The 461,373-nt window shown below is 38.2% G+C and carries 405 protein-coding genes, 11 tRNA genes, 1 other RNA gene, 8 pseudogenes and 1 other annotated feature (2 of these 426 running past the window's edge); of the genes and pseudogenes, 249 read left to right on the forward strand and 176 right to left on the reverse strand.

Annotated features, from left to right (window positions below):
• Window positions 1-389 carry the beginning of a ribonucleoside-diphosphate reductase subunit alpha gene (locus H0S58_RS03190; RefSeq protein WP_195727128.1) on the reverse strand. 2,443 nt of this gene lie to the left of the window's left edge, so the window shows 389 of its 2,832 coding nt (coding positions 1-389); the start codon lies at window positions 387-389; its stop codon lies off the left edge, out of view.
• A gap of 588 nt (window positions 390-977) precedes the next feature.
• On the opposite strand from H0S58_RS03190, the gene bfmR reads away from it, so the two are divergent.
• Window positions 978-1,694 carry a response regulator transcription factor BfmR gene (bfmR, locus tag H0S58_RS03195; protein WP_005104084.1) on the forward strand — a complete coding sequence of 239 codons (717 nt, stop codon included), beginning with the start codon at window positions 978-980 and terminating at the stop codon, window positions 1,692-1,694.
• 29 nt (window positions 1,695-1,723) lie between these two features.
• The gene (gene bfmS / locus H0S58_RS03200; protein WP_227592253.1) at window positions 1,724-3,379 is read left to right on the forward strand and encodes a sensor histidine kinase BfmS; all 1,656 of its coding nucleotides are present in this window, start codon (window positions 1,724-1,726) and stop codon (window positions 3,377-3,379) included.
• Between the two features lie 97 nt (window positions 3,380-3,476).
• Here the strand turns inward: bfmS and H0S58_RS03205 are convergent, their stop codons facing one another.
• Window positions 3,477-3,833 carry a hypothetical protein gene (locus tag H0S58_RS03205; RefSeq protein ID WP_053578575.1) on the reverse strand — a complete coding sequence of 119 codons (357 nt, stop codon included), beginning with the start codon at window positions 3,831-3,833 and terminating at the stop codon, window positions 3,477-3,479.
• A gap of 672 nt (window positions 3,834-4,505) precedes the next feature.
• On the opposite strand from H0S58_RS03205, the gene ndhC reads away from it, so the two are divergent.
• From ndhC to H0S58_RS03285, 16 genes are all read left to right on the forward strand, one after another.
• Window positions 4,506-5,054, forward strand: coding sequence for an NADH-quinone oxidoreductase subunit A (gene ndhC, locus H0S58_RS03210; protein ID WP_092717431.1), 549 nt, complete (start codon window positions 4,506-4,508; stop codon window positions 5,052-5,054).
• A gap of 6 nt (window positions 5,055-5,060) precedes the next feature.
• On the forward strand, window positions 5,061-5,738 hold the full coding sequence (locus tag H0S58_RS03215; protein ID WP_053578573.1) for a NuoB/complex I 20 kDa subunit family protein: 678 nt from the start codon (window positions 5,061-5,063) through the stop codon (window positions 5,736-5,738).
• Window positions 5,739-5,825: 87 nt separating this feature from the next.
• A complete protein-coding gene (gene nuoC / locus H0S58_RS03220) occupies window positions 5,826-7,613 on the forward strand; it encodes an NADH-quinone oxidoreductase subunit C/D (RefSeq protein ID WP_195727129.1) in 1,788 nt (595 codons plus the stop codon).
• A 12-nt stretch (window positions 7,614-7,625) separates the two neighbouring features.
• Window positions 7,626-8,135 carry an NADH-quinone oxidoreductase subunit NuoE gene (gene nuoE, locus H0S58_RS03225; RefSeq protein WP_195727130.1) on the forward strand — a complete coding sequence of 170 codons (510 nt, stop codon included), beginning with the start codon at window positions 7,626-7,628 and terminating at the stop codon, window positions 8,133-8,135.
• Window positions 8,132-9,463 carry an NADH-quinone oxidoreductase subunit NuoF gene (gene nuoF / locus H0S58_RS03230; protein ID WP_053578570.1) on the forward strand — a complete coding sequence of 444 codons (1,332 nt, stop codon included), beginning with the start codon at window positions 8,132-8,134 and terminating at the stop codon, window positions 9,461-9,463. Before nuoE ends, nuoF begins: the two co-directional genes overlap by 4 nt.
• An 11-nt stretch (window positions 9,464-9,474) precedes the next feature.
• Window positions 9,475-12,159 carry an NADH-quinone oxidoreductase subunit NuoG gene (gene nuoG, locus H0S58_RS03235; RefSeq protein ID WP_195727131.1) on the forward strand — a complete coding sequence of 895 codons (2,685 nt, stop codon included), beginning with the start codon at window positions 9,475-9,477 and terminating at the stop codon, window positions 12,157-12,159.
• Window positions 12,160-12,162: 3 nt separating this feature from the next.
• Window positions 12,163-13,179, forward strand: a complete 1,017-nt coding sequence (gene nuoH, locus H0S58_RS03240; protein WP_053578568.1) for an NADH-quinone oxidoreductase subunit NuoH — start codon at window positions 12,163-12,165, stop codon at window positions 13,177-13,179.
• 18 nt (window positions 13,180-13,197) lie between these two features.
• A complete protein-coding gene (gene nuoI / locus H0S58_RS03245; protein ID WP_053578567.1) occupies window positions 13,198-13,740 on the forward strand; it encodes an NADH-quinone oxidoreductase subunit NuoI in 543 nt (180 codons plus the stop codon).
• Window positions 13,740-14,258, forward strand: coding sequence for an NADH-quinone oxidoreductase subunit J (gene nuoJ / locus H0S58_RS03250; RefSeq protein ID WP_171256841.1), 519 nt, complete (start codon window positions 13,740-13,742; stop codon window positions 14,256-14,258). Before nuoI ends, nuoJ begins: the two co-directional genes overlap by 1 nt.
• Window positions 14,258-14,566, forward strand: coding sequence for an NADH-quinone oxidoreductase subunit NuoK (gene nuoK, locus H0S58_RS03255; RefSeq protein WP_067726428.1), 309 nt, complete (start codon window positions 14,258-14,260; stop codon window positions 14,564-14,566). The genes nuoJ and nuoK overlap by 1 nt, the downstream gene beginning before the upstream one ends.
• A complete protein-coding gene (gene nuoL / locus H0S58_RS03260; RefSeq protein ID WP_195727132.1) occupies window positions 14,563-16,458 on the forward strand; it encodes an NADH-quinone oxidoreductase subunit L in 1,896 nt (631 codons plus the stop codon). The genes nuoK and nuoL overlap by 4 nt, the downstream gene beginning before the upstream one ends.
• Before the next feature lie 7 nt (window positions 16,459-16,465).
• A complete protein-coding gene (nuoM, locus tag H0S58_RS03265) occupies window positions 16,466-18,070 on the forward strand; it encodes an NADH-quinone oxidoreductase subunit M (RefSeq protein WP_171250347.1) in 1,605 nt (534 codons plus the stop codon).
• A 3-nt stretch (window positions 18,071-18,073) separates the two neighbouring features.
• A complete protein-coding gene (gene nuoN / locus H0S58_RS03270) occupies window positions 18,074-19,567 on the forward strand; it encodes an NADH-quinone oxidoreductase subunit NuoN (protein WP_053578562.1) in 1,494 nt (497 codons plus the stop codon).
• Window positions 19,568-19,688: 121 nt separating this feature from the next.
• Window positions 19,689-20,324 (forward strand): uracil phosphoribosyltransferase, encoded by a 636-nt coding sequence (gene upp / locus H0S58_RS03275; RefSeq protein WP_053578561.1) that lies wholly within the window; start codon window positions 19,689-19,691, stop codon window positions 20,322-20,324.
• 84 nt (window positions 20,325-20,408) lie between these two features.
• Window positions 20,409-20,702: a cold shock domain-containing protein gene (locus H0S58_RS03280; protein ID WP_053578560.1), complete on the forward strand. Its 294-nt coding sequence runs from the start codon at window positions 20,409-20,411 to the stop codon at window positions 20,700-20,702.
• Between the two features lie 124 nt (window positions 20,703-20,826).
• Entirely contained in the window at window positions 20,827-21,549 is a 723-nt protein-coding gene (locus H0S58_RS03285; protein ID WP_195727133.1) for a cold shock domain-containing protein, read from the forward strand.
• A 37-nt stretch (window positions 21,550-21,586) separates the two neighbouring features.
• On the opposite strand, the gene gigC is transcribed toward H0S58_RS03285, so the two are convergent.
• Window positions 21,587-22,468 carry a LysR family transcriptional regulator GigC gene (gigC, locus tag H0S58_RS03290; protein WP_195727134.1) on the reverse strand — a complete coding sequence of 294 codons (882 nt, stop codon included), beginning with the start codon at window positions 22,466-22,468 and terminating at the stop codon, window positions 21,587-21,589.
• An 85-nt stretch (window positions 22,469-22,553) separates the two neighbouring features.
• On the opposite strand from gigC, the gene H0S58_RS03295 reads away from it, so the two are divergent.
• Complete coding sequence (locus H0S58_RS03295; protein ID WP_092717411.1) at window positions 22,554-23,315, forward strand: ferredoxin--NADP reductase; 762 nt, start codon at window positions 22,554-22,556, stop codon at window positions 23,313-23,315.
• 68 nt (window positions 23,316-23,383) lie between these two features.
• On the opposite strand, the gene H0S58_RS03300 is transcribed toward H0S58_RS03295, so the two are convergent.
• Complete coding sequence (locus H0S58_RS03300) at window positions 23,384-23,806, reverse strand: hypothetical protein (protein WP_053578556.1); 423 nt, start codon at window positions 23,804-23,806, stop codon at window positions 23,384-23,386.
• 285 nt (window positions 23,807-24,091) lie between these two features.
• Here H0S58_RS03300 and H0S58_RS03305 point away from each other — a divergent pair, with 285 nt between their 5' ends.
• The 3 genes from H0S58_RS03305 to H0S58_RS03315 all read left to right on the forward strand — a co-directional run bounded on the left by H0S58_RS03305 (window position 24,092) and on the right by H0S58_RS03315 (window position 26,594).
• Window positions 24,092-24,424 carry a hypothetical protein gene (locus H0S58_RS03305; RefSeq protein WP_195727135.1) on the forward strand — a complete coding sequence of 111 codons (333 nt, stop codon included), beginning with the start codon at window positions 24,092-24,094 and terminating at the stop codon, window positions 24,422-24,424.
• Window positions 24,425-24,649: 225 nt separating this feature from the next.
• A complete protein-coding gene (locus tag H0S58_RS03310) occupies window positions 24,650-26,344 on the forward strand; it encodes a mechanosensitive ion channel (protein ID WP_195727136.1) in 1,695 nt (564 codons plus the stop codon).
• Window positions 26,345-26,417: 73 nt separating this feature from the next.
• Complete coding sequence (locus H0S58_RS03315; protein WP_171256837.1) at window positions 26,418-26,594, forward strand: hypothetical protein; 177 nt, start codon at window positions 26,418-26,420, stop codon at window positions 26,592-26,594.
• 194 nt (window positions 26,595-26,788) lie between these two features.
• Here the strand turns inward: H0S58_RS03315 and H0S58_RS03320 are convergent, their stop codons facing one another.
• The 5 genes from H0S58_RS03320 to H0S58_RS03340 all read right to left on the reverse strand — a co-directional run bounded on the left by H0S58_RS03320 (window position 26,789) and on the right by H0S58_RS03340 (window position 32,391).
• Window positions 26,789-27,988 carry an NAD(P)/FAD-dependent oxidoreductase gene (locus H0S58_RS03320; RefSeq protein ID WP_195727137.1) on the reverse strand — a complete coding sequence of 400 codons (1,200 nt, stop codon included), beginning with the start codon at window positions 27,986-27,988 and terminating at the stop codon, window positions 26,789-26,791.
• Window positions 27,989-28,043: 55 nt separating this feature from the next.
• On the reverse strand, window positions 28,044-28,925 hold the full coding sequence (locus H0S58_RS03325; RefSeq protein ID WP_195727553.1) for a 1-aminocyclopropane-1-carboxylate deaminase/D-cysteine desulfhydrase: 882 nt from the start codon (window positions 28,923-28,925) through the stop codon (window positions 28,044-28,046).
• Between the two features lie 54 nt (window positions 28,926-28,979).
• Window positions 28,980-30,110 carry an HlyD family secretion protein gene (locus H0S58_RS03330; protein WP_195727138.1) on the reverse strand — a complete coding sequence of 377 codons (1,131 nt, stop codon included), beginning with the start codon at window positions 30,108-30,110 and terminating at the stop codon, window positions 28,980-28,982.
• A 67-nt stretch (window positions 30,111-30,177) separates the two neighbouring features.
• Window positions 30,178-31,830 carry an MFS transporter gene (locus H0S58_RS03335; RefSeq protein ID WP_195727139.1) on the reverse strand — a complete coding sequence of 551 codons (1,653 nt, stop codon included), beginning with the start codon at window positions 31,828-31,830 and terminating at the stop codon, window positions 30,178-30,180.
• Window positions 31,831-31,842: 12 nt separating this feature from the next.
• Window positions 31,843-32,391: a TetR/AcrR family transcriptional regulator gene (locus H0S58_RS03340; protein ID WP_195727554.1), complete on the reverse strand. Its 549-nt coding sequence runs from the start codon at window positions 32,389-32,391 to the stop codon at window positions 31,843-31,845.
• A 184-nt stretch (window positions 32,392-32,575) separates the two neighbouring features.
• Here H0S58_RS03340 and H0S58_RS03345 point away from each other — a divergent pair, with 184 nt between their 5' ends.
• Entirely contained in the window at window positions 32,576-32,767 is a 192-nt protein-coding gene (locus tag H0S58_RS03345) for an NF038215 family lipoprotein (protein WP_195727140.1), read from the forward strand.
• Between the two features lie 246 nt (window positions 32,768-33,013).
• Here the strand turns inward: H0S58_RS03345 and H0S58_RS03350 are convergent, their stop codons facing one another.
• Window positions 33,014-33,469 carry a DIP1984 family protein gene (locus H0S58_RS03350; protein WP_195727141.1) on the reverse strand — a complete coding sequence of 152 codons (456 nt, stop codon included), beginning with the start codon at window positions 33,467-33,469 and terminating at the stop codon, window positions 33,014-33,016.
• Between the two features lie 210 nt (window positions 33,470-33,679).
• On the opposite strand from H0S58_RS03350, the gene H0S58_RS03355 reads away from it, so the two are divergent.
• The 3 genes from H0S58_RS03355 to H0S58_RS03365 all read left to right on the forward strand — a co-directional run bounded on the left by H0S58_RS03355 (window position 33,680) and on the right by H0S58_RS03365 (window position 36,125).
• Window positions 33,680-34,303 (forward strand): LysE family translocator, encoded by a 624-nt coding sequence (locus H0S58_RS03355; RefSeq protein WP_053578548.1) that lies wholly within the window; start codon window positions 33,680-33,682, stop codon window positions 34,301-34,303.
• A 400-nt stretch (window positions 34,304-34,703) separates the two neighbouring features.
• On the forward strand, window positions 34,704-35,147 hold the full coding sequence (locus H0S58_RS03360; RefSeq protein ID WP_053578547.1) for an ABZJ_00895 family protein: 444 nt from the start codon (window positions 34,704-34,706) through the stop codon (window positions 35,145-35,147).
• A gap of 69 nt (window positions 35,148-35,216) precedes the next feature.
• Complete coding sequence (locus H0S58_RS03365) at window positions 35,217-36,125, forward strand: TIGR01777 family oxidoreductase (RefSeq protein WP_195727142.1); 909 nt, start codon at window positions 35,217-35,219, stop codon at window positions 36,123-36,125.
• Here the strand turns inward: H0S58_RS03365 and H0S58_RS03370 are convergent.
• Both H0S58_RS03370 and hemB read right to left on the reverse strand, forming a co-directional pair.
• Window positions 36,111-37,232: an NAD(P)/FAD-dependent oxidoreductase gene (locus tag H0S58_RS03370; protein ID WP_195727143.1), complete on the reverse strand. Its 1,122-nt coding sequence runs from the start codon at window positions 37,230-37,232 to the stop codon at window positions 36,111-36,113. The two genes, H0S58_RS03365 and H0S58_RS03370, sit on opposite strands and share 15 nt — an antisense overlap.
• Window positions 37,233-37,250: 18 nt before the next feature.
• Complete coding sequence (gene hemB, locus H0S58_RS03375; RefSeq protein WP_195727144.1) at window positions 37,251-38,264, reverse strand: porphobilinogen synthase; 1,014 nt, start codon at window positions 38,262-38,264, stop codon at window positions 37,251-37,253.
• 106 nt (window positions 38,265-38,370) lie between these two features.
• On the opposite strand from hemB, the gene H0S58_RS03380 reads away from it, so the two are divergent.
• From H0S58_RS03380 to H0S58_RS03390, 3 genes are all read left to right on the forward strand, one after another.
• On the forward strand, window positions 38,371-38,868 hold the full coding sequence (locus H0S58_RS03380) for a thioesterase family protein (RefSeq protein ID WP_195727555.1): 498 nt from the start codon (window positions 38,371-38,373) through the stop codon (window positions 38,866-38,868).
• Window positions 38,869-39,149: 281 nt separating this feature from the next.
• A complete protein-coding gene (locus tag H0S58_RS03385) occupies window positions 39,150-40,301 on the forward strand; it encodes an HlyD family efflux transporter periplasmic adaptor subunit (RefSeq protein WP_195727145.1) in 1,152 nt (383 codons plus the stop codon).
• 6 nt (window positions 40,302-40,307) lie between these two features.
• The gene (locus H0S58_RS03390) at window positions 40,308-41,840 is read left to right on the forward strand and encodes a DHA2 family efflux MFS transporter permease subunit (protein WP_195727146.1); all 1,533 of its coding nucleotides are present in this window, start codon (window positions 40,308-40,310) and stop codon (window positions 41,838-41,840) included.
• Window positions 41,841-42,219: 379 nt separating this feature from the next.
• Here the strand turns inward: H0S58_RS03390 and ssrA are convergent.
• Window positions 42,220-42,578: a transfer-messenger RNA gene (gene ssrA, locus H0S58_RS03395) on the reverse strand.
• Between the two features lie 461 nt (window positions 42,579-43,039).
• Here ssrA and H0S58_RS03400 point away from each other — a divergent pair.
• Both H0S58_RS03400 and apbC read left to right on the forward strand, forming a co-directional pair.
• Window positions 43,040-43,495, forward strand: coding sequence for a hypothetical protein (locus tag H0S58_RS03400; protein WP_092717328.1), 456 nt, complete (start codon window positions 43,040-43,042; stop codon window positions 43,493-43,495).
• Between the two features lie 372 nt (window positions 43,496-43,867).
• Window positions 43,868-45,147 (forward strand): annotated as a pseudogene (apbC, locus tag H0S58_RS03405) (iron-sulfur cluster carrier protein ApbC).
• Between the two features lie 137 nt (window positions 45,148-45,284).
• Here the strand turns inward: apbC and H0S58_RS03410 are convergent.
• A complete protein-coding gene (locus tag H0S58_RS03410; protein ID WP_053578518.1) occupies window positions 45,285-45,836 on the reverse strand; it encodes a DUF2062 domain-containing protein in 552 nt (183 codons plus the stop codon).
• 276 nt (window positions 45,837-46,112) lie between these two features.
• Here H0S58_RS03410 and H0S58_RS03415 point away from each other — a divergent pair, with 276 nt between their 5' ends.
• From H0S58_RS03415 to H0S58_RS03445, 7 genes are all read left to right on the forward strand, one after another.
• The gene (locus H0S58_RS03415; protein WP_092717322.1) at window positions 46,113-46,706 is read left to right on the forward strand and encodes a LysE family translocator; all 594 of its coding nucleotides are present in this window, start codon (window positions 46,113-46,115) and stop codon (window positions 46,704-46,706) included.
• A gap of 123 nt (window positions 46,707-46,829) precedes the next feature.
• On the forward strand, window positions 46,830-47,399 hold the full coding sequence (gene dcd, locus H0S58_RS03420) for a dCTP deaminase (RefSeq protein WP_053578516.1): 570 nt from the start codon (window positions 46,830-46,832) through the stop codon (window positions 47,397-47,399).
• 243 nt (window positions 47,400-47,642) lie between these two features.
• Window positions 47,643-49,067 carry a hypothetical protein gene (locus H0S58_RS03425; RefSeq protein WP_195727147.1) on the forward strand — a complete coding sequence of 475 codons (1,425 nt, stop codon included), beginning with the start codon at window positions 47,643-47,645 and terminating at the stop codon, window positions 49,065-49,067.
• Between the two features lie 9 nt (window positions 49,068-49,076).
• Complete coding sequence (locus tag H0S58_RS03430; RefSeq protein WP_195727148.1) at window positions 49,077-49,772, forward strand: hypothetical protein; 696 nt, start codon at window positions 49,077-49,079, stop codon at window positions 49,770-49,772.
• A 23-nt stretch (window positions 49,773-49,795) separates the two neighbouring features.
• Entirely contained in the window at window positions 49,796-52,147 is a 2,352-nt protein-coding gene (locus H0S58_RS03435) for a DUF6160 family protein (RefSeq protein ID WP_092717313.1), read from the forward strand.
• A gap of 21 nt (window positions 52,148-52,168) precedes the next feature.
• A complete protein-coding gene (locus H0S58_RS03440) occupies window positions 52,169-53,281 on the forward strand; it encodes a hypothetical protein (RefSeq protein WP_195727149.1) in 1,113 nt (370 codons plus the stop codon).
• A 214-nt stretch (window positions 53,282-53,495) separates the two neighbouring features.
• On the forward strand, window positions 53,496-54,515 hold the full coding sequence (locus H0S58_RS03445; protein ID WP_195727150.1) for a DUF6160 family protein: 1,020 nt from the start codon (window positions 53,496-53,498) through the stop codon (window positions 54,513-54,515).
• 81 nt (window positions 54,516-54,596) lie between these two features.
• On the opposite strand, the gene H0S58_RS03450 is transcribed toward H0S58_RS03445, so the two are convergent.
• The 4 genes from H0S58_RS03450 to H0S58_RS03465 form a co-directional block, all read right to left on the reverse strand.
• Window positions 54,597-56,312: a proline--tRNA ligase gene (locus H0S58_RS03450; RefSeq protein ID WP_195727151.1), complete on the reverse strand. Its 1,716-nt coding sequence runs from the start codon at window positions 56,310-56,312 to the stop codon at window positions 54,597-54,599.
• 96 nt (window positions 56,313-56,408) lie between these two features.
• On the reverse strand, window positions 56,409-59,513 hold the full coding sequence (locus tag H0S58_RS03455; protein WP_195727152.1) for an efflux RND transporter permease subunit: 3,105 nt from the start codon (window positions 59,511-59,513) through the stop codon (window positions 56,409-56,411).
• Between the two features lie 22 nt (window positions 59,514-59,535).
• Entirely contained in the window at window positions 59,536-60,579 is a 1,044-nt protein-coding gene (locus H0S58_RS03460; RefSeq protein ID WP_411164069.1) for an efflux RND transporter periplasmic adaptor subunit, read from the reverse strand.
• Between the two features lie 135 nt (window positions 60,580-60,714).
• Entirely contained in the window at window positions 60,715-61,356 is a 642-nt protein-coding gene (locus tag H0S58_RS03465) for a hypothetical protein (RefSeq protein ID WP_195727154.1), read from the reverse strand.
• A 276-nt stretch (window positions 61,357-61,632) separates the two neighbouring features.
• Between H0S58_RS03465 and pilG the strand changes: the two genes are divergently transcribed.
• From pilG to H0S58_RS03495, 6 genes are all read left to right on the forward strand, one after another.
• Window positions 61,633-62,016 carry a twitching motility response regulator PilG gene (gene pilG, locus H0S58_RS03470; protein ID WP_092717291.1) on the forward strand — a complete coding sequence of 128 codons (384 nt, stop codon included), beginning with the start codon at window positions 61,633-61,635 and terminating at the stop codon, window positions 62,014-62,016.
• Window positions 62,017-62,039: 23 nt separating this feature from the next.
• A complete protein-coding gene (locus tag H0S58_RS03475; RefSeq protein ID WP_053578506.1) occupies window positions 62,040-62,408 on the forward strand; it encodes a response regulator in 369 nt (122 codons plus the stop codon).
• Window positions 62,409-62,414: 6 nt separating this feature from the next.
• Window positions 62,415-62,951: a chemotaxis protein CheW gene (locus H0S58_RS03480; RefSeq protein ID WP_053578505.1), complete on the forward strand. Its 537-nt coding sequence runs from the start codon at window positions 62,415-62,417 to the stop codon at window positions 62,949-62,951.
• Window positions 62,952-62,993: 42 nt separating this feature from the next.
• Window positions 62,994-65,066, forward strand: a complete 2,073-nt coding sequence (locus tag H0S58_RS03485) for a methyl-accepting chemotaxis protein (RefSeq protein WP_195727155.1) — start codon at window positions 62,994-62,996, stop codon at window positions 65,064-65,066.
• 174 nt (window positions 65,067-65,240) lie between these two features.
• Window positions 65,241-69,608, forward strand: coding sequence for an Hpt domain-containing protein (locus tag H0S58_RS03490; protein ID WP_195727156.1), 4,368 nt, complete (start codon window positions 65,241-65,243; stop codon window positions 69,606-69,608).
• Between the two features lie 4 nt (window positions 69,609-69,612).
• Window positions 69,613-70,071, forward strand: a complete 459-nt coding sequence (locus tag H0S58_RS03495) for a hypothetical protein (protein WP_053578501.1) — start codon at window positions 69,613-69,615, stop codon at window positions 70,069-70,071.
• Between the two features lie 75 nt (window positions 70,072-70,146).
• On the opposite strand, the gene dapE is transcribed toward H0S58_RS03495, so the two are convergent.
• The 3 genes from dapE to H0S58_RS03510 all read right to left on the reverse strand — a co-directional run bounded on the left by dapE (window position 70,147) and on the right by H0S58_RS03510 (window position 72,541).
• Entirely contained in the window at window positions 70,147-71,283 is a 1,137-nt protein-coding gene (dapE, locus tag H0S58_RS03500; RefSeq protein ID WP_195727157.1) for a succinyl-diaminopimelate desuccinylase, read from the reverse strand.
• Between the two features lie 113 nt (window positions 71,284-71,396).
• A complete protein-coding gene (locus H0S58_RS03505) occupies window positions 71,397-71,549 on the reverse strand; it encodes an entericidin A/B family lipoprotein (protein WP_171250309.1) in 153 nt (50 codons plus the stop codon).
• Between the two features lie 125 nt (window positions 71,550-71,674).
• A complete protein-coding gene (locus H0S58_RS03510; RefSeq protein ID WP_195727158.1) occupies window positions 71,675-72,541 on the reverse strand; it encodes a DUF1853 family protein in 867 nt (288 codons plus the stop codon).
• Window positions 72,542-72,637: 96 nt separating this feature from the next.
• On the opposite strand from H0S58_RS03510, the gene H0S58_RS03515 reads away from it, so the two are divergent.
• The 11 genes from H0S58_RS03515 to H0S58_RS03565 all read left to right on the forward strand — a co-directional run bounded on the left by H0S58_RS03515 (window position 72,638) and on the right by H0S58_RS03565 (window position 75,224).
• Window positions 72,638-73,021 carry a YbaN family protein gene (locus H0S58_RS03515; RefSeq protein WP_092717279.1) on the forward strand — a complete coding sequence of 128 codons (384 nt, stop codon included), beginning with the start codon at window positions 72,638-72,640 and terminating at the stop codon, window positions 73,019-73,021.
• Window positions 73,022-73,028: 7 nt separating this feature from the next.
• Window positions 73,029-73,544 carry a cell wall-recycling L,D-carboxypeptidase ElsL gene (gene elsL / locus H0S58_RS03520; RefSeq protein ID WP_195727159.1) on the forward strand — a complete coding sequence of 172 codons (516 nt, stop codon included), beginning with the start codon at window positions 73,029-73,031 and terminating at the stop codon, window positions 73,542-73,544.
• Window positions 73,545-73,812: 268 nt separating this feature from the next.
• Window positions 73,813-73,888 (forward strand) — tRNA-Val (locus H0S58_RS03525).
• A gap of 24 nt (window positions 73,889-73,912) precedes the next feature.
• Window positions 73,913-73,989 (forward strand) — tRNA-Asp (locus H0S58_RS03530).
• Window positions 73,990-74,039: 50 nt separating this feature from the next.
• Window positions 74,040-74,116: transfer RNA gene (locus H0S58_RS03535), tRNA-Asp, on the forward strand.
• Between the two features lie 21 nt (window positions 74,117-74,137).
• Window positions 74,138-74,213: transfer RNA gene (locus H0S58_RS03540), tRNA-Val, on the forward strand.
• A 12-nt stretch (window positions 74,214-74,225) separates the two neighbouring features.
• A tRNA-Asp gene (locus H0S58_RS03545) sits at window positions 74,226-74,302 on the forward strand.
• 28 nt (window positions 74,303-74,330) lie between these two features.
• A tRNA-Val gene (locus tag H0S58_RS03550) sits at window positions 74,331-74,406 on the forward strand.
• Between the two features lie 38 nt (window positions 74,407-74,444).
• A tRNA-Asp gene (locus tag H0S58_RS03555) sits at window positions 74,445-74,521 on the forward strand.
• A gap of 93 nt (window positions 74,522-74,614) precedes the next feature.
• Window positions 74,615-74,690: transfer RNA gene (locus tag H0S58_RS03560), tRNA-Val, on the forward strand.
• A gap of 72 nt (window positions 74,691-74,762) precedes the next feature.
• Window positions 74,763-75,224 (forward strand): DUF2750 domain-containing protein, encoded by a 462-nt coding sequence (locus H0S58_RS03565; RefSeq protein ID WP_195727160.1) that lies wholly within the window; start codon window positions 74,763-74,765, stop codon window positions 75,222-75,224.
• 32 nt (window positions 75,225-75,256) lie between these two features.
• On the opposite strand, the gene H0S58_RS03570 is transcribed toward H0S58_RS03565, so the two are convergent.
• The 4 genes from H0S58_RS03570 to yccS form a co-directional block, all read right to left on the reverse strand.
• A complete protein-coding gene (locus H0S58_RS03570; RefSeq protein ID WP_195727161.1) occupies window positions 75,257-76,039 on the reverse strand; it encodes a YdcF family protein in 783 nt (260 codons plus the stop codon).
• A 122-nt stretch (window positions 76,040-76,161) separates the two neighbouring features.
• Entirely contained in the window at window positions 76,162-78,840 is a 2,679-nt protein-coding gene (locus H0S58_RS03575) for a PepSY domain-containing protein (protein ID WP_195727162.1), read from the reverse strand.
• 167 nt (window positions 78,841-79,007) lie between these two features.
• A complete protein-coding gene (locus H0S58_RS03580; RefSeq protein WP_092717263.1) occupies window positions 79,008-79,568 on the reverse strand; it encodes a YcxB family protein in 561 nt (186 codons plus the stop codon).
• 85 nt (window positions 79,569-79,653) lie between these two features.
• Window positions 79,654-81,828, reverse strand: coding sequence for a YccS family putative transporter (gene yccS, locus H0S58_RS03585; protein WP_195727163.1), 2,175 nt, complete (start codon window positions 81,826-81,828; stop codon window positions 79,654-79,656).
• Window positions 81,829-81,964: 136 nt separating this feature from the next.
• Between yccS and H0S58_RS03590 the strand changes: the two genes are divergently transcribed.
• Complete coding sequence (locus H0S58_RS03590) at window positions 81,965-83,173, forward strand: multidrug effflux MFS transporter (protein ID WP_195727164.1); 1,209 nt, start codon at window positions 81,965-81,967, stop codon at window positions 83,171-83,173.
• A gap of 58 nt (window positions 83,174-83,231) precedes the next feature.
• On the opposite strand, the gene H0S58_RS03595 is transcribed toward H0S58_RS03590, so the two are convergent.
• Window positions 83,232-83,939: a nitroreductase gene (locus tag H0S58_RS03595; RefSeq protein WP_092717255.1), complete on the reverse strand. Its 708-nt coding sequence runs from the start codon at window positions 83,937-83,939 to the stop codon at window positions 83,232-83,234.
• Between the two features lie 379 nt (window positions 83,940-84,318).
• Between H0S58_RS03595 and H0S58_RS03600 the strand changes: the two genes are divergently transcribed.
• Both H0S58_RS03600 and gltS read left to right on the forward strand, forming a co-directional pair.
• The gene (locus H0S58_RS03600; RefSeq protein WP_195727165.1) at window positions 84,319-85,680 is read left to right on the forward strand and encodes a DcaP family trimeric outer membrane transporter; all 1,362 of its coding nucleotides are present in this window, start codon (window positions 84,319-84,321) and stop codon (window positions 85,678-85,680) included.
• A gap of 562 nt (window positions 85,681-86,242) precedes the next feature.
• On the forward strand, window positions 86,243-87,472 hold the full coding sequence (gene gltS, locus H0S58_RS03605; protein WP_053578487.1) for a sodium/glutamate symporter: 1,230 nt from the start codon (window positions 86,243-86,245) through the stop codon (window positions 87,470-87,472).
• A 161-nt stretch (window positions 87,473-87,633) separates the two neighbouring features.
• Here gltS and chrA read toward each other — a convergent pair whose 3' ends face one another.
• Entirely contained in the window at window positions 87,634-88,836 is a 1,203-nt protein-coding gene (gene chrA, locus H0S58_RS03610) for a chromate efflux transporter (protein WP_195727166.1), read from the reverse strand.
• Between the two features lie 136 nt (window positions 88,837-88,972).
• Here chrA and H0S58_RS03615 point away from each other — a divergent pair, with 136 nt between their 5' ends.
• Window positions 88,973-89,965, forward strand: coding sequence for a patatin-like phospholipase family protein (locus H0S58_RS03615; RefSeq protein WP_092717244.1), 993 nt, complete (start codon window positions 88,973-88,975; stop codon window positions 89,963-89,965).
• 308 nt (window positions 89,966-90,273) lie between these two features.
• Entirely contained in the window at window positions 90,274-90,786 is a 513-nt protein-coding gene (locus H0S58_RS03620; protein WP_092717525.1) for an acyl-CoA thioesterase, read from the forward strand.
• A gap of 216 nt (window positions 90,787-91,002) precedes the next feature.
• Here the strand turns inward: H0S58_RS03620 and H0S58_RS03625 are convergent, their stop codons facing one another.
• Complete coding sequence (locus H0S58_RS03625; protein WP_053578483.1) at window positions 91,003-91,224, reverse strand: hypothetical protein; 222 nt, start codon at window positions 91,222-91,224, stop codon at window positions 91,003-91,005.
• A 547-nt stretch (window positions 91,225-91,771) separates the two neighbouring features.
• Here H0S58_RS03625 and H0S58_RS03630 point away from each other — a divergent pair.
• From H0S58_RS03630 to H0S58_RS03645, 4 genes are all read left to right on the forward strand, one after another.
• A complete protein-coding gene (locus H0S58_RS03630) occupies window positions 91,772-92,776 on the forward strand; it encodes a CobW family GTP-binding protein (protein WP_195727167.1) in 1,005 nt (334 codons plus the stop codon).
• A 68-nt stretch (window positions 92,777-92,844) separates the two neighbouring features.
• On the forward strand, window positions 92,845-93,375 hold the full coding sequence (locus tag H0S58_RS03635) for a YaeQ family protein (RefSeq protein WP_193891742.1): 531 nt from the start codon (window positions 92,845-92,847) through the stop codon (window positions 93,373-93,375).
• A 424-nt stretch (window positions 93,376-93,799) separates the two neighbouring features.
• Window positions 93,800-94,138, forward strand: coding sequence for an FKBP-type peptidyl-prolyl cis-trans isomerase (locus H0S58_RS03640; RefSeq protein WP_053580242.1), 339 nt, complete (start codon window positions 93,800-93,802; stop codon window positions 94,136-94,138).
• 196 nt (window positions 94,139-94,334) lie between these two features.
• Window positions 94,335-96,140 (forward strand): GGDEF domain-containing protein, encoded by a 1,806-nt coding sequence (locus tag H0S58_RS03645; RefSeq protein ID WP_195727556.1) that lies wholly within the window; start codon window positions 94,335-94,337, stop codon window positions 96,138-96,140.
• On the opposite strand, the gene H0S58_RS03650 is transcribed toward H0S58_RS03645, so the two are convergent.
• Window positions 96,135-96,578 carry a GNAT family N-acetyltransferase gene (locus H0S58_RS03650; RefSeq protein ID WP_195727168.1) on the reverse strand — a complete coding sequence of 148 codons (444 nt, stop codon included), beginning with the start codon at window positions 96,576-96,578 and terminating at the stop codon, window positions 96,135-96,137. The two genes, H0S58_RS03645 and H0S58_RS03650, sit on opposite strands and share 6 nt — an antisense overlap.
• Before the next feature lie 258 nt (window positions 96,579-96,836).
• On the opposite strand from H0S58_RS03650, the pseudogene pgaB reads away from it, so the two are divergent.
• The 4 genes and pseudogenes from pgaB to H0S58_RS03670 all read left to right on the forward strand — a co-directional run bounded on the left by pgaB (window position 96,837) and on the right by H0S58_RS03670 (window position 101,238).
• A pseudogene (gene pgaB / locus H0S58_RS03655) lies at window positions 96,837-98,828 on the forward strand (poly-beta-1,6-N-acetyl-D-glucosamine N-deacetylase PgaB).
• 11 nt (window positions 98,829-98,839) lie between these two features.
• Window positions 98,840-100,132 carry a poly-beta-1,6-N-acetyl-D-glucosamine synthase gene (gene pgaC, locus H0S58_RS03660; RefSeq protein ID WP_195727169.1) on the forward strand — a complete coding sequence of 431 codons (1,293 nt, stop codon included), beginning with the start codon at window positions 98,840-98,842 and terminating at the stop codon, window positions 100,130-100,132.
• Window positions 100,122-100,526, forward strand: coding sequence for a poly-beta-1,6-N-acetyl-D-glucosamine biosynthesis protein PgaD (gene pgaD / locus H0S58_RS03665; protein ID WP_195727170.1), 405 nt, complete (start codon window positions 100,122-100,124; stop codon window positions 100,524-100,526). Before pgaC ends, pgaD begins: the two co-directional genes overlap by 11 nt.
• 226 nt (window positions 100,527-100,752) lie before the next feature.
• Window positions 100,753-101,238, forward strand: coding sequence for a hypothetical protein (locus H0S58_RS03670; protein WP_195727171.1), 486 nt, complete (start codon window positions 100,753-100,755; stop codon window positions 101,236-101,238).
• Between the two features lie 297 nt (window positions 101,239-101,535).
• Here the strand turns inward: H0S58_RS03670 and H0S58_RS03675 are convergent, their stop codons facing one another.
• Window positions 101,536-102,321, reverse strand: coding sequence for a crotonase/enoyl-CoA hydratase family protein (locus tag H0S58_RS03675; RefSeq protein ID WP_195727172.1), 786 nt, complete (start codon window positions 102,319-102,321; stop codon window positions 101,536-101,538).
• Between the two features lie 211 nt (window positions 102,322-102,532).
• On the opposite strand from H0S58_RS03675, the gene pnuC reads away from it, so the two are divergent.
• The 3 genes from pnuC (at window position 102,533) to H0S58_RS03690 (ending at window position 104,058) form a co-directional block, all read left to right on the forward strand.
• On the forward strand, window positions 102,533-103,117 hold the full coding sequence (pnuC, locus tag H0S58_RS03680; RefSeq protein WP_195727173.1) for a nicotinamide riboside transporter PnuC: 585 nt from the start codon (window positions 102,533-102,535) through the stop codon (window positions 103,115-103,117).
• 30 nt (window positions 103,118-103,147) lie between these two features.
• Window positions 103,148-103,423: a hypothetical protein gene (locus tag H0S58_RS03685; protein ID WP_195727174.1), complete on the forward strand. Its 276-nt coding sequence runs from the start codon at window positions 103,148-103,150 to the stop codon at window positions 103,421-103,423.
• Window positions 103,424-103,560: 137 nt separating this feature from the next.
• Window positions 103,561-104,058 carry a DUF2505 family protein gene (locus tag H0S58_RS03690; RefSeq protein ID WP_195727175.1) on the forward strand — a complete coding sequence of 166 codons (498 nt, stop codon included), beginning with the start codon at window positions 103,561-103,563 and terminating at the stop codon, window positions 104,056-104,058.
• Between the two features lie 170 nt (window positions 104,059-104,228).
• Here H0S58_RS03690 and H0S58_RS03695 read toward each other — a convergent pair whose 3' ends face one another.
• Entirely contained in the window at window positions 104,229-104,432 is a 204-nt protein-coding gene (locus H0S58_RS03695) for an amino acid transport protein (RefSeq protein ID WP_195727176.1), read from the reverse strand.
• 160 nt (window positions 104,433-104,592) lie between these two features.
• Between H0S58_RS03695 and def the strand changes: the two genes are divergently transcribed.
• Entirely contained in the window at window positions 104,593-105,078 is a 486-nt protein-coding gene (gene def, locus H0S58_RS03700) for a peptide deformylase (RefSeq protein WP_195727177.1), read from the forward strand.
• 135 nt (window positions 105,079-105,213) lie between these two features.
• Here def and metH read toward each other — a convergent pair whose 3' ends face one another.
• A complete protein-coding gene (gene metH / locus H0S58_RS03705) occupies window positions 105,214-108,906 on the reverse strand; it encodes a methionine synthase (RefSeq protein WP_195727178.1) in 3,693 nt (1,230 codons plus the stop codon).
• A 427-nt stretch (window positions 108,907-109,333) separates the two neighbouring features.
• Between metH and H0S58_RS03710 the strand changes: the two genes are divergently transcribed.
• A complete protein-coding gene (locus H0S58_RS03710; RefSeq protein WP_195727179.1) occupies window positions 109,334-110,953 on the forward strand; it encodes an inorganic phosphate transporter in 1,620 nt (539 codons plus the stop codon).
• Window positions 110,954-111,034: 81 nt separating this feature from the next.
• Here the strand turns inward: H0S58_RS03710 and H0S58_RS03715 are convergent, their stop codons facing one another.
• The 3 genes from H0S58_RS03715 to H0S58_RS03725 all read right to left on the reverse strand — a co-directional run bounded on the left by H0S58_RS03715 (window position 111,035) and on the right by H0S58_RS03725 (window position 113,736).
• Entirely contained in the window at window positions 111,035-112,585 is a 1,551-nt protein-coding gene (locus H0S58_RS03715) for a hypothetical protein (RefSeq protein WP_195727180.1), read from the reverse strand.
• A gap of 180 nt (window positions 112,586-112,765) precedes the next feature.
• Window positions 112,766-112,933: a hypothetical protein gene (locus tag H0S58_RS03720; RefSeq protein ID WP_195727181.1), complete on the reverse strand. Its 168-nt coding sequence runs from the start codon at window positions 112,931-112,933 to the stop codon at window positions 112,766-112,768.
• A gap of 185 nt (window positions 112,934-113,118) precedes the next feature.
• Window positions 113,119-113,736: a rhomboid family intramembrane serine protease gene (locus H0S58_RS03725; RefSeq protein WP_195727182.1), complete on the reverse strand. Its 618-nt coding sequence runs from the start codon at window positions 113,734-113,736 to the stop codon at window positions 113,119-113,121.
• Window positions 113,737-113,895: 159 nt separating this feature from the next.
• Here H0S58_RS03725 and nfuA point away from each other — a divergent pair, with 159 nt between their 5' ends.
• A complete protein-coding gene (nfuA, locus tag H0S58_RS03730) occupies window positions 113,896-114,534 on the forward strand; it encodes a Fe-S biogenesis protein NfuA (protein WP_053578466.1) in 639 nt (212 codons plus the stop codon).
• Between the two features lie 282 nt (window positions 114,535-114,816).
• Entirely contained in the window at window positions 114,817-116,871 is a 2,055-nt protein-coding gene (locus H0S58_RS03735; RefSeq protein WP_195727183.1) for a TonB-dependent receptor domain-containing protein, read from the forward strand.
• A gap of 41 nt (window positions 116,872-116,912) precedes the next feature.
• Here H0S58_RS03735 and H0S58_RS03740 read toward each other — a convergent pair whose 3' ends face one another.
• Window positions 116,913-117,914, reverse strand: coding sequence for a hypothetical protein (locus H0S58_RS03740; RefSeq protein ID WP_195727184.1), 1,002 nt, complete (start codon window positions 117,912-117,914; stop codon window positions 116,913-116,915).
• A gap of 14 nt (window positions 117,915-117,928) precedes the next feature.
• Window positions 117,929-118,957, reverse strand: a complete 1,029-nt coding sequence (locus tag H0S58_RS03745; protein WP_195727185.1) for an alpha/beta fold hydrolase — start codon at window positions 118,955-118,957, stop codon at window positions 117,929-117,931.
• A gap of 320 nt (window positions 118,958-119,277) precedes the next feature.
• On the opposite strand from H0S58_RS03745, the gene H0S58_RS03750 reads away from it, so the two are divergent.
• Window positions 119,278-119,892 carry a carbonic anhydrase gene (locus tag H0S58_RS03750; protein ID WP_092717178.1) on the forward strand — a complete coding sequence of 205 codons (615 nt, stop codon included), beginning with the start codon at window positions 119,278-119,280 and terminating at the stop codon, window positions 119,890-119,892.
• A gap of 158 nt (window positions 119,893-120,050) precedes the next feature.
• Here the strand turns inward: H0S58_RS03750 and H0S58_RS03755 are convergent, their stop codons facing one another.
• Complete coding sequence (locus tag H0S58_RS03755) at window positions 120,051-120,680, reverse strand: arylesterase (RefSeq protein WP_195727186.1); 630 nt, start codon at window positions 120,678-120,680, stop codon at window positions 120,051-120,053.
• An 11-nt stretch (window positions 120,681-120,691) separates the two neighbouring features.
• On the opposite strand from H0S58_RS03755, the gene H0S58_RS03760 reads away from it, so the two are divergent.
• Together H0S58_RS03760 and H0S58_RS03765 are read left to right on the forward strand one after the other, a co-directional pair.
• Entirely contained in the window at window positions 120,692-121,426 is a 735-nt protein-coding gene (locus tag H0S58_RS03760) for an ABC transporter ATP-binding protein (protein ID WP_195727187.1), read from the forward strand.
• A complete protein-coding gene (locus H0S58_RS03765; RefSeq protein ID WP_195727188.1) occupies window positions 121,423-123,900 on the forward strand; it encodes an ABC transporter permease in 2,478 nt (825 codons plus the stop codon). The genes H0S58_RS03760 and H0S58_RS03765 overlap by 4 nt, the downstream gene beginning before the upstream one ends.
• A gap of 33 nt (window positions 123,901-123,933) precedes the next feature.
• Here the strand turns inward: H0S58_RS03765 and H0S58_RS03770 are convergent, their stop codons facing one another.
• Window positions 123,934-124,746 (reverse strand): rhomboid family intramembrane serine protease, encoded by an 813-nt coding sequence (locus tag H0S58_RS03770; RefSeq protein WP_195727189.1) that lies wholly within the window; start codon window positions 124,744-124,746, stop codon window positions 123,934-123,936.
• Between the two features lie 80 nt (window positions 124,747-124,826).
• Between H0S58_RS03770 and mtgA the strand changes: the two genes are divergently transcribed.
• Both mtgA and ppk1 read left to right on the forward strand, forming a co-directional pair.
• On the forward strand, window positions 124,827-125,501 hold the full coding sequence (mtgA, locus tag H0S58_RS03775) for a monofunctional biosynthetic peptidoglycan transglycosylase (protein ID WP_195727190.1): 675 nt from the start codon (window positions 124,827-124,829) through the stop codon (window positions 125,499-125,501).
• A gap of 114 nt (window positions 125,502-125,615) precedes the next feature.
• Window positions 125,616-127,697, forward strand: a complete 2,082-nt coding sequence (ppk1, locus tag H0S58_RS03780; RefSeq protein ID WP_195727191.1) for a polyphosphate kinase 1 — start codon at window positions 125,616-125,618, stop codon at window positions 127,695-127,697.
• Window positions 127,698-127,760: 63 nt separating this feature from the next.
• On the opposite strand, the gene oxyR is transcribed toward ppk1, so the two are convergent.
• From oxyR to rubA, 4 genes are all read right to left on the reverse strand, one after another.
• Window positions 127,761-128,666 carry a LysR family transcriptional regulator OxyR gene (oxyR, locus tag H0S58_RS03785; RefSeq protein WP_092717158.1) on the reverse strand — a complete coding sequence of 302 codons (906 nt, stop codon included), beginning with the start codon at window positions 128,664-128,666 and terminating at the stop codon, window positions 127,761-127,763.
• A gap of 6 nt (window positions 128,667-128,672) precedes the next feature.
• Entirely contained in the window at window positions 128,673-129,617 is a 945-nt protein-coding gene (gene estB, locus H0S58_RS03790) for an esterase EstB (RefSeq protein WP_053578454.1), read from the reverse strand.
• Between the two features lie 53 nt (window positions 129,618-129,670).
• Window positions 129,671-130,849, reverse strand: a complete 1,179-nt coding sequence (locus tag H0S58_RS03795; RefSeq protein ID WP_193892421.1) for an NAD(P)/FAD-dependent oxidoreductase — start codon at window positions 130,847-130,849, stop codon at window positions 129,671-129,673.
• 63 nt (window positions 130,850-130,912) lie between these two features.
• The gene (gene rubA / locus H0S58_RS03800) at window positions 130,913-131,077 is read right to left on the reverse strand and encodes a rubredoxin RubA (protein ID WP_004694381.1); all 165 of its coding nucleotides are present in this window, start codon (window positions 131,075-131,077) and stop codon (window positions 130,913-130,915) included.
• A 525-nt stretch (window positions 131,078-131,602) separates the two neighbouring features.
• Between rubA and H0S58_RS03805 the strand changes: the two genes are divergently transcribed.
• Complete coding sequence (locus tag H0S58_RS03805; RefSeq protein ID WP_195727192.1) at window positions 131,603-132,145, forward strand: adenine phosphoribosyltransferase; 543 nt, start codon at window positions 131,603-131,605, stop codon at window positions 132,143-132,145.
• A 38-nt stretch (window positions 132,146-132,183) separates the two neighbouring features.
• Here H0S58_RS03805 and H0S58_RS03810 read toward each other — a convergent pair whose 3' ends face one another.
• A complete protein-coding gene (locus H0S58_RS03810; RefSeq protein ID WP_195727193.1) occupies window positions 132,184-132,690 on the reverse strand; it encodes a YqiA/YcfP family alpha/beta fold hydrolase in 507 nt (168 codons plus the stop codon).
• A 597-nt stretch (window positions 132,691-133,287) separates the two neighbouring features.
• Between H0S58_RS03810 and lysS the strand changes: the two genes are divergently transcribed.
• Window positions 133,288-134,814: a lysine--tRNA ligase gene (gene lysS, locus H0S58_RS03815; RefSeq protein WP_227592255.1), complete on the forward strand. Its 1,527-nt coding sequence runs from the start codon at window positions 133,288-133,290 to the stop codon at window positions 134,812-134,814.
• A gap of 143 nt (window positions 134,815-134,957) precedes the next feature.
• Window positions 134,958-136,403 (forward strand): capsule assembly Wzi family protein, encoded by a 1,446-nt coding sequence (locus H0S58_RS03820; protein ID WP_092717519.1) that lies wholly within the window; start codon window positions 134,958-134,960, stop codon window positions 136,401-136,403.
• A gap of 629 nt (window positions 136,404-137,032) precedes the next feature.
• Here the strand turns inward: H0S58_RS03820 and trpS are convergent.
• Complete coding sequence (gene trpS, locus H0S58_RS03825) at window positions 137,033-138,046, reverse strand: tryptophan--tRNA ligase (protein ID WP_195727195.1); 1,014 nt, start codon at window positions 138,044-138,046, stop codon at window positions 137,033-137,035.
• Between the two features lie 196 nt (window positions 138,047-138,242).
• Between trpS and H0S58_RS03830 the strand changes: the two genes are divergently transcribed.
• Window positions 138,243-139,175: a DUF808 domain-containing protein gene (locus tag H0S58_RS03830; protein ID WP_195727196.1), complete on the forward strand. Its 933-nt coding sequence runs from the start codon at window positions 138,243-138,245 to the stop codon at window positions 139,173-139,175.
• A gap of 43 nt (window positions 139,176-139,218) precedes the next feature.
• Window positions 139,219-140,124 carry a neutral zinc metallopeptidase gene (locus H0S58_RS03835; protein WP_195727197.1) on the forward strand — a complete coding sequence of 302 codons (906 nt, stop codon included), beginning with the start codon at window positions 139,219-139,221 and terminating at the stop codon, window positions 140,122-140,124.
• 55 nt (window positions 140,125-140,179) lie between these two features.
• Here the strand turns inward: H0S58_RS03835 and H0S58_RS03840 are convergent, their stop codons facing one another.
• The gene (locus H0S58_RS03840) at window positions 140,180-140,737 is read right to left on the reverse strand and encodes a hypothetical protein (RefSeq protein WP_195727198.1); all 558 of its coding nucleotides are present in this window, start codon (window positions 140,735-140,737) and stop codon (window positions 140,180-140,182) included.
• A gap of 232 nt (window positions 140,738-140,969) precedes the next feature.
• On the opposite strand from H0S58_RS03840, the gene H0S58_RS03845 reads away from it, so the two are divergent.
• On the forward strand, window positions 140,970-142,469 hold the full coding sequence (locus H0S58_RS03845) for a cation:proton antiporter (RefSeq protein ID WP_195727199.1): 1,500 nt from the start codon (window positions 140,970-140,972) through the stop codon (window positions 142,467-142,469).
• 79 nt (window positions 142,470-142,548) lie between these two features.
• On the opposite strand, the gene H0S58_RS03850 is transcribed toward H0S58_RS03845, so the two are convergent.
• Window positions 142,549-143,526, reverse strand: coding sequence for an alpha/beta fold hydrolase (locus H0S58_RS03850; RefSeq protein WP_195727200.1), 978 nt, complete (start codon window positions 143,524-143,526; stop codon window positions 142,549-142,551).
• A 106-nt stretch (window positions 143,527-143,632) separates the two neighbouring features.
• Here H0S58_RS03850 and H0S58_RS03855 point away from each other — a divergent pair, with 106 nt between their 5' ends.
• Window positions 143,633-143,968: an MGMT family protein gene (locus tag H0S58_RS03855; protein ID WP_195727201.1), complete on the forward strand. Its 336-nt coding sequence runs from the start codon at window positions 143,633-143,635 to the stop codon at window positions 143,966-143,968.
• Between the two features lie 60 nt (window positions 143,969-144,028).
• On the opposite strand, the gene H0S58_RS03860 is transcribed toward H0S58_RS03855, so the two are convergent.
• The 5 genes from H0S58_RS03860 to carA all read right to left on the reverse strand — a co-directional run bounded on the left by H0S58_RS03860 (window position 144,029) and on the right by carA (window position 150,797).
• Window positions 144,029-144,475 (reverse strand): universal stress protein, encoded by a 447-nt coding sequence (locus H0S58_RS03860; protein WP_193892300.1) that lies wholly within the window; start codon window positions 144,473-144,475, stop codon window positions 144,029-144,031.
• Between the two features lie 590 nt (window positions 144,476-145,065).
• Window positions 145,066-145,683 (reverse strand): CatB-related O-acetyltransferase, encoded by a 618-nt coding sequence (locus H0S58_RS03865; protein ID WP_193892294.1) that lies wholly within the window; start codon window positions 145,681-145,683, stop codon window positions 145,066-145,068.
• 163 nt (window positions 145,684-145,846) lie between these two features.
• A complete protein-coding gene (gene greA / locus H0S58_RS03870) occupies window positions 145,847-146,323 on the reverse strand; it encodes a transcription elongation factor GreA (RefSeq protein ID WP_092717118.1) in 477 nt (158 codons plus the stop codon).
• Between the two features lie 89 nt (window positions 146,324-146,412).
• A complete protein-coding gene (gene carB / locus H0S58_RS03875; RefSeq protein ID WP_092717115.1) occupies window positions 146,413-149,643 on the reverse strand; it encodes a carbamoyl-phosphate synthase large subunit in 3,231 nt (1,076 codons plus the stop codon).
• A gap of 14 nt (window positions 149,644-149,657) precedes the next feature.
• Complete coding sequence (gene carA / locus H0S58_RS03880; RefSeq protein ID WP_193892291.1) at window positions 149,658-150,797, reverse strand: glutamine-hydrolyzing carbamoyl-phosphate synthase small subunit; 1,140 nt, start codon at window positions 150,795-150,797, stop codon at window positions 149,658-149,660.
• Window positions 150,798-151,107: 310 nt separating this feature from the next.
• Here carA and H0S58_RS03885 point away from each other — a divergent pair, with 310 nt between their 5' ends.
• Window positions 151,108-151,581 carry a hypothetical protein gene (locus tag H0S58_RS03885; RefSeq protein WP_195727202.1) on the forward strand — a complete coding sequence of 158 codons (474 nt, stop codon included), beginning with the start codon at window positions 151,108-151,110 and terminating at the stop codon, window positions 151,579-151,581.
• Between the two features lie 86 nt (window positions 151,582-151,667).
• Here the strand turns inward: H0S58_RS03885 and H0S58_RS03890 are convergent, their stop codons facing one another.
• Both H0S58_RS03890 and yhbY read right to left on the reverse strand, forming a co-directional pair.
• The gene (locus tag H0S58_RS03890) at window positions 151,668-152,207 is read right to left on the reverse strand and encodes a DOMON-like domain-containing protein (RefSeq protein WP_195727203.1); all 540 of its coding nucleotides are present in this window, start codon (window positions 152,205-152,207) and stop codon (window positions 151,668-151,670) included.
• 5 nt (window positions 152,208-152,212) lie between these two features.
• Window positions 152,213-152,536: a ribosome assembly RNA-binding protein YhbY gene (gene yhbY, locus H0S58_RS03895; RefSeq protein ID WP_053578434.1), complete on the reverse strand. Its 324-nt coding sequence runs from the start codon at window positions 152,534-152,536 to the stop codon at window positions 152,213-152,215.
• Window positions 152,537-152,732: 196 nt separating this feature from the next.
• On the opposite strand from yhbY, the gene rlmE reads away from it, so the two are divergent.
• The 4 genes from rlmE to H0S58_RS03915 all read left to right on the forward strand — a co-directional run bounded on the left by rlmE (window position 152,733) and on the right by H0S58_RS03915 (window position 156,830).
• A complete protein-coding gene (gene rlmE, locus H0S58_RS03900; protein ID WP_053578433.1) occupies window positions 152,733-153,383 on the forward strand; it encodes a 23S rRNA (uridine(2552)-2'-O)-methyltransferase RlmE in 651 nt (216 codons plus the stop codon).
• A 131-nt stretch (window positions 153,384-153,514) separates the two neighbouring features.
• On the forward strand, window positions 153,515-155,404 hold the full coding sequence (ftsH, locus tag H0S58_RS03905) for an ATP-dependent zinc metalloprotease FtsH (protein ID WP_053578432.1): 1,890 nt from the start codon (window positions 153,515-153,517) through the stop codon (window positions 155,402-155,404).
• Window positions 155,405-155,541: 137 nt separating this feature from the next.
• Window positions 155,542-156,393, forward strand: a complete 852-nt coding sequence (gene folP, locus H0S58_RS03910; protein WP_195727204.1) for a dihydropteroate synthase — start codon at window positions 155,542-155,544, stop codon at window positions 156,391-156,393.
• 122 nt (window positions 156,394-156,515) lie between these two features.
• Complete coding sequence (locus H0S58_RS03915) at window positions 156,516-156,830, forward strand: DUF5713 family protein (RefSeq protein ID WP_195727205.1); 315 nt, start codon at window positions 156,516-156,518, stop codon at window positions 156,828-156,830.
• A 605-nt stretch (window positions 156,831-157,435) separates the two neighbouring features.
• Here the strand turns inward: H0S58_RS03915 and H0S58_RS03920 are convergent.
• Window positions 157,436-157,521 (reverse strand) — tRNA-Leu (locus tag H0S58_RS03920).
• Between the two features lie 206 nt (window positions 157,522-157,727).
• Here H0S58_RS03920 and H0S58_RS03925 point away from each other — a divergent pair.
• The gene (locus H0S58_RS03925; protein WP_195727206.1) at window positions 157,728-159,491 is read left to right on the forward strand and encodes an alkaline phosphatase D family protein; all 1,764 of its coding nucleotides are present in this window, start codon (window positions 157,728-157,730) and stop codon (window positions 159,489-159,491) included.
• Between the two features lie 43 nt (window positions 159,492-159,534).
• Here H0S58_RS03925 and H0S58_RS03930 read toward each other — a convergent pair whose 3' ends face one another.
• The gene (locus H0S58_RS03930) at window positions 159,535-160,176 is read right to left on the reverse strand and encodes a hypothetical protein (protein WP_320157537.1); all 642 of its coding nucleotides are present in this window, start codon (window positions 160,174-160,176) and stop codon (window positions 159,535-159,537) included.
• A 383-nt stretch (window positions 160,177-160,559) separates the two neighbouring features.
• On the opposite strand from H0S58_RS03930, the gene H0S58_RS03935 reads away from it, so the two are divergent.
• Complete coding sequence (locus H0S58_RS03935) at window positions 160,560-161,069, forward strand: hypothetical protein (protein WP_092717097.1); 510 nt, start codon at window positions 160,560-160,562, stop codon at window positions 161,067-161,069.
• A gap of 58 nt (window positions 161,070-161,127) precedes the next feature.
• Here H0S58_RS03935 and H0S58_RS03940 read toward each other — a convergent pair whose 3' ends face one another.
• The 3 genes from H0S58_RS03940 to H0S58_RS03950 form a co-directional block, all read right to left on the reverse strand.
• Window positions 161,128-162,468, reverse strand: a complete 1,341-nt coding sequence (locus H0S58_RS03940) for a CitMHS family transporter (RefSeq protein WP_053578426.1) — start codon at window positions 162,466-162,468, stop codon at window positions 161,128-161,130.
• Window positions 162,469-162,942: 474 nt separating this feature from the next.
• Window positions 162,943-164,274: a hemolysin family protein gene (locus tag H0S58_RS03945; RefSeq protein WP_053578425.1), complete on the reverse strand. Its 1,332-nt coding sequence runs from the start codon at window positions 164,272-164,274 to the stop codon at window positions 162,943-162,945.
• Between the two features lie 127 nt (window positions 164,275-164,401).
• A complete protein-coding gene (locus H0S58_RS03950; protein ID WP_053578424.1) occupies window positions 164,402-165,391 on the reverse strand; it encodes a LysR family transcriptional regulator in 990 nt (329 codons plus the stop codon).
• A gap of 769 nt (window positions 165,392-166,160) precedes the next feature.
• Between H0S58_RS03950 and H0S58_RS03955 the strand changes: the two genes are divergently transcribed.
• The gene (locus H0S58_RS03955; protein WP_092717094.1) at window positions 166,161-167,762 is read left to right on the forward strand and encodes an isocitrate lyase; all 1,602 of its coding nucleotides are present in this window, start codon (window positions 166,161-166,163) and stop codon (window positions 167,760-167,762) included.
• Window positions 167,763-167,896: 134 nt separating this feature from the next.
• Here the strand turns inward: H0S58_RS03955 and H0S58_RS03960 are convergent, their stop codons facing one another.
• Window positions 167,897-169,027 (reverse strand): glycerophosphodiester phosphodiesterase, encoded by a 1,131-nt coding sequence (locus tag H0S58_RS03960; RefSeq protein WP_193892255.1) that lies wholly within the window; start codon window positions 169,025-169,027, stop codon window positions 167,897-167,899.
• 268 nt (window positions 169,028-169,295) lie between these two features.
• Here H0S58_RS03960 and H0S58_RS03965 point away from each other — a divergent pair, with 268 nt between their 5' ends.
• The 4 genes from H0S58_RS03965 (at window position 169,296) to H0S58_RS03980 (ending at window position 174,931) form a co-directional block, all read left to right on the forward strand.
• The gene (locus tag H0S58_RS03965) at window positions 169,296-172,391 is read left to right on the forward strand and encodes a multidrug efflux RND transporter permease subunit (protein ID WP_195727208.1); all 3,096 of its coding nucleotides are present in this window, start codon (window positions 169,296-169,298) and stop codon (window positions 172,389-172,391) included.
• A gap of 127 nt (window positions 172,392-172,518) precedes the next feature.
• Entirely contained in the window at window positions 172,519-173,880 is a 1,362-nt protein-coding gene (gene mgtE / locus H0S58_RS03970) for a magnesium transporter (RefSeq protein WP_195727209.1), read from the forward strand.
• Window positions 173,881-173,960: 80 nt separating this feature from the next.
• Complete coding sequence (locus H0S58_RS03975) at window positions 173,961-174,545, forward strand: DUF4112 domain-containing protein (protein WP_053578419.1); 585 nt, start codon at window positions 173,961-173,963, stop codon at window positions 174,543-174,545.
• A gap of 35 nt (window positions 174,546-174,580) precedes the next feature.
• Window positions 174,581-174,931 carry a bleomycin resistance protein gene (locus H0S58_RS03980; RefSeq protein ID WP_195727210.1) on the forward strand — a complete coding sequence of 117 codons (351 nt, stop codon included), beginning with the start codon at window positions 174,581-174,583 and terminating at the stop codon, window positions 174,929-174,931.
• Window positions 174,932-174,985: 54 nt separating this feature from the next.
• Here H0S58_RS03980 and htpX read toward each other — a convergent pair whose 3' ends face one another.
• Both htpX and H0S58_RS03990 read right to left on the reverse strand, forming a co-directional pair.
• Window positions 174,986-175,891, reverse strand: coding sequence for a protease HtpX (htpX, locus tag H0S58_RS03985; RefSeq protein ID WP_092717077.1), 906 nt, complete (start codon window positions 175,889-175,891; stop codon window positions 174,986-174,988).
• Between the two features lie 469 nt (window positions 175,892-176,360).
• Entirely contained in the window at window positions 176,361-177,227 is an 867-nt protein-coding gene (locus H0S58_RS03990) for a lytic transglycosylase domain-containing protein (RefSeq protein ID WP_195727211.1), read from the reverse strand.
• 499 nt (window positions 177,228-177,726) lie between these two features.
• Here H0S58_RS03990 and ttcA point away from each other — a divergent pair, with 499 nt between their 5' ends.
• Both ttcA and H0S58_RS04000 read left to right on the forward strand, forming a co-directional pair.
• A complete protein-coding gene (gene ttcA, locus H0S58_RS03995; RefSeq protein WP_053578415.1) occupies window positions 177,727-178,647 on the forward strand; it encodes a tRNA 2-thiocytidine(32) synthetase TtcA in 921 nt (306 codons plus the stop codon).
• Between the two features lie 212 nt (window positions 178,648-178,859).
• Window positions 178,860-179,243, forward strand: a complete 384-nt coding sequence (locus H0S58_RS04000; protein ID WP_053578414.1) for an SCP2 sterol-binding domain-containing protein — start codon at window positions 178,860-178,862, stop codon at window positions 179,241-179,243.
• A gap of 64 nt (window positions 179,244-179,307) precedes the next feature.
• Here H0S58_RS04000 and H0S58_RS04005 read toward each other — a convergent pair whose 3' ends face one another.
• Complete coding sequence (locus H0S58_RS04005) at window positions 179,308-180,420, reverse strand: transglycosylase SLT domain-containing protein (protein WP_195727212.1); 1,113 nt, start codon at window positions 180,418-180,420, stop codon at window positions 179,308-179,310.
• Window positions 180,421-180,784: 364 nt separating this feature from the next.
• Here H0S58_RS04005 and greB point away from each other — a divergent pair, with 364 nt between their 5' ends.
• Window positions 180,785-181,279 (forward strand): transcription elongation factor GreB, encoded by a 495-nt coding sequence (gene greB / locus H0S58_RS04010; protein WP_195727213.1) that lies wholly within the window; start codon window positions 180,785-180,787, stop codon window positions 181,277-181,279.
• A 90-nt stretch (window positions 181,280-181,369) separates the two neighbouring features.
• Window positions 181,370-181,459: transfer RNA gene (locus tag H0S58_RS04015), tRNA-Ser, on the forward strand.
• Window positions 181,460-181,561: 102 nt separating this feature from the next.
• Here H0S58_RS04015 and H0S58_RS04020 read toward each other — a convergent pair.
• Complete coding sequence (locus tag H0S58_RS04020; protein ID WP_227592256.1) at window positions 181,562-181,990, reverse strand: hypothetical protein; 429 nt, start codon at window positions 181,988-181,990, stop codon at window positions 181,562-181,564.
• 59 nt (window positions 181,991-182,049) lie between these two features.
• Between H0S58_RS04020 and H0S58_RS13780 the strand changes: the two genes are divergently transcribed.
• The 7 genes and pseudogenes from H0S58_RS13780 (at window position 182,050) to H0S58_RS04055 (ending at window position 188,640) form a co-directional block, all read left to right on the forward strand.
• Window positions 182,050-182,598: a restriction endonuclease gene (locus tag H0S58_RS13780; protein ID WP_227592257.1), complete on the forward strand. Its 549-nt coding sequence runs from the start codon at window positions 182,050-182,052 to the stop codon at window positions 182,596-182,598.
• 12 nt (window positions 182,599-182,610) lie between these two features.
• Window positions 182,611-183,844: pseudogene (locus H0S58_RS04030) on the forward strand (IS3 family transposase).
• Window positions 182,886-183,002: a sequence feature (AL1L pseudoknot), on the forward strand. It overlaps the preceding pseudogene by 117 nt.
• A 470-nt stretch (window positions 183,845-184,314) precedes the next feature.
• Window positions 184,315-185,286, forward strand: coding sequence for a bifunctional molybdenum cofactor biosynthesis protein MoaC/MoaB (gene moaCB, locus H0S58_RS04035; RefSeq protein ID WP_227592258.1), 972 nt, complete (start codon window positions 184,315-184,317; stop codon window positions 185,284-185,286).
• On the forward strand, window positions 185,286-186,515 hold the full coding sequence (locus H0S58_RS04040) for a molybdopterin molybdotransferase MoeA (protein WP_195727216.1): 1,230 nt from the start codon (window positions 185,286-185,288) through the stop codon (window positions 186,513-186,515). Before moaCB ends, H0S58_RS04040 begins: the two co-directional genes overlap by 1 nt.
• 22 nt (window positions 186,516-186,537) lie before the next feature.
• Window positions 186,538-187,299: a molybdate ABC transporter substrate-binding protein gene (modA, locus tag H0S58_RS04045; RefSeq protein WP_195727557.1), complete on the forward strand. Its 762-nt coding sequence runs from the start codon at window positions 186,538-186,540 to the stop codon at window positions 187,297-187,299.
• Between the two features lie 14 nt (window positions 187,300-187,313).
• Window positions 187,314-187,997: a molybdate ABC transporter permease subunit gene (gene modB / locus H0S58_RS04050; RefSeq protein ID WP_195727217.1), complete on the forward strand. Its 684-nt coding sequence runs from the start codon at window positions 187,314-187,316 to the stop codon at window positions 187,995-187,997.
• Window position 187,998: 1 nt separating this feature from the next.
• Entirely contained in the window at window positions 187,999-188,640 is a 642-nt protein-coding gene (locus tag H0S58_RS04055; protein WP_195727218.1) for an ATP-binding cassette domain-containing protein, read from the forward strand.
• Between the two features lie 523 nt (window positions 188,641-189,163).
• Here the strand turns inward: H0S58_RS04055 and H0S58_RS04060 are convergent.
• Complete coding sequence (locus tag H0S58_RS04060) at window positions 189,164-189,817, reverse strand: TetR/AcrR family transcriptional regulator (protein WP_195727219.1); 654 nt, start codon at window positions 189,815-189,817, stop codon at window positions 189,164-189,166.
• Between the two features lie 93 nt (window positions 189,818-189,910).
• Here H0S58_RS04060 and H0S58_RS04065 point away from each other — a divergent pair, with 93 nt between their 5' ends.
• Both H0S58_RS04065 and H0S58_RS04070 read left to right on the forward strand, forming a co-directional pair.
• Entirely contained in the window at window positions 189,911-190,993 is a 1,083-nt protein-coding gene (locus H0S58_RS04065; RefSeq protein ID WP_265088241.1) for a hypothetical protein, read from the forward strand.
• Entirely contained in the window at window positions 190,990-191,814 is an 825-nt protein-coding gene (locus H0S58_RS04070) for an SDR family NAD(P)-dependent oxidoreductase (protein ID WP_195727221.1), read from the forward strand. Before H0S58_RS04065 ends, H0S58_RS04070 begins: the two co-directional genes overlap by 4 nt.
• A 146-nt stretch (window positions 191,815-191,960) precedes the next feature.
• Here H0S58_RS04070 and H0S58_RS04075 read toward each other — a convergent pair whose 3' ends face one another.
• A complete protein-coding gene (locus tag H0S58_RS04075; RefSeq protein ID WP_195727222.1) occupies window positions 191,961-192,905 on the reverse strand; it encodes a LysR substrate-binding domain-containing protein in 945 nt (314 codons plus the stop codon).
• 249 nt (window positions 192,906-193,154) lie between these two features.
• Here H0S58_RS04075 and H0S58_RS04080 point away from each other — a divergent pair, with 249 nt between their 5' ends.
• The 3 genes from H0S58_RS04080 to epmA all read left to right on the forward strand — a co-directional run bounded on the left by H0S58_RS04080 (window position 193,155) and on the right by epmA (window position 196,604).
• The gene (locus H0S58_RS04080; protein WP_195727223.1) at window positions 193,155-194,378 is read left to right on the forward strand and encodes an acyl-CoA dehydrogenase; all 1,224 of its coding nucleotides are present in this window, start codon (window positions 193,155-193,157) and stop codon (window positions 194,376-194,378) included.
• Window positions 194,379-194,547: 169 nt separating this feature from the next.
• Window positions 194,548-195,615 (forward strand): 4-phosphoerythronate dehydrogenase, encoded by a 1,068-nt coding sequence (locus H0S58_RS04085; protein ID WP_195727224.1) that lies wholly within the window; start codon window positions 194,548-194,550, stop codon window positions 195,613-195,615.
• Window positions 195,612-196,604: an EF-P lysine aminoacylase EpmA gene (gene epmA, locus H0S58_RS04090; protein ID WP_195727225.1), complete on the forward strand. Its 993-nt coding sequence runs from the start codon at window positions 195,612-195,614 to the stop codon at window positions 196,602-196,604. The genes H0S58_RS04085 and epmA overlap by 4 nt, the downstream gene beginning before the upstream one ends.
• 89 nt (window positions 196,605-196,693) lie before the next feature.
• Here epmA and H0S58_RS04095 read toward each other — a convergent pair whose 3' ends face one another.
• The 6 genes from H0S58_RS04095 to ahcY all read right to left on the reverse strand — a co-directional run bounded on the left by H0S58_RS04095 (window position 196,694) and on the right by ahcY (window position 206,552).
• Window positions 196,694-197,929, reverse strand: a complete 1,236-nt coding sequence (locus H0S58_RS04095; RefSeq protein ID WP_195727226.1) for a multifunctional CCA addition/repair protein — start codon at window positions 197,927-197,929, stop codon at window positions 196,694-196,696.
• 86 nt (window positions 197,930-198,015) lie between these two features.
• Window positions 198,016-200,286, reverse strand: a complete 2,271-nt coding sequence (locus tag H0S58_RS04100; protein ID WP_092719948.1) for an NADP-dependent malic enzyme — start codon at window positions 200,284-200,286, stop codon at window positions 198,016-198,018.
• 146 nt (window positions 200,287-200,432) lie between these two features.
• A complete protein-coding gene (locus tag H0S58_RS04105) occupies window positions 200,433-203,294 on the reverse strand; it encodes an EAL domain-containing protein (RefSeq protein WP_195727227.1) in 2,862 nt (953 codons plus the stop codon).
• A gap of 160 nt (window positions 203,295-203,454) precedes the next feature.
• Window positions 203,455-204,171 carry a 16S rRNA (uracil(1498)-N(3))-methyltransferase gene (locus H0S58_RS04110; RefSeq protein ID WP_092719944.1) on the reverse strand — a complete coding sequence of 239 codons (717 nt, stop codon included), beginning with the start codon at window positions 204,169-204,171 and terminating at the stop codon, window positions 203,455-203,457.
• Between the two features lie 46 nt (window positions 204,172-204,217).
• Window positions 204,218-205,054, reverse strand: a complete 837-nt coding sequence (gene metF, locus H0S58_RS04115) for a methylenetetrahydrofolate reductase [NAD(P)H] (RefSeq protein ID WP_092719942.1) — start codon at window positions 205,052-205,054, stop codon at window positions 204,218-204,220.
• 115 nt (window positions 205,055-205,169) lie between these two features.
• Window positions 205,170-206,552, reverse strand: a complete 1,383-nt coding sequence (gene ahcY / locus H0S58_RS04120; protein ID WP_195727228.1) for an adenosylhomocysteinase — start codon at window positions 206,550-206,552, stop codon at window positions 205,170-205,172.
• Window positions 206,553-206,801: 249 nt separating this feature from the next.
• Here ahcY and H0S58_RS04125 point away from each other — a divergent pair, with 249 nt between their 5' ends.
• Window positions 206,802-207,341 (forward strand): cysteine peptidase family C39 domain-containing protein, encoded by a 540-nt coding sequence (locus H0S58_RS04125; protein WP_195727229.1) that lies wholly within the window; start codon window positions 206,802-206,804, stop codon window positions 207,339-207,341.
• Between the two features lie 103 nt (window positions 207,342-207,444).
• Window positions 207,445-208,380 (forward strand): DUF4424 family protein, encoded by a 936-nt coding sequence (locus tag H0S58_RS04130; protein ID WP_195727230.1) that lies wholly within the window; start codon window positions 207,445-207,447, stop codon window positions 208,378-208,380.
• A 38-nt stretch (window positions 208,381-208,418) separates the two neighbouring features.
• Here H0S58_RS04130 and H0S58_RS04135 read toward each other — a convergent pair whose 3' ends face one another.
• From H0S58_RS04135 to radA, 6 genes and pseudogenes are all read right to left on the reverse strand, one after another.
• Window positions 208,419-208,934 (reverse strand): tetratricopeptide repeat protein, encoded by a 516-nt coding sequence (locus H0S58_RS04135; RefSeq protein ID WP_195727231.1) that lies wholly within the window; start codon window positions 208,932-208,934, stop codon window positions 208,419-208,421.
• 91 nt (window positions 208,935-209,025) lie between these two features.
• The gene (locus tag H0S58_RS04140; RefSeq protein WP_195727232.1) at window positions 209,026-209,364 is read right to left on the reverse strand and encodes a DUF3325 domain-containing protein; all 339 of its coding nucleotides are present in this window, start codon (window positions 209,362-209,364) and stop codon (window positions 209,026-209,028) included.
• Window positions 209,361-211,058: pseudogene (locus tag H0S58_RS04145) on the reverse strand (PepSY-associated TM helix domain-containing protein). The gene H0S58_RS04140 and the pseudogene H0S58_RS04145 overlap by 4 nt, the downstream one beginning before the upstream one ends.
• A 1-nt stretch (window position 211,059) precedes the next feature.
• The gene (locus H0S58_RS04150) at window positions 211,060-211,413 is read right to left on the reverse strand and encodes a hypothetical protein (protein ID WP_171256880.1); all 354 of its coding nucleotides are present in this window, start codon (window positions 211,411-211,413) and stop codon (window positions 211,060-211,062) included.
• A gap of 428 nt (window positions 211,414-211,841) precedes the next feature.
• Entirely contained in the window at window positions 211,842-212,816 is a 975-nt protein-coding gene (locus tag H0S58_RS04155; protein ID WP_195727233.1) for a Tim44 domain-containing protein, read from the reverse strand.
• Window positions 212,817-212,930: 114 nt separating this feature from the next.
• A complete protein-coding gene (gene radA, locus H0S58_RS04160; RefSeq protein ID WP_053578366.1) occupies window positions 212,931-214,322 on the reverse strand; it encodes a DNA repair protein RadA in 1,392 nt (463 codons plus the stop codon).
• A gap of 283 nt (window positions 214,323-214,605) precedes the next feature.
• Here radA and H0S58_RS04165 point away from each other — a divergent pair, with 283 nt between their 5' ends.
• The 7 genes from H0S58_RS04165 (at window position 214,606) to H0S58_RS04195 (ending at window position 220,898) form a co-directional block, all read left to right on the forward strand.
• A complete protein-coding gene (locus tag H0S58_RS04165; RefSeq protein WP_195727234.1) occupies window positions 214,606-216,009 on the forward strand; it encodes an amino acid permease in 1,404 nt (467 codons plus the stop codon).
• Window positions 216,010-216,140: 131 nt separating this feature from the next.
• Window positions 216,141-216,374, forward strand: coding sequence for an LPS translocon maturation chaperone LptM (gene lptM, locus H0S58_RS04170; RefSeq protein ID WP_195727235.1), 234 nt, complete (start codon window positions 216,141-216,143; stop codon window positions 216,372-216,374).
• A 56-nt stretch (window positions 216,375-216,430) separates the two neighbouring features.
• Window positions 216,431-217,675: a diaminopimelate decarboxylase gene (gene lysA / locus H0S58_RS04175; protein ID WP_195727236.1), complete on the forward strand. Its 1,245-nt coding sequence runs from the start codon at window positions 216,431-216,433 to the stop codon at window positions 217,673-217,675.
• 13 nt (window positions 217,676-217,688) lie between these two features.
• Entirely contained in the window at window positions 217,689-218,534 is an 846-nt protein-coding gene (gene dapF / locus H0S58_RS04180; protein WP_195727237.1) for a diaminopimelate epimerase, read from the forward strand.
• Window positions 218,535-218,627: 93 nt separating this feature from the next.
• Window positions 218,628-219,263 (forward strand): alpha/beta fold hydrolase, encoded by a 636-nt coding sequence (locus H0S58_RS04185; protein WP_195727238.1) that lies wholly within the window; start codon window positions 218,628-218,630, stop codon window positions 219,261-219,263.
• A gap of 1 nt (window position 219,264) precedes the next feature.
• A complete protein-coding gene (gene xerA, locus H0S58_RS04190; RefSeq protein ID WP_195727239.1) occupies window positions 219,265-220,182 on the forward strand; it encodes a site-specific tyrosine recombinase/integron integrase in 918 nt (305 codons plus the stop codon).
• 347 nt (window positions 220,183-220,529) lie between these two features.
• Complete coding sequence (locus H0S58_RS04195; protein WP_409140022.1) at window positions 220,530-220,898, forward strand: hypothetical protein; 369 nt, start codon at window positions 220,530-220,532, stop codon at window positions 220,896-220,898.
• A gap of 69 nt (window positions 220,899-220,967) precedes the next feature.
• Here the strand turns inward: H0S58_RS04195 and H0S58_RS04200 are convergent, their stop codons facing one another.
• Window positions 220,968-221,462 (reverse strand): Lrp/AsnC family transcriptional regulator, encoded by a 495-nt coding sequence (locus tag H0S58_RS04200; protein WP_195727240.1) that lies wholly within the window; start codon window positions 221,460-221,462, stop codon window positions 220,968-220,970.
• A 113-nt stretch (window positions 221,463-221,575) separates the two neighbouring features.
• Here H0S58_RS04200 and H0S58_RS04205 point away from each other — a divergent pair, with 113 nt between their 5' ends.
• The 3 genes from H0S58_RS04205 (at window position 221,576) to H0S58_RS04215 (ending at window position 224,376) form a co-directional block, all read left to right on the forward strand.
• Window positions 221,576-222,181 (forward strand): LysE family translocator, encoded by a 606-nt coding sequence (locus H0S58_RS04205; protein ID WP_195727241.1) that lies wholly within the window; start codon window positions 221,576-221,578, stop codon window positions 222,179-222,181.
• A 495-nt stretch (window positions 222,182-222,676) separates the two neighbouring features.
• Window positions 222,677-223,426 (forward strand): electron transfer flavoprotein subunit beta/FixA family protein, encoded by a 750-nt coding sequence (locus tag H0S58_RS04210; RefSeq protein WP_053578356.1) that lies wholly within the window; start codon window positions 222,677-222,679, stop codon window positions 223,424-223,426.
• Between the two features lie 17 nt (window positions 223,427-223,443).
• Window positions 223,444-224,376: an electron transfer flavoprotein subunit alpha/FixB family protein gene (locus tag H0S58_RS04215; RefSeq protein WP_195727242.1), complete on the forward strand. Its 933-nt coding sequence runs from the start codon at window positions 223,444-223,446 to the stop codon at window positions 224,374-224,376.
• A 116-nt stretch (window positions 224,377-224,492) separates the two neighbouring features.
• Here the strand turns inward: H0S58_RS04215 and H0S58_RS04220 are convergent.
• Together H0S58_RS04220 and H0S58_RS04225 are read right to left on the reverse strand one after the other, a co-directional pair.
• A protein-coding gene (locus tag H0S58_RS04220) for an IS5 family transposase (RefSeq protein ID WP_195727243.1) occupies window positions 224,493-225,315 on the reverse strand; the annotation gives its coding sequence in 2 pieces (ribosomal slippage) (window positions 224,493-224,933 and window positions 224,935-225,315; 822 coding nt in all).
• Between the two features lie 40 nt (window positions 225,316-225,355).
• Window positions 225,356-226,091, reverse strand: a pseudogene (locus H0S58_RS04225) (IS5 family transposase); the annotation flags it as partial.
• An 89-nt stretch (window positions 226,092-226,180) separates the two neighbouring features.
• On the opposite strand from H0S58_RS04225, the gene H0S58_RS04230 reads away from it, so the two are divergent.
• The 4 genes and pseudogenes from H0S58_RS04230 (at window position 226,181) to H0S58_RS04245 (ending at window position 231,512) form a co-directional block, all read left to right on the forward strand.
• On the forward strand, window positions 226,181-226,573 hold the full coding sequence (locus H0S58_RS04230; protein ID WP_195727244.1) for a hypothetical protein: 393 nt from the start codon (window positions 226,181-226,183) through the stop codon (window positions 226,571-226,573).
• A 90-nt stretch (window positions 226,574-226,663) separates the two neighbouring features.
• Window positions 226,664-226,762 (forward strand): annotated as a pseudogene (locus H0S58_RS04235) (electron transfer flavoprotein subunit alpha/FixB family protein); the annotation flags it as partial.
• A gap of 449 nt (window positions 226,763-227,211) precedes the next feature.
• Complete coding sequence (gene gyrA / locus H0S58_RS04240) at window positions 227,212-230,220, forward strand: DNA gyrase subunit A (protein WP_195727245.1); 3,009 nt, start codon at window positions 227,212-227,214, stop codon at window positions 230,218-230,220.
• A gap of 194 nt (window positions 230,221-230,414) precedes the next feature.
• Window positions 230,415-231,512 carry a DUF4062 domain-containing protein gene (locus tag H0S58_RS04245; protein ID WP_195727246.1) on the forward strand — a complete coding sequence of 366 codons (1,098 nt, stop codon included), beginning with the start codon at window positions 230,415-230,417 and terminating at the stop codon, window positions 231,510-231,512.
• 44 nt (window positions 231,513-231,556) lie between these two features.
• Here the strand turns inward: H0S58_RS04245 and gltP are convergent, their stop codons facing one another.
• The 5 genes and pseudogenes from gltP to H0S58_RS04270 all read right to left on the reverse strand — a co-directional run bounded on the left by gltP (window position 231,557) and on the right by H0S58_RS04270 (window position 237,991).
• A complete protein-coding gene (gltP, locus tag H0S58_RS04250; protein WP_053578353.1) occupies window positions 231,557-232,852 on the reverse strand; it encodes a glutamate/aspartate:proton symporter GltP in 1,296 nt (431 codons plus the stop codon).
• Window positions 232,853-233,121: 269 nt separating this feature from the next.
• Entirely contained in the window at window positions 233,122-234,231 is a 1,110-nt protein-coding gene (locus H0S58_RS04255) for an ABC transporter permease (RefSeq protein WP_195727247.1), read from the reverse strand.
• Window positions 234,228-235,358 (reverse strand): ABC transporter permease, encoded by a 1,131-nt coding sequence (locus H0S58_RS04260; protein ID WP_195727248.1) that lies wholly within the window; start codon window positions 235,356-235,358, stop codon window positions 234,228-234,230. Before H0S58_RS04260 ends, H0S58_RS04255 begins: the two co-directional genes overlap by 4 nt.
• A pseudogene (locus H0S58_RS04265) lies at window positions 235,358-236,344 on the reverse strand (HlyD family secretion protein); the annotation flags it as partial. The pseudogene H0S58_RS04265 and the gene H0S58_RS04260, both read right to left, overlap by 1 nt.
• Before the next feature lie 246 nt (window positions 236,345-236,590).
• Window positions 236,591-237,991 (reverse strand): TolC family protein, encoded by a 1,401-nt coding sequence (locus H0S58_RS04270; protein ID WP_227592269.1) that lies wholly within the window; start codon window positions 237,989-237,991, stop codon window positions 236,591-236,593.
• Window positions 237,992-238,372: 381 nt separating this feature from the next.
• On the opposite strand from H0S58_RS04270, the gene serC reads away from it, so the two are divergent.
• On the forward strand, window positions 238,373-239,452 hold the full coding sequence (gene serC, locus H0S58_RS04275; protein WP_092719901.1) for a 3-phosphoserine/phosphohydroxythreonine transaminase: 1,080 nt from the start codon (window positions 238,373-238,375) through the stop codon (window positions 239,450-239,452).
• A gap of 338 nt (window positions 239,453-239,790) precedes the next feature.
• Here the strand turns inward: serC and H0S58_RS04280 are convergent, their stop codons facing one another.
• Window positions 239,791-239,931 (reverse strand): hypothetical protein, encoded by a 141-nt coding sequence (locus H0S58_RS04280; protein ID WP_171250307.1) that lies wholly within the window; start codon window positions 239,929-239,931, stop codon window positions 239,791-239,793.
• A 404-nt stretch (window positions 239,932-240,335) separates the two neighbouring features.
• The gene (locus H0S58_RS04285; RefSeq protein ID WP_195727251.1) at window positions 240,336-241,265 is read right to left on the reverse strand and encodes a hypothetical protein; all 930 of its coding nucleotides are present in this window, start codon (window positions 241,263-241,265) and stop codon (window positions 240,336-240,338) included.
• Between the two features lie 268 nt (window positions 241,266-241,533).
• Between H0S58_RS04285 and H0S58_RS04290 the strand changes: the two genes are divergently transcribed.
• On the forward strand, window positions 241,534-242,004 hold the full coding sequence (locus H0S58_RS04290) for a YaiI/YqxD family protein (RefSeq protein ID WP_053578347.1): 471 nt from the start codon (window positions 241,534-241,536) through the stop codon (window positions 242,002-242,004).
• A 12-nt stretch (window positions 242,005-242,016) separates the two neighbouring features.
• Entirely contained in the window at window positions 242,017-242,928 is a 912-nt protein-coding gene (locus tag H0S58_RS04295; protein ID WP_195727252.1) for a DMT family transporter, read from the forward strand.
• Between the two features lie 2 nt (window positions 242,929-242,930).
• On the opposite strand, the gene H0S58_RS04300 is transcribed toward H0S58_RS04295, so the two are convergent.
• A complete protein-coding gene (locus H0S58_RS04300; RefSeq protein WP_053578345.1) occupies window positions 242,931-243,500 on the reverse strand; it encodes a PilZ domain-containing protein in 570 nt (189 codons plus the stop codon).
• A gap of 23 nt (window positions 243,501-243,523) precedes the next feature.
• Between H0S58_RS04300 and H0S58_RS04305 the strand changes: the two genes are divergently transcribed.
• The 3 genes from H0S58_RS04305 to H0S58_RS04315 all read left to right on the forward strand — a co-directional run bounded on the left by H0S58_RS04305 (window position 243,524) and on the right by H0S58_RS04315 (window position 247,950).
• Complete coding sequence (locus tag H0S58_RS04305; protein WP_053578344.1) at window positions 243,524-244,759, forward strand: lipoprotein-releasing ABC transporter permease subunit; 1,236 nt, start codon at window positions 243,524-243,526, stop codon at window positions 244,757-244,759.
• On the forward strand, window positions 244,752-245,435 hold the full coding sequence (gene lolD / locus H0S58_RS04310) for a lipoprotein-releasing ABC transporter ATP-binding protein LolD (protein WP_053578343.1): 684 nt from the start codon (window positions 244,752-244,754) through the stop codon (window positions 245,433-245,435). The genes H0S58_RS04305 and lolD overlap by 8 nt, the downstream gene beginning before the upstream one ends.
• An 85-nt stretch (window positions 245,436-245,520) precedes the next feature.
• Window positions 245,521-247,950: a DNA internalization-related competence protein ComEC/Rec2 gene (locus H0S58_RS04315; RefSeq protein WP_195727253.1), complete on the forward strand. Its 2,430-nt coding sequence runs from the start codon at window positions 245,521-245,523 to the stop codon at window positions 247,948-247,950.
• Here the strand turns inward: H0S58_RS04315 and H0S58_RS04320 are convergent.
• Entirely contained in the window at window positions 247,947-248,903 is a 957-nt protein-coding gene (locus H0S58_RS04320) for a lysophospholipid acyltransferase family protein (RefSeq protein ID WP_195727254.1), read from the reverse strand. The two genes, H0S58_RS04315 and H0S58_RS04320, sit on opposite strands and share 4 nt — an antisense overlap.
• Window positions 248,904-249,032: 129 nt before the next feature.
• Between H0S58_RS04320 and sppA the strand changes: the two genes are divergently transcribed.
• Both sppA and H0S58_RS04330 read left to right on the forward strand, forming a co-directional pair.
• Window positions 249,033-250,058 carry a signal peptide peptidase SppA gene (gene sppA / locus H0S58_RS04325; protein WP_193893176.1) on the forward strand — a complete coding sequence of 342 codons (1,026 nt, stop codon included), beginning with the start codon at window positions 249,033-249,035 and terminating at the stop codon, window positions 250,056-250,058.
• Window positions 250,055-250,861: an alpha/beta fold hydrolase gene (locus H0S58_RS04330; protein ID WP_195727255.1), complete on the forward strand. Its 807-nt coding sequence runs from the start codon at window positions 250,055-250,057 to the stop codon at window positions 250,859-250,861. Before sppA ends, H0S58_RS04330 begins: the two co-directional genes overlap by 4 nt.
• A gap of 69 nt (window positions 250,862-250,930) precedes the next feature.
• On the opposite strand, the gene purN is transcribed toward H0S58_RS04330, so the two are convergent.
• Together purN and purM are read right to left on the reverse strand one after the other, a co-directional pair.
• Window positions 250,931-251,560, reverse strand: coding sequence for a phosphoribosylglycinamide formyltransferase (purN, locus tag H0S58_RS04335; protein ID WP_053578338.1), 630 nt, complete (start codon window positions 251,558-251,560; stop codon window positions 250,931-250,933).
• A gap of 9 nt (window positions 251,561-251,569) precedes the next feature.
• Window positions 251,570-252,637, reverse strand: a complete 1,068-nt coding sequence (purM, locus tag H0S58_RS04340; protein ID WP_195727256.1) for a phosphoribosylformylglycinamidine cyclo-ligase — start codon at window positions 252,635-252,637, stop codon at window positions 251,570-251,572.
• Window positions 252,638-252,771: 134 nt separating this feature from the next.
• On the opposite strand from purM, the gene cxpE reads away from it, so the two are divergent.
• The 4 genes from cxpE to H0S58_RS04360 all read left to right on the forward strand — a co-directional run bounded on the left by cxpE (window position 252,772) and on the right by H0S58_RS04360 (window position 259,093).
• Window positions 252,772-253,992: a chloramphenicol efflux transporter CxpE gene (cxpE, locus tag H0S58_RS04345; protein WP_195727257.1), complete on the forward strand. Its 1,221-nt coding sequence runs from the start codon at window positions 252,772-252,774 to the stop codon at window positions 253,990-253,992.
• A gap of 15 nt (window positions 253,993-254,007) precedes the next feature.
• Complete coding sequence (gene hda / locus H0S58_RS04350; RefSeq protein WP_053578335.1) at window positions 254,008-254,712, forward strand: DnaA regulatory inactivator Hda; 705 nt, start codon at window positions 254,008-254,010, stop codon at window positions 254,710-254,712.
• A gap of 120 nt (window positions 254,713-254,832) precedes the next feature.
• Window positions 254,833-256,647 (forward strand): rhombotarget A, encoded by a 1,815-nt coding sequence (gene rbtA, locus H0S58_RS04355; RefSeq protein ID WP_195727258.1) that lies wholly within the window; start codon window positions 254,833-254,835, stop codon window positions 256,645-256,647.
• 13 nt (window positions 256,648-256,660) lie between these two features.
• A complete protein-coding gene (locus H0S58_RS04360) occupies window positions 256,661-259,093 on the forward strand; it encodes a CSLREA domain-containing protein (RefSeq protein ID WP_092719877.1) in 2,433 nt (810 codons plus the stop codon).
• Between the two features lie 242 nt (window positions 259,094-259,335).
• Here H0S58_RS04360 and H0S58_RS04365 read toward each other — a convergent pair whose 3' ends face one another.
• The 5 genes from H0S58_RS04365 to H0S58_RS04385 form a co-directional block, all read right to left on the reverse strand.
• Window positions 259,336-259,740, reverse strand: coding sequence for a DUF3106 domain-containing protein (locus H0S58_RS04365; protein WP_053578332.1), 405 nt, complete (start codon window positions 259,738-259,740; stop codon window positions 259,336-259,338).
• Complete coding sequence (locus tag H0S58_RS04370) at window positions 259,730-260,050, reverse strand: hypothetical protein (protein WP_053578331.1); 321 nt, start codon at window positions 260,048-260,050, stop codon at window positions 259,730-259,732. Before H0S58_RS04370 ends, H0S58_RS04365 begins: the two co-directional genes overlap by 11 nt.
• Complete coding sequence (locus H0S58_RS04375) at window positions 260,047-260,661, reverse strand: RNA polymerase sigma factor (protein ID WP_053578330.1); 615 nt, start codon at window positions 260,659-260,661, stop codon at window positions 260,047-260,049. The genes H0S58_RS04370 and H0S58_RS04375 overlap by 4 nt, the downstream gene beginning before the upstream one ends.
• A gap of 166 nt (window positions 260,662-260,827) precedes the next feature.
• Window positions 260,828-261,604: a TrmH family RNA methyltransferase gene (locus H0S58_RS04380; RefSeq protein ID WP_053578329.1), complete on the reverse strand. Its 777-nt coding sequence runs from the start codon at window positions 261,602-261,604 to the stop codon at window positions 260,828-260,830.
• A gap of 50 nt (window positions 261,605-261,654) precedes the next feature.
• Complete coding sequence (locus H0S58_RS04385) at window positions 261,655-262,629, reverse strand: class 1 fructose-bisphosphatase (RefSeq protein WP_195727259.1); 975 nt, start codon at window positions 262,627-262,629, stop codon at window positions 261,655-261,657.
• 188 nt (window positions 262,630-262,817) lie between these two features.
• On the opposite strand from H0S58_RS04385, the gene H0S58_RS04390 reads away from it, so the two are divergent.
• On the forward strand, window positions 262,818-263,012 hold the full coding sequence (locus tag H0S58_RS04390; protein WP_195727260.1) for an NF038105 family protein: 195 nt from the start codon (window positions 262,818-262,820) through the stop codon (window positions 263,010-263,012).
• Window positions 263,013-263,054: 42 nt separating this feature from the next.
• Here H0S58_RS04390 and pal read toward each other — a convergent pair whose 3' ends face one another.
• From pal to H0S58_RS04425, 7 genes are all read right to left on the reverse strand, one after another.
• Entirely contained in the window at window positions 263,055-263,624 is a 570-nt protein-coding gene (pal, locus tag H0S58_RS04395; protein ID WP_092719871.1) for a peptidoglycan-associated lipoprotein Pal, read from the reverse strand.
• Window positions 263,625-263,667: 43 nt separating this feature from the next.
• On the reverse strand, window positions 263,668-264,951 hold the full coding sequence (tolB, locus tag H0S58_RS04400; RefSeq protein WP_171256885.1) for a Tol-Pal system beta propeller repeat protein TolB: 1,284 nt from the start codon (window positions 264,949-264,951) through the stop codon (window positions 263,668-263,670).
• Window positions 264,952-265,153: 202 nt separating this feature from the next.
• Entirely contained in the window at window positions 265,154-266,467 is a 1,314-nt protein-coding gene (gene tolA / locus H0S58_RS04405; RefSeq protein WP_195727261.1) for a cell envelope integrity protein TolA, read from the reverse strand.
• A 3-nt stretch (window positions 266,468-266,470) separates the two neighbouring features.
• Window positions 266,471-266,920 (reverse strand): protein TolR, encoded by a 450-nt coding sequence (tolR, locus tag H0S58_RS04410; RefSeq protein ID WP_195727262.1) that lies wholly within the window; start codon window positions 266,918-266,920, stop codon window positions 266,471-266,473.
• Complete coding sequence (tolQ, locus tag H0S58_RS04415; protein ID WP_195727263.1) at window positions 266,920-267,618, reverse strand: protein TolQ; 699 nt, start codon at window positions 267,616-267,618, stop codon at window positions 266,920-266,922. Before tolQ ends, tolR begins: the two co-directional genes overlap by 1 nt.
• A 25-nt stretch (window positions 267,619-267,643) precedes the next feature.
• Window positions 267,644-268,051: a tol-pal system-associated acyl-CoA thioesterase gene (gene ybgC / locus H0S58_RS04420; RefSeq protein WP_053578321.1), complete on the reverse strand. Its 408-nt coding sequence runs from the start codon at window positions 268,049-268,051 to the stop codon at window positions 267,644-267,646.
• Window positions 268,052-268,355: 304 nt separating this feature from the next.
• Complete coding sequence (locus H0S58_RS04425) at window positions 268,356-269,711, reverse strand: amidohydrolase (protein ID WP_195727264.1); 1,356 nt, start codon at window positions 269,709-269,711, stop codon at window positions 268,356-268,358.
• Window positions 269,712-270,010: 299 nt separating this feature from the next.
• Between H0S58_RS04425 and H0S58_RS04430 the strand changes: the two genes are divergently transcribed.
• Window positions 270,011-270,592 (forward strand): hypothetical protein, encoded by a 582-nt coding sequence (locus H0S58_RS04430; protein ID WP_195727265.1) that lies wholly within the window; start codon window positions 270,011-270,013, stop codon window positions 270,590-270,592.
• Between the two features lie 156 nt (window positions 270,593-270,748).
• Here H0S58_RS04430 and ruvB read toward each other — a convergent pair whose 3' ends face one another.
• The 5 genes from ruvB to H0S58_RS04450 form a co-directional block, all read right to left on the reverse strand.
• Window positions 270,749-271,750, reverse strand: coding sequence for a Holliday junction branch migration DNA helicase RuvB (gene ruvB / locus H0S58_RS04435; protein WP_053578319.1), 1,002 nt, complete (start codon window positions 271,748-271,750; stop codon window positions 270,749-270,751).
• Window positions 271,751-271,943: 193 nt separating this feature from the next.
• A complete protein-coding gene (gene ruvA / locus H0S58_RS04440) occupies window positions 271,944-272,546 on the reverse strand; it encodes a Holliday junction branch migration protein RuvA (RefSeq protein ID WP_195727266.1) in 603 nt (200 codons plus the stop codon).
• A 99-nt stretch (window positions 272,547-272,645) separates the two neighbouring features.
• Entirely contained in the window at window positions 272,646-273,986 is a 1,341-nt protein-coding gene (locus tag H0S58_RS04445) for a deoxyguanosinetriphosphate triphosphohydrolase (RefSeq protein ID WP_193891384.1), read from the reverse strand.
• 176 nt (window positions 273,987-274,162) lie between these two features.
• Window positions 274,163-274,294, reverse strand: a complete 132-nt coding sequence (locus H0S58_RS13785) for a putative transporter small subunit (protein ID WP_213030764.1) — start codon at window positions 274,292-274,294, stop codon at window positions 274,163-274,165.
• Window positions 274,295-274,307: 13 nt separating this feature from the next.
• Window positions 274,308-275,945, reverse strand: coding sequence for a sodium:solute symporter family transporter (locus H0S58_RS04450; protein ID WP_195727267.1), 1,638 nt, complete (start codon window positions 275,943-275,945; stop codon window positions 274,308-274,310).
• Window positions 275,946-276,665: 720 nt separating this feature from the next.
• Between H0S58_RS04450 and purL the strand changes: the two genes are divergently transcribed.
• Window positions 276,666-280,496, forward strand: coding sequence for a phosphoribosylformylglycinamidine synthase (gene purL / locus H0S58_RS04455; RefSeq protein WP_195727268.1), 3,831 nt, complete (start codon window positions 276,666-276,668; stop codon window positions 280,494-280,496).
• Window positions 280,497-280,802: 306 nt separating this feature from the next.
• Here purL and H0S58_RS04460 read toward each other — a convergent pair whose 3' ends face one another.
• Window positions 280,803-283,307 (reverse strand): acyl-CoA dehydrogenase, encoded by a 2,505-nt coding sequence (locus H0S58_RS04460; RefSeq protein WP_195727269.1) that lies wholly within the window; start codon window positions 283,305-283,307, stop codon window positions 280,803-280,805.
• A 346-nt stretch (window positions 283,308-283,653) separates the two neighbouring features.
• On the opposite strand from H0S58_RS04460, the gene H0S58_RS04465 reads away from it, so the two are divergent.
• Window positions 283,654-283,971, forward strand: coding sequence for an NGG1p interacting factor NIF3 (locus H0S58_RS04465; protein ID WP_195727270.1), 318 nt, complete (start codon window positions 283,654-283,656; stop codon window positions 283,969-283,971).
• A gap of 176 nt (window positions 283,972-284,147) precedes the next feature.
• Here H0S58_RS04465 and H0S58_RS04470 read toward each other — a convergent pair whose 3' ends face one another.
• Window positions 284,148-284,909 carry a nitroreductase family protein gene (locus H0S58_RS04470; RefSeq protein ID WP_195727271.1) on the reverse strand — a complete coding sequence of 254 codons (762 nt, stop codon included), beginning with the start codon at window positions 284,907-284,909 and terminating at the stop codon, window positions 284,148-284,150.
• Between the two features lie 103 nt (window positions 284,910-285,012).
• Window positions 285,013-285,813: an enoyl-CoA hydratase-related protein gene (locus H0S58_RS04475; RefSeq protein WP_195727272.1), complete on the reverse strand. Its 801-nt coding sequence runs from the start codon at window positions 285,811-285,813 to the stop codon at window positions 285,013-285,015.
• Window positions 285,814-285,916: 103 nt separating this feature from the next.
• Between H0S58_RS04475 and H0S58_RS04480 the strand changes: the two genes are divergently transcribed.
• The gene (locus tag H0S58_RS04480; protein ID WP_195727273.1) at window positions 285,917-286,492 is read left to right on the forward strand and encodes a nicotinate-nicotinamide nucleotide adenylyltransferase; all 576 of its coding nucleotides are present in this window, start codon (window positions 285,917-285,919) and stop codon (window positions 286,490-286,492) included.
• 87 nt (window positions 286,493-286,579) lie between these two features.
• A complete protein-coding gene (locus tag H0S58_RS04485; protein WP_413784417.1) occupies window positions 286,580-287,113 on the forward strand; it encodes a YceI family protein in 534 nt (177 codons plus the stop codon).
• Between the two features lie 162 nt (window positions 287,114-287,275).
• Here the strand turns inward: H0S58_RS04485 and H0S58_RS04490 are convergent, their stop codons facing one another.
• The 6 genes from H0S58_RS04490 to dapD all read right to left on the reverse strand — a co-directional run bounded on the left by H0S58_RS04490 (window position 287,276) and on the right by dapD (window position 291,286).
• Entirely contained in the window at window positions 287,276-287,734 is a 459-nt protein-coding gene (locus H0S58_RS04490) for a peroxiredoxin (RefSeq protein WP_053578309.1), read from the reverse strand.
• Between the two features lie 10 nt (window positions 287,735-287,744).
• Entirely contained in the window at window positions 287,745-288,440 is a 696-nt protein-coding gene (locus H0S58_RS04495; RefSeq protein WP_195727275.1) for a diphthine--ammonia ligase, read from the reverse strand.
• 59 nt (window positions 288,441-288,499) lie between these two features.
• Window positions 288,500-288,910 carry a hypothetical protein gene (locus H0S58_RS04500; protein ID WP_053578307.1) on the reverse strand — a complete coding sequence of 137 codons (411 nt, stop codon included), beginning with the start codon at window positions 288,908-288,910 and terminating at the stop codon, window positions 288,500-288,502.
• A 13-nt stretch (window positions 288,911-288,923) separates the two neighbouring features.
• Window positions 288,924-289,595, reverse strand: coding sequence for a 7-cyano-7-deazaguanine synthase QueC (gene queC / locus H0S58_RS04505; protein WP_053578306.1), 672 nt, complete (start codon window positions 289,593-289,595; stop codon window positions 288,924-288,926).
• Between the two features lie 42 nt (window positions 289,596-289,637).
• A complete protein-coding gene (gene queE, locus H0S58_RS04510; RefSeq protein WP_195727276.1) occupies window positions 289,638-290,348 on the reverse strand; it encodes a 7-carboxy-7-deazaguanine synthase QueE in 711 nt (236 codons plus the stop codon).
• 116 nt (window positions 290,349-290,464) lie between these two features.
• Window positions 290,465-291,286: a 2,3,4,5-tetrahydropyridine-2,6-dicarboxylate N-succinyltransferase gene (gene dapD, locus H0S58_RS04515; RefSeq protein ID WP_053578304.1), complete on the reverse strand. Its 822-nt coding sequence runs from the start codon at window positions 291,284-291,286 to the stop codon at window positions 290,465-290,467.
• A gap of 306 nt (window positions 291,287-291,592) precedes the next feature.
• Between dapD and carO the strand changes: the two genes are divergently transcribed.
• The gene (gene carO / locus H0S58_RS04520) at window positions 291,593-292,345 is read left to right on the forward strand and encodes an ornithine uptake porin CarO (RefSeq protein WP_195727277.1); all 753 of its coding nucleotides are present in this window, start codon (window positions 291,593-291,595) and stop codon (window positions 292,343-292,345) included.
• 227 nt (window positions 292,346-292,572) lie between these two features.
• On the opposite strand, the gene H0S58_RS04525 is transcribed toward carO, so the two are convergent.
• The 6 genes from H0S58_RS04525 to H0S58_RS04550 form a co-directional block, all read right to left on the reverse strand.
• Window positions 292,573-293,496, reverse strand: a complete 924-nt coding sequence (locus H0S58_RS04525) for a CysB family HTH-type transcriptional regulator (RefSeq protein WP_092719838.1) — start codon at window positions 293,494-293,496, stop codon at window positions 292,573-292,575.
• Between the two features lie 54 nt (window positions 293,497-293,550).
• Window positions 293,551-294,612, reverse strand: a complete 1,062-nt coding sequence (locus H0S58_RS04530; protein ID WP_092719837.1) for a sulfate/molybdate ABC transporter ATP-binding protein — start codon at window positions 294,610-294,612, stop codon at window positions 293,551-293,553.
• Window positions 294,613-294,623: 11 nt separating this feature from the next.
• Window positions 294,624-295,517: a sulfate ABC transporter permease subunit CysW gene (gene cysW, locus H0S58_RS04535; protein ID WP_195727278.1), complete on the reverse strand. Its 894-nt coding sequence runs from the start codon at window positions 295,515-295,517 to the stop codon at window positions 294,624-294,626.
• Window positions 295,514-296,347: a sulfate ABC transporter permease subunit CysT gene (gene cysT, locus H0S58_RS04540; RefSeq protein WP_195727279.1), complete on the reverse strand. Its 834-nt coding sequence runs from the start codon at window positions 296,345-296,347 to the stop codon at window positions 295,514-295,516. The genes cysW and cysT overlap by 4 nt, the downstream gene beginning before the upstream one ends.
• An 83-nt stretch (window positions 296,348-296,430) precedes the next feature.
• Window positions 296,431-297,036 carry an alpha/beta hydrolase gene (locus H0S58_RS04545; RefSeq protein WP_195727280.1) on the reverse strand — a complete coding sequence of 202 codons (606 nt, stop codon included), beginning with the start codon at window positions 297,034-297,036 and terminating at the stop codon, window positions 296,431-296,433.
• Window positions 297,037-297,073: 37 nt separating this feature from the next.
• The gene (locus tag H0S58_RS04550) at window positions 297,074-298,084 is read right to left on the reverse strand and encodes a sulfate ABC transporter substrate-binding protein (protein ID WP_193891331.1); all 1,011 of its coding nucleotides are present in this window, start codon (window positions 298,082-298,084) and stop codon (window positions 297,074-297,076) included.
• Between the two features lie 166 nt (window positions 298,085-298,250).
• On the opposite strand from H0S58_RS04550, the gene pabC reads away from it, so the two are divergent.
• The 4 genes from pabC to H0S58_RS04570 all read left to right on the forward strand — a co-directional run bounded on the left by pabC (window position 298,251) and on the right by H0S58_RS04570 (window position 301,237).
• Window positions 298,251-299,063, forward strand: coding sequence for an aminodeoxychorismate lyase (gene pabC / locus H0S58_RS04555; protein WP_195727281.1), 813 nt, complete (start codon window positions 298,251-298,253; stop codon window positions 299,061-299,063).
• A gap of 1 nt (window position 299,064) precedes the next feature.
• Window positions 299,065-300,114 (forward strand): endolytic transglycosylase MltG, encoded by a 1,050-nt coding sequence (gene mltG, locus H0S58_RS04560; RefSeq protein WP_195727282.1) that lies wholly within the window; start codon window positions 299,065-299,067, stop codon window positions 300,112-300,114.
• 3 nt (window positions 300,115-300,117) lie between these two features.
• Complete coding sequence (gene tmk / locus H0S58_RS04565) at window positions 300,118-300,717, forward strand: dTMP kinase (RefSeq protein WP_195727283.1); 600 nt, start codon at window positions 300,118-300,120, stop codon at window positions 300,715-300,717.
• Window positions 300,718-300,820: 103 nt separating this feature from the next.
• The gene (locus H0S58_RS04570; RefSeq protein WP_195727284.1) at window positions 300,821-301,237 is read left to right on the forward strand and encodes a PaaI family thioesterase; all 417 of its coding nucleotides are present in this window, start codon (window positions 300,821-300,823) and stop codon (window positions 301,235-301,237) included.
• 85 nt (window positions 301,238-301,322) lie between these two features.
• On the opposite strand, the gene nadB is transcribed toward H0S58_RS04570, so the two are convergent.
• Window positions 301,323-302,960 (reverse strand): L-aspartate oxidase, encoded by a 1,638-nt coding sequence (gene nadB, locus H0S58_RS04575; RefSeq protein ID WP_195727285.1) that lies wholly within the window; start codon window positions 302,958-302,960, stop codon window positions 301,323-301,325.
• Window positions 302,961-303,187: 227 nt separating this feature from the next.
• Between nadB and H0S58_RS04580 the strand changes: the two genes are divergently transcribed.
• The 11 genes and pseudogenes from H0S58_RS04580 to H0S58_RS04630 all read left to right on the forward strand — a co-directional run bounded on the left by H0S58_RS04580 (window position 303,188) and on the right by H0S58_RS04630 (window position 312,511).
• Window positions 303,188-304,570, forward strand: coding sequence for a Do family serine endopeptidase (locus H0S58_RS04580; RefSeq protein ID WP_195727558.1), 1,383 nt, complete (start codon window positions 303,188-303,190; stop codon window positions 304,568-304,570).
• A gap of 150 nt (window positions 304,571-304,720) precedes the next feature.
• Window positions 304,721-305,185 (forward strand): annotated as a pseudogene (locus tag H0S58_RS04585) (acyl-CoA thioesterase).
• Window positions 305,186-305,390: 205 nt separating this feature from the next.
• Entirely contained in the window at window positions 305,391-307,208 is a 1,818-nt protein-coding gene (lepA, locus tag H0S58_RS04590) for a translation elongation factor 4 (protein WP_053578290.1), read from the forward strand.
• A 21-nt stretch (window positions 307,209-307,229) separates the two neighbouring features.
• A complete protein-coding gene (gene lepB / locus H0S58_RS04595; protein ID WP_053578289.1) occupies window positions 307,230-308,057 on the forward strand; it encodes a signal peptidase I in 828 nt (275 codons plus the stop codon).
• Window positions 308,058-308,077: 20 nt separating this feature from the next.
• Window positions 308,078-308,452: a DUF4845 domain-containing protein gene (locus H0S58_RS04600; RefSeq protein ID WP_193891314.1), complete on the forward strand. Its 375-nt coding sequence runs from the start codon at window positions 308,078-308,080 to the stop codon at window positions 308,450-308,452.
• Window positions 308,424-309,113: a ribonuclease III gene (rnc, locus tag H0S58_RS04605; protein WP_053578287.1), complete on the forward strand. Its 690-nt coding sequence runs from the start codon at window positions 308,424-308,426 to the stop codon at window positions 309,111-309,113. The genes H0S58_RS04600 and rnc overlap by 29 nt, the downstream gene beginning before the upstream one ends.
• An 8-nt stretch (window positions 309,114-309,121) precedes the next feature.
• Window positions 309,122-310,150 carry a GTPase Era gene (gene era, locus H0S58_RS04610; protein WP_092719819.1) on the forward strand — a complete coding sequence of 343 codons (1,029 nt, stop codon included), beginning with the start codon at window positions 309,122-309,124 and terminating at the stop codon, window positions 310,148-310,150.
• A 37-nt stretch (window positions 310,151-310,187) separates the two neighbouring features.
• Window positions 310,188-310,382 carry an NF038104 family lipoprotein gene (locus H0S58_RS04615; protein WP_053578285.1) on the forward strand — a complete coding sequence of 65 codons (195 nt, stop codon included), beginning with the start codon at window positions 310,188-310,190 and terminating at the stop codon, window positions 310,380-310,382.
• A 12-nt stretch (window positions 310,383-310,394) separates the two neighbouring features.
• Window positions 310,395-311,105: a DNA repair protein RecO gene (gene recO / locus H0S58_RS04620; RefSeq protein WP_092719816.1), complete on the forward strand. Its 711-nt coding sequence runs from the start codon at window positions 310,395-310,397 to the stop codon at window positions 311,103-311,105.
• Window positions 311,106-311,121: 16 nt separating this feature from the next.
• Window positions 311,122-311,847, forward strand: coding sequence for a pyridoxine 5'-phosphate synthase (gene pdxJ / locus H0S58_RS04625; protein WP_195727286.1), 726 nt, complete (start codon window positions 311,122-311,124; stop codon window positions 311,845-311,847).
• Window positions 311,848-311,857: 10 nt separating this feature from the next.
• Window positions 311,858-312,511, forward strand: coding sequence for a tRNA-(ms[2]io[6]A)-hydroxylase (locus H0S58_RS04630; RefSeq protein ID WP_053578282.1), 654 nt, complete (start codon window positions 311,858-311,860; stop codon window positions 312,509-312,511).
• Between the two features lie 142 nt (window positions 312,512-312,653).
• On the opposite strand, the gene lipA is transcribed toward H0S58_RS04630, so the two are convergent.
• Entirely contained in the window at window positions 312,654-313,667 is a 1,014-nt protein-coding gene (lipA, locus tag H0S58_RS04635) for a lipoyl synthase (protein ID WP_053578281.1), read from the reverse strand.
• 205 nt (window positions 313,668-313,872) lie between these two features.
• On the opposite strand from lipA, the gene sthA reads away from it, so the two are divergent.
• The gene (sthA, locus tag H0S58_RS04640) at window positions 313,873-315,288 is read left to right on the forward strand and encodes a Si-specific NAD(P)(+) transhydrogenase (RefSeq protein WP_053578280.1); all 1,416 of its coding nucleotides are present in this window, start codon (window positions 313,873-313,875) and stop codon (window positions 315,286-315,288) included.
• 396 nt (window positions 315,289-315,684) lie between these two features.
• Here sthA and H0S58_RS04645 read toward each other — a convergent pair whose 3' ends face one another.
• From H0S58_RS04645 to H0S58_RS04655, 4 genes are all read right to left on the reverse strand, one after another.
• Window positions 315,685-316,650 carry a TauD/TfdA dioxygenase family protein gene (locus H0S58_RS04645; RefSeq protein WP_195727287.1) on the reverse strand — a complete coding sequence of 322 codons (966 nt, stop codon included), beginning with the start codon at window positions 316,648-316,650 and terminating at the stop codon, window positions 315,685-315,687.
• 186 nt (window positions 316,651-316,836) lie between these two features.
• Window positions 316,837-316,971 carry a hypothetical protein gene (locus tag H0S58_RS13885; RefSeq protein ID WP_264822572.1) on the reverse strand — a complete coding sequence of 45 codons (135 nt, stop codon included), beginning with the start codon at window positions 316,969-316,971 and terminating at the stop codon, window positions 316,837-316,839.
• Complete coding sequence (locus tag H0S58_RS04650; protein WP_195727288.1) at window positions 316,964-318,178, reverse strand: MFS transporter; 1,215 nt, start codon at window positions 318,176-318,178, stop codon at window positions 316,964-316,966. The genes H0S58_RS13885 and H0S58_RS04650 overlap by 8 nt, the downstream gene beginning before the upstream one ends.
• A gap of 156 nt (window positions 318,179-318,334) precedes the next feature.
• Window positions 318,335-319,417, reverse strand: coding sequence for an OmpW/AlkL family protein (locus H0S58_RS04655; RefSeq protein ID WP_195727289.1), 1,083 nt, complete (start codon window positions 319,415-319,417; stop codon window positions 318,335-318,337).
• A gap of 411 nt (window positions 319,418-319,828) precedes the next feature.
• On the opposite strand from H0S58_RS04655, the gene H0S58_RS04660 reads away from it, so the two are divergent.
• Window positions 319,829-320,008, forward strand: coding sequence for a hypothetical protein (locus H0S58_RS04660; protein ID WP_053578277.1), 180 nt, complete (start codon window positions 319,829-319,831; stop codon window positions 320,006-320,008).
• A 62-nt stretch (window positions 320,009-320,070) separates the two neighbouring features.
• Here H0S58_RS04660 and H0S58_RS04665 read toward each other — a convergent pair whose 3' ends face one another.
• Window positions 320,071-321,528 carry a sensor domain-containing diguanylate cyclase gene (locus tag H0S58_RS04665; protein ID WP_195727290.1) on the reverse strand — a complete coding sequence of 486 codons (1,458 nt, stop codon included), beginning with the start codon at window positions 321,526-321,528 and terminating at the stop codon, window positions 320,071-320,073.
• A gap of 177 nt (window positions 321,529-321,705) precedes the next feature.
• Entirely contained in the window at window positions 321,706-322,494 is a 789-nt protein-coding gene (locus H0S58_RS04670) for a hypothetical protein (RefSeq protein WP_195727291.1), read from the reverse strand.
• A 298-nt stretch (window positions 322,495-322,792) separates the two neighbouring features.
• Here H0S58_RS04670 and uvrB point away from each other — a divergent pair, with 298 nt between their 5' ends.
• From uvrB to H0S58_RS04700, 6 genes are all read left to right on the forward strand, one after another.
• Window positions 322,793-324,817 carry an excinuclease ABC subunit UvrB gene (gene uvrB, locus H0S58_RS04675; RefSeq protein ID WP_053578275.1) on the forward strand — a complete coding sequence of 675 codons (2,025 nt, stop codon included), beginning with the start codon at window positions 322,793-322,795 and terminating at the stop codon, window positions 324,815-324,817.
• A 118-nt stretch (window positions 324,818-324,935) separates the two neighbouring features.
• Window positions 324,936-325,523: a lipocalin family protein gene (locus tag H0S58_RS04680; protein WP_053578274.1), complete on the forward strand. Its 588-nt coding sequence runs from the start codon at window positions 324,936-324,938 to the stop codon at window positions 325,521-325,523.
• A 135-nt stretch (window positions 325,524-325,658) separates the two neighbouring features.
• Window positions 325,659-326,597 carry an EamA family transporter RarD gene (rarD, locus tag H0S58_RS04685; protein ID WP_195727292.1) on the forward strand — a complete coding sequence of 313 codons (939 nt, stop codon included), beginning with the start codon at window positions 325,659-325,661 and terminating at the stop codon, window positions 326,595-326,597.
• Window positions 326,598-326,859: 262 nt separating this feature from the next.
• On the forward strand, window positions 326,860-328,317 hold the full coding sequence (locus tag H0S58_RS04690; protein WP_053578272.1) for a glyceraldehyde-3-phosphate dehydrogenase: 1,458 nt from the start codon (window positions 326,860-326,862) through the stop codon (window positions 328,315-328,317).
• Between the two features lie 209 nt (window positions 328,318-328,526).
• Window positions 328,527-329,222 carry an MFS transporter gene (locus H0S58_RS04695; RefSeq protein ID WP_413784411.1) on the forward strand — a complete coding sequence of 232 codons (696 nt, stop codon included), beginning with the start codon at window positions 328,527-328,529 and terminating at the stop codon, window positions 329,220-329,222.
• Between the two features lie 11 nt (window positions 329,223-329,233).
• Entirely contained in the window at window positions 329,234-329,914 is a 681-nt protein-coding gene (locus H0S58_RS04700; RefSeq protein WP_195727294.1) for a hypothetical protein, read from the forward strand.
• A gap of 63 nt (window positions 329,915-329,977) precedes the next feature.
• Here H0S58_RS04700 and H0S58_RS04705 read toward each other — a convergent pair whose 3' ends face one another.
• Window positions 329,978-330,841: an SDR family oxidoreductase gene (locus tag H0S58_RS04705; RefSeq protein WP_195727295.1), complete on the reverse strand. Its 864-nt coding sequence runs from the start codon at window positions 330,839-330,841 to the stop codon at window positions 329,978-329,980.
• 114 nt (window positions 330,842-330,955) lie between these two features.
• Between H0S58_RS04705 and H0S58_RS04710 the strand changes: the two genes are divergently transcribed.
• From H0S58_RS04710 to proB, 3 genes are all read left to right on the forward strand, one after another.
• Window positions 330,956-331,333 carry a winged helix-turn-helix transcriptional regulator gene (locus tag H0S58_RS04710; RefSeq protein ID WP_053578268.1) on the forward strand — a complete coding sequence of 126 codons (378 nt, stop codon included), beginning with the start codon at window positions 330,956-330,958 and terminating at the stop codon, window positions 331,331-331,333.
• Between the two features lie 283 nt (window positions 331,334-331,616).
• A complete protein-coding gene (gene cgtA / locus H0S58_RS04715; protein ID WP_053578267.1) occupies window positions 331,617-332,837 on the forward strand; it encodes an Obg family GTPase CgtA in 1,221 nt (406 codons plus the stop codon).
• Window positions 332,838-332,865: 28 nt separating this feature from the next.
• Window positions 332,866-333,999 carry a glutamate 5-kinase gene (gene proB / locus H0S58_RS04720; protein WP_053578266.1) on the forward strand — a complete coding sequence of 378 codons (1,134 nt, stop codon included), beginning with the start codon at window positions 332,866-332,868 and terminating at the stop codon, window positions 333,997-333,999.
• Between the two features lie 63 nt (window positions 334,000-334,062).
• On the opposite strand, the gene H0S58_RS04725 is transcribed toward proB, so the two are convergent.
• Together H0S58_RS04725 and H0S58_RS04730 are read right to left on the reverse strand one after the other, a co-directional pair.
• Window positions 334,063-334,659, reverse strand: a complete 597-nt coding sequence (locus H0S58_RS04725; protein ID WP_195727296.1) for a phosphatase PAP2 family protein — start codon at window positions 334,657-334,659, stop codon at window positions 334,063-334,065.
• Window positions 334,660-334,776: 117 nt separating this feature from the next.
• Window positions 334,777-335,481, reverse strand: a complete 705-nt coding sequence (locus tag H0S58_RS04730; RefSeq protein ID WP_195727297.1) for an SIMPL domain-containing protein — start codon at window positions 335,479-335,481, stop codon at window positions 334,777-334,779.
• Between the two features lie 473 nt (window positions 335,482-335,954).
• Here H0S58_RS04730 and H0S58_RS04735 point away from each other — a divergent pair, with 473 nt between their 5' ends.
• The 9 genes from H0S58_RS04735 to H0S58_RS04775 all read left to right on the forward strand — a co-directional run bounded on the left by H0S58_RS04735 (window position 335,955) and on the right by H0S58_RS04775 (window position 347,472).
• The gene (locus H0S58_RS04735) at window positions 335,955-337,328 is read left to right on the forward strand and encodes a diaminobutyrate--2-oxoglutarate transaminase (protein ID WP_053578263.1); all 1,374 of its coding nucleotides are present in this window, start codon (window positions 335,955-335,957) and stop codon (window positions 337,326-337,328) included.
• Window positions 337,328-338,860 (forward strand): pyridoxal phosphate-dependent decarboxylase family protein, encoded by a 1,533-nt coding sequence (locus H0S58_RS04740; protein WP_195727298.1) that lies wholly within the window; start codon window positions 337,328-337,330, stop codon window positions 338,858-338,860. The genes H0S58_RS04735 and H0S58_RS04740 overlap by 1 nt, the downstream gene beginning before the upstream one ends.
• 163 nt (window positions 338,861-339,023) lie before the next feature.
• The gene (locus H0S58_RS04745) at window positions 339,024-340,394 is read left to right on the forward strand and encodes an MFS transporter (RefSeq protein WP_195727559.1); all 1,371 of its coding nucleotides are present in this window, start codon (window positions 339,024-339,026) and stop codon (window positions 340,392-340,394) included.
• 431 nt (window positions 340,395-340,825) lie between these two features.
• Entirely contained in the window at window positions 340,826-341,851 is a 1,026-nt protein-coding gene (locus H0S58_RS04750; RefSeq protein ID WP_053578260.1) for a substrate-binding domain-containing protein, read from the forward strand.
• 101 nt (window positions 341,852-341,952) lie between these two features.
• Window positions 341,953-343,332, forward strand: a complete 1,380-nt coding sequence (pstC, locus tag H0S58_RS04755; RefSeq protein ID WP_053578259.1) for a phosphate ABC transporter permease subunit PstC — start codon at window positions 341,953-341,955, stop codon at window positions 343,330-343,332.
• Entirely contained in the window at window positions 343,329-344,720 is a 1,392-nt protein-coding gene (pstA, locus tag H0S58_RS04760) for a phosphate ABC transporter permease PstA (protein WP_092719791.1), read from the forward strand. The genes pstC and pstA overlap by 4 nt, the downstream gene beginning before the upstream one ends.
• 12 nt (window positions 344,721-344,732) lie before the next feature.
• The gene (pstB, locus tag H0S58_RS04765) at window positions 344,733-345,659 is read left to right on the forward strand and encodes a phosphate ABC transporter ATP-binding protein PstB (protein WP_053578257.1); all 927 of its coding nucleotides are present in this window, start codon (window positions 344,733-344,735) and stop codon (window positions 345,657-345,659) included.
• A gap of 315 nt (window positions 345,660-345,974) precedes the next feature.
• On the forward strand, window positions 345,975-346,937 hold the full coding sequence (gene sohB / locus H0S58_RS04770) for a protease SohB (RefSeq protein WP_195727299.1): 963 nt from the start codon (window positions 345,975-345,977) through the stop codon (window positions 346,935-346,937).
• 139 nt (window positions 346,938-347,076) lie between these two features.
• Window positions 347,077-347,472: a hypothetical protein gene (locus H0S58_RS04775; RefSeq protein WP_195727300.1), complete on the forward strand. Its 396-nt coding sequence runs from the start codon at window positions 347,077-347,079 to the stop codon at window positions 347,470-347,472.
• A gap of 31 nt (window positions 347,473-347,503) precedes the next feature.
• Here the strand turns inward: H0S58_RS04775 and H0S58_RS04780 are convergent, their stop codons facing one another.
• From H0S58_RS04780 to H0S58_RS04820, 9 genes are all read right to left on the reverse strand, one after another.
• On the reverse strand, window positions 347,504-348,145 hold the full coding sequence (locus H0S58_RS04780; protein WP_195727301.1) for a DUF2238 domain-containing protein: 642 nt from the start codon (window positions 348,143-348,145) through the stop codon (window positions 347,504-347,506).
• An 81-nt stretch (window positions 348,146-348,226) separates the two neighbouring features.
• Window positions 348,227-349,615 carry an adenylosuccinate lyase gene (gene purB / locus H0S58_RS04785; RefSeq protein WP_195727302.1) on the reverse strand — a complete coding sequence of 463 codons (1,389 nt, stop codon included), beginning with the start codon at window positions 349,613-349,615 and terminating at the stop codon, window positions 348,227-348,229.
• Between the two features lie 54 nt (window positions 349,616-349,669).
• Entirely contained in the window at window positions 349,670-350,401 is a 732-nt protein-coding gene (hflD, locus tag H0S58_RS04790; RefSeq protein WP_092719783.1) for a high frequency lysogenization protein HflD, read from the reverse strand.
• 15 nt (window positions 350,402-350,416) lie between these two features.
• Window positions 350,417-351,550 (reverse strand): tRNA 2-thiouridine(34) synthase MnmA, encoded by a 1,134-nt coding sequence (mnmA, locus tag H0S58_RS04795; protein ID WP_195727303.1) that lies wholly within the window; start codon window positions 351,548-351,550, stop codon window positions 350,417-350,419.
• Window positions 351,551-351,554: 4 nt separating this feature from the next.
• The gene (locus H0S58_RS04800; RefSeq protein ID WP_195727304.1) at window positions 351,555-352,040 is read right to left on the reverse strand and encodes an NUDIX hydrolase; all 486 of its coding nucleotides are present in this window, start codon (window positions 352,038-352,040) and stop codon (window positions 351,555-351,557) included.
• 179 nt (window positions 352,041-352,219) lie between these two features.
• Window positions 352,220-352,771, reverse strand: coding sequence for a gamma carbonic anhydrase family protein (locus tag H0S58_RS04805; protein ID WP_195727305.1), 552 nt, complete (start codon window positions 352,769-352,771; stop codon window positions 352,220-352,222).
• 100 nt (window positions 352,772-352,871) lie between these two features.
• Window positions 352,872-354,020 carry a D-alanyl-D-alanine carboxypeptidase PBP5/6 gene (dacC, locus tag H0S58_RS04810; RefSeq protein ID WP_092719777.1) on the reverse strand — a complete coding sequence of 383 codons (1,149 nt, stop codon included), beginning with the start codon at window positions 354,018-354,020 and terminating at the stop codon, window positions 352,872-352,874.
• A 116-nt stretch (window positions 354,021-354,136) separates the two neighbouring features.
• The gene (locus H0S58_RS04815; RefSeq protein ID WP_053578248.1) at window positions 354,137-354,523 is read right to left on the reverse strand and encodes an MCR_0457 family protein; all 387 of its coding nucleotides are present in this window, start codon (window positions 354,521-354,523) and stop codon (window positions 354,137-354,139) included.
• Between the two features lie 196 nt (window positions 354,524-354,719).
• Window positions 354,720-355,184: an MCR_0457 family protein gene (locus H0S58_RS04820; protein WP_413784412.1), complete on the reverse strand. Its 465-nt coding sequence runs from the start codon at window positions 355,182-355,184 to the stop codon at window positions 354,720-354,722.
• A 41-nt stretch (window positions 355,185-355,225) separates the two neighbouring features.
• On the opposite strand from H0S58_RS04820, the gene surE reads away from it, so the two are divergent.
• From surE to H0S58_RS04835, 3 genes are all read left to right on the forward strand, one after another.
• Window positions 355,226-355,990 (forward strand): 5'/3'-nucleotidase SurE, encoded by a 765-nt coding sequence (surE, locus tag H0S58_RS04825; RefSeq protein WP_195727306.1) that lies wholly within the window; start codon window positions 355,226-355,228, stop codon window positions 355,988-355,990.
• 115 nt (window positions 355,991-356,105) lie between these two features.
• Window positions 356,106-356,915 (forward strand): peptidoglycan DD-metalloendopeptidase family protein, encoded by an 810-nt coding sequence (locus tag H0S58_RS04830; protein WP_193892030.1) that lies wholly within the window; start codon window positions 356,106-356,108, stop codon window positions 356,913-356,915.
• 92 nt (window positions 356,916-357,007) lie between these two features.
• A complete protein-coding gene (locus H0S58_RS04835; RefSeq protein ID WP_053578244.1) occupies window positions 357,008-357,937 on the forward strand; it encodes a LysR family transcriptional regulator in 930 nt (309 codons plus the stop codon).
• A 268-nt stretch (window positions 357,938-358,205) separates the two neighbouring features.
• Here the strand turns inward: H0S58_RS04835 and H0S58_RS04840 are convergent, their stop codons facing one another.
• Window positions 358,206-359,417, reverse strand: coding sequence for an aspartate aminotransferase family protein (locus tag H0S58_RS04840; RefSeq protein ID WP_193892033.1), 1,212 nt, complete (start codon window positions 359,415-359,417; stop codon window positions 358,206-358,208).
• Between the two features lie 164 nt (window positions 359,418-359,581).
• Between H0S58_RS04840 and grxD the strand changes: the two genes are divergently transcribed.
• On the forward strand, window positions 359,582-359,923 hold the full coding sequence (grxD, locus tag H0S58_RS04845) for a Grx4 family monothiol glutaredoxin (protein WP_053578242.1): 342 nt from the start codon (window positions 359,582-359,584) through the stop codon (window positions 359,921-359,923).
• 67 nt (window positions 359,924-359,990) lie between these two features.
• Here the strand turns inward: grxD and H0S58_RS04850 are convergent, their stop codons facing one another.
• The gene (locus H0S58_RS04850) at window positions 359,991-362,624 is read right to left on the reverse strand and encodes a Lon protease family protein (protein WP_195727307.1); all 2,634 of its coding nucleotides are present in this window, start codon (window positions 362,622-362,624) and stop codon (window positions 359,991-359,993) included.
• Between the two features lie 181 nt (window positions 362,625-362,805).
• On the opposite strand from H0S58_RS04850, the gene H0S58_RS04855 reads away from it, so the two are divergent.
• From H0S58_RS04855 to rpmE, 4 genes are all read left to right on the forward strand, one after another.
• A complete protein-coding gene (locus H0S58_RS04855; RefSeq protein ID WP_193892042.1) occupies window positions 362,806-364,968 on the forward strand; it encodes an AmpG family muropeptide MFS transporter in 2,163 nt (720 codons plus the stop codon).
• Window position 364,969: 1 nt separating this feature from the next.
• Window positions 364,970-365,371, forward strand: a complete 402-nt coding sequence (gloA, locus tag H0S58_RS04860) for a lactoylglutathione lyase (protein WP_193892045.1) — start codon at window positions 364,970-364,972, stop codon at window positions 365,369-365,371.
• Window positions 365,372-365,527: 156 nt separating this feature from the next.
• Window positions 365,528-366,505, forward strand: coding sequence for a bile acid:sodium symporter family protein (locus H0S58_RS04865; protein WP_195727308.1), 978 nt, complete (start codon window positions 365,528-365,530; stop codon window positions 366,503-366,505).
• A 205-nt stretch (window positions 366,506-366,710) separates the two neighbouring features.
• Window positions 366,711-366,935 carry a 50S ribosomal protein L31 gene (gene rpmE / locus H0S58_RS04870; protein ID WP_053578237.1) on the forward strand — a complete coding sequence of 75 codons (225 nt, stop codon included), beginning with the start codon at window positions 366,711-366,713 and terminating at the stop codon, window positions 366,933-366,935.
• Window positions 366,936-367,051: 116 nt separating this feature from the next.
• On the opposite strand, the gene H0S58_RS04875 is transcribed toward rpmE, so the two are convergent.
• The 3 genes from H0S58_RS04875 to epmB are packed head-to-tail and all read right to left on the reverse strand — an operon-like array spanning window position 367,052 to window position 371,927.
• Complete coding sequence (locus tag H0S58_RS04875) at window positions 367,052-369,169, reverse strand: EAL domain-containing protein (protein ID WP_195727309.1); 2,118 nt, start codon at window positions 369,167-369,169, stop codon at window positions 367,052-367,054.
• A complete protein-coding gene (locus tag H0S58_RS04880) occupies window positions 369,151-370,896 on the reverse strand; it encodes a GTPase (RefSeq protein ID WP_195727310.1) in 1,746 nt (581 codons plus the stop codon). Before H0S58_RS04880 ends, H0S58_RS04875 begins: the two co-directional genes overlap by 19 nt.
• Window positions 370,897-370,910: 14 nt before the next feature.
• Complete coding sequence (gene epmB, locus H0S58_RS04885) at window positions 370,911-371,927, reverse strand: EF-P beta-lysylation protein EpmB (RefSeq protein ID WP_195727311.1); 1,017 nt, start codon at window positions 371,925-371,927, stop codon at window positions 370,911-370,913.
• Window positions 371,928-371,997: 70 nt separating this feature from the next.
• Between epmB and efp the strand changes: the two genes are divergently transcribed.
• From efp to H0S58_RS04920, 7 genes are all read left to right on the forward strand, one after another.
• The gene (gene efp, locus H0S58_RS04890; protein WP_053578233.1) at window positions 371,998-372,567 is read left to right on the forward strand and encodes an elongation factor P; all 570 of its coding nucleotides are present in this window, start codon (window positions 371,998-372,000) and stop codon (window positions 372,565-372,567) included.
• A gap of 171 nt (window positions 372,568-372,738) precedes the next feature.
• Entirely contained in the window at window positions 372,739-374,832 is a 2,094-nt protein-coding gene (locus H0S58_RS04895; RefSeq protein ID WP_053578232.1) for a carbon starvation CstA family protein, read from the forward strand.
• Window positions 374,829-375,131, forward strand: a complete 303-nt coding sequence (locus H0S58_RS04900) for a YbdD/YjiX family protein (RefSeq protein WP_195727312.1) — start codon at window positions 374,829-374,831, stop codon at window positions 375,129-375,131. Before H0S58_RS04895 ends, H0S58_RS04900 begins: the two co-directional genes overlap by 4 nt.
• Window positions 375,132-375,227: 96 nt before the next feature.
• Window positions 375,228-376,190 carry an AAA family ATPase gene (locus H0S58_RS04905; RefSeq protein ID WP_413784413.1) on the forward strand — a complete coding sequence of 321 codons (963 nt, stop codon included), beginning with the start codon at window positions 375,228-375,230 and terminating at the stop codon, window positions 376,188-376,190.
• Window positions 376,191-376,203: 13 nt separating this feature from the next.
• The gene (locus H0S58_RS04910; RefSeq protein ID WP_053578230.1) at window positions 376,204-377,109 is read left to right on the forward strand and encodes a DUF58 domain-containing protein; all 906 of its coding nucleotides are present in this window, start codon (window positions 376,204-376,206) and stop codon (window positions 377,107-377,109) included.
• A gap of 3 nt (window positions 377,110-377,112) precedes the next feature.
• A complete protein-coding gene (locus H0S58_RS04915) occupies window positions 377,113-379,122 on the forward strand; it encodes a transglutaminaseTgpA domain-containing protein (protein WP_195727314.1) in 2,010 nt (669 codons plus the stop codon).
• Window positions 379,123-379,153: 31 nt separating this feature from the next.
• A tRNA-Val gene (locus H0S58_RS04920) sits at window positions 379,154-379,230 on the forward strand.
• Window positions 379,231-379,432: 202 nt separating this feature from the next.
• On the opposite strand, the gene H0S58_RS04925 is transcribed toward H0S58_RS04920, so the two are convergent.
• The gene (locus tag H0S58_RS04925) at window positions 379,433-380,848 is read right to left on the reverse strand and encodes an aspartate ammonia-lyase (RefSeq protein WP_195727315.1); all 1,416 of its coding nucleotides are present in this window, start codon (window positions 380,846-380,848) and stop codon (window positions 379,433-379,435) included.
• A gap of 134 nt (window positions 380,849-380,982) precedes the next feature.
• Here H0S58_RS04925 and H0S58_RS04930 point away from each other — a divergent pair, with 134 nt between their 5' ends.
• Window positions 380,983-381,864, forward strand: a complete 882-nt coding sequence (locus tag H0S58_RS04930) for a LysR substrate-binding domain-containing protein (protein WP_195727316.1) — start codon at window positions 380,983-380,985, stop codon at window positions 381,862-381,864.
• 323 nt (window positions 381,865-382,187) lie between these two features.
• Here H0S58_RS04930 and H0S58_RS04935 read toward each other — a convergent pair whose 3' ends face one another.
• Complete coding sequence (locus tag H0S58_RS04935; protein WP_195727317.1) at window positions 382,188-383,480, reverse strand: dicarboxylate/amino acid:cation symporter; 1,293 nt, start codon at window positions 383,478-383,480, stop codon at window positions 382,188-382,190.
• A 597-nt stretch (window positions 383,481-384,077) separates the two neighbouring features.
• On the opposite strand from H0S58_RS04935, the gene H0S58_RS04940 reads away from it, so the two are divergent.
• The 4 genes from H0S58_RS04940 (at window position 384,078) to ahpF (ending at window position 388,855) form a co-directional block, all read left to right on the forward strand.
• Window positions 384,078-384,866: a tellurium resistance protein gene (locus tag H0S58_RS04940; protein WP_195727561.1), complete on the forward strand. Its 789-nt coding sequence runs from the start codon at window positions 384,078-384,080 to the stop codon at window positions 384,864-384,866.
• Between the two features lie 18 nt (window positions 384,867-384,884).
• Window positions 384,885-386,018: a toxic anion resistance protein gene (locus H0S58_RS04945; RefSeq protein ID WP_195727318.1), complete on the forward strand. Its 1,134-nt coding sequence runs from the start codon at window positions 384,885-384,887 to the stop codon at window positions 386,016-386,018.
• A gap of 42 nt (window positions 386,019-386,060) precedes the next feature.
• Window positions 386,061-386,981: a hypothetical protein gene (locus H0S58_RS04950; protein WP_195727319.1), complete on the forward strand. Its 921-nt coding sequence runs from the start codon at window positions 386,061-386,063 to the stop codon at window positions 386,979-386,981.
• A gap of 308 nt (window positions 386,982-387,289) precedes the next feature.
• The gene (ahpF, locus tag H0S58_RS04955) at window positions 387,290-388,855 is read left to right on the forward strand and encodes an alkyl hydroperoxide reductase subunit F (protein ID WP_195726170.1); all 1,566 of its coding nucleotides are present in this window, start codon (window positions 387,290-387,292) and stop codon (window positions 388,853-388,855) included.
• Window positions 388,856-389,158: 303 nt separating this feature from the next.
• Here the strand turns inward: ahpF and H0S58_RS04960 are convergent, their stop codons facing one another.
• Window positions 389,159-389,575, reverse strand: a complete 417-nt coding sequence (locus H0S58_RS04960) for a MerR family DNA-binding protein (RefSeq protein WP_227592260.1) — start codon at window positions 389,573-389,575, stop codon at window positions 389,159-389,161.
• A 75-nt stretch (window positions 389,576-389,650) separates the two neighbouring features.
• Between H0S58_RS04960 and H0S58_RS04965 the strand changes: the two genes are divergently transcribed.
• Complete coding sequence (locus tag H0S58_RS04965; RefSeq protein ID WP_195727320.1) at window positions 389,651-390,262, forward strand: cation transporter; 612 nt, start codon at window positions 389,651-389,653, stop codon at window positions 390,260-390,262.
• Window positions 390,263-390,352: 90 nt separating this feature from the next.
• Here H0S58_RS04965 and H0S58_RS04970 read toward each other — a convergent pair whose 3' ends face one another.
• Entirely contained in the window at window positions 390,353-391,192 is an 840-nt protein-coding gene (locus H0S58_RS04970) for a hypothetical protein (protein WP_195727321.1), read from the reverse strand.
• Between the two features lie 262 nt (window positions 391,193-391,454).
• Between H0S58_RS04970 and H0S58_RS04975 the strand changes: the two genes are divergently transcribed.
• A complete protein-coding gene (locus tag H0S58_RS04975) occupies window positions 391,455-392,021 on the forward strand; it encodes a TetR/AcrR family transcriptional regulator (RefSeq protein WP_053578220.1) in 567 nt (188 codons plus the stop codon).
• Window positions 392,022-392,458: 437 nt separating this feature from the next.
• On the opposite strand, the gene H0S58_RS04980 is transcribed toward H0S58_RS04975, so the two are convergent.
• Window positions 392,459-393,238 (reverse strand): ferredoxin--NADP reductase, encoded by a 780-nt coding sequence (locus H0S58_RS04980; RefSeq protein ID WP_053578219.1) that lies wholly within the window; start codon window positions 393,236-393,238, stop codon window positions 392,459-392,461.
• A gap of 105 nt (window positions 393,239-393,343) precedes the next feature.
• Between H0S58_RS04980 and tsaA the strand changes: the two genes are divergently transcribed.
• From tsaA to H0S58_RS05005, 5 genes are all read left to right on the forward strand, one after another.
• On the forward strand, window positions 393,344-394,075 hold the full coding sequence (tsaA, locus tag H0S58_RS04985) for a tRNA (N6-threonylcarbamoyladenosine(37)-N6)-methyltransferase TrmO (protein WP_195727322.1): 732 nt from the start codon (window positions 393,344-393,346) through the stop codon (window positions 394,073-394,075).
• Window positions 394,076-394,157: 82 nt separating this feature from the next.
• The gene (locus tag H0S58_RS04990) at window positions 394,158-395,915 is read left to right on the forward strand and encodes a GspE/PulE family protein (RefSeq protein ID WP_195727323.1); all 1,758 of its coding nucleotides are present in this window, start codon (window positions 394,158-394,160) and stop codon (window positions 395,913-395,915) included.
• Window positions 395,916-396,009: 94 nt separating this feature from the next.
• Window positions 396,010-396,372: a NirD/YgiW/YdeI family stress tolerance protein gene (locus H0S58_RS04995; RefSeq protein ID WP_195727324.1), complete on the forward strand. Its 363-nt coding sequence runs from the start codon at window positions 396,010-396,012 to the stop codon at window positions 396,370-396,372.
• Between the two features lie 175 nt (window positions 396,373-396,547).
• Window positions 396,548-397,207, forward strand: coding sequence for a response regulator transcription factor (locus tag H0S58_RS05000; RefSeq protein ID WP_195727325.1), 660 nt, complete (start codon window positions 396,548-396,550; stop codon window positions 397,205-397,207).
• A 1-nt stretch (window position 397,208) separates the two neighbouring features.
• A complete protein-coding gene (locus H0S58_RS05005; RefSeq protein ID WP_195727326.1) occupies window positions 397,209-398,552 on the forward strand; it encodes a sensor histidine kinase in 1,344 nt (447 codons plus the stop codon).
• A 64-nt stretch (window positions 398,553-398,616) separates the two neighbouring features.
• Here the strand turns inward: H0S58_RS05005 and hemP are convergent, their stop codons facing one another.
• Window positions 398,617-398,787: a hemin uptake protein HemP gene (gene hemP, locus H0S58_RS05010; RefSeq protein WP_053578214.1), complete on the reverse strand. Its 171-nt coding sequence runs from the start codon at window positions 398,785-398,787 to the stop codon at window positions 398,617-398,619.
• Window positions 398,788-398,927: 140 nt separating this feature from the next.
• Here hemP and H0S58_RS05015 point away from each other — a divergent pair, with 140 nt between their 5' ends.
• Window positions 398,928-399,827, forward strand: a complete 900-nt coding sequence (locus H0S58_RS05015; RefSeq protein ID WP_195727327.1) for a thiamine phosphate synthase — start codon at window positions 398,928-398,930, stop codon at window positions 399,825-399,827.
• An 83-nt stretch (window positions 399,828-399,910) separates the two neighbouring features.
• On the opposite strand, the gene H0S58_RS05020 is transcribed toward H0S58_RS05015, so the two are convergent.
• Both H0S58_RS05020 and mrcB read right to left on the reverse strand, forming a co-directional pair.
• Window positions 399,911-400,474 carry a tetratricopeptide repeat protein gene (locus H0S58_RS05020; RefSeq protein ID WP_195727328.1) on the reverse strand — a complete coding sequence of 188 codons (564 nt, stop codon included), beginning with the start codon at window positions 400,472-400,474 and terminating at the stop codon, window positions 399,911-399,913.
• A 15-nt stretch (window positions 400,475-400,489) separates the two neighbouring features.
• Entirely contained in the window at window positions 400,490-402,886 is a 2,397-nt protein-coding gene (gene mrcB, locus H0S58_RS05025; RefSeq protein ID WP_195727329.1) for a penicillin-binding protein 1B, read from the reverse strand.
• Between the two features lie 460 nt (window positions 402,887-403,346).
• On the opposite strand from mrcB, the gene H0S58_RS05030 reads away from it, so the two are divergent.
• Entirely contained in the window at window positions 403,347-404,279 is a 933-nt protein-coding gene (locus H0S58_RS05030; protein ID WP_406741606.1) for an NAD(+) kinase, read from the forward strand.
• Between the two features lie 3 nt (window positions 404,280-404,282).
• Complete coding sequence (locus tag H0S58_RS05035; RefSeq protein WP_053580226.1) at window positions 404,283-404,549, forward strand: YeaC family protein; 267 nt, start codon at window positions 404,283-404,285, stop codon at window positions 404,547-404,549.
• A 208-nt stretch (window positions 404,550-404,757) separates the two neighbouring features.
• Here H0S58_RS05035 and H0S58_RS05040 read toward each other — a convergent pair whose 3' ends face one another.
• Window positions 404,758-405,762 carry a glycosyl transferase family protein gene (locus H0S58_RS05040; protein WP_195727330.1) on the reverse strand — a complete coding sequence of 335 codons (1,005 nt, stop codon included), beginning with the start codon at window positions 405,760-405,762 and terminating at the stop codon, window positions 404,758-404,760.
• Window positions 405,763-406,174: 412 nt separating this feature from the next.
• On the opposite strand from H0S58_RS05040, the gene H0S58_RS05045 reads away from it, so the two are divergent.
• The 5 genes from H0S58_RS05045 (at window position 406,175) to H0S58_RS05065 (ending at window position 413,430) form a co-directional block, all read left to right on the forward strand.
• Entirely contained in the window at window positions 406,175-407,521 is a 1,347-nt protein-coding gene (locus H0S58_RS05045; protein ID WP_053580224.1) for a dicarboxylate/amino acid:cation symporter, read from the forward strand.
• Between the two features lie 149 nt (window positions 407,522-407,670).
• A complete protein-coding gene (locus H0S58_RS05050; RefSeq protein WP_195727331.1) occupies window positions 407,671-408,813 on the forward strand; it encodes an acyl-CoA dehydrogenase family protein in 1,143 nt (380 codons plus the stop codon).
• Window positions 408,814-409,559: 746 nt separating this feature from the next.
• Complete coding sequence (pheA, locus tag H0S58_RS05055) at window positions 409,560-410,669, forward strand: prephenate dehydratase (RefSeq protein WP_053578208.1); 1,110 nt, start codon at window positions 409,560-409,562, stop codon at window positions 410,667-410,669.
• A gap of 21 nt (window positions 410,670-410,690) precedes the next feature.
• A complete protein-coding gene (locus H0S58_RS05060) occupies window positions 410,691-412,937 on the forward strand; it encodes a bifunctional prephenate dehydrogenase/3-phosphoshikimate 1-carboxyvinyltransferase (RefSeq protein ID WP_195727332.1) in 2,247 nt (748 codons plus the stop codon).
• 109 nt (window positions 412,938-413,046) lie between these two features.
• Window positions 413,047-413,430 carry a hypothetical protein gene (locus H0S58_RS05065; RefSeq protein WP_195727333.1) on the forward strand — a complete coding sequence of 128 codons (384 nt, stop codon included), beginning with the start codon at window positions 413,047-413,049 and terminating at the stop codon, window positions 413,428-413,430.
• Between the two features lie 111 nt (window positions 413,431-413,541).
• Here H0S58_RS05065 and H0S58_RS05070 read toward each other — a convergent pair whose 3' ends face one another.
• Window positions 413,542-414,174 (reverse strand): alpha/beta hydrolase, encoded by a 633-nt coding sequence (locus H0S58_RS05070; protein WP_193892758.1) that lies wholly within the window; start codon window positions 414,172-414,174, stop codon window positions 413,542-413,544.
• Window positions 414,175-414,298: 124 nt separating this feature from the next.
• Here H0S58_RS05070 and yaaA point away from each other — a divergent pair, with 124 nt between their 5' ends.
• Window positions 414,299-415,078 carry a peroxide stress protein YaaA gene (yaaA, locus tag H0S58_RS05075; RefSeq protein ID WP_092720585.1) on the forward strand — a complete coding sequence of 260 codons (780 nt, stop codon included), beginning with the start codon at window positions 414,299-414,301 and terminating at the stop codon, window positions 415,076-415,078.
• Between the two features lie 27 nt (window positions 415,079-415,105).
• On the forward strand, window positions 415,106-415,738 hold the full coding sequence (locus H0S58_RS05080; RefSeq protein ID WP_195727334.1) for a metal-dependent hydrolase: 633 nt from the start codon (window positions 415,106-415,108) through the stop codon (window positions 415,736-415,738).
• A 9-nt stretch (window positions 415,739-415,747) separates the two neighbouring features.
• On the opposite strand, the gene H0S58_RS05085 is transcribed toward H0S58_RS05080, so the two are convergent.
• A complete protein-coding gene (locus H0S58_RS05085; protein ID WP_195727335.1) occupies window positions 415,748-417,169 on the reverse strand; it encodes a cryptochrome/photolyase family protein in 1,422 nt (473 codons plus the stop codon).
• 830 nt (window positions 417,170-417,999) lie between these two features.
• On the opposite strand from H0S58_RS05085, the gene H0S58_RS05090 reads away from it, so the two are divergent.
• The 3 genes from H0S58_RS05090 (at window position 418,000) to H0S58_RS05100 (ending at window position 420,856) form a co-directional block, all read left to right on the forward strand.
• Window positions 418,000-419,322 carry an NCS2 family permease gene (locus tag H0S58_RS05090; RefSeq protein WP_195727336.1) on the forward strand — a complete coding sequence of 441 codons (1,323 nt, stop codon included), beginning with the start codon at window positions 418,000-418,002 and terminating at the stop codon, window positions 419,320-419,322.
• Window positions 419,323-419,388: 66 nt separating this feature from the next.
• Entirely contained in the window at window positions 419,389-420,390 is a 1,002-nt protein-coding gene (locus tag H0S58_RS05095; RefSeq protein ID WP_195727337.1) for an adenosine deaminase, read from the forward strand.
• A 94-nt stretch (window positions 420,391-420,484) separates the two neighbouring features.
• Window positions 420,485-420,856, forward strand: coding sequence for a hypothetical protein (locus H0S58_RS05100; RefSeq protein ID WP_193892767.1), 372 nt, complete (start codon window positions 420,485-420,487; stop codon window positions 420,854-420,856).
• A 59-nt stretch (window positions 420,857-420,915) separates the two neighbouring features.
• Here H0S58_RS05100 and H0S58_RS05105 read toward each other — a convergent pair whose 3' ends face one another.
• The gene (locus H0S58_RS05105) at window positions 420,916-421,467 is read right to left on the reverse strand and encodes a cytochrome b (protein ID WP_053578198.1); all 552 of its coding nucleotides are present in this window, start codon (window positions 421,465-421,467) and stop codon (window positions 420,916-420,918) included.
• A gap of 223 nt (window positions 421,468-421,690) precedes the next feature.
• On the opposite strand from H0S58_RS05105, the gene H0S58_RS05110 reads away from it, so the two are divergent.
• A complete protein-coding gene (locus tag H0S58_RS05110) occupies window positions 421,691-422,083 on the forward strand; it encodes a hypothetical protein (protein ID WP_092720591.1) in 393 nt (130 codons plus the stop codon).
• Between the two features lie 64 nt (window positions 422,084-422,147).
• Entirely contained in the window at window positions 422,148-422,726 is a 579-nt protein-coding gene (gene rnhB, locus H0S58_RS05115; protein WP_092720592.1) for a ribonuclease HII, read from the forward strand.
• Between the two features lie 59 nt (window positions 422,727-422,785).
• On the opposite strand, the gene csrA is transcribed toward rnhB, so the two are convergent.
• The 3 genes from csrA to alaS all read right to left on the reverse strand — a co-directional run bounded on the left by csrA (window position 422,786) and on the right by alaS (window position 427,340).
• Window positions 422,786-423,049, reverse strand: coding sequence for a carbon storage regulator CsrA (gene csrA / locus H0S58_RS05120; protein WP_053578195.1), 264 nt, complete (start codon window positions 423,047-423,049; stop codon window positions 422,786-422,788).
• A 250-nt stretch (window positions 423,050-423,299) separates the two neighbouring features.
• The gene (locus tag H0S58_RS05125) at window positions 423,300-424,580 is read right to left on the reverse strand and encodes an aspartate kinase (RefSeq protein WP_053578194.1); all 1,281 of its coding nucleotides are present in this window, start codon (window positions 424,578-424,580) and stop codon (window positions 423,300-423,302) included.
• 66 nt (window positions 424,581-424,646) lie between these two features.
• Window positions 424,647-427,340 carry an alanine--tRNA ligase gene (alaS, locus tag H0S58_RS05130; RefSeq protein ID WP_195727338.1) on the reverse strand — a complete coding sequence of 898 codons (2,694 nt, stop codon included), beginning with the start codon at window positions 427,338-427,340 and terminating at the stop codon, window positions 424,647-424,649.
• Between the two features lie 429 nt (window positions 427,341-427,769).
• Between alaS and H0S58_RS05135 the strand changes: the two genes are divergently transcribed.
• Window positions 427,770-428,792 carry a type I glyceraldehyde-3-phosphate dehydrogenase gene (locus H0S58_RS05135; protein ID WP_193892781.1) on the forward strand — a complete coding sequence of 341 codons (1,023 nt, stop codon included), beginning with the start codon at window positions 427,770-427,772 and terminating at the stop codon, window positions 428,790-428,792.
• Window positions 428,793-428,984: 192 nt separating this feature from the next.
• On the opposite strand, the gene H0S58_RS05140 is transcribed toward H0S58_RS05135, so the two are convergent.
• A protein-coding gene (locus tag H0S58_RS05140; RefSeq protein WP_193891903.1) for an IS5 family transposase occupies window positions 428,985-429,807 on the reverse strand; the annotation gives its coding sequence in 2 pieces (ribosomal slippage) (window positions 428,985-429,425 and window positions 429,427-429,807; 822 coding nt in all).
• 51 nt (window positions 429,808-429,858) lie between these two features.
• Between H0S58_RS05140 and H0S58_RS05145 the strand changes: the two genes are divergently transcribed.
• From H0S58_RS05145 to H0S58_RS05165, 5 genes are all read left to right on the forward strand, one after another.
• Entirely contained in the window at window positions 429,859-430,170 is a 312-nt protein-coding gene (locus tag H0S58_RS05145) for a hypothetical protein (RefSeq protein ID WP_193891167.1), read from the forward strand.
• Between the two features lie 361 nt (window positions 430,171-430,531).
• Window positions 430,532-431,698, forward strand: coding sequence for an ATP phosphoribosyltransferase regulatory subunit (locus H0S58_RS05150; RefSeq protein ID WP_193891170.1), 1,167 nt, complete (start codon window positions 430,532-430,534; stop codon window positions 431,696-431,698).
• 69 nt (window positions 431,699-431,767) lie between these two features.
• A complete protein-coding gene (locus H0S58_RS05155) occupies window positions 431,768-433,087 on the forward strand; it encodes an adenylosuccinate synthase (protein WP_053578189.1) in 1,320 nt (439 codons plus the stop codon).
• 189 nt (window positions 433,088-433,276) lie between these two features.
• Window positions 433,277-433,585, forward strand: coding sequence for a hypothetical protein (locus H0S58_RS05160; RefSeq protein ID WP_053578188.1), 309 nt, complete (start codon window positions 433,277-433,279; stop codon window positions 433,583-433,585).
• Between the two features lie 113 nt (window positions 433,586-433,698).
• Window positions 433,699-434,475: a M48 family metallopeptidase gene (locus H0S58_RS05165; RefSeq protein ID WP_053578187.1), complete on the forward strand. Its 777-nt coding sequence runs from the start codon at window positions 433,699-433,701 to the stop codon at window positions 434,473-434,475.
• A 148-nt stretch (window positions 434,476-434,623) separates the two neighbouring features.
• Here H0S58_RS05165 and H0S58_RS05170 read toward each other — a convergent pair whose 3' ends face one another.
• Together H0S58_RS05170 and crp are read right to left on the reverse strand one after the other, a co-directional pair.
• Entirely contained in the window at window positions 434,624-435,673 is a 1,050-nt protein-coding gene (locus H0S58_RS05170; protein ID WP_195727339.1) for an NADP(H)-dependent aldo-keto reductase, read from the reverse strand.
• Window positions 435,674-435,878: 205 nt separating this feature from the next.
• Window positions 435,879-436,586: a cAMP-activated global transcriptional regulator CRP gene (gene crp / locus H0S58_RS05175; protein WP_053578185.1), complete on the reverse strand. Its 708-nt coding sequence runs from the start codon at window positions 436,584-436,586 to the stop codon at window positions 435,879-435,881.
• 148 nt (window positions 436,587-436,734) lie between these two features.
• Here crp and H0S58_RS05180 point away from each other — a divergent pair, with 148 nt between their 5' ends.
• The 4 genes from H0S58_RS05180 (at window position 436,735) to H0S58_RS05195 (ending at window position 442,253) form a co-directional block, all read left to right on the forward strand.
• The gene (locus H0S58_RS05180; protein ID WP_092720598.1) at window positions 436,735-437,157 is read left to right on the forward strand and encodes an OsmC family protein; all 423 of its coding nucleotides are present in this window, start codon (window positions 436,735-436,737) and stop codon (window positions 437,155-437,157) included.
• 436 nt (window positions 437,158-437,593) lie between these two features.
• On the forward strand, window positions 437,594-440,176 hold the full coding sequence (gene clpB, locus H0S58_RS05185; RefSeq protein ID WP_195727340.1) for an ATP-dependent chaperone ClpB: 2,583 nt from the start codon (window positions 437,594-437,596) through the stop codon (window positions 440,174-440,176).
• Between the two features lie 209 nt (window positions 440,177-440,385).
• Window positions 440,386-441,669, forward strand: a complete 1,284-nt coding sequence (locus tag H0S58_RS05190; protein WP_195727341.1) for a DUF945 family protein — start codon at window positions 440,386-440,388, stop codon at window positions 441,667-441,669.
• Window positions 441,670-441,806: 137 nt separating this feature from the next.
• Window positions 441,807-442,253 carry a hypothetical protein gene (locus tag H0S58_RS05195; protein WP_195727342.1) on the forward strand — a complete coding sequence of 149 codons (447 nt, stop codon included), beginning with the start codon at window positions 441,807-441,809 and terminating at the stop codon, window positions 442,251-442,253.
• Window positions 442,254-442,282: 29 nt separating this feature from the next.
• On the opposite strand, the gene rlmKL is transcribed toward H0S58_RS05195, so the two are convergent.
• Window positions 442,283-444,487: a bifunctional 23S rRNA (guanine(2069)-N(7))-methyltransferase RlmK/23S rRNA (guanine(2445)-N(2))-methyltransferase RlmL gene (gene rlmKL / locus H0S58_RS05200; protein WP_053578180.1), complete on the reverse strand. Its 2,205-nt coding sequence runs from the start codon at window positions 444,485-444,487 to the stop codon at window positions 442,283-442,285.
• 230 nt (window positions 444,488-444,717) lie between these two features.
• Between rlmKL and H0S58_RS05205 the strand changes: the two genes are divergently transcribed.
• From H0S58_RS05205 to H0S58_RS05230, 6 genes are all read left to right on the forward strand, one after another.
• Window positions 444,718-445,068: a hypothetical protein gene (locus tag H0S58_RS05205; protein WP_193891190.1), complete on the forward strand. Its 351-nt coding sequence runs from the start codon at window positions 444,718-444,720 to the stop codon at window positions 445,066-445,068.
• Between the two features lie 167 nt (window positions 445,069-445,235).
• Entirely contained in the window at window positions 445,236-446,252 is a 1,017-nt protein-coding gene (locus H0S58_RS05210) for an aspartate carbamoyltransferase catalytic subunit (protein WP_053578178.1), read from the forward strand.
• Between the two features lie 9 nt (window positions 446,253-446,261).
• A complete protein-coding gene (locus H0S58_RS05215) occupies window positions 446,262-447,497 on the forward strand; it encodes a dihydroorotase (protein WP_195727343.1) in 1,236 nt (411 codons plus the stop codon).
• A 152-nt stretch (window positions 447,498-447,649) separates the two neighbouring features.
• Complete coding sequence (locus H0S58_RS05220; protein ID WP_195727344.1) at window positions 447,650-449,134, forward strand: OmpA family protein; 1,485 nt, start codon at window positions 447,650-447,652, stop codon at window positions 449,132-449,134.
• Window positions 449,135-449,503: 369 nt separating this feature from the next.
• Window positions 449,504-450,280 (forward strand): Rossmann-like and DUF2520 domain-containing protein, encoded by a 777-nt coding sequence (locus H0S58_RS05225; RefSeq protein ID WP_195727345.1) that lies wholly within the window; start codon window positions 449,504-449,506, stop codon window positions 450,278-450,280.
• Between the two features lie 56 nt (window positions 450,281-450,336).
• Window positions 450,337-451,011 (forward strand): class I SAM-dependent methyltransferase, encoded by a 675-nt coding sequence (locus tag H0S58_RS05230; RefSeq protein ID WP_195727346.1) that lies wholly within the window; start codon window positions 450,337-450,339, stop codon window positions 451,009-451,011.
• A gap of 64 nt (window positions 451,012-451,075) precedes the next feature.
• On the opposite strand, the gene trmB is transcribed toward H0S58_RS05230, so the two are convergent.
• Both trmB and H0S58_RS05240 read right to left on the reverse strand, forming a co-directional pair.
• Window positions 451,076-451,792, reverse strand: a complete 717-nt coding sequence (trmB, locus tag H0S58_RS05235; RefSeq protein ID WP_053578173.1) for a tRNA (guanosine(46)-N7)-methyltransferase TrmB — start codon at window positions 451,790-451,792, stop codon at window positions 451,076-451,078.
• A gap of 150 nt (window positions 451,793-451,942) precedes the next feature.
• The gene (locus tag H0S58_RS05240; protein ID WP_195727563.1) at window positions 451,943-453,391 is read right to left on the reverse strand and encodes a SulP family inorganic anion transporter; all 1,449 of its coding nucleotides are present in this window, start codon (window positions 453,389-453,391) and stop codon (window positions 451,943-451,945) included.
• Between the two features lie 219 nt (window positions 453,392-453,610).
• Between H0S58_RS05240 and H0S58_RS05245 the strand changes: the two genes are divergently transcribed.
• The 3 genes from H0S58_RS05245 to H0S58_RS05255 all read left to right on the forward strand — a co-directional run bounded on the left by H0S58_RS05245 (window position 453,611) and on the right by H0S58_RS05255 (window position 455,393).
• The gene (locus tag H0S58_RS05245; RefSeq protein WP_053578172.1) at window positions 453,611-454,222 is read left to right on the forward strand and encodes a glutathione binding-like protein; all 612 of its coding nucleotides are present in this window, start codon (window positions 453,611-453,613) and stop codon (window positions 454,220-454,222) included.
• Between the two features lie 244 nt (window positions 454,223-454,466).
• On the forward strand, window positions 454,467-455,048 hold the full coding sequence (locus H0S58_RS05250) for an NAD(P)H-dependent oxidoreductase (protein ID WP_193891207.1): 582 nt from the start codon (window positions 454,467-454,469) through the stop codon (window positions 455,046-455,048).
• 24 nt (window positions 455,049-455,072) lie between these two features.
• A complete protein-coding gene (locus tag H0S58_RS05255) occupies window positions 455,073-455,393 on the forward strand; it encodes a putative quinol monooxygenase (protein WP_195727347.1) in 321 nt (106 codons plus the stop codon).
• A gap of 71 nt (window positions 455,394-455,464) precedes the next feature.
• Here the strand turns inward: H0S58_RS05255 and H0S58_RS05260 are convergent, their stop codons facing one another.
• From H0S58_RS05260 to H0S58_RS05280, 5 genes are all read right to left on the reverse strand, one after another.
• The gene (locus H0S58_RS05260) at window positions 455,465-456,250 is read right to left on the reverse strand and encodes a thiazole synthase (protein WP_092720613.1); all 786 of its coding nucleotides are present in this window, start codon (window positions 456,248-456,250) and stop codon (window positions 455,465-455,467) included.
• Between the two features lie 12 nt (window positions 456,251-456,262).
• Entirely contained in the window at window positions 456,263-456,460 is a 198-nt protein-coding gene (gene thiS, locus H0S58_RS05265; RefSeq protein WP_053580222.1) for a sulfur carrier protein ThiS, read from the reverse strand.
• A 22-nt stretch (window positions 456,461-456,482) separates the two neighbouring features.
• A complete protein-coding gene (locus H0S58_RS05270) occupies window positions 456,483-456,848 on the reverse strand; it encodes a DUF423 domain-containing protein (RefSeq protein ID WP_195727348.1) in 366 nt (121 codons plus the stop codon).
• A 139-nt stretch (window positions 456,849-456,987) separates the two neighbouring features.
• Entirely contained in the window at window positions 456,988-457,857 is an 870-nt protein-coding gene (rpoH, locus tag H0S58_RS05275; protein WP_053578168.1) for an RNA polymerase sigma factor RpoH, read from the reverse strand.
• 136 nt (window positions 457,858-457,993) lie between these two features.
• Window positions 457,994-458,227 (reverse strand): sulfurtransferase TusA family protein, encoded by a 234-nt coding sequence (locus H0S58_RS05280; RefSeq protein ID WP_081405726.1) that lies wholly within the window; start codon window positions 458,225-458,227, stop codon window positions 457,994-457,996.
• A gap of 381 nt (window positions 458,228-458,608) precedes the next feature.
• Between H0S58_RS05280 and H0S58_RS05285 the strand changes: the two genes are divergently transcribed.
• Both H0S58_RS05285 and rhlB read left to right on the forward strand, forming a co-directional pair.
• The gene (locus H0S58_RS05285) at window positions 458,609-458,821 is read left to right on the forward strand and encodes a cold-shock protein (protein ID WP_004648643.1); all 213 of its coding nucleotides are present in this window, start codon (window positions 458,609-458,611) and stop codon (window positions 458,819-458,821) included.
• A 97-nt stretch (window positions 458,822-458,918) separates the two neighbouring features.
• Complete coding sequence (gene rhlB / locus H0S58_RS05290; protein WP_053578167.1) at window positions 458,919-460,070, forward strand: ATP-dependent RNA helicase RhlB; 1,152 nt, start codon at window positions 458,919-458,921, stop codon at window positions 460,068-460,070.
• Between the two features lie 99 nt (window positions 460,071-460,169).
• Here rhlB and H0S58_RS05295 read toward each other — a convergent pair whose 3' ends face one another.
• A complete protein-coding gene (locus H0S58_RS05295; protein WP_195727349.1) occupies window positions 460,170-460,550 on the reverse strand; it encodes a hypothetical protein in 381 nt (126 codons plus the stop codon).
• 386 nt (window positions 460,551-460,936) lie between these two features.
• Here H0S58_RS05295 and H0S58_RS05300 point away from each other — a divergent pair, with 386 nt between their 5' ends.
• Window positions 460,937-461,373: the 5' portion of a nitroreductase gene (locus H0S58_RS05300; RefSeq protein ID WP_195727350.1), read on the forward strand. Its footprint extends 139 nt past the window's final position; only the first 437 of its 576 coding nucleotides appear in the window; it begins with the start codon at window positions 460,937-460,939; its stop codon lies beyond the right edge, outside the window.

The following is a 461,373-nucleotide window of genomic DNA, read 5'->3' on the forward strand; positions in this document are numbered from 1 at the left end:
TGACCATTCGCAGCAGTGATTTGCAAGGTAGGGTGATGATGTGCACCAGTTTGCTTGCGTGCTTCAGCACGTTGGTCGCGATAAATGACGTATGAACGCGCAACTTTTTGTTCACCAGTACGCATAAGCGCAAGTTCAACTTGGTCTTGAATTTCTTCAATATGAATTGTGCCGCCTGACGGTAAACGACGATTAAAGGTATTCATGACCATTTCAGTCAATTGTTCTATACGATCATGAATACGGCTTGAATCAGTACTTTGTCGACCTTCTACGGCTAAAAAAGCTTTACCGATCGCCACAGAAATTTTTTCTGCATCAAAAGCCGCAACATCGCCGGTGCGTTTAATCACCTGAAGTTGTCCAGGAATTGAAGTGATTACGCTCATGTTGGCATAGCTCCATTGTCATCTATTGTTATCTGTGTGAACCGTTTGAACTGGACAATATTTTGTCTCAATATTTGAGGGGAAAACACAAGAAGTAGTGGTTTAAAATCGAATTAGACACAAGATACGGTAAAATTGAGGATAGATCAATATTGACATTTTAGTAAAAATTTTTCTCATATTGAGGCATATAGTTTTGAAAAAAAATCTCTATTTTTATGTTTCTTGTATAAGCCTTATTAGACAAGGGCATAGCATAACAAAGCTGTGATTAAGTGCTTATAGATAACCTTGTGGATAACTAAAAAGACATCAATTAATCACTCATAATCTGAGCAAAAGATTGATGTGTATAGAAAAAGATCATTTTGTAACAAAATACATCAAAAATAGCGAGTTAGGGGAGTGAGATCAAGAAAAGCTCAATCAATTCAATGCATAATAAAAATATAACAAAAAACTACTTTGATGTAGCAGTTTCGTGAATGGTATCTTGTTTACATTGTAAACGTGTGTATATTGCTGAATATATTAAAACGTATCTGTTGGATTTTTAAGGATACCTAAATCCATATTAAGGGGCATTTTATGAGCCAAGAAGAAAAGTTACCTAAAATTTTAATCGTTGAAGACGATGAGCGCCTTGCGCGTTTGACTCAAGAATACCTTATCCGTAATGGATTGGAAGTAGGTGTAGAACCTGATGGTAACCGTGCGATTCGTCGTATCATTGCTGAGCAGCCAGATATGGTTGTGCTTGATGTCATGTTGCCAGGTGCAGATGGTTTAACCATTTGTCGTGAAGTTCGTCCCCACTATCACCAACCTATTTTGATGTTGACTGCACGTACAGAAGATATGGATCAAGTATTGGGCCTAGAAATGGGTGCTGATGATTATGTTGCAAAACCTGTTCAGCCTCGTGTGCTTTTAGCGCGTATTCGAGCATTGTTGCGTCGTACAGATAAAGTGCCTGAAGATGAAGTGGCGCAACGTATCGAGTTTGATGATCTGGTTATTGATAACGGTGGTCGTTCAGTAACATTAAATGGTGAATTGGTTGATTTCACCAGTGCTGAATATGATCTCTTGTGGTTGTTGGCTTCTAATGCCGGTCGTATTTTATCGCGCGAAGATATTTTTGAGCGTTTACGTGGGATCGAATACGATGGTCAAGACCGTTCAATTGATGTGCGTATTTCACGTATTCGTCCAAAAATCGGTGATGATCCTGAAAATCCGAAGCGTATTAAAACCGTACGTAGTAAAGGTTATTTATTTGTTAAAGAAACCAACGGTCTTTAATCGTTCCGCTTATTTGATAGGACACGCTCTTGTTTAAACACAGTATATTTTTGCGTATTTATGCAGGATTGGTAATTTTAGTCGCCTTGGTTGCTTTATTTGCTTACTTATTGGTACAAATTATTAATTATCAGCGTGCGCAAGAATATCGTGAATCGTTAACCGATGGCGTGTCCTATATCATTAGCGAGGGCATTGCACGGCAGCCGAATGAGCAGCAAAAGCTTGATTGGATTTCAGATGCTGCTGATTTGCTTGAATTGCCGATTTATTATGTAGATGCTGCTAAGGTTGAGTTGTCACGAACCGAACAAAAACGAATTTCTAATCGTAAAGCTGTGGTTCGTTATGATGCTGAGAATTCAGCAGCTTCTATCATTATTGGTTTGCAAAAAGATTCTAAGCATTTGCTTTACATTAAAGTGGATAAAATAGGCGAGCGCCAAATGAAAGCGCTGCCTATTTTTATTTTGGATTATCTGGTGTATTACCCAGGTCAAGAAAAAGAATATTTAGCCAAAATTCAATCAAACTTTTCTTATCCTATCGAAATTGTGAAGGTTCAAAGCCTGCCACTTGATTCTGAACAAGTTGGACGACTTCGTTTGGATCACAGCATCATTTTGTATCGTGACAGTGCATCAGTGCGTGGCACAACTATTTCGATTGTTTCGCCAATTCCGAGTTCCCCATCTGAAGTTTTAGTTTTGGGCCCTGTACCGGTTTTTAACTGGATGCCTTTTCAATTGGCAGCTGGCATTACCTTATTAAGTTTGTTTGTCTTGAGCTTAGGCGTGTATGGTCTTTTGGTGCCAATGCAACGCCGTTTACGTGAAGTTAATTATGCCTTACATCGGATGAAATCTGGTGATATGACGTTGCGTTTGCCTGTCGATGGGACAGATGAAATGGCAAGTTTAGCCACCAACTACAATAGTATGTCAGATCATATTTTACGCCTGATCGAAGCGCAACGAGAGTTGATGAGAGCCGTTTCGCATGAGCTGAGAACGCCTGTGGCACGTATTCGTTTTGGTATGGAGATGTTGGCAGAAGAGGAAGATTACGATTACCGCTTGCAGCAAGTTGACATGATTGATAAAGATATTGAAGCACTCAATACCTTAATTGATGAAATTATGACCTATGCAAAACTAGAGCAAGGGACGCCATCTTTAGATTTTGAAAAAATTATTTTATTTGAAGTGCTTGATCAAGTCGTTGTTGAAACTGAAGCATTGAAAACTCAAAAAGAAATTGTGCTACATGCACCCTCTATTGATGTGGTGGTGGATGCTGAACGACGTTATCTACATCGTGTCGTACAAAATTTGGTGGGTAATGCAGTGCGCTACTGTGATCATAAAGTGATTGTAAGTGGTGGAATTGATGATGATGGATATGCTTATGTGCAAGTGGAAGATGATGGCGCAGGCATACCAGAAGAAGAGCGTCAAAGAATATTTGAAGCATTTACTCGTCTAGATGATAGTCGGACACGAGCCTCTGGTGGTTATGGTCTGGGTTTATCTATTGTGAGTCGGATTGCTTACTGGTTTGGTGGGAAAATTGACGTTGATCAAAGTCCAACTTTGGGTGGTGCCCGTTTTACGATGTCATGGCCTTTGAAAATTCAAGGATTTAATCAAACAAAAAAGAAATTGAGTGGGTTTGAAAGAGAGTAAAGATTCTTAAGTGGATTAACCCATGAAAATAAATTTTTGATTAACTTAAGAGTTGAGGTAATAAAAAGCACCATCTGATGGTGCTTTTTATTGTCATTTATTCAAAACTGGTTGCTTCTGGTTCAATAATGCGTTTGCCTTGTTTTAAACTTTCTAAAGCATCTGCATTAAAATCGAGAAGGAGTGCATTATTCTGAGCATCAATAGAATAGCGACTAATCAATTTTTGGTCACCGTTTAAGGTTTCTACTTTGTATTCATCAGCAATGTTTAAAATACTATCAAGATTGGTGGTTGCAGATGCAAAGTCTTGACGAAAAAGTTCATAGACATCACGGAGGTCAAAAATCGCATTTTGAGCATCTGGATGTTTTTCTATATATCCCTCCACATGACGCACTAAAAGTTGTGCGAAGAAAAAATAATTAGGTTTGTGTGTGTATTCTAAGCTCATGTGTTTATTCCTTATTTTTGGTTTTAGGGGTGATTATAGAAATAGCATAAATATCGCAAAAAATGCAGTATGAGATGTGTTGAGTTGCAAAAAAAATACATAAAAGCAGTAAAATTTACCTATCGATTGATATTTAAAATCATTCTTTTTAAATGATGAAAAGTAACATTAATTTTAGATATAAGAGAAAGAAAATGTGCTGTTTAAAAGGGCTGCTTTTAATATGAGAATTGAATGATTCGAAAAGTGTGGCTTAAAATTGGTTTATTTTCACGAAACATTCATAAATATATTTGAATAACTTGAACCCATTAAAAATTACGACTCATCAAATAGCGAAGAAAAAGTTAAAGTGAATATTTAAATGATGGTATTTTTTAATTGAAAGTCATCCAAAAGATTAAATTTTCGTCTATGTTAGATGGTTTTGAAAAAAGTAATCGTTTTTCTTATTTTTATTTAATAAAACGATGAATTAGGTCTTACAGGCTTTAGGCTTTATAAAAAATCAAATATGACTAAAAAATCATCCAAAAGGCTAAGACTTATAAGCTAGCAAGATACATCATCAATCAGGTACAATTGGCGGGATTAATTTTGTGTTTGGTGTATTTGAAGGCCAATACATGCATTCTTTGTTAATAAATTAGGCCTGCCAGGAGTTATCCCCGCATGAGTGCCATTACTCCATACGAATGGGCAATTATTGCCTTCGTGATCGGCGTTACATTTCTTTGTGTTTTTATGCTCACTGTTCCTTTACTCCTTGGGGGTAAATCATGGGGCCGTGCAAAGCAAGAACAGTTTGAGTCAGGTGTGGTAGGTGCTGGTGGCGCACGTATCCGCTTGTCTGCTAAGTTCTATTTGGTTGCAATTTTCTTTGTCGTTTTCGATTTAGAAGCACTTTATCTATATGCATGGGCAACGTCTGTTCGTGAAGTGGGTTGGGTGGGTTTTGCAACAGCCGCTGTATTTATTTTAGTTTTACTCGTTGGCTTGATTTATGAACTTTCAACTGGCGCTCTAAATTGGGCACCTTCAGACCGTCGTAAAGCAGCAGGGATTAAACCTAAACTAGGCTCAGCGAATATGGATATTGCAGAGATTACTCGTTTTAACTCTATTGAAGAGTTGGTGATCGACCCTACTGGTCAGATACCTGCTCAATCTTCTGGTCGTGTGAAAGCAAAAACACCGGCTACATCATCTATTAAGGAGTAACTCGGGATGAAATATACATTAACCCGTGCGAATCCGAATGCTGATCAATATCCACTTCAAGAGCGTCAAATCGTAACCGATCCGCTTGAAGAAGAAGTGAATAAAAATGTATTCATGACTCGTTTAGAGGACGTGGTACATACAGCTGTAAACTGGGGCCGTAAAAATTCGGTATGGCCTTTTAACTTTGGTACATCATGCTGTTATGTGGAATATGCAACGACCTTGACAGGTGTGCACGACATGTCACGTTTTGGTGCTGAGGTTATTCGTGCGTCGCCACGTCAGGCCGATTTAATGATTGTCGCAGGGACTTGCTTTGTCAAAATGGCTCCTGTTATTCAGCGTTTATACGAGCAAATGTTAGAGCCTAAATGGGTGATCTCAATGGGTGCTTGTGCGAACTCGGGTGGTATGTATGACATTTATTCTGTGGTACAGGGTGTAGATAAAATCATTCCTGTTGATGTTTACATTCCAGGTTGTCCTCCACGTCCTGAGGCATTATTGCAAGCATTAATGTTACTCCAAGACCAAATTCAACTTGAGCGCCGACCACTTTCAGCGGTCATTGGTGATGATCTTCAGCCAGTATATAAGCCAAAGATGCAACCTGAACGTGACCGTAAAAATGCTGAACGTATTGCCGTGAAAAATTTACGCTCTATGGATGAAATTAAATAATTTTAACGATGAAATATTGATGCACCCGATTAGGGTGTAATTGTCGTTAAGGTTGACTGAATTTGTATTAAATAGGAAGCCAAGCCAATGGCTGAAACTGACATTGCTATGCCAGAGTCAACGCCTGTTGATTCACGCCCTGCATTTGCAATTGTAGAAGAACTCAAAACCAAATTTGGTGAGAACTTCTATGTGCAAGCGACTTTTGAAGACTTTCCGACAGTCTGGGTTGAGCGCGCACGTGTACAAGACGTTTTAATGTTCTTGCGGAAAGTCGCACGTCCATACGTGATGTTGTTTGACTTGTCTGCGGTAGATGAGCGTTTACGTACTCACCGTGACGGTTTACCTGCATCAGACTTTACTGTGTTTTATCACTTGTTATCGCTTGAGCGTAATAGTGATATTCGTATTAAAGTTGCGTTGAATGAGAGTGATCTCAATATTCAAACAGCAACCAATATTTGGCCAAATGCCAATTGGTACGAACGTGAAGCTTACGATATGTTCGGGATCAATTTTGATGGGCATCCAATGCTCCGTCGTATTTTGTTGCCAACATATTGGGAAGGTCACCCGCTACGTAAAGAATATTCTGCCCGTGCCACTGAATATACACCGTATATGCAGAATCAAGCGAAGCAAGATTTCGAGCAAGAACACCTACGTTTTGTGCCTGAAGATTGGGGACTGTCACGTGGTAATGCTGATGAAGATTTCATGTTCTTGAACTTGGGTCCGAACCATCCATCTGCACACGGTGCATTCCGTATCATTTTGCAGTTAGATGGCGAAGAAGTGAAAGACTGTGTGCCTGATATCGGTTATCACCATCGTGGTGTGGAAAAGATGGCTGAACGTCAAACGTGGCATTCATTCATTCCTTATACCGACCGTGTAGACTACTTGGGTGGTTGTGCGCAAAACATGCCTTATGTCATGGGTGTGGAGCAGATGGCGGGAATTACTGTGCCTGATCGCGCGCAGTGTATCCGTGTGATGATGTCTGAGTTATTCCGTATCAATAACCATTTATTATTTATTGGTACTGCGATTCAAGATGCGGGTGGTATGACCCCTGTATTCTATATGTTTGCCGACCGTCAAAAAATCTATGATGCAATCGAAGCGATTACTGGCTACCGTATGCATCCTGCGTGGTTCCGTATTGGCGGTACTGCACACGATCTTCCAAACAACTGGCAGCATCTCATTCGCGAAATCCTAGATTGGATGCCGAAGCGTATGAATGAATACTATACAGCTGCATTGAAAAACTCGGTGTTTGTTGGTCGTACCCGTAATGTGGCTCAGTACGATGCAAAATCTGCATTGGCTTGGGGTGTCACAGGTACAGGTTTACGTGCAACAGGCATTGATTTCGATGTTCGTAAATATCGTCCTTATAGTGGTTATGAAAATTACGAGTTTGAAGTACCTTTAGAGTATGAGGGCGATGCTTATGCTCGTGTGATGGTACATTTCAATGAAATTAATGAATCACTAAAGATTGTTAAGCAGTGTTTGGATAACATGCCTTCTGGTGCGTATAAAGCAGATCATCCTTTAGCTGTTCCACCGCCGAAAGACAAGACATTACAAGATATTGAAACTTTGATTACGCACTTCTTAAGCGTGTCATGGGGTCCTGTTATGCCTGCGGGTGAAGCATCTGTTATGGCGGAAGTGGTGAAAGGTGCGTCGAACTACTATTTGACTTCAGATAAGTCAACGATGAGTTATCGAACTCGTATTCGTACGCCAACCTTCACGCATTTACAGCAAATGCCTTCTGTGATTAATGGCAGCTTAATGTCTGACTTAATCATTTATTTGGCGACCATTGACGTGGTTATGGCTGACGTGGATCGCTAGGGGAAACGCATTATGATGATTTTGACTGATAAAAAGCCACGTGTGAATGTTGAAGGAATTTTGACTTCGGAAGAAATTCATGAAATTGAACATCACATGGGGCACTATCCGTACCCACGTGCAGCATCACTTGATGCGCTCAAAGGTGTACAACGCCGTAATGGTTGGGTAGATGATGCGCAAATGAATGCTATTGCGCAATTGCTGAGCATGAGCGTGGCAGATTTAGAAGGTGTTGCGACTTTCTATAATCGTATTTATCGTCAACCAGTAGGCCGTCATGTCATTTTACTTTGTGACTCTATTGCCTGCTTTTTGATGGGTGCAGAAACCTTAGCCGAAGCATTCCAGCGTGAATTGGGTGTTCAGTTTGGTCAAACCACTGCGGACGGTCGCTTTACTTTGCTACCGATTTGCTGTTTGGGCAACTGTGACAAAGGTCCAACCTTAATGATTGATGAAGATACTCACGGCTTAGTTGAAGTGACTTCAGTTAAACAGTTATTGGAGAAGTATGTATGAATACTGAACCAAAACCAATTTATGGCGACGGTAATCCGGAAACTCATCCACTCACTTGGCGCTTGAGCAAACAAGAACATGTGCGTAGTGCTGATGATTACGAAGCTCTAGAAGGTTATGCGGGTTTTAAAAAGGCGATTGAGCTAAAACCGGCTGAAGTACTTGATGTCATTAAAGCTGCCACAGTAAAAGGTCGTGGTGGTGCAGGTTTCCCCGCTGGGATTAAATGGTCATTGATGGCACCCAATGATGGTGGCCCTCGTTACCTGATCTGTAATGCCGATGAAATGGAACCGGGCACATTCAAAGACCGTTTGTTGATGGAAAAACTTCCACATCAATTGATCGAAGGTATGTTGATTGCAGCATATACCTTGGAAGCGACTCAAGGTTATATCTTCATCCGTGGTGAATACATTGAAGCGGCTGGTTACTTAAATGAGGCTTTAGAGCAAATTCGTGCCAAAGGCTACTTGGGTGAAAATATCCTCGGTACTGGCTGGAACTTTGAAATGCACGTGCACACTGGTGCGGGGCGTTATATTTGTGGTGAAGAAACTGCATTGATTAACTCGCTTGAAGGTCGTCGTGCAAATCCACGGACTAAACCACCATTCCCACAAGTTGCGGGTGCTTGGGGACGTCCGACGATTGTCAATAATGTCGAAACCTTTAATAACTTGCCTGCCATTATTTTGCGTGGCCCTGAATGGTATGTCGGTTTGTCTGCGGGCAAGTCTAAAGATCCAGGCACTAAAATTTATGGCGCATCAGGGAAAGTAAAATTTCCAGGTCTTTGGGAACTACCGTTTGGTACGACTGCACGTGAAGTGATTGAAGATCATGCGGGTGGTATGCGTGATGGCTTAACCCTTAAAGCGTGGTTACCAGGGGGCGCATCAACCGACTTTTTGGCGGCCGAACATATTGATTTGCCGATGGATGCTGAAAGTATCATGAAAGCAGGTTCACGTTTAGGCACATGTTTGCTGATGGTCGTAGATGAAACTCAATGCATGGTCTCTGCAACACGTAACTTAGAAGAGTTCTTTGCACGTGAATCATGCGGTTTCTGTACACCTTGCCGTGATGGCTTACCTTGGGCTGTAAAAGCACTCAAAGCACTTGAAACGGGTGAGGGGAAGATGGAAGACATTGAGCATCTCTCTGAACTTACCCGTAAATTGTGGATTGGTAAGACCTTCTGTGCTCACGCACCAGGTGCGATGGAGCCGTTGATGGGCGCACTCAAATATTTCCGTAGCGAGTTTGAAGCAAAAGTGACCAATAGTCCGCTTGCTGCTGCCCGCCACGCTGAACAAGTTTAAGGAATTCGACTATGGCTACAATTCATGTCGATGGCAAATCGTATGAAGTCAATGGCTCAGAGAACTTGCTACAAGCATGCTTATCTTTGGGTATTGATATTCCATACTTTTGTTGGCATCCGTCCTTAGGTTCAGTCGGTTCTTGCCGTCAATGTGCCGTGACTCAATATGCGAACCCAGAAGATACGCGTGGTCGCTTGGTCATGTCATGTATGACACCAGCATCTGACAATACCTTTATTTCGATTGAAGACAAAGAAGCAAAAGATTTTCGTGCATCGATTGTTGAATTTTTAATGACCAATCACCCACACGATTGTCCAGTGTGTGAAGAGGGTGGTCATTGTCATTTACAAGATATGACGGTGATGACACAACACGATCGTCGTCGCTATCGTTTCACTAAACGTACGCACTACAACCAAGAGCTAGGCTCATTCATTTCACATGAAATGAACCGTTGTATTGCATGTTACCGTTGTGTTCGTTACTACAACGACTATGCGGGTGGTACGGACTTTGGTGTGTATGCAAGCGCGTCACGTGTTTACTTTGGTCGTCCTGAGTCCGGTACTTTAGAGTCTGAATTTTCGGGTAACTTGACTGAAGTGTGTCCGACTGGTGTATTTACCGATAAAACGCATTCTGAACGTTACAACCGTAAATGGGACATGCAGTATGCGCCAAGCGTATGCCAAGGTTGTTCTTCAGGTTGTAATATCTCTCCGGGTGAACGTTATGGCGAGCTTCGCCGTGTCGAAAATCGCTTCAATGGTGACGTGAACCAATATTTCCTATGCGACAAAGGTCGTTTCGGTACAGGTTATGTGAACCGTGCAGATCGTCCACGCCAACCTCAATTCCGTGATGGCGTAAATGTGACTACAGTTTCTGTAGATCAAGCATTAGACACAGTGATTGAAAATATCCAAGGTAAAAAAGTCTTGGGTATTGGTTCACCACGTGCAAGTTTAGAGTCAAATTTTGCACTGCGTGAATTGGTGGGCCAAGAAAATTTCTCTACTGGTTTATCCCAAAAAGAGCAAAACTTGGTTGAGTTGGCTGCATCAATTATGCAAACCGAAGGTGTTTATAACCCTGGTATGCGTGAAATTGAAAGCTATGATGCCGTGTTGATTTTGGGTGAAGACCTAACACAAACTGCACCACGTATGGCTTTATCTGTTCGTCAGGCTTCAAAAAACAAAGCCAAAGAAATGGCAGCAGAACGTCGTACGCAAGAGTGGTTGGCTGAACCAGTTCAACGTATTGCACAGGATGAAAAATCTCCGATTTACATTTTGGCTGCAACACAAACCCGTTTAGCCGACGTTGCAACAGGTGAAGTGGTTGCTTCTCCAAATGATATTGCGCGTTTAGGCTTTGCAATTGCTGCTGCAGTTGCGGGTGAGTCTGTGACTGGTTTGGATGACGATGCTAAAGCATTTGCTCAGACTATTGCTGATACCTTAAAAGCAGCAAAAAAACCATTGATCATCTCGGGTACAAGCCTACAAGATCCAGCGATCATGGAGGCGGCAGCGCAAGTTGCTCAAAACTTGGGTTCACATGCAGGCTTGACTTTAACTGTGCCTGAAGTGAATTCGATGGGCTTAGCAATTTTCGGTGGTCAAAGTTTAGAGCAAGCATTTGCCCAAGATTATGATGCGATCATTGTCGTGGAAAATGACCTATATCGTCGTTTACCAACGGCTCAAGTTGATGCAGCATTGGCCAAAGCCAACGATATTATCGTGCTTGATCATTCTGAAACTGCAACTATTGCGAAAGCATCTATTGTACTTTCTGCGGCAAGTTTTGCTGAAGGTGATGGTACTGTCGTTTCTCAAGAGGGCCGTGCACAACGTTTCTATCAAGTTTACGACCCAAGCTATTACAAACCAGAATTAGCAATTAAAGAGTCATGGCGTTGGTTACATGCCCTTGAAACTGGTCTTAAAGGTAAAGCGATTTCATGGACATTGTTAGATGACGTGGTTGAAGCTGTTGCCAAGAATGTTCCAGCATTGGAAGGCATTCAAGATGTTGCACCAGATGCAGGTTTCCGTGTACATGGTCTAAAAGTTGCACGTGAGCCACGTCGTTATTCAGGTCGTACTGCAATGCGTGCGCCATTATCTGTCCATGAGCCAAAACAACCGATTGATTTAGATTCTGCATTAACGTTCTCGATGGAAGGTTATGTGGGAGCTGAAACACCAGCGGCATTGGTTCCATTTGCATGGTCTGCAGGTTGGAATTCACCACAAGCTTGGAATAAATTCCAAGACAAGGTGGGTGGTCATTTAAAAGGTGGTGATTCTGGCGTTCGTTTATTCGATCGTTTAGCAAAACGTGCTGCACGTACTTTCGTTGCACCTACGCCCGTTGTTGCACATGCAGAAAGTTTCCGTTTAGTACCGATGCATCACATTTTTGCTTCAGGTGAATTTACGGTGAAAACACCAGCAATGGAATCTCGTATTCCAAATGCAATGTTTACTGTCGGTGAGCAAGATGCTGCGCGTTTAAATGTGCAAGATGGCCAAAAAATTACTGTGCAAGCAGGTGAAGCCACTATTAGTCTTCCGGTGCAAGTGATTGAATATTTACCCGCAGGTTATATTGGTTATCCAATTGGTTTAGCACCAACAGTATCTTTGGCAGAACCTGTTTCAGTCGCGGTAGGAGTGTAATTCATGGAACAAGAATTAATACGTCAAACACCGCTTTGGGCTGAAAACTGGCCAATTGCTTATTCAGTGATTCAAGCGATTGTCATTTTACTGGTGGTGGTGCTGGTTGCTGCATTGATGTCATTCATCGAGCGTCGTTTACTGGCATTGTGGCAAGACCGTTATGGTCCAAACCGCGTTGGCCCTGGAGGAATGTTCCAAATTGTTGCCGACATGCTGAAAATCATGTTTAAAGAAGATTGGACACCGAAATTTGCGGACAAACTGACCTTCCGTTTAGCACCTGCAGTGGCGATGGCAACTGCAGTGCTATCATTCATGGTGATTCCTGTTAGCCCAACACTCGGTGTTGCGGACATGAGCATTGGCTTATTGTTCTTTATGGCAATGGCGGGTATTGCAGTGTATGCCGTACTGTTTGGTGGTTGGGCATCGAATAACAAATATGCGTTATTAGGTGGTCTACGTTCTGCTGCGCAAACGATTTCTTATGAAGTGTTTTTGGGTATTTCACTGATGGGTGTGGTCGCAATTGCGGGTTCATTCAATATGCGTGAAATTGTTGAAGCACAACGTGATGTTTGGTTCGTTATTCCACAATTCTTAGGTTTCCTCATCTTTATTGTGGCGGGGGTTGCAGTTACGCATCGTCATCCATTTGACCAACCTGAAGCCGAACAAGAGTTAGCTGAAGGCTATCATGTTGAATATGGCGGTATGAAATGGGGGATGTTCTTCGTTGCAGAATATGTCAACGTGGTTCTTATCTCTGCATTGATCGTGACTTTATTCTTTGGTGGCTGGCTTGCGCCGTTCAACTTAGAAATTCCGTTTATTCCACCTGTATTCTGGTTCATTATTAAAACAGCATTCTTTGTAATGATGTTTGTCTTGGCTCGTGGCTCATTAATGCGTCCACGTTATGACCAAGTGATGAACTTTGGTTGGAAAATTTGTTTGCCATTGGCGTTGGTCAACTTGCTAGTGACTGGTGCTGTGATTCTGATGAATCAGGCCTAGGACAGCAGGGAGTACAAAATGTATAAAATTCTAGCTGGATTCGGGTCAATTGTACGTTCATTGTGGATGGTTTTTTCACATGTGACACGTAAACGTGACACCATTTTATATCCAGAAGTGCCAGCTGAACAGATTGTTCCGCCGCGTTTCCGTGGTCGTATTGTTTTAACGCGTGACCCTGACGGCGAAGAGCGTTGTGTGGCCTGTAACCTATGTGCGGTTGCATGTCCAGTGGGCTGTATCTCACTGCAAAAAGCAGAAAAAGAAGATGGTCGCTGGTATCCGGAGTTTTTCCGTATCAATTTCTCGCGTTGTATTTTCTGCGGTATGTGTGAAGAAGCATGTCCAACGACTGCAATTCAGATGACACCTGATTTTGAGTTAGGTGAATATGTTCGTCAAGATTTGGTCTATGAGAAAGAAAACTTACTCATTTCAGGTCCTGGTAAATATCCTGACTATAACTTCTACCGTGTAGCGGGTATGGCTGTTACAGGTAAAGATAAAGGTCAAGCACAACGTGAAAGTGCACCTGTAGATGTACGGAGCTTATTACCATGATGTGGCCATTTTATTTGATGGCACTTGTGGCCATTGTCTCGACGGTTCGTGTTGTTACTAATGCGAATCCTGTACATGCTTTACTGAGTTTAATCGTGTCATTGCTTGCTGTAGCAGGTATGTTCATGATTGTGGGTGCTCCATTTGCGGGTGCATTAGAAATTATTGTCTATGCTGGCGCCATTATGGTGTTGTTCGTATTCGTGGTCATGATGCTGAACTTGGGTCAACATACGGTTGAACAAGAACGTAAGTGGCTCACTTCATCTGCATGGGCCTATCCCGCACTCATGAGTTTTCTCATGGGTTTGGTATTGATCTGGATGTTAAGTTCAGATTACACCACTGCAGGACCTGTCATGGGCACTGAAGTGATTGGACCTAAAGTAGTCGGTCAAGCGCTCTTTACTCACTATTTATTATTGGTTGAAATTGCCGCGATGTTATTGCTTGCAGCCTTGGTTGCAGCATTCCATTTGGGCAAGCGTGAACCAAGTGCAGAAAAGGAAAAAGAATAATGGGCAACATCCCTTTAGAACATGGTTTGATCGTTGCGACCATTCTTTTTGCACTCGGTTTTTACGGTGTAATGGTGCGACGCAATTTACTTTTTATGTTAATGAGCCTTGAAGTGATGATGAACGCAGCTGCACTTGCGTTTGTTTTAGCAGGTAGTGCATGGTTACAACCGGATGGACAAATTATGTTCATTCTGATTTTAACACTTGCGGCTGCTGAGGCATGTATTGGTCTTGCGATCGTCCTTCAGTTCTACCATCGCTTCCATCATTTGGATGTAGATGCTGCTAGTGAGATGCGCGGATGAGTTATTTATATTTAACAGTATTGTTTCCGCTCATTGGTTTTGTCCTATTGGCGGCGGGGCGTAACAAGCTTCCGGAAAAGATTGCAGCGATTATTGGTGTAGGTTCAGTCGGTCTTTCAGCATTATTTGCATTAATTGCTGGTCTCAGTTTTGTCGCCAATGGCTCAGTGGCTCAAGTTCAACATTTATGGACTTGGTTCAATGTGGGTGGATTTGCACCCGGTATGAGCTTACATTTAGATGGTCTATCATTACTGATGATGGGCATGGTCACAGGTGTGGGTTTCCTGATCCACATTTTTGCATCATGGTACATGCGTGGTGAAGAAGATTTTGCGCGTTTTTTCTCTTATTTCAACTTGTTTGTGGCCAGCATGTTGTTGTTGGTCTTGGGCGATAACTTGGCGTTATTGTTCCTCGGTTGGGAAGGCGTAGGTCTATGTTCATACTTGTTGATTGGTTATTACTACGAAAAACCTGAAAATGGTTTTGCAGCAATCAAAGCATTTACGGTAACGCGTGTCGGTGATGTTTTCTTACTCATCGCATTGTTCTTGCTTTATCAACAATTTGGTACTTTGCATATTGGAACAATCGTTGCCAATGCACCACAGGTATTAGCCGGTGATCATTCACTGGCAATCTGGACATCTTTAATGCTGTTCTTGGGTGCCGCGGGTAAATCTGCACAAATTCCATTACAAACTTGGCTTGCTGATGCGATGGCAGGTCCTACACCTGTTTCTGCACTTATTCATGCTGCGACCATGGTCACTGCAGGTATTTACCTGTGCTGCCGTATGTTCTCTGTGTTTGAAATGACCCCTGAAGTGATGATGTTCATCTCGATCACGGGTGCGGTCACATTAATTGTGGCTGGTTTTGCTGCCTTGGTTCAAACAGACATCAAACGTATTTTGGCTTACTCCACCATGAGTCAGCTGGGTTATATGTTTATGGCAGTGGGTGCTGAAGCTTATCAAGCAGGTTTATTCCACATGCTTTCTCACGCATTCTTCAAGGCATTATTATTCTTGTCTTCTGGTGCGGTGATTATGGCTTACCACCACGAACAAAACATCTTTAAAATGGGTGGTTTGTTTAAACATAACAAATTCTTATTTGCTTGCTTTGCCATCGGTGGCGGTGCATTGGCTGCAATCCCATTCATCACTATTGGTTTCTTCTCGAAAGATGCGATTTTAGGTGCAGTTTGGGCGCAAGGTCATATTGCCAACCTTCCTGTATATAACAGTTTATATTGGGTTGGTGTTGCTGGTGCGTTCTTAACCTCTATTTATACTTTCCGTTTAATCTGGGTAGTATTTTTTGGTAAAGAAAATACACCGTATCATGAGATTAAAGGCGCAACTTATTGGGCACCGTTGGGTATTTTAGCGGTACTTTCAACTGGTTTAGCTTACTTCTTAAAAGCGCCTGTAGAAGCAATTCTTAATTCTGCGAAAATTCCAGCATTTATTATTCCTGAAGCACTTGAAGCAGGGGTACACAGCGCTGAGCATACCGCAGTCGGTATTGCGCTTGCTGGTCTTGTAGTGGGTGTGATTTTATTTGCATTTGCATATGGTGCAGTAAAAACTTTTGCTCAAAGTTCATTGGGTGCAGGTCTTGCAAATATCTGTCGTAATGCATTTGGTTTTGATGCCTTGTATAACATCGTATTTGTGAAGCCATATTTACTGATTACGAAAATTATCGGTCGTGACCCAATTGATGGCTTATGGTTGGTGCTTCCTGCGATTGTGAAAAGTGGTCACAGCTTCACAAGCGCGCGCCAAACAGGTTCATTGCGTGAATACGCATCTAGTATGTCACTTGGTGTCGTAGTATTACTGATGATCTTGATCGTGATTCAGGTCGTGGGGAAATAAGATGGAAATCACAAACAACTGGATTTTACCCGCACTGATTCTTGTACCATTCATTGCAGGTTTTATTTGTTGGTTAGTCGACAAGTTCGATGACAAAATGCCGCGTTATATTGCCTTATTCGGCATGCTTATAACGCTAGGTTTAACGGTTGTCCTTTGGCAATCGGGAACCTATCACTATGAAATGGGCGCTAAAGTTCCGACTTGGTCTGCCGAATTCATGTTGCCTTGGATTCAAACTCTGGGTATTAACATTCACTTGGCAGTGGATGGTTTATCTTTACTGATGGTGGGTTTAACTGCATTACTGGGTGTGATTGCAGTAGGCTGTTCATGGGGCGAGATTCAAAAGAACGTTGGCTTCTTCCATTTGAACCTTTTATGGTCTTTGGGTGGGGTGATCGGTGTATTCCTTGCAATTGATTTGTTCTTGTTCTTCTTCTTCTGGGAGATGATGCTGGTTCCAATCTATTTCTTGATTGCACTTTGGGGCCATAAAGGCGCAGATGGTAAATCTCGTGTTTATGCAGCGACTAAGTTCTTTATTTATACTCAAGTTGCGGGTTTAATCATGCTCATTGGTATTTTGGGCTTGGTGATTTACGGTTACATGATGACAGGGATGATCGGATTCGATTATAACTATCTATTAGGTGTCGCAAATACACTCGATGCGCAATTACCGTCAGTGGCTTATGCCTTAATGCTGTGTATGTTTATCGGTTTTGCTGTAAAACTTCCTGTATTTCCATTACATGGTTGGTTACCCGATGCACATGCTCAAGCACCAACAGCGGGTTCTGTCGACTTAGCAGGTATTTTAATTAAGACTGCTGCATACGGTTTACTTCGTTTTGTGATTCCGTTCTTTCCAGCCGCATCTGCACAGTTTGCTGACATTGCCATCATTTTAGGCTTAATTGGTGTTTTCTACGGTGCTTGGTGTGCTTTCCAACAAACCGATATGAAACGCTTATTGGCTTACACCTCTATTTCGCATATGGGCTTTGTATTGCTTGCACTTTACGCGGGTAATATTTTAACGTTCCAAGGCTTAATGATTATGATGTTGGCACATGGTTTATCCTCTGCTGCATTGTTCATTATGTGTGGTCAAGTGTATGAGCGTTTACATACACGTGACTTACGAAAAATGGGTGGTATTCGAGGTCAATTCCAATACCTGTCATTCTTCCTCATGTTCTTTGTTGCTGCATTGGTCGGTATTCCGGGCTTAGGTAACTTTATCGGTGAATTCCTGATTTTAATGGGTTCATTCGGTCAGTTCCCAACCTTTACCATTTTGGCTGCAATCAGTTTAGTGATGGCAGGTCTTTATGGCTTAATTCTGATTCATAAAGCTTTATTTGGTACGCCGAATGAAGAGCAGAAACAGCACTATACTCTTCCGCTTAAAGATTTGAATGCGCGTGAAATTACGATCTTATTGATTTGTGCGTTTGGTCTACTGTGGCTCGGGATTTATCCACAAAGCTTTCTTGATATTTCAAACTCAAGTATGGCGTGGTTAGCCAATAGCTATATTCCAGTTCAAGACGTTGTCGATGTGACTCAACAAGTCATATCACAACAAAATGTGGAGATCCAATAAGCCATGAACTTCACAATATCATTTTCTGAGCTAATGCCTTTGGCTCCTGTGATGATCGTGGCTTTAACTGCGATCGTGGTGATGATTCTCGTTGCCATTAAACGAAATCATAATTTAATTGCGACAGCATCTGTGGTGGGTTTAAACCTTGCCGCAGCATATATTTTAATCGCCATGTTCGGTGGGTCATTTGTACCTGCGAATGTGATGGGTATGTTTATGGTTGATCCATTTAGCATGCTCTATCAGTTGGTGATTATTGTTGCTGCACTGGCATGTTGTACCTTGTCGCATGCGTATATCGAAAGCTATCAAGATAACCGTGAAGAACTTTACATTTTAATGTTATGTTCGGTTGCGGGTGCAATGCTCATGGTTTCAAGCTCTCATTATGCATCTTTCTTCATTAGCCTTGAGTTGATGTCGATTCCGATCTATGGTTTGTTAGCGTATACCCATCAGCGTTCACAATCTTTAGAAGCCGGTATTAAATATCTGGTTCTATCAGCAACAGCTTCGGCAATGTTGTTGATGGGCATGGCCTATATTTATGCATATACAGGTTCTTTGTCTTTCTATGACAATGTTCAAGCTTTAATGCAAGCGATTCAACAACCGATGGTGATTTTAGGTTTAGGCCTGATCATTTTTGCGGTTGCGTTTAAATTGTCTCTTGCGCCATTTCATAAATGGACACCAGATGTTTATGCTGGAGCTCCAGCCCCTATTGCAACTTTCCTTGCGACTGTGGCAAAAGTAGCGACCATTGGTTTATTTGTTCGTTATCTCTTAACTTCAGGTGCAATTTTAGTCGAATCAATCGTAACGATTATTACGATTATTGCGGTGCTTTCGATTTTAGTCGGTAACTTCCTTGCTGTGCGTCAAGTGAACCTAAAACGTATTTTGGGTTATTCATCGATTGCACACTTTGGTTATTTGTTGATTGGTTTAGTCAGCATGACTTTTGCAAGTCTGGGTAGCGTATCGGTATATGTGATTACCTATGTATTGACCACGATTGGTGCGTTTGGTGCAGTTGCGCTGATGTCTAGTCCATATAATAATGTGGATGAAGCACAAAGCTTGGCAGATTACCGTGGTTTATTCTGGCGTCGTCCAGTATTAACGGCCACTTTAACTGTAATGATGTTGTCTTTGGCAGGTATTCCATTGACCGCAGGATTTATTGGTAAATTCCTGATTGTGATGGCGGCAGTTACAACGCATCACTGGTTCCTTGCTGCCATGATTGTGGTCGGTTCAGGTATTGGTTTGTACTATTACTTGCGTGTTATGGTGGTGATGTATATGACACCGCCAGATACACCACGTATTGATGCCGATAAACACTGGGGCCAAAAAGTCGGTGGTTTGATGGTATTGGCTGCTGCGTTGGCTGTATTAGTCATAGGTGTCTATCCTGACCCTGTGATTAAAATGGCACTTCAAGCCGAGATTTTATCGCCACTGCATTTCATGCTCTCACAACAGTAATCTAAAAAAACGATTATTTTTTAATAAAAAGCCTCCTGAGATAGGGGGCTTTTTGTTTATATAGCGCGTAAAAACCACTTATAATAAGCAAAATTTTATTTCATCTTTTAGGTGCTCTCCCTTGGCTATTCATGAAATCCGACATCCACTTATTCGACATAAACTGGGTCTACTGCGCCGTGCAGATATTAGTACCAAAAACTTTCGTGAACTTTCACAAGAAGTGACGATGCTTTTAACCTACGAAGCGACCAAAGATTTACCTGTGATTGATCATGAAATTAATGGTTGGAATGGTAAAGTCACCACGCAGCGCATTGCAGGTAAAAAAATCACAGTTGTACCTATTTTAAGAGCAGGTATTGGCATGTTGGATGGTTTTTTAAATCTGATTCCAAGTGCGAAAGTATCTGTTTTGGGTTTAGAACGTGACGAGGAAACCTTAGAAGCACGTACGTATTATAAAAAATTGGTTCCTGATGTACAAAACCGTATTGCTATGATTATCGATCCAATGTTGGCAACGGGTTCATCTCTTGTCGCAGCGATTGATGTTCTAAAAGAAAGTGGCTGTAAAGATATTCGAGTCATGGTTTTAGTGGCGGCACCAGAAGGGATTAAGCGCGTAGAAGCGTTACATCCAGATGTGACTATTTTTACCGCTTCGATTGATGACGGTTTAAATGCGCAGGGTTATATCGTACCGGGCTTAGGTGATGCGGGTGATAAAATTTTTGGTTCTGTGCAAAAAGACTAATTTTTGAACTTGATCAAAAGGGAGGCTTTAAAGCCTCTTTTTTTATATACTGTACACATGGCGTTTTGAGAATAAGGCAGCAGCATGAAAGATGAATTTCAACAGGGCAAAATTAAACAGTATGACCCTGCAAAAGGTTTCGGTTTTATCGGTACAATGGATGGAGATATATTTTTCCACATTTCAGACTTCCCTGCCGCAGAAGGTGAACCTAAACGCAATGAGCGTGTAAAATTCTTGGTAGTTGAGAATGGAGAAAAGTTTAAGGCCGTACGTATAGAACGTGTTGAAGACACTTCTGCAAAAGCAAAAAAAGCAAAAGTTTCGACACATAATAAATCGATTACTACATCATTATTATCTAATTTTAGACGCTGATTGTGGTAACGCATATAGGATTACATTTTAATTTAGAATGAAATTTTATACGTATAAAAGAGCGCCTAAATGGCGTTTTTTTATTATAATTCTATGTATAAGACTGAAATAATAAGAGAGCGTTATGTTTGTTGAGGGGGAAATTAAAAGTTATATCACAGCGCGTGGTTTTGGTTTTATTTCAATTCAAGGTGAAGCAAAAGATCTATTTTTTCATATTCATGATTTTCCAAATGCACATATTGCACCTAAAATTGGGGAGAAGCTGAGATTTTCTATTGTTGAAGATCATGGCAAATTAAAAGCAGATCAGATTGTTCGATTAGATTTGAAAGAAGAGATAAAAGAATCAAATTACGATGTGAAGAAAAATCTATCTAATCAACAGGCTTCGCCAAGGTTTAGAGAAAAAAGGAGTCGCATATCTTATCTATTCACCGTGATTGGATTATTGCTAATCCTAGTATTGTCAGTAGTGGTGTATAACAAATATCAGGCTTATAGGCAGACTCAGTTATTAAAAGCACAGCAATTGATGCATGAACAAGCACAGATAGTGAAACAACAGCGGCAAGCTTTGGGTAATTTACCGGATCATGTGCTGTCTAAAGAAGGTAAAGCGCATTTAGAGAATAGATCCAATCAATCTGTTGCAGTAAAAGGAAGTCCTATTACAGAAAAGGAGTACCCTCAAGTATCGGTATCAGCATTTAAGTGTGACGGGCGTACGCATTGTTCACAAATGCGTTCTTATGACGAAGCAGTATTCTTTTTAAGACACTGTCTTGGAACTCAAATGGACGGTAATCATGATGGTGAACCTTGTGAACGTCAATTCAGACGCTAAAAAAATGCGCTGTTTAAGCGCATTTTAATTTGATGATTTATTTTTTTTCACAGAATTGAATAAAAGCTTTTAAACCCGGACCTTGATACTTTTGTCGGTGGACTAGCATAAATAAAGGACGGGCCAATTGCCAAAAAGGCGTATCAATAATCACCAAATGTCCTTTTTCAATTAAAGGTTCAATAGCTAGTCTCGAAATACATGACATTCCAATACCGCCAGCCACAATTTTCAAAATCGCTTCATTATGACCGAGGGTCAAACGAATATTGGCATCAGGTAAATCTTTTAAAATAGCATGGTCAAAAACTTCACGTGTTCCTGAACCTTCTTCGCGTAAAATCCATTCCACCTGATCGAAATCTGCTGCTGTTACATTGCGGCCCAATTGTGCGAGAGGATGGGTAGGTGCGCAACAGACGGCAAGTTCATCATCACGCCAAGGAATACATTGTAATTGGGGTAAATGACAAGAACCTTCAATCAAGGCAAGATCAAGTTGGAACTGGTTGACGGCTTCAATCATTTGGCGAGTGTTGCCAACTTGAAGCTGTAGATGCGCTTGTGGTTGAATTTGTAAAAACTCTGCCATCAGGTCAGGCATCAGGTAATCACTAATCGTTAGTGTTGCGCCAAGTCTTAAGTCAATACTTTGTAACTCACCTTTTGCAGCTTGTTCGAAAGCATCACAACGTCCCAGAATTTCTAAAGCTTGTGGTAATAAAAATCGTCCTAAGTCATTGAGTTGTAATCGTTTACCTAAGCGGTCAAAGAGGGGAGCGCCCAAACCATCTTCTAAGTCGGCTAGAGCCATACTGGCTGCGCTTTGGGTGAGCTTTACGGCATCACTGGCTTTGGTTACTGTGCCTTCTTGAGCGACTGCTACAAAAACAGCCAACTGGCGTAAAGTCATGCGCATGAATAGTGCCTTAACATTTAAAAATTATTAATAAATTATGTGGTCATGCTACCATGAGCATAGTCTTTCATGCCACGTTGAAATCATGTCAAGTGAAAAATTTAGTTTAGAAAAAGTTTTATCTGTACACCGCTGGACCAATACCTTATTCAGTTTTACCATGACCCGACCTGCACATTTTAAATTTACCGCAGGCCAGTTTGCCCGTATTGGACTTAAAGTCGGCGATGAACTGGTGGTTAGAGCCTATTCAGTGGTGTCCTCACCTTTTGATGAAACTTTGGAATTTTTTTCAATTGTGGTTCCCGATGGCGCATTTACTTCAAATTTGCAACATTTACAAATTGGCGATGAACTCTATTTAGAAAAAATACCTTATGGCTTTTTAACGTTGGCACGTTATCAGTTACCCTTGCCTCAAGATTTATGGTTACTGGCAACGGGAACAGGCTTAGCACCTTTTATTTCAATGCTACAAGACTTTGAAACATGGTCTAAATATAAACATATTTATTTGGTCTACAGTGTTCGAACGGTTTCAGAGCTTGCGTATGTCGAACGTATTCAAGACATTGCTCAAACTTTTGGGGAAGGACACTCAGGCTTTAAATTTATCCCAATTGTTACCCGCGACCCTCATTCTGCCTTACATGAACGTTTGCCTGTATTGATTGAAAATGGTGAATTAGAACAAGCGACTGGTCTACAATTTAACACTGAAACCAGTCATATTATGCTGTGTGGAAATCCACAAATGGTCGAGGACACCAAAGAAGCATTAAAAGCACGCGGTTTAAAAATGAATCGTCGAGGTGAAGGGAATATCGCAGTAGAAAATTATTGGTAAAATTAACGAAAAAATAGGCAAATTAAACTTTTTAAAACTTAAGGTAAAAGGAAAGGTATTCTTTCCTTTTAATGGACAAACATATCGATATATTCACGAATTTCTTGAATAGCGGTTTCAACATCACTGGTGAGCCACGTCGGTTCAAACAAACCTGAATAATGTTCCAAACGATCTTGCGGTACTACTAGACGAATTGGACATTCCTCTTCTAATAAACGCCAAGGAATAATAGGAACTTCATTGTCTAAGAAAGGTGCAATATTTCGAATATCAATCACCATGGCATTGATGCACTCAGGGAAGGGCATGACTGAAAATTCTTCAGTACGACGTCGAAAATATTCTAAATCACCCCATTTCAGCACATAACTTGGTTTATTAAATTCAATAATACCAATGAGATGTTCATCGCGTGTGGAATGTAAACAACATTGATGAGTCACGTCTGTGTCCAGATCAAGCGTTACAGATTGTTGACGATACGCCATAAACTTAAGCAGCAGGAAAAACAAGGTGCACAATTATAGCTCATTTTAGAGTTTTCAGCACTTAAAGCTGGATTAAGCTTTAATGAGGTAAAAGGGTAATTTAACATTATCTGGAAAAAGATGCGGTGATGAATGATCATCTGAATAAGAATTTAGTTTGAAAAAGTATAGGAAAAGTTTACATGTTTTCACCATGTTGCTATGCATTTATACACAATGCTGTCAGTGCATTTGCTACAGTTTATAAGTCAATATACTTATTTAGAAATTAGAGGGGATATAAACATGACACATGATTTTAATAAACTACCTCATGTCACCAGTGCAGAAGAAAAGAATCAAAAGAAACGTTTACCTGTTTATATTTTAATTTTGGTGGGTGTTTTCTTACTCGCGTTACTGGCGTACATGTTTGCAGACCCTAAACCTGATGTTAAAGATGCACCTCCCGGCCATCCTAATCCATCAGCTCAACCCGCAACTCCAAATAACAGCACGACTGCAATTCCAGAAAATGAAGCCGTGGCAACGGGTGTGGATACCGCTACAGAAGCAAATGAAAGTGATGCGATTAAAGATGCAGCTGACAATGTTGGCGTAGGCCGTTCAGCCAATTAATCATCTTATAAAATGATACCTCAAGCCCCGATCTGAAAAGATGAGGGCTTTGTGCAATCTGATGTGCGCTTTTGTTGTATTTATGCTGATTTGTCTTGAATAAGAAACATACTAAATCTAAGGTTGTGCATAACATAATCGAGAATTTAGGTCACTTCACATAACAGTGCGACTATTACGCACGCTACAGAACTTCAATAAGTAATAACGAAAGGAAATGACAATATGAATGAATATTTTTCTGGAGGCCCTAGAGGCGGCGAATTTGATGCCATGTATTACTGGAATCAATTTCATCCTATTTTATCTGCTATTGCTATTTTACTGATTGGTTGGATTGTTGCCCTCATACTTGCGGCAGCGGTTAAAAAAGTTTTACAAAAATTAGGCACAAATCAAAAACTCTCAAGTACAACAGGGCATCGTTCCAATGTTGAAAGTATTCTTTCACGTGTCATTTTCTGGTTAGTCATGATTGTTGCCTTGGTTGGAGCATTAAATGTTTTAAATCTCACCAGCGTGAGTGGACCTTTTAGTAATATGCTCCAGCAATTCTTATTGTTTATTCCACAGCTTTTAGCTGCGATTGTAGTCGGTTTTATTGGTTGGATTGTCGCAAATTTGGTCAAAGTTGGACTGCAAAAACTGCTTGATCGAACACAATTAGATGAAAAATTAAGTGCAGATGTTGGTGTAAGTCCAATTAGCCAGAATATCAGTGATATTGTTTATTGGTTGATTTTACTTCTATTTTTGCCAATTGTACTTTCGATTTTAGGTTTAAACGGATTATTATTCCCAATACAAAATATGTTGAATGATGTCGTTTCATTCTTACCTAATATTTTCATTGCAGGTGTTATTGTTTTTGTTGGTTATATTCTGGCAAAAATTGTACGTGGTATTGTTGAAGGATTAATTCGTAGTTTAAATTTACAACAACAAGCGCAAAAAATTGGCTTATTTAAAAGTTCTAATTTACCGCAAGTACTTGGTTCGTTTATTTTTGCCATTATTATTATTACCTCTTTAATTATTGCATTTGAAGCTTTAGGCATAGACGCAATTTCACAACCCGCGACTGCGATGTTGTATGAAATTATGAATGCGATTCCACATATTATAGCAGCAGGCCTAATTTTAATTTTGGCTTATGTCGTATCACGTTTTGTGGCCAATTTGGTGGTTGAGGTTGTTGCTGGTACAGGTGTGGATGAAATTCCTGCCAAACTTGATGTACAACGCTTTTTAGGAACCACCAAAGTTTCATGTATTGTCGGTTATCTGATTGTTTTCTTCACCATGTTATTTGCAGTGTCAGAAGCAGCAAACCGTCTTGGATTTGAGCAAGTCAGTGGATTGATTTCGATGTTTATCCATTTTGGTGCCAATATATTATTGGGCGCTGTAATTTTCATGGTGGGTTTCTGGTTAGCCAATTTGGTTGCAAATGTGATTGGTCGCGGTGAATACAACAGTTCACGTTGGTTGGCCAATTTAGTTCGTATCCTGATTATGGGCTTAGTGGTCGCTATGGGCTTACGTGCTATGGGTATCGCCGATTCAATTGTTAACCTTGCTTTCGGTTTAACGCTAGGTGCAGTTGCAGTTGCTTTTGCAATAGCCTTCGGTCTAGGTGGTCGTCAGCCTGCTGAACGAGTATTGACCAATTTAATTGATAAAGCTAAAGAAAAGGCGAAAGAACCGAATCCACATCATGAGCCATCTGTACAGCAAGATATTGCACCTTTGACAGAGCAAGTCGATTCAAGTGTTATTACCGATGAGTATCACCATATTGATACGCTTCCAACTGAAGTAGATGTCGATCCTGCACATAAACCATTCAATAATCCGTATGGTTCTACAGGTGAAGCGGAAAAAGATATTGATATTCGTCCTCAGGATGACCTCAAATAACCTGTAATTTTAACCGAAGATCGATCACACTGAGTTGGTCGATCTTTTTTTTGATATAAAATAGGTGAATATAATGGCAAAAAAACAACCCAATAAGTTTTTAGCTCCTATTGTGATTGCTGGCATTACTGCAGGATTTTTTATTAGTGCCTATAAGTTTGTGTTTGGTAAATCCAAGCAAAAAAATGAAGCTGAACCTCATGATTCTTTAACAGATCAAGCGCCTGTAGATGAAAGTTCAAAACATTAAATGTTCTTAAATATATTCTGTTTATAGTCATGTAAAGGCTTTGTTTTAAAAATATAGCGCTGTGGTTTCAAGGCGGGTAGATTTTAAGGAAATGTCAAATAGCATGGCCTGTTTTAAAAAATGACGAGGGCGAATTACATCTTGTAGACGCCCTATGTGGAGTTAGAATCTAGGCATTCTATTACTGTTGATAATTAAACATAGTGTGAAGCAGCATGTGCCGATGCCCATGCCCATTGAAAGTTAAATCCGCCTAGATGTCCGGAAACATCGAGTATTTCACCAATAAAATATAAACCTTGTTGCTTTTTACTTTCCATGGTTTTTGACGATACTTCAGTGGTATCAACACCGCCTAAGGTCACTTCTGCTGTACGATAACCTTCAGTTCCTGAAGGTTTTACTTCAAAATGATGTAAACGTTGTGCAATGTGTTCAAGCTTTTCATCGCTTAAATTACCGATCGCTATATCGGCAAATTCCGCCCAAACGAGGGTCTGTAATTCTAAAACTACACTTTTAGGTAAATATTCAGTGAGTAAAGTACGTAACAGCACTTTGGGTTGACTGTTTTTTTTTGCTTTTAATAAATCAATGAGATCAAGAGAAGGCAGAAAATTAATATTAAAACGCTCGCCGACTTGCCAATAATTGGAAAGTTGCAATGAACTTGGGCCACTTAAACCTCGATGTGTAAACAGCAAAGCTTCAGTAAAGCTATTTAAATCATTGGATAAAGTCGCATCTACGGCATTGCCACTTAAACGAGTGGTGACTTCTTTAAATTGATCTGAAAAAGTAAAAGGCACTAGGCCTGCGCGCGTTGGATAAATATGATGTCCAAACTGTTTGGCAATTTCATATCCAATTCCTGACCCGCCCAATGTTGGAATAGATAAGCCACCTGTTGCGACCACGACAGATTCTGATTGGAAATCACCCATCGAAGTGGACACTTGAAAATTTGAATCATCTAGAGTGCTGACATTCTTGACTTCACAACTGGTCTTAATATCAACTAAGCCTGTTTTCTCACATTCAGCCAAGAGCATCGCCAAAATTTCTTTGGCACCATTTAAGGTAAAAAGCTGGCCATGTTTACGTTCTTCATACTCTATGCCGTGTTCGCCCACTAAACCAATAAAATCCCAATTGGTATAACGCGTTAAAGCGGAAATGACAAAATGGGGATTATGAGAAATAAAGTTTTCAGGTTCGACATACAGGTTGGTGAAATTACATTTTCCACCACCAGACATGAGAATTTTTTTACCGACCTTATTGGCTTTTTCCATGACCAAAACTTTACGCCCACGTTGGGCTGCCATATATGCCAACATCAAACCTGATGCACCTGCACCTAAAACAATGACATCATACTGATTTGTAGACATGGACAAACTCATGGGAGATAAAAGCAGGGCATTATAGACAATTTTACACTCAATTTCAGGTTTGATCTCTGTGATTTGTACGGCCTTGTAATCCGCCTGTATGTATGACCAAAATACGTGAACCGTACGGAAAATAATGATGTTGAATCAAATCCAATATGCCCTTCATCATTTTAGCGGTATACACTTGTTCAAGGGGTATAGCATGCTCTATTTCAAAAGACTGCATAAATTTTAAGAGCTCGGGTGTGGTTTTTGCATAACCTGCACCGCAATAAGCATCGGTCAGTTGCCAGTTTGTTTTCTGCGTCCATTTATGGATATCACGTTTTAAAAAATCGCCTTTTAAGGCAGAAAATCCCAAAATCGTTTGCTGTGCTGAACTGGCTTCAATGAGCCCAGAAATTGTGCCGCCTGTGCCAACTGCACAGCAAATCACATCATAATTTTGTACATCTTCATGAGAGAGTATTTCTTTGCACCCTTGGATCGCAAGTGCATTGGTTCCACCTTCAGGAATAATAAAATATTCAGGAAATTGTTGTGTTAACGTTGTTAGATACTCAGGTTGATCTCTTTGCCGATATTTTTCACGAGATACAAAATGCAGTTGCATCCCCAATTCAGCTGCAAGGTTGAGCGTGTGATTGAGTGGCTGATGAGCAAGTTCTTCACCGCGAATGATTCCAACACTTTCAATTCCCAATAAATGAGCCGCATAAGCGGTGGCAGCAATATGATTGGAATAAGCCCCCCCGAAAGTCAGGACTTGCTTTAAACCTAGATGGTGTGCTGCACTGAAATTGTATTTTAATTTAAAAAATTTATTGCCTGAAATATAGGGATGAATCTGGTCTAAGCGTTTAACTGTCACTGTAAGTTGAGCACTAAGATTCAACTTTTGATAAGTCACAGATTGTGCAATTTGGTCAAAGATGGCTGGATGATTCATCAGACTATTGTTTCCCGAAGCAATATCTATAAATTTTGATTATTTAACATCAGATTGAGTATCCACAGAAGTCACTACCGACATGCCTGGTCGTAAACGCTCGATTCCTTGTTGATTTGAATCAATCGCGATACGCACTGAAATGCGTTGCACTACTTTGGTAAAATTACCTGTAGTATTGTCAGGTTTAAGAACACTAAATTCAGAGCCTGCGGCAGGAGAAATCTCCTCCACTTTCCCTGTAAATTTTTGTTTCCCCATTGCATCCACATGAAACCATGCTTTTTGACCAATATGCATATCAGTAATTTGAGTTTCTTTAAAGTTTGCAATGACCCATGTTTTTGCAGGAATGAGATACATTAATTGTGTACCAGCAGCAACATATTGTCCCACTCGAGGAGTAACCTCTCCAAGCTGACCATCCATGGGGGCTGTAATTACACTATAGTCCTTAGTCGTCATGGCTTGGTCGAGTTTTGCTTGGGCACTTGTGATTTGAGCATTTAAACCTTTTTTCGCCACTTCCGCAGTTTTCAGCGCCTCCTTGGCCACCAAAACATTTGCCTCTGCCTGTTTAACTAAGGCTAAATTATTTTTTACATCTGCTGCGGCTTGGTCTTGTTCAGCTTTTGACACTGCACCGCTATTCGATAATTGCTGATAACGTTTTAATTGTGTCGAAGAAAGTGCGTAAGCTGCTTGAGTCTGTTCGACTTTGGCTTGAGCTGCAAGAATATCTGCCTGACGTTGTTGAATGGTTTGTGCTTGATTGGCTAAATTGTTTTTAGCTTGATCTACACCCGATTCAGCCTGAGTAATATTTTGGTCATAAGTGGTAGTATCGATATGCAATAACACCTGACCTTTTTTAACATGATCAAAATCATTGACCTGCACATCTTTGATATATCCATTGATTTGCGAAGATAAAATAGTCGTTTTACCCTTAATATAGCTGTTATCTGTCGATTCTATTTCATTTTGAAAAGGCCCAATTTTCCATGCCCATAGAATAATACTTATCCCAATTAGTAAAATAAAAAACATCAAGATGAGAGTACGCTTCGCCGTTGGAATTAATTTACTCGATGGTGCTGGTAAAGTGTCCACGGGTTGCGTTTGAGCAGCATCGACTGTGTTTTCTGGAGTCTCTTGATCCTTTGACATATTATTTTCTCATAAAATATTGAAGCGTACGGGGCAAATTAAATCAGACTGAGAAGATGAAATAATCTTAGGATGTATCTGAGCTGAATGGTTGTTTTCGCAACAAGTATTGACTTTTTAGAATATTAAAGCTGCCCCAAAGCAAAAGTAACAGGGCAAAAATGCCGTTTAACGCAATAACATCATTATATGCACGTACTTGGGCTTCACGATTTACTGTCTGATTTAAGCTGCGTAAGGCCTGATTTTGTTGTAATACGGGGTCTAAAGTGTAGGTTGTTGCATTGTGTTGATAGACTGCAAGCTGTTGAGTAAGCAAAGGACTGTTTTGTGGCAGTTTGCTGATAATCTCGATACGGTGATTTTGAGTTCTCATATATTGATAGCTAGAAAAAAAAGCATTACCGAGTAAACCGCCGAAAGTTTGGGTCGCAGAAAACAGCACAATAAAAGTGAGTACATAAGAAGGGCCTTTCTGTAAGGCATTAATAAAGCCCGTTAAAAGTAAAGGCCCAATAAATACACCACTGGCAAAACCCACTAAAAACTGACTCGGATAAAAATTGGCTGGCCGAACGTCACTGGTTAAATGTAAATCTAGACCACATGCGATCAAAACCAGTACCACAGCTAAAACCAGATGCCAGCTAATTCGTTCCTTAGAAAAAGTAACGGTACTGAAAATAGTTCCTGAAATAATTCCGAGAGCAATGACTAAATAGAAGGATACAAATTGGTCTGGTCCCATTCCCATGGTTTTGAGAAAGTTTACCGCAGCGTAACTTTGTTCTGACATTAAAAAGCGGATGGCAAGTGCGCCAATAATAAAACGAACAGTAGATGAGGTACCTAACCAGCGTGTCATAATTAAGGGATTAGCACGAAAATTCTCGTAGGTTAAGCCAATTACAATGAGTACAAATCCAGCAATCAAGGCATATGCAAGCCACTCTGTATTCAACCACCATAAAATAGGCCCTTGTGTCAGTACAATACAGAGCAGAGCAAAACCGGGCGCCAGTAAGAAAAAAGTGAAAAAATCTTGTTTTTCAAAGGTAGCTATTCTTAAACTACGAGGCAATTTAAGTGAAACCACCATTGCAAGACAACAGAGTGCCAAGCCGAGTTCAAAAGTATAAAGCACAGCCCAATCATCTACATCGACTAAGGCTGGAGAAATAATCCATGCGAGTGGCATACCGAGTTGTTGAAAACCAAATGCAAGATAAATACCACGACCAAAATTGGCACGTGTAAAAGCCTGCATAATATAATACATACCCAATGAACTTAAGGGCGCAGCCACCATTCCACTGATTAGGCGAACAAATAATGCCATTTCAAAATTATGTACAAACAGATGCAACATTAAAACAAGAATAAAAAGCACTAGACCAATTTCTGAAAATAGTCGCAGCCCATATTGTTGGCGTGCTTTAAATAAAATGAGATTCGAACTCATGTTAGCCATGACATAAGCCGCAGGAATCCATGCAGCTTGGGAGGGAGTTAACCCATACTCTCCCTGAATGAGTGGCAAATTGGCAGTGATAAAACCATTACTTAAACTACCTGAAATTGCGATGAAAACCCCAATCAAAAAATAAAGGATTTTTTTACGCAATGAATGAGCAATGACTGCGGGAGAGCCAGGCAGGGTGGGTTGTTCCTCGGGTGTCCAGTCTGGAGCAGGTTCGAGGAGACGTGGTTCTTTTGCCATGATGATCCCTGCTTAAGCCCGCATACCATTCAATAATAAATCAATTGCTCGGCTTGCTAAAGCCCGTTGTTCATAATCTGTTAAACCTTGAAATGAAGAACGTAAAATCGCGGTTAGCATGGCATAATCTTTGGGAGTCAGATCCGAACGGCATATTTTATGCGCAATCGCTTTATCAATCAGCGGTTGTAAAATCGAATCACGGCGTTGATAAATTTCGATCATAATGGGGTCAGAACGTTCTATCACTCGCCAATATTCCATGAGAGCAGTTAAGTCAGGAAGATGATCAATATGACTTTGAATTAATTGAACGAAACCATCATTAAATTGCGAATAATAATACGCTTTTTTTTCTAGACGCTCTAAAGCCTGCTCAATTAAAGCCAATACTAAAGCCCGACGATCCTTGAAATTACGATAAAATGTTGCGCGTCCTAATTTGGCTTGGTTAATGACCAACTGTAAAGGCGCATTGATACCGTGTAGACGAAATATATCAGTAGCTGCATTTAGAAAAATTTGACGATTTTGTACCGCACTTTCTTGACGTGTTGACATAAAGAATAGATGAATAAAACTGTTTGAATATTTAGCGGACATTTTTGTCCAGTGTAAATAGTATACTTTGTATTTATTTGTAATAATATCATAAGATATTGAATTTAAAATATATATAAATAATGCTTAACTACTTATTAATGTTAAGCTAAAAATAGAATAATATCGAAAAAGAGGATATGTAATGAAAAAACTATCCATGGGTTTATGTATAAGTCTATTATTGCTGCTCACAGCATGTGATGTAAAAAATGACTACAATAAACCTAAAACAGAAGTGAGAACCATGATCATTGGTGGCATGCCTGTGCATGATCATGATTATAAAACCGCTCGATTGAGTGCCTTAGAAACCCAAAGTCCAACTCGTGAATAAATTAGAACAGAAGAGGGTGGACATATTGTCAGTACAGGGTAGTGAAGAGTGCAATGTAAGAAGTAACAGATGCGTAGTGCTACGTCAGATGAGTGAAAAATTTGAAGTAGACGTTTTACTTCTTGCATACAGTTTGTCTTATTTGAAACCTTACCCACTGTAAAAAAGGTCTTGTACTCGCCCAATATGTCCGAACTTGTGAGTAAAGAATCACGCTTATATATTTGTCATTCTTTACGAATTTGGTTAGATCAAATCAATTTGCCAATTAGAAGCTTGTATATCTAAATTATTTTGACGTAATTGAGCACTTATCTCATCTGCTTGCTTTTGTAAGTCACTCACAGTAATGACTTTAATCCAGCGTATTTCACTTGAGCTATAACGTGCGTTGTCACGACGTGAATGATCAATTGCTTGTTGTAGAATGCGATGTTGGCTAATGAGTGCATCACGTTCATTTAATACTGCTAATAATATACGACCATTGCTGGTTTTGGCTTGCGCATTGGTCGCGTGAATGCGTTGAATCAAATGATGCAACTCAGTATTAACCTGAAAAGCTTCATTTAACAAAACATTGGGATCTTCACTGGGTTGATCGCCTTCCTGAACCAAAACATTTTGATTGATTCGTTGTTGCAAGGATGCCAATTTGGTTTGTAAATCGCTTCGGAGAAGAAGAGCTTCTGCAAGTTTCATTATTTCCCTATATTCAGATCGACTATTTAATTTTACTCATCATCTTGCAATGAATGATGCTGCTGGGCAATTCTATTTTGTATCTGAAATTTTATAGTGAGAAATCATTTTATTTTCTGATGAAAAAGAAAGATAAAATGTTAGGGTAATCAGCATCTAAAACACGTAGAATTACACAACCCATTTCCTGCATAAATTTAGGTATAAATTTTGGAATCTTTATTTATCTTAGGCTCAATTACGTTGGCATTGATGTTAGGCGCGATTAGTCCTGGTCCAACATTTATTTATGTAGCGAAAAATTCAATTGCGATTTCACGTAAACATGGTTTATTTACAGCTTTAGGTACGGGAACTGGGGCCGCATTGTTTGGCTTTTTAGCTGTTATGGGATTACAAGCTGTTTTGTTGGCTGTACCTTCTGCATATTTGCTTTTGAAAGTATGTGGTGGTTTATATTTACTGTGGTTAGCATATAAAATTATTAAACATGCGAAACAGCCGATGCAAAATACTTTAGGTGATGTACAACCGATGAGTTATGCGCAGGCTTATCGTTTAGGTTTGATCACGCAATTAAGTAATCCAAAAATTGCCATTATTTTAGCCAGTGTGTTTACTGCCTTATTGCCTCAAGACATTCCGAGCTATTTTTATGTGGTTTTACCTGTCTTGTGTTTTTTTATTGATGCCAGTTGGTATTCATTGGTCGCTGTTGTGTTGTCAGCAGAAGGACCAAGAAAAGTGTATTTAAAATCGAAAGTTATTTTTGACCGTATTGCGGGTGGTGTGATGACTTTACTAGGATTGAAACTCATTTTTGGTATGAAATAATTTGCTTGACTATCGACCGCAGTTTAGTCGTTTTGAAATTGTTAAACTTGCAAAAAAACAGAACAAAAAAATCAGTTATATTTCTTTTAAATACTTGAATTCAGAATAAATCAAATCGTAAAAAAGAAAAGACCGACGATTCGAGTGATGGTGAAATCGTCGGTCAAAGAAATCTGTTTCAAGGTTTAGCAAGGCTGCTGACTGTACCAAAACTTAAAACTAAGTTTATTGCTTTAGGAAAAGTTCACCGAGAATATTGTGGATGCCAGTCCAAATTCGCGGATTTATGAACTTCATGTTCTATATAACGTAGACATTTACAGATTGGTTGACAAGAAAGTGAAAAAAAACTCATTTTTTTCTATACTGATGATCATCATATGATTCAAACAGGTTCAAAGTGTCTTTAACTCGATATTTTTTATGGTTTTTTTTATTTTGTTTTATATTTACCTGCATTTGTGGCGTATTGGCTGCGCTATTGCCAACAGGTATGGGGGGGATTTTAACGATTGTTCCTTATTTAATGGCGATGATTTTAGTTCTTTACAAATTTTTAAAACAGCAACACCGTGCACCTACTGATCAAGAACGAAAAAAAATAACACTCGGATTTACCCTTATTTTTTGGGGTTATAACGTATTTTTTTTACTGGTTGGTCTTTTAATTTTCGCCAAAAGTGATCCCGATATTTGGCAAAACTTTCTTTTATATATCAAAAATCCACAGTTTATGAGTGTAGTACTCATCATGTTTTTACTTATCGCAATTCCGCTTTATATTTTGACTTACTGGTTTTATGGCAAGCAAGCACAGCGCATGGCCGATAAGATGTTTGGTTAAAATCATTTGCGCGATGCTTGAAATTTCACTTTAGTTGATCTATAGATAGAAGAACAGTGAGATCATAAAATGCAAAAATCATATGTATTGATTACCGGTGCGAGTGGTTTTATTGGCTCTTATTTAGTGCCTTACTTATTGGCACGTGATTATGGCGTGATAGGGTTATCTCGACAGAAAAAAAATTCTTCCGATCATCCGAATCTCACTTGGATTCAGCATTTAGATGAACTAAAAACAGATCAAATTGATTATGTAATTAATCTTGCAGGCGAGAATATTGGACAGTCACGTTGGACAAAGCGCCGAAAACAACAATTAATTGAAAGTCGGGTTAAAATGACCGATCAACTTTATCTTTATCTCGAAAAAAGACAGATTTTCCCCAAACGAATTATTTCGGCTTCCGCAATTGGCTATTATGGTATTGATCCATCAGAACAATGGTCAGGCCTATGTACAGAACAATCTGCACCGCAATCTATTTTTATGTCTGAATTATGTCAGCTTTGGGAGCATGCAGCTTTAAATTTTAAATCGCAACATACTAAAATTGTGCGTTTCGGGGTTGTTTTTGCTGGGAAGGGTGGGATTCTTCCACAAATGTTATTACCGATAAAAATGAATTTATTTGGAAAAATTGGACACGGTCGACAACCAGTGGTTTGGGTGCATATTCAAGATATATTACGCGCTATTGAGTTTTTAATGATCAATGAAACCAAAGCTCAAATCTTTAATGTCGTATCACCAGAAAAAATGAATCAAGCAAAGTTTGCACAAATCGCCGCGCAGCAATTACAGCGAAAACCACTTCTAACGCTGCCCAGTGTCATATTGAAAATGCTATTGGGTGAACAATCACAACTGGTTTTGAATGGTCAGTATGTGCAACCGGAAGCCTTATTAGAGGCAGGTTTTGAATTTGAATATCCGTATTTGAAAGCTGCCTTACAAGATCTTTTACGGCATCGCTAAAAGATCAGTGTTTAACCTTTCTGCGCTATAAAGTGCAGGATCAACCAGTGTGGGTTGGTTAAGAATCAATTGTCTTAATAAACGTGCGGAAGCAGGCCCCATACACAAGCCATTACGGAAATGTCCGAAATTTGCCCATAGATTATTGATATTCGGTATTTTTCCAATATAAGGTACGCCATGCGGAGAACTTGGTCTAAGGCCAGCCCATTGCTTAACAATCGGATATTTTGTCAATTCAGGAACCATTTCAAAACAAGCATCCAAAATCGTTTGCTTTGTTCGCGCATCTGGTGTGATATCAAACCCACAATTTGACATGCTTGAACCGCATACCACATGTCCATCTGCACGAGGAATTAAATACATGACCTTATTCATACACATGCTTGGTAGCCAGTTTTGTGGGGTTTTAAATAACACCATTTGTCCCTGAATAGGTCGAATGGGTATCTCAATATCCAGTTGTGCTGACCACATTTGCGACCATGCCCCTGTTGATATGACAAAATGGTCTGCAAAATAGTGTTGATAATTTTGATCGGTCACAGACTGAATTTTGCCATTCACTTTATTCAGCTGATGAATACAACAGTTTTCAATCAATTCAACTTGTGGGTGTTGTTTTAAATAACGTGTGATCGATTGAAGCAAGCGTGGATTTCGAATATTGGCGATCTGTGGAAAATAAAGCGCGTGTTGAAATTGAGTGCTAATTAAAGGATTGATTTGCTTGATTTGATTTTGGTGTAAATAATGACATTCCTGCATAGGTTGTTGAAACTTTTGTGCATAGTTTAAACCCTGCTCAAAGTCTGCTTCATCAAAAATCATCATGCCTGTTTCTTGAATTTCAAAGTCAATGCCTGAAACAGGTTTTAATTTTTGATTCCATTCTATATACAATGATTTACCATGGCGTGCCAGTAGGTTGACTGCTGGATCGTATCGCCAAGGATACATTGGGGAAAGAATACCACCGCCTGCCCAAGAGGCTGCCTTCCCAGCACTTTTTTGATCAAAAATAATGACAGAACATCCTTGTTCCACAAGCTCTAAAGCCGACATTAGACCGCTAATGCCTGCTCCAATAATGGCAATTTTCATAGCTTGTGTGATTAACCCTTATTGCATATTTTTAAGTTTAAGTGCAGCTTCTTCTGCAAAATAAGTCCAGATACCATCTGCACCAGCGCGGCGACAACCCATCAAAGACTCAATAATCACATCATCAGATAGCCACCCATTTTGAATGGCGCCTGCGAGCATGGCATACTCGCCACTAACTTGATAAACGAAAGTCGGCACACCAAACGTATTTTTAACTTCACGAACGATATCTAAATAAGGCATACCTGGTTTGACAATGACCATATCGGCACCTTCTTGAATATCCAGTGCAATTTCATGTAAAGCTTCTACACGGTTGCCAATATCCATTTGGTAATTGTATTTATTACCACCTTTTAAGTTGCTTGATGAACCGACTGCATCACGAAAAGGACCATAAAAGCTTGAGGCATATTTCGCAGAATAAGCCATGATGCTGGTATAAATATGACCATTTGCTTCAAGCGCGGTACGAATTGCTCCAATGCGTCCATCCATCATGTCACTTGGTGCAATTACATCTGCACCTGCTTCAGCATGGCTTAAGGCTTGTTTAATTAAACATTCAACTGTTTCGTCGTTCAGAACATAACCTGTATCATCGATAATACCGTCCTGACCATGAGTGGTATAAGGATCGAGTGCACCATCTGTAATCAGCACCATTTCTGGAAGCTCTTTTTTGAGGAGGCGCAGCGTATTTTGAACGAGGCCATTTTCATTCCATGCCGCTTCAGCGGTTAGGCTTTTATCTTCTTGTGGCGTGACTGGAAATAAAGCCAATTTTGAAACGCCCAAGTCCAGTAAACGTTCTGCTTTTTTTAACAGCAGATCAGCAGATAAACGCTGAATATTCGGCATACTGGGAATATCTTGGGTTTGATTCTGTCCTGGAAGAACGAATACTGGATAGATGAGATGATCGGTCGTCAGTTGAGTTTCGCGTACCATCGACCGTAATTTGTCATTTTTACGAATTCGGCGCATGCGAGTGGCTGGAAAAGCTGGACGATTGAACGTATAAGTCATAACAATCTCATTGATCAGTATTAAACTAGCGCTATTGTAGCCCTAGAATTAAATTTTGGGGCAAAAGTTAAGTGCTATTTCTCAAATAAAGGTATTCGTGTAGATGATGACTGATTCAGATAAAAAATGGACGGGGAGTATTCATTTGGGCTCGAAAGTGGATATAGATGTTGTCCTTAAACAGTTGTGTCATGCATTTAATAGTTCTCCCTACTTTAAACACAACGATATGTTGATGCGTGTAGTCGATGGTCAAATCGAGGCTTATATTGAGATGCAGCCTTTCATGATTGGAAATGTTGCCTTTCAAATTTTACATGGCGGAGTCGCGGCGACTATTCTCGATAGTATTGGTGGAATTGTGGCAATGGGCGAATTGTATAAAAAAGCCGAAGCTGCTGAATTGCCGGACACGATAAAAAAAGTAACCCGTTTGGCCACCGTAGATATGCGTGTGGACTATCTCTCACCTGGTCGAGGTCAATATTTTATTGCACGTGCAGAAACTTTACGTTTAGGTCGGAAGGGCTGCACTATGCGCATGACTTTGGTCAATGATGAAGATAAAGCCATTGCTACAGCAATAGCCTCTTATGCGTTTTAAGGTTGTTTTAAGCTTGGTCAAATAAAATAAAAAGAATTGACTAAATGATTCGGCATAAAATGAAAATTGAGTGCCGAATTTAATTTAAAACTGATGAGTTACGTTTTTTATTATCACATGATGATTTTTTGTTATTAAAATTGTGCTGACTCTATTAAAGAAAAAATGACTTTCTCATCCAGACCATCTTAGGCAATCGGGTATTTAACCCAGCCCTCTGTTGTAAAGCAGAATGATACACAGGTGGAGGTGACCAAGTTTGTTGGATTTAGGAATAATTGATGACAGATGCTCAAAACACCTCACCCGAATCGGGCCAAATGCCTGAACCTTCAGATACTGTTTTAAAAGCAAAACGCAAAAAAGCATTAGTTTTTGTTGCTCTGATTCTGATCATCGCTGCAATTCTCTACGCACTCTGGTCATTATTTTTTAATCATTCGGTCAGTACTGACAATGCCTATGTAGGTGCAGAAACAGCCTCAATTACCTCTATGGTAAATGGCCAAGTTGAACAAGTGTCGGTGAGTGATACTCAAAGCGTTAAACAGGGTCAATTATTGGTTCGAGTGGACAATCGCGATGCACAGATTGCAGTTGCTCAGGCACAAGCTGAATTGATGAAAGCCAAACGTCAATATAAGCAAACACAAGCCAATAGTAGTGCACTCAATTCTCAGGTTTTTGTCAGTGATGATGGAATTCACAGTGCAGAAGCGCAAGTAGCGAAAGCGAAAACTGAATTGAATAAAGCACAGGATGATTTGTCTCGTCGTCTTAAGTTGAGTGTATCAGGCGCAATTTCTAAAGAAGAGCTGAGTACCGCACAAAGTGCTGTAAATAATGCACAAGCAGGATTTGATTTGGCTCAAGCAGGTTTAGCACAGGCTCAATCGAGTCAGAAAGCCGCACAAAGTACCTTGGCAGCCAATGAAGCACTGATTTTGGGAAGTAATGAAACATCAACGCCCGATGTATTGATTGCACAAGCTCGTTTAAAACAAGCCATGCTAGATTTAGAGCGTACTGAAATTAAAGCGCCATTTGATGGGGTTATCACGCGTCGAAATATACAGGTTGGACAACGTGTTGCTGCGGGCAGTGTTTTGATGATGCTGGTTCCGATGAATAAGCTGTATGTCGATGCCAATTTTAAAGAGAGTCAATTGGCTAAAGTAAAAGCTGGTCAGAATGTTATTCTTACTTCTGATCTATATGGCGATGAGGTTGAATTTCATGGAAAAGTTGTGGGCTTTTCAGGGGGCACAGGTTCAGCCTTTGCTTTAATTCCTGCACAAAATGCCACAGGGAACTGGATTAAAGTGGTTCAGCGTTTACCTGTGCGAATTGTACTTGATCCTCAAGAGTTGACGGAGCACCCGTTACGTGTAGGGCTCTCTATGGAAGCGAAAATTAATCTCGCTTCGAAGTAATTGCCCATGAACCAGAATAACTATGTACCCTTTGGCGACTTGAAAGGGCCACGTCTCATTTTTGCTGCCTTTGTGTTGGCTTTAGCCAATTTCATGGTGGTCCTAGATATGACCATTGCCAATGTTTCTGTGCCCCATATAACGGGAAGCTTGGCAGTATCCAGTTCACAAGGGACTTGGGTCATTACTTCCTATGCGGTTGCCGAAGCCATTTGTGTTCCATTGACAGGATGGTTGGCAGGACGTTTTGGTGGCGTTCGGGTTTTTGTTGTCAGTTTGATCGGTTTTACAATTTTTTCTGTATTGTGTGGGGTGTCCACCAGTTTGGAGATGTTGGTATTTTGCCGAATTGGGCAGGGTTTATTTGGTGGGCCGATTATGCCACTGAGTCAAACTTTGTTAATGCGCATATTCCCCCCAGAAAAACAGTCCCAAGCCATGGGGATGTGGGCGATGACGACTGTAATTGGACCTATTTTAGGCCCCATTTTAGGTGGCTCTATTAGTGATAATATGTCGTGGCACTGGATTTTCTTTATTAATATCCCTGTCGGGATATTCTGTGCACTTGCGGCTATGCGTTTATTAAAACCCGCAGAAACGGCCATTTCAAAAATCAAGATTGATAGTATTGGTTTATTTCTACTGATTATCTGGATTTGTGCATTGCAACTGATGCTCGATCTGGGACACGAAAATGACTGGTTTAATAGCACTTTGATTTGTGCTTTAGCCATTATTACTGTGGTGGGTTTAATCATTTTTATTATTTGGGAACTCACAGAGAGACATCCCGTTGTTAATATTCAAATTTTTCGTTATCGTGGTTTTACTATTTCAGTTTTATCGCTTGCTTTTGCGTTCGGTGCATTCTTTGCCAGTATTGTGCTTATTCCGCAATGGCTACAAATAAATTTGGGTTATACGGCAACGTGGGCAGGTTATCTTACCGCGACTATGGGGTTTGGTAGTTTAACCATGTCACCAATTGTGGCGAAAATGGCCACCAAATATGATCAACGTGGTTTGGCATGTTTTGGTCTGATGATTTTAGCTGTAGTGACCTTAATGCGTTCTTTTTGGACAACGGATGCTGATTTTATGGCATTGGCATTACCACAAATTTTGCAAGGTTTTGCGGTCCCTTTTTTCTTTATTCCTTTGTCTAATATGGCCTTGTCTTCTGTTCAGCCACACGAAATGGCCTCTGCGGCAGGTTTAATGAATTTTTTAAGAACCATGGCAGGGGCAATTGGTGCATCTATTGCAGTGACTTTATGGGATGATCATGCCAAAGTCGCACGTAGTGAAATGGTGTCAAACTTGCATGTCAATGAAGTTCAGAATACTTTGATGCAAAAAGGGATGAGTTCTGAGAGTGCTTTAGCGTATATCTCCAGCTTGGTGGATAAAGAAGCTTTAACGTTATCTGCAAATCATGTGTTTTTTATCTTATCGATGATTTTTGTTTTTGCAGCTTTGATTATCTGGTTATGTCCTAAACCTCAAAAAGGCGTCGGTGGACAACCGATTCATTAACAAAATCACCCACTATTCATGATGAATCAAAGATTCTAATACGTATAAAAAAAGCTTTGCTGGATGATCAAGCAAAGCTTTGGTTTTAGAAATCGAAATCATAAATGATGTTGATTCAAAAAACTGGTGGGTGGAATTTAAAAATAAATTATCGTAACTTATAATTCTGATTTTAAAATAAGGATACACACAGGGATACAAATTATCTACTGCTAAGCACATTAGCGAGTTTAATAAATATTGCAATGTACATGACAGTGTACACGGTGCATGTACTCTGTAGTTAGTTATGTTCAGGCATAAAAAAGGCTTAACCCCTTAAGGATTAAGCCTTTCAGTTCCAAAACTAGGCATATTTTGCCATGTTTGGGAAGGTATTTGGTGGAGGTGGCGGGAGTTGAACCCGCGTCCGCCAGCATTACGCTCGAGAATACTACATGCTTAGATATCGTCTATTATTTTAACTCTTTGTGACCCGACGAACAGGATACAAATCGCGATCCTCTAAGTTTAGTATAAAGCCCCGAGGCTTGGCTTTATACGGCCTTGTGTGCGTGCGCTTCAGTCGGTCTCTCTAACCACAAGTATTCGGAGAGGCGGACAAGCTGCCCTTAGGCAGCTAGAGCGTATGATTCGTCGTTTGCGACTAAAAAATGCAAATTTGATTTACGAGAGAAAATGCGCTCTCGGCATGCATCTATGAGTTTCATCACCAGCGTCGAAGCCAGAAACACCCCCAAAGTACAAGGCGAGTATAGCACAAGTGCTAGAAATTGCGATGCAATTTCTGAACATTTAGACAGTTAAGCGTGTTTAAAAGTACTAGTTACTTCATAGAAAGTTTTTAAAGCCAATTTATCCTATCTGCTATATTGTTCTGGTCATTAGTAAACTTACTAGATTTTCATTAAATTCCTTCAATGATAACCAATAAGTTGGATAAAATAGGATAGATAGAAACTCAACCAAAGCATGAACTTAAATAGCGCGATGCACTAATTCATAAATAGATTGAACTGGCATCGAAACATTCAAAAAAATACCCCAAAATTTGATAAAAAACTATTTCTAAATCAAGAGGGTGGTTTCACTACACTCTGTACAGCATTTGTTTCAAAATGCAGTTTTAGATTTAATTTTCTCTTAAAGACTGTATAACTATTATGAAATAACATGCAGATAATACTGAGGAAAATATCATGACCAATGACAATAAATTAGACGATTTAAAAAACAAAGCATCTGACTTGGGAGATGACTTAAAACTTAAAGCGAAAGAAGTTCAACTACAAGGTGAAAAAGTAGTCGATGATTTAAAACATAAAGCATCTGAGGCTAAACTCGAAGGTGAAAAAGCGTTAAATAATCTAAAAGATGACACTCAGACAGAAGAGCAAACAAAAAGTAATGAAAGTTTAGATGATTTAAAAAATCAAGCTACTGAGCTTAAAGATAAAGCACAGGAAAAACTTGAAACCTTAAAAACTGAAGCCAGTCAAAAATTTGAAGAGGCGAAAGTAAAAGCCACCGAATTAAAACAAGAAGCGACTGTTAAATTCGATGAGCTCAAGGCACAAGCGACCACCAAGTTTGATGAGTTAAAGAAAACAGCAACTGAAAAATTGAATAAGTTTAAAAAAGATGATCAAGCGTAATGTTGAACATCTAGTAATTTTAAAATGTAATAATTTTAAATAAGTAACACCATAAAAATAAGACTGTTGATGATTTATGAATGCTTTAACTGATAAAGCTGGATTAAGGATCAGCAGTTTTTTTTTAATTTTGGAATTATAAAAATAAAATATTTATATAGATCAGCAATAAATTTAACTTAAATGAAAATTTTTTAAGTTTTATCAGCATCATTATTTGAATGATTGTGCTCAGTTTTATTTATTGAACTTTAAGTACAACAGGCGCTGATCTGTTGGTTAACTTAAACACCAGATATTAATGATTAACCTTCATCGTATTTAAAGTTAAACTATGACATTCAGTTGTATGTACATACTTGGAGTAAATTTATGTCGTGGCTTTCTTCGCTTAAATCTGTTTTTTCACCGGCTCAGGGGGTGAATGAAGAAGAAATCCAGAATGTGCTGCAAAACTATGTATTGCCAAACTCTTCTTATTTACTAAAAGACCGTATCACTCAAGTGAATGTAGAAGGACAGATATTACAAATTACTGTTCGCACCTATCCCGATGAAGCAGAGGATTTGCAAAAAATTCATGATGATTTAGCAGTAGCACTGGAAAAATGCGGTATTCAAGAATTGAATATGCATGTAATTCAGCAAAAGCATACTCAAGCTGAAAACACTACTCCTCCAGAGCATGGCGACATTGCTCCTCAAGGTTCGAGTTCAACTCAAACAAAAACTACTCCTTCAGCAAATCCAAAACTTCCTCCTACAATTGATGCTTCCGCAAGAACTGATTCAATTGAAGCTCAAAAACAAGAAGACTTAAATAATCCACCTATCCAAAAACCAGCTCCACAACAAAGAGATGTCGCAAAACATCCGCGTATTCAAAATATTATTTTGGTTTCATCGGGCAAGGGGGGGTGGGTAAATCAACCACAACCGTGAATCTTGCACTGGCTTTACAAAAGTTAGGTTTAAAGGTCGGCGTGCTAGATGCTGATATTTATGGCCCAAGTATTCCGACTATGCTCGGAAATGCGGGACGTACTCCAATGATTGAAGCGGAACAATTTGTTCCGATTGAGGCTTATGGCATGGCTGTACTTTCTATTGGGCATTTAACCGGTGATAACAATACACCTGTAGCTTGGCGCGGGCCGAAAGCAACAGGCGCTTTAATGCAATTATTTAATCAGACTTTATGGCCAAATTTAGATGTTTTGATGATCGATATGCCTCCCGGTACAGGAGATATTCAACTCACACTGGCGCAGCGTATTCCAGTCACTGGGGCGGTCATTGTGACTACACCACAAAATGTTGCTTTATTAGATGCGACAAAGGGAATTGAGTTGTTTAATAAGGTTCAAATTCCTGTTATGGGTGTAATAGAAAACATGTCAACCCATATTTGTTCGCACTGTGGGCATGAAGAGCAAATTTTTGGTACAGGAGGAGGAGATCAATTGTCTGCACAATACAATATTCCTTTACTGGGGCGCTTGCCTTTAAATACTCAAATTCGTGAAAATGCTGATGCCGGTAGACCATCCGTTATTGCGGGTGATGATGCAGCCGAAAGCTATATGTTGATTGCAGAAAAAATTATCAATCAATTACCCAAAGTTGAAAAGCCAGAAAACAGAATTTTTTAATTCTAAATTAAACGCTTTAATAAAAGCGAAAAGCAAGAAATGAACGATTTATAAATTGGAGCAGTTAAGGTGTTTTTGTACATTCACCTTAACTGTTTTCAGCTTAAAACTGGTGTAGACAGTATGATTTGCTGAAATTAATATTCGCTTTTAGTTAAACGACGACGTCTATAATGAAGAATAATATTCCAGCGCCAAATAAGACGAGTAAGAATAAAAAATATCAAAGCAAAAATCAGCGCTTCTAGCATTAAACCAGATAATAAAATTTTCGCTAAACTTAAATCGATATGTCCTTCACCAAAATGAGTAATGACATGACTGATCTGATGCAATACACCCATGATCATATCTTGATCAATCATATTGACCTGAAATATTTTTGCACCCAACCAAAAACCCACATACAAAATAGGAACTAGCGTAAGCGGATTGGTTAGCCAAGCCAAACATAAACTGATCGGTAAATTTACTTCAAAAAGCAATACAGTCAATACAATCAAAATACTATGAAAAGGCAGTGGTAACATGCCCCAAAAAGTGCCAATAAAAATGGCTTTAGAAATAGATTTTCTATTTATATACCACAGCAAGGGATTTAAGGTACGTTGACCAAAAATCTTCATCAATTTCATCTCTGCGATTTTATGCGAAGAGGGAAGCCATGATTGGAAGAATTTTTTTGCCATAAAAATAAGATGCTAAAGTAATGAGGTATTGTGCCTGAAAAGGCCTATGGTATGACAGTTTTAACTAAAAGGGCTGTTCAGAAAAATAGGGTCAAGCATTTTTTGAAATCTTTTATAACAAATGACCGTACAGTTATTACAGTATTTGCTATATAAACAATTGAAACTTAATTGTTTATTAAAATATAAATAAATTTTCTAAAAAATATGAAATTCCTCATTTGCTCATTACAATAAATTAATTTAGTCTTCGTGCTCTCTACAGAGAGGTCGCATATGATTTCATGGTTTTTTATCGGTTTGGTTGTGACCATTTTATTGACGCCTGGTCCAACAAATACTTTGCTTGCATCCTCTGGAATTCAGGTCGGTGTACGCCAATCATTGCGACTTATTCCCGCAGAATCTATCGGCTATTTAATTTCGATCACTATTTGGGGCGTAATTATTGGAACAGTTTCAAGTGAATTTCCGATCATTCCGATTCTGCTAAAATTATTAAGTGCTTTGTACATTATTTTTCTTGCGATTAAATTGTGGAAAACAGCAGAGATCCAAGCCAGTTACCAACAACCTAGTATTCGTGCTCGTGAATTATTCTGTGCAACATTATTAAACCCTAAAGCACTTTTGTTTGCCTCAGCTATTTTCCCAAGCGCGGCATGGTTAAGTATGCATGCCTATATCATACATATGCTGATGTTCTTGGTTTTAATTATTCCTATTGCCTTGTTCTGGACTTTTATTGGTTCTATTTTAGTGTCCAATAAATTACGTTGGCTGAATCAAACCAATTTGCAAAAAACCGCTTCTTTGGTTTTAGTCAGTTTTTCTATTCCACTGAGTTACTCTGCGCTTTTAAGTCTCTAAAATAAGAGCGTAATACTGATGATGGCAAAAAAACCGTACAGGCCCTGTTCATGATTTTCATTGTGACCAATTTCAGTTAAAGTACAGCTCAATAATTGATTTAACTCTTTTTGGATAGAAATAATGGCAATTAAGTCTGATCGTTGGATTCGTGAAATGAGCGAAAATCATGGCATGATTGAACCGTATGCAGAAAACCAAGTACGTTATGATGAAGCAGGTGAAAAACTCATCTCTTATGGCGTATCTAGCTATGGTTATGATGTACGTTGTGCACGTGAATTCAAAGTATTTACCAATGTGCATTCCGTGATTGTCGATCCAAAAAACTTTGATGATAAAAGCTTTATCGATATTGAATCTGATGTGTGTATTATTCCACCCAATTCATTTGCTTTAGCACGTACAGTTGAGTATTTCCGTATCCCACGCAATGTTTTAACCATTTGTTTAGGTAAGTCGACCTATGCACGCTGCGGCATTATTGTGAATGTAACGCCTTTGGAACCTGAGTGGGAAGGTCATGTGACGTTAGAATTTTCAAATACAACCAATTTGCCAGCCCGTATTTATGCAGGCGAAGGAGTGGCACAAATGTTGTTTTTTGAATCTGATGAAGTGTGCGAGACATCGTATAAAGACCGTGGTGGTAAATACCAAGGTCAAACAGGTGTGACTTTGCCGAAAGCTTAAATTGTATAAATAATTGAATAAGCGGCTCATTTTGATCCGCTTATTTTTTATATCATTCATTCATCGGAAATTGGAGACATTTGTCCTTTTTTTTTTGCAATTGCATAAATATTCAGCATAATAAAAAGTTGTATAGACTTGGTAAAAGTATTGTTGTAATGACAAATTAAAAAAATGGACGTGCCAAGTTTAGGAAGAAATGAAAATAATGATGCGGAGCATCTGATAAAAAGGAAGGTCTTGATGACTGCACTTCGTTATACGGTAAAATTTAAGAAAACTTTAATGGCTTCACTGATAGGTTTAAGTGTGAGTCAATATACTTTTGCGCTTCAAGAAATTTCTGATGCTGGTTTAAGTGAAGCTACAGGTGAGGGTATTGCCATGCTCCCTGAAAACTTTAGAATGGTTTTTCAAGGGGCGAATGACAACCCTAATTTAACATCGGGTATGGGTATTGATTACCTCGATCGCACTAAAGACACAGGTTATATTCGTTACATTCCAGTCGGGCCATTAACCACAGAAGCCACTGCAAGGGGAGCTCAAAAAGCCGATATTTTCTTATACGGTTTGGCTTTGTCACGTGCAGATACCGATATTAACAATCGTTATAATAGTTCGAGTACAGGTCAGGTTAAATCTTGGGGTACAACGAATAATCCATGGTTGCTCAAAGTACAAACTGCACAAAGTACACCAGATTTTGCTGGGGTAAATAAACCGCTTTCTTATTTAAGTTTTGAAGCACCTGCTTATGATATTGCAGGTTTTACAGGTGCAAATAGTACAGATGATTACCATTTAAAATTAGGTTTGTGGACCGATGTGTTTATGCGTAGTCCGACAGTTGCTGCACCTGATAATAATCCAGCAGGATGGGGCGCGGGATTGTCCAACCGTTTGCGATTACAAGCCATCTGGAATAATTTTAGTATCAATGGTAGTTCGATTAATCTTTTCCAAACTTTGGGTGGGGCAGCTACTAGTGGTTTAAGTACATCTTATAATAATACACTGGGTTTGGCTGGAACTTTACGGTTCAATGGTGGTGATACACAGGCTACAGACACCAGTGGGTTTAAGGCAACACTTACACTACCTAGTAATTTACCAGTATTACGTTTTAGTACTCAAGGTGTTGCTGGTGAGAATGCTTCAACGCCAGCAATAGATAACGCTGCAACAGCCCCTACTTTTGCTGAAAATGAAGGTTTGTTTTTGTATGGAGCCAATTTCAATTTGGCACTCGGCTCGCTTTATCAACCTTTGGTCATAGGTGTCGCCGATGATGGTAAAAACTTGAATATGGAAATTACGCGTATTCCGAATCAGGCCAACGTCTATCAAAAAATTTACACTGATTATGCTAATCCAGCCTCAACGACGTACTTGGGTTCAACTTGTAATGTGTACCAATGTGGTAAGACAGTCGGTGGAACATTTTATCCTGCTACACATAGCAGTATTACTATAGGTTCTACAAAGTATTCAGGTGCTGATAGTAATTTAGTCACAGGATATAGTGGGGCAGATGCGATTGGAGTTTCTTTTGGTGCTCTAAAAAATAGAGCACCTCAAGAATCTCCTGCGCCTAAAAACTTAGGTTCTGCAGTCATTGATGGCATGTTAATTCAACATATGAAAATTACCACTCGGGGGCTGTAGGAGCAGATGATGAATAAATCAATATTATGTGCTGCACTATGGACTTTAATCAGTGTAAATGCACATGCTGAGTTACAAGCTGTAGAAAATTACGAACTCGCAAAAATAGATGGACAAGCATCTTCTGCTGCAACGATTGATTGGTTACTCAGTCTTAATCAAATAAGTCAAACCAATACGACTTCTGGGTTTCTGGATACTTATTCTTTTGATAGCTCAACGTGTAGTGATTTAAGATTTTGCCGATTTGCAATGTCTTTGAACAATCGGGTAGATGCTGCTGGTAAAAAACAGTGGGTTGTATTCAAAGGTGTTCAAGGCACGATAGATCTGCAACAAGTTCAAATTGATGGGACAGATTTGCTCTATAAAAATACAAGTGGCGTAGATCAAATTAAAGCAGCGCTCCAAGTGAGCTTCAGTGAAAAATATCCGATCAGAATTCGTAACTTCGGTTTTAGTGCCTTAGCCATTGAAACAGATACGGTAGCCAATGAAGGAACAAATAATGTTCCAGGTTACTTGGCCATGGGAAATGGTGGGAGCGGAGTAGACGCTTATGCTGCTGGTAAATATACCAATACGGCAAATGCCTTTGATAATGGACGTGAAACGGGTTTTACTGGATTGACCATGAATGGAAATCTTGCCTTACAGGGAAGTTTGAAAATATTTAGCTGTACGAGTGATATGTCTCGTTGCTAGGAATGATCACGGATAGGATGATTATGAAAAAAAATAAAAAATATCAGAAACCCATTTTCCAATTGACGGTATTGGCAGTGAGTTTGTATATAGCAAATAGTCCAGTTTTTGCGATGCAGGAGCTAAATGATACTGCTATGCGTCAGGTCGATGCTCAAGATGGAATTTATATAAATACCGCATACGATAATCTAAATATTGATCGACTCTATTGGGAAGATAAGGCCGGTTTGCCTCTTGGTACCGCTGAAACCAGTCTACGTGCTTATGCAGAAGGCATTGCTATCACAGGTAACAATTTAGGTACAACATATCAAATTCAAACAGGCACAAATGTTTCTGGTAAAGCGGGTATAGATCTGAAAATAGAATCACGCTATGGCACCATTAGTGCAGATAGTTTTCGTTTATGTGATGCAGCAGGAACAAGTTGTGATACCAGTGTAGGTGGGTTAACAGTACAATCCACGGAAAATGCGACATTGCATTTTAAGACACAAGATGGATTATTTAATCAAAATAGTTTATCTGATGCAGAAATATCACTTAAACATATTAATCTTTATCTGACACAGCGAGAAAACGCTGCAGATCCTTCGTCTACTAAGAATCAATTAATTTTTAAAAATTTTAATTTTAATTTTACAGGCAAAGGCTACATGTATGTCGATCCAATCAATGGATTGATACTTGAAACACGAGATGACGGGGCTGTTCATTTAAATCGAGTGTGTGAGGTGGGAGCTGATTGTTCTGGTGGAATGACGTTTGCAAATTCTAAACCCGGTCTGAATATTGATTTGGTCATGAAGAGTAATACGGGGACCAGCTTTAACACCGATAATGCCAAAGGAATGATTCGTTTAGGTGCTTCAGGATATATTCCGAAAGCAAAATTACAATTTCGTGGCACCAATGGTGTAGATAGTGCTGGTGAAGCAATTTTAGGTAAAGCATTCACAAGGAATAGTACCACTCTTACTGCAGCACCGACTGCCAGTACAATTATGGGCAGTACTGGATTAGCGACCCGAATGTATGCTGAGTTCAGTAATGAAAATAATTTACCAAGCGGGGAAGCTGCAACTACACTAGAGTTGGGACATGGTGGTACGCAAGCTTATGGCTTATCTTTTAGTAATCTAAGTCCTTTGTTGGTGCGTAAGCAAAATGGTGGAGGAGCTTTAAATACAGATCGTGCTTATTTTGATTCAGGTAATGTTTATATTAACCTAGCAGATACCAAGCGCATGGCCTTGCCACAAAATGCTGTACTCAATGCTGCACCATTTTTAACTGGAAATCTGACCGTTCCAGATAACTATTCACAATTACTTCACAGTCGTAGCAGTGGAGCGAATCCACGTTCTCTGGTCATCGCTTCACGTGGTACCAATTTTCAGGCTTTGGCTAGACAAACTCAATTTATTGCCAGTCCAGATGTATATAAAGATGGAATTACTGCAAATGATCCAAGTGGTGGCGGTACATGGGGCTTAGGTTTGCCCTTCTATAATCTCAATAGTAATATCGCGCTTTATGGTGGTCCGACAGCTACAGAAGGGAATGGTACGACTGCGGAACGTTTAGGCTTTGCACTTTCTATGGCAACACAAGGGATTAACTATGATTTTACCAAGACCGTTGCTCAGAATCTGGCGTTGGGAAATGATGGATCAAAAACAACCTCAATTATGCTCATTGACGGTAAAAAATATGGTGCTAGCGATAGTAATGGTGATGGTTTAAGAGATGAAGCTTTAACAGGCGATCCTATTAACTACTATCTTGGTATCCGTAATATTGACATGTTGATGAATGGCTATGGCAGTATTGGTCTTGAAGGCGGCAAACTCAATATTAATATTCCGAAGTTTATGCTCGCTGCTGCGGGCCAGTTCGCAGTCGGTTATTTACCAGGATCACAATATAAAACTATTGGTAAAGGTTATGCACCAATTAATGGTTTTATCACGAATAATGATGTGCTGTTCGGTTTACGCTTGCGCATGGAAGGTGGTGTTGACATGGTGATGGTACCAGGGGGTAATACTCTTGATAGCAATTATATTAGTTTTGATGGCACAATGAATCTGACCAATGGTGCGATTCAAATCGTTGAGCCAATTGATAATTCAATTGTTGGGCTGGATAATATCTCAGGTAAAATCAGCTTTAGTAACCAAATTAAAATTAACAAGGATAATGTTGATTTAAATACCTCATTAAGAATTAATCCCAATAATCAGGCTTCGGATGTATTACGCGTTAAAGACTTGAATTTCTATCCAACAGGTGGAACTGCACAGCGTTTAGGTGAAATGGTTTTTACTGGCGGGAAAATTAATAGCCAGTTTAATATCACCCCGCATTAAGTCAGCATAGGAGATAAAAATATGAAAAGGATGAACTATTTAGCAATCGCTATGCTGGGTATGATGAGTGGAAGTGTTTTAGCCGCGACAGGCAATAGTTTAAAGGTATTAACGGACAGTGAGTTGTCGGCAGAAACAGGACAGGCATTATTTAACATGTCTTATATCGGGCCAGGGGGAACCAATCCAAACGTTGACACGGGTTTTTATAAATTAGGAATGGAAGCTCAACTCGATTTAAATGCCAATATTAAAAAACTCCAGTTGGGCTGTGGGGGAGTTAAAGGGGCAGGTTGTGATATTGACCTTGATAACGTGAGTTTTACAGGTATTGTGCCTACTGGTAATATGGCAGGTGGTACAGATGCAGGACCTGCATCGGATTTCACCCTGATTAATCCTTTTTATGAAATTGCCATTAAAAATCCAACCAGTGCTTCTACTCGGGAGTTGGTCGGTTTTAAAATTGGTGCCGATTCTATTTGGGGCATGCTCTCGATTGGTAGCCCACCCACGGATGGTCGTGATGCTAATGTTGCCGCTAACCATACGGGTATCAATAGTATTAGTGGTCATATGCCAACCATTATCAATAACGGTATTGTTCCTACTACTATTTGCTCTATTCTTACTGGAGGGGCTAATGATCCCGTTGGTTGTAATGGTTTAACATTAAGTACGACTAACTCGACGATAAATGTAAATGATCCGAATACAGGAGATAATCGGTTTGATTTAATAATGCAGCGATCAAGTCGAGTTGAATTAAATGGGATTAAAGTAAAATCGTTACTTGATTTAACTATTAATGCAAATTTAGACCAAGATTTAAGATTTATTCATAATATTACTGCAGGTAGTGATCCGAATGGGAATAGAAAATATGATCCTGGTGAAAGTGTCGATAATTTTGGTATCTCTGTACAAGGGCAGGATGTCATGTGGAATACCAATGGAAAATGGCTGAATGCACAAAAAGGTTGGTGGATGGAACTACCAGAAAGTAAAATCGAAAACTTCACCACCAGGCGAGTATATACGACGTTGGGTGCAATATTTGGCTTAGATTTAAAAGATTTGAATCAAAATCAGTTTCCAGTGGATAACTGTTATGGTGGTTTAACATTCTGTTAAATTCAAATTGATAAAAATAATGAACTCATTTTTAGCAATTTTTTAGTCTTAAAATGAATAAATTTTAATGTCGTACATTTAATTTATGGTGTAAATAGTTGAATTTTGTCTAGTGGAATTGTGGTTAAAACCATTTATCTTATACTCATGATGATATGTTTTAACTGTGCTAGACTTTGGACATATTTTAAACACTTGTCTATGGATTAGGACAATGAAAAAAAACAAAAAATTGGGATGCTTGTCTTTATTATTATTAAGTCCAATCACGATGGCAATGCAGCCACTTGATGATCACAGTCTTTCCAATACCACTGGGCAAGATGGTTTAACAGTGGATGTGAGTATTTCAAAAATTGATTTTAATCAAGTGGCAATTATTGATAAAAATGGTTTTACTCCAAACTCGACTACAAAAGCAGCTTTGGTGATGGCAAAAAGTCCCGGTGCTACGGCTCCTGTTGGCGTAGATTTTGTTGAAATTTTCAGTGCAAATGGCACCATTCAAAATAGTACTTCACAAGCGTTAAAAGTGGTTATTGATACAGATTCTGGCTCAGGGATCAATGGTGCATTTGCTAATCTTGCCCTATCTTTAGGCAATCAGGTCAATGGGCTTCGTATACGTCCGTTTTCAGCATATATGGTGCCTGATGGTTCAGATGCTATTTCCTCTGTTCTGGGTTCAACGTATACCCAAAAATCCATTTTTACGACGGGAACGAGTTTAAAAAACAATATTACAGAATTATTACGCAGCAGTAGCAATATTGATATTAAATTTATTGCGGCCAATAAGCCGACTATGAATATTCAATTGGGTCATTCTCCACAAGGTCAATTGATCAAATTTGGTGGTGCAATCGATTCGATTTGTGGGTCTACGACGGCACAACCCGATGGTTGTTCATTTAACTTGGTTTCAGGAAATACGGGTGCACAATTTGATGCACAAATTACAGGTAAAGATGCCAATGGCTTTTCTTTAAATGGTTTTTATCTAAGTTTAGTCAATGATGTCACAAGTGGTTCCGAAAATATTCCGGGTGGAATCGTTTTTGGAAATGAAGGTGTTTCTGATAAGTTGAATATATCTATTAAAAACCTTCAACTTGGAGAGAAAGGGCAATCCAATGCCAATGTATTTAATGGACTACAAAATGGCTCAATGGGTAACATTGGGGCAGTCGGTGTGTCAGCGACAAACCTTAAAGTCAATGTTCGAGGTATGTAACGCCATCATTGTTTTTATCATTTAAGACATATTTTTATCATAAAAAATCCCGCGCTAGGCGGGATTTTCAGGTCATCGTCATTATTGAGCAAGTTTAGCCAATAGTGCTTCTTTGCTAATATTTATAGACTCTGCATCATTACGACCTTTATATTCAAAAGTGCCTGCATCTAAACCTTTTTCACCGAGTACAATACGATGTGGAATACCTGTTAATTCTAAATCAGAAAATTTAACGCCTGGACGTTCATTACGATCATCAAGAAGTACATCATATCCAGCCGCTTGTAATTCTGTATACAAGGCTTCAGCAGCCTCTACTGTACGTGGTGATTTATGCGCATTCATCGGTACAATCGCAATATCAAAAGGAGCAATCGATTTTGGCCAGATAATTCCTTTATCATCAAAGTTTTGTTCAATTGCAGAAGCAATCACACGTGTAACGCCAATACCGTAACATCCCATAGTGACCACCAAAGGCTTACCATCTTCTCCGAGCACTTTACAATTCAGCGCTTCAGAGTATTTTTGACCCAGTTGGAAAATATGACCGACCTCAATACCGCGTTTAATCTGAATCGTCCCTTGACCATCTGGTGATGGATCACCTTCAACCACATTACGTAAGTCATAAACTTCAGTAAATGTTGCATCACGTTCCCAATTGACACCTGTCACATGTTGATCGGCGAGATTAGCGCCTGCTACAAAGTCAGATAAGACTGATGCAGCACGGTCTACGATGACAATTAAACCTTTTTCGACTAGACCTTGTGGCCCAATAAAACCTGTAACGAGATCCAGCGCTGCAATTTGCTCTTCTGTTGCAAACGTTAAAGGTGAAGCAATGGCAGCATGTTTTTCAGCTTTAATTTCATTGAGTTCATGGTCACCACGAAGGAATAAGGCGACAACAGGCACCTGACCTTTCTCATCTGGTTTGCCTTGAACCAATAATGCTTTAACAGCGTTTTTTGTTTCTGTTTGAAGAAACGTAGACACATCTGCAATGGTTTTTTGATTGGGCGTATCCACCAGTTTTAATTCTTGAGTCGCAGCCGCACGTTCACCGACTAAAACGGCTTCAGCCATTTCGACATTCGCTGCATAATCAGACTGGGTAGAGAATGCGATATCATCTTCACCACTTGAGGCTAAAACATGGAACTCGTGCGAACCTGAACCACCAATTGACCCTGTATCGGCTTGAACTGGACGGAAATCTAAACCTAAACGAGTAAAGATACGGCAATATGTATCGTACATGATGTCATAGGTATTTTGTAATGATGCTTGGTCTACATGGAAAGAATAGGCATCTTTCATAATAAATTCACGAGAACGCATTACGCCAAAACGTGGACGAATTTCATCACGAAATTTGGTTTGAATTTGGTAGAAATTGATTGGCAGTTGTTTGTAACTTTTTAGTTCGTTACGCGCAAGATCGGTAATCACTTCTTCATGTGTAGGACCAAGTACAAAGTCGTTGTTATGACGGTCTTTGAAGCGCAAAAGTTCTGGGCCATATTGAACAAAGCGACCTGATTCTTCCCAAAGACTTGAGGGTTGAGTTACAGGCATAAATACTTCAAGTGAACCTGCACGATTCATTTCTTCACGTACAATCGCTTCCACTTTATTGAGTACACGTACGCCCATCGGTAACCAAGTGTATAAACCTGAAGCCAATTTGCGAATCATTCCCGCACGTAACATAAGTTGATGTGAAATAACTTCAGCATCGTTTGGGGTTTCTCTTAACGTAGCAAACAAAAAGCGACTCGCGCGCATGAAAACTGTCCTAATAACAAAGCGTTAAAGCATAAGATTATATGATAAAAAATGAGGCGAACATTTCAGCATGTCACCTCAGAGTAATGGCATGGATTATGACATGATTTTATGAATTTGGCGCGTCATAAAATTCTTAAAGTCATCCAAGTAAGTAAAGATCACGGGGACCACCACTAAAGTAAGAAGGGTGGAGGTAATCACGCCACCAATCACCGCATGCGCCATAGGTGCACTTTGTTCACCGCCTTCACCGAGTCCTAATGCCAGTGGAACCATGCCCATCACCATCGCACTGGTGGTCATTAAAATAGGACGCAAACGGGTCTTCCCTGCTGCAATAATGGCATCAAAGCGCTGTTCACCACGATCCATAGCTTTTTTGATAAAATCAATGAGAAGAATGGCATTTTTCGTGACCAAACCCATCAGCATGATAATGCCAATTATCGAAAATAAATTTAGGGTAGAGTTGAATAAAAATAATGCCAAAAATACCCCAATTAACGAGAGGGGGAGGGAAGCCATAATCGCTGCGGGATGAATAAAACTATTGAATTGTGATCCCAATACAATGTAGATAAATACAATTGAAAGAGTAATGGCCGTCATGGCGTAAGCTGCCGATTCGGCCATATCCTTGTTTGCACCCTGAGTCTCAAAACTATAACCCGCAGGTAACTCAAAATCATCTTGGATTTTTTGAATCTCTTGACCGATATCGCCAGCAGGTCGACCTGCAGTATTGGCTTCGATTAAAACTTCACGGGCTAAATCGCGTCGATTAATTTGCGATGCACCCAAACTTTCTTCAAACTTTGCAACACTTGCCAATGGAACCAAAATGGATTGACCTGAGGCATCTGTTTTTGAGGAGTTGAGATAAAGATATTCAATATCACGGGGCAGAGCGCGGTTGTTTTCACCTAAACGTAAATTGACATCATAGCTTTCACCTTTTTCATCTTGCCAAGAAGTGACATTATCACCTGCAAGTAAAGGCCGAACTGCATTGGCTATTTGATTGACAGATAAACCTAAATCGCTAGCAAGTAAACGATTAATGTGTACTGCTAACGTTGGTTTGGGTTCTTTGAGAGAACTCTCCACATCGACCAAGCCATTTACTTTAGAAATTTCATTCAGGAAACGATCAGATATTTTCTGTAACTCATCAAGTTCAGGGCCTTTAATTGAAATTAAAACGGGTTTTTGTCCACCAGAAACGGTTTCATCTGCAGAAGCAACCGAAGTAATACGGATACCTGCAACGCTTTGTAATCGTTGACGGAATTCATTATTGAGTTGGGTTAAGCTTTTATCACGCTCTAAACGCGGCGTCACACTCACACGTAAAGTGACATGATTTTTACCTCGATCAGTTGCACCATTAATAATTCCGTAAGTATTGAGTACTTCTGGATGCTTACGAATAATGTGCTCAACTTGTAACAGCTTGGCTTGTGAGTATTCAAGTGAGGCATTGACAGGCGTTTCAAATTTAATTCGAATTTCGCTTTTGTCTGGTACGGGCACAAATTCGGTCCCAATGAGAGTGGACAGTCCGAAGGCGCCAAAAAGCGAAGCAAGAGCGATCAGCAGGGTCGCCATTCGAAAGCGTAAAGCCAATTTTAATAGTTTTTCATAATAATGACTTAAGTTGTCGAGTTTATTTGAAATCCAATTAAAAAAGCGCTTAATTTTCCCAGGTTTTTGATCGGTGATATTTTTTTCTGCCCAGTGTGCAGAAAGCATGGGGTCAAGGGTAAAACTGACAAACATCGAAATCAGAACAGCAGTACTGACTGTGACGCCAAACTGATAAAAGAAGCGACCAATAATACCGCCCATAAAAGCTACAGGTAAAAATACCGCGACAATAGTTAAAGTCGTCGCTAAAACTGCCAGCCCAATTTCTTTTGTGCCATCTAACGCCGCACTTACCGGATCTTTGCCCATATCAGTATGACGAACAATATTTTCTCGTACCACGATCGCATCATCAATGAGTAAGCCAATACTCAGTGAAAGTGCCAACAAAGTCATCATGTTAATCGAGAAACCAAACGCCCAAATAAAGGTCAGTGTGCCGAGCAAAGCAATTGGTAAAGTTAAGCCAGTAATGGCAGTTGAACGAAAAGAACCTAAAAACAGTAAAACAATCAGAACGGCCAAAACTGCGCCTTCAATAATGGTGCGCGCGACATCCTTAATACTGGCACGAATACCTTTGGAACTATCCACCACTACTTTTGCTACAGTTCCTGTGGGTAATTGTTTTTTAATTTGAGTGAGAGCTTTATAGGTGGCATTTACCACTTGGATAACGTTAGCATCGGAACTGCGCAAAATATCGATAGCCACCGCAGTTTGACCATTTAGATAGGCACTTGATTCCAAGTCTGCTTGGCTATCTTCAATTGTTGCAATTTGCTTTAAGAATATCGGTGTACCATTTTTGGTGGCGATAATTAAATCACCGAAAGACTGCGGATGAATAATTTTAGATTTAATTTCGACCACAAGTTCTGAAGACGATTGTTTTAATACTCCAGCAGGAACTTCTATATTTTCATTTTTTAAGGTATTGATGACCTGATCAATACCAATCGCAAAACTTTGTAATTTTTGTGGATTTATTTCAATTCGAATTTGACGTTGCGCATCCCCCAAAAGATTAACTGCCCCTACGCCAGTGACTGTACGAAGTTGTGGCACAATTTTCTGATCTAAATAAGCGCTTAAATCTCTCAATGGTAGGGTTTTAGATTCAAATACGATCGACATGACAGCATTTGCAGTTGGATCATAACGCTCAACAATAGGGTCTTGGATTTCATCACGAAATTTGGCAGTTACACTGGAAATTTTATCTCGAATATCTTGAGCTGCAACAGTAGAGGAAACATCTAAATTAAATTCAACAATAATCGTTGAAAGTCCTTCGCTAGACTGAGAAATGACTTGTTTTAAACCAGAAATGGTATTGATCTGTTCTTCCAATTTTTGTGTAATTTCAGATTCAATGGTTTCTGGCGATGCCCCAGGGTAAGTGGTATAGACCACTACAAATGGAAAATCAACATCTGGAAATTCTTCAACGCCCATTCGTTGCCAAGAAGCCAAGCCTAAGACCAATAGGCATAACATCATCATGAGAGTGAAAACAGGGTATTTAACGCTAATTCGGGTCAACCACATAACAATAACCTGTGCTTATTTATTATTTTTGAGTGATGATCACATCATGATCAAGATCTTGTTCATCAAATTTTATACGGCTAATTCGGTCACCTTTGTTTAAACCTTGTACCACAGCGGAATTGTCATGATAACGTTGTTCTAAAATTACCAGATGAACTTTTGCAATTTTTTGATTGCGGATGACCCAAACATAGGCTTGATTTTTGATATCTTGAATGACGTCTAGAGGAATTAGCTGACCAGAAACGGGTTGGGAGGCAAGAATATTGCCATCTACAAATGCACCAATACTGATTGAGTGAATGGTTTGGTTGGGTTTTGCAAAAAATTCTAGCTGGCGACTAGCGGGATCTGCGATGGGAGAAATACGCGTTATAACTGCACTTAGTGAAGCAGAATTACCTTGAATCGTGTATTCAATATTCTGACCCACTTTTAAAGCTGCTTGCATGTCACTGGGTAATTTCGCCTGTATTTCTAAATGTTTTGGGTCGACTATTTCAAATAATGTTTGCCCTGCGGTAACTGTTTGTCCTTTTTCTATTTGGCGCTGCGTAATCACACCAGAAATAGGACTTAAAATGGTGCCGTCAAGATTCGCTTTCTGTGCGATATTCACATTTTCCTGTTGGGCTTTTACATTTTCCTGTTGGGCTTGATAGTCGACTGTGGCTTGTTCATATTCCACCTTGGAAATAAAACCTTGATCCAATAAACGTTTTTTTCGCTGCATCATATTTTTAGCGAGCGTGGCTTGTGCTTGAGTCGAACTTAAATTCGCTTTGGCTTGGGCTAAACGTGCGGCATTGTCTGGATTATTTAGGCGAACCAAGATTTGTCCTTGAGATACCGTTTGTCCAACTTGTGCATTGACCTCGGTTGCAGTCGCCGTGATTTGAGCTTGAATGCTGCTTTGATTTACAGCACGAAGAGTGCCTGTAAATGGAGTTTTTGCTACAGCGCTGCCATCTTGTACCAAAACTAAATCTTGGGGGATGAGTTCAATTTTTTTTATCGTTTCAACTGAAGGTTCCACTTCATTTTTTTGGCAAGCGCTTAACATACTTAGACACAACACACTGCATGTAAAATAGACGATAAAGACATTTAATTTATTGTTTTTAATACGCCTGTAAAGTTGCATGCGTGCTTATCCTTAATCATAGGGAGCGACAAATCTGTTTTAGTGGAAAAGCATTTATTCCAATGTTTTTAAACGCGTAATAATATTGTCGTATTTGGTCTGTGTATTACGATAGTAGCTTTGTAATACTTCAATATTATCTTTCCTTTCTTTAATATTTTTCTGGTTATTGTCCAGTGTACTTTTGAGTACGGCAGGAATACCTTGTCCTTTACGTAAGTGTTCAATTTCTTGACGTTTAAAATAAATTCGATCATTTTGCAATTGTTTTAATTGATCTTGCTGAAAAATGATTTGTTTTTTTATTCCTTTTAGAGATTCATTTTTTTTTGTCAGTGCAACTTGAGCATTGTCATAGGCTTTTTTGAGTTTTAAATCTGCTGCATTTTGTCTGGCTTGTGCTGCACGTTGTGGCGCTTTCTTAGCATCTGCTTCACTGTTATATGGGCGATTACGTTGAATCACTTGCATATTTTGGTCTAATGCTTCGTAGCCAAAACGAATATGATTGGGTGTCACATTGCTACTAATATTAGCTACACCTTTATGATCGTAATAGCGGTACCATGTTGGCTTCAAAGGTTCTTGAGCACTCAGATAGACTGATTGAAAAATCATGACGACCAATAAAATGAATTTTCTGGTCATTTTTTTTTGCCCAATGAAAGCAAGTTTTTGTTTAAACTGACTTTGCATTGTATCCCCCAATTTAAAGTTGACTAAACTACTTATTAAAAGTAATAAAAAGGTATATTAGACTCAAAATTGAGAATAAAAAACTCTCTAGAGTCAAAAAAAATGGTTGATCGGTGTAAAGTGTGAGATAAGTCTTATTAAAATGCCAAAACGCGTCTTTGTTCTGAAAATGTTCATTGAAACTGCAAGTAAAGATATGTTAAAAACGTTGGTAACTTGTAATAAAACTCACTACTCAAATTGTTTGTGCATTCTAAAAATGAGAAGGGTCATTAAATGGACGATAAATTCCAAAATCTAAAAGTCATGGTAATTGATGATTCAAAAACGATTCGCCGTACTGCAGAAACATTATTACAGCGTGAAGGATTTGAAGTAGTCACAGCAGTAGACGGTTTTGAGGCATTATCAAAAATTGCAGAAGTTAATCCTGATATTGTATTTGTCGATATCATGATGCCACGCTTAGACGGTTATCAAACGTGTGCATTAATTAAAAACTCTCAAAATTATCAAAATATTCCTGTGATTATGTTATCGAGTAAAGATGGCTTATTTGATCAGGCGAAAGGTCGGGTTGTTGGTTCAGATGAGTATTTAACCAAACCTTTTAGTAAAGACGAATTATTAAATGCAATTCGAAATCACGTCACCGCATAAATTAAATTATATTGGGGAAAATCATGTCACGTATTCTTATCGTTGATGACTCACCAACTGAAACATTTCGTTTTAAAGAAATATTGACCAAACATGGCTTTGATGTTCTTGAAGCTACAAATGGTGCAGATGGCGTCACCATGGCTCAAGCGGAGTTGCCAGATCTTGTATTAATGGATGTGGTGATGCCTGGTGTTAATGGTTTTCAGGCAACACGTCAAATAGCACGCGGTGCGACTACAAAACATATTCCAATCGTGATTGTCAGTACTAAAGATCAGGCTACTGACCGTGTTTGGGGCAAGCGTCAAGGTGCAAGTGATTATTTAACCAAACCTATAGACGAAAAACAATTAATTGATGTGATTAAACAGCACCTCGATGCAGGATAAAACGCTATGGCAGCGAATGGATTTATCGAATTACTTCGGCTGGCTAAACGTGGTAATAAAAACTACGTTACCACCGAAAATGAAATAAACCGTTGGTCAGGCATTGCTTTTGAGATGATGGGGCAATATTTTGTTGCTCCTTTAGGGGAAGTATTTGAAGTAATTTACCCGCCGAAATATACACCTGTTCCAAACACTCAAGCATGGGTCATGGGATTGGCAAATATTCGCGGGCGTTTACTTTCAGTGACTGATTTAGCTCAGTATATTTCGGGTCAAAGAAGTCAGTTTTCACCTACTCAGAAAGTTTTGTGTATTAGTCATAATGACCATTATGTCGGTTTGGTAGTAGATCAAGTTTTGGGAATTCAACACTTTAATAAGAAAAGTTTTTTTTCTAAACAAAGTGAATTGCAAAGTAATTTAACTGAATACTGTCAGGGATGTTTTTATCAACATAACCAGTATTGGCATGTTTTTTTATTTAGTCGATTATTGCAAAATCCAAAATATATGAATGCATCTATAAAATTTATAAATTAATAGTCGCACTAAAGAATAATGGCGAACTTGGGGAGAGGCTGAATGGGCTTTAAACTTAAAAAGAAAAATACAGGTGAAAGCAGTGCTCCTAAAACAAGGAACGCTTTACTCACGAAAATTCAATCCCAAACGGATCAATTATCTCGAGTATTTGGTGATAGTGAAAAGTCTAAGCCATTTCTGTATGGTGCGATTGCAAGTTTATTTTTAGCAACGCTACTGTTACTCTATTTATTTTATAGTGTTCCACGTAATAACCAATTAACCCAAAGCTTGGGTGACTTGCGTCTTTTATCTCAAACGATTTCGCGTCAAGCAACTGAAGCAACTGCATCTGGAACGAAAGAGTCGATTGACAAACTGATCCAATCTCAAAAAGCATTCACTGAAAACCTTGAAACTGTGAAAGATATTCATTCACAGACAGCAGCTTTGGATGCTGTTGAAAAGCAATGGAAAACTATATCGGACAGCATTGATTTAATTAATTCTCAACAAAAAATCATTAACCAACTTTACGATACCAATATTGCGATTGGTGAAAGTATTCCTGGGATTCAGGCTGAATATAACTTGATGGTTGACCAAATGGCACGTCAAGATATGCCAAGTAATCAGGTGGTACTTGCAAAAAACCAAGTATTTATTGCGGAACGTATTCTTCGCTCTATTAACTCAGTACTTACAGGGAATGATAATTCTCGTGAGTCAGCCAATGACTTCAGTGCAGACACTGAAACATTTGGTGCATATTTAAATGCACAGTTAAATGGAAGTAGTGAGCTTGGGGTGGTACAAATTACTGATCCTGAATTACGTGAATCATTGGTCGGCATTAAGGCTGAGTATGATGATGTATTGAAATCAGCATCTGCAACCATTCTTCAAAACTCTTCACAAATTGTAAAAGTACGCCAAGCGGCTTCGTCTATTTTTGCGCAAGCAGATGAGCTATTAAATAACTTAAATAAATTATCGGGTAGCAGTAATTGGTCTACCACGATTCCTGCCTTGTTAATGATTTTACTGTTAACTGGCTTTTTATATTCGGTCTATAAATTATTGGGACTACGTGGTGAGTCAGATAAAGAGCGTGTAGTGCGTTTGCAAGAAGAATATGACCGTAATCAGAATGCGATTTTACGTTTACTCGATGAAATTGCCGATTTGGCGGATGGTGATTTGCGTTCATATGCAACGGTATCCGAGGACTTTACTGGTGCGATTGCAGATTCGATTAACTTTGCTATTGACCAGTTACGTGACCTTGTATCGCGTATTACTGATACTTCTCATGAAGTTGCACAATATACTGCCAACACTCAAGGTATTACCAATCAGCTTGCTGAAGCTTCAGAACATCAAGCACAAGAAATTGCAGGGGCATCTGCTGCAATTAATGAAATGGCCATGTCAATTGACCAAGTATCGTCAAATGCGACCGAGTCTGCAGTGGTTGCTGAACGTTCAGTACAAATTGCTGCAAATGGTGCAGATGTTGTAAACCGTTCAATTGAAGGAATGGATACCATCCGTGAGCAGATTCAAGAAACGTCAAAACGTATTAAGCGTTTGGGTGAATCATCACAAGAAATTGGGAACATCGTGGCCTTGATTAACGATATTGCCGATCAAACAAACATTTTGGCACTGAATGCAGCCATTCAGGCATCAATGGCAGGTGAAGCAGGTCGTGGATTTGCCGTAGTTGCAGATGAAGTACAGCGTCTTGCTGAACGTTCAGCCTCTGCAACCAAGCAGATTGAAGGATTGGTAAAAACCATTCAAACCGATACCAATGAAGCTGTAATTTCTATGGAACAAACCACGTCGGAAGTTGTTCGCGGTGCGAACTTGTCTAAAGATGCGGGCGTTGCACTAGACGAAATTCAAAATGTATCGGGTAATTTGGCAAAACTGATTGCCAATATTTCGGATGCGGCAAAACTTCAGTCTGCTTCAGCAGGTCATATTGCAACGACCATGAATGTCGTACAGGAAATTACCTCGCAAACGACGACTGCAACTTTTGATACTGCACGTTCTGTATCTGAATTGGCGAATATGGCTGAATCTTTACGTGAGTCGGTAACAGATTTTAAATTACCTGATTAAGTCTAAAAATAGTGGATGGAACGGTGCATTTTACTCAAGGATGGAATGCACTATTACAAAAACAGATAATGCATCGACAAGATAAACTTAACGTTAAAGTTGGGTCTTGCGTGATGGTGACAATTAAGTTTGATCGCCCTTCTTGGTGGCAGATAAACGTAAGAAGCCTAAACTATGAAAGAAATATTAAAAAATTTAGTTGAAACGACCACGCTTCCTGAAGATAGCTATCTTGATCAGGATGCAGAGATTTTAGAAATTTTTGTTGAAGAAATAGAAGAAATTTTTGTTGAATTGAATCCATTATTAATCGATTGGTTTGCAAACCCGAATGATCCAGAAATTTTAACGACTATTCGTCGTCATTTTCATACTCTCAAAGGTTCTGGGCGTATGGTGGGGGCGAAATCTGCAGGCGAGCTTGCTTGGGCTGTAGAGGATAGCTTAAATCGCGTTATTTCAGGTGCAATTCCTTTAGATATGACAGTACAGCGCTATACGCAAACTGTATTTAAAATTTATCAATATAAGTTGTACCCCATTTTTAAAACTGTACAAACGATAGATATCGACTTGCGTCCATTGGTTTTATTAGGTCAACACATACAGCAAAATCGAATTTTAGCACCTGAACTGGAACAGCTCCTTGAGCTGTCTACCACATTGAATGCAGAAAACCAAATTACAGGGTTGGAGTTAGAAGAGTCAGAGTCAAACGCAACTGATAGTCTTGCAAGTCAAGCGAGTGACATTGAAGAAACAGTGGCAATCTTTATTGAAGAAGCTGAAGAACATTTGGCGATTATTGAACAATTCTTAAAAAATGAACACAACCAAAGTCAGGGTTATAATAGCTTAATCCGTGCCCTACATACTTTGCGTGGCAGTTCATCCATGGCACAAATTGAACATATTTTTGAAGTCAGCAGTAAGGTTGAAAGTTTATTTAAAACACTTCTACAAGAAGAAATTATTTCGTCTTCAAAGCAAACTGCGATTTTAATGCAATATGCAGAATTTATTGGGGATTATTTACATACCTTAAGGCTGGGACAAACAGAAAAACTCGATACGATTTTTGCAACATTCAATACTGCATGGAATAACTATGGTTTTGCTTCAACTGAATTTGATTCAGAGCTTAATCCTCAAGGGATAGTGTCTAAACTCATTGCTTTAAATATCGATTTATTATTAGATGCAGAATTTGAATTTGAAAAACGTGCTAAATCAGAATATCCAGAATATCTCAAAAAATTAGCTGAGCAAGCACAACAACTTTTAATTCATACAGATAATCGTGCTGCAACAGGAATTTATGATTTTACTCAGGAACTAAAATTAAATTATGAAGCGCTTGTTTTAAAACCAGAATTACTCAATATTGACTATGCTTATGAGCTATTTTCATACGCTCATCAAGAATTTATTCATCTGTTTGATACCTTGGCAGCAGGACAACGTGTCATCTTGACCGATGAAGTACAGAAAATCTTAAGTGATCTTTCTGCTTTTGTGCAACAAGACCTAGAGCAATTTAAAACCACTGAAGCTGTACAAGCAAAACCGCTTGAAACTGTAAATAATCTATCTACAAGTATTGATTTAGCAAAAATTTCTCAAAGAATCCGTTCGGATCGTGCACACATGCAGGCAGAGGATGCCAATCAGGAATTTGATGCCGACCTGTTGGATATTTTCCTTGAAGAAGCTGAAGAGCTATTGGCCGGTATTGACCAAGATTTAAATACTTGGTCAAAAGATTATACAGATACTACATCTCTAAATAATTTAATGCGTTATTTGCACACTTTGAAAGGTGGCGCAAACATGATTTTAGCATCACATATTGGTTTGATTGCGCATGAATTAGAATCAATTTATGAGCGTGTGATTCGTCAACAGATTCAAGCTACGCCTCAGCTCATCAGTATTATTCGCCTGATACAAGATGATATTGCCGATCGAATTCAAATTATTCGTGAGCAACACCTTGATTATTCAGGTCGTGAATCTATTGCTATCTTGCAAAATATTCAAGACCTTGCACAAGTTGGAAGCATAGAGGAGCTGGCTTCTGAAATTTCTGAAGTTGCGCATCTAGCTGAGCAACCCGTTGAATCTACCGAAATAGGCCTAACTGAACCAGAGAAAGTTCAGGAAAATATTTCATCTCATCTTGACGCTGCTCATGATCCCGAAGAAAGTATCCGTTCAATTGCGGAAGAAGCATTCTTTGAAGAAGCAGAAGAAATTTTAGACTCTACCGATCAGTTGCTAAAACAGTGGTTTGAGCAGCGTAGCGACCGTAGCTTACTTCTACAATTACAACGTGCAGCCCACAGTATTAAAGGTGGAGCACGAATGGTTGAAAATGAACCCGTCGCTGTTATTTCGTATCAGTTAGAAACGACATTCGAGCAGTTTGCAGTCCATCATTTTAATTCAAATGCTTACGATTCTTTATTGGAAAGTACCTTTATCTGGTTGAGAAAAGCAATTTTCGATCAGGACTATAGTCATTTTGACAGTTTAAAGCTGAGTTTAGAATCTATTGAATTTGTGGATGTTACTGCACAAATTCCAACACGTGTGAGTAAATTTGATCACACTTCTGCGCCTAAAATCATTGAATTTGTTCAAGGAGATGGCACTGAACCGCCTGCGATGTTGGGCGAGTGGGATTCAAGTACTCAATTAGAAAATAATAACGAGATGATTCGTATCTCTGCCGATTTGGTAGAGAAGATGATTGATCTATCTGGCGAAAATGCGATTAACCGATCCCGTATTGAAATGGATTTGGGTCAGCTAGGTCATACTTTAAACGAAATGGAATTGGCGATGAAGCGTTTAGCTGACCAATTACGTCGTATGGAAGGTGAGTTAGAGTCACAAATTATTGCAAAACATGGTTCAGAAAACTCTCGTTATATCGATTTTGATCCTTTAGAGATGGATCAATATTCATCTCTCAATCAATTGTCTAAATCTTTGGCTGAGTCAGCCTCAGATTTGGTCGACTTTAAAACCACTTTGGCTGAAAAAATTCGTGATACTGAAGGATTGTTATTGCAGCAATCACGTATTCAGGCAGAAATTCAAGAAAGTCTGATGCGGACTCGACTGGTGCCTTTCTCGCGTTTATTACCGCGTCTACAGCGCATTGTACGCCAGACTTCCTCTACGTTAAATCGTCCCACGGAATTGGTGGTAAATAACACCGAAGGTGAGCTGGATCGCACGATTTTAGAGCGTTTGGTGACACCATTTGAACATATGTTACGTAATGCGATTGATCATGGTATTGAGGATGCAGAGCAACGCATTCAGACTAAAAAACCTGCAATTGGGCATATTGAACTGAATATTAGCCGTCAGGGCACAGATGTATTGGTATCTTTTAGTGATGATGGTAAAGGTATTGATGAAAAAAATATTCAACAAAAAGCCTTAAACTTAGGTTTAATTGAAGCTGATCAGTCGTTGGATAAGCGAGAACTTCTTCAATTTATTTTTCATCCAGGTTTTAGTACCGCTAAAGAAGTCACACAAATTTCTGGCCGTGGTGTAGGACTTGATGTTGTTCAAAGTGAGATTAAAGCTTTAGGTGGTCATGTCACAGTTGACTCTGAATTAGGTCAAGGAACCACTTTCACGATTCGAGTACCGACCACTGTATCGGTGAGTGATGCCTTAATGGTTAAAGCGGGAGATCAACAGTTTGCGATTTCTTTGGCCCAAATTGAGCGTATTGTCCGGATTTCACCTTCTGCACTGGAAGACTATTTTAATAGTAAAGAAGATTTCTTTAAAATTGATAATACCAGTTATAAATTGCGCTATTTATCGGAGTTTGTCGCCAATCAACCTCTACCTCGCTTAAGCCATGTTGCACATTCATTGCCTGTATTATTAATTAAAGGCAATAGTGGTCAAACCATCGCATTATTGGTGGATCAATTAATTGGTTCACGCGCACAGATTGTAGTTAAGCCGATAGGGCAGCAGTTCTCAAGCGTAGGCGTGGTGGCAGGCGCAACTATTTTGGGTGATGGGCAGGTTTGTCTGATTTTAGATGGTCAAAATATTGCACGTCAAATTCAAGCGACGCAGCGACTAAAACATGCGGTAGAACAACGTGAATTATCGCGTCATAATGATGCTCGTCGCTTGATCATGATTGTGGATGATTCCGTGACAGTACGTAAGGTAACCTCTCGTCTGCTGGAGCGTCAGGGCTACGATATTGTAACTGCCAAAGATGGTGTGGATGCAATAGAACAGCTTGAAAGTATAAAACCTGACTTGATGTTGCTTGATATTGAAATGCCACGTATGGATGGTTTCGAGGTAACCAATTTGGTTCGTCATCATGAGATACATAAGGATTTACCTATTATCATGATTACCTCGCGAACAGGTGAAAAACATCGTGAACGTGCATTCAGCCTAGGCGTCTCACATTACATGGGCAAGCCCTTTCAAGAGGCAGAACTTCTCAGCCATGTTGAACACTTGTTAGAGATGAGTCAGGGGTAATCAAATGAGCCAAAATATGATTTCAAATGCTGCTGTTGAAAAAATTAGTCAACAAGAGTTGCATCATCTGATTACTGTATCGACAGGATTTATTGATGCTTACATTATTGATTGCCATGATCGAGAGGCGATGCTGCTACCACAAAATATTGTGTTATCTGCACTCGATAGTGCAACTCAAGTCCCGCATGTAGAATGGCATGAATTGAAACTGCCTGTGTACGCAGTAAATGATCCAGAGCGTAAAACAGGTGTGGCTTTAGTGATTGAAGGTGATGAAATCAATCAGCGTTTTGCTTTAATGTGCAATGAAATGCCGAGAACGATTCGTCTGCGTATTTCTGAATTAATTGATGAAGAACGTCCAGCAAATGATCCCACCATTTTTCAATATGTACGTATGGCAGATCAAAGTTTTCATATACCCAATTTAGTTAACATTCAAAATACTTTGAAGCTTTAATTGAATGTCCATAATCACAATTTATATTCAAAAAAAGGAACTTATTTAAGTTCCTTTTTTTGATTAATATCCAATTTAATTGGCCAATAAGCCTTCTAAAATTTGTTCATAAATTTCAGCAAGAGGTTCTAAGTCTGCTACGTTCACATGTTCATCAATTTGATGAATACTGGCATTTAAAACACCGAGTTCAAGTACTTGTGCGCCAGTCGGGGCAATAAAGCGACCATCAGAAGTACCACCAGAAGTGGAAAGTTCAGTTTCGATTCCTGTTACATTACGAATCGCATTTTTCGCAGCATTCACTAATTCTCCTACAGGAGTCAAGAAAGGCAAACCAGACAAGGTCCACTCAATATCATAGTTGACTTGATGACGGTCCAGAATGTTTAAAGTGCGTGATTTAAGTTCTTCTGCTGTAACTTCAGTGGAATAACGGAAGTTAAACAACAAATCCATCGTACCGGGTACGACATTGGTCGCACCTGTACCCGCAGCAATATTAGAAATTTGGAATGTAGTCGCAGGAAAGTATTCGTTACCATTGTCCCATACGGTATCACACAGTTCAGCTAGTGCTTTAGAAGCAGCATGAATAGGGTTAATCGCAAGATGAGGGTAGGCTACATGGCCTTGCTTTCCTTTTACCAGTACTTTGGCATTCAATGAACCACGTCGACCATTTTTAATAATATCACCAAGTTGATGGGTACTTGATGGTTCACCCACTAAACACCACGTCATTTTCTCATTGCGAGCTTCTAACGTTTCAACAACTTTTACTGTGCCATTAATAGATGGACCTTCTTCATCAGAAGTAATCAAAAATGCAATAGAGCCTTTATGGTTTGGATACTTTGCTATGAAACGTTCAGAAGCAACGACCATCGCCGCCAAAGCAGTTTTCATATCTGCACTGCCACGACCATATAGTTTACCATCCCGAATTTCGGGTACAAATGGATCAGAATTCCATGCTTCTAAACTGCCTGTTGGAACTACATCGGTATGTCCCGCAAAACATAAAACAGGTGCTTCAATTCCTTTACGTGCCCATAAATTATCGACATCTTCAAAACGCATAGATTCAATATTAAAGCCAATTTTCTCTAATCGTTCAGCCATAATTTTTTGGCAACAATGATCGATTGGTGTGACAGAGGGTTGACGTAATAATTGTAAACTAAGCTCTAAAGTTTCTGAGTGGTTCATATCGGCTAGATCAATCGAAAATTTGGCAATATAATAGGGGAATGACGAAGATAAGGGGAGTTTTAAATAAAAAAACCTTATCTAAAGATAAGGCTTTTTCATCAACGAGTGAATTAATTTCTACGGATTTCATCCGAAGTTTTTTCAGCAGTATTGGTTACAGCGTCACCTGCTTTAGATACATCTTTACCCACACCTTTAAATGTATTACAACCCGTTAAAACAAAAGCCATAAGAAGGGAAGCAGCTAGAACTTTTTTCATCATCATCTCCAAATATAAAGTCTTTATTTTGATGTGATCTCAGGTTAATTAATGTGCTCCATAAAAAATATGTGTTTTTGATTGTAGAAAAGTAATTAATTGTTATTACAGCAGTATTCTGGATAAACTTATTCATCAGAAGTGCAAGAAAGTAGTGGAGCTGATCTAAACATATAGAAATTGGATTGATCTTTCTGCCGATATAATCCGTTTGTCCACCAATCTGCTGTTTGGCTGCTGACAGAGTGAGCTGGACAAATCCATTCAAGCCGCTGTAATCGATAAAATCCATCATTTTTATGTGGGATAACACTGCCCCAACATCCTAGACGACGCTCAAGATTCACCCATTCTGGCGTGTCATTTGAGAAATTAAGCGGTACATAGAGTTGACCCTTTAATACGACATAGCGTTGTTCAATTCTATGGTCTAAGGCATCTTCAAATTGAAATTGTTTTTGACTAAAGTGATTAAGTTTACGCAATAAAGTATCACTTCTGTTCAAACCATACCAATACTTTAGAGAAGAGTCGCGTTCGGCCAAATAATATTTTAAAGCAACTTCCCAGTGTTCAACTTGCTGAGTATTCTGATTAAATAAGACAAAATCCAGTTCACCTAAAGTTTTTGCACCTGCTATTTTTTGAATACTATGACCGATTAATTGATAGGGATGATAATCCTGATCAAGTAACCAAAACCAAAGCAGCATTTCAAAACGTAGGCCCAAACGCGTGCTTTTAAGCTGCTGTACAAAAAGCTCAAGGGCTTGTGGATGCTGGTCTAAAAACAATAATCTAGAATGATAATTTTGAAAATGTGTATTCCAAATCTCATTATTATGTAAATTAAAGGAATGTTTTACAGTAAGTTCTATTGGAATCGAAGCTAAAATATTCGGGCTACAAATGCAAAAAGCCAATTGACGAACCAGCAAGTGATTAAATTCGAGCCAAGGTTCATCACAATAAAAAGCGGGCTGAGAGGCGAACATAACAACACCTAGCGTTAAATTAAAAGTGCACAATTCCAGCGGATAATGTGTAAAAACACTTTATACTAACGCAATTAGTAGGAAGGCGACTGTGCAATGAAAATATTGTTTTGGCGAAGTTTAGTGGTGATTTTTATCATTCTAGGCTTTATCGGAGCGATTTTACCTGGGATGCCGACCACAGTTTTTTTAATATTGGCTGCATGGGCGGCGTCTAAAGGTTGGCCTCAGATGGATGCTTGGCTGTTGAATCATCCAAAATATGGTACAACTTTAAGATCATGGCGTGAAAACGGTACTGTACCGCGTAAAGCAAAATGGTTAGCTAGCATGATGATGTTGATCAGCGCGGTAGTGATGCTGTTGACCAATGCACCGATCTGGGTCAAGATTTTTACCGATTTAATCATGCTGAGTGTTGCGATTTGGCTGTGGTTACGTCCTGAGCCTTCAGCTTTACCGATTAAAGAAATAGAGTAATCAGCACATGTCATATTCTTTAGAACACGCAGATATCTGGATTGATTTGGCAGAGCAAACTTTAATTTTGCCTAAACTTGAAAAAAAATATGTAATTTCTTCGGGTAAAAATGGAATAGGCGAACAACAAGATTCAGGTAAAACACCACGAGGCTGGCATACCGTTGCACTTAAATTTGGTCATCATGCGCCTCAAAATGCAGTTTTTATTGCACGTCAAGCGACTGGAGAAGTGTATAACGCAGCTTTAGCTTCACAATTTCCTGAACGAGATTGGATCTTATCGCGAATTTTGTGGTTGAAAGGTTTGGAAGAAAACTTTAATCAGGGGGAAGGTTGCGATACGTTTAAACGCTATATTTATATTCATGGCACACCCGATACAGAACCAATGGGCATTCCCTTATCACATGGCTGTATTCGGATGCGTAATGAAGATGTGTTAGAGGTATTTGATCTTATTTCTGAAGATGCTTTGGTGTATATTTCAGAAAATAGCCTAAAACTGGAACAATCATCATAAAAATTAATGTAAATAAATCAGATCTTATAAAAGAATGGGTAAGTCGTGATTTATAAATGTTGATTATGTTTATTTTTTTAGAAAAAATGGATTGGTTTAAATTTACTCTTAGATAAAATAGGCAAAAAATTACAGAAAATGTTTGTTTTTATAGCGAATAACCTATTTTTTAATCACTCAAACATAAAAAAATGAAAACAGGCCGAAAAGCGTTTGACAGGCTGCATAGATTCTCTATAATGCACGACACAAACGATGAAGTCGTGAAGGGCGCTTAGCTCAGTTGGTAGAGCGTCTGCCTTACAAGCAGAATGTCGGCGGTTCGATCCCGTCAGCGCCCACCAAGCCTTTACGTTAAGTACTTTAGTGCAGCGGTAGTTCAGTTGGTTAGAATATCGGCCTGTCACGCCGAGGGTCGCGGGTTCGAGTCCCGTCCGCTGCGCCACTTTAGTTCTTAATACATTGTTTGTACTTTAATAGCGATATTATGTAAGTGCAGCGGTAGTTCAGTTGGTTAGAATATCGGCCTGTCACGCCGAGGGTCGCGGGTTCGAGTCCCGTCCGCTGCGCCATTTACATGATAGACCTTTTAAGGGCGCTTAGCTCAGTTGGTAGAGCGTCTGCCTTACAAGCAGAATGTCGGCGGTTCGATCCCGTCAGCGCCCACCAGATTTTTGTGATGCAGCGGTAGTTCAGTTGGTTAGAATATCGGCCTGTCACGCCGAGGGTCGCGGGTTCGAGTCCCGTCCGCTGCGCCATCTTAAATCGAAATGTTAAACCCTTTAAGGGCGCTTAGCTCAGTTGGTAGAGCGTCTGCCTTACAAGCAGAATGTCGGCGGTTCGATCCCGTCAGCGCCCACCATATCTTCGGATATAAAACTTAGTCAATAAGTTTGAAACGCAGCGGTAGTTCAGTTGGTTAGAATATCGGCCTGTCACGCCGAGGGTCGCGGGTTCGAGTCCCGTCCGCTGCGCCATTTTTCAAATATCCTGATGTGGAAAATGTTAAAAGCATAGAAAATTTTCTGTGTTTTTATTGTATCAAAAATTCAAGCCTTGAATTTTTCTCAGGGCGCTTAGCTCAGTTGGTAGAGCGTCTGCCTTACAAGCAGAATGTCGGCGGTTCGATCCCGTCAGCGCCCACCATATATTCTCCTTGCTCAATATCTGTTTTTTTCATAGAATCTGCATCAATAATAATTTTAAATATTGCATACTATGAGAAATCCTTATCAACGTAAAGCTGCCTCCAAAACGCTGCATCCTGCATATAATCCTCAAGATATTTATAAACAATTTATTGAAAATATTGTTGCTCAAAATTCCGTGATTGCATTGTTTGATGAAGGGTGGGCTTTATGTGCAACCCCAACAGGACAGCGAGCATTTGCGATTTGGCAAAATAAAAGTTTGGCAAAATTATTAATTAAAGACCATTGGCATCATTATCAAATTCAGAATATTTCACTCAAAGATTTTGTTGATAAAGTCATTCCTTTTTTGCGCAAAGAAAGCACCTCAGTGTCACTAGATTTAACACCTGAAGGGCAGAATATTTTGGTTGCACCTGAAAAATTGTTATTAGACATCAAAAATTATTTATATCAACTTTATCGACAAAAACCTGAATTATTTAAAGAAACTCATTTACCTTTACCACGCAGTATTCGCTTAAATTAGTTTCTTTAATTTTTAAGAGATTGTCTAAATACTTAATATTCGTTGAGCATCCATCCGCTGATAAAAGCAAAGTATTCTCTTAACCATGAGTTATAGCGAATATATAACGGTGTGGTTGCACTCAAGCCAATGATTTGTTGATAGCCTTGTCGTTCAGCAATTGCTTTTGCACGTAAGATGTGGAAATCGCTGGTTGCAATTGCGATTGGTTCACTCAGAGAAATTTGATGTGCTGCAAGCAAGCTTTGGCTATTTTTTAGATTTTGTTCTGTGCTGGTACTTTTATCTTCAAGTAAAATACGAGATTGATCAATTTGATGTTGCTTCTGTAGATATTGAGACATCACTTCAGCTTCGCTGATATTTTGCTGAAAGCCTAATCCACCCGTCATAATAAGTAGGGTCTGAGGATACTGTTTAGCATAAGCTGCACTCACATCTAGACGGTGTTTGAGGGTGAGAGAAGGTTGGCCATTTTCTATGCCACTTCCGAGCACAATCACTGCTGCACTTGGGTGTGCGATAAGGCGGTGATCAAGAGTAGAAGATATATAAATAAAAAATATTAAAACAGTACTGAGCCAGAGAAAGAAAGCAGTCCATAACCCAGACCATATTTTCTGCCTAAATTTATTTACCTGAATACAGCTTTGAATCCAATCAAATGCCAAAGCATAAAAAACTAAGCCCATTCCAATAATAACAGGGAGAATAATACCTAAATGGACTTTATTCTGAGAGATGAGATATAAGCCATCAAGTGCCAATAAAGCACCTAAGATGAAACTAAGAGAACGTTTTAGGCGGCTAGACATATGCGGTCTCTGAGAAAATAGTCGATTTAGTTTAAACGAATTAAAAATGTTTACTGATAAAAAATCGAGTCTGGGGACTCGATTTTTTATGTTTGGCTGAAATAGGCTTAGATTAATCTTTTTTAGTAAACATCACGACGATAACGTCCTTCCTGACGAAGCAGATCAAGTTTAGATTCACCTAAAATATCAATCAATGCTTGATCTACATCACTGGCCATCCCATTAATACTGCCACAAATATAGATAACGGCATCTTTATCGATCCAGGATTGAAGCATCTGGGCTTGCTCACGTAGAAGATGATGAACATACACTTTTTCTGTCTGATCACGCGAGAAAGCCAAATCCAAGCGTTGTAACATGCCTGTCGTTTGCCATGCTTCAATAGTACTTTGATAGAAGAAATCATACTCGCGCTGGCGTTCACCGAAAATAAGCCAGTTTTGTGTATAGTTTTGTCGAGTACGAGCATGTAATAAGCTCATTAAGCCAGCAATGCCAGTACCATTTCCAATACAAATAATGGGACGATTGTCATCAATAAGATGGAAGGATTCATTGGTGCGAATACGCAATCCAATTTCACTATTTAATGCTGTATGTTGTGTCAGCCATCCAGATCCCAAACCGAGTTGACCATGAGAATTTTCTTGTTGGCGTACCACTAAACGAAGAATTTGTTGAGATGGAATACTGGCAATTGAATATTCACGAGATGGTAATGGACTAAGCTGTTCAAGTAAATGTTCCATATTGGCAAAAGGTTCAACGTCGAGAGTCAAATCTTTATTGCAAAGTGCTTGCTCAATCGAGATTTGTAAGGAATCGACAGGAGTATGGGCGAAAATTTGATGCTTTTGCATAAAGTCTGCAATACGTTCAGCACTATTGCCTGGTTGAATTTCTGCAATATCACCTGCTTGCCAATGAACCTCATGTTTAGGCTGTAATTCAATATTAAATGCAGGCGCACCCAAACTATTTGGATTGAGGATATGGCGTTGTTTAAGCGTCCATAAATCAAAGGTTTTCTCAATATTCATGGCTTGTAGCTCAAGTTTTGTGACTTTTGCTAAAGCGCTATTCCAAGCCTGAATGTGTTCATTGTTGGCATTATCTACTTCAATCAATCCAAATAATGGCTGTGCACCATTTACATTTAACCAACGATCTAACTCATGTCCAAAACTACAAAATGTTTCTGGATATTCGCGTGAACCTAAAGCTAAAACAGCATAATTGAGATGTTTTAAATCCATCTGTTTGGAAAAATTTTTCTTGGTGAAACTTGAGGCTAAATCAGGTGCTTCACCAGTTCCATAGGTACTGACCACAAATAAAATTTGTTCAAAATTTTTAACTTCATCCAGATTCAAGTGTTGTAAGGACTTCACCGTTACAGGTTGATGAGCTTCTTGCAAACTGGTGGCAGTCCGCCATGCTAATTGTTCAGCAGTACCTGTTTGGGTTGCGTAAGCAATCAACCACGGTTTTGCATTTGGATCAATTTTTACGGCTGTTGCAGCAAGGCGAGCTTGTTCCGTTAATTTCTTTTGTTTACGACGTTTAAGATAAAGCATCCATCCTGTCACAAAGAATAAAGGCATGACCATTGAAGCCAGCATGGCCAAGAATTGATAAACAGGACCAAAGAAACTGCCGCGGTGAACCGGCAGCATGCTGCTCATGATTTTTTCGTTTAACTTTTGCTCTTCATACAATTCCATTTTCTCAATGGTTGATGTTTTATAATTGAAAATGGCTTTATTACGTGCTCGTTCATGCTGTGGAATGGCATCTACAAAGTTTAATTCAATTTTACCATCTGGTTTTTTTGGTAAATTTACGGTCAGAGTTGAATAATCACGACCAACTTGAGCATTAAAACCAGTCCATGTTTGGGACAATGCCAAATTGATTTGTTCTACGGATAAACCCTTTTTCTCATTTCTTTGGTTGGAATCTGATTCATCATGATTAGGATTATTTTCTGAAGTTCGTACTGGATTTGATGCAGAGTGTTGGGCTTCATGTTCAGGTTTTTCAAGGCGTTGACGGGTCTGTTCAGATTTTTGACCTTCTGCATTTTGACCGCGTGCTTTGCCTTCTTGCATTTCAGGTTGCGGGCGTTCTACCCCCATCACTTTAAACATGCCATTTCGCCACCAGTCATAAGACCAGTACAAGCCAGTACAAGCCAGAACTAAGTAGAAAATAACCACCCATGTTCCAACAACTGCATGTAAATCCCAAAGAAAATTACGCCCTTTAAGTTTAGGCTTAAGCATGAACCATTGTTTTAATGAGTGTTTTTTAGGCCAGCGCAAGTATAAACCACTGAGCACAAAAAGAATCAGGATCAGCGCACAAGCACCAGTAATCTGTTTACCGACGGGTCCAACTGTTAAATTACGATGTAACTGTTGAATAAAAGCAAAGAATTCTTTGCCTTTAATTTCAGGTAAAACTTCCGCTGAATAAGGATTGACCATCATGTTGTAACCCCTACGAGCACCTTCTTTAACAATATTGATGCTAGAAGATGAGGTCGGGTCTTTGGCAATGGTAATACTATTAATTTTTATTTGTGGGTCAGTGATTTGAAAGTGCTGATAAAGCTGTGAAGGAGTCAGTTTGGCACGATTTTCGACTTGTACATAATAGCTGTCTGGATTTAACCATTTCTGAATAGGCTGTTCATACGAATAGATGGCGCCAGTCACGCCCATAATCGAAAGAATTAAGCCCGCTGTAATGCCAAGAAACCAATGAATCTGAAAAAATATTTTTTTTAACATGGCAGTCAAAGATACGAAAGATGAACATAATTAGCACGAATTATAACTGAACTTTAAGAAGATAATATGGATTTTGAAGGTAATATTTATTCTCATTATCATTTGTATTCTTTCATTAAAAAACCTCCACAATTGTGGAGGTTTTTTTAGAGGGTTCACTTAATCCATTAAATCTTGTTCGCTGGGCCCACGCTTTCGATCAAATGTTTACGAATAGTATTAAACGAAAAATTCTTTGAATTTAAACGTTTCGGTAGAACGTAAGCGCCTTGTTGACCTTTTACTTTGAAGTTGACCAGCATAAAGTCAGGCGTGTCATACCATTCATAAATGTCTTTCCAGCCAATCGCACCGACACCTTGTTGTGCACCCATTTGTTGGCGCATCACGATGCCATGCGGTTGTATGCCTAAACGAATGCCTTTAATTTCCTGAACTGGAAATTCATTCATTTTACGTTTTACATACCACTCTAAACCGAACTTGCGCACTAAAATGTACGCGACGACAGCGACCAAAGCGACCCAGCAAAAAATGGTTGAATAGTTTTTCAGTAAAACAATACCGACAATCGATAAAACAGCGATCACGGCCATAATAATCCATGATTTAGTGCTAATTTTATTGGTACTGCGCCATATGGCAAGTTGAGCTTGACGTTGTTCAGCCTCTGAAATTTCATAGTTCACAGGCTGAAGGGTATAAGCGTATAAATTTTTCGCGGTCATAATCAAAATAACAAATTTAGAACTTTAAAAAGTTTAGCATTATTTATCATCATTCAGTGAGTATATTGTTCCAAAATCATCCTATTTATAATGAAGCCAATTCAGTAGATTTTTCATCACGGTCATGACTTAGACTTTGTTTTAAGCGACTGAGCTGTTTCAAGATACTAAACATGAGAGAAAGCTGTTGTAAAACGATCAAAGCACTTTGATCCTCTTCATCATTGTGGGCAAGACGTTGACGAATGGTACTGAGCATATTTTGAATATTAAGATCGGGCATTTCATCTTTGAGTAATGAGCCTTGAATATTGTCTAAACCCAGTTCTAACAATTGAAGGACTTCCTGATCTTCTAATTTTTCACGATGTGCACCCAAAGCAGCAATGTAGCTGAGCAGGGTATGATTTAAACATAAGAATTCGAATGCTAAACTTTTTTGAGTGGGGTCAAAATCAGGTTCTGTGGCCAAGGTTGAAATTAGGGAAGCGAGTTCAGCATCATTATTATGTGCAGCACGACGAACCACACGATATTTCAAACCATTATTGCGACCAAATTTATATTGCTCGGTTACTTCTGCCAAATAATTACATTGCGCGATCAGAGAACGATTGATGGTACGAGACAGACGACGGAACTTCCAGTCCGGAAAAATGAAACTCACACCAAACCATGCCAGTGCACAGCCAATTAAGGTGTCTATCATTCTAGGCAACGCCGCTGCAAAACCTACACCATCTAGATTAAAATTAATCAGCGCCAAAATGGTAACAAAAGCAGTAGCTTGTGCATATTGTTTACTGCGTAATTCAAAGAACAGCACCCCACTTAAAATGAGAACCAATAATTGTCCTTCAATAGATGGAACAAAGTACAAGATGGTATAACCTAAAATAATACCGATCAGTGTACCGACAATACGCAAGCGCAAACGTCGTTTAGTGGCATTAAAATTAGGCTGGCTCACAAAAAGCGCTGTCAGTAATACCCAGTAACCATATTCAATATTGCTGACTTGAACAAACACATAACCAATCAGTAAAACAATGGACACTCGTACAGCATGACGAAATAACACCGATTCTGGGGTCAAATGCTGTTTTATTCGAATGACAATATCATCCCAGCCTTTTAAATCATCATCTTTCAGTTGATTTTCAATATGTTTGGTCTTATCGAATTTGATATGTCGTTCCGTTTCAACATTACGCAGTTGAGCATCAATTGATTTTAAATTTTGATATAAAGCGAAAAGTGCATTGACGGAAACTTGATCATAGTATTGTTCTGCACGTAATTTCTCTAATGACAGTTTTAGATTGGCAAAAGTATGCTTAAAACGCGTGTTATGTTGGTAGGTTTCGCGGTGTAAAATGCTATAACTCAAATCTTTACATGCTTTGGCCTGAATCGATAAAACGCGTTGAAAGCGGAATAAAATATCACTGTGTTCAAAAATTTTAACCAGTTTTTGATAATCAATATGGGCTGAATCTGCACCTTCATGAATGTCTTGAGCCACAAAATAATATTGCAGGCTACGACGAGTATCTTTTTGTCCTCGATCTCCTTTGAGACGGGTTAAAAGTGCGGTTTTCATTTCATTGAAAATACCCACCAATTTGCCATTTTCCAAAGACAATTCAATCATGGTGTGTTGATAACTGCTAGGCGTCATATCAACATCAAATAAGTTAGATTTAGCAAACAGGAAGTCTGCTAATGAGGAATAGCATTGCGATAATTTATCTTGAACTTGGCGAACAGGAAATAATAAAAAACTAATAGTCGAAATTAGACCATACCAAGCAGCGCCGATGACCAAAAGAAGGGCTTGTGTATACCAATGATCGAATAGTCCAACGCCTAACATGGAATAAACCGAAATAACCAGACATCCATAGGAAATAGTGGCATAACGTCGACCCAGTGAACCGAGGAGTATCCAGCCGATACATGAGACAATCAGCCCTAGAGCAAATAAAATGGGATAAGGAAATAAAAGATAAACCGAAACAGCAGTAATGAAAAAACCAATATAGGTATAAATCAGGTTCATAATACGAACCGAAAAACGGTCGTCAATATCACTTAAACCTGCTGCTACAACGCCAAGAGTCAGTGGAATCGTTGCAATTTGATGCCCCATAAAATATGGAACAAAAGCGGTACCTGAAAATGCAATCACCATCCGTATGTTGTACATGAAGGTGGTGTTGTAAGTGGTTTGCTTAATACGTGTGAGCCAAGATTTCAAGTTATGTCCTTACCTCAAAGTGATCGATGTCGCTTGAAGTGAAATTATGTGACTTTTCACATTCAATTCTTAGAAATAATACGATGTACAGTGTAAGCTAGTCTTTAAAACTCTGATTTAAAAATTAAGTAATTATATGTCTGCACAACCCGCTACTCCACAATATTCTACAGCATGGATTATGCTGTTGGCATTACTGACCTCTTTAGGTCCGTTGTCGATTGATATGTATTTACCCGCCTTGCCGCAAATGGCTCAGGATTTTGGGGTAAGTACACAAATGGTTGCCAATACTTTGCCAGCATACTTTTTGGGCTTAGCTCTGGGACAATTATTTTATGGACCGCTCAGTGATCGAATTGGTCGAAAAAAACCCTTATATTTTGGCTTAACGCTCTATATTGTAGCAAGTGCACTGTGTATTTTCGCTACAAATGAGTGGAGTTTAATTGCAGCACGTATTTTACAGGCAGTGGGCGGCTGCGTCGGGGTTGTGATTGCACGGGCAGCCATTCGTGATCGTTTAGATATGCAGGCTTCTGCACAAGCGTTCGCAAGTATGATGATTGTCATGGGAATTGCACCCATTATTGCCCCCAGTTTAGGAGCGATAATACTGAAATTCTTTACTTGGCATGCGGTGTTTGTCTGTCTCATGCTGATGGGCTTAGTGTGTTTGCTGTGTGTTCACTTTTTCTTTAAGGAAAGCTTGGCACCAGAACGCCGTTTAAAATTAAACCTGAAGCAAATCTTAAATTTATATAGTGTCATTATCAAAGATGACAGTTTTAGATGGCCGATGTTGGCGGGCTGTTTCTCTGGCGGGGTTTTATTCTGTTACATCAGTGCATCAGCTTCTGTACTGATGGATGAATTTGGTCTAAATCAACAGCAATTTGCCTATGCTTTTGGCTTAAATGCCTTTGGGATTATGTTGTTCTCGACCCTCAATAAAAAATTGGCTTATAAGTTTCATGTATTTACACGTTTGAAAATGGGTGCTGTATTACAATTCTTGGGTGCATTAATTTTATTGATTACTGGTTTTATGCATGATATTGGCTTATGGATTATCATGCTTGGAATGTTTTTAGCGGTGTCTGGTATTGGTTTTACTGGACCAAATGCCATGGCTTTAGCCATGTCTCAGCAAGGGGCGCGAGCAGGAACAGCCAGTGCAATTATGGGCAGTATGCAGTTTGCTTGTGGTTTGCTGGGTGGGATAATTTTGAATTTTCTAGTCTGGAATTCACTTTTAAATATGGGGATCTTGATGTTGATTTTTGTCGGAATTACTATACTTTGCATTCTGAAATTAACATCAAGCTTAGCAACAGAGTCATGATTTGAATTGAAGTCATAAAAAAGAGACCTGATACAGGTCTCTTTTTTTATAAAGGCATTTATGCGTCTAGAAACACAGTGAATTCTTCAACCGCAAGGCGAGGGGTAATAAACGTATTGATAATATCGTTCGGATCGGCATAACCGAGGGCAATGGTACACACCAATTCTTCATCTTCAGGTGCACCTAGCTCATCCAGTACGACTTGATGAAAATGGTTCCATGCCGCTTGAGGGCAAGTATCTAAGCCACGGGCTTTTGCCGCGACCATAACATTTTGCAGCATCATTGAAATATCCATCTTGGCTCCAATCCCCATGCCTTTATTGACAGTGAAATATAAGGCCACAGGTGCATCAAATAATTCGTAATTACGCAAATGCTGACGCGCCATTTTTTCTTTGTCGCCTTTTTGGATATTCAATAAACCGTATAAACCCCAGCCATTTTCACGACGGCGTTCAATAAACGGAGAAATCCATTTTTCGGGATAATAAGCAAAAGTTTCTTGATATTGTTCAGCAAGTTCAGGCTGTCTGAATATTTCATTCTGTACTTTACAGACCCGTTCGATCATTTTATCGCGTTTTTTGCCCGTCACCACATACACTTTCCAAGGCTGTGTATTGGTCCCAGAGGGTGCACGACAGGAGACATTCAAAATATCTTTAATGGTTTGCACGTCCACAGCTTTATCTAAAAAAGCGCGAACTGAATGGCGCGATGTAATCGCATCATCTACGTAGCGAACTTGATCCAAATTCATGAAAATTCCTTTTGAAATGATATTTTTTAGCCTTTTCGATTATATACATTCGTCGAATAGCTCTTTCTCAGACTTTATGTAAATCTACATTAACTTTAAGAATACATTGACTATATTTTAGATATCAATCTAAAAAAAGAATTATTCTTTAGTTTTTGTTCGATAAAATTGATTTTAATATGGCATATAACTTGCTATATGCATGACAGCATATAGTTTGCATGTGTTGTATTTTTTTAAATATTTTAGGCTTTTCACTGTATTGGTAAGCATAATTTGCATGGTTTTTGAGACTTAAAATAGAGAGTGAACTGCCTATTTATTTTAAGTTTTAAGATCATAGATGCACGGATGCGGAATAATTAAATTGGAGATTAAAATGAGTCGCTTACTCAACGGTAAATTTATGGTTAAAGGTTTAGCAGTGGCAATCACTGCGGTTATGGTGAGCACAGCGCATGCAGGTAAAACTGAACAACAACAAATTCAAGAACTACGCAAAGAAGTAGAAGCATTAAAATCCTTAATGCAACAGCAGCATCAAGTTCAGCAGCAACAGCAAACCCAAATCGCGCAAGTTCAGGCTCAACCTGTACAATTGGCCGCTGCTCCAGCAACTAAATCTGAGACTTCATTCACAGGTTTAAAAAGTAAAGCAGGCGCAAGTGTAAACATATACGGCTATGTACGTGGTGATGCCAACTATATTATTGAGGGTGCAGATGATGACTTCAATAAAGTGGCTTCATCAGATGGAAAAACCACAGATAAATTACGTGCAACTGCAAAAACGACACGTTTAGGTTTAGATTTCAGTACTCCTGTTGAAACTGGCAAAGTTGGCGGTAAAATTGAAGTAGATTTTGCTGGAACCAATGAAGCGCTTCGTATTCGTCATGCTTATTTAACCTACAACGATTGGTTGTTTGGTCAAACAACGTCTAACTTCTTATCAAATCATGCACCAGAAATGATCGATTTTGGGACAAACGTGGGCGGTGGTACTGCACGTATTCCGCAAGTACGTTATGGTTTTAAACTAACTCCAACAACCAAACTCTTTGTTTCAGCAGAAGAAGGGAATAGCTCTGCAACAGCTTTTAAACAAACTACGACGCTAATCCGAGATAATGCAGGTAATGTTATAGACACTAAAGTAACCAATGAAAATGTTAGTTCTGGTGTGAAATATACTTTACCAGTATTAACAGCTAAATTAACCCAAGGTTTTGCTGATGGTAAAGGTAGCGTTTCAGGTCGTGCATTAGTTGAACAGTATAAATCTGAAACGAGTGATGATGATAAACTAGGTTGGGGCGTTGCGGCTGGTGTAAATTATCAAGTATCTGATCCATTAAAAGTATCTGCGGATGTTTCTCATGTTGTGGGTAACAGCAATTACTTATATGGTAGTAATTCTGCATTCTATTTAAATCCAGTTAATGGCGATATTGAACAAAATGAGTTTAATGCGGTTCAAGTAGGTGCAACTTATAAATTTTCTCCTACTTTACGTTCGACACTCGCATACGGTGCGTTATTTGCCGATGATGGCACGGACTATGCTCAACTGAACGATACCGCAAATGAGACCGTACAACAGGCTTGGATTAACTTTATTTACACACCTGTTGCTCCAATTGACTTGGGTGTAGAATATATTAATGGTAAGCGTGAAACATTTGCAGGCCAAAGTTATAAAGATAATCGTATTGGTTTGATGGCAAAATATAGTTTCTAATTTAAAAATGAAAATCAAAGAGGTGATTTATTCACCTCTTTTTTTTGTTTTAAATATTTGTCTTAGTGATTGTTTATTCTAAATATTTATTTTATAAATCAAAATCAAAAAACTATAATTTCAAATGATCGCTAAAAGTGTAAAAAAATAAAAAATTTCCTTAAAATAAATGCATAATGTCGCACTTTTAATCATCTTGATTCTTTAAAAAGGGTCATTCAATTGTCTAGATGAATATTTCAGTCTTGCTGCAAAGATATTAATCTAAATGATTTTAAGGCTAAGAGTGCAAGAAAAATGAAATGCTGACGCTGAGGGCGGAAATGAACGATTCGATGGTCTGTTTAAATCAGTGTACCTCGTTTCTCAGCATTTGATGATTTCAATCAAATTGATGTAAGTTCTGAATTTTAACTTGGCTTGGTCGGTAATATTTTTATAAAGAAGCACTTTTGTGAGATTTGGCTACAGTTCAAATCTTCTTATTCTTTATAAAAGCTAAGTTAACATTTATATGGATAGCGTATAAAAAACTATAATTTTGTGCGCTTAGGGAAAATTTATGGATTACATTTTAAATCCAACATTCAGTTTAATGCTTGCTGTGTTGGTGCTCTACATGGGACGTATTTTAAATAAATACATTCCATTTCTAACCAAATATAATATTCCTGAACCTGTGGCTGGTGGTTTAGTCGGTGCGATTATTTTTTATCTCTTTCACCATTTTGCGGGTTACACCATTTCAGTCAATAAAGCGATGCAAGATACATTCATGCTTATGTTTTTTGCTTCAATTGGTTTAAGTGCCAACTTTGCCAAATTAAGAGAAGGTGGCAAACCATTATTGATTTTCTTACTGGCTATTTCTGTTTTTGTGATTGTGCAAAATGGCGTAGGTATGGTGGTTGCAAGTGCCGTTGGTCTTGATCCATTAATGGGTGTCATTGCAGGCTCTATTGCTTTAATTGGTGGCTTAGGTACAGCAGGTGCTTGGGGGCCAATTTTTGAAACCAAATATGCGGTTGAAGGTGCATTACCGATGGGGATTGCCAGTGCAACCTTTGGTATGGTTCTAGGCGGATTGATGGGTGGGCCTTTGGCACGTTATCTGATTAAAAAGCATCAACTGGCGATGCCTTTAAATTCAGAAGTGCGTAAGGAAAAAGATGCAGCTCCGTTATCTGATCAAGAGTATGCATTTGAAGCACCACACAAAGTTCGTCTGATTACTGCTGACAATGCTGTTGTGACTTTGGGAATGTTTGCTTTTGCTTTGGCTTTTGCAGAAATTTTGAAAAACTTAACCATCGGGACTGCATTTGAGTTGCCTACTTTTGTATGGGCATTGGCAGGCGGTATTTTGCTCCGTAATGTGGTTGAAAGCATTTTTAAACGAGAAATTTTTGACCGTTCAATTGATGTTTTTGGCAATACTGCATTGGCTTTGTATTTAGCGATGGCTTTGGTGTCACTTAAATTATGGCAATTGTCAGATTTGGCGATTCCGATGATTATTCTTCTGATTGCGCAATCGATTGCGATGTGGCTTTTTGCTGTTTATGTTTCATTCCGAGTGATGGGCAAAAACTATGATTCTGCTGTATTGGCATCTGGATTATGTGGTTTCGGAATGGGGGCAACGCCAAATGCGATTGCGAATATGCAAGCGATTACCAATATGTACGGTCCATCTCATAAAGCATTTTTAATTGTGCCTTTGGTAGGTGCATTTTTCATTGATTTGGTGAATGTCGTGGTGATTCAAGGCATTTTACAATTCTTTGGTTAATCGATTGATTCTAAAAAAATGAATTGATTCAAATGCCAGTCAATTGCTGAATTGACTGGCATTTTTTATTTTAGATTGAGCTGTTATTGGGCCAGTAAAAAACACTGTTTGTATCGCTTTAAATCAATAGATTCATGACTGCATGAAATCGTGATTTATTTTCATGTTAAAAGAAAAAATATAATCTGATAGACAAAAACACTACCCACTAAACTGAGCCAAACAGGCAGTTGTGTTTTCAATAATCCAACCACCACAGTGACAAAAATGAAATCGGTAAAGTGGATAATCGAATCTGTAGCCATTTCAATGAGCAAGTAAAGAAGTAGACTGACGACGCCTGCATTAATACCGATAACAGCATGACGAATATAGGTCTGATTCATCCACCATGACCAATAAGGTAAAGTTGCAAAAATAAGAAAAAAAGAGGGCAGAAAAATACTGATCGTCGCAATTCCAGCATTCAATACGGGATAATCAGTAATGGGAATTAAAGCGCCTATATAACTTGCAAAACTAAATAACGGACCAGGCATAAGTTGAGCAAAAGCATAGCCTAAATCAAATTTTTCCGCTGAAACTAAATTGCTGGTGACAAAATCCTGATGTAAAAAAGGCAAAATAATATGCCCACCGCCAAACACTAGAGAAGCGGTGCGATAAAAACTTTCAAAAAATGTCACAGCCTGAAAAGCAGCGAAAAATTGAAATAGACAAAATGGCAAAATAAACAGAAGCAGCCAAAAGAAAGTATTCATTTTTTGGGTCAAAGAAACTTGGCTGATGAAAGCCTGATCAACAGATTTTTTCCCCTGAACAAGCGGAGAAAACCGGTTAAAGCCTATTCCTACAAGTGCTGCGATAAAAATGATGAGAATTTGATTGATGGCTAAGTCGAGGGTGTAAAGTAGCAAGGTACAACTCAACATTAGGATGTATTGCCACAGTTGCGTACAAAAACTACGTAACATTTGCCAAAACGCCCAAATGACCACTGCTAATACAACCAATTGAATATTGTGAAAAAATGCTGAAGATATGAATGGAAAAAATGATTGACCTAAAACGGCAATTAAGGTCATGAGTAAGGCAGAAGGTAAGGTAAAACCTAACCATGCCAGAACAGCGCCGTAATAGCCTTTTTTGACATAACCGATAGCCAGCCCGACTTGACTGCTGGTCGGTCCAGGTAATATTTGTGCCAATGCGACCAGTTGAGCATATTCAGCATCATCTAACCAGTTTAATTGTTTCACACAAGTTTGATGAAAAAATACCAAATGTGCAGCAGGACCACCAAATGACAGGCAACCTAGTTTTAAAAACGTAAAAAAAATGGTGTGATAATAAAGTATAGGCATGGTTGCTTTTAGTGAAGGTGAACGGTTTAAAGTGTAATATTTTGAGATGACGGTTTAACGAAACACTACATTTTTGTTTTAAAATTGCGCATACACTAAGCAACGCTTAAAAGGCATACTTAATTTTTTATAGTCGATGATATGTATGAAATATAGCTTTATTGCTTGTACTCTATTTATTTTAGCAGGGTGTCAAAGTATTCCGCAGTCCAGTATTACTAAGGGATCGGTCAGTTTATCTGAATCTACCTTAGCTGAAGCTCAAGTGCATACAGATCGTTTGGACTTTAAAAAATTAAAAAAACAAGAAAAACGTCCCATTGTTGCTTTGGTGCTCGGAAGTGGTGGAGCACGTGGTTATGCTCATATCGGTGTCATTCAAGTCTTAGAACAACACGGTATTCATCCTGATTTTATTGTGGGAACCAGTGCAGGCAGTATTGTGGGTTCCATTTACGCCAGCGGTAAAACAGCAAACGAATTGCGTGATATTGCTTTAAATATGAAAGCCAATGATGTACGAGATGTAAAAATTGATTTAAAAGGTTTCTTTGACGGTAAAAAAGTAGAAAACTATGTCAATGAACAAGTGAATAATACCCCTCTAGAAAAGCTGAAAACGCCCATGTATGTGGTGGCAACGCAATTAAAAGAAGGCAAAAAAGTGGTCTTTAACTATGGGAATACTGGACAGGCTGTACGTGCTTCAGTCTCTATTCCGAGCATGTTTGTTCCCACAAAAATTGGTGAAGATGAATATGTAGATGGCGGCTTGGTGAGTCCTGTACCTGTGGAAGTAGCGCATGATTTAGGTGCAGATATTATAATTGCAGTTGATATTTTGGCACAGCCTATTCACACAGAAACCAGTAATGTATGGGGGTTGTTTAATCAAAATATTAATATTATGCAAAATCATCTAGCCAGAGAAGAATTGCAATATGCAGATGTGATCATTCAACCTGAGTTAAAAGAAAAAGCGCATATTTTCGATGTGAAAAATCGTGAAATTACGATCCAAGCGGGAAGGGATGCTGCACAAAAACAACTCAATGCTATTTTTACTGCTATTGCTCAAAAGAACGATTCATCTCCTGTTAAAACGCGACAACTCACTGCTCAAGATTAATTTAACGTGATCTGATAGAGAGAATTTATGGCAGGCTAGGTCTTTTAAAGGGCTTAAATACTGGATATTTTTGACTACCATGAAAGTATAAAAGTTATCGATGATGTTTATTACCGCGATTTTCATTTTTTGATTCGTTTGTCTGCACTGACTAGAGCTGAAAGTTTATAAATATAGATTTCTGAATGGAAATAAAATTAGTATAAATAATAATGATGGCTTTCTGGCGCAATAAGCCCGCCAAGCGTGTTGAAAAAAGTTATAATCACGGCCAATACTATTGTCTGCTAAAGAGTCTAGAGAAAGCGATGTCCCCATTAGATCAAATTGCTCCAGTATTAGATGACCAGTCTGAATTAACCATGTCTGTTTTAATGACGCCAGATATGGCCAATTTTTCAGGAAATGTGCATGGTGGAACAATTTTAAAGTTATTGGATCAAGTCGCGTACGCTTGTGCTAGCAGATACTCAGGCAGTTATGTGGTGACTTTGTCAGTAGATAAAGTCAATTTTAAAGAACCCATTCATGTGGGTGAGTTGGTCACTTTTTTGGCCAGTGTAAACCATGTAGGACGTACATCCATGGAAATTGGTATTCGTGTAGAAGCACAAAATATTCAAAAACGTACTGTTCGCCATACCAATAGCTGTTATTTCACTATGGTCGCTGTAGATGAAAAAGGCAAACCACAAAAAATTCCGGCACTGGCTTTAGACAATGACTGGAAGCGGTGTCGTTTTGAAGCTGCTGAACAGCGTAAAGTGGCTCGTTTACAAGAGAGTCATCACCCATCTTGCAGTATTTATAAAAAATCATAAGTATTATTCAATATTAAGTAATATTCAAAAATATGGAATCAAGAAATCGCATTTATGCGGTTTTTTTAGTTTTGTAAGATTATTTTTAAATTTTAAATGGATTTAAAAAATAGAATGTCAAAAAAGAAGCTGGATGAGTATTCATCCAGCTTCTAGACTTAATGATTAATTTGCACAAACTAAAGCAAATAATTCATTAAGACTTCATTTTAAAAATTATTGAGCGGCTGATGGCGCTGGTGCTTCTTGTGCAGCTGCTTCTGATGCAGGTTGATTTGAAGAAGGTTGGCCAGCGGCAGATCCAAGATTTGTTGTTTCAGGTTGCTCTTGCGTAGAAACGACCACTTTTTCTTGAGTTTTTTGTTCAGCAGTTGCAGCAAAAGTAGTTGCAGTGGCAAAAGCAAAAGTAGAAGCAAGTAAGATTTGAGTTAATTTCATTTTAGGCATCCTTAATATTCATTAAAAAATTAAACAGTTCATATTTACCATCACATAAACACGAACTGGAGCTCATGCTAAAGTTGTTCGAGTTCAGGATCAATCAAAGCAACAAAGTGAAACAGTTCAATTAACGTGAAAAATACATGTCATGATTTAATGTTAATTTCATGTAACAAATCGCTTTAAAAGTGGACATAAAATGTATGTAGATATTTCTATTTGTGCTTATTGATCATTTTTACTCACCGAGATAAAACAAAAAATTAAAAAAATCAGGTTTATGAGCACTATATTTTTTTCTAAAAATGTAAATATATATTTCATTTTTCAAATTAAAATAGAATTAGTGGTTTAAAAGGTCGCTAAACATATAAATCACAGTTGAGCTGAAGTGGGTCAAAGTAAAAAAGAATTAAAGGATGTGAGCATTGCATTGAGTTCACGTTAAAAAAGACCAAAGTAGTTTAAAATGAGAAAATGCCTGATCGCATTTATCCAATTTTGCTTTATATAAAGCGCTCCTAAAGTTGATAGAGATTAAGTTTTGAAACTCATTCCTGCCATAAAAGCCGTTCCCACCCATATTATTTCTGGATTTTTAGGTGCGGGTAAAACGACATTGTTGAAATATCTACTGACTCAAAAGCCTGAACATGAAGTATGGGCCGTACTGATGAATGAGTTTGGTCAAATTGGTGTAGATCAGCACATGTTGACCCAAACTGAAGGCTATGAAGTGAAAGAATTACTGGGAGGCTGTTTGTGTTGTAGCAGTCAATTGCCAATGCAAATCGCATTGTCCAGATTAATCTCAGAAACTCAGCCAGATCGCTTGTTTATTGAACCGACCGGCCTCGGACATCCAGCGCAACTTTTGGAACAATTGACTGAACCGCATTGGCAGCAAAATATTGCGATGCAGGCTCTCATCACTGTAGTTGATGGCTCACGTTTACATGATGAGGCTTGGAGTAAGCAGAATTTATATACAGATCAGTTAAAAGCGGCACAAATAATGATCATCTCCCATGTGGATAGAATGAAGTCTGTAGATGATCAAGCCTTATATAATTTAAAAAATGAATATCAGGCTTATCAGCAAACATGGCTGATGAGTACGCAAGGCGAAATTACACTTGAACAAATCAATCTACCTTATAGCGGGATCAAACGTAAAATTCAGCCTCTACTTCATTTACAAAAAAAAATAGCGGTTGGGCAGAGTCTGCCTGAGATTAAACAATTGCCTTATCATTATTTTGAAACAGCGCAAGGCTATAGCATTGCAGGTTGGAAGCTGCCAAAACGTTGGCTTTTTGATTTTTATCCTTTATTGGATTTGTTATGTGAGCAACAAAATTGGTTGAGAATCAAAGGTATTTTTTATACCAATCAAGGCTGGAAAACATTTAATTTTAATCCTTCTCAATTTAATTATCAGTCTACTGAAGAAAATATTGATAACCGAATTGAAATTATTGTACAAGACCAGCGAGATTGGCAATTATTTGAAGAACAACTGTTTAAATGTCAGTTGAAGTCTGACTAAATTTAAAAACAGCACAGCAAAAACTGTTTAAATCTTATATGCTAAGCGCCAAATTTGAGGACTTTTTTATGGCGCTTAAAGCGACGATTTATAAGGCTGATTTAAATATCGCCAATATGGATAATCACCAATATGGTGATTATCAATTGACTATGGCTTTGCATCCATCTGAAACTATTGAACGATTGATGGTGCGTATTTTGGCTTATGCACGTTTTGCCGATGATGCTTTGGAATTTACCAAAGATCTATTTGAAACAGATGAACCTGCTTTATGGCAAAAAGACTTAACGGGTCAACTGATCAAATGGATTGAAGTCGGCAGTCCAGACGAAGATAAAGTCAAAAAAGCCAGTGCACGTTGTAAACAAGTTGCGGTAGTCACTTATGGAAATTCAGTAGATGAATGGTATAAGCGCAACAGCAAATTAAAAACTTTAAGCAATGTTCAAGTTTGGAAGCTCTCTACTGCAACCACAGAAGCACTGCCGCAACTGTGTGCACGTACCATGCAGCTTCAGTTAAATGTCATGGACGGTGAATGGACGATCATTGGGGATGATGCACAAGTGTTGGTTGAATGGGAACAATTACAGTAATCTTGATGAGGATGCGGGCTTAGGTTTGCATCCTGCAAGCAAAATTGTTTATGTAAAAACGACAAAAAATACTCATATGCTTAGTAAGATGACTATGGATTTAAGCTTTTTGCATGATTGCTCGCAGAGATTGAACCCAAAAAGCATGATGACCTTATATTTTCATTAGAAGAAAATGATGTAGATGAGCAGTAAGCACTTTTAAGTATTATTCATTTAAGCGAACGTATATAGCTCACAAAAAGTATTACAACGTCTGATGGGGGAGTGGATGAAAATCATCAAAAAATCTCTCTTTCATTTAGTCCATCATAATAGTGATCAGAAACTGCATTTTTAATCCCTTCTGAGTTAAAGCCTAAAAAATCAGTCAATTCGGTTTATAATGAGTTTTAAATTTTATGCCAATCTCAGGTAAATGATCATGACAAACGAACTTGAAATTATTGATTTAAAAGTGGGTGAAGGGAAGGAAGCGGTTAAAGGCGCGCTCATTACCACGCATTATACGGGCTGGTTAGAAGATGGAACTAAGTTTGATTCTTCAATTGACCGTGGCAATTATTTTGAAACAGTGATTGGAACAGGTCGAGTAATCAAAGGTTGGGATCAGGGCATAATGGGCATGAAAGTAGGCGGCAAGCGAAAATTGTTGGTACCTGCACATTTGGCTTATGGCGAACGAAAAATGGGTAAAGTTATTCCAGCAAATTCTAATTTAGTTTTTGAAATTGAGCTATTTGATGTCAAAACACGAGATTAATGGCTGATTAATAAATATCCTACAAGATAAATGGATGTATCTTGTAGATACTGAAAAAAAAAGTTTAAACTTTATTTTTTAAGCGTTACATTAGAAATCAGCTAAGCGTAATTAAAGGATGATTCGCTTTTTGTATAAGATCAATAATTCAATTAATATTACTCAATTTTTTCTTTTTGCCTGTTTATTAATAGTCATGGGCTGTTCACGTGTTTGGGCACTCTACGAACCAGCAACGGATGAATTTTATTTAAATCAACCTTTATTAAACCAAGTTGAATTTACTGAAAAGAGTACATCCCCATTAAAAGGAATGTGGCAGTATTATCCTGAACAATTTATTGTCAATCCCAGTGCTATTTTAAAGTCACAGGCGGTGGCTTTACCGATTTCATTCAAGGAAATTACGGGGAAAAATCAGACTTACGGCACATTTATTGGTCATTTTAAAATCCCTAAAGAATATATCGGTCGTCGTATTGCGGTGTATATTCCCAATCAATATGGTGCTTATCGGATGTATTTAAACGGAGATTTTATTCTTCGTTTAGGTGAAATTTCAGAAAATGCAAAAAATCAAGAAACCGAAAGTGCGCCAAGAATTGCTTATTTTGTATTGGAAAAAGAATATTTTTCTTTAACTTTTCAAGTCTCAAATTTTAATGCTTTGCACGGCGGATTAGAAAATCCGATGCGAATTGGAATTGCAAAAATTATCGCTTTGCAGTTCCAACAATTTATGATGAGTATCGGTTTGATGTGCGGTGCAGTCTTGGGTGTAGGCTTATTTACCCTCATGTTCTCGGTTTTCCAGCGATCTATTGGGCGCAGTAGTGTTCGAGTTTTTGTATTTGGCCTTTTTATTATATTTTTGGCTTTACATAATCTGTTTTCAGCGCCTTATGCGTATACCGCATTTATGAATATTAGTTGGTTATGGGGCGCACGTTTAGAAAGTTTATTTACTTATTTGACTATTGGATTTTTCCTTAGTTATATGTATTTACTGAATTGGCGCTATTTGCACCCAGTGGTGTATGTGCTTGCCATGTTTTTACTTCTGGTCAATATTTTGGTCACGGTATTTACCTTGCCTGAAGTGTTTCAACCGTTGGCATTTTACAGTTCAGTCCTGAGTCTGGTGGTTGTTTCAAATTTTGCCTATGGTTTTTATTTAACGCTTAAACATAAAAAAAACTATTCCACGATCAATGTATGGGCAGTCATTTTACTTTGTGTCACTTTTACACATGACTTTTTATTGACGCTTAATCTGATCGACTCATTCAATCTTTCTTTTATTTCGACCAGTTTTTATGCTTTATTAATTATGTTTCAACAATCCAAAAATTATGCGCGTCATTCTTATCATATTGAGCAGTTAAATAATAACTTAATTGAATTAAACAGTTCTTTGGACCAAAAAGTCCAAGAGCGTACTTCTCAATTAAGTTTATTAAATGAAAAGCTAGAACAGCAAATTCAAATTGATCCATTAACAGGTGCTTTTAACCGCCGAGCTTTAAATATTGAAATACAGAGGTTGTTTACATTTACTCAAAATCATAGCAATAGCACCTTGGCCTTCGCGATGTTAGATGTCGATTTTTTTAAAAATTATAATGATTATTATGGACATTTGAATGGCGATATTGTTTTACAGGATTTGGTTAAAGTCATTCAACAGACCTTACCAGACTCTGCATATGTCGCCCGTTATGGCGGCGAGGAGTTTGCCATTATTTTGCATAATATTCCCACAGTGGTCGTACTTAAAGTGATGCAACAGGTTTTAGATGCAGTGAGAAAAAAACATTTTGAACATTTGAACCGACCTGACCATAAACAATATGTCACTTTAAGCATGGGAGTAGCATGGATGGCACGAGAAAAACCCTATGCCAATATTCATGAATTAATGAAAGCAGCAGATGTTCAATTGTATGTTGCAAAACACGCAGGGCGAGACCAGTATCAACCACGCTCTCCCGAGATATTATAGGGAGCGAATCATTACAATGGGAGCACTCTGATCAGCCAGAAATACTTGCTTTTCAAAGGCATATTTTTGATAAAAAGGTAAGGCAGTTAAAGTGCTATCTACAGTTATTTCTGACCATTTGTGTTGCTGTGCTTGTGCAATAATATGAAAAAGTAATGATTTTCCAATGCCTTGCTGCTGTGATTCGGGTAAAACATAATGTAGTAGAATCTTTCCTTGATCGCTGACTAAAATAAATCCTAAGATATGGTTATTAATGACATGTACCCAACTATCGTTATAATGCATCCATAATAAAATATTAGTCTGAGTGATATTTTCCAAGCAAATCTGTATGTCACTTTCACGGCGCTGATGATCTAAAATACAAGAACGAATACTGGCATGAATCAGTTGAACAACAGTGGGAATATCTTGAATTTGTGCAGTTCTAATCATGGTGAATTATTTTATCAATTTAAGCATGCTATTTGAATGTAATTACATGATTTATAAAATAGCGATCTTGTTGCATTTTTAAGAGTTTTATTTTTCAGAATCAATTCTACTTTTTAAGATTCATTTCAGTTTAATTTGATAAAAATATCATCTGAAATAACGCAATATCATGCTTCTTTAAAAAAAGGAAAGCGCAATGACCCATTGATGGATGATGCGTGATATTGGACAAATAAAATGATTTTTGAGCACCCATCAATGCAAACTCGCTTGCTTTCAACTTTGCTTTCCGCGTCGCTTTCTTTGGCTTTATGGCAAATACCCCATTTGGCTTGGAGTAAGGTGCCAGAACCGTCTGATAATCTGACGGTGATTGGTTATCATGAAATTATTAACAGTAAAAATGCGCTGATTCCGCAATATGCTGTCACCACCCAACAGTTTCAGCAACATATTCTTTGGCTGCAAAAAAATGGCTTCCATTTTATTAGTATTGACCAGTTGATTCAGGCACATCAAGGCAAATACCATTTACCTCAAAAACCAGTTTTATTAACGGTGGATGATGGTTATGCTTCTTTTTATCAAAATGCCTATCCGATTGTAAAAGCCAATAAAATTCCAGTGGTATTGGCAGTAGTGGGTTCATGGCTACAGCCCAAAGAAGGGCAAAAGGTTGATTTTTCAGGTGAGTCGATTCAACGTAATCAGATGTTGTCTTGGACAGAATTAAAAGAAATGCAAAATAGTGGTTGGGTAGAAATTGCCAGCCATAGTTACGATTTACACCGAGGGATTTTGGCTAATCCACAAGGTAATCTTGAGCCAGCAGCCGTAACGCGCTTATATGATCCTAAAACGGCCAGTTATGAAAATGACATGGCTTATGAGCAGCGTATTAGCCGTGATTTAAAAAAGAACAATGAAATTTTGATCGCACATGGATTGAAATCACCGCGTGTAATGGTATGGCCTTATGGTCACTATAATATGCAAACAGTCAATATTGCTAAAACAGCAGGTATGCCGATTGCCATTAGTCTAGATGATGGTGAAAATTCAGTGAAAAAATCACTGGGCCAACTGAATCGTATTTTGGTTGAAGGGGATATGACTACAGCGGATTTGGCGCAGGAAATTCAAAATCGTCAGCAAAATCTGGGTGACAATAATCGTCCACAAAAAATCATGCATATTGATTTAGATTATATTTATGACAAAGACCCGATACAACAAGAACGTAATTTAGGTCATTTACTTGATCGAATTGTCGCGATGAAGGTCAATACTGTGTATTTACAAGCCTTTTCCGATCCTGATGCGAATGGTTCGGCAGACATGGTGTATTTCCCTAATCATTATTTACCTATGCGTGCAGATTTGTTTAACCGTGTGGCTTGGCAAATTCAGACCCGCACTCCAGTCAGTCGTGTATATGCATGGATGCCATTATTGGCTTGGGAATTACCTGCCGATAATCCAGTATCTCAAGATGTAGTAGAAACGCAGCAAGTACAGAATAATCAACATTTGAATATGGGATATCATCGTCTAAGTCCATTCTCGGCAGATGCTCGTCAGACGATTCGTGGTATTTATCAAGATTTGGCTAAATCAGTGCCTTTTAATGGCATTTTGTTTCACGACGATACTACCTTGTCAGATTATGAAGATGCCAGTCCAGAGGCTATGCAAGCTTATGCCGCTATTGGGTTACCCCGCGATTTGGCATAAATTCGGAGTAGCGAAGCAGACTTACAAAAATGGACTGCTTTTAAAACGCAATATATTGATGATTTTGCAATGCAACTGGCACAGGAGTTACGCCAGTATCATCCATTTTTACTGACAGCACGTAATTTGTATGCGCAAGTGGCTTTAAAACCCTATGCAGAAAATTGGTATTCACAGTCTTTGGAGCAGTCCTTAAATCGTTATGATTTTACTGCAATTATGGCCATGCCCTATATGGAGCAAGCACCGAATAATGATGTTTTTTATCACGATATTTTAAACCGCGTAAAGCAATTTCCAAATGGAATTCATAAAACGGTTTTTGAGTTACAAGCAGTGAATTGGCGCACCAATCAAAAAGTTCCATCAGAAGAAATGGCTGCCACTATTCAGTCTTTATATGAACAGGGTGCAATGCATGTGGCGTATTATCCAGATGATCCGATTCAAGATCATCCTGATCCTCAAATATTACATAAAGCATTTGATTTGAAATCAAACAAACTTATTCCTTAAAGGAATTTCATATGTCAACGCTACACTATTTTTGGCATTCTGCATTGCACTTTGTCTTTTACTATCCATTGTTTATGTCGTATTTATGGATGATTGGCGCGCTTATCTTTTATTGGAACGAAAGACAACTAACACCCTATCAACAACCAGGAATACTTCCATTTTATCCGAAAGTGGCGGTGTTGGTGCCTTGCTTTAATGAAGGTGAGAATGCCGAAGAAACACTAAGTCACGCTTTGGCACTGAATTATCCCCATTTTGAGGTGATTGCAATTAATGATGGCAGTTCAGATCACACCGCAGAAGTTTTAAATCGTCTAGCCAAGCAACATGAAAAATTACGCGTGGTACATTTGGCACAAAATCAGGGCAAAGCCATGGCGTTACAAGCAGGTAGTGTAGTAACGGATGCCGAATATTTACTGGGCATTGATGGCGATGCTTTACTTGATCCACATGCTGCAACGTGGATGCTGAAACATTTTATTGAAGATGAAACGGTGGCAGCCGTTACGGGGAATCCTCGAATTCGCACCCGTTCAACTTTAATTGGACGTATTCAAGTCGGAGAATTCTCATCCATTGTCGGCATGATTAAACGTGCTCAACAAAGTTTTGGACGACTGTTTACCGTCTCTGGCGTGATCACTGCATTTCGTAAAAGTGCTGTGCATGAAGTAGGGTATTGGTCTGCAGATATGTTGACCGAAGACATTGATATTAGTTGGAAATTACAACGTGCTGGCTGGAATATTCAGTTTGAACCCAATGCTTTGGTCTGGATTTTAATGCCAGAAACATTCAACGGCTTGTGGAAGCAACGATTACGCTGGGCGATGGGTGGGGCACAAGTACTCATTAAAAATATTGATGTACTGTTTAAACCTAAACTTAACTTTTTATGGCCACTCATTTTTGAATTAATTTTGACTTTGGTGTGGTCATATTTAATGTTATTTATGTTGCTGGTTTGGTTACTACACTTTATTCCATCGTTGGGAATTACGGGTATTAATTCCCCATTTTTGCCTTACGGAACAGGAATGCTACTTGGTGGAACATGTTTGTTGCAATTTGCGATCAGTCAATGGATGGACAGCCGTTACGAACCAAGATTAGGCAAAAATTATTTTTGGATGATTTGGTATCCATTTGTTTTTTGGCTGATTACACTTTCTGCCAGTATTGTGGCCTTCCCCAAAGTATTATTTCGTGGTCAAGGTCAACGCGCACGATGGGTCAGTCCTGACCGAGGAATGCGTGATCCAACTTTAAATGATGTGAGTATTATCGATGAAAAGTAATCCTTTAATTATTGATTTACGACATTATTTACCTTGGCATAAACGCTATGCATCTAATACCTCGACTGCAATACTGTGGGCTGTTTGGTTACTTCTTTGGCGACCTGTATTGCTGATTGCAGGAATCTTGGGCTTGCAAAAGCAACATGTTTTTTCAGCGTTTGGTTTAGGGATAGAACACGGTATAGGTGCTTTAATCTTGTGTACTGTGATTTTATTGTTATGGTCGAACTATATGCCTGCTTACTGCGTAAAGAAAACAGCGCATAAAACTATTCATGAGTATGGGGATTACTTTAATTTAACTGCACAAGAAATTGAGTATGGTCAGCAACAGAAAGTCTGTGTAATCCATCATGATGAATACGGTAAAATTATTCGAATTGAATCATAATTTTCCACTTTGGCTCATGTTAAAAAAATCCCTCAATATGGATAAAAAATTGGGGATTTTTATTGTATTCATTTTAATTCTTTTATTTTTTTACAATTTAAAACAAGAGCTTGAAGTCTTTAAAAAAGAATATCGAACAACTAAAAAGCCAGAAAATGTATGATTTTTGCTCAAACTGGTTTATATATGATAAAGATAATTACTATTTACGCGTGAGAGTGACGTTATGGTCAAAATACTTTTGTGCTTATGTTTTTTTATTGGATTGATTGTCATTTGGAAAGTGGGTTTTAAAATGTATATTCACCACTATCATCAGCGGCGTAAAACACAGCAAACAGAACCCTCAACTTCCGCTGTTTCATTTTTGAGTAGTGACCTGTCAACACTATCTGAACCACGTCTAGATGAAGTAGAAGAATATGAACAACAACTTTTTGATGATGTCTGTGAGATATTTTTTGAACATCCCCCGACAGATCGGGATTCAGAACAAGCCGTTGTGATACAAGAAAATCTACTCCGAAAATTGCCTGCGAAAACCCAAACACAAATTCGTCGTCTGGATTTAGAAGAATGGTCGATTTATTGGACTTTTTACGATCAGTCCTTGGAATATTATGTCGGGCGTTATGGCGTGTTTTATACGCATGTTGACCGTTTTGGTCAGGAACATAAATTTGAGATTAAGGAAAAATATAGGCAGGTTTAGCTTAGTGACGGTATTGCGCGCAGACCAAAAGATTAATCAATTATATTATTCAATATAAATATTTAAAGTGTATTCATCTGCCTTTACCTACAAGGTTCTAATCGGTTGGGTTTGACCCACTCTCAGCAAAAAAATCTTATTTGCACTCTTCATTAAAATAGTACTTTTTCATTTAAGTGACCGATTTTTTTAAATTTTAATAAAAATATCATCTGGTTAAGTTTTAAACATTAATCATTGGGTATAGATAGCGTGTATTTAAATGCTTTTAAAATACGTTCAATGATCAGAATTAAATTATTGACCTTTGAACTGTGCAGCACGTCGTTGAAGCATAGCCATCACACCTTCTTGTGCATCTTGTGTTTTTAACAAAGGGCTAAGATGCTGGGGTAAACGGGAAAATGCCATTTCAGTGCCGTACTCAGCGGCGTCTTTGGCAGAAGCAAGTGTGGCTTGAACTGCAAGTGGTGCAGCTTGAGCAATATGTCCCGCCAGCTCAAGGGCACGATTGAGTGGTGATTCTGTTGTAATTTCACTGATCAGATTTAAATCGAGTGCTGTTGCTGCATCAAATGCATCGCCTGTAAGTAAGTAGCGCATGGCTTTTGCCCAACCTGCGGCCTGAACAAAACGAATAGTTGCACCGCCAAAAGGTAAAATGCCACGTTGCACTTCCATTTGAGCAAACTGCGTCGTATCTTGTGCAATGACGAGATCGGCATTTAACATCAGTTCGATGCCTGCGGTATAGCAAAAGCCTTGTACTGCAACCACCACAGGTTTTTTACGTACTCGTCCGCTCGTTCCCCAAGGATTAATTTGCATGTCATCAAAAGCAAATATTCCTGTTTCTAATTTGGGCTGCAATTCCACCAAGTCTAGACCTGCAGTAAAATGTTCACCATGTGCAAAAATGACGGCACAACGTAAGTGTGGAAGATCTTCATACTCAGTCAGCGCCAGTGATAAATCATCAATTAAATGGCTATCAAATGCATTTCGCTTAGCAACACGATCAAGGCCAATTAAAAACAAAGACCCACGTATTTCTCGGCTCACTTTCCCTGGATGATCTGACATAGTTATTTTCCTTGGATCATTTTTTCTATTTTTAAGTGATCTTTAGAAAACTGTCAAATGCTGCGTGTTGATTTGAATTTAACCATTAATTTTAAAATTAAAATGGTGATTTTATGAATCTTACAAGATTCAGAATAGAATTAATTTAGCTTGCGTTCAGCGAATTTTTTTTCATAATAACGGCATTCTCTTTATCCATTTGTTGCTTGTTATGTCACCTTTAGAAATTATTGCAGTCATCATTAGTATTATTGGTGTGACATTAACCATTAGACGAAATATGTGGTGTTGGTGGTTTAACTTTGTGGCCTTTGTACTCTATGCCTATTTGTTTTATGAATTTAAGTTATATGGCGAAACTATTTTGCAATTCTTCTTTATGGGGATGAATTTTTATGGTTTCTATCACTGGTTCAAGGGCAAGCAGCAAGACCATGAAATTCGTATTGAACCGATTGCATCCAAAACTGTGATGTTACAAATGGGCTTTGCAGCAATAGGAGGATTAATTTTTGGTTTAATTTTAAAACACTTTACCGATGCTGCTGTACCGATGTTAGATTCTCAATTGGCTGCATTTAGTTTATTGGCAACCTATTGGACCAGTCGTAAACATATTGCGACTTGGGTGTTGTGGGTTTTTGTCGATATTGTTTATGTGGGCATGTTTATTTATAAAGATTTATTTCTGACTGCCGGTTTATATACCGCTTTTGTTGCTTTGGCCGCTTTTGGTTGGTGGCAGTGGCAACAAGTGAAAAAGAAACAGGCACACAGTCATTTTAAAGGCGTTTAAATATTTTGACTCATCATTGGAATTTTGAATATGTTGATTGATTTTATACAATATCAACTTAGACAATTTGAAGAAATGGCTGCAAGGATTCAGGCTGCACCTGAAAAATATATCACTTTTGATTCAGTCTCCGATTTTTACAAAGCTGAATGGTTAAATGACTTTCCGCGAGGAACGACATGGTCAGCAACAGGATTAGATGATGGGGCTGAACAATTTTATGCCATTGTTGAATATCGAACACATTTCTTGAAAATCTCGTGTACCGATAAAATTGAGATCTGTTATGGCGTACATGGCCAATAGTTTAGAATGTGTGGTCAATGACAATAAAGCGAGAATCCAATTAAATAGAGACGAATGAAAATACGCTAGATCATTGAATTTCTCTGTGTTGAGAACTGATGATCAGGATAAGCAATAAAAAGATAAAGGACAAAATTATGGCGCACCGTTTTACGATTAACTCTACCATTCAAGGTGTTTCAATTGACGAGTTTAAACGTCTTGCAGCAAATACAAGTTTACACGAAGCGGTGTGTAAACGTATTCCAGGTGAAAAATTAGAAATTATTGAATCTCAAATTAATGGAAATACCTATACGCTGCGCCGTGCTTATAATTTAGATGTGAATATTCCAGATATTGCAAAAAAGCTCCTGAAAGATGCCTTTCGTTTAAAACGTACAGATATTACTGATTTGCAGGCATTAAGTTCTACAATAGAATTGGGTGCAAATTTACCTTTGGAAGCGAACTGCGAACGCTCTGTAACAGGAGATGACCAACAAATTCATATCACTTTAAATTGGCAAGTCAAAGTTAAAGTGCCTTTGGTGGCCGGTATGTTGGAAAAACATGCGGAAGGCGAGATTCGTAAATTTAGTGATGTTGAAATCCAGATTGTTGAAGATGAACTAAAGAAAAATCTCAGCGTATAATCTTTAAATTTTTTTAATTCAATCATGTCCGTTCATGCCACTATGTACGGGCATTTTTTTTTATAATTTTTCATTATTTTATAATTGAAATTATTTCATTGAAAAGCATTTCAATTGATTTAAATCGACTTATGAATAGATGGATGATTAAAATATTCTTATAAAAATATTTAAAGGCGAATAAAATAAGGGAATAAGGAGAACAGTACACCAAGGCCTGATAACCATAAAGTAGTGTCAATAAAATAAGAATAGACCATCAGCAGTAGACCACAGACCAAAGGCACCATTTTTTTTTGCTTTTTGCCATATAAGAAATAGCCTAAGCCTATAAAGCTAAAAATTAAACCGAGCAAAAGTTGAGTGGTATTCATATTGATTATGTTTATATAGCATTGGACTGATTATAAAGTAGAAGATTAAATTTAGCTTAAATAATGAAGGTTTTGGGATAAAGAACCGAACTTTTGAAGTTTAAAGTACATTTGCTTTTATTTAAATTTAAAATATATGACTTAAAGTCTAGGAAAAAATATGAGTGCAATTTTAGCTGTAGCCCGACGTGGTGAAGTGATTTTAACGTTAAAAGCTGCATCTGTTACGACCTTGGAATTAAACAGCGTATGGTTAAATGAGTTGGCAACAGCCATGCAAGCCACCATGCTGGAACGTAATGGTGTCGGAATTGCCGCACCGCAGGTCTATGTATCTAAACGTTTGATTATCATGGCTTCACGTCCAAACTTACGTTATCCCGATGCACCTGATATGGATGCTGTGGTCATGGTGAATCCTGAAATATTGGAAAAATCTGTAGAAACAATTATAGGTGAAGAAGGTTGTTTAAGTGTGCCTGATAAACGTGGACAAGTAGTACGGGCAGAAATGGTGAGAGTGAAATACTTAACGTTGCAAGGTAAGTTAGTTGAAACAGTCTTTCGTGGTTTTCCTGCACGGATTGTGCAACATGAGGTGGATCATTTAGATGGCGTGTTGTTTGTGGAAAGAATAGAGCATTAATTGGGTAGTTTTTTGAATGAGTACGAACGAGTCCGAATGTAGCCGGTAGATTTAAAAATAGAGTTGTCATGAATACGAATAGTTTGGAAATGAAAAAACCCTCACTTGGAGGGGTTTATTGAGAAATTGATTTATTTAAATATCAATTGAATCATCTAAATTTGGCATTAACCAACGCTTCGCTTCATCCATCGACCAGCCTTTGCGCTCTGCATAACTGTCTAACTGATCTTGCGCAATCTTACCGACATTAAAATATTCAGATTGGGGGTTGCTGTAATAGAAACCGCTCACGCTCGAAGGTGGCCACATTGCAAAGCTCGAAGTAAGTTCCGTACCAATGGCATTGGTTGAATCTAACCAGCTAAATAATGTCGCTTTTTCAGAATGTTCAGGGCATGCAGGGTAACCTGGAGCAGGACGAATTCCGACGTACTTCTCTTTAATCAAATCTTCATTTGACAGTTGTTCTGCTGCTTGATACCCCCAGAACTCTTTACGAATACGTTCGTGCAAATGCTCAGCAAAAGCTTCTGCAAAACGGTCACCCAAAGACTGCGCTAAAATTGCAGAATAATCATCGCCTTTGGCTTTGTATTCATGTGCCATTTCTTCTGCACCGAAAATTGAAACTGTAAAGCCACCTAAGTAATCATCAAGGCTTGTCTCTTCAGGGGCAATAAAATCGGCTAATGAGAAGTTTGGTTTTTTAGAGACTTTGTCTGACTGTTGACGGGTATGTTCAAATTTATGCGTTACGCTTTGATTTTCATCATAAATAGACACCGTATCTGCATCAGTGCGTTTTGCAGGTGCGAGGCTAAATACTGCACGTGCATCAAAACGATTATTTTCGACAATATCTTTTAGCATGATCTGTGCTTGTTCATACAAATCAGTTGCTGCTTCTCCGACGACATCATCGGTTAGAATAGCAGGGAACTTGCCTGCCAAACTCCACGAAATAAAGAACGGTGTCCAGTCAAAATAAGGGACTAACGTCGCTAGCGGATAATTTTTCAGGATGTGCTGACCAAGCACGTTTGGTTTAGGTGGCACATAGTTTGTCCAGTCAATTTTCACGCCATTGGCAATAGATTCTGGATAAGATAATTTCGCTGCTTTGGGTTGTTTGTTAGCAATACGTTCACGAACTTTGGCATATTCTTCACGGTAACCTTTAATGAATTCAGGCTTCATTTCAGGTGACAGCAGGGACGTTGCCACACCGACTGCACGAGATGCATCAGCGACATAAATGACGGCATCATTTGAATATTGCGGATCAATTTTAACCGCAGTATGTGCTTTCGATGTGGTTGCACCACCAATCATCAATGGAATATGGAAACCTTTGCGCTGCATTTCTTTGGCAACAAATACCATTTCATCTAAAGATGGCGTGATGAGACCAGATAAACCAATAATATCGACTTTTTCATCAATGGCAGTTTGTAGAATTTTTTCCGCCGGCACCATCACGCCAAGGTCAACAATGTCATAGCCATTACAACCCAAAACAACGCCTACAATATTTTTACCAATATCGTGTACATCGCCTTTTACCGTTGCCATCAAGATTTTACCCTTGGTTTGACCTTCTTCTTTTTCTGCTTCGATGTACGGGTTCAGCCAAGCCACGGCTTGTTTCATCACACGTGCCGATTTCACTACTTGTGGCAAGAACATTTTACCTGCGCCAAACAAATCACCTACCACATTCATGCCAGACATGAGTGGCCCTTCAATCACATCTAAAGGTCGGGTTGATTTTAAACGTGCTTCTTCAGTATCGATATCAATATAAGCGGTAATACCTTTGACTAAGGCATATTCAAGGCGTTTTTCAACAGGTTGATCACGCCATTCAAGATTTTCAGCTTCACGTTGTGCGCCGCCTTTACCACGGTATTGTTCAGCAACTTCAAGTAGCTTTTCTGTAGCATCTTGACCACTTTCACCTTGGTTTTGGTTAAGAACAACATTTTCAACGGCTGCTTTTAATTCTTTCGGAATATCATCATAAATAGCAAGTTGTCCTGCATTTACAATGCCCATGGTCATGCCTTGTTGAATGGCGTGGTAAAGGAATACGGCATGAATCGCTTCACGGACAGGCTCATTACCACGGAATGAGAACGATACGTTCGAGACACCACCAGAAATCATCGCATGGGGAAGGTTTTGTTTAATCCAACCTGTTGCTTCAATGAAATCAACCGCGTAGTTATTGTGTTCTTCAATACCCGTTGCCACAGCAAACACGTTCGGGTCGAAAATAATATCTTCAGCAGGGAAGCCAACATCGTTCACTAAAACATCATATGAACGCTTACAAATTTCTCGTTTACGCGCTGCTGTATCGGCTTGACCAGCTTCATCAAAAGCCATAACAATAACTGCAGCACCATACTGACGGCATAAACGTGCTTTTTCGACAAACTCGTCATAACCTTCTTTTAGAGAAATAGAGTTAACGACAGGTTTACCTTGAACGCATTTCAAGCCTGCTTCAATAATTTCCCACTTTGATGAGTCAATCATGATTGGAACACGGGAAATGTCGGGTTCAGATGCAATCAGATTCAAGAACGTGACCATTGCTGCTTGTGAATCCAACATGCCTTCATCCATGTTGATGTCGACAATTTGCGCGCCACCTTGAACTTGGTCTAAGGCAACCTCTAAAGCTTCGGTATAATTTTCTTCACGAATTAAACGTGCGAATTTTTTTGAACCTGTAACGTTGGTACGCTCACCGACATTCACAAACAATGAATCTTTGGTGATGTTAAATGGCTCTAAACCTGAAAGACGACAAGCGGGTTCAATATTTGGAATTTGACGGGGTGCAATATCTTTGACAGCATTATAAATAGCACGAATATGATCTGGCGTTGTACCACAGCAACCACCTGTGATATTGATTAGACCACTTTCTGCAAATTCTTTTAAGAATGCCGCAGTTTCTTCAGGGGTTTCATCATAACCACCGAAAGCATTCGGTAAGCCTGCATTAGGATGTGCTGAAATAAAGGTATTGGCCACATCACCCACTGTTTTTACGTGTGGACGCATGGCATCTGCACCTAGAGCACAGTTAAAACCAATCGAGAGTAAATCGCCGTGACGTACAGAGTTCCAGAAAGCTTCAGCCGTTTGACCCGTTAAAGTACGACCTGAAGCATCGGTAATGGTGCCTGAAATCATCAACGGTAATTCATAACCTAACTGTTTAAAGACTTCTTTGACTGCAAAAATGGCCGCTTTACAGTTCAAAGTATCAAATACAGTTTCAATCAATAAAATATCTGCACCGCCTTCAATCAGCGCGTGTGCTGCTTCAATATAGTTTTCTTTGAGTGCATCAAAAGTCACATTACGAAATGCAGGATCATTGACATTCGGTGAAATTGAGCAAGTACGTGATGTCGGCCCAAGTACACCTGCGACAAAACGAGGTTTGTCAGGGGTTGAATATTTTTTACAGGCTTCTTTGGCAATACGTGCTGCTTCAAAGTTAATCTCATGAACTAAATCTTCCATGTGATAGTCAGACATAGAAACGCGTGTACCATTAAAGCTGTTGGTTTCAATGATATCCGCACCCGCATCTAAGTAATCTTCATGGATACTTTGAATAATGTGTGGTTGGGTCAGCACCAATAAATCGTTATTTCCCTTTAGGTCAGATGCCCAGTCAGCAAAACGCTCACTCCGATAATCTGCTTCTTCTAATTGATGGCGTTGAATCATGGTGCCCATTGCACCATCAATAATTAGAATACGTTTGGCGAGAAGCTCTTTTAAGGTGGCAAGCGTGGACATAAATAATCCCGATCCAGTGGAATATAAAATGGCTGCTATCTTAGCAGAATTACACTGCTTTTGAGGGATATTCAGCCAAATGGGCCGTTTTCCACTTCAAAATAAACGATTACTGCTTTATTTTTCATCGAATTGAAATATGTCAGGACTACTATGATTTAAGTGAGATCAGCAAAAAAATAAGGTAGTTTGCCCATTCATAAATTTTTATATAGATGACTATTTTTGCAATATATCCATGCATGATGATTGAGTTTAAATATTGCAAAGAATAGATTCAAAAAAATATTTCCCAAAATGTATAGGGGAATGACTTAAATTAAGTCAATTTTTTAATAATTGACTTAATATGGCGCACGCTTGTCATATAATTGTCACAATTAAATTGAACAATAAGGGGATATTATTATCCCTTTGAACCGTTTGCATGAATTCTAATATTCCTCCCGTCCAAGATCAGGTTTCATCAGCGCCACTGAAATCGACGAATGTGCATGTGCCTACACCGAAATTTTTTATGCCGGTGTTTTTAACGGTCATTATTGCAACTTTGGTTTACATTGGTTTTCAGCTTTCTGCTGATTTGTCTCATGTTCCAACTTTAAGTTTATATTCTGTTATCTTGCTGGCTACCGCTTTATTCATTGCTTTGGGCTTTGAGTTTGTCAATGGTTTTCACGACACTGCAAATGCAGTGGCGACAGTCATTTATACCAATGCCTTATCTGCACCAGTTGCGGTAATGTGGGCTGGTTTTTGTAATTTTCTTGGGGTCATGGTTGCAAGCGGGGCAGTGGCCTACGGCATTATTGCTTTGTTGCCGGTCGAGTTAATTATGAATGTTAGCTCGGGCGCTGGTTTTGCCATGGTCTTTGCCATGTTGATTGCAGCCATTCTATGGAATTTGGGTACTTGGTTTTTAGGTATTCCTGCTTCAAGTTCACATACTTTAATCGGTTCGATTTTAGGTGTGGGCATCATGAATTATCTTTTAAATTCAGGAGGTGGAGCAAGTGGTGTAGATATGGATCAGGTGATTAAAGTCGGTAAGGCTTTGTTATTTTCACCTTTGATCGGATTTGCTTTTGCTGCGATTGTATTTTTACTGGTTAAAAAAGTCTTTAAAAAACAAGTAGAATTGTTTCAGCCACCTGAAGGTAACAAGCCACCACCACCGATGATCCGCGCGATTCTGATTTTCACTTGTACAGGGGTGAGTTTTGCTCATGGTTCAAATGATGGTCAGAAGGGTATGGGTTTAATTATGTTGATTCTGATTGGTATTGTTCCTCTGGCTTATTCTCTGAATAAAAATCTAGATGCTCAACATATTCAATCTTTTAATCAACTGTCGAATCAGACTGCAGATATTTTGTATGTAAATCATACAGCAATAACCGATGAAACAGCGCGTAATACATTAACCACATATATTCAAACCAAAGAAATTACACCTGAAGTGGTTCCAGCATTGGCCAGTTTAACCGATCATTTGGGTGACCGTGTTGCGCAATATGGTGACTTAAAAGCCATTCCTGAAGCGGAAGTTTCGATTATTCGCAACGATATGTATTTGAGTAGCACAGCATTTAAGCGTTTGGATAAAGCTGAACAACTGCCTGCCATGTCGCAAGACCAGGGCAAAGCGATTAAAGAATATCGTAGTAAATTAGATTCTTTCCTGCAATATATTCCAACTTGGGTGAAGGTTGCAGTCGCTCTAGCATTGGGCTTAGGCACAATGGTCGGCTGGAAGCGCATTGTGGTCACAGTGGGTGAGCGTATTGGTAAAAATCACATGACTTATGGTCAGGGCATGTCAGCAGAATTGGTCGCGATGACCACCATTGCGGCTGCAGATGGTTTTGGTATGCCAGTGTCGACCACACATGTATTAAACAGTGCGGTTGCGGGTACGATGGTTGCCAATAAATCGGGGTTGAATTTTGCCACCGTGAAGGTCATTTTGTCCGCTTGGATTTTCACCTTACCTGCCACCATTTGTTTATCGGGTGGTTTGTACTGGTTATTCTTACAGTTTACTTAAAACTTTGTTCAACTAAAATTTGCCATCAAAAAACGCTGCATTTGCAGCGTTTTTAGTTTTAGAAATATTGTAAAAATAAGCTTATTTTTTCTGTTTGCCTATCATTTTATCTAATCGTAATTTTTGATTGGCAAATCCATACAAAGCAGCAAAAGGTAAAGCACTCCGCGCTAAATAAGCAACACGCCATAAGCCCCCATGATTTGCTCCATGCATCATCAGTTCTAAAGGATGATCTAGATGCATTTCAGGATTGGCGACAGATTCAGGATGACGCAAGTCATGAATCCATAAGGCAGCCATTATTGCATTGGTCGTTTCAGGTTCAAATGATTCAACATCAAACAAGCTGGCCCCATTGAAAGCAGCTTTTAATAATGGATTTTTAGTCACCGAATGGGTGGTGGTCGATGGCGCAATATTAATACTGACCCGTTGCCCAGAATGGCGTGCCAAAGTTGCGCGCCATTGTTGGATGCGTTTTGCTAAAGCATAATTTGGTCCTTGTTCGACCACTAGACAGTCTGCAATTCCATACTCTTTGCCATTCTCTGAGGTAATGAGTGTGTGACGATTTTTTTTGAAAAAATACTGCCCAGAAACGGTCGCAATAGTTTTACTGATCATCTGCTGAGTTTTTGAACGTTGTTGAAATTTTTGACGTGATGCTGTGATGACTTCTTTAGGAACGGCATAGACATCGGTGGGTGTGCACATAAACATTAAACTGGTATCAGATTTTTGCTGACTGACATGCTGCATAATGCTGTCCATCGCCATCGAAACACGCACGTGTTTTTCACCATCTAAATACGCAATTGCTGCCAGATCAAGCTGATGTTCATTTTGACTTAACCAATGTGCAATTTCAGGTGTTTGCGTCAATAAATCTGCACCTAATTTTTCTTTCAAAATTGCGGTAGATGTATTTGGACTTAATTTTTCGCTACAAGGCGCGTATAAAGTGGCGTTGCCTTGTTGGATGGTTTTTAAGATTTTGCCCCAAATACGCTGATTGGGCAGATCGACGGCAACAATATTGGCTTTCCATTTGGATAACCAAGTCAGTGGGCCTGCTTCTGAACCCGCTCCAAATAATACCAAAGTACGGTCAGAAAGATTAAACCATTCAGGATGTGATTGCGCAGTTCGTAAAGCATCAGCATGGCTGGGTTCAATAATGCCAGTATCTTCCCAATGCTGAATTTGCGCGAGTAACGCTTGACCTTTTAATTTTTCACCCTTGTAAGGTACATACCATTCAGGTGCAGCATCATTTTCACCTTGAAGTTTAATGGTATATAAATTTTCTATTTTTACATCGTTCATCATATCTTTTAGCAAATAACGTTGACCGTTTCGATAAAAATGAAAACTATGATGTGCTTTATGTAATCCCTGCTTGGCGATAGTAATGGGATGTATACCATTACGAATACCTTGTTCAACCAACATTTTAAAATAAGGAGGGTAACGCTTACGCCAATTTTTTTCAGCTAAGGCTTTTTGAGAGGACTGGTGATCGACCATTGAAAGGGCTTCAGCGATAATTTCTTTTCCAGTTCGAGAGCTACTGGCTTTATGGCTAGAAGAGGGGATTGGAAATTGAAGACCATCGAATGATGTTGGCATGCACAACTCGCAAAAGAGAATAATTAATATACAGACGTATACATTATCTATGCCAAATTCACCAATTGATTGGCATTAAGTGACAAAATGAAGTGAATTAATGTCGGATTTAATTGAAAAAATAAAAGCCTTCAGATGGCATATCCAATCGTGAAGGCTAAAATAATGAGTAAATATAGTTTAACAACGGCCTTTTTTAGCCTGACCCGGTGGACAAAAATCACCTCGGTCATGTGGATGAGAACTGCGATCAGGATCAACAACAATACTGCCGTCACGTGTATGAACAGCACAGGAAGTTAAAGCAAAACTTAGGCATAAACTCGTTAGTAACCCTATTTTTCTCATGACATTATCCTTAATTTATCTTCGCTATGTCATTTATTATATGAAATAAAATTGACTAAAATATATACAGAATTGTTATGTGAATGTTTCAAATTAATCAAAAGATCACTTAAAAATCTGAGTGAAAAATAAATATAAAAAAAGGATTCTATTCATCAGAATCCCAAAAAGTAATTTAAAATCAATTAAAAGGGCAGTTGCATTAGCTGATTGATGAAGTGTGAAACAATACGTGGTTCTAGAATGATGGTCATAATGACACCATAAGCTGCACCCCATAAATGTGCGCTATGATTAATATTGGAGTTACCACGTTTGCCTGACCAAATACTGTAGCTCACATATAAGATAGCAAAAATAATCGCTGGAACAGGAATAAAGAAAACAAAAATCAGTTTCCAGGGTTCAAACAAAATATAAGCGAATAAAACCGCTGATACCGCACCTGAAGCACCTAAACTTGCCCAGCGGTGATCATTTTTATGCTTGAGATAACTGGGAATAATTGCAACAATTAAACCGCCCAAATAGAACAACACAAAACCCAGATCAAAAAAATACTGGCGATAGAAGCTCTCAATGACACTACCAAAAAATAACAAGGTAATCATATTAAAAATAAGATGAGCGCCATCTGCATGAATAAAACCATGGGTGACAAAACGATCATATTGTCCGCGCTGCATTGCCGGTGGCCAAAAAATAAGACGGTTCATGACTTTTTGGTTGGAAAAGGCAATCAGTGAAATAATGACCGTAATCAGAATCAGACTAACAGTATGATTAAAAGGTAAATCGAGCATGAAGTGAAAGTTCAACTTTTCAATATTTATAATTTATAATGCCATTAAAAGTGGGATTAAAATAAACTTTTATAATAATTCCGACAATTTTAGTTGATTTTTTTTTATTACCCCGCATCTTCAGTTAAAATGACAACTTCAGCTTGAGGAAATATTGTTATGTCGACTGAGAACATCAGCACTGCAGTTGCAGAAGAAATTCCAAATTTATTGATTACACCGACAGCGCAAGAGTATTTATTTGACTTGCTGGCAAAACAAAATACGCCTGGCATTGCTGTACGTGTGTTTGTAGAAAATGCGGGTACGCCTCGTGCTGAATGTTGTATGGCTTATAGCGCGCCTGAAGAAATTATTTCTACAGATTACAAACAAGATTATCCCGACTTTGCGGCTTATGTTGATGCACCATCAATTCCTTATCTATTAGATGCAGTGATTGATTACAATAAAGACCGTTTTGGTGGACAATTGACTTTTCGTGCACCCAATTCAAAAGTGCCCCGTGTAGGTGCAGATGCCTCGATTGAAGAGCGTATTACTTATGTCTTGCAAGCCGAAATTAATCCAGGTTTAGCAGGGCATGGCGGTAATTGTGCTTTAGTGGAAATGATCGAAGATGAAGAACACGGTTTAACGGCTGTATTAAAATTTGGTGGTGGTTGCCAAGGTTGTTCAGCGATTGATGTAACCTTAAAACAAGGTGTTGAAACGACTTTAAAACAGCATATTCCTGAACTATCGCGTGTAGTTGACCAAACGGACCACACTCAGGCAGAAGGCGCTTACTTCAAATAAGTTTAAATGAAGAAAAAACCTCCAAATATGGGGGTTTTTTTTGAGAAAAATAAATATGAATTTTGAACTGAGAAAAAGTTTCTTCTTTAAAAAAATCAGATAAAGCTTAAATTAATCTTAAAAAATAGGTAGCGAATTTAATAATTTTGATTAAAAATTAAACATAAAAACGAATATTAATGATAATAATTATCAATACTAATTGCAATTGAATTACTTTTTGTTACACTGTGCAACGAAAATTGCAATACTTATCCACTATTTGCCACTTGGGGACCTTGAATGACCAAGCGTATTCTTCGATCTGCATTATCGCTTTCAATTTTGTCTGTTATTGCGTCTGTTGTATCTGCAAATGATAAAAAAATATCATCTATTTCTGAGCCGACCAAACTAGAAACGATTGTGGTCACTGCTGCGGGTTATGAACAAGATGTCAGCAAAGCACCGGCTTCAATGACAGTCATTACTCAGAAAGAATTAGAAACACGACAATATAATGATATTACCGATGTACTGAGAAATACACCGGGCGTGGTTGTTTCAGGGGCTGGGTCTGCGCAAACCATCAGTATTCGTGGCATGGGCTCAAGTTACACTTTATTTTTAGTCAATGGTAAGCGTCAATATTCTAAAGATGTAAATCCAAATGGCGATGACAGTGGTTTTGAGAAGAATATTTTACCGCCAATTTCAGCAATTGAGCGTATTGAAGTCATTCGTGGACCTGCATCTACTTTATATGGAAGTGATGCGATGGGGGGTGTCATCAATATTATTACTAAAAAAGTCAGCGATGAATGGTCAGGTACGGTTGAATTAGGCACGATTTTACAAGATTCGAATAATTCTGGAGAGATTAAGAATGGTTCGGTCTATCTCACTGGGCCTTTGATTGAAAATAAATTGGGAATGCAACTGGGGCTGAATAAACAAAAGCGCGAAGAAGATAGTTATGTTGGTGGCTTTCGTGGCACAGAAATAGAAAGTTTAAATTCTAAACTCACCTATTTAATCAATGATCAACATGATTTAGAGTTTGAAGCCAATTTTACCAAGCAAGAGTCAGAATCTACTGCAGGTAAAACAATTTTAAATACAGGAGCAGATTCTTACGGTCGAAATTATCGTGAAGTATTTGGCTTAACCCACAATGGTACATATAGCGATATATTGAATAGTAGTTCATACATCCAATATGAAAAGTCAAAAAATCCAGATCGTAAAAATGCGACTTCAGGTTTAAGCGGCATTGAACTTGAAACTTGGCTTGCCAATTCGCAGTGGAATTGGCAGTTGAGTAATCATAATTTAATTTCAGGCGTCTATTTTAAAAACGAGTCATTGGTTGATAGTGCAACCAATCAAAATGCAGACATGCCGATAACAGAACTGGAACGTTGGGCATTTGCAGTATTTGCAGAAGATACATGGTCCATTACAGATACATTTAACTTAACCACTGGTTTACGTTATGACCATGACGAAAACTATGACGGTAATTTTTCTCCACGTGTATATGGCGTCTATAACCCGACCGATGCATGGACGTTTAAAGGCGGTGTATCCACTGGCTACAAACAACCTGACTTAAGACAATCTTCCAGTGAAGTACATTCTGTAACGGGTAAAGGCAGTGCCTTTATTATGGGAAATGATAATTTAAAACCAGAAAAATCGGTGAGTTATGAACTAGGAACTGCATGGCAGGGCGACAAGTCCAAAGCTTCACTGACGGCTTTCTATACTGAATATAAAGATAAAATTACTGAAGTGCGCGACTGTTCATCACCCAATGGTAATAATAGTGATTCAGCAACATGGGCATGTGTGGATCCATTTGGACGTATAGATGCAGCCACAGGCAATGTACGTTTGTGGAATTTTATTAGTTCCCGAATTAATGTAGATGAAGCGACCATGCAAGGCGTTGAAGCTTCATTTGATACTGAGCTAGCAGAAGGGGTCAATTTAAACACCAATTATACCTACACAGAAACTGAGCAAAAATCGGGTGACTTAAAAGGGCAGCCTTTAAACCAAATACCAAAACATATGTTTAATGCCACTGTAGATTACAACCTCAATGATGTGCTAGATGTTTGGACACGCTTACACTATCGTAGTGAAACCTCGTCTTATTTAGGACGCGCTTCTATGTCTGAGCCGACGCCAGCCTATCAATTTTTAGATGTGGGTTTTAATTATCAGTTTACGCCTAGCTTAAAAGGCAAATTTGGCGTGTATAACCTTTTAGATGAAAAAGCAGAAGATGCTGATGGCGATCAGGTTTTAGATGGTCGTCGCTATGGCATTAGTTTTGTTGCTAATTTCTAATAATATTCTTATAAAAATAGCCGCATTTGCGGCTTTTTTATTTAAGGATTTAAAATGTTCTGAGTTGTTTCTGCATAATAAAATTTTTCTAAATAAATTCTTGCTCGAGCTCTTAAATATTTAGACGAAACCATTTTTTGAATGAGAGGAGTCAGCAAAGATTGCAATTCATTTTGAACTAAGCGTTCATCAATATTCAAATCACGTAATAACAAATCAAATGGGCGCTCTTGGTTGCGGATGTACCATGTATATATTCCGTCATGAAGTTGTTGTTTTAAATAGTCAGTTTGACGAAGATGATCCCAAATTTCATGGCCTAAACTGACCGTATTGGGCAAGTCCTGAACTTCGATATAATTTCTAAATACAGTCAAGGGCATATCTTTAATTTTATGCCATAAATTGGCTTGAAAGTGATAGAGTTTTTCATCATCAAAGTGTTGATTTAAAACATGTTCACTCATTTGACTTAACTTTAAAATATTTTTTTGTAGATAATGCGCGATCGTTTCATCCAAATTTGAGTCAGTGACGGTTTCTAAAACAGATTTGCCCATTTTCATAAAGCGCGATACGCCAGGAACGCGTTTTGCCATCAGTGAATTATCTAAATAATCTTGAATAGAGTGCTGAATCAATTGACTGATCATGGCTGAAAAAGCGGGATTGTTGACCACTGTTTTAATGAGGCGTTGTCGGTGACCACTTTTACTTGCGACATATTGTGCAATTTTATCAATTGTGCTGACAGAAATAATATCTGCAATCTTGGTATTTTCATTCACTGGGTGAATTAAGGCGAAATGAAGATGTTCCGTGATCTGCTCAATTAAAAAATGAGTGGTCGGTGTCGCTAAAATTTGTTTTTGTAAGAGGTCATGAATATGTTGAAAAGACCAAATATCTTTTAATTTTTGTTGGATGAACCAGTGATAAAATTCTAAAAATTCAGTTTGAATCGTGGCAGTATGGGAAAATTCTTGCTCTAAAAAGTCAAGATGAGCTTCAATCAATTGCTCAATCATCGGATATTTTTGCATACTGTCTCTGCATGTTAATTCAAAGGGATAAGTTTATCAGCTAGCGGATTTTTTAACTTTTGTGTTTTAGCCAAAAAAGGTAAATAGTGCAAAGCGACTTGTTGTTGTGCTTCTAAAATAGGCATATGACCGACATTATTTAAAATAACCGGCTTTTCTGCACGTTTTAACAACCCGTGTAATTCACTTGCTGCTTCAACATTAATAATTTTATCTTGTTTACCCCAAAGAATCACTGTCGGTGCTTCTATAGTTCGGGTCAAACGAGCAAAAGATTCTGGTGTGTAAATATGATTTAAAGTGACCAATTGATCAATCATTTTACGGGTTTGAGATGCGTTAGCAATCAGTATTTTTTCTTGGATTTTTTTAAAATAAGGAGGCAAGGTCGGCGGTGTTTGCATGACTTGGCTTAAAACTTCATCTAAATCACCAGGTTTAGAAACAATCAGATTTTTGAGAAAATTGGGATCCTTGGTATAAGCGGTATTGGCTTGTTGATAAATACCTGCGCTATTCAGTAAAAATAAACTTTGGGTATCAAAAGGATATTGGGAGGCATAAACAGTTGCAATTGATCCACCCAAAGAATGCCCTGCAATATTAAGTTTATCTTCTATATCAAGGGTTTCAACAAAGCGGCGTAAGCGTTCAGTCACATTTGGAATAGAAAGATCAAAATTATCGGCAACTTTTGTTGCACCGTTGCTTGGAAGGTCAGGAATAATGACATGATAATAAGGGGTTAGAAAATGTGCTACACCATTCCAATTATCGCGGTTACCTGCCAAGCCATGAATTAGCAGAACAGCAGGTTTATTACGTGCGCCACCTTCGCTATAGCTCCAAGTGACATCATTAATTTGAATCGTTTTACTGATTAAACCTGCAGCATCACGTTGTTTGATTAAATAATCTTGTACAGCAACAGACGGATCTATTTTTTGAGGTAAGGCAGCAAAAGAAAAACAAGAAAAACCGATTGAAATTGCTAAAGCTACACCCTGTAAAAAACGAGATAAATTTAAACTTAGTTGTGTCATTGATCATATCCTTATGTATAAATGACGAAAAAATTGTAGCAAACGCATCAAAAAATAATGAAATTTTGAAGCTATTTATTTTTTAAATATTTGTAGTTTATTGTAATTGCTCTTAGAGAAAAGTCACTTAAATATTTTCACAAATGAGCAAAATAAGGCTTTAAAGCGTGAAAAAAACGATTTTTTATGCCCATTTAAATATGAGTAAATTTATTTATACGTGAGTTATAAATCGAACAGCTATTCTTTTTGCAAGTGACTTTCAGTTTTCATGAGATTAATATATTACAACTTAAAAACATTTTTGCTGGGAAAAAGAAATGCTAACAGCTCAAGAAGCTTTAGAACGTCTTAAAAAGGGTAACCAACGTTTCGTATCAGGTGACGCCACCTTGACCAAACAACTTTCCCATCAGCAAAGAGCAGAAATGGCGGAAAATCAAAATCCTTTTGCCATTGTTTTGGGCTGTTCTGATTCACGTGTGCCTGCAGAAATGGTGTTTGATCAAGGTTTAGGCGATTTATTCGTGATTCGGGTCGCAGGGAATGTGGTTGCACCGTCACAAGTCGGTAGTGTCGAGTTTGCCGCGGAACGTTATGATTGTGCTGTGGTCATTGTTTTAGGACACAGTCATTGTGGTGCGATTCAAGCCACAATTGATACTTTAATGAATCCAGACCATCCACCTTCATTAAATTTGATGTCGATTGTCAACCGTGTTCGTCCATCGGTTGAAACTTTAATGCAAACTGAATTGAAAAATGATTTATCTAAACTCTCTAAACATGCAGTGCGCTCAAATGTATTTGCCTCAGTTAATCAGTTACGTCATGGTTCTGCCGTTTTAGAACATTTAATTGCTCAAGGTAAGCTGCAAATTATCGGTGCAGAGTATTCTTTAGAAACAGGTGAAGTGTTATTTTTTGATTTTTAAAAGTAGAAAAATAGAGACATAGCTGTATTCGAAAATGCAGTGATAATACGTATGCCAGTCAGTTAAAAATTGACTGGCTTTTTTATTTTTAAAGCATTATTGAAGAATTTAAAAGCGATTAACGCTTATAAAAAAGTTATCCACTGCTCAGCAATTTTTTATAGCGCGCCTTTAATATAAGGATAGGCATTATTAAGTAAAATATTTTGTGCTTTGGCATGTGGATGAACTAAGTCGGACTGCATTAAGCTTTTATTGCCTGCAACACCATGTAGGAAAAAGGGCATTGATTTTACTTTGTGTTGTTGACTCACAATGCTGTAATTTTTTTCAAAAGCTTTGCTATAGGCTGAACCGTAATTTGGCGGAATTTTCATGCCTAATACAATCACTGTGGCTTTGGCCTTCTGGCTGTTTTGAATTAGGGTGGCTAAATTTTTTTGAATGAGTAACGGTGGCTGACCACGTAAACCATCGTTTCCACCCAGTTCAATTACTACAACGTGGGGTTTATGGGTTTGAAGTAATTTTGGCAATCGTGCAACTGCGCCACTGGTGGTTTCACCACTCACACTGGCATTGACCACTTTATGCTGTTTCGGATACTGTTGGTCGAGGCGCTTTTGTAATAAATGTACCCATCCTTGTTGAGGTTGCATCCCATAAGCTGCACTAATACTGTCACCTAAAATCATAATGGTTTTAGCAGAGCCTAATACAGGTATGTAACATAAGCCAAACAATGCCAAGCAAGGCAATAGACGATTATTTAAATTACGATTTTGCATATAGGAATGTGATGACCCAAATGAACAGCGACAATTCCATCATGCCACAAGTGATTATCTCTGCACAGCAGTTGACACAAAAGATAAAGATTGCAGAAAAAGAGCTGTGTATTTTCGAGAATTTAAATTTTGAAATTTATAGTGGTGAACAAATTGCGATTACCGGTCGTTCAGGGTCAGGCAAATCGACACTACTGGGAATTTTGGCTACATTGGATCAAGCCACTTCAGGAGCATTATTGGTATGTGGCGCATCTATTGCTGAACTGAATGAAGAGCAACGTGCATTGGTTCGTTTACAGCATATTGGATTTGTATTTCAATCTTTTCAGTTGTTGCCTCATTTGACCGCTTTAGACAATGTCATGATGCCACTGCGCTTACAAAAGAATTTTAATTTTGCGCTGGCGGAACAAAAGGCTTTGGATTTACTTAAAAAAGTGGGCTTAGAACGCCAAGCCATGCAAACGCCGAAAGTACTTTCAGGCGGAGAACAGCAACGCGTTGCAATTGTGAGAGCATTAATCAGTGAACCAAAAATCATTTTTGCAGATGAACCCACGGGTAATTTGGATATGCAAACTGCCCAAGAAATTGAACAATTACTTTTTCAGTTAAATCAAGAATTCGGCACAACACTCATTTTGGTCACGCATGATGCTGAACTGGCAAAACAATGCCAACGTCATTTTGAATTATTTGATGGGGGTTTAATTGAACATATAAAGCAGGGGAGGTCTGAATGAATCCGCTCTTTAAACCACTTTTAACCCAAAGTTTAAAAACCACTGGGATCTATTTACTGATCATTGCTTTAACTTTGGCCATTAGTGCGACCACAGCACTAAAATTTAGCAATGAACAAATTCAAAATGCTGTAGCACTACAAGCCGCAGAAATGCTCGCTGCCGATTTAGTACTTTCAGATAATCAACCGCTTGAAAAGACATGGCAAGAGCAGGCAAATCATTTGTCACTCAAGCAATCGCAAGTCACCACCTTTAGTTCAATGGCACATACAGCTGATCAATTTGTCATGGTCAATGTGAAAGCGATTGATCAAGCTTTTCCTTTACGTGGTGAAATTCGCGTTGTTCCACAAGCAGCTAAAATTCAGGCAGGTGAGGTGTGGTTAAGTTCTCGTGCCATGGATTTATTACATGTGAACGTGGGCGATACGATTAATATTGCTGATGGTGCATTTAAAGTTAGTGCGAAAATTCAGCATGACTCTAATCAAGAATTAGGATTTTCTGGCTTTTCACCGACGGTCATTATTTCACAAGTTGATGTTGCTAAAACCAATGCTATTCAGGTTGGGAGTCGGGTCGAATATCGCCTCTTACTTGCTGGTGCTGCCCAAAAAATTCAAAATTTTGAACAAGCCTTTAAACAGTCTCAGCAAAAAATACAGAATAAAACAGCTTTAAATCCAGAAATGAACGATCAAAATGGCTTGAAACTGCGTAATGCCAGTGAAGGTAATACGCGTTTAATGAAGCCGATTGCAAACTTGGATACCTTTTTGCAATTAAGCAATATTTTAACAATTTTGTTATGTGGAATTGCAATTGCGTTAACCAGTCAGCGCTATGTACTGCAAAATCAGGATAATATCGCATTAATGCGCTGTGTCGGTGCCAGTAAAAGCCAAATCCTGAGTGCTTATTTGCTTTTGCTAGCAGGTGTGCTATTCATGGCTATGCTCATTGGGAGCCTCATCGGGGTTGCATTGGGTTATGGCCTTTTACAATTGATGTTGCAGCTCATTCCACATCTTCAAATTCAATTTTCTGCCTTGGATATGTTACTGGGGCCATTACCGATCGCCATGCTCACCAGTGCTGTGGTGTTGTTAGGCTTTATTGTGCCCAGTTTGTGGCAATTACTAAATACGCCACCTATTCGGGTGATTCGCCAACAAGAGAAATCTGTTCAATCCCTGCTCTGGATGTTACTTATGGGTACAGCCAGTTTAGTGTTGTTTAGTGTCGTCCTGACCGAAAATATAATTTTGACTGCTTGGGTGATTGGGGCAATTATTATTTTATGTGCTGTGTTGTATAGCATTATTTGGAGCTGTTTAAAGTTAATTAGACGTTTGAAATGGTCAATTTCTGCCTACGTGCGTGCACCAAATCAGACGGCTTTTCAAATTACAGCTTTGGCATTGGGGTTAAGTCTAATGACTGTTTTGGCGGTGTTAAGAACTGATTTATTAGAACGATGGCAACAGCAATTGCCTGTCGGGACACCCAATCAATTTGTATATGGTTTACCGCCTTTTGACATGCCTGTATTACAGGCAGAATTTGAGCAGCGGAATTGGTCAAGTACGCCGTTGTATCCGAATATTCGAGGACGATTGATCGCGAAAAATGATCAACCTTTCTCAAATGAACTACTTAAAAGTAATAATACCTTAAGGCGTGAATTAAATTTAACACAAACCGCAGAATATCCGACTGATAATAAAATTGTGCAAGGTTCAGCTGTGCTTCATCAAGCAGGTGATGTCTCAGTCGAAGCCAAGACGGCAGCAGAGCTAGGAATTAAAATCGGTGATCGTCTCACCTTTAGTTTGCCTGAGGGTTTGATTCAAGCCAAAGTGGTGAACTTTCGCAGTGTGGAATGGGAAAGTTTCAGTCCAAATTTTTTCTTTATCTTTGCACCTAAAACGATGGATGAAAATGCGGGCAGTTATTTGGGTAGTTTTTACGTGCCTGAACAAGATAAAAAACAACTGGTATCGGTGATTCAGCAATTTTCTAATACGGTTTTTATCGATGTCAGTTTAATTTTGGATGAAATAAAACGTTTGGTAAATGTATTGGTGCAAATTATCACTGTTTTAGCACTGTTGGTTAGTATTTCTGGAATTTTGGTCTTAATCGCTTGTTTAAATTTATTGATGGATGAGCGTAAGCGTGAAGTGGCTTTATTGCGTTCATTTGGTAGTTCTAAACAAAAACTAAAACAGATGATGACGCTGGAAATTGGTTTTATTGGCTTGCTGGCGGGTATTGTGGCTTGTCTTTTTGCAGAGGTCATCAGTGCGGTTGCCAGTCAAAAAATGAATTTGATGGTTCAGATGCATTGGGAGATTTGGCTGATTTTACCTGTGCTTATGAGCATACTATGTGCCTTAATTGGACGTTATCGCCTCAGTTATTTATGTGATATTCCACCTCTACAAAGTTTACGCGAGATCAATCAATAACATGTTGATCTCAAATCAAACTTGAAGAGAGCCTTAAAATTGCAGTTGTGCACGCATGGCTGCAAGAATTTCACGCCAAACAGGTTTGAGGATCTGTACTTGTTGCATGCAGTAATCATAAAAGCCATAGCAAAGTGCGATACCGAGTATCAAGCCTAAAGCGAAACCTAACTTAGGTTGGTTTAGCCGTTGTCCGACATACCAAATCAGTGCCATGAATGCCCCCATGAGTAGGCCACCAATATGTGCAGCATTATTAATACCCGACATCGTAAAACCAATAAATAAATTAATGGCCATAATCATGACTAAGGTTTTTTTATCTAACAGAAAGCGTTGTTTGGGTAATATCGGTAGCAGAGATAAGACAGTTAAGGCGCCACCAATGCCCATTACCGCACCCGAAGCACCTGCACTCACTGTGGGGAACAGTTTAAGGTTATTACTTTGCAGCAACTCAAAGGTATTTTGAATATCAATAAAACCGCTCAGCAAGCTGCCCATTAAACCTGCCAAAATATAGAGGCCCAAATAGTAAAAGCGTCCCAAAAGTTGTTCAGCTACACTACCAAAAATATACAGCGCCCACATATTGAGCATCAAATGAATTAAACCAAAATGAAAAAACATGCTGCTAAAAAGACGCGTAGGTTCCTCTAAAAAAGTTAAAGGTGCGTAATCGGCTCCCCAATCAATCGCATCGACTAAACTTGGGCTGGTAATATTGACGCCTGAGAGTACTTGCCAGATAAATAAACCGACATTGACGGCAATAAAAAATGCAGTTAACCACCAAAGGTGAACTTCTGGTTTACTTCGAATATAGGGTGGCGAGTGTTCAGGCATGCTATTCTTTTATAATCTTTGCTATATTTGGCATTAAGCTTAGCATGAAAAAAATAAATTTTTGGGAGTAACTTACTGACATGAAAGCTTTTATTGTTCGTAGTTTGTTAATACTTGTCAGTTTAGTGCTTTTAGTACAACTTTGGATATTTACAAGTTTGGTCTGGTGGAGAACGCATTCTGTAGAAACCACCATGATGATGCGTTTGGATTACTGGTCTGAACCCTCAAAGCCGATAAAACATGAATGGCGCGATTATGACCAAATCAGTGATTATGTTAAGCATGCAGTGGTTGCGGGTGAAGATGGCAAGTTTTTGCAACATCATGGTTTTGATTGGGCTGGCATCCAGTTTGCTTTAGAACGTAATAAAGACAAAGGCAAAGTGGTGGCAGGTGGCTCGACTATTTCTCAGCAATTGGCAAAAAATTTATTTTTATTTAATCAGCGTTCTTTTCTGCGTAAAGGCCAAGAGGCCATAGCCACATGGATGATGGAACGTATTTGGTCTAAACAACGTATTTTAGAAGTCTATTTAAACTCGGTTGAATTTGGCGATAATATCTATGGTATAGAAGCAGCAACTCAGCATTATTTTGGGCAAAGTTCAAAAAGTTTATCGCGTGAACAAGCAGCATTTTTGGCAGCCATTTTGCCTAATCCAAAATATTATCAAGATCATCGTGATGACCGAAAATTATTGAATAAAAAACGCATGATTCAAAAATATATGCGTTATAGCAATATTCCTTAATTCAAAAATTGTAATAAAAAGCCCGAATATTTGGGCTTTTTTTTATGAAATTGTCATAATTATAAAGCATACTGATCAAGATATGGATCACTTTCAAATAAGCATAGGTTAGGCATGAATACTGCAGCTGGCACACCTGCTACACAAACAGAATATACATATAATGATCGTTACATTAATCGTGAACTTTCTATTTTAGATTTTCATTTACGTGTGCTTGAGCAGGCTGTCGATCCTTTACATCCTTTACTTGAGCGGATGAATTTCTTGTTGATTTTCTCTCGTAATCTGGATGAGTTTTTTGAAATTCGTTTTGCCGGATTAATGGAACAACTCGATTTAGGCAATGAAAGTCGGAGTCCAGATGGTCTGACGCCTAAACAAGTTTTAGAAACCATTTCCAAAACTGCCCATGCCGCGATTGAACGTCAATACCGTATTTTAAACGAAGAAATTTTACCTAAATTACGTGAAGAAGATATTTGTTTCTTGCGCCGTGGAGAACTAACACCTGCACAATCGGCGTGGGTAAAAAAATATTTTCAAGAACAAGTGGCACCTGTATTAACCCCGATTAGCTTAGATCCTGCACATCCATTTCCACGCTTGGTCAACAAAAGTTTGAACTTTATTGTGACTCTCGAAGGGAAGGATGCATTTGGTCGTCAAATTGATTTAGCTGTTGTACCTGCACCACGCTCATTGCCACGTGTGGTACGTTTACCTGATGAATTAACCGATGGTAAAGAGCATCATGTTATGCTCTCTGCAATCATTCATGAACATGTCTCAGATTTATTTCCGGGAATGACAGCGACGGGTTGTTACCAGTTTCGGGTCACACGTAATGCAGATTTGGCTTTAAATGAAGATGTGGAAGATTTAGCGCAAGCTTTAAAGGGGGAGTTGAATTCACGTCGTTTTGGGCGTGCAGTACGTTTAGAAGTGACGCATAATTGTCCTGAGCATATTTATCATTATTTACTGAATGAATTTGATCTGGATAAAGAACAGCTTTATAAAGTAGAAGGACCAGTCAATTTGGCACGGTTACTGTCAAATTTTAAGCGTCCTCATTTACGTTATGATTCACATACGCCTATTATTCCAAAAGTCTTAAAAAAATCTGAAAATATTTTTTCTGCCATGCAAAAGCAAGACATTTTGCTCCATCACCCGTTTGAATCATTTGCACCCGTGATTAATTTATTGCGTGAAGCGGCCCGTGATCCGCAAGTGCTGGCGATTAAGCAGACTTTATACCGGAGTGGGCCAGATTCCGAAATTGTTCAGGTACTTGCCGAAGCTGCGCGTAATGGCAAAGAAGTAACCGCAGTGATTGAGCTACGTGCACGCTTCGATGAAGAGTCGAATATTGAAGTTGCAAATGTACTCCAAGAAGCAGGTGCTGTCGTGGTCTATGGCATCGTGGGCTATAAAACCCATGCCAAAATGATTTTGGTCGTGCGCCGTGAAAATAATAAATTGGTACGTTATGTTCATTTAGGCACAGGTAATTATCATGCGGGTAACGCACGGATATATACCGATTATGGTTTGCTCACTACAGACAAAGAATTATGTGAAGATGTGCATCGTATTTTTCAGGAATTGACGGGCATGGGTAAAATGGCCAAACTGAAAAAACTACTTCATGCACCCTTTACCTTACATGCGCAACTTATAAATTATATTGATGAAGAAATTGCCAATGCACAAGCAGGTAAATCTGCACAAATCATTGTTAAAGTGAATGCTTTAACTGAAGTCCAGCTGATTAACAAATTATACGAAGCATCACAAGCGGGTGTGCAGATTGATTTAATTATTCGATCAATTTGCTGTTTACGCCCAGGTTTGCCGGGACTGTCTGAAAATATTCGTGTTCGTTCGATTGTTGGGCGCTTTTTAGAGCATACTCGGGTTTATTACTTTGGGAATAATGGCAATCCACGTATTTACTGTTCAAGTGCAGACTGGATGGATCGTAATTTATTTAACCGTGTTGAAGCGTGTTTTCCAGTAGAAGATCCAGCCTTGAAAAAGCGGATTTATCAGCAAGGTTTACTGACCTATTTAAAAGATAATCAGCAAGCATGGCTGCTTCAAGGAGATGGTACTTGGGTACGTGCACAGCTTGCAGATGGGCAAGAACCACATAATGCGCAAAGAATTTTATTGAGTAGTATTAAATAGCTCAATCAAATTCTAAATTGAAATAAAAAAAGGAGCATATGCTCCTTTTTTATCAAAAAATTCTTAGTGAAGATGTTGGGTGATTTTTTGCAAAATTTGTAATAGCACATCAAATTCGCTTTGCAAAGGCGTGCTCTTACGAGTCAACAGTGCAAGAGTACGGCTAGGTGCAGCATCAATTGATTTCACGACTAAATCTGGATTGGCTTTAATCATATTGGTATGAATTGCAATTTCAGGCAATAAAGTAAAGCCTAAATTTGAAGACACCATTTCGACCAAAGTCGGTAATGAACTGGCTTTTAACCGGTGATCATTTTTGCGTTCGCCTATTGGACAAGCACTCAAAGTATGATTACGTAAGCAATGACCTTCTTCAAGTAGCACTAAACGCGATAAGTCTAAGTCATCTAAAGAGGTTGCCGTGTTTGGATTGTGGTCTGTTTTATTACAAACCAAATAAAGATTTTCTTTAGCAATTTCAGCGACTTTTAAACCTCGAGTATCAAAAGGAAGTGCCAAAACAATCATATCTAGATTGCCATGTTCCAATTTTTCAACAATTTTTTCACTTTGTGCTTCATGCAAATGAAGTTGAATTTTAGGCAATTGTTTATGCACTTCATCTAAAAGCTGCGACAAAATGAAAGGGGCAATGGTGGGAATAATGCCTAAATGCAAATCACCCGTTAAAGGCTCGCTCATCTCACGACTCAAACGCATCAAGTCCTGTGCATCAGCCAATAGAACACGGGCTCGTGCAACGACTTGCTCGCCCAATGGCGTTAAGCGTACATTTTGGCGGTCGCGCTCAACGAGTACCCCACCTAACAAACGCTCTAATTCCATAATCCCGCCTGACAAAGTCGATTGGGTGACAAATGAACGGCGCGCAGCTTCAGTAAAATGCAGCGTTTCAGACAGCGTAACAAGATATGACAGCTGTCTTAAAGAGGGTAATGCAGCCATAGTGTCCTAATGTTCTAATTTAAAGTGATCAGCAAATAGTCCGCTTAGATGTGGAATAAAATGCGGAGGGATATCATGCCCCATTCCATCAATTAATTCAAACTTCGCATTTGTAATTGCCTTTGCAACGGCCTTTCCATGACTCGGGGGTAATAAACGATCACGAGAGCCATGTACCACAAGGGTCGGTTGCTGAATTTGCTTACCTAAAGGTAGCAAAGAACCTGTACATAATATTGCTAAAAACTGTTGAAGTACACCCGCTGGATAATAACTTCTCCGATATAATTTTCTGGCAGTCTGGATAATTTCAATTTGATTGATATATCCCGGTGAACCAATAATATTAAAAACCTTTACACTGTGGTTCACAATACCTTCTTCATCTGAAGATTGAGGTCTGCCGATGAGGCTAAAGAGTTGTTTTGGAAAAGGCGGGGCCAATAATGGTTTATTGTTGCTGGTAAACATTAAACCAAGAGTGGACACTTTTTCAGGATAACGAGCAGCTAAAATTTGCGCAATCATGCCTCCCATGGAAGCACCAATAACGGATACTTTTTCTAATCCTAAATGCTCAATTAATAAAGCTGCATCTTCAGCCATGTCGTATAGATTATAAGGTGCACCTTGATTGCCCAGTCCTAAAGCAAAGCGTCCCATCAATTTAAACGTATTGAGTCGTGGACCTGCATGACGAATTTTTGATGATAACCCGATGTCACGATTGTCAAAACGTATGACTCGATAGCCTTGATCAATGAGTGATTTACAAAAAAAGTCGGGCCAAAACAGCATTTGCGCACCTAAACCCATAATCAGCATAATGGGAGGATGTTCAGGATTTCCTCCCATTTCTACATGTAGCTCAATACCATTACTTAATTTAATTTTTGTTTCATGCATAAAAGAAGTATAGGGTGAGCCTGTAAATTTTAGTGCGCTATTCATTGTTATTTTCCTAAAAAGGACACTTTTAAAAAAATGTCCTTCATATTTAAACCTTAAACGGATGCAGGAATCAAGTCGGGGACAAGTTTAGTCAGCGTTAAGCGTTGTTTTGCAGCAGTAGCTCCTAACAGCACAAAACCACGTAAAGTGTCCTGTTGATCAGTTGCTTTAGCAATCATGCCATCCTCAAGCTCTTCGGTTGTCCACGTGACATCTACATCGATTGGAGCAGGCAATACAGTGAGTGGTGCTGTTGGTGTTTTAACTGCTACAGGCATCGCTGGATAATGAACCTGTGTGTGTTCACCATTTAAAGTTTTTGCTAAAGCACGTGCTTGTTGCATGATGGGCATGACATAAGGCAATAATAAACCATTCACTTCAGCACAATCCCCAATCGCATAAATATCAGCTTGATTGGTTTCTAAAAGCACGTTGGTTACAATACCACGGCTACACAGAATATCCGCTGCTTGCGCCAATTCTAAATTAGGTTGTAAACCAATAGCTGAAAGCACAATATCCGCAATCACAGACTGACCATTGGCCAAAGTGATTTGATAATCACCTTTTTCAATTTTAATAATTTTTTCTACGGTCGTGCCCAGTACAAAATGAATGCCAATATGTTCTAATTTCTCTTGGAATGACGATGAAACATATTCTGGAATTAGGCGGCCCAAAGGTCGAGCTGCCAAATCAATAACTGTGACCTGATGTTCTGTATTTTGTAAGTCATTCGCAAATTCGCAGCCAATTAAACCTGCACCCAAAATGACCACACGTTTGTCTTCACGAATCGCTAAATTCTCACGAAATTTTTTGTAATCATTCAGATTATTCACCACATGAATATCATCACTACCATCGCCTGCAATGGCCAAACGGATCGGATTTGCGCCTACAGCCAATACAAGTTTCGAATATGGCTGAATATTCTGTTGTCCATCTTTTTCTAAGACAAGTTGATGCTGTTCAGCGTGTATTTCTTTGACCCACGTATTTGACTCAATACGCATTTTGAGCTGATCGCCCATTTTAATTGCATCGCCTAAAGCAATTTGTTCCGGGGCTTTTTTTCCTGCTAATGCATTAGACAGCGTAGGTTTTGCATAGTTTATCGCGTCATCTGCACAAATCATGACCAGTTCATGCTCGGGATTTAGCTTGCGAAATTCACGTGCTGCGGTATAACCCGCCATTCCTGAACCAATGATGACGACAGGATGCATATTATTCTCCATATTTTATCAGATATACAAAAGACCATTCACTCTGGTCTTTTGTCTTAATCATTAGATTTCAACCATTTCAAAATCAATTTTTGATACACCGCAATCTGGGCAAGTCCAGTCATCTGGAATATCATCCCATTTTGTACCTGCAACAATACCATCTTGTGGCCAACCTTCAGCTTCGTCATAAATCCATCCACAAACGATGCATTGATACTTTTTCATTTGACTCTCCATAGCACTGACTTTTTAAAATGAAGCCAGTAAAAATTTCATATACAGCTTGACTCTATTGATATGACTTTGATGTACATATTCAAGCGAATTCTTACGCAGTTCTAGCATTAATGTAAAGTAAATATCGGATTTTAGGGTGGGAATTTAAAATCGGAATGGCTGAGCAGGACAAATTGTGTCATAAAAATGCGAAAAATGATTTTATGCCTAACAATCTTCAGGAAGTTGAATAGATTGACATACCTAAAAAGTATTTTAAAACTTTATGAAGAGTGCAGTTTTATAGTTTGACTTGTATGTGATTTTCACTAAAGCATACAAAGAGGTGATTTATTTATTTTTTAATCTATGCAGGTTAAATTAAGTTGCGTTTAAATTTATTATTCATATTTTAAATCAAATATTTATAAGGATTATTTTTGTTGTGTGCTTCGAAGTTAAGAGTAGTTCACTGGTCATTTACGTGATAAAACGGTAAAATTCACATATTGTTTTTTGATATTTCTCTCCCTTATGATGCCTATGTCTACAGTTTTGTGGTCTCACATTCGTCTTGTTCATAATTTTCCTAAACCTGGAATTTGCTTCTTTGATTTGACGCCTCTTTTCATGGAAAATATTGAGTTATTAACCGAGGCTTTAATTGCGAGTATTCCCGTTGAACAACTGGATGCAGTTGAAAGTTTTGTTGCTGTTGAGGCACGTGGTTTTGTACTGGCCAGTTTATTGGCACAACGTTTAAATAAAGGTTTATTACTGGTTCGTAAAGCTCGAAAATTGCCGCCACCAGTGGTAGGTGTGGGTTACAGTCTAGAATATGGAATGGATCGTTTAGAAATGTCTGCTGAGGTGCGTCCTCAAAAGATCATCATCGTTGATGATGTGTTGGCAACAGGCGGTACGTTAAAAGCAGTGCAGCAATTGATAAATAAGTGTCAGCATGAAATTTTAGGCGCCAGTATTTTCCTTGATTTACCCGATTTACATACAGATTTAGGTTTGAAAATTTGGTCAGTTCTAGATGATAAATCTCAGCCCAAACAAGACGTGGCTTAAGTCGATTAAATAAATAAAACCTTGCTTGACGCAAGGTTTTATTTATTTAAAAAATGAATCTGCATGTGTTGAATCAAACTATTTAAATTTTCTGGACTGGCCAAGCGATGATGCCCACCTTCATAGGCTTGAACCAACATATAAGGTTCGAGTTTTTCCCGTACTGCATACATATCTAAGATTTCATCGCCTAATTCCAAGTAGGCAATCTGTGCCACTTCGTGTTCCAAATCATCTTCATCAATCGGTGGATAGTCTTCACGGAAATTTGGGCTTAAACTTGGGTTGGCAATAATCGCAGGAATTTTGTGTAACACTGACATTTTTAAAGCCCAATATGCACCTAGACTATGACCAACTAAAATTTCAGGTTGAATTTTAGCAATAATGTCACGATAAAAATTGGCAACGGTTTGAAAATTTAGATTACGATAATCTATCTCAATGCAAAATTTTTGATTGGCATCAATGGCATGGAATTTTGTCGATTCACGATTAGAATCGAGTCCATGTAAAAATAATATTTTTGAAGTGCATGCATTCATTGTTGTAGGATTCACACTATTTTTATACACCGAAATAAAAAGGCTTAAATAGTTTCTTTTTCAACTATTTTACTTCGATGATTGTAGGCAACTCTACTGAATAAAGAAGTTAGATTTTGGTCTAATGCTAAGCATTGAAAGCTGAAAATAACAAAATTTACGTTGATTATTCTCCATTAGGCGAATGAAATAAAACCTTTATAGTGTAAAAAATGGTTGGTTTTTTCTTATACATAGACAGAGCCCAAAATAAAAAATATTCTGAACATCAGAAAGAAGGGAAGGTTGTTCAATAAAGGCTGTAATGAAAGAACTGGGTCACAATATGATACTCAACATTCTTTTAGAAATTTTGAAGAATAAAGATTTGATGGACCAATGAGCTCAAAAGAAGTTTGAATGGGTCAAATTCTGGGTTGAAAACTAAATCAATTGATAAGAACTCTTATGCTGCAGATTAAAAAAATCTGATGAGATTAGTTTTAAAAATCATATTTTAGATAAATCAATTCTTTGGAGAGGCAATATTTCATACGAAATTTTAACTACATCTGCTATGCTATGCAACTTCCGTTTTTTACTATATTTGAGGCAGAGATGACGCAACATAACGCTCAATCGACTTCTGAACAACCTATTTCCGAAAACGATTTAATTGCACAGCGTCATGCCAAGTTAAAGCAGATAGAAGAACAGGCAAAGGAAAAGGGAATCAGTCCTTGGCCAAATACATTTAAGCGTGAACATTATGCGCAAGATTTACAAGACCAATTTGCTGAACAGTCTAAAGAAAACATTGAAGCAGGCGAAAAAGTTTATGTAAAAGTGGCTGGTCGTGTCATGTTGAACCGTGGCTCGTTCATTGTCATTCAAGATATGACAGGTCGCATTCAATTATATGTCGCGCGTAAAGAATTAGCACCAGAAGTACTTGAGAGTATCAAAGGTTTGGACCTCGGTGATATTATTGCTGTCGAAGGTTATATCGGGCGTTCTGGCAAAGGCGATTTGTATGTACATATCGAACACTTTGAACTATTAACCAAGTCGCTGCGTCCACTTCCAGACAAATTCCATGGTTTAAACGATACAGAAATGAAGTATCGTAAACGTTATTTAGACTTGATGGTCAATGACGACACACGCAAAACATTTGAAATTCGTGCTCAAGTGGTTGCAGGCATGCGTGCTTATTTAGCGAATGAACGTTTCATGGAAGTTGAAACGCCCATGATGCATGTAATTCCAGGTGGCGCATCTGCACGACCATTTGAAACACATCACAACGCACTAGATATGCCACTATTTTTGCGTATTGCCCCTGAGCTTTACTTGAAACGTTTAGTGGTGGGTGGTTTTGAGCGTGTATTTGAAATTAATCGTAACTTCCGTAACGAGGGAGTTTCAACACGTCATAATCCAGAATTCACCATGATTGAATTCTATCAAGCTTATGCAGATTATAAAGACTTGATGGAATTGACAGAAAATATGCTAGAAAAATTGGCGTTAGATATTTTGGGTTCAACCGATGTGCCATATCAAGGTGAAGTCTTTAGCTTCAAAGGGCCATTTAAGAAAATCTCAATGTTCGATGCTATTCTTGAACATAATCCGAACCTTACACCAGAAAATGTAGCTGATCGTGAATTCTTAGCGAAATTTATTCAAGAAGAATTAAAAGAAAAAGTTAAACCTGGTTTTGGTTTAGGGCGTCTGCAAACGATTGTGTTTGAAGAAACGGTGGAAACAAAGCTGCGTCAACCAACCTTCATTACTGAATATCCAGCAGAAACTTCGCCATTGGCACGCCGTAATGATACGAATGAGCATATTACGGATCGTTTCGAATTCTTTATTGGGGGGCGTGAATTGGCCAATGGTTTCTCAGAATTAAATGACCCGATTGATCAAGCAGAACGTTTCCAAGCACAAGTGGAAGAAAAGGATGCGGGTGATGATGAAGCAATGCATTACGATGCTGACTTCATTGAAGCACTAGAATATGGTCTTCCTCCAACTGCGGGTCAAGGGATTGGTATTGATCGTTTAGTCATGTTGTTTGCTGATGCAGCCAGCATTCGTGATGTTATTTTATTTCCACATATGCGTCATAAAAACTAACGTTAGTCACAAAATGATAAAAAACCCGCTTAAATGCGGGTTTTTTTATAGATAATTACAACAATACTAAACTTGAATCATTGCAAAAAATGCTTAAAGAAAATAAGGTGTTTGTATAATTAAGCTTTCAGAATGTAATGAAAATGTTTGTGAAAAAAACACTATTGGTCGCGATGTTAACGAGTGCATCTTCAGCATTATTTGCTCAAGGACTGGTTTTAAATGATCAAAATTTAAGAACAGATCTAAATTGGTTGAATCAACAAGGTGTGATTCAAATTAGTACTTCAACTTGGCCGATGAGCGGTGATGAGATTCAACGGTCGCTAAAGTCTGCACAGGTTTCTAATAATACTCAGCAAAAAGTGATTAATTCTGTACAAGCGGCATTAAATGCAGATAACAATATGTTTAAGGCCGGTTTATTTGCTGAGTCTGATTCAAAAAGTATTCCACAAGCATTTGGTGATAAACAGAAAGCCCAATATCAAGCTGCATTAGAATTCAATGCGGGGAATGAAAATTGGGATGCTAAAATTCGTGTCAATGCAGAGAAAGACCCACAGATTGATAATGGTCAAGATGTAAACGTTGAAGGCTCATACCTTGCTGGGAAATTATGGAATCAATGGGTTATCGCAGGCCAAATTCCGACGTATTGGGGCCCTGGGCATGATGGTAGTTTGATTCGTGGTGATGCCAGTCGTCCTGTATATGGTGTTACTCTACAGCGTGCAGAACAGTCCGCATTTGACACAAAATGGTTATCATGGATTGGACCTTGGCAATATCAAGCTTTTGGTGGGCAACTAGATGATTATAAAGCAATACCCGATGCAAAATTGGTGGGATTACGTTTAACAGCACAACCTTTACCCTATTTAGAATTAGGTGCTTCACGTGCCATACAATGGGGTGGTGAAGGACGACCTGAAAGTTTAAGTTCACTTTGGGATGCTTTTGTCGGTAATAAAGATAATGGGGGAACAGGAGAACCTGACCCTTCGAACCAAATTGCAGGTTTTGACGGACGCTTAAATTTACAGCCTTTATTTTCTGTCCCTATGAGTATGTACGGTCAATATGTCGGTGAAGATGAAGCAGGCGGTTTGCCTTCTAAAAAAATGTACCTTGCTGGAGTAGATTATTCATCTCACTTCAACAATATGCCTTATCAACTTTATACCGAATGGGCTGATACACGAACCAATGGTGATGTGCGCGGTATTTCTTATAATCATAGTGTATATACAGATGGTTATTATCAGCATGGTTACCCACTTGCACATGCAATGGGTGGAGATGGTGAAATGATTTCAGTGGGCGGAGACATTCGTTTTGATCCGATGAACCGATTAAGTGGACGAGTACTTTTTGCAAAAGTAAATCAATCTGAACGTTTAACCAATCGGGCATTCCCAGAAAAAGACGAAATTAAAGCTTTAGATTTAACGTGGTCACATTATTTAAAACCTGAAATTCCATTAAAAATTAATGGTTGGTTTAGTGATTCAGATATCAATGGAAATGATGGTGGTGCTTCGATTGGAATAGAATTTCCTTTAGATAAAACACTTTTTAGTTATTAATTTAGTCAGTCATTTTGGTTTTAAAAAGTCCTACTGAAGTAGGACTTTTTTTATTTTCTATTTTAAAATAAGGTAAATACTGTCGAATAAAAATATATCTACAAATATTTCTTCTTAAATTTGAAAACAAAAAAAACGCAATGATTGGGGTGATCATTGCGTAGAACAACGAATCTGTTTACACAGTTTCGGTTAAGGAGAATGTCAAAACTCTTTAGAGTCTTAAACAATGAAAGCATCATAAAATGAATGATCAGTCATTTCATGATGCTTTGAGTTAAGTTGTGTTAATTAAAGTTAATCACTTTAGGTGAGTGTGATCCATGGCGCTTATTTATTAGATTAAAATTTTTTAGATTAAAGTAATCTGAATGGATGAAGTATCTTTGTAAGTTAATTAGTGTATTGTTGATTTAAGAAGATTGGGGGCTTATTCTTTTAACTCGAATACTGAGAATTGTTTATTGGATAATTAAATATCAACTCATGTATGAAAATTATTTGGTGGATAAAATTTAAAGTATGTAATAAGTCTAATTTTATATTCAATAAGATTATAAATTTTAAAAAACCAGTCAATTAAAAAAAGACTGGTTTTTTACTCATAAGAGTGCTTTTAAAATAATGAATTAGAAGCGAAAAACACCTAATCCTTCTTTAATTTCATCTAAGGTATTTTGAGTAATGATACGACATTTATCTGTGCCATCTTTCAAAATATCCATAATGTAGTCTGGGTCTTTTGCAAGCTCCATACGACGCTCACGAATAGGCGTAATCAATTCTTTAAGCACACCCTCAAGACGTTTTTTTACGGTTCCATCACCTAAACCACCACGACGATAATGTGCCTTTAATTCTTCAACTTCTTCTTTATGTGAATCAAAAGCATCTAAATAAGTAAATACAATGTTGCCTTCAACTTGACCTGGATCTTCAATTCTTAAATGATTCGGGTCGGTATACATGGCATTGACTGCTTTTTTGATATCTTTGTCAGATGCATCAAGCACAATAGTATTACCCAAAGATTTTGACATTTTGGCTTTGCCATCAAAACCAGGTAGACGACTCATATTTGAAAGTAGAACTTTACACTCTGGTAAAACATCATGACCAATTTGTCGATTTAAGCGACGTACAATTTCATTGGTCTGTTCAATCATCGGAATTTGATCATCACCGACAGGAACGACTGATGCTTTAAAGGCAGTGATGTCAGCCGCTTGTGCAACTGGATAGCATAAGAAGCCTGCAGGAATATCACGTTCGAATCCACGGAGCTGAATTTCTGCTTTAATCGTCGGATTACGTTCTAAACGTGAAACGGTCACGAAATTGAGGTATAACATGGTCAGTTCATTCAAGGCAGGCAAGCATGACTGGACACAAATAGTGGTTTTAGTTGGATCAATCCCGACAGCCAAATAATCGGTTGCAACTTCAAGAATATTACGACGAACCTTTTCGAAGTTATCGGCATTGTCAGTTAAAGCTTGAGCATCAGCAAGCAGCAGATGTTGGTGATGAGAATCTTGTAATCCTACGCGAGAACGCAAAGAACCTACAAAATGACCTAAGTGGAGTTGTCCCGTCGGGCGGTCGCCAGTCAAAATAACAGGACGATTGTCTTGATTACTCATGATCTCTTTATTCCAAAATTGTTAGCACAACATGTATCTGCTGATGAATGACTATATTGTACGGTATTATTTTTTTTAATGTCAGGCACTATAAAAATACAATATAGAAAAAATGGCCATAATTTAATGAAGTTGATACAGTTTTTTTAAAAATTTGTATTTAATATAGTCAATATAAACATTAAGGATAAAAACAATGGCGAGTAGCTTATTAATATTATTAGATGATATTGCAACAGTACTTGATGATGTTGCTGTGATGAGTAAAGTTGCAGCAAAGAAAACGGCTGGGGTTTTGGGAGATGATTTGGCCCTGAATGCACAACAAGTCAGTGGGGTACGTGCTGAACGTGAATTACCTGTGGTGTGGAGTGTAGCGAAAGGTTCTTTTATTAATAAATTAATATTGGTTCCTTTAGCCCTACTCATCAGTGTGGTTGCCCCATGGTTAATCAATCCACTTTTGATGATTGGTGGTTTATTTCTATGTTATGAAGGAGTCGAAAAAGTTCTTCACAGCTTACATCATAAAAAAGCTAAAACTGAACAAGCTGCTGAGGCTGAATTGAATGCCATAGAAACTGATTTAGCGACATTCGAAAAAGATAAAATCAAAGGTGCAGTTCGTACCGATTTTATTTTGTCTGCTGAAATTGTGGTGATTTCATTGGGAACAGTGGCAGCTGCGACTTTTGGTACTAAAGTCATGGTGCTGTCTGTGATTGCCATTTTAATGACAGTAGGTGTTTATGGTTTTGTGGCCATGATTGTCAAAATTGATGATTTAGGTTTATATTTAACCGAGCAGGCATCTTCACTTAAACAAAGCATTGGGCGTGGATTACTTGCCTTTGCACCTAAATTAATGAAAATGCTAACGATCGTAGGTACAATTGCGATGTTCTTGGTGGGTGGTGGTATTATTACCCACGCCGTTCCTGTTTTGCATCATTTAACTGAAAACTCAGTCAATCATATTGAGCATATTCCCACTTTCGGGAGTATTATCGGGCCACTGACCCCAACTTTAATTAATTTTGTCCTGGGATTTATTGCGGGTATTCTTGTTTTTTTATTGGTGAGTATAATCAAAAAGTTTTGGCCAAAATCGAACAAGACTGCATCATAAAACAATATAAAATAAGATAAATACACGCTGAAGGAATATTATTATGCGCTGGAAAGGACGTCGTGTAAGTTCAAATATGGAAGACCGTCGCGGTGGGGGCGGAGCTAAAGCAGGGGGGATCAGTATTTTAGGCCTAGTGGTTGCTTTTGTGGCTTGGAAGTTTTTTGGCGTTGACCCGCAACAAGCTTATCAAGCAACCAAACAAGTGACTTCACATTCTCAGGTAGCTGAAACCCAAGGTTTGGATAATCCTACACCAGAACAGCAAGAAGCCATGGATTTTGTTGGAACAGTTCTGGCAGATACTGAAGATACGTGGACGCAAGTCTTTCAACAGCAGCTAAATAGTCAATACGTTGCTCCTAAACTGGTGATGTTTAGTGGTGTAGTGAATTCAGGTTGCGGTACAGCACAATCGGCGATGGGACCTTTTTACTGTCCGACAGATCAAAAGGTATATATCGATACTGCTTTTTTTAAAGATATGCGTCAACAAATGGGTATTACGGGTGAGCAAAATACGACTGAACTATCACGTCAAGATCAAGCAGGTGATTTCGCTCAAGCTTATGTTGTTGCACATGAAGTCGGGCATCATCTACAAACATTATTAGGTATTTCAGAACAAGTACAGAAAGCACGGGCTCAATCGAGCGAAGTACAAGGCAACCAACTTTCAGTACGTCAGGAATTACAGGCAGATTGTTTTGCTGGCATTTGGGCCAATCATAACCAACAGCGTACCCAGTTTTTGGAAGCTGGAGATGTTGAAGAAGCGATGGATGCAGCGCATAAAATTGGTGATGATTATTTACAAAAGCGCTCAACAGGGCAAGTTGTACCCGATAGCTTTACACATGGCAGTAGTGCACAGCGGATGAAATGGTTTCAAACAGGTCTGAAATCTGGGCAGATCAATGATTGTGATACTTTTAATCAGACAATTTAGTCAGGTCAAAAAAGAGGATGTGTGCATCCTCTTTTTTATTTCTAAATTTAAAGTACTATCGGCTTAAAAATTTTTTAAAATTTCGTATAATTTTAACTGATACATACAGCGCCGCAAATGCGAAAAGTAAAATACTAAAAACAATATATTTTAAATTTGAAATATCATTTTGATAAAACTGCTGAATGTGTGCTTTGGAATAATGCAATTGTTGCTGTTTTTGAGTACGACTATCTTGATAATTTAATTGCTGAATATAGGTATGCTGACCTATTTTAAGCAAATCAATTTGACTGATTTGTCGAGTGTGTAGCTGATTGTACTCGTCTGTGCAGATATCTTTTAAATAAGGTTCACAATTAATTTTGCTGATAAAACCATTATTAGCAATTACGATAAAAATAGATTGATCGGGACGTTTATTGTTTGAAACCAAAACCAATTGTTCGCTTGAACTTGATTTAAGTGAAAGCATTTTTGCCTGTTTAAAATTTTTCTCAGCGTTTAAAATTTCCTGAGTTTTTGAAAAAATACTCACAAATAAAGCCACGGTAATAATAAAGATAACTACCGCAAAAAAAAGTCGAAATATGGTTTTAACAGTTTGATGCATAGATAAGTTCAACTTAATGCGGAGAGTGGAAGGAGTCTAAGTGGACTAAATCTTCTAAGACGTGTCTATATTAATTGATGGCGATAAATATGTAAAAAAACTTAACTATTTTGTGGGTTAAATAAAAAATGGTTAAACTGTTTCAGCTCATTCATAGCAATCAATTCATTATTTTCGATACCCCTTGGATAAATTCACTTTATTCCAATCTGGCGCATACATTGGAACGTTAATGGGAAATTTCTTTTTTCTTCAGGTTTTTACAGTTATTTTTGCTCTCTCGATTGCCACTACTATTTTTAATAAGCGTATTTTAGGTTTTCCTCAAGCGATTGGTGTACCGATTGTTTCAGCAATTTTCGTTTTTATCTTGCAGTGGGGGGCAAGCTTGCTGAGTGGTAACCAGTTTATTACCATTAATATCCATAACATTGAAGAAGCTGTCCGTCATATTGATTTTTATGATTTTTTAATTAACGGGGTCATTTGTTTTATTCTGACCTCTTCGGCTTTAAAGTTTAAAGTTTCAGATTTAAAAAGTCATTGGAAGCCCATCAGTATTTTAGCCAGTATTGCACTGGTTCTTTGTGCAGTCTTTTTTGGGGTAACTTTGTATGGATATCAATTTCTAATTGGAAATCAAGTCGATTTACTGGTTCTGCTTTTATTGGGTGCTGCACTGGGTGCAACTGACCCAATTGGGGTAAAAGGGGTTTTAAGTTCGGTACGCGCGCCTCATCATCTCATTGTAAAGCTTGAAGGAGAATCCTTGTTTAACGATGCAATGTGTATTGCCGTCTTTATGACCTTGTTAAATGTGTTGCAAGGTGAGCATTTCACCATTATTGGTACTTTGGAAACCTTACTGTATGAAATTGTGGTAGCAGTCATAATCGGTTGGGGTTTTGGACTCGGAATTTTAAGATTACTTCGCGGTAAACACGAAATGGAATCCTTGATTTTAACCACAGCCTTATTGGCATGCGGTGCATATCTGGTCGCATTATTAGCACATGCTTCCGCACCAATTGCTTGTGTTATTGGCGGTTTAGTGGTGGGGAATAAATGGAAGGAAATTCTACAAGAACGTGAGATTCGAGAAGTAAATCATTTTTGGCATACCGTGGAAGGGATTATTAATTCATTTTTGTTTACTTTAATTGGTCTAGAGTTGTTTATTTTAGATTTAAGTATCAGTCTGATTTTAGGCGGTATGGTGGCCTTTATTATTTTGCATGCTTCTCGCTTTGCTGCAAATTATTTATCTTTCGCATTTTTTCCCAGTTTTCGAAATAAAAGTTATAACGGCAGCTTGGCTATTTTATCTTGGGGTGGTGTGAGGGGAGGTATTTCATTGGCTTTAATTTTAGCCGTGGCAAATATTCCTGAGCTGAGTGAATATAGTAGTATTCTGATTGGATATACTTTTATTGCTGTTTTAATGTCTGGACTGGTTTGTGGTTTAGGCTTGCCAGCCGTTATGAATGCTTTTTATTATAATCCGCATGAAGAAAAAAATGGGTTTAAAGGTTGGTATCAAAGACTTTGTCATAAAATGAATAAAAAAGGCTTTCAATATATTGTTGGGGAAGATGCATATGGAAATGAAACCATTACGGTGTATAACCCCGATGCTTTGATTGACAAAAAAGCAGATGATGGTGTGGCTGTGATGCATAATCCAGAAAAGGTACATGCCGTAAAACGAATGGAAAGTCCGGATAATTTTTAATACAGTGTAAACAGAGGATAAAAGCTCAGGTGCGGGCTTTTATCATCAAGTTAATTCGTAGAATCTACAGAGTGAATTTTTATTTCGTCTTTAAAAATTCCAAATAGGGTTGCACCGTTAATTGCTCAGCTTCCAATATCGGCATATGTCCTACGCCTTCTAACAAAATAGGCGGTTGAGCATTTTTGAATAAAGATTTGAGTTCTTGGGCAACTTCAACATTGATAATTTTGTCTTGTTTCCCCCAAATGATTAATGTTGGAACATCAATTGAACGTGCTGCCAGTGCAAAAGAATCAGGCGTGTAAGTTTTAGACATCAGCACCAGTTGATCGACCATTTTTTGAGTATTTTTTGATTGTGAAATCATCATTTTTTCTTGTTCGACTTTTATTTCATTGGGAATAAAAGGTGCAGATGCAGTCGCCAATTGTAACAATTTATCAAAATCTCCAGTTTTAGATACGACTAGATCTTTTAATAATGCTGGGTCTTTTAAATAGGGGGTATTGGCAGATTTAAAAACGCCTGCACTATCAATCAAAAGTAAAGAATGCGTATTGATTGGATATTGGGCTGTATAAAGCATGGCAATCGCACCTCCCATACTGTGTCCAGCAATGTGCAACTGATGGTCAAACTGTCCTGCTTCAACAAAGCGACGAATTTTTTCAGTTAAGTTTGGGATGCTTAAATCAAAATTTTCAGGAACTGAGGTTTCACCATGTACAGGCAAATCGGGAATAACAACGTGATAATAGGGGGTCAAATAACGCGCCATCCGATTCCAATTATCACGAGTTCCGGATAGACCATGAATAAGTAAAAGCGTAGGTTTTGCTGATGAACCACCTTCACTATAGGTCCAAGTAGTATCTTGCACCTTTAATTTTTTTGTTTGTAAACCTGCCCAAGTGCGTTCTTGTTGTAAGATATTTTGGAAATTGAGTGTAGGGGCTGCAAAACTTGTGCGGGGCAAAACACTCAAACTCACCGCTGTCACTCCCGTCCAAAGCAGCATAGTGGATAGGCACAGGGTTGAAAAAGTCCTTTTCATCTATTTTTTCTCATCATTTTTATATTAAGTAAGTCATTAGCATAAAAGAGTTGAGAAATTAAAACATTTGCTTGAAACTTTTAATTGGATATTTTAAGGATAATCTATGCACACGACTTTAAATACAAAAACTGATGAATTAGCACGTCAAATTTTACAAGTGATTGCTTTAATTCCATATGCAAAAGTAGCCACCTACGGACAAATTGCAAAGCTAGCAGGTTTAGCCAAACATGCTCGTTTAGTTGGATATGTTTTAAAAAATATGGATGCTGATACTGAAATTCCTTGGCATCGTGTGATTAATTCGCAAGGAAAAATTAGCCTGATCAAAGTGAATTTGCAGGGCGAAAATATTCAATCTTTAAAATTACTAGCTGAAGGGGTTGTCGTTATTGGGGATAAAATTAATTTAAAGAAATATCAATGGATAAATGATTGATAGCTCAAACAGCAGTCAGTAAAAGTTCCCCAACTTTAGAAAAAGAGGGGGAAGAGACGATTAAGATGATTGACGAACAATCAGTACAGGAATATGAGACTCACCTAAGAGGCTTTGTGCAACGCTTCCGAGAAAGAACTTTTTAAGACCCGTACGACCATGCGAACCAATAATGATCAGATCTGCATGATTTTCTTCAGCGACTTTGATAATTTCACGATGAATGACTTGTCCTTCAAGAATCTTTGTTTCGACTTCAATGCCATATTGATTGAATTTAGCTTTTGCTGCATCGAGAGATTCTAGAATAGACGTACGAGCACGTTCAATTAAGTCATTGGTTTGATGGGCAGAAATATATTCTGCTGCAATATAGGGGTCTAAGGATAAAACTTGAACCACTATAATTTTACTGCCAAATGCCTGTGCAAATTCAATTGATTTTGCAACAGCAGCATAAGCAGTTTCTGAGCCGTCTACAGGGACTACAATAGTTTGATAAGCCATATGACTTTCTCCTTGCAATCTTCATTGAATAGATAAACTTAAAATGATGACTCAATTCTCTAAATATAATAAAGAGTTGATTTTAATCTGTTTTTAAATAAAAATTATTGATTTCATAGAGATATTTACTCCAATAAAAAACTTGATTATCATTTAATTTAACATGGATTGTTAAAGTGATGGGTGGGTTGGAGCGTATTTATGATTGAATTTGTAAGCAGAATTTTAGTTTGAAAACATATGTAAAAAATACATCAATCAACTTTAAGAACTTTTACATGAGCTGAAAGTAACTTGTTCATAGTGAAGTGGAAATGACCGAACAAAACTAAAGAAATTAGGCTAAAAATAACTTTGAGGATCATATCGTTATAAAGTTAATAGTCATTTTAAAACCAGATTACTAGATGCAAATCTAGGGACTATTTTAGAAATAGATCAATTATCGGTTTTTATTAAACATGATAAAATAGCTGAGTTAAGAAATAAGAGAGCATAAGCTTTTATACTTAATTCAAAATTATTCTGCACTGGCTCTAAAGCGCTGAACTGAATTAATCAGTAGTTGAAATAATATATTGAATCGGGCTTTATTTAAGAAACTCAAATAAAGAATCAACATCCTGCGTCTGTAACTGCTCACGCATTTTTAAAAATTGTTTTTCATCTAAGTCATAAAGTTTAAGTGCAAGCAGTTTTTCTATATCTTCTTCAGGAAAGCGGTGTTTAATGATTTTTGCAGGAACACCGCCCACAACAGCATAGGCTGGCACATCTTTAGTCACCACAGCACCTGTCGCAACCACAGCACCTTCACCTAGCTTTACTCCTTGCATAATCATGGCTCGGCTACCAATCCAGCAACCATCGCCAATAACCGTATTGCCAGCAAGGACAAAACTTCGTGTATCAAACGGAAAGGCTGAAATCCAGTCTGTACGATGTAATTGGTTGCCGCCCATCATAATGACGCATTCTGCGCCAAAACAGACAAAGTTGCCGATATAAAGTTGATCTATTGGTTTTTCAACAGTAGTGGGTTTGTCATGCAGATAACGCACTACACAGCGCTCAAAACCTTGATCCCAAAAAGCTGAATAATATGAATAATTCCCTTTAATATGGATATTGGGATTCTTCACTGTTTTTGAAATAAATTCAAATTCACACCAATGTTTCACAGGGGAATTAATCAGTTGCTCAGACATTGGAATACAGTGTGGAAAGTTTAGAAAATTATAACTTAAATAACACCTCTATCTTTTACGAAAGAGGAATTTTTACTCTCTTTACGAAGGATCAAGGACAAAAATTAAAAACAAAAAACCCCCGAAAAAATGGGGGTTTTAGAAAGTGATGTATCTTTAAAAATTAAAGATATTCAACTTTTACAATTTCATACTCTACTTCACCTTGTGGTGTCGTAATTTTTGCTTCATCGCCTTCGCTTTTACCCAAAAGACCACGTGCGATTGGAGAGTTCACAGAAATCTTATTAATCTTAAAGTCTGCTTCATCGTCACCTACAATTTTGTAGGTTTTCTTTTCTTCAGTGTCTAAATTTTCGATGGTTACGGTCACACCAAAAACAACACGGCCATTTTGTTCAAGTGATTTTACATCAATTTCTTGAACTGCACCCAGTTTGCCTTCAATATCTTGAATACGACCTTCACAGAAGCCTTGTTGCTCGCGAGCAGCATGATATTCCGCATTTTCCTTCAAATCCCCGTGTTCACGTGCTTCAGCAATTGCCGCAATAATACGTGGACGGTCAATACTTTTTAATTGATATAATTCTTTCTCTAAGGCTACTTTGCCTTCGGGAGTCATAGGATAACGTTGCATTGTTGTCCCTCAAAGTGAGTAAAAAATGAATGGATTCTAAATAAAAAAATCCCGCCACCGATCAGGTGACGGGACCTCTCGATAGATAATTAGCCTGTTGTTAAATCTTGCAAGCGATATACATCCATTGGTAATTTAATGGCTAAAGCTTGGCATACAGCATCAGCACCATTCAAAGTCGTGGTGTAATACACTTTACCTTGAAGTGCAGAACGACGAATCGAGAATGAATCTTGCTGAGCTTGTTTACCTTCAGTGGTATTGATAATGAGGTGAATTTCGCCATTTTTCAAGCGGTCGACAATATTAGGACGACCTTCAGTGACTTTATTGACACGTTCACAAGCAATACCCGCTTCGTTGATGACATCAAATGTACCACCAGTGGCAATCACTTTGAAACCGAAATCAACCAATTGTTTCGCAATACCCACAACACGCGGTTTGTCTGAATCACGAACTGAGATAAATACGTGTTTCACTTCACCTTCGGTTGGTTTACCTGGTAAACGATCATTTGAGCCTAACACAGCTTTATAGAATGCTTCACCAAATGAAGTACCCACACCCATAACTTCACCTGTAGATTTCATTTCAGGCCCAAGAACAGGGTCAACACCAGGGAATTTCGAAAATGGGAATACCGCTTCTTTTACAGCAAAGTGAGTCGGGATAATCTCTTTAGTAAATCCTTGAGATTCTAAAGATTGACCCGCCATACAACGTGCAGCTACTTTTGCTAAAGATTCGCCAATACATTTAGATACAAACGGCACGGTACGTGATGCACGTGGGTTCACTTCTAAGATGTAAACGTCATTACCTTTTACAGCAAACTGAACGTTCATTAGACCAATTACACCAAGCTCTTTTGCCATAGCAACAGTTTGACGACGCATTTCGTCCTGAATCTCATTTGAAAGAGAATAAGGAGGGATAGAACATGCAGAGTCACCTGAGTGAATACCTGCTTGTTCAATGTGCTGCATAATGCCGCCAATCACGACATCTTTACCGTCAGATACACAGTCTACGTCAACTTCAATGGCATCATCTAAGAAATGATCAAGCAGTACAGGTGCTTCATTTGAGGCTTGAACCGCATCACGCAGGTAGCGCTTAAGTTCGTCATCGTTGTATACGATTTCCATCGCACGACCACCAAGCACGTATGATGGACGAACAACCAATGGATAACCGACTTTAGATGCTTCAGCCATACCTTCTTCAGCAGATTTAACAATGCTATTTTTAGGTTGACGAAGTTGTAAGCGTTGAATCATTTGCTGGAAACGTTCACGATCTTCTGCACGGTCAATTGCATCAGGCGACGTACCAATAATTGGTGCGCCTGCTTCTTCTAAAGCACGTGCCAATTTTAAAGGTGTTTGACCACCGTATTGTACGATAATGCCTTTAGGCTTCTCGATACGTACGATTTCAAGCACATCTTCTAAAGTAATCGGTTCGAAATACAAACGATCTGATGTGTCATAGTCCGTTGAAACCGTTTCAGGGTTACAGTTCACCATAATGGTTTCGTAACCGTCTTCACGCATTGCAAGCGCCGCGTGTACACAGCAGTAATCGAACTCGATCCCTTGACCAATACGGTTAGGACCACCACCAATCACCATGATTTTGTCTTTGGTTGATGGATTTGCTTCACATTCTTCATCGTAAGTTGAATACATGTAGGCAGTGTCAGATTCAAACTCTGCTGCACAGGTATCCACACGTTTGTAAACTGGCATAACGCCTAAGTTCCAACGGTGTTTACGGAATTGTTTCTGTGAAATACCCATCAAATCTGCAATACGTAGATCGGATAAGCCTTTACGTTTAAATGCGCGAATGTTGTCGGCATTTAAGTCACCAAAACCTAAAGTTTTAATTTCTTCTTCAGTTTTAATGATGTCTTCGATTTGGATCAAGAACCATTTGTCGATATTGGTTGCAGCAAATACTTCATCCAAACTGAAACCATGACGGAAGGCATCAGCCACATACCAAATACGCTCAGGACCTGGAACTTTAAGCTCTTGCAGTATTTTCTCGCGCGCGCCTTCAGCACCGACAGCAATGTGTTCATCAAAACCACACACGCCCACTTCAAGACCGCGAAGCGCTTTTTGCAGAGATTCTTGGAAGTTACGACCAATGGCCATGACTTCGCCCACAGATTTCATCTGTGTGGTTAGAATAGCTTCAGCTTGCGGGAATTTTTCGAAGTTAAAGCGAGGAATCTTGGTAACCACGTAGTCAATTGATGGTTCAAATGACGCAGGTGTTGCACCACCAGTGATGTCATTTTTCAACTCATCAAGGGTATAGCCCACAGCCAATTTCGCAGCAATACGCGCAATTGGGAAACCTGTTGCTTTTGATGCAAGCGCAGATGAACGTGATACACGCGGGTTCATCTCGATCACCACCATACGACCGTCTTTCGGGTTAATACCGAATTGAACGTTCGAACCACCTGTTTCAACACCAATTTCACGCAGAACTGCAATCGATGCATTACGCATGATTTGGTATTCTTTGTCTGTTAATGTTTGCGCAGGGGCAACAGTGATGGAGTCACCTGTATGCACACCCATTGGGTCGAAGTTTTCAATCGCACATACGATAATACAGTTGTCGTTTTTGTCACGAACAACTTCCATTTCGTATTCTTTCCAACCAATCAATGATTCATCGATTAACAGTTGGTGAGTCGGCGATAGGTCGAAACCGCGTTCACAGATTTCAATGAATTCGTCGCGGTTATAAGCAATACCACCGCCCGAACCGCCCATAGTGAAGGACGGACGAATAATTGAAGGGAAGCCCAATTTTGCTTGAATTTCGAATGCTTCTTCCATAGTACTTGCAACAGCAGCACGAGGACATTCAAGACCAATACGACGCATCGCATCATCAAACAATTTGCGGTCTTCTGCCATTTCAATGGCATCTTTACTCGCACCAATTAATTCAACATTGTATTTTGCTAAAATACCGTGCTCATCCAGTGCAAGCGCACAGTTTAATGCTGTTTGGCCACCCATCGTTGGAAGGACTGCATCTGGACGTTCTTTTTCAATAATTTGTGCAACAGTTTGCCAAGTAATCGGTTCGATATATGTCGCATCTGCCATACTTGGGTCGGTCATAATGGTGGCTGGATTAGAGTTCACCAAAATAACACGGTAGCCTTCTTCACGAAGGGCTTTACATGCTTGCGCACCTGAGTAGTCAAACTCACATGCTTGACCGATCACAATCGGACCTGCACCAATAATTAAGATGCTTTTTATGTCTGTACGTTTAGCCATGATCGCTTCCTTAATTACTGCTTAGATGCTTCGATAAGTTCGATGAAATGATCGAATAATGGGGCACAGTCATGTGGCCCAGGACTTGCTTCAGGGTGACCTTGGAAGCTGAACGCCGGTTTGTCAGTACGATGCATACCTTGAAGGGTTTGATCGAATAATGATTTGTGCGTTGCTTTTAGGTTTGCAGGTAATGTATCAATATCAACTGCAAAGCCATGGTTCTGAGAAGTAATCATCACTGTACCATCTTCAAGATTTTGTACAGGATGGTTGGCACCGTGGTGACCGTGAGGCATTTTTACCGTTTTAGCACCAGAAGCAAGGGCTAGGATTTGGTGACCGAGGCAGATACCAAACACAGGTAAATTTGTGGTTTCAACAATGGTTTTTACAGCTTCAATCGCATAATCACATGCAGCTGGATCGCCAGGGCCGTTCGATAAGAACACACCATCTGGATTTAATGCGAGAACTGTTTCTGCAGGCGTTTGAGCTGGAACTACAGTCAGTTTGCATCCACGGTCAACCAGCATACGTAAGATGTTGGTTTTGACACCGTAATCATATGCCACAACATGGAATTTAAGTTCAGGTTGAGAGAAGCCTTGACCCAGTGTCCAAGAACCTTCCGTCCATTCAAAACCCGTCGGATCACAGCATTCTTTCGCAAGATCTAAACCATCCAAGCCACCGAAAGCACGTGCTTTTTCTAAAGCTTGTTCTTCTGTGATATTTTCACCAGCAAGAATACAACCATTTTGCGCACCTTTGGCACGTAAAATTCGTGTCAATTTACGTGTGTCAATATCAGCAATCGCGACAACATTATGTTGTTCTAGGTATTGGCCTAGAGATTGATTAGCACGGAAATTGCTATGCAATAAAGGGAGATCACGGATAATAAGACCATTTGCCCAAACCTTATGAATTCGACCTGACTCAGTGTCTTCTTCGTTGCAACCTGTATTGCCCACATGTGGATAAGTCAAAGTCACAAGTTGTTGTGCATAACTTGGGTCAGTCAAAATTTCTTGATAGCCAGTCATGGCAGTATTAAAAACGACTTCACCAGTCGTACTACCCGATGCACCGATAGACGTACCTTTAAAGATCGTTCCATCTGCGAGGGCTAAAATGGCGGGAGTGCTCAAACCAAAGCTCCTGAAATTTAGGCTGTAAAAAAGCGAGTAGACGAAAAAAAAGGAAGGCTATTTTTTTAACCAACCCTCCTATGTCTGCTCGCTTGAACTTAACACGGCATTATACGCAGTAAAGCCTCTAAAGTCCATTTTATTTGTACTGATTATCAAATATAAATAACATGTATCTTGGTTTGTCGTCTGAGAGAGCAGAGTGTAACTAAAATGTAAACAATTGAAAATTGTCTGACAAATCATCGTTTAAATTTTATCAAATCGGATTACTCTAGCATTCTCGAAGCACAATGACAGGAATATGGCCATGACAACAGAACAAAAACAAGTGAAAGCGAAAACATCGATTAAAGAAGTAGTCGCAGAAAGTGCAGAAAAATTAGAGCAAGTGTCTAAAGAAGCACAACAAAAGATTACAGATGCAGCGGTTGAGTCGACAGAAAAAGTTCAAGCTGAGGCAAAAGAATTACAGGCAAATGTACAAGGTCAAATTCAGAACTTAAAGCAAGATCTTCTTCAGCGCATTGACATTATTAAAAAACAATTCAGTTCTTCTCAAAAAGAATTAACTGAATTAAAAGAATTTGTGAAAACTGAACTTAATGCTGTTTTAGAAGATTTAAGTAAACTGGGTAAAGAACTGAAAGATGATGTGAGCCAAATTTCGGTTAAACACAAAGATCAGTTGGCTGAAACTTTTAAACGTTCTAAAGATCATACTTTAGATGTATGGAAGAAAGTGGCAGATAAAACTGAAACTAAGACTACATTAAAAAGTTAAGTTGCTCTTAATAAAAGCACAATTTTATACATAAAAAAGTGAGGTTTAATGCCTCACTTTTTTATTATGGGTATTCTTTAAAAATATTAAAACTGATGTAGCCAATCTCGTTTATTGTGAAAATCTGCATTTGGGCTGCTATGTTGCATCGCGTAGTGTTGATCACCTTGTGAGGTTTGAAGCACAGCAGTTAAGCCCAAGAACATATTTGACCACTTTAATTTATGCTTCAACATAAACTCAGTTAAATCTAAAGTGACATTTAAACCGTAATGCGTGCGTTTAAGTTGATTAAGTTCAATGTCATGGGCAGCTTGTGGTGGCATATCCTCAGGATAACGGTACTCCTCAAACTGGTAAACTTGCCAAGCTTGAGAGGGGGAGAGGTTAATTTCCCGGTAATAGTCTTCACCATGTACGCCAATAAAAATTTCATAGCAAGTGTGTTGCCACAAAAAATCTTGACGTGGGTTGCCCTGTAATAATTTAGGCCATTGCATGAATTGATTAGGATCACGTAACCAATAGCCCACATTTAAACCATATAGACCTTGTTGTTCAATTGCCCCCACGAGGGAGATAGATTGAAAACGACGATCAAAAGCATTAAGTTCGTAACTGGCCATACTGCTTAACTAGACAAATTTGCGTGGCGTACAAGATTTGAAAGTTTTGGATTTTGTTTGGCTGCTTTTTTATAAAGCAATACAATTTTACCAATCGTTTGCACGATTTCAGCACCGGTTACTTGAGCAATTTCATTCATTGCTGCTACACGTGCTTCACGGTCTTCACCCGCAATTTTTACTTTGATTAATTCGTGATCATTTAAAGCACGATTTGTTTCTTCAACGACATTTTCAGTCAAACCTTGGCCACCCAACATAACCACAGGGTTAAGTGCGTGTCCGATTTGACGCAAACGTTTGCGTTCCTGAATTGATAAAGCCGCCATAGAGATAACCTAATTTTAAAAACGACTTAGTATAGCAAATGCCAAGTTTAAACGCTTTATATTCTGTCGAAATAATCAATTTAGATGATCGAAAAAAACAGCATAAAAGATCGAATTTAGATACAGATGTATACTGCAAGCAGGGTATTTTTCACGTACAATCATGAATTAGAAGTTTTTTATTATTTAGAGAGTTATGGCGACACGCATTACTAACCAAAAGTTATCCAAAAGTAGTCGAGATTGGATGCGAGAACACTTAGATGATCCTTTTGTCAAAAAAGCGCAAAAGGAAGGCTATCGTGCACGTGCCGCTTACAAACTTCTTGAAATGCAAGAAAAATACAAAATTATTAAACCAGGTATGACAGTGGTAGATCTGGGTGCAGCTCCGGGAAGTTGGTCACAAATTGCTGGAAAACTGGTCGGTGATAAGGGTTTATTGATCGCTTCAGATATCTTGGAAATGGATGCTTTGCCTGATGTAACTTTTCTACAAGGCGACTTTCGTGAAGAAGAAGTTTTCGAAAAATTGTTAAATCTTTTAAACGGACGTACCGTAGACGTTGTAATTTCAGATATGGCCCCCAATACATCAGGTAACAAGGCTGTAGATCAACCTCGTCAAATTTACTTGTGTGAACTTGCTTTAGATTTTGCCAATAAGGTTTTAGGACCTAAAGGTCAGTTTGTGGTAAAAGTTTTCCAAGGGATTGGATTTGACGAATTTCGTAAACAAGTGGTAGATAGCTTTGATGTCCTAAAGACAGCAAAACCTGCCGCTTCGCGTACCCGTTCTAAAGAAGTATTTTTGATCGGGCAAGGGCGTAAGAAAGTTTCGAGATAAAGTTTACTTGCCAAGACGTTAAAAATTGTGCATTTTGTACATTTTTAAAATATTGCGAAGCTGATCTTTAGCTTAAATTAAGGTCACCCGTTTTGGGCATGATCAAATTAGATTGATATGGGAATAAAGCTTTGAGCGATCTCTTCAAGAATGCCGTATTGTGGCTGGTTATACTCGGTGTACTGATCCTGATTTTCAGTAACATTAGTGACCGCAATCAACCGACTGCAATGAATTATTCAGAGTTTGTTTCAGCGGTGAATGCTGGTCAAATTAAACAAGTCATCATTGATGGCGAAAGAATCCGTGGTGAAAAATCAAACGGTTCTGAATTTGAAAGTATCCGTCCAGCGGTTCAAGATCCAGAACTGATGCCAAGCCTCATCAAAAATAATGTTGTCGTAGAAGGTACTGCACCTCAGCGCCAAGGTTTATTGATGCAACTTCTTATCGCGAGCTTCCCTGTACTTTTAATCATTTTGTTATTCATGTTCTTTATGCGCAACATGGGTGGCGGTGCAGGTGGTAAAAGTGGTCCAATGAGTTTTGGTAAATCAAAAGCCAAAATGTTGTCTGAAGATCAAATTAAAGTGACCTTTTCAGATGTTGCTGGCTGCGATGAAGCGAAACAAGAAGTAGTGGAAATTGTTGATTTTTTAAAGGATCCAACCAAATTTAAACGTCTCGGCGCGAGTATTCCACGTGGCGTATTAATGGTGGGCCCTCCAGGTACAGGTAAGACTTTGCTTGCTAAAGCGATTGCAGGTGAAGCGAAAGTTCCGTTTTTTAGTATTTCGGGTTCTGACTTTGTTGAAATGTTTGTGGGTGTAGGTGCATCACGTGTGCGCGACATGTTCGAACAAGCCAAACGTCATGCGCCTTGCATTATCTTTATTGATGAGATTGATGCAGTTGGTCGTCATCGTGGTTCAGGTACAGGTGGTGGTCATGACGAGCGTGAACAGACATTAAACCAGATGCTGGTTGAAATGGATGGCTTTGAAGGTAATGAAGGCATTATCGTGATTGCTGCAACAAACCGTGCCGATGTGCTGGATAAAGCTTTACTCCGTCCGGGTCGTTTTGACCGTCAAGTGATGGTCGGTCTGCCAGATATTAAAGGTCGTGAGCAAATTTTAAATGTTCACATGAAAAAATTGCCTTCAGTGACAGGTGTGGATGTACAAGTGCTTGCACGTGGTACACCGGGCTTCTCTGGTGCACAACTCGCCAATTTAATTAACGAAGCTGCTTTATTTGCTGCACGCCGTAATAAAAATACAGTTGATATGCATGATTTTGAAGATGCAAAAGACAAGCTGTATATGGGGCCTGAGCGTAAATCGATGGTGCTTCGTGATGAAGAACGTCGTGCTACGGCTTATCATGAAGCAGGTCATGCGATTGTCGCTGAAACTTTACCGGGTACAGACCCTGTACATAAAGTGACGATTATGCCGCGTGGTTGGGCTTTGGGTGTGACTTGGCAGTTGCCTGAATTTGATCAAACGAGTCATTACAAACACAAAATGTTGAATGAAATCTCTATTTTGTTTGGTGGTCGTATTGCAGAAGAAGTATTTATTAACCAGATGTCTACCGGTGCTTCGAATGATTTTGAACGTGCAACCAAAATGGCACGTGCGATGGTCACTAAATACGGTATGTCTGATAAAATGGGCGTAATGGTGTATGAAGATGATTCGCAGCAATCATTCATGGGCAGTATCGGTAGCCGTACGATTTCTGAAGCAACGCAACAGCAAGTAGATTTAGAAGTTCGCCGCATTTTGGATGAGCAATATAAAGTAGCGCGAGAAATCTTGGAAAGTAAGCAAGATATTGCGCACGCAATGGTAAAAGCCTTGATGGAATGGGAAACTATTGATCGCGATCAAATCCGTGACATTATGGAAGGTCGTGAACCTCAACCGCCTAAGGTATATATTGCTGAAAATCCAGTAATTGATATTACCCCAACGGATGGTCCACTGACACCACCACCATTGCCTGCAAATTAATTTTTTAAAGTGAAGCTAAGAAGAGTCTCAAAGGAGGCTCTTTTTTATGCCGTAATCATTCAATTTTGAAAATATTTCAGCATCTTTAAAACTCAGCATTGCTACACTGGGATTTGAAGATCTAAGGAAAGTAATCAATGAAGTTAATGCCATTACCTAAACGTGTATTGCAGTGTGGACAACATCATTTAGATTTAGCCCAGCCACATGTAATGGGTATTTTAAATGTAACTCCAGACTCATTTAGTGATGGTGGAAAGCACAATAGTCAAGAGCAGGCTGTAGCGTATGCATTACAAATGATTGCTGATGGTGCGACAGTGATTGATATTGGAGGTGAATCAACCCGACCAGGTGCTTTAGTGGTAGAGATTGAGGAAGAGATACGTCGTGTCGTCCCTGTCGTTGAGGAGCTGGCTCAACATAATGTCATTATTTCCATTGATACTTCGCAACCTGAAGTAATGCGTAAAGCGGTACAAGCAGGAGCGCATATTTGGAATGATGTACGTGCTTTAACACGCCCCAATGCGTTAATCACAGCTGCTGAACTTGATATTCCAGTCATTATTATGCATATGCGTGGCGAACCAACGACCATGAATAATTTGAATCAATATAGTGATGTGACTCAGGATGTTATGGGCGAATTACAACATCGTATCAATGCAGCACTCGCAGTCGGAATAAAACCCGAAAATATCATGATTGATCCAGGTTTTGGTTTTGCTAAAAATGCTCAGCAAAATTTGAAGTTATTACAAGAATTTCATGTATTAACAAGTTTGGGCTATCCGATTCTTTCGGCACTTTCACGTAAACGTTTTATTGGTGAAGTGTTAGGTGAATCAAATGCGCAAAACCGTGTAGTGGGTTCTGTGGCAGCCCATTTATTGAGTATTCAACAAGGTGCATGCATGGTGCGTGTACATGATGTAAAAGCTACCTCTGATGCTATTAAAATATGGCAGGCGATGAATTGCGCTTGATGCACAATTGGAACAAATAAAATTATGAAGCCAGTAAACTAATATTTTATAGTTTGAGTTGGTATTTTTGTTACTTTGTGTTATACAAGCTCGCTTAAACACGTGAATTTTTTGAGTGCTGTATGTTTGAAGATTTACTTCTCCCTATGTTTGATGATGAATATTATCCCGATATTCTGGTTGCTGAAGTTAAGCAAGTGATTAAACAATTTGCCAAAAAAGTCGCCAAAGCAGATTTGTCTGAAACAGAAATTTATCATTTCGCGGCTGAAACTGTGGTCACCATTAATAAAATGAAGCCACAGTTTGAAGATTTAGATTCTGCTTTAGATGATACGGCAGCAGATTATATCGCTGAAGCTATGATGATGGTGGTGCAAGACAAAGGTTATATTGAAATAGAACTGGAAGAATTGGTATCGAATAGAGAGTGGTAAACTGCTCTCTATTTTTTGAGCGCAATATTTTTTAAATCTATCAGATAAATGGCAGCTTTAACCCACTTTAATATCTAAGCAAATTATTATTCTTAAATGATATTTATCATTAAGCGAATGATAAATCCCGAGAATATTGAGCCAATATGTGATCTTTTTCTTTAATAGCGTATCAATTGAGCGTCTATTGTAGTCTTTATTAAAATCCATAACTTAATCATGAACATGGTCTGAAGCACAGCGATTAAAAATATAACGACCATTTTTGATACTGACCATACTCGGAAATAAACTCCATAGTTTTCTATCTCTTCTTCAAGTTTAACTTGTGGTTGATTTGCTCAACACGTATTTCGTCGAGGCTTTCTGATCATCTCTTTATATAAGCGAAAGTTTGAATTTGTCGAAAGCAGTTAAAGTTGTTGCTGAGCTTGAAAGTCAAATAAATACACGGATATGATCTGAAATTAATATTAAAGTTTTTATGATCCACTACTATTATTAATTTTTTAGAAATGATACTTATCGCTAGAACCAAATTTAAGATATAAAAAAACCAGCTTATAGCTGGAATTTTTATTGCACCATTTTAAGAAGTATCAAAATGGTGCCCGAGGCCAGACTCGAACTGGCACGCTTTGTGGGCGGGGGATTTTAAATCCCCTGTGTCTACCGATTTCACCACTCGGGCATGTGCGCAATAATAGAGGACGAAATAAATCTTGGCAAGTCTCTTTCAGTGTATTTGCTTTCTTTTCAATCAATTCATGTGTTTATCTATGAAAATAATTTATTTTTAATCAAAAAAAAGAAGCTGTCATCATTTCTTCATAAATTTGAGATCATAAGGTAATCCTTAGTTTTTATATTTAAAGAATAAAAAATAAGGATAATCCCATGTCATTTAAAATCTCACGCCGCGAACTTTTACATAAATCTTTGGCCAGCTTAGGGGCTTTATCTTTACCTATTTCACTGACCGCTTGTGATGGCGATTCTGAAGATGGTGTACTGTCAAATAAGGTGAAAGCTGAATTTTTACATGGGGTTGCAAGTGGTGATCCATTACAAGATAAAATTATTCTTTGGACACGTTTAACACCAAATGAAGTATCTGCCCGCTTGGAACTGAGTTGGGAAATTGCTTTAGATCAGCAATTTAAGAATTTAGTCAATTCAGGCAAAGTACAAACTTCACAAGCCCAAGATTTTACTGTCAAAGTTGATGCCAATAAGCTTAGATCAAATCAGCAATACTATTATCGTTTTCATTATGGCACTGTGACTTCTCCCATCGGACAAACCAAAACTTTGCCAGAAAATCCTCAGACGGTCAGTTTTGCAGTGTGTTCTTGCTCGAACTATCCAGCGGGTTATTTCCATGTTTATCGAGAAATTGCCAAACAAAATGTCGATGTGGTGATTCATCTAGGTGATTATATTTATGAATATGGTCAGGGTGGGTATGCCAGTGAAGATGCAGCACGTTTAGGGCGTGAACTGGCTGCAGACAACAATCAAGAAATGATCAAATTAGAAGATTATCGCAAGCGTTATGCTTTATACCGAACAGATCCAGATTTACAAACGGTACACCAACGTCATGCATTTATTGTAATTTGGGATGATCATGAATTGGCGAACGATGCTTGGAAAAATGGTGCAGAAAATCACACTGAAGAGTCCGCGAACAATAAAAATGAGGGGCAATTTATTGAGCGTAAAATAGCTGCTTTACAAGCTTATTTCGAATGGATGCCGATACGTCCTGTTTCAGATCATGATCATTTGAATATTTATCGCGAATTTAATTTTGGCAATTTAGTGCAGTTGAATATGTTGGATACTCGAGTTTTAGCGCGTGATCGACAGTTAAATTATGCAGATTATATGACTGCGCAAGGCATGGATTTCCCGCTCTTTCAACAAGATTTAACCCAAGCGACACGTACTTTAATGGGGGATAAGCAACTGCACTGGTTACAAACACAATTAGAGCAATCTAGTGCAATTTGGAATGTATTAGGTCAACAAGTGCTCATGAGTAAAATGTTGATTCCCGCGGAACTTTTAGAACCTCTCAGTCAAATGGATATTGTGAGCTTAAATCAAAAAATTCCAGAGTTAGTAACATTAAAAATCCGTCTCTTGCAGGGTGATCCAAGTTTAACTGAGATTGAGAAAGCACGTTTGACAGTTGTGGCACCTTATAATTTAGATGCTTGGGATGGTTATTCTGCTGAGCGTGAAAAGCTCTATGCGACTTTAAAAAAAGTGAATAAAAAAGTCGTAGTTTTAGCAGGTGATACTCATAACGCTTGGACATCAGATTTGCATAGCCAAACAGGTGAACATATTGGACTGGAACTGGCGACCAGTTCAGTGTCTTCACCAGGGCTAGAACAATATTTGAATATCCCGTTGGCACAATTACAGCAATTTGAATTGGCTTTCACTACCTTAATTAATGAGCTTAATTACTGTAATTTGAATCAACGTGGTTATTTAACTGTGAATTTTACTGCACAGCAAATGGAAGCGAATTGGGTGTTTGTGAGTAGTATTAAAGAGCAACAATATACAGTCGATCATGATCGCTCTTACTATATTTTAGTCGATACTGTGCTGAGTGATATAAAGGACACCCAAAAAATTGCTTAATATTGGGTGGTAAAAATAGGGTAGGGAAACCCAATTTTTGAATTTACATTAAGCTGTCTAAATAAGTTTCTACGTCTAAATGTTTATGTGTTTTACACAGTTCATTTTCATAACGAATCAGTTGAATATAAAGATCAATAAACTGTTTTTCTTGTTGTTCAAGCAGTTGTCGTGCTTTAGAATTTTTTGCTTTAAACATCGTTTTAAATTTAATTTTTAAAATTTGTTTATATGACCAAAAACATATTCGACGAGTTTCTTGTAAATAGAAATAATGCTCATTTTGAGTATTTTTTCGGAACATATTTTCTTTATAAAAGCGAACAAAACCAAAACTTAAAGCGAAGAAGAATATAATGATTTGTAAAACTAAACTTTCAAGATAAGCAATATTAACCGTTTGAATAATAATCAATATTGCTAATTTAAGAGGTGTATGACGCAACTGTTGGTACAACGAGTTTGAACTATGCTTAATTTGCTTAATCACCAAAGGGGTGTAAAGCATAAAAATTAATAGAATAATTAAGACTGCAATACCATGTGCGCGGAACAGATCAAATTGTGGGAAGTAAAGCGCAATAAAATGACTGAGGCTCATGGAAAAGGAAACAAAAATCATGGCTGCCAATAGCCAAGGAATGAGTTCCTTAAGTTCATCTAAAATTCCTTTGGTTTTAATCATGCTATAAAACAAATAATTTCTTTTAAACGCAGACGGGTATTGTTCCCGCATTTGTTGTAAAAAAAGGGCAGCCTGTTTATTGCTAATCATAAATATCAAAGGAAATTAAAAAGTAGCGCTACTATAAATGATTCACATCATTTTGACAGATAAAAAGTTGACTCTTATCTTGTTGTAATTGGTGATGCGGTTAAATCATCTTTTATTCAGGTAAAACTAGGTGTTCTCATTCTTGTAAGAATAGGGGAGCTCATTTTGAATCAAATTATAGATATTTTTTAAATCATCTATGTGGCTGATGTTACATTCAGTCCGATTTTATTCTGTATTCATGCTTGAATTATGCGAAAATAGATCTTTATTATTTTGTCCAAGGACAGTTCATGACTGATCAATCTCCTGAATCTTTAAGCGATATCGAAATTTTAGACATTTTACAGTCCATGAAAAGCGATGAGCTAAATACTGAAGCGAAAGAGATTATCCGGAATGGTGGTAAAGCTGGTCGTCAAGAAGCGTATAAACAAGCCATTGTTGCTTTACATAATTCTTTTGAAAAAAACTTTGTGGAAGCGGTGACTTTGGCGTTGGGTTTAAATGAAGGTCAAGCGAAAAAGATTAAATATAAAAAAGATCGTATTCGTATTTTAAAAGTACGTGGTATTGATTATATGGCAATTGATGGAGCTGAAACTGCTCAAGTTTTATCCCAAGTGGCTCAAGCGATTGTACGTGAAGATGCAATTGTCACTAACGGCTTGCATAATATTTTCCCATTTTGGAAAGAAGGCTGGCCGATGGTTCAATTTGACAGTGCTTATGCCATTTTAGAAGAAGATATTAGTATCCATTATGCGTTAGTCATTGAAAATCTGCTTGAAAACTTTAAATAATTTTCATTGAAGCAAAAAAAAAGCACCAATTAAATAGGTGCTTTTTTTATGAAAAATTTTAAGACAATGTTGAATAGAATGGGAAAACACCACAAATTATGGCGGCAAACATCATCACTAAGCAGGTGATAATGGCCCACTTAATTGCAAATTTTTGATGTTGGCCTAAATCAATTCCTGCTAAGCCACAGAGTAAATAAGTAGATGGAACTAAAGGCGAGAGTAAATGTACAGGTTGGCCCACGATTGAGGCGCGAGCCATTTCTACTGGGGTAATCCCGTAATGCAAGGCAGCTTCAGAAAGTACAGGAAGGACACCGTAGTAGAAGGCATCATTTGACATAAAGAAGGTCAAAGGCATACTGAGTACTGCGGTAATAGGCGCAAGAAACGGTCCCATACTTTGCGGAATAATGGCCACCAATTCTTTGGACATCGAATCGACCATGCCTGTTCCTGCTAAAATACCAGTAAAGATACCTGCAGCAAAAATAATTCCTACGACATTTAAAGCGCTACCGGCATGGTGAGCAACCAAATCTTTTTGCATATTGATATCTTTATAATTCACCACAAGTGCAATAGCCAAGGCAATCATAAAGAGAATCGACATCGGCAATACGCCTTTGACCAGACAAATCATTAAGCAAATGGTCAATAACGCATTAAACCATCTTAGGTGCGCGCGATTGGCTTCAGGATTTGAAGAAATCTGAATATTATCGCCATGACTTACATCCAGTTCGATAATGCCAAGACGTTTACGTTCCATACGCCCGTACATATAGCCTATAAAGTATAACCAAGCGATAGAACACAGCATTGGAATAATCATAGGGACAAATACATCACTTGGGTCGACATGCAATGCACTGGCTGCACGGGCAGTAGGACCACCCCACGGTGTTAGATTCATAATACCGCTCGCAAGCATCATTAAACAGGCCATCACCAATGGACTCATGCCTAAACGCTTATAGAGGGGTAGCATGGCAGCCACACAGATCATATAGGTGGTCGAACCATCACCGTCTAATGAAACAATTAAAGTTAAGGTAATCGTACCGAGAGTAACTTTTAACGGGTCACCTTTGACCAGTCGTAAAATCCATTTAACCGATGGATCAAATAATCCTGTATCAATCATGATTGCGAAGTATAAGATCGCAAATAACAACATAACGCCAGTCGGTGCAAGTTTTTTCACACCATCAAGCATCATTTCGCCAAGATTTTGAAGTTCAATGTGACTTAAGCTGTCAAAGAAGAAACCTAATACATAGGCAATGAGAGCAAATATTACGGGAATCAGAGTAAGTGCAACGAGTGCACTCATGCGTCTGGTCATGATTAAATACATAAAGCATAAAATCATGCCGAGACCTAATAAAGTCAGCATGGAAGTTCAGTCCTTTGAAAGTAAATTTACTCTCGTGTTTTTAAATTAATCACTTGGTCGGAACTGATGTTAAGCTATCGTTTAATAAAACTAAATATCAACAAAAAAATGCCTTTTCAATACCTATAAAGCATAAAAATATTCTTTAAATAATAAGGGTTTAAGAGCCAAATAAAATCAATAATTTGACTTAACTTATTGAGAATACTATGAAATTGATGATTATTTGCACATTTCTGTGAGGGGTGATGAAAATTTAAAAAATATGTGGTCAATTTTTGACTTGAAAAATAATATGATTGTTAAGTTTTATTAAATATTTTATTAATCTGTATTAATAGGTTTTATGAAAAAAAATGAAAATTTTAATTACATGGATCAAAACAATAAGATCAATATTTTGTGATTAAAAAACCCATACTTAGGATGGGTTTTTTAAAAAATTTCTAGCACAAGCTATTGTATAAAATAAAGTTAGGTCGGTGGTGATTCATGTTCTTCATTTTCGATTGGTTTTTCAAGTAAACGCGTCACCAAAAGCTGATCAATTTTAAAATGATCGACATCGACTACTTCAAACTTATAACCACCGAAAATAACTGCATCAGCTGGACGCGGGATTTTTCGTAATTTATACATCATAAAACCTGCGATGGTTTCATAGTTTTCGTCATCTGGCATTTCATCAATTTGAAGCGCATGTTTAATATCTTCAATTGGGGTGCTGCCGTCAATTAACCATGAATTATTATCGCGCTTAATAATTTGTTGATCGGCTTCAATTGGAATAACCCAGTCACCCATTACAGTAATCATGATGTCGGAGAGCGTAATGACACCGACTACAAGAGCATACTCATTAATAACAACTGCAAATTTTTCTTTGGTTGAGCGGAAGCGATCGAGTAATTCAGATAGGGTTAAAGTATCTGGAATCGTCAGTACATTACGAATAGTATTTTCATTGAGCTGTAATAGAGACTGATTATTCAAAATACGGACTAAAATGTCTTTGGCATCAATATAACCAATGACTTCGTCAATATTGGTGCTACACACTACAAATTTGGAATAAGGGAATTCAGCTAATTTTTGACGAATACTGGCTTCAGATTCTTTTAAAGTAAAAAACACCACATTTTCACGGGTGGTCATACTTGAAGGCACATTACGTTCTTCAAGTTCAAATACATTTTCAATAAAATGATGTTCTTGCTTTTGCAGTACACCGGCTTGTGCACCTGCATCCATGACTGCGGAAATATCTGCAAAAGTAATATTGTCATCGCGAATCGTATTGACTTTAAATAAGCGAAACAGCAAATTGGCAATCGCATTGATCATCCAAGCCAAAGGTTTACATATTTTGATAAAAACTTGGATGGGATTAATAACAGAAATAGCAATTTTTTCTGGCGCAATCATGGCCAAGCGTTTTGGCATTAAATCGGCAAAAAGAATAAATAGTGAAGTCACTAAAGTAAAAGACAGGGTAAAACCAATCGTATCTGTCCAAGGTCCTACATATACTCGATCAATCAAGGTAACAAAGTAAGGACGAAAGGCAGCTTCACCTAAAATACCACCTAAAATGGCGATTGCATTTAACCCAATCTGGGAAGCTGCAAAAAATTCGGCAGAATGTTCTTGTAGATTAAGAACTTTTTGTGCCCGATCATCACCAGATTCTGCAAGAATTTTAAGTTTGACTTTACGTGCACCAGCAAGCGCAATTTCAGTTAAAGATAGGAAACCCGCTCCTGTAATGAGTATTGCGATGATGAGGATATTCTGGAAAAGGCTCACAAATTCACCTGTAGATCATCATTATTATGAAATATTTTTAACACAAAAAATGAAAGGCAGTAAGAAAGTTACCACCTGAATCACTACAGTATAATCTTAAAAAAGAAGAATTTAAGTTTTTTTATCATTAATAGTGAGAAAACTGGGAGTTATTCATTAAGAATTCACGATTTTCTTCTTCAATCATCTGTCGAGCTACATACAAGATCAGCTGACGTAACCAGCGATGTGCAGGATGATGATGTAGCAATGGACACCAAGCCATTTTTAATTCAAATTCAGGAATATAAAAAGGAGGATCTTTAATTAAAAGGTTTGCATTATTGGACTGCAAATGTGCGATACGACTTGGAAGGGTTGCAATCAAATCGACATTGGAAGCCAGAAGGGCAGGCATTTGATAGTGACGGGTAAATACTGAAATTTTACGTTTTTGACCAATTCGCTCTAAAGCTTGGTCAATCCAGCCCAATCCCGCTTGTTTATCTGGATTGACACCAAAACCTACGCCCATCCCTGTTTTAGACACCCAAATATGCTGAGCATCTAAATAACTTTTTAAATTTAAGTTATTCGCAGCAGGGTGTTTGTTATTGAGCAAGCAGGAAAAACTATCACGCCAAACCAAAACTTGATGAAAGCTTTGTGGAATTTCGTTAAAACGATTAATGGCTAAATCGACTTTCCCTTGTTCCATATCACGGTAAGACACATCACTTGGCGTTAAAAAGTCCAATACAACATTGGGTGCTTCTGAACGTAAGGCTTTGACAAGACGTGGAACCAGAGTCGCTTCTGCATAATCAGAAGTCATGATACGGAAAACGCGATTTGAAGTATAAGGACGGAACTCGGTACGAGGTTCCAAAATCATGGATAAATCGGCCAATGCATCTCGAATACGTGGCTGAAGTTCTAAAGCGCGTTCTGTTGGCGTCATGCCTTCAGAAGAACGAATTAACAGGGGGTCATTAAATAAATTGCGTAAACGGCGCAAAATATTACTCATGGCAGGTTGGGTAACACCCAGTTGTTCTGCTGCACGGGTGACATTTTTTTCACGTAAAAGAACATCAAGGTAAATTAATAGATTAAGATCGACCCGTTCCAGATTCATAAAAAAAATACCGATAATAAAGCCATGAAATTGTATTGATTATGCCATAAGCAGCAAGGCTTGTGTAGGAAATATGACGAATAAAAAATCACTTTTAAGGCCAAATTTCAGCATAAAGTCGTATTGTTTTAAGAGCATTTTTTTATTTTTAAGCAACAGAAAAATATCTTATTAAGGATAAAAACTAATCACACTAAATCTATTTGAATTACTGATGGATGAACGATTATAAATGACAAATAATTAGCAACAATGGGTGGTACTAAAAAATTGAAAGTTAAAAATACTGCGATTTAAAAGGCTTTGTATTTTAAATAAGCAATTGAATATTTGCTCAACAAAATAAGCAGTTAAATACCAACAAAGGAAATACTTTTGTGTTAAAAACGCATAAGGCTTGGCTGAGTGAAAATAAAAGTCATAAGCTCAATATTTAAAAAATAAATCATTCAAAACTAAATGAAGACTTTAATTTAATGACCATGTAATAAACAATTTGTATATCTAATAGACGTTTATTGTATTTATTTAAATTTATTTTATATTTATATAACAATGATTTAGTTTGCATTATCAAAATTTTAATACGACTTTGATCTATGTATTTTTTAAATAAATACCGAAAATTAATGCAGAATATTGGATTAATTATTTGACTACAACTAAGCTGTGTTCATACCTAGGGAATGGTCTAAATCTGAACAAGTGTACTTAATCAGAGTTAAATCCTCCTACTGATGAAATCCTAAAATTATATACAGGAAATATCATGACTACATACCAAACAGCGATTGATGCAATCCGCGAATTAAAAGCAAAATTCGGTAGCACTTGGCGCGATATTAGCCCAGAAGATGCTGCGCGTATGCAAATGCAAAACCAATTCAAAACTGGTTTAGATATCGCTAAATACACCGCTGCAATTATGCGTCGTGATATGGCTGCTTATGATGCTGACTCTAGCCAATACACTCAGTCTTTAGGCTGCTGGCACGGTTTCATCGCACAACAAAAAATGATAGCGAACAAAAAATACTTCGGCACAACTGACCGTCGTTATATCTACCTTTCAGGTTGGATGGTTGCTGCACTTCGTTCAGAATTTGGTCCACTTCCTGACCAATCTATGCACGAAAAAACTTCTGTACCTGCTTTAATCGAAGAAATCTACACTTTCTTACGTCAAGCAGATGCGAAAGAATTAAACGATTTGTTCCGTGCGCTTAAAAAAGCAAACGAAGCTGGTGATACTGCTAAAGCTGCTGAAATCACTGCTCAAATCGATGGTTTCCAAACTCACATCGTTCCAATTATTGCGGACATCGATGCTGGTTTCGGTAACGAAGAAGCAACTTACTTGCTTGCTCGTAAAATGATCGAAGCTGGTGCTTGTGCACTTCAAATTGAAAACCAAGTATCTGACGCGAAACAATGTGGTCACCAAGCTGGTAAAGTCACTGTTCCACACGAAGATTTCATCTCTAAAATCCATGCATTACGTTATGCATTCTTAGAAATGGGTCTTGACGAAGGTATCATCGTTGCGCGTACTGACTCTGAAGGCGCTGACTTGACTCAAAAAATTCCAGTGGTTAAAGAGCCAGGCGACATTGCTTCTCAATACATCGGTTTCTTAGACACTGTTGAAATTGATATTGCTGATGCGCAAGAAGATGAAATCCTAATCAAGCGTGATGGTAAATTACACCGTCCTAAGCGTTTAGCTTCTGGCTTGTACCAGTTCCGTGCTGACACTCAAATTGACCGTGTTGTACTTGACTGCGTATCTAGCCTTCAAAATGGTGCTGACCTTCTTTGGATCGAAACTGCAACGCCAAACGTTGAAGAAATCGCTCACATGGTTAACCGTGTTAAAGAAACAGTTCCAAATGCGAAGCTTGTTTATAACAACTCACCATCTTTCAACTGGACTTTGAATTTCCGTCAACAGTCTTATGATCGTTGGGTTGCTGAAGGTAAAGATGTTTCTGCTTACGACCGTGCTAAATTAATGAGCGCTGAGTATGATGCTACTGAATTAGCTGCTGATGCAGACGCTAAGATCCGTACATTCCAAGCAGATGCTTCTCGTGAAGCGGGCGTGTTCCATCACTTGATCACACTTCCGACTTACCACACTGCTGCTCTTTCTACGCATGAGCTTGCACAAGGTTACTTCGGTTCTGAAGGTATGTTGGCTTATGTTGCTGGTGTACAACGTAAAGAAATCCGTCAAGGTATTGCTTGTGTTAAACACCAAGCAATGGCGGGTTCTGACATCGGTGATGATCACAAAGAAATCTTCTCTGGTGACAACGCGTTGAAAGCACATGACGATGCGAAAAACACTATGAACCAATTCGGTGGTTAATCCTCCCGACTGATTCAGAGAAAACCCTGCTTATGCAGGGTTTTTTTATGATTGGGCTAAAAATAAAAGCTTAATAATATTTAAATCATTAAATTTTTAATAAATCAAAAATGACTTGAATTGAATTACCGAGATTATTTCAATGACGCTTGATAGTTTAGAAGCGCTTTGCGACCTAATGCTGGATCATCAGTAAAAATACCATCTACGCCTGCTTCAAAGAACAGTTCATATTCTTTGATTGCACCAGTTTCACAACGCTCGGCTGGATTGACACCACAATCCAGATAATCAGGTAAAAATTCATTTTCTGGACGTAGCGTATAAGGGTGAACTTTAAGCCCCACGGCATGCGCATCTTTTACAAATGAGGTTACTGTTGCAGCTTGTGTATTGGGTAAAATATAGGTTTTACTGGGTCCAACACCATCAGCATATTTTGCAACTTCTTTTAAGCCTGCCACTGTGGCCATATCACCATAATTGATGGTTAATTTCTGCATTGCGGCATCGGCAGGTTGAGTGGACTTTCCACCATAAAGCTGAATAATTTTAATCTGTTTAATTGAATTAAGTTGATCCAATTGCTCACGCATGGCTTTTAAATTGCTTATTTCAAAAGATTGTAAATATACAGGTGCGATTTCTCGAGTATATTTGTGTTTTGCTAAACTCATCAGTAGCGAATTTTCAAGGGCTAAATTTTGCTGTTGGAAATAAGTCGGATGCTTGGTTTCTATATATAAACCAATAATTTTGCCAGTCTTTTGATAGTGTTGGTCCGCTAATTCAATAATCTGCTCTAAAGTTGGAATATTGTATAAATCATTATATTGCACATTATTGGGACGTATTTGAGGAATTCTTTCACGCGCTTTTAACTGATTCAGTTCATTTAAGTGAAAGTCTTCGGTGAACCAGCCCGTTAGAGAAACACCATCAATTACTTTGGTGGTCTTTCGATCAGCAAATTGTGGAAGTTCACTGACATTGGTTGTTTCGCCAATTTCGTTTTCATGCCTTGCTACTAAATAGCCATCTTTGGTTGCAACCAAATCGGGTTCAATAAAGTCAGCACCATCATCAATGGCTTTCTGATAAGCTGCCAAAGTATGCTCTGGACGTAAAGCACTGGCACCACGATGGCCTATAATCAAAATTTCAGGTGTATTCACAGTCGGTGGGGCTGCATAAATTGAATCATTATCTTCATTACACGCAGCAAGATTTAAAATCATCAGTGATAAAGCCATTTTTTTTAACATACAGGTTCCAGTGTTGTTGTTATTAATCTGGATATAGTGTTTCTGAAGATTAGTACAAAAATATGACAAGGTCGGAAAACTCACAAGTCTTTACATTGAACAATAGGTCACTCTTCATATTTCCTCCTTATTTAGTATAAAAAATAATTTTTCTGTTAATGGCTGTTGTATTTTGAGTTTTAGTCACTGAATATCCATGTATCTAGGTTAAATTATAAGAACTTTTAATGGTTTAAATTCATCCCTTTTCATACTGTGATTACGTCATATGCTGTCAAAATTTTTTATTGAACGTCCTATTTTTGCCGGTGTATTGGCCATTATTGTGATGGCTTTTGGCCTTTTTGCAGTATTTAGTCTGCCTGTTGAGCGTTATCCCGATATTGCTCCACCTCGTATTACCGTAAGTTCAACCTATACCGGTGCATCGGCTGAAACGGTTGAGGAGAGTGTGACTCAGGTTCTAGAGCAGCAAATTAAAGGGATTGATCATTTACTGTATTTTAGTTCCAGTAGTGATTCATCGGGACGTAGTCGAATCAGTATTAGTTTTGAAAATGGGACAGATCCTGATACAGCACAAGTGCAAGTGCAAAATGCAATTAATGGCGTGATTAACCGTTTGCCTGAAGATGTGCAGCGCCAAGGTGTAAACGTATTTAAATCCTTGAGCGACACGCATATGGTCATTGGACTTTATGATGCTTCGGGTAAAAGTGACAATATTGAATTGTCAGATTACATGATGACCCATTTAGAGCAAGAACTGGCACGGATTGAAGGTATTGGCGAAGTTGATGTATTTGGTTCGCAGTATGCTATGCGAATTTGGTTAAATCCTTTAAAACTCAAACAATATAATTTAATTCCCAGTGATATTCGTGCGGCTGTAGAAGCACAAAATACCCAAGTGGCGGCGGGTGCAATTGGTGATTTACCAGTAGTTGAAGATCAATATTTAAATGCAAAAGTCACTTCAGGGTCACGCTTAAAAACTGTTTCTGAATTTGAAAATATCATTGTGAAATCTAGCCGCGATGGCAGTTTTATTTATTTAAAAGATGTCGCAAAAATTGAATTGGGTGCGGAAAATTATCAATCTTTTAATACCATTAATGGGTCACCTTCGGCAGGGATGGGGATTTCTTTGGCATCTGGTGCCAATGCTTTAGCAACTTCTGCATTAATTAAAGCTGAAGTCGATCATTTAGCACAACAATTGCCTGATGGGTATAAGCTGGTTTATCCACGAGACAATACGCCCTTTGTACAAGAATCAATTAAAGAAGTGGTTAAAACTTTATTTGAAGCCATTTTATTGGTCATTATTGTGATGTTTGCTTTTCTACAAAATTGGCGTGCCACATTGATTCCGGCCATCACTGTACCTGTGGTGATTTTAGGAACAATGGCGGTGTTGTCCATTTTTGGAATGAGTATTAATACTTTGACCTTGTTTGCTTTGGTTTTGGCGATTGGGTTACTGGTGGATGATGCCATTGTGGTGGTTGAAAATGTTGAACGTCTGATGCATGAGAAAAATTTAAACGCCAAGCAAGCTTCTATTGAATCTATGCAGGAAATTACCGGAGCACTGATCGGAATTACCTTGGTACTTACCGCCGTATTTATTCCGATGGCATTTTTTAGTGGTTCAACAGGTGTCATATATCGTCAGTTTTCAATGACCCTTGTTGCCGCAATGACCTTGTCTTTATTGGTGGCTCTGATTTTAACACCCGCATTGTGTGCCATTATTTTAAAACCAAATCCTCAACCGGCAAAATGGGCCATCTGGTTTAATCAAAAATTAGATCGCTTAAAGCATCATTATCTCAATTTATCGAGTTTAACCATTCAATATAAAGCAATATCTTTGGTGGTTTTTACTGCGTTGATTATCACTTTTGCTTTGTTTTATCGGGCTTTACCGACCAGTTTTATTCCCAGTGAAGATCAGGGGATTTTAAATGTCCAGTTCCGGTTGGCCGATGGAGCTCCCATGTCTAAAAGTCGTGAAATAGGGGAGCAGATTCGACAGTATTTTTTGACCCATGAAAAAGGCAATGTCAGTTTGGTTATGGTTCGCTATGGACGTAACTTTTCGGGAACCGGACAGGATTTAGGTCAAGGATTTATTGCACTCAAACATTGGGATGAGCGATCTGGACAAGAAAATTCAGCACAAGCCATTCGTGAACGTGCTTTGAGCCATTTCAAAAGCAATCCGAATGCCAATATTAGTGTAATGTTGCCTTCATCAGTCAGTGGTTTAGGGCAAACCGATGGTTTAGATTTTTGGGTGCGTGATGTAAATGGACAAGGACGACAATATTTGGATGACCAATTTAAGCAATTGCAACAGCAGGCCAAACAATATAAAACCTTTGAAAATTTAGATAAGCGTTCTAATCCTGATAAGGCTGAATTGAAAGTCAATATTGATCAGAAACTTGCTTTGGCGAATGGATTGTCACAGACGGCCATTAATAGCACGTTGGCCAGTGCATGGGGAGGCAGTTATATTAATGACTTTATTGACCGTGGTCGGATTAAACGCGTCATTATGCAAGGTGATGCCGAATTTCGCTCTAAACCTGAAGATTTGAATAATTGGTATGTACGTAATGATTTAAATCAAATGATTTCCTTTGGCAACTTTTCTAATGTGAGTTGGAGTGGTGGGCCTGAGGTGGTGAATCGTTATATGGGCTACACCGCATTACAGATGGAAGCGGATACTGCCAAAAATGTCAGTTCAGGTGACGCTATGCAAGATGTGGCTCAATTGATTGGACAGCAATCTGGAATTGATGTCGCATGGAGTGGCTTGTCATTTGAAGAACAGAAATCAAGTCATCAAGCACTTCTATTGTATTTGTTATCTATTGGTTTTATTTTCTTATGTTTAGCCGCGCTTTATGAAAGCTGGTCTATTCCAAGTGCGGTGATGAGTGCAATTCCTTTGGGGATTGGTGGAAATATTTTATTCAGCTATTTTGCTGGTTTTCCCAATGATATTTATTTTCAGATTGCTTTATTAACCACCATTGGTCTGTCCTGTAAGAATGCGATTTTGATTGTTGAGTTTGCATCCATGGCACAACAACAAGGTCGCAGTGTAATTGAGGCTGCTTTGGAAGGGGCAAGCTTACGTTTACGTCCCATTTTAATGACTTCACTTGCTTTTGGGGCTGGTGTGACGCCGTTGGTTTTTGCTTTTGGTGCAGGTGCTGCCAGTCGTCAGGAAATTGGGGTGAGTGTATTAGGTGGTGTCATTTTCGCAACATTATTGGTGCTTATTTTTATTCCATTTATGTATGTTTTAATTCGCACTTTATTTAAGGCTAAAACTACCACTTAAGTCTCTTTAAGTGCTCAGCGTGAAAGAATATATTTAATGCGTGATTAGGCAGAACATGCCATGCTCTATACTGAAAAAATATAAATGGACTTATGGCCAGCATAGGGCAAACTGAGGAATAGTGAATATGCGTAATCATAATTTTATTGATCTTTTGCATGCTTCTATTCAAAGTTCAATTCAAGATCAAGATATTCAGCAGGCTTTACAGACAATACAAACCTTCAAAGCTGCCGATATCGCAGATTTACTCACGCAATTGCCAATAGAGTCAAGTCAGATCCTGTTGGTCAATTTACCTGCGCGAGCCTATGTATTTTCTTATTTAAAACCAGATCAGCAAATTAAGCTGGCTAAAGTGATTCCTTGGGCTACTTTGGCTGAAATTATTGGTGAAATGCCCTCAGACAAACGTGTCGATATCTTTAAACAGCTTAATTCTGAACAGCAAAATATTCTTTTGCCTGCCTTGGCTCAGGCAAAGCGTGAAGATATTCGTCAGTTAGCCTCCTATGTGGAAGGGACGGCTGGGGCAATTATGAGTTCAGAATACGCCACTTTAAAGCCCAATATGACGGTTCTTGAAGCCATTAAAATGTTGCGTCTGGAAGCGCCCGATACTGAAACCATTTATTTGGCTTATGTATTAGATGCGGCACGTAAATTATTGGGTGTTATCTCGTTAAAAGAATTAATTTTGGCGCAGGAACAGGATTGTATTCAGGATTTGATGACCACGGATTTAATTTTTTCGACCGTGGATACACATCAGGATGAAGTGGTTAAAAAGATTGCACGTTACGATTTATTGGCCCTGCCGATTGTAGATGAACAGGGTTTCATGGTCGGTATAGTCACCCATGATGACGCAATGGATGTAGCAAATGATGAAGCCACAGAAGATTTTTTAAAAGCAAGCGCTGTGGAAACGAGCCGAAAATTGAGTTTAAAAACAGCACCGATTATTTTGCTCTATCAAAAGCGTGTGTTTTGGTTGGTTATTTTGGTTTTTGGTAGTTTACTGTCTGGGATTGGAATTTCACATTTTGAAGATATTATTGCAGCCAATATTATACTGGTATTTTTTCTTCCATTACTGGTTGGCAGTGGAGGGAATGCAGGTTCACAATCGGCGACCTTAATGGTTCGAGCTTTGGCAACGGGTGATGTACAGGTCAAAGACTGGTTTTATTTATTGGGACGTGAAAGTCTAGTGGCCTTGTGTTTGGGCGGTACAATGGCATTTGCAGTTTCAATTTTAGGTTATGTTAGAGGTGATAGCATGATTGCTATAGTGTTAGCACTCAGCATGCTTGGAATTGTTTTACTGGGTTGTTTAATTGGTATGAGTTTGCCTTTTATTTTAAATCATCTAAAACTTGATCCAGCTAGTGCATCAGCCCCATTGGTTACTTCCATTTGTGATGCAACTGGGGTGGTGGTGTATTTATTTATTGCCTCCCAATTACTGACTGGCGTGAGTGGCTAAATCGATTTTGTTCATAGTATCTGGTTGGTTAGATCAGCTAAACTTCATCATAGAAAAGATTATTTCATTGGAATAAGGTTATGCCACAATTACAAAAAAAAATGAGTCAGCAAGAGGTCATCCGTTTAGAGCGAGATTTGGCTAAGTTTGCCAATATGATGGATTCAGTGGTTCGTATTCCATTTACCAAGCAAGGGGTAGGTGCAGATGCTGCTTTAAGTACAATTCCTGTCGCCGGCGATGTCGCTGGGTTTGTACTGACTTGTTATGCCATTTATAAAGCCAAACAAATTGGAGTACCGCAACATAAGCTTAATCCTGTTATGAAATTGGCGATGATGGATGCGGTAGTCGGTTTTATACCGATAGTCGGGACAATATTTGATATTTTCATTCGGCCTAGTCGCAAAGCATTAGCGGTTGTGCACGATCATATTCGAGAGGAATATCAGATTCACAATGATGTGCATGTGGTTCATCCATTTCTGCATGAAAGTTTAGAGCATCGACAGCAAACCTCTGCTTTTTGGCGTAATCCAATGGTTGCATGGATTTGGCTACATCTTCCTGATTTGTTTGGTGCTCTTTTCTTGATTTTACTTTTGGTTGCAATGTGGTTCGGTGGAAGTTGGTTGTGGCAGTGGTTTCAGAGTTTTAATATTTAAAGTTTAAGCAAATAAGAATGAAATGGATAAAATCGATGGATTATATTTCTGCAAATTTACCCGCGATTCAGTTGGATGAAACCCGTGATTTTTATAGCGCACTGGGCTTTCAATGTACTTATTTCTCTGCTGAGTGGATGATTTTGGAACAAGGCAGCTTAAAATTGGAATTTTTTCATCATCCTGAGCTTGAGCCACACGCATCTTGGCATAGTGCTTGTATTCGGGTGCAGGATTTAACGGCACTTTATCATACTTGGCGTGAGGTCAATTGGTCTTTATTTCCACAAGCCAGAATTACCGAAATACAATCGTTAGCTGAAATTGATCTATTTTGTGTGATTGATATTAATGGCAGTTTGTTGCGTTGCATTCAACACAACTAAAAAAAAGCCTCTAAAATAGAGACTTTTTACACAGGGTTTATTGATGTAGTGGCATTATGCACAGTCAAGCTGTTGTAAAGCTGCTACACGTTGTTCAATGGATGGATGGGTTTGAAACAAAGCCGCTAAACTGAAGCCTTGTGACTTACCTTCGGTAATGGCAAATGCTTTCATTTCTTTTGGCATCTGATCAGGCAGTTCAGTTTCAGCTTGTAAACGTAATAATGCAGAGATCATCGCTTGCTTACCTGCTAAACGCGCACCTGCTTCGTCAGCGCGGTATTCACGATAACGTGAGAACCACATCACAATAGACGAGGCTAAAATACCAAACACAATATCTAATGCGATGGTAATACCGAAATAAGCCAGTCCTGGCGCTTCGCCATCAGCACGCCCAAACACATTACGATCAATAAAGTCACCGACAACACGCGCAAAGAACATTACAAAGGCGTTGACTACCCCTTGCACAAGCGCCAAAGTAACCATATCACCATTGGCAACGTGACCAATTTCGTGTGCAAGTACAGCACGCAGTTCGTCTTTGTTCATGCGCTCAAGGAGGCCTGTTGAAACAGCCACTAAAGCATCGTTTTTGTTCCAACCTGTAGCAAAAGCATTTGACTGATAAGAAGGGAAAATACCGACTTCAGGCATTTGAATACCAGCGCGTTGCGACAATTGCGCAATTTCTTGTAATAGCCATACTTCTGCTTGGTTACGTGGCGCATTCGGGTCAATCAGTTCAGTACCCGTGGTTTTTTTCGCCATCCATTTAGACATGAATAGAGAAATGAGTGAGCCAACCATACCAAAGACAAAACAGATAACCAGTAGGTTGCCTAGATTTAAGCCACCCGCGCCATGGTAACTACCGACACCGAAGAGTGACAAAATAATGCCAGCTACCACCAGTACCGCGAGGTTGGTAAGCAAAAACAAACCAATCCGCATCATTGAGAGAATCCTCTTATAATAAAAAAATAATCTGATTTATGAATTAAAATCAACATACTGAATATGAGGGCTATCCCTAAAAAATTCAAGAAAAAAATTGTGGATCGCTCTTGAGTCTATTGTGATTTGATTCATGAGTTACAGGTCACGCTAAGATGAATACTGAAGATCTATGCATTCTCATAGATAGAAGGATAAAAAGTAAATAAGAATAAAATGCGTATATTTAAAAATTTTACAATTCAGTTAGATAAAGATTTAGGGAGGAGTTGAACAGATCCACAGATACTTTTAGTAGTGAAGCCTAAAAGGGAACGGTGATTAGAAGATTTTCTCGCTATGATCATATTTTAAATCATGGACTATCATTACAAAATATTTTCTTGGCATTGAGGAGCCGATAAAAAGAGAAACATAACCACATCAGCTCAAGGGGACTATATTTTAAGTCAGCCCAAACCCCTATATTTTAGTCACTAATCAAAATTTTAGCAGTAGCTGTCGCATGTGCTGTGGTGTAGGAACGCATTGGCGCATCAGTGAAGCTATTATCTGCGGCTGTAATAATCTGACGCTGGGTACTATAACGTGAAGCGGGAAGGATAGAAGTCTCAATGTTATTGGACTGCGCAATAATTTTGGGATTGCTTGATGAATCATCCTGAATTGAGTTTGCACTCAAATTGACACCATTGAAATATAAATTACTATAACGACTGCTGACACGTCGTACATAATCTTGAGTTTCTTTAAAAGGAGGAATACCGCCATATTTGGCTACATTACCTTCACCTGCATTATAACCTGCCAACACCAAAGAAGTATTACCATTGAAACGTTTCATTAGCCAAGCCAAATATTTTGCACCTGCCATAATATTTTGATGCGGATCATAGGCGTTAGAAACGTTAAAGCGTCGTGCTGTAGCCGGCATAAGTTGCATTAAACCTTGAGCACCTACAGGCGATCGTGCATTGACATTAAAACCAGATTCCGTGTGCATGACTGCTTTAATCAGGCCTTCAGAAATACTATGTTGTGATGCTGCTTGTTTAATAATAGGATCGAATGCATTTTTATTGCGGCTATAACTGGGTAAAACCGCAGCTTCAGAACTGCCCCAATTGCTATAACTGTGGATATTACTGTCTGGATAATAGGTTTTTTTTTCAACTTTTAGATGGCTATAACGACTTTGTTTATTGGTCAGCAGGGTTGTACCATTTGATTCTTTCAATTGATAAATGGTTTGCCCAGCATAACTGTTTACAGTGACAGAATTAACGGTCACACACCCCAAAATATAAAGACCAAAGCTTATAAAATTATTTTTCATTTTTAGAGGGTAGAAAAATCTACTTAAACAGTTCAATCGCAGTTTAACAAAAAACCATCAGATAAAAAGGATTTTCAAAATTATTTCTCTTGAACTTTGTAAAAAAGCAAGGGCTAATCGCTGAGAGAATAATCAAAAAAAAAATTTAATTTATTTTTAATCGAGATTGCTTGACTAAGATAAGCTATTGATTATTAATTGAAAATAAATTGATCAAAAAATGATCAATTTAAAGAGAAGCCTTAAACAACCAGTCAGAGAACCTGTCAAGCCTTCTGAAATCCACAAAGTTATCCACAGGTTTTGTGGACAACTGTGGAAAAGTACAAACAGTAAGCGTTGAGCTTAAAAATTGAACTCAACAGGTCAAAATAACATGAGTTTAATGACATCAAAATGACATGGACATTCAATTTTTATTAATTGCATTCTTTTGATGCGAGAGAGAGCCGAATCGGATAAAATTATGCGGTATTTTTATTTATGGTTTATCTCGTCTATGTACTCGCCAGTTGAGTCTGCCCAAGGATTTAATTTCAAACCAGAATTGCCAACAAGTTCGGCATATTATCGTTTGTTGAAAAAGCTCCGCCGTCAAGTGGGTCACGCCATTCGTGATTTTAAAATGCTTGAGGAAGGTGACAAAGTGATGGTGTGTGTGTCTGGAGGGAAAGACAGTTATACCTTGCTTGATATTATGTTGCAGTTTAAGCGAATTGCACCCATTAATTTTGATGTGGTTGCGGTTAATCTTGATCAGAAACAACCTGGTTTTCCTGAAGATATTTTGCCGCGCTATTTAGAAGAAAATAATATTCCGTATTATATTCTGGAAAAAGATACTTATACGATTACCAAAAAATTAACCCCTGAAGGTAAAACCTATTGTGCGGTGTGCTCGCGTTTACGTCGTGGCTCACTGTATGGGTTTGCACAAGAAATTGGTGCAACCAAAGTGGCTTTGGGTCATCATCGCGATGATATTATGGCCACCTTCTTTTTAAACCTGTTCCATGGCGGCAGTTTAAAAGCGATGCCACCGAAACTGTTGTCATCTGACAAGAAAAATATTTTGATTCGTCCACTGGCTTATGTGGAAGAGAAAGACATTATTAAGTACGCTGAAATGCGCCAATTCCCGATTATTCCTTGTAATCTGTGTGGGTCGCAGGAAAATCTTCAGCGCGCGATGATTAACAATATGTTGCGTGAGTGGGATGAACAATATCCAAAGCGTTTGCACAGTATTTTTGGTGCGATGCAAAATGTTTCACCTTCACAATTGGCAGATCGTGAATTATTTGATTTTGAAGCTTTAGATGAACAACGCGAAATTGATTTCACAGGCAATGATGCAACTGAAGATGATGCACTGAATAAACGTATTAATATGGTTAATTTAGGTTTTGCAGTGGAATAATGTAATACTAGGCATCAGTTTTAGGACTGATGTCTAGATCATGTAATTGATTTATAATATAAATGTATAAGAATTATATAAATTGAACGTTTCGTTCAAAAAACTTTAAGCATAAAATAGTTTTACGTGCTATAACAGGCTTCAAGCGAAATAGCTTCACTTAAATGTGGTCTGGATAGGCCACAAATGAACTAATAAATTGAGGAAACATCATGCCTGCCTTTTTAACTGATGATTGGTTTTCAACTGTAGAAACTTTAACAGCACAAGCAGGTAATTTGAATTTACCACCTGCACTTGCGAATTTAGCCATTAATTTGGTGGTTGCAGACTCAAATGGCAATACAGATTTGTCTTTGGACAGCGGCACAATTAAAAAAGGTCTATCTTCAAATGCGAAAACAACATTGAATATGGATGGCGAAACGCTACGTAAAGTATTCCTAGAATTTGACATGGCAGCAGCTATGCAAGCATTCATGACAGGAAAAATTAAAGTTCAAGGTGATATGTCTCAGTTAATGGCTTTGCAAACGGCTAAACCAAGCCAAGAACAGAAAGATTTATTCAAAAAAGTCCTTGAGCAAACGTCTTAAGATTTTATGAATAAAAAAAGCTGAGTCATCTCGATGACTCAGCTTTTTTTATCACTTGATTCTATTAAATATTGACCAGTTGTGGCGTGGTTTTAATATGTTCCAAATATGAGCGAATACGCGTTACATATTGAACAGCTTGACGATAACGACCATTGCTGGCTTTGTTACGGTCTAAATAAGCGTAGAAATTTACCCAATTATTCGGATTTTTACCTTGAGCCTTAATTCGTTTTTGAATTTGGTTCACGGCACCTGGCCCCATATTGTAAGCCACCAGCGCATACCAATTACGGTCAGGAAAAGGAATATGCTGATAACGGCTCAACATTAAATCGTAATATTTTGCACCGCCTTGAATACTCTGCACAGGATCATTTCGATTACTGACACCCATTGCTTTAGCCGTATTGTTGGTCAGCATCATTAAACCACGAACGCCAGTAGGAGAAATGGAATTCGGTTTTAAATAGGATTCCTGATAACCAATAGCCGCCAATAGATGCCAATCTAAATCATACTTTTCAGCAGTTTTTTGAAAACTCGCCTTGTAAATAGGCATGCGCTGATTTAGATCACGTTGAATCGTATTCCAAGATTCTTCCTTAACTACATTCTGATTATAGAATGAAGCCAGTTGGCGAATCGCACCTGAGTTCTTACCCTGACAGATAAAACCACTTGCCGTTTGGGTCAGTGGATCATCTGCATGTTTAAATACCCAATTCAAATTGGTATTTAAGCCATTTGTTTGCAAACTACTAATATCACCACAAGTGGCTGAAAATGAAGTCAACTTGTTTTGTTCAATAATTCCCACATTGGCCGTGGTCATGGCAAAGTTTGCCTTACCTTGTGAAACCCATTTCAGTGCTGTGGCATTGTCAGCAACCGTTTTAAAGACCAATTTAACATTCAAACTATTGGCATAATTACGAGCTAAATCATAACCAAAACCGTGCAAATGTGCGCCATCTTTAAAGACTGTAGTTGAGTTTTCAACAGAAACAACGGTTAATTGTTTGTCGCTTACGACTGAATCATATTGAGATGATTTACTGGCATTGATACTGTGAAAAGGAACTAAAAGTGTACCAAATGCAAGAATTTTTAAAGAGAGAGAGAAAGTTAAAGAGTTAAGGCCAAGCCTCACTCCAGAAATTGAACTACTGTGCATGTTGTCTCCGCTACAAGTAATTTATGCCCTAAAAAGTAAAGACAAACATGCCTCAGACTTTTTTCAAGTTTGATAAATTCAATAAGGGTTGGGCAGTCATGACGTCATTCAAAAATGACATGGGATGAAGAAAAATAATGTAGAATTTCTACAAAGGTTAAAAAGTGATCAATTTAAAAAACATGCGCGCATAATAAAGCCGAAAAAAAGACTTGTCAAATTTTGTACGAATTTTTTTAATAAAATGTAACATAACTCATTAATATATCTTGAAAAATAATTTTATACACTTTAGTTATGTGTAAATAGTGAATAAAATAGCGCATTATTAACGACAAATTGTAAATCAATAGTCAGAATTATCATGAAATCTAACTTAATTACCCGCACTGGACATGATAAATTAGTCGCTGAATTACAGCAGTTATGGCATCAGGAACGACCGGAGATTACCCAAAAAGTAAATTGGGCGGCAAGTCTTGGCGATCGTAGTGAAAATGCTGATTATAAATACAATAAACAAATACTTAGAAAAATAGATCGTCGCGTTCGTTATTTAGGAAAGCGGTTAGAAGAGCTTAAAATTATCGACTTCTCTCCTGAGCAAACAGGAAAGGTTTATTTTGGTGCTTGGGTAGACATTGAAAATGAGCAAGGTGAGCTAAAAACCTTAAGAGTTGTGGGAGTCGATGAAATTTATGACCATCATCCCCAACATATTTCAATTGATTCTCCCATGGCACGTGCTTTATTGGGCAAACAAGTCAATGAAGAGATTGAAGTAGTAACACCTTTGGGTAAAAAAATATGGTACATCAATAGTATTCGTTATGAAATGCGCGAAAATATCACCCCTTAAAATATTTTGATTCTATTTTGATCGGTTGATGAGGGAAAAGTATAAAAGTAATTGCCAAAATTGAATTTTATTTATATGATAGCCGCCATTGGAAGCGTGGCAGAGCGGTTTAATGCACCGGTCTTGAAAACCGACGAGGGTTTACCCCCTCCGTGAGTTCGAATCTCACCGCTTCCGCCAAATATCAATGACTTAGCCCCGATAATAGGGGCTTTGTTGTTTTTGGGGGTTATGCAACGTAAGCCAATAGTAAACAGAATAAAAACTTATTTCGATTTTAAATTATTGCTCAAGACTAAATACAATCTCAAATTGGATACCATCCCAAATAGTTAATTCACCGATCCAATTTGTTTTTGCATTAAATCTTTTTGGATATTGGCTAGCGTCTTTACCATCTAAGATATTTTGAAAATCTGCACTGTCATTGAGCATTGCAATAATTGGTCTAATTTTTAGGTTTTCTTCTAAAGCAAGGTCAAGATTTTTCTTAAACTCATTACGTCCATTGCCAGACCATCTATCAATACGATCACGATAGACCTGTTTTTTTTCAGTTGGGTGTTTAGATAGTAAAGGTTTATGTCCCCACAAACTAACAATTAGCTCATTGTTGGAGTTGATTGAAGATACCGACCAATTTGGATTCTTAAGGTTAGCATTAAACTTTTTAAATTCTGAAACGATACCCACAAATATAGCCTTATTCAAATTTGCCCTTATTTAAGATATTCTGATTGATATAAATTACAAGTGTTTAAGGTTAATAAATGTCTGATACTCCAACCGTTTGGGGTGTACACATGGGTGTACATGTTGGAACTGAACCAGTTGAAAAAAATTATATTGGAATAGGGTGGTCAGAGTTAGGCGATTTAAGTCAGATCGAAGCAGATAGAGAGGCTTTTAAATTGGCACTGCAAGAGAGCCAGCCTGATTCGTCTATGCCTTCTATACGAACTCAAGTAGCCACAATATACAGATTCATGCATGTGGTAAAAACTGGAGATTATGTAGTTTATCCATGTAAATCTGATAGATTGGTATATATAGGTATTATTATTGGGGATTATGAGAGGGCTTTTTCAGCGGATGAAGATGCTTATTTAAATCGACGTCCTGTAAAATGGTTGACCCCCAATGGAGTCCCACGTAACAATTTTTCTCAAGTAGCGTTATATGAAATTGGTGCTTACATTACGTTATTTGAAATTAAGAAGACAGCAGCAGATTTTTTAAATGCTGTAGGGATTGAATACCAAGTAGCAATAAATAAAGATCTGAACCGTACCGGGTTTGTCGGAGACCAACTTTCTTGAGAGAATGTCCCAATGACAAAACCAAAATATACCCCTGAAATCAGAGAAAGAGCGATTCAATTATTGATTGAATCTGAAAAAGATTATCCATCGAATTGGGCTGCAATCACAGCAATTGCACCTAAGATTGGCTGTACTCCTGAAACACTACGTTCCTGGCATCAGAAGTATTTGAATCAACAGAATCCAATCAAAGTACAGCAGCTTTCAGACCAAGAACGCATTAAACAACTTGAACGCGAAAATAAAGAACTGCAACGCGCCAATGAAATTCTACGCAAAGCAGCCGCTTTTTTCGCCCAGGCGGAGCTCGACCGCCCACACAAATAATGGTGGATTTTATCCATAATAATAAAGAGCTGTACGGAGTCGAGGCGATTTGTAGAATTTTACCGATCGCACCTTCAACCTATTACCGGACTCTAGATCTCGCGGACAATCCAGAACATCGAGCAAAGCGAGATTTACATGACTTGCATCATGCTGAGGAGATTAAACGAATTTGGAAGGAAAGTTCAGGTCGGTATGGTGTACGTAAAGTCTGGCAAAAACTGAAACGTGAAGGCTATATTATTGCGCGCTGTACAGTTGCTCGATTGATGCAAAAACTAGGTATACAAGGTGTTTGGCGTGGTAAGAATAAACAAACTACCCGTAGCCGAGATGATCAAAAACGAGCAGATGACTTGGTGAAACGCAATTTTAGTGCTGATCAGCCTGACCCTTGCGAAGCAGTGCTTCTCAGGTCAGTGACTTTACGTATATTCAAACAAATTCAGGCTGGGTCTATACCGCCTTTATTATTGATGTGTTCTCACGAGCCATTGTTGGATGGAAAGTATCTACACGAATGAATACAGATATGGTGCTCGATGCATTAGAGCAAGCATTGCATGATCGAGGCATGCCAAAGAACGTGATTCATCATAGTGACAGAGGCGTGCAATATCTTTCCATTCGTTATACCAATCGTTTAGAAGCAGCAAATTTACGAGCATCAGTCGGTACGACCGGTGATTCATACGATAATGCTTTGGCTGAAACGGTGAATGGCTTATACAAAACAGAGGTGATTGAATATTTAAAAGCAGATTGGCAAGGTTTAGCGGATGTACAACTTGCGACATTAAATTGGGTAGATTGGTTCAACAAAAAGCGTGTACACAGTGCACTGGGTTATGTATCGCCTTTTGAGTTTGAAGCAATGTACTATGATAAGATTAACCCGTTAGGTCAGATGGCCTAACTTAAATAAAAAAGTCTCCGACAAACCCGGTACGGTTCATATTGATTCATCATCCTCATTGGTTTCTCAAGTCGAATGTAATTGAAAATGTAGATAGAATAGAATTAAAGAATCATGTTTGACTCACCTTAATTTCAAGTATCGTTCGTTTGTCTTTAAGATTAATAGCAGGGCTATTTTAGACAATTCTGGAGAGACTTACTTCTTCTCTATCACATTATGTTGCTAACGGTTCTAAGGCTATCTTTTGGAAAGAATATTTCTTATAAGACTGCGTCATATTCTGGCTTGAATTTTGCAATGATGTTCTGGCTTAAGTTTTAAAATACCGTTAAAAATGAGTACCACAACGAACGATTTTTCTCATCGCTTGAGCTTGGCAGATGATTTTTATCGCTTTTTTTTTGGAAACTATATTTTAATTAGAATGGAGCTAAAAGCACTAAAAAAAGCACTAAATACATGTTAATTTGAGTTGCTTAAAAGTAGGAAGATGCAATGAACCAGAGGAAGATGCAATGAAAGATGTAGGGATGAAAGCGGACAGCTATCGTACAGCAGTGGCCACAGGGATTTTACATGCACCGCCTCATTGCATTGAATTGTTGCGTAATGGCAATACCGATAAGGGCGATGCCTTAAAAACCGCTCGTATTGCGGGAATTTTAGCTGCAAAACGCACCGATGAGCTGATTCCACTTTGCCATCCACTGCCAATTTATCGTGCTGATGTAGAGTATGAATTGTTTGAAGCACATGTCGAGATTACCGCAGTGGTCGAAACCATTGGCCCAACAGGGGTTGAAATGGAAGCTTTAACCGCAGTTAGTCTTGCAGGTTTAACGCTCTATGACATGTTAAAACCGCATTGTGAACCCGAAGACCTCAGTTTAGATCAATGCAAATTACAAACGAAAAAGGGTGGGAAATCTCACTTTACGCGTGTGTTAAAGGAAACGTTGTCCGCATCGATTATTGTATTATCTGATACTGTCGCTGCAGGAAAAAAACCAGATACAGCGGGGCAAAATGTTTTAGAAATATTACAAGAAGCCAATTTTAGCGATATTGCATATCAAGTTATTCCAGACAGTCCAGAACAATTATTGGCTTTAATCGATCAGCAAAAAAATCGCTACCCGTTAATCCTGACTGTGGGTGGGACAGGACTGGGACCAAAAGATTTAACGGTGGAAACCATTCAGCCTTTATTAAAACGAGAAATTCCTGGATTGATGGAAGCTTCACGAAGTTTTGGACAAAGACGTACACCTTATGCTGCCTTAAGTCGTGGAGTGGCAGGCTATATTGATCAAAGTTTGGTCATGACTTTGCCGGGAAGTCGCCAAGGTGCCAAAGAGTCTCTCATTGCAATATTGCCGGCTTTGGTGCATTTATTTGATGTGCAAAAAAATATTCCGCACCAAGGTGGATATCAATAATGTCTGGATGTAGTGCAGAATCAGGTCTAATAACTGTCGATCAAGCTCTCGATTTAATTTTAGATAAAACCCAAGCTTTAGCGGTAGGGCAACTTGCCTTAAATCAGGCTCTAAATCACTATTTAGCAGAAGATATTTATTCTGAAATAAATCTACCTTTATTTTCACAAAGTGCGGTAGATGGGTATGCCATTTGTGCACAAGCTGAACTTGAGCCAAATGCTATTTTTGAATTAATTGGGGAAGTTCAGGCAGGACATCATTCGGCATTACAATTAAAGTTAGGACAAGCGGTTCGAATTTTCACCGGAGCAAAAATTCCTATAGGAACAACGACAGTTGCTCGGCAAGAAATAGTAAAAGTTCAAAGTTCATCTACCATTGCAATCACAGAAAATCTAAAAATTCATGCAGATATTCGTGATATAGGTGAAGAAATTGCCATTGGACAATTATTGGCGAAACAAGGTCAAAAGCTGTCTGTCGGAGCGATTGCCTCGTTAAGTATGGCAGGCGTTAAAGCGGTTCAAGTGTTTCAATATCCCAAAGTTGCTGTAGTGATCACGGGTGATGAAATTGCAGAAAATGTAGAAGATGTGGCGTCCGGTAAAATTTTTGATGCCAATGCACCGTTAATTCAAGCTTGGTTTGAAGCTTCAGGGCAACAAATTAAAATTTTTCATGTGGCTGATACAGAATTAGCCGTGCGCTTATTAATTCAAGATTTATCCGAACGTTATGATTTAATTTTAACCACGGGTGGGGTTTCAGTAGGCGATTATGATTTTATTCGGCCCGTAACGCTCAGTTTAGGTTTTGAAGAAATTTTTTGGAAAGTGAAGCAGAAACCGGGTAAACCAATGTTGTTTGCTCACCTTAAGCGAGAAGACCATTCATCTTGTTATTTACTGGGATTACCCGGTAACCCGGCCGCAGTCTATGTGGGTATGCAAATTTACACGACAACTGTATTGAATGCCTTACAGGGATACAAGCACCAACCGAATTGGTTCAGTGCGCTTTTAACTCATGACTTGAAAGTGGATGCTCGAGAACGTTTTTTAAGAATGTCAGCCAGTTTTGATCAAACCAGTTTGAAGGTTAAAAGTTTATCGAAACAACAATCACATATGCTCAGTAATTTAATGCATGCTAATTGTTTGGTGCGTATCCCAGCGGGAAAAAACATGCAGGAAGGTCAAATTGTGCAGGGCATGTTTATCGATTAAGGAGAAGAGCTTGATCAAAAAAATGGGATGTTTATTGGTTTTATCGGGGTTATTGTCCACTGCACAAGCAGGTACAGTGAAAGTGTATGCTGCGGCAAGCCTGACCAATGCGATGACGGATATTGTTCATATTTACGAAACACACTATCCAACCACAAATATTTTGCCTGTATTTGGTGCATCATCTGCTTTAGCAAAACAAGTGGAAGCGGGTGCCAGTAGTGATTTGTTTTTTTCGGCAGATCAGGATTGGGTCAATTATCTGGTTCAAAAGAAGGTGATCCACTCAAATGCTGTAAAGCCGTTGCTGTTTAATCAATTGGTTGCGATTAGTCCTCAAAATTTGAATATTGCATTTAAGGCCTCACCTGCATTTAATTTTGCACAATCCTTCAAAGGGCATTTGTGTACAGGGCAAATGGAATCCGTCCCTGTCGGAAAATATGCCAAGCAAAGCCTGATTAAATTGAATTGGTTCGAGTCTTTAAAAGGGCGAATTGTGGGCACGGATGATGTGCGCTCAGCTTTGGCTTTTGTAGAGAGAGGAGAGTGTCAAGTCGGTATCGTTTATAAAACCGATGCTTTAATCAGTCGCAAGGTCAAAATTATTGGCATTTTCCCCGCAAACTCACATAGTCCAATAGTGTATCCTTTGGCCTTGACCAAACAAGGACAAAAAAATAAAGAAGCCGTACAGTTTGAAAAATTTATAAAAAGCAGTAAGCAAGCCAAAGCGATTTTCCAAAAATATGGTTTCAGTGTTAAATCCTTAAAAGCTGGCTGAGGGATAAATCGAATATGTTCAGTCCCGATGAGCTGAGTGCCTTATATTTGTCTGCTAAAGTTGCAGGCTTTGCCACATTGTTTTGCTTACCATTTTCAATCGCGCTGGCTTGGGTGTTAGCGAGACATGAATTTCGCCTTAAATTTATGGTTGAAGCTTTATTACAATTACCGATGGTATTGCCGCCTGTTGTACTGGGTTACATGCTTTTGGTCTTGTTTGGCAATCAGGGATTTATTGGGAAAATTTTAAATACATTTGGAATTCAATTGGCCTTTAATTGGAAAGGTGCTGTTCTGGCTTCCATGATTGTGGCTTTTCCGTTGATGGTACAACCTATTCGCTTATCTTTTCAATTAATGAATCAACAGCTGGAGCATATTGCAGGTTCACTGGGCGCTGCACCAGGGAAAGTATTTTTAACGATTAATTTACCTTTGGCAATTCCTGGAATTGTGATTGGGAGTATTTTATGTTTTAGCCGAAGCTTGGGTGAGTTTGGTGCAACCATTACTTTTGTTGGCAACATTCCAAATGAAACGCGTACTATTCCAATTGCTATTTATTCATTTATGCAACAACCTAATGGAGAAACTATGGCCATGCGCTTAGTCGTACTGTCTTTGGTTTTAGCATTTTCAGCCTTGATCGCCAATTATTTTATTTTACAAAAATATCAGCGTAAATTAGGAGGTTGAAATGTTGCAATGCGATTTTAACTATCAACATGCCGATTTTATCCTGAAGATCAAACTGGATATGCAATCGCAACTTTTAGGGGTTGTTGGAGCATCAGGAAGTGGTAAAAGTACGTTTTTAAAAAATATTGTAGGTTTATTAACACCCACCCAAGGGTGTATTCAATTTCAACAGCAGATTTTGGTGGATACTGAGCAGAAACTTATTGTGCCCATGCATCAAAGAAAAATTGCATTAATTTTTCAGAATGCCTTGTTATTTCCGCATATGAATGTGCAACAAAACCTAAATTATGCAGTAAAACTGGTCCCTAAATCTGAGCGAAAATTTCAGTTTGAAGAAATGGTGAAATTATTAGAATTAAAAGGACTCCTTCAGCGAAAAGCACATCAACTTTCAGGTGGAGAAGCGCAGCGAGTATCGATTGGACGTGCTTTATTATCTTCACCCAATCTATTGCTTCTTGATGAGCCTTTAACGGGTTTAGACCATCAGCTCAAACAACACATTTTACCTTTTTTTAAACGAATACAAGATGAACTGAATTTGCCCATGATTTATGTTACTCATCACGAGCAAGAGTTGGTATTTCTAGACGCTCCTATTTTACAATTGAACCAAGGAAAATTAATAGAAGCTTGAAAATACTAAAAAATTGAAACGGTCTGGAGCTGAGAGATTTAAAAATAATCAGTTGTTCAATTCAGTTTGAGCTGCCAATCAATAAAAAATTGTCTGTGATAAGAAATGAAGTATTTTAAAAGTTAGAATTTCATCAGAATTTGTAGAGCCAATATCAGCTATCGATTAATTGGTTGCACATTTCATCTTAAAATATACATAGGGTATATTCCTAATTTTGAATGAAAGTTAGATGTTTTTTAAACATATTTTACTGAATTTAGGCCGTAAGCAATCTATTCTAAAATGCTAAATTTAAATAAGCATCAGGACTCAAATGAGAACTAGATTGCTTGATCATCATTAAATTAAAAGCATTTTTATTTTTATCGCTAGTTCATGCTATGCGCATCCTAACAATAAAGTATTGTATTGATCCCAGCTCAGGTGAATCCACTGTTTTTAAAAATAATTAGCATTTAAGCAGCTTGAGTAAAATTGAACTGCTGTAAATCTTTAGCGAGAATTACCTTGAAAAATAAAATTAATTTCCCTGATTTCCAGCCATAAAGTTTACTGAATTGATCATTTCTTGTACTAATTCTTCAAGGCTTATACTACGATTCATGAGCCATTCAGCCATCATTTCATTAATACCACCCACCATGGCTACAGCCAACCAGTAATAATTTCGTTCAGGGATTTTTTTTTCTTGCATGACGGTATTTAAAAATACCTGAACATAATTGACGATACTATGAATCACTTCACGACGACGTTGCTCGACAGTGGCACTCGCTCCAACCACTTCTAATACACCGATCTGAGCACGTCGTGTATCCGTTAAATAGTGAGTCACCAAAGCTTGAATGACTTGTTGTATTTTTTCCTGTATGTTTTGATGTTCAGCTTGAATGGCACTCAGTAGCCCTATTTGTAACTCTCCAACCATTTGGTTATAAACAGCGAGTAGTAAAGCTTCACGTCCCTGAAAAGATTGGTAAAAATGTCGAGTGGTGACTTTGGCTTCACTGCATAACGCTTCAATCGTGGTTTGTGCATAACCTTGTGTAGCAAACAGTTGCAAGCCTGCTTCTAATAAACGCTCATGCCGTTCCTGTGCACGATCTGTGGCACTTTTTTTCGCATAAATACGTTTAGCTGGGGCAGGTTGCTGTCTATCATTTAAATTTGACAAGAAATCTTTCCTAATATACTTTGCTATTTTTAGTCTGTAAAAAAATAATTTATCCAGACCGATTAATCAACTGACAAGGATACGGCAGTGAGTATGATGACCCCATTTTATCATTTTAAGGGCACACGTGATGCGATTCGTCCTTTAGACCGCATTGACCATATACGTGAAGCCAGCAAAGACTTTCAAAAAACCATGCTGGCAAAGCCAAAAGTGCGTTTTTATAAGTCAATCGAATTAATTCGTGTACCTTATCCTGCAAAATACGGTTATCTCAATGCCTTTACTTTGCCTACGCCTTTTATTCATTTATGTAATAAATTATTCGTGATTCAATTTGATAGTGAAGAAGGGCTTAAGACTTTGTTGGTGAGCCCTTCGGATTGGGAATATCAACGTGAAACACCATTCTTCGCGCAACTTGACCAGAGCGCAGGGCCATTTTCCAATCAAATGGAAAAGTTAATCGTGAAGGGTACCAATACCGTTTTAGGCGCGCTACAACAATTGGGTTTACGTCCTGAAGATATTGACTACATAACTTATGATCATTTGCATACTCAAAATGTGACTCGTTGGCTAGGCGGTAAAGGACAAGCTGCGCTGTTCCCAAATGCTAAATTATTGGTCATGCGTGAAGAATGGGAAAGCACTTTGTCTTTGTTGCCTTGGCAAAATCAATGGTATTGTCCAGATGGAACCTTGGGTATTGATGCAAGTCGGATCGAACTTTTAGACGACAGTGTATTTTTAGGCGATGGTTCGGTCGCATTAATGCGGACCAAAGGGCATACCGAAGGCAATCATTCTATTGTGGCGCATACCGATCAAGGTTTATTGGTCACTTCAGAAAATGGCGTCAGTATGGATTCTTATGCACCGCTCCATTCGAAAATAGCGGGCATTGCCAATTATGCTAAACGAACACAGTCTGAAATTATTATTAATGGCAATACTTTAGAATGTGGCAATGAACAATACTTATCGATGATTCAGGAAAAATCGGTGGCTGGACCTTGGCCGAAAGATGAACGCTTTTTTAATATGGCATTATCTTCGGAGTCAGACGGTTATTGGTTATTTCCTGCGACTAAACCGACTGTACGTATGGGAGAACTGGAATTTGGACAAATCACTTTGCCAAATCGCTTAACAGCTCAAGGAGTGAGGAAATGAGTCAAGTTTTTATTGTGACAGGAGCAGCTTCAGGTATTGGTCTTGCGCTTACTCAGCAATTGTTAAAACAGGGTACGAAAGTATGTGCCTGCGACATTCACTTAGCAGAACTGGAAAAATTAACTCAAAACTTGAACACGGATCAGTTAATGGTTCAGCAACTTGATGTACGACATGTTCAAAACTGGGAAGCAGTGATCCAAAAAGTTTTACAACAATGGCAAAGTATTGATGTGTTATGTAACGTGGCGGGAGTACTACGTGAAAATTGGGTTGCTGATGCAACAGAGAACGATGTCAATTTGCATTTCGATATTAATGTGAAAGGAACGATTCTGGGTACGCAAGCTGTTTTGCCACACATGCTTTCAAAAAATAAAGGTCACATTATCAATATGGCATCGCTTGCCGCTTTATCACCTGTGCCGGGGCTTGCCTTATACAGTGCCAGTAAGTTTGCAGTACGTGGTTATTCTTTAGCTGCGGGTATGGAATTGGCAGAACGAGGAATTGCAGTGACTACGATCTGTCCTGATGCAGTACAAACGCCGATGTTGGATCAGCAAAAAGATAAAGCACAAGCAGCACTCACTTTTTCGGGTACGCGTGCCTTAACCACTGAGGAAGTGGTAGAGGCAATACTCGGGCCTGCTTTACATGATAAACCCTTAGAAATAGTTCTACCTGCTTGGCGTGGTGTGATTGCTAAAGCGGCCAATGCATTTCCAAGTATTACTGCCCATCAGGTCAAACGAATGCGTGAAATTGGGATGAAACGTCAACAGAAAATCCGACAAGGGAGCGAGAGTACCAAAAAATAAATGTATATTTAGATTCAGTGAATATCTGTCAACGAGTCAGACTGGTGGCTGAAATTGAAGCATAAAATGACAATGGCTGATATCGAAAAATGTTGAGTCATCTAAATTTCTGTATTTTTTTAGAGGCGTTGGAGTGCGTTTTCAGTTTACTGCTGATGTGTTGAAATGCTTAATTCCTGCTGAATCCAGTCAATAAATTTTTGGATCAGTAGGGATGATTCTTGACGCGAATGAACCAAATAATAACAACGACTACCCAGTAGTTTTTTACTCGATGCGATGACCAGTTCTTTATTTTGCAGTTCAGACTCAATCAAAATTTGCGGAATCAAGGTCATACCCATGCCTTGTTTTGCTGCCACAGCAAGCATAGAGAATAATTCATGTCGATGCCCAGCAGATACTTTTGGATGAATCATTTCATGGGTTTTAAACCATTCATGCCAAATGCTCGGACGTGTGGTTTGCTGTAAAAGTGGCAGTTGTATCAGTTGTTCAGGACTCAAATCATAGCTAAATTCACTGATCCTCACTGCTTCGGGAAAGTTTTTTAAAATCAGCTGAGGCGAGCATACTGCAATCAAATCTTCTTTCATCAAATAATGGGTTTCAGCTCCAGGCCAATGCTGAATTTGTTGAGGTGTACCTGCATAAATTGCCGCATCAAAGATTTTTTCATTAAATAAAAAAGGTTTAGTACTGGTTTCCAAATGAATGGTGATTTCAGGATAAATCTCATTAAAGCGGTGTAGTTTAGGTAGGAGCCAACACGTCGCAAAAGTGGGCACTACGCCTAATTTGAGTGTTCCACCTAAACCTTTGTGTGACATCAAGTCTAAAGTACTTTGTTCTAATCCCAATAAATGTGGCTTGATCAAATTATAATATTGTTGTCCTGCAACGGTCAGTTCTACGCCATGTCGAGTACGGGTAAATAATTCAAGTTGAAGAGAATCTTCAAGTTGTTGAATTTGTCTAGATACCGCACTTTGTGTGATACAGAGTTCTTGTGATGCATGCGTATAACTTGAATGCTTAGCCGCAGATTCAAAACATAATAAACTTTGCATTGAGGGGATGTTTCGACGCATGCCTTAGATCCTTTTTATCCGCACAAGATATTTAAAAATAGCATATGAAAATCAAAACTGATGAAGTTGTGATGTAAACGTTGCATGATGAGTGAGTACTGCATTAACTCAACTAATTGTTATCTATTTCTTTACATTAAGATATGCATAAATCAAATATCTGCATGCAAAATTATCGTTTGAAACCATAGCTGTTCCACTCTAGGATGAAGCCAGATAAATAGAACATGATACAGTGCAGAGGACGCGATGAATCAGATGATCAATACCGCTAAAAATGAAAAAGTTCAATTCAACTGGCAAGACCCATTTTTAATTGAACAACAATTAACCGAAGATGAACGCATGATTCGCGATACGGCATACGCCTATTGCCAAGACAAACTCATGCCACGTGTTTTAGAACAATTCCGTAATGAACAAACCGATCCCAAGATCTTCCGTGAAATGGGTGAATTGGGTCTTTTGGGTCCGACCATTCCAGAAACATACGGGGGTTCAGGCTTAAATTATGTCAGCTATGGTCTAGTGGCCCGTGAAATTGAACGCGTCGACTCAGGTTACCGCTCTATGGCCAGTGTACAAAGCTCATTGGTGATGGTGCCGATCAATGAATTCGGGTCTGAACAACAAAAACAAAAATATTTACCAAAGCTTGCCACAGGCGAATACATTGGTTGTTTCGGCCTAACGGAACCCGATCATGGTTCAGACCCAGGCAGCATGATCACCCGTGCTAAAAAAGTAGAAGGCGGCTACCGTCTATCTGGTGCAAAAATGTGGATTACCAATAGTCCGATTGCAGATGTGTTTGTGGTGTGGGCCAAAGAAGTATCTGCGACAGGCAACGTAGGTGAGATTCGCGGTTTCATCTTGGAAAAAGGCTGGGAAGGGCTATCCGCACCGACCATTCACGGTAAAGTTGGCTTACGTGCTTCCATCACAGGTGAAATCGTGATGGACAATGTTTTTGTCCCTGAAGAAAATGCCTTTCCAGAGATACGTGGCTTACGTGGTCCATTCACCTGTTTAAACAGTGCCCGTTATGGTATTGCTTGGGGGGTGATGGGAGCAGCAGAATTTTGTTGGCACATGGCACATCAATACACCATGGACCGCAAACAATTCGGTCGTCCGTTGGCAGCCAATCAACTAATCCAAAAGAAACTGGCTGATATGCAAACTGAAATTGCATTAGGCCTTCAAGTGGCTTTACGATTTGGTCGTATGAAAGATGAAGGGATTGCATCGGTTGAAGGTACGTCACTGATTAAACGCAATAACTGTGGTAAAGCCTTGGACATTGCACGACTGGCACGAGACATGTTGGGCGGCAATGGCATTAGTGATGAGTTTGGGGTAGCACGACATTTGGTGAATTTAGAAGTGGTGAATACCTATGAAGGGACGCATGATGTGCATGCTTTGATTTTAGGTCGTGCGCAAACAGGCATTGCTGCTTTTTGTAATTAAGAAAATAAAGGATTGAGTGCTGAGATTGAACAAGTGATCTATCTTAAAAATATAAGACTTATTTAAGATAGATTGTTTTTGTTTTATGCATTTACAATAGTATGAACCAGCATAGTCAGGTTCACGACTTCACGTTATGATAGCAATCTTCATGTCATTGGAATGCGCTATGAAAATCGTGGCAGATGAGAATCTGGCTTTTACCGAATATTTCTTTGCAGGCTTTGGGGAAATTCAACACGCTGCAGGGCGTACACTAACCCGTGCAGATGTACAGGATGCAGATGCTTTGTTGGTGCGTTCTGTGACCAAAGTAAATTCGCAGCTGATAGAAAATACCGCAGTTAAATTTGTTGGTAGTGCCACGATTGGTACCGATCATTTAGATATTTCAGCTTTAGAAAAAAATGATATCGTTTGGTCAAATGCTGCAGGCTGTAATGCTCAAGCAGTCGCGGAATATGTCATTACGGCATTGTTATATTTACAGCCCGATTTAATTGAAAAAAATGAACAATTCACTTTAGGCATTATTGGCTTGGGAAATGTCGGTTCGCGTTTAGCTTATATGGCAAAATTGCTAGGTTGGAACGTACTTGCTTATGATCCCTATGTCAAAGTTGAGCAGGTTCAACAGGTTGAGTTAACCGAATTATTAAAAACTGCAGATGCTATTTCTATTCATGTTCCTTTGACACTCACAGGCGATTATCCAACTTTTCATTTAATCAATGCAGCTACTTTGGCTCAAATGAAATCTAAAGCTATTCTTATTAATTCAGCACGTGGCCCAGTGGTTGAAGAGTCGGCTTTGATTGCTGATCTTCAAAGCACCAATCGCCAAGTCGTATTAGACGTATTTGAGCATGAACCCGAAATTTCAGAACAATTACTCAACGTCATTGATGTGGTAACGCCGCATATTGCAGGTTATAGCTTGGAAGGAAAAGCTCGCGGCACACAAATGGTTTATGAAGCATTTTGCAAAAACTTTCATTTTATTGCGGATAAGCAGTTTGAAACGCAGTTGCCTGTATGTGTACAGTATTTTGAAAATCATCATTTAAAACAAGCGTTGAAACAGCATTTGACTGAGATGTATGATATTTCGCGGGATGATACCAATCTACGAGCTTGTTTAAAAGACGGTAAAATAGACCAAAATGCTTTTGATCATTTACGTAAAAATTATCCATTGCGCCGTGAATGGGCTGCACATGGAGGTCCAAAAGCATGAGTACGGAAAATAAGAAAAGTATCAATTATCAGCCCACTTGTGATCTTCAAGCCTTAAAAGCCCGTGCCAAAATGTATGGACAAATTCGGCAGTTTTTTACTGAGCGTGATGTGCTTGAAGTTGAAACCCCTCTCTTATCTCAAGCTGGTGTGACGGATGTGCATTTAGCGTCTGTTCAGGCGTTGCGCCATATTGGTGGACACAAGCAAATCCATTATTTACAAACTTCACCTGAATTTGCCATGAAACGTTTATTGGCCAGTGGCAGTGGTGCTATTTATCAAATTTGTAAAGTCTTCCGCGATGATGAACATGGGCGTAAACACAACAGTGAATTCACCATGTTGGAATGGTACCGTCCAAATTTAAGCTTAAAAGAACTGATGTTTGAAGTCACAGATTTACTCAATCTGACTTTGGCACAGCGTTTTGGTGAGGTGCGCCCGACTATTTTGAGTTATAAACATGCATTTATGGATCGTTTGGATTTAAATCCTTTACAAGCCAGTTTAACAGAATTGAAAGATTGCTGTCAGCGTGTAGGTTTAAATTTGGATTTGGGTGATGATCGTTTGGGTTATATCGATTTGCTATTTTCGCACATGGTTGAACCGAGTTTAGGTTTTGATACAGCGGTCTTTTTAACGGATTTCCCTCCTGAAATGGCATCTCTTGCCAAAGTCAAACTGGATGAAGATGGTGAACAAGTCGCTGCTCGTTTTGAACTCTATATTGAAGGTTTGGAATTAGCCAATGCCTATGATGAGTTGATTGACAGCACCGTTTTACGTTCACGCTTTGAAGCGGATAATCTTGAGCGAAAAAAATTAGATTTAGCTGTCATGCCTTTAGATGAATATTTACTGGCAGCTTTAGCAGACATGCCAGAATGTTCAGGCATTGCTTTGGGGATTGATCGTTTATTGATGATTGCAATGCAACAGATGAAGCTTGAAAAAGTCATTACTTTTCCAGCAAGTGTATCTTAGGCTGCTTTGGATTTCTTCTCTTTTTGGCCTAAAGTGAAGATGGGCAATGAAATGATAAAAAGCTTCCCCATAGAGAAGCTTTTTGTACCCTATACATTCGCGACCACTTGTCGATGTTTTAACGCTTCAATTGCTTGAATACGACGCTGAATCAGCATTTCACCAATATCAGGACCACGAATGTCTGCAGGCAAGTCCTGTGCTCGAATCCCACGCACCACCTGCATAGCATCGAGTACATATTGTGCTTGTGGATATTCACGATTTTCTAGACCGAGACGACCGCGGGAATCACATTCACAGGCTTGTACATAAGCTTCGACACGTTCTGGACGACGTAACACATCAAGCCGTTGTAATAAACGCCATAAAGTACCTGATTTGAGCGTTAATGCTTGATGGCATTTTAAATGTTCTTTGCATACCGCCAGCGCAAGCTGCTTGGTGTTGGTGGGAACTTTAAGTCGCTCGCACACTTCAGTGACCGGTTTTATTCCGCGTTCTTCATGCATGATGTGGCGGGGTAACTCATCAACGGGTGTTAATGCTTTACCCAAATCATGAACCAAGACTGCAAAACGAACATCAAGTGAATAATTGGCCTTACAAGCTTGTTGAAGTGACATCATGGTATGAATACCACAATCAATTTCTGGATGATATTCAGGTCGTTGTGGAACGCCATAAAGTGCATCAATTTCTGGAAATAAAACTTTTAGTGCACCACAGTTACGCAGCACTTCAAAATATTCATCAGCATGCTGTTCCATTAAAGCGCGTGAAGTTTCTTTCCATACTCGTTCAGGCGTTAAAGCCTGTAACTCACCTGATTCAGCCAATTGTTGCATCATTGCCAAAGTCTCTGCGGCCACAGTGAAGCCGTATGCTTTATAACGTGCGGCAAAACGTGCAATACGTAAAACACGGAGTGGGTCTTCTACAAAAGCAGGGGAGACATGACGCAAGATTCGATCTTTCAAATCTCGCTGACCATGATAAGGATCATAAATTTTGCCATCTTCATCCATGGCCATGGCATTAATGGTGAGATCACGACGAATTAAATCTTCTTCGAGAGTAACATTGACATCGGTATAAAATTTAAAGCCGTGATAACCCTGCCCAGATTTACGTTCAGTTCGGGCTAAGGCATATTCTTCTTTTGTTTGAGGATGTAAAAAAACAGGAAAATCTTTACCTACAGGTTGATAGCCCTGCGCTAAAAGTTGTTCAGGGCGTGCACCAACAACGACATAATCTTTTTCGTGATAGGGGTGACCGAGTAAGTGATCACGTACCGCACCGCCTACTAAATAAACTCGCATGAAAAAACCTCTATTCTTCAAGCAATCATGCTACAGAATAGAGGTTTTCTCAAGTAAAGAACTTTAGCTTTTGCTAAAGAACTTGATTAAGCTTCAGTTTGTTGAATTTCAGCGACAGTTAATGCAGTCATATTAACCAAACGACGTGTGGTTGTGGTTGGCGTTAAAATATGAACAGGTTTTGCTACCCCAAGTAAAATTGGACCAATAGTCACATTATTACCTGAAGTTGATTTCAATAGGTTGAATGAAATATTAGCCGCATCCAAATTTGGCATAATCAACAAATTGGCTGTGCCTTTAAAGCGCGAATTTGGGAATGCAAATTGACGAATATTTTCATCCAGTGCTGCATCACCATGCATCTCGCCTTCAACTTCAAGGTCAGGTGCAATTTCAGACAAAATTTCAAAAACTTTACGCATTTTTTGCGCGCTGGCATCTTGCTGATCACTACCAAAACTTGAATGAGAAAGTAGTGCAACGCGTGGTGTAATACCAAAACGACGAACTTCTTCAGCAGCCAAAATCGTCATTTCAGCCAACTGTTCGGCAGTTGGATTGGTATTTACATAGGTATCTGCAATAAACAGATTACGATCTTGAAGCATTAATGCATTTAGAGTGAAGCATGTGCTGCGACCTTCTTTAAGGCCAATCACGTTCTTAACAAAATCTAAATGAATGTCATAGCTTGAATATGTACCACACAACATTCCGTCTGCATGACCATGTTTGACCAGCATTGACGCAATTAGGGTAGAGCGGCGACGTGATTCACGTTGCGCATATTCAGGGGTAACGCCTTTACGCTGCATGGTTTGATAGTAGTCATCAGCAAACTTTTCATAATGTGGGTTGTTTTCTTGGTCCACGATTTCAATATTGACACCGTGTTCTAGACGTAAACCCAATTTTTTGATGTTTGCTTCAATGACTGAAGTACGACCCACAAGAATAGGGAAGGCTAAACCTTCATCGACTGCAATTTGTACGGCACGCAGAACGCGTAAATCTTCACCTTCGGCATACGCAATGCGTTTTGGATCAGTTTTAGCCTGAGCAAAAATAGGCTTCATCATAAAGGCTGAATTATAGACAAACTCAGATAGTTTTTGACGATAAGCAGAAAAATCTTCAATTGGACGGGTGGCTACACCAGAATCCATTGCTGCTTGTGCAACTGCGGGTGCAATTTCAAGAATTAAACGTTGATCCAATGGGCGTGGAATGAGATAGTCACGACCAAATGATGCAGATTTTTCCCCATAAGTTGCAGCATCGGCTTCAACATGAGCCATACGTGCAATCGCATGAACACACGCAATTTTCATTTCTTCATTGATGGTGGTTGCACCCACATCAAGTGCGCCACGGAAAATATACGGGAAACAAAGGGCATTATTCACTTGATTTGGATAGTCTGAACGACCTGTTGCCATGATGACATCAGGACGTACTTCATGTGCATGTTCAGGTAAAATTTCAGGATCTGGATTTGCCAAAGCGAAAATAATTGGATTTTCTGCCATCACTTTAACCATTTCTTTGGTTAAAATACCTGCCGCTGAAAGCCCCAAGAACATATCTGCACCGGCAATAACATCTGCCAGTTGAGTGCCTTCAATATCTTGCACATAACGTTTTTTTGATTCATCCAGATTGTCACGTTTGGTCGTGAGCAGACCGCGCGAATCGGCAACAATAATATTTTCCTTGCTCGCACCTAAAGCACAAAGCAAATCTAAACATGATAATGCAGCTGCACCCGCACCTGAGGCAACAATTTTGATTTCTTCAATTTTTTTGCCTGTCAACTGTAAAGCATTGAGTAAGGCTGATCCAACGATAATAGATGTACCATGTTGATCATCATGAAACACAGGAATATTCATGCGTTCACGAAGTTTTTTCTCGATATAGAAACATTCTGGCGCCTTGATATCTTCAAGGTTAATTCCGCCAAACGTTGGCTCTAATGCTGCAATAATATCCACAATTTTATCAGGATCATTTTCTGCAATTTCAAGGTCAAAAACGTCAACACCCGCAAATTTCTTAAACAGTACGCCTTTACCTTCCATGACAGGTTTAGACGCTAAAGGACCAATATTTCCGAGACCTAATACTGCTGTACCATTTGTAATAACAGCCACTAAGTTACCGCGTGCGGTATAGAGTGCTGCTGTTGATGGGTCACGTTCAATCTCTAAACATGGTGCTGCAACACCTGGAGAGTAAGCAAGTGCAAGGTCATGTTGATTGACCAGCTGTTTACTTGGTGTAACACTGATTTTTCCTGGTGTTGGATATTCGTGGTAGTACAAAGCTTGCTGTTTTAATGATTGATCGTCCATCTGAATCTCTATTGTTGCTTGAGTTGCCCAGCCCGAGCTGGTGGTTTTTTACTTGATTGAGTCGAATATAACATTTGTTGTGATCTTAGCACAGTTGCGAATATACCTTTTTCATGCAAAGTTTTATTTTGTCAGAAGGATCCAGTTTAAGAAGGAATCAGCCGATGACGTTCAAGAAAAAGAGTCGCTTCATTTTCAGGTAAGGGTTTTGAAAATAAATAACCTTGTGCAATATCACATTTAAGTCCATGTAAATATTCCATTTGTTGTGTGGTTTCTATCCCTTCTGCAACCACGACTAAGCCCATCGCTTTACCCATTGCAATCATGGCACTGACGATAGCCTCTTGTTTATTTTCACCTATTTTTGAAATAAAACTACGATCAATTTTTAATATATCAATAGGAAAATCGGCCAGATAGGAAAGAGATGAGTAGCCTGTTCCAAAATCATCTAATGAAATGTTGATACCCCGTTTCTTGATTTCACCCAGCAGCGTTTTAACTTTGGTTGAATTTTCGAGCAAGGAAGACTCAGTGATTTCAAGCTCTAAACTTGAACCTGAAATTTTGTATTTTTCAATGGCATTATCTAGATCTTCAAGCAGTTGACCGCGTTGTAATTGTTGGGCAACCACATTGACTGAAACGCAAATATATGGAAAACCGGCATCGTTCCATTGTCTAATTTGTTGAGCCGTTTGTTGGATGACAATTTTACCAATATCCGAAATTAAACTGGTTTGCTCAGCCAAAGGAATAAATAAGTTAGGTGGAATAATGCCTTTTGTTGGATGATTCCAGCGCACCAGCGCTTCAAATCCATAAATGTTTTGGTCAATAAAATTCATTTTGGGTTGATAGTAAACGATCAGCTCATTGTTATGAATAGCGAGTCTTAAATCTCGTTCGAGATAGGTATCGTGTGTTGGCAAAGACTTATTGTGGTTGGAATAATAACATACTGTATTACCCCCCAAGCTTTTGGCTTCAGTTAAAGCTTGTTCAGCACAATTGTTAAGATAATCAAGTTGACGACCATGCTCTGGATAAAAAGCGACGCCCATCGAGAGAGTAATAATATGATCTTGGCCAAAAATATTAAAAGGCGAACAAAATGCTTCGCTGATTTGAGTACAGTACTGCTGTATGGAGGTTTGAGTGGGCAGATATTCATAGACTAAAGCAAAGTTGTCACCATTTAAATAAGCCAGCGTTAAAGCCTCAATATTGGTTTGTCTTAATCTTTGTGCAACCTGACGTAATAACTCATTGCCACCACTGTTACTTAAAAATTCATTTAGAGGTCTAAAACGGTCAATATTGATGTGAATAATGGCCAATTGTTGAATTGATTCTTGTGGGTTGACTAAATATTGATGAAGTTGTTCACTATAATAAAAACGATTGGGTAAATCGGTAAGCAAGTCATAATTTTCTAAATAAGATAAACGTTGTTCTTGTCGTTTTCGTTCAGTTAAATCTGAAACGATACCAATATAATGCGTGACCTGATTTTTCTCATTGGTCACAGCATTAATATGCACCCATAGGGTTAATTCTTTTCCGGACAGAAATTTTTCATTCATTTCACCATCAAATTCACCTTTCTGTTGCAACTGATGTAGTAGCAAGTCTTGAGTGCTATTGAGATGAGACTCACAGTTTTTGCTAATATCAAAAAGATATTTGCCTAGAAGGTCATGGTGTGAAAATCCAGTGATTTGTTCATAAAATGGATTCACTTGAAGAAAGCAAAGATGCTCATCCAGAATAAAAATACCTTCTGCGGCTTTCTTAAATACACTCGCTGCAAGTTTAACTCGTTCTTGATCAAGCCGTTCTTGATGAATATCGCGGCGGATGCCCACCATACGTAAAGGTTTTTGATTGACGGGATGGCGCGAAATTACTCTTCCGCTATCATGCACCCATTTCCAAGTTCCTTGACTATTTTTTACACGGTAACTTGCTTCATAAAGATCAGTTTGACCACGTAAATGCTGCTTTAATAAAGATTTAAAGGTACTAAGATCATCGGGGTGAATGATATTTTGTAATTGGTAATGGTGCTGTTTCGAGGGTTTTAATACCTTTTGATACTTATAATCAGTGACCAAAATTTCTCGATCTGTAATATTCCAATCCCAAGGTCTTAAACCTGCGGTTTGATGGGCCAACATTAAATTGTGCTGTTGGTTTTCTAAATGATTGTTCATTTGGGCAATATCAAAAGTACGTTCTTTGACTTTTTGCTCAAGCAATTGATTATTCAGTTTTAATTGTTGTTCAATATCTTTTGACTTATTAATTTCAGTTTGGAGTTGTTTACATAATTCATCTGACCAGAGAACTTGCTGTTCTGCATTACGCACCAAGCGATTATTTTTAGTATACAACAGCGAAATACGCTGATGAATGCGGGTACTGATATTGCCGCAGAGTAAAGTCACAATTAAAATAAAATTGATGCTCAAGTAAAATAAATAGCTATAACTTTCACCTGGCATAAACTGTGAAACAAAATAAGGTAAAATAGTGGGAATAAAAGCCCAGCAAAAATAATTGAGTCGTTGGGTGAGAAAAGTTAGCGCAAATGCTTGGCTGACGATCATTAAGAGTGCAGATAAAATGAGTCCATGCACATGGCTAAAACTTTGATTATATTCAGGTAAATAATAATAAAGTAATGCAATACCCGTAGCAATACAGTTGCCTATTACGAAAAGTTGAAATTGCAACCAGCGATTTGAACATTTTAAAGACAAAGTATGAGGCTTGAAATACAGGGTTGTAATCAGTAAAGCTAGGCAGCACAATATTTCAGTAACAATAAACCAGAGGTCAAAATAAGAAGAATCTTTCGTGAAATAAAATTGATAAATACCATATATATAGACAGATACAATCATGATACTGATGAGGAATAAGCGACTAAGCCGAATCGTATTGGTAATTTGAGCAGCACTCACATGCTTTTGAAGATATTCATCCTGAATATTTGACATAAAAGCAGAAACCTTATTTTTATTTTTCCATTCATTAAAATTTCAAGTTTAATCAAACTAAATTAGCTTTTAACCTACATTTATATATTTGAATCAAGACTAATTCTGTTATCAAAAAAAATCAATCCAATTAAGATCGATTTATTGAAAATAAACTGAACTAGACAGTTATTTTATAATTGAGAATAGAAAGTGCAACGATAGGTGCAGTTTCTGTACGCAGCACGCGTTCACCAATACACCAATTCACAAAACCAACTTGATTTGAGGCTTCAATTTCAGCTTCGCTTAAACCACCTTCAGGACCAATAAGTAGGGCAATATCTGCTGTGATATGACTTAAAACGTCAACTTGTTCTTTGTTGGGTGCTAAAACTAATTTAGTACTGGGTAATGCGCTGTCTAGCCAATCTTGTAAAGCAATAGGGGCTAATACTTGTGGAACTTGGTTCATTCCGCATTGTTCACAGGCTGCAATCGCGACTCCTTGCCAGTGATCTAATTTTTTTTGATCGCGGTCATATTTAAGACGCATCTCACAACGTTCAGACGTGAGCAATTGAATGTTAGACACACCCAACTCTACCGATTTTTGAATGGCATAATCCATGCGATCACCTTTACTCATCACTTGTCCGAGTAAGGTGGTAAATGCGGGAGTGCGATTATCAGGATTAAAACTATTGATTGAAACGCTGGCTGATTTTTTTAAAACTTCTGTCAGCGTTACTTCATATTCACCGCCTTGTCCATTGAACAAAGTGGCAGACTCACCGACTTTTGCCCGTAATACTTTGACCCAATGATGAAAAACTGTTTCGGTTAATTCAATTTGGGTATTCACCGCCAAATCAGCTTCTATAAAAAAACGAGGCATTTAGTATTACTCTTAAAATCGGTGAAAAAGATTTGATCAATTTAAATCAGGCTAAACCTAAATCAAGTATCAGTTGGCGATTAGGCTCAGTATGATTCATGGTATAGAAATGCAAACTTGGTGCACCGCCTGCAATTAAACGTTCAGAAAGTTTGAGCACGACTTCATGACCAAAAGCTTTGATACTTGCAGAATCATCACCATAAGTTGCCAGTTGCTTACGAATCCAACGTGGAATTTCTGCACCTGTACCATCGGCAAAGCGAATTAAATTGCTAGCATTGGTAATTGGCATAATACCCGGTGCAACTGGAATATCAATTGCTTGCTTTGCTAAACGGTCTATAAAATAGAAATAAGCATCTGGATTGAAGAAAAATTGTGTGATTGCTGCATTAGCGCCCGCTTTCACTTTTTCAACAAAGTGCTGGATGTCCTTATCAAAAGTTTCTGCTTGTGGATGCATTTCAGGATAAGCGGCGACTTCAATTTTAAAGTGATCACCAGAATGTTCACGGATGAAACGAACCAAATCTTGTGCATAAGGCAGTTCACCTAATCCGACTTGACCTGATGGCAAATCACCACGCAACGCAACAATACGGTCAATGCCTTGCGACTTATATAGATCCAATAATTCAGCAATACGCGCTTTGTCATCACCAATACAAGATAGGTGAGGGGCAACAGGTGTGCCTTTGCCATTAAAATCATTAATTGCAGCAAGTGTGCGTTCACGCGTTGAACCACCCGCACCATAAGTCACTGAAAAGAACTCAGGCTTCAGCAATTGTAATTCTTGATGAACAACACGAAGTTTTTCTGCACCTATGTCTGTTTTTGTTGGAAAAAACTCAAACGAGAAAGGAACACGTTTCGTCATTTTAAAATCCTTTTTATAAATACTCTTTGTATGACCTTTGACTAGGAAAAATCCTCTCTTGGACTCTTTTTAATGTAGTGCTTTAAAAAAGGGTTTAAAGAGAGGATGTCGTCAATTAGTATTTATAAGCATCAGATTTGAATGGACCTTCAACGGGAACACGCAAGTAGTCTGCTTGAACTTGAGTGAGTTGAGTTAAAACACCACCAAAACCGATCACCATTGCTGCCGCAACTTCTTCATCTAATTTTTTAGGAAGGAGTTCTACGCGAATTGCCGCTTGTTTTTGATCTTCAGCAAGATCAGCAAATTTTTCAGCGAACAAGTGCATTTGACCCAATACTTGGTTGGCAAAAGAACCATCCATAATACGTGATGGGTGACCTGTTGCATTTCCTAGGTTCACCAAACGACCTTCAGATAACAGGATTAAATAATCGTTTTCATTTTCTGTACGATATACTTGATGTACTTGAGGTTTAACTTCAACCCACTTGTAACCACGTAAATAGTTGGTATCAATTTCAGTGTCAAAGTGACCGATATTACAGACTACTGCACCCGCTTTTAAAGTATCAAGGATGGCAGAATCACATACGTGATAGTTACCTGTTGTGGTTACGATCAAATCAGTGTTTTGAAGAAGATCTAAGTTGATGTCTTCTTTTTTGCCTGTTTGCACGCCATTTTTATATGGAGATACAACTTCATAACCATCCATACATGCTTGCATTGCACAGATTGGATCAATTTCAGTAACACGAACAATCATGCCTTCTTGACGAAGTGATTGCGCAGAACCTTTACCCACATCACCATAACCAATCACAAGCGCACGACGACCAGACAAGAGCATGTCAGTACCGCGTTTAATCGCATCATTTAATGAGTGACGGCAACCGTATTTATTGTCATTCTTTGATTTAGTCACTGAATCGTTTACGTTGATTGCAGGAACTTTAAGAGAACCGTCTTTCCACATTTCAAGTAAACGTTGAACACCTGTCGTGGTTTCTTCAGTAATACCGTGAATTTTAACAATCAATTCAGGATATTTTTCATGTACAACAGCGGTTAAGTCACCACCATCGTCTAAAATCATGTTGGCATCCCAAGGTTTGCCATTGACATTGATTTGTTGTTCAAGGCACCACATGTATTCTTCTTCAGTTTCGCCTTTCCAAGCAAATACTGGAACACCTGAAGCCGCAATAGCAGCAGCAGCATGGTCTTGAGTTGAGAAAATATTGCAAGATGTCCAACGAACTTCTGCGCCCAATTCAACGAGCGTTTCAATTAGAACCGCAGTTTGAATGGTCATATGAATACAACCAAGAATCTTTGCACCAGCAAGTGGTTTTTCGGCTGAATAGCGTTTACGTAAACCCATCAACGCTGGCATTTCTGCTTCAGCAAGTTTGATTTCTTTACGGCCATAATCAGCAAGTGAAATATCAGCAACTTTGTAATCTGTAAATGAAGCAGTAACCGCGTTCATCAGGATCTCCTAGGAAAAAATAGATTGGATCGTTATGTTCGCGGATGCCGTTGTTGATCAAAACGGGTATTTCACCGAAATTTTGACCGAATGGTCGAGCCTAGCGATCTTACATGACTATTTTTTGAAAAATCAGCTTATAAGAAAGTCGCAGCATCCCTCGACGAGTGCGCTATTGTACTTGGAAATGATTACAGTTCCAATCGTGTTTTGGTTATTATCGGCACAATTATATTTTGGAACAGAACAATGGCGTTAAATATTCCTGAAGCATTGTTGAATTTGGAAGCAAACTGTGGTGTTTTTGCCTTGTGGATGATTTTTCAACAGTATGGTGTTGAAATGGATATTGATGAATTGGTTAAAGTAAGTGGTCATCATTATGAAGATGGTACATTTACCCTTGCGCTTGCAGTCGCTTTGAAAAAATATGGTTTTGAGGTGTCTTTTTATAGTGAGGTCGATCCTCACGTCGATCCAAAAGAAGTCAGTTATTATGAGACTGCACAAAAAATGCAGCTCTCTATTCAAGCTGCTTTAAGTTATCAGCAGATTCAACAGATATTTGAACAAGGTAAGTTGATCATAGTCTATTACGATACTTTAGAAGGGGCTGGAAATCAGTCTTTGGTGTATTCAATGGACGATCAGGAAATCTGTTTTTTTGATAGCTTTGATCCGATGCCCAAGATGATCTTTGAACAGCAACGAAAAGCAGAAGGCATTTGTCAGCAGGTAATTGTAATTGATGGCCGTCATTTACAACTGCAATCAATCAAATTGAATTGATGTTTCTTTTAGTGTTGAACTGCTTACATTAGATAAGAGAATAAAAAATTAGAATTTGAATCGAATAAAACATGCTTAAAGTCAAATGATGGAAGTGAAGGATATGAATAAATACAACTTAGGTTTAATCTTGTTCTTGAGTACTTGTATTTCTGCCAATGATAGTACGGGTTATGTGGGTACAGGCGGTGTGAAATACCTGAAAAACAAAAATATTCAAATGTACAGTGAAGAACTCTTGATTCGCAAAAATCTGATTAAAGTGGATTATCAATTTAAAAATTTAACCAATAAAGACATTACTGAGACGATACTTTTTCCTTTACCCAGAATTGATAATACCTTCGAATCTGATTTCGCTGACACTGAAAAACTACTCAAAAGTTTTAACGTTCAGGTCAATGGACAGTCAATTCAACCAGAAATGCATGTTCGGGCATTTTTCCAGAAAGATGAATATTCAAAGCCTGTAGATGTCACAGCAGAATTTAACCAGTGTGGCTTTACTGAAGTAGAAATGTTGAATCCATGGAACCGAACAAACGATAATTCTGAAAAATTTGAGAATAAATTAAGAAACTGTAAAAATTCAAATTTACAGCGTATTTTACCCAAGAATCATGATGATTCGATTATGTGGTCAGCGCAAGTCATTTACAGTTGGCAACAAAGCTTTAAAGCAAATGCAATCACCCAAGTTCAGCATCAATATGCACCTTTAGTCGGTGGTTCTGTGTCTTTATATCCTGCAGAAGATTCTAAAACTTATTGTATGGATCAAAATTTTAGAACTGGTTTGAAAAAAGCTAAATCTCAACATGCGCCATACCAAGCATTGGGCTATATTTTAACCACAGGAGCAAATTGGGCTAAACCAATTCAAAACTTTAGACTTACGGTTGAGCGTGATGCCAATGAACTGGTTTCCTTCTGCTGGAATGGCAAGGTGAAGAAAATAAATGCAACTCAGTTTCAAATGACAGAAAAGAATTTTATACCCAAACAGGATTTAGATATTATTTTTGTTCGAAAGCTTTAGTTGAAAAAAGCCCATCAAAAGATGGGCTTTTAAATTTTTTATTTTTCTTCCGCTATATGGGCTTTATCATTCCAATAATCAGCTTTAGCAGCATCCATATCAATTCCTAGGCCATGTTCATAAATGCAAGCCAAGTCACGCATAGCTTGAGCTTCGCCCAATTCAGCTGATTGTTTGACCAGCTCGATAGACAAAGCAACATCTTTCTCTACGCCATGACCTTTTCGGTACAACGCTGCCAACTCTAAAATTGCTGAGGCGTGATTACTTTCACTGGCTTGTTTAAGCCAGCGGTAGGCATGTTCAAAATAAGTTTTAGCCTCGTTCGGCTCTTCTTCGAGTAAGTCCTTGGCATAAAAAGCATAACCTTCACCAAGCCAGTACATGGCTTCCACATGACCTAATTGTGCAGCTTTAAGCGCCCATTCTTCGGCAAGTTCGACATGCTCTTCATTTTCACTTTGCATATAAATTTCAGCAAGTTCAAATTGTGCTTCACTGTTGCCTGCTGTGGCACGGTTGAATAGTTCAGGGGAAATAGGAAGATCAGACATAATAAATCCAAAAGTACAGAATATGCATAGCCTAATCGCTTGTTATCAAAAAACCAATCCGAAGATTGGCTTTTGTGAACATTGGGTATATTTATAAAATATCAATTAACCCAGAAAGTGTACCTAAGATGGCTATAATCATAGCTATGCGCTTAATTTTCGTTTCTAAATAACTTAAACATAGTCCCGTGAATAAAGCCGCAAAGGTTAAAGCACCTAGCCAATAACTGATCATATTACTGACTGAACCTGAAACTACAGACACCATTAAGGCAATGATCAATAAAGCCCAACCGATTATTGTGGCATATCTGGTTTTTTGGCTATTTAATTCATGACCAAATATCTGTTTTTGATGTTTGGTCATTGAACTTGCAAGGGCAAAAAAACCAAGACTACTGATGGACCAAATGAAGAAAAAAAACATCATGATTCATTCTCCTGTGGTGTAGTTTTTGGCAATTTGCCTTTTTTAACTGGCAAACCCTGATGCTTTTTCACTTTATAGAATGCATAAGCAAATAAGGCGGCAAGTATCCACATCGCAAGATCAAAGCTAGCAATCATCCATTGATCATGAAGAATACTATTTCACAACGCTTGACCACCAGTCATAAAATTTACAATCGGAAGAAGTACAAAAGCAATGCTGGCAACCATCAGGAGTTCTAACCAAGCTTGACGATGACTACGAATCATGGCGTAGAAAAATGTCATCAACCAGATGCTAAAGAAAATACGAATTTCCCAATTTAATCGCATTTCGATATCGGTAGGAATAAAACGGTTAGCATAGAAATAGGCGGCGCAAGCAATCGGTAAACCAATAATCGCTGCAATATTGGTAACTTCAACGACACGGTAGCCGAAAGATTTATAACCCTGTTTCTGCTGTTGTGGTGCACGTTTTACACACCATAAAATTAGACCAGTCGCCACCATCATGGTTCCTAAAATCCCAGATAAAAACAGTAACCATCGTAATGCTAAATCGACACCGCGTGCTTCATGTAATACAGTCACCACGTTGTAAATACCATTTGGAATAGAAGGGTTGCGAATTTGAGGATTTTCAGCCGTTAAATTTTGACCTGTAATACCATCATATTCCACTGTGTCATAAATATTACGATGCGCTACACTGGCTGCATGTAAAGCTCGAATTTCAATTTTGGCCTGATCAGTATTGGGCGCAACAATGTTGATGCTGGCAATAGGATTGTTTTTCCATTGAGTTTGAACCTCAGTCAAAATTGGGGTCAGATCAGTTAAAACAGCAGGCTTCGATTCGGTTTTTTGACGACGACCTTCTCCTCGGTCTTGCCGCTTTTGTTCACCAGATTGACGTTCGGGCCGCATTTGTTCTGTGGATATACTTTTTTCTCGGAGCATTGCATTGCGTTGTTCTTGTAAAAATTGACCGCGATTATCATAAATCTGATTCACGCCCCAAGGCATCAGGGTAAAAAGCAGCAAAAGTAAACCACTGAAAGTAATCATAATATGAAAGGGTAAGGCAAATACTGCGGTGGCATTATGTGCATCTAACCAAGAACGTTGTCCTTTACCTGAACGAAAAGTAAAGAAATCTTTAAATATTTTTTTATGTGTGATAATTCCACTGACAATAGCGACCATCATCAAGAGTGTGGCAATTCCAACAAGCCATCGCGCCCAGATACGTGGCAAGCCATAAAGTTCAAAATGGAAACGATAAAGAAAACTGCCACCGCGAGTTTCACGTGTTTCTAATACTTGTCCCGTTGCACTATCAATAGTAATGCGTTCTCCACCACGACGTGCGCGCGGATCTTCACCAATTTTACGGATATTTAATAAGGTCGTATTTTGCCGTGAATTGGGGAGTTGAATATTCCAGCTGCCTGCACTTGCATGATGAGTTTGTAAATAATTCAAAGCGATTTGGGTTTGCTGAATTTGTGAGGCGGGAGGAGCAGACTGATGTAACTCTGGTTTCATCCAAATGGTAATTTCATTTTGAAAAAAACTTAAAGTTCCAGTCAGAAAAATAGCATACAGTAACCAGCCTAAAATAAGACTGGCCCAAGTATGTAACCAAGACATAGATTGGCGTGGGCCTTCTACTTTTGCATCTGCTCGCATGTCAGTTCCCTATAAACTTATATAGGACAAACAATAAAATGCTGGGCACAATAATGCCCAAACTTGCGTGAAATGTTTTATTGACCATAAATACCCAAATGAATACTGCTGTATGTAGGGTAAATGCCAAGAGGGTTGCAGACATGGCTGCACTTGTACCGTACGCCATAAAATATTGTGCAATTAAGATGGCCAGTAATGCAGAAAGCACATAACCACCCAATAAAGCTAAAACGAAGCGATAGAAAATCATACAACGATAAGCCAATAAGGCGGGTTTAGTTTTGACTTTTGAAGTGTGCGAAGAAGTCGCAACAGGAGTGGTCATCGTATTCATTTGAGAACTTTTCATCATGCTGGAGTGAAGAGTGGTGGGGTGTACATTTAATAATGTAAATGATAACAATTATTGTTTATATTTAATATGCTAAAAACGATATAATTTAAATATTTAGTTAAAAAGAATCTTTTTAAAAGACAAACATGTTTTTAATTTATTTCATTTGAGGATAAGAGTTGTTGAACAAAGCATTTTTATGGAGTTAATAAGTTTTAATAGCAGCTATTATGCTATTTAAAAAATTAAATCATCTAGCTAAGTAGCTTATTAACAAATTAATAAACATGAGATGGATTGAATTAGAAATACATTTAAATAGAACAATAAGGAATGTTTGGGTATTTAATTTTTAGAAGTGCATAAATAAAAGCAAAGATGATGAGGAACAATGAAGTAATAAAAAAGCAGCGAACAAAGTCGCTGCTTTTTAACTTTAAATGATTTTAAGATTCTTGTTGGATACCTGCAACCAACCAATCTTGGTTAGAACCTGCAGGTTTGGTGAAGTGCCAAACTTCTGCAAAAGGTTGCGGTAAGCTGTTTAAATCTTCGCTTACAGTACCAGTGAAACGTACACTGACTACGTATTGACCATTTTCAGTGGCAGAATCTGTCACCATTGCATTCAGGTTAGAAAATTCAGCTACATCTTGATCTTGGTTAGTCATAATGTCGTTATGCATTGACTGATAAAGATTAGGTGTTAAATAACGTTGAATCTCAGTGATGTTGCTTGCCGTATTCATCGATTGAATATGATTAAAACGCTGACGAGCAACACGCAAGAATGCGGCAGGTTCAGTACCATCAGGTAATTGATTACCATTGCTGGTTGAAGCTGCACCAAAAGGGGCTTGGGTTGAAGCAGCGGCAGAACCACCTACTGATTGACCAAAAATATTGCTATTGTCATTTGAAGTACGTGGTGCTGCGTTTTGCTGACCGAACGGTGCTGTATTTCCAGCATTGTTCGGTGCATACGGGTTGTTAGCGGTTAGTTTTTTTTTTGCTCCGAATTTACGGAATAAGAAGAAAGCAACTGCAGCAGCTAAAAGAATCCAAATCCAACTTGGAAGTCCACCTTTTTCTTCTTGCTGTTGGGTTGTAGCATCAGCACCGCTTGCAGCAGAATTATCATCTGCCATCGCATTTGCTGCAACTGCACCAATCGCAGCACCAGCAACACCAGCAGCAACCATACCACCTACACCCGGACCTGATCTTTGTTGTGCAGGTGCTGTAGTCGGTTGTTGAGCAGGAGCAGCTTGACGCGGTTGTTGGTAAGATTGGCTTGGTGCGGCAGAACGGCTCATGCCATGGCTTTTACCACCACCTGCACGTTTTGCTTCTGCTAATGGCGCAACCATTAAAGCAGCCATTAAAATACCCGTCATCAAACTACGCTGTCGAACTTCCATTGATTTTATCCTAAATAAAAAATTAAATAATAGCCTTACATTTATGCAGTCATTTACATCGAATTTCAATATCAAATTGATGTTTTTTTTATATCACTGTTTATATGCTTAAGCTTAAGACAATTCTTCACTTAAATTCATGGCTTCGCTGAGTGCTTCATGCAGCCGTGCCACAGAAATAATCTGAACATTGGGAATCGGTTTTTGTGGGGCATTGCCTCTTGGTAAAATAATATATTTAAATCCATGTTTAATGGCTTCTTTTAAACGCTCCTGACCATTAGGTACAGGACGAATTTCTCCTGATAAACCCACTTCTCCAAATACAGCCAATTGTTGAGGCAATGCTTTGCCACGTAAGCTAGAGGCACAAGCCAGTAAAACTGCAAGGTCTGACCCTGTTTCAGTGATTTTTAAACCACCGACCACATTGACATACACATCTTGTCCTGAAGTCTGTACTCCACCATGACGATGCATCACAGCAAGTAACATGTTCAAACGATTTTGTTCTAAACCCAGTGCTACGCGGCGTGGTTGTCCATGTGCATCATCCACCAAGGCTTGAACCTCGACCAATAAAGGACGCGTACCTTCACGGCTAATCATGACAATGGAACCAGGAATAGCTTCATCATAACGGCTTAAGAAAATAGCGGATGGATTGGAGACTTCACGTAAACCTTTATCGGTCATACCAAATACACCAAGCTCATTGACCGCACCAAAACGGTTTTTGACCGCACGAATCATACGGTAACGTGAGTCGGATTGACCCTCAAAATATAGAACACAATCGACCATGTGTTCTAAAACCCGCGGACCGGCTAAAGCACCTTCTTTGGTTACATGCCCCACAAGGAAAAGTGCTGTACCACTATTTTTAGCAAAACGAGTCAGGAGTGCGGCAGATTCTCGAATTTGAGAAACACCACCTGGTGCAGATTGTAATGTTTCGGTATATAGCGTTTGAATTGAATCTAGAATCGCTACTGCAGGACGCTCTTGTGCTAAAACTTCACAAATACGTTCCACACAGGTTTCGGCCATAACTTTAAGATGATCAGTCGGTAGATCAAGACGGTGCGCGCGTAAAGCCACTTGAGAAAGTGATTCTTCGCCTGTGACATAAAGTGCGGCACTTTGTGCTGATGCCATGTGCGTTGCGGTTTGTAGAAGGATTGTGGATTTACCAATGCCAGGGTCACCCCCAATAAGAACAACAGACCCTGTGACCAGCCCGCCCCCTAAGACGCGGTCGAATTCTCCAATACCGGTCATTAAACGCGTTTCATGTGAAACAGAAACTTTATTTAAAGTGGTAATTTTTGCCGCTTGACCTGCATATCCACCGCCTATTTTCGGTTGAGCGCGATGGGTCACGGTTGGTTCAATACGGACTTCAGTTAAACTATTCCATTCTCCACAATCTATACATTGACCTGCCCATTTAGGATGATCCGTACCACATTGTTCGCAACGGTAAACAGTTTTAACTTTGCTCATGGAAAGAGTATCTATATATTAAGAAGATTGATGAAGAATGTAGCAATAGCTGTATGGAAATACAATTTTTTGCCGTTTATTGGGTCAAACTTTATATTGGCATAGAAACTGCTTTATCAAAGGAAATGAAAAACAGGAAAATAACATGGAGTGGAACTGGGTGAAAAAACAGCAGATATCGCATTTGATTGATATAAAATGAGGCAAATGCTCAAAAATCTTTATTCCTCTATTTAAAATTGAGCTACTTTTACCCTACAAAATTTGAGAGACGAAAATAAAAATGTCAAATGAACACTATCCTTCATCTGCTGGGAACGGTGAGCTTCAGCGAAGTTTATCGAATCGACATTTGCAACTTATTGCGATTGGCGGGGCAATTGGTACAGGTCTGTTTATGGGCTCGGGTAAAACCATCAGTCTAGCAGGGCCTTCAATTCTCATTATTTATATGATTATTGGTTTTATGGTTTTTTTCGTCATGCGTGCGCTTGGTGAATTATTATTATCTAACCTAGAGTATAAATCTTTTATTGATTTTAGTACTGATTTGATTGGGCCTTGGGCAGGCTACTTTGTGGGTTGGACCTATTGGTTATGCTGGATTACCATTGGTATTGCTGATTTATCCGCCATTATTTATTATCTACAATTCTTTAATGGAGGACTGCCCTTTAGCCCGACCGAAGGGGTGATGCTTAGCGTCGCGGCCATTTTCTTTATTATGGGACTGAACTTGGTGACCGTCAGATTGTTTGGCGAGCTCGAATTTTGGTTTGCTTTAATCAAGATTATTGCGATTGTGGTCCTCATTGGCGTAGGTTTGTGGATGATTTTTACTGGATTCACCTCTACAGCAGGTGAGGTGGCATCATTCACGCATTTGTGGGCGCATGGTGGTGTATTCCCAACAGGTGCGACAGGCTTCTTAGCAGGTTTCCAGATTGCTATTTTTGCCTTCGTTGGGGTGGAGCTGGTCGGTACAACCGCAGCTGAAACCAAAGATCCTGAAAAGAACTTACCTAAAGCAGTCAACTCAATTCCAATCCGAATTATCATTTTTTATGTGTTGGCTTTAGTGATTGTAATGTCGGTGACGCCATGGAATCAAATTGATCCATCAATTAGTCCATTTGTGAACTTATTTAGTCAAGCCGGAATTGCGGCAGCAGCCATTATTATGAACTTGGTGGTATTGTCTTCTGTCATGTCTTCTATGAACAGTGGTGTATTTTCGACCAGTCGTATGTTGTTTGGTTTGTCACGTGAACAGCAAGGGCCAAAAGCGTTTGGACATTTAAATAAACGTGCTGTTCCTGCGAATGCTTTGTATTTTTCAGCAGTGTGTTTGTTGTTGGGCGCCGCACTTCAGTACTTCGTACCGAATACGATTGAAGCTTTCACTCTAGCGACAACATTATCGACTATTTTGTTCATTTGTGTGTGGTTGATGATTATCTGGAGCTATATTGTTTACTATAAAACTCGTCCAGAATTACATGCAAAATCAACCTTTAAACTACCAGGTGGTTTGTTTACTTGCTGGGTCGTCATCATCTTTTTTATTGGGATGATTTATGTGTTGTCACTTGAAGCAGATACCATGAAAGCGCTCATGGTAAGTCCAATCTGGTTTGTTATTTTAATCATTGGTTACTTTGGTTTCTACAAACCAAAAAATAAATAAAGCTTTTGGTGTGAAAACGTCAGTTCAAAACTGGCGTTTTTTTTTCACTCACGATAATCTCTAGCGTTTAATCCTTTGGTCACGGCTGTGATCGAGTTATACTTCTTTGAAAATATAGGATAGGTGGTCAGATGCGTCTTGTCATTTGCTACATCAGTTTATTGCTAACAGGTTTTAGTCTTGTTGGTTGTGGTCAATCTGGAACTTTACATTTACCGAATGACCCAAATTATGACAAACGTGCTCAATATTTGTTATATCCCAATGTTGATTCAAAACAGCAATCTGAGCAGAAATTAGCATCAGAGCAAGAGAAAGTTTCCGAACAGAAAGAAGTTACCGTACCGGATACTGAATCGAATTAGTCTTCAAATTCTCGAACTTTTTAACCGCTTAACACTTTCATAGAAAGGATAGATTCATGAGTTTTACCCGCATTGATGGGGTTTTGCACGCAGAGCAATGTTCTTTGCAACAACTTGCGCAGCAATTTGGCACGCCACTTTATGTTTATTCAAAAGCAACTTTTGAAAAGCATTATCTTGATATGGATCGTGCATTTGACTTTATCGATCATCAAATTTGCTTTGCGGTAAAGTCGAACTCGAATATTGCGGTATTGAATGTATTGGCGAAGCTAGGCGCAGGTTTTGATATTGTGACAGGCGGTGAATTGGCTCGTGTACTCAAAGCGGGTGGAACAGCTTCTAAAATTGTGTTTTCGGGTTTGGGTAAATCAGAAGCAGATATTAAAAAAGCGTTGGAAGTGGGCATTGCTTGTTTTAATGTTGAATCGTATGCAGAGCTAGATCGCATTCAAAAAGTTGCGGCTGAACTGGGTAAAAAAGCCCCAGTTTCATTACGGGTCAACCCAGATGTTGATGCGAAAACACATCCATATATTTCAACGGGATTAAAAGAAAATAAATTTGGTATTCCATCCGATACTGTGTTTGAAACTTATCAATATGCAGCATCATTAGCAAATTTAGATGTGGTGGGTATTGATTGTCATATTGGTTCACAACTCACTGAAACTCAACCTTTTGTCGATGCCCTTGATCGCGTGATCATCATGATTGATCAACTCAAAGAGTTGGGTATTCACTTAAAACACATCGATATTGGTGGTGGTTTAGGGGTGACTTATAAAGATGAGATTCCACCGACTGTTGCTGAATATGCCAATGCATTGAAACCTGCTTTAGAAAAATTGGGCTTAAAAGTCTATATGGAGCCAGGACGGAGTATTTCTGCCAATGCGGGCGTATTACTCACACAAGTGGATATACTTAAGCCCACCAATCATCGTAACTTTGCGATTATTGATGCAGCTATGAATGACTTGATTCGTCCAGCTTTGTACGAAGCATGGATGGACATTCAAGCTGTTACACCCCGCACTGATGTTGAAGAAAAAGAGTGGGATGTCGTCGGGGCGATTTGTGAAACGGGTGATTTTCTAGGCAAAGAACGTCAGCTCGCGATTCAAGAAAATGATGTTCTTGCGGTGATGGGTGCAGGCGCCTATGGTTTTGTAATGAGTTCAAATTACAATAGTCGCGGTCGTGCGGCTGAAGTGATGGTCGATGCTGATCAAGCGCATTTAATTCGTGAACGTGAAACCGTAGAATCATTATGGGATAAAGAGCGCTTATTGCCTTAAGGAGTAATTCGAGATGTTTTTAGAATTTACCAAAATGCATGGCCTAGGCAATGACTTTATGGTGGTGGATCTGATTAGCCAGCGCGCATATTTGGATAGTATAACAATTCAGCGTTTAGCAGATCGTCATTTTGGAATTGGTTTTGACCAACTCCTTGTGGTTGAACCACCTGATTTACCTAATGTTGATTTTAAATATCGTATTTTTAATGCTGATGGTTCTGAAGTTGAACAGTGCGGTAATGGCGTGCGTTGTTTTGCTCGTTTTGTACATGAACGTAAATTAACAACAAAAACTAAAATTAAAGTACAAACCAAAGCAGGAATAGTTGAACCAGAACTTGGACAAAATGGGTGGGTACGCGTAAATATGGGTTATCCCAAATTTTTGCCTAAGCAAATTCCATTCCTTGCAGATGAAGCTGAAAACTTATATAGCTTGCTTTTAACCAATGATGAAAGTTTAACCATTGATGTCGTCAATATGGGTAATCCGCATGCAGTAACGATAGTTCCTGATGTGTTGAAGGCTGATGTGGCAGGAATGGGGCCTCAGATTGAGTCGCATGAGCGTTTTCCACAACGCGTTAATGCAGGTTTTATGCAAATTATGGATGAAACACATGCACGTTTACGAGTGTTTGAACGGGGAGTGGGCGAAACCTTAGCGTGTGGTACTGGTGCATGTGCAGCGGCAATTTCTGGTATGCGCCGTGGTTTACTGGCCAATGCAGTGGAAATTGAATTGGCAGGCGGTAAGCTTCAAATTGAGTGGCGTGAGGGTGAAGTGGTCTGGATGACCGGCCCAACTACAAATGTCTATGAAGGTCGAATCGATCTCAGTTTTTATCAAGCATAATATTTTAAAAACCCTGAATCATCAGGGTTTTTTTATATGTGTTTTCAGAATGAGGTGGTTGGTCTGAAACACATCAAAATAGAGATATGAAAAATGACACAAAAATCCCCACAATTGCTGTTCCTGCCAGGAGCATCCGGTAACAGGTCATTTTGGTATCCACTGATTCGGTGTTTAAAGACATCTTATTCCCATAAAATCATTGCTTATCCAGGATTTGGTGATACTCCTATACAACCAGAAATTCAAAGTTTTGAAACCCTCACAGAGTATGTTTTAAATCAAATCGAAGAACCTTCAATATTGATTGCCCAGTCCATGGGAGGGATTTTTGCAGTCGCTGCAACATTACAAAAACCCGATCTAATTAAAGGATTAGTACTGATTGCAACATCAGGTGGAATTAATCTAGAACCCTTTCATGCACGAGATTGGCGTCAAGATTATCAGCAGCAGTATGAAGATTATCCTGATTGGTTTATGCGGACAAATGTGAACTATGAAACCTTATTATCTGAAATTCAGCTGAATATTTTACTCATTTGGGGAGATTGTGATCCTATTAGTCCAGTGGCAGTAGGTAAACATTTACAAAATCAGTTTAAAGATGCACATTTGAACATTATTCAAGGCGGTGATCACATGCTGGCAGAAGCTCACGCCGATGAGGTGGCGCTTTTGATACAGGATTATTTATTGAATAATCCACACATAGGGATGGAAATTTAAAATGAATTATACATCAATACAATTACTCTCTATGTGGTTGAAAGAAAGAGAAATTCAAAATCAGTCGAAACATACTTTGCAAGCGTATCAGCGTGATGTTTCCGATTTTTTGAACTTTTGTGAAATTAAAAAACTCAGTTTAAATAATATTGAATCCACCGATTTACGTGAATTTTTAGCACAAAAAGTTGAACGCCATCAACTCAGTTCTAGCAGTTTACAACGGCTTTTATCCTCTATTCGTCAGTTTATGAAATGGGCCGAACAAGGACAATATTTGGCTTTTAATCCTGCCGATGACTTTCAGCTCAAACGCTTTCCTAGACCCTTACCCGGTATGGTTGATATTGAAACGATTAATCAAATTTTAGATCAAGCTAAACCTGAAAGTGAAGTTCAACAACAAATGTGGTTGCGCGATAAGGCAATTTTAGAGTTGCTCTACTCGAGTGGTTTACGTTTGGCAGAAATACAAGGTTTATGCATTCGAGATATTGATTTTAATCGACAATTATTGCGCATTACAGGTAAAGGAAATAAAACCCGAGTGGTTCCTTTTGGATCAAAAGCCAAAGACGCAGTTATGCAGTGGTTAAAAATATATCCGTTATGGAATGGTGATTTTGTACCAGAAGCCAATGTATTCATCACCCAAAAAGGTAATCCATTGGGCGCACGCCAAATTGAAAATCGCGTCAAATTTCAGGCACAACGTGCTGGGGTTAATATTGACTTACATCCACATTTATTAAGGCATTGTTTTGCGAGTCATATGTTGTCAAACAGTGGTGATTTAAGAGCTGTACAGGAAATGTTGGGGCATACAAATTTAACCACCACGCAAATTTATACGCATGTTGATTTTGATCATTTGGCTAAAGTCTATGATCAGGCACATCCGCGAGCACACAAGTCCTGACTTGATTAAGAGTGAATGTTTGTAATAAATAAAGAGATTACTGGTTTACTGCAAAATTCAATTTTAAAACTTTTTAATAGAATTTTTTACAGGGTGAATGTGGGGAAAATCATAGAATTGCGAGAAAGTCATTGCGGATTAATAGAGAAATTTGAAAATAGAAATTTAAAATTCATCAATCTGGAATAAGACTTGCTTATTCTTTGTAAGCCTATTCATCCATAGACGGACAACTTAATTTATTCTATAAATTAATGCCGAATAAAAGGTCGTATTTCATTTTTGTGGAATAAAAATAAGATAGTCTGCAGAAAAAATGAAAAATGCACAGCAAGAGGATAGAAAAAATGACCAATATTGAACAGAAATATGCACAACTCACTGCGGCTCAAAAAGATATTTTTGCCGGTTATGGCTTACGTCAGGTTAAGCATTTTGTAGAAATTAGTTTACCCAATATAGAGCCGTCATTACCTGAAAATACTCAGGTACAAGGCGTCAATGCAGAAGGTAAAGTTCAGGCGATTAATTTAGATACCCAACAAGTGTATATCTGGATTTCTGACCTGCAATGGCAGGAACGTCAAGTGAAAGCTATGCATATTGATTTAAAAGAAGATATCTTAAAAATTTGGGAAATATTTAATCTTCAAGCCTATGAATTGATTGATCTGAGTCATATCCACCGTGACTTTTTAAATCAATTATACGTTTAGCTTAAAATGTTGAGTCACTGATTTTGACCATTAAAGGCATACCAAAATTCAGGTTTAATTTGTGAAGCGTTAAAGATTATCTAATGGCAGTTGAAAACTTTGTTTAATAATCTGGCTTGGCAAATCCGTTTTGACACTGGTAATGCCATTTTTCTTGGTTAAATGAGTAGATTGAAACTTACGATAACTTTCTAAGTCAGGAACCACGACTTTAAGCATTGCATCGCATTCGCCCAAAATAATGTAGCACTCCATCACATGAGGCAGCTCTTTCATGGCTTCAATAAAGCCATCTATCGTTTCAGCATCTTGGCCAACCAGCCAAATACGTGAAAACAAAATAAGCGGTAAGCCAATTTTCTGTGGGTCTATCACCGTGGTGTAATTTTGAATGACACCTGATTCTTCTAATAATTTGACCCGACGTAAACATGAAGAGGGTGAAAGTCCTATTTCGCGGGCAAGATCATTATTTTGCATACGACCATTTTGTTGTAAAGCCCGAATAATATTTTTATCGGTACGATCCAATTTTATTGAAATAGAATGAGAAGATAATTTCATAAATTAGAATTTAATGCGAAAAATAACTTTAATTATAGAATATTTAGCATCCTATTTTGTACTGATTATTGAATACTAATTTTCACTTTCAAACGCGAGAAAGGGGAAAGAAAATGTCAGTATTTGTGCTCTTTGCTTTAACAGTTATTCCGCTGATTTTTACACCTGGACCAGACATGCTTTTTATTTTGTCACAGGTGGTAAGTCAAGATGCAAAAGCTGGCATGAAAGCGACAGTGGGCATTTGTCTGGGGTATTTAGTCCATTCTGTATTTGTGGCACTCGGTATTGCTGCGATTATCGTTTCATTTCCAGTATTGTTTGAAACAATCCGTTGGTTAGGGATTGGTTATCTTTTATTTTTGGCGTTTGGATTAATCAAATCAGTTTTCAATCAGAAGAAAATGACTCTTATAAAAGCAAATACTGCACAACCGATTCAAAAAGGTTTTTTTACAGCGTTATTGAATCCGAAAGGAATATTGATTTATTTTGCAATTTTACCGCAATTTATAGACAAGACAGGTGATACCGTAACTCAAGGTCTAATTCTCTCATTCATCTTTATTGGTTTAATTTTTGTGGTGTATTGCAGCTTAAGTTTAATTTTGGCCAAAATTACCCAAAAAACTGAAATGAATCAACGTAAACAAAAATGGATAGATGGCGGTTCAGGCGGATTATTAATATTGGCGGCCGCTTGGTTAGGCATGAATTAATCAATAAATAGAGAGCATGTGTAAAAGCATGCTTTTTTATCAAGCAAATTTATGGAGTAAACTTAATTTGTTACACCTTAAATGGTAAAAAAAGCATAATTTTAGAGCAAATATCAAAAAAAAAATTCATCAATCTGTCTTAAATGACAGGCTAAAATAAGTACTATTGTGCAAGAAAGGTAAAAATTTGACGTACTAGAAGGATTGAAATTAAAGATTTTATCAGAACATTTGATGAAGTTAATCAGATAAAAATATAATAAAAATCAATATTTAAAAATGAAAAAATAATGAGTAAATTCATCTTAATAAAAAAATTACAAAAAAATATGAACGCTAAGGTCAAGAATTTTTATCTATTTTAAGCTTGTTTCGATAATTGTGACTTGACCGAAATGCCAAACGCATTGCAAGATAGGGCACCTAAAAATTTTAAGTGAAGAGTTACACTCACTTTTCTCAACATTTACTTTTGTTAAAACAGCCGAGGATTACATGAAGGCTCTTGTTGCTGTAAAACGTGTGGTTGATGCCAACGTTAAAGTTCGCGTAAAACCGGATAACACTGGGGTTGACCTGACTAACGTTAAAATGTCGATCAATCCATTCTGTGAAATCGCAGTGGAAGAAGCGGTTCGTTTAAAAGAAAAAGGAACAGTTTCAGAAATCATTGTGGTTTCTATCGGTCCTAAAGAAGCGCAAGAACAAATTCGTTCTGCAATGGCGCTTGGAGCAGATCGTGGTATCTTGGTAGAAACTGCTGATGAGATTGGTGCACTTGAAGTGGCTAAAATCTTAAAAGGCATTGTAGAACAAGAAAAACCAGAACTGATTCTTTTGGGTAAGCAAGCGATTGATGATGACTCGAATCAAGTCGGTCAAATGCTCGGTGCTTTACTGGGTGCTGGTCAAGGTACATTTGCGTCTGTTGTAAATGTGGCTGGCGACAAAGTTCAAGTTACGCGTGAAGTCGACGGCGGTTTACAAACGGTTGAACTAAACCTCCCTGCTATTATTACCACTGACTTACGTTTGAATGAGCCGCGTTATGCTGCTCTGCCAAATATTATGAAAGCGCGTAAAAAGCCGCTTGATACCAAGTCTCCTGCGGATTATGGCGTTACAGGTACAACTCAACTTAAAACTGTTAAAGTTGAACCACCAGCAGAACGTAAAGCTGGCGTGCAAGTAAAATCTGTAGATGAGCTTGTTGAAAAACTTAAAAACGAAGCGAAAGTGATCTAATACAGAAGGATAAAATCATGAGTATTTTAGTTATCGCTGAGCACGACAATAAAGCACTAAATGGTGCAACTTTAAACGTTGTTGCTGCAGCTCAAAAAATCGGTGGTGATATCACTGTATTGGTTGCAGGTTCTGGCGCACAAGCAGTTGTCGACCAAGCAGCTCAAGTTTCGGGTGTAAGCAAAGTATTACTTGCTGACAACGCTGTTTATGCACAACAATTGGCTGAAAATGTGGCGGCTTTAGTGGCTGACTTGGGTAAAGGCTATAGCCATATCCTTGCTGCATCAACGTCAAATGGTAAAAACGTACTTCCACGTGCTGCTGCACTGTTAGACGTCAGCATGATTTCTGACATCATCGCGATTGAAAGTCCTAAAACTTTTAAACGCCCAATCTATGCGGGTAACGCAATTGCAACTGTAGAATCATCTGAATCTATCGTGGTTGCAACTGTTCGTGGTACTGCATTTGATCCTGTTGCTACGACTGGTGGTTCTGCGGTTGTTGAAGCAGTAAGCGATGTTCAAGATGCAGGCATTTCTAAGTTTATTTCTGAAGAAATCGTGAAATCTGAACGTCCAGAATTAACTGCTGCACGTATTGTAGTTTCTGGTGGTCGTGGTGTAGGTTCAGGTGAAAACTATCACACTGTACTTGATCCATTAGCTGACAAGCTGGGTGCTGCTCAAGGTGCTTCACGTGCTGCGGTGGATGCTGGTTTCGTACCAAACGATATGCAAGTCGGTCAAACAGGCAAGATTGTTGCACCAGATCTATATATCGCAGTTGGTATTTCTGGCGCAATTCAGCATTTGGCGGGTATGAAAGATTCTAAAGTGATCGTGGCGATCAACAAAGATGAAGAAGCACCAATCAATGCAGTCGCTGATTACTGGTTAGTTGGCGATTTAAATACTGTAGTACCTGAATTGGTTTCTAAAATCTAATTTCTGAATCAGGTTCAAAAAACACCTCTTGGTCTTTGTACTTAAGAGGTGTTTTTTATTGTCCATTATTTTTAAATATTATTTATTTTTAAATATTAGATCTCTTGCGAAAGTCATTATTGCAAGTTTATCCGGTTTACGAGTGCAGCAATTAAGTTAATGCGTAAACCGAATCTTTTCCGTCTATTTCGATAGCGTTCACTTAATATTCTAAATGTTTTCAATTGACTATTAATGTGTTCGATCACAACTCGTATTTTCCCAATCATTTTATTGTACTTTTTCTCAATATCAAATAAGGGTAAATTCTTCTTTTTCTTTATTGGCATCAATAATTTAAAGCCATCTTGCTCTAATCCGTAGTACCCTAAATCGGTCATAACATATTCACAATGTTTGAATTTCTTAACCGTTTTTCTTGCCAATTTAATATCATGCTGACTGCCATTCGATATATCTAGCCCTATGATTTGTTTGCTGTTCGGATGATAGATCACTTGTGCTTTTAGCGTATGTTTCTTCTTTTTACCACTGTAGAACTTACTCTGATTTTTTTTTCGGGCGTTCTATTGAACATTCTGTCGCATCAATAATTACCCAGTTAAATTGTTCGTCTGCTGTGGTAATGCTTCGTTTTGGCAGGGTAAAACGTCTTGATTTCATTAATGCATCTTCAACCTTTTTAATGGTTCGATTCACATTACTTTCAGCGATATGGTAATTTGCCGCTAATTCCAGTTGAGTGCTGTAGTTCCATAAGTAATTCAGAGTTAATAACAACTGATCCTCTATATCTAAAGTATGAGGACGACCTGGTTTCTTTTTGAGTGATTCTGCTTCTTTTAAAACTTCGACCATTTCACTAAAAACTGCTCGAGGTACACCAACCAAGCGCTGGAATTCAGAATCTGAAAAACGATTTAATTTCTGATATTTCATGAAATCTATATTGAGGCAGTTTTTACTTTCGCAAGAGGTCTAATATTCTAAATGTTTTCAATTGACTATTAATGTGTTCGATCACAACTCGTATTTTCCCAATCATTTTATTGTACTTTTTCTCAATATCAAATAAGGGTAAATTCTTCTTTTTCTTTATTGGCATCAATAATTTAAAGCCATCTTGCTCTAATCCGTAGTACCCTAAATCGGTCATAACATATTCACAATGTTTGAATTTCTTAACCGTTTTTCTTGCCAATTTAATATCATGCTGACTGCCATTCGATATATCTAGCCCTATGATTTGTTTGCTGTTCGGATGATAGATCACTTGTGCTTTTAGCGTATGTTTCTTCTTTTTACCACTGTAGAACTTACTCTGATTTTTTTTTCGGGCGTTCTATTGAACATTCTGTCGCATCAATAATTACCCAGTTAAATTGTTCGTCTGCTGTGGTAATGCTTCGTTTTGGCAGGGTAAAACGTCTTGATTTCATTAATGCATCTTCAACCTTTTTAATGGTTCGATTCACATTACTTTCAGCGATATGGTAATTTGCCGCTAATTCCAGTTGAGTGCTGTAGTTCCATAAGTAATTCAGAGTTAATAACAACTGATCCTCTATATCTAAAGTATGAGGACGACCTGGTTTCTTTTTGAGTGATTCTGCTTCTTTTAAAACTTCGACCATTTCACTAAAAACTGCTCGAGGTACACCAACCAAGCGCTGGAATTCAGAATCTGAAAAACGATTTAATTTCTGATATTTCATGAAATCTATATTGAGGCAGTTTTTACTTTCGCAAGAGGTCTATTTATGAGATAAATTAAAATAAATAAAAACTTTAAATAAGAAAATAAATGTCAGGCTTGCAGCAAGCTGAAAAAAATATGATTTTTAATGATCCTTTATTTCAGCGTATTTTTATTTTTATTATTGGTTTGATTATCTTTTTCCTAAATGTGGGGGGCTTGGTCTATTGCATCCAGTTGAGTCTATCTTTTTGGCTAGTAATTGTTTTTTTGATATGTGGATGTTTTGCCTATATCGGTATGCTATTTATGTTGGCAGCGTTCGCCGATAATGAAATACTCAATCGGAGGACAGGCTGGCTATTTGAAGGACCTTCAGCTGATCCCATTGGGCTGGTGATGTATATCTTGTTTATAATTACTGTTGGATTAGTCATCGGTGTCATTGCTTTGATTTTAACGTTTTTGATTAGACTGGTGATGCCATTTCAGAAGTATTGAAGTATTCAAAGTTAAAAATTTATCTATAAAAACCTGAGTTTTTAAGGATCATGCAGAATATAAGAGGTAGATGCATCTTAGGGCTGACTAATTAACAAAGATGAAGAAGCACCAATCAATGCAGTCGCTGATTACTGGTTAGTTGGCGATTTAAATACTGTAGTACCTGAATTGGTTTCTAAAATCTAATTCATTACTGCATATTTAAAAAACGCTCCTAGTTTCTAGGGGCGTTTTTAGTTTTATAATTGCTTATTTTTCAAATGATTTTTAATTCTTCTTAGCATATTTAATTTTCAATATGATTGATAAATTTTTAATCATGTCTAAGTCGATTTAAAGTGAGCTTCTTATTCGCTGCAATAGATCTAAAGTATGTATTCTAAAATTTAAATTAGGATCAAGCGAGAGCATGAATTTACATAAATAATCGACAATTAAAATGGATAAAAAAAGAATCCATAAATTGTAGAAAATTAACAAGATTAACCACACTTACAAGAGACAAAAATAAGAGAATTTATGATACAATTTACGGCTGTATTTTAGATTTTAGCTCAACAAATTTTGGGTTAATTTTTTGCTAGATTGATTATATAAAACGAACAACTTCGAGTTGTTTGTAATAAGGAGTATGCATGAGCGTATCGGAAATCCGACCGATTGCCATTGAGGATGAACTCAAAAGCTCATATCTCGACTATGCCATGAGTGTAATTGTTTCTCGGGCATTACCAGATGTGAGAGATGGCTTAAAACCTGTTCATCGTCGTGTGCTTTTCGCTATGCACGAGTTAGGCAACGACTACAACAAAGCTTATAAAAAGTCTGCCCGTGTGGTGGGTGACGTGATCGGTAAATATCACCCGCATGGTGATTCAGCTGTTTATGAAACCATCGTACGTATGGCCCAAGATTTTAGCTTGCGTTATCAATTGGTCGATGGTCAGGGTAACTTTGGTTCTGTCGATGGCGACAGCGCAGCAGCAATGCGTTATACCGAAGTGCGGATGCGTAAACTGACTCATGAACTTTTAGCTGATCTAGAAAAAGATACGGTTGAATGGGAAGATAACTACGATGGCTCTGAGCGAATTCCTCAGGTGATGCCAACGCGTGTTCCCAACTTATTGATCAATGGTGTGACGGGTATTGCCGTCGGTATGGCGACCAATATGGCGCCACACAACATGACCGAAGTTGTGAATGCATGTCTTGCTTATGCCAATAATCCAAACATCAGTATTGAAGGCTTGATGGAACATATATCGGGCCCAGATTTTCCTACAGGTGGTATCATTTACGGTAAATCCGGTATTGTTGATGCTTACCGTACTGGTAAAGGTCGTCTTCATATTCGTGGTAAATATCACTTTGAAGAAGATCCTAAAAATGGTCGTACCACGATTGTTTTCACTGAAATTCCGTATCAGGTCAACAAAGCAAGAACCATTGAACGTATTGCGGAGTTAGTTAAAGAGAAAAAACTGGAAGGAATTTCAGAGCTACGTGATGAGTCTGATAAAGACGGCATGCGTATTGCGATTGACTTAAAGCGTGGTGAAAATGCAGAAGTTATTGTCAATAACCTGTTCCAAAACACGCAATTAGAAAATTCTTTCAGTATCAACATGGTGTGCCTAGATAACGGCCAACCGAAGTTGATGAATTTAAAAGATATCATTGCAGCATTTATTCGTCACCGTCAAGAAGTAGTAACACGTCGTACGATGTTCGAACTTCGTAAAGCACGTGAACGTGGTCATATCTTAGAGGGTTTAACGGTTGCTTTAGCCAATATTGATGCAATCATTGAAACCATTAAAACCTCTGCCAATCCTGCTGAGGCGCGTGAGCGATTACAGGCTGGTGAATGGTCGGCTGGCGGTGTCGTTGCATTACTGGAAAAAGCGGGTTCAGTTTCTGTTCGTCCAGAAATTATTGAAGGGGAAGATCTGTCTAAACCTTATGGTTTTGATGGAGGTATTTATCGTCTTTCGCCTGTTCAAGTCGGTGCAATTTTAGAATTACGTTTACATCGTTTAACGGGTCTAGAACAAGATAAATTACATGCTGAATATTCTGAAATTTTGGCTCAAATTGCTGAACTTACCGCAATTTTAAATGACTTTAATTTGTTGATGAATGTGATTCGTGAAGAGTTGGCGCTTATCATTCAGCAATATGGTGATGGACGTAAAACATCAATTGTTGAATCTCGTATCGATTTCTCTCGTGAAGATTTAATTCCTGAAGAGCAAATGGTTCTCACTGTTTCAAAAACAGGATATGCGAAAACACAACCACTTTCTGATTATGCTGCTCAGCGTCGTGGTGGTCGTGGTAAATCTGCGACTTCAATGAAAGAAGATGATTACATTCAACATCTGATTGTGACGTCAAACCATGCCACTGTTCTATGTTTTACCAATGTCGGTAAAGTCTATCGCTTGAAAGTGTATGATGTGCCACAAGCATCACGTGGTGCAAAAGGTCGCCCAATGGTGAACTTGTTGCCATTGGATGCGAATGAAACGATTACTGCAATTTTGCCTGTGATTGATGCGCCGAAGAAATTTAAAGATCGTTTAGCCGATTTCCAAGCATTTGTGAAAGCCAATAAAGTCAAACTGCTAGAAAATGAAATTATTAATGGTCATTTTGTAGAGCTAGAAGCTGCTTTAGCTGAACTCGAAGATGGCGCAAATGATATATCAGATGCGTTACGTATCCAATTAAAACAATTGGGTATTGAGTTATCTACTCATGATTTAGATGATGACATCATGGCTGACTTTGCACAGCAAGCTGAAGCAGTGCGTAAAAACTTCTATGTGTTTATGGCGACCGAGTACGGTACGATTAAACGTGTAGAGCTTGAGCAATTCTCGAATGTTCGTTCAAATGGTTTACGTGCGATTGAGTTGAATGGCGACGATACCTTAATTGGTGTAGCCATTACCGATGGTGAACAGCAAATCATGTTGTTCTCAAATGAAGGTAAAGCAATTCGCTTCGCAGAAACTGATGTTCGTTCAATGGGTCGTTCTGCCAAAGGTGTACGCGGTATGCGCGTGACTATCGGTGCAGCTGCGCTGCTTGAAGATGCAGAAACTGAGGTAGATTCAGATGATGAAGATACTTCAGATTCGGCATTCATCAGCCGTATCGTTTCATTGGTGGTTGTGCCAGAAACTGGCGAAGTGCTTTGTGCATGTGCCAACGGTTATGGTAAACGTACGCCAGTCGGCGAATTCCCAACCAAAAAACGTGGTGGTAAAGGTGTAATCGCCATTAAAACCTCTGAACGTAATGGTGAATTGGTCGGTGCAGTATCTATTGATGAAAGCAAAGAACTGATGTTGATTTCTGATGGTGGTACGATGGTTCGTACACGTGCTTCTGAAGTTGCAACCACTGGACGTAATGCACAAGGTGTTCGTCTGATTCGTTTAGGTCAGGAAGAAATTCTGGTTGGGGTTGTTTCTGTAGAAGCCGTTGAAGAAGAAGAGTTTATTGAAGCAGTTGACGGCGAAGAAGTCATTGCCTCTGAAGCTTTAATTGATTCTGAAACTTTGGTTGATAATGAGACGGTTGCTGATAAAACTGAGTCTGAAGCAGATTTAAATACGTCTGAAAAAGAGTAAGTTTTGGTTTAAAAAAAGAGCGCTTAAGCGCTCTTTTTTTATATTTGTAATATATTGAAATAATTGACTAATATTTAAATGATATATCATTGTTTGAATATCTTGTATTTAAAAATAAGTTAGATAACAATAGATTATATTAATTATGCTGTTACTAGTTTATGGTAAATAATCTAAAAAATATTAGAGTCTTTTTGTCATCTCCATCAGATGTGCAATTTGAAAGAAATAAAGTTTTTAAAGTAGCTAATGAATTAAATAATAATATGTCTCATGCTTTGGGGAGAAGAGTGGAAATAGTTGGTTGGGAAGATGTAACCCCATCAATTTCTAGTTATGCACAAAATGTAATTAATGAGCAGGTTGGTGATTATGATATTTTTATTGGTATTTTATCAATACGATTTGGCACTGCAACTCCCAAAGCTGGTTCAGGAACAGAAGAAGAATTCAATCTTGCATATGATAGATATAAACAAGGGAAGTTAGCTGATATTTGTTTCTTTTTTGAAACTGATGGTTTTACAGCGAATGATATAGATATTGAGCAATTTACTTTAGTCAAAGAATTTAAAAGGAAAATTTCTGAAATTGGTTGCTATAGGTCAGACGTTAAAGAAGATGATTTTGAGAATAATATTAGAAATTTACTAACAACTATATTAATAGATTGGGACAGAATCTCTAATCGACACCTATCAGATGAATCTAAGATGAATGTTCCATCACAACTCGATAGTATTGATGAAGATATTGGATATTATGATGCAATATTTAGTGCTACTGAAGAATTGGAAAAAAGTAATTTGATCACAAATGAAAATACTAAAGCAGCGCAGAACTTTAATAATGCAATGATAAGTGTAAAAAGTAAGTTAGATAGTGCTCTTAGTGATAGAGAAAGGAATCAAATAATTAACGATTTTAGTATAGATATAAATCTATTTAATGAAATCATCGAAAATAATATTGGGACCCAAAATAGTCATATCATTCAATCAATGAGTTTTTTGGATGTAGCTTCAAAAATTTATGTGGAAGATTTTAACTATACAGCGCAAGATATAAAAAATATGCTTCATTCATTATTAGAATATTGTAAAATTACTAAAAATAGTATTCCTGCTATGGAAAAATTTAAAGAAAGTATTACAAAGTTTCCTCGTGCGACAACAAAATTGAATAAATCAAAAAAAGAGTTAATTTTGAATCTGGATAAAATGATTGGTCATCAAAATCAATCAGTAAGACTTTTACAAAGTTCTTATAATAAATTAAAAGAGTTATTATGAATCAAAAAAAAGGAAGCCGAAGCTTCCTTTTTTGATTTGATTAATTAAGCAGCTTCTTTCATTTCAACTTGATATTCTTTTTGTTTTTCAGCATCAAATTGACCTTCCCATTTACTAATTACAAGAACAGCCAAAGAGTTACCAATCACATTCAGTACAGTACGTGCCATATCTAAAATACGATCAATACCTGCAATAAAGGCTAAACCTTCCAACGGAATACCGACACTTCCTAATGTTGCCAATAACACAACAAAAGAAACACCTGGAACACCTGCAATTCCTTTAGAGGTAATCATTAAGGTTAAAACCAAAACCAGTTGTTGTGTCAAACTTAAATCGATACCGTAAAGTTGCGCAATGAAAATAGCCGCAATACTTTGGTAAAGTGTTGAACCGTCTAAGTTAAATGAATAACCAATTGGAATAACAAAACTCGTAATCGATTTAGGAGCACCATAGGCTTCCATTTTTTCCATGATACGAGGTAAAACGGCTTCAGAACTTGCAGTTGAGTAAGCTAAAATAAGCTCATCTTTAAGAATTTTAATCAATTCCCAAATATTGAAACCACAGAATTTGGCAACAAAACCTAAAATGACGAAAATAAAGAATAAAATAGCACCGTATACCAAAAGTGCCAATTTAACCAAAGGTAGTAAAGAGCTAAAGCCAAAAGTCGCAACCGTTGCTGCAATCAGACCAAATACACCAAATGGTGCAAAAAGCATGATCATATGAGTCACTTTAAACATGGCTTGAGAAACAGCATTCAGTACATCGAGTAAAGGTTTTTTAGTTTCATGTGCTAATGAACCCAAACCTACACCAAAAATGACACAAAAGAAGATAATCGGCAGCATATGACCATCAGTCAACGAGCCAAAAATATTGGAGGGAATAACCGATAAAATCGTATTGACTAGACCATGTGCATGGCTACTGACTTCTTGTGAGGTCTCTTGATATTGGGAAATATCTGCTTGTGTTAAAGCTGACATATCAATACCAGCACCTGGCTGGAAAATATTAGCGGCAACTAAACCCACAACAATTGCAACAGTAGTAATAATTTCAAAATAAACAATGGTTTTAAAACCCAGTTTACCGATGTTTTGACCATGACTTGTATTGGCAATACCTAAAATCAGCATGGACACTACAAGTGGAACCACGATCATTTTAATTAACGTAATAAAAATTGCACCCAATGGGCGAAGAAAATTATTAATCAATACATCACGGTATTCGGGAGAGTAGTGTAAAAAAGAGCCTACAAGTACACCTAAAATGAGTGCAATTACGATTTGCCATGCAAGGCTTATCTTAATTTTCTTCATGTTAATCCCTTAAAATCAGATATTTAGTAAATAAAAAGCTGTAATAACGCTGTCAATTTCATGGCGACATGTTAATGGGAGCATGGGGAGGAGTATAAATATATACTCTGGGAGTATGGAAAAAACGCTATTTTGCATTGATAACTGCATACAATCTAACTTTTTCTATTTGATCATGGTTCAATTGATCAAAAATATTTCAGTTTTAGTTGAATATTCGATCTATTTATTTAGTTTTATTTATTAATCTTATCAGGAGTGCGCAAATTTTAATTTTTGGGGTTTTGCGTTAACCTAAAATATGACCAAATTAAAAGGATTGCTGCCATTGTTGATAAATAAATCATTTTAGGAATGACGATTTGTAGAGGTACACCCATTTGGTTGAGTTGAATAAACATTTGTATCCCTTGAGTTGAAGGAAGCAGATTGCCTAACCATTGAATCCATTCAGGCATGGCTGCATGTGGCCACGCAGTTCCTGAAAGTAAAAATAAAGGAATAGAGGTAAATACAAAGACATGGCCTGCGCGTTCAGGTAAATCTAAAAAAGAGGCAAACAGCATGCTCAGACCAATCACACTGCTGATGAAAATAGGAACACCGAGTAACATACCCCAAAAATTTCCACCATGTGGATAATCATATAACCAGAAAGTAAACCCAAATAAATAGAAACAACCTAAACAGCCAATTGTTAAAATCGAGCTAAATATCGCAAAAAACTCCATTTTGTTCGGACGCCAATGCTGTATACGATATCCCGCAAGTAGCATGCCTAAGCCTAATAAAATGGTTTGGTGAACAATGAGAGGTGCAATAGCAGGAAAAACATAACTGCCATAACCTGATAGAGTGTTAAATAAAGGAATTTGATGAATAGAAAGTGCAAGGTTAAAATGTGAGATCTGTCCAAACTTTTCTGCTTGTTGCGCAACAGCATGTTCAATTGAGCTTGCTAGTCCTAAACCTATTTGCTTAGTTTTTAAAAAATTTGCTGCACTTAAATATAAACCCACGCCACCAATCTCTCCACGTCGTATGCTATTCGTCAGATTGTTTGGTAAAAGCAAGATACCATCAGCCTGTTGATTTTTGATCATCATTTCAGCTTCAGCAAAATTACCCGTAACTGCCTTAATTTTAACGTTTGGGCTGTTCGACACTTGAGTAATAATATGAGAACTTATCAGGCTTTGTTCTTCATCTACAATGACGATAGGCAGAGACTCTGCATGTTCAGCTTTATAAGCTGTTGGATAAAAAAAACTATATAAAAAAATTGATAAAACCAAAGTGGTAAAAATTGAGCTATTACCCAGAATATCTTTAAATGTTTTGAGATAAACATGCAGGAATTTTTTGAAATTATTTTTCACGTCAATTTTTCCTTGAGATTTTTTTTAAGGAAGAAACAAGCACAAGCAAAATAAATGATGGTGTAAAAAAATAAAATGCCAAGCGGTAACAGTGAAACAGTGATTGGACTGCCAATGACCCATTGTTCGATTTGTAATTTTGCATACGGCGTATAAGGAATAATATTGGCCCAAAACTGTGTAAAGAGTGGGGCATTGTTAAGTGGTAGAGTAACTCCAGCAAAACTTAAAGACGAACCACCATAAATTGCAATAAAACCAAACGATTTAGCCAAGTTTCGTGTAGCTAACACAACGGTACTGCTCATAAATGCATAAGCACTGTATAATAAAAATTGACCGAGTAAGATGCTCCATAATTGACCTGCGACAAACCAACCGCGAATCTCAATTAACCAGAACATCCACAGCCATGTCCACACTGTAAAAATCAAAACATAAGTTATATTTTTGGAGAACAAAGCTTTAAGAATATTTTGCTGATTGAGCCATTGTTCTGTGGTATCAAATTTTAATTCTTGTCCGACTGAAAAAGCTACACAACAACACAAGAGTAAATGCAGAATTGCCAAAATCATAAACGGTTCAAGATAAAACTCATAACTTAAACTGGGATTGTACAAAGTAGAAATTTTAACATTTGGGGTAGGTACATCTAGATAAGGAATTCTATTTTCTAAATAACTTTGTCCACTAAATTCGGCAATGGCTTGCAAAGTACTGACCAACATGGCAGAGGATATGGTATTGCCTACACTAAAATAACTTTGGTTAAAAGCAATACTGATCTCTGCATCTTTGGCCTGTACCAGTCGTTGTTCTGCACCTGCAGGGATGAAAATATAACCCCAAATTTTAGTTTGATTAATGAGGCTTTCTACTTCCTCAGGGTTTTGGGAAATCAATGCTATTTTTAAACTGGAATGATGACTGAGATGCTTTTCAATAGTTCGACTGAGCTCACTTTGATCTTGGTCAATAATCGCGATAGGTAAATGTTCAGCTTTACCCTGATAAAACATACTGCTAAACAATACAATAATAAATAAAGGTGCAAATGTGACTAAACACAAGTCCCATTTATGTGACAGTAAATAACGGAATTCACGCTGTAAGCCAGACCACATTATTTTGACTCTTGAATTTTAAACAAAACACTCATACCGACTTTTAAATCTGCGATGGGCTGGATGGGGACAAGATGAACTTTAAAACTGCGAATATCATAACCACCTGTTTGTCGTGTGGTTTTAATAGTGGCAAATTCACCCTCGGCATCTATATGTTTAATTTTAAAAGTGGCAGCTCTGTTTAATGCGGGAATAAATCCCTGCATAGTTTTGGTTTTGTAGACCTTTGCATACAGGTCTTCACGAATATTTAAGCTTACCCAAGCATCATCATCTTGAATAATACTGACGACAGGTACAGCAGTTGCCACCAATTCAGAGGTTTTCCCGTAGACTTTAGAAACTGTTCCAGAAACGGGAGAGCGTAATTTAGTTTCAGCTTCTAGCGCATTGGCTTCGGCAACGGCAGCTTGTGCAATTTGTACCTGTGCATCAGCAGACGATTTTTGCTGCGGTGTACTGCCACGTTTGGCACGTGCATATTGTTGATAGGCCGCTTCGGTCATTTGACTGGCAGAAGTTGCAGCAGCCTGCAGTTCATCACGACGTTGACGCGAAATAACGCCTTCTTTAAATAAATTTGCGCCGCGCTGATACGTGGTTTTTGCTAAAGCCTGTTGAGCTTTTAGACTCTGCCAGTTGGCATAGAGCGTTTCAATATTTTCTTGTTGTGAACCACGTTCCGCAGTAGATTGCAAAGCGAGAGCAGATTGTAAGGCACCTAAGGCTTGCTGTTTTTTTGCATCAATTTCGGGACTAAATAAGCGCACTAATTCTTGGTTTTTAGATACTTTTTGTCCATCCTGTATATAGATTTCTTCAATTCGACTGGGTACTTTGGTACTGATATGAATCGTTTCAGCTTCAACGCGTCCTTGTAATTCGATTAATGAGGGTTGATAGCTTTTCCATAGACCAAATGCAATTAAGCCTAAAATTAGACATAAAACAATCAATCCGATGGCTTTAATGGCGGATGATTTTTTTTGTCTTGTCTCTAATTCAGCAGCAGTTTGAGGCAGATCAGATGATGAAGATTGAACATCTGTTTTAGACTGCGCTATCGTTTCTGAATCTGTGCGCTGTTCAGAATGCTCAGGCAGAGGAGAGGGCTGGTCTAACTGATTTTTTTGACCTGATATATCTTTAGACTCACCTTCTGATGAGCTATTTTTTATCTCTTGATCTGACTTATTTTGATCGTGGTTCATATTTTTCCCCAGCAAAAATTAACGAATATAGTCAGTTTGTGCTTGATTTACATAGCCTTGAAACTGGTCGATTGAACCGTGACTTTGTAATAACGTTGCAAGTGACATAATATATTTATAAGCATTTAAAGCCTGCTCACTTTCTAAAAATGCCAAAGTATTTTGAGCATCAATAACTTGGGTCGCTGTGCCCATATCCTCTTTAAAAGAAAGGGTTTGTATTCTTAAGTTTTCTTGTGCGGCTTTCATGTTTTGCTGTAGTAGCTGATGACTTCGTTGTGCAGTACTAATTTCGCTATATGATTTATAAATGATATTTTCTATTTCTTGCTTGGTTCGTTCAGTCAGAAGTTCAGATGCGTAACGTTGTAACTCAGCCGCCTGAATATTTTTATTCTTATCAACTCCTGAAAATAAGTTGTAACGCGCGACTACTCCGACAATCCAGTTTTGTTTTTCATCTAAACTATATTCGCCAAAAGCAAAAAGATTGGGTTTTTTAGCGGCACTTTGTACTTTAACATTGGCATTGGCAAGTTGGGTATCCATTTGCATTTTACGAATCAAAGCGGATTGTTCTTGATAGGTTTTAAGTAAACTATTTAAAGTTTGGTTTTGTGTTGAATTAATAAATAAAGGTGTACTCAAGTCTGTAATTTGACTGGTTTGTAGAAGATTATTCAATTGAAACAGGCTGGCTTTAAAATTACCTTCGGTGTTTTGATAAGCGCGTTCAGCATTATTTTGGGCCACTTCAAATTGCATACGTTGGCCTTTACTAATAAAACCTTGCTGTTCAAGTTTGATTGCATTGCGGTAATGTATTTGCATCGCATTAAAATGAGAACGATTTGATTGCAAGAGTTGCTGTTGTAACTGGGTGTTGAAATAAACTTGAATCATTTCAAAACGCTGTACATCTTGTTGTTGTTTACTGGTCAGTTGACTGCGCTTGGCTTGAATGTTAGCGACTTCTTTACTAGTTGAAGTCAGTCCACCTGTATAAAGTGGCATAAGTATTGAAACAGTCGGACGCACAACTTGATCTTCTAATATTACATTTGCAGAATCTGGAATTAATCCCACGCCATCATGTATAGGTTGTTTCAAACCTTCTTTTAATGGATCGGCAAAACCCTCCAAATTCAATTCATCAATTTTATTATTTACGCCATTGCTCAAGGACTGTTCTAGATTGTTTTTCAAAGCCCCAAGCGGAAGATCTACTTCATTATGAAAAGCATAGGCACGTACATTTAAATCGACACGAGGTAATCCTAGGCCTTTTAACGCTTCAGCTTGTAATTTTGACGCTTGCTGCAAAGCTTGATTGGCTTGTGTGCTATATGAATCAGTTGAAATAGATTGTTCAGCCTGACCATAACTTATACTTTGCGCAGATGCGAAAGTTGAATACATCAAGGCTGTAGAAATAAGCGTTTTTGATAAAAATGAAATGATTAAAAATCTTTGACTGGACGGATTAATTTTTTTTTGTGTCCATGTTAAATTCAGTAACATAGAGTTATCTCTCAACATCGTTGTAACAAATTATACATCGCTCTATCTGTGAATAGGTATCTTTCCTGAGATAGAAAATGGTGATTTATACATTTTATAAAGTATATATTTTATATTTGTATAAACCAATTTGCTTCAAGGTTTAATCGATCTTGAGTGAAATTTTGACTTTAAATGTCCGACAACATTGAAATATTTTCAGGATAATTTACTGCACGTCTCGGCTATCTGTGGTTAAATGCCGTTATTTTATTGTGTTCCCCTTTGAAAGGAAAAATCATGCGCGCGTACAATTTCTGTGCTGGTCCTGCTGCATTACCTACTGCCGTTTTAGAAAAAGCCCAAGCTGAAATGCTCGATTGGCATGGCAAGGGTCTTTCCATCATGGAAATGAGTCACCGTAGTAAAGATTATGTCGCGGTGGCAGAAAAAGCAGAAGCAGATTTACGCCAATTAATGAATATTCCAGAGAACTATAAAGTATTGTTCTTACAGGGTGGAGCTTCTCTACAATTCTCTGCCATTCCTTTAAATTTACTCGGTAAAAATACCAAAGCTGATTATATCCATACGGGAATTTGGTCTGAAAAAGCGTTAAAAGAAGCCAAGCGCTATGGCGATATTCATACTGTAGAAGCAGGTATAAGCATCGATGGTAAATTAGCGATTAGTGAACAAAGTCAGTGGAATTTATCGGATGATGCAGCTTACGTTCATTATGCCGATAATGAAACCATTGGTGGGTTACAATTTGCAGGAATTCCTGAGGTTGGTGCACCGTTAATTTCTGATTTATCTTCAAGCATTTTATCTGCCCCGATTGATGTAACTAAATTTGGTTTAATTTATGCAGGCGCGCAAAAGAATATTGGACCTGCTGGATTAACGTTGGTGATTGTTCGGGAAGATTTACTCGATCAAGCCAAACCTGAAATTCCAAGTATCTTGAAATATTCTGCTCAGGCAAAAAATGATTCAATGGTAAATACGCCGTCGACTTATGCTTGGTATTTATCTGGCTTGGTATTTGAATGGTTACTTGAGCAGGGTGGTGTAGATGCCATGCACAAGATTAATCTAGAAAAATCCAATCTTCTCTATGGTTATATTGATTCTAGCGAGTTTTATGCAAATCCAATCGCTGTTCCGAACCGTTCTATTATGAATGTGCCGTTTACTCTGGCAAATCCTGATCTGGAGAAATTATTCTTGAAAGAAGCCGAAGAAAATCATTTGTTAAATCTTGCAGGTCACCGTTCAGTCGGTGGTATGCGTGCAAGTATTTATAATGCTGTGCCTTTGGCAGGTGTACAATCTTTGGTTAGCTTTATGGATGATTTTGCAAAACGTAATGGTTAAATGGTCATTTAATCCATAAATTGAAATGTGTTGAATAATGTCAGTCAGTTAAAATTGGCTGACATTTTTTTAATTTTAATTCAGTATCTTAGCTATCAATAGGGCAACTTATTCGATGAGTAAGCTATATAGGTCTGAAAATTAAAAGTGGATTTTTTGATAAATTTCTTCTACTTCGAAATAAGTGAATAGATTTGATGATGAATCATCTAAGCAAATGCTTTTAAAGTTTAAGATGATATTTTTTCTTGTGATGTTTCAAGTCACATTTGACCTCTAATAAAGGAGTGGAATGACATTTTATAAGGGGATTTAAGGTCTTGGATATTGTAATAAAATTAGAGAATAAAGTGATGCAAAAGATAAGCCGACATAAACATGCCCAACACAAAAAATAGACATGAAATAGGGTCTAATTGGAAACGTTTAATGAGTTGATGTTCAACTTGCTGTATATTTTCTTCTTGCACGATTTTCATGGAAAACTCTATTCCGATTTATTTATCGTTAATTTATATTCCTAGCTTATCTTTTTACCATAAAGAATTGATGAAATAAAGTGCCAAATAAAAATAGGCAGTTAAAATCACCATTTTATAATAATGCATTTTTTTAAAACTAAAAAAATTGCTTATTTGAGTATTACTCTATGCAAAGTTTAAAACTGACAATATTAAATATGTTTTAACAGTAGAGTTGAAATCAAACAATAAAAACACATTTTTGAATTTAAGTTGTGGATAAGTTAGTTAAGTTAAATTCATAATATTAAATTATCAGAGATGAATTATAAATAAACATTAAAATAATAAAAAAAGAGCTGTTTCAAAAACAGCTTAATATAAAAACTGTCTGTTTATATTAAGCTGAGCGTCAAGATTAATTAATTTTTAGTATAAATATTGACCTGAATCCACAAATTTCCACGAATAAATTGGCCAATTTGAAATTTTTTATACGCTGCATTTTTAGTGGCAATTCGAATTAATGTGGCTGCTTGGTCTTCATCATGAATTAATGCGACATCATACAAGGTATAGTCTTGATCCATAAACTGCATGGAGGTTTTTCCAACAATATTACCTTGGAACCAAGCTTCATCTTCTTGCCCCATATTTTCGCCATACAGATAGGCCACCATTTTTGAAAAGTCGACGGTGACAGGTTCTTTATCATCATCGGATTTGGGTTCCCACGCCTCAATTTGTTCCTGCAAATTTGCTGGAGCAACACCATCATGAGCCGCTAAAATGTCATTTAAAGCACGGTGATGTTTAATTGAGGCAGGATCATCTACCACCAATTGCTCATGATCAGAAACAACTTCTAATTCATACGCCCAAGCGTTGAGCTGAGCCTGATAACTCTGGTCTTTTTCATAGTGTTCACGGTTAACGCTATATAATGTGTCAAAAGCGTAAACAATAGTATTTGAGCCTAGATTTAAGCGCAGTACCGCTTGGGAGTTAGAGGTGTTACAAATAATACGCTCAATACTTGCAGGTACTTTATAAGGACTTTCAAAACTTGGAAATGCGGTTTTGACCGATTGTGGTTTATTATTTGCAACAGCAACGACTTGGGTCATTTGTACTGGCGCTTTATGCGGGCCTTGGATCAACCAACTTGCTTGATCCATATCGCTTTCTGCCTGACACAAGCCCATAGGCATAACAGGAGCATCAAGGGCAAGACCCAACCATTTAGGCACTTCTGTACAGGGTTCATCGGTCAGTAAATTCCAATGTTCAACATGGCTGCCAAAGTTCTGATCGTCAATGGTGATCACTTCTGGTCTATTCTGATTTTTCATATTCACCATTAATATTAAATTGTATTTGTATATTAAATCGAGGGTTATTCTTAAATTTCAAGTCAGAAGCAGAAAATTAATCTGATCAAATATAAGAATTGAGGTAATTATGATGAAATGATCAAAAAAATTATGATTAATTTGAGCTAAAAACTCAATTGAGCAGAATTGAATATAAAAGTTGCACTCAATTAATCCATTTAAGCATCATATTATCATTTGGAATTTGTTAGACTAAGTCATCCTCATTTTTCGTTATGGAGGTCTTGTGCTGCCATTTAAACTTTGGGTAGATGCCGATGCATTGCCTAAAATTCTACGTGAAGTCATCCTGCGTGCTTCAGATCGTTATCAGTTAGAAGTCACTTTTGTGGCCAATCAAAATGTTGGTATTACGCCTTCCATTCGGATTAATTCCATTCAAGTGATGAGTGGGGCAGATGCAGCAGATCAAGAAATTATTGAGCGTATGAAAGAGAATGACATTGTGATGACACAGGATATTCCTTTGGCGGCTCAAGTGATTGAAAAGGGTGGCATCGCTATTCATCCTCGTGGGGAAATTTACACCACAGCCAATGTCAAAGCGCGTTTACATTTGCGAGATTTTATGGATTCTTTACGTGGGGCAGGCGTGAATACTGGGGGACCACCACCTCTTTCTGAACGGGATAAACGTGAGTTCTCAAGCGCACTGGATCAAACCATTCAAAAACAGAAACGTAAAACTGCCCTCTAAACCGAGCCTATAATGCCTTCTAAAGCAAATATTATTTTCACCTATGCCTTACTGGTCTTTATCTGGTCGACCACACCGTTAGCAATTGTGTGGAGTGTTTCAGATCTTCATTTGCTTTGGGCTTTAGTGTTGCGGTTTTTTATTGCACTTCCGTTGGCACTTGGTTTATTGGTGATTTTAAAAATAAAGCTTCCGACCAGTCGCTCAGCTTGGCACAGTTATTTAGCGGGTGCGATAGGCTTTATCGGTTCACAAATTTTCACTTATATTGCGACAGGTTATTTAAGCTCAGGCATCATTGCTTTAATGTTTGGTTTGGCACCTATTATGGCGGGTTTGATTGGACGTTTTGGTTTTCAGCAAAGTTTAAATCGAATGCAATGGCTAGGCATGCTGATCGCAGTAATTGGGCTGGCAATTATTTGTTTTGGGGGTGAAAACCACCATGTAAATCCAATTGGTATTGCGTTGATGTTAATCAGTGTATTTATATATGCACTGTCCATTTATTGGGTCAAAAAAGTCAATGCACAAGTTGAACCCATGGCGCAGGCAACGGGTTCTATAATGGTTTCAAGTGCGATAGCTTTATGTATTGTGCCGTTTATTTGGCAATATGCGCCGACTCATATTCCCAATATAAAATCATTAATGGCGCTGTTTTATACGGTTGTGATGGCGTCACTGTTGGCAATGTTCTGTTATTTTAAATTGGTACAAAATATTCAAGCCACAACATTATCGTTGACGACAGTCATGACACCTATTATTGCGTTACTGGTTGGCGCAATTTTAAACCATGAGGCTTTGTCAGTGATGGTTTTTGTTGGTGCATTTATTTTACTCTTTGGTTTATTTGTTTACTTTTATCGTGATCTTAAAACAAGTCGAAAACTGAATCAAAAAATCAAAAATCATATTTAAGTTTATTCATCTTTAGGTTTGCTTAAAGCGATACTTTCAGACAGTTTGACCCGATCTTGTGGATGCAAAGTAATAAAATAAGCACCAATACGGAATTTATTATTTTCTTCACGGCTATACGCCACCTGCGCTGTTGCCGCAATATGAAAGAAATTTTCAGGATGACTTAGAGTCACATGAACATATGTGCCTTCTTGAATTGGACGTTCATTAAAAAAACTAAATCCTGTCTCAGAAAAGTTAACATGCTCAGGAATGGGTAACATGGATTGTACAATTGCGTCGTACAAAGAACCTGTAATAAGGTTTAATTTTTGATTGAATAAGGATAGTATTCGAGCAATTTGTTGATCTCTTTGAGTTAATTGTTCTAATTCGTAGTTTACAGCATGATCAAATTGATCTAATTCTGCGAGTAGTAGAAAATAACGTGGCAACACAAAGTTTGAATCGTAAGGATCATTAAGTGCAACATCATCAGAAATAATCTGATAATTAATTCGTAAAGCAGCATCTATACGCGACATAACGCGGCGTTCTGTATTGTGATCTTGATGCTGTATATTTTCCATAATTATTCCTTGGACTTGATGGTATGTTTAAACCAATCTCGCTGTACATAGGGTTAAGATATACCCGCGCACGGCGTAGTAACCACTTTATTTCTTTTATTGCTTTGGTTTCTATGATCGGTCTCACCTTAGGTGTGGCTGTACTTATTACTGTTTTATCTGTAATGAATGGTTTTGACCGAGAGTTGAAAAACCGTGTCTTAGGAATGATACCTCAAGCTACTGTTTCCTCAACACAAATTTTAACAAATTGGCCAGAACTTGCAAAGAAAATTCAACAACACGAACATGTCAAAGGTGTAGCTCCCTTTACCCAATTGCAGGGAATGCTCACCGCACAAGGGCAAGTGGCTGGAATTATGATTTCAGGCATTGAACCTGAATATGAAAAAAACGTTTCCATTATTCAGAATCATATGGTCGAAGGAAGTATTGACCAGCTTAAAAAAGGTGAGTTTGGTATTGTTTTAGGTAAACAAATGACCGATTCACTTGGATTGGGTCTCAATGACAATATTACTTTGGTGCTTCCTGAGGCTACGCCATCACCTGCTGGTGTGGTACCACGTTTCAAGCGCTTTAAAATTGTGGGTATTTTTAGTATTGGTGCCGAAGTTGATTCGATGATGGGTTACATTGCCTTAAATGATGCTTCAACTTTGTTGCGGCTACCAGATGGGGCACAAGGCATTCGTTTAAAACTAGATGATATTTTCCGTGCGCCAGAAGTTGCTGATGATATTGTCAAAGATTTACCAAGTAATTTTTATGCGTCGAATTGGACATTCACACATGGCAATCTGTTCAGTGCGATTCAGATGGAAAAAGCCATGGTGAGCTTGCTTTTATTCCTGATTGTTTTAGTCGCTGCTTTTAATATTGTGTCATCGCTTGTGATGGTGGTCACTGATAAAAAATCGGATATTGCAATTTTACGGACTTTAGGTGCTTCACCATCCACCATTACTCGAATCTTTATGGTACAAGGAACGATTATTGGGGTGATAGGAACAGTTTCTGGCGCTATTTTGGGTATTATTTTTGCTTCTAGCATCAGTGGCTTTATTGGCTGGTTAAACAGTGCTTTTGGGTTAAATTTATTCGATGCGTATTTTATCAATTACTTACCGTCTTATTTACGTTGGCAAGATGTCGTGATCATTGTGTGTCTATCATTACTGTTAAGTTTCCTTGCAACGATTTATCCTGCTTTTCGCGCTGCGAAAACTCAACCTGCAGAGGCTTTACGTTATGAGTAATATTGTCCTCGAAGCCAAAAATATTTCGAAAAGTTTTACTGATGGTAAAACCACGGTAGAAGTAATTAAGAATTTATCCTTACAAGTCAAAGCGGGTGAATTCGTTTCTATTGTTGGTTCGAGTGGTTCAGGTAAAAGTACCTTGTTGCATGTATTGGGTGGTTTAGATGGCCCAACAGAAGGGCAAGTCTTTTTGAACGAGCAGCGTTTTGATATTTTGGGCGAAGCTGAACGTGGCTATTTACGTAATCAGCACCTTGGTTTTGTTTATCAGTTCCATCATCTGCTACCTGAATTTACTGCCTTAGAAAATGTGGCTATGCCGCTGATGTTACGTGCAGGTACGACGTATAAACAATCGAAGGAACAGGCAGAATACTTGCTCAATCGGGTTGGATTGTCACATCGTATGACCCATAAACCAGGTGAACTATCAGGTGGTGAGCGTCAGCGTGTAGCTTTGGCACGCGCTTTGGTGGCGAAACCTGAACTGATGCTGGCAGATGAACCTACGGGTAACTTAGATCGTAAAACGGCTGTGAAGATTTTTGAGCTTTTGAGCGAATTACGCAGCGAGTTCAATATGGCGATGTTGATTGTTACGCATGATGAGCAACTGGCGCAGGCTGGGGATTCAATCTTACATATGCAAGATGGTGTCTGGATTGATGCTTAGACATTGATCGATAAATTAAAAAAATGATTGAAGCTCACCTTGGTGGGCTTTAATATTGCAGCAAATAAAATAGTTTATAAAAATAATGATTCAATTTATATGTGTCGGTTGGATAATCGGTATTGCAACAATGGGGCGAAGTTTTCCTACACTAGAGTTATTGCTGCTGCCCAGTATTTTTCTTTTGATTCTCGCTTTAATTTTACAACTGACTATTTTTAAAAAAGTTCACTCTTTGTGGTTTAAATTTTTTCAATTTGTTTTAGCATTTATTTTTAGTCTCACTTTGGGTGCACATTTTGCAGCGCTTCAACTGAATGAGCGGTTGCAATTTCGAGAAAAAATGCCTGACCAGACCGAAATTATTGTTCATATCAAAACCTTGAATCAATTGAGTGATCAATCGATTCAACAAAAAGTTCATGTGTTGAATCGGCATAGTGAAGTTGTGCAATGGCAAACATTTCAAAAAAATGAAGCAGCATTGAATGTTCAACCCAAACTTGAACTGGGGCATTACTATCGTATGCAAGGTCAAACGCGACCTGCTCACAGTTATGCCACTCAAGGTGCATTTGACCAAGAAAAATGGTATATCCAGCAAAATATTATGTCAGGTTTTAAAGTTGTAACCGTGCAAGAACTCTCCGAGCAAGATATTTATCGTTTAGGATATAGCCGTTATCTGAGAGCTCAGCATGGTTATCTTCAGCAGATTAAACTTGGCATAGAACGACAGCGTTTGGCCTTAAGAAATTTTATTGATCAGCAACCATTACGACATAAAGGACTGCTGTTAGCCTTGTTAACAGGTGATCAAAGTTTACTTCACACTGATACCGAAAATTTATTTCAACGTTTTGGGATGAGTCATTTATTGGCAATCTCTGGGCCACATGTACTGATTTTTGCTTTATTATTCTGTTGGGCGACGCATCATTTAATTTGTCGTTATTGGCCTGATCTTTATTTAACATGGCCAAAGCAATATCTGTTGATTGTGCCATTTTGTATCTGTGTTTTGTTCTATTGTGCCTTTGTTGGATTTGAAATTCCAGCGCTAAGAACATTACTGAGTTGCTTATTAATCACTACATTCATTCTATTAAAACAAAAAATTCAACCGCTCAGTATTTTGCTATTGAGTGCCTCTATCTTATTAATTTTTGATCCATTCAGTATTTTATCCGCAGCTTTTTGGTTGTCATATGGTGCATGTTTTGTACTATTAAGAATTTATCAAACTGTACAGCAGCAAAGCCGCACGGCTGAGGTAAAAAGGAAGACGCAAACACTCAAAATACAACTGAAAATATTAATCGAAGCCCAATGGAAAATATTTTTAGCCTTATTTCCTTTAATGATTATTTTCTTTAAACAAATTGCGTGGATTACGCCTTTGAGTAATCTGTTTGCTATTCCGTGGATTAGCGTAGTGATTGTGCCTTTGGATATTCTTGCATCACTGGGTTATTTTATTTTTGAGCCTTTGGGGAGTATTATTTTTCAGATCAATGATTTATGTATCGCTATCTTACTCATGTTTATGCAGATTTTAGATCATGTTTTTTCACCAACATTACAGCCTGTTGCAATGAATTTTTGGGTATTACTGAGCATGTGCTTAGGTTTGATTATCCTATTTTTACCCCGTGGTATTGTTCCTAAAACATGGTCTATCTTATGTTTTTTACCATTCATTCTGATAGATTCGACGAAAAATGGGTTTGAATTGTCTGTGCTTGATGTCGGTCAAGGACAAGCTATTTTTATTCGTGATCAAGCACAAACTTTAATGGTAGATACAGGTGGGAATTATGATGAAACTAAATTTAGTGTCGGTAAGCAAATCATTCTGCCATTTTTGTCCGTTAAAGGGGTAAGCGAGTTAAATCAACTGATTTTGACTCATTTAGACCAAGATCATAGCGGTGCATATGAAACCATTAAACAAGATTTAAAGGTTCAACAGGTCTATTCCAATGAACAGATCGACGTAGCAGAGTCAAGCCAGTTTAATTATTGTCATCAAGGGCAGGAGTGGTATTGGCAAAATAATGAAATTATAATGACAGTTTTATCGCCAAGCAAAGAACATTTGGCAAATGCGAAACATGAAAAAAATGAATATTCCTGCGTGCTTTATTTACAAGTAAAAAATGCTCAACCCTATCAAAATTTTCTGTTAATGGGCGATGCGGGATGGCAAACTGAATATAACATTTTACAAGATTATCCTGATTTAAAGGTTGATGTGCTCTTGCTTGGACATCATGGAAGTCGGCATAGTTCTGCCTATGCTTTCTTAAAACAATTAAATCCGAAAATTGCTATTGCATCCGCAGGTTTTACGAACCGTTACGGGCATCCAAGTGTCATACTTGAAGCACGTTTAAAAGCTTTGAATATTCCTTTAATTACGACGATAGAAAAAGGCAGTATTCATTTCTCAAAGCATCAAAATAAGATGTTGATTGAATTTGAACGTGATACAAGGCACTGGTTAAAGCGTTAAAGGGTCTTTTTATCAAGAGCTTTAGCTCGAAGTTCAGCAACTTTCTCTAAGGCTTCTGTTGTACTTAAATGATACACATTGTGTAATTCTGGATTCGCTTTAAAGCGTTTGTAACTCCAGTGATAATGTTCAGGGTAACGACGAATCAAGTTTTCAAGGGCTTTAAAAATAACCGCTGTACCATCATTGGCATTGCCTTGATAAATAGATTCATCTAAAGGTTCAATATACAGATCAAAACCTTGTTCTTCATTGCGCATTGCATATAAAAATAAAGACTTCGCTTTGGTCTTTTGAATCAGTTTCGCACTTAAGTTGCTGGTCGCTAAAGGGATCCCAAAATACGGAATCATTTCTCCGCCCAGATTGGGCGTATGATCTGGCAAAATGACAGTGGTTCCGCCTTGTTTTAAAGCTTTAAAAATTTGTCTCACGCCAGATTCATCCGTAGGCACCAAATGGGCTTTTTCTCGACTACGTGCTTCACGAACAAATTGATTGGTGCCTGGATTTTTAACAGGTTTATAAAGAATAGTCATTTCGGTAAATTGGGAAAGATAAGCATTCATAATTTCCCAAGTGCCAAAATGAGGAATAACCAACACTAAGCCCTTTTGGCCTTGAATAGCATCGAAAAGCAAATGCTCGCCTTGGATAGAATGAATACGGGCAATATTTTTTTTATTGGTTGAACCCCAAATACTAAAAAATTCAAAATATGAGGTCAATTCATTGCGAATTGCTTCTTGAATAATTCTTTCATTTTGCTCATCAGTAAGTTCTGGTAATGCAATTCGAAGATTAAGGCGAATTGTTGCTGATGTTTTTGATATTTTAAGCACATTAACTAAACCCGCCAAACCTCGAGCAATAAATCTTGAAATTTGAATCGGTTGTCGACTTACAAATTTGAGTAAGCGATATGCTGCATTAGGTGAAGTATGATCAGTCATTACCCATCGTCAATCTAGAAAAAAGCCAAAAAGAAAAAATATTATAGGGGAAATTATATTGTTTAAACAGATTTGTGTGATTCAATGTATATAATGAGATCAATTTAACTCATCATTGGATTCTTTTCCATGTCCGATTGGCCACCAAAACCAGAAAATGACCATCAGAACAGACAACATAACACGTCAAATACCACTGGCAAAGAATGGCAGATTTTAGAAAAAGCTGTTTTAGCTTCTGTTCAAGAGCAGCGTCGTGCCCGTCGTTGGGGAATCTTCTTTAAATTTCTGACTTTTGCTTATATCTTGTTTGTTTTAGTTTTACTTGGCAAAAGTTGCAGTATGGCAAATTCAGACCCGACTGCAGCCGCTGGTTCACATCTTGCAGTAGTGGATATTATTGGAACGATTGCTGCAGATAAGCAAAGTGTCAACAGTACCGATACTGTCAAAGCATTAAAGAAAGCCTTTGAAAATAAGCAAAGCAAGGCTGTGGTTTTAAATATTAATTCGCCAGGTGGTTCACCTGTTCAGTCAGATGAAATTTGGCAGGAAATTCAATATTTGAAAAAAAATCATACTGATAAAAAACTCTATGCTGTAATTGGTGATACTGGTGCTTCAGGTGCTTATTATATTGCCTCTGCCGCTGATGAGATTATTGTTAATCCTTCAAGTTTGGTCGGCTCAATCGGGGTTATTATGCCAAACTATGGGGTAAATGGTTTAATGCAGAAACTGGGTGTTGAAGACCGCACTATGACTTCAGGTGAGAATAAAGCCTTACTGTCTATGACTCAACCTGTTGATGCTGCACAAAAAGCACATGTACAAGGCGTATTAGATAACGTTCATGATCATTTTATTAATGCTGTAAAACAGGGCCGTGGTAAAAAGCTCAAATCACAAGATCCAGCCATATTCTCAGGTTTGTTCTGGACAGGTGAGCAAGCGGTGAAATTGGGAATTGCCGATCGTACAGGAAGTTTAAACACGCTTAAACGTGAGTTAAATGTACAAAAAGCGGTTAATTACACCATCGAATATAGTCCATTCGATTCCGTGCTGGGTCGTGTAGGAAGTTCAATCGGTCAAGGTTTTGCGAGCTCACTTTCTCAGCAGGTTCAATCAGAACAAAAGATAAATTTACAATGAAGCCAATTATCCATTTTGCGCATGCCAATGGTGTGCCTTCAAAAGTATATCAAAAGTTATTTGATTTACTTAAAGACGAATATGACGTGATTTATCTACCACTTATTGGGCCAGATAAACGTTATCCCATCAGCAATCACTGGACCTATCTCGTTGATCAAGTCATCGATAGTATTGTAAGGCAAGCAAAAGGCCGTCCAGTGATCGGTTTAGGCCATTCATTAGGCTCTGTGCTGACATTGATGGCATCTTATCAACGCCCTGAATTATTTTCACAAGTGATTATGCTGGATCCACCTTTGATCTTGGGTAAAAACTCTTTCGCATTTCATTTGGCCAAACTGTTTAAACCGAAATTGGTCGATCAAATGACACCAGCAGGTTTATCAGCACGACGCCGTGACCATTGGGAGTCACGTGAACAAGCAGCTGAACTTTTGCGTTCTAAAGGCTTTTATAAGGATTTTGATCAAGACTGTTTCGATGCTTATATTGAACATGCTTTAACGGATGACCAGGTCACGGGTGGTGTGACACTCACCATTCCTAAAGCAGATGAAGTCGCTATTTTTCGGAATAATCCTTCGTTGTGGTGGTTACCTATGCCGAAGCCAAAAATGCCAGTGCATTTGGTGGTGGGGGAGCAAAGTGTATTCCTTAAAAGAGGTTTTCCTCAAATTGCCAAGAAGAAATTGGCAATTCCTTTTACGATAACTCCAGGTGGGCATATGTTCCCATTAGAGCTTCCTGTTGAAGTTGTGACATTGGTAAAAACGCTGATTCAATCACAAGCCAAACAATAAGTAGGGTTATAAAATTTATGATAAAAAAACGCATCCAAGGATGCGTTTTTTTATTCAATCAAATTTAATTTAAAACGTACAGAATTGAACAGGTTTAGACAGTGGTTGACCCCGATATAACACACCTTGTTCAGTATGTTGAATGGTTTGTGTGCAAATCCACTCTACCACTTGTGGGTAAATGATGTGTTCAAGAACATGTACACGATTTGCCAGTGTTTTAGCATCATCATGTACATTCACTTGAATTAAACCCTGAGCTAATGCTTGACCTGCATCTAATTCAGCAGTCACGTAATGCACAGTACAGCCATGCAAAACATCACCTGTGTTTAAAACGCGTTGATGTGTATGCATACCTTTATAATATGGCAAAAGAGAAGGGTGAATATTCAGCATTTTCCCTTCCCACGCCTGCACAAACTTAGCACTTAAAATCCGCATAAAGCCTGCAAGAATCACTAAATCAACATCCCATTCGAGCAATTGTTGATGCATGACATCATCAAAAGTTTCACGGTTAGGATATTGTTTGTGTTCAATGACCGCAGTTTGAATGTGAGCATGTTCCGCACGTTTTAATGCATAAACTTCAGGTTTATTAGAAATAACTCCCACAATTTTCCCTGAAAGATTGGCATCGATCAGGGCTTGTAAGTTACTTCCACTGCCTGAAACAAGGACAGCAATTTTAATCATGCGAGATACTTAAGCAAATATAACGCGAATTTTTTCGTCAGCACCTGCCACAGATTCAGCATTATCAACAATGTGACCCATGTTCCATGCTTTTTCACCAAGCTTCGTCAGTAATTCAACTGTTTTTTCAGCATCTGCAGTATCAACTGCAATCACCATGCCTACGCCACAGTTAAAGGTACGATACATTTCAAACTGTTCAACTCCGCCTTCGCGTTGCAGCAGTTTAAATAATTCTGGCCATTCCCAAGAAGATTCATTGACAATTGCTTGAGCACCGTCTGGAAGTACACGAGGTAAGTTACCTGGTAAACCGCCACCTGTAATGTGCGCCATCGCATGTACATCAACTTCTTTGCAAAGTTGTAGTAACGATTTAACATAAATACGTGTAGGCTCCATTGCGACATCGGCAAGTGGACGACCATCGACAATTTGAGTTAAATCTACATTTTTCACATCAATAATTTTGCGAAGTAAAGAGTAACCGTTTGAATGGGCGCCACTTGATGCCACACCAATTAAAACATCACCTGATTTTACTTTGGTGCCATCAATAATTTTGCTTTGCTCAACGACACCTACACAGAAACCAGCAAGATCGTAATCTTCACCTTCATACATGCCTGGCATTTCTGCAGTTTCACCACCGACCAACGCACAGCCTGCAAGCTCACAACCTTTACCAATACCTGTCACAACATTTGCAGCCACATCAACATTAAGATGACCCGTTGCATAATAATCGAGGAAAAATAATGGTTCTGCGCCACAGACCAAAAGATCGTTTACACACATTGCAACCAAATCTTGACCAATTGTGTCATGACGGTTTAAGTTCAATGCTAAACGTAATTTTGTACCTACACCATCTGTGCCAGATACTAAAACAGGTTCTTCATAACCTTTCGGAATTTTACAAAGAGCGCCAAAGCCACCTAATCCGCCCATAACTTCAGGACGTGAGGTGCGTTTAGCGACAGATTTGATACGGTCAACAAGCGCATCACCTGCTTCAATGTCGACGCCTGCATCTTTATAGCTTAAACCAGTGTTTGGGGAAGTTGAGTTGCTCATTATGAAGTCTCCGCATTCGCGCCGCGATTATACCTGAATATACGAAATTCTTATGCTATTTATGCGCCAAAATGCTATCTTTATTGAAATATTTTAATTTCTAAAATGAATAAACCAAAAAAAGGCCAGAATCTATGGTTGATCGCACCTTGCGTCGTATTTTTATACTTTCAGGAATTGCATTAATCCTTTGGATTTTGTATTTGCTCAAGCCTGTAGTCTTGCCGTTTATTGCGGCATTCTTAGTTGCTTATTTATTCAGTCCTTTAGTCGATAAGTTGCATAAAATAGGGTTACCACGCTGGTTGGCAATTGGTATTGTTTTTATCGGAATTGGCGTTCTTGTTACTTTAGCCATTTGGTATGTTGTGCCGTTGGTTTGGCAGCAATTAATGTATGCACGTGACAGTATTCCTGCCGGTATACATTGGATAAATTACACTTTTTTACCTTGGATATCGCAAACTTTTAATGTCGAAGCCATGGAAATTGATACTGAACAAATGTCCAGTGTGGTGATGCAATATATTCAGACCAATTATAGTGCTGACAGCATTCAAACCGTCTTATTGCGAGTGGCTCAATCAGGTTTGAATTTTATTCAAATTGGTGGGGTTGTTGTTCTTATTCCGATTATTGCATTCTACTTCTTGCTAGATTGGGATCGTATGCTTGAAAGTTTACGCCGCCTTATTCCGCGTTCGTATGAAAAAAGTACCTTAAGTATTGTGGGTGAATGTCATAGTGTATTGGGTGCATTTGTAAAAGGACAATTTTTAGTCATGTTCCTTTTGGGCATTGTATATGCAGTGGGTTTGCAATTGATCGGATTGGAAGTTGGTTTGATCATTGGCATGATTGCAGGGCTTGCCAGTATTATTCCTTATCTCGGATTTGGTGTGGGCATTATTGCTGCTGTGATTGCAACATTATTTCAGTTTGGCTTAGATTGGACGCATTTGGCTTTGGTTCTAGGTGTTTTTCTGATTGGTCAGGCGATTGAAGGTTATGTTTTGCAGCCCTTCTTATTGGGAGATAAAATTGGTCTATCTCCAGTAGCCGTGGTTTTTGCTGTACTGGCAGGTGCACAATTGGCAGGATTTTTAGGAATGTTAATTGCATTGCCTGTTGCCGCTGTGATTGTAGTTCTACTTCGCCATGCACGTGATTATTATGAAAGAAGTCGATTATATGATCCTTCGATGGTCATTATTCAAGGGACTTCATCTGGTCGTGTGAGTGTAGAATCTGAACAGGTCGATGTAGATGTAAAGATTAAAACTGATCCTTTAAAAAATCTGCAAGATACTGAAAAAAACAGTAAGATTGAAATAATCGAAAATAAAAAACCTTAAGGTCAAGATTCATATATGCGTCAATTGCAGTTAGATATAGAACCTCAGCTTGATGCCCGAATTGGTGACTTTTCGGGTCCGAGTTGGGGACATGTAATTGATGCAGTTCGACAGCTGCATGCAGGTTTAATGAACCGATTTTATGTCTATGGTGGTGCAGGTTCTGGTAAAAGTCACTTACTTTCAGCCATCTGTGATTCTTATTTAGATGTCGGGAAGTCTGCAATTAAAGTCTCTTTGCTTGAATTACTGGATGCACCCACCGAAGCCATTACTTCTCTAGATCGATATGATTTAGTTGCTTTAGATGATATTGAAGCCATCAGTGGTGTTCCACATTGGCAAAAAGCAGTATTTCATCTGATTAATTACAACAATGAAGGGGGCGGTCAGTTGGTTTTCTCTTCGCGAGTAGCCCCGATAGAATTGAAGCTTGAACTTCCAGACTTACAATCACGATTAACTCAAGCTGTGAGCGTTAAAGTTCCAACTGGAAGCTTATATGCAGATCGTTTGGCTTTGGTGAATTCAGTATTGATGCGTCGAGGTATTCATATTGATCAGCAAATTATTGACTATTTACTGAATCAAGGGCCTCATCAAACCTCTATTTTATTACAGACTTTAGAACAATTGGTTCAACTGCTCAAAGGTGAGAAAACTAAAATCAGTCATGCCAATTTAAGACAAATTTATGCTTTGATCGATGAATATCGGTAAAGCATAAAAAAAGTTGAGAAATCGTTCAAGCTGTGACAAAGTACAGCAAAATAGTTCGAGGTTGCAAGGAATGTGCAACTTAAGAAAAAAAATATAGAGAAAGAATACAAGGAGAAGGTTATGCTCAAACGGAGCATAGGCATAAGTATGTTATGTCTTGCAGGACATGCTTATAGTGCTGATATCGTCGTTACAACGACTGAAGATGTCGGAGCAGAAAGTCAGGAGTGTTCATTGCGTAAAGCGATTGAGTACGTGAATAAAGGTTTACCTGAAGCTGGGTATTCTGGTTGTGGTGGAAAAGAATCTAGTTCAACCATCGTGCTAAAAAAACAATTAATTTATAAGTTAAACAGTCATATTAACATTACTGCTGCACTGAGTTTAAAAACCATTGATGATACAGCCGAGGGCGAAAAACCTGAAGCGGGTATCAATAATGCTATCGTTCAAATGACAGCCAAAGATAATATATTTCGAATTGACGATAAAAAAGATGGGGTAATTTCAGTTAACCTTATTGAAGTGAATTTGCTGGGTTGTAACCAGTCAGTTTGTGCCGAGAAGGGTGGGCTGATTTATAACAATGAACTCTTGTTTTTGGATCATGTAAAATTATCTGGTGGCGTTGCGACTCAAGGTGGTGCTATCTATAATATGGCTACACTTCCAAATAAAGAAACGACAGTTCGAAGTCTCGTTGAAATGAGATTTAGCTTAATCGAAAAAAATAAAGCGGCTCAAGGAGCTATCCTTTATAGTCAAGTGCCTCAATTTAGAATATACAATTCAGTTCTTCGTGAAAATGAAACGACTTTGGCCAATAGTGCTAACGTTTATTCTGCGAATACTCTAGATCCCGCAACAATTTCTGCTTTCCCTTCAATGTCATTTAGAATTGCAAATAGTACTTTTTATAAAAATAAAGGGTTTATTGTCAATGTTCGGGATGGTATGGGGTTAAATAATCTTACCGTGGTTGGAAATAGTGCGGGTATTCAATTTAATGCACCTGCAGAAAAAGCTTATTTGGCTAATAGTATTGTTTTAGGGAATCCGTATCCTGTAAATCAAGATAATAACTGTAGTTTTACGGCTGGAGACAAAAGCTTTAATCAAAACAATTTGGTTACAAGTAGCTGTACCACTGGAGATATCAATTATCCCAATGATATTTGGAATGGAACTCAACTCATCGCAGGCGAGAGTATAGACGGAAAATGTAAATCACTCAGTGCAGATAAAAACAGTTTATTGTGTCCATATTTTCAATCAGAAAATACTTTTTTAGGTTACTTCCGTCCACGTATTTTAATGAGCTATCAGTATCTATCAGATTCACTCATTATTAATAAAGGGCGTGAGCAGCGTGAAGAAGAGAAAAAATTAATCGGATGTGAATTTGCAGATCAGCGTAGTCAAAGTCGTGATCTTGATAATTCTTTTTGTGATCGAGGTGCAATAGAAATTATTGTACCTCCAACTGCTGGTTTAGTCGGTAAAGATTTATTGATTGGTGAGATAGCAGAAATTTCGGTCGTTGAAAAACTCAGCGATAGTGATTTGGTTCCAAAAGAAGAATGTAATGCAATATTAGGTGAAAATCCTACAGGTGAAGCTTGGCAGTCAGGGTGTATGCAGGTGGTACAACTTCAAACACCTTCTAAGGGTAAACTGACCATTGATGAAGAAGGAAACTTGGTCTATAAACCACAAGGTGCATGGCATGGCGCAGATTTATTTAAAATTCGTTTGGTAACATCCTCTACACGCTTAAATAAAAATAGACCGTACTTGGAAGTGAATGTAAATGTTGTGCAATCACCTAAAAATGAAATGGAAAGTAGCAGTGTAAAAACCTCAGGTGGAGCAACAGGATTATTCGGATTATTGACCTTATTAGGTTTAATCGGATTACGTCGATATAAAAAATAGTTAGGGATAGTCGATGAAAAATTATAAAAAGGGATTGCTGTGCGTCATGGTATTGTCTGCTATGTCATTAATGGCTGCAGAGGATAAAACGCTTTACGTTAATACTTTTGATGATGAAGATGGTGAAAATTTAAATAAATGCTCATTAAGAGAAGCCATTAAAACAGCTCAGATGAATAAAGCTTACGGTGGTTGTGGAGCAGGTAATACGAGTCTGGGACAAGGTGATAGAATTCAACTTGAAGAAGGCGAATATATTCTTAAAAGTGAATTGAGACCTGCTTCTCAGATTACTATTTCTGGAAAACTACCCGTTGATTATTCAAGTAAAGATGTATTGACCAATGAATATCCTGCGACTGTGAAATTGAAAACTAAAATCAGTGCACAAGGTAATTCAAGAATTTTCAATACTTTAGATAGTCAGTCAGTACTTGGTCTTGAATATATTTCATTGGAAAATGGGAAATCGACTGGTGGAGGTGGAGCATTACTGCTTGGGGGGCCTTTAAATTTAAGTCATAGTGCAATCTTAAATTCTAAATCGGACCAAGAAGGTGGTGCAATTTATTTCGTTGCACAAAACACGGAAAAGAAAATTGATATTCGTTATACGCTTATTGAAGGGAATGATGCTAAGCGGGGTAGTGTCATTGCGATGGACTGTGAAGCAAACTTACTCAATACGCAACCGACCTTAAGTATTATTAATAGTAGTATTGTCAAAAATGGATCACCTACCAGCTTAAGTACAATTGATATTTGTGGTAATCCAAAAGTAAGCTTAAGTGCAAATACTATTGCGCAAAATGTAGCAAATAGTACAAATGGTCATATTATTTACGCAGTGAATGGAATAAATCATAAATTAAGTTCAGCTTATGTTTTTACTGCATTCAGTAATACCATCGTAGAGAATAATGCTTTTAGTACTTTTTATTATGACAATAACGGTATAATTGGTTTAAGTTTTAATATTCTGGCCTATAACCAAGGAAAGTCTTGTCGCTATGCCTTAAATAATGGCAATGTAAAAGATGTTGAGTTGCCACTGGTGGCTTCACAAAATGCACTTCAACTTAATGCGGGAGTGGGGCAATGTGATTTACCGGAAAAGGCGACCAGTAATTCTGATAATTCAAATAAAAATAAAGATTTAAGTGGCATAAGTCTCGCGACAGTTTTATCCCCTTTACAGACAGCTTCAAAATATAATTTATTTTTGCCAATGTATTATCCTAAAGATAATCAGAATGATACAGATTTAGTTAATATTGGCGATGTAAAAGGATGTAGCGAAATTGATCAGCGAGGTGTAACACGCGTAACTGAAGAAACGTTGATGTTAAATCCAACACTGAAAAATACATGTGATATCGGTTCAATTGAATTAATGCGGTTAACTGCAACTGATGTAAGCGATTTGAAGAATCAGTCTTATGCTACTTTAATAGAGAATTATCAAAAAAATATTGATGTGTTAAAGGAATATCTGGCTAATCCTGAAAACAATCAAGATTATATTGAAAAAGATAAAGAAGACTTAAAAGCATTTGAAGACTTGCTAAAATATACGAAGCAGTATGCTCAGTATCGTCCTATCTATGTTGATCCATTTGCGCTGGCTTTGCCAACAGAAGAACTTGTTTCTACTGACATGAATGGTCCCACTCAATTAAGAGCGTTAAATACCAGTAATTATAATGTTTCGACTCGTGTATATGGGGTAGGTGCATTTATTGAAAAGAATGGTGCATTTGAGTTTGTCGGTAAGGAAGATCCTAATTTAAAATGCGAATGGAAAGCTGATTTAAAACGCATCATCATTTATCGTTTAGATGGTAAGGCAGATTTATTGGAAGGTTCAGGATATTGCTCTTATACCCTTACTTCTAATAAAGTTGGAGATTCATCCACTTCTTCTGGAATATTAGGGGTAAGTTTTTCAAACACGGCTCCAATTGCAAAAAATGATACTTATTCTATTACTCCAAGCTCAAATACGGTCATCAGTGTCAATCCATTAACCAATGATAGCGATGATGGTGATGGTGTCACGACACATTTAAATGTACCCTATATTGGCAAATTTTATAAAAATGCGGATGGAGTTGAGTTACCTATAAAATTGGGGCCTATGCCTCCTGGTTTAACAGTTACAGCAGACCGCAGTGGACCATGTCCGGGTAATAATATTAAAGATACATGCTATGGTGGACAGCTGCGGTTCGAAGTTAAAAATAGCTTTAGTCAGTTTGATTATGAAATTAAATATACTATTTTTGATGCAGAAGGCTTAATTTCGAATGAAGCCACTATTGATTTAATCAATACGGTAAAAAATACCAATTCAACTGCTTCAGGTGGCGGCGGTAGTGTCGGCCTATGGAGTATTCTGGGGCTAATCGGGCTTGGTCTGTATAGAAGTCGTAGAAAATACGTATAAATTCAATAATTTAAATGCCTCACTTGTGAGGCATTTTTTATGAATGATTTTTATAAAATTGAATGAGCGCAGTAAGATTTGAGAATGCTAATCTAGTATATTTTCAAATCCATCAAAAAATTCTGCTCGCTTTCGATGAAAACGAAAATTATTAAAATGTCATTTTTACTATATTTTAAGCATAAATTTTGTTTGGGGAATAATTTCTAGAATTAGAAACTGTGGGTCATATCTTTTTAAAATTAATGACTTAAAGATTTTGGTGCTAAATATTTGTCCATATATTCAGCCCGAATAGCGGGTCTCTCTTCGGGGCTGGCTTCTTGCATACGTAAACCCAAATCTTTACGCTCCTGACTACTCATTTGTTGCCAAGTCTCGCGCATTTTCTGTTTTTCTTGTTCAGGGAGTTGAGTAAACCAATCCATACGCTGATGTAAAGCAGTGCCTTGGGCTTTAGGGAGCTCTTTTAAGGATTGATAACGTTGAATGAGTGCACGTTGTTCAGCCTCAGAAAGAGTTTCCCATGTTTCAGCAACTTGTGTATTCGCATCTTTAGAAAAAATCCAAAAACGTTCAAAACCCGCGAAACTAGTTTGCAAAAATCCGAGTGCACAAAAAGCAAAGACTAATCTTTTAGCTGCCATGTGAAGCATTATCCTCACCTAGAACCATTAACATTTCCAAATCTTCAACCATCTGTGGTGAAAGTTTCGGAGTGATAATAACTTGATTTTGTGGCTTATCTGCAATATCCATTGCATTTGGAAATATCATAAATCCTGTAATGGCCGCAGCAAGTGCAAAACCAGACATTTTCCAAAGACCATAGCGAGATGTCTCTCTGTTTTGAATTTTTTCAATCACCTGCGTCATCACCACAGGTTTATTTTGGTGATGCTGTGCAAGTCCATCAAGTTTGGATGTAAGTTTTTTTAAGAAATCATCTTGTTTCATTCGGATGACCCTCCACCATATGGGTTTAAATGTGCTAAAGAAGTTCTAAGACCTTGAATAGCACGGTGATAATGTGTTTTTACACTACCTTCACTACATTGCATAATTTCTGCAGTCGTATGGGTATCAAAACCTTCCCAAGCTCGGAGCATAAAAGCTTGTTGTTGCCGTACAGGAAGTTGGCCAATCGCATCTTGTATTTCTTCGGCAGTGACTGCTTGATCAAGAAAATCGAATGGATTCAGAGTATTTTCATCAACAATCTCGTTGAGTTCAATGTCGTCGTCATCAAGATTAATCTTTTTAAAAAAAGAGAAAGGTTGAGCACGACGTGCTTCCTTTCTACGCCAATCTTGTAGTTTGTGGTTTAAAATGGTGTAAAACAGGGGGTACCATTCGGTAGTTGATTTTTCTGCATATGATTTATGTAGGGAAATAAATGCTTCTTGCACTAAATCCATCGCTATACCATGTTGGCCTTGTGTTGCACTTTCCATCATGACTAAGGCCCGTCCAGTCACATCTTGCATAAAAACTTTTAAGCGTTGTTCTGCCGTACTCTTTAGAATACTCAAGTTTTCCGATTCAGACTGTTTGGGTGCTAAATCCATAGAGATGGAAAATCCTGTCATTGGATACCCACCATTATTTCCACATTCATGCACATATAACGTTGGAAATAATGGTTTGGTTGACACAAAATTTATTATTTTTCTAGTGTAATCTATTTTAAACCTTCACAACGGCTGTTTAAAATAAAGTAACGAAAGAAATGGATTATAAGCGCTGACGTACCATTTCAAAGAAACAGATCGAACCTGCAATAGCCACATTTAATGATTCTTGTCCGCCCGGTTGCGGAATTGAGACAGCTTCTGCATGTTTTAATGCATAATTAGATGCACCTTGGCCTTCGTTGCCTAAGATCCAGACACATTGTTTTCTTAAATTTTTAGAATAAACACTTTCAGATTGATGTGAACTGGTCACATAGACAGGAATCGTGAATTTTTCTAACAAATCTTCAAGCGCAATATTTTCATAAGTTTGCAATGAAAAATGAGCACCCATACCTGCACGAAGCACGCGCGGTGACCAAATAGAAGCTGAACCTTTAGTACAGACCACTTGTTCAATACCTGCTGCGGCAGCAGAACGTAATAGTGTTCCGACATTGCCTGGGTCTTGAATATTATCCAGAATAAGAGTGTCTTCTTTAAAATTTAAGGCTTGATTTGAACTGGGTAAATCAACAATCGCAAGACACGCTAAAGAAGTTCCGAGTGTACTAATATCATTGTATAAAGATTCACTGAGTACAAATACATTACCCTCATACATCGATACAATTTTTTCTAAATCAGGATGGCTATAAGCAACTTCAGTAGTAAAAATGGAATGAATGCTACGGTTTTGTTCTAACCAAGCAAGGCTTAAATGTGTGCCTTCTAATACTGTTTGACGATTCTTTTTTCGAAATGAACTTTGTTCAATTAAACCCCGTAGGTGTTTAATCTTAGGATTATCTTTAGATTCAAGAAAAAAAGCTGGCATATGAAAATATCCATGGAGGTAAGCATGTTTACTTACTTCCATTGTTTAAATTAATGGTGATAGTGACTGACTAATTCGACTTCATTTTTTGAACCGATAATAACAGGCACACGTTGATGCATTTCGGTAGGTTGAATATCAAGAATACGAACACGGCCTGTCGTAGATGCTCCACCGGCTTGTTCGATGAGCATACTCATTGGGTTTGCTTCGTACATTAGGCGTAGACGACCCGCTTTTTGTGGATCTTTGGTGTCATATGGATATAAGAAAATACCACTACGACAAAGAATACGATGGATATCACCGACCATACATGCCACCCAACGCATATTAAAATCTTTAGCACGTACTGATGTTTTACCGTCTTGAAGTTCGCCAATATAGCGTTTTACAGGTGCTTCCCAGTGACGTTGATTTGATGCATTAATGGCATATTCCTGTGTATCAGCTGCCACTTGAACTTGGTCAGAAGTGAGTAAAAATGCTTGAGTCTCTGGATCAAAAGTAAAAAATAGAGTGCCCGCACCGACAGTCAGTGCCATCATTGTTGAAGGACCATATAATACATAACCAGCAGCAACTTGTTCGGTTCCTGCTTGCATAAAGTCTTCAGCTTGAGTCACCGCATTTTTTGCTGAAAGAATAGAAAAAATTGTGCCTACACACATATTAATATCGATGTTGCTTGAACCATCAAGTGGATCGAACAAAACCAGATATTTACCATTTTCTTGTGCAGGCGTGAATTCGTCTAATTCTTCTGATGCCAAACCACCGACTTGAGGATGAACTTTTAACGCATCAATTAAATAATCATTTGAGATGACATCGAGTTTCTTTTGAGTTTCACCTTGTACATTTTCATGTTCTGCACTACCTAATACCCCAGCTAAAGCACCTTGTTGCAACAATTGATCAATTGTTTTGCAGGTATTTGCAATTGTTTCAATCACTTGTGCAAGTTCAGGTGTCAAATTCCCTGTTTTTTGTTCTAAAAATTGGGAAAGGGTGAGGTGCGACATGATGGGAAAACTCCAATAAAAACTGATAAAAAATTATCAAAACACTATGGGAGGTCATTTTAGATGAGAACGCAGCAAAAGAACAATTAAACTCGATTATTTGTCGCGATTTTACGCTTGTAAGTTCTGTGGAAGGTGCTATGTTGATATGAAGAGAGAATATTGCAGAGCGTGATAGGAGCACAAGGATGACAACGCAAAGGTTCGATGCGACGCCAACGCCAAATGAAGCGATGAGCTTAGATGAGATTTCTACTGAAAATGTAAAAGAAGCATGGAAAGATTATGAGGCTAAACCTGAATACAAAAAATTCAATAAACATGACCTTATAGAATCTATGCAGATATCTTCAGAAGAAACAGAACAATCTGAGAAAATATAAACGAAAAAAAGCGCTCAGAGTGAGCGCTTTTTGATGCTTAAATTATTTTAATAAAGGCGGCACTGCTTCGTAGTTAATTTCTACACGACGATTTTCTTTCCATGCATTCTCATCATGACCTGCATTAATCGGCATTTCTTTACCATAGCTCACAGCTTCTAATTGTGTTGCTGCAACACCATTGGTAATTAAGAAACTTTCCACAGCTTTGGCACGACGTTCACCCAAAGCCATGTTGTATTCACGCGTGCCGCGCTCATCTGTATGACCAGTTAAAGCGACCTTAGAGTTTGCATTTGCCATCAGGAATTGTGCATGGGCTTGCAAGGTTTGATAATCTTCATTAGAAAGATCACTGCTGTCGTAATCAAAATGCACCACACGTTTTGCTAAAAATGCTTTATTGGCGGCAGTTACACCTTTTGCAGAAGCGCCTGCTAAGTTTTGTGCATTTAACGCTGCATCTTCACTTAAACCATCAGTACTGACCGTAGTTGCACTATTTGGATTTTGACCTGCTTGAATGTCTGTTGCAGGTTTACGACTTGCACAACCTGTCATGACTAAAGCTGTTGCAAGAACAGGAAGTACCAAGAATTTGATTGATTTCATTTTGATCTCCATGATGATTGTAATATTACTTTAAATTAATCTGTTATTTAGGCGCCCAAGCAGGTTCACGAACCTCACCTTGTTCACTTGGTAAGTTCATACGGAAACGGCCATCGAGTGACATAATCGAAAGTAAGCCACGATTAGCTTCGCGTGTTGCATAAACCACCATTTGTCCATTTGGAGAGAAACTTGGTGATTCATCTAGACTGGTTGGTGTCAGAATATTGGTAATACCTGTATTAATATCTTGAATTGCTACTTTGTAATTACTACCACTTGGACGATGGACTAACGCAATTTTTTTACCATCTGCACTCAAAGAACCTCGTGCATTAAATGCACCCCTGAAAGTCAGACGTTTGCTTGAAGCATTGGCAAAATTATAAGTATAAATTTGTGCTGAGCCACCGCGATCAGAAGTGAAAATAAAGGATTTTCCATCTGGTGCATAGCGTGCTTCAGTATCGATTGCACTGTCATTGGTCATACGTTGTAATTGACGTGTTTCCAAATTCATTTGATAAATTTCAGGATTACCATGTATAGAGGCGGTAAATAACATCATTTTACCATCAGGCGAAAAACTGGGTGCACCATTTAGACCACGGAAGCTTGCCAATTTTTCGCGTTGACCTGTTGATAGATCTTGAACATAAATTGCAGGACGTTTCGTTTCAAAAGAAACATAAGCAATTTTTTTCGCATCAGGTGTCCATGCCGGAGACAAAATAGGATCACGTGAAGTCAGAATAGTTTTCGGTTGTTCACCATCTGTATCTGCAATTTGTAAAGTATAACGCTGCTCAGGAGTAGCAGGATTACGTAGTACATAAGCAATACGTCCACTAAAATCACCTGGAATACCAGTCAATGCTTGGTAAATGGCATCACTGATCAGATGTCCAGCTTGACGAATACGTGAAGCGGGCACTGTTAATAATTCATTGAGCAAATATTGCTGTTTTTCCACATCATAAAGTTGATAGTGAACTTCAAAGCTACCATCTGCAGCAGTTTTTACTGTGCCTGTCACTAAGTAGGGTACACCCGCAGTTTTCCATGCATCTGCATTTGGGGTATTCATACTTGCGGTTGCAGGTAAGTTCTTTGAAGCACTCGAAAATTTACCCGAACGATTTAAGTCATTTTCAACAATGGGATAAATACTTTGATCATTATTGAATGGAATGATCGCAATTTTAGGAGCTGCTTCTGGTGCTTTAGCAATTTCCAAATGCAGTTGGGCATAGGCATGGGTTGTTAAAACTGGACTTAAAACTGTTAAAATAGTGAGGCAAAGTAAATGCTTACGCGTCATTTCCATCATCCGCTACGTACTCTAGAATATAAATTATTGTCATTTCAGCTTTGACACATAATGGCATGATTTTGAATTATTAAAAGCATAGCATTATAGGAAAACTGTTATAAGACTGTGAAAAATGAATAAATTTAACTCTTTTTTAGCAAAATTTAATAGGCTATGTCAAAGAACCATATCCCCATGCCATAGAGGGGATAGATTTTTATTTTGCTGTAAAGCTTGAGGTAAATGTTCTGGCTTCGCGTCTTGCATCTGGGTCAGAAGGCATTGGATAAGGGGCCGCTGCTCGAACGGCTGCTTCTACACTGGCTTTCATGTCTGGATCACTGGCGTTGACAATAACAGATTGAACCGCCCCACTATCACTCAAAGTTACTCGTGCTGTGGCTTTTTGACCCGATGAACCACTTGGAATATCCCAAGCACGTCTCACTTTATTTTCAAAGTCACGTTTTGCAGTTGAAGCAATTTTCTTTGATTCAGCTTTTTTAGTTGCAGCTTCTTCAGCCGCTTGTTTCGCAGCTGATGCTTTGGCATCTTCTGCAGCTTGTGCTTTTGCAGCAGCGTCTGCCTTAGCTTTATTTGCCGCATCGGTTTTTGCTTTTTCAGCAGCATCCGCCTTAGCTTTATTTGCCGCATCGGTTTTTGCTTTTGCAGCAGCGTCTGCCTTGGCTTTATTTGCCGCATCGATTTTTGCTTTTTCAGCAGCATCCGCCTTAGCTTTATTTGCCGCATCGGTTTTTGCTTTTGCAGCAGCGTCTGCCTTGGCTTTGTTTGCAGTATCGGTTTTTGTTTTTGCAGCAGCATCTGCCTTTGCTTTGTTTGCTGCATCAGTTTTTGTTTTTGCAGCAGCGTCTGCCTTGGCTTTGTTTGCAGTATCGGTTTTTGCTTTTGCAGCAGCATCTGCTTTGGCTTTATTTGCTGCATCAGCTTTAGCTTTTGCAGCAGCGTCTGCCTTAGCTTTATTTGCTGCATCGGTTTTTGCTTTTGCAGCAGCGTCTGCTTTGGCTTTATTTGCTGCATCAGCTTTGGCTTTATTTGCATCGGTTTTTGCTTTTGCAGTAGTATCTGCCTTAGCTTTTTCAGCAGCGTCTGCCTTTGCTTTGTTTGCCGCATCAGCTTGCGCTTTTAACTTATTTGCTTCTACTAATTTTTCTTTTTCAGCAGCAGCTTTCGCTTGTTGTGCTGCTAGGTTTGGCTCGGGTTTGACAGGAGTTACAGGAGTAGGGGTTGCAACTGGAATAACAGGTGCAGGTTCAACACTTGGTTCAGCAGTTTGCTGGACTTGCTGCGCGACTTTTTCACTTGCAGTCTCTACCGAATCTGTCTGCTCTAAAGGTTCAGGAGGAAGCAAATCTTCTGGTTTGACTAAAACCATTTTAATTTGTTTTGGGGGTTCGACAGGTTGACTCATTCCTAAAAAAAGTAAGCCCGTAATAGCCACCACATGAACACCTAGAGTAAACCCCAGTGCAATTTTTTTTTCTTTAGATTGCGGTTTTTTCAAATCGTTCATACTTTATTCTAAAGGCTGAGTGAGTAAACTCACTTGAGTTAGACCAGCATCTTGAAGACCCGACATTAACGCCATGACATCTCCATATGGGCGGGTATTATGCCCGCTAATGACCACATTCAACTCTTTATTGTCATTTTTGGCTTGTGCTTGTGCTTCAATTAAAACACTGGTTAATTGATCTAGATCAACTGGGCCATTTTTTTGGTTTTTATATTGCAAGTAATAAAGACCGTCTTTATCTAAAGTGACAATAGTCGGTGCATCTTTAGATTCAATAGGATTGCCATTGGCTTGAGGTAAATCGACTTTAATGCCACTGGTGATCATAGGTGCAGTCACCATAAAAATCACCAAAAGCACCAGCATGACGTCAATATAGGGGACGACATTCATTTCACTTTTTAGCGGTTTCTTGATGCGCTCAAAGCGTCCAGCACGCTGAATTGCCATTAGTCATTTTCCTGTGTTGAGCTCACAGTTTGGCGTTGTAATAGCGCCACCATTTCTTCTGCAAATAAAGCACGATCCGAATAGACTGTTTCACCTTTGGCTGTGTAATGGTTAAATGCCAAAACTGCAGGAATAGCCGCAAAAAGACCGATTGCTGTTGCAATTAATGCTTCGGCAATACCTGGTGCTACGGTTGCAAGAGTCACTTGATCAACATCTGCTAAGCCAATAAAAGCATTCATAATGCCCCAAACGGTTCCGAATAAACCCACATAAGGAGCAACAGAACCAATACTGGCAAGTGCACCTAAGCCACGTTCAAGTAAGCTTTGGTCGCGGCTTAAACCAACACGTAAAATACGTTCTGTGCCTTCAATGAGTTGTGTATTTGGTGCTTGGAATTTTTTGAGTTTAAAAAACTCACCAATACCTTGATAGAAAATATCCTCTAAACCAGTACGCTTTGAGTTAAGTTGCGCATTTTTATACAAGGTATTGAGTTCAGCACCAGACCAGAAGATTTTTTGAAAATGTTCATCATCTGCCTGTGCTTTTTTATAGCTCATATGTAACTTAGCAATTAGATACCAACTATATAGCGATGCCAGTAACAGCACCAACATGACCAGTTGAACGACAGGACTTGCTTGTAAAATAAGATCTGATACGTGTAGAGAAGATTCTAATTGAGTTGCCATAAGTTACATGTGCCAATAAATTTTTTTAATCTTGTTCTAACTCATTAAGAATTAGACTGCGAATTTCGTCTGGCAGGCGACAAGGTTTCATTTCAGCACTAATACATGCCAATTCCACCTCGCCAGATGCCAGCATGATTTCACCACGATAAATATTTTGTTGCAATACAAATGATGTCGCTTTACACGAAACTACACGCGCTGTAACAGTAATGAGGTCATCCATAAGGATTGGACGTGAATATTTTACATTTATTTTATGGACGACAAAGTGATACTCTTTCTGGTGCCAGTAATGGTCAACACCAGCCGCACGGAGCCATTCAGTTCGAGTACGCTCCATAAAACGAATATGGTTTGCATGATATACAATGCCACCTGCGTCAGTGTCTTCAATATATACACGAATGTTGAATTCAAATTTATTCGCCATGATGGTATTCCAATATTTAATTTGGTTTTATGGATGAAGCTTGAGATTTAATGGAATAAAAAGTTTCTAAACATTATTTTTCCGCTAAGAAGCAAGCTGTGTAACGCATTGCAGTTTAGCAGCTTAAGGTTTTTGACCAATGGCACAAGGTGTCAAAACCAAATAAATCAAAACAGAGGTAAAAAATACCTTGACCAAATTGATTTATTTTAAAGGTGAATTGAATAAATATTCAAAATTTTAATGAATTTTAGAATAAAAAAAGTGAACCCTAAGGCTCACTTTTCATCTTTCTATTCATAGACTAAATTTTAGTAGCTTGTGTTTTTTTCCAATCGGCCTGAACTTGTTCAGCAACTTTAGGATAATCCATCACGAAGCGTATGTGGCTTTCCACCCCAGTTTTTAAAGTCGCATCATCCACAATAAACAGTGGATTATGGTTCGGTGCCGCTTTGGACATATCTTGGTCGGCTGGTGTAGCACCAACGAACACAAATAAAGACGGCATTAACTCACCATAATAGGCAAAGTCTTCACTGGCACTAGAGTTATTTTCAAGCACATGCAGTTTAGAGTCACCTACAACTTTGGCTAGAGTGGGTTGCATCAGTTTCGTTAATGTTTTGTCATTCATCGTCACAGGTGCATAAGGTGCAATTTCAACTTTAGCCGTAACATCATTGGCCAGTGCATTATATTCAATCATTTTCGGTAAATCTTTGAGAATGTTTTGACGAATATTTTCACTATTTGAGCGAATGGTGCCGGTCATATTCACTTGTTCAGGAATGACATTGCCCGCTGTACCGCCTTGAATGCTCCCAATACTCACCACACCCATACCTTTGCTTAAGTCGGCTTTACGGCTAATCAAGCTTTGTATGTTGTTAATCATTTGTGATGACGCATAAATTGGGTCGCGGCCCAACCAAGGCATAGAACCATGTACTTGTTTACCATTCACTTGAATGCGCAGATGATCGCCACTATTTAAGATAGCACCGTCTTTATATGAAATAGTGCCGCTTGGCATACCTGCCATCACATGCATGCCAAAAATCACTTCAGGCTTTGGATTATTTAATGCACCATCAGCAATCATTTTGCGTGAACCAATCAAGTGCCCTTGAGTAAAGTTGTCCACATCTGCACCGCCTTCTTCTGCAGCTTGGAAGACAAAGACCACTGTACCTGCAATTTTATCTTTATTGGCTGCAAGTGCTTTGGCCGCGCCCAATAACATGGCCGTATGCGCGTCATGTCCACAGCCATGCATGACATGGGTTTCTTTACCTTGATACATAGCTTTAACTTTGCTAGCAAAAGGAAGTCCTGTTTTTTCTTCAATTGCTAAAGCGTCCATATCGGCACGTAATGCCATGACTGGGCCAGGTTTAGCTCCTTTTAAAATCCCAATAACACCTGTTTTGGCATATCCTTTACGCACTTCAATCCCATAAGATTTTAACTCTTTTTGTACCAGCTCAGAGGTTTTGAATTCCATATTGCCAAGTTCAGGATGCTGATGAATGTGTTGGCGTAGCTTGATGGTATGCGCCTCAACATTTTGAGCTGAATCATTAATCCAATCTGCAAGGCTGAGTTGGCTGCAAAAAAGGAAAGGAAGAGAAAGCGCGATCTGCTTATAGGTGTGCATAAATGGAAGAACCTTAAGATTTTGAGATAGTTAAAGTGATTCTCTAGAATTGCATACTGTTTTAAAATTAACCAAAACTATCGAAGTGTTTTTTTATACTTTTAAGGTATTTTAAGCGTTAAAGCTTGGTATTAAAGGAGTTTATAGCAAAATTATACATTGTAAAATTATGTATTTGGTTTAAATTTTAATTTCACTACGCGAATTATAAATCCTTATTTTCAGACCTGTGGCGCAGAGCTTTGATTAAATTTAATTTATCATCAGTACATGATAAAAATGCGTATTAAAGTTTAAAAATGAATCGTTTTTTCAAATGCTTAATTATTTTGGCTATTGGTTATGGATTTTGGTCATATTGGCTTAAGCCAGATCATGTTAATTTCAATACGACCAGTGTTCAAAGTATCAATGGTATTCAACAATTTCAGGGTTACAACATCACGAATTTAGAGCCTTATGCGGGAGAGTTTCGGGTTCTCGCAAAAGAAAACTATCATTTGGGGCGTGAAGCAGAAATTAGTCCTGTTGATTTTGCTTTGGGTTGGAACAAAATGGCTGATCCTCAAGTCTATAAACAATTATCAATTCGGCAAAGCAACCGTTGGTATTATTGGCGCTATGAAAACAACCCGCCAATTCCTGTACACGATATTCAGACACAAAGTGCCAATACGCATTTAATACCTGCTTCAAAACACATTGAACAACAACTTAAAGCCATTGATAAGGATGATTTGATTTATCTAAAAGGGCAGTTAGTAGAGGTGAAGTCACAAGATGGCTGGACTTGGCGTAGTTCTTTAAGTCGTGAAGATACAGGCGGTGGTGCATGTGAATTGATGTTGGTGCAAGAGGTGAGGGTAATTATGAAATCTTAGGTTTTAAGAACCATAATTTTGTTAAATACACGAGGCTAAAAATCACTTAAACACTGCAGTTTGCAGTCTTTATCTGTAAATGAAAATAAAATAGTTCACTAGATGAATGATCTGATTAAAATAATCAGGGAGAATAAATCTCCCTATTTGTCGCGCTTACTTTGGTTCAGGCGGTGTCATGCCAAACTGCAAATAGGCCATAGTGGTCGCAATACGACCTCGAGCTGTTCGCATCGCATAACCTTGTTGGATTAAGTAGGGTTCAATCACATCTTCTAAGGTTCCCGAATCTTCCGCCATAGCCGCAGCCAAAGCTTCCACCCCAGCCGGCCCACCATCAAAACGTTCAAGCAACATACTTAAATAACGACGGTCTAAGGTATCTAAACCATCTTTATCGACATTGAGCATATCGAGTGCACGCTGAGCCATGTCTTGTGTAACTTCACCATTGCCTTTGACTTGTGCATAGTCACGAACACGACGCAATAAACGGTTGGCAATACGTGGTGTACCTCGGGCACGACGCGCAATTTCTTTTGCGCCTTCGAGTGTGGTGGGGACGTTCATTAAATGGGCAGAACGCGACACAATATGGGTTAAGTCGGCCACAGAATAGAATTCTAGACGTTGCACAATACCAAAACGGTCACGTAACGGAGAAGTTAGCAAACCCGCACGCGTGGTGGCTGCTACCAAAGTGAAAGGTGGCAAATCCAGTTTGATCGAACGTGCACCGGGTCCTTCACCAATCATGATATCAAGTTGGTAGTCTTCCATTGCAGGATATAAAATTTCTTCAATGACAGGAGAAAGACGATGGATTTCATCAATAAATAAAACATCACCTTCTTCCAAATTGGTGAGCATGGCTGCCAAATCACCTGCCCGTTCAAGGACTGGCCCAGAGGTGGATTTCAGGTTTCCGCCCATTTCGCGCGCAATAATATTGGCGAGTGTGGTTTTTCCTAAACCGGGTGGGCCGAAAATGAGAGTATGATCGAGTGCTTCACCGCGACCCCGTGCTGCGCCAATAAAGATTTCCATTTGCTCACGCACCACAGGCTGACCAATGTAATCATCCAGTGAAGTGGGGCGAATGGCACGATCAAAATGATCTTCGGGTTTTTCAGAACCACTGATGAGACGGTCTTGCATAATGATTTAGATTTACCTTTAGGCATCCATTGAGTCTGTGATGATTCATACAGCCTCAGATAAACATTTGAGTTTAAATTTTTTAGATTAAGCAGAGAATAGGCTTTATATGCTCTGTTTAATTAACCATATTTATGCGGTATACACGCATCACAATCTGTTTTTAGGTTCATTTGAAAGTATATATATCACTTTAACGATTCATCGATTTTAACGCTGCACGAATAATATCACTGGCTTCAGTAAAATCAGCCTTTACGGCATTAATCAATTTTTGCGCTTCAGCTGGTTTATAACCGAGTGATTGTAATGCCGCTTCTGCTTCGGCTATAGCTGAGTTCCCTGTAAATTGAATTTGTAACGCGGTAGAGTTGCTCGGTGCATGGTTTGAAGACATTGCCTTGAAGCGATCACGAAGTTCAATCATCAAACGTTCTGCAGTCTTTTTACCGACACCTGGAACTTTAATTAAAGTATTGAGGTCCTCATTTTCTACAGTATGAATTAACAGGTCGATACTTAAAGTCGATAAAATACCCAGCGCCATTTTTGGTCCTACGCCGTTTACTTTAAGTAAGGTCCGAAAAATGGTTTTTTCTTGCGCATCTAAAAAGCCATAAAGTAATTGTGCATCTTCACGTACGGTTAAATGCGTCCACAGTGTTACTGTTTGTCCTTTTTGTAGTTGGCAAAAAGTAGAGAGAGGGGTATCGACTTCATAGCCGACTCCATTCACATTCAGTAAAACTGTCGGTGCTTCCAAAGCAAATACTTCACCAATAAGACATCCAATCATTTTGAATTTTTCACTTGTTTATCGTTGCCTGCATAGTAGTGAGCATTTGTCATAAAGGCAAAATGCTCCAGTGTAATTTTTTAAATATCTTGAAGATTTTTAGATTAAACCCGCTTTATTCCCTTGTAGCTCTTGCGACAGATTATAGGCTTGATGGTCTGAGAATTTTGAAATAATGTCCAGAACTTGCATAATATTTTCATAATGATCACTTTGAAAATTGACGCCAGCACGTTGCAACATCGACATTAACCGTTGTTCCTTAAAGCTTAGGGATTTATGGGGTGTTGTTAATGGAATAAACGCATCTAAGATATTTTGCAAACTTTGATGTGCAATAATTTCAAGTCCTGCTTTTTGTGGATGCTCAAAAATTTTATCTCGGGCTAAATTTTTGGCACGCTCAATACCGCGTTCAATATCTTGAGAACAATACTGCAGTAAACTGCCTTTGAGTTGACCGGTTAAAATTTCAAAGTGATGTTTTGCAAATGCCGTGGTGACTTCATCTACCAGACGTTTCATGACGCGACCACGTAAGGCGGCAATTTTTTGCTGCCAAGTGGTACTGGGCATAGAAAGCTCTGAGGGTTTGCCATAATCTGCAATTAAGTCTAGAAAAATGGGTTCAACTTCTTCATAAGACAGCATATTTAAAACAATGCCATCTTCAAGATCAATTAAGGCATAGCAAATATCATCTGCTGCTTCCAAAAGATAAGTCAGTGGATGACGACAATAGTGATATTCACCCAGTTGAATTAAACCCAATTGTTCCGCAATCTGTTGCAATATGTCCTTTTCAGATTGATAACAACCAAATTTGGCGCGTTGGCTGGCAGGACGATCACCTTGCGATGCAATGGTTTTAGATAACCATGGATACTTTAAGTAAGCCCCTAATGTTGCATAAGTTAAACGCATGCCGCCGTCATTGGGATGATAATCAATCTTAGTCAGTAAGCGTAAACCTTGTGCATTACCTTCAAACTGGCGCACATCGGCTTGTTCTTTGTCGCTTAGTTTTTCTAAGAAGTTTCCATGTGAAGCATCATCAAACCATTCGCGGATGGCATATTCACCCGCATGACCAAAAGGTGGATTACCAATATCATGTGCAAGGCAAGCCGCTTGGATAATCGCACCCACATCGGCAGGAGAAATCCAAACTGGCAATTGATCTTTAACTTTTTCAGCAGCAAGCATGCCTAAGGAGCGACCAATACAGGATACTTCTAAAGAATGGGTCAAACGTGTGTGAATGCCGTCATGTTGGGTCAGGGGATGAACTTGAGTTTTACGATTCAGTTGTCGAAAACTTTGTGAAAAAATAATGCGGTCATAGTCTTTATGGAAGGGGCTACGTGCCTGTTCTGTACTTTGTTTTTTGCTACCAATACGAACTGTTGAAAGCAGTTCTAACCAACGCATTTGTTCCATGTATCATGATTCAGTGATGACCTAGATTCATCATGCCAAAAAAAAGTCTTACAGACCAGTATGGGGCGACATGAATTGTCGGGAAAATTTGTTTGAGTGGAAGCTGTGATTTTGAATCAGAATTTCAGTATTAAAAAAACAGATCTTGAGATCTGTTTTTTTAATGAGACGACGATTTAAACTAAGTCTTCACCATTGGCTTTGGCTTCTTGCGTATCTCGATACACTGCCAAACATAAGGTAATGAGAATACCTGTAGCCACCATGGGCCAAAATAAAACATAGAGGGTGAGAAATTGCGTATTCATAATATAAAACTCCTTATTTGTTTTTGTTGGATAATTGATGGAACTCAATCACCATTTGATTGATTTGTTTGAAATCAAAACGATCTTCTCGATTGAACAAGGTGATGAGCGTACACACCAAAGCGCTCGTACCATAAGCAGTGAGAGAGCTCAATAACGTGGTGTAATCGCGTAAAAATCCGATTGTCCAAGGCAATAATGCGAGAGTGGCAAAAATACCGACCCATAAACCCACTTTCTTACCAAAAAAGCCAAAGCTCATTAAACCAAGCACCACGCCAGCACCTAAAGTTGCAACCAACTCAAAGCTATAAGCTGTTAGACCTTGAATTGGAACCCATTCAAAACGCACAATCAGGAAGCTGATAAATGCAACAAGTACTGCCCAATTAAAGGCACGTGCATTTACTTTGTTCCAATACAGACTGGCAATAACGGGGAAAACAATCGCTCCCCATAATGCACCCACAAAAATTAACATCGATAAAATATCGAATTTTAAGGTTGCAATGAGAATACCGAGTAGCGTCGCGACTATCATGGTCATACGCCCGATGAGCAGCATTTTCTTAGGATCAGGACGGTTTTTAGCAATTTGTTTGCCATAAATATCGGTCATGACCAAAGCAGCAAGGGCAGACAAATCAGAATCTGCTGTAGATGACAATGCACCAATCACCATAATAAACAGTAGAACCACCATAAACGGCGGAAGGTATGTTGCAGCCATTTGCGGAATTAGATTGTTTAAATTGCCATCAATCGGTTGTACGCCTGCGAATAGCGCCAACAAACCGAGCATGCCTAATCCAATCACAATCGCGGCGTAGCCAATCGTTGCAGTAATAAAACTGGGTTTGATTAAATCTTCACGAACGGCAAATAAACGCTGTGCAATGGTTTGGTTGCCAATCGCATAGGCAAGCACTGCAACAAAAAAAGGCGCACCTTGTTCTAAAAAAGCAGCTTTAGAAAAGAAATTGAGTTGGTCGGCAGTTAAATTGTGCATGCCGGTTTGGAATAAAGTTGGCCCACCCAAAGTGTAAAAAATAACAGGAATAATGATCACTGCGGCCACAATCATCGCTACCAATTGACCAAAGTCGGTAAATACTGAGGAACGAAAACCTGACCAAAGCGTATAGGATAAAACGCCAATACCTGTAATGAGAACACCATGAATAAAGCTGAGTGGTGAAAGAATTTCAACCAGTGCACCCGCAGCAGTAAAGTTCACCATCAAACTAATAATGCTACCGACAATATTTGAACCTGCCAAAATAAGCTGGCTTTGCGTGCCGTGACGGGCATGCATAATTTCGGCTAGAGTATGGGCGTTGGGTGCAAGTTCCCGAAACCGCTTACCAAAGGGATAAATAAATAAAATCATCAGCGCACCCCAAAAACCATAGTGCAATGCGCCTGAAACGCCATATTTATAACCCGAAGAAGCCGCTGCATAAAATGAGGCAGCCCATATCCAAGTGGCTGTCATACTTGCGGCTGACATACCAAATCCTATGGAACCATTGGATACCATATAACCATCGACATTTTCATTTTTTCGTTTAATCCGTAACGAAAGTAAAAAAGTTATGCCATAAAAAAGCACCATCAATAGTACAGTGGTTGTACTAGAGAATTGAAACATAATGACTCCTTAAGCGCGTCACAGTCTGGTCAAAATAACCGAAAAACTGAGTGACAGATTAAGGCTCTAATGAAGAAAGAGCAGAAATATTGAGATAAAAACAAGAGTGTAAGTGTATGAATATATTATTGATATATTCTTATTTACAATATAGAAGAACATCCACGAATAGTTGTTGTGAGAAGAACAACTGCATACGTGCGGAAGGCGAGTGTAACATAAGTTCATCAAATTTACTGATGAATGCTATCATTGTAAAATTTTTTTACTTATATAGCGGTTTAGGACCTTTTTTCATATTAATAATCAGAGGCCAAAGTCTAAATATTTTAATGAAATACAGGCGCTTATTTTTTATTTCAAGTTTTAAAAGAAACATTCATTGTATAAGCAATTAAAATGTAACAATTTTTAAATTATTATTCATTTTTTCTTCTCGATTCGTCGTTAGATCAGATCAATAACATGCTTAATTAAGTTAAAGCATAGAATTTTAAAGATTTAAGAGCATTTGAAAATAACATAATTCAGGATTAACTCAGGAGAGATGCATTTTTTAACCAACAATAAAGCGAAGCTGTGGGGGGAATATCCGATATACATGACACATTCATGAATTTCTATCTAGCTGATTTGGTCAATACGAAGTAGAATATGCGCTCTCTCTAAGTCACATTGGCGGCATGGTTCAAAAGACCTGCCCGTGGAGCCAAAATCAGCATGTTTATCGTGGCCGGTGCGCAAGCACACTCTTCTTTTAAGAAAACTCAACTCTTAAACCGCCTCGCGTCATTGAGTTCTGTTCAATCAATTGAAAGTCAATGGATTTATCTGTTTGATCAAGCGCTCAACGAGCAGCAGCATCATTCTGCATTACAACTATTAAATGACGGTGCTTCTTTTGAAATTCGCCAAGTCGAAAGTGACGAAATTCAAGTGCTGGTTACACCACGTTTGGGAACGATTTCTCCGTGGTCATCAAAAGCAACCGATATTTTTGCCAATTGTAATACGCCAATTCACCGCTTAGAACGTGGTGTTTTGTTTACTTTAAAAGGTATTTCTGAAATATCGGATGAAGTGAAATTGTTGTTACATGACCGTATGACGGAAAGTGTGTTCAATCAAATTGAGGATGCCTCTGCACTATTTTCTGAAACTGAGCCAAAACCCTTAAATAGCATTGATATTTTAGGTCAAGGTAAGGATGCTTTAGTTAAAGCCAATTCTGAGTTTGGTTTTGCTTTGTCTGATGAAGAAGTTGATTACTTAACAGCTGCCTTTACCAAAATGGGTCGTAACCCGCACGACATCGAACTCATGATGTTTGCACAGGCGAACTCAGAGCATTGTCGTCATAAAATTTTTGGTTCTGAATGGACCATTGATGGTGAAAAACAACCTTTATCATTGTTCCAAATGATTAAGAACACCTATAAAGAATCGCCTACAGATGTTTTGTCGGCATATAAAGACAATGCTTCTGTGATCGTCGGTTATGACACGCAACGTTTTTATCCAAAACCAGATGAAAACGGTCATTACGTTTATAAATATAAGAGCCAAGCTGCTCACATTTTAATGAAAGTAGAAACCCATAACCATCCTACAGCGATTGCGCCATTTGCAGGTGCAGCGACGGGTTCGGGTGGTGAAATTCGTGATGAAGGTGCGACAGGTCGTGGCGGTAAACCTAAAGCAGGTTTAACCGCATTTACCACGTCTAACCTGAATATTCCGGGCTTCGAACAACCATGGGAAGAGAATTACGGCAAACCATCTCGTATGGCATCTCCGCTACAAATTATGATTGAAGGCCCACTGGGTGGCGCTGCATTCAATAATGAATTTGGTCGTCCTGCGTTAAATGGTTACTTCCGTACCTTTGAACAAAATGTAAATGGTGACGTTAAAGGTTTCCACAAGCCGATTATGATCGCTGGTGGTTACGGCAACATTCGTCCTGACCATGTAGAAAAAGATGCAATCCAACCGGGTGACTTGCTTATCGTGTTGGGTGGTCCTGCCATGCTGATCGGTTTAGGCGGTGGTGCAGCATCTTCAGTAGATAGCGGTAAACTCGGTGAAAACCTTGACTTTGCTTCAGTACAACGTGAAAACCCAGAAATGGAACGCCGTTGCCAAGAAGTCATTGATACCTGTTGGCGCTTTGAAGATGCCAACCCAATCGTTTCTGTACATGACGTGGGTGCAGGCGGTGTTTCTAATGCCATGCCTGAGCTTGTGAATGATCATGAACTTGGTGCAGTGTTAAATCTTCGTAAGATTCCTTCATTAGAGCCAGGTATGTCTCCAATGGAAATCTGGTCAAATGAAGCGCAAGAACGTTATGTATTGGCAATTCGTCCAAGTTCTTTAGCATTATTTGAATCGATTTGTGCACGTGAACGTTGTCCGTTTGCTGTATTGGGTGAAGCAACTGAAGCGCGTCACTTAACTGTTGAAGATCCATTGTTTGATAACAAAGCTGTGGATATGCCAATGCAAGTCATGCTGGGGGGTACACCACGCATGAGCCGTTCTTTTGAATCAATTGAACGTCAAGGTGATGACTTTGATGCATCAAAAGTTGATTTGAAAGAAGCGATTTACCGTGTTCTTAAAAATCCAACAGTTGCGTCTAAATCGTTCCTGATTACCATTGGTGACCGTTCAATTACGGGTATGGTTGCACGTGACCAAATGGTCGGTCGCTGGCAAGTGCCCGTAGCGGATGCTGCGGTAACCACCACCAGTTTAGTGGGCTTCACTGGGGAAGCAATGGCGATGGGTGAACGTCCTCCTGTTGCATTGTTAAATCCTGCTGCATCTGCACGTTTGGCTGTGGCTGAAGCAATCTCCAATATTATGTGTGCCAACATCGAACAGATCAGCGATATTAAATTGTCTGCGAACTGGATGGCCGCTGCTGGTCAAACAGGTGAAGATCAAGCCTTGTTTGAAGGTGTTAAAGCGATTGGTATGGAAATGTGTCCTGCACTTGGAATTGCAATTCCAGTCGGTAAAGACTCATTGTCTATGCGTACCACGTGGAACGATGAAGGTGTTGATAAGTCAGTCACTTCACCAATGACTGGTGTGATTACCGCATTTGCACCCGTAGGTGATGTGCGTAAAACATTGACACCTGAATTGAAAAATGAAGATTCAGTATTGGTACGTATCGACTTGTCTAAAGGTCAGTTCCGCCTTGGTGGTTCAATCCTTGCGCAAGTGTATAAAGCGATTGGTTCAATCACACCAGATGTTGATAGTTTCGATGAGTTCAAAGCATTCTTTGCATTGATTCAAGATTGGAACAACCGTGGTTTAATCAAGGCTTATCATGACATCGGTGATGGTGGCTTGCTTGCGACTGTTGCAGAAATGATGTTTGCATCACGTTTGGGTGTAGCACTACAAGATCAATCTACAGACAGTTTATTTGCTGAAGAAATTGGTGCAGTGCTTCAAATCAGCGTATCTGATTGGGATTCACTTCAAGCAGAAGTTGCAGCATCGATCTTGAAAGATGCAATTGCTGTAGTGGGTACAGTCAATACAACGGATACTTTAACGATCAATGGTTTGAACTTAGACCGTGCTGATTTACAACAAGCATGGACTGAAGTATCGCATCAGATCCAACGTTTACGTGACAATGTTGAAACAGCAGATCAAGAATATAGCTTGATTGCCAACAAAGAGCATAAAGGTATCATCACATTACCAACATTTGATTTAAACGAACCTGTTGAAGCACCGTATATCAATTCACGCCGTCCAAGTATGGCAATTTTACGTGAACAAGGTGTCAATGGTCATGTAGAAATGGCAGCGGCATTCGATAAAGTCGGTTTCAATACTATTGATGTCCACATGAGTGACCTGATTGCGGGTCGTATCGATCTAAATGATTTTGAAGGTCTGGTGACTTGTGGCGGTTTCTCTTACGGTGACGTATTGGGTGCAGGTGGTGGTTGGGCTAAATCAGTTTTGTTTAACCCGAAACTTCGTGATCAATTTGAGAAATTCTTTAATCGTGATGAAACCTTCTCTTTAGGTATTTGTAATGGTTGTCAAATGTTGTCGCAATTGGCTCCCCTTATTCCGGGTGCAGATGCTTGGCCACGTTTCCACCGTAACACTTCCGAAGTTTTTGAAGCACGTGCTGTTAACGTTCGCGTTGAAAAGTCTCACTCGATTTTGTTAGATGGCATGGAAGGTTCAATTTTACCTATCGCTGTTGCGCATGGTGAAGGTCGTGTGGTTGCAACAAGTCAGCATCTTGCTGCTTTAAATGCCAACAACCAAGTGACTTTGCGTTATGTGGATAGTTTAGGTTATGCAACCCAACAATATCCATTGAATCCAAATGGTTCACCAGAAGCCATTACAGGGGTGACCTCAATGGATGGCCGTGCAACGATTATGATGCCACACCCTGAGCGTAATTTCCGTGCAGTTCAGCATTCTTGGAAACCTGAAGAATGGACGGAAGATGGCGCATGGTTACGTATGTTCCGCAATGCACGTAAGTTCATTGGTTAATCTATTTTAAGATGTTCAAAACCACCTTCGGGTGGTTTTTTTATGGGTTAAAATTTATTGAGTAGAGCTAAGTGTATTGTTAAGTTTGAAGGACAAAGAGTGAAGGAATATTTTAACTTTGAAATATCAAAATACATTTTGGGTGGGAAAGAAAGGTAGTATTTTCTATTTTGTCATCATTTTAAAGGTAGGCAACATCAATATTTAGGTCTTCCACTATTGAATTGAATAGGATAAATAAACCATAAATTTGATGTGATTAGAGTAAAAAACGGCTTAAGAAAGCCGTTTTTATTACTAAAATTTTTATGGTGCTAATGGTTCTTGCTGTTCAGGATTAGGCAAAGGAGCCGATTCTTGCTCTTGATTATAAGGATTTTCCAGTTCTAACGTTTGATTAAGTTCAGAATCAAAGATGTCCGTTAGCATACTATCGTAACGTTTTTTATTATAAATCATGAGGCTAGCAGCTTCTTGTTGAGTCACAAAACCAATACTTAACGCATCACTCATACGTTCATCAAAAGTTAAGCCTTTAAATTGTCCTTTAGATTCAGCTTTTTTAAACTTATCCCAAAGTGGTTCTAATTTAATTAATAGATTAAACGTAGATTCCATACGACCCGTGACATCATCTTCTTGGGTCGTATAGAACACATGTTTTTTGAGCTCATCACGGAAAGCATTATCCTGCATAATAATTTCACCTGCCTGTTGTTTTAAAGCATCGCTTGATTTTTTGATTGGACGCCCAAGTGGGAAGCAAATAAATTTGACCAAACCTGCTGCAATTCCGATTGGAAAATTAGCAAATAATCCATAAAAAGCTTCTTGTGCATTGAATAGGGCTTTTTCTAAAGCCAGTTTTGCATGAATTTGTTCAGCTTCCGTCTGTTTACCATGTTCATAATATTTCAAAATAGCAGTACTGATAAACAAATTGGCATGGATATCGGCTAAACGGCCTGAAAGCATTTCTTTACGTTTGATATCGCCGGCCAATAAACCCAAACACATATCTGCAGTTAAGGCAAAGTCAGCGCTTAAACGATTGATAATTTTATAATAAGGGCGAGTAAAATCATTTGCACTTTGAGGAGTATCTGATGCACCACCGATATACCCATAAGCAAAAGCACGTGCGGTACGATTAAATGTATAGCCTAAATGCTTAAACAGCATGTCATTAAAATGATATAAAGCAGTGTTTTTATCTTCGGCTTGTAGAAGTTGTAATTCCTCAAACAAATAAGGATGACAACGCATAGAGCCTTGACCGAAAATCATCAGAGAGCGACTCAGAATATTTGCACCTTCCACTGTAATAGAAACGGGAATGGCTTGATACATTAAAGCAATAAAGTTACGTGGCCCCATTTGTACAGCACGACCACCGACCACATCCATACCATGATTGACTACACGGCGCATGGTTTCGGTCGCATAATATTTTGCCATGGCCGTCATTACCGCAGGTTTACCGCCTTGATTTAGCCCACAAGTGACCAAATATCGGAAAGCTTCTAACATATAGGTATCACTGGCAATATCACTGGTGGCTTCTTGTACACCTTCAAACTTGCCTATAGAAATTTTGAATTGCTGACGAATTTTGGCAAATGCACCCACATTTAAATAGGTCATTTCACTGGCCGCAGTAGACAACGCAGGCAGGGAAATACCACGTCCGACGGCCAAGCATTCCATCAACATTCGCCAGCCTTTTCCAATATTTTGGGAACCACCAATAATCCAATCCAATGGTATAAAGACATCTTGACCATCCACAGTACCATTCATAAAAGGTGAACCAGGATTGTGTCGTGCGCCAATTTTTACCCCGTCATGACTTGCAGGAATCAGTGCACAGGTAATGCCATGTTCAGTTTTATTTTTATCGCCCAAAAGTCCTTCAGGATCGTAAAGTTTAAATGCTAGACCAATGACGGTTGCAATCGGAGCAAGAGTAATCCAGCGTTTAGAAAAGTTCATACGTAAACCAAGAACCTGCTGACCCTCAAATTCACCATAACAGACCACACCAGTATCTGGAATCGCACCTGCATCTGAACCCGCTTCTGGACTGGTTAAACCAAAGCATGGGATTTCTTCACCTTTGGCCAAACCTGGCAGATAGCGATTTTTTTGTTCTTCCGTTCCATAATGCAGTAATAATTCACCTGGTCCTAAAGAATTAGGCACCATACAGCTGACTGCTGTTGTTAATGAACGAGATGCAATTTTGCTCATAATACGACTTTGTGCAAATGAACTAAATGCACGCCCGCCATATTCTTTGGGAATAATCAGTCCTAAGAATCCATTTTCACGAATATAAGTCCAAGCTTCAGGTGGTAAATCTTTAAGCTGGTGATGAATATCCCAATCGTTGAGCATTTGACATAAATGTTCGACTTCATGGTCTAAAAAGGATTGTTCTTCGGTAGAAAGGGTTGGATAGGGATAAGCATTAAATTTAGACCAGTCGGGTGCACCCATAAACAGCTCTTTTTCCCACCAACTTGTTCCCGCATCTAGGGCTTCACGTTCAGTTGTACTCATACTTGGCATTGCATTCGCCAAAGTTTTGTAAGCAGGCTTGGTAATGAATATCATCCTGAGGGAGTCAATCATCACTACAACACTCAGCAAAATAAGTGGAATACCCAAAACAAGTGACCAAGGACTAATAAAAGCAGTCACGATTGCCACAATAATCGTGCTTATTGCCCCAGCATTACGACTTAAGCCGAAAAAAAATATGGCCCATAGTGTAAAAAATTGAATAAGCACACTGATAATAAATAGCATTCATTTCTCCAGTTGCTACACCAAATTAAAGTGAATGTGATTAACAATAAGCAGATTTAACTCTCTTATAGAATCATTCATCTGTCTAGCTTGGGTGTAATAAATTTTGTTTTAATGATCGAGAGAAATTTTAAGAAACTTCAAACTCGCCGTTATTAATGAAATATTATTTTTTAAAAATAGAGACTTTTTAAAGAGATGTAAAAGCTTGAATTGTCAGAAAAATGTCAAGAAAAGTAATGTCATCTTGTATTTATGAGTATACCTTGAGATATAGATTCACAATAATTATGAAAAATAGCATAGAGTTTATGGATATTTCTTTTCTTTTAAATTGGGTTATTACATGCTCAAACTCATTTATTATGTACCTGAAACCCATCTTGAATCGACCAAAAGTGCTATTTTTAATGCAGGTGGTGGTGGGATTGGAAATTATGAACATTGTGCTTGGCAGGTATTAGGAACTGGACAATTTAAACCAGTAAAAGCAGCACATCCATTTATGGGGCAACTTGATGTTTTAGAAAAAGTATCAGAATGGCGAGTGGAAATCATAGTCGCAGAAGATAAAGCAAGAGACGTGGCCAGAGCATTAAAGCAAACTCATCCTTATGAAGAACCTGCTTTTGAATTTATTCAAACAGTCGATATAAATGATTGATGCTATATGGCTGGTGAAAGGGGGACTCAAATATTACCCCTTAGACAGACAGAGTTTCAAAGATGAATATTCTGTCTATACATAGGATTGAGTGACATAGAGTCTTAAAGTAACATCTAGATCTAGGTAGGTTTAAACTACTTGATGGATGTGGATAAAATTATGCTTATTTAAAATTAAACCTTTTGAATAAACAAGTCACGATCAAAACGATACTGCGGGAAAAATACACCATCTTCTGCACGCTCACCTGCACCAATGACCATCACTGGAAACTGTTGATCGTTTAACCCTAAGATTTTAGCGACCAAGGGCTCATCAAAACCTTCCATCATACAGCTATCAAAGCCATAGGCACGCAATGCTAATACTAGATTTTCACAGGCCAACGCAGTGGTTTTACTCGCCCAAAGTTTGGCATCTGCTGGATTAAATGCAGTGACAGGAAGCTGTTTGTCGAGTTGACGTGCTACTTTAAATGCTACTTTTTTGAAATGACCCAGTGCATTGAAGTAACCTGTTTTGTAGTTATAAGGAATAAAACGGTAATATTGTTTCACTGCTTTAGGTGCTTCAGGAAAAGGAAATTGACTAACATTTTGCTTGGCCATTTCATCAATGCGGTCTATACGTGCGACACAAACAATTAACTCGGAAGCTGTTTTCGCAGCCAATTGACTTAAACATGCTTTAACCAACTGCTTTTTCTTCGTTGGATTTTGCACTATATAGAAGGTCCACGGTTGCAAGTTTGATGAATTGGGTGCAAGCAAAGCAAGATCTAAACAATCATCAAGTACATTGGCTGGAATCGCTTTATTGGTAAATTTACGAACTGAACGACGACTTTGAATCACTTTTTTAAAATTTTCTACATCAAGATCATGTGGTGCAGGTTCAAAGTATCGCTTTTTTTCGACTTCTGTTGAATGGCTCATTTTTTTCTCAGATGAAAATATAGACGTTTTGGTAAAATTTAGAATGATATAACCACTCAACAAGATGATTGTTGAGTGGTTTTTTATTGAACAGTCAAGATCATTAATTAAATTGTGAAAAATCAGGTTTACGTTTTTGCATAAATGCAGCAACAGCTTCCATCATTTCAGGGGAGCCGACACGTTGCATAAAGATTTCCGCTTCGTGATCAATCCATGCCACGATCTCATTCACATTATGCTTCATCAGTGCTTTTGACTGTTTAAGTGAAGCTAAAGGCAAGGCAGACATTATTTCAGCTTGTTTTTGCGCTTTAGCATAAGCATCATCCTCAATGCTATTGATTAAATTGATACTCAAGGCTGTTTCACTATCGAATTTCTGTGCAGTCAATAAAAGTTCAGCTGCCTTATGGTAACCCGCTTGCTCAACCAAAAGTTTACTCGAAGCACCTTCTGGGGATAGGCCTAAGCTGACAAAAGGAATTTGGAAGAGGGCAGTAGGGTCACTGTATACAAGGTCAGCATGCAACAGAATAGTGACACCAATTCCGATCGCAACACCACGAACTGCACAAATCAGTGGCTTGGAAAATTTTGCTGCAGCTTTTAATAAAATAAATGGAGGGCCTTCACTTGCAGGTGCTTGTCCTTTCATGGCTGCTGATTTCATGAAATCCTGCATATCATTACCAGCAGTAAAATCTGTATCCGTACCACGGAAGATCAATACACGAACGTCTTTATCTTGATCGGCTTCATCAAATGCTTGCGCAATCCATAAATAAAGTTCGCCATAAAGTGCATTTTTTGCTTTTGGTCTATTAATGGCTAAGGTCAGTACGCCATTTTCTAAATTCGCATCCAAATGTTCATGTGGTTGTTGAATACAGCTCAGTGTCATCGTACTATCCTTGCTTTAAAACTTAATTTGATTTTATGCTGTTTATTATGTCGCATATTTATTTAGGTGACACAACTCATGAGTCATAAAAAATTGATCTGTTATGAATTATTTATTTGATTATCTAGTTTTTATTGGTCGTTTTCAGCCTTTTCATTTGGCCCATATGCAAACGATTAAAATTGCTTTAAAACAATGCCAAACAATTATTTTGGCTTTAGGTTCTGCACAGAATGAACGCAATATTAAAAATCCATTCACTGTCTTTGAACGTCAAAAAATGATTTTATCCAATTTTTCGAAATCAGATCAAAGGCGGATTAAATTTGTTCATGTTGTAGATATGTATAACGATGAAAAATGGCAAAAACTGGTGACATCGTTGGTAGCAGAAGTCGTGGAGCCTGACAACCGAGTGGGTTTGATTGGGCATTTCAAAGATGATTCTTCATATTATCTTCAACTTTTCCCTGAATGGACTTTGGTTGAATTGGACAGTTTAAAAGGTTCAATCTCAGCAACTCCGCTACGTGAAGCCTATTATCGTGGCGAAATTATTGAATCCGCTCTACCTTTAGGAACCAGTGAATTTTTACAAAATTTTCAAAAAACGTGTATTTATCAACAATTGCAAAACAAATATCTGACTCAAGATAAAACTAATTTAGATAAATCTTAAGTAATCTTGCTTTTTAAGGAAACGAATGAAATTACTTAGGAGTTAAGTGAAATGAAGATTAAAAAAATAATGAAAAGTGCATTGATTATGGGTGCAGTAGGTTTAGCCGGGTTGACTCAGGTCAATGCACAAAACTGGACTTTAACCCCTCAGAGTAATGTGGGTTTTGAAATTAAATCGGTCGGTTTATCTGTGGTCAAAGGTAAATTTAATCAAGTTCAATCTAAAATGAATTTTGATTCTAACGCTCCACAAAAGGCTTATACCAACTTTGTGCTCGATGTGAATAGCCTAAGTTTTAGTAAACCATCGCTTAAAAAAATGATTATGGGCGAAGATCTTTTTAATGCAGCTCAATATAAAACAGTCAGTTTTAAAAGCACCAATTTTACGTCCTTAGGTCAGGGAAAATATAATATTGCAGGCAATTTAACCTTGCGCGGTGTGACCAAACCTGTGGTTTTTAATACTACGTTAAAGCCAAATGCAAGTAATCCAAAAATATTGGATGTACAGTCTTCTACTATCATTAATCGTACTGATTTTGGTATGAAAAAAGCCATAGGTGGCGCAGGTGAAAAAGTGAATATTCAATTATCAGGTCAATGGCAAGCCATTTAAAATTTAGAAACTCAAAAAGCCATCTTAAAGATGGCTTTTTTTTATTCGCTTTTGCTGGTTGTGTCAAAACTGAAGTTAAAGTCTTTAGCTGCGGCAATTGATATTTTTATGCATACTAATACCTTATATTGTCATCTATAAGGCTAAGACAAAATTTAAAAATCAACTGTCCTGAAGAGCTTTTAGTTCTTCTAAAACAATTTGAGCATGACCTGCCGCTTTGACTTTTCGATATTCTTTTACCAACGTACCCTTATGAAAAATAAAGGTTGAACGTTCAATGCCCATCACTTTTTTCCCATACATGTTTTTTTCTTTAATGACATCAAAATGATGGCACAACGTTTCTTCTTTATCACTAATCAAATCAATACGAAGTGTTTGCTTCTCCGTAAAGTTTTGATGTGCTTTAACTGAATCGCGAGAAATTCCAAAAATTGTGGTATTTAAAGCATCAAATTGATCTTTTAAAGCTGAAAAATCGACAGCTTGTGTTGTGCAACCTGGCGTTGAATCTTTTGGATAAAAATAGACAATCAACCATTCTGATGAAACAGCGGATAAATTAACTTCACCCGTTGTGGTTGGAAAAATTTGGTTTGGAAGAGTGATACTGGTCATCAATAATTCCTTAAGTGTTTGAATCTTGTTCTAATTCGAGAGTTAAAAAAGCATAATCACCATGATACAGAATTTCACCAGAACGTACAGGAATTGGATGTTTAAAGATCGGGCCATCTAAAACAGTCGTATGAAATTCTCCACCTTCACCACATGGGTCTATCCCTCTATTCTGTAATTCCTGAATATAATCGAAAGTCAAAACTTGGCCTAAGTCTTTAACCGCCATACCTAAACTTAAATTTACAGTCACAATTTTAGTTTTAAAACCGAGCTGAATAAACTCTTTAATGACCTCAATATGAGGGCGTTCCCAAAGCGGCATACACAGTTTAAGACCTGCTTGTTGTGTGATTTTGTCATGCCAACATCCATGTTCAGGCATATCTAAATCGCCTGTCACCAACACTTCTACCTCTTGCTGTTTTACCTGATGTAATAATTCAAGAAACTTGGTTTCATAATTTTGCCAAGAGGAACGTGTACATAGTACAGGAAGACCTAATGCTTGAGCTTGTGCATAAATAATGTCCATTGGCATAGCATGTGAGCGTGAACGTTGGCCTTGTTCTTCAAGCATCACGATTAAACCCAGACATTGCCCCATTTTTTTTGCGTGGTAGAGCGCCAATGTACTGTCTTTGCCACCGCTATAGGACACAATAAATTTGCGTTGAGTCGCATTCGTTTTCCAGAGTTGCTGCATAGTATCTCTACATATAAAAAAGCCTGCATATCGCAGGCTTTTATTGAATTTGACTGAGCTTATTTTTTGGCTTGAGCTGCTTTCATTGCATCTTCAGTTAAAGTTTTTAATTTACCTGTTAACTGAGGGCCAAAACATGCTTGTAAATCTTTATTCTGTTTTTGTACAAAAGCTAAAGTTGCAGGACTTTTCTTCTGATTCACAGAACTTTGGATTTCCCATTTTTGCGAGTTAGTCAATTTACCATCTGCTTCAACTGCACAAGTACAATATTTGCTGACTTCAGCAGCAGATAGTTTTTTACTTTTTCCAGTTTCATCTTTACAAACATTGATCAAAGCTGATTTTACATTGGTACTTTTATAAGCTTCTTGCAGCTTATTAGATTCTGCTGCATGTGTAGCAGTAGTCATTAACGCTACAGCAGAAAATAAAGTAGAAAGAATAATGTTTGATTTTAAATTTTTCATATATGGGAACCTGTTATGACGGTATATAACGTGTTGGATCTTCGACACTTGCATCAGCAAAACCTTGTTTGCGTAAACGGCAACTATCGCATTTGCCACAAGCACGTCCTTGGTCGTCTGCTTGGTAGCAAGACACCGTTTGACTGTAGTCTACGCCATGTTCTATACCTAAGCGAATGATATTTGCTTTGGATAAATGTAACAGAGGTGTTTCAAATTTAAGAGGTTTTCCTTCTACACCGACTTTAGTTGCCAACCTTGCCATGCGTTCAAAAGCATCAATAAATTCAGGACGACAGTCTGGATATCCTGAATAATCAACGGCATTGATACCAATCACAATTGCTTCTGCACCAAAAACTTCAGCCGCAGCCAGAGCATAAGAGAGAAAAATGGTGTTACGTGCTGGAACATAAGTTACAGGAATACCTTCTTGTTCCTGTTCAGGTATATCAATACTTAAGTCTGTTAAAGCAGAACCGCCTAAATTCCCCAAGTCAATCTTGATCACTCGATGTTCTACACCTGCACCTTGTGTTAAGGCGCGTGCTGCATCCAGTTCAGTGGTCGAACGTTGACCATACATGAAACTTACAGCAATACATTCATACCGTGCTTGTGCCCAAGCCAAACACGTCGTTGAGTCTAAACCGCCAGATAATAAAACGATTGCACGAGCGCGCATATTAAAATCTCCAAATATCTTTATTCAATCATCACAATAAAATTAACGACCAGTTTCGTCATTCCATAGCAATTTATGTAATTGCAACTGAAAGCGAACAGGGAGATGGTCGTCTAAAATCCATTGTGCTAAATCACGAGCAAGTTGGGGTAAACCAACATGACCTTTCTCAACTGCAAAAGCAGGGGAAAACCAAACAGTACTGACTTTATTGTTTAATTGGTATTGTTTAACTTGCTGTTTTGACCATTCATAATCTTCACGATTACAAATCACAAATTTGATTTGGTCATGTTGAGTTAAATAATCCAAATTACTGAGTAAATTTCTTTTTTCTTCACCAGAGGTTGGTGTTTTTAAATCAAGCACTTTAGAAACACGCGGATCAACTTTAGAGACATCTAAAGCACCACTGGTTTCAAGAGACACTTCGCAGCCCAAATCGGCAAGGCGTGTCATTAAAGGAAGAGCATTTGGCTGAGCAAGTGGTTCACCACCAGTTACACAAATATAAGGGGTTTTAAAATCGAGCGTGGTTTGAATAATCTGCTCTAAAGATTGACGTTCACCACCTTCAAACGAATAAGTCGTATCACAATAACTACAACGTAAAGGACAGCCAGTTAAACGAATAAAAACCGTTGGCAGACCCGCTGCATTCGCTTCACCTTGTAATGAATAGAAAATCTCCGTAATGCGTAAACCCGCAGACGGATCGGAAACAGGGATAGCGGAAGATCGAAGTGTATTCATAACAACAAATTACCACACCAAAACAAATAACTGGGTACAAAAACAAAAATCTCTACGGTCATGTCTGATCGTAGAGACGCAAGATGGCTAAAATTCCGCAAGAGCGTTAAGACATCTTAGTCTTCGCGTAATAAATCGTTCAAACTTGTTTTAGAACGTGTTTGTGCATCGACTTTTTTCACGATAATTGCAGCATATAAGCTATAAGTGCCGCATTTAGACGGTAGGCTACCCGCTACAACTACAGAGCCCGCAGGTACACGGCCATAATGTACTTCACCTGTTGCACGGTCATAAATTTTGGTTGATTGACCAATAAATACGCCCATTGAAATAACAGAACCTTCTTCAACGATAACACCTTCAACAATTTCTGAACGTGCACCAATGAAACAGTTATCTTCAATAATCGTTGGATTGGCTTGTAATGGCTCAAGCACACCACCAATACCTACACCACCAGACAAATGTACATTTTTACCAATTTGAGCACATGAACCGACAGTTGCCCATGTATCTACCATGGTGCCTTCGTCAACATATGCACCAATGTTTACATAAGATGGCATCAATACTACATTTTTAGCTTGGAAAGAACCTTTACGAGCAACAGCAGGTGGTACTACACGTACACCAGAAGCTCTGAATTGTGCTTCAGTCCAGTTTTTGAATTTCGTATCTACTTTGTCATAGAAACGAAGATCGCCAGATTCAATCGGTTTGTTATCATTTAATTTAAAAGACAACAAAACAGCTTTTTTAAGCCATTGATGAACAATCCATTCACCATCAATTTTTTCAGCTACACGAAGTGTGCCGTTATCTAGACCTGCAATTGCTTCTTCTACAGCACTGCGAATTTCAGCAGAACAATCGGCTGCGGTAAAATTTGCACGGTCATCAAAAGCTTGTTCAATGATTGTTGAAAGCTGAGACATGATCTTCCATTTCCAAAAAAAATTTTCAAGATTTTACACTATATTGAGCTAACAATTGATGAAAAAGTGGCTTTGGATCGGAATTAATTATTAAGGATTAAAATTTAAGCTTTAAAAGAGGGTTTTTGAAGATTTACTAACCAAAAAAGATTTAGGAATCAATGTGAAAAATGAAAATGTATCAAAAAATAACAAAAACTAAGCAAATTTAGAATAAAACATTATGTGTTTATAAATTATAGTTCATGCGAGAAATAAGTATGAATGTCAAAAAAGAAACGCGTTATTTATTTGAGGAGATACACAATGAAAACTTTAAGTACAATTTTAGCAGCATCATTGTTTGCAGCTTTTTCTGCTACAGCAATGGCAGATGATTCTGTAGTACAAGATGGTTATGTATTTGAGCAAAATCAGTTGCTTCCAACAGGTGTTCGTGCTGAAATAGGTACGACAGGTTATGGTGGTGCTTTACTTTGGACGGCAAACCCATATGTAGGTTTAGCACTGGGTTATAATGGTGGTGATATTTCTTGGTCTGATGATGTATCTGTAAACGGTACAAAATATGACTTAGATATGGACAATAAACTTGCTTACTTAAATGCTGAGATTCGTCCTTGGGGCGCAAGCAATAATATGTGGGCTCAAGGTCTATATATGGCTGCGGGTGTAGGTTATCTAGATAATCAATATGATCTACAAAAACGTATTGGTGCAGGTGAAACTTTAAGCATTGATGGTAATAACTATCAATTAGCAACAGGCGCTAATGAAGGTTCTGTACGTGGTCAAATGTCATATGAAAATGATATTGCACCATATGTAGGTTTTGGTTTTGCACCAAAAATTAATAAGAACTGGGGTGTGTTTGGTGAAGTCGGTGCTTATTACACTGGTAACCCAGACGTTAACTTAACACAAAGTAATTTAGTTCCAGTAAATGGTAATACTGTATCAGCTCAAGATGCCGTTAATAAAGAAGCTAATGAAATAGCAAATGATGACAAATACGAGTGGATGCCTGTGGGTAAAGTGGGTGTAAGTTTCCATTGGTAAGTTAATATTCTTTAAAAAAACGAGCTTCGGCTCGTTTTTTTATTTTTTGAATTTTTAGATATGATTCTTCTGTAATGATTTATTTAAATGATCCCAAACAAAAATGAAACTTAAAAATTAAATAACGTAGTTTCATTGATTCAAAAGTAAATATGATCATCGTTTTATCAAAAAAACTGACCAATAAAAAAGGGGATTGAATTATCCCCTTGATGTCTTTTCAGGTTTTAGTCGTCTGGATAAGCGACTTTTTTTAGTGCCTTTATATCGGCTTCTGGCGAACAAAGTGAAATAAACTCATAACCATAACCACGGAGTAAATGACCTTTACGAACTGCAATCCAAGTGGTATTCATACCGAAAATATCAGTGGGAATTTGTTTTAAGCGATAATCCCGTTCGGCATCGTAAGCCACTTTATTGACAATACCGACTCCCATATTTAATTCAACATAGGTTTTGATCACATCAGCATCCAAAGCAGACATGACAATATCGACATCAATACCCGCATCCTCAAAAGCCTTATCAATTTTGGAGCGGCCTGTGAAACCACCATGATAGGTAATAATTGGATATTGAGATAAATCTTCTAACAGAATTTGAGACTTATTGGCGAGCGGATGATTTTGTGGCGTAATGATACTGTGCTGCCATTCATAAAAAGGGACACTTGCCAAGTTATCTTCTGTGGTTAACGATTCGGTTGCAATTCCGATATCTGCTTCACCTTGCAATAACATCTCAGTAATTTCAACAGGACTTGCTTGTTGCAAAATTAAATGTACTTTTGGAAATTCTTTTTTAAATTGGTTCACAATAGGCGGTAATACATAACGTGCCTGAGTATGGGTCGTGGCAATCGTGAGTGTTCCTTCATCGACGCGATTAAAGTCATCTGCCAAGCGTTTAATATTATCAGCATCGACCAACATACGCTCAACAATTCCGAGTAATGATTGACCAGGTTCGGTTAAACCGAGTAAGCGTTTACCTTTACGGATAAACAATTGTACGCCCAACTCATCTTCTAAATCTTTGATGTGTTTACTTACCCCTGATTGTGAGGTGTAAAGTGCAGCCGAGGCTTCAGTTAAATTGAAGTTTTGTCTAACGGTTTCTCGAATGATTCTTAATTGCTGGAAATTCATAATTCTGTATACCTAAAAAGGGGATGAGGCTTTTGTACCTCATCTAAAGCTGTTTTAAGCAACGTCATTGGCAAATAAATGCAATGCTGTCGGGCTTAACCACACTGTTTGATTTGGTTTTAATTGATGCAGAGTGGACTCATCGGAATGTAATGAGATTTCAATTAAGTTGCCTTGACGATCTTGTAATTCTGCAATCACTTTACCTGCAATCCATATTTCTCGTAAGAAAGTGGCCTGAATCGCATTTTCTTGCGGAGTTGCATGAATACGCAATTCATTTGGGCGAGCAAAAGCAATAATTTCACCTTGAGGCGCATCGGTCGCTTGAGGCAATAAAATACGGTCTTCACCAATTTGAATAATACCTTGTTGATGCTGACCTTCAAAACGATTGGCTTGACCCAAGAAGTCAAAGACAAACGGAGTAGAAGGGTGTTCATACACTTCACGCGGTGAACCGATTTGCTCAACATTGCCTTTATTCATGACGATAATTTGATCTGCAACTTCTAATGCTTCTTCTTGGTCGTGGGTAACAAAAATTGAAGTAATATGCAATTCATCATGCAAGGTACGTAACCAACGACGAAGCTCTTTACGCACTTTGGCATCTAAAGCACCAAACGGTTCATCAAGCAATAATACTCGAGGCTCGACGGCCAATGCGCGTGCTAAAGCAATACGTTGACGCTGACCACCTGAGAGTTGCGCAGGAAAGCGATCTGCCAAAAATCCCAATTGAACCAAATCTAATAATCGAGTTACACGTTTTTTTATTTCAGCCTCTGAGGGGCGAGTTTTACGTGGACGAACTCTTAAACCAAAAGCAATATTGTCAAATACAGTCATATGACGAAACAAAGCATAGTGCTGAAATACGAAACCCACTTGACGTTCGCGGACATGAACATCAGTTGCATCTTCACCCTCAAGAATAACTTGGCCTCCATCTGCCGACTCCAAACCGGCAATAATACGAAGTAAAGTGGTTTTACCACAGCCAGATGGACCCAATAGTGCAACTAATTGACCTTCTGGAAAATCTAGTGAAATATTGTTCAATGCATGGAATGCACCAAAGTGCTTTTCAATATTTTTAACTTGAATACTCATGATGTCATTCCTTAAGAAACTGTTGAATCTTCATTATGTTTGTTTTGGTTTTCTTGGCGAATCTCAACCCATGCTTTTAAAATCAGAGTGACAATCGCCAAAAGAGCCAACAGTGATGACACTGCAAATGCGGCACTAAAGGTATATTCGTTATAGAGAATTTCTACATGCAAAGGTAACGTGTTGGTTTCCCCCCGAATATGACCCGATACGACAGATACTGCTCCAAACTCACCCATGGCACGGGCATTACACAAAATCACACCGTAAATTAAACCCCATTTAATATTTGGTAAAGTAACTTTCCAAAAGGTTTGCCAGCCTGATGCACCCAGTACAATGGCAGCTTCTTCTTCTTCAGTGCCTTGTGCTTCCATCAGCGGAATCAGTTCACGAGCAACAAAAGGTACAGTAATAAAAATGGTCGCAAGTACAATTGCAGGTACGGCATATAAAATCTTGATGTCGTTGTCCATTAACCAACCGCCGAACCAACCTTGAGTACCAAACATCAGCACCAACATTAAACCTGCAATGACTGGAGAAACTGAAAAAGGCATATCAATAATGGTGGTGAGAATAGACTTGCCACGGAAATTGAATTTTGCAACGGACCACGCTGCTGCTACACCAAATACCACGTTTAATGGCACCGCAATGACTGCGGTCAGTAAGGTTAATTTAACTGCCGATAAGGTATCTGGATGAATAAGCGCTTGGTAGTAAACGCCGACACCTTGCTTAAAGGCTTCAACAAAAACTAAAATTAAAGGCAGAATCAGGCAGCTTAAGAAAAATATTAAAGCAATCATAATGAGAAGATTACGTACCCAAGTCGGTTCTCGCGTCGCATCTCGAGATTGCAGCTTTTTTGCTAAAGCATTGCTATTTGTAATTAAACTCATTTTGCAGTTCTCCCTGTGCGGCGGCTTGCCCATGCTTGTAGCAAGTTAATCAGGAATAAAATGACGAAAGAAAGTACCAACATCACTACAGCAATGGTGGTTGCACCCGCATAATCGTACTCTTCTAAACGAGAAATAATCATGAGCGGTGCAATTTCAGTCTCAAAAGGCTGATTACCTGCAATAAAGATGACAGAACCGTATTCACCCACACCGCGGGCAAAGGCCAAGGCAAAACCAGTCAGCAGCGCAGGAAACAAGATAGGTAAAATAATTTTCGTCACAATTTGCAAACGGTTGGCACCCAGTGCTGACGCTGCTTCTTCAAGTTCTGTTTCCAAATCACTTAATACCGGTTGTACAGTACGGACGACAAAGGGTAACCCGATGAAAATTAGCGCAAGCGTAATGCCAATCGGGGTATAGGCCACTTTAATACCCATCGGTTCCAAATATTGACCAATCCAGCCTGTCGGCGCGTACAAAGATGTCAGGGCAATACCTGCAACTGCTGTAGGTAGAGCAAAAGGTAAATCAACCAAGGCATCAATAATTCGTTTACCAGGGAAGGTATAACGCACCAGACACCACGCCAATAATAAACCGAACACCACATTTACTAATGCAGCAAACAGGGCTGTACTAAAACTGAGCTGTAAGGATTTTAAAATACGTTCTGAACTTAAAATTTCCCATAAACCATCCCAGCCAATGCCAAGTGATTTAATAAACACTGCGGACAGTGGGATAAGTACAATTAATGACAAATACGCTAGGGTAAAGCCTAGAGAAAGACCAAATCCTGGCAGCACTCGGGATCGCTGCGACATGCTGACTCCTCAAAAGAGAAAATGCTGACCAATATGGCCAGCAGAAATAAAGTTTAATTTGACACAAGCATAATTTGCGACTTTTAAATTGCAAATCTAAAAAAGTACTGGCTTTCATCAATAAAATTGATAGGTTGTGGATTATTGTCTGAAATTAAATAATCATAAATTTCAGGAAAAGCACCGAATCCAGAAGCCACATTAATATGACCGACCTGGCCCAAATTAATCGCTTTAAGTTTCCACGCATCCGCTAAGCGCGTTGCATCTGAAAAACTTAACCATGGATCATTTTCACTGATTAATAATGTTGTCGGTACGCGAATGGTCAATTGATGAAAATAGTCTTGATAATCTTGCTGGCTATACCGAGCAAAACCGGCTTCGCCAAAACGTGCAGGGTTGGCAGGCGCAACCAGAATCAAATTTTTTATCTTTCGATTTAACTCAGGATATTCGTTTAATGCTGCAACAACAGTTAGGCATCCAAAACTGTGAGCCACAATTTGAATATTGTCTTGAATAGATTGAACGGTATCAACCAATTGCTTTATCCAAGTCTCTAATATCGGATTATTCCAATCTTGCTGCTGTACTCGTGAGCAAGACATGAGTTGTCGTTGTAACCAAGATTGCCAGTGGGCAGGTTCGCTGCCGCCAACACCCGGCACAATTACGGTATGCATCATGTCTTTACTCCCTCAAATATCTTGAGCAATTCAATATTTATTTTGAATTATTCGTTTTCACGATCTGATCAAAAACACCACCATTTTCAAAATGCTGTTTTTGAACTTTGGTCCAACCGCCAAACTCTTTATCAATCGTTACTAGTTTTAACGGTTTAAAGGTAGCGCTGTATTTTTTTAATACTGCAGCATTACGTGGACGATAATAATTTTTCGCTGCAATATCTTGTCCAAGCGGTGAATAGAGGAAATTTAAATAGGCTTTAGCCACATTTTCATTACCATCTTTTTTTACATTTTTTTCAACAATCGCCACAGGTGGCTCTGCCAAAATAGACAAAGATGGCGTAATGATTTCAAACTTACCTGGTTGCTCACGGACTGCTAAATAGGCTTCATTTTCCCATGCCAGTAATACATCACCAATTCCACGCTCAGCAAATGTGGTGGTTGAACCTCGTGCGCCTGAGTCAAGAACTTTGGTTTGCTTGTAAATTTGACGAACAAATTCTTGAGCTTTGGCATCATTGCCACCTGCTTGGTGTTTAGCCCATGCCCATGCTGCTAAGTAATTCCAACGTGCGCCACCAGAAGTTTTTGGATTTGGTGTAATGATTTCTACTCCCGGTTTAACTAAATCACCCCAATCCTTAATTTTTTTAGGATTATCTTTACGAACCAAGAAGACGATAGTCGAAGTATATGGTGTTGAATTTTGTGGGAATTTTTTTTGCCAATCTTTGGGTAATAAGTTGGTTTTTTCTGCAATTGCGTCTATGTCAGCAGCCAAAGCTAAAGTGACTACATCTGCATCTAAACCATCAATGACTGCTCGTGCTTGTTTGCCCGAACCACCATGTGATTGTTTGAAATTAAGATCTTGCCCTGTGGTTTTTTTCCAGTAAGCGCCAAATTGTTGATTAAAATTTTCGTAAAGCTCTCGGGTTGGATCATAAGAAACATTTAAGAAATCTTTGGCTGCTACATTCAGTGATGAAACAGAAATAAGTGCAGCAACCACCCCTAATTTAAATTTTGAAAAATGCATGTCTTTTTCCTCAGCAATATTTTTAAATGTTTTAAAACATGAGCTGAGAATAACCATATCTTCTATGCATAAAAAATAATAAAAAATGAATTTTATATGAATAAAAAAGATATTAAATTGCTGAAGCAGTTCTTAAACTAAGCCATCAATTTCAGGATATCTGGTTATGTCATGTTTAAAGAATGCACAGGAAATTACTGGGATATCATTATTAGATCGTGCTTTTCATTATGGCGATGGCTGTTTTAGCACAGCACGAGTGAGAGACGGAGCAATTGAACTTCAAGCGTTACATATGGCTCGATTAAGTTTGACCTGTGAGCGTTTAAAACTAAAGGTCGATTTAAGTTTAATTCAACAAAGTTTGAGTGTTCTAGAACAACAATTTGTACAGCTTAACGGTACTTTAAAAATCATCATTAGCCGTGGTGATGGACAACGTGGATATCATTTGCCAGATCATGTAGCAGACGTGTGGGTATTTTTTTATCCACATGCTGTGCAGGATTTTGAAATACAAAAAACCAAGTCGGGTGTATTACAACAAGCCTTAGGGCTTACGATGCCAAGTTTGGTCGGTTTAAAAACTCTAAACTGTTTGGAACAAGTTTTACTCAAACATGAGGCAAATCAAAAAGACTGGGAAGAGGCCTTAGTCACAGATGTTCAAGGTTCGGTCGTTGAAGGTGTGAGTAGTAATTGTTTCATTCGCTTAAACAATACATGGATTACCCCAGAACTTCGTTATAATGGTGTGCATGGTGTAATGCGTGCTGAAATTTTATCGCGTATGCAGAAGTTTGGTATTGCATGTCAACAACGTTTCATTGATATGGAAGAAATTTCAAAATTTGAAAGCGTATTTTTTTGTAATGCTTTAACTGCCATGAAAATAGCGACGGAACTTAATCAGCGACCTTTGAATGTTCAGCCTTGTACTGAACTTTTTAATATCCTTCAATTGAATCAGATTCATTAATATGCCCACCACAAAGCAAAAATCAAAAAAGAAAGCGACAAAAATATTACCCTTAAAAGGTCTTGGTCTTTTAATGCTGGGTTTTATTGGTCTAGCTTTTGTTATTTTATGGTCGAGTTTATTTAAGGCTTATCCTGTTAAGGGCCAAAAGCAAATGTTAGCCATAGGCACAGGAGATACTTATTCTGGTTTTATTGATCGTTTAGGACAAGAAGATAAAGTCAGTTTTCCTATTATTCTCAAGCTTTATCAAAAATTTATTATTCATGACACTTTAAAGGCTGGAGTTTACGAAGTGCAAAAAGGCATGAGTATTCGTCAAGTTATGGAGATGTTATCCAATTCTGAAAATGCACAAATGAATCGGATTTTAGTGATTGAAGGTACCACATTTAAGCAACTGCTTGAGCAACTCAAAAAAGATGATTTAGTCACTAAAGACGTGCTCAATCTGCCAAAAGAGCAAATGCTTAAAGCACTCAATATTCCATTTGAGCATCCAGAAGGATTGTTTGCACCGGATACTTATTTTTTTGCAAAAGGTGAAACGGATAAGAAAATTTTGACGGATTTATATCAACGTCAAATGAAATCATTGGACAAAGCGTGGGAAAAACGGGCAACTGACTTACCTTATAAAAATAAATATGAAGCTTTGATTATGGCTTCAATTATTGAGAAAGAAACCAGTCTAGATCGTGAGTTAGAACAAGTTTCAGGTGTATTCGTTCGACGTTTAAAACTGGGGATGCGTCTACAAACTGACCCTACTGTAATTTATGGTATGGGGGAAAATTATACAGGCAATATTACCCGCGCAGATTTGCGCACGCCTACAGCTTATAATACCTATACCAATAATGGCTTACCGCCAACGCCAATTGCTTTGCCAAGCCAGAAAGCAATTGAGGCCGCCATGCATCCTGACAATGCAAAAAATATTTATTTTGTTGCAACAGGCAATGGTGGACATACCTTTACTGCAAGTTTAGATGAGCATAATCGTGCCGTGCAAGATTACTTGGCAGTATTGAAAGCGAAAAAGGATTAAGGAATGTTTATTAGTTTTGAAGGCACAGAAGGTGTTGGTAAAACCACGCTGATTGGTAAAATTTATCATTATTTACAACAACAAGGCCAAGACGTTGTACTGACACGTGAACCTGGCGGAACGCCTATGGCAGAGCATATCCGTTCACTTTTATTGTCTGTTAATCCTGACGAAATGATGACCAATGACACCGAACTGTTGTTGATGTATGCGGCACGTGCACAACATTTACAGCAAGTCATTAAGCCTGCATTAGAGGCAGGTAAAACAGTACTATGTGATCGTTTTGTTGATGCAAGTTTTGCTTATCAATGTGCAGGACGTGGTTTAAGCGCAAAAAAATTGAATTTATTGAATCAAAACTTTGTGTCTTACTTGCCCCATATTACTTTTTGGCTCGATGCACCGACCGAAATAGGCATGTCACGTGCGCGCGAACGCGGTGACTTAGATCGTTTTGAACAAGAAAAAGCTATTTTTTTTGAGAAAGTACGCGCAGGTTATCAATCACTTTTCGAAAGAGAGGGTAACCGAATTAAGCGTTTGGATGCGACACAAACACCTGAACACGTTTTTGAGCAAGCTTTAAGCTACTTAAAATGATTTTGTGTCTTATTCTATTTTTTTCTAAGTGCAATAAATATTAAAAATATCAGTGTTTAATGTACATTATTTTCTTATATTTAAAATAATCATGGATGATTAAATGAAAAGTACCAAGGCAGAGATTATTACTTTCCTACAAGCCGAATTTCCGCAAAGTCTTGAAAAGTGTGAGATAGAAAATTTAACTGAAAAAGGCGCATCTATTATTTATTATGTAGGTGCTGAAGATTTAAGACCAGGCGGAACAGTATCAGGTCCCACCATGATGACTGCTGCCGATTATGCACTGTATATTGCCATCTTGGGCGAGATAGGCATAGTTGCTTTGGCTGTTACCACTAATTTGTCGATTAATTTTTTAAAGAAGCCAGCAGCAGAGCAAAATATTCGTGCAGTTTGTCAATTAATGAAAGTGGGTAAAGCATTAATTGTTGGCGATGTGTGGCTATATTCTATTGGTTCGGACCAAGCTATAGCACATGTTGTCGGCACGTACTCTATTCCTGCTAAAACGTAAAAATATAATTTTAATTTAAAAAACCGAACATTATGTTCGGTTTTTTAAATCTATGCTGAGGTTTAAAAGTACACAAAATAAAAAATTAAGGATTAACCAAAGGCGTTTCTACTTCAAAATGAGGCGGCACCAATACGGTTTTACGCAATTCTTCGGAGAGTTCTGGGTAATCCAAAGTAAAATGCAAACCGCGTGATTCTTTACGTTCCATCGCACAGCGTACAATCATCTCCGACACCAAAACAAGATTACGCAGTTCAATCAAGTTTTTACTGACTTGATAATCATTATAGTACTCGTTAATTTCTCGTTTCAGCATTTCGATACGATGTAGCGCCCGTTCCAAGCGTTTAGTCGTTCTTACAATTCCCACGTAATTCCACATGGTCTGACGTAACTCATCCCAGTTTTGTAAAATGACTACATCTTCATCGGGATTCATTACTTGTGAATCATCCCATGCTGGTGCATCAACAATAACGTAATTTCTATCAAATTGGCTTTCAATGTGTTTGGCAGCACTCATACCGTAAACAAAACATTCTAAAAGTGAGTTACTTGCCATTCGGTTAGCACCATGTAGCCCAGTGTAGGCTGTCTCACCAATTGCATATAGTCCAGCCAGATCGGTTTGACTATGTTCATCTACCATCACTCCACCACAGGTATAATGTGCAGCGGGAACCACAGGAATCATTTCTTTGGTAATATCAATGCCCAGTTCTAGCAAGCGTTGGTAGAGCGTAGGAAAATGTTCTTTCACAAATTCAGCAGGCTTGTGAGTAATATCTAGCCAAACATGACGTATTCCTAAACGTTTAATTTCATAATCAATAGCCCGTGCCACAATATCACGTGGCGCAAGTTCTGCACGTTCATCAAAACGAAGCATAAAGCGCTCACCATCAGGCAGGCGTAAATAAGCACCTTCACCACGCATCGCTTCAGTAATTAAAAATGAACGGGCTTGGGGGTGGTAAAGACAGGTCGGATGGAATTGATTGAATTCCATATTGGCCACACGGCAACCAGCCCGATATGCCATGGCAATTCCATCACCCGTCGCAATGTCAGGGTTAGAGGTATATAAATAGGCTTTCATCGCCCCGCCACAAGCCAAAGCAGTAGAGGGTGCTAAAAAGGTGTGTACTGTTTCAGTCTTTTCATCTAAAGCATATAAACCCAAATTACGATTCGGTGTTGTCGCTAATCCTAGTTTTTGCGAAGTAATTAAATCAATTGCAATATAATTTTCAAAAATTGTAAGATTTGATTTTTCTTGAGCACGTTGAACTAAAGTGGTTGAGATGGCGCGGCCTGTCGCATCTGCTGCATGTATAATACGGCGTTGTGAGTGACCGCCTTCACGAGTTAAATGAAGTTGTTCTTGTTCATCTAGCGTGAATTGCACTCCATGTTCTAACAAGAAATTAACTGAAGGTTTTCCACCTTCCACCGTTTGTCTGACTGCCTCTATTTCACACAAATGTGCACCCGCAATCATGGTGTCATCAATATGCTGTTCTATCGAATCAGTTTCATCAAGAACAGCTGCTACACCACCTTGTGCATAAAACGTACTTGCATCTGTTAAAGTCGATTTTGCCAAAACTGCGATGTTGAAGTGATCAGGTAGCGATAACGCTAGGCTTAAACCTGCACCGCCACTTCCCACAATGATCACATCAAAATGATGCGTTGTGTTTAAATTAGACATGTCCATCAGCTAATTTCAAAAAAGTTTGGTAATGACACCGCTTTTTTGATCAAAAAACAAGAGCTAATATGCTTATACATGATCAGAAAAAGCAATAAGGTCAGAAGATTTAAGAAATTTTATTTATATTCTAGCGTAAACATCATCAACATTTTATTACCCAAAACAAACAAAATTTATGCTAAAAACGGGTTACCTACACATATCTATAATGAAATGGAATGAATGCTGATATGAAAAATAGCTATTTAACCAAAGGGGTATTCGCTACTGTATTTACATTGGCGAGTATACAAACTTATGCAGCATCTCCCGTTGATTTTTCGAATTTGGTTGCACAAGTCAGTCCTGCGGTAGTGAGTGTCAATGTTGTAAAAAAAATGACACAAGAAGAATTATTACAGCAGCAAGTTCCAGAAATTTTACGTCGTTTCTTTGGTAATCAAGTGATTATTCCTCAGCAACAAGCACCACAAGAAAAAACGGGCTACGGTAGTGCTTTTTTTATTAGTAAAGATGGTTATTTGCTGACCAATCACCATGTGGTTGAAGATGCTTCTAAAGTGACTATTATGTTGAACGATCGCCGTGAAATTGATGCCACAGTGGTGGGTAGTGATGAACGTACAGATGTCGCCTTACTCAAAGTGAATGGTTCAAACTTTCCAGAGTTAAAAACTGGAAATGTTGATCAGCTAAGAGTGGGAGAGCCGGTACTTGCGATCGGCTCGCCGTTTGGATTTGATTATTCTGCATCAGCAGGTATTGTCAGTGCAAAAATGCGGAATATGATGGGGGAAACCTCCGTGCCTTTTATTCAAACCGATGTTGCTTTAAATCCAGGTAATTCAGGCGGCCCTTTATTTAACCAGCGTGGTGAAGTGGTGGGGGTGAACTCGCGGATTTTTAGTGGAACAGGTGGCTATATGGGCTTGTCATTTTCTATTCCGATTGATGTTGCCATGGATGTTGCTGATCAGTTGAAAAAGAATGGTAAAGTCACCCGTTCTTATTTGGGAGTCATGCTTCAAGATATTGACCGTAACTTGGCAGAGTCTTATCGTTTGGACAAACCAGAAGGCGCTTTGGTGACTGAGGTTGCACCTAATTCACCAGCTGCGAAAGCGGGGCTTCAAACAGGTGATGTTATTTTAAAATATAACGGTTCTGCTATTTCAAGAACATCTGATTTACTGAATTACCTCAATCGAACTTCGCCAAATCAGGTGATACAACTTCAAATACTACGTGATGATAAAACCCGTAATATTTCAGCGACTTTAACTCTTGCACCAGATGATACTCCTGCGAAAGTGGAACAAAACGCGAAAAATAATGGACCAGTATTAGGCGTGAGTATTCGTAACTTAACGGCCGCTGAGCAATCGCAGTTAGAGGTTAAGGGCGGAATATTCATTCAAGAAGTAAAACGAGAAGGGATTGCTGCACAAGCACGAATTACTGCGGGTGATGTAATTACTCAGGTGAATAATAAAGTCATTTTAAATAGTGTTGATTTTGTGAAAGCGGCTTCTGAATTGAAAAAAGGAACGGTCGCGCGAGTGTCTATTATTCGTCAGGGACAACGCGCAATTGTAGGTATGCGTATTGAGTAAAAATTAATCTTGAATAAAAAACCACTCTGAAAATGAGTGGTTTTTTTATGATTGACCGAAATATAGGTGAGAGGATGATTTTACTCTCGTATTAAATTCCTTAAACTGCGGATGATTGAGTCATTTTTAGAAATAAGAGATAAATAAACAATGAGTACAGTTTTTGATTTACAAATCACTGTTCAATCCTGTCATATAGACAGTTTGGGTCATGTCAATAATGTCATCTATATGCAGTGGATGTAGAATGTCGCAACAGCACATATTGAAATCCTAGGTTTAGGACTAAAAGAATATCTTGAGTTAAAACATGCCATGGTGGCTGTTGAACATCATGTGCATTATCGTAAAGCAGCATTTGAAGGCGAAAAAATTATTTTACGTACATGGTTAAATGATTTGAATGCGCTTTATTCTTTCCGCCAATACGTTTTTTATCGTTCTGAGGATCAGGCTATTGTATTTACAGGTAATACGAAATGGGCCTGTGTCGAAATTGCAACAGGTCGTCCAAAACGAATGTCACCTACATTTAGTCAAGCCTATCAGCCTATTACAGAACAGTTAAATCCTTTAGATTTTTCGAATTTATATACAATGGTTGTTGAACAATAAATGGTCGAAGCGGAGCTTGTTCATTTTAATTAAGCAATTTAAAAGCAAAGTTTTGTAGAAGAATCGGACTATTTTTAAAAGCTCACTGTATTTTTGACCATGTACTGCTTATACTGTGCAACATCTTTGGAATATCCTTTTTTGCACGTCATAAACACTGTTTATATTCAGGTAAGTGATTGTGTATTTTGATTTAGAGTAGTTTATGGCAGTTGCTAAAAAGTCAGTCAATATCAATAATATACGGAATTTTTCGATTATTGCGCATATTGACCACGGTAAGTCGACACTTGCAGATCGATTTATTCAAACCTGTGGTGGTCTTCAAGCCCGAGAAATGCAAGCTCAAGTGCTCGACTCTATGGATATTGAGCGTGAGCGTGGTATTACCATTAAAGCGGCTTCGGTCACGCTATATTATACCCATCCCAATGGTGAAGAATATCAATTAAATTTTATTGATACGCCTGGGCACGTCGACTTTTCTTATGAAGTATCACGTTCATTGGCTGCCTGTGAAGGTGCTTTGTTGGTCGTTGATGCAGCACAAGGGGTCGAAGCACAGTCCGTTGCAAACTGCTATACCGCTCTTGAGCAGGGTTTAGAAGTTCTTCCAGTATTAAATAAAATTGATTTACCTCAAGCTGAGCCTGAACGTGTCATTCAAGAAATTGAAGATATTATTGGGATTGAAGCAACTGAAGCGCCGACCTGTTCAGCAAAAACTGGCTTGGGTGTTGAAGGGGTTTTAGAAACGCTGGTTAATGTGATTCCGCCACCTGTAGGCGATCGTAATGCGCCTTTACAAGCCTTAATTGTTGATTCATGGTTTGATAATTATCTAGGTGTTGTTTCTCTGGTTCGTGTTAAAGAAGGTCGTATCCGTAAGGGCGACAAAATGTTGGTGAAATCAACAGGTCAAACACACATTGTTACATCAGTGGGTATTTTTAATCCGAAACACTTTGAAACAGGTGAGTTAGAAGCAGGCGAAGTTGGATTTGTGATTGCAGGAATTAAAGACATTTTTGGTGCACCCGTTGGTGATACCATCACATTGTCTAGCACGCCTGATGTTGCTGTTTTGCCCGGTTTTAAAAAGGTCAAACCGCAGGTGTATGCAGGGTTATTTCCCATTGATGCCAGTGATTTTGAGCCGTTCCGTGAAGCTTTACATAAACTACAAATCAATGATTCCGCGTTATTCTTTGAACCTGAAAGTTCTGATGCACTTGGTTTTGGGTTCCGCTGTGGCTTCTTAGGCATGCTACACATGGAAATTGTACAAGAACGCTTAGAGCGTGAGTATGATTTAGACCTGATCAGCTCCGCACCAACGGTTATTTATGAATCATTGATGAAAAATGGTGAAATACGTTATATCGACAGTCCATCAAAAATGCCTGATGGTTCTACTGTTGAAGATTTACGTGAGCCCATTGCTGAATGTCATATTCTTGTTCCGCAAGAATATTTGGGTAATGTCATGACCCTGTGTGTAGAGCGTCGTGGTGTTCAAAAAGAGATGAAATTCTTAGGTAAACAAGTGTCGTTGACTTTTGAAATTCCGATGGCAGAAGTCGTCATGGACTTTTTTGACCGTTTAAAGTCTTGCTCACGTGGTTTTGCTTCACTCGATTATAATTTTGTCCGTTTTGAAAGCTCATCTTTAGTCAAAGTCGATGTACTGATTAACGGTGATAAAGTAGATGCTTTGGCGATGATCTGTCATCGTAATGACGCACGTCATCGTGGTATTGCGCTTGTGGAAAAAATGAAAGAATTAATTCCACGTCAAATGTTTGATGTTGCCATTCAAGCTGCTATTGGCGCACAAATTATTGCGCGTTCTACTGTAAAAGCAATGCGTAAAAACGTATTGGCTAAATGTTATGGTGGTGACGTTTCACGTAAGAAAAAACTGTTATCTAAGCAAAAAGAAGGTAAGAAACGCATGAAACAAGTGGGAAGTGTTGAAATTCCACAAGAAGCGTTCCTTGCTGTATTAAAAGTAGAAAGATAATAAAGTTGAGGATATAAACCCATGGATTTTGATTTTAATTTAATCCTTGTACCCGCCACACTCATTTTCTTTTTGGTGTGGTTATTGGATAAGTTTGTGTTTAAACAAAGACAGACTCGTGGCAAGGGCAATGAAAACTTCATTATTACATGGGCTTATGACTTTTGGCCTGTATTGGCTGTGGTATTGATTCTCCGTTCGTTTTTATATGAACCCTTTAATATTCCATCTGATTCAATGGTGCCGACACTAGAAACTGGCGATTTTATTTTGGTGAATAAATACCAATATGGTGTACGTCTACCTGTTGTAAATAAAAAAATAATAGATGTTGGTGAACCAGAGCGTGGTGATGTAATTGTATTCCGTTATCCACCGCAACCGACCATTAGTTATATTAAACGTGTGGTCGGTTTGCCAGGTGATCATATTGTTTATGATCATGGCCAATTGACGATCAATGGCAATAAAGTTGCTAAAGTTCCCGTTGAGTTTAGTCGTGAAAAAGATATTTTAGATACGCCAACATCAATTTACCATCAAGAAACATTAGGTAAACATACCTTCAAAATGCGTGAGTTAGAAGGTGTAAATGTGGCACGCCAAGCCCCATTTATCAATTATGTTGAAAATGGTAAATATTCGGTTGAAAATGGTTTATATTGGGAAGTTAAAGTACCTCAAGGTCATTACTTTGCGATGGGAGATAATCGTGATCAGAGTGCTGACAGTCGTTTTTGGGGCTTTGTACCAGAAGAGAATTTAACAGGACGTGCATTCTTTATTTGGATGCACAAAGAACCTGGATTTAAATTACCATCATTTGCTCGTAATGGTAAAATTGATTAAGCATCATTGGAAAATAAAAAATGCATAAAAATGAAAAAGGTGCATCATATATTGGAATATTAATTGCAATTGTCGGTTTTGCTTTTTTAGCAAAAATTGCAATTGCAGTATGGGGTCCATATTGGGATGATAGAGTGATTAATGGACAGATTGAAGAATTAGTGAAAAGTAGTCCAGCTAACGTTGATCCTGCCAAATTTGCAAGTCAGATGAGTCAACGTTTAGACATGAACAATGTGCGTGATATTAAGTTTGATGAAATTGCGCAAGTGACGAATATTGATGGTCTACAAGTGAAAAAAGATTATGAGATAAGAAAACCATTCTTACTCAATATAGATTTAGTGTTAAATTTCGAGAAAAGTTTTGATCAAAGGTCAGTCCAAACTAAGTGATATGCGCTTAGTCAGCCGTATCGGTTATCAGTTCAAGCAGCCTGAATTATTAAAGCTTGCATTGACACATCGATCGGTAAGTCACAAATCTAATTATGAGCGTTTGGAGTTTTTAGGCGATTCATTATTAGGGATGATCATTGCCCATTATTTGTATGAAACCTACCCACATGAAAATGAAGGGCGTTTAACACGTATGCGTGCCACATTGGTTCGCCAAGAAGCATTAGGCAAAATTGCAAACGATCTAAAACTGAGCCCTTGTTTAATTTTAAGCACGGGCGAGTTAAAGTCGGGAGGACATCATCGAGAGTCTATTCTTGCTGATACTGTAGAAGCCATTATTGGTGCTATTTATGTGGATTGCAGTGACTTAAATATCTTGCAAGATATTGTACTGAAATGGTACACCCCATATTTAGACCATATTGAACCTACAGACCAACTTAAAGATCCTAAATCACGTCTGCAAGAATATTTACAAGCACGTAAAAAACCTCTCCCTATTTACGATGTCGTGGATATTCAAGGTGATGCTCCGAATCAGCATTTCAAAGTGGAATGTATTATCGAAGGATTGCCAGTGGTCTATGGTGAAGGTTCTAGTCGCCGCTTTGCTGAACAAGCAGTTGCAGCGGATATTTTAAAACAATTGGAGTAGTCGTTTAAATGACCACACATTCTGATCACACTGATGCTGATCACGAGCCGCAAAATAACGGTAATGAATTAATTAATGATTTTTTTAGTTCGCAAGGAACCACGATTCCTTCCGATTTTAAAAGTGGATTTGTCGCGATTGTAGGTCGTCCAAATGTGGGCAAATCTACCTTGATGAACCATATTTTAGGACAAAAACTTTCGATTACTTCTCGTAAGCCACAAACGACTCGTCATAAAATTGTTGGGATTGATACGCGTGAAAAATCTCAGGCTGTATTTGTTGATACACCAGGGATGCATAAAAAAGAAGTCCGTGCCATCAATAAAATGATGAACCGTGCAGCAAGTTCGGCATTGCGTGATGTCAACTTAGTATTGTTTGTTCTGGATGCTGATAAATGGACTCAAAATGATGAGCTCGTTTTGGAAAAACTGAAGAATGCTGAAATGCCAGTGATTCTGGTCATCAATAAAATTGATACCCTTGAAAATAAAAACCATGCATTACCTTTGATTCAAGAACGTTCTAAATTAATGAATTTTGCAGAAGTTGTTCCTGTTTCTGCACTTCGTGGTGCAAATCTTGAACATTTACGTGACACGATTGAGCAATATTTACCATTTCAACCACCCCTTTATGCTTTAGATCAAATTACGGATCGTTCAGAACGTTTCTTGGCTTCAGAAGTGATTCGTGAAAAAATTATGCGTCAACTCGGTGAAGAGCTGCCTTATGATTTAACGGTGCAAATTGAATCATTTAAGACTGAAGAGGCGACAGTGAATGAAAAAACAGGTCGTCCAAAACCCGCGTGTACTTATATTGATGCCACTATTTTCGTTGATCGCCAAGGCCAAAAAGCCATTGTGATTGGTGAAAAAGGGGCCAAACTGAAAAAAATTGGTATGGATGCCCGTGCTGATATGGAAAAAATGTTCGAACAAAAGATCATGCTGACCCTGTGGGTGAAAGTTAAAGGTGGATGGTCTGATGATGAACGTGCTTTAAAAAGCTTAGGGTATAGTGATATCTAAGCATTTTAATTTAAGTCACTCTTTTATAGGAATGGTAATGATGAAAGTATTAGCTATTGTGGCATGTGTTCTATTCTTGCAAGGCTGTATTCATAAACTTGTTACTGTTCCTGTAAAAGTGGCTTATAAAACCACCAAAGGTGTCGTAAAAGGAACTGCAGCTGTCGTAGGTGCAGTGATTCCCGATGGGGATGATGAAGATGAAGCAGACTCTAAAAAAAATAAAGATTAGACACCGAATTTCATGCGAAATGAAGTATTGCATGGTTATTTAATCCATCATCGTAAATACCGTGAACGTAGCCATATTGTGCATTTATTTACACAAGAGCATGGTCGTGTCGATGGTATTTTAAGACAAACGCCACCACCGCAATATCAGCCGATATGTTTGCAGGCATCTGGTAAATCGGAACTTAAAAATTTTACCAAGGTAGAAATTGTCAATCAGCCTGTTTTTTTCTTTGGAGATGCTTTTTTTTCTGGTTTCTATCTCAATGAAATTATTCTTCGCTTATGCCCCATTGAAGTCGAAATGCCAGAAACTTTTGTGCAATATCATCATACTTTGCAACAGTTACAGCAATTGACTCAACAAACAAATTCGAATGTTTTTTTAAGACAGATTTTACGTCAGTTTGAACATGCACTTTTGGAAGAATTGGGTTATGCCCTTGATTTTACCCAAGACGCACAGCAACAACAGATTTTAGAAAAACAAAATTATTTATTCCAACTGAATGATGGATTTATTGCGACAGCACAACAATCACGCTCAACCTTATCAGGACAGAATATTCTCTCCATGCGTGAGTATGAAAAGGGTAGGGATTTTAATCCTGAACAGTTACAATTATTGGCACAACTTTACCGACAGATGATCACTTCATTGTTGGGAGACCGACCGCTTAAAAGCCGTCAATTGTGGATTCAAAATACTCAATCTCAATCATAATTGGTAGGACATTCTTATGGCTGCATTGCTTGGTGTAAATATTGACCATGTAGCGACATTGCGACAAGCGCGTGGAACGACTTATCCAGATCCAGTCAATGCTGCATTGATGTGTGAACAAGCGGGTGCTGAAGGGATTACCTTGCATTTACGTGAAGACCGTCGCCATATTCAGGATGATGATGTACGACGTATGCGTCCTTTACTGAAAACGCATATGAATTTAGAAATGGCAGTTACACCTGAAATGGTCGAATTTGCCAAAGAAATAAAACCGCAACATGTATGTTTAGTGCCAGAAAAACGTCAGGAAGTGACGACTGAAGGTGGACTTGATGTTTTAGGTCATTTCGACGAGGTCAAAGCAGCGACACAAGCCTTAACAGCCATTGGTTGTGATGTGTCTTTGTTTATTGATGCCGATATTGCACAAATCGATGCTGCACTTGCTTGCGGTGCACCCACGATTGAATTGCATACAGGTGCTTATGCTGATGCAGAAACTACCGAAGCGCAACAATATGAATTGGAGCGTATTGTAAAAGGTGCTGAATATGCCGCAGCCAAAGGCCTAGTGGTCAATGCAGGGCATGGTCTAAACCTTGAAAATGTCACACCAATTGCTCAAATTCCACAAATCCATGAGCTTAATATTGGTCATTCGATTATTGCTGATGCTGTATTTGTCGGCTTAGCCCAAGCGGTTCAACAAATGAAAGCTGTTATTAAAGCAGCAAGATAAGTTTAGAATGATGTCCTCAATAAATTATAACGATCTCATGAAACCCGTTTTGGGTTTTTTGGGATGTGAAACACCGAAAGCTTGGTTAGATGAAGCTATGAATAACCTTGAGTTACTCATGCAAGATCATGCCAATTGTGAAAAAAAAGCAGCAGGTACAGCCATGAACCTGATGTTTCGCTACACTTTTTTTACCGATTTACAGGTTAAATTGGCACAATTAGTGCGCGAAGAAATGCTGCATTATGAACAAGTGCTTGAATTAATGACCAAGCGTGGGCAGGAATGGCAATCGATTAGTGCTGGTCGTTATGCGGGAGGCATGCGTAAAGAGGTACGAACGTATGAGCCTGAAGCTTTAATCGACATTATGATTATTGGGGCATTTGTAGAAGCGCGTTCCTGTGAACGATTCTATGCACTTGCACCACTTGTAGATGAAGACTTGGGTAAATATTATCGTTATCTTCTGAAATCTGAATCTCGCCATTTTGAGGATTATTTAGCCTTAGCATTAGATGTTGCTCAAACGTCAAAGTTAAAAAACCCTAAAGAAGATATTCAGCAGCGTATTGCACACTTTCGTGAAGTTGAAAAAAATCTGATTTTAAGCCCAGATCATCTATTTCGCTTTCATAGCGGCGTGCCAAGTCAAGCGGCTTAATCTCTCGTTCTTCAAAAAATCCTCTATTTGTATAGGGGATTTTTTATGACTCTTAATTTTTAAATATAAAAAACAAAAATGCCAACCTAAATGGATTAAATTGGCATCGCTAGATCAGTTTGGTTTTTTAATTTGCTGTAAATTAAGCTTCGATAGTTTGCACGGCAATTTTTTTCGCAGGATCGGCTTTGCGACGTACCGCTGGAACAGGCTCGCCATAATATTGACGGTCTGCAAAATAGCTTGAACGCACCATTGGTGCAGCCCAGATATTTTTGAAACCGAGCTTTTGACCGTGTGCGGTATAGCGTTCAAACTCTTCAGGGGTTACAAAACGGTCAAGTGGTGCATGTTGTTTAGACGGTTGTAAATACTGACCGATGGTGATGTAGTCCACATCATGTGCACGTAGATCGTCTAGGAGCGCCAATACTTCTTCTTCAGTTTCACCTAAACCAACCATCAAACCACATTTTGTCGGAACATCAGGACAGTATTCTTTAAACATTTTAAGTAAGTCTAATGAATGCTGATAATCAGAACCTGGACGCATCGCTTTATATAAACGCGGTACGGTTTCAATATTATGGTTAAACACATCAGGTGGACATTCCGTCATGATACGTAAAGCCACATCCATACGACCACGGAAATCTGGAACCAAAATTTCAAGCAAAGTTTTTGGACTTAAATCACGTGCTTCTTTAATACAATCGACAAAGTGCTGAGCCCCACCATCGCGAAGATCATCACGGTCAACCGATGTAATCACAGCATATTTTAAACCCAGATTTGAAATGGTTTCCGCCATGTGACGTGGTTCATCTGGATCTAACGCATTCGGGCGACCATGTGCAACATCACAGAACGGACAACGACGTGTACAAATATCACCCATGATCATAAAGGTTGCCGTACCGCCACCAAAACATTCAGGTAAGTTCGGACATGCAGCTTCTTCACAAACGGTATGTAATTTTTGAGCACGTAAAGTTGTTTTAATGCGTTGAACTTCTTCAGGAGCTGCCATTTTCACCCGAATCCAATCAGGCTTACGTGGGGTTTCAACCGTAGGTATCACTTTTACAGGTATACGAGCGACCTTTTCTGCGCCACGAAGTTTGACACCCTGTTCAGGTTTACGGTTTTCAGACATATTCAACTTTCCACTGTTTTAGACGGGGGAGATGCTAAAAGAAGCTTTTTTATTATAACGAACTTGAGTCTAAATAGGGCGAAAAGGGTATTCATTTAATAAATGTAGTCATCAGATAATATAGGACAGGTAAATACAGCAAATTGCGATTAATTACGTCATAATATGCAGAAGATAAACAGAATATTGAAAAGAGGAGCGTTGAATGCCACGTAAAAAAGAGGTCGTTAACGGAACTTTCGTTAAATATGACGCGGTCGTTCTCGGTTCAGGCCCTGCAGGTGAAGGCGCGGCAATGAAGCTGGCGAAAGCAGGTAAGCGTGTTGCAATAGTGGATATGCGTGAGCAGTTAGGTGGTAACTGTGCACATGTAGGAACAATTCCAAGTAAAGCATTGCGTCAGACCGTATCTAGCATTATTCGTTATCAACGTGACCCGATGTTTCAGAAAGTGGGGGATTGGAAACAATTCACCATGAAACAAGTGCTACGTAATGCACATAAAGTCATTCAACAACAAGTGGATACGCATTCACGTTTTTATGATCGAAATAAGATTGATATTTATCATGGACGTGCTTATATCCAAGATAAAAATACAGCGTTAATTTTTACTGATGATGGCATCAAAGAAAGTATTATCTTCAAACAATTAGTGATTGCAACAGGTAGTCGTCCATATCGTCCAACGATATTGGATTTCAATCATCCATGTGTTTTTGATTCGGATAAAATTTTAGATTTGGATTTTCCGATTCAAAAAATCATTATTTATGGTGCTGGGGTGATTGGCTGTGAATATGCTTCCATCTTTATTGGATTAGGTCATAAAGTCGATCTCATTAATACTCAGCATAAATTGCTCAGTTATTTGGATGATGAAATTTCAGATGCTTTGTCTTATCACTTACGTGAACAAGGTGTCTTGATTCGCCACAATGAACAAATTGATCATTTGGAAACCTTTGATGATCATGTCGTGATGCATTTGCTGAGTGGCAAGAAAATTAAAGCAGATGCTATTTTATGGTGTAATGGACGTTCAGGTAATACTGATGGCTTAGGTTTGGAAAATGTTGGCATTACCCCGAATAGTCGTGGTCAAATTACTGTTAACGATCAGTATCAAACTGAAGTCGAAAATATTTATGCTGCTGGAGATGTAATTGGTTGGCCATCTTTAGCTTCTGCTGCCTATGACCAAGGTCGTTGTGCAGGCGCGAATATGAGCGGTGAAGAAAATGTTGCACCTGTTACTGATATTCCAACGGGAATTTATACCATTCCAGAAATTTCATCGATTGGTAAAAATGAACAACAATTGACTGAGGAAAAAATTCCTTATGAAGTTGGACAAGCTTCTTTCCGTCATCTTGCCCGTGCGCAAATTACGGGTGATACCGTCGGTGAGCTGAAAATTTTATTCCATCGTGATACTTTGGAAGTTCTAGGTGTGCATTGCTTTGGTAATAATGCAGCGGAAATTATTCATATTGGTCAAGCAGTCATGAATAGTCCAAACAATACTATTAAGTACTTTGTTGAAACTACGTTTAACTATCCAACCATGGCCGAAGCGTATCGTGTCGCGACTTTGAACGGTATGAATCGTTTGTTCTAATTTTAATTTAAGTCTTGTGTTGAGTACCCGTAAGTTTGAATGCTTGCGGGTTTTTTGTTGTTCGCGCATTGGAAATCGATACATCATCAATTTAGTCATGAAATCAGCCAAATCAATCCTGTATAAATATAATTTGGATGTAATATGAATGAAATTTTGAAGATTTCTTTCGTTGATTATTTTTCTTTATAAATTTAAAAAGCTTACCTATCTATGATGGGAGAAAATCATTTTTTGTCAGAAAATTGAAATACAGTAAATGAGAAAAATGAAAAATATTGGAATTGATTGTGAAGATTTTATGATTAGAATAATAAAAATTTTAGAGATTTTTTAAAGAAAGCGATACATTGATCGATCAAATGTTGAAAGGGTAATGTATCACTTGATCCTGTTTTAGAACGGTCTTCCACCAGCCAGACTAATACGTTTGAGTAAACGTCTTTGATCACTTGGAAATGGACGACGTGAGTGTAGAGTGGCTTGATTATCCCAAAAAATGATATCACCTTGTTCCCATTGATGTTCATAGCGGAATTCTGGTTTTAAAATATGTTCACGTAATTTTTCAATGAGTTCACTACCAATCTGATCATCTTCATTTACAAGCTCTACTTCGCTATGCGTATTCAGCCACAATGCTTTACGGCCACTTTCAGGATGTGTTCTCACCAGTGGATGTGGATAAGCATGCCCAATAATAGGCTGATCTTTAAAGCGATATTTCGGGGAAGTACCATAACCACCCTCCTTTGGAGTACCTTTGTTGTTTTGGAAGCGTACGAATGGGTTATAGGTAATGAGCTGTAACTGATTAATATACTGTTTGGTATTATCGTCTAAAGCTTCATAGGCTTTAATGGTATTAAACCAAGCAGTCTGTCCACCATTTTGTGGTAATTCTATGGCATATAACAATGAACCAAAAGAAGGAAGTGGTGTCCATTGGTGATCTGCATGTGGGGTAAGTTCACCATGACCTGTATAGTCGCCTTTACCTACCGCATTGGATACGGGAACAACATCAGGCGGTGTGCCGGAATCTTCTTGTGTGGCCAATACGGGATTATCTGCACTTGGACGGAAAATTGAGCCAAAATAACTGGCAAAAGCCAAATATTGCAGGTCGTCTAAACTTTGGTTTTTAAAGACCAGAATTAAATGTTCAGCCAATGCCTGCTTTAAGCGATAAATTGTTTCTCCAGACTGTGCTTTTTTTGCATCTAATCCAAAAACTGCAGCACCTAAGGCTTCATCTTTTAAAGGAACAATCGTAATTTCAGTCGGGTTTTGAAATTGTTCAGCTTGATGCCAACGTGGTGCGTCATGAATGGCTTGTGAAAGTTGGGTTAAGCTGGTCATGGTAATTTCTCTAGTTTGTTTAATATCAAATCAATCTAGAAAAAAATACCGCTTAATAGAAATCACAAGAATTGCTAAGCTTATGAAAAGGCAGAAAAAAGTTAATAAATGTTTGATTTATTAACTTTTATTTAATCTTGGAAATTAAAGTCAAATCACTGCTGGAAAATGTCAAAGAATTGACAATTAATGTGCACAGAAGGCTTGATTGAAGTATTCAAACAGTTGCGGTGTTTGTAACCACAGTAGAATTGCTAAACTGAATAATCCAATCATCATCACAACCAGTATAATTTTTAAACCCAATTGAGTGTTAATCATGAATGACAGCCTTCTCATTGACGAAGAAATGTACCAGTACACCGACCACACTTAATACTATTGAAACGATCCATACTAAATTGTAGTTGCCCGTCATGTCATGGTTGACACCACCGAGCCATCCACCAAAAAATGAACCGACTTGATGAGTAAAAAATATAATGCCACTGAGCATGGATAGGTATTTAACTCCAAACATGTTGGCCACAATACCATTGGTTAATGGCACAGTAGAGAGCCACAATAAACCCATAATGATGCCAAATGTATAAATTGTCCATGTGCTTAATGGAAGGGCTAAAAAGCCTATAATGACTATTCCACGTAAACCATATAATCCCATCAGAAGTTTGGGTTTGGAATATTTACCGCCTAACCAACCTGCAGTATATGTTCCGACAATATTGAATAATCCTACTAAAGCCAGAAAAATAGTTCCTGTCGTTGCACTAAATCCATGATCAATCAGATAACCGGGTAAATGGATACCAATAAAGACCACTTGAAATCCACAGACTATAAAGCCTAAGCCTAAAAACCAAAAGGGCTGATGATTTTTCGCAATGACTAAGATTTGTTTAAAACCTAAGGATGGTTTTGTCACTTGACCGATAATATTTGGTGCAACATACATTGGGGCTTTAAGCATCCATGCCAATGGCACAATGAGAGCCACTAAAATTGCACTCACGACCAAGGCCGCTGACCAACCAAAATTTTGTAAGAGTAGAAGGGTAGAAGGCAGCATAATGAATTGCCCAAAGGACCCTGCTGCGCTGGCAATTCCCATGGCAAGACTACGTTTTTCAGGATGCGCTGCCCGTCCTACCGCAGATAATAAAATTGGAAAAGAGGTGGCAGATAAAGCCAAGCCTAAAATTAAACCGACACTTAAATTTAACAGTAACCCTGTAGAACTAAAGGCCATAAGCAACAAGCCGATGCAATAGAGTGCACCACCTACTGCGACCACTATTTTACTACCATATTTATCTGCGAAAGCACCCGTAATAGGTTGAACAGCTCCCCAGACTAGATTTTGCATAGCAATCGCGAGGCTGAAAACATTATGCCCCCAGCCGAATTCACTACTCATAGGGACAAGATAAAGACCAAATGCATGCCGAATACCTAAAGATAAACCCAAAATGAGCGCACTTCCAATTAACATATAAATCAGAGGTTTAGAAAAACGTGTGTCCGACATATTTTTAGCCATAAACTTATTTTAATATCAGGATATTATTCCTTTTTGAAGGGTGATGCGATGAAATAAAATTTAAACAAAAGATAAAATTAAGTTATAGAACAGAGAATTAAAATAAAAAAGACGACATAAAGTCGTCTTCTTTAGCATTTTGATTTAGAAGCGCATCCCTACACCTGCATAAGCCAGAACAGGATTAATCTCAATATCGGCTGTTGAGCGAATCAATTCACCCAGTTTTGCATCACTGACTGTGATAGTGGTTTCATTTTTTAAATGTGCGTAGGACAAAGAGCCTACAGCAAACCATTTGTCATTAAAGTCGTAAGTAAAACCTACAGTGGCAATAGGTGCAATAGCATCAGTTGCTTCTAAATCGACTTGGGGGTTGGCTTTGCTTGGCGTACGTTCTAAAGCCGCGCCTGCATTACCTTCTTTAATATTCGCAATCATATGACCTGCTGCAATTAAATCTTGTTCTGTACGTGGATTAATTTCAAGTTCATTAAAATAAGCATACATCACACCCAAACCAACATAAGGCCGGAATTTATTTACACCTGTTTTGCCAAAATGATATTGGAACTCAAAAGCTGGCGTCCAAGCACGAGCTGATGCCGCAGGCCCATAGGCTTCTAAATCGGTAATTAAAAGATCGTTTTTAAGGTCAATATTCAGAAATTTTAAATCAAGATCACCAATTTGCGGGGTAGCAATCGCGGAAAAAGGTGCATAAATTTTTCCTTTACCTTGTAAATCTACTTTCGGTGGAATTCCACCCTTAATTTCGAATGAAACATGATCGGTGAAAAAGTAATTCGATATAATCCCCAATGTGGTCACGTCATCGGCTTCAAGACCAGTTCCTTGTGCTTCCCAACTTTCTAAACCACTAATTTTTGAATTGCCACTAAGGCCTGCGGGTAAGTTACCACCCGTGAAAAAACCTACAAATTCTAAGGCTGCGGCAAGTCCTGCCTGATCAACATCTGGATTGAGGTTATTTAATACGGTATCAACTTTAATATCACCGTTTTTAGCAACTTCACCATTTTTAACTGCGGTACTAATTTGAAATGGCTGAGCTTTACCTTGAGGCATGACATGTAATGCACCTACCGATACAGAAAAGCGTTTAAAACCATCACCATCTTTTAAACTAAAATAAGGTGATTCGGCATAGCTGATTGCAGGTACGGCAGCAAGTGATGAAATAAGACAAAGTAACGATTTTTTCATTCGAGGGGACTCCATGTCCATTTACGTTTATACATTTTTTTTCTTTGACAATGCGGATTGTATAGTTGTATTTAAAACAAAATGTACTAAAAATTATAAAACTAGTTGTCTTCATGTAAAAAAATAGGCTAATTTGTTTTAATTAAGTAGGTGTGTTTTATTCTATAAAATTATTTAATTTCAGTAACTTATGGTTTTTTATTTAGATTTTGATTAATTTTTATGCGATATTATGATTCTTTTTTTAACATATTTTTATCGTGTACTTGTTATTAAACGGGAAGTGGTTTTTTAAATTTGCAATGGCGAAATAAATATTTTAAATCGTTCAATATTTTTTTGAAGAATCTAATCTCGCACTTAAACTCATTTTTTCGTACAATACCCTCTATAAATTATTGAGTGAATCATATGAGCACCCAAAATACTCCCAAGAAGAAAGCATTAGTCAATTTGCCATTTCCGATACAAAAAGAAACTGAGCAGAACCTTGATGAAATCTTGGATGACGTTCGTCCACGTCCACAGCGTTATGCTGATCGTACATGGATGCCACCTCGTGGTACTCGGCGTTCATTTGGTAAGCGTTAAGCGTCAAATAAAAAAACCATGGAGATTCATGGTTTTTTTATGTTTAATCATCGCTTAGCTGATTAAGATTCAGTGAGTGTTGTTGTGTGTTTTGTATACTTTAAATAGTAATTTTTCTTTTCACGATACATCACTGTATCTGCACGTTTCAGCATATCTTTCATCGTTTCTCCATTTTGCAGAGTGGCATAACCAATCGATAAAAGAATGGGTTGATTTGCATAAAACTGATTATCAACTGATAAAAGTTCTTCTAGGCTTTGTACGCAATTCTGTAATGCTGCCTCATCTGCTCCTGGTAAAAGAATCACAAATTCATCACCTCCAATACGACAAGCAGAATAAAGCGTCTGTTGAACCAGTTGATTGAGTACATTACCTATCCGCTGTAATAAGTTATCGCCTGCATCATGGCCCAAACTATCATTTACTTCCTTTAAGCTATTCATATCCATAAAAATACAAGAAACAGGAGAAAGCCTGTTGCGTTGTAAACGATTGATTTCACCATTGTAAAAAGAACGGTTGTAGAGTTTGGTTAAAACATCATGTTTACCTAAATATTCAAGATACTTCTCTGCTTTTTTACGTGCGGTAATGTCGGTCAGGGCAACTTGAACCATGCCCCAATTGTCTAGGTAATCTGGAAATACACTAAATTGTAAAACAACATGACGAATACTGCCATCGAGTGCGTAATTCACTGCTTCACGCTGATGATGAATATTGCCATTCCAAAGTTCAATTAATTGCTCTCGAAAGGTTTGAAACATTTCTTGCGCAAACACTTTATGAATATTTTTAAGTAAAGTTTGTTTATTGGGTGCGCCAAATAAATTTAGCGTAGCCTGATTGACATCAAGGATCAGAATATCTTTGATGCAATCATTCACAAAATCATTATGCACATCTAAAAATGTACTGAAATCTTCAATACCTAAGGCGCGAAGTTCATCTAATTTAATTTTAATTCGACTAAAATCTTCTACCCACAGAGAAGTCGGTGAGTAAATAAAACGCGCTTCGGCCAAATGGCGGCTTTTTTCTTCAAGACGACACGCTTCGGTATAAGCCGTAATATCTTCCGTGGTAATTAGAACCAAGGATAGATCATGCTCATGTTGTGGCAGGACTACACCCTTAAGCTGGATATCTATACGCTGACCGGTTAGGGTATAGTTGACAGCAGGATGTGAAAATTGAGTTTCACCTTTCCATAAACTGACCAATTCTTTAATATGCGTTCCAGACATATCTTCTTTGAAAACCAAATGAAGGTTTTCATTCAATGCCTCAAAGTTTTCAGCTTGATACAGTTCCAGTGTTTTTGAATTGACACGTAATAATTTAATTTTTCTGGCACATGCTAAAATTCGAGACTCATCTTCTCGTAAAAATGTTGATAAATCTTGAATTCCTTGTTCACGCCAAAGATCAAATTGTTTTTTTACTTCACTATAATCTTCAAGCCACATTGCCACGGGAGAGAGTTCAAAAAAAGGCGAATCCAACATTTCCATTCACGAGCTCATCATATTTTTATTCATCTAGTCTTGTAGTATAAATTGATAAAAATATTTTTGAAATAATATGCTTTTTAAATTATGGCTCACGATGAATAGATTTATTGCTTATTTTTGAGCTGGAAATAAAAAAAGCCAATTTATATTGGCTTTTTTGAAAGGTTCAAATAGATTTTAACGGATCTGTTTGCGTGCTTTGTTTTCAGGCTTAGGTGGTGGAATTTCCCGTTCGCCTTGCCAAACATCCATAAAATCCTTTTCATTAATATTATAGAGTTCAAGCAAAGCTAAAATCACACCACCAAACAGCATTGAGCCTTCAGCATTATTTTGCCAGTCAAAAATTTTACCATTCAATACATGTAAAATATCGGAAATTTCAAAAATACGATCTCGTCCATTACTGTCTGTCGGGTAGATTTGAGTATTTAAAATAATTCGCGCAGCACTTTTTTCACTTTCTGATAAATCTAATTGCGTAATGATCTCTTCATCACGTGTCGAGAAAATGACTTCATCGTTGAAGACCGTTCTTAGAAAATGACGGGTCAATTTGGGTAATGCTTTTTCGACAAAAGGACGAAATGAATGGGGTAAAATCACATTTTGTGAAATACCTTTAAACATGGGAGCAATTTCTTCAGTGGTATAACCTGCAATACCACAGCCAACTGAAGTCACGAAGTAGGTCATTTTCTGATGGTTTTTGGTATATATTTTAAAGTCATCAATATAATGCTGAATTTGAGACAAAGGCATTTGCTGTAAATGTTCATTCATTGTCGGAATGGCATAACTTTGCCCAGACCAGCCACGGCCCACACCTTGCATAGCACCAAAATATTGTAACGCAGTCGATGCTGCACCCCCTCCATGTTGTCCTGCCAGATTGCTACCAAAAACAAAGACCGTGTCTTCAGGTAAGCTTTTGATAATATTTTCATCGTGATAGAGATATGACATGTGAGCACTACATCGTGATGGCATTTCATTCATGTTGCAATCGAAATAGTCTAGGGTCAAGTGAAAGATCAGCTTTTTTGAAATTGAAATCAATCATCTGGAATTAGAAATGCATGATCTTGTATTTATAGATATCAAATCGTATTTAAGAATTTAGTATGCATAACTGGATAGGGAAGTCGTAGTGCTTCATCACTAAGAATATAGTTTAAATACATAAATATAGAACTGTTCATATTGTATGTTGGCGTTTAGCCCTCATACTATGAAGGTTATGTCGTTGAAGATGATGGATACTATGCAGGATACTCCGCAACCTTTTGAATTAGTCACCAGCTATCAACCCGCAGGTGATCAGCCACAAGCCATCGAAAAATTAGTCAGTGGCATAAAAAAAGGTTATCACGACCAGTTATTGTTAGGGGTAACAGGTTCGGGTAAAACCTATACCATGGCCAATGTGATTTCACAGCTACAACGTCCAACCATTGTGATGGCGCATAATAAAACCTTGGCGGCACAGTTGTATGGCGAATTTAAATCCTTTTTTCCCAACAATGCGGTTGAATATTTCGTCAGTTATTATGACTATTATCAACCCGAAGCGTATGTTCCATCTTCAGATACCTTTATTGAAAAAGATTCAGCTATCAATGATCACATTGACCAGATGCGTCTTTCTGCAACACGTTCATTATTAGAACGCCGTGATGCCATTATTGTAGCCTCGGTTTCTGCAATTTACGGTTTAGGTGATCCGAATGCTTATATGAGTATGCTGTTGCATATTGTCCAAGGTGACCGAATTAGTCGTGATGACTTGATTCGTCGTTTGGTTGAAATGCAATATAGTCGCAATGAACTCGAGTTTTTACGCGGTACGTATCGTATACGCGGTGAAATTATGGATATTTTTCCTGCCGAATCGGATCAAAATGCCATTCGTATTGAACTGTTTGATGAGGAAGTGGATTCTATTCGTTGGTTTGATCCTTTAACGGGCAAAATGGTACGTAAAGTTCCGCGAGTGACGATTTACCCAAAAAGTCATTTCGTTACACCAAAAGATAACTTGCAGCGTGCCATAGGCACTATTCGTGAGGAGCTCAAAGATCGTTTGGCTTTTTTTAAACAACATGACAAATTATTGGAAGCACAACGAATTGAGCAACGCACCCGTTACGATTTAGAAATGATGCAACAGTTGGGTTATACCAACGGAATTGAAAACTACTCAAGACATTTATCCGGTCGTCCATCGGGTGAAGCGCCACCGACATTATTTGATTATATTCCTGATGATGCTCTACTGATTATTGATGAGTCACATGTGACTGTTCCGCAAATTGGTGCAATGTACAAAGGTGACCGTTCACGTAAAGAAAACTTAGTGAATTATGGGTTTCGTTTGCCTAGTGCGCTAGATAACCGTCCAATGCAGTTTGAAGAATGGGAACGTATTGTACCGACCACGATTTATGTCAGTGCAACACCTGCCAAATATGAGTTGGAAAAATCGGAACAAATAGCCGAGCAGGTGGTTCGTCCTACAGGTTTGATTGATCCTGAAATTGAAGTTCGTCCAGTCTTAACGCAAGTCGATGATGTACTTTCGGAAATTAATCTGCGTAAAGATTTAGATGAGCGTGTTTTAGTGACCACTTTGACGAAACGTATGGCAGAAGATTTAACCTCTTATTTAAAAGAATATGGGGTGAAAGTCGCTTATTTGCACTCAGACATTGATACAGTTGAGCGTGTCAAAATTATTCATGAATTACGTTCTGGTGTGCATGATGTGCTCGTGGGTATTAATTTATTACGTGAAGGGCTGGATATGCCAGAAGTATCTTTGGTGGCTATTCTTGATGCCGATAAAGAAGGATTTTTGCGTTCGGAGCGTTCACTCATTCAAACAATAGGTCGAGCTGCACGTAATGTGAAAGGAAAAGCGATTTTATATGCTGACCGAATTACAGATTCCATGCGAAAAGCAATTGATGAAACCGACCGTCGTCGTAATAAGCAAATCGAGTTTAATACATTACATGGCATTATACCTCGCAGTACGAAACGTCAAAATAATAAAGATATTGATACTGGTGAAGTACTAACGGACGATCAAATTGACGAAAATATTTCAAGTCAGGCGCGCGCGTTAAGTGCGGATGAACGACATATTTTGGCCGATCCGAAATTGCTGGCTAAACACATGTCAAAACTGGAAAAGGAGATGTTAAAAGCATCTAAAGAATTACAGTTTGAACAGGCTGCCAGATTACGTGATGAGATTGTTCGCTTAAAAGCCCAAATGTTGAGTTAGAGTATGATTTTATTGTGAAATTATTACATAACGCTACAGTATCAGACTGTTGGAATGGTTATTTTTAATCATATATTTGTTTTTAAAATTTATAAGATGGATTGAAAAGGATAGGTTTATGGCAAAGAATAATCTTCCAAAAGCGGGCTTTACTTTGGCTAAAATTGCCTTAGGTGGCGCAGTGTTAGTCGGTTTGGGTGCGGTGACGGTAGCGTATGCACAAACCAAGCCATTACAGACGGTAGAAAAGGTGGAGTTAGATAAATACTTAGGCGTTTGGTATGAAGTCGCGCGTAAACCTATGTATTTTCAAAACCAATGTGATCGTGATGTGTCAGCAACTTATACACTGAATGAAAATGGCAATGTCAAAGTAGATAATCGTTGCTACAGTAAAAGTGGCCAGTTGAAACAATCAGTTGGTGAAGCTTTTGTACAAAATTCGCCATTTAATACTAAATTGAAAGTCAGCTTTTTACCTGAAGCCGTTCGATGGTTACCAGTCGGTCGGGGGGATTACTGGGTTTTAAAACTGGATGAAAACTACCAAACTGTATTGGTAGGTGAACCACGACGTAAATATATGTGGGTATTGTCTCGCTCAGCACACCCAGATGAATCAGTAGTAAAAGAATATTTGGATTATGCAAAATCACTTGGATATGATTTGAGCGATATTATTCATACTCAACAAACCCAGAAATAGAACTTAAATGGCAATAGAAAAAACCATGCTTCGGCATGGTTTTTTATTCAATGATCAAATTAAAAATATGAAAATTCAAGTTTTATGAGTGGGACATCTCTATAATGCAAATCAAATGAATTCAGAGGTGTGAAGATGTACAAAGGCGTAATATTGTCTATATTGGCATCAATCACTTTTGGGGTTTTATACTTTTATACTCAATTTTTAAAACCTTTTGACAGTGAGCAAACATTTGCTTGGCGTATGTTAGCCACCTTACCATTCCTCAGTTTATTTATGTGGTGGTTAGGCGACTTAAAGTATATCAACGAAATTTTTAAGCGTATTGTTCATCAGCCCACAATTTTAATCTGGTTAGTTGTCAGTTCTTTTTTATGCACAACACAGCTTTGGTTGTTCTTGTGGGGACCCATCAATGGTCGTGGATTGCAAGTTTCATTGGGTTACTTCTTATTGCCCTTAGTCATGGTTTTAATGGGATGTGTATTTTACAAAGAAAAATTATCAAAATGGCAAGTTGCTGCCGTTGTATGTGCCAGTGTTGGCGTTGGTCATGAATTATGGCGAATCGGCAGTATGGCTTGGGAAACATTATATGTTGCGATTGCTTATCCTATTTATTTCTTTCTAAGGCGTGCATTTAAAACCGATCATTTGGGGGGCTTTTGGTGGGACTTATTTTTAGTCATGCCGGTCGCTATTTATTTGGCGACGATGCACAACCACTCTTTTGTTTTGATTGAACAATTTCCCCATTTAATCTGGGCAATTATTGGCTTAGGTTTTTTAAGTGCATTTGGATTGGGCAGTTATATGTTGGCTAGTCGTTATCTGCCTTTCATCATTTTTGGGTTATTGAGTTATTTAGAGCCTGTGTTACTTGCTTTGGCATCGATTGTATTAGGTGAAAACGTTGGAGCTGCAGAATGGTTAACTTATATCCCAATTTGGCTTGCCGTTTTATTGTTGGTGATTGAAGGCTGTCTACATATAGCTAAGCAAAAACACAAACAAAAACAAAAAACACTGTTGCGAAATTTTGAACAATACTCAAATCGTTTAAAGAAATAAAAAGCACAGTGCTTTATATTTTTCTGTCTTTTTGAGTTTTAGCCAGCGTTGGCTGTTTTATCCTAAGAAATCCTTTAAATTTATTGCAGAGTGGAAATTTACAAAAGTATTGAGCACTATTTTGTTCATTTATAGTGAATATAATGCAAAATATACTGGACTTAATCAGCTTTTGATTCAAAACTACCGATAATTCCTTTACAATTATGGCGTTTTAGAATTTATGCCTAGCCTAGATATATATTAATTAGAGGACGTATCTGTGAGCAAAGACACTATCATCGCCTTACATGCAGAGCACCAAGGTCGTTGGAAAAACCGTGAAGAAATCGCGGAACACATGATTGCCTTAATTGGTCAGTTGTATCGTGAAAAAAATATCGTGACTTCTGTATTTGGTCGTTCTTTGGTTAACCGTTCAGTTATCCAAATTTTAAAAGCCCATCGCCGTACACGTGTAGTCGATGTTGAGCTTTCAGTTGTTCATACTTTCCCTATTTTAGAAGCTTTGGCGAAAGTTGAAAATATCGGCTCTGCTGAAATTGATCTAGGTAAACTTGCAGTTGAATTTAAAGAAAAAGGCGGCAACATTGATGCTTTTGTTGCAAGTGCTGTTCAATCTTTAGAAGGTAATCCTGCAACAGTAGAGCCGAAAGATGTTGTGCTTTACGGTTTTGGACGTATTGGCCGTATCCTTGCGCGTTTAATTATTGGTCAGTCTGGTTTGGGCCGTGGCTTAAACCTTAAAGCGATTGTTGTTCGTAAATCATCAGATGGTGATTTAGAAAAACGTGCATCTTTGCTTCGTCGTGACTCAATTCATGGGCCATTTGCAGGTACTATTTCTGTAGATGAAGCCAATGAAGCGATTATTGCGAATGGTAATTATATCAAAGTGATTTACGCATCTAGCCCAGCTGAAGTGGATTACACTGCATTTGGAATTAATAATGCTTTGGTGATTGATAATACGGGTAAATGGCGTGATGCAGAAGGTCTTGCACAACACTTGAAATGCCCAGGCGTTGCTCGTGTCGTATTGACTGCGCCAAGTAAAGGTGAAATGAAAAATGTCGTGTATGGTGTAAACCACACTGATATTTTAGACGAAGATAAAATTATCTCTGCTGCAAGTTGCACAACAAATGCAATTACACCTGTATTAAAAGTGTTAGATGACAAATACAAAGTGATTAATGGTCACGTTGAAACTGTTCACTCTTTCACCAATGATCAAAACTTAATTGACAACTACCATAGTGCGGATCGTCGTGGTCGTGCTGCGACTTTGAACATGGTCATTACTGAAACAGGTGCAGCTAAAGCAGTCGCTAAAGCACTTCCTGCACTTAAAGGTAAGTTGACGGGTAATTCAGTACGTGTTCCGACGCCAAATGTGTCATTGGCAATTCTGAATTTAACCCTTGAGAAAGAAGTTGATCGTGAAGAAGTGAACGAATACATTCGTCAAATTTCAATCAACTCAAACCTACAAGGTCAAATTGGTTATACCAACTCGACTGAAGTGGTGTCGTCAGACTTTATTGGTTCGCGTACTGCGGGTGTATTTGATGCGCAAGCCACTATTACATCAGGTACACGTTTAACAGCTTATGTTTGGTATGACAACGAAGTCGGTTATAGCTGCCAAGTGCTACGTATTGCTGAACAAATGTGTGGCGTAAGCTATCCAAAAGTTCCTGCTGAAACAAATGCATAATTTGTAGATGTAGTAAAAAGGGCCTCAAATGAGGCTCTTTTTTTGTTTTCTTAATTAATAAAAGCAAAGTACTGTATTTACCGATTTATAGAGTCGAATGATTTAAATAAAATTTTTTATATACAAAAAATTGCATACTTTTTGATATTTTTAGTAATAATCATCCTAAGAAAAAAAAGATCAAGGAAGAGCAGTTGCAAGTAAAACACATGCTAAGAGGATTAGCATTTATTGTGTTTGCTGCACTCTGTGGTGTAGTTATCGCCATTTGGGTGTTTAAGCATTTTAATATTTACATTCCACTAGAAAACCAAGCTGTAAATATCGATTTACAAGAATCCTTACAGGCGAAAGTTCAAATTCATGATGCTTTAAATGTTGATGTGACTGGACGAGTTAATGCAGAAATTCCAATTCATGAGAATCTGAATATTCCTCTCACGCAAACATTAACACCTCACGTGTATTTTGATAATCAAGTTCCAATTAAAACGACGATCCCTATTCAAGAAATATTAAAGGTAGATCAACATTTACCTATCAATACCCAAGTTAAAGTTCGCATATTAGGTAAGGATATTACACTTCCTTTAAAAGGAACTATTCCTATCAAGTTAGATGTTCCTATTCATATGAATGTACCTTTAGAACAAAATGTACATTTGAAGTTTGATGCTCCAGTAAAAGCAGTACTTAAGGAAAATTTGAATATACCGTTACATACAACCTTAAAAACAAATATTCCCATTCAAGGTCATTTAAATGTACCTATTAAAACGGCTTTAAAAGCTTCAGTCGATGTACAAAATACTTTGCCTATAAAAATTGAGCAGGGTGAATTAAAAATTCCCTTACATAATTTGCGTTTAAGCCGCCAGACTATTTTAGAGCAAAAGAAAAATTAGGAAGAAAGATCATGTGGATATTTCGTTCTTTCAAAAGTTTATTGTTAAGCTTTAGCGCAGTAGTTTTGTTGGTTTTCATTCTTTTTTGGTTGTATTTAAATATTATAGCTTCAATGCAACTTTCAGCTGATCGGGTACGAATAGAATTACCTGATTCATTACCTACTAAAATTCATGTCGGAAATTATTTAGAAACTCAATCAGTGGGAATTCTAGATACCCAAATTCACTTAAATCATCAGTTATTATTACCATTAACAGGCAGATATTTAGCAAATTTGCAGTTTGAAGTTGAAACGCCTATTTCAGTATCTGTGAATTATCAAACAATAGTCAAAATAGACCAGACCTTGCCGCTTCGTGCAACGACAGATCTGGTATATCAAAATAAATTTTTACCCCAATTCCCACTAAGTTTGGATATCCCTATTCAGCTTGAGGTTCCTTTTCAGCTCAAAAAAACCTATGCTGTTCCTGTAAAAATTTCTTTTAATGGTCCTGTTTTTTTTGAATTTAATGAAGCAGTGGATTTACATGTATTACACCAGTTTGCACCTCAGCTCAAAATTAATGATCCTATGACCATGCGTAAAATTGCAACTTTTAATGCCACGATGTATAACCAAGAACGAAATACGACGGCAAATTTAGACATGAGCATGAATGTACCAATCCAGAGTATTCGTCCTTAGTTTATTTTCCTAAACCTCTTCTCCTTAAAGTGTAATCAAATAGTTTAGGAGAGAATGATGGCCTTAGTGAGATTTCATTAATATCGCTTTAACTTGATCTTGAATGGTTGTCGTTTTATGACCGAGCAATTTTTCTAAATCTTGACTGGTACTAAATAAAGCACCTTTTTCAGCTTGCACGTCAGCATCCACTATAACGTCGGCTAGACCTGCCGGAAGACCTGCTTCTAATAAAGCTTGTGTATATTCATTGGCAGTTAGATTTTGATAAATAACCGATTTTCCAGACGCATCTGTAATTTTCTGTGCTAAATCCGCTAAAGTGAAACTTTGAGAACCTGCAAGTTCATACGTTTTATCATCATGATTCTCAGATGTTAAAACTTTAGCTGCTGCTTGGGCATAATCTTGACGAGCTGCAGAACTAATTTCCCCTAAACCTGCAGCACCATAGAGTGTGCCATTTTCGACTGTATGAGTAAGTGCAGCTAAGTAATTTTCGCTATACCAGTTATTACGTAAAATTGTATATTTAAGTCCACTCGATTTGATCAGGTCTTCAGTTTCACGATGTTCTTGAGCTAAACCTAAAGGTGAAATATCAGCATGTAGTAAACTGGTATAAGCAATATAAGGAACACGTGCTTGCTGTGCTGCCTCAATGACAGCCTTGTGTTGTGGGGTACGACGTCCGATTTCATTGGCTGAAATCAGTAAGAGCTTATCAATACCCAATAAAGCTGATGTTAATGTTTCAGGATGATCATAATCAAAATGACGCAATTCAATCCCTTGGGCTTTTAAATTTTTGGCTTTAGAGGCATTGCGGACTAACGCAATGATATTTTCAGCAGGAGTCACTTTTAAAAGAGCGTGTATCACCAATTCACCGAGTTGACCTGTCGCGCCAGTAATTGCTATTTTCATGTTCAAAACCTCTAGATTGTTTGTTTTATATACTTGATGTTTTGATCATATTGCATTAACTTACTTAATGTAAGTACGTACCTAAAGGTAAGTTAAAGAATATGGAGAAAATAAATGAGTCACTACGAAAAGAGTATTTTACTTGGACAAGTTTTGTCGAATGAATGTCCTTCACGTCAAATATTAGAACACTTAACCACAAAATGGTCGGTATTGGTGTTACGTTGCTTGAGCGAAGGTATACACCGTTTTAGCGAATTAAAGCAACGTATAGAGGGGATAAGCGAAAAAATGCTGGCACAAACTTTAAAACTGCTTGAAAAAGATGGTTTTTTAATTCGAACGGTTTATCCAGTTGTACCGCCTAAAGTGGAATATCAGTTGACTATTTTAGGCGCTCAAGCCGCTGAAAAATTAACGGGATTGATTGGTTGGATTGAACGTAATTTGCCCGAAATTTTAGAAAATAAAAAAACCACGGACAAAGATTAATTTTCCTATTTTCAAATAAGTTTAAATTTCTATCGAGTGACGAAAAAATCATTCTAGCGGATTAAAAGCTGCGTTTTAAAAATGATATGGATGGATAAAAACAAAACGAGGATTCACTTTCCAAATAACCCATTATCGAGCGTCGAGTCAGTCGTATAGCGCTAAACAACATCAAATTGGCTTTAGCCAAGCAAAAATCATGTAATGCTGAATAATACTATTCGAGAAATTTTGTAAAATATGGCAGAATATGCGGTTTTAAAGTATTTAGAGGATTGGCAGTATGCGCTTTGTTGATGAAGCAGTCATTACCGTAGAGGCTGGCGACGGTGGCAATGGCGTAGCCAGTTTTCGCCGTGAAAAATTCGTACCCTTTGGTGGCCCAGATGGTGGTGACGGTGGCCGTGGAGGCTGTATCTATGTTCAGGCAGATGATGACACTGGCACACTTGTAGATTATCGTTATACCCGTAAATTCCGTGCAGAACGCGGTAAAAACGGTCGCGGTGCAAACTGTTCTGGTCGTGGTGGTGAATCTGTTGTACTGAAAGTTCCAGTAGGAACAACCATTGTTGATGTAGAGTCAGGCGACATTATTGGTGATTTGGTTGCAGATGGCCAACAAGTCATGGTGGCATTAGGTGGTGATGGTGGCTTAGGCAATACCCATTTTAAATCATCGACCAACCGCTCACCGCGTAAGTGTACACACGGTATTAAAGGTGAATTTCGTGAAGTTCGCTTAGAGCTTAAAGTATTGGCCGATGTTGGTTTGCTGGGTATGCCAAATGCAGGTAAATCGACCTTTATTCGTGCTGTATCGGCAGCAAAACCTAAAGTTGCTGATTATCCTTTTACCACCATGATTCCAAATTTAGGTGTGGTAGATGCAGATAGTCATCGTTCATTTGTGATGGCGGATATTCCAGGGCTAATTGAAGGTGCATCAGAAGGCGCAGGTCTCGGGATTCGTTTCCTCAAACACTTGGCACGTACCCGAATTTTATTACACATTGTTGATGTTCAACCGATTGATGGTTCAGATCCTGCGTACAATGCCAAAGCCATTTTACAAGAATTGAAAAACTTCTCTCCAACATTAACCAAGTTACCAGTTGTTTTGGTCTTGAATAAAGTTGATCAGCTAGATAATGATACACAGGATGAATGGTGTAATCATTTGCTTGAAGAAATGCAATGGGAAGGTCCAGTATTCCAAACTTCTGGTTTAATGTCGGAAGGCACTAAAGAAGTTGTTTATTACTTAATGGATGAAATTGAACAACAACGAGAACGTGAACAGGAAGATCCTGAGTACGCAGCAGAAGTCAAAGCATTCCGTGAACAGCTTGAAGCTGAAACACGTGAGCAAACTATTGCTGCGAAAGAAGCCTACCGTGAAATGCGCCGTCAACAACGTCTAGCAGGTCTATTGGCCGACGATGATGAAGATGAGGACGACGAGGGTGATGATGGCGAAATGGAAGTATTTTACGTACGTTAAGCGCTTAGGATAGCGTATTGAGGACAAGATGATAGAAGTGGTAGATGGGCAACGTCAGCTCAAGGCTTGTAAACGAATCGTTGTTAAAATCGGATCATCTTTACTTACAGCAAATGGGCAAGGTTTAGATTTGGATGCAATTTCGCATTGGGCGGAACAAATTGCAGATCTACACAATGCAGGACACGAGATTATTCTGGTGTCGTCGGGTGCTGTGGCTGAAGGCATGGTTCGGATGAAACTGGAAAGCCGACCCACTGATTTACCGAGTCTTCAAGCGTGTGCTGCTATTGGTCAAATGGGTCTTATTCAGACTTGGTCGAGTGTATTGGAAAAGCATGCGATTCAAACTGCTCAAGTTTTATTGACCCATGATGACTTAGCCGATCGTCGTCGTTATTTAAACTCTTGCGATGCATTGCAAAATTTGATCGATTGGAAAGTGATTCCGGTCATCAACGAAAATGACACTGTTTCTACAGATGAAATTCGTTTTGGTGATAATGACACTTTAGCCGCGATGGTTGCGGGTCAGGTACATGCGGATTTGTTGATTATTTTGACTGATCAACAAGGCATGTTTGATTCTGATCCCCGTTCAAATCCAAATGCGAAGCTGTTCCATACAGTTCGTGCTTTGGATGAAAGCCTGTTTGATATGGCAGGTGGGGGTGGGAAGTTTGGTCGTGGTGGCATGTTAACCAAAGTGCGTGCTGCACGTTTGGCTGCAAAATCGGGTTGTCCAACTTTAATTGCTAGCGGTGAAAGTGATCAAGTATTGGCTCGTTTAATGTCGGGTGAGTTACTTGGAACATTATTTATTACTGATAATGACCGTATAACTGCGCATCAACAGTGGCTTGCTGCACATTTACAAACTGCAGGTCGTCTGATTTTAGATGATGGCGCAGTTAAAGCGATTAAAGAAAATCATCGTAGTTTATTGCCTGTAGGGGTTAAAGCTGTCGAAGGTCATTTTGAACGCGGCGATGTAGTGGAATGTGTTGATGCGAATGGTGGGCGAATTGCAGTTGGTCGTGTCAATTTTAGTTCGCGTTCAGCTGAAATTGTGAAGGGTTTATCTTCAGATAAAGTGCATCAGGTTTTAGGTGAAGCGCGTTCTTTAGAAATGATCCATCGCAACCACATGGCGATTTACTAATGTACTAAAACTGTTCGTATAAAAAAACCCACTCTAGAGTGGGTTTTTTTATACATATTAGAATTATTTTACATAGCCTTTTTTGATAAAGGGTTTAAATACAGCATGATGGATTTTAAGTACAAATTCTATAATCGTTATTTTGAATCGATTCCATAAAGCTAAACCAAAGAAATTCAATATAAAAGCAAGGGAAAAAGCACCCAACATATCTAAAGGAAAATGTACGCCTAAATAAACACGTGACCAAGCCACTAGCCAAGCCAATAAGATTAATATAATACCAAGACTGCGTTTTTCTGAGAAAAAGTATGAAAAGGCAATCGTACTAAAAATCAGCATGTGGTCGCTGGGAAAAGAACCATTGGGCGAGTGGTAAATTAAGGTACGTCCTACTTCCATCACAAAAGGGCGTGGGTGATAAAAGCTGTGAGAAATAATTTGACTAATTAAAAGTGCCACAGTCGTGAAAATAAATGCCTTAACAATCTGTTTTTTAATGGTAAAATTTCCTCTAAGCCAATAAAAACCAAAAAAAAGTAGCATAATATAAAATAAATCATTGGCGATGAAAATTGCAAAGCGAATGGTCATTTCATGGGCATGATTTGAGGCATTAAACCATTCAAAAAGGCGCAGATTTAATTCAGTGAAGTCCATAAAGGTGGAGATAAAAATAAAAATAACGCGCTAATTTATCAGAACTCTCGCATTTCTACATAAAAAAAGACCACAGTTTTGTGGTCTTTTTGATGAAGCATCGAGGGTCTAAATGGCTTATTTAAACTGAATGGTACCATTTGCATTGACAGTGATTTTAGATTCTCCCGCAGCAACATTCTGAGCATCGGCAGCTTCAGCACCTGAAAACTTAGCCATACTGTCACGCATCATCATAGGTTGTGGATAATTGTTACTGGTATTGAGGTTTAAATTGACCAAGTTGTAACCTGACTTACTCCAAGCTTGACTGAGCATTTGTGCGCGTTGTTGAAAGTTTTTTGATGCTTCGATCATCAATTCATTTTCAACTTTTTTGCGCTGTGCATCCGATACGGTAAAGTTAATTGATTCAGTTTGAAAGTTTTGTTGTAGTTCACTCACCAATTGGCTTGCAGCTTTAAAATCTGTACTTTCTATTTGCACTTCTGCACGACCACGCCATTCTTTCAGCTTACGATTTTCATTGTCATACACTGGATAAGTTGTTTGCGAACCTGTTTCAACTTTAACCTGCGGATATTTTTTTGCCAGCATCATGGCTTGATTCATGAGTTGGGTGATTTGAGAGGCAAGTTCAGCAGGTTGTTTGTTACTTTTTTCAATGTACAAAATCGCGTGCATTTCATCATTAGATACTTGACGTGCAGCTTCAGCTTGAATATTGACGATATTATAATTTAAGGCTTCATTTTGTTGAGCAAAAGCAGAAGTACTTAATGCACAAGCTAAAACTAGGGTAGGAGTTGTTAAATAACGCATTTTTTTGACCTATTTTTTGTAAGTAGTATGGGATGCAATATAAGTTTATCTTAAAGTGTGTTTATGGTGAATTTCAGTAGACTTTGTGGTGGGATTGTAAAAATAAATCAAAATCGATAAAGATTTATAAATGATAAAATGTTAAATAAATGAATATCTTAGGTTGAATTATAAATATATTTTTATTTTATTCTATCATTTGCTTAATAAAAGCATAAAAAAATAAGGTTTTCTTTCTCCTGTCACAATGTAAGATGATAATACAACTTACAGATTATCCTAAAATTTTTTCGATGAAATTAGGATATAAAAATATCGAAAGTTGTTTATTTTCCATCAAAATTCGGTATCATCCGCCCTCTAGTCATGGCAAACAAAATTAAGTCTGGCTAGAACCTATAAAGCACCGAGTCAACAGACCAAAAGTCACCCGACTTATTTCTTTCAACCCATATCAGAGATGGTAATTCGATATGAGCGTTTCTTCTGTAAATCCTGCCCCTAATTCTACTAACGAATACTATTTGACTCGCCAAAGTCAGATGGAATCTAATGTTCGTAGCTATCCACGTAAATTACCGTTGGCAATAGCAAAAGCTTTAGGCTGTTGGGTTACTGATGTTGAAGGTACAGAGTACCTCGATTGTTTGGCTGGTGCAGGAACTTTGGCTTTGGGCCATAATCATCCTGCAGTGATTCAAAGTATTCAAGATACACTTGCAAGTGGTCTCCCATTGCATACTTTGGATTTAACAACGCCTTTAAAAGATGCTTTTACTGAAGCTTTACTTGAGCAGTTACCTGGTGGTAAGGCTGAGTATTGTCTACAGTTCTGTGGTCCATCTGGTGCAGATGGTACAGAAGCAGCCATTAAATTAGCCAAGACCTATACAGGTCGTAATACAGTGATCAGCTTCTCTGGCGGTTATCACGGTATGACGCATGGTGCTTTAGCCATGACTGGTAATTTATCTGCTAAAAACTCAGTGAATGGTCTCATGCCAGGCGTACAGTTCATGCCTTATCCACATGAATATCGTTGCCCACTGGGTTTAGGCGGCGAAGCGGGAGTAGATGCCTTAACGTATTACTTCGAAAATTTTATTGAAGATGTAGAAAGTGGCGTAACTAAGCCTGCAGCCGTGATTCTTGAAGCGATTCAAGGAGAAGGCGGTGTCGTGACTGCACCGACCAAATGGTTGAAAAAAATTCGTGAAGTGACTGAAAAACACAACATCGTGCTCATTCTTGACGAAGTTCAAGCCGGTTTTGCGCGTTCAGGCAAAATGTTTGCTTTTGAGCATGCTGGGATCGAGCCTGACGTTGTGGTGATGTCTAAAGCAGTAGGTGGTAGTTTACCGCTTGCAGTACTGGGTATTAAGCGTAAGTTTGATGCATGGCAGCCAGCAGGTCACACGGGTACATTCCGTGGTAACCAATTGGCGATGGGTACAGGGCTTGCAACGATTAACACGATTAAAGAGCAAAACTTGGCACAAAATGCCCAAGAACGTGGTGATTTCCTACAAGCTGAGTTTAAAAAGTTAGCAGTAGAATTTCCATGTATTGGTAACGTACGTGGTCGTGGTTTAATGCTAGGTGTTGAAATTGTAGATGAACGTCAAAAGGCAGACCACATGGGTTCATTACCTGGTGATGGTCAGTTGGCTGCTGCAATTCAAGCCGCTTGCTTTGACAACAAACTATTGTTGGAAAAGGGTGGTCGTAACGGTACAGTGATTCGTTTACTTTGTCCGTTGATCATTACCCATGAGGAGTGTATTGAAGCGGTTGCTCGTTTCAAGAAAGCACTTGCTGAAGCACTTGTAGCAACTCGAGGCGCATAATGGTTGATTTTGCAGAACATCGTAAGGCTTTATTCTGTAATGATGCACAATCTATTGCTGACTATCAGTCAGCAATGGGTGAAGCGGTTAATGCCGTTTCTGCATGGTTACAAAATGACAAAATGTACACTGGCGGTAGCATTAAAGAGTTGCGTAGTGCAATTGCATTCAATCCTTCGAAAGATGGAATGGGGGTGCAAAAATCACTTGATCGTATGGTGGAGCTTTTCTTAAATAAAAGCTTAAAAGTACATCATCCGCATTCTCTTGCGCATTTGCATTGTCCAACGATGGTGACGAGCCAAATTGCGGAAGTACTGATTAACGCAACGAATCAATCCATGGACTCTTGGGATCAAAGTCCTGCGGGTTCTTTGATGGAAGTGCAGCTGATTGACTGGCTTCGCCAAAAAGTTGGCTATGGTGCTGGTCAAGCCGGTGTGTTTACTTCTGGTGGTACGCAGTCAAACTTGATGGGTGTATTGCTCGCACGTGATGCATGTATTGCTAAAAACTGGAAAGACGAAAACGGTCAGCCGTGGTCTGTTCAGCGTGATGGTATTCCAAGTGATGCCATGCGCAATGTCAAAGTCATTTGTTCTGAAAATGCACACTTTTCTGTGCAAAAGAACATGGCGATGATGGGCATGGGCTTCCAGTCGGTTGTGACTGTTCCTGTGAACAAAAATGCACAAATGGATATGGATGCTTTGGATAAAACCATGGCTGATCTTCAGGCAGCAGGTAAAATCGTGGCATGCGTAGTTGCGACTGCGGGTACAACTGATGCTGGCGCAATTGATCCATTGAAAAAAGTACGTGAAATCACTAATAAATATGGCGCGTGGATGCATATCGATGCGGCATGGGGTGGTGCACTTATTCTTTCAAATGACTATCGTGACATGTTAGATGGTATTGAGTTGTCTGACTCGATTACACTTGATTTTCATAAGCATTATTTCCAAACCATTTCGTGCGGTGCATTCTTACTTAAAGATGAAGCCAATTATCGTTTTATGCATTATGAGGCTGAGTATTTAAACTCTGAGTATGATGAAGAACATGGTGTGCCGAATCTGGTGTCTAAGTCATTACAGACCACACGCCGTTTTGATGCATTAAAATTATGGATGACCGTTGAAGCATTAGGTGAAGAACTTTATGGTTCAATGATTGACCATGGTGTGAAATTGACGCGTGAAGTGGCTGACTACATCAATGCAACTGATGGTTTAGAAATGTTGGTTGATCCACAATTTGCCTCAGTATTGTTCCGTGTGATTCCTGAAGGGTATCCAACAGAGTTACTGGATACATTGAATCAAAACGTAGCAGATGAATTATTTGCACGTGGCGAAGCGAATATTGGTGTAACAAAAGTGGGTCAAAATCAATCATTGAAAATGACCACTTTAAGTCCAGTTGCAACTTTAGACAACGTAAAATCTTTGCTGAACCTTGTGTTAGCAGAAGCAGATCGTATTAAAGATGCAATTGCTGATGGTAGCTATGTGACAGCGCTTGATTAATCTCATGGTTGTATAAAAAAAGAGGTCTATTTAGACCTCTTTTTTTTATCTATAAATATTTAAAACTTTCACTATCATGCATAAATACATACTTTATAAGTGTTTGACCCGCATGTTGTAGGGTTTTAAAGTGGTCTGATCATCATGGATGAAGACTAGAAATATGGAATCTATTTCAAATGAAAAATCATTAATTAAACAAGTAATAGATCAACGAATATCGCGTTATCAATGGATGGTGATATTGCTCTGTTTTGCAATTGCCTTATTTGATGGCTTTGATACTCAAGCAGTGGCGTTTACTGCGCCTGCTTTATTAGAACATTTTAATTTACAAGCAGGTGCTTTGGCACCTATTCTAACTGCTGGCATCGTGGGTATGACGATTGGCGCCATGCTGTTAGGTTTGTTGGGAGATAAATTAGGGCGTAGAAAAACCTTACTTTTTTGTACAGCTATATTTTCTATTGCCACCCTATGTACTGCCTTTGTGACCAATATTGAGCAAATATTTATCTTACGCTTGATTGCAGGTTTAGGTATGGGCGGTGCAACTCCAGTTTTACTTGCTTTGGCTGCTGAATATTCACCGCAACGTTACAAAGGTACAGTGACCACTTGCGTATTGTTGGCTTTGCCTGCGGGTGCGATGTGTGGTGGATTGTTAGCAGCAAAAATTTTACCTATTTTAGGCTGGCAAGGGATTTATTTAATTGGTGGAGTTCTACCCCTTATTTTGCTGTTTATATTGTATTTTTTATTACCAGAATCATTAGAGTATTTGGCGCAGAATTCTAAAGCGTCATCCCATGCGACTATTCAAAGAATTTTAAATAAAATTTCACCTCAACCTATTGATTTTATTCCAATAGATCAACCAAAAATTCCAGCCAATCAAGTTGAAAAAGCTAAATTGGCTGTTTTGTTTCAAAATGGGCTTGCACGTACAACGCTTGGCGTATGGGGAACTTACTTTTTTAACTGGATTGCTTGGTTCATGTTGTTGTCGTGGTTGCCAACGATTCTGAAACAAGCAGGTCTTGCAGCAGATCAAGCGCCCTATGCCTCAGTGACTGTAAATGCTGCATTTATTGTATTTGCTTTGCCACTGGCATATTGGTTGCCTAAATTGAATACGGCTAAAATTTTAACTTTTATGCTAATTACTGGCTTGGCTATCGTTTTAGGTTTGGGTTTGCTGATTGAAACGCAACAGTGGGCTTATATCTTTATTTTGATTGCTTTGGCAGGATTTGGAATTGGTGGACAGCAACTTGCCTTGAATTATTTGGTGGTTGCAGCGTATCCGACCACAGTCCGTGCGACTGCAACAGGTTGGGCAATTGGTATGGGGCGGATGGGTGCTATTATTGGTTCGGCTATCGGTGGCTTAATTCTGAATAGTTATGGTGTTACAGGATACTTTTTTGCCTTGGGCGGGCCATTAATCTTGGCTTTATTCTGTGTAAGTCTAATTAAGTATCAACAGTCAAAACCAAATCAAGACCTGAACATTGTTCAAACTGCTGATTGAAAAATAGAATGCGCTTTCCAATTGGTATCGTTAAAAAGAGGCTAATTTTAGCCTCTTTTTTTAATTCAACAAATTTAAAGGGTATGGATAAATGCTTCCAAATGGAATTTATAGGGATTTAAAGATTAAAATTTAGAATAAAAATGGCAGTTATTACACGAATAAAAATGCTTGTTTCAATAAATTTAAATGAATAGTTACATTCTTCAAAAACTAATTATAAAAATTTAAGCTTTTAAAAAATCTATAAGCGTTTCATTCTCATCATTTATTTAGTTAATAAAAAGCCTTTAATCAATTATCATTAAAACGTCATCTAGCTGTAACTTGATTGTCATATTATAAAATCAAAATGCTGTTATCGAAAAAGTACAAAACTTTATAAAAAAGTTACGGACTTTCAAATTGCATCTAAATTAAGAGAGAACAGAATGCGCTTAAATTACATCGCACTTGCTTTAGCAGTTTCAGGGGCAGTTGCAGCGACAACCGCAAATGCAGCTCGTGACACGATCCAGATTGCTGGTTCTTCAACAGTTTTACCATACGCAAGTATTGTCGCTGAAGAATTTGGTAATAATTTCCCTCAGTTTAAAACACCTGTGGTTGGTTCTGGTGGTACTTCTGGTGGTTTAAAGCAATTCTGTCAAGGTGTAGGTGATAACACAATCGATATCGCCAATGCATCTCGTAAAATTAAAGATACTGAATTAGCAGCTTGTAAAAAAGCCGGTGTAAGCCAAGTATTAGAAATTAAAATAGGCTATGACGGCATCGTATTTGCATCTAATTCAACTAAAGCTGCGTATAAATTACGCCCTCAACATGTATTTGCAGCATTGGCAGCTGAGCTTCCTTCAAACGGTAAAATGGTTGCAAATCCATATACGCGTTGGAACCAGATTGATAAATCTCTTCCAAATGAAGCAATTACTTTGGTTATTCCTGCATCAAACCACGGTACACGTGAAGTGTTCCAAGAGAAAATGGTCGATGCTGGTTGTGAAGCATATGCAGCAATTAAAGCTTTAGATAAAGATGCGCAAAAGAAAGCATGCTCTACTTTCCGTAAAGACGGTAAAGTAATTGAAATTGCGGGTGATTACACAGAAACATTGGCACGTTTAAAAACATCGCCAAATGCGGTGGGTGTATTTGGTTTAGGTTTCTATGATCAAAATCGTGACAAATTGCGTGTAGCAACTGTAAATAATGTAGCGCCATCTGAGAAAACAATTTTGAATGGTTCTTATCCTGTATCACGTCCATTGTTCTTTTATGTGAAAGGTGAGCATCTTAAATCAATCAAAGGCTTAAAAGAATTTACTGAATTCTTTAACAGCAAAAAAGTGTCTGGTAAAGGCTCTAAGTTGGAAAAAGCAGGCCTGATTTCAATGTCAGATAAAGAACGTGCACAAGTTCTTGCAAACTTCAAAGCTGGTAAAGCCGTTAAGTAATTCAAAGTTAAAAAGCGAATGGCAGAAGTATCTGCCATTGGCTTTTTGCGCTAAGTCAAGTTTTTTCAAATAATCAAAATTGAGAAAACAGTGGAGAATACATGAATCTGCTACTCATAGGTGTTTTACTGGCATTGATTGCCGTAGCCTATCAAATCGGGTTATCGAAAAGCCGTAATCTAGCAGGTAAGGGAAATAATTCTGCGAAATTACACTCTCGTCCAGGATATTACGGTGCATTGGTTGCTCTATGGTGTGGTATCCCTGCTTTTTTAGTTTTATTGGTTTGGAATATTGTCGAGCCGAATATTCTACGACATGTCGTTTTAAGTAATATTCCTGCAAATATCGCAGCAACGCTCGATCAAGCAGGCATTGAAGTATTAATTGATCGCGTTCAAGCCATTGCTTCAGGTTTTGGTGTTAGCGATCAAGCGGCTGTATATGAAGTTGCAGCTGCACGAGAACTCGCAAAAATAGAAACGATCAGCTCTTTTGCAAAATTAGCTGTTGTCATTTGCGCTGCACTGGTGGGATTGGTTTGGGCAAAAAAACATGTTGCTCAGCAGTATCGTGCACGTAATCAAGTTGAAAAAACAATCAATATTGCTTTGGCTTTATGTTCAGGTGTCGCAATTTTAACCACGATTGGTATTGTGATGTCGATGTTCAGCGAAGCAATGCGCTTCTTTGACTTTGTCAGTCCACTCGATTTCTTTTTTGGCACAGAATGGAATCCCGGATTTAGTACATCAGGAAGTGCTGAAGGAAGTTATGGCTTACTTCCACTTTTATGGGGTACCTTAATGGTGAGTGGTATTGCTTTATTGGTTGCAGTACCTGTCGGTCTGATGATTGCAATTTATTTAGCTGAATATGCACCACCAAGTTTTCGTGCTTGGGCAAAACCAACCATTGAAGTTTTAGCGGGTATTCCAACCATCGTGTACGGCGTATTTGCACTGATGATTATTGGCCCATTCTTTAAAATGTTGGGTGCCACAATTGGTCTGGAAATTAATGCGACCAGCGCTTTAACCGCAGGATTTGTCATGGGGATCATGATTATTCCATTTGTATCTTCACTTTCAGATGACATTATTACCCAAGTACCCCGTGCTTTACGTGACGGTTCTTTGGGGTTGGGTGCCACGAAGTCTGAAACGATTCGTCAAGTGGTGATACCCGCAGCATTACCCGGCATTATTGGGGCGTTCTTACTGGCAGCGTCCCGTGCTATTGGCGAAACCATGATTGTGGTACTTGCAGCAGGGAATAGCCCACTATTACATGCAAATCCGCTTGAAGCCATTTCAACGGTGACCATTACGATTGTCAATCAGCTCACAGGTGATACAGACTTTGCAAGCCCTCAAGCATTGGTGGCATTTGCATTGGGTTTAACCTTATTTGTGATTACTTTAGGTTTGAACATTGTTGCACTGTTTATTGTGCGTAAATATCGCGAGCAATACGAATGAGTACTTCTAATACATCTTCTCTGGATCAAGTACAAGATCCTCGCGTTGCAGCTGAATTACGCGAAAAACGTAAACAGAAAATTTCAAGCTCTTTGGCCAAGCGCCATCGTAAAGAAAAAATGTTCCGTTTTTTTGGATTCTCTGCTGTCATTACTGGTTTGTTCTTCGTCGTTTTGTTATTTGGCAGTATCCTGATCAAAGGCTTACCTGCATTTTGGCAAAGCAGTATGAACGTGCCTGTTTATTTTGACCCGACGATTATTAACGTAGGACCAAAACCGACACAAAGCCAAGGGGAATCTCCTGCACAATTCCAAGAGCGATATATTGCTTGGCAATCTGAAATGGGCATGGTTGACTGGGATGCTCTTATTGTAAATGGTCTGATTGCGAAAGATCCGAGCATTGCATCAAAAAGTGATGAGATTGGAAGTTTATATACCAGTTCTGAAAGTTATCGTCTGCGTGATATGGTATTTGCAGATCCTGCATTAATAGGCCAGAAAAAAGATTTAAATATTTTGGCTGATGCAAATGTAGATGTTTGGTTGGCAGGAAACATTGATCGTTCATTACCAGATGAACAGCAACAACTTAGCCCTGAAATTCGTCAGATCGCTGATGATTTAAAGGCAAAAGGTGTGATTGAAAATACCTTTAACACCAACATTTTTACCAACCCAGATTCACGTAGTTCACCTGCAACTTCTGGTTTGGCTGGTGCATTCATGGGCTCATTGTTCATGATGTTAATTGTGATTTTTATCTCAATTCCAATTGGCGTGGCATCTGCAATTTATTTAGAAGAATTTGCACCGAAAAACTTTATTACCGATGTAATTGAAGTCAATATTAATAACTTGGCTGCTGTACCATCTATTGTTTTTGGTCTACTCGGTGCTGCTATTTTTATTGGCTGGATGCATTTACCGATTTCAGCACCAATGGTAGGTGGTTTGGTTTTAAGTCTCATGACACTCCCAACTGTAATTATTACCACACGTGCTTCGCTTAAAGCAGTACCGCCTTCGATTCGTCAAGCAGCATTAGGTTTGGGTGCATCTCGTGTACAAACAGTTTTTCATCATGTTTTACCTCTTGCGATTCCAGGTATTTTAACAGGTGCAATTATTGGGGTTGCCCAAGCACTTGGTGAAACCGCGCCATTGTTACTGATTGGTATGAGTGCATTTGTTGCAAGTGTACCTGCTACTCCGTTTGATCAATCAACGGCATTACCTGTACAAATTTTCTTATGGCAAGGTAATGAATTGCGTAACTTCTTTGAAGGGCGTACCGCGGCTGCGATTATTGTATTACTGGCATTGATGGTGAGCTTGAATGGTCTTGCTATTTGGTTACGTAAGAAATTTGAAGTTCGTTGGTAGGAGAGGCAATATATGAATACTGAATCAGCTATGTCAAAAACAAATTCCTTAAAACAGGATAAATCCGTGAATCCAGAACAGAAACAATTTACCGCTCCTGAAGTAGATAAAGCACGACCAAGTACTTCATTTATTTCTCAATTTGATACTCAGACGTCAACTAAAAAAGAAAGTGAAACGTCAAATGTAAAATTGAGTACCTCAGATGTACATGTTTATTATGGTGAAGCAGAGGCAATCAAAGGCATTGATTTAAATATCTATGAAAATGAAGTCATTGCATTCATTGGTCCATCCGGTTGTGGTAAATCCACATTCTTGCGTACTTTAAACCGTATGAACGACACCATTGATTCATGTCGTGTAACGGGTAAAGTGATGTTAGATAATCAAGATTTATATGATGCTAACTTAGATGTGGTATTGCTTCGTGCCCAAGTTGGTATGGTTTTTCAAAAGCCAAATCCTTTCCCAAAATCTATTTTTGATAATGTGGCCTATGGGCCTAAACTTCATGGTTTGGCACGTGATAAATATGACCTTGAAGAAATTGTTGAAAACAGCCTACACAAAGCTGGGCTTTGGAACGAGGTCAAAGACCGTTTAAACCAACCGGGTACTGGTTTGTCCGGTGGTCAGCAACAACGTTTATGTATTGCACGTACCATTGCGGTGAGTCCAGAAGTGATTCTAATGGATGAACCCTGCTCAGCACTCGACCCAATTGCAACAGCAAAAATTGAAGAACTGATTTCAGAACTTTCAACTCAATATACGATTGCTATTGTGACTCACTCGATGCAACAAGCGGCACGCGTATCGGATCGTACCGCATACTTTCATTTAGGTGATTTAATTGAAGTGAACTCGACTGAAAAAGTGTTTACTCAACCTGATCATCAATTAACTGAAGCCTACATTACAGGCCGTTTTGGTTAAGTTTAAATGTTGATTATAAAAATAAAAAAATAAGGCCGGCTGAAGGATTATTTATTTCGCTTGCTCAGCAATAAAAATAGACTTTTGTATTGTGCAGAAGTCTTTTTTTATGGGTTTCCTGTATTTAGCGGGGAATCATTTTTAAGTTGATCGCAATATTTCACGATATTATTTTCAAAATAATGATCATGAGCAGTCAATATATTGCAACCAGAAATCAGAAAGCTAGAGGATTTATAAAATTCATATTGAATTTTTGAGCATTAGGCCTCATGTTAAAGATCACAGTAAATACAATTAGAGAAATTATTTTCTATGTTATTCCATACGCCTAAATTACCTGCCGAAATTCGTATTAGTCATTTAAATGCGCGTGTAAATGAACAACGTAAAAAAATTGCGCATACTACTGCGGGCAAATTTGAACTATTACAATTGGCTCAGCAACTGTCTAAGGAAACACGATTACGTAAAAAGAATAATCAAAAAGTTTATGTACTCGATTTCAAAGGAGATACAGCGGCATCGGCGGTTGAAAATTTGAGAGAAGAAATTACGCTTATTTTAGCGACAGCAAAAGCAGGGCGTGACCGTGTTGTTGTTCGTTTGGAAAGCCCAGGCGGTATGGTACATAGCTATGGTTTAGCTGCTGCACAATTGGTACGTTTGCGAGATGCTGGTTTTAACTTGACGATTTGTGTCGATAAAGTAGCAGCCAGTGGTGGATATATGATGGCCTGTATTGCCAATGAAATTGTTTCTGCCCCTTTTGCAGTGCTGGGTTCAATTGGTGTAGTGGCGCAAATACCAAACTTTAACCGTTTATTGAAAGAAAAAAATATTGATTTTGAATTATATACTGCGGGTCAATACAAACGTACAGTGACCATGTTTGGTGAAAATACTGAAGAAGGTAAAGCCAAATTTGAACAAGAACTGCAACAAACACACGAGCTATTTAAGCATTTTGTTGAAAAATATCGTCCACAACTCAACGTTGAACTCGTGGCAACAGGTGAGCACTGGTATGGTAAAGATGCACTTGAATTAAGTTTAGTTGATCAATTGCAAACTTCTGATGAATACTTACTGAGTTTATTGACGCAGCATGATGTCTATATGATTGATACCCGTCGTAAACCTACTTTCGGTGAAAAATTGGGCTTACAAGCCGCACAAATGGCGGATGGTTTGATTCCTGCGGTAATGAATAAAGTGATGGAAACTTTGACTCAAGCCAATTCAAATTTGATTCAAATAAGAGATCCAAAACTTTAAGTAAACAGTCTGATTAAGAATTAAGGCACACTTCGGTGTGCTTTTTTATTACTTTATTAAATGCTTATGCTAATATTATTTCATCATTATTCAATTGTTTAGCAATAAGATGGCAACGTTTTTGATAGTTTTGGGGATCATGTGCAGTGTTGGATTGCCCACCTACGCCATTTTATATATTGTTCCTCAGGTTAAACCAAATGATTGGAAAGCGGGTGCCCCATTTCTCTTGATGCTTCCTGGATTTTTAATTTTTGGTTATGGAGCATATTTAAATAATAATAAAACCATTACAGTGTCTACAGCTTGCGGTATTGTGAAATATTATAAAAACTATTCTACTGGAGGACGGCATAGCCAGAAGACTTTTGAACGAATTACAGTTCACTTGGATCATTCTCAATATTTCCGCCATTTTCGGTTTGATGAAGGTTTGGCGCGTCAAAAGAAAGATGAGTATGTTTGCTTTGAATTTTATGATCGTCAGAAAAATACGCATTTATCTGAATCGAAAATTTTAAAATGGATAGATTGAGCCTAAATAAAATGATTCTAAAAAGACTTTATTAAATTGGTGCTGATGGCTTTGGTGCTTTTATTAAAAAAATTAAACCCGAAAGCATGGCGCCAAGAGTCGCCAGTAGCATATCCATGTGCGCATCCCAAATATCTCCTTGCTGTCCATTATAGTTTTCTGCCTCCTCTGGTGATAAACCCATCGCAATGCTCCATTCAATCCATTCATAAATGAGGCTGGTCGCCATGACAAATTGAATGACCAAAAGAAAAAGTGTGAAGGGTTTTAATGTAGGTAACCAAACTTGAAATAGACGATAGAATACGGGGTAAAGTAATAAACCTGAAGCAAGATGGACCAGACGATCGTACATATTCCGTGACCAACCCAACGTTTGATTTAAATCAAAATTGAATAATTTTATGAGCCAGTCATTATAAGGGACATAAGAATAAAGATAGTGCGCACCGACAATATGAATCAGTAAAAATAAAAGATAAAAAACAAAGCTAGAATAATTCAGTCCTATCTTTTTTAAACAAATGAATAGCGCGATCAGCATCAATACTGTACCAATCTGATGCAATAGATAAGACGATAATTCGAGGGGTTGAATACTTGCAATGATAATTGCAAATAAAACCAAGCCAAGTGCAAACCAATGTTTTAAGCTGAATTGATATTCAATCATCTTATTATTTTCAACTCTAAAGTATTGCAATGATAATGAAAAAGCGAAGCCGAAGCTTCGCTTTTTGGTATTAAAATTTAATTAGATTTTAGCAATCAAATCTTTAATTTGTTTGGCTTGATCCGCAGCATTACCTGTATAGGTGGCTGGCGTCATTGTCGCAAGACGTGCACGATCTGCAGCAGGCACTACTTCAAGCTCATGACCATTTACGAAATCTACCATCATGTCACGTGTCATCGCTTGACCGCGAGTAAGGGTTTTTAATTTTTCGTATGGTTTTTCTACGTTGTAACGACGCATAACGGTTTGAATCGGTTCAGCCAAGACTTCTTGAGCATGGTCCAAATCTTCATCAATACGTGCAGCGTTAAGCTCTAATTTACCAATCCCTTTTAAGCAGGCATCAAATGCAATTAAGCTTTGTGCAAAACCAACACCCATGTTACGAAGCACGGTCGAGTCAGTTAAGTCACGCTGCCAGCGAGAAATAGGCAGTTTTTCACCCAAGTGAGCCAATACTGCATTGGCTAAACCTAAGTTACCTTCAGAGTTTTCAAAATCAATCGGGTTGACTTTATGTGGCATCGTTGAAGAACCAACTTCACCTTCTTTCAAACGTTGTTTGAAGAAACCTAAAGAGATATAACCCCAAACGTCACGGTTAAAGTCGATCAAAATGGTGTTGAAGCGACGTAACGCATCAAAAAGTTCCGCCATGTAATCATGTGGTTCAATTTGCGTGGTGTACGGATTAAATGCTAAACCTAAAGATTCAACAAATGCTTGTGAATGTGCAGGCCAGTTAATATCTGGATATGCTGAATAATGCGCATTATAGTTACCTACAGCGCCATTGATTTTACCGAGTAACTCAACATTGTTAAATTGCTTGATCTGGCGAGCAAGGCGGTAAGCCACGTTCGCCATTTCTTTACCCAAAGTGGTTGGGCTTGCTGTTTGACCATGTGTACGAGACAACATTGCTTGTTCTGCATGTGTTTCAGCCAAAGTCGCAATGGCATCGATAATACTTTGCATAGAAGCAACAAGAACGTCACGACCATTTTTTAACATAAGGGCATGAGACAAGTTATTGATGTCTTCAGAAGTACATGCAAAGTGAATAAATTCACCTGCATCTTTTAATTCATCAATATGTGCAATTTTTTCTTTCAGGAAATATTCAACCGCTTTTACGTCGTGGTTAGTGGTACGTTCAATCTCTTTAATACGGTTTGCATCATCTTCAGAAAAATCTGTAACGATTACATCTAAAGCAGCATTGGTTGCTGCTGAAAAAGCAGGAATTTCAGTAATTTCTGGACGGTTTGCAAGCGCTTGTAACCAACGCACCTCAACAGTCACACGAGCATGGATTAAACCAAACTCAGAGAGGAAAGGACGAAGCGCATCACATTTGCTTGCGTAGCGTCCATCTAATGGAGAAAGTGCGGTTAAAGCGTTCATAGCGATTCCTTAAACTTTGGAATTAAACGTAAAACAAAGCCCGAATAGCATCAGTTAAACCACCTGATACTGTAAACGAGCGAGATCTTGAATATCTTGAAGTAGCTTACGCTTACTGAAAATCATGCCCCATGAACTGCCACCCAACTGACGCCATAAGTGTGCCATTTGCAGGCCAGTAAATAAGGAAGCACGAATACGATTGGTGTGAGAAGCATCTTTAAATGCTTGTGCATTGCCTTTGACCATAATGCGTGGATTAATTTGTCCAGCAGTTTCAATGTAAGTTTGAGCAAGGTTAGCAATAATACTGGGATGCAGATAATTATTGTCAAAAAAAGACAATTGTTTCAGAATTTTCTGTTGTGACTGTTCAATTATTTCAACGAATTTTGGATTGCTATAAACTTTTTTTTCTAATTGCAGCAGCGCCATTGCGTAACTCATTGGTAATTTTGTATTAGAGAGTTTCGGTAAGCGCGATTTAGGAGAAGTATTGAAAGGCTGGGTAATACTGTTTTCTAAAGTTTTTAAACCGAGAGAAATATCGGCCAATTGATTAAAAAAATGCAGAGTTTGGCAAGATTCATTTGCAGTGGGGCGAATATTGAGGCTGGCTTTAATCAGTTGCTGTAAATAAAAACCACCACTTTCGCCCATACTTTGTTGCCCCGACATGGCCGTCATATGGGTCAACTGTGTTGACTGAAACACAGCTGCCAACGCCAAAGCTCGATTTTGGCGTATATTCAAAGTTTGAGGCTGTTGAAAGGGTAACTCAGCCATGCCTATCACTTCCTTTTAAATAAAATCAGGTTTTGGTGCATTGGTATGATGAATCACACCACCACCTAAACAAACTTCATCAGCATAAAATACAACGCTTTGACCTGGCGTGACCGCACGTTGGGGTTCATCAAATTCAACGCGAATTGCATTGGGTGCCAGCGCATCTTTATAAATGACACAAGGTTGATCGGGTTGGCGATAACGCGTTTTGGCTGTACAACGAAAACCTGTTTCAGGAATCTCTTGCTCACCTGCCACCCAGTCAATCGTCTTACTCCAAAGTATAGTACTTTGCATCAACGGATGTTCATGACCCTGACCAATGACCAAACGATTGTTTTCAATATCTTTGTATAGAACAAACCATGCACCTTCAGATTCGCCTTTAAGTCCACCTAAACCAATGCCGCCACGTTGACCGAGCGTATAGTACATTAAGCCGTGATGTTCACCAACCTCTTTACCTGTATCGAGGAAAATTTTTCCCGCTTGAGCAGGGAGATATTGTTTGAGGAAATCGTTAAAACGGCGTTCCCCAATAAAGCAAATACCGGTTGAATCTTTTTTCTTGGCTGTTGCTAGACCCAGTTCTTCTGCAATACGACGTACTTCAGGTTTTTCAATTTCACCGACTGGAAACAACGTTTTGTTAATTTCACGCCCATGTACAGCATGCAAAAAATAAGTTTGGTCTTTATTGCTGTCCACACCACGAAGTAAAGGTGCATATTCATCACCACGCGAGTTCGTCATGGTTTTACCGCGACGGCAATAATGGCCAGTGGCAATAAAATCTGCACCGAGGTTTATGGCATGGTCTAAAAATGCGCGGAATTTAATTTCTTTATTGCATAAAATATCAGGATTTGGGGTTCGACCCGCAGCATATTCTGCCAAGAAATGTTCAAATACCCGATCCCAATATTCCATGGCAAAGTTGGCGGTATGCAGTTTGATGCCAATTTTGTCACAGACCGCTTGTGCATCGGCTAAATCTTCCATTGCAGTACAATATTCCGTGCCATCATCTTCTTCCCAATTTTTCATGAAAAGTCCTTCAACTTGATATCCTTGTTGAAGAAGAAGTGCTGCAGAAACAGAAGAATCTACACCACCAGACATACCGACGATGACACGTTGTTGCATAGGATTAAGCATCCAAGTTTGAAATTAAAGGAGAGTTTTGGTGCTCATAAACGAGCGATAAAGGATATTTTTGACCAGATAAAGCATCTTTTACAGCTTTCATGACCAAGGGGCTACGTGCACGTGCAGACTCAATAAGTTCATCTAAAGTCATCCAAACGGCACCAATAATATCAGTATCCAGCTTAGCATCTAAATGATGCTTCAACTCATGTGCTAAGAAGCAAAAACGATAGTAGGTACGATCGGGGAACATGGGAGGGGTATAGGTATATATACCGAGCAAGGAGTCAATTTCGACTTCATAGCCTGTTTCTTCCATGGTCTCACGAATAGCGGCTTGAATCAGCGTTTCACCACATTCAACATGACCCGCAGGCTGATTGAATACACTATGCGTAACACCTTCAGTATGTTCTTCAACAAACAGGAATTTCCCATTTTTTTCGACAACAGTTGCGACAGTAACGTGAGCAGTCCAAGCGGTCATTGAAAGCACCAAGGAATAAAAAGAGTATTCTACAAAATTTAGGCCGTGGTGGCTATGGTGAATGCTTTTTTAAAGTACCACCCAATGGATTTTAAAATTTGAGTAGAACTCCCAAAATAGTATTTTGAGTGAAATGAGAAGCGAATAAAAAATATGTTCATAAAGAAGAAAAATATCACTTAGATGGACGTTTTAGAACTTTCTAAATAATTCGCTGCAACTTTCACATAGTTCTGTGCTGAATAAGGTAAAAATTCCAGTTCTTTTTTAGTCAGTGGACGAACTTGCTGGACTGGGCTTCCCACATATAAATAACCGCTTTTTAAGACTTTACGAGGTGGCACCAAACTACCTGCACCGATCATGACATCATCTTCAATAATCACATCATCTAAAACAATTGTATTGATACCAATTAAAACTCGATTACCCACAGTACAACCGTGCAAAGTCACATGATGACCGATGGTGACATCTTCGCCAATAATCAGCGGTGAACCATTCGGTTTGGCTGCATTTTTATGACTCACATGTAACATAGCATGATCTTGCACATTTGAGTTTTTACCAATTTTGATATAATTGACATCACCACGAATCACGGCAAAAGGCCAAACCGAAACATTTTCACCGAGGACAACGTCGCCAATGACTACAGACATTTCATCAATATAACAATGATCATTTATGTGTGGGCTTTGATTTAAATAAGGGCGAATATGCTTTTTCATAAAATTTCTAGAATGTTGTGAAACTAAACTGAGTATAAAAGCAAAAGCATCTATATTTACTATAGATGCTTTTGCTTAAGACTAGAGAATGACTTTAAACTTAAAATAAATTGCTAAAAAATTGTTTAATATGATCTAACATTTTTGAAAAGAAACCCGCTTCTTCAACAGCTTGAAGCGCAACAAGAGGTTTTTCAGAAATCACTTTACCATCAAGACTCGCTACATATTTACCAATGACTTGGCCTTTTTTAAGTGGAGCAGTGAGTTTAGGTTGTACAACTAATTGCGTTTTAATCGCATTCGCTTGACCCTTAGGCATAGTGACATTGAAATTTTCAGCTAAACCAATTTGAACTTCTTTGTCTTTACCATACCAAATTTTAGCTTTTGCCAAAACTTGATTGGCAGACTGAACTTTTACAGTTTCAAAGTTTGAAAAACCCCAAGCCAAAATTTCACGTGTTTGTGAAGCACGATCATTCATACTGTTGGTACCAAAAATCACTGAAATTAAGCGCATTGGACCACGTTTAGCAGAAGTAGTGAGGCAATAACCTGCTTCGTTGGTGTGACCTGTTTTTAAACCATCTACACTTGGGTCGGTATAAAGCAGGGCATTACGGTTACCCTGTTTAATGCCATTAAAAGTAAATTCTTTTTCAGAATAAATTGGATAATATTTTGAACTGTCATGGATGATATGTTGTGCAAGAACGGCCATATCTTTTGCAGTTGAATAATGCCCTTCAGCTGGCATACCTGTTGAATTGATAAAGTTAGTATTTTTCATCCCAATACGCTTTGCTTCTACATTCATCATGTGAGCAAAGGTACCTTCATTACCGGCAATATGTTCTGCCATGGCTTTAGACGCGTCATTACCTGATTGAATAATAATTCCACGCAGCATTTCTAAAGCTGTTGCAGTTCCATTCAATGGCACATACATACATGATTCCGTACTACTACCACGGCACCATGCAGACTCGTTCATACGAACTTTCTCATCTTCTGTGAGATCACCACTTAATAACTTTTGTTCGATCAGATAACTGGTCATCATCTTGGTCATTGAGGCAGGGGCTAATTTTTCATTTTCATTTTTCGATGCGAGAATTTGCCCTGTCTCATAATCCATCAGAACATAAGATTTATTATTGAGTTCTGGTGGTGCAGATAATAAAGTTGCTGCGTAAGTAAAACTTGGTAATAGTAATAATGCAGCAAAGGCGCTTTTGTGGGTCATTCTACGTGGTTCCAATATCTTGATATAAGCACAAAGAGCCTAGCATTTTAGGATAAAGCTAGACCGACTTCTACCGTGAAATCGGCTTATTTAAAAAGTATTGTAACCGTTTTGTACTAAGGGTTATATGTCACTAACTCTTGGCAAATAGCTGTGTTTTTTGTGTCGCCCGCTTTTTTTGCATCATTTCGTGCTTCAGTTAAGATAGATTTAAATTTTCTTTCTTTACTGAGTTTTGATAAAGCAGAAACCGCATTTTTTTCATTGGGTAAATATTCTTGAGCCAATTTGGCATAACCTTGCTCAAATTGAGTTTCATCTTTCACTAATTTCGGACAAACTTCAGATAATACATAAATAGCTGCAAGTTCTTGCTGGGTAATTTCTTGTGTTGGTGTTACTTCTATATTTTCATCTTTTTGAGCTGCATGTGTAACAGACGCTGCCATGATACTCATGGTAACAAGACCCAAAGAAAAAGATTTTAATCGAGATAATTTCATTTAAACCAACCTAAAGTATTTAAAAAAATGGAACAATGAAAACAAGCTTACTGATATTTTTCGTAATTGTAAGTGCTTAAATGTATTGAAGCTGTTGAAATTGTTATAAAATGATAAAACTAAATTATTTAAATTAAAAAGAGTATAAAAATATCCATTTTTATACTCTTTTTTATAAGCCTAAATAAGCAAAAAATTATTCACTCATATTTTGAGAATATGCTTCGTAGTTGATAACATCATTACAAACTGATTTTTGTTCATCTTGAGTGGTTTCTTTTGCTGCTTGGCGTGCTTCATTTAAAAAAGACTGATATTCACTATCTTTTTGAATTTTATCAAAAGTCATTGATTTACTTGAATGGCTTTCTAAATGGGATTCAATGATTTTTTGAATATTCTGATCAAATTTTGCATTTTTACCATTCAGTGTTGGGCAGACTTCAATCAAAACCTGCGTTGAAGCAAGATCTTCTTTAATCATGGCGTCAGCTTCGGCAATGGATAAACTATCATCAGCTAAAACTGCTTGTGATAGAAATACTGCAAAGCCTAAACCCATTAGGCTACGAAATGAGATTATTTTAATCATGATTAAATCACATATATTGAATGGATATTGAAAACTAAATATATATAATTCTTTAGATAATTCAATCAAATATTCTGACCCGTCATTCTTTAACTCGATGAGATTTTTAAGTGAATATATTAATTGCCAATGATGATGGTGTATTTGCTCCTGGTATTCAGGCCCTTGCTTTGGCACCATTAGGGCGAGTCGTCGTGGTTGCACCTGAAAGTGAGCGCAGCGGTTTTTCTAGCGCTCTCACTTTAGATCGACCGTTGCGACCTATAAAAATCGCATCCGATGTATGGGCTGTGAATGGAACGCCAGCCGATTGTGTTTATTTGTCCATGAATGGTCTATTCGATTTTGAATTTGACTTGGTGGTCAGTGGTATTAATAGCGGCGCAAATTTAGGCGATGATGTTTTGTATTCAGGAACCGTGGGAGCAGCATTTGAAGGACGGCTGATGAAACAACCTGCAATTGCAGTATCGCTCGCTGGGCCAAATGTTCGTGCTTATGATGATCCAAAAGATTATCAACTTGCTGCACAGTGGGTACATGATTTTATTGTTGCGGGTTTACCGACTTTACCACCACGCCATATTTTTAATATCAATATCCCAGATGTACCCAAATTTCAAGGTGCAAAAATAACGTATCAAGGACGCCGTAGCCAATCTAAGCCGATTACTAGCCATGTTGATCCGCGTGGTCGTCAAGTCTATTGGATTGGATTATCGGGAGAGGCCGTAGCAGATCCGCAAAAAGGCTTCACTGAAATAGAATCAGATTTTTTTGCGGTTGCGAATGGTTATGTCAGTATTACGCCTATTCAAATGGATGCTACAAATTATGACATTTTAACCAGTTTGCACAGTCAGTTTTCCAAATAATCTAGAGTAGTGTTATAACTTTGTGAAAATGCAGAACAGAAAGAATTTTTCATATACTTTTTTGTTAATCTTAACGCAAATCAATAGATACATTTATATATAGAGAGGATGAATAATGCACTTGGTGTCACAATATCGCTTATTTTCTATGCCCACAGCCTTGTTGAAAACCATTGTGTTATCTACAGCTGTTATCTCGACCGTTGTTTTAAGTGGTTGCGCATCAAAACCACAAATCAATAATACCACCCGTTATGCGACTGCACCCGACTATTATACAGTGCGTTCTGGTGACACCTTAAGTGCAATCGCGGCACGCTATGGTTTAGGTTATGTCAGTGTTGCGGAAATGAATGATATCGCATCACCCTATCGAATTTATGTGGGTCAATCTTTACGACTAAAAGATACTGGGTCACGCCGTAGTTCGACTCAAGCAGTGACACAAGCAGCACCAATTCAACGTCAAACGGTTCAAGTACCAACGACTTTGCCTAAAACCACTGCACCAGTAAGTAGTATTCCTGTTGCACCCGTTGTAACGTCTAAAGTGTCTACCTTGCGTTGGGTGAAGCCGAGTAATGGTGCCGTCCTTCAAAACTTTAATTTGGCTTCGAATGTCAAAGGAATTCGTTATGGCGGAAATGTCGGTGATGCAATTTTTGCTGCTGCAGATGGCCAAGTGGTATATGCCGCAGACGGATTAAAAGAATATGGTAATTTGATCCTGATTAAACATATCGATGGCTACATTACGGCCTATGCACACAACAGTAAAATGAATGTGAACAGTGGGCAAAATGTGACAGCAGGTCAAAAAATTGCCGAAATGGGCTCAAGTGGCGCTAGCCGTACCATGTTAGAGTTTCAAGTACGTTTAGATGGTAAACCCATTGATCCGACCAAGGTCTTACCAATTAGTTAAATTATGCTAATGCATTTCAAAAATTTCACCGTATAATACAATGAGTTGATTTTATCAAAAGATAAATGATCGCATAAAAATAGGGGGAGTTTATGTTAGATCAACTTCGGGCAATGGGTGTGTTTGCTTGTGTTGTAGAAAAAAACTCGTTTAGTGGTGCAGCACGTGATTTAGGTATCACCACCAGTGCTGTCAGTCAGCAAATTCGTTCTTTAGAACAAGATATGGAAGTTGTTCTTTTACATCGTTCAACAAGAAAATTGAGTTTAACTGAAGCTGGACAAGCTTTTTTCCACAGCTGTCAAGAAATGCTGGCTGCTGCAGAGCGCGGTAAAATCAGGATTAATGAATTAAGAGATGACTTGGTTGGTGATTTACGGATTGCCACGACACCAGAGTTGGGTGCAAATCATGTGATTCCTGCATTGTCACACTGGATGTCAGCTCATCGTGGATTATCTGTTCATTTGGAAGCCGATAACCAATATATTGATCTAATCGATGGTCGCATTGATATTGCATTACGTATGACCTCAAAGATTGAAGACACTCATTTACATGCTGTTCCTCTAGCCAGAGCCGAACAAATTTTGGTGGCTTCGCCAAGTTATTTGAATCATACAGCACCGATTTCGCATCCAGAGGATTTAAGACATCATGATTTGATTCCCATCAATGTCATGAAAAATTCTCAGAATTTTACATTTCAGCATGCGGTAAGCAGTGAAATAATTAGTTTAGATATGAATTCTCGTTTGTCTTCAAATAATGTATTGGTCACCAAAGCTTTATGTCAACAAGGGCATGGCATTGCACGGATATTATATTTGGATGTACAAAAAGATTTGGTCAGTGGTCATTTGGTCGAAGTTTTACCAGAGTGGAAACTGCCACATTTTACTTTATATGCCATTATTTCAAAGCGAGAGCAGCAAACGATGAAAATCCATCGCTGTATAGAGACACTCAAGCAGTATTTTAGTCAATTACCTGGGGGTAGGATTTATCAAGATGCTTCATAAAAGGGATTAACTTGGAATTATGCAATTCCAAATATTTTGGGAAAATTATTTATACTATTTATATGAATAAATTATTTTTAGATAAAAGATTTATAATTTTAATACGACTTTGAAATATATTATTTTTAAATACATGTTAATCATGCTAGTGAATACAGAATAGTAATCCGTTTATTTTAAAAGTATCTCAGCACCCATATTCTAAATCAAATAATGCCAGTCAAGTTTTATACCGACTGGCATTATTTTTACTTGTAATCGGCCGAAATTAGGCTAAAAAAGTCTTAATCATTTTGACCAGACGTTCAATTAATAAGTCTGCCTGTTCTTTGTTGATATTCAAAGTAGGTAAGAGACGAATCACAGAACCAGCAGTCACGTTAATAATCAGGTGATATTCATCACGTGCTGTATTGACCAGTTCTGCACATCCTTTTGGTAATTCAATGCCAATCATTAATCCAAAACCACGAACCGTGATTTCTTGATCACTCAGTTGTTGTCTAAGTTGTTCAACAATATATGCACCCATTTTTGCTGCATTTTCAACTAAATTTTCTTTTTGAATCAGATCAATGACTGTATAAACCACGCGTGAACCCAGTGCTGTGCCGCTATAAGTTGAACCATGATTTCCAGCAGTCAGTACACCGACACCGCGTCCTTGAGTCATGACCGCACCAATTGGAAAACCGTTACCTAAACCTTTGGCTGTGGTTAAAACGTCAGGCACAATATTGGTGTGCTGGTAAGCAAAATATTGACCAGTACGGCCATTACCCGTTTGAACTTCATCTAACATCATTAGCCAGTTATGTTGGTTGCAGATTTGACGAATTTCTTCCAAATAGCTAAAACCTTGAGGTGCAGTATTCACACCGCCTTCGCCTTGAATGGGTTCCACAAAAATAGCCACAATGTCAGGATGGTTAATTGCTGCTTCTTGAATGGCCTCAATATCACCAAAAGGAACACGAATAAAACCTTCAACTAAAGGTCCAAAACCTTCTTGAACTTTTTTGTTCCCTGTTGCAGATAGAGTTGCCATGGTACGGCCATGAAAAGAATGATCTGCGACAATAATTTTTGGATGACTGATCCCTTGCATTGAACCAAATTTACGCGCAATTTTAATTGCACCTTCATTCGATTCTGCACCACTGTTCGAGAAGAAAATTTCTTCCATCCCTGAAACTTCAGCCAATTTTTGTGCTGCTGCCGTTTGCCAAGGTACTTCATATAAGTTACTGGTATGAATAAGCGTGGCAGCCTGATCTGCAATTGCTTGTGCAATAACCGGATGAGCATGACCTAAACCACATACGGCAATACCTGTAAGTGCATCAAAATATTCAGTGCCATCTTCTGTATAAAGATAAGAACCTCGTCCACGCACAAAACTGATCGACTGACGACCAAATACAGGCATCAAATGTGAAGGTTGATCAGGTTGCACGGGCGCAAGGGTAATGTTATTCATGACTAACTCTTATCTGTTAGGTGGAGGGGAGTAAAAGTTTATATAAGCAAAATCTGCTACAGAATAAAAGCCTAAATGTAAATAAAATTGGAAATATTGCTTTAGTCATACTGTTTTGCTAAGTTTTGGGTATAATGCGAGGCAAATGAGTTGAGGATTTATCAATGACTGAACAAGTACGCGATACTGAAGCGTTAATTCGTGACCAAATTGCAAAACATGCTGTCCTTCTTTATATGAAAGGTACACCGCAATTCCCACAATGTGGTTTCTCTGCACGTGCGGTTGAAGCACTCAGTCAAATTGGTCGTCCATTTGCTTATGTTAATATTTTGGAAAACCAAGATATTCGCACAATTTTGCCGAAAATCGCAAATTGGCCAACTTTTCCACAATTGTGGATTAATGGTGAATTAATCGGTGGTAGCGATATTATCTTAGAGATGTTCCAAAAAGGTGAATTAAAATCTTTGGTAGAACAATATAGCGCTGCTCCTGAAGCTTAATTCAGCAGTAACGAATAAAAAAAGCGCCTAAAGGCGCTTTTTTTATTCGAATTGTCAAGAAAGCAAATTATTTTGCTTCAATTGCATGAACAGTCGTATTTCCAGAATCTACTGCGTCAACAGGTTTCAGCTGCTTTTCAGCTTCTTCCTTTTTCTTTTTTTTGGATTTTTTCTTTTTCTTTTTTTTCTTTGACTCTTCTTCAAAATTTATGCCATCTTCAATCGCTTGCCAGTATTCAAGCTGTTCCAAAACAGCAGCATAGATTGAATTTTTACTGTAACGACCTTTTTTATTTAATATTCCAACAGGCCGTGCCATTAAAATTTCTAAAGCTTGATCAATAGTTTGAATGGCATGAATATGGAATTGACCTTGTTCAACGGCTTCAATCACATCTTGACGTAACATTAAGTGCTGCATGTTTTGTCGTGGAATAATGACGCCTTGCTTGCCGGTTAAGCCTTGAAGTTTACAGGCATCAAAGAAACCTTCAATTTTTGCGTTTACACCACCAATGGGTTGGACTTGACCTAACTGATTCATAGAACCAGTAATTGCCCAAGATTGGTCAATTGGTAATTGACTAATCGCGGACAATAATGCAGACAATTCAGCCACGGTTGCACTATCCCCATCCACTTGACCATAGCTTTGTTCAAATGCAAGGGCAGCAGAAAAGTGTAATGTTTGTTCACGACCAAAATGGGCTTTTAAGAAACTCGACATCAATAACACCCCTTTAGCATGTAATGATCCTCCGAGTTCGACGCTGCGTTCAATGTCCAGAATATCACCACCACCTTGATAGACCGAGGCGGTTAAGCGTGAAGGTAAGCCAAATTCTACATCCGCATAATGAATAACGGAAAGTGCATTAATTTGCCCCAGACGATGACCTTTGGTCTCAATCAGTTGTGTACCACGTGATAAATCTTCCCAATATAATTCGCGTAAATAACCTAAGCGATATTGGCGATGATGTAGCGCAGTATTGATGTGCTTATCTGTGACAATTTTATCATCTGCTTTGGCCGCATGATGATGAGCTTCACGAATTAAATCCCCCAAGGTGAGGGCATGTAATGACAATGAACTTTGATCTTCAGCTTGACGACTTGAATCAGTTAGTAAAGCGGCTAAAGCAGAACGATCAAAGGGTAGAAGTTTATCTGATTGCACATAGTCGGCAATCAATTGCATATATGCCTGCTCATTGGTGTCATTACGTTGTAATGTATCAGTAAAATCTGCACGAATTTTAAAGACACTGCCTAACTCTGGTTCTACTTCTAGAATTTCGTAATAAACTTCTGGTTCAGCCAATAAAACGACTTTTAGATTTAATGGAATTGCTTCTGGTTCAATTGAAATACTGCCTGTTAAGGTGAGCATATGTTCTAGTGAAGAGAGTTTTAACTGACCAGATTTTAAAGCTCTTTTTAATCCCTGCCATGCATAAGGCTGCTCAAGTAATTGTTCGGCTTCAAGTATTAAAAATCCTCCATTGGCTTTATGCAAGGTTCCTGGACGAATAAGAGTGAAGTCTGTGGTAATGGTACCATTTTGCGTTAATTGTTCGACATGACCCAATAAATTGTAATGGGTCGGAAAATCTTCAAAAATAACGGGTGCACCCGAATTTGGCTTATAAGATACAATAATATTGGCTTGATAACGTGCAGGTACACGACTAAATAAACCAGGGGTAAAATCGTCTTCTTCTTGCTCAAGCACAATTTCGACATTGGCAATAATATCTTCAGCATAATATTTTAAATAATCTGCTAAGCCTTTAACTTCACTAAATTTATTTAAAATTTGCTCAATGCGTGGCATGACGACTTGTTTGGCAATGTCACGATTTAGGAGTTGAACTTTATCACGTGCATCATCTTCTAAATCGCCTAAATGTAAGCCTAAACGTTCTAATTTTTTATCCATGTGGCGCATGTGGGTCGAAAGTTCAGCGCGTTCTTTATTGTTTAACGCATTGATTTCTTCAGTCGTCATTTCTTCAAGTGAATCTTCAATATAATGCACAGGTACAAAACAATGTTCTTCATGTCGAGTAATGAGTTTTAAACCCAAGGATTGACCTTCTTTGGTCAGGTCAATCAGCGCTTGCTGTTGTTCATCACCAATTTGTTGGCGAATCAATTCAATCCGATTGTGATAAATTTCTGCAGTAAAGCGGCGTTCTAATTGTTTAAGAATGCTCTGCCATGCCTGATGCAACATACTTTGAAATTTTGCAGCTTGACCAGAAGGAAGTTCAAGGGCAAGCGGTTGACGAGGTAATTTAAAATTATTGACATAGACCCAATCGTTTGGCGTCGGCATAGTCTTCGCATGTTGTTGCAATAAGCGTTTCACCATGGTGCGCTTACCTAAACCCGCAGTCCCTACGGCAAAAATATTATAACCTGAGTAAGGCAGCGCAATACCGGCCTCTACAGAAGCACGTGCACGATCTTGGCCTAGAAAATTATTTAAAGGTTTTAAACGACGAGTTGAAGGCGGTATTTTATCGTAATTTGGAATATGAGTGAGTTGTTCAGACTTCAACTTGGTTTTTTCTAAAGTACTTTGTATTTCTGGTTGATCAAATGAGGAATTTAAGCTGTTTTGGCTAAGTTTTTCATTGCTGTTGATAATATTGGCAGATAAAGAAGCATTCATTTGCTCGAGTCTTTGGGTCACTGTAAAATCCAAAACGAAATAGTGCGATAGAGATTTAAAGGTATACAGGTTTGTTTGAAAAATTCAAGCCAACAGCATGCTTTAATCGATAAAATAAAATAATGATTTCGTAAATTGTGTTGAAACCGAGCGCATTACGCGTTTGAATAGCGACATTGAGTTTTGCAGAACATAATAATCAATGACAACACAATCTACTGGATGGAAATCGGCCTTTACGGCATTTCTTGACCGCCGCGCACTGATCATGCTTTTTTTGGGATTTTCAGCCGGTATTCCAATCTTACTGATTTTTTCGAGTTTATCACTCTGGCTTGGAGAGGCAGGAATTGATAAAAGTGCAGTAACCTTCTTTAGCTGGGCTGCATTGGGTTATTCCTTTAAGTTTGTTTGGGCACCTCTGGTCGATGAATTACCTGTTCCATTTCTGACAAAAAAATTAGGTCGCCGCCGTGCATGGTTGTTGATTGCACAAGTGTTGATTATTTGTGCCATTTCAATTATGGCATTTTCTAATCCAGCTTTGGGACAAGCTTATTTATACCAAATGGCGGTTGGTGCAGTATTGTTGGGTTTTTCTGCTGCAACTCAAGACATTGTGATTGATGCTTACCGAATCGAATTGGCTGAGACACAAATGCAGACTGTACTTGCTGCAACCTATAATGCGGGGTATCGCATAGGGATGATTATTGCAGGTGCAGGAGCTTTATTTTTAGCGGCATCATTGGGTACTGCAAAAGGCAATTATATTTACAGTGCTTGGAAAATCACCTATTTAGCCATGGCAGCAGTAATGTTGATTGGTATTTTGACCACTTTGGTTATTCGTGAACCGCAAGTTAATCGAGTTTATAAAAATTATAAACGCACCGATTATTATCGTTTGGTCGCTGTATTTTTTGTTGCAGTGATGGGCTTTGTCATCAGCTATATTTTGTCAGGCACAATCACTGAATCTGCTAAATCTCAATTTGAAATTTCGGACTCCTTATTGTTGTTCTGTTTTGAGGCTCTACGTTTTATTGGTTCTGCTGTTATCGCTGTTTTGGTCGGTACATTATTGGTGAAAATGGGTGCCGTGAACAAGCAGATGGCATTTGAAACTTGGATACATCCAATCGCAGATTTCTTTAAACGTTATGGTGTTAAACTCGCACTAGTCTTATTGTTATTGATTGGTTTTTACCGTATTTCTGACATTATTGCGGGTGTGATTTCAAATGTATTTTATCAAGACCTAAATTTTACTAAAGAGCAAATTGCTGAAGCTGTTAAAATTTATGGTGTGATTTTTAGCTTGGTGGGCGGTTTCTTGGGAGGCTTGCTTGCCCAGCGCATGAATATTATGAAACTCATGTTTGTGGGGGCAATTTTAGCCAGCTCAACCAATCTTATTTTCATTGGGTTGGTCAAATCTGGTCAGCAGTTAAGTGATATCGAAGTCCTTGTAGGCACACAGCGTTATCAAGTTCAGTCCGATGAGGTGGGATATTGGAAAATTAAAGTACCCAGTCAAATTTTGGCACAAGCCAATGAAGTTAAAGTCACAGCTAAATACCAAGATGATTCTCTAAATGCTGTAGTTGCTACTTTGCCTTATCTCAGCAGTACTCAAAAACCAAATAACATGCAGCTTTTGCCTGTCACAAGTGATAATACGGTCAGTCTTCAAGAACAAAATAAAAGCCTTGTGGTACGAGGGCAATACTTTGGGCACGCTTTAAATGATGCACAAAAAATTATCATACAGTTAGATGGTCAGAAGTTTGACGCAAATTTAGATAAAACTGGCATATTTAGTGCGGCTATTCCTGCGCAGACTTTGGTTCATTCTGCCTCAAGAAATTTGGTTGCTGAGGTGCTTGAGCATAATCAAGTCATTTCGACTTCATCACATCGTTATGCGGTCAATAATCAGGTAGCTTCTACCAAAAATTTAGATATCGATATTCAGCCATTGCCTGCCATCAGTGCTCAGTCTGGCGATGATGTTGAAATTACTGGTAAGGTGATTAAACCTTATAGTGCTTTATGGCTATATTTTGCCATTATCGTCGATAATTTGGCATCTGGGTTGGCTGGGGCAGCTTTTATTGCATTTTTATCAAGTTTAACCAGTGTTTCATTTACAGCAGTGCAATATGCTATTTTTAGCTCATTGATGACACTGACACCTAAGATTTTAGGCGGTTATTCAGGTACTATCGTTAGCAATATTGGTTATCCTCAATTTTTCCTCATGACGACTTTAATTGGTCTCCCTATTTTGATTTTAGTGGTTTGGGTGGCAAAATTATTGAAGGATCACCAGAATGCTTTAATTGTAAATAAGGACCCATAAAATGCGCATGCTTCATACTATGTTACGTGTAGGTAATTTGGAACAATCTTTAAAATTTTATACTGAAGTGCTCGGTATGACACTACTTCGTAAGCGTGATTATGAAGAAGGTCGTTTCACTTTGGCTTTTGTGGGTTACGGTGAAGAATCAGATACAACAGTATTAGAATTGACGCATAACTGGGATACGCAAAGTTATTCGTTAGGGAATGCCTACGGGCACATTGCAATTGGTGTGGCGGATGCCTATAAAGCATGTGAAGAAATTAAGGCACGTGGTGGCAATGTAGTACGTGAAGCTGGACCCATGAAAGGTGGTGTCACTGTCATTGCTTTTGTCGAAGATCCAGATGGCTATAAAATTGAATTGATTCAGCAAGATGCAGATGCACGTAATAATTAATAAGTGTGGTATAGATAAACTAAATATTCAACATTGAATTGAAAAACTAGCTTTATTTATTTGGCCCCGTAAGATGAACTTTACCATGCGGTAAATTCAATTATTGGGCTTTTTTATACCTCTTAAATGAGCATTCAAAGATTACAGGATGTTGTAATGTTAAAATTGTTGGCATTAGATCGCTTTACCATTTTACTGATTGTTATGGTACTTTTAGCAAGTTTTTTACCCGTATCAGGGGTTGCTGCGACTGTTTTTAGTGTAATTACTTCAGCTGCGATCGCTATTTTATTTTTTTTACATGGGGCAAAACTTTCCCGAGAAGCAGTGGTTCAAGGCATCACGCATTGGAAATTTCACGTAGTTGTTTTTACGTTTACATTTGCCTTGTTTCCTGTCTTGGGCTTAATCGCCAAACCTATTTTATTGCCGCTTTTAGGAAAAGAACTCTATTTGGGCTTTCTGTTTATGTGCTTTTTGCCATCTACAGTTCAATCTTCTATCGCATTTACTTCGGTTGCAAAAGGTAACGTAGCCAGTGCTGTATGTAGTGCCTCTTTTTCAAATATTATTGGCATGTTTATCACCCCGATATTGGTCAGTTTTTTTATTTTAGGGCAGTCAAAACATGGTTTTGACCCAACAGCCTCTATTCTTCAAATTACTTTACTTTTACTGGTACCATTTATTTTAGGTCAAATACTCAGACCCTATGTTTATCCATATATGTTGAAGTTGCCCAGCCTAGTAAAAGCCTTTGATCAGGGCACTATTCTGATGGTGGTCTATGGTGCATTTAGTAGTGCAGTGGTAGCGGGATTGTGGAACGTATTAAGTGGTAAAACACTCTTGATATTGACGCTCGCATGTTCGATATTTTTGACCATTATTATGTTATTGGCTTTCTATATTCCAAAATGGTTAGGCTTTAACAAAGCAGATCAAGTGGCAATATTTTTTTGTAGTTCTAAAAAAACTTTAGCGAGCGGTGTGCCAATGGCGCAGATATTATTTATTGGTCAACCTTTAGGGATGATTGTTTTACCGATTATGATTTTTCATCAAATTCAGCTGATGGTCTGTGGCGTGATTGCGAATCATTGGTCAAAACAGTCTGAAACTGAACTTGAATAATAATTCGCTATCTAGATATTTTTGCAGTATAATTGTGCACACTTGTTGTGCTTAGCTCTGACGGTATCCGTCTCGGTGGGCCAAAAGAATGGTCTGTTGTGGTGTTGGTCTTATTTTTCTTCGGATAAATTTTCCTCATCAATTTGATGAGAGTGATCAATAGCGATGACAGCATAAGCCTTTCTTAACTTAGGAGTAATCGACCATGCGCGCCGATATCCACCCAAAATATGAAACACTAGTTGCTACTTGTTCATGTGGTAACGTAATCGAAACTCGTTCAGCGATTGGTAAAGAAACTCTTTACCTAGACGTATGTTCAGCTTGCCACCCATTCTATACTGGTAAACAAAAGAATGTGGACACTGGCGGTCGTATCGACAAGTTCAAACAACGTTTTTCTGGTATGTCACGTTCTATCAAACGTTAATATCCAGCATAAAAAAACGGGCTCTAAGCCCGTTTTTTTGCTTTATATTTTCCGTTCTATCACTCTTTATGTATAACCAACTTAAAATGCTTTGATTGTAAAAAATGCACAAGACCCTATTGGTCTTGTACATCAATCAAATGGTCTAATTTTTTCTGGAAATATTCACCCTGAATAAAACGAGCATCCACATTCCATGCATTTGCAAAAAGTGTCATATCATTTAATTCACGCAACATAATTTCTACTGTTTTTACTTTATGGAAGATTTGAATTTTTTCTTGTAATTCCTGAGTTGACTGTTCTGTATTCAACATTTGGGTCAGGTCGGGATGTAGAGTTAAGCTATTCACATCAAGTTGACGTAAAATCGATTCACTGTAAATTCTATGCCCAAAGTCACGAAGTGCTACTTCTGCACCAAACTGACGTAATTGTGCAATATACTTATGTGCATCCGAAAGATTCTGACTCAAGTCTTCTTCAGAAAATTGTAATATTAAAGGGTGGCTCAATTTACTCCGGATAATCGTAATCAACTTAGAAATAAATTCTGGAAAAGTACGATCATGTAAAAGTACATCTTTGTTTAAATTAACGATCAGTTTTGCTTCTGGATATTGGGTGATGAAATTATGTAATTGTTTACAGGATTCAACCAAAATCCAGCGGTCTAATTTAATGGATAATTCTTGATCTTCCAAAAGTTCTGGAATATCCGTTAAATCTTTCCAACTATTTTCAAAAATAAAACCACTTGTCACTTCATAAGTATATAAATTGGTATCATGTTTATCATAAAGTTGCTGATATTTAAGGTGAATTTCACCACGTTCTAAACTCTGCTGTAACGCCCGAATCAGTGAAAATTCCGCAGAGATTGGAACAGCTTTGATTTCAGCTGGTTGAAGATCAAAGCTTGGAATGGGTAAATCATTTTTTAATTCAAACTCAGGCGTAGGCTGGTTTTGAGGTAAAGCAGTGTTATAAGCAGTAGCAATTACTTGTTCAAAATGAGCATCATCGCGTATTTCACTGTCTAAAACGATATAACCTAATCTTAAATTAAGCGGGAAAGTCGCTTGTTTGATGATTAAGAGTTGTGGTTTAGCGAGTGAATTTAAAGCAATTAATTTAGATTCTAGTTTGGCTAGAGATTCTGCTTGGAATAAACCGAGGAAAATACCAGTTTCGACTTTAAACAAAGGCACATGAGTTTGTTCTTTTAGAAACTCTTTTAAATTAATAAAATAGTTTTTTGCTGTGTTCCAGTCATTTTCAAAAATAATCTCTGGACAAGAGGCAATTGAAAATAAGACTAATGCACTCACATCAGCAGGTTGCTGAGCAATAGCTCGGTTAATTAACTGGTAGGTATTGGGTTTATAGCTGCTTTTATCATGATTGTCTGAGGCATTGTTATTTGATGCCATCGTTTCAAGGTCAATGGTAATTTGTAAAGCATCTTCATCTGTCGAAGGTAAAAATTCGATTTTCAAGGGGTTGGGTAGAGAGACCTGTGTATTTAATGTCGTCATTTCAAAACGACCTAAATCAAATTGACCTTGATTGATCTTTTTAAAACGCAACTTAAAATCATTTAAATCTTGTGGTTGTAACAGGTCAAGTAAAGGCAGACCAATTACGTCCTCTGCATTTTTAATTGCAAAAAGTTCAAGATATTCTGAGTTTGCCTGAACATGAATTCCTTCTTGAATCAATGCAATTGCTTTATTACTTTCATGAACCAATGATTGAGCTTGGCTTTGTGCAGATTCTAATTCATGCATTAAATGTTGTTGCTTTAAAAGCAAACGACTAAACGAAAGGGCACGAATTAAACCCATATAGAAACGATCTGCATATTCAAGATCTAAAATGTCATAAATACCTTTACGAATATAACTTGCATATTGTGCTGGTTGATAATCATCAGGTTTTAATAAAATAATAGGGAGATTGGGTTGCTTAGACAATTGAATTAAACTTAAAGCTTGCTCATATTTTAAATCATAGGCTCGACCAAAAATAACAATGTCCCAATTTTGATTTAATTGTTTTTCAAAATTTTGTAAATCATCCAGTAATGTTGCTTGTACCAGATGTTCATTGGCGCTTAAAAAATCACGAATCTGATTAAAACGAATCTGGTTATCATCAATAATGAGTAAACGGGTTTCTGAACGTTTCAACTTTTTAGACAATAGTGGATTTCTCACTTCAAGGCTTCCCATAGATCATAATGCTTACTTTCATTTATTTGCTTATGAATAAAATCATTGACTAAGTGTTCTTGTTGATCATTTAGTAATTCAAATTCAAAATGAATAAAACTTTGCGTAATTAGTTTTGCTTTATTCAAATAAATTTTTATATCTTCTTTGCCTAAGCGTAAATGAATTGTCTGTTTTTCTCTGAATATATGTGAACCCGATACAATCAAGCTAATAGTAATTTTTTCTTGTAGGGATGTTTTAACAAGCAGCGCGGGTTGGTAATTATTGCTATGACGATCAGTTTTGACCATGACTGAACAAGGGAATAAGTCTTGAGCAAGAACTTCGAGTCCAAGTTCTAAGCTTTTCTCTGTAGATTGTTTAATCCAGCGAACGACACCACCACGCCAAGGGCTATTGGTACTTTCCTGAATTAAAATAAATTCACCTGTTTTTAAATGTGTTGGGGTCGTGCCTGTCCATTTAATGCGGTAACCGTTTAAACTAATATCCAGTACTTCGACAGAATACGTTTGTTTTGCTTCACGATCCAATAATTTTGCGCTATTCACTTCTAACGGTACACTGGAATTCATTGAATTAATAAATGTACTTTCAGTTTGAAATTGATAATTATTGTCTAAGTCTAAAGTTTCATGAAAGTTTTTCCCTTGCGACAAATAGAAGTGAGCAACGGCCAAACTAAAGCAGATATATAATTGCGCTGAATATTCAAAACGTTCATGTAAACGTTCAGTACTGGTGGTGAGTAAGTTGTGAATATGAAAATATAAGGAGGGTGTGAGAAATAATTTTTCATTTTTAGATAAATATCCTGTCTTTTTTGTTTGAATTTCAGACAAGTGATCTAATAAATTTTGAGTTGAAATATAAATAGTCGGTTTGTATAAACTGGCTTGATCCGTATTAAAAACAGGTGGATGATCTTTATTGATATCGACAATATAACGTGAAAGTGTGGTTTCTTTGGCCAAAACATGAACCAATTTTGCCCAATCTAAACTGCATAAATACAAACCTTGCATTTCTGATGGACGAATTTGATGGGTGTTAAAAATATCCAATAAAATAAGTTGTGAATAAGCTTGAGTAATGGTTTGTAAAGCGTGTTGTGTCTCTAATATCTGATTAATATTGGTATTTGAAAAATTATTTTTAATCGCACATTCAAGCAGTTGATGAGCCGCCAACCACTGACCAAATAAAGGTGTGCTATAAAGCAGGTGTTGCTGATAAACCAGTAATGAAAGTTGTTGCAAGGCATAGTAGCTTGAAACCATACGCGCTGTTTGTAAGCTTTTCTTTTGGTTAAATGCAAAGATAGAAAATTTATGTAAACTTAATTGTGTGTTACATCTTTTTGAAATATCAACATAAATTTTAGCAAAATGGCTGCGTAATAGCATTGCCAATTCAATAATTTGATCATTACGATCGGTCGTAATCAAACTTTGATTAAAAAAATGTTTTTCCAAACTGCCTAAAACATTATCCAAAGTTGGATGTAAAATTTGAATTAAATCAAAACGAAGCATTTCTGGGCATTTTAGTTCTGATATTTCTAATAAAGCATTAAACAGCTCTTTCGAAGAACTTCCCAACTGAAGAATGGATAGACTGGCTACCCATTCTTGTAAACCCTTCGTGCTTGTTGGGCAGAAGCTTAATTTTTCTAACTTTAGCTCTGATGGAGCTTGAAAAATATCTGAAGTACTCATAAGCATCGTTATTATTTAACTCAAAAAGTTGAAACTCCAAAAAGCGGTGTCTTATTTTTTTCGCCCGCAATTTCCCTAACAAGTTTAGGAACCAAGTAGCCTGGTAGGTTCTCTAAAACATCCTTATATATTAAGTTAATTTCTTCAGAAGTTAAGTCAAAATGATGTGCACCTTTCACTTTATCTAAAACATGTAGATAGTAGGGCATAATGCCTGCATCAAATAAACGATAACTTAAATCCGCTAAAATTTGCGCTGAATTATTAATATCTTTTAATAAAACTGCTTGATTTAGCACAGTAATTTTCTGTTCGACTAACTCAGAAATTTTAGCACAGGTAAAATCATCAAGCTCATTTGCATGGTTCGAGTGTAGCACTACAATAATTCGTAGCCTACTGTTTTTTAACAGGGAAACCAGCTCTTTATCGACACGGTTGGGGATTACGATCGGAACTCGTGAATGAATTCTCAAAAATTTAAGTTGTGGGAGGAGCTCTAAGCGCTCAATCCAAAGTTTTAATTTTCGATTGGACAAAGTCAGCGGGTCACCGCCACTAAAAATCACTTCATTGATATCGGGCTGGCTTTCAATATAGTTTTTAATATTCAGCCAATCTTCATTTTTAGGTAAATTTTCCTGATAAGGGAAATGCCGACGAAAACAATAACGACAATGTACAGCACATGCGCCTGTTAAAGTCAGTAGAAACCGTGATTTATATTTATGCAAAACACCCAGTTGTTGATTGGCTTGTTCTTCACCTAGCGGATCAGTGACAAAATTAGGATGTTCTTCAAGTTCTAAATGGTGAGGCAATACTTGTAATAAAAGTGGATCAAGTGGATCACCAGGGGTCATTTTTTGCACAAATGCACGCGGTACACGTAATTTAAACTGTTCAGAAGCAAGAATTGCCCCTGATAATAACTGTTCGGGTGAAAGCTGAAGTGACTGAAGCAACTCTAAAGGATCTGTAATTAGATCACTAAGTTGTGATTGCCAGTTTTGCTCTTGATACAAATAGTTTATCATGCCGCATGGAAAAAATGATGCTAGTCTATCATTAATAGATTTAAGTTAGTAAGTTTGGAGTCAGCCTTTCATGGCCAATTATTCTACAAATGATTTTAAAGCAGGCCTTAAGGTAATGCTTGATGGTAACCCATGTTCAATCATGGAAAACGAATATGTAAAACCTGGTAAGGGTCAAGCATTCAACCGCGTAAAATTACGTAATCTTAAAACTGGTAAAGTTTTAGAGAAAACATTCAAATCCAATGAATCACTAGAAGGTGCAGACATTGTTGAAGTTGAAATGGAATATCTTTATAACGATGGCGAACTGTGGAACTTTATGGACCCATTAAGCTTTGAGCAAATTGCTGCAGATAAAACAGCAATGGGCGATGCCGCTAAATGGTTGAAAGATGATTCCAATGAAAAATGTACCATCATGCTGTTCAATGGTGTGCCATTGTCGGTTAATCCACCAAATTTTGTGGTATTAAAAATTGTGGAAACTGATCCGGGTGTTCGTGGTGATACTTCTGGTGGTGGCGGTAAACCTGCGAAACTTGAAACAGGTGCTGTGGTACGTGTTCCATTATTCGTACAACAAGAAGAAAGTGTACGTGTCGATACTCGTACAGGTGATTATTTAGAGCGTGCATAATAGTTTAAAAATAGACTATTATCGAAAGGGATGATTTAAATCATCCCTTTTTTCATGCGAAAGTCTTAGATGAAAAATAAAAGATGAGGAGTACAGTTGCAAAGGAACAAACAGCAATACGTCGAACAATAAAAATGACCGCTGATTTATGCAAAATAGATGAGGATTGATATGGAAACGATTCAACCGAAGTTATCCATAACTTCAAAAATAGTGTGGCTTTTGGTCGCAATTTTAGGTGCTGTGTCTTTTGGTACACTTGCACTGAGTCGAGGAGAGCATGTAAATGCGGTTTGGTTAGTATTAGCCGCCATCTGTGTCTACAGCATTGCTTATCGCTTTTATAGTTTATTTATTGCCAATAAAGTTTTTGAACTCAATGCCCGACGTTTAACGCCAGCGCATCGTTTAGCTGATGGTTTAGATTATGTACCGACCAACAAATATGTCTTATTCGGACATCACTTTGCGGCAATTGCGGGGGCGGGTCCTTTAGTTGGACCTATTCTGGCTGCCCAGATGGGATATTTACCGGGGACTATTTGGTTGTTGGTTGGGGTTGTGCTTGCGGGTGCTGTACAAGACTTTCTCGTTCTATTTATTTCAACGCGTCGTGATGGTCGTTCATTGGGTGAAATGGCAAAGCAAGAACTGGGTTCTTTTGCCGGAATCATTGTGATGCTGGGTGCGTTAGGGGTGATGATTATCATCCTTGCTGTACTTGCCTTGGTGGTGGTAAAAGCATTAACCAATAGTCCATGGGGTGTGTTTAGTATTGCAGCCACCATTCCGATTGCACTCTTTATGGGTGTATATATGCGTTATATCCGTCCAGGTAAAATTGCAGAAGTTTCAATCATTGGTTTTGTGCTGATGATGGCAGGCATTATCTATGGTGGAAATGTCGCAGCTGATCCTTATTGGGGACCATTATTTACCCTTTCAGGTACGCAATTGACGTGGTGTTTAATTGTTTATGGTTTTGTTGCCTCTGTACTGCCTGTTTGGTTGTTGCTTGCACCACGAGATTACCTTTCAACTTTCTTGAAAATCGGTGTGATTGCAGGTTTAGCGATTGGTATTATGGTGGTATTACCTGAACTGAAAATGCCTGCGGTAACACATTTTATTGATGGTACGGGGCCTGTTTTTGCGGGTTCAATGTTCCCATTCTTATTTATTACGATTGCGTGCGGTGCAATTTCAGGTTTCCATGCATTGGTGGCATCTGGAACCACACCTAAACTGGTCGATAATGAAGTCAATATCCGTATGATCGGTTATGGCGGCATGTTGATGGAATCATTTGTTGCAGTTATGGCAATGATTTGTGCCACGATTCTTGAACCAGGTGTATATTTTGCAATTAATGCACCTGCTGCAATATTGGGTACAACAGTTGAAAGTGCAGCAGAAGCGGTACGAACTTTAGGTTTTGTGGTGACACCAGAAGCCTTAACCTTATTGGCTCAAGAAGTGGGCGAAAGTACAATTTTATCGCGTACAGGTGGAGCACCAACATTTGCAATTGGTATGGCACATATCATTACGGAAATTTTTAATAATCGTTCAATGATGGCCTTTTGGTATCACTTTGCAATTCTATTCGAAGCTTTATTTATCTTGACTGCCGTTGATGCGGGTACGCGTGCATGTCGTTTTATGGTTCAAGATACTGTAGGGATCGTGATTCCTTCAATCAAAAATTCACATAATTTCTTTGGTAATTTGCTCGGTACTGCGGTCGCTGTAGCCGGTTGGGGCTTTTTTGTTTACCAAGGCGTGATTGACCCACTTGGTGGAATTAATAGTTTATGGCCGTTATTTGGTATTGGTAACCAAATTTTAGCTGCGATGGCACTGATTTTAGGTACTGTGATTTTGTTTAAAATGAAGAAACAAAAATATGTTTGGGTCACGATTTTACCCACCATTTTCTTGTTTATTACCTCAATGACAGCAGGTTGGCAAAAAATCTTCCATGAAAATCCAAAAATTGGTTTCTTGGCGCAAGCCAACCGTTTTTCGGATGCCATTGCACGCAATGAAATTTTAAAACCAGCCAAAGACATTGCTGAAATGCAAACAATTGTTTTCTCTAACCAGATTAATGCGATGTTATGTGGTTTCTTTATGATTGTGGCATTCGTGATGTTATTTGCTGCCATTGGTGTTATTCGCCGTGCTTTAGCAGATCCTAATCCTAGTGTGAATGAGTCTGAGGCGATTTATACCGATGAGCCTAGCGCAGGAGAGGTTAAATGAGTCTAAAAGAACAGATTCGCAAAAAACTGGCTATGGGTAAAATTATTAAATTTACTGTACTCGCGCAGCCGAAAAAGTTTTTATTACTCAATGGTATAAAAACGATTCAATTAATTTGGCAACGTTTACAGCAAAGTTTTCGCTTGATGGTCGGTGTACCTGATTATAAGACATATTTGCAACATATGGCACGCCATCATGCTGATTTAGCCCCAATGGATGAAAAAACATTTTACCGTTATTGCGTGGATGCGCGTTATCCAAGCGCCAGTGGTGGAATGAAAAAATGTCCGTGTTAAATTAAAATATTCATTTTTAGAAGTCTTTTGATTTCTTTGGAAAATGAGGAAAACGGTGTATGTTAATCATGCACCATTTTTTTGGGGGGATAAAATGTGATTTGGGGTATGAATAAGGTTCAAAAACAAGAGCTCACATATGAACAGCAACAATTAGATATAAAAGTTGAATCTTATGCGACAAAAATTCAAGCATTTTCAACGCAAATCAACAGTATTATTTTAGATAAAGAACATCAAACTAAACTGGCTTTAAGTTGTCTGTTGGCAGGCGGCCATGTGTTATTTGAAGATTTACCTGGATTGGGTAAAACCACACTTTCAAGTGCTTTATCTCGCATTGCAGGGCTTCATTTTCAGCGCATACAGTTTACCAATGACATGCTGGCTAGCGATGTGATTGGGGTCAATATGTTTAACCAGAAAGAACATCAATTTGAGTTTAAGCAAGGTCCAATTTTTACTCAAATCTTATTGGCGGATGAGATTAACCGTTGTAGTCCAAAAACACAGAGTGCTTTGCTTGAAGCGATGGAAGAAGGATTTGTAACAGTAGATGGGATTCGTTATGAATTACCACAACCTTTTTGGGTCATTGCCACCCAAAATCCACTGTTTCAAAGTGGAACCTATGCTTTACCAGAGTCTCAGCTTGATCGCTTTTTAATGCGATTAACTTTAGGTTATCCATCACGTTCCGCAGAAAAACTACTCTTACAACAAGAATCCCGTTATGCATTAATTTCTACTTTAGCCCATATTTTTAATGAAAATGAAATTCTGGAAATACAGAAACTCGTCACCAAAATTCATTTGGCAGATACGATTTCTGAGTATTTATTAGATTTGGCTGCTGAGACTCGCAAAGGAATGCATGGTTTGTCTACACGAGGATTATTGGCATTGAAAAAATCCGCACAAGCACATGCTTTTATTGAACAGCGTAGCTTCGTCACACCTGATGATATTCAAGCGGTTTTCGTGGCCGTGGTGGCACATCGGATTGGACTTGGAGAAGTAGAGACTTTGCAACTGATGCAAAAAATCAATATTCATTAAGAGGTGGCGCAATTTGAGCAAGCCTTGGCAAAAATGGTTAGCAAAGCGTTTTCAATTTGAGAAAACCAAACAGCTTTCGCAAAAAGATATCCTGATTTTTATTTATCAGCAGGGATATTTATATGGAGTCTTGATCCTGATTACCTTTATTGCGGGAGTAAATTATGCCAATAATTTGATTTTGGGTTTTTGCTTTTTGATCAGTGCTATTTTATGCATTAGTTTTTATTTAACCTTTAAGCAATTGCATGGTTTAACGGTGGAAGTATCGGTCGCTGAAGTGGGTCAAGTCGCTAAGCCGATCGAATTACAATTTCATTTTCAACAAAATCAGAAACAATCTCGCTATTTATGGATTAAAACAGATCAGCATTTGGAAAAAGTTTTTATTTCGGACTTAAAACAAACTTTTTCGCTGACTTTTTTGCCTGAACAGCGAGGTAAATTTGATTATCCTAGAATCCAAATATATTCAGTATATCCCTTTGGTTTAGTTCGTGCGTGGAGTTATTTTTACTTTAAGGAATATTCTTGGATTGCGCCGCAGTCAGTATCTTTGCCTTTAGAAAATAAGCAGCATCAGCACAGTTTTGAGCCAGATCTAGATGAATTTCGCGAATTACGTAGTTTCCAATTAGGAGATTCTTTACAAGCTGTTTCATGGAAACAAGCGGCACGCGGACAGGGCTTATATATTAAAGTGTTTGAGCAATATCAGAATGAGCCGAATATTGAAATTCAATATAATCACATGCCAAGTATTCAACATGAAGAAAAACTCAGTCTAATGATGGGCTTAATTGAACAATGTGAACAAAGTCAATGTGCATATGCTGTATTTTTACCTCAATCTAAATTAATGACAGCGCAAGGTGAAAAGCAGTTGTTAAAAGCCAAAAAACTTTTGGCGCAGGCTTAAATCATGATTCATTATGCTGTGAAAGTTTCGATTTTAATGACCTTAAGCTTAGTATTATTGGCGCAGTTACTGTTTAATCCGGCACTCCTTAGCTTAATTTTTGCTATAAGCATTTATCATTTATTTCGGAATTTAAAGCACGAGTCAAAAACTCCTCCCAGAATATGGATATTTATACTTACCAGTTTAGCTTTGGTCAGCATTTATTTTAGCTACCAAAGTTTTATTGGTGTTGAAGCAGGCGTTGCAGTTTTAGCAACATTTTTGTTTGCTAAAGCTTTGGAAACCAAAACTAAACGAGATGTCATTATTTTGTTTAATTTTGCGCTGTTTGTCAGTGCAAGCTCTTTTTTGCATAGTCAATCTATCTGGATGGCAATGATCATTTTATTGTGTTTGTTCAGTTGTTTCATCGGATTATATCGTTTACAAATCAGCGAATTTTTAGCCTCTAAAAAGCAAGTCATTGGATTAGAAACGGATGCAAAATATGTAGGTAAATTTCTCCTTTTGGCGCTGCCTTTTTTTATTTTACTGTTTATTTTTTTCCCACGGTTACCACCACTTTGGCATATCCCAATTCCTGAGCAAAAAGGGATAACAGGCATGAGCGATACCATGTCGCCGGGTGATATTGCTGAACTCTCACAATCCAGTAGTTTGGCTTTTCGAATCTTGGGGAATATGCAGCAACTGCCGCCACGTGATCAATTGTATTGGCGAGCCATGGTTTTAGATCAATACGATGGTAAAACATGGACCAGTAGTTTCATTAATCAGCAACCTTATTCTGAAAATGAATTTTCTGGCACATCCAAAACGAATTTTGAGTATCAATATTTGGCAGCGGATGAGCGGGTAAAGTGGATTATGGGACTGGAAAAATCTATTCCAATGGAGCCAAATTTTCAACTGAAACAAGATTGGAGCATTACACCGAGGCGTCAAGTTGTGCGTAATCAGCCGATTAAATTGCAGTGGGTGGGGGAAGTACAACTTACCAAGATATCCAACACTCCATCAAATCTAGTAGAAAGAATAAATATTCAAACTCCGAGTGAACTAGATAAACAATCGCGTCAATTTGCGCTAAAAATGTTTGCACAAAGCCAACAACAACCTGAGCGTTATATAAAGCATATTTTAGAATGGTATAGAGAAAACAATTTTGTTTACACATTAACACCAGGATTATTAAATCAAAATCGTATAGATGAATTTTTATTTCAATCGCGGCAAGGTTTTTGTGAACATTATGCTTCTAGTTTTGCTTTATTGATGCGGTATGTTGGGATTCCTGCACGTGTAGTGGTGGGCTATCAAGGCGGGCAACTTGCACCAGATCGTGCAAGTTGGGAAGTTCGGCAATTGGATGCACATGCATGGACTGAAGTCCAAATTAAAGGTCAATGGCAGCGAATTGATCCGACTGCGATGATTGCCCCAGAACGTATTGATGGGGGCATGCAAGATTATCTCGAAAATGACCAAAGTGTTTTTGGACGAAGTGAGCAAAATTGGAAATATCGTCAGTTTTCATTATTAAAAGATGTCCGTATTTGGAGCGATTATGTGACTTATCAATGGCAAAGTAAGGTCGTTGGTTATGATGCGGAAAAACAGCAGTCGTGGTTATCTAAATTAGGTTTGAAAACAGTTTATGCGGCAGTTCTGGCATTATTCACGAGCATCATTGTGTTGTTGCTATTTTACTTTGCTTGGATTTATTATCGCGATAGGCAAAGCAGTAACTCATTTGAGCGGGCAATTCAGTCTTTTTCTCAACGACAGCCCGTAAATTTGCGTAAACAAACTGCTGAAACTTTTTATACTTGGATGTATCGTTTAGCAGATTCGGTTGAAGATGCTGAACAATCTGTATTTTTTGAAACTGCAAAATATTATCAACAACAATTTTCACGTGTTAAAAATGAGCAAGATATAAAGCAATTTAAAAGAATGCTTAAATCTTGTGCATCCATGTTGAAAAAGAGCAGAAAGCACTTGTCTTAGAAAATAAAAATGAATATGATTCACATCACTTAGGTGTATAGCTCAGTTGGTTAGAGCGCTACGTTGACATCGTAGAGGTCAGCAGTTCGAGTCTGCTTATACCTACCAGAATTCGTTGATTAATCAACATAATAAAACCCACTCAATGAAGTGGGTTTTTTGTTAGAGCTATTTTCGGGGAATTAAATAGTTTTATAAGGTGGATAAAATTCAATTTAAGTTAACAAGAATGGAAAATAAAAAAAGGAACCAAATAAATCGGTTCCTTTTTTAAATAAAATCATTCAGATTTTAAGTAAGAAGTTTAGCCTTAAGCACAATGCTTTGGTTGCACCATATTATTTACTGCTAAAACATCTGATAAAATTTGATCAGAAAGTAAGTTTTCTGCTTTAATTAAAGCTAAAACACTTTGACCCGATTCATTCGCCAGTTTTGCAATACGTGTTGTTGTTTCATAGCCCAAGTAGGGATTAAGTGCAGTAATGATACCGATTGAATTTTCAACCAATTGCTTACAATGAGCAGTATTGGCGCGAATATTCTCAATACATTTAAGTTGGAACATTTGCATTGCTTTACCTAACAATTCAATAGATTCAAAAAGTTTGAAAGCGATTAAAGGCTCCATAGCGTTTAACTGTAATTGACCTGCTTCTGCTGCTAAAGTAATGGCCAAATCATTTGCAATAACTTGATAACACACCAAGTTCATTGCTTCAGGAATTACTGGATTAACCTTACCCGGCATAATTGAGCTGCCTGGTTGACGAGCTTCTAAATGAATTTCATTTAAACCTGTTCGAGGACCGCTTGATAATAAACGTAAATCGTTTGCAATTTTTGAGAGTTTAGTGGCTGTACGCTTTAATAAACTAGATAATAAAACGAAATCGCCCATATCTGAAGTCGCTTCAATTAAATCTGGTGCGTTACTAATATTTCGTTGCGTAATTTCTGATAATGAGGCAATTGCATATTCACGATATTGAGCTTCTGTATTAATCCCTGTTCCAATTGCAGTCCCGCCCAAATTCACCACACTTAAAGCATCTGGCATAATTTGATTCAATTTATTCAAGTCATTTTGTAGTGTGTTTGCAAAAGCACCAAATTCTTGACCTAAAGTCATTGGTACAGCATCTTGTAATTGAGTACGACCCATTTTTAAAATATCAGAAAACTCATCTGACTTAAATTTAAAACTTTGAATAAGTTGTTCAAATGGAGTATTTAATTGTGCTATTGCAGCAATTAAACCGACTTTGATCGCTGTTGGATAAACATCATTTGTAGACTGAGACATATTAACATCGTTATTTGGATGTAAATATTGATATTCACCTTTAGCATGTTCTAAATATTCTAAACCAATATTTGCAATGACTTCATTTATATTCATATTGGTTGAAGTACCTGCACCACCTTGAATCATATCAATTGGAAATTGATCGTGATGTAAATCATTTAAAAGCTGTTGGCACGCAAATTGGATCGCATTATTTTTATTTTCTTCTAATTTATTTAGTTTAAAGTTGGCATGTGCACAGGCAGATTTAACCATAGCAAGTGCTTTAATGAAAATAGGAAAATGGTTTAATTTACTTTGACTTAAATTAAAATTTTCTAAAGCTCTTAACGTTTGTACGCCATAATAACAATGAGAAGGGATTTCTTTATAACCCAGTAAATCTTTTTCAGTGCGCGTACTAATCATAATATTCATTTTAATCGACTCTAATTAACCATTAATTTATATTAGAGCGTTGATTGTTTTTTTTCTAATGTAAAAAGATATTACTGCATGCATTTTTTGCATAATAGATTATAATCTGTAAATGTATCAATAAAGGATAAGTCATGACATTGGAAATTCGATGGATTGAGGACTTACTTGCGTTAGAGCAAGAAAAATCTATTTCCCAAGCGGCAGAAATGCGCCACGTCACACAGTCTGCCTTTACCCGTAGAATACAGAATATTGAAACGGCATTGGGTTTTCAAATTCTGAAAAGGTATAGTAAAAATATCGATTTCACTGATGCTGGACAAGTATTATTAGCATCTGCAAAAAACATACAAAGCCAATTGTTGACCACCATAAAATATTTAGAAAAAAACATTAAGAACAATTACTTAACAATTAAATTTGCAGTTTCTCATTCATTGACCACACAGTTTTTCCCACAATTTATTCATCCATTATCTACAGATATTGAAGATTTAAAATTAGAAATTATTGCATCAAATGCAAAACAGGGCATGCGTTTACTTAAAGATGGTTCATGTGATTTTTTAATTTGTTACTGTGACCAAAAAACGTTACAACAATTCGATCTTGATTTTTTTGTTTATCACAAAATTGTTGAAATGGAAGTATTGCCTGTCACCTTAGTCAATGAGGAGGAGCAAAAATATTCTTTAGATCAACCTTTTCCATTATTGGCGTATAGTAAACAGGCCTATTTAAGAAAATGTGTAGATGAAGTAATTGAAAATAAATTAGATTATCGAATTTTATATGAAACAGATAATGCAGGTGATTTAAAAGAATTGGTTTTACAAGGTCTAGGTATTGCTTGGTTACCTAAATTGTTAGTCGAAAAAGAGATTAAAGAAAATAAATTGAAGGTATTGGATACGCAGAAATATAATTTTTTCCAAGATGTCTATATTATTCGACGTGAAATGATCGTTTCAAAAAGGATTAATTATATTTGGAATACCTTGGTTCATGAATAAGGAAAATAAAATTTTATTGATCTAATATTTATATTTTAAGAGAGCATATTTTTTGCTCTTTTTTTATTTAAAAGGTCAGTAATTATAGTTTAAATTTTATATTTATTTTGCATGATTTTTGTTATTTGAATAGACTTATTCATATTGGATTTTAGTTATTTGGAATGATTGAAATTATTATAATAATTTTTTAATGATAATGCTTAAAGCAAGAAAAATGACCATTTAAAAAAAATGATGAGCTTAAAATATTCATCACTCTTTAAATGGTCATATTCTATGATTATTATTTGAAGAGAATTTATAAACAGAGATTAAGCGAATTAGCTGTTATCTGCTAAGCGATTGACGGGAACAAGTGCTTCTACAGCTTCTTCTTCAGGGACATCATGCTTATCGCCTTCTGTTCGTGCAATAACTGCGGTAGCGATACTGTTGCCAATCACATTGGTTGCAGTACGACCCATATCTAAGAATTGATCAATCGCAAGAATGAGTAAAATACCGGCTTCTGGCAATTTAAACATCGCCAGTGTAGAGGCAATCACCACAATTGAGGCACGTGAAACACCTGCAATGCCTTTACTGGTAATCATCAGTGTAAATAGAATTAATGCTTGTTGTCCGAAACTTAAATCAATGTTGTAGGCTTGTGCAATGAATAATACGGCAAACGCCATGTACATCATTGAACCATCTAGATTGAAAGAATAGCCTAATGGCAAGACAAAACTGGTGATACGTTTAGGTACGCCAAACTTGTTCAAGGCATCCATGGTTTTAGGATAAGCGGATTCGCTGCTCGCTGTAGCAAAAGCCAGCATGGTTGGTTCACGAACGAAGCGCATTAAGCGGAAAATATCTTTTTTCAGGAAAATATAACCAAAACCAATCAAAATAGTCCAAAGAATGAATAAGCCAATATAAAATTCACCAATGAAAATACTGTAATCGATAATTAACTGAGGCCCTTGAACCGTAATAGCTGAAGCAATTGCAGCAAAAACGGCAATCGGTGCCAAAGCCATCACATAATCGGTAATACGGAACATGACGCGGCAAAGTTCATCAATGATTTTACCAATCACAGTTGCTTCACTTTGATGCTGCACATATGCAAGTGCTGAACCGAAGAAAATAGCAAAAATTAAGATCTGTAAAATTTCATTATTTGCCATCGCTTCGGCAAAACTACGCGGGAAAATATGCGTGATAAATGTTTGCAGACTTAAACTGGTGGCACTTACGCCTATATCTACAGCCTCTTTTGGAATAATTAAGTTCATTCCAGCGCCCGGCTGAAATAAATTGGCCAATCCCATGCCCAATAAAAGTGAAATCAGGGAGGCACCAATAAACCAACTCATTGCTTTTAAGGTAATAGAACCTAAAGAAGTCGATTTACCCATCGAAATGATGCCCGAGACAATCGTGGCAAAAACCAAAGGTGCGATAATCATTTTAATTAATCTTAAGAATACATCGGTAATAATCTTAAAATAAGAGGCAATATTCGTAGCTTGTAAGGGAGTTAAAGCATAGTGGCATACCCAACCAATTAAAATTCCCGATACCATCGCAATCAAAATATACTTCAGCAGTTTTTTTTGATTCATAAAAACAGTTCCTTCTATTATCTTGTTTTCATCAACTTGGTTTCTTTAATACAAAGACGTTGATGACATTCCGTGTTGAGTGCATGATGCAAACTTTCATCCAGAAAGTGTGTACAAAAGCATCGATCTAACGATGAACTGTGCCAGTGTCACTTTTTTTAAGAAAAAACGACAATGCAAAAATTAAATTTTTCATGCAAAAAATGCATAAAATAATTCTTTAGTCTTACTTGATAGTTTTTTTAAACAGTCTTTGAAGGGAGTATATGAATGCAGAAAAATAAAGAATTTGAAAATATGAGTGATTTTTTTTATTTAAGTATTTTTAAATTACCTGATGAAATTTTAAAAATAAAAAGATTATTGAGGCGCTTTTATTTTATTTGAATAAGGCGTTCAGGCTTTGGTGCTAATTGGCATGGAAATGATTTATAAAATAGCCAAACTATGAAAAATGAGCTCTCAAATTTTGACTGGTTAAGCATCAAATCAAACATATTTTTTTAAATATAAATATGCATTAAAATTGCAAAATACTACATGATATTGTGTATGAAAGTCTTACTATAAAAATGATTTTATTGAGTTTCTAATATGATGTCACAGATGAATGTTTTGGTGCCTTTGGCTGAAATAGAGATCGACCAAGCTGAACTTCTCACAATTCAACGTCACGATTTATTGCCGTTGCTGAATGATCAATCGCGCTTAAACCATTATGCGGATGCCATCATTCAAGCTCAAGCCGTGTTACTAAATGGAGTAGATCCTCATCTAACACAGCAATTAAGTGCGACCATTGAACAGATTATTCAATCACTAGCAGATTCAAAAAAATACTTAAAAAAGCGTAAATTTAATGCGTTACAAAAATGGCTGGGAATCGATTTAGAATATGGCTCTGGGCAAGTTGAGTATTACAATCATCTGGATCAACTTTTAAAACGTGCCAATCATTTAAGCCAAAAATTACAGATTGAAATTCAGAAGTCGCAATCGCGTTTTCAGCAACTGCTTGGACATCGTGAAAACATGGCAAAACATATTTTTGCAGCTGAGGCATTTTTGCAAGAATACCCAAATTTCGTTAAAAATCAGCACCCATTAGATCAGTTTTTAGAGAGATTATCTAAAAAAATTAATACTTTACAAACGTTGCAGAGCAGTAATGATATTGCAATTACACAAATGCAGTTATCTCAACAACTATCATTTACATTGTTAGACCGTTTTAAAGAAGCTGAACAAGTATTGATCCCTGCTTGGCAATATCATGTTAAACAAAGCAGTCAAAGTGATTCGACAAATGAATTGCAAAAGTTAGATAATAGTCGAGAAAAACTCATTCTCACTTTAAAAAAATCGCTACAGAAACCAACACATTAATTATTTTTTAGGTGAATCATGACCGATTTTGAACAGAAAGATTTAGCTAAACACACTCCACATGATGGCGTGCAACAAAAATATCAGCAATTGAATTTACAAGAAATTGGTTTGCAAGATTCAGATTTTAATGAAGTGATGAATGCGCATAAAGAATTGGCAGTAATGAATCATAATGTTGTGGCTGAATATGGTAAAAATATTGCGACGAAAACCTCAACCTATACCGATGAACTGTTAGATCTGGTGCAAAATAAAGATTTGGATACGACAGGACAAAAGCTCAATCAAGTGGTTCAAGTTGCTCAACAATTAAATACCCAAAGCATTTTGAATAAAAAGAAAAGTTCGGGATTTTTTGGTGGTCTGATCAATAAAATGAAAGGTGCCAAGCAAAATTTCGATCAACATTTCAGTAGCACCAAAGAGCAAATTGATGTCTTAGTGAAAGAAATTGAAACTTCGCAAACAGGGTTAAAAACACGGGTAGATACCTTAGATAAAATGTTTCATGGTGTTCAGGACGAATATAAACAGCTGGGGATTTATATTGCAGCTGGAAAATTAAAGGAACAAGAAATTCAACATGATATCTCAACTTTAGCTGGGCAGCCTCAAGATCAAGCAACGGTACAAAAAGTTTATGATCTGAATCATTTGGCCAATAATTTAGAAAAAAGAGTCAGTGATTTACAAGTATTACAACAATCTGCCATGCAAACTTTACCCATGATTCGAATTATTCAATCTAATAATTTGATGTTGGTGGATAAGTTCTATGCAATTAAAAATATTACTTTACCTGCTTGGAAAAATCAGATTAGTTTGGCGATTTCACTCAATGAACAAAAAAATAGTGTGCAACTGGCCAATAGTATTGATGATGCAACCAATGAGTTATTAAAACGGAATGCTGATTTGTTACATCAAAACTCTGTTGATACTGCCAAAGCCAACCAGCGCTCAGTGATTGATATTGAAACCCTTGAACATGTGCAAAATACCCTCATTAAAACAGTGAACGACGTCATTCAAGTGCAGAAAGAAGGCATGCAGAAACGTGCGGAAGCAACCACTCGTTTACGTGCTTTACAAGAAAACTTAAATCATTTGGTTTTAGAATCAAGCACAAGTGGAGTAAATAAATCTTAAAATTAGTTTAAGCCATTTACGTGTACTTTTAGGAGAAACCGTTTGTCTCGCTTAGATGAATATGCCATCAATCCGCAACAGATTGAAGAGGGGGTGGTGACGCTGAAAAAGCGTCAACGTAATTTGATATTACTCTGTATCAGCAGTAGCACCATTTTTGTGGCTGCAGTGGTCGCATTATTTTTACAGCATGATTTTGTGTATAGTTTTTTTGGCGTCACCACTGAGCTTAAACAATTGCATATGCCTTTTGCCGTAGATACGAATCTGGCGGAATTAGGTCAACATTCCGATTATTTTACCAATTTGTTGTCTTGGTTTGGTTGGCTGGTTTTAAAGCTGTTTGTTTCCTTTATTGGCGCTTTTTTTGTTATTCATTTTTTGAAAAAAATACAGTTTTTTTATCTTCGCTTTCAGTCATTTATTTTAAAATTTGTCGGATGGTTAATCGCATTTATTGTACTTTGGTCAGGTTTAACCTATTTACAATATGATTTAAAAAGTGATGAAAGTGATGCGTATAGTCAAGTAATTCAATATGATAAAAACATTCAGCAAAGTGAATTAGCACAGCATTTGCAACAATCAAATTTAGATCAACCTGTAAAAGCATATTTGCTGGCGCAAGCTGCTTTGTTGCATCGACCGGTAGACAAAAATGCGGCCATTCCGCAAGTTTTGGCATTGGTTAAAGCAGAGAAAACTGATCCTCAGTTTATTGAGTATGGTTTTAAACCTGAACAGTTATGGACCATGCAGTATCAAGTCTATGGTAAAGCATTAACGCCATTGGCGATGAGTGTATCAAAACAAGTTCATCAGGCAGAACAGATCAGCTCTTGGGTCAATATATTCATTCTTGCGATTGCTGTGTTATCTGCAATTTTAAGTTCGGTCTTATTTATGCTCTCGCAACATTTAAAGAGTCGTATTTTAAGAGTGGCACAGCGAATAACCTTATAGATTTAGAATTTAAAATGTCATCTAAACAAGATGTTGCCGCTCTACAGGAGAGTAAAATAAATCTCGGATCGATAAGGGGGCATGCATGCTGCCTCATAAATCCCATTTTTACTTAAATTTTCGTTTAAATAATCAGATATTTCAATTAAAAAAATCTGTAAAAGAAGCCTTCTGATCTTAAAAGATTGACTGACGTATTAATCTATTTATACGATCACAACAATAAAAACAAACTGTTTTATCTATTCCTTGAATTGCCTTATGATCACTGCATTGAATATAAATATACTCCCTTGGAGACTTAAGCCATGTTAGATCAAAATACCTCAGCACAATTAAAAACACTCCTTGAACGTTTAGAAAGTCCAATTGAATTGGTTGCCTCCTTAAATGATTCAGACAAATCTGAAAAAATCAAAGAATTGGTCACCGAAGTGGCTGCATTGTCTGATCAAGTCAGCGTACGTTTTGATGGAAACAATAGCCGTCGTCCAAGTTTTGGTATTGCCAAAGTCGGAGAACAAGCTCGGGTGAACTTTGCAGGTTTACCGATGGGACATGAGTTCACTTCTTTGATTTTGGCTTTGTTACAAGTCTCAGGTTATGCACCCAAAGTCTCTGATGACGTTTTGGCACAAATCAAAGGCTTAAACTTAAGCTCTGACTTTGAAGTATTTGTGTCTTTAAGCTGTCATAACTGTCCAGATGTGGTGCAAGCCTTGAACCTGATTGCGATTCACAATCCAGGTACGACAGCCACCATGGTTGATGGTGCATTCTTTCAAGATGAAGTAGAACAGCGCAAAATCATGGCCGTCCCGATGCTGTTCCAAAATGGTGAACATATCGGTCAAGGTCGTATGACTTTAGAAGAAATTGTGGCCAAGCTTGATTCAAGCTCATCTAGTAAAGATCTAGAAAAACTCAATGCCAAAGAGGTCTTTGATGTACTGGTGATTGGAGGTGGTCCTGCCGGCAATACTGCTGCCATTTATGCTGCACGAAAAGGGATTCACACCGGTATTGTGGCAGAACGCTTCGGTGGACAAGTCATGGATACCATGGACATTGAAAACTACACCTCGGTGCAAAAAACCCAAGGGCCAAAGTTTGCCGCTGAAATGGAGGCCCATGTACGTGCTTATGATGTAGACATCATGAACCTACAAAAAGTGTCGAGCATCAAAGGTGCAGATGAAACAGCGCATGGACGGGTTGAAGTGACTTTAGAAAATGGTGCCATTCTGGAATCTAAAACCATTATTTTGTCGACTGGTGCACGTTGGAGAGAGATGAATGTACCGGGTGAGCAAGAATACAAAACTCGTGGTGTGGCTTACTGTCCACACTGTGACGGCCCTTTGTTTAAAGGCAAACGTGTGGCCGTGATTGGCGGTGGTAATTCAGGGGTTGAAGCGGCGATTGATTTGGCGGGTATTGTTGAACATGTGACTTTGGTTGAATTTGATACCCAACTGCGTGCTGACCAAGTGTTACAGAACAAACTGCATAGTTTGCCTAACACCACGGTGATTTTGAATGCTTTATCCACTGAAGTGATGGGTGATGGTTCACAAGTAACGGCACTGAAATATCAAGATCGTGCCACAAATACGGAACATACAGTTGAACTGGCTGGAATCTTTGTTCAAATTGGTTTATTACCGAATACAGACTTTTTGCAAGCATCTAACGTTGAGCTGTCTAAGCGAGGCGAGATTGTGATTAATGATCGCAATGAAACCAATGTTCAAGGGGTATTTGCAGCGGGTGATTGTACGACTGTACCGTATAAGCAGATTATTATTTCGACAGGTGAAGGTGCGAAGGCTGCATTATCTGCCTTTGATTATTTAATCCGCGCTGAGGGATAATAATTTAAGAAAAAGCCAAAGTATTTCTCAGATACTTTGGCTTTTGTTTATATTTTTTACTTTTAATCGGAATTTAGAACGCTTAGCCTAAGTTCTTTTTTTCTCTTTTTGTTTTATCTATTGTCTTTATTTACGCTTAGCTTAATGCTTAATTATGATCAAAAGATGACAAGAACATCATTAAAGTAATAGCGCTCTTCTTATTAATTTAAATAAATTTTTAAGTTATTTATAGGTATATAGAATCAGGTATTTATACAGAAATTGAGTTATAAAATTAAAAATAATTAAATGCCTAATCATTCAATCTACCGATTCTAGGCTTTTTAAAATCTGACAATGATCTATTGTGGTTTGTGTGATACAGGATTGGCGCAGCAATTGAAGCTGTACTTGAAAATTTTGCAATTCAAAAATTTTGCTTTCTACTTGTTTTAAATGTTCATCAATCAAATGATTAACTGCGTTGCAATCCCGATTCGGTTGCTGCTCAAGTGTTATTAGTAATTGAATTTCATTCAAAGACATATCTAAGGCACGACAACGCTTAATAAAAATTAAACGCTTTAAGACCTCATTATTATAATAACGATAATGATTTTCTGCGCGAAAACTGGGTTGTATCAGATTTTTCTTTTCATAAAAACGAATAGTATCTGGGCTGAGTTGTGCCTTTTTTGCCAAATCTTTAATTAAATAATGTGGCGTAATTTTCATCATAAGACTTGACCTTGGAGTTAGTCCATAGTTTTGAATGAGCATAATACAACTGCTTTTAAAAGCAATGGAGAAAGTATGACTTGTGGTTGCACCCCAGAACCGCCTCGCATAAACAGCAAGTTTAGGACTGCATTATGGATTGCATTGATTATTAATGCAGTCATGTTTTTGGTTGAGTTTATTGGAGGAACCTATGCGAATTCTTCTGCCTTATGGGCTGATTCTTTAGATTTTTTGGGTGATGCTGTGAATTATGGTATTTCACTGGCGGTATTGGGCCTGAGTCTATATTGGCGTGCAACTGTAGCTTTAATCAAAGGCATGACCATGGCTGCTTTTGGTGTAGTAGTCATCGGGAAAATGATCTATGCCTATACACAGGGTATTCCACCTGAAGCGATCACAATGGGGATAATCGGGGTGTTGGCCTTAATTTCAAATGTCGTATCTGCTGGATTTCTATATGCTTTTCGAGATGGTGATTCCAATATGCAATCGGTTTGGCTGTGTAGCCGAAATGATGCAATTGGAAATGTTGCGGTAATTTTAGCTGCGATGGGTGTATTTGGAACTGGAAGTTTAATTCCAGATATGCTGGTCGCTTTGATCATGTCAATATTAGGATTAACAGGTGGTTATCAGGTCATTAAAAAAGCAATTAAAGAACGACAAGATCATCCTAAATAGATTGAATTTTACGTATTTTTCATTCAGTTATAAGTATTATCATCATTTTGTTTAAAGAAGAGTGGTGCATCAAATTCAGATTTATAAAAATTAAAGCGTCATTTGATGCATTTTGCTCCAAAAATTTTCCCAAAGCTGTAAATATTGTTGAATGAGTTTCTCGTACTGAGATTGTTGATCACAGCTATAGCTTTGAGTAAGAAGGGCCCACAAATCTTCCTCATGGTTATTATCGTTGGCTAATTTTTCTGAATGATCGACTACACCATGACAAGCATAGTAACCTTCTGTGAATTCTGGATTATATTTCTCCAAATTTACTCTCAGCGCTTCGCTAAATTGAATAACTTGTAATTCTGCACAAGCTAAAATTAACAAGAGACCATTGTAAGAGGATAGCTGTTCTTGAATAAACTGATTTAAAGCATGTGCTTCTAAAACCACCTGTTCAGAATTAAGCGGCTGAACCTGTAAGGAGTTCAATAAATCCATATAATAAATGAGATGTGATTTTGCGGGCGAACTCAAACTTAGCTCATGTGTGTTAAAACCCAATTCATCTATTAAGTTCAGCGATAACAAATAACGTGCATGGGCTTTTGCATGAACACGGTCTGCATGATGAATATTCTCATGCTGCTCAAGTTGTAAGGCTTGATAAATGACCATGCTTAAAATATCGGTAAAGGTTTTTACAATTGCTGTAAAATAATTAAGATGGATAAATTTTAATTGATCAAGTGATAACATCTGATTATTTAAACGCGTTAAAATGGGATGTTCAAACAAGGGGTGCTGAGTACAGCTTTGTTTAAGCTGCCGAACTTCATTCACATGCTTATTCCACAAAGATGCTGGAATTGAGTGTTGAATAAACTCTAAAGCTGCTTTTCGTGCATATTCAGATTGTGTGAAAGAAAGCGTACTCATAAGGTAGAGATCAAATTTTAAGATATTTAATGATAGTAAAAAAAATATCAATACGCCACATTGTTTTATATAAAATACATTTATTTCAAATATTTGGCATTGCCATTTCTTGATGTGAGTGAATCTTACACATCAGTTTTTTTATGTCATAAAAAAATGATATACTATTACGTGTAGGTATTTGAATATTATAAAAATGTCTTTTTTTAATTTTTTTCACGGTTTATTCTTAAAATGAAGATAAGGTTGATAGGTAAATAAAATGTCTAAAAAAGACGACATCATACATACTGCACTGTATCTTTTTAATTCTCATAGCTATAACTCGATTGGAGTTGACCGGATTATTAGCGAATCCGGTGTTGCTAAGATGACATTTTATAAATATTTTCCTTCTAAAGCGAAACTCATTGAAGAGTGTTTGCATCGTAGGAATATGAATATACAAGATTCTTTAGGTGCTGCGATTGCGCAGTGTGAAAAAGATGATTATTTAGGACATATCAAAACCATATTTTTTTGGTATCAGGCTTGGTTTCATATGGACGATTTTAACGGCTGTATGTTTCAAAAAGCAGTTGAGGAAATATCTAAAATTTATCCATCCACAATGCAGCCTGCGACAGAATACAAAGAATGGTTATTGGAACGAATTCGTTTTGCCTTAGCACAGATGCAGATTAAACAGCCTTTACAATTGGCAATCCTGTTGACAAGCATTTTAGATGGCATGACTATACAGGCTCAAATTGATAAAAATTCAGTTAATATTGATGAGTACTGGAAACGGGTTGCTCAGTTGATTCAATTAGAATTAATGCCCAATTAATATTTTTAAGTGAATTCTTTTTGATCAATATGGAATTTTAGAAAATAAAAAAGCGTGTATATTTTTTATATCACGCCTCGCTGAAAGTTTCTTATTTAATATTTTAATCATTTTCATAAATGAAACTGACTAAAATATTAATGTTATGAGAAGTTTGAAAACTCCTTTCTTATATTATTTTTATGCTCCTAAAGTGCCCTCTGGATGTATTATTAATTCAGCTCAATGAAACAAAACAAGTATATACAGACCTGTCTGTTTATGTTTGAGAGTATAGATAGTTTTATTCCATAAGACAACAATTTGAGCTGAATTTTTGGTAAATTCTGACGAAAAAATGTCGATTTGATTATAATTTAAACAATATGAAATTAAATTAAATAATTGAATTTAAAAAAAAACCGAGCAAATTGTTCGGTTTTTTAATATTTTACGTCTTATTTTTCAACAAATGCACGTTCAATCACATAATCGCCTAGTTGACCCATACGAGGTGATTCTTTCAACCCATGTTGATCAAGAAGCGCTACCACATCTTTCAAAAAAGCAGGGCTGCCACACAGCATTGCGCGGTCAACTTCAGGATTAAAACGCTCTAAACCAATTTTTTCAAAAAGTTCACCCGATTCAATTGCGGTCGTGACACGCCCTTGATTACGAAACTCTTCACGAGTTACAGTTGGGTAATAAATGAGTTTGTCTTGAATTCCCAATTCTTGGAAAAACTCATGACTTGGAAGTTCATTTAGGATTAAGTCTTGATAAGCCAATTCTGAAATAAAACGTGTGCCATGTACAACAATGACTTTTTCATAGCGTTCGTAAGTTTCTGGATCACGAATCGTGGCTAAGAAAGGAGCAAGACCTGTACCTGAAGAAAGCAGGTATAAATTTTTACCTGGATTCAAATCGTCATGTACTAAAGTACCCGTAGGTTTTTTAGAAATTAAAATTTCATCGCCTACTTTTACTTTTTGTAAAATAGAAGTAAGTGGCCCATTTGGCACTTTAATAGAGAAAAACTCTAACTCTTCTTCATAGTTAGCACTAGCAATAGAATAAGCGCGCATTAAAGGCTTACCATTTACTTCCAAACCAATCATCACAAATTGACCATTTTTAAAACGTAGCGCTGTATCGCGTGTCGTTTTAAAACTGAATAATGTGTCATTCCAGTGGTGTACGTGAGTAATCTTTTCGACGTTGAAAGCAGCCATTAAAGGTCTCAATAAATTATCAAATTAGAACAGCTTACTATTCTAATCTAAAATCATTCTCGATAAACTGAATATAATGAATTGAACTTATCAGAAAAAGTGATTATGACAGACTTAAATCTGCCTATTATTGGGTATATGAATTCTCCTTATCTTGAAAAGTTTGGTATTCCTCGACAACCCAATTTGGTGCAAGTGGAATCTTATATTGAAATGGAAGTCCCCTTTAATGATGCGTCTGCTTTTGAAGGAATTGAAGAATTTAGTCATCTGTGGCTCGTGTGGCAGTTTCATGAAAATAAGAATCAGCATGAACAGACCAAATTCCGTCCACAAGTGAGACCGCCGCGTTTAGGAGGAAATAAAAAAATAGGCGTGTTTGCAACACGTAGTATGTATCGTCCTGCACCGATTGGTTTATCTGTGGTGCAACTAAAATCTGTCAAAAAAATAGGTAAGTCCATTCGTGTTTATGTGACAGGAAGTGACTTACTTCATGGCACACCAATTATTGATATTAAACCTTATATTCAATATTCAGATGCAGTTCTGCAGGCAGAAAGCGGCTATGCACAAGATGAACCTGAAAGAAAGGTGGTGATCTGGAAAGATGTGGCAGAACAACAAAAACAATATTTAATGGAACATCAGATTTTAAAGAATCAAATAATTTATGAATTAGAACAGGTTTTATCACTCGACCCGCGTCCTGCTTACCAAAATAATCCAGAGCGCATTTATAAAATGAAATTTGCGCAGATGGATATCAGTTTTACGGTAGGTTTAAGTGAAGTCATGATTGTAGACCTTATTCCAATTGAGCAATTTAAAAAATAACGGTGTTTCTTCTCATCCCGTGATTTTAAGCGAGATGAGTTTTAGTTTGTTATAGTGAAATGAGATCTGGGGGCGCAGCACAATGAACTTTAATTTTGAAATAGATACTGCATGGTGTTTAGAACAATTACAAAAAGATGGACGCATTACTGAACGCAATAAACTACTGATACAAACTACGCATCGTCAACGAGACCAACTTAAATGGCATCCGTTACAATGGATTGCTCAATTTAATTTGAGTGATCAACTCCATCCACAATCCACTTTAACTTTAAATCGCTTATGTCAGTGGCTGGCAGAAAAAGCCCAGATCTCTTTTTATATTATTGATCCTTTGAAAGCGGATGTGCAGGCGTTGACCAATGTCATGTCGCAAGAATTTGCTGTACGCAACAGAATTTTGGCAGTTGAAATACAGCCCGATCAAGTATTAATTGCGACAGATCAACCATTTAAAAATGAATGGGTGGCAAATCTTGAACATAGTATTGCACCCAAAAAAATTCAGCGTGTATTGCTTAGTCCAGATCAGTTACAGCGTTATTTAGTTGAATACTATCAAGTTAGTCGTGCGGTGAATTCTTCGCAAAAAGCCAGCGCCTATGACCGAGATAATAAAGGGGTCGAAGCACTGTTGCAATTGGGAGATACTCAAAATCCTGATGCCAATGATCAGCACATTGTGAAGTTGGTGGATTGGGTTTTACAGTTTGCTTTCGAACAAGGCGCCAGTGATATTCATTTAGAGCCACGCAAAGATGCAGGTAAAGTGCGTTTTCGAATTGATGGGGTGTTGCATACTATTTATAAAATGCCTGCCAATACCTTAACTGCGGTCATTTCACGGATTAAAATTTTAGGCCGTATGAATGTCGCAGAAAAACGAAAACCTCAAGATGGACGCTTGAAAACGCGAACACCTAAAGGACAAGAAACAGAGCTACGTTTATCGACTTTACCCACCGCTTTTGGTGAAAAAATGGTCATGCGTATTTTTGATCCTGAAGTATTGGTTCGTAGTTTTCAACAATTGGGTTTTGAGGGGGGATTACTGAGTGATTGGCAGGCATTAACTGCACATAGTCATGGCATTATTTTAGTGACTGGACCAACAGGTTCAGGGAAAACCACCACGCTCTACTCTTCACTGAAACAGTTGGCCACGGAACAGGTGAATGTGTGTACCATTGAAGATCCAATTGAAATGTTAGAACCTAGCTTTAACCAAATGCAGGTCAATGCAGGTATTGATCTGGGTTTTGCGGATGGCGTGCGAGCACTCATGCGACAAGATCCTGATATCATTATGGTGGGGGAGATTCGTGACCATGATACGGCAAATATGGCCATTCAAGCAGCTTTGACAGGACATTTGGTATTATCTACTTTACATACCAACGATGCGCCTTCAAGTTTAACTCGATTGCATGATTTGGGTATCCAGCCATTTTTAACTGCAGCGACTATTTTAGGTGTTTTGGCACAACGTTTAGTCCGTAAACTTTGTCCACATTGTAAGCAGGAAAGCTTTATTAATGAGCAAGAGTGGAAGCATTTAACCTTCGATTACCCTATTGAAATGCCCGATTTTGTTTTTCAAGCAATGGGTTGTGAAGAATGTAGACAGACGGGATATAAAGGACGGGTGGGTATTTATGAGTTTATGCCCTTAAGTTTAGAAACAAAACAATTGATTGGGGCAAATGCTCACTTGAATCAATTACGTGAACAAGCCAAGAAAGAAGGGATCGAACCGCTGCGTATTGCAGGTGCACGTAAAGTCCTCGATGGTATGACGACTTTAGAAGAAGTACTGCGTGTGGTACCTCTAAATTAATTTCTTGAAAATGAAGAGATCTTAAGATTCACCTCATCTTTATTTGTTTTAATCATTTTATCGAAATGATGAACAACAAAATGAGGATGTAACAATGAATATGATCTCTAAAGCAGCTTTAATTACCAGTTTGGTCGGAGCTTCTACATTTGCTTTGGCCAATACAGCCATTAATCAAACTGCGATTGCACCGACGACGACCACATCAGTTAAACAAGCTTTAACTTTAAAAGATGACAGCAAAGTGCAATTAAAAGGTTATGTCGTAAAATCTGTTGGCGATGAAAAATATCAATTCCGCGATACGACTGGCAGTATTACAGTCGATATTGATGATGAGTTATGGCAAGGTAAACCTGTCAATGCCACCACACCTGTAACACTGATTGGTGAAATTGATATTGATTATAAACCAGCAAAACGTGTTGAACTTGATGTAGATGCTGTCCAGTTTTAAATTGAGAACTTTGTCTAGTTAAGAATTTATTTAGAGAATCAGACAAACCATCTCAAATTTATTAGCGGATTTTCTTCCAAAAACCACATGAGTTGCTCATGTGGTTTTTTAAATTAAGTCATCTATAAAGCATGATATGTTAAGGTTCAATCAGGATTGAATTCGGGTACAAGAGATGCGGATTTTATTGGCAGAAGATGATGTATCTCAAGCAGAAAGCATCAAAACATGGCTAGAAATGGACGGTTATAATATCGATTGGGTCGATCGCGGTGATCATGCTATTTTAGCGATTGAACAACATCGTTATGATTGTGTGCTTCTGGATCGTGGTCTCCCTAAAGCAACGGGGGATGATATTCTGAAAGCTTTACGGCAACAGGAACAGCAAACCCCGGTTATTTTTATTACCGCGCGCGATAGCATTACTGATCGTGTAACAGGTTTAGATTTGGGTGCAAATGATTATTTGGTCAAACCCTTTAGTTTGGAAGAGCTTTCTGCACGAGTGCGATCACAACTCAGACAGCATCAGACGAGTGTAGGACCATGTTTGCACTATGCTAATTTAGTGTTAGACCCACACGTAAAAACAGTCAGTCAAAATGGTGAGACTATCAATTTAACGGCCAAAGAATTTCAGATTTTATTTAAATTGATGCAAAAACCTGAACATGTCATTACGCGGGATCAATTAGAAGAATCTCTTTATGCTTGGGGCGATGAAATAGAAAGTAATGCGATTGAAGTATTTATTTATCAATTGCGCAAGAAGATAGGCAGTACACTGATTAAAACCATTCGTGGCCTAGGTTATCGCATGAGTCAGAATTAATATGGCAAATCTTGTGTCTTTACAAAGCAAACTCGTCAAAACCTCATTGTTTAGTTCAATGGTGGCGGGTATGTTGGCTTTACTTCTTTTTGTCGCGATTTCACTGTATCAAACCATGCAAGTGCAAGATCAACTCATGGATGAAGTGAGTGATATGCTGTTAATTTCTGATGTGACGCGGGCTGCTGGACAACAGGTTGATGAGTTAAGTGATGAATTTGATATTCAATATCTATTAAAAGATCAACACCAAGTGCTAACGCAATCCAAAGATTTCTACATAGAAAAGCACAGTAAAGCTTTTGATGACAACTGGATTCCGGGTTATCACTTTATTTGGCAAGATCAGCAATTGTGGCGCACTTATGTAGCCGAAGATTCAGAACTTAAAATGTCGGTATGGGTGATGCAACCGATCGGTCAGCGCTTTAAAGAACTGGCTCAAAATATGCTGCTATATGGCGTTATTCTAATTTTATTGTGGTTGTTACAATGGGGGATTTTACATTATTCAGTAAAGCGACAATTTAAAATCATTCATCAATTATCCAAAGATATTGCTGAAAAAAATGCAGATGATTTAGCCCCTATTCAACAGAAAGCCCCACAGTTAAAAGAATTACAGCCGATGGTATGGCAACTCAATCAGTTATTACAACGCTTGCAGCAATCGTTGCTTGCCGAGCAACGTTTTACAGCTGACGCATCGCATGAATTGCGCTCACCATTGTCTGCAATTCAAATGCGTTTACAGGTTTTAAAACGAAAATATCCCGATTTAAGTCAAGATTTAGTGAGTATGCAAAATGATGTCAATCGGGGCACACAAGTTTTAGAGAATTTACTTTTGTTGGCCCGATTGGATCCAACGAATACCAGTCAGCTTCCTAAAACTCAGGTTAATCTTCAGCTTCTTGTAAAAGAGGTATTAGGTGCCTTACAGCCATTTTCACTTGAGAAAAAAACAGACATTAACAGTCAGGTAGAATCTCAACTTTTTATTTTAGCCAATGAGAAATTGCTCTTTAGCTGTCTGCGAAATTTAATTGATAACGCTATTCGCTACACCCCAATCAATGGACAAGTCATGATTCAGATTTATCAGCATGAAGACAAAATCATGATCAGGATTGATGATAATGGACAAGGTGTAACGCCTGAGGTATTGACTCATTTAGGTGAGCGTTTTTATCGAGTTTTGGGAACAAAAACGCAAGGTTCAGGCTTAGGAATTTCAATTTGTAAAAAAATTATCGATTTACATCAGGGGGATATTTCTTTTTCTCAATCAAGCTATGGTGGTTTAAGCGTTTTACTTCAATTACCCTTAACAATACACGCTTAAAAAGCAGTATGTTGCGCACATACTGCCTATTTCCACGATTATTATTATTTAGGTTTTTGTTGTTTTATTTGGTCAGAATGAGACGATTGTTCCGTGTTAAACGTAAACGATATTCTTCACCAGCATGCATAATTCTAATTTCTCGACCTAAAGAAAATAAGTTATTCGAATGCAGCATAGGTAATGAATGGGCTGCTTCGTTATTACGGGTAAATAAGCTAAATGGTGCGTTCATTCCGTCGACTCCGTGGTATATGTGGGAACGATTTAAATGATAATCATTATCGAATAGACCTGTCAATCAATTCTTTTAAATTTTATAAAAAACTTAAATTTACTTACATTTTGTAATATTGCCAGTAAAAAGGATAGAGCATGTTTAAACCGAGTATTGATATTGCGATTGGGATTTTGTTACATCAGAATAAAATCTTAGTGGGTTGGCGCGAAGCAAAACAACATCAAGGCAATAAACATGAATTTCCCGGAGGTAAAGTGGAAGAGGGTGAGACCCCATTAGCAGCATGCCGACGAGAAGTTTATGAAGAAGTGGGGGTGGGGTTAAAAGATTGGTCGGCATTTGATGTGATTCATCATGAATATGATGATGTCGTGGTCAATTTACATTTATTTCAAGCAATTGTACCTGAAGCCTTATTAAATGAAGTTCAACAGCCTTGGTCATGGTATAGCCGTGAGCAATTACTCGATTTAAATTTTCCTCAAGCAAATGAGGGGATGATTCAACGTTTGTACTGGCCACATCAAATTAAAATTTCAGAACAGTTAGAAATAGCCAAATCACTCACGCAAGACCAGTTGTTGTATTGGCGGGTAGAAAGTAATCCAGAGCGTGTCATAGAGCTTTCTGAATTAAGTGTAGAGCATTTATCGAGACTCATTGTAAATACTGAGCTCTATCAGCAATTAAGTTCCATTCAGCAGCAGTATATAGCGACAATTCATTTAAAACAGACGCAAGTTTTGACTTTTAGTGCAGCAGATTTAAAAGTAGGTAAGCGATATATTGCGGCTTGTCATGATCTAGCTTCAATTCGACATGCTCAGAAAATAGGCTGTGATGCTCTTCTACTGAGTCCTGTTTTGGCTACAGAAACGCATTCAGAGGCGACAACGCTTGGATGGGAGCAGTTTGAAAAGCTTGCTTCACAAGTGGATATTCCTGTATTTGCATTAGGTGGAATGAAAGCGAGTGAGTTGAATTTAGCACAGCAACATGGAGCTTACGGCATCGCAGGCATTCGTTTTTTATAAGCCTTGAAATAAATAAAAAGAAGCGATCAGAAGAGATATTCACTCTTTGAATCGCTTCTTGGTATTAGGCTAATAACCCTTATCTATTGCTTGAGTGCTTTTTGCGCCTGGTGAATGGTTTTTTGATCATTTTGCTGCTGTGCAGCTTTTAAAATAACCAGCCAGAGCTGTTTTTTCATCGCATTGCTTTGCGCATAACTGAGTCCGCGTTGGGCTAACGCTTCGGCATTCATAGGTTTATTTTTTTTCTGTGCAACCAAGGCCAAATATAAAAAAGTTTCTGCAGATTGTGGTGCTAAGCGTTGGGCTTGCAAAGCAGCCGCTTCGGTTTCATTCCATTTACCCTGTTTATATGCAAGCTGTGCATTTTGCATCAGTTTTTTAAAGGCAGGAAGTTGACGACCATCCTCAAATTGCTGAGTCTTTCTTTGCTCAGGTATAACAACTTGCATTTTTTTACGCTGAATTTCTTCACGTTCATAAGGTGTAATAATAACGCCAGAAGAGGTTTTAGTCTCTGGTTTTTCGGAAGAAGGTGATTTTTTGGAATCTTGAGAGGGAGGTATAGGTAAGCTTTGACAACCTACTAATACCACAATGCCCAAGCTTAAAGCTATTTTCGTACAAGTATTCAAACAAACATTCATGACCAATTTTCACCATTAGTTTTCATAACGACCACTTGAAATAATCTGAGTATTACTCGAAAGATCGCGTTGCATTTCAGTTTCACTTTCATGAATATAGTTTTCAATACTATCGTTTGGATCGACGGGCGCTTGAGTATTTTCCGTATCAGGATTGTAAACAGGTTCGACTTGGTAATAGGGTAGACCGCAAGCAGTTGCTTGACGTGGAACGCTATTCCGCAACAGTGGAATGTACATTGCACCTTCACAGCCTTGTGCAGATAAATGTCCCGTTGCAGGATCAATCCACTGCCATTGTACATTTTCAGTTTGGCGTAAATTCACTGGCTTTTGGCGTAGCTGGTTCATAACATTGGTCCAAACAGGCAATGCTCCTGAAGAACCTGTTAAACCTGTGACTTTATTGTCATCCAGACCCAACCAAACAACACTTAAATAATTTCCTGAATAACCAGCAAACCACGAATCGCGTGTATCATTGGTTGTACCTGATTTACCTGCCAATTTTAAATCTGCAGGTAATGTGTTGTAGGCTGAACGCCCTGTACCTGAACTCATCACTTGTTGTAAGCCATAATTCAAAATATAGGCTGCAGATGGATCAATCGTTTTTTGCACACTTAAGCCATAACGCTCGAGTAAACGTCCGTTAGAATCGACAACAGCACGAATCGATTTAATCGGATATTTAAATCCACCCGTTGCAAAATTACTATAAATACTCATTACTTCCATGGGTGACATATCAACTGCACCCAAGAAAATGGATGGATAACTCGGAATATTTGAAGTTACACCAAATTTTTTCAGATGATTGCTAAAGGTCGACACTCCAAATTCTTGACCCAAGCGAACAGCTGAAAGGTTATAGGAATTTGCTAGCGCCGTAGCCATCGGCACAATACCGTGTTCGCCGCCGCTATAGTTTTTTGGTATCCAGTTTTTTCCTTCACTTCCAATCGTTATATGACTATCTTCAATTGGACTTGCCCATGTATAACGTCCCGATTCTATTGCACTTAAATAGATGACGGGCTTAAGCAAAGAACCGACTTGACGCTTAGCATCCAAGGCACGATTAAAACCAGTAAAGTCTTGGGTCGAGCCGACAGCTGCAACCAATTCACCGTTTTCTGGATGAGAAATTAAAACTGCCCCTTGTAAATCTTTTAATCTTTTAGGATTAGCATTGCTTAAACGAGAAACAGAGTTTTTAAAGGCATCTTGTACTTGAATTTGAGCAATTGGATCAAGCGTGGTAAAGATTTTTAAACCTTGATTGGTTAAATCACCTTCTTGATATTCTGTTCTCAATTGGCGACGTACAATATCTAGAAAATCTGGAAAACGTGCAGGCCCAAGTGTAGGTTTGGCAATCACATTTAATGGTCGTGCAGTTTCTTGCTCAAACTGTTGTTGGCTAAGATAGCCCATGACCAGCATATTGTTTAAAACAAGATCACGACGTTTTTTTGCACCTTCTGGATTTTTCCAAGGGTTAAAAAGAGAAGGTCCCTGTACTAACCCAACCAAATAGGCTTGCTGAGCAGTATTTAATTCGCGCAAAGGTAAACCAAAATAGAACTGGGCAGCTAAACCATAACCATTAATAGAATAATTACCATTTTGCCCCAGATTCACTTCATTAAGATAAGCTTCTAAAATCTCATCTTTATCATAATGAAGCTCAATCAACATCGCCATAAAGGCTTCATTCACTTTACGTTTTAAGGTTTTTTCAGGGCTTAAATAAAAGTTTTTGACCAATTGCTGAGTCAGCGTAGAACCGCCTTGACGTTTCCCACCGGTTACATTACTCACCAAGGCACGTGCTGTACCCCGAATCGAAATTCCATGATGGTGATAAAAATTACGGTCTTCTGTGGCAATCAAAGCTTCGATTAAAGGTTTTGGTACATTCTTGAGTTTGATTAAGACACGATCTTCATTATGTTGGGGATATATTCCGCCAATTAATAAAGGTTCCAAACGCGCAATTCCTGTAGAAGAAGGCTTGGTTGCACTCACTTCTGAAATTTGGTTATTGGCAAAATTTACTTTGAGAATTTGTTCAGGTTCTACGCTATCGCCAAAATCAAAACCACGTGTATGAACGTATAACTCATCTCCAGAAGTCACATAACTACCAGATTTTGTATAACTTTCCGAGTTTTTGTAGCCCAGTAGTTTTAATTCTTGAGTAAAGTCTGTCTGATTTACAGGTGCGTTGGTGTAAACCTCCAAAGGACGTGCAAAAACTTTGGCTGGAATATCCCAACGTTGTCCTTCAAATTTATCTCTTACAATATTATCCATGCGTATTAAGTAGATACTAAAAACGATAAAAACGCCGATGACTAATATTGAGAAAATAAGGGCCAGTAAACCGATACCGCGTTCAGACTTCATCAATTGTTCTAAAATCCCAATAAATTGTGCTAATCATGCGAAGCTTTTCAATATTTTGCAATAATTAATCTGTGAATAAACAGGAAAAATTATCCTGAAGAAGCCAATTTTATTGGGTTCAACGATTGTTTTTTAAATATTTTAGTGAGGGTTGACGAATATTTTTAAATTACGTTTTTAATTGAATCTCTTGAAAATATATAATGATGAATAACTGTTTTAGATGAGCTTAACTTTAGGAACACAACAGGAAATCATCTATCTTTCAATAGAGATCACGATTTTAGACATATAGGCGTGTGATTTTTTTATTCAGTAATTCTATAAAGAATTAAATCGCTATTTAGGTGAATAATAAATAAATTACGATATGTAGAAGGTGTTCAAAAAAGTTCAATAATCCAGACTTGAATACCCTGTAAATTTTTTTAAAATGCAGAGGGTTAATGCTATGATATAGATGGGTCGTAGCGGAGCGATGATGCAGGTGCAAATTTCACATAAAAGTTTTCGGAATATTGGGTTGATAGGGCGTCCAGATAAATCCTCCGTCGTTGAAACATTAAGTCTTATTCATGATCATCTTTTAAATCTGGGTCTACATCCTGTTTTTGATTCGGAAACAGCGAAATTAGTCCCTTATAGCAATACACAAACGGTCAGTCGTAGCTTATTGGGTGAAGTGGTTGATTTGGTGATTGTGGTGGGTGGTGATGGATCTTTACTGCATGCCGCAAGAGCGTTAGTCAAACATAATACCCCCGTCATTGGCGTAAACCGTGGTCGTTTGGGTTTTTTAACCGATATTAAGCCAACTGAAGTGATTTATAAACTCGATCAAGTTTTGAAAGGTGAATTTCAGCTTGATCGTCGTTTTTTATTGGAAATGGAAATTCGATCTAAAGGTGAAATCATCTATGATGCGATTGCATTGAATGATGTGGTGTTGCATTCAGGTCGCTCGGTACATATGATCGATTTTGAAATGAATATTGACGGACAATATGTATATCGGCAACATAGTGATGGTTTAATAGTATCTACTCCGACAGGGTCGACAGCTTATGCCTTATCAGGTGGTGGACCGATTGTTCATCCGGGGATGGATGCAATTTCTTTAGTGCCAATGCATCCGCATACTTTGTCTTCACGACCGATTGTGGTCGGTGGGCACAGTGAAATTAAGATTATCATTCGTGAAAATCGTGTGCTACCGATGGTCAGTGCAGATGGTCAACATAGTGTTTCACTGAGTGTAGGTGACAGTTTACATATCCGTAAACATCCATTTAAATTGAATCTACTTCATCCGCCAGGTTACGACTTTTATATGGCATGTCGAACTAAACTTGGCTGGAATCAAGATTTTGACTCTTTACAACAACAGGATTAAATGATGAATATTGAACAAATGTTGGCTGTACTCGATCCTGATATTGTTTCGCGCTTGAAGACAGCAGTAGAAATTGGAAAGTGGCCTAATGGCATTGTATTGACTCAAGAACAACGTCAAATTTGTATGCAAGCCGTGATTGCATGGGAAGCTCAGCATTTACCTGAAAAAGAACGTAGTGGTTATATTGATAAAGGACATAAAGAGGAAGGTGAAGAGTGTGATTCGCATGTTCCAGAACCTGAATTTAAACCAATTCGTTTTGTCTAAATATTTATTTTTAGATAAAAAAAGACACTGAGGTGTCTTTTTTTATGGTTCACTGATTTAAATCAAAGCCTATGATGATCACATCAAGTTTCAATCTTTTAAGAAGTATTGTTTAGGTGTATTTTATTTTTGACAGGGTAAAATGCGGAGTGCTACTCCGCAAGAACACCGATCTCATGTGATGAAATGTTATTTTGTCATTAAAAAATTAATCCACTTTGAAACGTGTCGCCCAAAGCTGTTTGGCTTTTAATATGGCTTGATCATAAGAGTCACAAACGCCCATGGTATATAAAGCAATACCCATCGTTTCAGTAACGGCTATTTCACCATACTCATGGTTTTGCTTACCTTCCCATACCGCTTTAAATACATCTAAATCGAGTTGTTCTTCTATTGGGCTACGGTTAAGCGTTAATTTGGGTAATTCATGTTCATAAAGTTCACCATTTTGAATTCCGCAAATTAAAGTTTTAGCATCGGGGTTACGTTCAAATTCGCCTGCTTCACCTTTAATGACAGCACTATTTTTATAACCTAATTTAAAAGCAGCTTGTTGATGTGAACTACGATAAGCAGGGTGAAAAATAGCCTGTAAGGTTGCTTTCGCATTGAATGGATTAATTAAACGTGCAAGCGTGTGAATGGGCGAACGTAAACCCATCACATTTCGCAATGCAATTAAATCACTTAATTTGGGTGAAATGGCATGTAAAGGAATATAAGCAAAATTAAATTGTTGTAATTGTTGTTCCACATCTATTTCATTTTGGCAAATATGATAACCGAAGTGTTCTAATACCTGTTCGGTATATACGCGATTAAGCGTATGTCCAGAAGCACCATGCATCACGATTTTATAACCTTGTTGTGCCAACGTTAATGCCGCCAGTAAAAACCAAGGATAATGTTTACGTTTGCCAGCATAAGAAGACCAATCTAAATCTACATGCAACGCTTTAAAATGAAGTTGATCACGTGTTGCTTGCACGAAACCTGCTAACTCATCAACAGACTCTTCCTTGACACGTAACAGCATTAAGAATGCCCCAAGCTGTACGTCTAAAACTTCGTCATTTAAGATCATACTAAACGCTTGATAGGCTTCTTCATAACTGAGCGAGCGAGCACCACTTTTGCCTTTACCAACAATACGAACAAATTGGGCAAATGGATGCTCAATATTTTTATAAAGATTTCTTTTTGTATCCATGCCAATCACAGTATTTCGTATCAAAATGAGTTTCTTCACTATGACATAAAAATAAAATGAAGAAAAAAATAATATCTATATTAGACTAATGTCTGAATGGATTTTGTGTGAAAAATAATCGAAAAGGATACGTGTTAACATTTTTTGATCTAAATTCAAGTACACTTTCTGCTTATAGAATTTATTTAAATTTTCATGATCTCCTTAATCCATTTTTATGACAGCTCATTTAAATACCAGCTGTAAAATGGGTTATTTCACTTATGAATATTTTCTCATCTTTAGATCGGGTTTTCACAAGAACTCATTGTTTTTTTGCATCTTGTAAAAAGGTCAGGGTTGTATATTCGTAAGAATAGGCAAGACAAAATAGATATTTCTGCGTGCGGAAATACATGAAGAAGTTATGATTATGGCTAAAAAACCTTTATACAAATCACTTTATTTTCAAGTGATTGTCGCTATTATTGCCGGCGTGCTCATCGGTCATTTTTTTCCAAGTGGAACACAACTCGTTAATGGTGTTGAAAAACATGTACCCGGTCTGGGAGAACAATTAAAACCTTTGGGTGATGGATTTATTCGCCTCATCAAAATGATTATCGCACCTGTTATTTTCTGTACTGTCGTGAGTGGTATCGCAGGTATGGAAAGTATGAAATCGGTGGGTAAAACCGGTGGTATTGCATTACTTTATTTTGAAATTGTTTCGACTATTGCCTTATTAATTGGCCTGCTGGTCATTAATATTGCTAAACCCGGTGTAGGCATGAATATTGACCCTGCCTCTTTAGATATTTCGGGTATTTCTAAATATGTGGAATCAGGGCAGTCTCAGTCTACTCTTGATTTCTTCATGAATATTATTCCAAATACTGTGGTGGGGGCTTTTGCGGAAGGTGAAATTCTTCAGGTATTGTTGTTTGCAATTTTATTTGGTTTTGCTTTACATAAATTAGGCGAGTCAGGCAAACCTGTACTGAAATTTATTGATCAAGTATCACATGTATTCTTTAATATTGTGAACATGATTATGAAACTTGCGCCAATCGGTGCATTTGGTGCCATGGCCTTTACGATTGGTAAATATGGGATTGGTAGCCTTGCACAATTGGCTCAGTTGATTATCTGTTTCTATATTACCTGTTTACTGTTTATCTTCATTGTTTTAGGATCCATTAGCCGTTTCTGCGGTTTTAGTATCTTAAAAATGATTCGTATGATTCGTGAAGAGCTGCTTATTGTATTGGGCACATCTTCTTCAGAATCGGTTTTACCCCGCATGCTGAAAAAGCTTGAAATTGCGGGTTGTGAAAAGTCAGTCGTCGGTTTAGTCATTCCAACAGGTTATTCATTTAACTTGGATGGGACGTCTATTTACTTAACCATGGCCGCTATTTTTATTGCACAAGCGACCAATACACAACTCGATGTTTCACATCAGGTGACATTGCTGATTGTACTTTTGATTTCCTCGAAAGGTGCAGCAGGTGTAACGGGTTCAGGTTTCATTGTGATGGCTGCAACATTATCTGCAGTTGGACATATTCCAGTAGCAGGTTTAGCATTGATTCTAGGTATTGACCGTTTTATGTCAGAAGCACGTGCATTGACTAATCTTGTAGGTAACTCTTTAGCGACGATTGTTGTAGCAAAATGGGTCGGACAATTAGACACAGAAAAGCTTCATCATGCTTTAAATAACCCTGAATATATAGATGCCAAAATGCTGGAAGAAACCAATTCAGCACATCATTAAAATATCATTTAAAAAATAGGAAGCTGCGGCTTCCTTTTTTATTGGCTAAAAAATCACGCATGATGAGGCAAATGGAACATGACAGATCACTTTAAAATGAATAGGATGAGCAGAAGAAAATAAACAATAACCCGATACAAGGATGCTATATGTTGGCTTATGATGCTGATTTAGAACTATTTCGTGATAATTTCAAACGTTTTATGAGTGAGCATGTCGCTCCCCATTATGAACAATGGGAACAGGAAGGCATTATGCCGCGTTCTATTTGGAATTTATTGGGTGAGAATGGTTACTTGTGTATCGATGTGCCAGAAGAGTATGGCGGTTATGGCGTTCCTACGCATTATTCGTTGATGTTGGTTGAAGAGTCTGCGCGTGCGGGGTTTTGTGCTTTATCAACGGGAATTTCATGCCATTCTGAAATTGCAGCACCTTATATTTTGCACATTGGTACAGAATCACAAAAACAATACTGGTTGCCTAAAATGGTGTCTGGTGAAGTTGTTGGTGCGATTGGGATGACAGAACCTGGTGCAGGTTCAGATTTACAGGCGATGCGAACCAATGCAATTTTAAATGATGATCATTACCTGCTCAACGGTTCAAAAACATTTATTTCAAATGGTCAGCATGCCGATTTGGTTATTTTGGCAGTAAAAACTGATCCTCAAGCACGTGCAAAAGGCGTATCTTTAATGTTGTTAGATACCCATTTAGACGGTTTTAAAAAGGGAACCAATCTCAATAAAATTGGTTTACATTCACAAGATACTTCAGAGTTATTTTTCGATAATATTAAAGTGCCGAAAGATCAACTACTAGGGCAAGCAGGACAAGGTTTTGCTTACTTAATGCAGGAACTTCCACGTGAACGTACTGCGATTGCTTCAACCGCCATCGGGGCAATTCATGGTTCTATTGATGTAACCGTTGCCTACGTTAAAGAGCGCCAAGCATTTGGTCAAGCGATTGGTCAATTCCAAAATACCCGTTTTGTTCTGGCTCAAGCAAAAATAGATGAGTTAGCCACCGCTGCTTTTTATAATCAAAATGTCGAACTGTATATGCAAGGCAAACTGGATGTAGAAACTGCGGCTGCTTTAAAAAGTTTTGCTACCGATATGCAAATGAAGATTGCCGATAATTTATTGCAACTTTTTGGTGGCTACGGATATATGTCTGAATACCCAATTTCACGTTTCTTTGTCGATGCGCGTATTCAACGTATTTATGGCGGAACCAATGAAATTATGAAAGAAATTGTTGCACGCGGTTTATTGGGCCGTTAGTTACTGCGTTAAAAAGAGTTGAATGACTCTTTTTAACGACCTAAAACCAGCAAACTTTTTTGAATAAATGCGGGTAAATCTTCGGGTGAACGAAAATAAATAAATTATTATCGTTCACTACGCCAGTATCATGGTAAACAGCACCCGCTTGAATGGTCGCTATTAAGCGACCATTGACTACTTCAGCACTAATCAAAAGTTGAGGGCCATTACAAATTCAAAATCACAAGTGACTAAATTAGCGATTCTTTTTAACATTAATATTCTCCGAGTGCTTTATTGAGAATTTTATAATATTGATTAAAAAACAACATAATGATTAATTTCAATATTTTGATAGTTTTTGAGACTTCATTATCATTTGATTGCCCTGCAAAAAATTCAGGAATAAAAGCAACACTCATTTCTCATTACATAATCCAAAATATAAAAAGTCTGATTAAACTCAAGACTAATTCAACTTAATGCCTGATCTGAGTTTTAAAATGATTATTCAAGAAGGCTGATTAGATCGATAAATGATGCAGACATATATGTTGAAATGAGTTCTAGATTGAAATGAAACTTCAAATTATTCACCAAACAAAAATTAAAATGATGGTGATTTTAAATGCCTTAAAATTGATGAATAAATCAACTGTATGTTTTTAAGACTGAATCAAGCAAAGTTTGATTGCGTAACATTTAAAAGCTAACTATTGTTATACTGTTTGCATAAACCGTTTTTGTAACAGGGCGATATAACAATGATCAACGATGATCAAAACACGATGACTTCTCTAGACCTTCCTAAAATCCGTGAAGATATTGACTCTGTCGATCAGCAGATTCAACAACTGATCAATCGCCGTGCAAAATTGGCGGAGGCTGTTGCAAAAGCAAAATTTGCATCAGAAGAAAATCCAATGTTTTATCGTCCTGAACGGGAAGCACAAGTTTTACGTAATGTCATGGAACGGAATGAAGGCCCTTTATCTGATGTCACTATGGCGCGTTTATTTCGTGAAATTATGTCTGCCTGTTTAGCGCTTGAAGCACCTCAAAGCATTGCATTTTTAGGGCCAGTTGGCACTTATACTCATTCAGCAGTATTGAAACATTTCGGTCAAGATGCCATTGTGCGTCCGTTGCCCACTATTGATGAAGTGTTTCGTGAAGTGGAAGCGGGTAGTGCACATTATGGTTTAGTGCCTGTTGAAAACTCGTCTGAGGGTATTGTTAATCATACTTTAGACTGTTTTAAAGCCTCACCTTTAAATGTAATTGGTGAAGTAGAGCTGCGCATTCATCATCAGTTTTTAGTTTCATCGAATACGCAAAAAAATAGTATTAAACAAATTTATGCCCACCAACAAACATTGGCACAATGTCGTGGCTGGCTTGATGCGCATTATCCTGGGGTCGAACGCGTTGCATTAAATTCAAATGCAGAGGCAGCACGTCGTATTCGTAATGAATGGCATTCGGCTGCGATTGCATCGGATGTCGCTGCAAATATTTACGAGTTAGAAATTCTACAGAGCAATATTGAAGATAATCCAGAAAACACCACACGTTTCTTGGTCATTGGACGTGAAAAAGTGCCGCAAAGTGGCAATGATAAAACGTCTTTACTTATTTCTGCACACGATCGTGCAGGAGCATTGCTTGAGATTCTTGCGCCTTTTGCAAGACACAATATTAGTCTTACCAGCATTGAAACGCGTCCAGCCTTACCTGAAAAATGGGCTTATGTCTTCTTTGTGGACTTAGAAGGGCATGTTGAACAGGACAATGTTAAGGCAGCGATTGAAGAAATTCGTCCTTTGGTCAAAGAAGTTCGAGTTTTGGGTTCTTATCCAATCGCAGTATTGTAATCAGGGTTTATGAAAATAGTCATGTCACAACCTCTATTTAAAAAAGTTGCATTTATTGGGCTCGGATTGATTGGTTCAAGCTTGGCTCGAGTAATCATTGCTGAAAAATTAGCAGATCAAATTGTGGCATCGACACGTTCGCAAAAAACATTAGATGATGCTAAAGCACTCGGATTGATTAAAGAAGGTTATAGCAACCCTATAGATGCTGTGCAAGGTGCAGACCTTGTGGTTTTAGCTTTGCCTGTGCGTGCAACACAGAAAATTTTGGAAACCATCAAACCGTATTTATCAGATCAGACCATTATCACTGATGTAGGTAGTACCAAAGGTAATGTGGTTGAAGCAGCCAAAGCAGTCTATGGTGAAAACTTGCCGGCAGGTTTTGTTCCAGGTCATCCGATTGCAGGGGCAGAACATACCGGTGTGCATGCAGGTAAGGTTGATCTATTTGTTCATCATAAAGTGATTTTAACGCCACTTCCAAGCAGTGGTGACTGGGCTGTAAATAAATTAATTCAATTGTGGCAAGCTGCGAAAGCAGATGTGATTTGCATGGATGTCGATAAACACGATGAAGTGTTGGCACATACCAGTCATCTTCCGCATTTGATGGCCTTTAACTTGGTTGAACAATTGGCTAGCCGAGAAGATAATTTTGATATTTTTCGTTATGCCGCGGGCGGATTTCGAGACTTTTCCCGAATTGCCGCCAGCGATCCGCATATGTGGCATGATATCTTTTTTGCCAATAAAAAAGCAATTTTGAAAGCGGTAGACGGCTTTGAAAAACAGCTCGCAACCTTACGTCAATTAATTGAAGATGAAAACTCACAAGCTTTAATGGGGGTGTTGGGACATGCGCAAGCCGCACGACAACATTTTAATCATATGCTTGCCAATAAACCGTTGATGGAGAAAAATAAAGTGACACAACAATTTACGATTTTACCCGGTGCGAAAACTTTCCAAGGTAAATTTACGGTACCCGGTGATAAATCAGTGTCACATCGCTCCATCATGTTTGGCGCAATTGCGGAAGGTACAACGCGTGTTACTGGTTTCTTGGAGGGTGAAGATGCTTTGGCGACTTTGCAGGCTTTTCGAGATATGGGTGTCAGTATCGAGGGACCTAAAAATGGTGAAGTCACCATTCATGGGGTGGGCATGCACGGTTTAAAAGCCCCTGCTAGTGCTTTGTATATGGGGAACTCTGGAACCTCAATGCGTTTACTTTCAGGTATGTTGTCTGCACAAAAGTTTGATTCGGTGATGACGGGTGATGCATCGTTGTCTAAACGTCCAATGGAACGAATTGCTCAACCTTTGCGTGCAATGGGTGCGCAAATTCAAACCACGGGCGAACGTGGTACACCACCTGTGTCTATGATAGGTGGTCAACATTTGCAAGGCATTCATTATGATTTGCCTATGGCTTCTGCACAGGTGAAATCAGGTATTTTATTGGCAGGTCTATGGGCAAAGGGTGAAACTTCAATTACTGAGCCTGAACCTACGCGTGACCACTCTGAACGTATGCTACGTGCTTTTGGTTACGACGTAAAAACTGAAGGCAATCGTATTTCATTACAAGGCGGTGGAAAGCTGATTGGGACTGACATTCAGGTTCCATCAGATATTTCTTCAGCGGCTTTCTTTATGGTCGGTGCTGCAATTACTGAAGGTTCAGATATTACCTTAGAAGCTGTTGGTATTAATCCAACACGTACAGGTGTAATTGAAATTTTGAAACAAATGGGTGCAGACTTAACTGTAGAAAATGAACGGATTGCAGGCGGAGAGCCGATTGCAGATATTCGCATTAAAGGCACACGTACTTTAAAGGGCATTCATATGCCTGAAGATCAAGTTCCTTTGGCGATTGATGAATTTCCTGCGCTTTTTATTGCAGCAGCATGTGCTGAGGGTCAAACCATTTTAACAGGAGCTGCGGAGCTTCGAGTCAAAGAGTCTGATCGAATTCAAGTGATGGCAGATGGTTTAAAAACGATGGGAATTGACTGCACACCGACGGATGATGGCATTGTTATTGAAGGTCAGGGCAAGGCGGGTGACTGGTCTGCAATTTTCACTGGTGGTGAAATTGAATCACATCATGATCATCGTATTGCCATGAGTTTTAGTATGGCGGGTTTACGTACTTCAGGTACAATTAAAATTGTAGGAACAGAAACGGTTGCAACCAGTTTCCCAACCTTTACTGAACTGACCAATCAAGCAGGGCTTACTATTCAAGTGAGTGAATAATTGGTCTGATATTTGTTATTTGTTTGACAACAACCAAGCTTTTGCTTGGTTGTTTTGTTTTTATTGCTTATTCTAAAACCATACAATAAAAATGAACTTGGATCAGGAAATGAGAAAACTACAATTTACCGCACATTGTGAAAAGCATAATCTGGCTTCAGCACAGTCCAATGATTGTGATACGACTCAAGCTTATGTGGCGGATCTTTTGGCACAGCAACTTGAACAGTATGGCTTTAAGACTCAAAATATCTGCACAGATTCAAAGCAATTGTCGGTAAGTGTGGAAAATCATCCATTACCTTTATCTGTCACTTGTCGAAAAAAGTCTGAAAATGGCCTATTGATGTGTGAAATTTCTTCACATCCTGAAGAAGAGCAGGATTGGTTTTCAAGGATTGAAATGCAAAGCGTGATTAAACAACTGGCACAAGCGGTCGAAAATACGTTAAAGCAAGATAAATCTTTTGCTGAGTTTGAGTGGAAAAGTTGATAGAAGTGAGCAAAAATTTTTGTGTCGAAGTCAGCAATACTTCTGAATAACTAAGCTGAAAAGCAATAAAAAACCATCTCTTAAGATGGTTTTTTATTGCTTTTAGAATTTTTATTTAACAATTAAAAACCGAGCAATCGCAATCCGTAATTGTTTTAAATAACCTGTGAAGAAATGATTCGCACCAGGTAAAACAGTAATCAGATGGCGTTGTGGTTTTGCCCAAACAATCAGGTCAGATAATAAAGTTACTTCATCACCTTCACCATGAATGAACAAAATATCACCTTTAATTTCAGGGGTGACATAGTGACGTAAACCAGCAACAGTTGCAGTGGGCAAACCACATAAAATGACTTGTACTGGCTTAATTTCATCTGGCAAGGCGTGGTAGCTTTTTGCCATAACATGAGCGCCAAAGCTGAAACCACCGACATAAAAAGGCAGACCAATATGTTTAGAGCGAACTTGTTTAATGACTTCTAGAGTATCGTCAGTTTCACCAAAACCTTCATCATGAAGACCTTCACTTTGGCCAGAACCACGAAAACTTGGGCGATACACAATACAACCACGCTCCATAAACATTTGTGCCAAAAGTGTAGGAACTTTATGTTGGGGCGTACCGCCTTGTAATGGATGAGGATGAGATACAACCGCGAATCCTTTCACTTCACCCTGTGGATAATCTACAAATACTTCAATTTTTCCAGCAGGTCCTTGAATGAAAATTTGCTCGGACATATGACAACCGACTAATAACAGGAGAATAGGATATTTTACCGATAATGTTCAGTAAAAACACAAATTGGAAATAAAATAACGCTGCTGTTATAGTCTGTTTAATTATTTTTTGATCAGGTTGTCCATGCTCGCCTTAATTTCTCCTGCAAAAACGTTAGATTATGAATCTGCTTTACCCATGGATCTTTTTACATTACCAAGATTGTTGGAACATTCACAAGAACTTATAGACATAAGTCGTAAGTTATCTGTCTCAGATTTATCCAGTTTAATGCACATTAGTGAAAAAATTGCCAAACTGAATGTCGAACGCTTCAATGATTGGCAATCAGAGCTCAATTTTTCAAATGCACGTCAGGCAATCTTTGCTTTTAAAGGGGATGTGTATACTGGTCTAGATGCCTATCATCTTAAAGATACGGATATTGAGTTTGCTCAACAACATTTGCGTATGCTGTCTGGATTGTATGGTTTATTGCGTCCACTCGATTTAATGATGCCTTATCGTTTAGAGATGGGAATCAAATTAAAAAATGCCCGTGGGCATAACCTATATGAGTTTTGGGGTAGTCATATCACAGATTTAATTCATCAAGATTTGGAAGAAACCAATTCTAATCTGTTGTTAAATCTTGCTTCGGATGAATATTATAAAGCTGTGATCTCAACTCATTTGAAGGCTGAGATTATTAAGCCTGTATTTTTGGATCAAAAAAATGGTCAATACAAAGTCATTAGTTTCTATGCTAAAAAAGCACGTGGCCTGATGGCACGCTATATGATTGAAAATAAAATTGAGAAGGTTGATGAATTGAAATCATTTGATATTGATGGTTATTCTTTTGATGCGGCCAGTTCCTTAAAAGGCGAACTGGTGTTTAAACGCAATGAGCGAATAGCCTAAGCAATATAATCAAAAAGGCAGAGTCCAATGCAGACAGATCTTCAACAGTTTAAGCAATATTGGAGTCTGCTGGCTATCGCTCATCAATGGTCCGATGGCTTAAGTTTAAAGGTTTATCAGCGGCTTGAGGCGGCTTATACAGAGCCGCATCGGTACTATCATAGCGTACAGCATATTGTAGAGTGTCTGACTCTATTTCATCAGATCAAAGCTCAGTTGAATGATCCTCTCGCCGTGGAAATTGCAATCTGGTTTCATGACGTGATTTACCAACCACAAGCTTGTCATAATGAAAAGCAGAGTGCACAACTCATGAGTGATTACTGTGCCGATATTTTGACTTCAAGTCAGCTCAAAAAAGTGTTTCGCTGGATTGAAGCAACGGAGCAACATCTACCTACATTTGAAACGGATTTACAATATTTACTGGATATTGATTTGGCTATTTTGGCCAGTTCTGTTGAGCGTTTTGAACAATATCAACATCAGATCTGGCAAGAGTATCAATGGGTTGAACCAGATATTTATAGAAAAAAACGTCAGCAAGTACTGGCTTATTTCTATCAGCAACAACCCTTATATCTTACTTGCTTTTTACATGAAAAATTAGAACAACAAGCCAAATTAAATCTCGTGAATGCTTTAACGAAACAGGCTTAAAGCCCTTGCTTAAAGTCCCTTAAATGCTTCTAGTGCACGCAGTCGGCTTTGTTTTAAATCGACCATGGGTTTGGGATAATTGAGCTTGAGATCAGGATTTCGTGCATAGGGATCATGAATACTCTTTGCATCTAAATGTGCCAATTCAGGTACCCAAGTGCGGATATAATCACCTTGTGGATCAAATTTTTGTGACTGACTCACTGGATTGAAAATACGAAAATAGGGCACTGAATCCGTACCTGTGGAGGCGCACCATTGCCAGCCACCATTATTGGCAGCCAAGTCTCCATCAATTAAATGTTGCATAAACCATTGTTCGCCTAGCCTCCAGTCTATTAAAAGATTTTTAGACAGAAACATCGCTACAATCATGCGAACACGATTATGCATCCAGCCAGTCGAAAGCATCTGGCGTATGCCTGCGTCTACAATAGGAATACCCGTTTGACCCATTTGCCAAGCGTTTAAAGCTGTTGAATCTTCAATCCAAGCAAGCTTTAAAGTATTTTCTTTGAAGGGTAAGTGTTTAGAAACTTGAGGAAAGTCAAATAAAATATGTTGATAGAACTCACGCCACAAAAGTTCATCCAGCCAAATTTGTTGACCCTCATGATCAATGTGAAAATGACCTTGTTGTTCACGAAATAATGCTTGGATACACTGGCGAATAGACAGTATCCCGATATTTAAATAAGTTGAGAGTTGACTGGTGCCATCTAAATTGGGGAAGTCGCGCAGAGTTTGATAGGTACGCATTTTATTTTTTATAAAATCATCGAGCAATTTTACTGCGTGCTGTTCAGTCACAGACCATAATTCTGCACTTGAACAAAAAGAGTCACGGCCCATCAACGCTTCAAAACTTGGAACAATTTGAGAAAAGTTTTTTATTTGGTAGGGTGAATTTTGTTTTTCAGGTTTTGGATAGCATGTGGGTAAACTTATACTTAAGCGTTCGTAGCAGTTTTTTTTGAATGCGCTAAATACTTTATAAGGGAGATCAGATTTATTGCGAATTGTGGCAAGCGGGAATAAAGTCCGATCATGATAAAGCTCAACTGAAATATTTTTTTTCTCAAGTAAATATTGCAAGTCAAAATCACGTTTAAGTTCATTAACCCCTAATTCAATATTGGCATGTACCGTTTGAACTTTTAGTTCTGCGCACACTTGAGCAATTGCTTCCTGAATATTTTTCCATAGAGGAACTTTTAATACAATCAGAGCAATATTAAGCTGTTCTAAATCCGCTTTTAATACGTTTAACTGGCGTAGATAAAAATCAATTTTAATATCGGCATCATTATGTAATGCCCATTGTTCAGGAGATAAAATGACAAGCGCAGCTGTTTGGCCTTGTTGTGTTGCGTGCCAAAGCGCAACGTGGTCGTTTAGACGTAAATCCTGTCTGAACCAAAGTAGTTGCATCTATTTTACCTTAAGTTGTTAGTCTAAAATAAAAGAATTATAAACAAGAAAATTTAAAAATAGAGGAAACAAATTTTAATCTAAACTTAAAAGTCTAAAACAGAATTTGATATCAGTATTTTTATTTCAATCTTGAATGAATTGGCAATAAATTGAGTAACTAAAATATACTTTTGATTATATTCTTCTAAAAAATTTGTTATGATGAGTAAAGTTTTTTTAGAACATTATTACTATGAAAAAGCTCTTGATTCCCATTTTAGTCATGGCTGTCATTCTTCTCGGGTATTTTATTTTCCAAGAATCAAAAACAAAAAATGAAGAAGTAAATCGCATCATCCATGAAATTTCTGCTTTAAATGTACAGATTCATTCACTCAATTTTAGATATTTCATGATTTAGTCATACGCTCACTGAGCGTCTAGGTGCTCTTTTTAATTCGCTTAAAATAACGTTGAAAAGTCTGGCATTCTAGGATTTTTGATCAAATAAAAAGCTATATCTTATTGAATCTTATTTAAAAATAAATTTTAGAAACAATCAAAAATCATTGTGTTATAATTTGTTCGAATCAAAAATGAATCATTTTATTCATTCACCAAATATTTGATTTCTGAGCTCAGTAAGCTGCATAAAAATTATGCGGCTTTTTTGTTTAAAGTTTTTCTATTTAATCTATTCGAGCTGTTTTTAAATGGTTGTATTTTTTATAGAAATACTAATATATCAATTGCTTAGATAGTTATAAAAGGAATGATTGATTTTTCTAGTCACTCATTCCTTTTGTCGCATGCTGACGGCATAAAGTTTACTTTAAAGGGTGAAGTTCATGATGGCTCCTAATCCATCTTCAGAGAATCTGCTTGAGCGCTTATTTAAGTTAAGCGAAAACAAAACTAATTTTCGTACCGAAGTTCTTGCTGGTGTAACCACTTTTTTAACCATGTGTTACATCATTATTGTCAATCCTATGATTTTATCCGAAACGGGAATGGATCATGGCGCAGTTTTTGTCGCAACGTGTCTTGCAGCTGCGATTGGTTGCTTGGTGATGGGGTTGATTGCCAATTATCCAATTGCCCTTGCACCAGGCATGGGTTTGAATGCTTACTTTACTTATTCAGTTTGTATGGGAATGGGCGTTCCTTGGCAGACTGCTTTAGCCGCAGTATTTGTATCGGGTTTGGTTTTCATCGCGATCAGCATGTTTAAAATTCGTGAAGCGATTGTAAATGCTATTCCTATGTCATTAAAGTTGGCCATTGGAGGCGGAATCGGCCTTTTTCTTGCTTTGGTTGCATTAAAAAATGCCGGTATTATTGTCGATAATCCTGCGACTTTGGTGGGTTTAGGTGATTTAAAACAACCCTCAGTGTTACTTGCATTGCTCGGATTTTTAATGGTTGTAGTAATGCATCAGTTTAAGGTTCGTGGTGCGATTATTATCAGTATTTTGGTCATTACCGCAATTTCTACCGCATTGGGTTATAACAAGTTTCAAGGCGTGGTGGGAGAAATTCCATCTATTGCACCTACATTCTTGCAAATGGATTTTGAAGGTCTATTTACTGCAAGTTTGATTGGTGTCATTTTTGTCTTTTTCTTGGTCGATTTGTTCGATTCTACAGGCACATTAGTGGGTGTCTCTCATCGTGCAGGTCTATTAAAAGATGGTAAATTACCACGTTTAAAGAAAGCATTATTTGCTGATTCTACTGCTATTGTAGCGGGTGCAGCATTGGGAACGTCCTCTACAACGCCTTATATTGAATCATCTGCAGGTGTAGCTGCAGGTGGGCGAACCGGTTTAACCGCAGTTGTTGTTGGGATAATGTTCTTGCTTTGTCTTTTTCTTGCACCTCTTGCGCAATCTGTACCTAGTTTTGCCACTGCACCTGCCTTGTTATTTGTTGGTGTGTTGATGATTCAGGGAATTGTGCATATCGAGTGGGATGAAATTACGGAAGCTGTCCCTGCATTTTTAACCATTGTATTTATGCCATTTACCTATTCAATTGCTGATGGTATTGCAATGGGTTTTATCAGTTATGCATTAATTAAATTATTTACAGGTAAAGCAAAAACTGTGCCTTATATGGTGTGGATTATCGCTGTGTTATGGACACTAAAATTTGCCTTATTTGGCGGTTAATTTTCTAAATTTACAGTAGGGTGTAAACTCAAGTTTGCACCCTTTTTTATTTATTAAGGATCAGGTATGAATCAAATTGAGCTCATTCGTGTTTTGCCAAAAGCAGAATTGCATGTACATATTGAAGGGACATTTGAGCCAGAGCTGATGTTTGCGATTGCACAGCGTAATCAAATAGAGATTCCTTATCAATCCGTCGAGGAAGTCAGACAGGCCTATAACTTTCATAATCTTCAATCTTTCCTCGATATTTATTATGCGGGTGCTGCTGTTTTGGTGGTTGAGCAAGATTTTTATGATTTGGCTTGGGCTTATTTTGAAAAATGTGCTGAAGATAAGGTGATGCACACAGAAATGTTCTTTGACCCACAAACGCATACAGATCGTGGTGTTGCATTTGCAACCGTTATCAGCGGTTTGCAACGTGCTTGTGATGATGCACAAACAAAACTAGGGATTAGTTCACATTTAATTATGTGTTTTCTGCGTCATTTATGTGAAGAAGCAGCATTTGAAACCTTAGAACAAGCTTTACCCTTTAAAGACCAAATTATCGCTGTTGGTTTAGATTCAAGTGAAGTGGGACATCCGCCTGCCAAATTTGAACGAGTATTTGCAAAAGCACGAGAACAAGGTTTTTTGGTGGTCGCACATGCAGGTGAAGAAGGGCCAGCAGAATATGTGTGGGAGGCTTTAGATGTTTTGAAAGTCAACCGTATTGATCATGGAGTGCGTTCTGAAGAAGATCCTCAGCTGATGCAGCGTTTAATTCGTGAGAAAATGCCTTTAACAGTATGCCCGTTAAGCAATTTGAAACTGTGTGTGGTTGATGATATGGCGCAGCACAATATTCGCCGTTTATTGCAACAGGGCGTACATGTCACTGTAAATTCAGATGATCCATCTTATTTTGGTGGTTATATGAATGATAATTTCATAGCAATTGCGGAAGCTTTAGATTTGTCTCATGAAGAAATAAAGCAATTGGCCAAAAATTCGTTTGAAGCTTCTTTTATTACTGATCATGAAAAACAGAAGTGGTTAAAACAGATTGACGCTTTAATCTAATCAAGCGTATCTAATTGAATTTTTATTCAGTCTATCTGTTTAAATAGGTGGACTGAATAAGCACTTTAATGTCCTGCATCCATGAGGTTTTGATATGAAAAAATTTTTATTTTGGATATTCATGACGGGTTTGTTGGTACTTTTAGTGTGGGTGTTGATCACCGATTCAAAATATTCATTAACACAAAAAATGCTAAAACCTGTAGTCGAGCAAAGCTGTAAAACTGAATTAAATCAATCGAAAATTTGGCAGTCCACTGCATTTTTTGTGGGTAAAATACGCCAAACAGAATTACAAAATCAAATTTGTACATGTGTTGGTCATCACGCACTCAAAGATATTCCAAGTAAAGATTTACTCAATGCCTTAGTCAATCAATCAGCCAAAAAAAAGCTAACGAAACAAGTGGTTTTCAACAGTCTATCAGGCTGTACACAAGAGGTATTAGCTCTATCTTTTAAATAAAAAGTCGCCTCAGTCGGTTCATCTACCTAGGCGATATTTTATTCAAATTTTTTAAAAGATTATTTCTGACGTGTCATGCTTTTTAAAACATTGTCTTTATCAATAAAATGATGTTTTAGCGCAGCAACAAGATGTCCAATCACGAGAAAACCTGCAAACCAAGATAAGTAAATATGTACAGGTTTAACAATAGCGAGTAGTTCTGGATTATCTTGAACCAAGCGTGGAATTTCAAATAAATATAAAACAGGGGCAGGATGTCCAGCGCTCCAGCTAAATAAACAGCCTGTAATTGGTAGAGCAAGTAACATTAAATACAGTGCTAAATGTCCAAGATGTGCCAGAACTTTCATTGTCGCTGACATGCTGTCTGGAAGTTGAGGGGCAGGATGTGTATAACGCCAGAACAACCGAATCACCACTAAAAATATAATAGTGGTTGCAATATTTTTATGCAAACTGATCACTTGTCCTTTGAAGCTACCATCGACGTCATAGCTTAAAAAATTGCCGCTATAAAATCCAATCAGCCAAGCTGCAATAAAAATGATGGCCATGATCCAATGCAGCATTTGTGCAGTACGCGTATAATAGGGTGAAGAATTCTTCATGTTTTTCCAACACATTATTTTTTAGTTTAAATATGCTAATCAAATTCAATCTTTAAAAAAATCTTAAATATAGAACGAAGCATATAATTTTTGAAACACTCTGAATGGTATGCTTTTTACTCAAATCAATTTAAGAACTGAAATTATAACGAAATATACATTTCTTATCACAAAAAGATTCGTCAGAATACGCCCAACATCTTGTATATCTTTGGATTAAATTGTGAAAAAAATAATTGCTTTATTTATACCTTTAACTTTGGCTTTAACAGCATGTGTGTCAACAGGCACAGCGACCAATACAACAGGAACAACAGGTTCTCAATCAGCAACTCAGCAATTGGGCACTGCAGCGCTTAAAATTGCGATTAATACCAAATGTACTACTGAGTTAAACAACACACCTGCATGGCAAACTGCAACTCGACTTATGACGGATACACAAAAACAAAATATTCAGAGTGAAATCTGTGGCTGTGTGAGTGAAAAAGCACCTCAAAGTGTAACTGCTGTAGATTTAGCGACTGCTGCAATTGATCCCGCAGCGCGTAATACCATTGTTTCAAATGCAGTCACTAAAACCATTAATGCATGTGTGGCTGAAGCAGTACAATAAATTCTTTAGAACGAGAGTAAATAGGCTGACTGGTTCAGCCTTTTTTTAATAGGTAGGTTAAGTTGTGAAAATTGCGGGTGTGGATGAGGCAGGGCGTGGTCCTTTAGTCGGTTCAGTAGTGGCTGCTGCAGTAATTTTGGATCCTGATAATCCGATACAGGGATTAAATGACTCTAAAAAGCTTTCTGAAAAAAAGCGAGAATCATTATTTGTAGAAATACAGGAAAAAGCACTGGCTTGGGCAATTGCTGAAGCAAGTCATGCGGAAATCGATGAGATGAATATTCTTCAAGCTTCATTGCTGGCCATGCGTCGAGCTGTAGAAGGCTTAAATATTTCGCCTGAACATGTTTTGGTAGATGGCAATAAAATTCCGCAAGGACTTGCGATGAGCTGTGATGCAGTTATAGGGGGAGATTCAATTCATGCGGAAATTTCTGCTGCCAGTATTCTGGCAAAAGTCACGCGTGATCGTGAAATGGTAATACTTGATCAACAATATCCACAATTTGGATTTGCTAAACACAAGGGCTACCCGACCAAGGCACACTTTGAAGCGATTGCAGTGCATGGCGTAATTGAGCAGCACCGTCGCAGTTATGCACCTGTTAAGAAAGTTTTGGCTTTACTTGAACAAAATTAAATTTTAGAAAATTTAAAGCGGCTTATGAAAGCCGCTTTAGAGAATGCTAGTTTTAATGTTTAACGATTAAAACTATTTTCAGTATTTGGGGTGAAACTCTCTTCTTCAAAAGAGGGCTGGTAATCTTGATCGAGATTTTGAAGATGTTCATGCATAGCGCGTTCGTGTTGAATACGTTGATAAATTTCTTCACGATGAACAGACACTTCTTTTGGAGCATTTACACCAATTCGAACCTGATTTCCTTTAACACCAAGTACAGTTACACTGACTTGATCCCCAATCATTAACGTTTCTCCGACGCGTCGAGTCAGAATCAGCATGTTTATCTCCTTGCAAAATGCTAAACCTGCAATTGATCTAAAATTAACGAAACACAACCTTAAAATAAGTATCAAAGAAAATTTTAACTAGGCCATGTAAAAAACATCGCATTAGATACTATCTTGTTAAAATTTTCTTAAAATCTTAGGGCTAATATAACAGAGCCACTATAAAAAAAACTAGAGTGGCCCTGATTTTTTGTATCGTTTTTAAAAATTGTCTAACAATGACGATTTTTGACAGTATAGGTTATGCGCGGACGCTAGATTCACCATGTTCACGGTCTAAACCAAATGCAGTATGTAAGGTGCGAACGGCAAGTTCTAAATAGTTTTCTTCAATAATTACAGAAATTTTAATTTCTGAAGTCGAAATCATTAAAATGTTAATGCCTTCTTCAGCTAGCGCTGTGAACATTTTACTTGCAACACCCGCATGCGAGCGCATGCCAACACCGACAATTGATACTTTTACGATATCTGAGCGGGTAGCAACTTCACGTGCACCGATTTTTTGTGCTGTATCTTCTAGAATGGCTGTGGCTTTTTTCAATTCACCGCGGTTAACTGTGAAAGTGAAATCAGTTGTACCATCTTCTTCAACGTTTTGGATAATCATATCCACTTCAACGTTAGCATCGCCAATTGGACATAAGATTTTAGCTGCAATACCTGGTTCATCAGGCACACCTAGAATCGTTAATTTTGCTTCGTCACGGTTAAATGCGATACCAGAGATAATTGGCTGTTCCATGTTGTCTTCCAATTCAGTAGTAATAAGAGTTCCGACGTTTTGTTTAAAGTCTTCGTCAAATGCACCATCGTCGTCATTATCAAAACTTGATAATACACGTAAAGGCACTTGGTATTTACCAGCAAATTCAACTGAACGAATTTGAAGAACTTTAGAACCCAAAGAGGCCATTTCAAGCATTTCTTCAAAAGAAATACGATCCACTTTTTTTGCTTTTGGTGCAACGCGTGGGTCGGTGGTATACACCCCATCCACATCCGTATAAATTTGGCATTCATCTGCTTTTAGTGCAGCAGCAAGGGCAACACCAGACGTATCTGAACCACCACGACCTAAAGTGGTGGTATTGCCATTTTCATCGAAACCTTGGAAACCTGCAACGACAATGACACGGCCTGCATTTAGATGCTCAGTCATGACATCGGTATCAATCGCTTCGATGCGTGCTTTAGTATAAGCACTATCTGTTTTAATACCGACTTGGCGACCAGTCAGCGATTTAGCTTCAACCCCAATAGAGTTTAATGCCATCGCTAACATGGAAATCGTAACCTGTTCGCCTGTAGAGACCATTTGATCAAGTTCACGCGGATCAGGAGTTTCGGTAATGGCTTTGGCTAAAGCAAGTAGACGATTGGTTTCACCACTCATTGCTGATACAACCACAACAATCTTGTGACCGTGATCATGCCAACGCTTTACACGACGAGCAACATTTAAAATGCGCTCTGGAGTACCCATAGAGGTACCGCCATATTTTTGAACGATTAATGCCATAGTTGTTCCATAAAAGCCATGATGCTGAATTACCTCTTCAGCATCAGTTACACAAAAAGTGAAGTTTTATTTTGCAGCAAGCCAAGCAGTTAAATCTGCCATCACTGTTGCAAACTTCTCGTTAAGTGGCGCGCCACCTTGTGCCAAATCAGGTTTACCACCACCTTTACCACCTAATTCCGTGGCTAGATGTTTGATAATGTCACCTGCTTTAATAGTGTTAGTAAAATCTTTTGCTACCGAGGCAATAAGACTTACTTTATCACCCTCTACACCTGCAAGCACAATCACTGCATGTTCTAATTTAGATTTAATTCCATCATGCAAGTGACGAAGCGCTTTCGCGTCCATATTTTGCACAGTGGTAATTAATGTAGAACGACCAGCAATAGTTTCAACTTGGTTTAAAAGTTCCGATGCTTGGAAGTTAGCCAGTTTTTGATTCAGTTGTTCAATTTGTTTCTGCAATTGATACGCTGTTTCAACAGTTGCTTCAACTTTTTCAACAGTTTGATGATTTTGTGCTTTTAAGAGGCCATTGATGGATTGAATATCGGCATCTGCTTTTTGAATGACTTCAACTGCTTTAGTGCCTGTCACAGCTTCAATACGACGAATGCCTGCTGCAACACCACCCTCAGAGGTAATTTTGAATAACCCAATGTCACCCGTGCGCTTGACATGAATACCACCACACAGTTCAATCGAGAAATTTTTCTCCTCAATCACTGAACCCATAGAAAGCACGCGGACATGATCACCATATTTTTCACCGAACAACATCATTGCACCTTTTGCTTTGGCAGATTCGATGTCTAAAAGTTCAGTTGAGACTAAGGTATTTGCAATCACTTCACGGTTAACAAGGCGTTCAACTTGTTGAAGTTGTTCAAAGGTTACAGGTTGATCATTGGCGAAATCAAAACGTAAAATATCACTGGCAACCAATGAACCTTTTTGTTGAACATGTGCACCTAAAACTTGACGAAGTGCTGCATGTAAAAGGTGAGTTGCAGAGTGATTACGCGCAGTCGGTGCACGAATATCTGCTTTTACAATCGCTTCAACAATTTGAGCGGCTTTTAAGCTACCCATCGTGACAATACCTTGATGGACGAATGCACCACCTGATTTTTTAGTATCTTGAACTTCAAAGATACCTGTATCGTTTTTAAACAAACCTGTATCGCCAATTTGGCCGCCACTTTCTGCATAGAAAGGGGTTTGATTTAAAACGATGAGTGCTTCATCACCTTCATGAACTTCATCAACTTGCTCGCCATCTTTGTAGAGTGCAATAATTTGCCCTTGACCTTGAGTCAGGTCATAGCCATCAAACTGAGTTTCACCTTCAACATTGACAATGCTGTTGTAATCGATAGCAAATTTACCTGCATCACGTGCACGTTGACGTTGCGCAGCCATCTCTTTTTCAAAGCCTGCTTCGTCAATGGTTAAATCACGTTCACGTGCAATATCTGCGGTTAAGTCTGCAGGAAAACCATAAGTGTCATACAGTTTGAACACCGTCTCACCTGGGATTACATTACCTTCTAAATGAGCCAATTCGCCTTCAAGCAATTTCAAACCTTGCTCAAGTGTTTTGGCAAATTGTTCTTCTTCTTTAAGTAATTGTGCTTCGATACGCGCTCGATGAATTGCCAGCTCAGGATAAGCCTCACCCATGACTTCAATAAGTGGTTGCAGCATTTTGTAAAAGAATGAACCTGTAGCGCCCAATTTATTGCCATGACGGACAGCACGGCGAATAATACGACGTAATACATAACCACGACCTTCATTAGAAGGATTTACACCATCTGCAATTAAGAAGCTGCAAGAACGTGCATGGTCAGCCACAACTTTCAGTGAGGCAGGGTAATCAACTAATTTGTTATTTGCCGCAGCATCTGCTTCAATTTTTGAGGTATCTAAACCAATAATTTCGGCTGCATTTTTGAGTAAATGTTGGAACAGGTCAATTTCATAGTTAGAATTGACATGCTGTAAAACAGCTGAAATACGCTCTAAGCCCATGCCTGTATCGACAGATGGCGCAGGTAAAGCATGTAATACGCCATCAGCAGTACGGTTGAATTGCATGAAGACATTGTTCCAAATTTCAATAAAACGGTCGCCATCTTCTTCAGGTGTACCTGGTAAGCCACCCCAAATATGATCCCCATGATCGAAGAAAATTTCAGAACAAGGACCACAAGGACCTGTGTCGCCCATCGCCCAGAAATTATCTGAAGCATATTGGCCGCCTTTATTATCGCCAATACGGATAATACGGCTGGCATCTAGGCCGACTTCTTTGTTCCAAATTTCAAATGCTTCATCATCGGTGTGGTAGACAGTGGCGTAAAGCTTGTCTTTAGGCAGAGCTAACCATTCTTCACCCGTCAGAAAATCCCATGCAAATTTGATTGCATCACGTTTGAAATAATCGCCAAATGAGAAATTACCCAGCATTTCAAAAAATGTATGATGACGTGCGGTATAGCCGACATTGTCTAAGTCATTGTGTTTACCACCAGCACGAACACATTTTTGTGACGATGTTGCGCGAACATAATCACGTTTTTCCAAACCAAGAAAGCAGTCTTTAAACTGGTTCATCCCAGCATTGGTAAACAATAAGGTCGGGTCATTGGCGGGTACAAGTGAACTCGACGCGACACGTGTATGCCCTTGCGATTCAAAGTAACGCAAAAATGCTTCACGAATTTCAGCTGATGTCATAAAACGAGTACTCACAACCAAGTCACTCCATATATTTCGTATTGGCGAATAGTGTGCCAAGCATTTTCATGAAAATGAACTGCTTTGACGCACTGTGCTTAAAAATTTAAAACGCCAAATTATAACGGAAAAAGCCGTATGCACCAATCACTTTAAGTTGAATTAATGATAATTCTATTGAATTGATGTCACGCATTTTTTATTAAAATCGTAGCTTTAGCCTTAAAACAATATAGATCTTCTGCGGTATTTTGAGATAAAGATAGTGTAGGCATTTTAAGTAAATATTTTAAAGATAAGCGAAAGTAAAATGAGCTGTAAAATAGGTGTGATGAGGGATTATTCTATTTGATAAGCACAATTGCTAAAAAGAGTAGGGAGAATACGCTGAAATCTATTAACATATACAGGTGTTTACATTTACCCCAAAGTTAAGGATATCTGATGCAACGAGTAGCCATTAATGGTTTCGGGCGAATTGGCCGTAATGTTTTACGGGCTTGGTTTGAAAATCCTAAAGATTTTCATTTTGATATCGTAGCGATCAATGATGTGGCAGATGTGGAAACCTTAATCCATCTCTTTAAATATGATAGTACTCATGGGCGTTTTAAAGGAAAAGTTGAAGTCTCAATAGAAGATGAACAGATCTATTTGAATATTTCAGCGGGTGTAGCACACTTAAAAGTACAGGTTTTTTGCCAAGCACAACCTGAACGATTGCCTTGGAATACTTTAAATATTGATGTAGTCCTGGAGTGCACAGGATTATTTCGTTCAAGAGAGGCTGCCACTCAACATATTCATGCAGGCTCGAAACGCGTGATTATTGGTGCTGCACCGTTTGATAGTGTTGATGCAGCGATTGTATATGGCGTCAATCATCATGAAGTCAAAATCACAGATCAAATTATTTCTAGTGTATCGTGTACTACACAGGCTTTAGTTCCATTGGTCAAAATCATTGATGATGCGTTTGGAATTGATACTGCTTTAATGACCGAAATACATGCGGTAACAGCAGATCAATCGGTGCTCGATCATGCACACCGTGATTTACGTCGTGCAAGAGCTTCGGGTCAAAATATTATTCCTACTACATCTTCAGCTTTGGGTGCGCTTAAACAAGTCATGCCCAAAATGGAAAACCGCATTGATGGTTATTCAATTCGCGTTCCGACCATCAATGTCGCTGCCATTGATTTAACGTTCATTTCGTTGTCACCGATTACAGTACATAAAATGAATGAAGTTTTAATTAAAGCGGCACAATTTGATTATGCTGAAATTATGGAGGTGACCGATGAACCTTTAGTTTCATCGGACTTTAATCATTCACCTTATTCTTTAATTGTCGATTTGAGTCAAACATTAGTGGTTGGTCATCAAGCTAAAGTTTTTGCTTGGTATGACAATGAATGGGGCTATGCCAATCGCTTACTTGATTTGTGTGAATCATTCACTTAAAAGCTGAGTTTATTTGTTTATACAAGCTTGCCTGTAATTACTCCTTTGTTTTTTTGGTTTATTAGATGAATTGAAGGGGCGAATTATTATTTGATAAAAAATAAAGAGGAAGCGTTAAATTTTAAGATTAAATTGGATATGATGAGTGAGAAATAATAAAACACAATAAGAGTAGATCTCTTGCGAAAGTCATTATTGCAAGTTTATCCGGTTTACGAGTGCAGCAATTAAGTTAATGCGTAAACCGAATCTTTTCCGTCTATTTCGATAGCGTTCACTTAATATTCTAAATGTTTTCAATTGACTATTAATGTGTTCGATCACAACTCGTATTTTCCCAATCATTTTATTGTACTTTTTCTCAATATCAAATAAGGGTAAATTCTTCTTTTTCTTTATTGGCATCAATAATTTAAAGCCATCTTGCTCTAATCCGTAGTACCCTAAATCGGTCATAACATATTCACAATGTTTGAATTTCTTAACCGTTTTTCTTGCCAATTTAATATCATGCTGACTGCCATTCGATATATCTAGCCCTATGATTTGTTTGCTGTTCGGATGATAGATCACTTGTGCTTTTAGCGTATGTTTCTTCTTTTTACCACTGTAGAACTTACTCTGATTTTTTTTTCGGGCGTTCTATTGAACATTCTGTCGCATCAATAATTACCCAGTTAAATTGTTCGTCTGCTGTGGTAATGCTTCGTTTTGGCAGGGTAAAACGTCTTGATTTCATTAATGCATCTTCAACCTTTTTAATGGTTCGATTCACATTACTTTCAGCGATATGGTAATTTGCCGCTAATTCCAGTTGAGTGCTGTAGTTCCGTAAGTAATTCAGAGTTAATAACAACTGATCCTCTATATCTAAAGTATGAGGACGACCTGGTTTCTTTTTGAGTGATTCTGCTTCTTTTAAAACTTCGACCATTTCACTAAAAACTGCTCGAGGTACACCAACCAAGCGCTGGAATTCAGAATCTGAAAAACGATTTAATTTCTGATATTTCATGAAATCTATATTGAGGCAGTTTTTACTTTCGCAAGAGGTCTAGTAACAAAGATGCTAATCATGATTTGGGGTTTTATTCTGCTACTGGCTATAGCTGTTATATTTTTAATTTGGATTGAAATTAAAACTCAAAATAGTGCCATTAATGACCATAAAATGAATCATCAACTGAAAGAAAAAGTGGCTCATTTAGAAAATAATCTAAAAAAAACTTTAGAAATTATGCAAGATTTGGCTAAGCAAATGCATATTCAACAAGAAGTGCTTGATAAAACTACAGCTAAATTAAGTCAGGTCGAACTCCAAAATGCAGAATTAACACATTTGTTGGCAAAAGTGGTCACCTCTATCCGTAAACAGTAGAATAAGTGGATACTCCTAGTTCTACAGGTGTTTCAAAAACCCTTATGTTCTGCAAGTGAATAGTGATAAGTAATCGATAACTTGATATACAGCGCATATCATTTAGTTATAGTCAGTTCATCGCAGGACATCATGTTCCAAATACTTTTGTTAATCGCTTGTTTTGTATTATTTTTAATCAGATCAGATGTTTTAATAAAATCGAGTGATCTACTCTAATTGAATAATCAGGATTAACCGTCTTTTTATGAAAAAGTCAGGTGCATCGCTATAATTATCGTGCTAAAATATGAGAAATCGGGTGTGTTCCCGATTTTTTTATGCGGATAACTTCCGCGCTGACAGAATTTAGGTTTACAACATGCCCATTTCAGAGACATGGTTATTACCTGATGGTGTAGCTGATGTATTACCCGAACAGGCGCAAGTGATTGAAACTTTGCGTCGTGACGCACTCGATTTCCTCGCCTCTCGAGGTTATCAATTGGTGTATACGCCATTTATTGAATACATCGAATCTCTATCTTCTCTTTCAGAATCGAATCAAGATTTAGACTTAGCTACTTTTAAAGTCATCGATCAAATATCAGGTCGTTTACTTGGTGTGCGCGCAGATATGACACCGCAAGTGGCTCGTATTGATGCACATGTGAACCCAGTAGAAGGCGTGGCACGTTATTGCTATGCTGGAACTGTTTTACATACTAAACCTCAAGGTTTTAATACTACACGTGCACCTTTACAGTTAGGTGCAGAATTATTTGGTTCAGACAGTATTGATGCTGATGTTGAACTGATTGATGTCATGATTAATTTGCTTGAACAAGCAGGATTAGCAGACGGCATTCATTTAGATTTAGGGCATGTTGGTCTGTTCCGTAGTATGGTTAAGCAAGCGGGTTTAAGCAAAGAAATCGAAGGTTTGCTTTCAGACCTGTATCAGCGCAAAGCCTTGCCTGAACTTGCAGAATTTACACAATCATTAAAATTTGGTGCAGATTTTTACACTTTGGGTCGTTATGCGAGTGATTTAAACGCATTGCAAACGCATTTAAGTGCTGAAATTTTTGCTGATGTTGCATTTAAGCAAACGTTTGCTGCATTAAAAACCACCCAAAATCAAATTCAGAACCGTTGGCCCAATCTACATATTGGGATCGATGTGGTAGAGCTGCGCTCATATCACTATCACACGGGTTTAATGTATGCCGTTTATGCACCAAACCGTGCTGCACCGCTTGCACAAGGTGGTCGCTATGATGGTATTGGTCAGCATTTTGGACGTGCGCGTCCTGCAACAGGTTTTAGTTGTGATCTTTATGCCTTAAGTGCAGGCCAATTTACAGATTTAAATGTAGTGGTCGCACCAAAAGGTGTAGATACAGATTTGCTTAAAGCCATTTCTAATGCGCGTACCCAAGGTTTTAGTGTAATCCAATTACTCGGTAATGACAGTCTAAGTTCAATCCCACATGCCACCCATGAATTGGTGAATGTGGCGGGTGAGTGGAAGGTCGAAAAGATTTAATGATTTGAGTTGGTTCTAAACCACTAATTTAAGTTTTCAATTTTAACAGCATGATGCAATGAGGCTATTATGGGCAAGAATGTTGTGGTACTTGGTACCCAATGGGGCGACGAAGGTAAAGGTAAAATCGTTGACCTGCTCACAGATCAAGCGGCTGCGGTAGTTCGTTACCAAGGTGGACACAACGCTGGTCATACACTCGTGGTTGGTGGTAAGAAAACTGTATTACACCTCATTCCATCGGGTATTTTGCGTGAGAACGTACTTTGCTTAATTGGAAACGGTGTTGTACTTTCACCGGCTGCTCTAATTGAAGAAATGGACATTCTTGAAAAAGAAGGTGTTCCAGTTAAAGAACGTTTACGTATTTCTCCAAACTGTCCTCTTATTCTTCCAAACCACATTGCACTTGACCAAGCGCGTGAGAAAAAACGTGGTAACGCGAAAATTGGTACCACGGGGCGCGGTATTGGGCCAGCGTATGAAGACAAAGTAGCACGTCGTGCTATTCGCGTGGCGGACTTGGTTCGTGGCGGTGAAGCTCTTGTTGCTCAACTGACTGAATTGTTGGATTATCATAACTTCCAATTGACTCAATACTATGGTGTTGAAGCGATCAAGTTAGAAGATGTGATTGCACTTTGCGACCAATGGCGCGAAGTCGTTGCTCCACTGGTCGTAGATGTGACCACTGAATTACATAATTACCGTAAAAACGGTGAGAACATTATGTTTGAAGGTGCGCAAGGCTCACTTCTTGACGTTGACCATGGTACATATCCGTATGTGACTTCTTCAAACACGACTGCGGGTGGCGTAAGTTCAGGGTCGGGTTTAGGTCCGTTACATCTTGATTATGTACTTGGTATCACTAAAGCATATACAACACGTGTGGGTGCTGGGCCATTCCCAACAGAATTGGTTTATGACGCTGCAAATGACGTAGGTGATGCGATTGGTAAGCACCTAGGTGTAATTGGTCATGAGTTTGGTGCTTCAACTGGTCGTCAACGTCGTTGTGGTTGGTTCGATGCAGAAATCTTACGCCGTTCAGTCGATGTAAACTCACTTTCTGGTATTTGCTTAACTAAACTTGATGTTCTAGATGGTTTAGAAGAAGTAAAAATCTGTGTAGGTTATGAAGCAGCAGATTCAGGTTGTGTCGGTTCATCCGATGCGCTTGCATTTGAAAGCCTAAAACCAATTTATGAAAGTATGCCAGGTTGGTCTGAGTCGACAGTAGGTGCAACCGATGTTGCGCAATTACCTGAAAATGCGATTGCATATGTAAAACGTATTGAACAGTTAATTGAATGTCCAATTGATATTATTTCTACAGGTCCTGACCGTGCAGAAACAATAGTATTGCGTCATCCATTTGATGCTTAAGCTAAGTTAATCAAATATTAAAAAGCCTCGCTTAATGTGAGGCTTTTTTGAGTCAGCTATTTCTAAACACTTATTCTTTTATATATTTTAGGAAATTTTGGCGAGACTAAAGTTGCAACAAAGAATCCTGTTTAAATCATGGGTGCTTGTTAAAATACAACATATAAAATGAAAAGCAGGCGATGCGGAATGCATAAAAATATTTCGGGAACGATTTTTTATTCCTTACTTTTTGCGATGGGAGGTGCTCCAACGATTGCAATGCTGATTATTCAAGCACAAACGCAAGACCCAAAGATTATATATAGTGCATTTATTGGACTCACGGTGATTTTAGCGTGTATTTTGGTGCCTGTTATTCTTATTCAAAATGCTATTTTATTTTTTAAAAGAAAAAATGAGCAGCTTGAGCAGAAAATCAAACCACTTTGCCAAGTATATTTAGTTTTAAATGCATTTTGTCTGATTTATTGGCTTATTTTTCAGTTTCTTAACTAAGTACGTTTACATAAATGATATGAATATGGATGCAATAATAATTTAAAGCAGAGCGACTATTACTTATAATCTGCTTAAAACTGATATCTATTTTCAAGGCGGAGATTATTATAATGAATAACAAACTCATATTAAGTTTGTGTGTGGCAGGTATAGTTACAATTTCAGGTTGTACGACAGTTGCTGACATGGCGGGGGCAGATTCAGCGACTCTCAATGTGGCAGCTGCGCAAGGTTTTAATAAAACCATTCAGGAAGCCAGTGCCAATAAAACCTTAGATACTTCATCTGCAACTTATAGACGAATTAATTCGGTATTTTCACGTTTAAAACCCTATGGTGATCAGATCAATCAAACGGGCCAAAAGTTTAACTGGCAATTGGCAGTTTTAAAGTCAGATCAAGTGAATGCTTATGTGGCACCCGGTGGTAAGGTTGTATTTTATACAGGCATTGTCAATAAACTGAATCTAACTGATGCTGAAATTGCCGCAGTGATGGGCCATGAAATGGTGCATGCTTTAGAAGAGCATTCCAAAAATAAAATTGGTGCACAAGCTTTAACAAATTTGGCTTTAAATATTGGACTGAGTGCTGCAGGCAATAATGTAGGGCAACTTGGTGCTGCTGCTGCACAGTTGGGTTCACAAGTGGGTGTAGGTTTGCCTTATTCACGTAGTCTGGAAAGTCAGGCTGACCAAGGGGGATTGCTTCTTATGGCCCGTGCAGGTTATAACCCACAAGCAGCTATTACACTTTGGGAAAAGATGAATAAATTAGATGGTGCAGGTGGTTCATCATTCCTGTCTACTCATCCATCAAACAGCCAACGTATTGAAGCGATGCGTAAAAACTTACCTGCTGCACAAGCGATTTATAACAAGCGTTAATTATTGATTTGATCAATAAAAAAGGATGCGCTAAGCATCCTTTTTTATGTCATGCATTTGGCAGTAAAGTTAAAATTTTAGAACCAATCACAAGCTTACATTGTTGGCTTTTTCCGATTCGTGTAGAAAGCTGTGTATCAAAACTGATCTAAGGCGCTGGATTCGGTTGTTGGCGGTGAATGGCTTCAATGCCTTCTAAAACATCGGTAGACAATTCAATTTCAAATGCTTGAATATTCTCTTTCAGTTGATCTAAATTGGTGGCTCCGATAATTGTACTATTGACAAAAAATTGTTGTTTAATGAAAGCCAATGACAGTTGTGTCAGAGTTAAATCATGTTGTTCTGCAAGTTGTGCATATTGCTCGGTTGCCCATTCACTTTGTGGATTGCTGTAACGACTAAAACGAGAATATAAACTGATTCGAGTATTTGCAGGACGTGCACCATGGCGAAATTTCCCTGTTAAATAACCAAATGCTAATGGTGAATAAGCAAGTAAGCCGACGTTTTCATGATATGCAATTTCTGACATGCCTATTTCATAGGTGCGATTTAGTAGGTTGTAAGGGTTTTGTACACTCACGAATTTTTCCAAACCTAATTTTTCTGCCAAATGTAAGAATTTCAAAGTTCCCCACGGAGTTTCATTGGAAAGACCGATATAGCGAATACGCCCATTTTTAATTTCATGGCTTAAAGCTGTTAGTGTTTCTTCTAAAGCGGTTATCTCATCAGTATTCTGTGCTTCAGTATTGCCATAACCCAATTTTCCAAAAAAATTGGTAGGGCGTTGAGGCCAGTGTAATTGATACAAATCAATATAATCAGTTTGTAAGCGTTTTAAAGAACCATCAATTGCAGAACCAATGTCAGCAGCATTAAATCGTGTTTTTCCATCACGAATATGGCTACCGCCTTGTGAAGGACCAGCAATTTTAGACGCGATAAAAAGTTGGTCACGCCTCCCGCGCTGCGCAATCCAATTCCCTAGTATCGTTTCAGTTGCACCTTGAGTCTCAGGCTTAGGTGGTACAGGATACATTTCCGCAGTGTCCCAAAAAAATAAACCTTGATCTAATGCATATTCAAGTTGTTCAAAAGCATCTGATTGGGTATTTTGTTCACCAAAAGTCATGGTTCCTAAACATATTTCAGGCAGAAGAATACCGGTATTGGCTAAAGCTTTAAGTTGCATGCAGAATGGTCCTTTAATTTTTTCATGATCAAATTTAAAAATATCTCAAATAAAACGTGCTGGTTTATCTATATGAGTTAAATCATAAATTGTTTTAGCATGCCTATAAAATTTACAAAATGATACCGATAAAATGAAGCCATAAAAAAAGCAAATCTTAGATCTGCTTTTTTATGGCTTCATTTTATTAAATTGATATGAGCCCTTATTCTTCATCCTCATCTTTAATGAGCGAAGAATCTATCTCTTCTGAAGCCACATCAAAAATAAGAATGGCTTTGCCTTCTGTTTCGATCATGCCTTGTTCTTCAAGCGTTTTTAAAACACGTCCGACCATTTCGCGGGAACAGCCGACAATACGTCCAATTTCTTGACGAGTAATCCGAATTTGACGACCATTGGGTAAAATCATAGCTTCAGGTTGAGATGAAAGGTCGATTAAACAGCGTGCAATACGTCCAGATACATCGATAAATGCAAGGTCAGTCACTTTACGTGTGGTATTTTTTAAGCGACGTACGAGCTGTGCAAAAACGGCATAGCTTAAATCGGGATACTGTTTGCTCAATTCATGGAAATTCTCATAGCTTATTTCAGCAATTTCACATACGTCACGTGTGCGAACTTCGGCAGTACGTTGTGAGTTAGCTTCAAATAGGCCCATTTCCCCAAAAAAGTCCCCTGCATTTAAATAGGCAACCACAATTTCACGTTCATCATCTTCACGTAAAATAATAGAAACTGAACCTTTTAAAATTAAATACAGTGATTTAGATTCAGTTCCTGCATCTACAATCGCAGTGCGCTTTGGGTAGCGGTTAATATAGGCACGTTTTAACAATGCTTTAACAGACTCTGGTAATTGACCAGGAGAAAGGGCGTCTGTACTGAGTTGTGAAAAGTTTGCAGTCATGCTAACGGTTTCCCGATTATGGATAAAATAATAGATCGCACAAGACCTAATCTGAACTTGCCATATAAGAGATGAAATTCCGTATCAACTCAATTTATGTTAGTGTTAAGGCACTTCGTAAATTTATAGATTTTTTTGGGTAGTTGCAATGCAAACAAGTGTTCATTGGCTAGAGAATGTTGCTTTTGAAGCAAAATCGGAAAGCGGTCATCAAATTGTTATGGATGGTGCGGAAGCCTATGGCGGTGAAAACCGTGGTCCACGTCCCATGGAATTGATATTAATGGGACTCGGTGGTTGTGCTTCCTTTGATATTGTGACTATTTTAAAGAAGTCTCGTCAAAATGTGATAGGTGTCATATGTGAGCTAAAAGCGGATCGTGCAGATACTATTCCTGCTGTATTTACTAAAATTCATTTACATTTTGTGGTCACAGGCAAAGAAGTAAAAGAGAAACAAGTGGCTAAGGCTGTCGAGCTTTCTGCTGAAAAATATTGTTCCGCCAGTAAAATGTTGTCAGATGGTGGGGTAGAAATTACCCATGATTTTGAAATTATTGAAACTGTGTAAAGCAAAAAATTCAAAATGGTGATTTATGATTAAATCACCATTTTTTTATAAAATTAAAATGACTTTAGAGAACATCGTTTTTATAGATTCACATTAAGCACAAATTTTGCATTTTTCATCTTAAATTTTTTATTATTAAATAAAACCAAAAACCAAAAAAGTTAATTAAATTTTGAAAATGAACAGGTGAAAATAACGAATTATCCCTGAGAGATTGTTGAAGGATATGTGAACTATTTTTTAAAATAGAATTTGATACATATCGTACTTAATTCAACTTGAAAAAATTATTCATTACACCTATATTATAAATAACTTCTATCTTTTTTATTATTAACTATTGAAAAATAAAATATTTTTTAGAAATCATATTGAAAAATAGCAAACCGCTCCCATTTATTATTCAAGTACAAAATTTGTTGTGAGGAATAACAAAATGAGATTTGAAAAATTTACAAACCGCTTGCAGCAAGTCTTATCAGATGCTCAATCTTTGGCAATGACTAAAGACAATACCGCAATTGAAGGTATTCATATTTTATCTGCATTATTGCAAGAACCTGCCAATATTAGTTTATTACAACAAGCGGGTGCAAACTTAAGAGACCTTCAAACCAAGTTACAGCAAGCATTAAATGATGCAGCTATTCTTTCTAATCCAACAGGAGATATTAACCTTCATCCTGAAGCTGTCCGTGCTTTAAATTTAGCAGACAGTTATGCTCAAAAAGCAGGAGATGAGTTTTTATCGACGGATTGGGTTATTTTAAGTTTGGCTGAAACGGGCGTGACAAAAACTTTGCTCAACAGTGTTGGTGTTACAGCAGATGCTTTACGCAAAGCAATTGAAAATATTCGAGGTGGTGAACAAGTCATGAGCAATAACCATGAAGATCAGCGTGACTCACTGAATAAATACACCATTGATTTAACTGAGCGTGCGATGTCAGGAAAGTTAGATCCTGTGATTGGACGTGATGAAGAAATCCGTCGCACCATTCAAGTACTATCTCGTCGAACTAAAAACAATCCTGTGCTTATTGGTGAACCAGGCGTAGGTAAAACCGCTATTGTTGAAGGTTTGGCACAACGTATTGTTAATGGTGAAGTACCTGAGGGCTTGAAAGGTAAGCGTGTTTTATCTTTAGATATTGGTTCATTATTGGCTGGTGCAAAATATCGTGGCGAATTTGAGGAGCGGTTGAAAGCACTGCTCAAAGATTTGGCAAAATATGATGGAGAAATCATCTTATTTATTGATGAGTTGCATACTCTAGTCGGTGCAGGTAAAGGCGATGGTGCAATGGATGCGGGTAATATGCTCAAACCTGCGTTAGCACGTGGAGAATTACGTTGTGTTGGTGCCACGACACTTGATGAATATCGACAATTTATTGAAAAAGATGCTGCACTTGAGCGTCGTTTTCAAAAAGTATTGGTGGATGAGCCAAGTGTAGAAGATACCATTGCAATCTTGCGTGGTTTAAAAGAAAAATATGCAACGCACCATGGCGTTCAAATTTTAGATTCAGCCATTATTGCTGCAGCGAAAATGTCACATCGTTATATTACAGACCGTCAACTTCCCGATAAAGCTATTGATTTAATTGATGAAGCAGCTTCGCGGATTAAAATGGAAATTGACTCTAAACCTGAGCCACTTGACCGTTTAGACCGGCGTTTGATTCAATTAAAAATACAGTTAGAGGCGGTGAAACAGGATGCTGATTCAGTCAGTAAAGCCGAAGTTTCACATCTGGAAAAACAGATTCAAGATGTTCAACGTGAATATAGTGATTTGGAAGAACAATGGATTTCCGAGAAAAGATTGGTAGAAGGAACCAGTCAAGCGCAAGTTGAGTTGGAAAAAGCACGCACTGCTTTTGAAAAAGCCCAACGTGAAGGTGATTTGGCAGAAGCAAGTCGTTTGCAATACGGTGTAATTCCTGAGTTGCAAAAACGTTTAGATGCTGAAGAAGTGATAGAGGAAAGCAATGAAGAACCTAAACTGATTCGGACCAAAGTGACTGAAAATGAAATTGCAGAAGTAGTCAGCGCTGCCACGGGTATTCCAGTGACAAAAATGCTGCAAGGTGAACGTGAAAAATTACTTCAAATGGAAGACTTCTTGCATCATCGTGTTGTTGGACAAGATGAAGCTGTAATCGCCGTATCAAATGCAGTTCGTCGTTCACGTGCAGGTTTATCCGATCCTAATCGTCCAAGTGGCTCATTTTTATTCCTTGGGCCGACAGGTGTGGGTAAAACCGAATTGACCAAAGCATTGGCAAACTTCTTATTTGACAGTGATGATGCCATGGTGCGTATTGATATGAGTGAGTTTATGGAGAAACATTCTGTAAGCCGTTTGGTGGGTGCACCTCCAGGCTATGTGGGTTATGAGGAGGGCGGCATATTAACTGAAGCCGTACGTCGTAAACCCTATAGTGTCGTGCTCTTTGATGAAGTTGAAAAAGCACATCCCGATGTTTTTAATATCTTGCTACAAGTTTTGGACGATGGACGCTTAACCGATTCTCAAGGTCGCGTGGTTGATTTTAAAAATACAGTGATTGTTTTGACTTCTAACTTGGGTTCTCAAGACGTGCGAGAATTGGGCGATAATCCAAACGAGGAAGATGTCCGCACAGTCGTCTTGGAAGCTGTTTCACAGCATTTCCGTCCAGAATTTATTAATCGAATTGATGAATTAGTGGTGTTCCATTCATTGAAAAAATCGCAAATTCGAGGTATTGCCGATATTCAATTGAATCGTTTACGGTCACGACTAAGTGAAAAAGAGATGCGTCTTTCTGTAGATGATAGTGCTTTTGATCAATTGATTGATGCTGGTTTTGACCCAATTTATGGTGCGCGTCCATTAAAACGAGCTATTCAGCAACAGGTTGAAAATACTTTGGCTCAAAAAATCTTAAAAGGTGATTTTGTACCAGGGGATACTATCTCAATCACCAGTGAAAATGGTCAACTCATTTTTGATAAAATGAAATTGAGTTAACTACATGGTTTAAATAAGCATAAAACCTAGCTTCGGCTAGGTTTTTTAATAAAAATATTGAGAAAGACTTTTTTAGTCAAAACATGACAAAATTTTTCATTTTTTTATGTAAAAAGAACCTAAGTCCTTTATTTAAAAAATAATTATCATAATTGAATAATTCTCTCTATACTTTATTTGAATAACAAATAAACAACGTGAGATAAAAAATGTCTAAATTAAAGTGGAGTGTTGGTGGAATATTTACGCTTGCTGTCGCAGCAGTAGGGGGGAATCTTTATGCGGATAAAAATTTAAAGACTTATTATCAGCAAGGGAATCAACAAGCCAAAAATCTGAGTGTAAAATATCAGAACTTTCATATGGGGTCATTAAAAGGTCATGCTGATTGGACAGCAGAATTGGTGCTCGATCCGTGTAAGCCAAAAGACCTGATTAAATTTAGTGGTCAAGATACGATTAAACGTAGTTGGAATGGCTATTCCGTTCAATCTGATATTAAAATTACTCAAGCGCAGGGTTCGCTTCAATCTCTCTTAAAAGAACCGCTCAAAGCAAAAACTACAATCAATTGGTTAGGTACAATGCATACTGCATTAACCACACCAGTCATCTCACGTAATGAAGCTCAAATACAATCCAGATTAGAGCCAATTACCTTAGAATTTCATGCCAAACAGATCAATCAACAATTAAAAATATTGGATTTACAGCTTGAAATTCCGAGTCTGAGCGTTATTGATGCCAACTCAAATTTTCAAATGACAGGACTTAAACTAGAAACCAATCAAGGTCTGAACGGGCAATATTTAGAATCGGGTAAAACCAAAATAAAAATGGATTTACTCAAAATGTCTAGCCGTGAGACTAAAACTCCGATAAATGCTGAACTTAACAATTTGAGCATAGAAACTCAAAGTGAGCTAGAAGAACGTATTTTAAATACCAGTACGTCGCTCAAACTTGATGAAATGACAATGCCTTTTGTACCTGCAATGCAAAATCTACAGCTTAATTTTAATGTCACAAATTTGAATAGACAAAAACTACAGCATTTTTTCGATCTTGTCGTCAAAGGTGAAAAAAGCTGTTTGGCGAAAGAAAAATTGGTGCAAGATATCGAACCTGCTTTGTTGTCCGTCATCAACGAAGGCTTTTATTTCGAATCTAAGAATAATCAATTTAAGATGGGCAAGGGGGTCGCCAAAGCCAGTATGAGTGGTCGGATTATGCCAAGTCATCAGTCTAATTTGATGGGTATGGTCAAAATGATGCCAAGTCTCATGGAATATAAAGCCGATGTCGAGTTTGATAAAAATATCATGTCGAGTGTCATGAATAATTATATGGCAAAAGCAGGCAGCCCAATGACTGAGCAAAATCTTGAAAATATGTTGTCTACAATGCAGCAGTCCGGGCAAGTAAAGCGTGATGGAGATACTTTAAAAATGTCGCTCGAATATAAATTTGGGGAAAAGAAATTTTTAAATTAAAGTGAAATTTAAAAAAGGGAAGAATGTTATATTCTTCCCTTTTTCTTGCTGTATATCGGGAAATTTAGAAAGTGATTGTTGTTATATAAAATACTTGTTAGCTTGCATTATAAATAAAAACAAGGACAGTCTCCATCATGAAGATGAGCAATAAGAAAAACTGTGGGACACAGTGGTATAAATCATTTATCAGTACAAGTTTACTTCTTCTCGTGTGCTCTTTCAGCAATGCAAAAAATGCTTTGCCGGATGATCAACTTTCGGAATTAACCAGTAACTCGAATAATGTAGATTTGAAAAGTATTCAGCGCGCGCTTAGAAGTATTGATCAACCTTTAGAAAAACAGCAACAAGAAAGTGAACATTTAATTGATTTGAATGTTCAAAGTATTCAACCACAGTCTATGGATGAAGCTGTCGTGCTAGAGTATCAATTACAAAAGAAAAGAATGGTTGAGCAAGCCAGTTTGAATGAAAAGAGGAACGCAATTTTAGCAATTATCGGATTATTCGACACGGACAACACATCAGATAACTTAAAGCGATATCATGATGATGGGATTACCGTAGAGATGATGCGCTAACGCGCACTTCATCTCTGGGCAATTAAAAATTAATTTTGAGGATGTTTGATTTTCCATGCACGATGAATTTTAGTATTACGTTTGAAGTCTAAACCAATCGTTTCACTGGTAATTTCTTGTACATCAAAGAACGCCAAAATTTCTTCGTCCATTTCGAAAGCACGATAGTTATTTGAAAAATACAACGTTCCATCGGTCGTTAAACGATTCATTGCACGTTTAAGGAGCGATAAGTGATCACGCTGAACATCAAATGTGCCATGAAATTTTTTCGAGTTAGAGAAAGTTGGAGGATCAATGAAAATCAGCTCATATTGCTCATGACCTTCTTTTAACCATTCGAAACAATCACTTGAAAAGAACTGATGTTGCTGGTCAACATGATCGACGGTCAGGCCATTGAGGACAAAGTTTTCTTTAGACCAATTTAAATAAGTATTGGATAAATCCACGCTGGTTGTGCTTGCAGCACCACCTAAAGCAGCATGTAAACTTGCAGTGGAAGTATAACTGTATAAGTTCAATACATGTTTACCTTTGGCTTCCGCCGCAATACGTAAACGCATTTGACGATGATCCAAGAATAAACCTGTATCTAAATAGTCAGTCAGATTAACCAAAATTTTGGCTTTGCCTTCTTGAACAATAAAACGTTTAGACGCAGTACTTTGTTTTTCATACTGAGTTTTACCTTCTTGACGAGCACGAGTTTTAATAAAGATCGCATCACGCCCTAAGCCTGTAACCGCACGAATTGAAGCTAAAGCTAAATTAAAACGCTTTTTTGCTTTTTCTGGATCAATGATTTTAGGTGGCGCATATTCTTGAACATGCAGGCGATCACCATACAAATCGACAGCGACATTAAAGTCAGGCAAGTCAGCATCGTATAAACGTAAACAATAAATATTGTCTTTCACAGCCCATTTTTTCAAGGCTTGCATATTCTTTTGCAAACGATTGGTGAAGTCTTCAGCACCTTCAATCGGATCGAACTGCTGAGTTTGCCAAGTGGCTAAAAAGGGTTGGCTTACTGTGGTGGGTTTAATGGTACCGAAACGGATATAAATTGGTAATTTACCATTCATTAAACGTAAAAGTTGTGGATCATTAAATGCCAAAACATCAGCTTGTTCAACTTGTGACGCAATCACTGCCGCATATTGATTGGCAAAGTTTTTTTGCAACAGCGCAGACAAACCTAAATATAAAGCACGGTTTGAAGCTTTTTCACCTAAGCGTTCACCATAAGGTGGATTGGTCACCACAAATGCAGTTTTACCTTCAGATTGGAAATCAGGCCAATCTGCAAGGGTGCGTTCTTCAATTTTGATCTGATCAAGAACCGATTCAAATCCTGCTGCAATAATATTTTGCTTGGTCGCTTTGACTGCTTCCCAATCTGCATCAAAAGCATAGAAACGTGGTAATTGTTTTTCTAATGCCGCTTGATGACGTTCAGCCGCTTCATTTTTGATGGACATCCATAAATCATGGTTATGTCCATTCCAACCATTAAAGCCAAAACGACGTACTAGACCTGGTGCTCGATCTGTCAGCATCATCAGTGATTCAATAATAAACGTACCTGAACCACACATTGGATCTAAAATAATATCGGGATTACGTTCTATTAACTTGGCTTTCTGTAAAATGGCTGCTGCCAAATTTTCTTTAATCGGGGCATCGGTCATAAAGTGACGATAACCACGCTTATGCAAAGAATCGCCAGATAAATCTAAACAATAGGTATGCTGAGTTTTACCTGCGAGCACATAAAGCGTAATTTCAGGCTGCTTAATATCTACACTTGGTCGCTTACCAACCGCTTCCATAAAGGAATCGACTACACCATCTTTGACACGCAAAGTGGCAAATTGGCTATTTACTCGAATATCACGTTCTAAATGAAGGCGAATGGCAAAGGTACTTTGTGGTGCAAAAATGAGTGACCAATCAAAATTCATTGCACCTTCATATAACTCTTCTGCCACATCACGTGCATCATGAGTGAATTCAAGCTCATGCGTGTGAATAGGCGTAAGTACACGAGAAGCCAAGCGAGACCACATGCAAATACGGTATGCATTTTCTAACGTGCCTTGGAAAACTAAACGTCCCGGAAAGCGTTCAATATTTTGAACACCTAAACCTTCCAATTCTTCTTGGAGTAAGGTTTCAAGCCCATCTGCACAGGTGACCCAATATGTAGAAAGACGTGGTTTCGAATTCATGCAAATTTCCAAAAGCAGTTAAGCAATCGAATATTTTAACGTATTTTAGCGGATAAAAGTTTTTAAATTGGAATAAAGAAGTAAGTCAGATTGAAAAATTAATGTTTTATTCATTTAACAAATAGAAGTGGTATGTATTTTGCAGTCTCCAGTGTAGAGAAATGCATCACTTAGGTGATTTTGAACAAAATGCATGTTTTTAGAATTTTGATTTAACAAGGGGATGTTTAATGAAACTTGTAAGTGGAAGTGGAGATGCAATTCATCCTGAATCTTTTTCTATTGCAACACTCGTGTATGCGCGATTAAGACGAGTCACGGGTCGGGTAATTGATGTAAAGTATTTAGTACAAGATCAAGTCTATGCCCAATATGTGATTGAATTAGCGACATCAACTCAGGATTTGGAACTCAATCAACATGCAATGCGGTTGCAGGCTTTAATGGGGATTGACGAAAAAATACAACACGTTGTATTACAAGAAATCCCGCAGCAAGAGGATGTGATTGAACCTGAAATAACCGAAGAAGAAATTTATAAAGCCCAAGTATCTCATCATTATATTGGTGCATTACGTTAAGTTTTAGGCTCAAAATACTCCAGATTATTTTGAGCCTAACTATACATTTGTCGTTTATGCATGGGTGGTGCATCATCTTTAAATCGTCAATTGAAGTTGATGGATGTGAACTGCCATCTTTAGGGGAATTCTGTATAATACGTTGACTTAACAATAAGGAATCTCTCATGCACTTGGCGGCATTGCATACTCCGAGCCAGATTCAACTCAATTCACAGGGTAATCTTAAACATTTCTTGACTATTGATGGTCTGTCTAAAGAAACCCTGACCAAAATACTTGATACAGCCCAATCTTTTTTTAATGAACAAAATCAATTGATCACCCTACCTTTACTTGAAGGTCGTACGGTGATGAATTTGTTTTTTGAAAATTCGACTCGTACACGTACCACATTTGAAGCAGCAGCCAAGCGTTTATCGGCCAATGTATTAAACATTGATATCGCACGTTCTAGTACATCTAAGGGTGAAACTTTACGCGATACTTTGTGGAATCTTGAAGCCATGGCAGCCGATATTTTTGTGGTCCGTCATTCATCTTCAGGCGCAGCACATTTTATAGCGCAAACAGTTTGCCCACAGGTTGCGATTATCAATGCTGGGGATGGTCGTCATGCTCATCCCACCCAAGCGATGCTCGATATGTTAACGATTCGCCGTGAAACTAAAAAGCCATTCGAAGCTTTGAGTGTTGCTATTATTGGAGATATTAAACACTCGCGTGTAGCACGTTCAGATGTAGCTGCATTGCAAACTCTAGGTTGTAAAGATATTCGCGTTATTGCACCGAATACATTGCTTCCTTATGGTTTTGAGGAATATGGTGCAGATGTTCGCCTGTTCAATAATATGGAAGCAGGCATTCAAGATTGTGATGTCATTATTACTTTACGGATTCAAAATGAACGAATTGACTCACCTGCATTAGCATCACAAGCTGAATTTTACAAAATGTATGGTTTAAATAAAGAACGTCTAGCGATGGCAAAACCTGATTGTATTGTCATGCACCCGGGGCCAATGAACCGTGGTGTAGAGATTGATTCCAGTATTGCAGATGGGCCACAAGCTGTGATTTTGAATCAAGTGACCAATGGGATTGCAGTGCGTATGGCTGTACTTGCACTTTCGATGCAAGGTCAGTTGCAAGAGAAGGGTTTAATTGAAGCGATTGCGGGATAATAAAAAGTCATGAGTATAGTCAAAATTGAAAATGTACGTGTCCTCGATCCAATCAAACAAACGGATAGCGTAGAAACTGTCTATCTCGCACATGGTCAATTGGTTGCAGCTACAGATCAGGTAGATGAAATTATTGATGGTGATGGTAAATGGCTTATGCCAACCATGGTTGATTTGTGCGCACGATTACGTGAACCAGGACAACAACAGCATGGAACATTGAAGTCTGAAGGAAAAGCGGCACGTGAAAACGGTATTTTGCATGTCTTTACTCCGCCAGATTCAAAACCGATTGTGCAAGACAATGGCGCCCTGATTCATGGCTTGGTTGACAAAGCGATGTTGGATGGCGGTATTTATTTACAAGTGATTGGTGCCCAAACACAAGGTTTGCAAGGTAAACAACCTGCCAATATGGCTGCTTTGAAAAAAGGCGGTTGTACTGCTGTGTCTAATGCTAACGCACCTTTTGTAGATGATGATGTGGTCTTGAGGACTCTAGAGTATGCAGCAGGTTTAGGGATGACGGTTGTGTTTTATGCCGAAGAACCTCAAATTGCAAAAGATGGTTGCGTGCATGAAGGTTTTATTGCATCACGACAGGGTTTACCCATGATTCCAACTTTGGCAGAAACCGTGGCCATTGCAAAATATTTACTGATGGTCGAAGTGACCAAAGTACGTGCGCATTTTGGTTTGTTGTCGTGTGGTGCTGCGGTCGAATTGATTCAAATTGCAAAAGCCAAAGGTCTGCCTGTAACTGCAGATGTGGCAATGCATCAATTACATTTAACTGAAAACTTAATTGATGGTTTTAATGCTTTAGCGCATGTACGCCCACCTTTACGTGCTGAAAAAGACAAACAACTTTTACGTCAAGGTTTAAAAGATGGCATCATTGATGCGATTTGTACGCATCACGAACCACTCAGCAGTTCCGCAAAATTGGCGCCGTTTGCTGAAACTGAGTCAGGTATTACCGCTTTTGATACTTATGTTGCATTTGGTATTCAGTTGGTGAATGAAGGTCTATTTGAGCCATTGGAATGGGTAGAAAAAGTTACGCTTGCACCAGCAAAAGTAGCCCATATGGTTGATCGTTGGGTGAAAGAGTCTGGTTGGACTTTGGTTGATCCTAAACTAGAATGGTTAGTCACTAAAGAATCGCTTCTTTCTCAGGGTAAAAACACACCGTTGATTCATCAGAAAGTGATTGGTAAGGTCATTCAAACATTTACAGCTTAAGTGAGTTAAGTTGTTATCAAAGTCAGCTTCGGCTGACTTTTTTATTGAAGAAAAATAATAGTATTCAAGTTATACAATTATTTACATTGTTTAAAAAATCACCCGATAAACTACAAATATCCATGAAAAAAACAGAATAAGAGGAATAATCAATGAATATTAATTTAATCGATTTACTTAAGCAGAAAGTTTCTGCGGTGGTGTTAGAAGGTGAAACCGAACACCTCAGTGAGAAAAGTCAGGCTTTAAGCAGTTTTTACCCGATATTACTCTCTATTTTTAAATCTAAACCTGAACTAATTAGCAATGTACAAAATCAACTTAATCCCAGATTATCAGATATTTTTAGCGCCAATCCTGCATTAAAAAATCAATTTTTAGAACAGATTTCAGGAACTGTTCCTACAGCCGTAATTGAATCTACTTTAAACAGATCCATTGCACCAACGCTTGGCGTTTTAGAAGAAGAGGCAGGGTCGAGTGAGCCGAATGCAATTGTTCATTTAATTGAAACGCATTGGAATGACGTGTCTAATGCTTTACCGCATTGGGCACTAGCATTGTTAAGTGCTTTAGGAATCAGCACAGCATCTGGGCATTCTCTGCATCAAGCACCTGAAACAGAGCCTTATCCAGTTGTTGAAGAAAAAAAGAAAACTGGCTTTTTACTGCCATTAATTGCTTTAATTATTTTAGCCGCACTACTGGCCTTAATTTTTAGAGCGTGTTCAGATAAAAAAGAAACTGAACCGACAACGATGGCTACCCAAACGGCTGCCAGTGAACCTGCGAAATTACAATTAAGCACGGGTGCAACAGGGGATTTAACCACTTGCCAATTGTATTCGGGTAATGCAAGTTATGTTGATATTTTACAACAAAATATCAAGCAAATCTTTAATCATAATTTAGGCTGTGGTGCAGAAACGACTGCAAATTATCATACGGAATTTATTGATCAAGATGCTATTCCAAGTGTATTAAAATTCGTAAAAGGTGTGCCGAATGCTTCATTAACTTGGATAGGAAATCAACTTTCTGTTCAAGCGGCTAATCCTACTGACGCTCAGCAATTGGCGGCAAAAATTCAACCGCTTGTTAGAAATATGACAGTGACTACACCTGCGGCAGATATGGCAACCAGTATGCCTATGGATAACAATACGGCAATTACCAGTGGAAATAACAATGCTGAAAAAGCCTTAGCTGAAATTAATCCAGATAATATCCGTGCCTTAGATGTAGCAACGGCACTGAATTTACAAATTATTAATTTTGATACTGCCAGTGCTCAGATTCCAGATGCTAATAAAGCAATTTTAGATCAAGCTGCAGGATTAATGAAACGTGCACCTCAGGTTAAATTAACAGTTAAAGGGCATACAGATGCGGTAGGAAATGCAAACTCAAATAAAACTTTATCGCAAAAACGCGCTCAAGCAGTGGTCGATTATTTGGTACAACAAGGTGTAGATCCTGCACAACTGCAACCAGTGGGTTATGGTCAAGAACAGCCTGTAGCGGATAATGCAACCCCTGAGGGTCAATTTAAAAATCGACGTATAGAGTTTGAGGTTTTAAATACTGAAACTGGTGTGGTCCGTGAAGTCAATGATGAAGGGATCAAGCAACAATAAATAAGAGATTTAAAAAAAACTCTGTTTAATAACAGAGTTTTTTTTTAAATATTACTTATGTTCTACGTTTTAAATTTAAATTTATTTGTAGATGAATATGAGAATAGAAAACATTTATATTCTAAAGCTTCAAAGTTATTTCTAAAGTGAAACAACGATGATTAAGATGCTGCCCTGCTTCAATCAGATGTAAAGAGGCTATACGCTCGTGTTTTAATCAAACGGGAGAAGTGATCAGTATTAAAAAAAGTAAATTATTAAAATAACAAACTTCTCTGATCCCAATGAAAGAATGTTAAATAAAAGGAAGAATTGATTCGTAGTTTCTTTATTGGCATGCTGTGCTTAATCTGAAAGTGTGAAAACAATATGCGTATTAGTTTTATTGGCGCAGGACGAGTTGCGAATCAACTTGCTTGTGCTCTAAATGTCCATCATCAAATTATTCAAATTTGTAGTCGAAGCCTTGAGTCTGCACAGACACTGGCGATTCAAGTAAATGCAACGGCTACATCGAATATTATAGAACTTAATCCCGAAATTGATTTGCTGATTATTGCTGTGAGTGATTATGCGATTGCTTCGGTGATAGCAGATATAGCTCCACAATTATCTGACGTTCTGATTGTGCATACATCAGGAAGTACAGATATTGAAATTTTAACCCAAGTGCATGCACGATCAGGTGTATTTTATCCGTTGCAAACTTTTAGTTTAGGGAGAGAGGTAGCTTGGTCCTTAACATCATTATTTATAGAGGCACAGCAGCCAAAAGATTTGGTTATATTACTGGATTTAGCAAATCAATTGAGTCAACGAGTTTATCCATATAATTCTGCACAACGTTTAAGTTTACATTTAGCAGCAGTATTTGCCTGTAATTTTACCAACTATTGTTACGATATGGCCAAGCAAATTGTAGATACTCAACACGTTGATTTTTCATTGCTTTATCCATTGATTTTAGAAACAGCCAATAAAGCACTCAGTAATGATCCTAAGCAAATGCAAACTGGGCCTGCCATGCGTGGTGATCTGAATATTTTGAATATGCATGAACATATGTTGAATGAAGAACAACGAGACGATTTAAAACAAGTTTATACATTGTTGAGTCAACAGATTTTGCAAGCACATCAGAAATAATCTGAATTCTCAATTAAATCAAGCAATGTATATTCTGAATTTATCTGGAGAGCAAAATGGCAAAGGATTTTAAGAGTCAATCTGTGGTTGATGGTTATGATTTACATATTCGTAAACTCATTCCAGGTTATGAGGTGGTTCATCAGCAAATTCAAGCTTTATTAAAAACCTATGTGAAAGAACATGCGCATATTTTGATTGTGGGTTGTGGAACGGGCTATGAGCTGGGTTATTTATTGCAACTATTTCCGCACTGGACATTTACTGCGACTGATCTCTCTGCAACTATGCTGGAGAAGGCAAAACAATATATTCAGCCCTTAAATGCCTCGCATCGAGTTCAATTCATTTTAAGTGATGTTACCGAGTTAAAAAAAGAGCAATCTTATGATGCTGCTCTCTCTATTTTAGTCACACATTTTGTCAGCTTTCAGGATAAGTCAAATTTCTTTGAAGCCATTTATGAAAGTTTAAAATTGCAGGGCATTTTTATTACTTTTGATTTAACTCAAATACAGTCAGAGCAAGAATTGGAAACGCTAAAAAATGTGGTCGAAATAAATGGCTTGAGTAGCGCGCAATCTACAGCCATGATTCGCCGTTTAACTGATGACTTCTATCCTCTTTCATCTCAGGAAACAAGTGATCAGCTCAATAAAAGCGGTTTCAATTCAATCATGCCGTTTACCCAAATATTAGCCTATCAAGGTTTTATTGCTTTTAAAAACTAAGTTTTTAAAAGCCAAGCAAATAAAAAATGGCTCATATTGAATGAGCCATTTTGATTAATTTTATTTATTTGATTTTCTTAAACAGAAAATCATTAATTTTATGACCTTCCTCTAAGCCACGTCGTTCAAATTTGGTTTGCGGACGCCAATCTGGACGTGGATAGCTATTGCCTTTACCTGCCATATTTTCAAGGTTCGGACGGTTATCTAACACATCTAGCATCCATTCAGCATACGGTTCCCAATCGGTAGCCGCATGGAATGTACCACCTATTTCTAATTTTTGTTCAACCAGTGGCATACGTTCATGTGAAACAAAACGGCGTTTGAAATGACGTTTTTTTTGCCATGGATCAGGGAAATACAGTTGTACTGCGTTAATGCTGTTATCTGGCATTTCACGTAAGACTTGAATGGCATCGGCATCAAGCAAACGTAAATTGGTTAAATCCGCCATGCTTGCTTCATAAACACACTGGGCGATACCAGGAATATGCACCTCAATACCGAGGTAATTGCGTTCAGGGTTGGCTTTAGCCATCATGACTAATGAACGACCCATACCGAAACCAATTTCCACCGTTAAAGGGCGTTCTGGATGTTCAAAATGTTGGCGTACATCAGCGACAGGATATTCCAAAATTAAGTGAGCGTATTGTTCAAGCGCAGTACGTTGAGAAGTATTGAGTGGAGAAGAACGACGCATAAAAGTAACAATTTCACGATGTTCATTCAGGTTATCCAGCTCGACGACTTGCTGGTCTAATTGATCGTTCGACATAACTTTGGCAAATGTAAAAAATTTCAATGCGGTATTTTAAGTGTTAAGAGGTGTAAGTCAAATTTTTTACTTCACCGAATCGAATTAAATGAAGAAATCAGGGGCTAAAAAAAATAGAGCCACGAGGGGCTCTTTTTAAAATCATTAAACTTAATTTGGATTATAACGGTCAATCAAGACATTGCTGGCTTCATTTAAACCAATGATATTCACTGTAATATTTTGATCTGCAAATTTCTTTGTCACATTATTTAGCATATTGACTGATGTAATATCCCAAATATGCGCATGCGTTAAATCAATTTCTACATGAGAAATATTTTCCTTAAAGTCAAAAAAATTAAAAAATTTGTCTGAACTGCTAAAGAAAATTTGACCTGAAATCACATAATAACGTGTACTTGAATTTAAAAGGGTAGAGCTAACCTTGACTTCGCTTTCAAGTTTATTGACCAAAAATAGAGCTGAAAGTAAAACGCCTACTAATACGCCGAGTGCAAGATTATGCGTAGTGAGTACCATGATGACGACCGTGAATATGACGATATTACTTTGTTTCGGGTGCTTAGAAAAATTTCGTACTGAATCCCAATTAAAAGTGGTAAAGGCCACCATGATCATAATTGCCACTAAAGCTGCCATAGGAATGTAAGCCAGCCAGTCTTTCAGAAAAACCACTAAACACAATAAAAATACACCAGCAACCAACGTGGATAAGCGAGTACGTGCACCTGAAGATACATTAATAATCGATTGACCAATCATGGCACACCCCGCCATGCCACCCATAAAGCCACTGACAATATTGGCAAACCCTTGACCACGGCATTCTTGATGACGGTCGCCCTCAGTTTCAGTGATTTCATTGACAATGGTTGTCGTCATCATGGTTTCTAATAAACCAACAGTTGCCAACGTTATAGAATAAGGAAAAATAATTTTCAGCGTTTCAAAATTGAGTGGAATTTCAGGAATTAGAAAAATAGGCAAGGTGTCAGGAAATGTGCCTAGGTCACTGACTGTGCGCATATCTGAACCGATGAAAAGTGTAATCAGACTTAAAACAATAATACAAATCAGGGGAGAGGGAATCAGTTTGCCAATTTTAGGCACGTGCGGAAATAAATAAATCAGCAACAAGCCTAGAGCAACAAAAAAATAGCCTAAGCTATCCATTTTGCTTAATTCTGGAAGTTGTGCGACAAAAATTAAAATTGCCAGTGCATTTACAAAGCCATACACCACAGACTGAGATACAAAACGCATCAGTTTGGCGATTTTAAAATATCCTGCTATGACCTGAATGATCCCCGTTAAAACGGTTGCCGCGAGTAAATACTGTAAACCGTGGTCTTTGACTAAAGTCACCATCAATAAAGCCATTGCACCCGTCGCAGCAGAAATCATGGCGGTGCGTCCACCAAAGAAAGCAATGCTTACTGCTATACAGAATGACGCATACAGACCAACTTGCGGATCGACTCCAGCTATTGCTGAGAAAGCGATAGACTCAGGAATAAGTGCTAAACCGACCACCAAGCCAGCCAATATATCGGTACGAATATTGGAAAACCATTCTTCTTTTTTCAGACTAATCACGAGATTAATTTTCATCAAACTTTAAAGTTAGGTATGTTAAAACATCTTTAGAGAAAAAAGCAGGGCAGATAGACTTGAAAAAACCTCAATTTTAGACAATATTCAAAAGGTAAATATTTTTTATTCATTGATGCTTTTTTGCAATTTACAGGTTCGATCACTTGAAAGTTTGTTAGAAGAGATTTAAAACAGTTAATAGTTAAATAACAAGGATCAAATATGAAGCTTTATTATGCCCCTGGCGCGTGTTCACTAGCATCACATATTATTTTAAATGAAATTAATGTCGATTTTGATTTAGAGCGTGTAGATTTAAAAACCCATAAAACAGAAAAAGGGGCTGACTATTACGCCATTAATCCCAAGGGCTATGTTCCAGCATTAGAAATTAATCCTGGCTTGATTCTCACCGAAAATGTAGCAATTTTACCCTTTTTGGCACAGCATGATCCTAAACAAGATTTGATTCCACCATCTGGCTTAGGTCGTGCCAAAGTTTTAGAATGGTTAGGGTACTTGAATTCAGAATTACATGATGCATATGCCGTTTTCTTTGGCACACCGTTGTCTGCTGAAGCAAAAGAAAAAGCCTATGCAGAAATTGATCGTTTACTGACACACATTGATAAAACTATTAATGAATCAAATAACGATTATTTGGTTGATGATAATTTTGGTCCAGCCGATGCTTATCTATTTGTACTCACCAATTGGTCAAATCATATCGAACATGATTTAACACCGTATATTCATATTGTAGCTTTGCGCAATAAAGTTGCAGGGCGTCAATCTGTACAAATTGCAATGCGTGATGAAGGGCTTATTCCTTAATCCAGTTTTGATTGGAAAGCACCTGAGGGTGCTTTTTTATTTGATCTAATAAAAAATATTTGTATCCGCTTTCGGCATCATAATTTTAATTTTCTTCACTTTTTTTTAAATGTCTTTGAAGTTTCATAATCTATAAATTTAATATTATTGATTTTTAATCAATAATATTTTGCATTATTGAGAATTTTTATCAATAAAAAATTTGAGTATATTGACTGTCGAAACCAATTATTCAGAGTAAATCATGCTTAATATCTTGATTATTAATGGCGCAAAAAAATTTGCACATTCAAATGGAGAGTTAAATGACACTTTAACGATCTTAGCCCAACAGGTGTTTGTTGAATTAGGACACACGGTTCAAATTTCACGTGCAGATTCTAATTATGATATTCAAGAAGAAATACAAAAATATATTTGGGCAGATGTTGTCATTTATCAGATGCCAGGCTGGTGGATGGGTGCGCCTTGGACGGTCAAAAAATATATTGATGATATTTTTACGGAAGGACATGGGACTTTATATGCCAGTGATGGTCGATCACGAAGTGATACTTCTAAAAAATATGGTTCTGGTGGACTTATTCACGATAAAAAATACATGCTGTCACTCACCTGGAACGCACCTAAAGAAGCTTTTACCCAAGCCGATCAGTTTTTTGAAGGTGTGGGTGTAGATGGTGTTTATTTACCATTTCATAAGGCCAATCAATTTTTAGGAATGCAAGGTTTAAACACTTTCATTGTGCATGATGTGATTAAAATGCCAAATGTTGAGCAATATGAAAGTGAATATCGTCAACATCTTATAGATATTTTTGCCTAGCGGATAATCAATAGAGAATAAATTATGTTGACGATTATTGCTGAAATTCAGATTCGTTCTGGCGCGAAACATTATGAAAATGTATGTCAAGCATTTAAAAAAATAACGCCGATAGTATTGTTAGAGAAGGGATGTTATGGCTATGAGTTATTGACAGATTATTTAACAGAGGTCGATTTTCAAACCAAAGTGCCTGACTCAATTACCCTGTTAGAGCATTGGGAAAGTATGCAACATTTGAATGCTCATTTAAAAACAGCACACATGCAAGCTTATCAAGAACAGGTCAAAGGTGATGTGATAGGTGTGAAAATAAGGATTATGCAAAAGGGGTTGTATATATAAATTATTTTAAACACGAATTGAATGCTTAAATAAAAAGGCGAGATTAATCGCCTTTTTATATTCACTTGAATTTACTTAAAGAAATAACCAGTTTCGGGTGAGCTCGCATTAGCCATGCGTTTACGTGGCATACGACCCGCTAAATAAGCTTCACGTCCAGCTTCAACCGCTTTTTTCATCGCAGATGCCATTAAAATAGGATTTCGTGCAGCAGCAATAGCCGTGTTCATGAGTACGCCGTCACAACCTAACTCCATGGCAATAGCAGCATCGCTAGCCGTTCCTACGCCAGCATCAACCAGTACAGGAACTTTAGCATTTTCTTTAATAATTGAAATGGTATGCGGATTTAATATGCCGAGTCCTGAACCAATTAAACTGCCTAAAGGCATAATTGCGACACAGCCCATGCTTTCTAACTCTTGAGCTACAATTGGATCATCCGACGTATAGACCATAATTTCAAAGCCATCGTCAATTAAAGTGCGTGCTGCTTTTAAGGTTTCGGTAATATTGGGGTAAAGTGTTTTTTCATCTCCCAGCACTTCCAGTTTAACCAAGTTATGACCGTCTAAAAGTTCACGTGCAAGCATGCAAGTACGGACTGCGCTATTGGCATCAAAACAGCCTGCCGTATTCGGTAAAATGGTATATTTTTCAGGGGGTACAACAGAGAGTAAATTCGGTTGATCAGGATGTTGCCCAATATTCACACGGCGTATTGCCACGGTTACAATTTCTGCGCCACTGGCTTGAATGGCTACATCAGTTTCAGTTAAATCTTTATATTTACCTGTACCGACCAGCAAGCGTGAATTAAAAGTACGAGAACCAATGATCAATGGGGTGTCTTGCATAAGAGCTCCGAATTAGCCGCCGCCGACGGCATGAATAATTTCAATATGATCTTCAGCGCAAATGAGAGTCTGTGCCAATTTGCTTTTAGAAATGATCATTTCATTGTGTTCAACTGCAAAGCGTTTTCCATCTAATGCCAATTCTTGAATCAAGTCTAAGAGGGTATGACACGTGGTATTTTTTGACTCTCCATTTAAATAAATATGCATGTGATTCTCCTTTTTCACTTCATTATTTTGCATATTTTAATGCATTCCAAGCCAATAATAACCAAGCTGCGATCATGAAAGCGCCACCGATCGGTGTGATTGCACCGAGTATTCGAGGCAAACCCAAAGCCATGAGATAGAGTGAGCCACAAAAAAATAAAATGCCCAATTGCATTAAAATAAAACTGGTTTTGATCGGTAACTGTGGAATAATTTTAGCTAAAAGAGCCAGCGCAAATAGTCCAAGCGCATGATAGAAAAAATAGTCGGTTGCTGTATGCCACCAACTCAATTGCACATCAGTTGCATGTGCTTTTAATCCATGTGCCCCAAAGGCACCTAATAGCACAGCTACAGCTAAATTAAGAGCGGCAATTGCAATCCACATAAGCAATAATCGTAAGAGTAAATTTGCGACCAACCTTAGCATATTTTAGGTTTTACTCAAAAGACAAAAGCGAACTTTAACTAAAGGTCAAATATTAAAAAAAGGGCACGCAGCCCTTTCTTAAAATGTATTTAAACTATTAATTGGAAGACATAGCGACTTTAATTTTTTCCATCGCATTTTTTTCTAACTGACGAATACGTTCAGCAGAAACATTATATTCAGCAGCTAGTTCGTGCAAGGTAGATTTTTCATCATCTAACCAACGACGTTGTAAAATATTGCGTGACCGATCATCCAGCTGATCCATTGCACTATGAAGTGCAGAGCTACTCTGTTCTTCATAGTCTTCCTCTTCAGCTAAGCGTGCAGGATCATAACGGTTGTCTTCTAAATATAAAGCAGGTGCTAAATGCGTTGAACCTTCATCATCGTCATCGCCTTGTGCTTCAAAAGCAGCATCGTATGCAGTTAAACGCCCTTCCATTTCCAAGACTTGTTCTGGCGTGACATTTAAGTCATTGGCAATCGATTTGGCTTCTTCAAGGGTAAGTTTTTTACTCGATTTTTTCAAACTACGCAGATTAAAGAATAATTTACGTTGCGCTTTCGTCGTTGCAATTTTAACAATACGCCAGTTGCGAATGACGTACTCATGAATTTCAGCTTTAATCCAATGCACAGCAAAAGACACTAAACGAACACCCATGTTGGGGTCAAAACGCTTAACGGCTTTCATTAGGCCTAAGTTACCTTCTTGAATTAAATCGCCCTGTGGTAAACCATAACCCGCATAACTACGTGCAATATGTGCGACAAAACGCAAATGCGACATCACAAGCATTTTTGCAGCATCTAAATCTTGATCGTAATAATAGCGTTCAGCCAATTCTTTTTCTTGATCAGCCGTTAAAATCGGAATTTGGTTAACAGTACTTATATAAGCACCGAGATTTACCCCTGGCGCCGATAATGACAGGGGCATCAATCGATTGCTGCTGTCACTCATGTGTTCTCCTTGAGAGCTGGATGACATAATCATTTAATTTTATCTTACATCCAATATTTAACTAAATTGAGAAAGATTGGGTATAAAAATGTAATTTTTTTTACAGATTTGGAAAGGATAGTTTAATTGAAAATAATTAAGATTCAATTAAGTAGTGGTATTCAAAATCAGAAATTTTGCTCATATCACATTTAAGTTCATGAATTTGGCAATAGCGTAGAACGTCTTGCTGACTGTGGGGGTCGGAAGACTTAAGAAGAAATAAACGCTCTAAGTTGTTCTTGAAGGCTCGTTTCAACATCAATAAAGGCATTGGGCAGGGTTTGCCCATCGCATCAATAATAACTGCTAGCTCTGATCTATTATTCATCGCTTTAAAATCAAAATCATTTAAACAAATGTTAGCAAATTTAATGCCAAACAGAAATAAATTTATTGAATAACAACATAAAGATACTTTTAGAAAAAAAGTGATACTTAAACCAAAAAGGAAGCTGAATTAAAAGGAAAATTAATCAAAAAAAACAGTATGAATTGTCAGAAACCCATGTTAAGCTCGTTGCGTATTCAGATTAAAGACATGACTAAAAACGTCTTAAAAATGAATACTGCAATGGATATAACCGGGATTTTGTTAATAGTAATACAGAATGATTACAAGCTTAGAAATAATAAATATTTTTAAACCTTGTTTACTCTGCTGTTTGCAACACCGGGTGGTCCTTCTATTAAATACAATGAGGATTAACTTATGACAGCTCGTGAACAAGGCGTAGTTAAATGGTTCAACGACACTAAAGGCTTCGGCTTTATTCAACGTAACGGCGGCGATGACGTTTTTGTTCATTTCCGTGCCATCCAAGGTGACGGTCACCGTTCACTTCGTGACGGTCAACGCGTTGAATTCAGCGTAGTTAAAGGTCAAAAAGGCTTCCAAGCTGAAGAAGTACAACCTTTAGACTAATCGCCTGATTATTCATGAGAACGCCCCAATGTAATTTGGGGCGTTTTTGTTTATAATAGACGTCTATTTTAGTGATTATTAAGTTAGAGCATCTTTTATGTCATCTGGTTTTGAAACCTTAAATTTACATCCGAAACTTAAACAAGCTATTGACGCTTTAGGTTTTAAAGAAATGACGCCCATTCAGGAAAAGGTTTTAAAATTCACATTGGCTGGACATGATGCTATTGGTCGTGCTCAAACAGGAACGGGGAAAACTGCTGCATTTTTAGTCAGTGTTATTAATGATTTGCTTAATAATCCAATCAAGGAACAGCGTTTTCGCGGTGAAGCACGTGCGCTTATTCTTGCTCCAACACGCGAGTTGGCTTTGCAAATTGAAAATGATGTTAAAGACTTAACCAAATTTACTGACTTGCATTTCGTGACCTTATTAGGTGGCGTGGACTTTGATAAACAAAAGACCCAGCTTAATAAACAATTTGTCGATATTATTGTGGCAACTCCTGGTCGTTTAATCGATTTCGTTGAGCAGAAAGAAGTTTGGTTAGATCAAATCGAATTTTTGGTGATTGATGAAGCAGATCGTTTATTGGATATGGGGTTTATTCCTTCTGTTAAGCGAATCGTGCGTTATTCACCACGCAAAGAACAGCGCCAGACGCTGATGTTTTCTGCAACATTTAGCTACGATGTTTTAAATTTAGCGCAGCAATGGTTATTTGAACCAGTAACAGTGGAAATTGAGCCTGAAAAGAAAACCAATGCAGATGTAGAGCAACGTGTTTATATGGTTGCTAAAACAGATAAATATAAATTGCTACAAGAAATATTGCGTGATGAACCGATTGAAAAAGTCATGATTTTTGCGAATCGTCGTGATCAAGTGCGTAAATTATATGATCATTTAAAAAGAGACGGTTATAAAGTCGTGATGTTATCGGGTGAAATTGCCCAAGATAAACGGACCAAAATGCTAGATCAATTTAAAAATGGTCAGCATAATATTATGATTGCGACCGATGTTGCGGGTCGAGGCATTCATGTCGATGGTGTTTCACATGTGATTAACTTTACATTACCTGAACAATCAGATGATTATGTACATCGTATAGGTCGTACAGGTCGTGCGGGTGCAAGTGGTGTAAGTATTAGTTTCTTATCTGAAGATGATGCATTCTATCTTCCAGAAATTGAAAAAGCGATTGGGCAGAAGTTACCATTGACTCGATTAGATGGTTATTGTTAATTGTCGTTAAAACATACATAGAAACTAAAAAGCCGCTTGGTAATATAAGCGGCTTTTTTGATGATATTTTTAATATTATCGAATATGAATACGATAAAATTAATTCGCTCGACAAGTAAAAGTCAACACAGTCAGGTAGTCTTCATCACGCGCGATGCTGGTGTTTTTGCCTGCTAAAGTACCAATGACGCTTGCTGCAGCTTGAATCATTTGTCCAGTTTGTTCATCCACGACATTTTTCAATGCACCGTTATATTCTGTTTTTTCATCGACCACAACAACCGTTGCTTTTTTCCCACAGGTCGTATTTGCAGCACTGATTGCATTATTTTTAGCAATTAAATTGCTTTTGCCTATACCTGTAACTTCGTACTGATTATTTTCTTTTTGAATGGCTAAAGAATTGGTCGGATTTGATGCACAAGCAGTAAGTGCTAAGGTTATCGCGACTGTAGAAGAAAGTACAAAAAATTTATTCATTTTTTTCTCTGCTTTGTTTTAAAAAGATTAAAGAGTATTTGAGCATAACTTTTTAAATGAATTTTAGAAAAGTTGTATGAAATATGCAGTTTTATAATAACGCTTTGTGATTTCAGGATTTCAGGATTTCAGGATTTCAGGATTTCAGGATTTCAGGATTTCAGGATTTCAGGATTTCAGGATTTCAGGATTTCAGGATTTCAGGATTTCAGGATTTCAGGATTTCAGGATTTCAGGATTTCAGGATTTCAGGATTTCAGGATTTCAGGATTTCAGGATTTCAGGATTTCAGGATGTAAGATAAAACTGACATTGCTTAAATGCGCTAGAGTATCTAAATCATAATATGCTAATCTTGCTAAAATATTTTTAAGATATACAAGCCAATGACGGATTTAGCGGTAGATATAGTTCATCAAAATATTCATCAACGTCAGTCGATTGGTCATTTAATTGAACCTGCTCCGAGTGCAGCACAACTTGAAAAAGCTTTTCAAGCTGCCTTGACTGCACCAGATCACCATCGTATAAAACCCACCCGTTTCTTAGTGGTTTCTGCTGATCAGCGAGAGGCTTTTGGCAACTTGCTTTCAGAGGCCCTGATGGATTTGGGTGAGACAGATCATACTCAATTAGAACGCGTAAAAAATCATCCATTTCGTGCTCCAATATTGGTGTTGGCTTTAACCTCTTTCCAGCCTCACCCTAAAGTTCCATATTTTGAACAGACTTTAAGTACAGGGGCGTCGATCCAAAATTTTCTTTTATCATTGCAAGCTCAAGGTTTTTCAACTATATGGCGCAGTGGAGCTGTCGTTGAATC

The organism is Acinetobacter sp. TTH0-4 (genome assembly GCF_015602665.1).
In the GTDB taxonomy this organism is placed as follows: Bacteria; Pseudomonadota; Gammaproteobacteria; order Pseudomonadales; family Moraxellaceae; genus Acinetobacter; species Acinetobacter albensis.

Excerpts from the sequence above, each read along its gene's own strand:
- H0S58_RS03690 (WP_195727175.1), top strand. The coding sequence starts at position 103,561 with ATGGCGCACCGTTTTACGATTAACTCTACCATTCAAGGTGTTTCAATT.
- pstB (WP_053578257.1), top strand. The coding sequence starts at position 344,733 with ATGAATACTGAATCAGCTATGTCAAAAACAAATTCCTTAAAACAGGAT.
- mnmA (WP_195727303.1), bottom strand. The coding sequence starts at position 351,550 with ATGCAACAACGTGTCATCGTCGGTATGTCTGGTGGTGTAGATTCTTCT.
- H0S58_RS04915 (WP_195727314.1), top strand. The coding sequence starts at position 377,113 with ATGATTCATTATGCTGTGAAAGTTTCGATTTTAATGACCTTAAGCTTA.
- H0S58_RS03430 (WP_195727148.1), top strand. The coding sequence starts at position 49,077 with ATGAATAAATCAATATTATGTGCTGCACTATGGACTTTAATCAGTGTA.
- H0S58_RS04490 (WP_053578309.1), bottom strand. The coding sequence starts at position 287,734 with ATGACCAGTATCACTCTTCCAAACCAAATTTTTCCAACCACAACGGGT.
- carO (WP_195727277.1), top strand. The coding sequence starts at position 291,593 with ATGAAAACTTTAAGTACAATTTTAGCAGCATCATTGTTTGCAGCTTTT.
- H0S58_RS03760 (WP_195727187.1), top strand. The coding sequence starts at position 120,692 with ATGACCCAAATGAACAGCGACAATTCCATCATGCCACAAGTGATTATC.
- H0S58_RS03710 (WP_195727179.1), top strand. The coding sequence starts at position 109,334 with ATGAATTCTAATATTCCTCCCGTCCAAGATCAGGTTTCATCAGCGCCA.
- H0S58_RS03675 (WP_195727172.1), bottom strand. The coding sequence starts at position 102,321 with ATGTCAGATCATCCAGGGAAAGTGAGCCGAGAAATACGTGGGTCTTTG.
- H0S58_RS04895 (WP_053578232.1), top strand. The coding sequence starts at position 372,739 with ATGGAAACGATTCAACCGAAGTTATCCATAACTTCAAAAATAGTGTGG.
- dapF (WP_195727237.1), top strand. The coding sequence starts at position 217,689 with ATGTTTTTAGAATTTACCAAAATGCATGGCCTAGGCAATGACTTTATG.
- serC (WP_092719901.1), top strand. The coding sequence starts at position 238,373 with ATGCGCGCGTACAATTTCTGTGCTGGTCCTGCTGCATTACCTACTGCC.
- H0S58_RS03475 (WP_053578506.1), top strand. The coding sequence starts at position 62,040 with ATGTCACGTATTCTTATCGTTGATGACTCACCAACTGAAACATTTCGT.
- H0S58_RS04085 (WP_195727224.1), top strand. The coding sequence starts at position 194,548 with ATGAAAATCGTGGCAGATGAGAATCTGGCTTTTACCGAATATTTCTTT.
- folP (WP_195727204.1), top strand. The coding sequence starts at position 155,542 with ATGAAGTTAATGCCATTACCTAAACGTGTATTGCAGTGTGGACAACAT.
- ndhC (WP_092717431.1), top strand. The coding sequence starts at position 4,506 with ATGAGTGCCATTACTCCATACGAATGGGCAATTATTGCCTTCGTGATC.
- H0S58_RS03460 (WP_411164069.1), bottom strand. The coding sequence starts at position 60,579 with ATGTTAAGCGCTTGCCAAAAAAATGAAGTGGAACCTTCAGTTGAAACG.
- H0S58_RS13785 (WP_213030764.1), bottom strand. The coding sequence starts at position 274,294 with ATGAATACGCAATTTCTCACCCTCTATGTTTTATTTTGGCCCATGGTG.
- sthA (WP_053578280.1), top strand. The coding sequence starts at position 313,873 with ATGCCACGTAAAAAAGAGGTCGTTAACGGAACTTTCGTTAAATATGAC.
- H0S58_RS03645 (WP_195727556.1), top strand. The coding sequence starts at position 94,335 with ATGGGCTGTTCACGTGTTTGGGCACTCTACGAACCAGCAACGGATGAA.
- ahpF (WP_195726170.1), top strand. The coding sequence starts at position 387,290 with ATGTTAGATCAAAATACCTCAGCACAATTAAAAACACTCCTTGAACGT.
- H0S58_RS04580 (WP_195727558.1), top strand. The coding sequence starts at position 303,188 with ATGAAAAATAGCTATTTAACCAAAGGGGTATTCGCTACTGTATTTACA.
- H0S58_RS03955 (WP_092717094.1), top strand. The coding sequence starts at position 166,161 with ATGACTACATACCAAACAGCGATTGATGCAATCCGCGAATTAAAAGCA.
- lipA (WP_053578281.1), bottom strand. The coding sequence starts at position 313,667 with ATGTCTGAAAACCGTAAACCTGAACAGGGTGTCAAACTTCGTGGCGCA.
- H0S58_RS03865 (WP_193892294.1), bottom strand. The coding sequence starts at position 145,683 with ATGTCTGAGCAACTGATTAATTCCCCTGTGAAACATTGGTGTGAATTT.
- H0S58_RS05160 (WP_053578188.1), top strand. The coding sequence starts at position 433,277 with ATGCATAAAAATATTTCGGGAACGATTTTTTATTCCTTACTTTTTGCG.
- H0S58_RS03625 (WP_053578483.1), bottom strand. The coding sequence starts at position 91,224 with ATGAAATTAACTCAAATCTTACTTGCTTCTACTTTTGCTTTTGCCACT.
- H0S58_RS03445 (WP_195727150.1), top strand. The coding sequence starts at position 53,496 with ATGAAAAAAAACAAAAAATTGGGATGCTTGTCTTTATTATTATTAAGT.
- H0S58_RS03465 (WP_195727154.1), bottom strand. The coding sequence starts at position 61,356 with ATGCAAAGTCAGTTTAAACAAAAACTTGCTTTCATTGGGCAAAAAAAA.
- rpoH (WP_053578168.1), bottom strand. The coding sequence starts at position 457,857 with ATGAGTGACAGCAGCAATCGATTGATGCCCCTGTCATTATCGGCGCCA.
- pilG (WP_092717291.1), top strand. The coding sequence starts at position 61,633 with ATGGACGATAAATTCCAAAATCTAAAAGTCATGGTAATTGATGATTCA.
- yaaA (WP_092720585.1), top strand. The coding sequence starts at position 414,299 with ATGCTCGCCTTAATTTCTCCTGCAAAAACGTTAGATTATGAATCTGCT.
- estB (WP_053578454.1), bottom strand. The coding sequence starts at position 129,617 with ATGAATAGCGCACTAAAATTTACAGGCTCACCCTATACTTCTTTTATG.
- H0S58_RS04040 (WP_195727216.1), top strand. The coding sequence starts at position 185,286 with ATGTCTGGATGTAGTGCAGAATCAGGTCTAATAACTGTCGATCAAGCT.
- H0S58_RS03725 (WP_195727182.1), bottom strand. The coding sequence starts at position 113,736 with ATGCTCGATTTACCTTTTAATCATACTGTTAGTCTGATTCTGATTACG.
- H0S58_RS03410 (WP_053578518.1), bottom strand. The coding sequence starts at position 45,836 with ATGGCAAAAAAATTCTTCCAATCATGGCTTCCCTCTTCGCATAAAATC.
- H0S58_RS03940 (WP_053578426.1), bottom strand. The coding sequence starts at position 162,468 with ATGCTGACTTTATTAGGTCTCGGCATGATTTTATGCTTTATGTATTTA.
- modB (WP_195727217.1), top strand. The coding sequence starts at position 187,314 with ATGTTCAGTCCCGATGAGCTGAGTGCCTTATATTTGTCTGCTAAAGTT.
- H0S58_RS04930 (WP_195727316.1), top strand. The coding sequence starts at position 380,983 with ATGACATTGGAAATTCGATGGATTGAGGACTTACTTGCGTTAGAGCAA.
- greA (WP_092717118.1), bottom strand. The coding sequence starts at position 146,323 with ATGCAACGTTATCCTATGACTCCCGAAGGCAAAGTAGCCTTAGAGAAA.
- mtgA (WP_195727190.1), top strand. The coding sequence starts at position 124,827 with ATGAAAGCTTTTATTGTTCGTAGTTTGTTAATACTTGTCAGTTTAGTG.
- def (WP_195727177.1), top strand. The coding sequence starts at position 104,593 with ATGAGTGCAATTTTAGCTGTAGCCCGACGTGGTGAAGTGATTTTAACG.
- metH (WP_195727178.1), bottom strand. The coding sequence starts at position 108,906 with ATGTCCACGCTTGCCACCTTAAAAGAGCTTCTCGCCAAACGTATTCTA.
- H0S58_RS03570 (WP_195727161.1), bottom strand. The coding sequence starts at position 76,039 with ATGTCTAGCCGCCTAAAACGTTCTCTTAGTTTCATCTTAGGTGCTTTA.
- bfmR (WP_005104084.1), top strand. The coding sequence starts at position 978 with ATGAGCCAAGAAGAAAAGTTACCTAAAATTTTAATCGTTGAAGACGAT.
- H0S58_RS03795 (WP_193892421.1), bottom strand. The coding sequence starts at position 130,849 with ATGCATCCTGTCGTCATCATTGGTTCAGGAATGGCGGGTTATACCGCA.
- ttcA (WP_053578415.1), top strand. The coding sequence starts at position 177,727 with ATGTACTCGCCAGTTGAGTCTGCCCAAGGATTTAATTTCAAACCAGAA.
- era (WP_092719819.1), top strand. The coding sequence starts at position 309,122 with ATGACCACACATTCTGATCACACTGATGCTGATCACGAGCCGCAAAAT.
- H0S58_RS04500 (WP_053578307.1), bottom strand. The coding sequence starts at position 288,910 with ATGAAAAATTTAAAATCAAACATTATTCTTTCTACTTTATTTTCTGCT.
- H0S58_RS03935 (WP_092717097.1), top strand. The coding sequence starts at position 160,560 with ATGACTGATCAATCTCCTGAATCTTTAAGCGATATCGAAATTTTAGAC.
- H0S58_RS04995 (WP_195727324.1), top strand. The coding sequence starts at position 396,010 with ATGAATATGATCTCTAAAGCAGCTTTAATTACCAGTTTGGTCGGAGCT.
- H0S58_RS04470 (WP_195727271.1), bottom strand. The coding sequence starts at position 284,909 with ATGAGCCATTCAACAGAAGTCGAAAAAAAGCGATACTTTGAACCTGCA.
- H0S58_RS03805 (WP_195727192.1), top strand. The coding sequence starts at position 131,603 with ATGATGCCTATGTCTACAGTTTTGTGGTCTCACATTCGTCTTGTTCAT.
- sppA (WP_193893176.1), top strand. The coding sequence starts at position 249,033 with ATGTCCGATTGGCCACCAAAACCAGAAAATGACCATCAGAACAGACAA.
- clpB (WP_195727340.1), top strand. The coding sequence starts at position 437,594 with ATGAGATTTGAAAAATTTACAAACCGCTTGCAGCAAGTCTTATCAGAT.
- H0S58_RS04155 (WP_195727233.1), bottom strand. The coding sequence starts at position 212,816 with ATGGAAGTTCGACAGCGTAGTTTGATGACGGGTATTTTAATGGCTGCT.
- H0S58_RS04135 (WP_195727231.1), bottom strand. The coding sequence starts at position 208,934 with ATGTCTGATCTTCCTATTTCCCCTGAACTATTCAACCGTGCCACAGCA.
- H0S58_RS05255 (WP_195727347.1), top strand. The coding sequence starts at position 455,073 with ATGTTGACGATTATTGCTGAAATTCAGATTCGTTCTGGCGCGAAACAT.
- H0S58_RS03975 (WP_053578419.1), top strand. The coding sequence starts at position 173,961 with ATGCCACAATTACAAAAAAAAATGAGTCAGCAAGAGGTCATCCGTTTA.
- H0S58_RS03735 (WP_195727183.1), top strand. The coding sequence starts at position 114,817 with ATGACCAAGCGTATTCTTCGATCTGCATTATCGCTTTCAATTTTGTCT.
- H0S58_RS04320 (WP_195727254.1), bottom strand. The coding sequence starts at position 248,903 with ATGACTGATCATACTTCACCTAATGCAGCATATCGCTTACTCAAATTT.
- lolD (WP_053578343.1), top strand. The coding sequence starts at position 244,752 with ATGAGTAATATTGTCCTCGAAGCCAAAAATATTTCGAAAAGTTTTACT.
- H0S58_RS03215 (WP_053578573.1), top strand. The coding sequence starts at position 5,061 with ATGAAATATACATTAACCCGTGCGAATCCGAATGCTGATCAATATCCA.
- H0S58_RS05230 (WP_195727346.1), top strand. The coding sequence starts at position 450,337 with ATGGCAAAGGATTTTAAGAGTCAATCTGTGGTTGATGGTTATGATTTA.
- lysA (WP_195727236.1), top strand. The coding sequence starts at position 216,431 with ATGAGTTTTACCCGCATTGATGGGGTTTTGCACGCAGAGCAATGTTCT.
- dcd (WP_053578516.1), top strand. The coding sequence starts at position 46,830 with ATGGCAATTAAGTCTGATCGTTGGATTCGTGAAATGAGCGAAAATCAT.
- H0S58_RS04570 (WP_195727284.1), top strand. The coding sequence starts at position 300,821 with ATGAAAAGTACCAAGGCAGAGATTATTACTTTCCTACAAGCCGAATTT.
- H0S58_RS05150 (WP_193891170.1), top strand. The coding sequence starts at position 430,532 with ATGCCCATTTCAGAGACATGGTTATTACCTGATGGTGTAGCTGATGTA.
- mgtE (WP_195727209.1), top strand. The coding sequence starts at position 172,519 with ATGCGTAATCATAATTTTATTGATCTTTTGCATGCTTCTATTCAAAGT.
- H0S58_RS05000 (WP_195727325.1), top strand. The coding sequence starts at position 396,548 with ATGCGGATTTTATTGGCAGAAGATGATGTATCTCAAGCAGAAAGCATC.
- H0S58_RS03600 (WP_195727165.1), top strand. The coding sequence starts at position 84,319 with ATGAGTCGCTTACTCAACGGTAAATTTATGGTTAAAGGTTTAGCAGTG.
- H0S58_RS04200 (WP_195727240.1), bottom strand. The coding sequence starts at position 221,462 with ATGAAATTATCTTCTCATTCTATTTCAATAAAATTGGATCGTACCGAT.
- H0S58_RS03440 (WP_195727149.1), top strand. The coding sequence starts at position 52,169 with ATGAAAAGGATGAACTATTTAGCAATCGCTATGCTGGGTATGATGAGT.
- ruvA (WP_195727266.1), bottom strand. The coding sequence starts at position 272,546 with ATGATTGGATGTCTTATTGGTGAAGTATTTGCTTTGGAAGCACCGACA.
- H0S58_RS04215 (WP_195727242.1), top strand. The coding sequence starts at position 223,444 with ATGAGTATTTTAGTTATCGCTGAGCACGACAATAAAGCACTAAATGGT.
- H0S58_RS04460 (WP_195727269.1), bottom strand. The coding sequence starts at position 283,307 with ATGCTATTTATTATCAGTGTGCTTATTCAATTTTTTACACTATGGGCC.
- H0S58_RS04615 (WP_053578285.1), top strand. The coding sequence starts at position 310,188 with ATGATGAAAGTATTAGCTATTGTGGCATGTGTTCTATTCTTGCAAGGC.
- H0S58_RS04655 (WP_195727289.1), bottom strand. The coding sequence starts at position 319,417 with ATGAAAAAATCGTTACTTTGTCTTATTTCATCACTTGCTGCCGTACCT.
- purN (WP_053578338.1), bottom strand. The coding sequence starts at position 251,560 with ATGATTAAAATTGCTGTCCTTGTTTCAGGCAGTGGAAGTAACTTACAA.
- H0S58_RS05015 (WP_195727327.1), top strand. The coding sequence starts at position 398,928 with ATGTTTAAACCGAGTATTGATATTGCGATTGGGATTTTGTTACATCAG.
- H0S58_RS03480 (WP_053578505.1), top strand. The coding sequence starts at position 62,415 with ATGGCAGCGAATGGATTTATCGAATTACTTCGGCTGGCTAAACGTGGT.
- chrA (WP_195727166.1), bottom strand. The coding sequence starts at position 88,836 with ATGCCTATACTTTATTATCACACCATTTTTTTTACGTTTTTAAAACTA.
- pnuC (WP_195727173.1), top strand. The coding sequence starts at position 102,533 with ATGTCACCTTTAGAAATTATTGCAGTCATCATTAGTATTATTGGTGTG.
- H0S58_RS05245 (WP_053578172.1), top strand. The coding sequence starts at position 453,611 with ATGAAGCTTTATTATGCCCCTGGCGCGTGTTCACTAGCATCACATATT.
- H0S58_RS04940 (WP_195727561.1), top strand. The coding sequence starts at position 384,078 with ATGTCACAGATGAATGTTTTGGTGCCTTTGGCTGAAATAGAGATCGAC.
- H0S58_RS03670 (WP_195727171.1), top strand. The coding sequence starts at position 100,753 with ATGGTCAAAATACTTTTGTGCTTATGTTTTTTTATTGGATTGATTGTC.
- tolQ (WP_195727263.1), bottom strand. The coding sequence starts at position 267,618 with ATGGCAACTCAATTAGAATCTTCTCTACACGTATCAGATCTTATTTTA.
- H0S58_RS04080 (WP_195727223.1), top strand. The coding sequence starts at position 193,155 with ATGAATCAGATGATCAATACCGCTAAAAATGAAAAAGTTCAATTCAAC.
- H0S58_RS05205 (WP_193891190.1), top strand. The coding sequence starts at position 444,718 with ATGAAACTTGTAAGTGGAAGTGGAGATGCAATTCATCCTGAATCTTTT.
- H0S58_RS03455 (WP_195727152.1), bottom strand. The coding sequence starts at position 59,513 with ATGTGGTTGACCCGAATTAGCGTTAAATACCCTGTTTTCACTCTCATG.
- elsL (WP_195727159.1), top strand. The coding sequence starts at position 73,029 with ATGTCATATTCTTTAGAACACGCAGATATCTGGATTGATTTGGCAGAG.
- H0S58_RS05180 (WP_092720598.1), top strand. The coding sequence starts at position 436,735 with ATGCAAACAAGTGTTCATTGGCTAGAGAATGTTGCTTTTGAAGCAAAA.
- H0S58_RS04315 (WP_195727253.1), top strand. The coding sequence starts at position 245,521 with ATGATTCAATTTATATGTGTCGGTTGGATAATCGGTATTGCAACAATG.
- cysW (WP_195727278.1), bottom strand. The coding sequence starts at position 295,517 with ATGAGTTTAATTACAAATAGCAATGCTTTAGCAAAAAAGCTGCAATCT.
- H0S58_RS04865 (WP_195727308.1), top strand. The coding sequence starts at position 365,528 with ATGTTAAAATTGTTGGCATTAGATCGCTTTACCATTTTACTGATTGTT.
- rlmKL (WP_053578180.1), bottom strand. The coding sequence starts at position 444,487 with ATGAATTCGAAACCACGTCTTTCTACATATTGGGTCACCTGTGCAGAT.
- H0S58_RS05020 (WP_195727328.1), bottom strand. The coding sequence starts at position 400,474 with ATGAATGTTTGTTTGAATACTTGTACGAAAATAGCTTTAAGCTTGGGC.
- H0S58_RS04100 (WP_092719948.1), bottom strand. The coding sequence starts at position 200,286 with ATGGACGATCAATCATTAAAACAGCAAGCTTTGTACTACCACGAATAT.
- H0S58_RS03860 (WP_193892300.1), bottom strand. The coding sequence starts at position 144,475 with ATGGCTTATCAAACTATTGTAGTCCCTGTAGACGGCTCAGAAACTGCT.
- tmk (WP_195727283.1), top strand. The coding sequence starts at position 300,118 with ATGTTTATTAGTTTTGAAGGCACAGAAGGTGTTGGTAAAACCACGCTG.
- H0S58_RS04105 (WP_195727227.1), bottom strand. The coding sequence starts at position 203,294 with ATGTCAAATATTCAGGATGAATATCTTCAAAAGCATGTGAGTGCTGCT.
- greB (WP_195727213.1), top strand. The coding sequence starts at position 180,785 with ATGAAATCTAACTTAATTACCCGCACTGGACATGATAAATTAGTCGCT.
- H0S58_RS04745 (WP_195727559.1), top strand. The coding sequence starts at position 339,024 with ATGGAATCTATTTCAAATGAAAAATCATTAATTAAACAAGTAATAGAT.
- H0S58_RS03615 (WP_092717244.1), top strand. The coding sequence starts at position 88,973 with ATGATATGTATGAAATATAGCTTTATTGCTTGTACTCTATTTATTTTA.
- H0S58_RS05215 (WP_195727343.1), top strand. The coding sequence starts at position 446,262 with ATGAGTATAGTCAAAATTGAAAATGTACGTGTCCTCGATCCAATCAAA.
- H0S58_RS04700 (WP_195727294.1), top strand. The coding sequence starts at position 329,234 with ATGTGGATATTTCGTTCTTTCAAAAGTTTATTGTTAAGCTTTAGCGCA.
- H0S58_RS03495 (WP_053578501.1), top strand. The coding sequence starts at position 69,613 with ATGAGCCAAAATATGATTTCAAATGCTGCTGTTGAAAAAATTAGTCAA.
- H0S58_RS04230 (WP_195727244.1), top strand. The coding sequence starts at position 226,181 with ATGTCAGGCTTGCAGCAAGCTGAAAAAAATATGATTTTTAATGATCCT.
- H0S58_RS04875 (WP_195727309.1), bottom strand. The coding sequence starts at position 369,169 with ATGGGAAGCCTTGAAGTGAGAAATCCACTATTGTCTAAAAAGTTGAAA.
- xerA (WP_195727239.1), top strand. The coding sequence starts at position 219,265 with ATGAATTATACATCAATACAATTACTCTCTATGTGGTTGAAAGAAAGA.
- tolB (WP_171256885.1), bottom strand. The coding sequence starts at position 264,951 with ATGGAAATGACGCGTAAGCATTTACTTTGCCTCACTATTTTAACAGTT.
- H0S58_RS04390 (WP_195727260.1), top strand. The coding sequence starts at position 262,818 with ATGACAACGCAAAGGTTCGATGCGACGCCAACGCCAAATGAAGCGATG.
- H0S58_RS05280 (WP_081405726.1), bottom strand. The coding sequence starts at position 458,227 with ATGAATAATAGATCAGAGCTAGCAGTTATTATTGATGCGATGGGCAAA.
- H0S58_RS04430 (WP_195727265.1), top strand. The coding sequence starts at position 270,011 with ATGAATCGTTTTTTCAAATGCTTAATTATTTTGGCTATTGGTTATGGA.
- H0S58_RS04475 (WP_195727272.1), bottom strand. The coding sequence starts at position 285,813 with ATGACACTGAGCTGTATTCAACAACCACATGAACATTTGGATGCGAAT.
- H0S58_RS03835 (WP_195727197.1), top strand. The coding sequence starts at position 139,219 with ATGCGCTGGAAAGGACGTCGTGTAAGTTCAAATATGGAAGACCGTCGC.
- H0S58_RS03280 (WP_053578560.1), top strand. The coding sequence starts at position 20,409 with ATGAAAGATGAATTTCAACAGGGCAAAATTAAACAGTATGACCCTGCA.
- rlmE (WP_053578433.1), top strand. The coding sequence starts at position 152,733 with ATGGCGACACGCATTACTAACCAAAAGTTATCCAAAAGTAGTCGAGAT.
- H0S58_RS03205 (WP_053578575.1), bottom strand. The coding sequence starts at position 3,833 with ATGAGCTTAGAATACACACACAAACCTAATTATTTTTTCTTCGCACAA.
- H0S58_RS04680 (WP_053578274.1), top strand. The coding sequence starts at position 324,936 with ATGGCAAAGAATAATCTTCCAAAAGCGGGCTTTACTTTGGCTAAAATT.
- H0S58_RS05285 (WP_004648643.1), top strand. The coding sequence starts at position 458,609 with ATGACAGCTCGTGAACAAGGCGTAGTTAAATGGTTCAACGACACTAAA.
- H0S58_RS04495 (WP_195727275.1), bottom strand. The coding sequence starts at position 288,440 with ATGCAGCAACTCTGGAAAACGAATGCGACTCAACGCAAATTTATTGTG.
- H0S58_RS04730 (WP_195727297.1), bottom strand. The coding sequence starts at position 335,481 with ATGCGTTATTTAACAACTCCTACCCTAGTTTTAGCTTGTGCATTAAGT.
- H0S58_RS13780 (WP_227592257.1), top strand. The coding sequence starts at position 182,050 with ATGTCTGATACTCCAACCGTTTGGGGTGTACACATGGGTGTACATGTT.
- H0S58_RS05105 (WP_053578198.1), bottom strand. The coding sequence starts at position 421,467 with ATGAAGAATTCTTCACCCTATTATACGCGTACTGCACAAATGCTGCAT.
- H0S58_RS03830 (WP_195727196.1), top strand. The coding sequence starts at position 138,243 with ATGGCGAGTAGCTTATTAATATTATTAGATGATATTGCAACAGTACTT.
- rarD (WP_195727292.1), top strand. The coding sequence starts at position 325,659 with ATGTACAAAGGCGTAATATTGTCTATATTGGCATCAATCACTTTTGGG.
- H0S58_RS05070 (WP_193892758.1), bottom strand. The coding sequence starts at position 414,174 with ATGTCCGAGCAAATTTTCATTCAAGGACCTGCTGGAAAAATTGAAGTA.
- gigC (WP_195727134.1), bottom strand. The coding sequence starts at position 22,468 with ATGCGCATGACTTTACGCCAGTTGGCTGTTTTTGTAGCAGTCGCTCAA.
- H0S58_RS04285 (WP_195727251.1), bottom strand. The coding sequence starts at position 241,265 with ATGAAAAATCAGAATAGACCAGAAGTGATCACCATTGACGATCAGAAC.
- H0S58_RS03590 (WP_195727164.1), top strand. The coding sequence starts at position 81,965 with ATGTCTGCACAACCCGCTACTCCACAATATTCTACAGCATGGATTATG.
- H0S58_RS03285 (WP_195727133.1), top strand. The coding sequence starts at position 20,827 with ATGTTTGTTGAGGGGGAAATTAAAAGTTATATCACAGCGCGTGGTTTT.
- gyrA (WP_195727245.1), top strand. The coding sequence starts at position 227,212 with ATGAGCGTATCGGAAATCCGACCGATTGCCATTGAGGATGAACTCAAA.
- H0S58_RS03315 (WP_171256837.1), top strand. The coding sequence starts at position 26,418 with ATGGCAAAAAAACAACCCAATAAGTTTTTAGCTCCTATTGTGATTGCT.
- H0S58_RS04545 (WP_195727280.1), bottom strand. The coding sequence starts at position 297,036 with ATGATGCATACCGTAATTGTGCCGGGTGTTGGCGGCAGCGAACCTGCC.
- H0S58_RS03930 (WP_320157537.1), bottom strand. The coding sequence starts at position 160,176 with ATGATTAAAACCAAAGGAATTTTAGATGAACTTAAGGAACTCATTCCT.
- queC (WP_053578306.1), bottom strand. The coding sequence starts at position 289,595 with ATGCGCGCTCGTGCAATCGTTTTATTATCTGGCGGTTTAGACTCAACG.
- nfuA (WP_053578466.1), top strand. The coding sequence starts at position 113,896 with ATGTCGACTGAGAACATCAGCACTGCAGTTGCAGAAGAAATTCCAAAT.
- nuoN (WP_053578562.1), top strand. The coding sequence starts at position 18,074 with ATGAACTTCACAATATCATTTTCTGAGCTAATGCCTTTGGCTCCTGTG.
- H0S58_RS04780 (WP_195727301.1), bottom strand. The coding sequence starts at position 348,145 with ATGATTGAATATCAATTCAGCTTAAAACATTGGTTTGCACTTGGCTTG.
- H0S58_RS03490 (WP_195727156.1), top strand. The coding sequence starts at position 65,241 with ATGAAAGAAATATTAAAAAATTTAGTTGAAACGACCACGCTTCCTGAA.
- H0S58_RS04480 (WP_195727273.1), top strand. The coding sequence starts at position 285,917 with ATGAATTATTTATTTGATTATCTAGTTTTTATTGGTCGTTTTCAGCCT.
- H0S58_RS04990 (WP_195727323.1), top strand. The coding sequence starts at position 394,158 with ATGAACTTTAATTTTGAAATAGATACTGCATGGTGTTTAGAACAATTA.
- H0S58_RS04385 (WP_195727259.1), bottom strand. The coding sequence starts at position 262,629 with ATGTCGCACCTCACCCTTTCCCAATTTTTAGAACAAAAAACAGGGAAT.
- rubA (WP_004694381.1), bottom strand. The coding sequence starts at position 131,077 with ATGAAAAAGTATCAATGCATCGTTTGTGGATGGATTTATGACGAAGCT.
- metF (WP_092719942.1), bottom strand. The coding sequence starts at position 205,054 with ATGACGAAACGTGTTCCTTTCTCGTTTGAGTTTTTTCCAACAAAAACA.
- mltG (WP_195727282.1), top strand. The coding sequence starts at position 299,065 with ATGCCCACCACAAAGCAAAAATCAAAAAAGAAAGCGACAAAAATATTA.
- H0S58_RS04525 (WP_092719838.1), bottom strand. The coding sequence starts at position 293,496 with ATGAATTTCCAGCAATTAAGAATCATTCGAGAAACCGTTAGACAAAAC.
- H0S58_RS04645 (WP_195727287.1), bottom strand. The coding sequence starts at position 316,650 with ATGACCAGCTTAACCCAACTTTCACAAGCCATTCATGACGCACCACGT.
- hflD (WP_092719783.1), bottom strand. The coding sequence starts at position 350,401 with ATGGCTGAGTTACCCTTTCAACAGCCTCAAACTTTGAATATACGCCAA.
- H0S58_RS05095 (WP_195727337.1), top strand. The coding sequence starts at position 419,389 with ATGAATCAAATTGAGCTCATTCGTGTTTTGCCAAAAGCAGAATTGCAT.
- H0S58_RS05225 (WP_195727345.1), top strand. The coding sequence starts at position 449,504 with ATGCGTATTAGTTTTATTGGCGCAGGACGAGTTGCGAATCAACTTGCT.
- H0S58_RS04330 (WP_195727255.1), top strand. The coding sequence starts at position 250,055 with ATGAAGCCAATTATCCATTTTGCGCATGCCAATGGTGTGCCTTCAAAA.
- H0S58_RS05080 (WP_195727334.1), top strand. The coding sequence starts at position 415,106 with ATGCAGACAGATCTTCAACAGTTTAAGCAATATTGGAGTCTGCTGGCT.
- H0S58_RS05210 (WP_053578178.1), top strand. The coding sequence starts at position 445,236 with ATGCACTTGGCGGCATTGCATACTCCGAGCCAGATTCAACTCAATTCA.
- H0S58_RS04375 (WP_053578330.1), bottom strand. The coding sequence starts at position 260,661 with ATGGATTTAGCACCCAAACAGTCTGAATCGGAAAACTTGAGTATTCTA.
- lysS (WP_227592255.1), top strand. The coding sequence starts at position 133,288 with ATGACGCAACATAACGCTCAATCGACTTCTGAACAACCTATTTCCGAA.
- H0S58_RS05195 (WP_195727342.1), top strand. The coding sequence starts at position 441,807 with ATGAAGATGAGCAATAAGAAAAACTGTGGGACACAGTGGTATAAATCA.
- H0S58_RS04835 (WP_053578244.1), top strand. The coding sequence starts at position 357,008 with ATGTTAGATCAACTTCGGGCAATGGGTGTGTTTGCTTGTGTTGTAGAA.
- H0S58_RS05035 (WP_053580226.1), top strand. The coding sequence starts at position 404,283 with ATGAATATTGAACAAATGTTGGCTGTACTCGATCCTGATATTGTTTCG.
- H0S58_RS04935 (WP_195727317.1), bottom strand. The coding sequence starts at position 383,480 with ATGAATCAAAAAAAACTGCTGAAGTATATTTTGATTGCGATGGTATCG.
- H0S58_RS03485 (WP_195727155.1), top strand. The coding sequence starts at position 62,994 with ATGGGCTTTAAACTTAAAAAGAAAAATACAGGTGAAAGCAGTGCTCCT.
- H0S58_RS03960 (WP_193892255.1), bottom strand. The coding sequence starts at position 169,027 with ATGTTAAAAAAAATGGCTTTATCACTGATGATTTTAAATCTTGCTGCG.
- H0S58_RS03305 (WP_195727135.1), top strand. The coding sequence starts at position 24,092 with ATGACACATGATTTTAATAAACTACCTCATGTCACCAGTGCAGAAGAA.
- H0S58_RS04450 (WP_195727267.1), bottom strand. The coding sequence starts at position 275,945 with ATGTTTCAATTCTCTAGTACAACCACTGTACTATTGATGGTGCTTTTT.
- gltS (WP_053578487.1), top strand. The coding sequence starts at position 86,243 with ATGGATTACATTTTAAATCCAACATTCAGTTTAATGCTTGCTGTGTTG.
- H0S58_RS04300 (WP_053578345.1), bottom strand. The coding sequence starts at position 243,500 with ATGGAAAATATACAGCATCAAGATCACAATACAGAACGCCGCGTTATG.
- purB (WP_195727302.1), bottom strand. The coding sequence starts at position 349,615 with ATGAACGCTTTAACCGCACTTTCTCCATTAGATGGACGCTACGCAAGC.
- H0S58_RS05065 (WP_195727333.1), top strand. The coding sequence starts at position 413,047 with ATGAGAAAACTACAATTTACCGCACATTGTGAAAAGCATAATCTGGCT.
- H0S58_RS03640 (WP_053580242.1), top strand. The coding sequence starts at position 93,800 with ATGACAAACGAACTTGAAATTATTGATTTAAAAGTGGGTGAAGGGAAG.
- H0S58_RS03425 (WP_195727147.1), top strand. The coding sequence starts at position 47,643 with ATGACTGCACTTCGTTATACGGTAAAATTTAAGAAAACTTTAATGGCT.
- grxD (WP_053578242.1), top strand. The coding sequence starts at position 359,582 with ATGACTGAACAAGTACGCGATACTGAAGCGTTAATTCGTGACCAAATT.
- H0S58_RS04360 (WP_092719877.1), top strand. The coding sequence starts at position 256,661 with ATGAAAAATTATAAAAAGGGATTGCTGTGCGTCATGGTATTGTCTGCT.
- H0S58_RS04970 (WP_195727321.1), bottom strand. The coding sequence starts at position 391,192 with ATGAGTACGCTTTCTTTCACACAATCTGAATATGCACGAAAAGCAGCT.
- H0S58_RS03320 (WP_195727137.1), bottom strand. The coding sequence starts at position 27,988 with ATGTCTACAAATCAGTATGATGTCATTGTTTTAGGTGCAGGTGCATCA.
- H0S58_RS03510 (WP_195727158.1), bottom strand. The coding sequence starts at position 72,541 with ATGTTCGCCTCTCAGCCCGCTTTTTATTGTGATGAACCTTGGCTCGAA.
- sohB (WP_195727299.1), top strand. The coding sequence starts at position 345,975 with ATGTTATTCCATACGCCTAAATTACCTGCCGAAATTCGTATTAGTCAT.
- H0S58_RS05040 (WP_195727330.1), bottom strand. The coding sequence starts at position 405,762 with ATGGATACAAAAAGAAATCTTTATAAAAATATTGAGCATCCATTTGCC.
- H0S58_RS05085 (WP_195727335.1), bottom strand. The coding sequence starts at position 417,169 with ATGCAACTACTTTGGTTCAGACAGGATTTACGTCTAAACGACCACGTT.
- H0S58_RS04975 (WP_053578220.1), top strand. The coding sequence starts at position 391,455 with ATGTCTAAAAAAGACGACATCATACATACTGCACTGTATCTTTTTAAT.
- H0S58_RS04705 (WP_195727295.1), bottom strand. The coding sequence starts at position 330,841 with ATGAAAATAGCAATTACTGGCGCGACAGGTCAACTCGGTGAATTGGTG.
- H0S58_RS03770 (WP_195727189.1), bottom strand. The coding sequence starts at position 124,746 with ATGCCTGAACACTCGCCACCCTATATTCGAAGTAAACCAGAAGTTCAC.
- H0S58_RS04005 (WP_195727212.1), bottom strand. The coding sequence starts at position 180,420 with ATGCACAGTAGTTCAATTTCTGGAGTGAGGCTTGGCCTTAACTCTTTA.
- H0S58_RS04855 (WP_193892042.1), top strand. The coding sequence starts at position 362,806 with ATGACAACACAATCTACTGGATGGAAATCGGCCTTTACGGCATTTCTT.
- H0S58_RS03990 (WP_195727211.1), bottom strand. The coding sequence starts at position 177,227 with ATGAAAAATAATTTTATAAGCTTTGGTCTTTATATTTTGGGGTGTGTG.
- H0S58_RS03515 (WP_092717279.1), top strand. The coding sequence starts at position 72,638 with ATGAAAATATTGTTTTGGCGAAGTTTAGTGGTGATTTTTATCATTCTA.
- H0S58_RS04150 (WP_171256880.1), bottom strand. The coding sequence starts at position 211,413 with ATGATGAAAAGTTCTCAAATGAATACGATGACCACTCCTGTTGCGACT.
- H0S58_RS03855 (WP_195727201.1), top strand. The coding sequence starts at position 143,633 with ATGCACACGACTTTAAATACAAAAACTGATGAATTAGCACGTCAAATT.
- efp (WP_053578233.1), top strand. The coding sequence starts at position 371,998 with ATGGCCAATTATTCTACAAATGATTTTAAAGCAGGCCTTAAGGTAATG.
- nuoI (WP_053578567.1), top strand. The coding sequence starts at position 13,198 with ATGTATAAAATTCTAGCTGGATTCGGGTCAATTGTACGTTCATTGTGG.
- H0S58_RS04630 (WP_053578282.1), top strand. The coding sequence starts at position 311,858 with ATGTCCTCAATAAATTATAACGATCTCATGAAACCCGTTTTGGGTTTT.
- ahcY (WP_195727228.1), bottom strand. The coding sequence starts at position 206,552 with ATGAACGCGGTTACTGCTTCATTTACAGATTACAAAGTTGCTGATATT.
- ppk1 (WP_195727191.1), top strand. The coding sequence starts at position 125,616 with ATGAATACTGCAGCTGGCACACCTGCTACACAAACAGAATATACATAT.
- cysT (WP_195727279.1), bottom strand. The coding sequence starts at position 296,347 with ATGTCGCAGCGATCCCGAGTGCTGCCAGGATTTGGTCTTTCTCTAGGC.
- H0S58_RS03385 (WP_195727145.1), top strand. The coding sequence starts at position 39,150 with ATGACAGATGCTCAAAACACCTCACCCGAATCGGGCCAAATGCCTGAA.
- H0S58_RS04380 (WP_053578329.1), bottom strand. The coding sequence starts at position 261,604 with ATGCCAGCTTTTTTTCTTGAATCTAAAGATAATCCTAAGATTAAACAC.
- H0S58_RS04880 (WP_195727310.1), bottom strand. The coding sequence starts at position 370,896 with ATGCTTATGAGTACTTCAGATATTTTTCAAGCTCCATCAGAGCTAAAG.
- modA (WP_195727557.1), top strand. The coding sequence starts at position 186,538 with ATGGGATGTTTATTGGTTTTATCGGGGTTATTGTCCACTGCACAAGCA.
- H0S58_RS04805 (WP_195727305.1), bottom strand. The coding sequence starts at position 352,771 with ATGAAAAAGCATATTCGCCCTTATTTAAATCAAAGCCCACACATAAAT.
- pheA (WP_053578208.1), top strand. The coding sequence starts at position 409,560 with ATGATCAACGATGATCAAAACACGATGACTTCTCTAGACCTTCCTAAA.
- H0S58_RS04900 (WP_195727312.1), top strand. The coding sequence starts at position 374,829 with ATGAGTCTAAAAGAACAGATTCGCAAAAAACTGGCTATGGGTAAAATT.
- H0S58_RS04205 (WP_195727241.1), top strand. The coding sequence starts at position 221,576 with ATGTCAGTATTTGTGCTCTTTGCTTTAACAGTTATTCCGCTGATTTTT.
- H0S58_RS04130 (WP_195727230.1), top strand. The coding sequence starts at position 207,445 with ATGAATAAATACAACTTAGGTTTAATCTTGTTCTTGAGTACTTGTATT.
- lptM (WP_195727235.1), top strand. The coding sequence starts at position 216,141 with ATGCGTCTTGTCATTTGCTACATCAGTTTATTGCTAACAGGTTTTAGT.
- pstA (WP_092719791.1), top strand. The coding sequence starts at position 343,329 with ATGAGTACTTCTAATACATCTTCTCTGGATCAAGTACAAGATCCTCGC.
- H0S58_RS05190 (WP_195727341.1), top strand. The coding sequence starts at position 440,386 with ATGTCTAAATTAAAGTGGAGTGTTGGTGGAATATTTACGCTTGCTGTC.
- H0S58_RS03720 (WP_195727181.1), bottom strand. The coding sequence starts at position 112,933 with ATGAGAAAAATAGGGTTACTAACGAGTTTATGCCTAAGTTTTGCTTTA.
- H0S58_RS03695 (WP_195727176.1), bottom strand. The coding sequence starts at position 104,432 with ATGAATACCACTCAACTTTTGCTCGGTTTAATTTTTAGCTTTATAGGC.
- H0S58_RS05125 (WP_053578194.1), bottom strand. The coding sequence starts at position 424,580 with ATGGCATTAATCGTTCAAAAATATGGCGGTACCTCTATGGGTACTCCA.
- hda (WP_053578335.1), top strand. The coding sequence starts at position 254,008 with ATGCGTCAATTGCAGTTAGATATAGAACCTCAGCTTGATGCCCGAATT.
- lepA (WP_053578290.1), top strand. The coding sequence starts at position 305,391 with ATGGCAGTTGCTAAAAAGTCAGTCAATATCAATAATATACGGAATTTT.
- lepB (WP_053578289.1), top strand. The coding sequence starts at position 307,230 with ATGGATTTTGATTTTAATTTAATCCTTGTACCCGCCACACTCATTTTC.
- nuoJ (WP_171256841.1), top strand. The coding sequence starts at position 13,740 with ATGTGGCCATTTTATTTGATGGCACTTGTGGCCATTGTCTCGACGGTT.
- tolR (WP_195727262.1), bottom strand. The coding sequence starts at position 266,920 with ATGGCAATTCAGCGTGCTGGACGCTTTGAGCGCATCAAGAAACCGCTA.
- H0S58_RS05145 (WP_193891167.1), top strand. The coding sequence starts at position 429,859 with ATGCTAATCATGATTTGGGGTTTTATTCTGCTACTGGCTATAGCTGTT.
- H0S58_RS03840 (WP_195727198.1), bottom strand. The coding sequence starts at position 140,737 with ATGCATCAAACTGTTAAAACCATATTTCGACTTTTTTTTGCGGTAGTT.
- H0S58_RS05270 (WP_195727348.1), bottom strand. The coding sequence starts at position 456,848 with ATGTGGATTGCAATTGCCGCTCTTAATTTAGCTGTAGCTGTGCTATTA.
- H0S58_RS03650 (WP_195727168.1), bottom strand. The coding sequence starts at position 96,578 with ATGATTAGAACTGCACAAATTCAAGATATTCCCACTGTTGTTCAACTG.
- H0S58_RS03765 (WP_195727188.1), top strand. The coding sequence starts at position 121,423 with ATGAATCCGCTCTTTAAACCACTTTTAACCCAAAGTTTAAAAACCACT.
- H0S58_RS04295 (WP_195727252.1), top strand. The coding sequence starts at position 242,017 with ATGCCTTCTAAAGCAAATATTATTTTCACCTATGCCTTACTGGTCTTT.
- H0S58_RS04485 (WP_413784417.1), top strand. The coding sequence starts at position 286,580 with ATGGGTGCAGTAGGTTTAGCCGGGTTGACTCAGGTCAATGCACAAAAC.
- H0S58_RS04110 (WP_092719944.1), bottom strand. The coding sequence starts at position 204,171 with ATGCCTCGTTTTTTTATAGAAGCTGATTTGGCGGTGAATACCCAAATT.
- H0S58_RS04270 (WP_227592269.1), bottom strand. The coding sequence starts at position 237,991 with ATGTATTCAACTTTCGCATCTGCGCAAAGTATAAGTTATGGTCAGGCT.
- H0S58_RS03965 (WP_195727208.1), top strand. The coding sequence starts at position 169,296 with ATGCTGTCAAAATTTTTTATTGAACGTCCTATTTTTGCCGGTGTATTG.
- H0S58_RS03885 (WP_195727202.1), top strand. The coding sequence starts at position 151,108 with ATGACAACAGAACAAAAACAAGTGAAAGCGAAAACATCGATTAAAGAA.
- H0S58_RS03335 (WP_195727139.1), bottom strand. The coding sequence starts at position 31,830 with ATGGCAAAAGAACCACGTCTCCTCGAACCTGCTCCAGACTGGACACCC.
- H0S58_RS04740 (WP_195727298.1), top strand. The coding sequence starts at position 337,328 with ATGGTTGATTTTGCAGAACATCGTAAGGCTTTATTCTGTAATGATGCA.
- H0S58_RS03310 (WP_195727136.1), top strand. The coding sequence starts at position 24,650 with ATGAATGAATATTTTTCTGGAGGCCCTAGAGGCGGCGAATTTGATGCC.
- pal (WP_092719871.1), bottom strand. The coding sequence starts at position 263,624 with ATGAAATCAATCAAATTCTTGGTACTTCCTGTTCTTGCAACAGCTTTA.
- H0S58_RS03950 (WP_053578424.1), bottom strand. The coding sequence starts at position 165,391 with ATGAATCTGGAACGGGTCGATCTTAATCTATTAATTTACCTTGATGTT.
- H0S58_RS04140 (WP_195727232.1), bottom strand. The coding sequence starts at position 209,364 with ATGATGTTTTTTTTCTTCATTTGGTCCATCAGTAGTCTTGGTTTTTTT.
- H0S58_RS03715 (WP_195727180.1), bottom strand. The coding sequence starts at position 112,585 with ATGCCAACATCATTCGATGGTCTTCAATTTCCAATCCCCTCTTCTAGC.
- H0S58_RS05170 (WP_195727339.1), bottom strand. The coding sequence starts at position 435,673 with ATGCAACTTAAAGCTTTAGCCAATACCGGTATTCTTCTGCCTGAAATA.
- H0S58_RS04305 (WP_053578344.1), top strand. The coding sequence starts at position 243,524 with ATGTTTAAACCAATCTCGCTGTACATAGGGTTAAGATATACCCGCGCA.
- rbtA (WP_195727258.1), top strand. The coding sequence starts at position 254,833 with ATGCTCAAACGGAGCATAGGCATAAGTATGTTATGTCTTGCAGGACAT.
- H0S58_RS04550 (WP_193891331.1), bottom strand. The coding sequence starts at position 298,084 with ATGCATTTTTCAAAATTTAAATTAGGGGTGGTTGCTGCACTTATTTCT.
- H0S58_RS04725 (WP_195727296.1), bottom strand. The coding sequence starts at position 334,659 with ATGGACTTCACTGAATTAAATCTGCGCCTTTTTGAATGGTTTAATGCC.
- hemP (WP_053578214.1), bottom strand. The coding sequence starts at position 398,787 with ATGAACGCACCATTTAGCTTATTTACCCGTAATAACGAAGCAGCCCAT.
- H0S58_RS05005 (WP_195727326.1), top strand. The coding sequence starts at position 397,209 with ATGGCAAATCTTGTGTCTTTACAAAGCAAACTCGTCAAAACCTCATTG.
- carB (WP_092717115.1), bottom strand. The coding sequence starts at position 149,643 with ATGGCTAAACGTACAGACATAAAAAGCATCTTAATTATTGGTGCAGGT.
- H0S58_RS04965 (WP_195727320.1), top strand. The coding sequence starts at position 389,651 with ATGACTTGTGGTTGCACCCCAGAACCGCCTCGCATAAACAGCAAGTTT.
- H0S58_RS03810 (WP_195727193.1), bottom strand. The coding sequence starts at position 132,690 with ATGAATGCATGCACTTCAAAAATATTATTTTTACATGGACTCGATTCT.
- cgtA (WP_053578267.1), top strand. The coding sequence starts at position 331,617 with ATGCGCTTTGTTGATGAAGCAGTCATTACCGTAGAGGCTGGCGACGGT.
- H0S58_RS04165 (WP_195727234.1), top strand. The coding sequence starts at position 214,606 with ATGTCAAATGAACACTATCCTTCATCTGCTGGGAACGGTGAGCTTCAG.
- H0S58_RS03380 (WP_195727555.1), top strand. The coding sequence starts at position 38,371 with ATGACTGATTCAGATAAAAAATGGACGGGGAGTATTCATTTGGGCTCG.
- nuoH (WP_053578568.1), top strand. The coding sequence starts at position 12,163 with ATGGAACAAGAATTAATACGTCAAACACCGCTTTGGGCTGAAAACTGG.
- H0S58_RS04830 (WP_193892030.1), top strand. The coding sequence starts at position 356,106 with ATGCACTTGGTGTCACAATATCGCTTATTTTCTATGCCCACAGCCTTG.
- H0S58_RS04750 (WP_053578260.1), top strand. The coding sequence starts at position 340,826 with ATGCGCTTAAATTACATCGCACTTGCTTTAGCAGTTTCAGGGGCAGTT.
- H0S58_RS05090 (WP_195727336.1), top strand. The coding sequence starts at position 418,000 with ATGATGGCTCCTAATCCATCTTCAGAGAATCTGCTTGAGCGCTTATTT.
- H0S58_RS05260 (WP_092720613.1), bottom strand. The coding sequence starts at position 456,250 with ATGCAAGACACCCCATTGATCATTGGTTCTCGTACTTTTAATTCACGC.
- epmB (WP_195727311.1), bottom strand. The coding sequence starts at position 371,927 with ATGATAAACTATTTGTATCAAGAGCAAAACTGGCAATCACAACTTAGT.
- nadB (WP_195727285.1), bottom strand. The coding sequence starts at position 302,960 with ATGGACATGTCTAATTTAAACACAACGCATCATTTTGATGTGATCATT.
- H0S58_RS04800 (WP_195727304.1), bottom strand. The coding sequence starts at position 352,040 with ATGACCGCTTGGACTGCTCACGTTACTGTCGCAACTGTTGTCGAAAAA.
- proB (WP_053578266.1), top strand. The coding sequence starts at position 332,866 with ATGATAGAAGTGGTAGATGGGCAACGTCAGCTCAAGGCTTGTAAACGA.
- H0S58_RS04260 (WP_195727248.1), bottom strand. The coding sequence starts at position 235,358 with ATGTGGTCTGGCTTACAGCGTGAATTCCGTTATTTACTGTCACATAAA.
- H0S58_RS03365 (WP_195727142.1), top strand. The coding sequence starts at position 35,217 with ATGCAAAAATCATATGTATTGATTACCGGTGCGAGTGGTTTTATTGGC.
- gloA (WP_193892045.1), top strand. The coding sequence starts at position 364,970 with ATGCGCATGCTTCATACTATGTTACGTGTAGGTAATTTGGAACAATCT.
- nuoE (WP_195727130.1), top strand. The coding sequence starts at position 7,626 with ATGATGATTTTGACTGATAAAAAGCCACGTGTGAATGTTGAAGGAATT.
- nuoG (WP_195727131.1), top strand. The coding sequence starts at position 9,475 with ATGGCTACAATTCATGTCGATGGCAAATCGTATGAAGTCAATGGCTCA.
- H0S58_RS05100 (WP_193892767.1), top strand. The coding sequence starts at position 420,485 with ATGAAAAAATTTTTATTTTGGATATTCATGACGGGTTTGTTGGTACTT.
- H0S58_RS03350 (WP_195727141.1), bottom strand. The coding sequence starts at position 33,469 with ATGAAACTTGCAGAAGCTCTTCTTCTCCGAAGCGATTTACAAACCAAA.
- H0S58_RS05045 (WP_053580224.1), top strand. The coding sequence starts at position 406,175 with ATGGCTAAAAAACCTTTATACAAATCACTTTATTTTCAAGTGATTGTC.
- H0S58_RS03345 (WP_195727140.1), top strand. The coding sequence starts at position 32,576 with ATGAAAAAACTATCCATGGGTTTATGTATAAGTCTATTATTGCTGCTC.
- H0S58_RS03740 (WP_195727184.1), bottom strand. The coding sequence starts at position 117,914 with ATGCAAAAATATCCGATGATTGAGCAATTGATTGAAGCTCATCTTGAC.
- yhbY (WP_053578434.1), bottom strand. The coding sequence starts at position 152,536 with ATGGCGGCTTTATCAATTCAGGAACGCAAACGTTTGCGTCAAATCGGA.
- H0S58_RS04670 (WP_195727291.1), bottom strand. The coding sequence starts at position 322,494 with ATGTCATATCTCTATCACGATGAAAATATTATCAAAAGCTTACCTGAA.
- nuoF (WP_053578570.1), top strand. The coding sequence starts at position 8,132 with ATGAATACTGAACCAAAACCAATTTATGGCGACGGTAATCCGGAAACT.
- cxpE (WP_195727257.1), top strand. The coding sequence starts at position 252,772 with ATGGTTGATCGCACCTTGCGTCGTATTTTTATACTTTCAGGAATTGCA.
- H0S58_RS04840 (WP_193892033.1), bottom strand. The coding sequence starts at position 359,417 with ATGAATAACATTACCCTTGCGCCCGTGCAACCTGATCAACCTTCACAT.
- H0S58_RS04095 (WP_195727226.1), bottom strand. The coding sequence starts at position 197,929 with ATGCGAGTTTATTTAGTAGGCGGTGCGGTACGTGATCACTTACTCGGT.
- pstC (WP_053578259.1), top strand. The coding sequence starts at position 341,953 with ATGAATCTGCTACTCATAGGTGTTTTACTGGCATTGATTGCCGTAGCC.
- recO (WP_092719816.1), top strand. The coding sequence starts at position 310,395 with ATGCGAAATGAAGTATTGCATGGTTATTTAATCCATCATCGTAAATAC.
- H0S58_RS04075 (WP_195727222.1), bottom strand. The coding sequence starts at position 192,905 with ATGCGTCGAAACATCCCCTCAATGCAAAGTTTATTATGTTTTGAATCT.
- H0S58_RS04425 (WP_195727264.1), bottom strand. The coding sequence starts at position 269,711 with ATGCACACCTATAAGCAGATCGCGCTTTCTCTTCCTTTCCTTTTTTGC.
- pgaD (WP_195727170.1), top strand. The coding sequence starts at position 100,122 with ATGAAAAGTAATCCTTTAATTATTGATTTACGACATTATTTACCTTGG.
- nuoK (WP_067726428.1), top strand. The coding sequence starts at position 14,258 with ATGGGCAACATCCCTTTAGAACATGGTTTGATCGTTGCGACCATTCTT.
- H0S58_RS03295 (WP_092717411.1), top strand. The coding sequence starts at position 22,554 with ATGTCAAGTGAAAAATTTAGTTTAGAAAAAGTTTTATCTGTACACCGC.
- H0S58_RS05220 (WP_195727344.1), top strand. The coding sequence starts at position 447,650 with ATGAATATTAATTTAATCGATTTACTTAAGCAGAAAGTTTCTGCGGTG.
- H0S58_RS04945 (WP_195727318.1), top strand. The coding sequence starts at position 384,885 with ATGACCGATTTTGAACAGAAAGATTTAGCTAAACACACTCCACATGAT.
- H0S58_RS03505 (WP_171250309.1), bottom strand. The coding sequence starts at position 71,549 with ATGATGAAAAAAGTTCTAGCTGCTTCCCTTCTTATGGCTTTTGTTTTA.
- H0S58_RS04445 (WP_193891384.1), bottom strand. The coding sequence starts at position 273,986 with ATGGAACAAATGCGTTGGTTAGAACTGCTTTCAACAGTTCGTATTGGT.
- H0S58_RS04980 (WP_053578219.1), bottom strand. The coding sequence starts at position 393,238 with ATGGCTGCTTTCAACGTCGAAAAGATTACTCACGTACACCACTGGAAT.
- H0S58_RS03435 (WP_092717313.1), top strand. The coding sequence starts at position 49,796 with ATGAAAAAAAATAAAAAATATCAGAAACCCATTTTCCAATTGACGGTA.
- dapD (WP_053578304.1), bottom strand. The coding sequence starts at position 291,286 with ATGTCTCAGCTTTCAACAATCATTGAACAAGCTTTTGATGACCGTGCA.
- H0S58_RS04185 (WP_195727238.1), top strand. The coding sequence starts at position 218,628 with ATGACACAAAAATCCCCACAATTGCTGTTCCTGCCAGGAGCATCCGGT.
- H0S58_RS13885 (WP_264822572.1), bottom strand. The coding sequence starts at position 316,971 with ATGATTAACACTCAATTGGGTTTAAAAATTATACTGGTTGTGATGATG.
- crp (WP_053578185.1), bottom strand. The coding sequence starts at position 436,586 with ATGACTGCAAACTTTTCACAACTCAGTACAGACGCCCTTTCTCCTGGT.
- H0S58_RS03300 (WP_053578556.1), bottom strand. The coding sequence starts at position 23,806 with ATGGCGTATCGTCAACAATCTGTAACGCTTGATCTGGACACAGACGTG.
- H0S58_RS04695 (WP_413784411.1), top strand. The coding sequence starts at position 328,527 with ATGCTAAGAGGATTAGCATTTATTGTGTTTGCTGCACTCTGTGGTGTA.
- H0S58_RS03620 (WP_092717525.1), top strand. The coding sequence starts at position 90,274 with ATGTCCCCATTAGATCAAATTGCTCCAGTATTAGATGACCAGTCTGAA.
- htpX (WP_092717077.1), bottom strand. The coding sequence starts at position 175,891 with ATGATGCGGATTGGTTTGTTTTTGCTTACCAACCTCGCGGTACTGGTG.
- H0S58_RS03580 (WP_092717263.1), bottom strand. The coding sequence starts at position 79,568 with ATGACCGCGAAAAATTTATACGCTTATACCCTTCAGCCTGTGAACTAT.
- ybgC (WP_053578321.1), bottom strand. The coding sequence starts at position 268,051 with ATGGCGAATAAATTTGAATTCAACATTCGTGTATATATTGAAGACACT.
- H0S58_RS04365 (WP_053578332.1), bottom strand. The coding sequence starts at position 259,740 with ATGGCAGCTAAAAGATTAGTCTTTGCTTTTTGTGCACTCGGATTTTTG.
- H0S58_RS03450 (WP_195727151.1), bottom strand. The coding sequence starts at position 56,312 with ATGCGCGCGAGTCGCTTTTTGTTTGCTACGTTAAGAGAAACCCCAAAC.
- H0S58_RS04065 (WP_265088241.1), top strand. The coding sequence starts at position 189,911 with ATGATGACCCCATTTTATCATTTTAAGGGCACACGTGATGCGATTCGT.
- oxyR (WP_092717158.1), bottom strand. The coding sequence starts at position 128,666 with ATGGCTGCATTACCCTCTTTAAGACAGCTGTCATATCTTGTTACGCTG.
- gltP (WP_053578353.1), bottom strand. The coding sequence starts at position 232,852 with ATGAAGAAAATTAAGATAAGCCTTGCATGGCAAATCGTAATTGCACTC.
- H0S58_RS03330 (WP_195727138.1), bottom strand. The coding sequence starts at position 30,110 with ATGTCAAAGGATCAAGAGACTCCAGAAAACACAGTCGATGCTGCTCAA.
- H0S58_RS03595 (WP_092717255.1), bottom strand. The coding sequence starts at position 83,939 with ATGAATTTGGATCAAGTTCGCTACGTAGATGATGCGATTACATCGCGC.
- purM (WP_195727256.1), bottom strand. The coding sequence starts at position 252,637 with ATGAGCAACTCAACTTCCCCAAACACTGGTTTAAGCTATAAAGATGCA.
- purL (WP_195727268.1), top strand. The coding sequence starts at position 276,666 with ATGTTTATCGTGGCCGGTGCGCAAGCACACTCTTCTTTTAAGAAAACT.
- H0S58_RS04775 (WP_195727300.1), top strand. The coding sequence starts at position 347,077 with ATGTGCAGTGTTGGATTGCCCACCTACGCCATTTTATATATTGTTCCT.
- H0S58_RS03400 (WP_092717328.1), top strand. The coding sequence starts at position 43,040 with ATGACCAATGACAATAAATTAGACGATTTAAAAAACAAAGCATCTGAC.
- trmB (WP_053578173.1), bottom strand. The coding sequence starts at position 451,792 with ATGTCGAACGATCAATTAGACCAGCAAGTCGTCGAGCTGGATAACCTG.
- H0S58_RS05165 (WP_053578187.1), top strand. The coding sequence starts at position 433,699 with ATGAATAACAAACTCATATTAAGTTTGTGTGTGGCAGGTATAGTTACA.
- radA (WP_053578366.1), bottom strand. The coding sequence starts at position 214,322 with ATGAGCAAAGTTAAAACTGTTTACCGTTGCGAACAATGTGGTACGGAT.
- H0S58_RS04195 (WP_409140022.1), top strand. The coding sequence starts at position 220,530 with ATGACCAATATTGAACAGAAATATGCACAACTCACTGCGGCTCAAAAA.
- epmA (WP_195727225.1), top strand. The coding sequence starts at position 195,612 with ATGAGTACGGAAAATAAGAAAAGTATCAATTATCAGCCCACTTGTGAT.
- H0S58_RS03745 (WP_195727185.1), bottom strand. The coding sequence starts at position 118,957 with ATGACACAACTAAGTTTAAATTTATCTCGTTTTTTACAGGGTGTAGCT.
- H0S58_RS03685 (WP_195727174.1), top strand. The coding sequence starts at position 103,148 with ATGTTGATTGATTTTATACAATATCAACTTAGACAATTTGAAGAAATG.
- H0S58_RS04530 (WP_092719837.1), bottom strand. The coding sequence starts at position 294,612 with ATGAGTATTCAAGTTAAAAATATTGAAAAGCACTTTGGTGCATTCCAT.
- nuoC (WP_195727129.1), top strand. The coding sequence starts at position 5,826 with ATGGCTGAAACTGACATTGCTATGCCAGAGTCAACGCCTGTTGATTCA.
- hemB (WP_195727144.1), bottom strand. The coding sequence starts at position 38,264 with ATGACTTATACGTTCAATCGTCCAGCTTTTCCAGCCACTCGCATGCGC.
- H0S58_RS03925 (WP_195727206.1), top strand. The coding sequence starts at position 157,728 with ATGTCATTTAAAATCTCACGCCGCGAACTTTTACATAAATCTTTGGCC.
- H0S58_RS03575 (WP_195727162.1), bottom strand. The coding sequence starts at position 78,840 with ATGTTAAAAAAAATATTTTTTCAGATTCATTGGTTTCTTGGCATTACA.
- H0S58_RS04960 (WP_227592260.1), bottom strand. The coding sequence starts at position 389,575 with ATGATGAAAATTACGCCACATTATTTAATTAAAGATTTGGCAAAAAAG.
- H0S58_RS04280 (WP_171250307.1), bottom strand. The coding sequence starts at position 239,931 with ATGAAAATCGTGCAAGAAGAAAATATACAGCAAGTTGAACATCAACTC.
- H0S58_RS03750 (WP_092717178.1), top strand. The coding sequence starts at position 119,278 with ATGCTAACAGCTCAAGAAGCTTTAGAACGTCTTAAAAAGGGTAACCAA.
- H0S58_RS05295 (WP_195727349.1), bottom strand. The coding sequence starts at position 460,550 with ATGAATAAATTTTTTGTACTTTCTTCTACAGTCGCGATAACCTTAGCA.
- H0S58_RS04210 (WP_053578356.1), top strand. The coding sequence starts at position 222,677 with ATGAAGGCTCTTGTTGCTGTAAAACGTGTGGTTGATGCCAACGTTAAA.
- H0S58_RS04070 (WP_195727221.1), top strand. The coding sequence starts at position 190,990 with ATGAGTCAAGTTTTTATTGTGACAGGAGCAGCTTCAGGTATTGGTCTT.
- uvrB (WP_053578275.1), top strand. The coding sequence starts at position 322,793 with ATGCAGGATACTCCGCAACCTTTTGAATTAGTCACCAGCTATCAACCC.
- H0S58_RS05155 (WP_053578189.1), top strand. The coding sequence starts at position 431,768 with ATGGGCAAGAATGTTGTGGTACTTGGTACCCAATGGGGCGACGAAGGT.
- H0S58_RS03565 (WP_195727160.1), top strand. The coding sequence starts at position 74,763 with ATGAGAAATCCTTATCAACGTAAAGCTGCCTCCAAAACGCTGCATCCT.
- H0S58_RS05030 (WP_406741606.1), top strand. The coding sequence starts at position 403,347 with ATGGGTCGTAGCGGAGCGATGATGCAGGTGCAAATTTCACATAAAAGT.
- H0S58_RS03340 (WP_195727554.1), bottom strand. The coding sequence starts at position 32,391 with ATGTCAACACGTCAAGAAAGTGCGGTACAAAATCGTCAAATTTTTCTA.
- H0S58_RS03845 (WP_195727199.1), top strand. The coding sequence starts at position 140,970 with ATGGGAAATTTCTTTTTTCTTCAGGTTTTTACAGTTATTTTTGCTCTC.
- csrA (WP_053578195.1), bottom strand. The coding sequence starts at position 423,049 with ATGCTGATTCTGACTCGACGCGTCGGAGAAACGTTAATGATTGGGGAT.
- H0S58_RS03820 (WP_092717519.1), top strand. The coding sequence starts at position 134,958 with ATGTTTGTGAAAAAAACACTATTGGTCGCGATGTTAACGAGTGCATCT.
- H0S58_RS03850 (WP_195727200.1), bottom strand. The coding sequence starts at position 143,526 with ATGAAAAGGACTTTTTCAACCCTGTGCCTATCCACTATGCTGCTTTGG.
- ruvB (WP_053578319.1), bottom strand. The coding sequence starts at position 271,750 with ATGCAAGACCGTCTCATCAGTGGTTCTGAAAAACCCGAAGATCATTTT.
- H0S58_RS05250 (WP_193891207.1), top strand. The coding sequence starts at position 454,467 with ATGCTTAATATCTTGATTATTAATGGCGCAAAAAAATTTGCACATTCA.
- H0S58_RS04125 (WP_195727229.1), top strand. The coding sequence starts at position 206,802 with ATGGCGTTAAATATTCCTGAAGCATTGTTGAATTTGGAAGCAAACTGT.
- H0S58_RS03980 (WP_195727210.1), top strand. The coding sequence starts at position 174,581 with ATGGATTATATTTCTGCAAATTTACCCGCGATTCAGTTGGATGAAACC.
- H0S58_RS04600 (WP_193891314.1), top strand. The coding sequence starts at position 308,078 with ATGCATAAAAATGAAAAAGGTGCATCATATATTGGAATATTAATTGCA.
- queE (WP_195727276.1), bottom strand. The coding sequence starts at position 290,348 with ATGAATACACTTCGATCTTCCGCTATCCCTGTTTCCGATCCGTCTGCG.
- H0S58_RS04660 (WP_053578277.1), top strand. The coding sequence starts at position 319,829 with ATGAGCACCCAAAATACTCCCAAGAAGAAAGCATTAGTCAATTTGCCA.
- pabC (WP_195727281.1), top strand. The coding sequence starts at position 298,251 with ATGTCATGTTTAAAGAATGCACAGGAAATTACTGGGATATCATTATTA.
- trpS (WP_195727195.1), bottom strand. The coding sequence starts at position 138,046 with ATGAGTAATCAAGACAATCGTCCTGTTATTTTGACTGGCGACCGCCCG.
- H0S58_RS04370 (WP_053578331.1), bottom strand. The coding sequence starts at position 260,050 with ATGAAACAAGATGATTTCTTAAAAAAACTTACATCCAAACTTGATGGA.
- H0S58_RS03415 (WP_092717322.1), top strand. The coding sequence starts at position 46,113 with ATGATTTCATGGTTTTTTATCGGTTTGGTTGTGACCATTTTATTGACG.
- thiS (WP_053580222.1), bottom strand. The coding sequence starts at position 456,460 with ATGCATATTTATTTAAATGGAGAGTCAAAAAATACCACGTGTCATACC.
- H0S58_RS04650 (WP_195727288.1), bottom strand. The coding sequence starts at position 318,178 with ATGTCGGACACACGTTTTTCTAAACCTCTGATTTATATGTTAATTGGA.
- H0S58_RS05060 (WP_195727332.1), top strand. The coding sequence starts at position 410,691 with ATGTCACAACCTCTATTTAAAAAAGTTGCATTTATTGGGCTCGGATTG.
- H0S58_RS04465 (WP_195727270.1), top strand. The coding sequence starts at position 283,654 with ATGCTCAAACTCATTTATTATGTACCTGAAACCCATCTTGAATCGACC.
- H0S58_RS05135 (WP_193892781.1), top strand. The coding sequence starts at position 427,770 with ATGCAACGAGTAGCCATTAATGGTTTCGGGCGAATTGGCCGTAATGTT.
- dacC (WP_092719777.1), bottom strand. The coding sequence starts at position 354,020 with ATGACCCACAAAAGCGCCTTTGCTGCATTATTACTATTACCAAGTTTT.
- dapE (WP_195727157.1), bottom strand. The coding sequence starts at position 71,283 with ATGAACCACTCAGAAACTTTAGAGCTTAGTTTACAATTATTACGTCAA.
- pdxJ (WP_195727286.1), top strand. The coding sequence starts at position 311,122 with ATGGCTGCATTGCTTGGTGTAAATATTGACCATGTAGCGACATTGCGA.
- H0S58_RS03890 (WP_195727203.1), bottom strand. The coding sequence starts at position 152,207 with ATGGCCAGTTACGAACTTAATGCTTTTGATCGTCGTTTTCAATCTATC.
- H0S58_RS03635 (WP_193891742.1), top strand. The coding sequence starts at position 92,845 with ATGGCGCTTAAAGCGACGATTTATAAGGCTGATTTAAATATCGCCAAT.
- mrcB (WP_195727329.1), bottom strand. The coding sequence starts at position 402,886 with ATGAAGTCTGAACGCGGTATCGGTTTACTGGCCCTTATTTTCTCAATA.
- tolA (WP_195727261.1), bottom strand. The coding sequence starts at position 266,467 with ATGAACGATTTGAAAAAACCGCAATCTAAAGAAAAAAAAATTGCACTG.
- H0S58_RS05050 (WP_195727331.1), top strand. The coding sequence starts at position 407,671 with ATGTTGGCTTATGATGCTGATTTAGAACTATTTCGTGATAATTTCAAA.
- H0S58_RS04815 (WP_053578248.1), bottom strand. The coding sequence starts at position 354,523 with ATGAAATTATCTCGATTAAAATCTTTTTCTTTGGGTCTTGTTACCATG.
- rpmE (WP_053578237.1), top strand. The coding sequence starts at position 366,711 with ATGCGCGCCGATATCCACCCAAAATATGAAACACTAGTTGCTACTTGT.
- H0S58_RS03390 (WP_195727146.1), top strand. The coding sequence starts at position 40,308 with ATGAACCAGAATAACTATGTACCCTTTGGCGACTTGAAAGGGCCACGT.
- pgaC (WP_195727169.1), top strand. The coding sequence starts at position 98,840 with ATGTCAACGCTACACTATTTTTGGCATTCTGCATTGCACTTTGTCTTT.
- H0S58_RS04000 (WP_053578414.1), top strand. The coding sequence starts at position 178,860 with ATGCCTGCCTTTTTAACTGATGATTGGTTTTCAACTGTAGAAACTTTA.
- H0S58_RS04735 (WP_053578263.1), top strand. The coding sequence starts at position 335,955 with ATGAGCGTTTCTTCTGTAAATCCTGCCCCTAATTCTACTAACGAATAC.
- nuoL (WP_195727132.1), top strand. The coding sequence starts at position 14,563 with ATGAGTTATTTATATTTAACAGTATTGTTTCCGCTCATTGGTTTTGTC.
- tsaA (WP_195727322.1), top strand. The coding sequence starts at position 393,344 with ATGACAGACTTAAATCTGCCTATTATTGGGTATATGAATTCTCCTTAT.
- H0S58_RS04055 (WP_195727218.1), top strand. The coding sequence starts at position 187,999 with ATGTTGCAATGCGATTTTAACTATCAACATGCCGATTTTATCCTGAAG.
- H0S58_RS04710 (WP_053578268.1), top strand. The coding sequence starts at position 330,956 with ATGAGTCACTACGAAAAGAGTATTTTACTTGGACAAGTTTTGTCGAAT.
- H0S58_RS03915 (WP_195727205.1), top strand. The coding sequence starts at position 156,516 with ATGTTTGAAGATTTACTTCTCCCTATGTTTGATGATGAATATTATCCC.
- H0S58_RS03370 (WP_195727143.1), bottom strand. The coding sequence starts at position 37,232 with ATGAAAATTGCCATTATTGGAGCAGGCATTAGCGGTCTAATGTCGGCT.
- H0S58_RS04925 (WP_195727315.1), bottom strand. The coding sequence starts at position 380,848 with ATGAATATTATGATTAGTACGCGCACTGAAAAAGATTTACTGGGTTAT.
- rhlB (WP_053578167.1), top strand. The coding sequence starts at position 458,919 with ATGTCATCTGGTTTTGAAACCTTAAATTTACATCCGAAACTTAAACAA.
- H0S58_RS04665 (WP_195727290.1), bottom strand. The coding sequence starts at position 321,528 with ATGGAAATGTTGGATTCGCCTTTTTTTGAACTCTCTCCCGTGGCAATG.
- H0S58_RS03755 (WP_195727186.1), bottom strand. The coding sequence starts at position 120,680 with ATGCAAAATCGTAATTTAAATAATCGTCTATTGCCTTGCTTGGCATTG.